Annotated in this window: 455 protein-coding genes, 3 tRNA genes, 1 rRNA gene and 6 pseudogenes (1 of these 465 only partly in view); 237 read left to right on the top strand and 228 right to left on the bottom strand. The window is 61.0% G+C overall.

Features of this window, described 5'->3' with window-relative positions; genetic code table 11:
* Window positions 1–608, bottom strand: partial view of a coiled-coil domain-containing protein gene (locus B2G88_RS02250; RefSeq protein WP_087713856.1) — the 5' end (the start) only. It extends 1,126 nt beyond the left edge of the window; only the first 608 of its 1,734 coding nucleotides appear in the window; the start codon lies at window positions 606–608; its stop codon lies beyond the left edge, outside the window.
* On the bottom strand, window positions 609–1,109 hold the full coding sequence (locus tag B2G88_RS02245) for a hypothetical protein (RefSeq protein WP_054862165.1): 501 nt from the start codon (window positions 1,107–1,109) through the stop codon (window positions 609–611).
* 564 nt (window positions 1,110–1,673) lie between these two features.
* Between B2G88_RS02245 and B2G88_RS19395 the strand changes: the two genes are divergently transcribed.
* The 6 genes and pseudogenes from B2G88_RS19395 to B2G88_RS02220 all read left to right on the top strand — a co-directional run bounded on the left by B2G88_RS19395 (window position 1,674) and on the right by B2G88_RS02220 (window position 4,880).
* Window positions 1,674–1,859 carry a hypothetical protein gene (locus B2G88_RS19395; RefSeq protein WP_176393162.1) on the top strand — a complete coding sequence of 62 codons (186 nt, stop codon included), beginning with the start codon at window positions 1,674–1,676 and terminating at the stop codon, window positions 1,857–1,859.
* A gap of 50 nt (window positions 1,860–1,909) precedes the next feature.
* Window positions 1,910–2,137 (top strand): annotated as a pseudogene (locus tag B2G88_RS19845) (IS5/IS1182 family transposase); the annotation flags it as partial.
* A 118-nt stretch (window positions 2,138–2,255) separates the two neighbouring features.
* Complete coding sequence (gene cofD, locus B2G88_RS02235; protein ID WP_087713855.1) at window positions 2,256–3,248, top strand: 2-phospho-L-lactate transferase; 993 nt, start codon at window positions 2,256–2,258, stop codon at window positions 3,246–3,248.
* Window positions 3,248–3,994, top strand: a complete 747-nt coding sequence (locus B2G88_RS02230) for a tRNA-dihydrouridine synthase (protein WP_087713854.1) — start codon at window positions 3,248–3,250, stop codon at window positions 3,992–3,994. Before cofD ends, B2G88_RS02230 begins: the two co-directional genes overlap by 1 nt.
* A 74-nt stretch (window positions 3,995–4,068) precedes the next feature.
* A complete protein-coding gene (locus tag B2G88_RS02225; RefSeq protein WP_054862213.1) occupies window positions 4,069–4,440 on the top strand; it encodes a cupin domain-containing protein in 372 nt (123 codons plus the stop codon).
* 116 nt (window positions 4,441–4,556) lie between these two features.
* On the top strand, window positions 4,557–4,880 hold the full coding sequence (locus tag B2G88_RS02220; protein WP_054862166.1) for a hypothetical protein: 324 nt from the start codon (window positions 4,557–4,559) through the stop codon (window positions 4,878–4,880).
* Between the two features lie 333 nt (window positions 4,881–5,213).
* Here B2G88_RS02220 and B2G88_RS02215 read toward each other — a convergent pair whose 3' ends face one another.
* Window positions 5,214–7,124: a DHH family phosphoesterase gene (locus B2G88_RS02215; protein WP_087713853.1), complete on the bottom strand. Its 1,911-nt coding sequence runs from the start codon at window positions 7,122–7,124 to the stop codon at window positions 5,214–5,216.
* 133 nt (window positions 7,125–7,257) lie between these two features.
* Here B2G88_RS02215 and B2G88_RS02210 point away from each other — a divergent pair, with 133 nt between their 5' ends.
* The 3 genes from B2G88_RS02210 to B2G88_RS02200 all read left to right on the top strand — a co-directional run bounded on the left by B2G88_RS02210 (window position 7,258) and on the right by B2G88_RS02200 (window position 9,976).
* Window positions 7,258–7,755 (top strand): Mov34/MPN/PAD-1 family protein, encoded by a 498-nt coding sequence (locus B2G88_RS02210; protein ID WP_054862167.1) that lies wholly within the window; start codon window positions 7,258–7,260, stop codon window positions 7,753–7,755.
* A 106-nt stretch (window positions 7,756–7,861) separates the two neighbouring features.
* Entirely contained in the window at window positions 7,862–8,293 is a 432-nt protein-coding gene (locus B2G88_RS02205) for an adenylyltransferase/cytidyltransferase family protein (protein ID WP_054862214.1), read from the top strand.
* Between the two features lie 300 nt (window positions 8,294–8,593).
* Window positions 8,594–9,976, top strand: a complete 1,383-nt coding sequence (locus tag B2G88_RS02200; RefSeq protein ID WP_087713852.1) for a YncE family protein — start codon at window positions 8,594–8,596, stop codon at window positions 9,974–9,976.
* 419 nt (window positions 9,977–10,395) lie between these two features.
* Here the strand turns inward: B2G88_RS02200 and ilvD are convergent, their stop codons facing one another.
* From ilvD to B2G88_RS02185, 3 genes are all read right to left on the bottom strand, one after another.
* A complete protein-coding gene (gene ilvD, locus B2G88_RS02195) occupies window positions 10,396–12,120 on the bottom strand; it encodes a dihydroxy-acid dehydratase (RefSeq protein WP_054862215.1) in 1,725 nt (574 codons plus the stop codon).
* A 125-nt stretch (window positions 12,121–12,245) separates the two neighbouring features.
* On the bottom strand, window positions 12,246–12,893 hold the full coding sequence (gene mobA, locus B2G88_RS02190; RefSeq protein WP_087713851.1) for a molybdenum cofactor guanylyltransferase: 648 nt from the start codon (window positions 12,891–12,893) through the stop codon (window positions 12,246–12,248).
* Between the two features lie 55 nt (window positions 12,894–12,948).
* Entirely contained in the window at window positions 12,949–13,614 is a 666-nt protein-coding gene (locus B2G88_RS02185) for a hypothetical protein (RefSeq protein WP_054862168.1), read from the bottom strand.
* A gap of 58 nt (window positions 13,615–13,672) precedes the next feature.
* Between B2G88_RS02185 and B2G88_RS02180 the strand changes: the two genes are divergently transcribed.
* Both B2G88_RS02180 and B2G88_RS02175 read left to right on the top strand, forming a co-directional pair.
* Window positions 13,673–14,422, top strand: coding sequence for a helix-turn-helix domain-containing protein (locus B2G88_RS02180; protein WP_054862169.1), 750 nt, complete (start codon window positions 13,673–13,675; stop codon window positions 14,420–14,422).
* A gap of 85 nt (window positions 14,423–14,507) precedes the next feature.
* Complete coding sequence (locus B2G88_RS02175) at window positions 14,508–17,084, top strand: heavy metal translocating P-type ATPase (RefSeq protein ID WP_087713850.1); 2,577 nt, start codon at window positions 14,508–14,510, stop codon at window positions 17,082–17,084.
* Window positions 17,085–17,136: 52 nt separating this feature from the next.
* On the opposite strand, the gene B2G88_RS19390 is transcribed toward B2G88_RS02175, so the two are convergent.
* Both B2G88_RS19390 and B2G88_RS02170 read right to left on the bottom strand, forming a co-directional pair.
* Window positions 17,137–17,292 (bottom strand): hypothetical protein, encoded by a 156-nt coding sequence (locus B2G88_RS19390; RefSeq protein ID WP_176393161.1) that lies wholly within the window; start codon window positions 17,290–17,292, stop codon window positions 17,137–17,139.
* 76 nt (window positions 17,293–17,368) lie between these two features.
* On the bottom strand, window positions 17,369–17,902 hold the full coding sequence (locus B2G88_RS02170) for a metal-dependent hydrolase (RefSeq protein ID WP_054862170.1): 534 nt from the start codon (window positions 17,900–17,902) through the stop codon (window positions 17,369–17,371).
* A gap of 148 nt (window positions 17,903–18,050) precedes the next feature.
* On the opposite strand from B2G88_RS02170, the gene B2G88_RS02165 reads away from it, so the two are divergent.
* From B2G88_RS02165 to B2G88_RS02155, 3 genes are all read left to right on the top strand, one after another.
* Window positions 18,051–19,925 carry an L-aspartate oxidase gene (locus tag B2G88_RS02165; RefSeq protein WP_087713849.1) on the top strand — a complete coding sequence of 625 codons (1,875 nt, stop codon included), beginning with the start codon at window positions 18,051–18,053 and terminating at the stop codon, window positions 19,923–19,925.
* 81 nt (window positions 19,926–20,006) lie between these two features.
* Window positions 20,007–20,597, top strand: a complete 591-nt coding sequence (locus B2G88_RS02160; protein ID WP_054862171.1) for a DNA-3-methyladenine glycosylase family protein — start codon at window positions 20,007–20,009, stop codon at window positions 20,595–20,597.
* A gap of 185 nt (window positions 20,598–20,782) precedes the next feature.
* Window positions 20,783–22,153, top strand: coding sequence for a hypothetical protein (locus B2G88_RS02155; RefSeq protein ID WP_087713848.1), 1,371 nt, complete (start codon window positions 20,783–20,785; stop codon window positions 22,151–22,153).
* Window positions 22,154–22,206: 53 nt separating this feature from the next.
* On the opposite strand, the gene katG is transcribed toward B2G88_RS02155, so the two are convergent.
* From katG to B2G88_RS02130, 5 genes are all read right to left on the bottom strand, one after another.
* Window positions 22,207–24,393, bottom strand: coding sequence for a catalase/peroxidase HPI (gene katG / locus B2G88_RS02150; RefSeq protein WP_281253819.1), 2,187 nt, complete (start codon window positions 24,391–24,393; stop codon window positions 22,207–22,209).
* A gap of 266 nt (window positions 24,394–24,659) precedes the next feature.
* The gene (locus B2G88_RS02145) at window positions 24,660–24,905 is read right to left on the bottom strand and encodes a PRC-barrel domain-containing protein (protein WP_054862172.1); all 246 of its coding nucleotides are present in this window, start codon (window positions 24,903–24,905) and stop codon (window positions 24,660–24,662) included.
* 89 nt (window positions 24,906–24,994) lie between these two features.
* Complete coding sequence (locus B2G88_RS02140) at window positions 24,995–26,341, bottom strand: RimK family alpha-L-glutamate ligase (RefSeq protein WP_087713847.1); 1,347 nt, start codon at window positions 26,339–26,341, stop codon at window positions 24,995–24,997.
* A 230-nt stretch (window positions 26,342–26,571) separates the two neighbouring features.
* Window positions 26,572–28,041 carry a flippase gene (locus tag B2G88_RS02135; protein WP_087713846.1) on the bottom strand — a complete coding sequence of 490 codons (1,470 nt, stop codon included), beginning with the start codon at window positions 28,039–28,041 and terminating at the stop codon, window positions 26,572–26,574.
* Window positions 28,042–28,327: 286 nt separating this feature from the next.
* Window positions 28,328–29,077, bottom strand: coding sequence for a GNAT family N-acetyltransferase (locus tag B2G88_RS02130; RefSeq protein WP_054862173.1), 750 nt, complete (start codon window positions 29,075–29,077; stop codon window positions 28,328–28,330).
* A gap of 302 nt (window positions 29,078–29,379) precedes the next feature.
* Here B2G88_RS02130 and B2G88_RS02125 point away from each other — a divergent pair, with 302 nt between their 5' ends.
* From B2G88_RS02125 to B2G88_RS02095, 7 genes are all read left to right on the top strand, one after another.
* Window positions 29,380–30,495 carry a succinylglutamate desuccinylase/aspartoacylase family protein gene (locus B2G88_RS02125; RefSeq protein WP_054862174.1) on the top strand — a complete coding sequence of 372 codons (1,116 nt, stop codon included), beginning with the start codon at window positions 29,380–29,382 and terminating at the stop codon, window positions 30,493–30,495.
* Window positions 30,496–30,833: 338 nt separating this feature from the next.
* The gene (gene sdhC / locus B2G88_RS02120; RefSeq protein WP_087713845.1) at window positions 30,834–31,262 is read left to right on the top strand and encodes a succinate dehydrogenase, cytochrome b556 subunit; all 429 of its coding nucleotides are present in this window, start codon (window positions 30,834–30,836) and stop codon (window positions 31,260–31,262) included.
* On the top strand, window positions 31,262–31,627 hold the full coding sequence (locus tag B2G88_RS02115) for a succinate dehydrogenase hydrophobic membrane anchor subunit (RefSeq protein WP_087713844.1): 366 nt from the start codon (window positions 31,262–31,264) through the stop codon (window positions 31,625–31,627). The genes sdhC and B2G88_RS02115 overlap by 1 nt, the downstream gene beginning before the upstream one ends.
* 1 nt (window position 31,628) lies before the next feature.
* Entirely contained in the window at window positions 31,629–32,513 is an 885-nt protein-coding gene (locus B2G88_RS02110; protein ID WP_054862175.1) for a succinate dehydrogenase/fumarate reductase iron-sulfur subunit, read from the top strand.
* 1 nt (window position 32,514) lies between these two features.
* Window positions 32,515–34,350, top strand: a complete 1,836-nt coding sequence (locus B2G88_RS02105; RefSeq protein ID WP_087713843.1) for an FAD-binding protein — start codon at window positions 32,515–32,517, stop codon at window positions 34,348–34,350.
* Between the two features lie 99 nt (window positions 34,351–34,449).
* Entirely contained in the window at window positions 34,450–34,644 is a 195-nt protein-coding gene (locus B2G88_RS02100; protein WP_054862176.1) for a hypothetical protein, read from the top strand.
* A 333-nt stretch (window positions 34,645–34,977) separates the two neighbouring features.
* Window positions 34,978–35,202 (top strand): helix-turn-helix domain-containing protein, encoded by a 225-nt coding sequence (locus B2G88_RS02095; protein ID WP_054862177.1) that lies wholly within the window; start codon window positions 34,978–34,980, stop codon window positions 35,200–35,202.
* 319 nt (window positions 35,203–35,521) lie between these two features.
* Here B2G88_RS02095 and B2G88_RS02090 read toward each other — a convergent pair whose 3' ends face one another.
* Window positions 35,522–36,355, bottom strand: coding sequence for an HD domain-containing protein (locus B2G88_RS02090; protein ID WP_054862178.1), 834 nt, complete (start codon window positions 36,353–36,355; stop codon window positions 35,522–35,524).
* An 83-nt stretch (window positions 36,356–36,438) separates the two neighbouring features.
* Window positions 36,439–36,918, bottom strand: coding sequence for a redoxin domain-containing protein (locus B2G88_RS02085; protein WP_087713842.1), 480 nt, complete (start codon window positions 36,916–36,918; stop codon window positions 36,439–36,441).
* Window positions 36,919–37,307: 389 nt separating this feature from the next.
* Between B2G88_RS02085 and tatA the strand changes: the two genes are divergently transcribed.
* The 9 genes from tatA to B2G88_RS02040 all read left to right on the top strand — a co-directional run bounded on the left by tatA (window position 37,308) and on the right by B2G88_RS02040 (window position 47,492).
* Window positions 37,308–37,631, top strand: a complete 324-nt coding sequence (gene tatA / locus B2G88_RS02080; RefSeq protein WP_054862179.1) for a twin-arginine translocase TatA/TatE family subunit — start codon at window positions 37,308–37,310, stop codon at window positions 37,629–37,631.
* Window positions 37,632–37,645: 14 nt separating this feature from the next.
* Window positions 37,646–37,718: transfer RNA gene (locus tag B2G88_RS02075), tRNA-Arg, on the top strand.
* A 620-nt stretch (window positions 37,719–38,338) separates the two neighbouring features.
* Window positions 38,339–42,502, top strand: a complete 4,164-nt coding sequence (locus tag B2G88_RS02070; RefSeq protein WP_087713841.1) for an ATPase, T2SS/T4P/T4SS family — start codon at window positions 38,339–38,341, stop codon at window positions 42,500–42,502.
* Entirely contained in the window at window positions 42,499–44,574 is a 2,076-nt protein-coding gene (locus B2G88_RS02065) for a type II secretion system F family protein (protein WP_087713840.1), read from the top strand. The genes B2G88_RS02070 and B2G88_RS02065 overlap by 4 nt, the downstream gene beginning before the upstream one ends.
* Before the next feature lies 1 nt (window position 44,575).
* Entirely contained in the window at window positions 44,576–45,133 is a 558-nt protein-coding gene (locus B2G88_RS02060) for a DUF7287 family protein (RefSeq protein ID WP_054862180.1), read from the top strand.
* Between the two features lie 4 nt (window positions 45,134–45,137).
* Window positions 45,138–45,749: a DUF7288 family protein gene (locus B2G88_RS02055; RefSeq protein WP_054862181.1), complete on the top strand. Its 612-nt coding sequence runs from the start codon at window positions 45,138–45,140 to the stop codon at window positions 45,747–45,749.
* A complete protein-coding gene (locus tag B2G88_RS02050; RefSeq protein ID WP_054862182.1) occupies window positions 45,743–46,219 on the top strand; it encodes a hypothetical protein in 477 nt (158 codons plus the stop codon). Before B2G88_RS02055 ends, B2G88_RS02050 begins: the two co-directional genes overlap by 7 nt.
* Entirely contained in the window at window positions 46,216–46,731 is a 516-nt protein-coding gene (locus B2G88_RS02045; RefSeq protein ID WP_054862183.1) for a DUF7266 family protein, read from the top strand. Before B2G88_RS02050 ends, B2G88_RS02045 begins: the two co-directional genes overlap by 4 nt.
* Entirely contained in the window at window positions 46,731–47,492 is a 762-nt protein-coding gene (locus tag B2G88_RS02040; protein ID WP_054862184.1) for a type IV pilus modification PilV family protein, read from the top strand. The genes B2G88_RS02045 and B2G88_RS02040 overlap by 1 nt, the downstream gene beginning before the upstream one ends.
* Before the next feature lie 9 nt (window positions 47,493–47,501).
* Here B2G88_RS02040 and B2G88_RS02035 read toward each other — a convergent pair whose 3' ends face one another.
* The 9 genes from B2G88_RS02035 to B2G88_RS01995 all read right to left on the bottom strand — a co-directional run bounded on the left by B2G88_RS02035 (window position 47,502) and on the right by B2G88_RS01995 (window position 58,764).
* Window positions 47,502–48,743: a hypothetical protein gene (locus B2G88_RS02035; protein WP_087713839.1), complete on the bottom strand. Its 1,242-nt coding sequence runs from the start codon at window positions 48,741–48,743 to the stop codon at window positions 47,502–47,504.
* A 79-nt stretch (window positions 48,744–48,822) separates the two neighbouring features.
* Window positions 48,823–49,638 (bottom strand): CheR family methyltransferase, encoded by an 816-nt coding sequence (locus B2G88_RS02030; protein ID WP_087713838.1) that lies wholly within the window; start codon window positions 49,636–49,638, stop codon window positions 48,823–48,825.
* Window positions 49,635–50,168 (bottom strand): chemotaxis protein CheD, encoded by a 534-nt coding sequence (locus tag B2G88_RS02025; RefSeq protein ID WP_054862187.1) that lies wholly within the window; start codon window positions 50,166–50,168, stop codon window positions 49,635–49,637. Before B2G88_RS02025 ends, B2G88_RS02030 begins: the two co-directional genes overlap by 4 nt.
* Window positions 50,165–51,412, bottom strand: a complete 1,248-nt coding sequence (locus tag B2G88_RS02020; RefSeq protein WP_054862188.1) for a chemotaxis protein CheC — start codon at window positions 51,410–51,412, stop codon at window positions 50,165–50,167. Before B2G88_RS02020 ends, B2G88_RS02025 begins: the two co-directional genes overlap by 4 nt.
* Complete coding sequence (locus B2G88_RS02015; protein WP_054862189.1) at window positions 51,409–52,014, bottom strand: chemotaxis protein CheC; 606 nt, start codon at window positions 52,012–52,014, stop codon at window positions 51,409–51,411. Before B2G88_RS02015 ends, B2G88_RS02020 begins: the two co-directional genes overlap by 4 nt.
* 46 nt (window positions 52,015–52,060) lie before the next feature.
* Complete coding sequence (locus tag B2G88_RS02010; protein ID WP_087713837.1) at window positions 52,061–56,323, bottom strand: Hpt domain-containing protein; 4,263 nt, start codon at window positions 56,321–56,323, stop codon at window positions 52,061–52,063.
* The gene (locus B2G88_RS02005; protein ID WP_054862192.1) at window positions 56,316–57,533 is read right to left on the bottom strand and encodes a chemotaxis protein CheB; all 1,218 of its coding nucleotides are present in this window, start codon (window positions 57,531–57,533) and stop codon (window positions 56,316–56,318) included. The genes B2G88_RS02010 and B2G88_RS02005 overlap by 8 nt, the downstream gene beginning before the upstream one ends.
* Window positions 57,530–57,892, bottom strand: coding sequence for a chemotaxis protein CheY (cheY, locus tag B2G88_RS02000; RefSeq protein ID WP_087713836.1), 363 nt, complete (start codon window positions 57,890–57,892; stop codon window positions 57,530–57,532). The genes B2G88_RS02005 and cheY overlap by 4 nt, the downstream gene beginning before the upstream one ends.
* A gap of 167 nt (window positions 57,893–58,059) precedes the next feature.
* Window positions 58,060–58,764 carry a chemotaxis protein CheW gene (locus B2G88_RS01995; protein ID WP_054862216.1) on the bottom strand — a complete coding sequence of 235 codons (705 nt, stop codon included), beginning with the start codon at window positions 58,762–58,764 and terminating at the stop codon, window positions 58,060–58,062.
* 131 nt (window positions 58,765–58,895) lie between these two features.
* Here B2G88_RS01995 and B2G88_RS01990 point away from each other — a divergent pair, with 131 nt between their 5' ends.
* Window positions 58,896–59,354 (top strand): chemotaxis protein CheW, encoded by a 459-nt coding sequence (locus B2G88_RS01990; protein WP_054862193.1) that lies wholly within the window; start codon window positions 58,896–58,898, stop codon window positions 59,352–59,354.
* A gap of 38 nt (window positions 59,355–59,392) precedes the next feature.
* On the opposite strand, the gene B2G88_RS01985 is transcribed toward B2G88_RS01990, so the two are convergent.
* The 5 genes from B2G88_RS01985 to B2G88_RS01965 all read right to left on the bottom strand — a co-directional run bounded on the left by B2G88_RS01985 (window position 59,393) and on the right by B2G88_RS01965 (window position 62,349).
* Window positions 59,393–60,166, bottom strand: coding sequence for a DUF5803 family protein (locus tag B2G88_RS01985; protein ID WP_054862194.1), 774 nt, complete (start codon window positions 60,164–60,166; stop codon window positions 59,393–59,395).
* A 1-nt stretch (window position 60,167) separates the two neighbouring features.
* Window positions 60,168–60,839 (bottom strand): DUF2110 family protein, encoded by a 672-nt coding sequence (locus B2G88_RS01980; protein ID WP_087713835.1) that lies wholly within the window; start codon window positions 60,837–60,839, stop codon window positions 60,168–60,170.
* Complete coding sequence (locus B2G88_RS01975; RefSeq protein ID WP_087713834.1) at window positions 60,839–61,369, bottom strand: transcription factor; 531 nt, start codon at window positions 61,367–61,369, stop codon at window positions 60,839–60,841. Before B2G88_RS01975 ends, B2G88_RS01980 begins: the two co-directional genes overlap by 1 nt.
* 79 nt (window positions 61,370–61,448) lie before the next feature.
* Window positions 61,449–61,703, bottom strand: coding sequence for an amphi-Trp domain-containing protein (locus tag B2G88_RS01970; protein WP_054862195.1), 255 nt, complete (start codon window positions 61,701–61,703; stop codon window positions 61,449–61,451).
* Between the two features lie 100 nt (window positions 61,704–61,803).
* On the bottom strand, window positions 61,804–62,349 hold the full coding sequence (locus B2G88_RS01965; RefSeq protein ID WP_054862196.1) for a tRNA (cytidine(56)-2'-O)-methyltransferase: 546 nt from the start codon (window positions 62,347–62,349) through the stop codon (window positions 61,804–61,806).
* Between the two features lie 146 nt (window positions 62,350–62,495).
* Here B2G88_RS01965 and B2G88_RS01960 point away from each other — a divergent pair, with 146 nt between their 5' ends.
* On the top strand, window positions 62,496–63,023 hold the full coding sequence (locus tag B2G88_RS01960; RefSeq protein WP_054862197.1) for a cupin domain-containing protein: 528 nt from the start codon (window positions 62,496–62,498) through the stop codon (window positions 63,021–63,023).
* A gap of 66 nt (window positions 63,024–63,089) precedes the next feature.
* A complete protein-coding gene (locus tag B2G88_RS01955) occupies window positions 63,090–63,314 on the top strand; it encodes a hypothetical protein (protein ID WP_054862217.1) in 225 nt (74 codons plus the stop codon).
* Between the two features lie 24 nt (window positions 63,315–63,338).
* On the opposite strand, the gene B2G88_RS01950 is transcribed toward B2G88_RS01955, so the two are convergent.
* The 11 genes from B2G88_RS01950 to B2G88_RS19385 form a co-directional block, all read right to left on the bottom strand.
* Window positions 63,339–63,554 (bottom strand): hypothetical protein, encoded by a 216-nt coding sequence (locus B2G88_RS01950; protein WP_054862198.1) that lies wholly within the window; start codon window positions 63,552–63,554, stop codon window positions 63,339–63,341.
* A gap of 91 nt (window positions 63,555–63,645) precedes the next feature.
* The gene (locus B2G88_RS01945; protein ID WP_054862199.1) at window positions 63,646–64,104 is read right to left on the bottom strand and encodes a universal stress protein; all 459 of its coding nucleotides are present in this window, start codon (window positions 64,102–64,104) and stop codon (window positions 63,646–63,648) included.
* 2 nt (window positions 64,105–64,106) lie between these two features.
* Window positions 64,107–65,840 carry a VC_2705 family sodium/solute symporter gene (locus B2G88_RS01940; protein ID WP_394335706.1) on the bottom strand — a complete coding sequence of 578 codons (1,734 nt, stop codon included), beginning with the start codon at window positions 65,838–65,840 and terminating at the stop codon, window positions 64,107–64,109.
* Window positions 65,840–66,313, bottom strand: coding sequence for a DUF4212 domain-containing protein (locus tag B2G88_RS01935; protein WP_054862200.1), 474 nt, complete (start codon window positions 66,311–66,313; stop codon window positions 65,840–65,842). The genes B2G88_RS01940 and B2G88_RS01935 overlap by 1 nt, the downstream gene beginning before the upstream one ends.
* A 56-nt stretch (window positions 66,314–66,369) precedes the next feature.
* Entirely contained in the window at window positions 66,370–68,346 is a 1,977-nt protein-coding gene (gene acs, locus B2G88_RS01930; protein WP_087713832.1) for an acetate--CoA ligase, read from the bottom strand.
* Between the two features lie 360 nt (window positions 68,347–68,706).
* The gene (locus tag B2G88_RS01925) at window positions 68,707–70,959 is read right to left on the bottom strand and encodes a bacterio-opsin activator domain-containing protein (RefSeq protein ID WP_087713831.1); all 2,253 of its coding nucleotides are present in this window, start codon (window positions 70,957–70,959) and stop codon (window positions 68,707–68,709) included.
* 123 nt (window positions 70,960–71,082) lie between these two features.
* Window positions 71,083–73,056: an acetate--CoA ligase gene (gene acs / locus B2G88_RS01920; protein WP_087713830.1), complete on the bottom strand. Its 1,974-nt coding sequence runs from the start codon at window positions 73,054–73,056 to the stop codon at window positions 71,083–71,085.
* Window positions 73,057–73,138: 82 nt separating this feature from the next.
* A complete protein-coding gene (locus B2G88_RS01915; protein WP_054862201.1) occupies window positions 73,139–75,181 on the bottom strand; it encodes a cation:proton antiporter in 2,043 nt (680 codons plus the stop codon).
* Window positions 75,182–75,343: 162 nt separating this feature from the next.
* Window positions 75,344–75,829, bottom strand: coding sequence for a universal stress protein (locus tag B2G88_RS01910; protein ID WP_054862202.1), 486 nt, complete (start codon window positions 75,827–75,829; stop codon window positions 75,344–75,346).
* Window positions 75,830–76,223: 394 nt separating this feature from the next.
* Window positions 76,224–76,308: transfer RNA gene (locus B2G88_RS01905), tRNA-Leu, on the bottom strand.
* A gap of 65 nt (window positions 76,309–76,373) precedes the next feature.
* Window positions 76,374–76,547, bottom strand: a complete 174-nt coding sequence (locus tag B2G88_RS19385) for a hypothetical protein (RefSeq protein WP_176393160.1) — start codon at window positions 76,545–76,547, stop codon at window positions 76,374–76,376.
* A gap of 533 nt (window positions 76,548–77,080) precedes the next feature.
* Between B2G88_RS19385 and B2G88_RS01900 the strand changes: the two genes are divergently transcribed.
* A complete protein-coding gene (locus tag B2G88_RS01900; protein WP_054862203.1) occupies window positions 77,081–77,389 on the top strand; it encodes a transcription initiation factor IIB family protein in 309 nt (102 codons plus the stop codon).
* Between the two features lie 379 nt (window positions 77,390–77,768).
* Here B2G88_RS01900 and B2G88_RS01895 read toward each other — a convergent pair whose 3' ends face one another.
* On the bottom strand, window positions 77,769–78,740 hold the full coding sequence (locus B2G88_RS01895; RefSeq protein ID WP_087713829.1) for a Gfo/Idh/MocA family protein: 972 nt from the start codon (window positions 78,738–78,740) through the stop codon (window positions 77,769–77,771).
* 72 nt (window positions 78,741–78,812) lie between these two features.
* Entirely contained in the window at window positions 78,813–79,493 is a 681-nt protein-coding gene (locus tag B2G88_RS01890) for a type 1 glutamine amidotransferase domain-containing protein (protein ID WP_087713828.1), read from the bottom strand.
* Between the two features lie 141 nt (window positions 79,494–79,634).
* Between B2G88_RS01890 and B2G88_RS01885 the strand changes: the two genes are divergently transcribed.
* The gene (locus B2G88_RS01885; RefSeq protein WP_087713827.1) at window positions 79,635–80,138 is read left to right on the top strand and encodes an Hsp20/alpha crystallin family protein; all 504 of its coding nucleotides are present in this window, start codon (window positions 79,635–79,637) and stop codon (window positions 80,136–80,138) included.
* 93 nt (window positions 80,139–80,231) lie between these two features.
* On the opposite strand, the gene B2G88_RS01880 is transcribed toward B2G88_RS01885, so the two are convergent.
* The 4 genes from B2G88_RS01880 to B2G88_RS01865 form a co-directional block, all read right to left on the bottom strand.
* Window positions 80,232–81,242, bottom strand: a complete 1,011-nt coding sequence (locus B2G88_RS01880; protein ID WP_087713826.1) for a DHH family phosphoesterase — start codon at window positions 81,240–81,242, stop codon at window positions 80,232–80,234.
* Window positions 81,243–81,365: 123 nt separating this feature from the next.
* Entirely contained in the window at window positions 81,366–82,364 is a 999-nt protein-coding gene (locus B2G88_RS01875) for an ornithine cyclodeaminase family protein (protein ID WP_087713825.1), read from the bottom strand.
* Between the two features lie 102 nt (window positions 82,365–82,466).
* Window positions 82,467–82,682: a hypothetical protein gene (locus B2G88_RS01870; RefSeq protein ID WP_087713824.1), complete on the bottom strand. Its 216-nt coding sequence runs from the start codon at window positions 82,680–82,682 to the stop codon at window positions 82,467–82,469.
* A 472-nt stretch (window positions 82,683–83,154) separates the two neighbouring features.
* Complete coding sequence (locus B2G88_RS01865; RefSeq protein WP_054862206.1) at window positions 83,155–83,586, bottom strand: DUF3054 domain-containing protein; 432 nt, start codon at window positions 83,584–83,586, stop codon at window positions 83,155–83,157.
* 130 nt (window positions 83,587–83,716) lie between these two features.
* Here B2G88_RS01865 and B2G88_RS01860 point away from each other — a divergent pair, with 130 nt between their 5' ends.
* Entirely contained in the window at window positions 83,717–84,427 is a 711-nt protein-coding gene (locus tag B2G88_RS01860) for a J domain-containing protein (RefSeq protein ID WP_087713823.1), read from the top strand.
* Window positions 84,428–84,442: 15 nt separating this feature from the next.
* Here B2G88_RS01860 and B2G88_RS01855 read toward each other — a convergent pair whose 3' ends face one another.
* The 7 genes from B2G88_RS01855 to hisC form a co-directional block, all read right to left on the bottom strand.
* The gene (locus tag B2G88_RS01855) at window positions 84,443–85,063 is read right to left on the bottom strand and encodes a toll/interleukin-1 receptor domain-containing protein (protein ID WP_054862207.1); all 621 of its coding nucleotides are present in this window, start codon (window positions 85,061–85,063) and stop codon (window positions 84,443–84,445) included.
* 32 nt (window positions 85,064–85,095) lie between these two features.
* On the bottom strand, window positions 85,096–85,521 hold the full coding sequence (locus tag B2G88_RS01850) for a hypothetical protein (RefSeq protein ID WP_054862208.1): 426 nt from the start codon (window positions 85,519–85,521) through the stop codon (window positions 85,096–85,098).
* 63 nt (window positions 85,522–85,584) lie between these two features.
* Window positions 85,585–86,229 carry a triose-phosphate isomerase gene (tpiA, locus tag B2G88_RS01845; protein WP_054862209.1) on the bottom strand — a complete coding sequence of 215 codons (645 nt, stop codon included), beginning with the start codon at window positions 86,227–86,229 and terminating at the stop codon, window positions 85,585–85,587.
* Between the two features lie 131 nt (window positions 86,230–86,360).
* A complete protein-coding gene (locus B2G88_RS01840; RefSeq protein WP_087713822.1) occupies window positions 86,361–86,915 on the bottom strand; it encodes a multiprotein bridging factor aMBF1 in 555 nt (184 codons plus the stop codon).
* Between the two features lie 79 nt (window positions 86,916–86,994).
* A complete protein-coding gene (locus B2G88_RS01835; RefSeq protein WP_087713821.1) occupies window positions 86,995–87,609 on the bottom strand; it encodes a CDP-alcohol phosphatidyltransferase family protein in 615 nt (204 codons plus the stop codon).
* Window positions 87,606–88,136: an adenylate kinase family protein gene (locus B2G88_RS01830; RefSeq protein ID WP_087713820.1), complete on the bottom strand. Its 531-nt coding sequence runs from the start codon at window positions 88,134–88,136 to the stop codon at window positions 87,606–87,608. Before B2G88_RS01830 ends, B2G88_RS01835 begins: the two co-directional genes overlap by 4 nt.
* On the bottom strand, window positions 88,133–89,305 hold the full coding sequence (gene hisC, locus B2G88_RS01825; protein ID WP_087713819.1) for a histidinol-phosphate transaminase: 1,173 nt from the start codon (window positions 89,303–89,305) through the stop codon (window positions 88,133–88,135). Before hisC ends, B2G88_RS01830 begins: the two co-directional genes overlap by 4 nt.
* Before the next feature lie 111 nt (window positions 89,306–89,416).
* On the opposite strand from hisC, the gene B2G88_RS01820 reads away from it, so the two are divergent.
* The 6 genes from B2G88_RS01820 to B2G88_RS01800 all read left to right on the top strand — a co-directional run bounded on the left by B2G88_RS01820 (window position 89,417) and on the right by B2G88_RS01800 (window position 94,870).
* On the top strand, window positions 89,417–90,448 hold the full coding sequence (locus B2G88_RS01820; RefSeq protein ID WP_087713818.1) for an amidohydrolase family protein: 1,032 nt from the start codon (window positions 89,417–89,419) through the stop codon (window positions 90,446–90,448).
* Between the two features lie 147 nt (window positions 90,449–90,595).
* Window positions 90,596–91,078 carry a universal stress protein gene (locus B2G88_RS01815; RefSeq protein WP_087713817.1) on the top strand — a complete coding sequence of 161 codons (483 nt, stop codon included), beginning with the start codon at window positions 90,596–90,598 and terminating at the stop codon, window positions 91,076–91,078.
* A 135-nt stretch (window positions 91,079–91,213) separates the two neighbouring features.
* Complete coding sequence (locus tag B2G88_RS01810; RefSeq protein ID WP_087713816.1) at window positions 91,214–92,833, top strand: uracil-xanthine permease family protein; 1,620 nt, start codon at window positions 91,214–91,216, stop codon at window positions 92,831–92,833.
* A gap of 93 nt (window positions 92,834–92,926) precedes the next feature.
* Entirely contained in the window at window positions 92,927–93,100 is a 174-nt protein-coding gene (locus tag B2G88_RS19380) for a hypothetical protein (RefSeq protein WP_176393142.1), read from the top strand.
* 191 nt (window positions 93,101–93,291) lie between these two features.
* Window positions 93,292–94,104 (top strand): diadenylate cyclase DacZ, encoded by an 813-nt coding sequence (gene dacZ / locus B2G88_RS01805; protein ID WP_054863689.1) that lies wholly within the window; start codon window positions 93,292–93,294, stop codon window positions 94,102–94,104.
* Between the two features lies 1 nt (window position 94,105).
* Complete coding sequence (locus B2G88_RS01800) at window positions 94,106–94,870, top strand: mechanosensitive ion channel family protein (RefSeq protein WP_087713815.1); 765 nt, start codon at window positions 94,106–94,108, stop codon at window positions 94,868–94,870.
* 53 nt (window positions 94,871–94,923) lie between these two features.
* On the opposite strand, the gene B2G88_RS01795 is transcribed toward B2G88_RS01800, so the two are convergent.
* Window positions 94,924–95,748 (bottom strand): nucleoside phosphorylase, encoded by an 825-nt coding sequence (locus B2G88_RS01795; protein WP_087713814.1) that lies wholly within the window; start codon window positions 95,746–95,748, stop codon window positions 94,924–94,926.
* Window positions 95,749–95,814: 66 nt separating this feature from the next.
* Between B2G88_RS01795 and B2G88_RS01790 the strand changes: the two genes are divergently transcribed.
* From B2G88_RS01790 to B2G88_RS01780, 3 genes are all read left to right on the top strand, one after another.
* A complete protein-coding gene (locus tag B2G88_RS01790; RefSeq protein ID WP_054863692.1) occupies window positions 95,815–96,270 on the top strand; it encodes a DUF488 domain-containing protein in 456 nt (151 codons plus the stop codon).
* 32 nt (window positions 96,271–96,302) lie between these two features.
* Entirely contained in the window at window positions 96,303–97,004 is a 702-nt protein-coding gene (locus tag B2G88_RS01785; RefSeq protein ID WP_087713812.1) for a phosphoglycerol geranylgeranyltransferase, read from the top strand.
* 128 nt (window positions 97,005–97,132) lie between these two features.
* Window positions 97,133–97,819 (top strand): helix-turn-helix domain-containing protein, encoded by a 687-nt coding sequence (locus tag B2G88_RS01780; protein WP_054863688.1) that lies wholly within the window; start codon window positions 97,133–97,135, stop codon window positions 97,817–97,819.
* A 42-nt stretch (window positions 97,820–97,861) separates the two neighbouring features.
* Here B2G88_RS01780 and B2G88_RS01775 read toward each other — a convergent pair whose 3' ends face one another.
* Window positions 97,862–98,254, bottom strand: a complete 393-nt coding sequence (locus B2G88_RS01775; RefSeq protein WP_245835275.1) for a DUF7344 domain-containing protein — start codon at window positions 98,252–98,254, stop codon at window positions 97,862–97,864.
* 58 nt (window positions 98,255–98,312) lie between these two features.
* On the bottom strand, window positions 98,313–98,978 hold the full coding sequence (locus B2G88_RS01770; protein WP_054863687.1) for a helix-turn-helix domain-containing protein: 666 nt from the start codon (window positions 98,976–98,978) through the stop codon (window positions 98,313–98,315).
* Between the two features lie 193 nt (window positions 98,979–99,171).
* Here B2G88_RS01770 and B2G88_RS01765 point away from each other — a divergent pair, with 193 nt between their 5' ends.
* From B2G88_RS01765 to B2G88_RS01755, 3 genes are all read left to right on the top strand, one after another.
* Window positions 99,172–99,816, top strand: coding sequence for a helix-turn-helix domain-containing protein (locus tag B2G88_RS01765; protein ID WP_054863686.1), 645 nt, complete (start codon window positions 99,172–99,174; stop codon window positions 99,814–99,816).
* A gap of 84 nt (window positions 99,817–99,900) precedes the next feature.
* Complete coding sequence (locus B2G88_RS01760; RefSeq protein WP_054863685.1) at window positions 99,901–100,251, top strand: HalOD1 output domain-containing protein; 351 nt, start codon at window positions 99,901–99,903, stop codon at window positions 100,249–100,251.
* Window positions 100,248–100,433, top strand: a complete 186-nt coding sequence (locus B2G88_RS01755; protein WP_054863684.1) for a hypothetical protein — start codon at window positions 100,248–100,250, stop codon at window positions 100,431–100,433. The genes B2G88_RS01760 and B2G88_RS01755 overlap by 4 nt, the downstream gene beginning before the upstream one ends.
* 200 nt (window positions 100,434–100,633) lie before the next feature.
* On the opposite strand, the gene B2G88_RS01750 is transcribed toward B2G88_RS01755, so the two are convergent.
* A complete protein-coding gene (locus B2G88_RS01750) occupies window positions 100,634–101,464 on the bottom strand; it encodes an SIR2 family NAD-dependent protein deacylase (RefSeq protein WP_087713811.1) in 831 nt (276 codons plus the stop codon).
* 100 nt (window positions 101,465–101,564) lie between these two features.
* Between B2G88_RS01750 and B2G88_RS01745 the strand changes: the two genes are divergently transcribed.
* The 6 genes from B2G88_RS01745 (at window position 101,565) to B2G88_RS01720 (ending at window position 107,777) form a co-directional block, all read left to right on the top strand.
* Window positions 101,565–102,911: a cytochrome P450 gene (locus B2G88_RS01745; protein ID WP_054863682.1), complete on the top strand. Its 1,347-nt coding sequence runs from the start codon at window positions 101,565–101,567 to the stop codon at window positions 102,909–102,911.
* Between the two features lie 87 nt (window positions 102,912–102,998).
* A complete protein-coding gene (locus B2G88_RS01740) occupies window positions 102,999–103,199 on the top strand; it encodes a hypothetical protein (protein WP_140408810.1) in 201 nt (66 codons plus the stop codon).
* Entirely contained in the window at window positions 103,186–103,557 is a 372-nt protein-coding gene (locus tag B2G88_RS01735) for a type II toxin-antitoxin system VapC family toxin (protein WP_087713810.1), read from the top strand. Before B2G88_RS01740 ends, B2G88_RS01735 begins: the two co-directional genes overlap by 14 nt.
* A gap of 90 nt (window positions 103,558–103,647) precedes the next feature.
* Window positions 103,648–104,952, top strand: a complete 1,305-nt coding sequence (gene aspS / locus B2G88_RS01730) for an aspartate--tRNA(Asn) ligase (protein WP_087713809.1) — start codon at window positions 103,648–103,650, stop codon at window positions 104,950–104,952.
* A gap of 300 nt (window positions 104,953–105,252) precedes the next feature.
* Complete coding sequence (locus B2G88_RS01725; protein WP_054863679.1) at window positions 105,253–105,678, top strand: universal stress protein; 426 nt, start codon at window positions 105,253–105,255, stop codon at window positions 105,676–105,678.
* A 92-nt stretch (window positions 105,679–105,770) separates the two neighbouring features.
* Complete coding sequence (locus B2G88_RS01720) at window positions 105,771–107,777, top strand: AAA family ATPase (RefSeq protein ID WP_087713808.1); 2,007 nt, start codon at window positions 105,771–105,773, stop codon at window positions 107,775–107,777.
* On the opposite strand, the gene B2G88_RS01715 is transcribed toward B2G88_RS01720, so the two are convergent.
* Complete coding sequence (locus B2G88_RS01715; protein WP_054863674.1) at window positions 107,778–108,176, bottom strand: DUF7576 family protein; 399 nt, start codon at window positions 108,174–108,176, stop codon at window positions 107,778–107,780.
* A gap of 153 nt (window positions 108,177–108,329) precedes the next feature.
* Between B2G88_RS01715 and B2G88_RS01710 the strand changes: the two genes are divergently transcribed.
* The 4 genes from B2G88_RS01710 to B2G88_RS01695 all read left to right on the top strand — a co-directional run bounded on the left by B2G88_RS01710 (window position 108,330) and on the right by B2G88_RS01695 (window position 114,077).
* Window positions 108,330–109,157, top strand: coding sequence for a pantoate kinase (locus B2G88_RS01710; protein ID WP_054863690.1), 828 nt, complete (start codon window positions 108,330–108,332; stop codon window positions 109,155–109,157).
* A 213-nt stretch (window positions 109,158–109,370) separates the two neighbouring features.
* Window positions 109,371–112,310, top strand: coding sequence for a DUF1508 domain-containing protein (locus tag B2G88_RS01705; RefSeq protein WP_087713807.1), 2,940 nt, complete (start codon window positions 109,371–109,373; stop codon window positions 112,308–112,310).
* Between the two features lie 155 nt (window positions 112,311–112,465).
* Window positions 112,466–113,725: an ABC transporter substrate-binding protein gene (locus tag B2G88_RS01700; RefSeq protein ID WP_054863673.1), complete on the top strand. Its 1,260-nt coding sequence runs from the start codon at window positions 112,466–112,468 to the stop codon at window positions 113,723–113,725.
* 7 nt (window positions 113,726–113,732) lie between these two features.
* The gene (locus B2G88_RS01695) at window positions 113,733–114,077 is read left to right on the top strand and encodes a hypothetical protein (protein WP_054863672.1); all 345 of its coding nucleotides are present in this window, start codon (window positions 113,733–113,735) and stop codon (window positions 114,075–114,077) included.
* A 456-nt stretch (window positions 114,078–114,533) separates the two neighbouring features.
* On the opposite strand, the gene B2G88_RS01690 is transcribed toward B2G88_RS01695, so the two are convergent.
* Genes B2G88_RS01690 through B2G88_RS01680 form a run of 3 tightly spaced genes read right to left on the bottom strand, consistent with a single transcriptional unit; the run spans window position 114,534 to window position 117,628 of the window.
* Window positions 114,534–115,505, bottom strand: a complete 972-nt coding sequence (locus B2G88_RS01690; protein ID WP_054863671.1) for a carbohydrate ABC transporter permease — start codon at window positions 115,503–115,505, stop codon at window positions 114,534–114,536.
* Between the two features lie 2 nt (window positions 115,506–115,507).
* Window positions 115,508–116,473 (bottom strand): carbohydrate ABC transporter permease, encoded by a 966-nt coding sequence (locus B2G88_RS01685; RefSeq protein WP_087713806.1) that lies wholly within the window; start codon window positions 116,471–116,473, stop codon window positions 115,508–115,510.
* A 6-nt stretch (window positions 116,474–116,479) separates the two neighbouring features.
* Complete coding sequence (locus B2G88_RS01680) at window positions 116,480–117,628, bottom strand: ABC transporter ATP-binding protein (protein ID WP_087713805.1); 1,149 nt, start codon at window positions 117,626–117,628, stop codon at window positions 116,480–116,482.
* A 224-nt stretch (window positions 117,629–117,852) separates the two neighbouring features.
* Between B2G88_RS01680 and B2G88_RS01675 the strand changes: the two genes are divergently transcribed.
* A complete protein-coding gene (locus B2G88_RS01675; protein ID WP_054863670.1) occupies window positions 117,853–118,629 on the top strand; it encodes a 4-phosphopantoate--beta-alanine ligase in 777 nt (258 codons plus the stop codon).
* A 14-nt stretch (window positions 118,630–118,643) separates the two neighbouring features.
* On the opposite strand, the gene B2G88_RS01670 is transcribed toward B2G88_RS01675, so the two are convergent.
* The 3 genes from B2G88_RS01670 to B2G88_RS01660 all read right to left on the bottom strand — a co-directional run bounded on the left by B2G88_RS01670 (window position 118,644) and on the right by B2G88_RS01660 (window position 120,940).
* Window positions 118,644–119,498, bottom strand: coding sequence for a DUF4870 domain-containing protein (locus tag B2G88_RS01670; RefSeq protein ID WP_087713804.1), 855 nt, complete (start codon window positions 119,496–119,498; stop codon window positions 118,644–118,646).
* A gap of 63 nt (window positions 119,499–119,561) precedes the next feature.
* Window positions 119,562–120,164, bottom strand: coding sequence for a helix-turn-helix domain-containing protein (locus B2G88_RS01665; RefSeq protein ID WP_087713803.1), 603 nt, complete (start codon window positions 120,162–120,164; stop codon window positions 119,562–119,564).
* Between the two features lie 125 nt (window positions 120,165–120,289).
* Complete coding sequence (locus tag B2G88_RS01660) at window positions 120,290–120,940, bottom strand: hypothetical protein (RefSeq protein WP_087713802.1); 651 nt, start codon at window positions 120,938–120,940, stop codon at window positions 120,290–120,292.
* A 122-nt stretch (window positions 120,941–121,062) separates the two neighbouring features.
* Here B2G88_RS01660 and B2G88_RS01655 point away from each other — a divergent pair, with 122 nt between their 5' ends.
* From B2G88_RS01655 to B2G88_RS01640, 4 genes are all read left to right on the top strand, one after another.
* Window positions 121,063–121,245 carry a hypothetical protein gene (locus tag B2G88_RS01655; RefSeq protein WP_087713801.1) on the top strand — a complete coding sequence of 61 codons (183 nt, stop codon included), beginning with the start codon at window positions 121,063–121,065 and terminating at the stop codon, window positions 121,243–121,245.
* Window positions 121,246–121,311: 66 nt separating this feature from the next.
* The gene (locus B2G88_RS01650) at window positions 121,312–122,292 is read left to right on the top strand and encodes a tyrosine--tRNA ligase (RefSeq protein WP_087713800.1); all 981 of its coding nucleotides are present in this window, start codon (window positions 121,312–121,314) and stop codon (window positions 122,290–122,292) included.
* A gap of 128 nt (window positions 122,293–122,420) precedes the next feature.
* Entirely contained in the window at window positions 122,421–123,359 is a 939-nt protein-coding gene (locus B2G88_RS01645) for a biotin--[acetyl-CoA-carboxylase] ligase (RefSeq protein WP_087713799.1), read from the top strand.
* An 82-nt stretch (window positions 123,360–123,441) separates the two neighbouring features.
* Complete coding sequence (locus B2G88_RS01640; RefSeq protein ID WP_087713798.1) at window positions 123,442–124,593, top strand: acyl-CoA dehydrogenase family protein; 1,152 nt, start codon at window positions 123,442–123,444, stop codon at window positions 124,591–124,593.
* 63 nt (window positions 124,594–124,656) lie between these two features.
* On the opposite strand, the gene B2G88_RS01635 is transcribed toward B2G88_RS01640, so the two are convergent.
* Window positions 124,657–125,085, bottom strand: coding sequence for an SPW repeat domain-containing protein (locus B2G88_RS01635; RefSeq protein ID WP_087713797.1), 429 nt, complete (start codon window positions 125,083–125,085; stop codon window positions 124,657–124,659).
* Window positions 125,086–125,344: 259 nt separating this feature from the next.
* Between B2G88_RS01635 and B2G88_RS01630 the strand changes: the two genes are divergently transcribed.
* Entirely contained in the window at window positions 125,345–127,450 is a 2,106-nt protein-coding gene (locus B2G88_RS01630) for a PAS domain S-box protein (protein ID WP_087713796.1), read from the top strand.
* A gap of 7 nt (window positions 127,451–127,457) precedes the next feature.
* Here B2G88_RS01630 and B2G88_RS01625 read toward each other — a convergent pair whose 3' ends face one another.
* Complete coding sequence (locus B2G88_RS01625) at window positions 127,458–128,030, bottom strand: HalX domain-containing protein (protein ID WP_054863980.1); 573 nt, start codon at window positions 128,028–128,030, stop codon at window positions 127,458–127,460.
* Between the two features lie 322 nt (window positions 128,031–128,352).
* Window positions 128,353–130,320, bottom strand: a complete 1,968-nt coding sequence (locus tag B2G88_RS01620; RefSeq protein ID WP_087713795.1) for a 3-hydroxyacyl-CoA dehydrogenase/enoyl-CoA hydratase family protein — start codon at window positions 130,318–130,320, stop codon at window positions 128,353–128,355.
* Between the two features lie 116 nt (window positions 130,321–130,436).
* Here B2G88_RS01620 and B2G88_RS01615 point away from each other — a divergent pair, with 116 nt between their 5' ends.
* The 5 genes from B2G88_RS01615 (at window position 130,437) to B2G88_RS01595 (ending at window position 134,615) form a co-directional block, all read left to right on the top strand.
* Window positions 130,437–131,588, top strand: coding sequence for an acyl-CoA dehydrogenase family protein (locus B2G88_RS01615; protein ID WP_087713794.1), 1,152 nt, complete (start codon window positions 130,437–130,439; stop codon window positions 131,586–131,588).
* 282 nt (window positions 131,589–131,870) lie between these two features.
* A complete protein-coding gene (locus B2G88_RS01610) occupies window positions 131,871–132,206 on the top strand; it encodes a hypothetical protein (RefSeq protein WP_054863981.1) in 336 nt (111 codons plus the stop codon).
* Between the two features lie 243 nt (window positions 132,207–132,449).
* Window positions 132,450–132,737, top strand: a complete 288-nt coding sequence (locus B2G88_RS01605) for a HalOD1 output domain-containing protein (RefSeq protein WP_054863982.1) — start codon at window positions 132,450–132,452, stop codon at window positions 132,735–132,737.
* A gap of 106 nt (window positions 132,738–132,843) precedes the next feature.
* Complete coding sequence (locus B2G88_RS01600) at window positions 132,844–133,842, top strand: ABC transporter ATP-binding protein (RefSeq protein WP_087713793.1); 999 nt, start codon at window positions 132,844–132,846, stop codon at window positions 133,840–133,842.
* On the top strand, window positions 133,839–134,615 hold the full coding sequence (locus B2G88_RS01595; RefSeq protein WP_054863983.1) for an ABC transporter permease: 777 nt from the start codon (window positions 133,839–133,841) through the stop codon (window positions 134,613–134,615). The genes B2G88_RS01600 and B2G88_RS01595 overlap by 4 nt, the downstream gene beginning before the upstream one ends.
* Window positions 134,616–134,686: 71 nt before the next feature.
* Here the strand turns inward: B2G88_RS01595 and B2G88_RS01590 are convergent, their stop codons facing one another.
* Complete coding sequence (locus B2G88_RS01590) at window positions 134,687–136,705, bottom strand: ATP-binding protein (protein ID WP_087713792.1); 2,019 nt, start codon at window positions 136,703–136,705, stop codon at window positions 134,687–134,689.
* 110 nt (window positions 136,706–136,815) lie between these two features.
* Window positions 136,816–137,415, bottom strand: a complete 600-nt coding sequence (locus B2G88_RS01585) for a DUF420 domain-containing protein (protein ID WP_054863987.1) — start codon at window positions 137,413–137,415, stop codon at window positions 136,816–136,818.
* Window positions 137,416–137,566: 151 nt separating this feature from the next.
* Here B2G88_RS01585 and B2G88_RS01580 point away from each other — a divergent pair, with 151 nt between their 5' ends.
* Both B2G88_RS01580 and B2G88_RS01575 read left to right on the top strand, forming a co-directional pair.
* Entirely contained in the window at window positions 137,567–138,523 is a 957-nt protein-coding gene (locus B2G88_RS01580) for a TIGR03557 family F420-dependent LLM class oxidoreductase (protein ID WP_087713791.1), read from the top strand.
* 159 nt (window positions 138,524–138,682) lie between these two features.
* Window positions 138,683–139,672, top strand: coding sequence for an aldo/keto reductase (locus B2G88_RS01575; RefSeq protein WP_054863988.1), 990 nt, complete (start codon window positions 138,683–138,685; stop codon window positions 139,670–139,672).
* A gap of 71 nt (window positions 139,673–139,743) precedes the next feature.
* Here the strand turns inward: B2G88_RS01575 and folP are convergent, their stop codons facing one another.
* The 3 genes from folP to B2G88_RS01560 all read right to left on the bottom strand — a co-directional run bounded on the left by folP (window position 139,744) and on the right by B2G88_RS01560 (window position 144,038).
* Complete coding sequence (folP, locus tag B2G88_RS01570; RefSeq protein ID WP_087713790.1) at window positions 139,744–142,242, bottom strand: dihydropteroate synthase; 2,499 nt, start codon at window positions 142,240–142,242, stop codon at window positions 139,744–139,746.
* 71 nt (window positions 142,243–142,313) lie between these two features.
* Window positions 142,314–143,138, bottom strand: coding sequence for a hypothetical protein (locus tag B2G88_RS01565; protein WP_087713789.1), 825 nt, complete (start codon window positions 143,136–143,138; stop codon window positions 142,314–142,316).
* A gap of 72 nt (window positions 143,139–143,210) precedes the next feature.
* Window positions 143,211–144,038: an ABC transporter ATP-binding protein gene (locus B2G88_RS01560; RefSeq protein WP_054864214.1), complete on the bottom strand. Its 828-nt coding sequence runs from the start codon at window positions 144,036–144,038 to the stop codon at window positions 143,211–143,213.
* Window positions 144,039–144,231: 193 nt separating this feature from the next.
* Between B2G88_RS01560 and B2G88_RS01555 the strand changes: the two genes are divergently transcribed.
* The gene (locus B2G88_RS01555; protein ID WP_087713788.1) at window positions 144,232–145,893 is read left to right on the top strand and encodes a hypothetical protein; all 1,662 of its coding nucleotides are present in this window, start codon (window positions 144,232–144,234) and stop codon (window positions 145,891–145,893) included.
* Window positions 145,894–145,971: 78 nt separating this feature from the next.
* Complete coding sequence (locus tag B2G88_RS01550; RefSeq protein ID WP_054864169.1) at window positions 145,972–146,970, top strand: aldo/keto reductase; 999 nt, start codon at window positions 145,972–145,974, stop codon at window positions 146,968–146,970.
* Window positions 146,971–147,059: 89 nt separating this feature from the next.
* Here the strand turns inward: B2G88_RS01550 and B2G88_RS01545 are convergent, their stop codons facing one another.
* Window positions 147,060–147,446, bottom strand: a complete 387-nt coding sequence (locus B2G88_RS01545) for a hypothetical protein (RefSeq protein ID WP_087713787.1) — start codon at window positions 147,444–147,446, stop codon at window positions 147,060–147,062.
* A gap of 181 nt (window positions 147,447–147,627) precedes the next feature.
* On the opposite strand from B2G88_RS01545, the gene B2G88_RS01540 reads away from it, so the two are divergent.
* On the top strand, window positions 147,628–148,062 hold the full coding sequence (locus B2G88_RS01540) for a DUF7539 family protein (RefSeq protein WP_054864170.1): 435 nt from the start codon (window positions 147,628–147,630) through the stop codon (window positions 148,060–148,062).
* 175 nt (window positions 148,063–148,237) lie between these two features.
* Window positions 148,238–149,554: an MFS transporter gene (locus B2G88_RS01535; RefSeq protein ID WP_087713786.1), complete on the top strand. Its 1,317-nt coding sequence runs from the start codon at window positions 148,238–148,240 to the stop codon at window positions 149,552–149,554.
* 22 nt (window positions 149,555–149,576) lie between these two features.
* Here the strand turns inward: B2G88_RS01535 and B2G88_RS01530 are convergent, their stop codons facing one another.
* Both B2G88_RS01530 and B2G88_RS01525 read right to left on the bottom strand, forming a co-directional pair.
* A complete protein-coding gene (locus B2G88_RS01530; RefSeq protein ID WP_087713785.1) occupies window positions 149,577–150,215 on the bottom strand; it encodes a thioredoxin domain-containing protein in 639 nt (212 codons plus the stop codon).
* A gap of 113 nt (window positions 150,216–150,328) precedes the next feature.
* On the bottom strand, window positions 150,329–151,525 hold the full coding sequence (locus B2G88_RS01525) for an iron-containing alcohol dehydrogenase (protein WP_087713784.1): 1,197 nt from the start codon (window positions 151,523–151,525) through the stop codon (window positions 150,329–150,331).
* A gap of 110 nt (window positions 151,526–151,635) precedes the next feature.
* Between B2G88_RS01525 and B2G88_RS01520 the strand changes: the two genes are divergently transcribed.
* Window positions 151,636–151,929: a hypothetical protein gene (locus tag B2G88_RS01520; protein ID WP_087713783.1), complete on the top strand. Its 294-nt coding sequence runs from the start codon at window positions 151,636–151,638 to the stop codon at window positions 151,927–151,929.
* Between the two features lies 1 nt (window position 151,930).
* On the opposite strand, the gene B2G88_RS01515 is transcribed toward B2G88_RS01520, so the two are convergent.
* Window positions 151,931–152,734: an AAC(3) family N-acetyltransferase gene (locus tag B2G88_RS01515; RefSeq protein WP_054864043.1), complete on the bottom strand. Its 804-nt coding sequence runs from the start codon at window positions 152,732–152,734 to the stop codon at window positions 151,931–151,933.
* A 281-nt stretch (window positions 152,735–153,015) separates the two neighbouring features.
* Between B2G88_RS01515 and twy1 the strand changes: the two genes are divergently transcribed.
* Entirely contained in the window at window positions 153,016–153,996 is a 981-nt protein-coding gene (gene twy1, locus B2G88_RS01510; protein WP_087713782.1) for a 4-demethylwyosine synthase TYW1, read from the top strand.
* Window positions 153,997–154,069: 73 nt separating this feature from the next.
* Here the strand turns inward: twy1 and B2G88_RS01505 are convergent, their stop codons facing one another.
* Complete coding sequence (locus tag B2G88_RS01505; RefSeq protein ID WP_054864041.1) at window positions 154,070–154,672, bottom strand: TetR/AcrR family transcriptional regulator; 603 nt, start codon at window positions 154,670–154,672, stop codon at window positions 154,070–154,072.
* Between the two features lie 431 nt (window positions 154,673–155,103).
* On the opposite strand from B2G88_RS01505, the gene B2G88_RS01500 reads away from it, so the two are divergent.
* The 5 genes from B2G88_RS01500 (at window position 155,104) to ribB (ending at window position 161,803) form a co-directional block, all read left to right on the top strand.
* Window positions 155,104–156,834 (top strand): COG1361 S-layer family protein, encoded by a 1,731-nt coding sequence (locus B2G88_RS01500; RefSeq protein ID WP_087713781.1) that lies wholly within the window; start codon window positions 155,104–155,106, stop codon window positions 156,832–156,834.
* Window positions 156,835–159,312: an efflux RND transporter permease subunit gene (locus B2G88_RS01495; protein WP_087713780.1), complete on the top strand. Its 2,478-nt coding sequence runs from the start codon at window positions 156,835–156,837 to the stop codon at window positions 159,310–159,312.
* 50 nt (window positions 159,313–159,362) lie between these two features.
* Window positions 159,363–160,196, top strand: a complete 834-nt coding sequence (locus tag B2G88_RS01490; RefSeq protein ID WP_087713779.1) for a DICT sensory domain-containing protein — start codon at window positions 159,363–159,365, stop codon at window positions 160,194–160,196.
* A gap of 174 nt (window positions 160,197–160,370) precedes the next feature.
* The gene (locus B2G88_RS01485; RefSeq protein WP_087713778.1) at window positions 160,371–161,078 is read left to right on the top strand and encodes a DUF120 domain-containing protein; all 708 of its coding nucleotides are present in this window, start codon (window positions 160,371–160,373) and stop codon (window positions 161,076–161,078) included.
* Window positions 161,075–161,803 carry a 3,4-dihydroxy-2-butanone-4-phosphate synthase gene (gene ribB / locus B2G88_RS01480; RefSeq protein WP_087713777.1) on the top strand — a complete coding sequence of 243 codons (729 nt, stop codon included), beginning with the start codon at window positions 161,075–161,077 and terminating at the stop codon, window positions 161,801–161,803. The genes B2G88_RS01485 and ribB overlap by 4 nt, the downstream gene beginning before the upstream one ends.
* A 3-nt stretch (window positions 161,804–161,806) precedes the next feature.
* Here ribB and B2G88_RS01475 read toward each other — a convergent pair whose 3' ends face one another.
* On the bottom strand, window positions 161,807–162,166 hold the full coding sequence (locus B2G88_RS01475) for a DUF7471 family protein (protein ID WP_054864040.1): 360 nt from the start codon (window positions 162,164–162,166) through the stop codon (window positions 161,807–161,809).
* A gap of 221 nt (window positions 162,167–162,387) precedes the next feature.
* On the opposite strand from B2G88_RS01475, the gene B2G88_RS01470 reads away from it, so the two are divergent.
* The 5 genes from B2G88_RS01470 to B2G88_RS01450 all read left to right on the top strand — a co-directional run bounded on the left by B2G88_RS01470 (window position 162,388) and on the right by B2G88_RS01450 (window position 167,640).
* A complete protein-coding gene (locus B2G88_RS01470) occupies window positions 162,388–162,915 on the top strand; it encodes a winged helix-turn-helix transcriptional regulator (RefSeq protein WP_054864039.1) in 528 nt (175 codons plus the stop codon).
* A gap of 71 nt (window positions 162,916–162,986) precedes the next feature.
* Window positions 162,987–164,261 carry a beta-propeller fold lactonase family protein gene (locus tag B2G88_RS01465; RefSeq protein ID WP_054864038.1) on the top strand — a complete coding sequence of 425 codons (1,275 nt, stop codon included), beginning with the start codon at window positions 162,987–162,989 and terminating at the stop codon, window positions 164,259–164,261.
* A 3-nt stretch (window positions 164,262–164,264) separates the two neighbouring features.
* Window positions 164,265–166,304, top strand: coding sequence for a copper resistance CopC/CopD family protein (locus tag B2G88_RS01460; protein ID WP_087713776.1), 2,040 nt, complete (start codon window positions 164,265–164,267; stop codon window positions 166,302–166,304).
* An 81-nt stretch (window positions 166,305–166,385) separates the two neighbouring features.
* Window positions 166,386–167,315: a branched-chain amino acid transaminase gene (locus tag B2G88_RS01455; protein WP_087713775.1), complete on the top strand. Its 930-nt coding sequence runs from the start codon at window positions 166,386–166,388 to the stop codon at window positions 167,313–167,315.
* Window positions 167,316–167,445: 130 nt separating this feature from the next.
* Window positions 167,446–167,640, top strand: coding sequence for a hypothetical protein (locus B2G88_RS01450; protein WP_054863254.1), 195 nt, complete (start codon window positions 167,446–167,448; stop codon window positions 167,638–167,640).
* Between the two features lie 106 nt (window positions 167,641–167,746).
* Here the strand turns inward: B2G88_RS01450 and B2G88_RS01445 are convergent, their stop codons facing one another.
* The 3 genes from B2G88_RS01445 to B2G88_RS01435 form a co-directional block, all read right to left on the bottom strand.
* Window positions 167,747–168,100, bottom strand: a complete 354-nt coding sequence (locus B2G88_RS01445) for a nuclear transport factor 2 family protein (protein ID WP_054863253.1) — start codon at window positions 168,098–168,100, stop codon at window positions 167,747–167,749.
* Between the two features lie 84 nt (window positions 168,101–168,184).
* Complete coding sequence (locus B2G88_RS01440) at window positions 168,185–168,883, bottom strand: DUF502 domain-containing protein (RefSeq protein ID WP_087713774.1); 699 nt, start codon at window positions 168,881–168,883, stop codon at window positions 168,185–168,187.
* A 39-nt stretch (window positions 168,884–168,922) separates the two neighbouring features.
* The gene (locus B2G88_RS01435; RefSeq protein ID WP_054863252.1) at window positions 168,923–169,765 is read right to left on the bottom strand and encodes a proline dehydrogenase family protein; all 843 of its coding nucleotides are present in this window, start codon (window positions 169,763–169,765) and stop codon (window positions 168,923–168,925) included.
* A 158-nt stretch (window positions 169,766–169,923) separates the two neighbouring features.
* Here B2G88_RS01435 and B2G88_RS01430 point away from each other — a divergent pair, with 158 nt between their 5' ends.
* Entirely contained in the window at window positions 169,924–170,469 is a 546-nt protein-coding gene (locus tag B2G88_RS01430) for a CDP-2,3-bis-(O-geranylgeranyl)-sn-glycerol synthase (protein ID WP_087713773.1), read from the top strand.
* Between the two features lie 15 nt (window positions 170,470–170,484).
* Here the strand turns inward: B2G88_RS01430 and B2G88_RS01425 are convergent, their stop codons facing one another.
* Window positions 170,485–171,270: a hypothetical protein gene (locus B2G88_RS01425; RefSeq protein WP_054863251.1), complete on the bottom strand. Its 786-nt coding sequence runs from the start codon at window positions 171,268–171,270 to the stop codon at window positions 170,485–170,487.
* A gap of 196 nt (window positions 171,271–171,466) precedes the next feature.
* Here B2G88_RS01425 and pyrE point away from each other — a divergent pair, with 196 nt between their 5' ends.
* Window positions 171,467–172,000: an orotate phosphoribosyltransferase gene (gene pyrE, locus B2G88_RS01420; protein ID WP_054863250.1), complete on the top strand. Its 534-nt coding sequence runs from the start codon at window positions 171,467–171,469 to the stop codon at window positions 171,998–172,000.
* 66 nt (window positions 172,001–172,066) lie between these two features.
* Entirely contained in the window at window positions 172,067–172,789 is a 723-nt protein-coding gene (yqeC, locus tag B2G88_RS01415; RefSeq protein WP_054863249.1) for a selenium cofactor biosynthesis protein YqeC, read from the top strand.
* Window positions 172,790–172,883: 94 nt separating this feature from the next.
* Here yqeC and B2G88_RS19375 read toward each other — a convergent pair whose 3' ends face one another.
* The gene (locus tag B2G88_RS19375) at window positions 172,884–173,057 is read right to left on the bottom strand and encodes a hypothetical protein (protein WP_176393159.1); all 174 of its coding nucleotides are present in this window, start codon (window positions 173,055–173,057) and stop codon (window positions 172,884–172,886) included.
* Here B2G88_RS19375 and thrS point away from each other — a divergent pair.
* The gene (thrS, locus tag B2G88_RS01410; RefSeq protein WP_087713772.1) at window positions 173,056–175,017 is read left to right on the top strand and encodes a threonine--tRNA ligase; all 1,962 of its coding nucleotides are present in this window, start codon (window positions 173,056–173,058) and stop codon (window positions 175,015–175,017) included. The two genes, B2G88_RS19375 and thrS, sit on opposite strands and share 2 nt — an antisense overlap.
* A gap of 6 nt (window positions 175,018–175,023) precedes the next feature.
* Here thrS and B2G88_RS01405 read toward each other — a convergent pair whose 3' ends face one another.
* Window positions 175,024–175,671, bottom strand: a complete 648-nt coding sequence (locus B2G88_RS01405; protein ID WP_087713771.1) for a methyltransferase family protein — start codon at window positions 175,669–175,671, stop codon at window positions 175,024–175,026.
* Between the two features lie 134 nt (window positions 175,672–175,805).
* Here B2G88_RS01405 and B2G88_RS01400 point away from each other — a divergent pair, with 134 nt between their 5' ends.
* Window positions 175,806–176,513: a helix-turn-helix domain-containing protein gene (locus B2G88_RS01400; protein ID WP_087713770.1), complete on the top strand. Its 708-nt coding sequence runs from the start codon at window positions 175,806–175,808 to the stop codon at window positions 176,511–176,513.
* 48 nt (window positions 176,514–176,561) lie between these two features.
* Window positions 176,562–177,272: a phosphoribosyltransferase family protein gene (locus tag B2G88_RS01395; protein WP_087713769.1), complete on the top strand. Its 711-nt coding sequence runs from the start codon at window positions 176,562–176,564 to the stop codon at window positions 177,270–177,272.
* Window positions 177,273–177,287: 15 nt separating this feature from the next.
* On the opposite strand, the gene B2G88_RS01390 is transcribed toward B2G88_RS01395, so the two are convergent.
* The 3 genes from B2G88_RS01390 to B2G88_RS01380 all read right to left on the bottom strand — a co-directional run bounded on the left by B2G88_RS01390 (window position 177,288) and on the right by B2G88_RS01380 (window position 178,914).
* A complete protein-coding gene (locus B2G88_RS01390) occupies window positions 177,288–177,710 on the bottom strand; it encodes an arsenate-mycothiol transferase ArsC (RefSeq protein WP_054863248.1) in 423 nt (140 codons plus the stop codon).
* Between the two features lie 86 nt (window positions 177,711–177,796).
* Complete coding sequence (locus B2G88_RS01385; RefSeq protein WP_054863247.1) at window positions 177,797–178,231, bottom strand: universal stress protein; 435 nt, start codon at window positions 178,229–178,231, stop codon at window positions 177,797–177,799.
* 92 nt (window positions 178,232–178,323) lie between these two features.
* Entirely contained in the window at window positions 178,324–178,914 is a 591-nt protein-coding gene (locus B2G88_RS01380; protein ID WP_087713768.1) for a 50S ribosomal protein L15e, read from the bottom strand.
* A gap of 227 nt (window positions 178,915–179,141) precedes the next feature.
* Between B2G88_RS01380 and B2G88_RS01375 the strand changes: the two genes are divergently transcribed.
* Entirely contained in the window at window positions 179,142–181,169 is a 2,028-nt protein-coding gene (locus tag B2G88_RS01375; RefSeq protein ID WP_087713767.1) for a beta-galactosidase, read from the top strand.
* A 44-nt stretch (window positions 181,170–181,213) separates the two neighbouring features.
* Here B2G88_RS01375 and B2G88_RS01370 read toward each other — a convergent pair whose 3' ends face one another.
* From B2G88_RS01370 to B2G88_RS01360, 3 genes are all read right to left on the bottom strand, one after another.
* A complete protein-coding gene (locus tag B2G88_RS01370; protein ID WP_176393158.1) occupies window positions 181,214–181,468 on the bottom strand; it encodes a Sec-independent protein translocase subunit TatA/TatB in 255 nt (84 codons plus the stop codon).
* A 291-nt stretch (window positions 181,469–181,759) separates the two neighbouring features.
* Window positions 181,760–182,671 (bottom strand): serine/threonine-protein kinase RIO2, encoded by a 912-nt coding sequence (locus B2G88_RS01365; RefSeq protein ID WP_054863245.1) that lies wholly within the window; start codon window positions 182,669–182,671, stop codon window positions 181,760–181,762.
* Between the two features lie 290 nt (window positions 182,672–182,961).
* Entirely contained in the window at window positions 182,962–183,741 is a 780-nt protein-coding gene (locus B2G88_RS01360) for a sugar phosphate isomerase/epimerase family protein (RefSeq protein ID WP_087713765.1), read from the bottom strand.
* A 96-nt stretch (window positions 183,742–183,837) separates the two neighbouring features.
* Here B2G88_RS01360 and B2G88_RS01355 point away from each other — a divergent pair, with 96 nt between their 5' ends.
* Window positions 183,838–184,896, top strand: a complete 1,059-nt coding sequence (locus tag B2G88_RS01355; RefSeq protein WP_087713764.1) for an NAD-dependent epimerase/dehydratase family protein — start codon at window positions 183,838–183,840, stop codon at window positions 184,894–184,896.
* A gap of 17 nt (window positions 184,897–184,913) precedes the next feature.
* On the opposite strand, the gene B2G88_RS01350 is transcribed toward B2G88_RS01355, so the two are convergent.
* Complete coding sequence (locus tag B2G88_RS01350) at window positions 184,914–185,726, bottom strand: alpha/beta fold hydrolase (RefSeq protein ID WP_054863244.1); 813 nt, start codon at window positions 185,724–185,726, stop codon at window positions 184,914–184,916.
* Window positions 185,727–185,928: 202 nt separating this feature from the next.
* Between B2G88_RS01350 and B2G88_RS01345 the strand changes: the two genes are divergently transcribed.
* The 6 genes from B2G88_RS01345 (at window position 185,929) to B2G88_RS01320 (ending at window position 190,994) form a co-directional block, all read left to right on the top strand.
* Complete coding sequence (locus B2G88_RS01345; protein ID WP_054863243.1) at window positions 185,929–186,615, top strand: helix-turn-helix domain-containing protein; 687 nt, start codon at window positions 185,929–185,931, stop codon at window positions 186,613–186,615.
* Window positions 186,616–186,727: 112 nt separating this feature from the next.
* Window positions 186,728–187,588, top strand: a complete 861-nt coding sequence (locus tag B2G88_RS01340; protein ID WP_087713763.1) for a lipoate--protein ligase family protein — start codon at window positions 186,728–186,730, stop codon at window positions 187,586–187,588.
* Window positions 187,589–187,662: 74 nt separating this feature from the next.
* Window positions 187,663–188,598 carry a M48 family metallopeptidase gene (locus B2G88_RS01335; RefSeq protein WP_054863242.1) on the top strand — a complete coding sequence of 312 codons (936 nt, stop codon included), beginning with the start codon at window positions 187,663–187,665 and terminating at the stop codon, window positions 188,596–188,598.
* A gap of 65 nt (window positions 188,599–188,663) precedes the next feature.
* The gene (locus B2G88_RS01330; RefSeq protein ID WP_087714272.1) at window positions 188,664–189,536 is read left to right on the top strand and encodes a deoxyribonuclease IV; all 873 of its coding nucleotides are present in this window, start codon (window positions 188,664–188,666) and stop codon (window positions 189,534–189,536) included.
* A 237-nt stretch (window positions 189,537–189,773) separates the two neighbouring features.
* Entirely contained in the window at window positions 189,774–190,145 is a 372-nt protein-coding gene (locus B2G88_RS01325) for a hypothetical protein (RefSeq protein WP_054863241.1), read from the top strand.
* Window positions 190,146–190,184: 39 nt separating this feature from the next.
* Entirely contained in the window at window positions 190,185–190,994 is an 810-nt protein-coding gene (locus B2G88_RS01320) for a class I SAM-dependent methyltransferase (protein ID WP_087713762.1), read from the top strand.
* 2 nt (window positions 190,995–190,996) lie between these two features.
* Here B2G88_RS01320 and B2G88_RS01315 read toward each other — a convergent pair whose 3' ends face one another.
* Complete coding sequence (locus tag B2G88_RS01315) at window positions 190,997–191,191, bottom strand: hypothetical protein (protein WP_054863240.1); 195 nt, start codon at window positions 191,189–191,191, stop codon at window positions 190,997–190,999.
* A gap of 129 nt (window positions 191,192–191,320) precedes the next feature.
* On the opposite strand from B2G88_RS01315, the gene B2G88_RS01310 reads away from it, so the two are divergent.
* The 3 genes from B2G88_RS01310 to B2G88_RS01300 all read left to right on the top strand — a co-directional run bounded on the left by B2G88_RS01310 (window position 191,321) and on the right by B2G88_RS01300 (window position 194,585).
* Window positions 191,321–192,316 (top strand): ABC transporter ATP-binding protein, encoded by a 996-nt coding sequence (locus tag B2G88_RS01310; RefSeq protein WP_087713761.1) that lies wholly within the window; start codon window positions 191,321–191,323, stop codon window positions 192,314–192,316.
* Complete coding sequence (locus B2G88_RS01305) at window positions 192,309–193,103, top strand: ABC transporter permease subunit (RefSeq protein WP_087713760.1); 795 nt, start codon at window positions 192,309–192,311, stop codon at window positions 193,101–193,103. Before B2G88_RS01310 ends, B2G88_RS01305 begins: the two co-directional genes overlap by 8 nt.
* A gap of 123 nt (window positions 193,104–193,226) precedes the next feature.
* Window positions 193,227–194,585 (top strand): PAS domain S-box protein, encoded by a 1,359-nt coding sequence (locus B2G88_RS01300; protein WP_087713759.1) that lies wholly within the window; start codon window positions 193,227–193,229, stop codon window positions 194,583–194,585.
* 13 nt (window positions 194,586–194,598) lie between these two features.
* Here the strand turns inward: B2G88_RS01300 and B2G88_RS01295 are convergent, their stop codons facing one another.
* On the bottom strand, window positions 194,599–195,294 hold the full coding sequence (locus B2G88_RS01295; protein WP_054863237.1) for a DUF7095 family protein: 696 nt from the start codon (window positions 195,292–195,294) through the stop codon (window positions 194,599–194,601).
* A 144-nt stretch (window positions 195,295–195,438) separates the two neighbouring features.
* Here B2G88_RS01295 and B2G88_RS01290 point away from each other — a divergent pair, with 144 nt between their 5' ends.
* A complete protein-coding gene (locus tag B2G88_RS01290; protein WP_054863236.1) occupies window positions 195,439–196,182 on the top strand; it encodes an alpha/beta fold hydrolase in 744 nt (247 codons plus the stop codon).
* Window positions 196,183–196,321: 139 nt separating this feature from the next.
* A complete protein-coding gene (gene ncsA, locus B2G88_RS01285; protein ID WP_054863256.1) occupies window positions 196,322–197,281 on the top strand; it encodes a tRNA 2-thiolation protein NcsA in 960 nt (319 codons plus the stop codon).
* 201 nt (window positions 197,282–197,482) lie between these two features.
* Here ncsA and ftsZ read toward each other — a convergent pair whose 3' ends face one another.
* The 3 genes from ftsZ to B2G88_RS01270 form a co-directional block, all read right to left on the bottom strand.
* On the bottom strand, window positions 197,483–198,670 hold the full coding sequence (gene ftsZ, locus B2G88_RS01280; RefSeq protein ID WP_087713758.1) for a cell division protein FtsZ: 1,188 nt from the start codon (window positions 198,668–198,670) through the stop codon (window positions 197,483–197,485).
* Window positions 198,671–198,672: 2 nt separating this feature from the next.
* A complete protein-coding gene (locus B2G88_RS01275) occupies window positions 198,673–198,852 on the bottom strand; it encodes a ribbon-helix-helix domain-containing protein (RefSeq protein WP_054863235.1) in 180 nt (59 codons plus the stop codon).
* 201 nt (window positions 198,853–199,053) lie between these two features.
* Window positions 199,054–199,797: a double zinc ribbon domain-containing protein gene (locus B2G88_RS01270; RefSeq protein ID WP_054863234.1), complete on the bottom strand. Its 744-nt coding sequence runs from the start codon at window positions 199,795–199,797 to the stop codon at window positions 199,054–199,056.
* A 129-nt stretch (window positions 199,798–199,926) separates the two neighbouring features.
* Between B2G88_RS01270 and B2G88_RS01265 the strand changes: the two genes are divergently transcribed.
* Window positions 199,927–200,000 (top strand) — tRNA-Tyr (locus tag B2G88_RS01265).
* Between the two features lie 520 nt (window positions 200,001–200,520).
* On the opposite strand, the gene B2G88_RS19010 is transcribed toward B2G88_RS01265, so the two are convergent.
* A complete protein-coding gene (locus B2G88_RS19010) occupies window positions 200,521–202,053 on the bottom strand; it encodes a hypothetical protein (RefSeq protein ID WP_140408809.1) in 1,533 nt (510 codons plus the stop codon).
* A gap of 365 nt (window positions 202,054–202,418) precedes the next feature.
* Here B2G88_RS19010 and B2G88_RS20220 point away from each other — a divergent pair.
* A pseudogene (locus B2G88_RS20220) lies at window positions 202,419–202,565 on the top strand (DUF7692 domain-containing protein); the annotation flags it as partial.
* A gap of 43 nt (window positions 202,566–202,608) precedes the next feature.
* Here the strand turns inward: B2G88_RS20220 and B2G88_RS01255 are convergent.
* Complete coding sequence (locus B2G88_RS01255) at window positions 202,609–202,815, bottom strand: hypothetical protein (RefSeq protein ID WP_054863233.1); 207 nt, start codon at window positions 202,813–202,815, stop codon at window positions 202,609–202,611.
* A 100-nt stretch (window positions 202,816–202,915) separates the two neighbouring features.
* The gene (locus B2G88_RS01250; RefSeq protein WP_087713757.1) at window positions 202,916–203,116 is read right to left on the bottom strand and encodes a hypothetical protein; all 201 of its coding nucleotides are present in this window, start codon (window positions 203,114–203,116) and stop codon (window positions 202,916–202,918) included.
* A gap of 201 nt (window positions 203,117–203,317) precedes the next feature.
* Here B2G88_RS01250 and B2G88_RS01245 point away from each other — a divergent pair, with 201 nt between their 5' ends.
* From B2G88_RS01245 to B2G88_RS01185, 13 genes are all read left to right on the top strand, one after another.
* Window positions 203,318–203,677: a DUF7344 domain-containing protein gene (locus tag B2G88_RS01245; RefSeq protein ID WP_054863231.1), complete on the top strand. Its 360-nt coding sequence runs from the start codon at window positions 203,318–203,320 to the stop codon at window positions 203,675–203,677.
* A gap of 93 nt (window positions 203,678–203,770) precedes the next feature.
* Complete coding sequence (locus B2G88_RS01240; protein ID WP_087713756.1) at window positions 203,771–204,799, top strand: LLM class flavin-dependent oxidoreductase; 1,029 nt, start codon at window positions 203,771–203,773, stop codon at window positions 204,797–204,799.
* Window positions 204,800–205,170: 371 nt separating this feature from the next.
* Window positions 205,171–205,557 carry a DUF5789 family protein gene (locus B2G88_RS01235; protein WP_087713755.1) on the top strand — a complete coding sequence of 129 codons (387 nt, stop codon included), beginning with the start codon at window positions 205,171–205,173 and terminating at the stop codon, window positions 205,555–205,557.
* A gap of 123 nt (window positions 205,558–205,680) precedes the next feature.
* Complete coding sequence (locus tag B2G88_RS01230; RefSeq protein WP_054863228.1) at window positions 205,681–206,292, top strand: translation initiation factor IF-2 subunit beta; 612 nt, start codon at window positions 205,681–205,683, stop codon at window positions 206,290–206,292.
* Between the two features lie 116 nt (window positions 206,293–206,408).
* Complete coding sequence (locus tag B2G88_RS01225) at window positions 206,409–207,059, top strand: HAD family hydrolase (RefSeq protein ID WP_054863227.1); 651 nt, start codon at window positions 206,409–206,411, stop codon at window positions 207,057–207,059.
* A complete protein-coding gene (cbiB, locus tag B2G88_RS01220; RefSeq protein WP_087713754.1) occupies window positions 207,056–208,030 on the top strand; it encodes an adenosylcobinamide-phosphate synthase CbiB in 975 nt (324 codons plus the stop codon). The genes B2G88_RS01225 and cbiB overlap by 4 nt, the downstream gene beginning before the upstream one ends.
* Complete coding sequence (gene cobS, locus B2G88_RS01215) at window positions 208,027–208,875, top strand: adenosylcobinamide-GDP ribazoletransferase (RefSeq protein WP_087713753.1); 849 nt, start codon at window positions 208,027–208,029, stop codon at window positions 208,873–208,875. The genes cbiB and cobS overlap by 4 nt, the downstream gene beginning before the upstream one ends.
* Window positions 208,875–209,462, top strand: coding sequence for an NTP transferase domain-containing protein (locus tag B2G88_RS01210; RefSeq protein ID WP_054863226.1), 588 nt, complete (start codon window positions 208,875–208,877; stop codon window positions 209,460–209,462). Before cobS ends, B2G88_RS01210 begins: the two co-directional genes overlap by 1 nt.
* Entirely contained in the window at window positions 209,463–210,500 is a 1,038-nt protein-coding gene (gene cobT, locus B2G88_RS01205) for a nicotinate mononucleotide-dependent phosphoribosyltransferase CobT (protein WP_087713752.1), read from the top strand. It begins immediately after the preceding gene.
* Window positions 210,490–211,566 carry a pyridoxal phosphate-dependent aminotransferase gene (locus B2G88_RS01200; RefSeq protein ID WP_176393157.1) on the top strand — a complete coding sequence of 359 codons (1,077 nt, stop codon included), beginning with the start codon at window positions 210,490–210,492 and terminating at the stop codon, window positions 211,564–211,566. The genes cobT and B2G88_RS01200 overlap by 11 nt, the downstream gene beginning before the upstream one ends.
* Before the next feature lie 23 nt (window positions 211,567–211,589).
* Window positions 211,590–212,360 (top strand): adenosylcobinamide amidohydrolase, encoded by a 771-nt coding sequence (locus B2G88_RS01195; protein ID WP_054863979.1) that lies wholly within the window; start codon window positions 211,590–211,592, stop codon window positions 212,358–212,360.
* A 56-nt stretch (window positions 212,361–212,416) separates the two neighbouring features.
* Window positions 212,417–212,893 carry a hypothetical protein gene (locus B2G88_RS01190; RefSeq protein ID WP_245835273.1) on the top strand — a complete coding sequence of 159 codons (477 nt, stop codon included), beginning with the start codon at window positions 212,417–212,419 and terminating at the stop codon, window positions 212,891–212,893.
* A 110-nt stretch (window positions 212,894–213,003) separates the two neighbouring features.
* Window positions 213,004–213,231 (top strand): hypothetical protein, encoded by a 228-nt coding sequence (locus B2G88_RS01185; protein WP_054863976.1) that lies wholly within the window; start codon window positions 213,004–213,006, stop codon window positions 213,229–213,231.
* A gap of 19 nt (window positions 213,232–213,250) precedes the next feature.
* On the opposite strand, the gene B2G88_RS01180 is transcribed toward B2G88_RS01185, so the two are convergent.
* Window positions 213,251–213,451, bottom strand: coding sequence for a hypothetical protein (locus B2G88_RS01180; RefSeq protein ID WP_087713750.1), 201 nt, complete (start codon window positions 213,449–213,451; stop codon window positions 213,251–213,253).
* Window positions 213,452–213,560: 109 nt separating this feature from the next.
* Here B2G88_RS01180 and B2G88_RS01175 point away from each other — a divergent pair, with 109 nt between their 5' ends.
* The 7 genes from B2G88_RS01175 (at window position 213,561) to B2G88_RS01145 (ending at window position 219,490) form a co-directional block, all read left to right on the top strand.
* Window positions 213,561–214,280, top strand: coding sequence for a fumarylacetoacetate hydrolase family protein (locus B2G88_RS01175; protein ID WP_087713749.1), 720 nt, complete (start codon window positions 213,561–213,563; stop codon window positions 214,278–214,280).
* A gap of 81 nt (window positions 214,281–214,361) precedes the next feature.
* Window positions 214,362–214,874: a hypothetical protein gene (locus B2G88_RS01170; protein WP_054863974.1), complete on the top strand. Its 513-nt coding sequence runs from the start codon at window positions 214,362–214,364 to the stop codon at window positions 214,872–214,874.
* 69 nt (window positions 214,875–214,943) lie between these two features.
* Window positions 214,944–215,228: a translation initiation factor eIF-1A gene (locus B2G88_RS01165; protein ID WP_087713748.1), complete on the top strand. Its 285-nt coding sequence runs from the start codon at window positions 214,944–214,946 to the stop codon at window positions 215,226–215,228.
* Between the two features lie 443 nt (window positions 215,229–215,671).
* Entirely contained in the window at window positions 215,672–217,186 is a 1,515-nt protein-coding gene (locus tag B2G88_RS01160) for a phytoene desaturase family protein (RefSeq protein WP_054863973.1), read from the top strand.
* Window positions 217,187–217,354: 168 nt separating this feature from the next.
* Window positions 217,355–218,206, top strand: a complete 852-nt coding sequence (locus B2G88_RS01155; RefSeq protein ID WP_054863977.1) for a prenyltransferase — start codon at window positions 217,355–217,357, stop codon at window positions 218,204–218,206.
* The gene (gene cruF / locus B2G88_RS01150; protein WP_054863972.1) at window positions 218,199–219,095 is read left to right on the top strand and encodes a bisanhydrobacterioruberin hydratase; all 897 of its coding nucleotides are present in this window, start codon (window positions 218,199–218,201) and stop codon (window positions 219,093–219,095) included. The genes B2G88_RS01155 and cruF overlap by 8 nt, the downstream gene beginning before the upstream one ends.
* Window positions 219,096–219,166: 71 nt before the next feature.
* On the top strand, window positions 219,167–219,490 hold the full coding sequence (locus B2G88_RS01145) for a hypothetical protein (RefSeq protein WP_054863971.1): 324 nt from the start codon (window positions 219,167–219,169) through the stop codon (window positions 219,488–219,490).
* 35 nt (window positions 219,491–219,525) lie between these two features.
* Here B2G88_RS01145 and B2G88_RS01140 read toward each other — a convergent pair whose 3' ends face one another.
* From B2G88_RS01140 to B2G88_RS01115, 6 genes and pseudogenes are all read right to left on the bottom strand, one after another.
* Window positions 219,526–219,765, bottom strand: a complete 240-nt coding sequence (locus B2G88_RS01140) for a hypothetical protein (protein ID WP_087713747.1) — start codon at window positions 219,763–219,765, stop codon at window positions 219,526–219,528.
* A 66-nt stretch (window positions 219,766–219,831) separates the two neighbouring features.
* Entirely contained in the window at window positions 219,832–220,788 is a 957-nt protein-coding gene (locus B2G88_RS01135) for a phytoene/squalene synthase family protein (protein ID WP_087713746.1), read from the bottom strand.
* A 61-nt stretch (window positions 220,789–220,849) separates the two neighbouring features.
* Window positions 220,850–222,484 carry a bacterio-opsin activator domain-containing protein gene (locus tag B2G88_RS01130; RefSeq protein WP_054863970.1) on the bottom strand — a complete coding sequence of 545 codons (1,635 nt, stop codon included), beginning with the start codon at window positions 222,482–222,484 and terminating at the stop codon, window positions 220,850–220,852.
* A gap of 84 nt (window positions 222,485–222,568) precedes the next feature.
* Window positions 222,569–223,048 (bottom strand): annotated as a pseudogene (locus tag B2G88_RS01125) (ornithine cyclodeaminase family domain); the annotation flags it as partial.
* Window positions 223,049–223,139: 91 nt separating this feature from the next.
* Window positions 223,140–224,405, bottom strand: coding sequence for an RNA-guided endonuclease TnpB family protein (locus B2G88_RS01120; protein ID WP_087713745.1), 1,266 nt, complete (start codon window positions 224,403–224,405; stop codon window positions 223,140–223,142).
* Between the two features lie 166 nt (window positions 224,406–224,571).
* A pseudogene (locus B2G88_RS01115) lies at window positions 224,572–224,865 on the bottom strand (TIGR00300 family protein); the annotation flags it as partial.
* 145 nt (window positions 224,866–225,010) lie between these two features.
* On the opposite strand from B2G88_RS01115, the gene B2G88_RS19370 reads away from it, so the two are divergent.
* The 9 genes from B2G88_RS19370 to B2G88_RS01080 all read left to right on the top strand — a co-directional run bounded on the left by B2G88_RS19370 (window position 225,011) and on the right by B2G88_RS01080 (window position 233,994).
* Window positions 225,011–225,172: a hypothetical protein gene (locus B2G88_RS19370; protein WP_176393156.1), complete on the top strand. Its 162-nt coding sequence runs from the start codon at window positions 225,011–225,013 to the stop codon at window positions 225,170–225,172.
* Window positions 225,173–225,220: 48 nt separating this feature from the next.
* The gene (msrB, locus tag B2G88_RS01110) at window positions 225,221–225,631 is read left to right on the top strand and encodes a peptide-methionine (R)-S-oxide reductase MsrB (protein ID WP_087713744.1); all 411 of its coding nucleotides are present in this window, start codon (window positions 225,221–225,223) and stop codon (window positions 225,629–225,631) included.
* Between the two features lie 72 nt (window positions 225,632–225,703).
* Window positions 225,704–225,910 (top strand): DUF2196 domain-containing protein, encoded by a 207-nt coding sequence (locus B2G88_RS01105; protein WP_054863966.1) that lies wholly within the window; start codon window positions 225,704–225,706, stop codon window positions 225,908–225,910.
* Between the two features lie 90 nt (window positions 225,911–226,000).
* Complete coding sequence (locus tag B2G88_RS01100) at window positions 226,001–226,882, top strand: YihY/virulence factor BrkB family protein (RefSeq protein WP_087713743.1); 882 nt, start codon at window positions 226,001–226,003, stop codon at window positions 226,880–226,882.
* A gap of 42 nt (window positions 226,883–226,924) precedes the next feature.
* Window positions 226,925–227,407 (top strand): hypothetical protein, encoded by a 483-nt coding sequence (locus B2G88_RS01095; protein WP_054863965.1) that lies wholly within the window; start codon window positions 226,925–226,927, stop codon window positions 227,405–227,407.
* Between the two features lie 58 nt (window positions 227,408–227,465).
* On the top strand, window positions 227,466–230,438 hold the full coding sequence (locus B2G88_RS01090) for a bacterio-opsin activator domain-containing protein (protein WP_087713742.1): 2,973 nt from the start codon (window positions 227,466–227,468) through the stop codon (window positions 230,436–230,438).
* 96 nt (window positions 230,439–230,534) lie between these two features.
* Window positions 230,535–230,675, top strand: a complete 141-nt coding sequence (locus B2G88_RS19005) for a rubrerythrin-like domain-containing protein (protein ID WP_140408808.1) — start codon at window positions 230,535–230,537, stop codon at window positions 230,673–230,675.
* Between the two features lie 7 nt (window positions 230,676–230,682).
* On the top strand, window positions 230,683–231,987 hold the full coding sequence (gdhB, locus tag B2G88_RS01085) for a glutamate dehydrogenase GdhB (RefSeq protein WP_054863472.1): 1,305 nt from the start codon (window positions 230,683–230,685) through the stop codon (window positions 231,985–231,987).
* A 144-nt stretch (window positions 231,988–232,131) separates the two neighbouring features.
* The gene (locus B2G88_RS01080; protein WP_054863471.1) at window positions 232,132–233,994 is read left to right on the top strand and encodes a hybrid sensor histidine kinase/response regulator; all 1,863 of its coding nucleotides are present in this window, start codon (window positions 232,132–232,134) and stop codon (window positions 233,992–233,994) included.
* A gap of 11 nt (window positions 233,995–234,005) precedes the next feature.
* On the opposite strand, the gene B2G88_RS01075 is transcribed toward B2G88_RS01080, so the two are convergent.
* Window positions 234,006–234,626: a phosphoribosyltransferase gene (locus B2G88_RS01075; RefSeq protein ID WP_087713741.1), complete on the bottom strand. Its 621-nt coding sequence runs from the start codon at window positions 234,624–234,626 to the stop codon at window positions 234,006–234,008.
* 128 nt (window positions 234,627–234,754) lie between these two features.
* Between B2G88_RS01075 and B2G88_RS01070 the strand changes: the two genes are divergently transcribed.
* The 6 genes from B2G88_RS01070 to B2G88_RS01045 all read left to right on the top strand — a co-directional run bounded on the left by B2G88_RS01070 (window position 234,755) and on the right by B2G88_RS01045 (window position 240,881).
* Window positions 234,755–235,531, top strand: coding sequence for an NAD(P)H-hydrate dehydratase (locus B2G88_RS01070; RefSeq protein WP_054863470.1), 777 nt, complete (start codon window positions 234,755–234,757; stop codon window positions 235,529–235,531).
* A 43-nt stretch (window positions 235,532–235,574) separates the two neighbouring features.
* Window positions 235,575–236,264 carry a class I SAM-dependent methyltransferase gene (locus tag B2G88_RS01065; RefSeq protein ID WP_054863469.1) on the top strand — a complete coding sequence of 230 codons (690 nt, stop codon included), beginning with the start codon at window positions 235,575–235,577 and terminating at the stop codon, window positions 236,262–236,264.
* Window positions 236,265–236,289: 25 nt separating this feature from the next.
* Window positions 236,290–237,426 carry a pyridoxal-phosphate-dependent aminotransferase family protein gene (locus tag B2G88_RS01060; protein WP_087713740.1) on the top strand — a complete coding sequence of 379 codons (1,137 nt, stop codon included), beginning with the start codon at window positions 236,290–236,292 and terminating at the stop codon, window positions 237,424–237,426.
* A gap of 69 nt (window positions 237,427–237,495) precedes the next feature.
* Window positions 237,496–237,783 carry a hypothetical protein gene (locus B2G88_RS01055; protein ID WP_054863468.1) on the top strand — a complete coding sequence of 96 codons (288 nt, stop codon included), beginning with the start codon at window positions 237,496–237,498 and terminating at the stop codon, window positions 237,781–237,783.
* A gap of 155 nt (window positions 237,784–237,938) precedes the next feature.
* Window positions 237,939–239,138, top strand: coding sequence for a redox-regulated ATPase YchF (locus B2G88_RS01050; protein ID WP_087713739.1), 1,200 nt, complete (start codon window positions 237,939–237,941; stop codon window positions 239,136–239,138).
* Between the two features lie 102 nt (window positions 239,139–239,240).
* The gene (locus tag B2G88_RS01045) at window positions 239,241–240,881 is read left to right on the top strand and encodes a spermidine synthase (protein ID WP_087713738.1); all 1,641 of its coding nucleotides are present in this window, start codon (window positions 239,241–239,243) and stop codon (window positions 240,879–240,881) included.
* An 8-nt stretch (window positions 240,882–240,889) separates the two neighbouring features.
* Here the strand turns inward: B2G88_RS01045 and B2G88_RS19840 are convergent, their stop codons facing one another.
* The 13 genes from B2G88_RS19840 to B2G88_RS00975 form a co-directional block, all read right to left on the bottom strand.
* Window positions 240,890–241,105, bottom strand: coding sequence for a hypothetical protein (locus B2G88_RS19840; protein ID WP_054863466.1), 216 nt, complete (start codon window positions 241,103–241,105; stop codon window positions 240,890–240,892).
* A 474-nt stretch (window positions 241,106–241,579) separates the two neighbouring features.
* Complete coding sequence (locus tag B2G88_RS01030; RefSeq protein ID WP_087713737.1) at window positions 241,580–243,784, bottom strand: glycoside hydrolase family 3 N-terminal domain-containing protein; 2,205 nt, start codon at window positions 243,782–243,784, stop codon at window positions 241,580–241,582.
* A gap of 122 nt (window positions 243,785–243,906) precedes the next feature.
* The gene (locus tag B2G88_RS20160; RefSeq protein ID WP_054863460.1) at window positions 243,907–245,019 is read right to left on the bottom strand and encodes an ABC transporter ATP-binding protein; all 1,113 of its coding nucleotides are present in this window, start codon (window positions 245,017–245,019) and stop codon (window positions 243,907–243,909) included.
* Window positions 245,016–246,170, bottom strand: coding sequence for an ABC transporter ATP-binding protein (locus B2G88_RS20155; protein ID WP_087713736.1), 1,155 nt, complete (start codon window positions 246,168–246,170; stop codon window positions 245,016–245,018). The genes B2G88_RS20160 and B2G88_RS20155 overlap by 4 nt, the downstream gene beginning before the upstream one ends.
* Window positions 246,167–247,243 (bottom strand): ABC transporter permease, encoded by a 1,077-nt coding sequence (locus B2G88_RS01015; protein ID WP_245835271.1) that lies wholly within the window; start codon window positions 247,241–247,243, stop codon window positions 246,167–246,169. The genes B2G88_RS20155 and B2G88_RS01015 overlap by 4 nt, the downstream gene beginning before the upstream one ends.
* Window positions 247,224–248,237, bottom strand: coding sequence for an ABC transporter permease (locus B2G88_RS01010; protein WP_054863458.1), 1,014 nt, complete (start codon window positions 248,235–248,237; stop codon window positions 247,224–247,226). The genes B2G88_RS01015 and B2G88_RS01010 overlap by 20 nt, the downstream gene beginning before the upstream one ends.
* Window positions 248,238–248,270: 33 nt before the next feature.
* A complete protein-coding gene (locus B2G88_RS01005) occupies window positions 248,271–250,049 on the bottom strand; it encodes an ABC transporter substrate-binding protein (RefSeq protein ID WP_176393155.1) in 1,779 nt (592 codons plus the stop codon).
* Between the two features lie 198 nt (window positions 250,050–250,247).
* Window positions 250,248–251,186, bottom strand: coding sequence for a HEAT repeat domain-containing protein (locus B2G88_RS01000; protein WP_054863453.1), 939 nt, complete (start codon window positions 251,184–251,186; stop codon window positions 250,248–250,250).
* Between the two features lie 86 nt (window positions 251,187–251,272).
* Window positions 251,273–251,524 (bottom strand): hypothetical protein, encoded by a 252-nt coding sequence (locus B2G88_RS00995; RefSeq protein WP_054863452.1) that lies wholly within the window; start codon window positions 251,522–251,524, stop codon window positions 251,273–251,275.
* A 265-nt stretch (window positions 251,525–251,789) separates the two neighbouring features.
* Window positions 251,790–252,527 carry a sugar phosphate isomerase/epimerase family protein gene (locus tag B2G88_RS00990; RefSeq protein ID WP_087713732.1) on the bottom strand — a complete coding sequence of 246 codons (738 nt, stop codon included), beginning with the start codon at window positions 252,525–252,527 and terminating at the stop codon, window positions 251,790–251,792.
* An 81-nt stretch (window positions 252,528–252,608) separates the two neighbouring features.
* Complete coding sequence (locus B2G88_RS00985) at window positions 252,609–255,185, bottom strand: beta-mannosidase (RefSeq protein ID WP_087713731.1); 2,577 nt, start codon at window positions 255,183–255,185, stop codon at window positions 252,609–252,611.
* A gap of 318 nt (window positions 255,186–255,503) precedes the next feature.
* On the bottom strand, window positions 255,504–256,301 hold the full coding sequence (locus B2G88_RS00980; RefSeq protein WP_054863474.1) for an IclR family transcriptional regulator: 798 nt from the start codon (window positions 256,299–256,301) through the stop codon (window positions 255,504–255,506).
* A gap of 50 nt (window positions 256,302–256,351) precedes the next feature.
* Entirely contained in the window at window positions 256,352–257,431 is a 1,080-nt protein-coding gene (locus B2G88_RS00975; RefSeq protein WP_054863451.1) for a Gfo/Idh/MocA family protein, read from the bottom strand.
* A 612-nt stretch (window positions 257,432–258,043) separates the two neighbouring features.
* On the opposite strand from B2G88_RS00975, the gene pdhA reads away from it, so the two are divergent.
* Window positions 258,044–259,171: a pyruvate dehydrogenase (acetyl-transferring) E1 component subunit alpha gene (pdhA, locus tag B2G88_RS00970; protein WP_054863450.1), complete on the top strand. Its 1,128-nt coding sequence runs from the start codon at window positions 258,044–258,046 to the stop codon at window positions 259,169–259,171.
* Between the two features lie 73 nt (window positions 259,172–259,244).
* Window positions 259,245–259,769: a hypothetical protein gene (locus B2G88_RS00965; protein ID WP_087713730.1), complete on the top strand. Its 525-nt coding sequence runs from the start codon at window positions 259,245–259,247 to the stop codon at window positions 259,767–259,769.
* A gap of 399 nt (window positions 259,770–260,168) precedes the next feature.
* Here the strand turns inward: B2G88_RS00965 and B2G88_RS00955 are convergent, their stop codons facing one another.
* The 9 genes from B2G88_RS00955 to proC all read right to left on the bottom strand — a co-directional run bounded on the left by B2G88_RS00955 (window position 260,169) and on the right by proC (window position 268,815).
* On the bottom strand, window positions 260,169–260,546 hold the full coding sequence (locus tag B2G88_RS00955) for a cupin domain-containing protein (RefSeq protein ID WP_087713728.1): 378 nt from the start codon (window positions 260,544–260,546) through the stop codon (window positions 260,169–260,171).
* 3 nt (window positions 260,547–260,549) lie between these two features.
* On the bottom strand, window positions 260,550–261,338 hold the full coding sequence (locus tag B2G88_RS00950) for an SDR family oxidoreductase (RefSeq protein WP_087713727.1): 789 nt from the start codon (window positions 261,336–261,338) through the stop codon (window positions 260,550–260,552).
* 71 nt (window positions 261,339–261,409) lie between these two features.
* Window positions 261,410–261,718: a hypothetical protein gene (locus tag B2G88_RS00945; RefSeq protein WP_054863449.1), complete on the bottom strand. Its 309-nt coding sequence runs from the start codon at window positions 261,716–261,718 to the stop codon at window positions 261,410–261,412.
* A 203-nt stretch (window positions 261,719–261,921) separates the two neighbouring features.
* Window positions 261,922–263,622, bottom strand: coding sequence for an acyl-CoA mutase large subunit family protein (locus tag B2G88_RS00940; RefSeq protein WP_087713726.1), 1,701 nt, complete (start codon window positions 263,620–263,622; stop codon window positions 261,922–261,924).
* Window positions 263,623–263,722: 100 nt separating this feature from the next.
* Window positions 263,723–264,853: an acyl-CoA dehydrogenase family protein gene (locus B2G88_RS00935; RefSeq protein ID WP_087713725.1), complete on the bottom strand. Its 1,131-nt coding sequence runs from the start codon at window positions 264,851–264,853 to the stop codon at window positions 263,723–263,725.
* Between the two features lie 87 nt (window positions 264,854–264,940).
* Window positions 264,941–265,813 carry an NAD(P)-dependent oxidoreductase gene (locus B2G88_RS00930; RefSeq protein WP_054864125.1) on the bottom strand — a complete coding sequence of 291 codons (873 nt, stop codon included), beginning with the start codon at window positions 265,811–265,813 and terminating at the stop codon, window positions 264,941–264,943.
* A 90-nt stretch (window positions 265,814–265,903) separates the two neighbouring features.
* On the bottom strand, window positions 265,904–267,220 hold the full coding sequence (locus tag B2G88_RS00925; protein WP_087713724.1) for a glutamate-5-semialdehyde dehydrogenase: 1,317 nt from the start codon (window positions 267,218–267,220) through the stop codon (window positions 265,904–265,906).
* Window positions 267,213–268,046: a glutamate 5-kinase gene (proB, locus tag B2G88_RS00920; protein ID WP_054864126.1), complete on the bottom strand. Its 834-nt coding sequence runs from the start codon at window positions 268,044–268,046 to the stop codon at window positions 267,213–267,215. Before proB ends, B2G88_RS00925 begins: the two co-directional genes overlap by 8 nt.
* The gene (gene proC / locus B2G88_RS00915) at window positions 268,039–268,815 is read right to left on the bottom strand and encodes a pyrroline-5-carboxylate reductase (RefSeq protein ID WP_087713723.1); all 777 of its coding nucleotides are present in this window, start codon (window positions 268,813–268,815) and stop codon (window positions 268,039–268,041) included. The genes proB and proC overlap by 8 nt, the downstream gene beginning before the upstream one ends.
* Before the next feature lie 1,207 nt (window positions 268,816–270,022).
* Here proC and B2G88_RS00910 point away from each other — a divergent pair.
* Window positions 270,023–272,281 carry an NADP-dependent malic enzyme gene (locus B2G88_RS00910; RefSeq protein ID WP_087713722.1) on the top strand — a complete coding sequence of 753 codons (2,259 nt, stop codon included), beginning with the start codon at window positions 270,023–270,025 and terminating at the stop codon, window positions 272,279–272,281.
* A 54-nt stretch (window positions 272,282–272,335) separates the two neighbouring features.
* Complete coding sequence (locus B2G88_RS00905; RefSeq protein ID WP_087713721.1) at window positions 272,336–273,703, top strand: glycerate kinase type-2 family protein; 1,368 nt, start codon at window positions 272,336–272,338, stop codon at window positions 273,701–273,703.
* 19 nt (window positions 273,704–273,722) lie between these two features.
* Here B2G88_RS00905 and pdxA read toward each other — a convergent pair whose 3' ends face one another.
* Together pdxA and B2G88_RS00895 are read right to left on the bottom strand one after the other, a co-directional pair.
* The gene (gene pdxA, locus B2G88_RS00900) at window positions 273,723–274,751 is read right to left on the bottom strand and encodes a 4-hydroxythreonine-4-phosphate dehydrogenase PdxA (RefSeq protein WP_087713720.1); all 1,029 of its coding nucleotides are present in this window, start codon (window positions 274,749–274,751) and stop codon (window positions 273,723–273,725) included.
* Window positions 274,744–276,006, bottom strand: a complete 1,263-nt coding sequence (locus tag B2G88_RS00895) for a four-carbon acid sugar kinase family protein (RefSeq protein ID WP_087713719.1) — start codon at window positions 276,004–276,006, stop codon at window positions 274,744–274,746. The genes pdxA and B2G88_RS00895 overlap by 8 nt, the downstream gene beginning before the upstream one ends.
* Before the next feature lie 309 nt (window positions 276,007–276,315).
* Between B2G88_RS00895 and rdfA the strand changes: the two genes are divergently transcribed.
* Window positions 276,316–276,948 carry a rod-determining factor RdfA gene (gene rdfA, locus B2G88_RS00890; protein WP_054863754.1) on the top strand — a complete coding sequence of 211 codons (633 nt, stop codon included), beginning with the start codon at window positions 276,316–276,318 and terminating at the stop codon, window positions 276,946–276,948.
* Window positions 276,949–277,297: 349 nt separating this feature from the next.
* On the opposite strand, the gene B2G88_RS00885 is transcribed toward rdfA, so the two are convergent.
* Window positions 277,298–278,311, bottom strand: a complete 1,014-nt coding sequence (locus B2G88_RS00885; RefSeq protein ID WP_245835266.1) for a DMT family transporter — start codon at window positions 278,309–278,311, stop codon at window positions 277,298–277,300.
* Between the two features lie 246 nt (window positions 278,312–278,557).
* On the opposite strand from B2G88_RS00885, the gene B2G88_RS00880 reads away from it, so the two are divergent.
* The 3 genes from B2G88_RS00880 to B2G88_RS00870 all read left to right on the top strand — a co-directional run bounded on the left by B2G88_RS00880 (window position 278,558) and on the right by B2G88_RS00870 (window position 281,982).
* Window positions 278,558–279,361 carry a helix-turn-helix transcriptional regulator gene (locus B2G88_RS00880; RefSeq protein ID WP_087713717.1) on the top strand — a complete coding sequence of 268 codons (804 nt, stop codon included), beginning with the start codon at window positions 278,558–278,560 and terminating at the stop codon, window positions 279,359–279,361.
* 267 nt (window positions 279,362–279,628) lie between these two features.
* Window positions 279,629–281,257 (top strand): methyl-accepting chemotaxis protein, encoded by a 1,629-nt coding sequence (locus B2G88_RS00875; RefSeq protein ID WP_087713716.1) that lies wholly within the window; start codon window positions 279,629–279,631, stop codon window positions 281,255–281,257.
* Window positions 281,254–281,982 (top strand): bacteriorhodopsin, encoded by a 729-nt coding sequence (locus tag B2G88_RS00870; protein WP_054863753.1) that lies wholly within the window; start codon window positions 281,254–281,256, stop codon window positions 281,980–281,982. The genes B2G88_RS00875 and B2G88_RS00870 overlap by 4 nt, the downstream gene beginning before the upstream one ends.
* Window positions 281,983–282,012: 30 nt before the next feature.
* Here the strand turns inward: B2G88_RS00870 and B2G88_RS00865 are convergent, their stop codons facing one another.
* A complete protein-coding gene (locus B2G88_RS00865; protein WP_054863752.1) occupies window positions 282,013–283,407 on the bottom strand; it encodes a uracil-xanthine permease family protein in 1,395 nt (464 codons plus the stop codon).
* Between the two features lie 120 nt (window positions 283,408–283,527).
* Window positions 283,528–284,082 carry a hypoxanthine/guanine phosphoribosyltransferase gene (gene hpt, locus B2G88_RS00860; RefSeq protein ID WP_054863751.1) on the bottom strand — a complete coding sequence of 185 codons (555 nt, stop codon included), beginning with the start codon at window positions 284,080–284,082 and terminating at the stop codon, window positions 283,528–283,530.
* 178 nt (window positions 284,083–284,260) lie between these two features.
* On the opposite strand from hpt, the gene lrp (B2G88_RS00855) reads away from it, so the two are divergent.
* Complete coding sequence (gene lrp, locus B2G88_RS00855; RefSeq protein WP_054863750.1) at window positions 284,261–284,719, top strand: HTH-type transcriptional regulator Lrp; 459 nt, start codon at window positions 284,261–284,263, stop codon at window positions 284,717–284,719.
* A gap of 1,140 nt (window positions 284,720–285,859) precedes the next feature.
* On the opposite strand, the gene B2G88_RS00850 is transcribed toward lrp (B2G88_RS00855), so the two are convergent.
* Complete coding sequence (locus B2G88_RS00850) at window positions 285,860–286,483, bottom strand: TetR/AcrR family transcriptional regulator (RefSeq protein ID WP_087713715.1); 624 nt, start codon at window positions 286,481–286,483, stop codon at window positions 285,860–285,862.
* A 186-nt stretch (window positions 286,484–286,669) separates the two neighbouring features.
* Window positions 286,670–287,344 (bottom strand): DUF502 domain-containing protein, encoded by a 675-nt coding sequence (locus B2G88_RS00845; protein ID WP_087713714.1) that lies wholly within the window; start codon window positions 287,342–287,344, stop codon window positions 286,670–286,672.
* Between the two features lie 152 nt (window positions 287,345–287,496).
* Between B2G88_RS00845 and B2G88_RS00840 the strand changes: the two genes are divergently transcribed.
* The 3 genes from B2G88_RS00840 (at window position 287,497) to B2G88_RS00830 (ending at window position 290,762) form a co-directional block, all read left to right on the top strand.
* Window positions 287,497–288,834: a metallophosphoesterase gene (locus B2G88_RS00840; RefSeq protein ID WP_054863749.1), complete on the top strand. Its 1,338-nt coding sequence runs from the start codon at window positions 287,497–287,499 to the stop codon at window positions 288,832–288,834.
* Between the two features lie 141 nt (window positions 288,835–288,975).
* A complete protein-coding gene (locus B2G88_RS00835) occupies window positions 288,976–289,995 on the top strand; it encodes an ABC transporter ATP-binding protein (protein ID WP_054863748.1) in 1,020 nt (339 codons plus the stop codon).
* Complete coding sequence (locus tag B2G88_RS00830; protein ID WP_087713713.1) at window positions 289,992–290,762, top strand: ABC transporter permease; 771 nt, start codon at window positions 289,992–289,994, stop codon at window positions 290,760–290,762. The genes B2G88_RS00835 and B2G88_RS00830 overlap by 4 nt, the downstream gene beginning before the upstream one ends.
* A 5-nt stretch (window positions 290,763–290,767) precedes the next feature.
* On the opposite strand, the gene B2G88_RS00825 is transcribed toward B2G88_RS00830, so the two are convergent.
* Both B2G88_RS00825 and B2G88_RS00820 read right to left on the bottom strand, forming a co-directional pair.
* A complete protein-coding gene (locus tag B2G88_RS00825) occupies window positions 290,768–291,046 on the bottom strand; it encodes a hypothetical protein (RefSeq protein ID WP_054863746.1) in 279 nt (92 codons plus the stop codon).
* A 67-nt stretch (window positions 291,047–291,113) separates the two neighbouring features.
* Window positions 291,114–292,139: an LLM class flavin-dependent oxidoreductase gene (locus tag B2G88_RS00820; protein ID WP_087714271.1), complete on the bottom strand. Its 1,026-nt coding sequence runs from the start codon at window positions 292,137–292,139 to the stop codon at window positions 291,114–291,116.
* 292 nt (window positions 292,140–292,431) lie between these two features.
* Here B2G88_RS00820 and B2G88_RS00815 point away from each other — a divergent pair, with 292 nt between their 5' ends.
* Window positions 292,432–292,872 (top strand): DUF4385 family protein, encoded by a 441-nt coding sequence (locus B2G88_RS00815; RefSeq protein WP_054863755.1) that lies wholly within the window; start codon window positions 292,432–292,434, stop codon window positions 292,870–292,872.
* A 31-nt stretch (window positions 292,873–292,903) separates the two neighbouring features.
* Here B2G88_RS00815 and B2G88_RS00810 read toward each other — a convergent pair whose 3' ends face one another.
* Complete coding sequence (locus tag B2G88_RS00810; RefSeq protein WP_054863745.1) at window positions 292,904–293,779, bottom strand: M48 family metalloprotease; 876 nt, start codon at window positions 293,777–293,779, stop codon at window positions 292,904–292,906.
* A 218-nt stretch (window positions 293,780–293,997) separates the two neighbouring features.
* Between B2G88_RS00810 and B2G88_RS00805 the strand changes: the two genes are divergently transcribed.
* Both B2G88_RS00805 and B2G88_RS00800 read left to right on the top strand, forming a co-directional pair.
* On the top strand, window positions 293,998–296,274 hold the full coding sequence (locus B2G88_RS00805; RefSeq protein WP_087713712.1) for a twin-arginine translocation signal domain-containing protein: 2,277 nt from the start codon (window positions 293,998–294,000) through the stop codon (window positions 296,272–296,274).
* Between the two features lie 311 nt (window positions 296,275–296,585).
* The gene (locus B2G88_RS00800) at window positions 296,586–297,362 is read left to right on the top strand and encodes a class I SAM-dependent methyltransferase (protein WP_054863741.1); all 777 of its coding nucleotides are present in this window, start codon (window positions 296,586–296,588) and stop codon (window positions 297,360–297,362) included.
* Between the two features lie 128 nt (window positions 297,363–297,490).
* Here B2G88_RS00800 and B2G88_RS00795 read toward each other — a convergent pair whose 3' ends face one another.
* Window positions 297,491–297,721, bottom strand: coding sequence for a hypothetical protein (locus B2G88_RS00795; protein ID WP_054863740.1), 231 nt, complete (start codon window positions 297,719–297,721; stop codon window positions 297,491–297,493).
* 281 nt (window positions 297,722–298,002) lie between these two features.
* Between B2G88_RS00795 and B2G88_RS00790 the strand changes: the two genes are divergently transcribed.
* Together B2G88_RS00790 and B2G88_RS00785 are read left to right on the top strand one after the other, a co-directional pair.
* Window positions 298,003–298,713: a glycosyltransferase gene (locus tag B2G88_RS00790; protein ID WP_054863739.1), complete on the top strand. Its 711-nt coding sequence runs from the start codon at window positions 298,003–298,005 to the stop codon at window positions 298,711–298,713.
* Between the two features lie 68 nt (window positions 298,714–298,781).
* A complete protein-coding gene (locus B2G88_RS00785; RefSeq protein WP_054863738.1) occupies window positions 298,782–299,165 on the top strand; it encodes a pyridoxamine 5'-phosphate oxidase family protein in 384 nt (127 codons plus the stop codon).
* A 17-nt stretch (window positions 299,166–299,182) separates the two neighbouring features.
* Here B2G88_RS00785 and B2G88_RS00780 read toward each other — a convergent pair whose 3' ends face one another.
* The 4 genes from B2G88_RS00780 to B2G88_RS00765 form a co-directional block, all read right to left on the bottom strand.
* Window positions 299,183–299,785 carry an HAD family hydrolase gene (locus B2G88_RS00780; protein ID WP_054863737.1) on the bottom strand — a complete coding sequence of 201 codons (603 nt, stop codon included), beginning with the start codon at window positions 299,783–299,785 and terminating at the stop codon, window positions 299,183–299,185.
* Between the two features lie 85 nt (window positions 299,786–299,870).
* Window positions 299,871–300,911, bottom strand: coding sequence for a deoxyhypusine synthase (locus B2G88_RS00775; RefSeq protein WP_087713711.1), 1,041 nt, complete (start codon window positions 300,909–300,911; stop codon window positions 299,871–299,873).
* A gap of 110 nt (window positions 300,912–301,021) precedes the next feature.
* Window positions 301,022–302,203 (bottom strand): hypothetical protein, encoded by a 1,182-nt coding sequence (locus B2G88_RS00770; protein WP_054863736.1) that lies wholly within the window; start codon window positions 302,201–302,203, stop codon window positions 301,022–301,024.
* Window positions 302,204–302,874: 671 nt separating this feature from the next.
* Window positions 302,875–303,645 carry a Nif3-like dinuclear metal center hexameric protein gene (locus B2G88_RS00765; RefSeq protein ID WP_087713710.1) on the bottom strand — a complete coding sequence of 257 codons (771 nt, stop codon included), beginning with the start codon at window positions 303,643–303,645 and terminating at the stop codon, window positions 302,875–302,877.
* A 139-nt stretch (window positions 303,646–303,784) separates the two neighbouring features.
* Here B2G88_RS00765 and B2G88_RS00760 point away from each other — a divergent pair, with 139 nt between their 5' ends.
* Entirely contained in the window at window positions 303,785–304,708 is a 924-nt protein-coding gene (locus tag B2G88_RS00760) for an acetamidase/formamidase family protein (RefSeq protein ID WP_087713709.1), read from the top strand.
* A 51-nt stretch (window positions 304,709–304,759) separates the two neighbouring features.
* Here the strand turns inward: B2G88_RS00760 and B2G88_RS00755 are convergent, their stop codons facing one another.
* The 3 genes from B2G88_RS00755 to B2G88_RS00745 form a co-directional block, all read right to left on the bottom strand.
* A complete protein-coding gene (locus B2G88_RS00755) occupies window positions 304,760–305,131 on the bottom strand; it encodes a DUF7344 domain-containing protein (RefSeq protein WP_054864084.1) in 372 nt (123 codons plus the stop codon).
* A gap of 151 nt (window positions 305,132–305,282) precedes the next feature.
* Window positions 305,283–306,158, bottom strand: a complete 876-nt coding sequence (gene speB / locus B2G88_RS00750; protein WP_087713708.1) for an agmatinase — start codon at window positions 306,156–306,158, stop codon at window positions 305,283–305,285.
* On the bottom strand, window positions 306,158–306,532 hold the full coding sequence (locus tag B2G88_RS00745) for a translation initiation factor IF-5A (protein ID WP_054864085.1): 375 nt from the start codon (window positions 306,530–306,532) through the stop codon (window positions 306,158–306,160). The genes speB and B2G88_RS00745 overlap by 1 nt, the downstream gene beginning before the upstream one ends.
* Window positions 306,533–306,657: 125 nt before the next feature.
* Here B2G88_RS00745 and B2G88_RS00740 point away from each other — a divergent pair, with 125 nt between their 5' ends.
* Window positions 306,658–307,230, top strand: coding sequence for a hypothetical protein (locus B2G88_RS00740; RefSeq protein ID WP_087714270.1), 573 nt, complete (start codon window positions 306,658–306,660; stop codon window positions 307,228–307,230).
* A gap of 358 nt (window positions 307,231–307,588) precedes the next feature.
* On the opposite strand, the gene B2G88_RS00730 is transcribed toward B2G88_RS00740, so the two are convergent.
* Window positions 307,589–308,668 carry an enolase-like domain-containing protein gene (locus B2G88_RS00730; RefSeq protein ID WP_087713707.1) on the bottom strand — a complete coding sequence of 360 codons (1,080 nt, stop codon included), beginning with the start codon at window positions 308,666–308,668 and terminating at the stop codon, window positions 307,589–307,591.
* A 178-nt stretch (window positions 308,669–308,846) separates the two neighbouring features.
* Between B2G88_RS00730 and B2G88_RS00725 the strand changes: the two genes are divergently transcribed.
* Window positions 308,847–309,212 carry a carboxypeptidase-like regulatory domain-containing protein gene (locus B2G88_RS00725; RefSeq protein WP_054864087.1) on the top strand — a complete coding sequence of 122 codons (366 nt, stop codon included), beginning with the start codon at window positions 308,847–308,849 and terminating at the stop codon, window positions 309,210–309,212.
* Between the two features lie 134 nt (window positions 309,213–309,346).
* Window positions 309,347–309,505 (top strand): hypothetical protein, encoded by a 159-nt coding sequence (locus tag B2G88_RS19365; protein WP_176393154.1) that lies wholly within the window; start codon window positions 309,347–309,349, stop codon window positions 309,503–309,505.
* A 71-nt stretch (window positions 309,506–309,576) separates the two neighbouring features.
* Here the strand turns inward: B2G88_RS19365 and B2G88_RS00720 are convergent, their stop codons facing one another.
* Together B2G88_RS00720 and B2G88_RS00715 are read right to left on the bottom strand one after the other, a co-directional pair.
* Window positions 309,577–311,235 carry an ABC1 kinase family protein gene (locus tag B2G88_RS00720; protein WP_087713706.1) on the bottom strand — a complete coding sequence of 553 codons (1,659 nt, stop codon included), beginning with the start codon at window positions 311,233–311,235 and terminating at the stop codon, window positions 309,577–309,579.
* A 66-nt stretch (window positions 311,236–311,301) separates the two neighbouring features.
* Window positions 311,302–311,775 (bottom strand): Hsp20/alpha crystallin family protein, encoded by a 474-nt coding sequence (locus tag B2G88_RS00715; protein ID WP_054864088.1) that lies wholly within the window; start codon window positions 311,773–311,775, stop codon window positions 311,302–311,304.
* Between the two features lie 104 nt (window positions 311,776–311,879).
* On the opposite strand from B2G88_RS00715, the gene B2G88_RS00710 reads away from it, so the two are divergent.
* Entirely contained in the window at window positions 311,880–313,199 is a 1,320-nt protein-coding gene (locus tag B2G88_RS00710; protein WP_087713705.1) for a molybdopterin molybdotransferase MoeA, read from the top strand.
* Window positions 313,200–313,235: 36 nt separating this feature from the next.
* Here B2G88_RS00710 and B2G88_RS00705 read toward each other — a convergent pair whose 3' ends face one another.
* Window positions 313,236–313,550 (bottom strand): hypothetical protein, encoded by a 315-nt coding sequence (locus B2G88_RS00705; protein ID WP_054864089.1) that lies wholly within the window; start codon window positions 313,548–313,550, stop codon window positions 313,236–313,238.
* A gap of 161 nt (window positions 313,551–313,711) precedes the next feature.
* On the opposite strand from B2G88_RS00705, the gene B2G88_RS00700 reads away from it, so the two are divergent.
* Both B2G88_RS00700 and B2G88_RS00695 read left to right on the top strand, forming a co-directional pair.
* Entirely contained in the window at window positions 313,712–315,589 is a 1,878-nt protein-coding gene (locus B2G88_RS00700) for a molybdopterin biosynthesis protein (protein ID WP_087713704.1), read from the top strand.
* Window positions 315,590–315,656: 67 nt separating this feature from the next.
* Window positions 315,657–316,322, top strand: coding sequence for a helix-turn-helix domain-containing protein (locus tag B2G88_RS00695; RefSeq protein WP_054864187.1), 666 nt, complete (start codon window positions 315,657–315,659; stop codon window positions 316,320–316,322).
* On the opposite strand, the gene B2G88_RS00690 is transcribed toward B2G88_RS00695, so the two are convergent.
* The 7 genes from B2G88_RS00690 to B2G88_RS00660 all read right to left on the bottom strand — a co-directional run bounded on the left by B2G88_RS00690 (window position 316,304) and on the right by B2G88_RS00660 (window position 322,137).
* Window positions 316,304–316,951, bottom strand: a complete 648-nt coding sequence (locus B2G88_RS00690; protein WP_087713703.1) for an HAD family hydrolase — start codon at window positions 316,949–316,951, stop codon at window positions 316,304–316,306. The two genes, B2G88_RS00695 and B2G88_RS00690, sit on opposite strands and share 19 nt — an antisense overlap.
* A gap of 65 nt (window positions 316,952–317,016) precedes the next feature.
* Window positions 317,017–317,400: an LWR-salt protein gene (lwrS, locus tag B2G88_RS00685; protein ID WP_054864188.1), complete on the bottom strand. Its 384-nt coding sequence runs from the start codon at window positions 317,398–317,400 to the stop codon at window positions 317,017–317,019.
* Between the two features lie 121 nt (window positions 317,401–317,521).
* Complete coding sequence (locus B2G88_RS00680) at window positions 317,522–317,803, bottom strand: 4a-hydroxytetrahydrobiopterin dehydratase (protein ID WP_054864189.1); 282 nt, start codon at window positions 317,801–317,803, stop codon at window positions 317,522–317,524.
* Between the two features lie 137 nt (window positions 317,804–317,940).
* Window positions 317,941–319,266, bottom strand: coding sequence for a glutamyl-tRNA reductase (hemA, locus tag B2G88_RS00675; protein WP_176393153.1), 1,326 nt, complete (start codon window positions 319,264–319,266; stop codon window positions 317,941–317,943).
* The gene (locus B2G88_RS00670; RefSeq protein WP_087713702.1) at window positions 319,266–319,919 is read right to left on the bottom strand and encodes a precorrin-2 dehydrogenase/sirohydrochlorin ferrochelatase family protein; all 654 of its coding nucleotides are present in this window, start codon (window positions 319,917–319,919) and stop codon (window positions 319,266–319,268) included. Before B2G88_RS00670 ends, hemA begins: the two co-directional genes overlap by 1 nt.
* 192 nt (window positions 319,920–320,111) lie before the next feature.
* The gene (locus tag B2G88_RS00665; protein ID WP_087713701.1) at window positions 320,112–321,602 is read right to left on the bottom strand and encodes an aldehyde dehydrogenase family protein; all 1,491 of its coding nucleotides are present in this window, start codon (window positions 321,600–321,602) and stop codon (window positions 320,112–320,114) included.
* Between the two features lie 133 nt (window positions 321,603–321,735).
* Window positions 321,736–322,137, bottom strand: a complete 402-nt coding sequence (locus B2G88_RS00660) for a DUF5778 family protein (protein WP_054864137.1) — start codon at window positions 322,135–322,137, stop codon at window positions 321,736–321,738.
* Window positions 322,138–322,314: 177 nt separating this feature from the next.
* Between B2G88_RS00660 and uppS the strand changes: the two genes are divergently transcribed.
* Window positions 322,315–323,292, top strand: coding sequence for a polyprenyl diphosphate synthase (gene uppS, locus B2G88_RS00655; RefSeq protein WP_087713700.1), 978 nt, complete (start codon window positions 322,315–322,317; stop codon window positions 323,290–323,292).
* A 22-nt stretch (window positions 323,293–323,314) separates the two neighbouring features.
* Here the strand turns inward: uppS and B2G88_RS00650 are convergent, their stop codons facing one another.
* On the bottom strand, window positions 323,315–323,926 hold the full coding sequence (locus B2G88_RS00650; protein WP_054864136.1) for an undecaprenyl diphosphate synthase family protein: 612 nt from the start codon (window positions 323,924–323,926) through the stop codon (window positions 323,315–323,317).
* Between the two features lie 164 nt (window positions 323,927–324,090).
* Between B2G88_RS00650 and B2G88_RS00645 the strand changes: the two genes are divergently transcribed.
* On the top strand, window positions 324,091–325,428 hold the full coding sequence (locus B2G88_RS00645) for a DUF92 domain-containing protein (protein WP_087713699.1): 1,338 nt from the start codon (window positions 324,091–324,093) through the stop codon (window positions 325,426–325,428).
* A gap of 21 nt (window positions 325,429–325,449) precedes the next feature.
* Here B2G88_RS00645 and dnaG read toward each other — a convergent pair whose 3' ends face one another.
* Together dnaG and B2G88_RS00635 are read right to left on the bottom strand one after the other, a co-directional pair.
* Entirely contained in the window at window positions 325,450–326,826 is a 1,377-nt protein-coding gene (gene dnaG, locus B2G88_RS00640; protein WP_087713698.1) for a DNA primase DnaG, read from the bottom strand.
* A 127-nt stretch (window positions 326,827–326,953) separates the two neighbouring features.
* Window positions 326,954–327,862, bottom strand: coding sequence for an ArsR/SmtB family transcription factor (locus tag B2G88_RS00635; protein ID WP_087713697.1), 909 nt, complete (start codon window positions 327,860–327,862; stop codon window positions 326,954–326,956).
* Between the two features lie 244 nt (window positions 327,863–328,106).
* On the opposite strand from B2G88_RS00635, the gene B2G88_RS00630 reads away from it, so the two are divergent.
* From B2G88_RS00630 to B2G88_RS00620, 3 genes are read left to right on the top strand one after another with little or no spacing between them, the layout of a single operon-like run.
* The gene (locus tag B2G88_RS00630) at window positions 328,107–328,385 is read left to right on the top strand and encodes a DUF3311 domain-containing protein (protein ID WP_054864220.1); all 279 of its coding nucleotides are present in this window, start codon (window positions 328,107–328,109) and stop codon (window positions 328,383–328,385) included.
* Window positions 328,382–329,935 (top strand): sodium:solute symporter family protein, encoded by a 1,554-nt coding sequence (locus tag B2G88_RS00625; RefSeq protein ID WP_087713696.1) that lies wholly within the window; start codon window positions 328,382–328,384, stop codon window positions 329,933–329,935. Before B2G88_RS00630 ends, B2G88_RS00625 begins: the two co-directional genes overlap by 4 nt.
* 48 nt (window positions 329,936–329,983) lie before the next feature.
* Window positions 329,984–330,628: a hypothetical protein gene (locus B2G88_RS00620; protein ID WP_087713695.1), complete on the top strand. Its 645-nt coding sequence runs from the start codon at window positions 329,984–329,986 to the stop codon at window positions 330,626–330,628.
* A gap of 11 nt (window positions 330,629–330,639) precedes the next feature.
* Here the strand turns inward: B2G88_RS00620 and B2G88_RS00615 are convergent, their stop codons facing one another.
* The 9 genes from B2G88_RS00615 to B2G88_RS00575 all read right to left on the bottom strand — a co-directional run bounded on the left by B2G88_RS00615 (window position 330,640) and on the right by B2G88_RS00575 (window position 341,438).
* Window positions 330,640–331,374 (bottom strand): class I SAM-dependent methyltransferase, encoded by a 735-nt coding sequence (locus tag B2G88_RS00615; RefSeq protein ID WP_054864108.1) that lies wholly within the window; start codon window positions 331,372–331,374, stop codon window positions 330,640–330,642.
* Between the two features lie 81 nt (window positions 331,375–331,455).
* Window positions 331,456–332,700 (bottom strand): GAF domain-containing sensor histidine kinase, encoded by a 1,245-nt coding sequence (locus tag B2G88_RS00610; protein ID WP_087713694.1) that lies wholly within the window; start codon window positions 332,698–332,700, stop codon window positions 331,456–331,458.
* A gap of 117 nt (window positions 332,701–332,817) precedes the next feature.
* Entirely contained in the window at window positions 332,818–334,224 is a 1,407-nt protein-coding gene (locus B2G88_RS00605; RefSeq protein ID WP_054864110.1) for a glycosyltransferase family 2 protein, read from the bottom strand.
* Entirely contained in the window at window positions 334,215–335,291 is a 1,077-nt protein-coding gene (locus B2G88_RS00600) for a HEAT repeat domain-containing protein (RefSeq protein WP_087713693.1), read from the bottom strand. The genes B2G88_RS00605 and B2G88_RS00600 overlap by 10 nt, the downstream gene beginning before the upstream one ends.
* Entirely contained in the window at window positions 335,291–335,662 is a 372-nt protein-coding gene (locus tag B2G88_RS00595; protein ID WP_054864112.1) for a response regulator transcription factor, read from the bottom strand. The genes B2G88_RS00600 and B2G88_RS00595 overlap by 1 nt, the downstream gene beginning before the upstream one ends.
* The gene (locus tag B2G88_RS00590; RefSeq protein ID WP_054864113.1) at window positions 335,659–336,816 is read right to left on the bottom strand and encodes a response regulator; all 1,158 of its coding nucleotides are present in this window, start codon (window positions 336,814–336,816) and stop codon (window positions 335,659–335,661) included. Before B2G88_RS00590 ends, B2G88_RS00595 begins: the two co-directional genes overlap by 4 nt.
* A 184-nt stretch (window positions 336,817–337,000) precedes the next feature.
* Window positions 337,001–339,268, bottom strand: a complete 2,268-nt coding sequence (mutL, locus tag B2G88_RS00585) for a DNA mismatch repair endonuclease MutL (RefSeq protein ID WP_087713692.1) — start codon at window positions 339,266–339,268, stop codon at window positions 337,001–337,003.
* Between the two features lie 105 nt (window positions 339,269–339,373).
* Window positions 339,374–340,261, bottom strand: a complete 888-nt coding sequence (locus tag B2G88_RS00580; protein ID WP_087713691.1) for a dihydrodipicolinate synthase family protein — start codon at window positions 340,259–340,261, stop codon at window positions 339,374–339,376.
* 79 nt (window positions 340,262–340,340) lie between these two features.
* Window positions 340,341–341,438 (bottom strand): putative sulfate/molybdate transporter, encoded by a 1,098-nt coding sequence (locus B2G88_RS00575; RefSeq protein WP_087713690.1) that lies wholly within the window; start codon window positions 341,436–341,438, stop codon window positions 340,341–340,343.
* A gap of 179 nt (window positions 341,439–341,617) precedes the next feature.
* Between B2G88_RS00575 and B2G88_RS19360 the strand changes: the two genes are divergently transcribed.
* The 7 genes from B2G88_RS19360 to B2G88_RS00545 all read left to right on the top strand — a co-directional run bounded on the left by B2G88_RS19360 (window position 341,618) and on the right by B2G88_RS00545 (window position 347,574).
* Window positions 341,618–341,785, top strand: coding sequence for a hypothetical protein (locus B2G88_RS19360; RefSeq protein ID WP_176393152.1), 168 nt, complete (start codon window positions 341,618–341,620; stop codon window positions 341,783–341,785).
* Window positions 341,786–341,860: 75 nt separating this feature from the next.
* Window positions 341,861–342,898 (top strand): HypE family hydrogenase expression/formation protein, encoded by a 1,038-nt coding sequence (locus tag B2G88_RS00570; protein ID WP_087713689.1) that lies wholly within the window; start codon window positions 341,861–341,863, stop codon window positions 342,896–342,898.
* Between the two features lie 64 nt (window positions 342,899–342,962).
* Window positions 342,963–343,568, top strand: coding sequence for a nitrous oxide reductase accessory protein NosL (locus B2G88_RS00565; protein ID WP_087713688.1), 606 nt, complete (start codon window positions 342,963–342,965; stop codon window positions 343,566–343,568).
* A gap of 83 nt (window positions 343,569–343,651) precedes the next feature.
* On the top strand, window positions 343,652–344,968 hold the full coding sequence (gene thiD, locus B2G88_RS00560) for a bifunctional hydroxymethylpyrimidine kinase/phosphomethylpyrimidine kinase (protein WP_087713687.1): 1,317 nt from the start codon (window positions 343,652–343,654) through the stop codon (window positions 344,966–344,968).
* A gap of 69 nt (window positions 344,969–345,037) precedes the next feature.
* Entirely contained in the window at window positions 345,038–345,367 is a 330-nt protein-coding gene (locus B2G88_RS00555; protein ID WP_054864093.1) for a tRNA-binding protein, read from the top strand.
* A 78-nt stretch (window positions 345,368–345,445) separates the two neighbouring features.
* Entirely contained in the window at window positions 345,446–346,867 is a 1,422-nt protein-coding gene (locus B2G88_RS00550) for an APC family permease (RefSeq protein ID WP_087713686.1), read from the top strand.
* Window positions 346,864–347,574 (top strand): universal stress protein, encoded by a 711-nt coding sequence (locus tag B2G88_RS00545; RefSeq protein WP_087713685.1) that lies wholly within the window; start codon window positions 346,864–346,866, stop codon window positions 347,572–347,574. Before B2G88_RS00550 ends, B2G88_RS00545 begins: the two co-directional genes overlap by 4 nt.
* A gap of 9 nt (window positions 347,575–347,583) precedes the next feature.
* Here B2G88_RS00545 and B2G88_RS00540 read toward each other — a convergent pair whose 3' ends face one another.
* Window positions 347,584–348,429 carry a universal stress protein gene (locus B2G88_RS00540; protein WP_054864094.1) on the bottom strand — a complete coding sequence of 282 codons (846 nt, stop codon included), beginning with the start codon at window positions 348,427–348,429 and terminating at the stop codon, window positions 347,584–347,586.
* Between the two features lie 198 nt (window positions 348,430–348,627).
* Here B2G88_RS00540 and mutS point away from each other — a divergent pair, with 198 nt between their 5' ends.
* Genes mutS through B2G88_RS00530 form a run of 3 tightly spaced genes read left to right on the top strand, consistent with a single transcriptional unit; the run spans window position 348,628 to window position 351,937 of the window.
* Complete coding sequence (mutS, locus tag B2G88_RS00535; RefSeq protein ID WP_087713684.1) at window positions 348,628–351,297, top strand: DNA mismatch repair protein MutS; 2,670 nt, start codon at window positions 348,628–348,630, stop codon at window positions 351,295–351,297.
* Window positions 351,298–351,336: 39 nt separating this feature from the next.
* Complete coding sequence (locus B2G88_RS20035) at window positions 351,337–351,459, top strand: hypothetical protein (protein WP_281253813.1); 123 nt, start codon at window positions 351,337–351,339, stop codon at window positions 351,457–351,459.
* Window positions 351,452–351,937, top strand: a complete 486-nt coding sequence (locus tag B2G88_RS00530; protein WP_054864095.1) for a DUF7384 family protein — start codon at window positions 351,452–351,454, stop codon at window positions 351,935–351,937. The genes B2G88_RS20035 and B2G88_RS00530 overlap by 8 nt, the downstream gene beginning before the upstream one ends.
* 15 nt (window positions 351,938–351,952) lie before the next feature.
* Here B2G88_RS00530 and arsM read toward each other — a convergent pair whose 3' ends face one another.
* The 4 genes from arsM to B2G88_RS00510 all read right to left on the bottom strand — a co-directional run bounded on the left by arsM (window position 351,953) and on the right by B2G88_RS00510 (window position 354,351).
* A complete protein-coding gene (arsM, locus tag B2G88_RS00525; protein WP_087713683.1) occupies window positions 351,953–352,780 on the bottom strand; it encodes an arsenite methyltransferase in 828 nt (275 codons plus the stop codon).
* Window positions 352,781–352,798: 18 nt separating this feature from the next.
* Complete coding sequence (locus B2G88_RS00520) at window positions 352,799–353,200, bottom strand: ArsR/SmtB family transcription factor (protein ID WP_054864096.1); 402 nt, start codon at window positions 353,198–353,200, stop codon at window positions 352,799–352,801.
* Between the two features lie 328 nt (window positions 353,201–353,528).
* Complete coding sequence (locus B2G88_RS00515) at window positions 353,529–354,077, bottom strand: XTP/dITP diphosphatase (RefSeq protein WP_087713682.1); 549 nt, start codon at window positions 354,075–354,077, stop codon at window positions 353,529–353,531.
* A gap of 58 nt (window positions 354,078–354,135) precedes the next feature.
* The gene (locus tag B2G88_RS00510) at window positions 354,136–354,351 is read right to left on the bottom strand and encodes a hypothetical protein (RefSeq protein WP_054864097.1); all 216 of its coding nucleotides are present in this window, start codon (window positions 354,349–354,351) and stop codon (window positions 354,136–354,138) included.
* Between the two features lie 155 nt (window positions 354,352–354,506).
* Between B2G88_RS00510 and B2G88_RS19355 the strand changes: the two genes are divergently transcribed.
* Both B2G88_RS19355 and B2G88_RS00505 read left to right on the top strand, forming a co-directional pair.
* Window positions 354,507–354,683 (top strand): hypothetical protein, encoded by a 177-nt coding sequence (locus tag B2G88_RS19355; protein WP_176393151.1) that lies wholly within the window; start codon window positions 354,507–354,509, stop codon window positions 354,681–354,683.
* Window positions 354,684–354,820: 137 nt separating this feature from the next.
* The gene (locus B2G88_RS00505; protein ID WP_087714269.1) at window positions 354,821–355,894 is read left to right on the top strand and encodes a Gfo/Idh/MocA family protein; all 1,074 of its coding nucleotides are present in this window, start codon (window positions 354,821–354,823) and stop codon (window positions 355,892–355,894) included.
* A 26-nt stretch (window positions 355,895–355,920) separates the two neighbouring features.
* Here the strand turns inward: B2G88_RS00505 and B2G88_RS00500 are convergent, their stop codons facing one another.
* The 3 genes from B2G88_RS00500 to B2G88_RS00490 all read right to left on the bottom strand — a co-directional run bounded on the left by B2G88_RS00500 (window position 355,921) and on the right by B2G88_RS00490 (window position 357,541).
* Window positions 355,921–356,937 (bottom strand): hypothetical protein, encoded by a 1,017-nt coding sequence (locus tag B2G88_RS00500; RefSeq protein ID WP_087713681.1) that lies wholly within the window; start codon window positions 356,935–356,937, stop codon window positions 355,921–355,923.
* Window positions 356,930–357,136 carry a DUF4177 domain-containing protein gene (locus B2G88_RS00495; protein WP_087713680.1) on the bottom strand — a complete coding sequence of 69 codons (207 nt, stop codon included), beginning with the start codon at window positions 357,134–357,136 and terminating at the stop codon, window positions 356,930–356,932. Before B2G88_RS00495 ends, B2G88_RS00500 begins: the two co-directional genes overlap by 8 nt.
* A gap of 123 nt (window positions 357,137–357,259) precedes the next feature.
* Window positions 357,260–357,541 carry a DUF5808 domain-containing protein gene (locus B2G88_RS00490; RefSeq protein WP_054862313.1) on the bottom strand — a complete coding sequence of 94 codons (282 nt, stop codon included), beginning with the start codon at window positions 357,539–357,541 and terminating at the stop codon, window positions 357,260–357,262.
* Window positions 357,542–357,737: 196 nt separating this feature from the next.
* Between B2G88_RS00490 and B2G88_RS00485 the strand changes: the two genes are divergently transcribed.
* Complete coding sequence (locus B2G88_RS00485) at window positions 357,738–358,433, top strand: YqjF family protein (protein WP_054862312.1); 696 nt, start codon at window positions 357,738–357,740, stop codon at window positions 358,431–358,433.
* 28 nt (window positions 358,434–358,461) lie between these two features.
* Here the strand turns inward: B2G88_RS00485 and B2G88_RS00480 are convergent, their stop codons facing one another.
* Window positions 358,462–359,118: a helix-turn-helix domain-containing protein gene (locus B2G88_RS00480; protein WP_054862311.1), complete on the bottom strand. Its 657-nt coding sequence runs from the start codon at window positions 359,116–359,118 to the stop codon at window positions 358,462–358,464.
* A gap of 109 nt (window positions 359,119–359,227) precedes the next feature.
* Between B2G88_RS00480 and B2G88_RS00475 the strand changes: the two genes are divergently transcribed.
* Entirely contained in the window at window positions 359,228–359,449 is a 222-nt protein-coding gene (locus B2G88_RS00475; RefSeq protein ID WP_054862310.1) for a YgaP-like transmembrane domain, read from the top strand.
* Between the two features lie 4 nt (window positions 359,450–359,453).
* Here the strand turns inward: B2G88_RS00475 and B2G88_RS00470 are convergent, their stop codons facing one another.
* From B2G88_RS00470 to B2G88_RS00460, 3 genes are all read right to left on the bottom strand, one after another.
* Entirely contained in the window at window positions 359,454–361,085 is a 1,632-nt protein-coding gene (locus B2G88_RS00470; protein WP_087713679.1) for a bifunctional N(6)-L-threonylcarbamoyladenine synthase/serine/threonine protein kinase, read from the bottom strand.
* Between the two features lie 117 nt (window positions 361,086–361,202).
* Window positions 361,203–361,337 (bottom strand): 30S ribosomal protein S27ae, encoded by a 135-nt coding sequence (locus B2G88_RS00465; protein WP_054862309.1) that lies wholly within the window; start codon window positions 361,335–361,337, stop codon window positions 361,203–361,205.
* A 1-nt stretch (window position 361,338) separates the two neighbouring features.
* A complete protein-coding gene (locus B2G88_RS00460) occupies window positions 361,339–361,659 on the bottom strand; it encodes a 30S ribosomal protein S24e (RefSeq protein WP_054862308.1) in 321 nt (106 codons plus the stop codon).
* 155 nt (window positions 361,660–361,814) lie between these two features.
* On the opposite strand from B2G88_RS00460, the gene B2G88_RS00455 reads away from it, so the two are divergent.
* On the top strand, window positions 361,815–363,089 hold the full coding sequence (locus B2G88_RS00455) for an outer membrane protein assembly factor BamB family protein (RefSeq protein ID WP_054862307.1): 1,275 nt from the start codon (window positions 361,815–361,817) through the stop codon (window positions 363,087–363,089).
* The gene (locus B2G88_RS00450; protein WP_245835263.1) at window positions 363,086–363,898 is read left to right on the top strand and encodes a hypothetical protein; all 813 of its coding nucleotides are present in this window, start codon (window positions 363,086–363,088) and stop codon (window positions 363,896–363,898) included. Before B2G88_RS00455 ends, B2G88_RS00450 begins: the two co-directional genes overlap by 4 nt.
* Before the next feature lie 52 nt (window positions 363,899–363,950).
* Here B2G88_RS00450 and B2G88_RS00445 read toward each other — a convergent pair whose 3' ends face one another.
* The 3 genes from B2G88_RS00445 to rtcA form a co-directional block, all read right to left on the bottom strand.
* Window positions 363,951–364,991 carry a WD40/YVTN/BNR-like repeat-containing protein gene (locus B2G88_RS00445; RefSeq protein ID WP_087713678.1) on the bottom strand — a complete coding sequence of 347 codons (1,041 nt, stop codon included), beginning with the start codon at window positions 364,989–364,991 and terminating at the stop codon, window positions 363,951–363,953.
* A gap of 111 nt (window positions 364,992–365,102) precedes the next feature.
* Window positions 365,103–366,056, bottom strand: a complete 954-nt coding sequence (gene kdgK1 / locus B2G88_RS00440) for a bifunctional 2-dehydro-3-deoxygluconokinase/2-dehydro-3-deoxygalactonokinase (protein WP_087713677.1) — start codon at window positions 366,054–366,056, stop codon at window positions 365,103–365,105.
* A 143-nt stretch (window positions 366,057–366,199) separates the two neighbouring features.
* Complete coding sequence (rtcA, locus tag B2G88_RS00435; RefSeq protein ID WP_087713676.1) at window positions 366,200–367,285, bottom strand: RNA 3'-terminal phosphate cyclase; 1,086 nt, start codon at window positions 367,283–367,285, stop codon at window positions 366,200–366,202.
* Between the two features lie 113 nt (window positions 367,286–367,398).
* Between rtcA and B2G88_RS00430 the strand changes: the two genes are divergently transcribed.
* Window positions 367,399–368,316 carry an HFX_2341 family transcriptional regulator gene (locus B2G88_RS00430; protein WP_054862305.1) on the top strand — a complete coding sequence of 306 codons (918 nt, stop codon included), beginning with the start codon at window positions 367,399–367,401 and terminating at the stop codon, window positions 368,314–368,316.
* Between the two features lie 33 nt (window positions 368,317–368,349).
* On the opposite strand, the gene B2G88_RS00425 is transcribed toward B2G88_RS00430, so the two are convergent.
* The 3 genes from B2G88_RS00425 to B2G88_RS00415 form a co-directional block, all read right to left on the bottom strand.
* A complete protein-coding gene (locus B2G88_RS00425) occupies window positions 368,350–369,279 on the bottom strand; it encodes a M50 family metallopeptidase (RefSeq protein WP_087713675.1) in 930 nt (309 codons plus the stop codon).
* 2 nt (window positions 369,280–369,281) lie between these two features.
* Entirely contained in the window at window positions 369,282–370,232 is a 951-nt protein-coding gene (locus B2G88_RS00420) for an ATP-grasp domain-containing protein (protein WP_176393150.1), read from the bottom strand.
* A gap of 423 nt (window positions 370,233–370,655) precedes the next feature.
* Entirely contained in the window at window positions 370,656–373,307 is a 2,652-nt protein-coding gene (locus B2G88_RS00415; protein ID WP_087713673.1) for an efflux RND transporter permease subunit, read from the bottom strand.
* A 169-nt stretch (window positions 373,308–373,476) separates the two neighbouring features.
* Here B2G88_RS00415 and B2G88_RS00410 point away from each other — a divergent pair, with 169 nt between their 5' ends.
* The 4 genes from B2G88_RS00410 (at window position 373,477) to B2G88_RS00400 (ending at window position 377,910) form a co-directional block, all read left to right on the top strand.
* Window positions 373,477–374,142 carry a hypothetical protein gene (locus tag B2G88_RS00410; protein ID WP_087713672.1) on the top strand — a complete coding sequence of 222 codons (666 nt, stop codon included), beginning with the start codon at window positions 373,477–373,479 and terminating at the stop codon, window positions 374,140–374,142.
* Window positions 374,126–374,266 (top strand): hypothetical protein, encoded by a 141-nt coding sequence (locus B2G88_RS19350; protein WP_176393141.1) that lies wholly within the window; start codon window positions 374,126–374,128, stop codon window positions 374,264–374,266. Before B2G88_RS00410 ends, B2G88_RS19350 begins: the two co-directional genes overlap by 17 nt.
* Before the next feature lie 33 nt (window positions 374,267–374,299).
* A complete protein-coding gene (locus B2G88_RS00405) occupies window positions 374,300–377,101 on the top strand; it encodes a valine--tRNA ligase (RefSeq protein WP_087713671.1) in 2,802 nt (933 codons plus the stop codon).
* 440 nt (window positions 377,102–377,541) lie between these two features.
* Complete coding sequence (locus B2G88_RS00400; protein WP_087713670.1) at window positions 377,542–377,910, top strand: DUF7344 domain-containing protein; 369 nt, start codon at window positions 377,542–377,544, stop codon at window positions 377,908–377,910.
* 20 nt (window positions 377,911–377,930) lie between these two features.
* Here the strand turns inward: B2G88_RS00400 and B2G88_RS00395 are convergent, their stop codons facing one another.
* Together B2G88_RS00395 and B2G88_RS00390 are read right to left on the bottom strand one after the other, a co-directional pair.
* On the bottom strand, window positions 377,931–378,632 hold the full coding sequence (locus B2G88_RS00395) for a DUF1405 domain-containing protein (protein ID WP_087713669.1): 702 nt from the start codon (window positions 378,630–378,632) through the stop codon (window positions 377,931–377,933).
* A 173-nt stretch (window positions 378,633–378,805) separates the two neighbouring features.
* Complete coding sequence (locus tag B2G88_RS00390; RefSeq protein WP_054862300.1) at window positions 378,806–380,479, bottom strand: outer membrane protein assembly factor BamB family protein; 1,674 nt, start codon at window positions 380,477–380,479, stop codon at window positions 378,806–378,808.
* Between the two features lie 216 nt (window positions 380,480–380,695).
* Between B2G88_RS00390 and pdxS the strand changes: the two genes are divergently transcribed.
* The gene (pdxS, locus tag B2G88_RS00385) at window positions 380,696–381,607 is read left to right on the top strand and encodes a pyridoxal 5'-phosphate synthase lyase subunit PdxS (protein ID WP_054862299.1); all 912 of its coding nucleotides are present in this window, start codon (window positions 380,696–380,698) and stop codon (window positions 381,605–381,607) included.
* Window positions 381,608–381,927: 320 nt separating this feature from the next.
* Window positions 381,928–382,737, top strand: coding sequence for a hypothetical protein (locus tag B2G88_RS00380; RefSeq protein ID WP_054862298.1), 810 nt, complete (start codon window positions 381,928–381,930; stop codon window positions 382,735–382,737).
* Here the strand turns inward: B2G88_RS00380 and B2G88_RS00375 are convergent.
* The 4 genes from B2G88_RS00375 to B2G88_RS00360 all read right to left on the bottom strand — a co-directional run bounded on the left by B2G88_RS00375 (window position 382,692) and on the right by B2G88_RS00360 (window position 385,591).
* Complete coding sequence (locus B2G88_RS00375) at window positions 382,692–382,949, bottom strand: hypothetical protein (protein ID WP_054862297.1); 258 nt, start codon at window positions 382,947–382,949, stop codon at window positions 382,692–382,694. The genes B2G88_RS00380 and B2G88_RS00375 overlap by 46 nt on opposite strands.
* A 47-nt stretch (window positions 382,950–382,996) precedes the next feature.
* Window positions 382,997–383,335, bottom strand: coding sequence for a hypothetical protein (locus B2G88_RS00370; RefSeq protein WP_054862296.1), 339 nt, complete (start codon window positions 383,333–383,335; stop codon window positions 382,997–382,999).
* A gap of 3 nt (window positions 383,336–383,338) precedes the next feature.
* Complete coding sequence (locus B2G88_RS00365) at window positions 383,339–384,226, bottom strand: homoserine kinase (RefSeq protein WP_087713668.1); 888 nt, start codon at window positions 384,224–384,226, stop codon at window positions 383,339–383,341.
* Window positions 384,227–384,325: 99 nt separating this feature from the next.
* Window positions 384,326–385,591: an MFS transporter gene (locus B2G88_RS00360; RefSeq protein ID WP_087713667.1), complete on the bottom strand. Its 1,266-nt coding sequence runs from the start codon at window positions 385,589–385,591 to the stop codon at window positions 384,326–384,328.
* Window positions 385,592–385,736: 145 nt separating this feature from the next.
* Between B2G88_RS00360 and B2G88_RS00355 the strand changes: the two genes are divergently transcribed.
* Window positions 385,737–386,360, top strand: a complete 624-nt coding sequence (locus B2G88_RS00355; protein ID WP_054862295.1) for a hypothetical protein — start codon at window positions 385,737–385,739, stop codon at window positions 386,358–386,360.
* A 16-nt stretch (window positions 386,361–386,376) separates the two neighbouring features.
* Here the strand turns inward: B2G88_RS00355 and B2G88_RS00350 are convergent, their stop codons facing one another.
* Window positions 386,377–386,976, bottom strand: coding sequence for a DUF6149 family protein (locus B2G88_RS00350; protein ID WP_054862294.1), 600 nt, complete (start codon window positions 386,974–386,976; stop codon window positions 386,377–386,379).
* A 261-nt stretch (window positions 386,977–387,237) separates the two neighbouring features.
* On the opposite strand from B2G88_RS00350, the gene B2G88_RS00345 reads away from it, so the two are divergent.
* Both B2G88_RS00345 and nrfD read left to right on the top strand, forming a co-directional pair.
* Window positions 387,238–388,476, top strand: a complete 1,239-nt coding sequence (locus B2G88_RS00345; RefSeq protein WP_054862293.1) for an NAD(P)/FAD-dependent oxidoreductase — start codon at window positions 387,238–387,240, stop codon at window positions 388,474–388,476.
* A gap of 231 nt (window positions 388,477–388,707) precedes the next feature.
* Window positions 388,708–390,072: an NrfD/PsrC family molybdoenzyme membrane anchor subunit gene (nrfD, locus tag B2G88_RS00340; protein WP_087713666.1), complete on the top strand. Its 1,365-nt coding sequence runs from the start codon at window positions 388,708–388,710 to the stop codon at window positions 390,070–390,072.
* A gap of 4 nt (window positions 390,073–390,076) precedes the next feature.
* On the opposite strand, the gene B2G88_RS19345 is transcribed toward nrfD, so the two are convergent.
* Window positions 390,077–390,226, bottom strand: a complete 150-nt coding sequence (locus B2G88_RS19345; protein WP_176393149.1) for a DUF7557 family protein — start codon at window positions 390,224–390,226, stop codon at window positions 390,077–390,079.
* 399 nt (window positions 390,227–390,625) lie between these two features.
* On the opposite strand from B2G88_RS19345, the gene B2G88_RS00335 reads away from it, so the two are divergent.
* Window positions 390,626–391,744 (top strand): aminotransferase class V-fold PLP-dependent enzyme, encoded by a 1,119-nt coding sequence (locus B2G88_RS00335; protein WP_054862292.1) that lies wholly within the window; start codon window positions 390,626–390,628, stop codon window positions 391,742–391,744.
* A gap of 39 nt (window positions 391,745–391,783) precedes the next feature.
* Here B2G88_RS00335 and B2G88_RS19340 read toward each other — a convergent pair whose 3' ends face one another.
* Window positions 391,784–391,948, bottom strand: a complete 165-nt coding sequence (locus tag B2G88_RS19340) for a hypothetical protein (protein WP_176393148.1) — start codon at window positions 391,946–391,948, stop codon at window positions 391,784–391,786.
* Window positions 391,949–392,012: 64 nt separating this feature from the next.
* Window positions 392,013–392,603 carry a hypothetical protein gene (locus tag B2G88_RS00330; RefSeq protein ID WP_087713665.1) on the bottom strand — a complete coding sequence of 197 codons (591 nt, stop codon included), beginning with the start codon at window positions 392,601–392,603 and terminating at the stop codon, window positions 392,013–392,015.
* Window positions 392,604–392,792: 189 nt separating this feature from the next.
* Between B2G88_RS00330 and uvrA the strand changes: the two genes are divergently transcribed.
* Window positions 392,793–395,756 (top strand): excinuclease ABC subunit UvrA, encoded by a 2,964-nt coding sequence (gene uvrA, locus B2G88_RS00325; protein WP_087713664.1) that lies wholly within the window; start codon window positions 392,793–392,795, stop codon window positions 395,754–395,756.
* Here uvrA and B2G88_RS00320 read toward each other — a convergent pair.
* Window positions 395,753–395,878, bottom strand: a pseudogene (locus tag B2G88_RS00320) (30S ribosomal protein S14); the annotation flags it as partial. The gene uvrA and the pseudogene B2G88_RS00320 overlap by 4 nt on opposite strands.
* A gap of 185 nt (window positions 395,879–396,063) precedes the next feature.
* On the opposite strand from B2G88_RS00320, the gene B2G88_RS00315 reads away from it, so the two are divergent.
* From B2G88_RS00315 to B2G88_RS00300, 4 genes are all read left to right on the top strand, one after another.
* Entirely contained in the window at window positions 396,064–396,471 is a 408-nt protein-coding gene (locus B2G88_RS00315; protein ID WP_054862319.1) for a hypothetical protein, read from the top strand.
* A 99-nt stretch (window positions 396,472–396,570) separates the two neighbouring features.
* Window positions 396,571–396,927, top strand: a complete 357-nt coding sequence (locus tag B2G88_RS00310; protein WP_087713662.1) for a DUF7344 domain-containing protein — start codon at window positions 396,571–396,573, stop codon at window positions 396,925–396,927.
* 51 nt (window positions 396,928–396,978) lie between these two features.
* Window positions 396,979–398,466: a dihydrolipoyl dehydrogenase family protein gene (locus B2G88_RS00305; RefSeq protein ID WP_087713661.1), complete on the top strand. Its 1,488-nt coding sequence runs from the start codon at window positions 396,979–396,981 to the stop codon at window positions 398,464–398,466.
* 190 nt (window positions 398,467–398,656) lie between these two features.
* On the top strand, window positions 398,657–399,217 hold the full coding sequence (locus B2G88_RS00300; protein ID WP_054862290.1) for a GNAT family N-acetyltransferase: 561 nt from the start codon (window positions 398,657–398,659) through the stop codon (window positions 399,215–399,217).
* A 13-nt stretch (window positions 399,218–399,230) separates the two neighbouring features.
* Here the strand turns inward: B2G88_RS00300 and B2G88_RS00295 are convergent, their stop codons facing one another.
* Entirely contained in the window at window positions 399,231–400,535 is a 1,305-nt protein-coding gene (locus B2G88_RS00295; protein WP_087713660.1) for an RNB domain-containing ribonuclease, read from the bottom strand.
* A gap of 105 nt (window positions 400,536–400,640) precedes the next feature.
* Between B2G88_RS00295 and B2G88_RS00290 the strand changes: the two genes are divergently transcribed.
* Both B2G88_RS00290 and B2G88_RS00285 read left to right on the top strand, forming a co-directional pair.
* On the top strand, window positions 400,641–401,549 hold the full coding sequence (locus B2G88_RS00290) for an ABC transporter ATP-binding protein (RefSeq protein ID WP_087713659.1): 909 nt from the start codon (window positions 400,641–400,643) through the stop codon (window positions 401,547–401,549).
* Window positions 401,546–402,343 (top strand): ABC transporter permease subunit, encoded by a 798-nt coding sequence (locus B2G88_RS00285; protein WP_087713658.1) that lies wholly within the window; start codon window positions 401,546–401,548, stop codon window positions 402,341–402,343. The genes B2G88_RS00290 and B2G88_RS00285 overlap by 4 nt, the downstream gene beginning before the upstream one ends.
* A gap of 6 nt (window positions 402,344–402,349) precedes the next feature.
* Here the strand turns inward: B2G88_RS00285 and B2G88_RS00280 are convergent, their stop codons facing one another.
* Together B2G88_RS00280 and B2G88_RS00275 are read right to left on the bottom strand one after the other, a co-directional pair.
* A complete protein-coding gene (locus B2G88_RS00280; RefSeq protein ID WP_054862289.1) occupies window positions 402,350–402,658 on the bottom strand; it encodes a DUF7562 family protein in 309 nt (102 codons plus the stop codon).
* Between the two features lie 112 nt (window positions 402,659–402,770).
* The gene (locus B2G88_RS00275; protein WP_054862288.1) at window positions 402,771–403,412 is read right to left on the bottom strand and encodes a TMEM175 family protein; all 642 of its coding nucleotides are present in this window, start codon (window positions 403,410–403,412) and stop codon (window positions 402,771–402,773) included.
* Window positions 403,413–403,497: 85 nt separating this feature from the next.
* On the opposite strand from B2G88_RS00275, the gene B2G88_RS00270 reads away from it, so the two are divergent.
* Window positions 403,498–403,977: an RNA-binding protein gene (locus tag B2G88_RS00270; RefSeq protein WP_054862287.1), complete on the top strand. Its 480-nt coding sequence runs from the start codon at window positions 403,498–403,500 to the stop codon at window positions 403,975–403,977.
* 24 nt (window positions 403,978–404,001) lie between these two features.
* Here B2G88_RS00270 and B2G88_RS00265 read toward each other — a convergent pair whose 3' ends face one another.
* Complete coding sequence (locus B2G88_RS00265) at window positions 404,002–405,342, bottom strand: MFS transporter (RefSeq protein WP_087713657.1); 1,341 nt, start codon at window positions 405,340–405,342, stop codon at window positions 404,002–404,004.
* A gap of 368 nt (window positions 405,343–405,710) precedes the next feature.
* Between B2G88_RS00265 and B2G88_RS00260 the strand changes: the two genes are divergently transcribed.
* The 4 genes from B2G88_RS00260 to B2G88_RS00250 all read left to right on the top strand — a co-directional run bounded on the left by B2G88_RS00260 (window position 405,711) and on the right by B2G88_RS00250 (window position 410,671).
* Window positions 405,711–406,445 (top strand): SOS response-associated peptidase, encoded by a 735-nt coding sequence (locus B2G88_RS00260; RefSeq protein WP_087713656.1) that lies wholly within the window; start codon window positions 405,711–405,713, stop codon window positions 406,443–406,445.
* A gap of 214 nt (window positions 406,446–406,659) precedes the next feature.
* A complete protein-coding gene (thsB, locus tag B2G88_RS00255; protein ID WP_087714267.1) occupies window positions 406,660–408,315 on the top strand; it encodes a thermosome subunit beta in 1,656 nt (551 codons plus the stop codon).
* A gap of 175 nt (window positions 408,316–408,490) precedes the next feature.
* Window positions 408,491–408,631 (top strand): hypothetical protein, encoded by a 141-nt coding sequence (locus B2G88_RS19335; RefSeq protein ID WP_176393147.1) that lies wholly within the window; start codon window positions 408,491–408,493, stop codon window positions 408,629–408,631.
* Window positions 408,632–408,742: 111 nt separating this feature from the next.
* Entirely contained in the window at window positions 408,743–410,671 is a 1,929-nt protein-coding gene (locus B2G88_RS00250) for an ABC transporter ATP-binding protein (RefSeq protein ID WP_087713655.1), read from the top strand.
* A 32-nt stretch (window positions 410,672–410,703) separates the two neighbouring features.
* On the opposite strand, the gene lrp (B2G88_RS00245) is transcribed toward B2G88_RS00250, so the two are convergent.
* Window positions 410,704–411,165, bottom strand: a complete 462-nt coding sequence (lrp, locus tag B2G88_RS00245) for an HTH-type transcriptional regulator Lrp (RefSeq protein WP_087714266.1) — start codon at window positions 411,163–411,165, stop codon at window positions 410,704–410,706.
* Window positions 411,166–411,291: 126 nt separating this feature from the next.
* On the opposite strand from lrp (B2G88_RS00245), the gene glnA reads away from it, so the two are divergent.
* Window positions 411,292–412,644 carry a type I glutamate--ammonia ligase gene (glnA, locus tag B2G88_RS00240; protein ID WP_087713654.1) on the top strand — a complete coding sequence of 451 codons (1,353 nt, stop codon included), beginning with the start codon at window positions 411,292–411,294 and terminating at the stop codon, window positions 412,642–412,644.
* A 195-nt stretch (window positions 412,645–412,839) separates the two neighbouring features.
* On the opposite strand, the gene B2G88_RS00235 is transcribed toward glnA, so the two are convergent.
* Complete coding sequence (locus B2G88_RS00235) at window positions 412,840–414,174, bottom strand: YihY/virulence factor BrkB family protein (RefSeq protein WP_087713653.1); 1,335 nt, start codon at window positions 414,172–414,174, stop codon at window positions 412,840–412,842.
* Window positions 414,175–414,276: 102 nt separating this feature from the next.
* Between B2G88_RS00235 and B2G88_RS00230 the strand changes: the two genes are divergently transcribed.
* A complete protein-coding gene (locus B2G88_RS00230) occupies window positions 414,277–414,480 on the top strand; it encodes a hypothetical protein (protein WP_087713652.1) in 204 nt (67 codons plus the stop codon).
* A gap of 18 nt (window positions 414,481–414,498) precedes the next feature.
* On the opposite strand, the gene B2G88_RS00225 is transcribed toward B2G88_RS00230, so the two are convergent.
* The gene (locus B2G88_RS00225) at window positions 414,499–415,620 is read right to left on the bottom strand and encodes a tRNA (guanine(26)-N(2))-dimethyltransferase (protein WP_054862318.1); all 1,122 of its coding nucleotides are present in this window, start codon (window positions 415,618–415,620) and stop codon (window positions 414,499–414,501) included.
* Between the two features lie 121 nt (window positions 415,621–415,741).
* Between B2G88_RS00225 and B2G88_RS00220 the strand changes: the two genes are divergently transcribed.
* On the top strand, window positions 415,742–416,098 hold the full coding sequence (locus tag B2G88_RS00220; RefSeq protein WP_087713651.1) for a hypothetical protein: 357 nt from the start codon (window positions 415,742–415,744) through the stop codon (window positions 416,096–416,098).
* Here B2G88_RS00220 and B2G88_RS00215 read toward each other — a convergent pair whose 3' ends face one another.
* The 7 genes from B2G88_RS00215 to B2G88_RS00185 all read right to left on the bottom strand — a co-directional run bounded on the left by B2G88_RS00215 (window position 416,099) and on the right by B2G88_RS00185 (window position 422,045).
* On the bottom strand, window positions 416,099–416,503 hold the full coding sequence (locus B2G88_RS00215; RefSeq protein ID WP_054862285.1) for a hypothetical protein: 405 nt from the start codon (window positions 416,501–416,503) through the stop codon (window positions 416,099–416,101). It lies immediately after the preceding gene.
* A 68-nt stretch (window positions 416,504–416,571) separates the two neighbouring features.
* Window positions 416,572–417,402, bottom strand: coding sequence for a hypothetical protein (locus B2G88_RS00210; protein ID WP_054862317.1), 831 nt, complete (start codon window positions 417,400–417,402; stop codon window positions 416,572–416,574).
* A gap of 57 nt (window positions 417,403–417,459) precedes the next feature.
* Window positions 417,460–418,659, bottom strand: coding sequence for a Cdc6/Cdc18 family protein (locus B2G88_RS00205; RefSeq protein ID WP_087713650.1), 1,200 nt, complete (start codon window positions 418,657–418,659; stop codon window positions 417,460–417,462).
* Window positions 418,660–419,826: 1,167 nt separating this feature from the next.
* Window positions 419,827–420,531, bottom strand: a complete 705-nt coding sequence (gene hisH / locus B2G88_RS00200) for an imidazole glycerol phosphate synthase subunit HisH (RefSeq protein ID WP_087713649.1) — start codon at window positions 420,529–420,531, stop codon at window positions 419,827–419,829.
* Between the two features lie 99 nt (window positions 420,532–420,630).
* A complete protein-coding gene (locus B2G88_RS00195; RefSeq protein WP_087713648.1) occupies window positions 420,631–421,233 on the bottom strand; it encodes a uracil-DNA glycosylase in 603 nt (200 codons plus the stop codon).
* 25 nt (window positions 421,234–421,258) lie between these two features.
* Window positions 421,259–421,864: an endonuclease dU gene (locus B2G88_RS00190; RefSeq protein WP_087713647.1), complete on the bottom strand. Its 606-nt coding sequence runs from the start codon at window positions 421,862–421,864 to the stop codon at window positions 421,259–421,261.
* Between the two features lie 4 nt (window positions 421,865–421,868).
* Entirely contained in the window at window positions 421,869–422,045 is a 177-nt protein-coding gene (locus B2G88_RS00185) for a DUF5786 family protein (RefSeq protein WP_087713646.1), read from the bottom strand.
* Window positions 422,046–422,194: 149 nt separating this feature from the next.
* On the opposite strand from B2G88_RS00185, the gene B2G88_RS00180 reads away from it, so the two are divergent.
* A complete protein-coding gene (locus tag B2G88_RS00180; protein WP_087713645.1) occupies window positions 422,195–422,806 on the top strand; it encodes an MBL fold metallo-hydrolase in 612 nt (203 codons plus the stop codon).
* Window positions 422,807–422,823: 17 nt separating this feature from the next.
* Here the strand turns inward: B2G88_RS00180 and B2G88_RS00175 are convergent, their stop codons facing one another.
* The 3 genes from B2G88_RS00175 to B2G88_RS00165 all read right to left on the bottom strand — a co-directional run bounded on the left by B2G88_RS00175 (window position 422,824) and on the right by B2G88_RS00165 (window position 424,558).
* Window positions 422,824–423,561, bottom strand: a complete 738-nt coding sequence (locus tag B2G88_RS00175) for a mechanosensitive ion channel family protein (protein WP_054862284.1) — start codon at window positions 423,559–423,561, stop codon at window positions 422,824–422,826.
* A gap of 266 nt (window positions 423,562–423,827) precedes the next feature.
* Entirely contained in the window at window positions 423,828–423,977 is a 150-nt protein-coding gene (locus B2G88_RS00170; RefSeq protein ID WP_087713643.1) for a 50S ribosomal protein L40e, read from the bottom strand.
* 59 nt (window positions 423,978–424,036) lie between these two features.
* Complete coding sequence (locus B2G88_RS00165; RefSeq protein WP_054862283.1) at window positions 424,037–424,558, bottom strand: DUF367 family protein; 522 nt, start codon at window positions 424,556–424,558, stop codon at window positions 424,037–424,039.
* Window positions 424,559–424,696: 138 nt separating this feature from the next.
* On the opposite strand from B2G88_RS00165, the gene B2G88_RS00160 reads away from it, so the two are divergent.
* From B2G88_RS00160 to argS, 11 genes are all read left to right on the top strand, one after another.
* Entirely contained in the window at window positions 424,697–425,026 is a 330-nt protein-coding gene (locus tag B2G88_RS00160) for a nuclear transport factor 2 family protein (RefSeq protein ID WP_054862316.1), read from the top strand.
* Window positions 425,027–425,118: 92 nt separating this feature from the next.
* A complete protein-coding gene (locus B2G88_RS19330) occupies window positions 425,119–425,289 on the top strand; it encodes a hypothetical protein (protein ID WP_176393145.1) in 171 nt (56 codons plus the stop codon).
* 184 nt (window positions 425,290–425,473) lie between these two features.
* Window positions 425,474–426,025: a DoxX family membrane protein gene (locus tag B2G88_RS00155; protein WP_054862282.1), complete on the top strand. Its 552-nt coding sequence runs from the start codon at window positions 425,474–425,476 to the stop codon at window positions 426,023–426,025.
* 112 nt (window positions 426,026–426,137) lie between these two features.
* Window positions 426,138–426,416 carry a hypothetical protein gene (locus tag B2G88_RS00150; RefSeq protein WP_054862281.1) on the top strand — a complete coding sequence of 93 codons (279 nt, stop codon included), beginning with the start codon at window positions 426,138–426,140 and terminating at the stop codon, window positions 426,414–426,416.
* A gap of 58 nt (window positions 426,417–426,474) precedes the next feature.
* Window positions 426,475–428,001 carry a stage II sporulation protein M gene (locus tag B2G88_RS00145; protein WP_054862280.1) on the top strand — a complete coding sequence of 509 codons (1,527 nt, stop codon included), beginning with the start codon at window positions 426,475–426,477 and terminating at the stop codon, window positions 427,999–428,001.
* A gap of 101 nt (window positions 428,002–428,102) precedes the next feature.
* Entirely contained in the window at window positions 428,103–429,062 is a 960-nt protein-coding gene (locus B2G88_RS00140; RefSeq protein ID WP_087713642.1) for a succinylglutamate desuccinylase/aspartoacylase family protein, read from the top strand.
* Between the two features lies 1 nt (window position 429,063).
* Window positions 429,064–430,209, top strand: coding sequence for a threonine synthase (locus tag B2G88_RS00135; protein WP_087713641.1), 1,146 nt, complete (start codon window positions 429,064–429,066; stop codon window positions 430,207–430,209).
* Window positions 430,210–430,241: 32 nt separating this feature from the next.
* On the top strand, window positions 430,242–430,787 hold the full coding sequence (locus tag B2G88_RS00130; protein WP_054862279.1) for an NUDIX hydrolase: 546 nt from the start codon (window positions 430,242–430,244) through the stop codon (window positions 430,785–430,787).
* Window positions 430,780–431,478, top strand: a complete 699-nt coding sequence (gene udk, locus B2G88_RS00125) for a uridine kinase (protein WP_054862278.1) — start codon at window positions 430,780–430,782, stop codon at window positions 431,476–431,478. Before B2G88_RS00130 ends, udk begins: the two co-directional genes overlap by 8 nt.
* Window positions 431,479–431,621: 143 nt before the next feature.
* A complete protein-coding gene (locus B2G88_RS00120; protein WP_140408806.1) occupies window positions 431,622–432,254 on the top strand; it encodes a hypothetical protein in 633 nt (210 codons plus the stop codon).
* Between the two features lie 66 nt (window positions 432,255–432,320).
* Window positions 432,321–434,111, top strand: a complete 1,791-nt coding sequence (gene argS, locus B2G88_RS00115) for an arginine--tRNA ligase (protein ID WP_087713639.1) — start codon at window positions 432,321–432,323, stop codon at window positions 434,109–434,111.
* A 78-nt stretch (window positions 434,112–434,189) separates the two neighbouring features.
* Here argS and B2G88_RS00110 read toward each other — a convergent pair whose 3' ends face one another.
* Both B2G88_RS00110 and minD read right to left on the bottom strand, forming a co-directional pair.
* Window positions 434,190–434,726, bottom strand: coding sequence for a hypothetical protein (locus B2G88_RS00110; protein ID WP_054862276.1), 537 nt, complete (start codon window positions 434,724–434,726; stop codon window positions 434,190–434,192).
* A 369-nt stretch (window positions 434,727–435,095) separates the two neighbouring features.
* A complete protein-coding gene (minD, locus tag B2G88_RS00105) occupies window positions 435,096–436,052 on the bottom strand; it encodes a MinD/ParA family ATP-binding protein (protein ID WP_087713638.1) in 957 nt (318 codons plus the stop codon).
* A gap of 192 nt (window positions 436,053–436,244) precedes the next feature.
* Here minD and prf1 point away from each other — a divergent pair, with 192 nt between their 5' ends.
* Entirely contained in the window at window positions 436,245–437,504 is a 1,260-nt protein-coding gene (prf1, locus tag B2G88_RS00100) for a peptide chain release factor aRF-1 (RefSeq protein WP_054862275.1), read from the top strand.
* Between the two features lie 263 nt (window positions 437,505–437,767).
* On the opposite strand, the gene B2G88_RS00095 is transcribed toward prf1, so the two are convergent.
* Window positions 437,768–438,013 carry a hypothetical protein gene (locus B2G88_RS00095; RefSeq protein WP_054862274.1) on the bottom strand — a complete coding sequence of 82 codons (246 nt, stop codon included), beginning with the start codon at window positions 438,011–438,013 and terminating at the stop codon, window positions 437,768–437,770.
* Window positions 438,014–438,257: 244 nt separating this feature from the next.
* Here B2G88_RS00095 and B2G88_RS00090 point away from each other — a divergent pair, with 244 nt between their 5' ends.
* The gene (locus B2G88_RS00090) at window positions 438,258–439,010 is read left to right on the top strand and encodes a TraB/GumN family protein (protein ID WP_054862273.1); all 753 of its coding nucleotides are present in this window, start codon (window positions 438,258–438,260) and stop codon (window positions 439,008–439,010) included.
* Between the two features lie 15 nt (window positions 439,011–439,025).
* Here the strand turns inward: B2G88_RS00090 and B2G88_RS00085 are convergent, their stop codons facing one another.
* From B2G88_RS00085 to B2G88_RS00075, 3 genes are all read right to left on the bottom strand, one after another.
* Window positions 439,026–439,373, bottom strand: coding sequence for a DUF7577 domain-containing protein (locus tag B2G88_RS00085; protein WP_054862272.1), 348 nt, complete (start codon window positions 439,371–439,373; stop codon window positions 439,026–439,028).
* Window positions 439,374–439,449: 76 nt separating this feature from the next.
* Window positions 439,450–440,349 (bottom strand): acyltransferase, encoded by a 900-nt coding sequence (locus B2G88_RS00080; protein ID WP_087713637.1) that lies wholly within the window; start codon window positions 440,347–440,349, stop codon window positions 439,450–439,452.
* 83 nt (window positions 440,350–440,432) lie between these two features.
* Window positions 440,433–440,663: a hypothetical protein gene (locus tag B2G88_RS00075; protein WP_054862271.1), complete on the bottom strand. Its 231-nt coding sequence runs from the start codon at window positions 440,661–440,663 to the stop codon at window positions 440,433–440,435.
* A gap of 282 nt (window positions 440,664–440,945) precedes the next feature.
* On the opposite strand from B2G88_RS00075, the gene B2G88_RS00070 reads away from it, so the two are divergent.
* The 4 genes from B2G88_RS00070 to B2G88_RS00060 all read left to right on the top strand — a co-directional run bounded on the left by B2G88_RS00070 (window position 440,946) and on the right by B2G88_RS00060 (window position 444,624).
* On the top strand, window positions 440,946–441,128 hold the full coding sequence (locus tag B2G88_RS00070) for an HVO_0416 family zinc finger protein (protein WP_087713636.1): 183 nt from the start codon (window positions 440,946–440,948) through the stop codon (window positions 441,126–441,128).
* A 217-nt stretch (window positions 441,129–441,345) separates the two neighbouring features.
* Window positions 441,346–441,510, top strand: coding sequence for a DUF7563 family protein (locus tag B2G88_RS20215; protein WP_449406686.1), 165 nt, complete (start codon window positions 441,346–441,348; stop codon window positions 441,508–441,510).
* Window positions 441,511–441,607: 97 nt separating this feature from the next.
* Entirely contained in the window at window positions 441,608–443,491 is a 1,884-nt protein-coding gene (locus B2G88_RS00065; RefSeq protein WP_087713635.1) for a UvrD-helicase domain-containing protein, read from the top strand.
* A complete protein-coding gene (locus B2G88_RS00060) occupies window positions 443,488–444,624 on the top strand; it encodes a M24 family metallopeptidase (protein ID WP_245835261.1) in 1,137 nt (378 codons plus the stop codon). The genes B2G88_RS00065 and B2G88_RS00060 overlap by 4 nt, the downstream gene beginning before the upstream one ends.
* Here the strand turns inward: B2G88_RS00060 and B2G88_RS00055 are convergent.
* Window positions 444,621–444,872 carry a DUF7533 family protein gene (locus B2G88_RS00055; RefSeq protein ID WP_054862270.1) on the bottom strand — a complete coding sequence of 84 codons (252 nt, stop codon included), beginning with the start codon at window positions 444,870–444,872 and terminating at the stop codon, window positions 444,621–444,623. The genes B2G88_RS00060 and B2G88_RS00055 overlap by 4 nt on opposite strands.
* Window positions 444,873–444,983: 111 nt before the next feature.
* On the opposite strand from B2G88_RS00055, the gene B2G88_RS00050 reads away from it, so the two are divergent.
* Window positions 444,984–445,589 (top strand): riboflavin synthase, encoded by a 606-nt coding sequence (locus B2G88_RS00050; protein ID WP_054862269.1) that lies wholly within the window; start codon window positions 444,984–444,986, stop codon window positions 445,587–445,589.
* A gap of 24 nt (window positions 445,590–445,613) precedes the next feature.
* Here the strand turns inward: B2G88_RS00050 and B2G88_RS00045 are convergent.
* Window positions 445,614–445,958: pseudogene (locus B2G88_RS00045) on the bottom strand (hypothetical protein).
* Between the two features lie 75 nt (window positions 445,959–446,033).
* Window positions 446,034–447,047: a PrsW family intramembrane metalloprotease gene (locus B2G88_RS00040; RefSeq protein ID WP_054862268.1), complete on the bottom strand. Its 1,014-nt coding sequence runs from the start codon at window positions 447,045–447,047 to the stop codon at window positions 446,034–446,036.
* Window positions 447,048–447,162: 115 nt separating this feature from the next.
* Here B2G88_RS00040 and B2G88_RS00035 point away from each other — a divergent pair, with 115 nt between their 5' ends.
* The gene (locus B2G88_RS00035; protein WP_087713634.1) at window positions 447,163–447,546 is read left to right on the top strand and encodes a DUF7532 family protein; all 384 of its coding nucleotides are present in this window, start codon (window positions 447,163–447,165) and stop codon (window positions 447,544–447,546) included.
* Entirely contained in the window at window positions 447,543–448,994 is a 1,452-nt protein-coding gene (locus tag B2G88_RS00030; RefSeq protein WP_087713633.1) for a DUF402 domain-containing protein, read from the top strand. The genes B2G88_RS00035 and B2G88_RS00030 overlap by 4 nt, the downstream gene beginning before the upstream one ends.
* A gap of 36 nt (window positions 448,995–449,030) precedes the next feature.
* On the opposite strand, the gene B2G88_RS00025 is transcribed toward B2G88_RS00030, so the two are convergent.
* Window positions 449,031–449,495, bottom strand: a complete 465-nt coding sequence (locus B2G88_RS00025; protein WP_054862267.1) for an NUDIX hydrolase — start codon at window positions 449,493–449,495, stop codon at window positions 449,031–449,033.
* A gap of 161 nt (window positions 449,496–449,656) precedes the next feature.
* Here B2G88_RS00025 and B2G88_RS00020 point away from each other — a divergent pair, with 161 nt between their 5' ends.
* Together B2G88_RS00020 and ubaA are read left to right on the top strand one after the other, a co-directional pair.
* Window positions 449,657–450,439, top strand: a complete 783-nt coding sequence (locus B2G88_RS00020) for an SDR family oxidoreductase (RefSeq protein WP_054862266.1) — start codon at window positions 449,657–449,659, stop codon at window positions 450,437–450,439.
* Between the two features lie 76 nt (window positions 450,440–450,515).
* Window positions 450,516–451,352, top strand: coding sequence for an SAMP-activating enzyme E1 (ubaA, locus tag B2G88_RS00015; RefSeq protein WP_087714265.1), 837 nt, complete (start codon window positions 450,516–450,518; stop codon window positions 451,350–451,352).
* A 50-nt stretch (window positions 451,353–451,402) separates the two neighbouring features.
* Here the strand turns inward: ubaA and B2G88_RS00010 are convergent, their stop codons facing one another.
* Together B2G88_RS00010 and rrf are read right to left on the bottom strand one after the other, a co-directional pair.
* Window positions 451,403–452,398: a hypothetical protein gene (locus B2G88_RS00010; protein WP_245835259.1), complete on the bottom strand. Its 996-nt coding sequence runs from the start codon at window positions 452,396–452,398 to the stop codon at window positions 451,403–451,405.
* A 147-nt stretch (window positions 452,399–452,545) separates the two neighbouring features.
* Window positions 452,546–452,658, bottom strand: a 5S ribosomal RNA gene (gene rrf, locus B2G88_RS00005); the annotation flags it as partial.

The raw sequence follows: 452,658 nt of genomic DNA, 5'->3' as shown, positions 1-452,658 counted from the left end.
TACTTCTCTAATTGGTTTTCGTCGCTACGAAGATTGTTCTCGCGCTCGTGCTTATCCTCCTTCTTCCGGCGTAGACTCGACTTGATCTCTGCGGTTCGTTCTTCCAGTTGAGAGATTTCTTCCTCAGTCTCCTCGATACTCTCTTGGGTATCTTGATCAACTGCCGAACGAATGTGATCCAGCCGATGGTCTTCCGAAAGCCCCGAAAGAGGCATTCGTTCGATGTGGGTATGGACGAAATGGTTTTTGATCAGATCCGTACTTGAGACCTCCGTGGACAGATCTTCCGCTAACCAGTTGGTGAGTTCTTCCTGTGCCTCATCTTCACTCTTTTCGAGATCATCTTTCCTGAATTGTGCACCTAGCTTACCTCTTCGGAACTCGACCCCATCGGTGAATCCGAGGCTTACGTTATTGTTCCGTCCAGTGGACAGGTCGATCGTTTCTTGTGGGCCAAGAAGATTGTACAGAATCGCGTTGAATGTGAGAGTCTTCCCAGTGCGATTGCCACCCTGAATGAGCAGATTCTCGCCCTCAATATTCGTATGTTCGAATCCTCCGTACTCCTCTTTCGCAAATTCCCGAGAATGAATTTCGCCTAATTTCATCTAGTCGAACATTATGGGAGACATTAATATAATATTTTGTATTTTTACAATCGATAAACCACATAGTATGATGGTCGATAGAGAAGTAATTAAGAGGAGTCCGAGAGTTGCCAGTGGGTCTGTTAGCAGGAAAGCATGGATTCCGGATATCGTGGCAACAAGTAAACCAGAATAGAATAAACAGGTATATTGGAAGACTTGGCCGTCAAACTTGTCGAAGTCCTCTTTCTTATCTTCATTGTCAAAATAAAAATGCCCTTGATTGTTCTTTCTGTCAATCTCTCTCTTCGCTCGGACAATGATCGGAAACGAAAGGAAGGATATTGCCTGCTTGCTGAGCAATTTCAAGAGCAGACCAAATATGAAGCCGAAAACTGCTGCTGCAAGTACTAACTCGTTTCTGGCGGTACTCGGAAACCAGTATTCTCCAGTAAAGTAGGCAAGAATAGTCACTACGGTTCCCCCGGGCCCTGCTTGTGTGATGATCCGGATCAGAGACACACTACTTAGTTGCTATGTCGGTCGGCTTATTCTTGACTGTAATACATGCGCTCTGTATACAACAAGACAGTAGAATTTATTACCGATTGAAGTGTTCCACAAAGCCTGCTGATCTCCCATCAGGTCGACCAGCTCAATCGTTCATCGGAATCGTCAAACTGGTTGTTCGAACCACATGCTCGAGCAGGCCACCGAAAATGACGGCAACGGTGTAGACTGCCAGTCTGAGTGCCACAGCCGTCACGACCGGACATCTATTCCACCCCCGTAACAGTAGATATAAGTTACATCACGTCAATAATGCAACCGGAAGCCAAACCGGGCATGAATGAAATGCCCCGGGTGTAGTAGCACCCGAGACGGCTTCCAAATCCCAACCCAGGGATTCCGAAGCATGATTCCGTTCATTCTACCGGGATATAAACATCCCGCACGACAGTCGAATCGCACACCTCGAGCGCCGCGCTCTCGAGTCGCACCAACACTACCACCTACCGCAGTTGCCGATCAGAGGCGAACACAGTGCCTCGAGCCTCGCAGCCATCCCACGACCGGGCACGGGCGATGACCGACGGGGACGACCCCGACGACGCATCGGCTCTCGGAACCTGCCCGGCCTGTGGCAACCCGATGGCGATGACCGTCGTCCTCGGCCCCGGCGACGCCTACGCCACCCCCTGTGGCTGTCGAATCATCCCCGACTCGAGTCCGGCGTCCGACCCACCAGGCGCTCGCTCCGACCTCGAGTAACAGGGGGTCACTTTTTTCGACGGGACCTGTGGTGCCTCCGTCCCGAACTGATTCACCCGCTGATCAACCATCGTGAGTTCTCGTCACTGCAGAACGCGTGGAACGCTCTGTTGGATACTGAACGCGACGGCCAACGGCGTCAGAGTGAAACGGGTAACTCTCGACTCACGCGAGGAGACGGTGCGTTCGTGTCACGACGCTGGTGGAAACAGTTTCGTGAACTCGCCAGTGCGTGTCTCGTCCACCATTTCAGCACAACTGCTGAAACGCACCATTAGTCAAAGCGTTCAACAGCGGCAAATAGCGTTGTTCTCAGTCGGACACAATCGTTTCTACAGTCGCATCGAGACGAGCCAGCCAAAAACCATTAATCACCGACAGCCGAGAGTCTAGCGTATGGTAACCTTCCTCTCCGGGGGTACGGGAACGCCGAAGCTATTAGACGGTGCGGGGGCGGTATTCTCACCGGAGGAGACGACAATCGTCGCCAACACCGGCGACGACATCGAACTTGGTGGGCTGTTCGTCTCGCCGGACGTCGATACGCTGCTCTTTCAGGGTGGGGGCGTCCTCGACCGCGAGACGTGGTGGGGGATCGCCGGCGATACACACCGGACGAACTCGGCGCTGATGGATCTCGCCGCAGCCGCGGACCTGCCCGAGGGACCGCAGTATCTGCCCGACGAGAAACAGACCGCTGGCCGGCGACTCGCACGCTGGCGGCGATTCTCCGGCGTCGCCGAGTTCATGACTATTGGTGACCGCGACCGGGCTGTCCACCTCACGCGCACGAGCCTGCTCGATCAAGGCCACACGCTGGCCGAGGCGACGCGGACGCTCGCCGACGCGTTCGATCTCTCCGTCTCGCTCCTGCCGATGAGCAACGACCCCGTCGCCAGCCTCGTCCACACCGACCAGGGCATGATGCACTTTCAGGAGTACTGGGTCGGCCACCGCGGCGAGCCAACCGTCGAAACCGTTGAATTCCGCGGCTCCTCGAACGCTACACCCGCACCCGGCGTCCTCGAGGCGCTCGAGGGACCAGTCGTGATCGGGCCGTCGAATCCGGTGACGAGTATCGGACCGATGCTCGCGTTGCCGGGCTTTGCGGACGCGCTCGCGAAGACGACCGTCGTCGCGGTCTCGCCGTTTTTGGGTGAGGAAGCATTTTCGGGGCCTGCCGAGGATCTGATGAAAGCGGTCAACGCCGAACCGAATACGCACGGGCTGGCGACCGCCTACCCCTTCGCAGACGTCTTTATCGTCGACGAGGGCGACGACGTTGAGTTCGACCGACCGACCATCCAGACGGATATCACGATTGACTCGCCCGAAGACGCTACCCGCGTCGCGCGGGCCGTCCAAGAAGCAATCGACCTCGCCAGCTAATGTTCCAGCCACCGCTCGCACTCGCCAGCCTCAGCGGGGAAGCAGACGCCGACTGGGCTCGAGCGGGCGCTGACTACGCCGGTGCAGCCGTCCTCGGGGGGATCGCACTCGAGGCCGAGTCGAGAGCCGCGGCCCGCGAACTCGTTGCCCGCGACCGAACTGAGTTTCTTCCAGACGACCCGCTCGCGTTTATCGACGAGCAACTCGCCGCGCTCGCAGACGCCCCGATTCAACCGGGGTTCAACGTCCGGAGTGCGACCGCCGAGCCGATTGGCGACGCCGCTCGAGTCTGTCGTGATCGAAACGCGTTCCTCGAGATCAACGCTCATTGCCGACAGGAGGAACTGTGTGCCGTCGGCTGCGGCGAGACGCTCTTGCGGGATGGAGATCGCCTCTGTGAGTACGTCGAAGCCGCTGCCAAAACTGGTGTGACGACCGGCGTGAAAGTACGCGCAGAAGTACCCGGTGTCGACCTGCCGGAACTCGCACGGCGATTCGAGAATGCGGGCGCAACCTTCGTCCACGTCGATGCGATGGACTCCGAATCGGTGATCGACGATATCAGCGAGGCGACCGACCTGTTCGTGATCGCCAACAACGGCGTTCGCGACGACAAGACGGTCCGCGAGTACGTCGAGTACGGAGCCGACGCGGTGAGTGTCGGCCGGCCGAGTGACAATCCGGTCGTGCTCGAGCGCGTCAGCGACGCAGTGGATCGTCGCCTCGGTGCAGAAGCGAGTCCGTGAGCGACGCCACAGATCGACGAGACGGGGGAACGACCCACAAAATTATTATTTCACAGTCGGACGAGGACTGCTGCATGGGCTATCACGTCATCGACCCTGCCGATCTCGAGCCGGAACCGGACCGTCCGTCAGAGATGCGCTATATCAGCGAGGCGGCGGGCATGGAACGGATGGGACTGCGTCTCTACCGGGTCGAACCCGGCGAGGAGATTCCGCTTTCCGGGCTACATTACCACGACGAACAGGAGGAAGTGTTCTACGTTCTCGAGGGCACGCTCAGCGTCGAGACGCCCACGAAAACGTACCATGTCGAGCGAGGACAGTTCTTCGTCGCCGAACCGGAACACCCACACCGCGCGCACAACGCGCCCGATGCCGACGGCGATGCGCGCGTGCTCGGAATGGGTGCCCCGCCGCAAAGTGATGGCCACAGCGTCGAGTCCTGAGTCGAGGATCGTTCGACGGTTCCGATATCCGAACCGGCGAAACCGAATCGCCGAATCAACCGACACGAAGGAGAAAAGAAGAAAGGCCTAACCAGTCGCCCCGCCTGCATCCAGACATGTCCCTCGAGGAGCTAACCGAGGAGATGCAGGAATCGTACACTGAGTTCGACGACGAACTGACGGTCTCGCTCGACCGGGAGACTCGAAACGAACTCGCCTTGCTCGAGGCGGCGCTCGAACCTGACGAGACGGACGAACTCGTCCGCCGGGCGATCCACATGTTGTTTCAGTCGACCGTCGAGACCGGCAAACTCGATTTCCAACTTCGGTCTGGCTACGACGTAACCTACGATGAGTATCTCTCGGGTATGACCTTCGAGGAGATGACCGGCGCAGATCAGTATCCAACGATGGACGACGAGCGCCGATACCAGTTTTAATTGGTAGCACGGAACATACCAATGCGTCTATGTACCACATAAGTGTCTAAACACTATAATAGGTACGTTTACAATCGTCCAATTCCGGAATTTGCTTATGGCAATCAGTCAGTCCCCAACCGACACCGACCTTCGCTGTGGTGAATGCACCGGTCTGCTCAGAGTCCGACACGGCGTCCTCGAATGTGCTGAATGCGGCCATACGCCACGTCACGGCTCGGATTAGACACTTGTTTCGGCTGGTTCGGAGGGTAGAAAGCGCGACGTCACTGGGTGACCCTCCGACCAGCGTAATTGAGACGAAAACCAAACTAACGGACAGCGACGACCCGATCAGTCGTCAATCGGTGCCGCACTCGAGAGCGCTTCGTCGAGTTCTGCGTCTTCCATCTTCTCGACCAGCGCGTCGATCACTTCCTCGCGTTTCCCTTTCACGAACTTGATCGACCCGACGACGAGGTGGCCGCCGCCGGAGACGCCGCCGCCGGAGATTTCGGCCTCGAGTTCGGTGACCATCGTGGGGATGTCGAGTCGGACGCCGTCGGATCGGAGCACGGCGAAGTCGGGACCGTAGCCGACCGTGATGACGGGATCGCCGGTCTCCTCGATTTTTCGGTCGTGAATCTCGCCGGTCGTTTTGCCGGGTGCGGGGTAGGTGAATCGGTGCGCGTGGTTCTCCACGTCGATGCGGTAGAGATGTGCGCCGTTCTCGAGGTCTTCGTGCTCCAAGTGGGGCATTGCATCCTCGAGTTGCTCGTCGACTTCCGCGCGGGCGCGGTCGGCAAAGAACGAGACGAGTTCGTCGTGGCGGTCCTCGTCGTCGCTGCCGACCTGCAGGAGGTCCTGAATCAGGCGGTCGCCGGAGTTGTAGCGCAGCCAGAAGGCGGCGTAGTCCAGCGCTTCGCTCAGGTCCTGCAGGCGGTCCTCGTCGTAGCCTTCCTCGGCAGCTAACTCGAGGTAGTCCGTCATTGCGTCGGCTTTCGAACGGTCCGAAAGGCCGGCAACGGCGGGGACATGGCGCAGTTCGTCGGTGAGATCCGGGTAGATCATCCGCGCGAGTTCCACACAGAGCATCCCGGTCGTGATCCGGTAGTCCTCGTCGTGGAGGTACGGGTTGACGTGGGCATCGAGCAGGTCGCCAACTGCGTCGGGATCTGGGTGGTGGTGGTCGATGGCGACGATTGGGATATCGTAGTGGGCCAGCGTCTCGTAGGCCGGCACGTCCTCGGCTGTCGAGCCGTTGTCCAGCATAAGGAGGAGCGGGAGTTGCTGACCGTGTTTCTCGCGGTCCTCGAGCGCGAAGTTCAGATCGCGCGTGGCGTCTTCCATCTCGTAGAACGGCGCTTTCGCGGGCAGGCGCTTGATGAGGTGGCGCGGGGCGTTGTCGTCCTCGTGGACGTCGGCGATGAATCGCTCGAGCGCAATCTGGACGGGCACGGCAGCGCACATACCGTCGCCGTCTGCGTGGTGGCGAACGCGAATCGGACGACCTTCAAGCACTGTTCGGCGGAGTCGTTTCGCGACTTCGCGCAGGTTTGGTCGGAGTTTCTCGAACGCTGGCCAGTCGATTAGCGGCTCGACATCGTGGGGTTCTGCGCGCTCGTCGAGTGCGGCGTCGATGCGCTCACGGGCGTCTGCAGCATCCTCGCCCTCGAGTTTCGAGAGGCCGTCGACTTCAATCTGGACCGATTCGTCGCGGTGTTCTGGGGTCCCGGTGATCCGGACGACGTCGCCGACTTCGACGGTCGGATAGGCGCGAACGCCGGCTTCTTCGAACGCGGCACAGGGGACGACGCCGTCTTCGTCGGCGATGTGGAAGATCGTCGGACCGCCGGTCTGTTTGACCTGGACGATTTCGCCTTCGAGGTGGATCTGTTCGCCGACGTTGGCCTCGAGGCGGCCGGTGCCGGTCAGGGAGTACTCGTGGGAGACGGCTTCGACGGTGGCATCCTCAAGGTCGACGTCGGCGGGTTCGAACGCCATGTCACCGTTGTCACGGACACTCTCGAGTTCGACGGCGAGTTCGTCACCGACGGCGAAGGTGCCCTCGAGAACGGATTCGTGGACGAGTCCAGAGATGGATTCGGAGAGATCAACGAAGACGCCGTAATCGACGATACCGTTGATTTCGGCGAGATAAGTACGGTTACGGTCAACATCATCTGCGGTACAATCAGCATCGAGATCGTAGACGACGGAATCCCCGTCATCTGCGCCGGGTTCCCCGGCGGACGCTCGTGTCATCTTGACTCGTTGTTTGGGGGTGGCCGCGTATAACCCTTGTCAAGAAGCGGTGGCGAGAAGCCCCGAAATACGAGTCGAGTCGGGAAGCACACGCATCGGAACGTTTAGCAACCGCAAGCCCGGACGGGGAGATATGGGGCTGCTCGACGCGCTGTTTCGGTCGAACGAGATTCTCGGCATCGCCGAGGAAACCCTCGAGTTCGCCATCGAGTCTTCGGAGGCGGCTCATCCCGACGAGTACATGGGCTTTCTGCGCGGGACCGAAGCGCATCGGCTCGGACTCGAGCGGGATGGACTGGTAATCACGGATATCCTCGTGGTGCCGGGGACCGAGTCGAACAGCGTGAGCGCCACCGTCAGGACGAGTCAGATTCCAAACGACGTCAAGGCACTTGGGAGCGTCCATTCGCACCCAAACGGCGTTATCAGACCGAGCAGCGCGGATTTAGAGACATTTGGTCGGGGAAGCGTCCATATCATTATTGGCGCACCGTATCGCCGCTCCGACTGGAAAGCGTTCGATTCGGGCGGGAAACCGACGAACTTGCACGTTGTCGACGTCGATCTTCCCGATTCAGAGGAGTTTTTCGACTTTACACAGGCGGATATCGACGAGGATTTGCGAGGCTAACGATGGGATGGGATTACTCGAGGGAGGCGACGATGGGCGAACTGCACGGACAACCGACGACCAACCGTCGAGCAAGCCGAACCGCTGGCAGTGTGGGGGCGACCCGATGACCAGAACGATCATCGCCCAGGGGACGTTCGACATTCTCCACCCCGGACACGTCCACTACCTCGAGGAGGCCGCTGCGATGGGTGACGAACTGATCGTGATCGTCGCGCGCAAGGCCAACGTCGATCACAAGGAAACGCCAATCTGCCCCGGCGAACAGCGCCGCGCCGTCGTCGACGCACTCGAGGCAGTCAACCGAGCAATTCTCGGCCACGAGGAGGACATTTTCGTTCCGATTGAAGAACTCGACCCCGACGTGATCGCACTCGGCCACGACCAGCATCACGACGAGGCGGCCATCGAAGACGAACTCGAGCGCCGAGGAATCGACTGTGTCGTCGAGCGCGCAAGCGCCCGCGAGCCTGCAGCCGACGCTGAACTCTTATCGACCCGCCACATCATCGACCGCATTCTCGAGCGCCGATCCTGAGGCTCGTTCTCGTGGACGTGGTGGGTCGTCTCGAGAGTCACTGATCGCAAATCGCCCATGATAGATCATGTGTTGTCCGAACACTCCTGTGAATCGAAACATAGGAAGCGGAGATTATTGCCATATTTCCGCCCAAAAATAACCGGCGTATGCTGGGTTCTGACGAAATCAGGACTCCTGTTTCTCTCCGATATAATTTCGCGGCCATATTTTCCCCTATCTACCCAAAACCCCGAAATTTGCCACGGAGACGCCCTCAAACCCGCAACCTTTTCATGGCGCAGTCCGGACTACGTTGATATGACGATAGATCCGACGCGGCGAAAGCTACTGGCGGGAAGTGCGACTGCTGGTATTATTGCGGTCGCTGGCTGTACTAGCGGCGACGACGATCCAGACGACTCCGAGACGGACACTGACGACGATCCGGACGAGTCAGACGACGAGGAACCGATGGATGACGATGAAGGCGAAGACGAGGAAACCGAAACCGAAGACGTCGGTCACTACGAAGTCTGGGCCCTCGATCAGGGACTGGACAACGTCCACCTCTACGAGCCCGGTGAGGGCGACGACGAGTTCGACCACGTCGAAGAAATCGACCTCAACGGACTCGAGGGCGTTCCGGACGAGGGCGTCACGCCACACATGATCGACTTCAGCTCGGACTACGAGTACGCAGCCATTGCCTGTACGGCTGGTGCGCGTACGCTCGTCTTCCGAACCGAAGACCGCGAACTCGTTGGCAACGTCGAAACCGGCGCGTCCTCGCACATGGCCGTTTTCGACCCGAACGACGAGTACATCCACGTCGACGTCATCGCCGAGGAAAAAATCGTTCGCGTCGAAGCCGACCTCGAGAACGAGGAGTTCGAGTACGACGACTACATCGAACTGCCAGAAGACGAGACCGTCCAAGAGGCAGGCATCGACTCGGCAAGCCCGATCTGCCACCAGTTCGACAGTCAGGGACGTTCGATTCACACGCTCGGCCCAAGCTACCACGACGCAGGACTGGTCATCGTCGACCACGACGAGTTCGAAGTCGAACTCGCCTACTCACAGGATGAAGTCCCAACGAACTGTGGGACCATGCCACACCCAGACGAGGACAAGTTCTACCTCACCGCCGGTCTCCCATCCAACCCTGACGAGGGCGAGGACGGCGTCGGCGCATACTACGTCTACGACACTGCCGAAGACGAGATCATCGAGGAGGACGTAAGCACCGAAGGCGTCGACGCACACGGCTTCTGGTACACGCCCGACGGCGAGGAATTGTGGGTCCTGAACCGTGAGACCAACGACGGCGTCATCGTCGATCCCGAGACCGACGAGGTCATCGAAGAGATCGACGCCTACGGTGAGAATCAGTCCGACGACACGGCTGAGCGCGACGCACCCGACATCATGTGGACCTCGCCGGACGGACAGTACATGTTCGTCACCCTGCGCGGCCCAGCCCCACAGTCCGGTGACCCCCACGCCGCAACCGGCGTCACGCCCGGCTTCTCCGTCCTCGACATCGAGAGCCGAGAAATCGTCGACACCGTCGAACCGGACCCAATCGACGACTTCGGTCAGGACGACATCGACGCCGAAGCCGTCCCCGACTTCCACGGCCTCGGCGTTCGAGTCGTCGGCGACTTCGACAGCGACATCCCGAACTCGCCACCGTTCTAATCGGCTCGAGCGACCACGTTCGGATCGCGGTCTAAAAGAGAATTGTCGCATTGACTGCAGACGAGACAGCGAGGGAGCGGTCAGTTTTGGAGCACTGCTTTCGGTGGCGGTCGCAGCGTATCGACTGTATGCCCTGTCTCGACGAAGTGTTCAATCGCCTTTTCTGACGTTTCTTTTTCGGTGTACCCCTGCACCGTACTGATCTGCCACTCACACTCGAGACAGAATTTGCACATTCATTTCTTTCTTTGTGATACCGCGTCGAAAGACTCATGCAGGAAATCGAAGGCTCGCGTTGGCGTGCCATCGAGACCGATAGCTCTGAGTTGAAAACAGTCGAGTCACGGCAAAAACGCGTCTCGAGTGCGTCGTATTGTGGTACAGCAGTACCGATGCGAACGCCCGCCCGTTTGCGGGCGTCAGTCGCGTTTGAGGGCGGGATTCGTCACCGCACCGTTTTCTGCAGAGTCGAAGTCGCGGCCGAATTTCGCCAGCACGCCCGTGTCGTAGGTGGGGTCTGGCTGCTCCCACTCGTCGTGGCGCTCGGCGAGTTCGTCGTCCGAGAGGTCGACGGCAAGCGTGCGCTCTGCGATGTCAATCTCGACAACGTCGCCGTCCTCGAGGAGGCCGATTGGGCCGCCAGCGAAAGCTTCGGGCGCGACGTGGCCGATAGAGAAGCCACGCGTGGCACCCGAGAATCGACCGTCAGTGATGAGCGCAACGTCTTCGGCGTGGCCCTGGCCAGCGACGGCGCTCGTGACACCGAGCATCTCCCGCATGCCGGGACCGCCCTGTGGCCCTTCGTTGCGGATGATGAGCACGTCGCCGGACTCGACGTTGCCTTCCTGGACGTACTTCATTGCGGCTTCTTCCTCCTCGAAGACGCGGGCCGGCCCCTCGTGGCGCAACTCGTCGTCGCCGGTTACCTTGAGGACGGAGCCACCGGGTGCAAGGTTGCCCGTCAGGATACGGATCGCGCCCTGTTCGTTTTTCGGCTCGTCGACAGTGTAGAGGAAGTCCGCCTCGAGGTCCTCGATAGTCGGCACGTCCAGGGCCTCGAGTTCCTCGCCGATTGTGTTCCCGGTCACGGTCAGTGCGTCACCGTGGAGCAGGTCGGCCTCGTAGAGGGCGTTCAGGATGACCGGCACGCCACCGATTTCGTGAAGGTCGTTCATCACGCGTGTGCCGCCGGGTTGGAGGTCGGCGATCTTCGGCGTACGCTGGCTGATCTCGTCGAACTCCTCGATCTCGAGGTCGACACCGGCTTCGGCGGCCATTGCGAGCAGGTGGAGGACGGCGTTGGTCGAGCCGCCGACGGCGACCTGTAGGGCGATGGCGTTCTCGAAGGATTGCTTGCTCAGGAAGTCAGAGGGTTTGCGCCCCGCTTCGACGGCCTCGACGGCGAGTTCGCCGGCTTCGCGGGCGACCTCATAGCGAGCCTCGTCTTCTGCGGGCGGGCTGGAACTGCCAAGCGGTGCGAAGCCGAGTGCCTCCGAAATCGACGCCATCGTGTTCGCGGTGAACATCCCGCCACAGGATCCCGCGCCGGGACAGGCGTGGCGCTCCATTTCGTCGAGTTCCTCGGCGGACATGTCGCCGTCAGAGACGGCACCAACGCCCTCGAAGAGGTTCTGGACGGTGACTTCGCGCCCGTCGTGCTCGCCGGGCATGATCGAACCGCCGTAGAGGAAGACGCTGGGCAGGTCCGTTCGGATTGCGGCCATCATCATCCCGGGCATGTTCTTGTCACAGCCACCGATGGTGACCAGCCCGTCCATGCGCTCGCCGAAACTGACCAGTTCGACGGAGTCGGCGATCAGTTCGCGGGAGATAAGCGAGGCTTTCATCCCCTCAGTGCCCATCGAGATCGCATCCGAGATGGTGATCGTCCCGAACTCGATGGGCATCCCACCGGAGTCGTCGACGCCGGCAAGCGCCGACTCGGCGACATCATCGAGGTGGACGTTACACGGTGTGATGTCTGCGGCCGGGTTCGGTACGCCGATCATCGGCGAGCCGAAGTCCTCATCATCGAATCCCATCGCGCGGAACATCGCACGGTGCGGGGCCTTTTCTGCGCCCTCGGTCACCTCGCGACTGCGCAACTGCTCGTCTTTGCCGTAGTCGAACTCATCGCTGCTCATGGTCGGACCTTGCGTCGAGGCATGATAAGTCACGCCTTCTCGGACGATGGTGCCCCACAGGCCAAAGTCGACGAACATGTTCGCCTCGATACCGGGGATTGTCGTTCAATGACGCAAACGAGCACTTACTCGAGTCGAACAGCGGCTGCCTCGAGTGCATCCTGTGTGTCGATACTCTCGAATGTCTGCACGTCGATTCCCGCCCGCTCGAGCGTCGGTTCGTCGATGGTGACGTACTCGAGGCGCTCGAGGGCGGCGAGAATCCGCCTGTCGTCGGCTGCCAGCGTTTCGCCACAGGCTTGTGCCATCGAATCAGTCCGGTACAGTGCTTGTGTTGTCTGATACCAGCCATCCTCGAGTTGGACGACAGCGGCATCGGCCCCATCACTGCCGTGTTCGCGTGCGCGCTCGAGAAGCACCTCGAACAGCGCCGGGTCGACGAACGGCATATCGCAGGCAACGACAGCCGCGTACTCTCGGTCGAGTGCCTCGAGACCGGTCTGGATCCCGGCGACTGGTCCCTGATCGTCGATGGGATCCGTTGCGAACCGAATTTCGAGGTCACACTCTCTGAGTGCATCTTGCAGTGCACTGCGTTGATCTTCGCGGCAGTTGATGACGACGGAATCAGTAACGGCTGCAAGGCGGTCGACAACGCGTCGGCTCATCGGTGTGCCGGCGAGGTCGGCAACTGCTTTATCCGCCTCGCCAAAGCGCGTGGAGTAGCCGCCGGCGATGACGAGTCCGGCAAGCGACGTCGAACGGGTAGTCACGAATCTGGCTCGAGATAGCAGCGGTGTCGCTATAATAGTGCTGACTCACACAGTATTAGTCAGAGTCGCTGTCGGTATCTCCGTTGTCGGTATCAGAGTCGCTGTCGGTATCTCCGTTGTCGGTATCAGAGTCGCTGTCTGTCCCCCTACTGTCAGTATCTGAGTCGCTGTCGGTATCTCCGTTGTCAGTATCTGAGTCGGTGTCTGTCCCCTTGCTGTCGGTATCGGAGTCCGTGTCAGTATCTCCGTTGTCTGTATCCGAATCCGTGTCTCCGCCTGAATCCGACGCTGCATCTCCATCACTGTCGATACGAGCCGTCTTTGACTCCGTCTCCGTGCCGTTCTGTCGGCTTCTGTCTAGTCCCGATTCGGCAACCGATGACTCGAGTGGCTGTGACTGCTCCTGCGACTGTGACTGTGGGTGTGCATTCGGTGACGATCCGTCAGTTTCACGCGACCGACTCAAGGATGTCTCATTCTGATTCGACGCAGTCACAGCAGTCTGTGTCGACCGGCGTGTGTAGAGAACGAGTGGTGGGAGGACGTAACTCGCAATCGCCAGCGCAGCAAACCACGGATCGACGAAGATCAGTAAGCCGAAGATGGCAAGTGCAGCCGTCGCGGCCGTATGACTTGCGGTTTTCGTATAGGCACGATAGAACGACCAGAACGCTCTCAGGTGACGACCGGCGGCCGAGCGCACTGTCCACAGCGCAATCATACGGCTGCTACGGTCGCCAGCGAGAAACCCTTTGGTCGCCCAGCCCCTCCCACTAGCTATGAGAGAATTCGTCTTCGCCCTCGAGTACGAACCGGGGACGAACCCGGTGGCCGACGTGCTCGCTGACCACCCCGACGCGTCGGTCCGGTCGCTGTCGTGTCACGTCAGCGCCGATAGCCTCTGGCGGGTCGACCACGCGAGCGGCCCCGAAGAAGCACTCGAGGCACTCGAGCAGGCCTACGAAACAGCTGACTACTTCGCCGACTGCCTGGTCAAAGACGACTGCGGCGCAGAGTGTGAGGTCCAGGTGTTAGACCGCTCGAGCGACACGCTCGTTGTCTACACGTACTGGGAGCGCACCGAGGTCTGTACGTCGGTTCCCCACGTCGCCCTCGAGCACTTAGGCGAGGGATTGCTGTTCGAGACGTATCGCGAGGGGCGGCGCTACCGCTGGCGGATCGTGCTGGGAAGCGACGCGCCCATTCACGACTTCTTCGACGCGCTCGGTGACGAGGTCGGCGAGTGTACCGGCATGGAGATGCTCCGGTTGACCGATGTTGACCCCGACCACAGCGGCGGGGAGGGCGAACCAGCCGATCTCCCGCGCGAACAGCGCGCGGCCCTGCAAGCCGCCGTCGAGTCCGGCTACTACGAGACACCGCGCCAGATCGAACTGTCGGACCTCGCGACCGAACTCGAGATTCCTCGGTCGACGCTGTCCTACCGACTCCGACGCGCTGAAGCGGCGCTCGCGACGTCGTTCGCCGACGAGATGGCCACGCTCGAGCAGTCCCCAGCGCGATTGTAACGCGCGTATGGGTCAGCCCGCGCCAACGCTCGAGTTGGCGCACGCCAAATAATCTGTATCCGGGGCCGTTCCCTACAGCAGTGTGATGAGCGAGTCCACACCTGAGACGCCGCCGGACTCGAGTCGCACGCTCGACCTGCGGGTGCCCGAGATGGATTGTCCGACCTGTGCGGGAAAAGTGACGAACAGCGTCGAACGCCTCGAGGGCATCGACGAGATCGACCCGCGAGTGACCAGCGGGCGACTTCTCGTGACGTACAACTCGAGTGTGACGAGCGAGCGCGCAATTCGCGAACGGGTCGAGGCGGCCGGATACGCGGTTGAATCGGCCGCTACGGAGCTGACACTGTCGGTCCCTGGCATGGACTGTGCCTCCTGTGCGAGCAAGGTCGAGAACGCACTCGCCGACACCGAGGGCGTCGGTGCGGTCGAGACCCAACCGGCATCGGGCCGAGTCACAGTATCGACGACGGATGCCGACCGCGACACCGTGACAGCGGCAGTCGAATCCGCCGGCTACGAGGCAACGCTGGTCGGTGACGACGAGAGCGCACTCGGCGAGCGCGCGGCCGTCTGGAAGAGCCGCCGCGCTCTCGGCACCGCACTCGGTGGCCTCCTCGTCGTCGTCGGGATGGCCCTCGAGTTCGTGTTCCCGGCCGTCGATCCAGCGTTTGGGACGCTCGCCGTGGGGCCCATCGACCGGGTCTACGACCTCTCGCATCTCCTGTTCATCGCGGCCGTCGTCGTCGCCGGGACGCCGATCCTGCGAAACGGCTACTACTCGCTGCGCAACCGGAGTCTCGACATCGACTTTCTGATGAGCCTCGGCATCGTCGCGAGCGTCGCCGCACACCACCCCTTCGAGGGGGCGATCCTCGCCGTCCTCTTCAGCGTTGCCGAACTCTTAGAGCAGTTCTCGATGGATCGTGCGCGGGACTCCCTGCGCGAACTCATGGACCTCTCACCCGATACCGCGACCGTCAAACGCGCGGACGGGAGCGAGGAGACGATTCCCGCGGACGACCTCGAGATCGGCGACACGGTCGTCGTCCGGCCGGGGGAGAAGATTCCCGCCGACGGGACCGTCCTCAAGGGAGAAAGCGCGGTCGACCAGTCGCCGATTACGGGCGAGAGCGTCCCCGAAGACAAGGCCGCAGGCGACGAGGTCTACGCCGGGACGATTCCGGAATCGGGCTACCTCGAGGTCGACGTCGAGAGCGAGGCTGCAGACTCGACCATCGCTCGAATCGTCCGCATGGTCGAGGATGCAGAACGTGAAAAGACCGACCGCGAGCAGTTTATCGACCGCTTTGCAAGCGTCTACACGCCGATTGTGGTCGTCCTCGCGGCCGCCGCCGCGTTCGTGCCACCGCTCGTCTTCGGCGCATCCTGGAGTTACTGGTTCGTCGTCGGCCTGACGCTGCTCGTGATCGCCTGTCCCTGCGCGCTGGTCATCTCGACGCCCGTCAGCGTCGTCTCCGGTATCACGAGCGCCGCGCGAAACGGCGTCCTGATCAAGGGCGGCAAACACCTCGAGGCCGTCGGCGACAGCGACGTCCTCGCGGTCGACAAGACGGGCACGCTGACGACCGGCGACCTCTCCGTGACCGATGTGATCCCGCTCGAGGGAGCCGACGAGACGGATGTCCTCCGACGCGCTGCGGCCGCCGAACGGCGCAGCGAACACCCGATTGGGCAGGCAATCGTCGGCTACGCGGACGAGCACGGATTCGATGCGGACGACGAACCCGACATCTCCGAGTTTGAGGCGCTGACCGGCAAAGGCGTCCGTGCCGATATCGACGGTGAGACACACTACGTCGGCAAGCCGGACCTCTTCGACGGCCTCGCGGATCTCGAGCACGTCCACGCGACGACCGACGGCGGTGTCACGCTCGCGGAGATGGGCTACGAGACGACACAGTCCCAGTGCGACCGAGACGGGTGTCTGGACGTACTTTCTGACATCGTCCCCGACCTCGAGAGCGAGGGCAAGACGGTCGTCATCGTCGGCACGGAAGACCGGCCGCTCGGCGTCGTCGCCGTCGCGGATCGCGTTCGGCCGGAAGCCGCGTGGGCCGTCTCCCGGTTGCAGGACCAGGGCGTTCGCGTCGTGATGCTCACCGGCGACAACGAGGGGACTGCTCGCGCGATTGCGAGCGAGGTCGGGATCGACGACTACCACGCCGAACTGCTGCCCGAGGCAAAACTCGAGTGGATTCGTCGACTCGAAAACGAGTACGGCAACGGGGACGATCCGGCCCACGTCGCCATGGTCGGCGACGGCATCAACGACGCGCCCGCACTCGCGACCGCGACGGTCGGCATCGCGATGGGCGCGGCAGGGACCGATACGGCCCTCGAGACGGCCGACGTGGCGCTGATGGGCGACGACCTTACTCGACTGCCCTATCTCTACGAACTCTCGGGGAACGCAAACGGCGTGATTCGGCAGAATATCTGGGCGAGTCTCGCCGTGAAGGCCGTTCTCGCCGCGGGTGCGCCCTTCGGCGTCGTCACGGTGATCCACGCGGTCGTCATCGGCGACATGGGCATGAGCCTCGGCGTGACCGGCAACGCGATGCGACTCGCGAACGTCGAACCCGAAACGCCGGCTGCGCTCGAGCGCGACGGACTCGAGGGTGGCGACGCCGACCAGTAATCGATTCGTTGTCGTCTCGAGAAAAATGATTGCCGCGGATCGAACGTGACACTCAGACCGCGTCGCCGAGTTCCTCTGCTTCCCATTCTGCGACGAGTCGTTTCGCCAGCTCACGGGGTTTATGTTCGTATACCAGATGGTGCTCGAGGTCTTCCTCGAGGCCCATCTCCTCATTACAGACCGGGCACAGGATTGGAGAGAAAGACATACGCTAGATAGGATGGCAGAAACGAAAAGCCTCTCGTCGGCTGGAGCCAGTTCGCGTCGTGTGTCGAACCGTCGTCTCAGCGTCCGAGTCGCCGCCGAATCGCCTCGAGTCCCGTCCGCCCGTCGTGCCACCAGAGCGCCACCCCGGCGACGAAAATCACGGCCTCGAGCCACAGCGTCGTGATCGTGACCTCGAGGGCAGGCAGGGTTCCGAGGCCCTTGACGCCACTGTATTCCGGCATCGGTGTAATCGGCCAGAGGAGAAAGCCGAGTTCGTGGTAGTCTCCCGCGAGGACGTGCCAGGGAATATCCGTCGCGATATGCGAGCCGATTCCAATCGCGAAGGCGACGCCAAGCACCTCGCGGTCTCGAGCGCGCGCGGAGAACCAGACCACAACGACGAGCGGGACGACGAACAGCAGCGAGTGGCCGACTGTCCGCCCGACACCGACGACGCCGGCGGCCGCGAGCGGTTTGTCGAGCAGGTCTGGGAGCGCCGCGCCGACGAGTGCCGCGAGTACAGGCGCATCCGCCGGTGGCCCGTCGAAACGCCAGCGCGCATAGGCTGCGTAGCAGATGTAGCCGACGACGAGGTGGACGACCGGTTGCATCCGTCGATTCGGTCTCGAGTACGACCTCGAGCGCCGTAAACGGTTTGCCGGCAAGTCCGTCAAATGAGGTCTACAGCGCCCCTCTCGAGTGAATTGCATCGTTCGGGGAGCGCCCTAAATACGCTCGCACCCGAGTACGAACTGTATCATGCCTGCTGACGAACACACGGACCCGGGCGAGAGGCACCGGTCGACGACCACGGCGAGCGAGCGCGGGGCCGGCATCGAAAACCGATGGCGTCCCGCCACCGGTTCGTCGTCAGCGAACGACCTCGAGTACGACATCGTGACGACGCCGGCGCTCGTCATCGGCGCTGGCGCGGCCGGGGCGCGAGTCGCCATTGAACTCGCGGAATCCGGCCTCGAGCCACTGGTAATCGGCAAGCGAAACCACGGTGATGCACACACGGTCTGGGCGGCCGGCGGCATCAACGCCGCGCTCGGCTCGCTCGACGAAGACGACGACTGGACGATTCACGCGGCGGATACGCTGAACGAAGGCCACCACCTGAACGATCCGGCAGCGGTCGAACTCACTGCACAGGAGATGCCCGACCGAATCCACGAACTCGAGGAGTGGGGGACGCCCTTTGACCGCACCGACGACGGCGCGATCAACCAGCGGTACTTCGGGGCCCAGTCGTACCGGCGGACCTGCTTTATCGGCGACCGCACGGGTGAGGCAATTCTCGAGACGCTGATCGACCGCGCGCAGGCCCTCGAGATCCCCTACCGCGAGAACGTGATGATCACGCGGTTGCTCTCGGATGGCGACCGCGTCTCGGGTGCGGTCGGCTTCGATATGGACACCGGAAACGGCCTGCTGTTCCGGTCGGACCACGTCGTCCTCGCAGCGGGCGGCTTCTCCGCCGTCTACGACCGCCACTCCTCGAGGGACGATGAGAACAACGGTGACGCCCAAGCGCTGGCGCTCGAGGCCGGGGCCCGGTTGCTCGACCTCGAGTTCGTCCAGTTCCATCCGACCGGCATGGTCGGCGACCGCTACGGCGAGGAGTGGGACGGCCGGCTCGTCACGGAGGCGGTTCGTGGCGAGGGCGGTCGCCTCTACAACGCCGTTGGCGAGCGGTTCATGGAACGCTACTCGCCCGACCAGATGGAACTCGATGCTCGCGACGTCGTCGCTCGCGCAATTGCACAGGAGGTTCGGGAAGGCAGGGGAACGGACAACGGCGGCGTCCTCCTCGATATCTCACACCGCGAGGACGAGTACGTCCGCGAGCGCCTGCCGACGATGGTCGAACGGTTCGACTCCCTCGGCGTCGACATCACCAGCGAGCCGATGGAGGTCGCCCCGACCGCCCACTACACGATGGGCGGGGTCGACATCGACTTCGAAACGGGCGAAACGGCCGTCGACGGGCTCTACGCCGTTGGCGAGGCCGTCGCAGGCGTCCACGGTGCGAATCGACTCGGCGGCAACTCGCTGGCCGAAACCGTCGCCATCGGCAAGTTGGTCGGCGAGCACGTCGCCGGTGCGATAACTAATGCGACTCTAGAGCCGAACGTCACCGCAGATCAACGAGCACTCGCCGAACGCGAACTGCGGGCACTCACCCAACTCGAGGCCGCAGACGGTCGCCACACACCAGAAACACTGCTCGCCGAACTCGGCGAGATCCTGTGGGACCACGCCGGCATCCTTCGGGACGAATCGGCGCTTCGGGAGGGCCTCGAGCGCCTCGCATTGCTTCGGGATCGAACAGGGTCACTGCGAGTCGATGGCGACCGCACCTCGCGGTCGTTCGAGTACGCTGTCGACCTCTCGTTCAGCCTCACGGTCGCCGATACCCTGTTTCGAACCGCACTCGAGCGCACCGAATCGAGAGGGGCACACTACCGAACAGACCATCCGAAGACGGAGGCGGGCTGGCGGGTCAACCTCCTCCTCTCGGCGGGCGAACGCGGCACGGAGATTCGGCGTCGCGGCGTCGGCGAGCCAAGCGAGCCGGTGCAAAACGCCCTCGATGAAGGGTACGAACTCGACTATCATCACCTCGAGTGATGCGATCAGTTCCACTCGCAACTCGCCGGAAGCGAGATGCATATCCGGGTTCAGTCCCGTAGTTCGGACACCCAATATCGCATGAGAGACGAGGCAGAATCCGTTCTCCGGGAAGACCCCGTGATGGCGCGGCTAATTGACGACCACGACCCTTACGAGGAACCCGACTGGAGCGAGTACGAGCGACTCTGTATTTCGATCATCAACCAGCAGGTCTCGACCGCGAGCGCGCTGGCGATCCGCGAACGCGTCTTCGACGTCCTCGAGGGCGAGGTCACACCCGAAACTGTGCTGGCGGCCGATCAAGACGCCCTGTACGAGGCCGGACTCGCCCGCAGCAAGATCGACTACGTTCGCAACGCCGCGCGGGCGTTTCAAGACCGCGACTACTCGCGGGCCGGGCTGGCCGACCACTCCAACGAGGAGGTTATCGATCTGCTCACCGAAATCAAAGGGATCGGCGACTGGACGGCCCGAATGTACCTCCTGTTCGTTCTCGAGCGCCCCGACATCCTGCCGCTGGGAGACCTCGCGGTTCGCCGCGGTATCGAGCAGTTATACGCCGATGGCGAATCCCTGACCCGTCCTGAGATGCGCGAAATCGCAGCGCCGTGGCGACCGTACCGGAGCGTCGCGACGCGCTATATCTGGGCAGCGTACGAGTCTGATTGAGCGGCGGTAAGCACTCACTGCCCGCGAGTTTCAGCGGCAGACAGCTATCGGTGCCACGGACAGGCGATCCAATCACTGATTACGATTCGACGCGATTCGGTCTGGTCGGACGGGCGGAGAAATCGGAGCCTGAATTGCAGAGACGGCCCTGCCGACTGAAGTGTGAGCCGACTGCAGTAGGGTCGATGGCAGACAATACACCCGATCCCACGGACTCCACCGAGAGCCAGACGACGCGACGCATGACCACCGACCCGGATCGGATTCGGGAGTGGGCCGAGGAACGCGACGCCGTCCCGATCTCCACACATGGCGGCGAGGGCCACGGCCACACCTTCGCTCGCCAGGGCGAAATCGGCCAGGACCACGAAGAACACACCTGGGACGAGTTCTCCGAAACGATCACGGAACAGGAACTGGTCTTCGTCTACGAGGACGACCCTGCAAGCGAACGCGAGGGACTCGGCGACTTCGACCTCTTGGCGCGCGAGATGGCGTTCGAACGAGCCGACCTCGGACGGGGCGAACTCGAGGATCAGCTTCGACAGGGTGAGACCGTCACGACGGAAATCGTCGAAACACAGGTGATCGAACGCGAGATCGTCGAGCGTGATACGATTGAGAGCGAGGTCGTCGACACCGAACTTGCCGACCGACACGTCGTCGACACCGAACTGCTGAGCAGAGATATCGTCGACACCGAGTTCGTAAGCGCCGACGTGATCGAGGTGACGACCGACGAAACTCGCCTCGAGACAATCGAAGAGATCGAACGCTACACCATCGAGAGCCGCGTGGTCGATGTCGACCTCGAGTCGGACGAGCACGTCGAACGCGACGAACTCGAGACGGACGTCGAACTCGAGACGATTCAGCGCTCGATTGTTGAGAGCGACGTCGTTGAGGCCGACGTCTCGCCCGATGAGGTAATCGAACGGGAAATTATCGAGAGCAAGCGCGGCGAGGGCGATACCGTCCGAACTGAACTCATCGAACGACGGACGCGGGACGAAAAAGTCTCCGAGCAAACACGTGCGACGTTCGTCCTCGAGGAAACCCAGACCGTCGACTCCGAGGTGATCGGCAGCGACATCCTCGAGAGCGAGATCATTGGCGTCGAGGAGTACGAGACGATGCTGTCGGACGAGCGAGCAGCGACCGCGACTGAGGTGCGCGGGGAGCGAACGAGCGGTGAGACGGCCACTGTGGACGGCGAGCAGGCAGGAGCCGAAACTCACGAGACTCCGAAATCGGCGATGGACGCCGATGCTGACGCTGGCGATGACCACCCGTCGGAACCACCGACCGATTCGTCAGTAACGGCCTCCCCATCGGCCGATGATCAGGGCAAGGTCATCGTCGATGAGACGGGCCAGGAGATTGGCATCGCCTCACACGTCGAGGGCGAGACGGTCTACGTCGATCCGGAGGCTGGCCTGGCAGATCGACTCAAAGCACGACTCGGCTGGGGTAACGAGGGAAGCGACGAGTATCCGGTCGAACCCGCTCACATCGCCGAGATAACGGACGACGAAATCGTTATTCGAGGCGAGTGAAACTCGCGGAATCGCCACCAGAAAACGAAACGAGACGAATGCTCGAGGGGTGCTTACTCGAGATCGAAGCGGTCGAGGTGCATCACGTCGCCCCACGCTTCGGCGAAGTCCTGTACGAATTTCTCCTCGCCGTCGTCGGACGCGTAGACGTCTGCGATGGCACGCAGTCGGGAGTTCGACCCGAAGATGAGGTCTGCGCGGGTTGCTGTCCATTCGACCTCGCCGGTCTTGCGGTCACGCAGTTCGAAGACCTCGTCGGTCTCGGAGTCGGCGGCCGCTTCCCATCCCATGATGTCTGCCGAGTCTCCGGAGGCTTCCCACTCGTAGTCCATGTCGAGCAGGTTCACGAAGAAGTCGTTGGTCAGTGTCTCGGGCTGGCCAGTGAGGACACCAAGGTTGGAGTCTTGATAGGTTGCGCCCAGTGCGCGCATGCCGCCAACCAGTACCGTCATCTCAGTTGGTGACAGGTCGAGCAGGTCCGCTTTGTCGACGAGCAACTCTTCTTGGGATTCGTCGGCATCGTCGCTGTAGTAGTTGCGGAATCCATCAGCGGCAGGCTTGAGCGCCTGGAACGACTCGACGTCAGTCTGTTCCTGCGAGGCGTCGGTACGGCCAGGTTCGAATGCCACCTCGATATCGTAGCCGGCGTCAGCAGCAGCCTGTTCGACGGCTGCGTTTCCGCCAAGAACGATCAGGTCTGCAAGCGAGACGCGTACGTCATCAGACCGGGAATCGTTGAACTCCGCTTGGATATCCTCGTAGGTCGCAAGCACCGACTCGAGTTCGTCGGGCTCGTTGACCTCCCAGTTCGACTGGGGCTCGAGGCGGATGCGAGCGCCGTTTGCGCCGCCGCGTTTGTCGCTGTCGCGGTAGGTCGAGGCGGCTGCCCAGGCGGTTTTTGCGAGCTGCGAGATAGAGAGATCGGTCGCAAGAATCTCGTCTTTGAGAGCAGCGATGTCTTCCTCGTCGATGAGGTCGTAGTCTGCATCAGGGATCGGATCCTGCCAGAGTTGTTCTTCTTCCGGAACCTCTGGACCGCGGAATCGGACTGGTGGGCCCATGTCGCGGTGGATCAGTTTGTACCACGCCTTCGCGAAGGTCATCCCGAACTCCATTGGGTTCTCCTGGAACTCCTCGAGGATCTCCCGGTAGTCGGGGTCTCGCTTGAGGGCGACGTCCGTGGTCAACATCATGACGTCTTCTTTCTCGTCGGAGCCGTCGGTGCTGGGGGCGGCCTCGTCGAGTTCGCCGTTCTGCGTGGTCCACTGCCAGGCACCGCCGGGACCCTTCTCGGGCCACCACTTGTGATTCAGCAGGTTGTCGATGTATCCCATGTCCCACTGGATTGGCGTGGTGTTCCATGGGCCTTCGATGCCGCTCGTGATCGTGTCGGCTCCTTTCCCGGAGCCGTGGTCGCTCTCCCAGCCGAATCCCTGCTGGTCGATTGGTGCCGCTTCGGGCTCCGGACCGACGTGTTCGTCCGGATCGTCCGCGCCGTGGACCTTCCCGAAGGTGTGTCCACCAGCGATGAGTGCGGCTGTTTCCTTGTCGTTCATTGCCATCCGACCGAAGGACTCTCGGATGCGCTCTGCAGACCACTCTGGATCCGGTTCGCCGTTTGGCCCCTCAGGGTTCACGTAGATGAGGCCCATGACGGTTGCGCCGAGTCCTTCCTTCAGTTCATCCTCGTTGTCGAAGCGTTCGGAGGCCTCCCACTCGTTTTCAGGTCCCCAGTCGACGGCTTCGTCAGGCTCGAACTCGTCTTCACGCCCGCCAGCAAAACCGTACGTCTCGAATCCCATCGACTCGAGGGCGACGTTGCCAGCCAGCACGATCAGGTCGGCCCACGAGAGGTTCTGGCCGTACTTCTGTTTGACAGGCCAAAGCACGCGGCGTGCCTTATCGAGGTTCGCGTTGTCCGGCCAGCTGTTAAGCGGGGCAAAACGCTGCTGACCGCCGGCTGCGCCGCCGCGACCGTCGCTGGTCCGGTAGGTCCCGGCACTGTGCCAGGCCATTCGGATAAACAGCGGCCCATAGTGACCGTAATCCGCTGGCCACCAGTCTTCCGACGTGGTCATCACGTCCTCGATGTCCGATTTTACCGCATCGAGGTCGAGTTCCTCAAAAGCCGCTCCATAGTCGAACTCCTCGCCTCGCGGATCGATTTGGCGAGTATTCTGGTCGAGAATATCCAAGTTCAACCGGTTCGGCCACCAGTCTTGGTTTGAGTTAGTCATCATGGGACAGTTGCTGCTTTTCCCTATTAAGATTGTCTACTTCTCGAAGGAACTCTTTGCTGTCGGAAAAGGTATTTTTTGAAATGGGGAATATCGATTCACAGAGAGTGCGTGTGGAACCGTGTACTCTCGCCGTCGAACTCGAGGAATGAACGGGAGTTGCCCTCAAAATCGACACTCTCGAGGGGAGGAGTCAGTGAGCAACCACGTACTGAAAACTGGAGACGAATCGTGATCGCCAGCAGACTCGATGCCGCTGTCCGCGCCGGTCAGCGATCCGGGCGTTCGACGAGCAGGTAGTCGTCGACGTCACAGAGACACGCGGCCGGGACGAGCAGGGAACCGTTCTCGGCTACGTCAAACCCACGAATTGTGTCAGTCGCCGGCGCGACACGCACTGCCTCGAGTGCGCCGGTGTCGACGTTCATCGTGATGTTTTCGACCGTCCCGAGTTCTTCGCCGTTTGTACTCAGCACTGGTTTGCCGGAGAGGGTGGATGCGAGGACCATCACCATCGTACAGTCACGTTCGACGGAATAGTCAATAAACTAATCGGTGGACAGTTCGTGTTGGCTCGAGAGAACGATTGTCGTCGTTCGCTGTCTTACTCTTCTTCCTCTTCGGGCATATCTTCCATATCGGCGTCAGCCCGTCGACTAACGTCGACCTGGTAGTTGCCAAGAATATCGCGACCGAGGATGACGGGGTAGTCCATGTGGCTACGGTCCTCGACGCTTGCGGTGACGGTGTGTTGGTTGCCACCGACGCCGACGACAACGTCGACGACTGGGCGACTCTTGGTCGTTTTACTGCTTCCCGAGCGAACGCGCGTGATCGATTTGATTGGTCCTGCACCGATGTCGGCAGCGAGTGATGTATCGATACTCGTCCGAGTCGCACCCGTGTCGGATTTCGAGAGCACCGATTTCGAGCCGCTGGTACCCGATAGGACGACTTCCTCGGTGTAGCCAATGATGCTTCGCTCACTGTTGTCCTGAATCGTCTGTGGTGGCCGTGCAGTCGGCTGTGAGTCATCCAGCACCGCCGAGAGTTCGTCGACGCGGTCCGTGTCGACCTCGCCGCCAGCCGCTTCAATAGCGAGTTCTGCGATCATGGGCGCGGGGCTGATGCCAGTCGCTTCGTACAGTCCCTTGAATCCGGCTGTCGGATTCACCTCGAGGACGAACCAGCCGTCGTCGCTTTCGACTAAGTCGACGCCGGCGTAGTCGAGGCCGGTGGAGTCAGCAGCACGGCGGGCCATCTCACGGGCTTCCTCGGGGAGGTCCTCGGTCGCGTTTTCGACGCTCCCACCGAGTGCAACGTTCGTGCGCCAGTCGTTATCGGGAGCGTAGCGATACATCGCGCTGATGACCTCGCCGCCGACGACGTAGACGCGAATGTCTCGGTGACGTTCGTCATCGCGGTCGATCAGTTCCTGCAAGAAGGCATAGCGGTTACCGACTTTGGCGTTAACCGGGTCGTCGGGACCGACTTTCCAGGTGCCGCCGCCGTGGGTTCCAATTGCGGTCTTGTAGACGGCCTCCTCACCGTAGCGGTCTCGAACTGCGTTGAGTTTGTCGCTGTGTAAGGCGAGGGTGACGTCGGGAACCTGAACGTCGTTCGCTGCGAGTGTCGTCGCTGTCGAGAGTTTGTGCATCGCCGTCAGCACCGACGCTGGCTCGTTAAGCATCGGCAGCAACTGCGCGAACGTATTCGCGAGGCCGAGTTCCTCCGCAGGCTGTTCGGTGTTCGAAAGTAGCATTCGGTTCGCGATTACGTCGACATCCGGCTCGAGGACGACGGTTCCGCCGTCGATGCTGATCGACGTATTTTCGGCGCGCAGCCACTCTGTCTCGTGTCCGAGTGCCTCGACGGCGTTGAGAATTGCCTTGGTTTCTTTGCTCGTATGTAGACTCAGTACCCCAACCGTGACGGGATCAGCAACAGCCATACGTCATACATATCGACCGCGGGGTTAATACTGCCGAACAACGCCAGCCACAGCGTTTCAGCAGAATAAGATATTAAAATGAAACCTGACTGAGACACATCCATCTCAGCACCGACATCATTGCTGTCAGCAGTTCTCTGTCTGAGAGTGCGTCGTGGGTGCCACCCTACTCTGGCGAGTCTAGTACGAACGTCGAGGAGAACACCCCACCGATTAAATCAGGGAGGATATCAACCGACAACTGATCGAACTTCGTTCGGGTCAACCAGTCCGCTGAGTACTGCAAGGAGCGCCCAGATTGCCGCACCGAGTGCAACCGCACCGAACAGCATCAGAATATTCGAGACCATCGGCATCACGAGCAACACGGCGACGGCCATCAGACCGGTAATCACACAGATCGCCGCCATCGAGCGGGCAAGCGAGCCAACTCGGAGCGACAGTTCGCTGTGCACGATGTAGACATTGACGGCGACGTACACGGAGTGCGTCGCAACTGTCGCAAGTGCCGCGCCGACAACACCCATCGTCGGAATGAGGATGATGTTGAGACCGAGGTTCGCCGCGGCGGTGACTCCTTTGGCAATCGCTCGAGCGCGGGCGCGCCCGAGGTAATCCAAACTGTCGCTGGTAAGGTTCGTAATTGCCTGCAGGACGACGAACGCGGAGAGTACCTGCAAGACGATGACGGCACCAGCGTAGTCGCCGCCGAAGATCATCGTAATGAACGGATCGGCGACGATTGCGAGACCGGCCGCAGCGGGAATATACAGCAACATCGTATTCAGCAGCGACGTCTCGTAGATTTGGCGCGCCTCCCCGAGATTGCCGTTCGCTTTGTACTCGCCGAAATTCGGCGAGATCGTAAAGCCGAGCGATTCGGCGGGTGCGAGTACGAAATCCGTAATCTGCTTTGCCAGCGTGTAGAACGCGACTGCCGTCGGCGTCAGGAACACCCCGACGAGGACGGTGTCGATCTGTTTGTCGACGACGTTCGCACTTCGAGTCGCCGTCAACGGCACACTGTACTCGAGCAAGCGCCTCGAGAGTCCCTCCTCGTACTCCTCGGCTGGGTCGTAGGTGCGATAGAATTTGAAGTAGAGGATTCCGAGTCCGAACGCGGCGGCGATGGCATAGCCGACGATGTAGCCAAACAGCGCGCCGAGTGCGCCAAAGCCGGCAACGACGAAGATGACGGCGAAGATGAGTCGCATCGCGCCGCCGATTGCTTGCGTTGCCGCGCTGTACTGGAGGTGATTGAATCCCTGAAACGCGACTTGCGTAAAGGAGTTAAACGAGTTGACGACGATGTAGAGGACGCCTGCGGCGAGGAAAGGCGCTGCGCTTGGCTCGCCGAGCATGACCGCGATCTCTTCGTGAAAGAGCAACAGCGCATAGGCCACGATGGCGATAATGACCAGTTTGTACGCGATGGTCGAGCGCAGCAGATGTGGGATCTGACCCGGGTCTTTCTCGCTGTATTCAGAAATGTATCTCGCGACGGACTTCCCGAGGCCGACGTCGGCGAACAACTGGACGATGGCCAGAATGCCGATTGCCCAGTACAGCGCGCCGTAGCCGTCCGGGTCAAGCAGGAAGCGCGCGAGAACGAACATCAAGAGTGCGCTCGAGAGCATATAGATTGCTCGAGCGACGAGCGCTGCCTTGAACCCGCGAACAATGTGGTCCTGTGAACTCATAGCACGTGATTGAGGGTGAACAGATCCGCATACTGATCCGACTGCAAGCGGCTGATCGATCCACGCTGTCGGTCACGGACAGGGGCAATTGTAATGCGGAGACAACAGGACACGTCCCGGCGGACAGGCACTGTGACGGATTGTTGTACCGATGTACTGGAGTTCCCGGAGAACAGCTCTCGGTTACTCCGGAACTGGCGGACAACAGCCCTGCTCAATCATCCACTAGGGACGTGTTACGGTCTCGAATGTGCGAACAACGACGCCGTAACGTCCCGAACCCTGCTTAGAGGTACGAGGCGTCCCACCGGGTTGCCTTCCGCCGATTGCCACAGACGTTACACTCGATCCGCCCCATCGTATCCATTGTATTATCGAGTGAGTCACACTGGCCACACAGCCAGGCGTACACCTCCTCGCGGTCGTCCGTCTCGTAGGCGCTGTAAAACGGCGAACTCGAGCCGCGAGCGGCCTCACCGTAGTTGACGTAGACCGTCTCGCCGTCGATCTCGAGTTCGTCGATTGCGCTCCAGCCCTCGTCCTCGAGGTCGCCCTCGACGTAGACGTTTTCGGTGAACGTTTCCTCGCCGATATCGACCTCGCGCTGACCCGCCTGCTTGAAGCCGTGATTCTCGTAGAACGTGTTCCCGCCCTCGTTGTCCGCGAGGACGAGACCCTGAATGTGGTCGGCACCCTCCTCGAGCAGCCGTTCACGGGTTCGAACGAGCAGGCGGACACCCGTCCCGCCGCCGCGATTGTCTGGGTCGATGTGGAGCCAGAGAATGCGGCCGGTGCTGTGTTGCTGGCCAATCAGATCGCTCTGTGAGAAGCCGACGACCTCGCCATCTCGTTCGACCACGAGGACGAGACTGTCCGCGGTATCGAGGTCGTCGCTGAACGAATCACCGTACCACTGCTCGATAGCCTGGTCGATTGTCTCTGCCTCGAGAAAGTCCGTGTACGTCGAACCCAGGGACTGCTGGGCAATCGAGCGGATGGTGTCGATATCTGAATCGGTCGCGGTACGAATCTCCATGTGACGTCGTATCACGCCCTCCTACAAAACGTATGCCCACGGGGAGCGATTCTCCCGCAGTTGCCGGGCGTTTGTACAGTAACTGCAATACTTCACACACTGATGACTGAACTGCTCACGGGCACGGACGCCCGTTCGCTTCGCCGCGGTTCTCACTCACTACGTTCGTTTCAAACCGCGTATTCCTCCCGAACCGCGTCCGCTCCGAGCCGCGCACCCGCTGGCGATCAGGTGTGCACTGACGTGCAGTGGCTACGATAGCTAACGACAAGATTCACATTGCTCCCCCTCCAGACGTGGGTATGAGCGACGACGGTTCGGACGTCGACGGTGCGATGCCCGTCACTGACGGGGGAACCACTGCCGACGCCGATGCCCTCGAGGAGGCCTTTACCTACGACGGTGGGCGGGTCGACCCCGGCGAATCCGCGAATATTCGGTATGGGATCAGCGAGACGTATCTGGGCGACCCTGTCAGAATTCCGGTGACAATTGTCAACGGGAAACACCCTGGGCCGACAGTATTCCTTTCGGCGGCGGCCCATGGCGACGAACTCAACGGGATCGAGGTCGTCCGCGAGGTCGCCCACGACTGGGATCACGCCGAGTTACACGGCACGCTGGTCTGTCTGCCCGTGATGAACGTCCCGGGCTTTCTCGCCCAAGAGCGGTATCTGCCGATCTACGACCGGGACCTGAATCGGTCGTTTCCCGGCCGCGAAGGCTCGACAAGCGCCCGCCGGATGGCTCACCGCATCTTTACGAACTTCATCGAACCATGCGATCTGGGGATCGACTTTCATACGTCAACGCGCGGGCGAACCAACATGCTCCACGTTCGAGCCAACATGGACAATGGCCAGGTCGCCCGCCTCGCCAACGCGTTCAGTTCGAACGTCATCATCGGCGGCGAAGGTCCCTCCGGAACCCTCCGGCGCGAAGCAACCGACGCCGGCGTCCCGACAATCACCGTCGAAATGGGTGAGGCCCACCGCTTCCAGCGCCGCCTCATCGACCGCGCGCTGACCGGCGTTGCGAGCATCCTTGCCGAGTTCGGCTGCCATCCCGATTCGTCGGTTCACTGGCCGGGCTGGCGCACCCTCATCGACGACTCGAGCAAGAAAACCTGGATTCGCGCCGACGCGGGCGGTATCGTCGACATGAAACACGGTCGCGGCGAACTCGTCAGGGAAGGCGACGTGATCTGTTCGATCACAAACCCGTTTAAGGAAGAAGAGGACATCGTCTCCGTCGAAGCACCCTTTACCGGCCTCGTCGTCGGCGTCCTCGAGAATCCCGTCGTCTACCCCGGGAACCCGCTCTGTCACCTTGTCGGGCTCTCGCCGGACACGCAGGTTGCCCTCGAGCGCGAACATACCGAAGAACGGTCACAGTCGAAGTTGAGACAACAGGAGTGATTCTGCGTTGTCATATAGTAACAACTGCAACTATTTACACACTGATCGCCGATCCTGCTCGCGGTTCACTGCGTTCGCCGCTCGCTTTTCCGCGGTTCTCGCTCACTTCGTTCACTCCGAACCGCGCATCCGTCTGGCGATCAGGTGTGCATTGACTTGCAGTAGCTACTATACTGGCCGTGTCGAATAGGCCAATGAGGGACGATCATTCGCGGCTGGTTGCACCCGCGCCACCGTGAATCCGTTTCTTTTCCATGAATTATTCATGGGGGAAACGCGTTCAGGGCGAGATAAAAGTAAGTTCTATACCCCCACGGTCAAACGGTCCACATGAGCGTATGAGTCAGTCTTACAATCGCGGCCTCATAGAGGACTTCGGGCGGTGGAAGGAGTTCTCGGCCGGGATGTGGGCGTGGATTTTTCACAAATTCACCGGGTGGATGCTGATCGGCTACCTGTTTACCCACATCGCCGTGCTGAGTACAGCTATCGGTGCAGCAGCCGGTGACCCAATGGCAATCCAACAGGAAACAGACATTTACACCACGACGATCCAGGGTCTCGAGTCCCTGTTCATTATCCGGGTGCTCGAGGTCGGCCTACTCGCAGTGGCCGTCTTCCACATCCTGAACGGGCTTCGCCTGCTGATGGTCGATCTCGGGATCGGACTTGATGCCCAGGATAAGAGTTTCTACGCCTCGCTGATCCTCACGGGACTTATCACCGTGGCGAGCGTCCCAACATTCATGGACGGGGTGGGCTTCTAATGGCAGAACGATACTCTTCGTTTACGCCCGGCGGAACCGGGTGGTTGCTCCAGCGCATCACGGCGGCGTTTCTCGTCGTCGTGCTTGCGTTCCACTTCTTCCAACTGCACTTCGTTAACCACGCCGCAGACGTGACGTTCGCAGGAACGCAAGCCCGCATGTCGAGCGTGGGCTACTTCATCACGATGGTTCTGTTCCTGGTCACCGCGGCGTTCCACGGCGTCAACGGCGTCTACAACGCGCTGGTCAATCAGGGACTTAAAGGCACCCAGAAAAAGGTCGTCCTCGCGGTCCTTGTTATCGCCGGGGTAGCACTCGTTGCCCAGGGCACCTACGTTGCACTTGTCATGGGGGATTTCATCTAATATGAGTACACAACAGCAACAACAAGAGCCGGAGAGTCAAGAGTCACCGAAAGACCCCGAGATGAAAGGGGCGGAGTCGCCACAGCAGCGCCGACTCAAAGACAAAGAAAGCGGCATGGTCGACGAACACGCCGAGAAGGAGGCCGAAGCCGCCGACGAGACGGTCCACCTCAAAGTGTTCCGTTACGACCCAGAAGTCGAAGCCAAACAGGAACCGCGCTTTGATGACTTCCACGTCCCCTTCGAGAAGGGGATGACCGTCCTCGATGCAGTCATGTACGCCCGCGACGAGTTCGATTCCTCGCTTACCTTCCGACACTCCTGTCGGCAGGCCGTCTGTGGGTCGGATGCCTTCTTCGTCAACGGCACGCAGAAACTCGGCTGCAAAACCCAAATCTCCGAACTCGAGCAGCCGGTTCGAATCGAACCGCTGCCACATCAGGAGGTCGTCAAGGACCTGGTCGTCGACATGGACCACTTCTACGACCAGATGCACGCCGTCGAGCCGTACTTCCAGGACGAGGACACGCCTGAATCGGACGAACTCGAAGAACAGCGCCAGACCCCCGAAAACCGCGAGAAGATCAAGATGTCCTCGCGCTGTATCTGGTGTGCTGCCTGTATGTCTAGTTGTAACATCGCCGCTGGCGACAACGAGTATCTCGGCCCAGCCGCGATCAACAAGGCCTACAAGTTCGCGATGGACGACCGCGAAAGCGAGGACATCAAAGCGCACCGACTCCGCATTCTCGAGCAGGAACACGGTGTCTGGCGGTGCCAGACCCAGTTCTCCTGTACCGAGGTGTGTCCGAAAGACATTCCGCTTACTGAGCACATTCAGGAGCTCAAGCGCGAAGCAGTCAAGAAGAACCTGAAATTCTGGTAATATGTACGAACACGACGTTATCGTGGTCGGCGCAGGCGGTGCCGGCCTCCGAGCCGCGGTCGCAGCGAGCGAGGCGGGAGCCGATACGGCAATCGTCACGAAACTCCACCCGGTTCGCAGCCACACCGGCGCAGCAGAAGGTGGCATTAACGCCGCCCTGCAGGAGGGTGACGACTGGGAACTCCACGCCTACGACACGATGAAAGGGTCCGACTACCTGGGCGACGCACCCGCTGTCGAGACTCTCGCACAGGACTCCCCGAAGGAGACGATGAATCTCGAGCACTGGGGGATGCCGTTCTCGCGCGAAGAGGACGGAACCGTTTCCCAGCGCCCATTCGGTGGCCTCTCCTATCCGCGAACCACCTACGCCGGTGCCGAAACGGGACACCACCTGCTGCATACGATGTACGAGCAGGCTGTCAAACACGGCATTCAGGTCTACGACGAGTGGTACGTGATGAACCTCGTCACCAGCGACGATACCGATCCGAACGACCGCGAATGTCACGGCGTCGTCGCCTACGACGTCCAGTCCGGTCAGATTGAAGGATTCAAAGCCAACAACGGCGTCGTCCTCGCGACCGGCGGCCCCGGACAGGCCTTCGATCACACCACCAACGCCGTCTCCTGTACCGGCGACGGCCACGCGATGGCCTACCGCGCAGGCGTCCCACTCGAGGACATGGAGTTCATCCAGTTCCACCCGACTTCGCTCCCCTCCACGGGTGTCCTCATCTCCGAGGGTGTCCGTGGAGAGGGTGGCATCCTCTACAATAACGACGGCGAGCGGTTCATGTTCGAACACGGCTATGCGAACAACTCCGGCGAACTCGCGAGCCGCGACGTCGTCGCCCGTGCCGAACTTGACGAAGTCGACGCAGGTCGCGGCGTCGAAGACGAGTACGTCCACCTCGACATGCGCCATCTCGGCGAAGAGCGCATTCTCGACCGCCTCGAGAACATTCTCCACCTCGCGGAGGACTTCGAGGGCGTCGACGGCCTCGTCGAGCCGATGCCCGTCAAGCCCGGCCAGCACTACGCGATGGGCGGCATCGAAACCGACGAGAACGGACAGACCAACATCAATGGTCTCTACGCTGCCGGTGAGTGTGCCTGTGTCTCCGTCCACGGCGGAAACCGACTCGGCGGCAACGCCCTGCCGGAACTGATCGTCTTCGGCAAGCGCGCCGGTCGCCACGCTGCCGGCGACGACCTGGGCGAGCCACAGATCCGCACCGGCTACGGCGACGACGTCGAAGACGACGACACCGACCTTCCCGTCCAGCCCGGTGCAGCCGGGATCGAGACAAGTGATGGTGTTGCCGCCGATGGCGGCGTGACTGCAGATGCTGATGGCCTCCTCGAGCGTGCTGTCGAGCGCGAGCGGACGCGTGTCGACGGTCTGATGGACAAAGACAGCGGCGTCCAGCACGCCGAGATTCGGTCGAAACTCCAGAAGGCGATGACTGACTACGTCAACGTCTTCCGGACCGAGGAGGGAATTAAGAAGGCGCTCAAGCTCATTCGTGAGTGCCGCGAGGAGTATCAGGATGTCTACGTCGACGATCCATCACGCACGTTCAACACGGACCTGCAGATGACCTACGAGACGCGCAACCTGATCGACGTCGCCGAGACGATTGCCCTCGGCGCACTCGTCCGCACGGAGTTCCGTGGCGCTCACTGGCGTCAGGAACACCAGGAACGCAAGGACGAGGAGTGGCTCAAACACACGCTCATCTCGTGGGACGACGGCGAACCCAACATCTTCTATCGCCCCGTTATCCTCGAGGGTCAGGACAAGACCTACGAGCCGAAAGTTCGCAGCTACTAACGTCCGTCTCCGATTTTCGTTTCTCGTTGCAGTGGCGTCGTCCATAGCACCACCTGTGACATCACCACGACTTTGTACGCGCAGGGCCGCTATTTGACTATGAGTCTCGAGCGGTTCATCAAGGCGAATCTAGTCGTCGTGCCACTGCTATTGGTGGCTGGCTATGTGTTCTACGAGTGGGTCCCAGTCATCGCCGTCCCGCTCGGTGTTGCCTACCTGACGTTCGTTGGACTTCTGTTGTTCGCCTGGGGCATGTCCACACTCTCACTTCGATTCGAGGACGCCAGAGAGTAACTGAGACGGACCGCTGCAACTGGTTCCGGGTGCGATCCAGAACGGTCGGAGGGACACCGAACGACGGACACGATCCGTCTGAAACAGCGTTCATACCGTTTTTGAGGTTCACAGCGCCAGTTCACCATTGTGTGTGAACCAGTCACATTACTCGACAATCACGACGATCAGTGAAACCCGAATTCTCGAGGAAGAGCACCCAATCACTGCTAACACAGCATTTCCACGATTCTTCCCGTGTCCAAAACAACGAAGACACCCCGCCACAGTGGCCCAATTTTCGACGATTGTTGAAACATAGGTTTATTATCGTCGAAACAGTGAACCACAAGTATGAGTGCGACAACGGTACAGGGAATCGATGTGTCGATGCCGGAGGATCTCGCCTCCCCACGTGCGAAGTTGGTCTATCTCTATCTCACAGCGAACGGCAGCGCAACGGCCGACGAGCTCCGGTCTGCGCTTGACGTCAACAAGAGTACCGTCCTCTCGATCACCGGGACGCTTCGCGAGCGCGGCCACCTCGAGCGCCGGAACGGACGCTACGAACTGGTTTGATTTTGCGGTCGGAGTCGGTAGTACAGTGCTTGTATGGACGATAGAATGGCCGAGAGCGGAGTCGCCGTCAATCGCGGCGATTCCGTGATTCGGGGGAGGGCAGGAAACCGCTGAGTCTTACCGCGAACGACGAAGTCGTGAGCGGGCCGACGACTGATGTGAGCGAACGACTGGAAGGAGTGAGAGACCGGAAGGAGGAGTGCTTTTCATCAAAGCTAAGCGGGATCTTCGATCCCGCGAGGTCCGAGAGAGCTTCGCTCTCTCGAGATTTTGCCGAGTGCGGTCGCGAAGCGACCGCACGCAGCGCAAAAGTTTGTCTCTAGAGCTCGATTCGTTCGACTAACTGCTCGTGGTTCTCGTTCGTGTTGACCGCGACGATTCGAATACACTCCTCGAGTCCAGAGTTGTGCAGTTTCGCCTTCAGGAGGTTATCGACCTGATAGACACCCGCAGCGTTGGTCATTGCGATCTCGACCATTACGGGCCGACTGTCGCCTTCATAGAGCGACACACGTTTGATCGCCTGACTCGAGAGCGTGTTAATGCCGCGTCCGCCGTGTTCGTAGGGAATACGTGAGCGGCCACTTTCCATATCTAGGGCGTCAGCGACGCGGATAACGCCCGCTTCGTTCGTCAACGGCGTTTCAGCCGTGTGGTGACACAGAATAGCGTGGAGGACCTCGCCTTTCACGCGAACCCTGTCGACGAGATCATAGAATTCGGGCAGGACACGATCCAGAATATCCGCTGCGAGTGGAATTGAGTAATAGACGTGATCGTTCCGATGGACGACGTGGCCAACGTCGTGTAACGTCGCGGCAAGTGCAATGATGACTGCCTCGTCTTCCTCGGCGAGTCCCTGCTGTTTGGCGTGGAACTCCACGTCGCCACCTTTCAGCAGATCGTACAGACAGAGTGCGCGGTTGCGGACGATTTCGATATGCTTTGCGCCGTGGTCGTTATACTGCATTCGGTCGACCGCGTTGACGTTCTGGGCCTCGAGATAGGTCTGGATCTCTTCGTCGGCTTTGATGAACTCGAGGACGCGGTTGAGTTTTTCGTCGGGGAAGTGGTGTGCAGCGTCGGGTTCGTAGATACGTCCGGAGTTGTCGTCATCTTCCTCGGGGAGGTCGTCGGCGGCAGAATCACTCATAGTGGATGGTCGACTGCAGTACAAAAAAGCGCTACGGCGCGGGCGACGGTGCGTGTAACCCGCGCTGGAACCGGTCAGCGTCGTTACGCTGCGTCCTCGACAGCGGCCTCGACCTCGTCGTAGTCGGGTTCGACGCCAGGGTCGTCACTGACCCACGCATAGGTGACCTCGCCGTCGGCGTTGACAACGAAGACGGAACGCTTGGCGACGCCGTAGACGCCGAGGTCGTCGAAGTCCATCGCAATCCCGTAGTCGTCGATGATCTCCTTGTTGAAGTCGCTAATGAGTCCAAACTCGAGGTCGTTCTGGTCGCGGAACTCGTTGAGCGAGAACGGCGAGTCACGGCTGACGCCGTAGACCGAGGCATCGACGTCCTCGAAGGCCGACAGGCGGTCCTGGAACGTACACATTTCGTCGGTACAGACGCCTGTGAACGCACCGGGGAAGAACGCGAGGACAATCGGCGCGTCGTCTGCGAGTCGGTCGGAGAGGGTGAACGAGTCAACGTCGCCGGTTGCGAGCGGTGCGGTAAAGTCGGGTGCAGTGTCGCCAGTGTCTACCATCGACTGTCTCTTATGTCCAACCGGGAAAGATTGTTTCGTTCGCGGACGGGTTCACCGTTGATTTCGGGGCGGGTGGTGACAGGGTTCAGCGGTCGCAATCGACTCCGCCTCGAGCAGCGGGCGGTTTACTTATCGTACCACTTTCGTCCCCGCTCGAGCGGTCTCTGTGGTGGTGCTATGGCACGCAGCAAGGCGAGAGCGCCACTCAAAGACCCGGTCCGTGAGTCGCCGGGACGTAAGAAAACAGTGTTTGCGTTACTCTCTGGTGGGTTTTGTCTACTCGAGTTCGATACAGCCTGCAGCTCCTCGAAAGCGGACTTTCGATGTCTTGTACGTTACTAAGTGGTCCAAAAAGGTTATAATTGCCAGCCGGTAACCCACGCATAGAGATGGTAGCCGAAATCGCACCGCTGTTCATCCCCGGCGCACCCGGGGGTCCGGAACTTTTGATCATCCTTTTCATTGCCATTTTGCTCTTCGGGGCGAACAAGATCCCGAAGCTGGCTCGCTCGACCGGTGAGGCCATGGGCGAATTCCAGAAAGGGCGTGAAAAGGTCGAAACAGAACTTGAGGAAATGCGCGACGGAGACTTCGAAGGGGACTTCGACGAGGACGAGGCAGACACTGACTTCGTCGACACGGAACCGGTCTCCGCCGAAGACTCTGAGAGCGACTTAGAGACTGAAACGGACACTGAAACGGAAGCCAACTAACGCGGTTTTTGCCGGGGCGTGTGGCCTAGCGGAGAGGGCAGGAGGTTCCTAACCTTCTGATCGCGGGTTCGAATCCCGCCACGCCCGTCCGCGACGAACGGACGTGAGGAGTGGACGGGAACGGGTTCGAACTACGGAACGAGCGAGCGATAGCGAGCGAAGTTCAGGTGGTTCGAATCCCGTCACGCCCGCTCGCCGGCGAACGACAGTGAGCCGTGCGAGTGCCACTGATAGGTTCGAATTAGAGAAGGCGCACGATTAGAGAAGGCGCACGTAACGATGCGAGCGCCTTCGCGTGGTTCGAACCCCACATTCCCATTACACACTCACTCGAGAGTGATACAAGCGCGACTCGAGCGCACTATACAGCTGACACTTCCGGGCAGAACTATTTGAAGATCGGTCGCGCTACTGCCGCCGTCCCCGAGGGAGACGAATCACTGTGGAGAACACGCACCAGCCATGCTGACCGGTAGCATGTACCCTACAGAAGTTGTCAGATAGCGAGCGAGCAGTCGGGAGCTGGCGTGTGAACTGGCAATGAACTGCCCCCACTTGGTCTCGAGAGTAACTCACTCAAATGCGAGTGAGCGTTTCGGTACTCGAGTGATATACTGTGTATTTTCATACAGTTTCAAGAGAGAAGATTATCAGATATGGTAATGTATGGATGAGGTTTTTGAAGGGTGACTGATAGCGTGAATGTAATGGCTATTGACGAGGGCAAACAATCGGGCGCTGGGGGGACGTCAGCGGGTGACGCGTCCGATACTGTGTCGGAGGGCAATCGGGCTGGCACATCGGACTCGAGCCGGGTCCGCGTCGGCGAGTATACGTGGGAAGATTTTATGACCGAATACGGCTACAGCGAGGAGATTTCCACGCTGTATCCGGACGATCCGGCTCCCGACGACGACGACCAACTCGGTCTCGAGACTGGTGAAACAAGCGTGGCGACGGTGCCACGTGGTGAGGACTGGGATCGCGTTTCGTTCGATCCATCTGTCTATCTGGGTGCTCATCCGGACGATATTCGCGATCACGTGCTGCCAACTGCAGGGACGAACAAGGATATTCTCGAGCAGTCGTTTCTCAAATACGTCGATCCGGAGACGACGCCGGTCGTCAAAGACGTCTGGACCTGGGAGCACTACAAATGGGAGTACTATTACGAGGAAGACGGCAGTCGACCACGTGATAGTGACGACGAGATCGTCCGCCACGACAAAGAAGAGGCGCTCGGGTTCGATCCCGAGACGCTCGAGGAGCGCCTGACCGTCGGTGCAGATCGGGCGATGGAACTGGACGATGTCGTCGAAGAACGCACGGTCAACATTCAAGACGATATCGACGAAGACGACTTCTTCTCGACGGCCGACGGGGCGACGACGCTCTCGAATCGCTACGATCTCGAGAAGTCGGTGCCGATGGAAAAAAAGACCCACTATCAGGAAGTCGAGCGCTACTGGGTCAACAAGCCCTACGCCTACGTCGTCATCTTCCACTCCGAGAAGGAAAACGAGAAGAAGTACTACATGATCGAGCCCTACATCAACGAGATTGAGGGCGATCTACAGGAGTTTCTCTCGGGCAAACTCCGGACGGCGATCAAGTACTCCGACGACGGCATTAAGGAGAAAGCAAACGAGGATGGCCGCCGGAACGTCATCGAAGACGAGACGCGTCGCCTGCTGAAACGCTACGATCTGTTCGAGAAGACTGCAGGGAGCAAAACCGCTGGGATCATCGAGACCATCCAGTCGCTTCTGGACGACGACGAGGAAGACGAGGAAGAGGGCCCCGATGAACTCGAGGGGATCGAGGTTCGCCCCGAACCCGCTATTCTGGCGGACGACCCGGACACGTTGAACGAGTACCAGGTCGAGAAACTGCTCTATCTCCTCAAGCGGAACTTCATCGGCTACGAGCGGATTGATGGCATCAAACACGACATCAATGTGGAGGATGTGTCCTGTGACGGGTACAACTCGCCCGTCTTCGTCTATCACTCCGACTACGAGCAGATTATCTCGAACATCTACCACGGCGAGGACGAACTCGACGACTTCGTCGTCAAACTTGCCCAGCGCTCGGGCAAAGGGATCAGTAAACGGCTCCCACAGGTCGATGCAACCCTTCCTGACGGCTCGCGTGCGCAGTTGACGCTGGGGAAGGAAGTCTCCGACCACGGGACAAACTACACCATCCGTCAGTTCAAGGACGTCCCGTTCACACCAATCGACCTGATCAACTGGAACACCTTCAGCCTCGACGAGATGGCGTTCCTCTGGCTCTGTATCGAGAACCACAAGAGCCTGATCTTCGCCGGGGGTACCGCATCCGGGAAGACGACCTCGCTGAACGCCGTCTCGCTGTTTATTCCGAGCAGCGCAAAGATCGTCTCCATCGAGGATACCCGCGAGGTCGAGTTGCCACAGCGAAACTGGATCGCAAGCATCACCCGACCATCGTTCTCCGACGACGAACAGGGCGACGTCGACGAGTTCGACCTGCTTGAGGCAGCACTGCGCCAGCGACCTGACTACATCGTCATGGGTGAGATCCGTGGTGAGGAAGGTCGGACGCTGTTCCAGGTCATGTCGACGGGTCACACCACATACACCACCTTCCACGCGGACTCCGTTGACGAGGTGCTGAAGCGATTCACGACGGACCCGATCAACGTCTCGAAGACGATGTTCACCGCGCTGGATCTGGTTTCGATCCAGACCCAGACACGCGTGCAGGGGAACAAGGTTCGCCGGAACAAGTCCCTGACGGAGATTAATCACTACGAGGCCGAAAACGACGAAATCAACGTCCAAGACGTCTATCAGTGGCAAGCAGAGACCGACGAGTACCTCAAGATGGGGGACTCGAACACCTTAGAGGAAATCCAGTTCGACCGCGGCTGGAACAACGAGAAACTCCAGCAGGAACTGTTCAAGCGACAGGTCATCCTGGCCTATCTCATCAAGAACGAACTGAACACCTACGCGGAAGTCGCCGCGACCGCACAGGCGTTTATCAACGATCCAGAGACGATTCTGACGCTCATCGCAAACGGGCAACTCGAGGACAGTCTCGAAGACCTCCGCGAAATGGAGAGTGTGCTGATCGATGTTGATCAGGACAAAGAAGAACTCGTCCCGCGGCCAGATCCGACGACGGAGACGTACAACACGTCGATGGACATCCTCGAGCGAGCAGAAGAGTCCTTGTTCGAGCAGTACCGCGGGAAGGTTCCAAGCGGCCTCGCGAGTGCGCTTGGCGACGTCGAAGACGCGGGCACAATCGATGTCGAGGGTGCTGCCGATGACGCTGACGATGGTGAGGAGTTCGGCTTCAGTGAGTCGGTTGCGACCGGAAACGACTCCTGGGACGATGCGAGCGGCTTCACTCTCGGATCGGATGGAAGCAGCGACCAGCCCTCCTGGATCACTGACGACACCGATTTCGATGTTGGATTCGGAGCGTCGGCATCCGATGCTGACACGGCAACAGCACAGGCTGGGTCCGATTCGAGCGTGAGTGGGACAACGACAAGCGCAACTGCGAGCGAGTCGGCTGGACAGACTGCCAACCCACCAGCCCAAAGCGGGTTCGGATCACCAAGTGGTGGCGACGATAGCGATCCGTTCTCGAGTACCGGAAGCGACTCGAGTAGCACCAGTTCGAACGCGTCGACTGGCCAATTCGATATGAACCCAATCGACTCTGCAGACGCTGCAGAACTCTCGACGGGAGATGCGGTCGCCGAGCAACTTGGTGCAGACACGTCGTCCGTCGCCCCCGACGACAGCGACGACCTCGGGGGGCTGTTCGATAACATGGGTGAGGCGCTTGCAGAACTCGAGGACCCCGAACAGCCCGCCGATGAGGCAAGCGCAGAGACGGCGGCCGACGACTCTCCCGTTTTCGCTCAGGAGTCTACAGGGTCGATTTTCGATCCGGACTCGAGTGAGGGTGCCAGTTCCGGCGATTTCACCGCACATCTCTCCGATGTCGAACGCGATTCAGCATCGCCAGCGGAGCAGTCTTCGGGGTCAGCGTCGGATGCGTGGGAGACCAACACAGACCACCAAACATCGGCCTCCTCGTCCGACTCTACATCGAAGCAAGCACCAGCCGACGACTCGAGTCCAGACGAACCGCAAGATTCGGAACCGGATGCAGAGCCAGCACCTGACCCCGCATCCACATCAGCGACAACGGACGATGATGAGGGCTCGACCGATGAGAGGGAACAGAACGTTCCAACAATCGAAATCGACGAGTCGATGACCACCGAGTCGGCCGCTGCCGATGAGGACACGGCAACGGACGACGGCGGCGATGACACGGATGGAGAGACAGTCACAGAGCGTGATCCACCGACAATCGAACTCGACGAGGGGGACCTCGAGTCAGCAGCTGACGAATCTGGCGACGAATCCAGTGTCGAGTCTGGAGAGATGGCCGACGTGGACGGTGATCGTGACGAAAAAGAAGCCCTAGACGACGGCAGCGGAGACGAGACAGACCCAACAACGGAGACAGAATCCCCGTCCGCTCAAGCCTCGATATTTGGCGAGGGATCCGACTCGGTGTTCAGCGACCCCGATGAGGACGAGGCCGACGACTCCGGCTCGATGTTCGATGACCCCGAGGACGCTGACGAGTCCATCTTTAGTGACTCTGCAGGCGACAATGACGAGGGAAATGACGACGAGCGTCCTGCGAACGCGGAGACAAACGAGTCAAACGAGACAGACGGAACAGATGAAACCGACGACACTGTCGAGTCGGATGAGACGAGCGAAACGGACGACACCGTTGAGTTGAACGAGACAAATGAAACGGACGACACTGCCGAGGAGCGTGACGAATGAGCCTTCAGACCGACGACAGTGGGCGTGGCGGAACTGGCGGTCTTGGGTCTGACTCTGACGCGCTCGGAAACGCATTTTACCCACTGTACAGCCGACTGTTCGGCGAGGGAAGCGAGTTTACAGCTGACGTCGAAATCAAACTCGCACAGGCCCGGATGACGGATCCGGTCGAACTCTATCTCTCACGCGCACTCGGCATCGGATTCATCGCTGGCCTCGCGCTGTGGCTTCTCGGGTTGACCCTTGGCTACGCGCTCTTTGCAACCGGGCTCATCACCGTCGGCGCGTTCGGTATGCCCCTGCAGAACGAGACACTCATTACGGCGTTCGAAACGCTTCGCGTGCCAGCGCTCGTGTTCATCACAGGACTCGTCTTCGGAACCATTGGATTTGCCGCCGGCTTCGGCTCACTCGTCGCGATTCCGTACTCGAGAGCGTCGGCTCGCAAGCGCGAGATCAACATGCTCCTGACCGACTCCGTCTCGTTCATGTACGCACTGTCGGTCGGTGGCCTCAACCAACTCGAGATCATCGACGCGATGGCACAGGCCGACGACACCTACGGCGAAGTCTCGAAGGAGTTCCAGAGCATCGTCAAAGAGACCGAGTACTTCGACGTCGACTACCGGAACGCGATCCGCAAGCAAGCACTCGAGACACCGAGTGACGAACTGTCCCAGTTCCTGACGGATATGCTCTCAATCGTCAACAGCGGCGGTGATATGGAGAGTTTCCTCGAGGATAAGAAAGAAAAGCACATGCGGACGGCCAAGCAGGAACAGGAAATCACCCTCGAGACGCTCGAGTTGTTCGGCGAGATGTACATGACGCTGTCGCTGTTCCCGTTGCTGTTGATCATCATCATGGTCGTCATGCAGATGATCCCGGACGCGGAGGTGTCCAACGAGATGCTGTATCTGACCGTTTACGGGCTGATTCCGCTCACCAGCATCGCCTTTCTCGTGTTGGTTTCGACGGTCAAACACGACGAACCGGGCGATGGCTACCTGACGATGGGTGGGAACGACAAGCGGATCAAAAGCGCCCAGGAGCGCGGCCTGCTCAACCTCGGACTCGTCGAACAGTTCACCGGCGAGCGAAGCGTGTTCGACCGCATCAAAAACCGCGAGGGGACCTACGAGACGATGAAAGTGCTCAAAGAGCCACACATCTTCTTCCGGGATAACCCACTGTACACGCTTGCGATCACAGTCCCAGTCTCCCTGGTTATCGTGACAACCGCGATGGTAACCGACTCGGCACCGCTGTCGTGGAACGAACTCCTCGAGAATCCGATCTGGGGGACGTTCATCTACCTCTATATTCCGCTGTACTGTATCGCGATTCCGCTCTCGATCTTCCGCGAGTGGAACGTTCGACACCGAAACGCGGTCGTCAACAACCTCTCGGAGAACCTCCGAAAGCTTGGCAGCGCCAACGACACCGGACTAACCTTGCTCGAGTCGCTGAAATCCGTCTCGGATACAACGAACGGCAAACTGGCTCGTGAGTTCGAACAGATGCACACGAAGGTCAACTACGGCATGAGCCTGAAAGAGGCACTCATCGAGTTCAACAACAAGTATCACATTCCACGACTCGCCCGCTCGACGCGCCTGATCACCGAAGCACAAGAAGCGTCGAACCAGATCACCGACGTCCTGCGGACAGCTGCTCGAGCCAGTGAGAATCACGACGACATCGAACGCGAGCGCAAGTCCCGCACCCGGATGCAGGTCGTCATCATCATCATGACGTTCATGACCGTCCTCGCCGTCATCGCGATCCTCAAAACCCAGTTCATCGATACGATGGCCGGCCTCGAGGCAGGCGGCGGTGACATCGATGCGGATGCCGCAGGCGGTGGTGCCGGTGGAATGGCCGACGCCGATCTGAGTGAGAACATCAACGTCGACATGCTGTCGGTGTTGTTCTTCCATGCCGTCGCAATGCAGGGCATCCTCTCCGGATTTATCTGTGGCTACATCCGTGATGCAGACGTCCTCAGCGGGCTCAAATACGCTGTTGCGCTCTCGACAATCGCTCTCGTCGGCTGGGTACTGGTGGCCTAAGATGCTCCGAGATCGATTCGACACTCGAGACGAGAACACCAACACTGACCGAGCACGAAGCGCGACGATCTCGATTTCGACGCCAGTCAGTGGCGACCGCGGGCAGACAACTCAAGATTTCGCCGTCGGAATCGGGATCTTCATCCTCGCAGTCGCGTTCGTCTTTTCGTTTTTGCCCTCGATAGTGACGCCCTACGATTCGGCTGTCGGCGGCGCGGAGACGGCACAGGCAGATCGGATTTCAGACAAGGTACTCGAGGAGTTGATAGTTGATGGAGGTCCAAACGAAATCGATCCGGGGCTGATTGGGACGGGCTCGCTCGAAGACAATAATCTCGCCGACACGTTCGGTCTGCGGACCGCTGATGACGGAGACATTCGTATTGATCGGCTGAACGTTCGGATACAGGAACTCGATAACGATGATAACGAGCCCGCAGAAGCAGGTTGGGAATTCGGTGATACGTACGACGACCAGCCAGCTGCAAGTTCGGCTCGAATCGTTACTGTTGATGGGGGCGAAGAGGATGCCTACCGACTCGTTGTGAGGGTGTGGTGAACACATGCGAACTAACACAGAGACAGATGACGAGCGAGGACAGGCCTACACCCTCGAGGGATTTATCGGCGCAATGATCGTCTTGATGGCGCTGCTGTTTGCGCTGCAGTCGGTCGTTATTACGCCGACGACCGGTGGGTTAGCTGATCGGACCGTTCAGGAACAGATCCAGCAGGAGGTGCAGGATGCATTGGTCGTCTCAACGCAGGATGGCGATCTGTCTGCGACGATTAGGGACTGGGACGAGGAGGGTGGATTTGTCGGGGCGAACGGTCCATCGGCACCTGGCGAAGATCACGACACGTACACGGTCGCCGAATTCAACGAGTCCGTCCTCGGTGGCGTGTTAGAAGAGCGCTTCGCTGATCGAGGCTGGAGTTACAACGTTGAACTCCATACTGCTGACGGTGAGAACCGGACGCTCGTCTACCAAGGTAGCCCACCGTCTGATGCTGTGACAGCGAGTTATACAGTGTCACTCTATGACAATCAGGAGATAACCTCGGGTTCGAACGAAGAACTGCAAAATATCGATTCAGATGATCGGACAATCCCACGCGAGAACGAAGACGAACAACTCTATGCTGTCGTCGAGGTTCGGGTGATCCTATGGTAACTGAAGACCGGTCCCGCGGGCAAGTCATCCTCATCGGAGCCATCGCGCTCGCGTTCATCATACTCGGTGTCGTCGTCGTCTTTAACGGCGTGCTCTACACGGAGACCGTGTCGTCGGGATCCTCGAGTCAGAGTGCCAGTACGGCCGATGTGACAAACGCGGAAGTGACTCAGAGTGTTGCATGCTTGCTCCATACGCTTAATGAAGAGAAAGAAGGTGAGGAATTTGATGATGATGATAAATCTGACATCGAGGAGGAAATTGAGATATTAGGTGATCACTATCAAGAGGCAAACACTCAATCAACACCTGCTATTTCATCAATCATTGTTGATGAGTCGGATATCTCTCTCAGTGACGGTGCAATCGAGGATGCCACCGTCACTATCGTCTACGACTCACATGACCTCAGTTATGAACAAGAACTCGAGGAAATCGAACCTGAAGATTGTCCGGGTGTGGACTCATGATCGGCCCGCAAACCAAATCGCACAATCGAATGCAGGACCGGGGCGTCTCCGTTGCAATCACCCACGTCCTGACTATCGGCATCACGACGATTCTCATCGCCATGCTGTTGATGAGCGGAAGTACGCTCCTCGAGTCAGAGACCGACCGCTCAGCGGATACCTCACTCGAGACGGTTGGCGAACGAATTGCAGGTGAGATCGGGAACGTCGATCAGATCGCGAGCACCGAGGGGACAAACGACGTGACCCTGACTGTCGATCATCCGCGTACAGTTTCGAATTCGGGATATTCAGTCACGTTACTCGAGGACTGTAACGAAGACGGAGACCACGACGCGCCACTGATCGGAGATGATCTTCCCTGTCTCGAGTTAGAAACGTACGATCACGATGCAGTCGTCCACGTGCCGGTTGCTGTCGAGACGGATGTCGACGATAGGAGCACAGCAACCGGCGGAAGCGTCGAGATTAGCTACGACGGCAGCAGTATCACACTCGAGGGGGCAAACTAATGCGAGACAAACGAATTCAACTCTCGAGTCCGTTGCAGCGGGATAATCGTGGTGTCTCCGAAGTTCTTGCGTTCGTCCTCGTCTTCGGAATTATCCTCACCTCGGTTGCGATTCTCTCGATGACTGGCTTCCAGGCGATGGACAGCTACCAGGAGAACGAGCAGCAGCGGAACGCCGACCGAGCGATGCAAACGCTCGCGGACAACTTTAACGACGTTCTTCGGTACGACGGTCTCGAGGAGCGCTACGGTGAATTGACGGTTCGTGGTGGGACGGTAACGGTTGATGGTGACGGCGGTCCAGATCTTGCTATCGACGTCGGTAATGGAGACGAGTTTGAACACCTTGAGAACAGTGATGATTCAATCACCCTCGGTTCACTGACGTACGAATCCGGCTCAGAGACGATCAGCTACGAAGGCGGTGCCGTGACCCGCAAGATGGATAGTGGTGGTGGACTTGTCGTTTCAGATCCGCAGTTCCGGTACAACGAACACGACAACCGTGAAAACGTCGCTGTTGTTTCGCTCGTTAAAATTGACGGAGATCGGCGATCAATTCAGACCGATGGGAGCCAAGGCTTGAGCATATCGGTTGTGAACCGAACGACCGAAATGTTCGAAGACGACGTGGAAATAACCGTTTCAGGTGGCGACGAGAATGATGTTTGGGAGACATACCTCGACGAAGAAGGTTGGGATTCCGGAAAGGATGCTGACCGAACACTCGTGACAGTCGTCGAAGCCGAAATCGACTACTAATCAATCCGACTACTCTGCTGACTCCCAATCACCCGTCAACATCACACGCAGCCCTGCTCGAGCAGCGAGTGCTTCTGCAATGCGGGCGTGAGCGTCGGCGTCGCCTGCCGTCTCGAGGGAGTAGCCATTCGAAAGTTCTCGAGGGGCGGCCATTGGCTCACCAGTGGCTCGCTGTGGGTTGTCGTTGAGAAGCGTTGGGACAGAGTCGTCGTCAGGGCTCCAGGGGACAGTAATACCAGAAAGACCGCGCTCGAAGAGGTATTCAGCGACACTGACGAGTGCCTGTTCGGATCGTGAGTGACCGACCGCACCGATTGAGCCGCGGTCGTTGAAGAATCGGGCGACGTATTCGGTATCGGGTTCGGTCTCGTTGGTGCTGGTGTCCTCGCCAGTGCTGTCTGTCTCAGGTTCGGTCTCTGGCTCACTGCTGCTGGTTTCGGCCGTGTTCTCACCCTCGATCACTTCCGAATTCGTGTCTGCTTCGATTGGTGTCTCATCGACGGAACCACCGCCCGACTCGTCTCCAGTGGACGCTCGAGACACAGCAGACGAGTCAGTGCTCGGGTGCTCGTGAGACGGCTCCGTAAACTCGAGTGCAACGTCGTCGGAGACGGACTCGAATCGCTCGGAGTCGTTGTCGGCGAAGGAGACGACGAGGCGGTCAAGCAGGCGGTCTGTTGCGGTCTCGAATTCATCACGATAGGAGTCACCCGCAGCAGCGACGAGTTGGTCAGTCATCGCCTCGGTGACGCTCGAGCGGTTGACTGCGAGGCGGCGGGCAACAGCGTCTTCTGTGTTCGTCTCGAGTCGCTTGGTCGCCGCTGCACGAGTGTAGTGCTCGATGGATGACTCGTGGTCGGGAAGCGAGGAGAGTGAACACAGCAAGCGGTCGGCGTCGGTCGTTCCAGCAACGAACGCGACTGAGTGGCCGTTCGTGTAGATCGCTCGGTCGACGCCCGTCCAGGCCATCGCCTCAAGCAGGTTGCGAGCGCGTTGGTCCGTGAGGTCGTGGCCGTACGGTTCGACGGCGACGAATAGCACCGGGACCGATTCAACGGCGAGGACGTACTCGAGGTGGACATCCTCGACGGTCGTATCGGTGATCGTCGATTCGGCGTGGCGATCCCAACCGAGTGTCTCGAGGAGTGGATCGACAATCCATGCACGCGTTTCGCGGCCGGTCGAGGGCGGCGTGGCAGAAATGAGGGCGGTTGTTCGTGAGACAAACGAGCGGAGATCGGGGCCGGTCATTACTCGAGTGTATTCGAGCAGGGAATATGTAATATCAGGGTGTTATTCAGTGGGCGATGGCCCGACGAACACACGGGAGTTACAACGAGACGTCTGAATCTCGTTGGTAGATCCGCAGTCGGGCGTCGTCGACTTCGAAGGCGGATTTAAGGTTCGGCGGGATCGTTTCGGCTTTGCCGATGACGAGGTAGCCCTTTGGCCGAAGCGATTTGGCGATGGCCCTGAGCATCGACTGTTTGTACTCGTTGTCGATGTAGATGAACAGATTTCTACAGACGACAAGGTCAAAGCCGGATTTCGGGTCGTCGTTGATCAGGTCGTGGCGTTCGAACTCTACGCGTTCTTGTATCTGATCCGCGATGGAATACTGTCGTTCGTCGGTGTTGATATACTGTTCGTAGGCATCGAGAAACGACAGTTGCTCGGCGAAATCAACGGTTCGAGATTCTTCGTAGACACCCTTTCGGGCCGTCTCGAGGGCGGGTTCGCTGATGTCGCTCCCGAGGATAGAGACTGAGGATTCGTCGATCTGGGGGTCATCGTGGGCGAGCATCGACAGCGAGTAGGGTTCGCGGCCGTCTGCGCAGGCCGCACTCCAGATTCGAACCTCGTCGTTTGCAGCTGAGAGGGTTCGCAGCACGTCTCGAATGCCCGCCCAGACATCGGGGTTGCGAAAGAAGCCAGTGACGTTGATGCTCATCGCCTGCAACAACGACTCCTGTTCGTCTGGGTCCTCCTGTAGCAACTCGAGGTAGTCAGTGTACGTTTCGTTTTGCGTGCGTCGCATCCGCGAGGAGACCCGTCGGTCGAGGTAGCTGTTGTTGTAGTGGCTCGTCGCGAAATTCAGTTCGTGCTCGACGTACTCGAGGAGTTCGTCGAACGACTCGTCGGTCACAGTTCAGTCACTCCGTTTGTCCCATCATCGCTCGAGGTCTTTACCAGAAGCGTTCCGGACTCGGGAGTGAATTCGACGGTTCGTCCGCGGTCGCCACCGACGTCTTCGGCGACGATTGGGACGCCAAGCCGGTCGAGTTCGTCTCTGGCGGCGACGATGTTTCGCTGGCCGACACCGTCACCGAAGCTATCGAAGTCGAACATATCGCTGCCGCCAGCGAGTTTCGCTTCGACGGCGGTATAGCTTGCGCCCTGTTCGACCATCCGCCGGAGCAGCGCACGGATTGCGGTATCGGCGTACTTACCGGGTTTGCGGTCGCTGTGGTCGGCCGTATCGCCATCGGGGAGCATCGCATGAGCAAGCCCGCCGATGCCGGTTTCGGGATCGTAGAGTGCAATCGCAAGACACGAGCCGAGCCCGTAGGATTTGAGCGTCTCGTCGCCGTCTTCGGTGCCGTCGCTGACGACCAGTTCGGAGATTCCGACCTGGACGGACGATGGCATGCCCGGTTCGCTTCCGTACGTTTTCATGTGTTGTTCACTTGCTGGAAGTCGGCCGTCGTCGGCGTCTCCTCGATTCGTTCGACATCGAGATCGTTCAACGCACGCTCGAGATCGTCTTCATCGGGGATCGCATACACTTCACAGTCGAACTCTCGGCCGTCGGCAGTGATGACCGTATCGAAGACGAACGCGAACTCCTGGCTCTCTCCGAGTCGGATGACGACTGGATCGACGGCTGCAGCACCGATATCATGGATGAACTCCGGTGTCGAGTGGTCAATTGTCGTATCGAGGACGTTCGCCCAGCCATCGAGAAAGCCACTGGCCATAATGTTCCCGAGTTCGGTGATTGCACTGCGGCCCATCTCGTCGTAGCCGTCCGTGTCGTCGTCTCCCACCGGGGTTCCCGCCGGGACCATTGCATCGATGATTTCGTCGGCCGACTGCTCGTCGAACAAGAAGAGCAAAAAGCCACTCGGCGTTCCTTCGAACTCGAAGGCGACACCGACCAGTTTTTCGTTTGGCACTTGCTGGGGAATCGACTCGAGCGAGACGAAGTTCAGCCGCCGGATATCGACGCTCGTTTCGATACCGGTTAGCGTGGTCGCCGTTTTGGCGATTTCTTCGGCTCCGCGTTCGGCCATGCGGTCAAAGCCGTCGAGTTTGTCGTACTCGATCCCGTTGCTGGCTCGCAGTTGGTCTAACAGGTCAGCCATCGAGTCCCGTTTCGGGAACAGATAGTGGCTGAAACCGACTTCGGTGCCGACGGCTTCGATCTGGCTCTGAAAGAGGAGCGCAAGTTCGTCGCCCGACGCCGTCTCGATGTCACCAATGAACGGTTCAGCGGACTCGCCCTTGATGAACTCAGGTGTCGAGACGTCGATAACGGTCTCGAGGACGTCGGCCCAGCCGTCGATGAAACCGTTGTTCATGATCTGGCCGACTTCGGTGACTGCGCTGCGATTCATCTCGTCGAACTCCTCGGCATCGGACTCTTCGACGAGGGTTTCGACGATCCGCAAGGCGTTCGCCCGGTCGAAGACGATTACGGAGTAGCCCTCGATTGCACCGGTTAGCTCGACCCGAACGCCGACCTTCTCGCCGGAATCCTCGAAATCGTGGCGGAGTTCGTGTCCGCGCATGAAGTTGAGTTTCGTGACGCCGACCCGTGTTTCGACATCGGTCATGTGGGTCAGTCGGCCAGCGGCTAAGCCAGCACCCTCTCGGGCCATCCGGTAGAACGTCCCGAGTGCGTTAACATCGAGTTTCATGCGGGTTTGACGTCAGTTTGGTTAACCATTTCGACGAACTCCTCGAGTTCGGGGAAGGCATAAATTTCGGCCTCGATCTGATAGCTCGGTACCGACAGATCCGAATCGAAGAACAGTGCGAGGTCGTCATCACCAAGACTTGCCGTTCGGGTGACGATTTCCTCGGTCGGTGCGTAGACGAGCTGTGGGGCAGCAACATCGATCACACGGCCGAGAACGTCTGCCCAGCCGTCGATGAAGCCACTGGCCATCATGTTCCCCATCTCCTCGACGGCGCTGCGTGCCATCTTGCCGGAGACATCGGACATGTCCTCGACGACATCGTCAAGCATGATCGCGGTGATCTTCTTTGCGCTTGCCTCCGGAAAGAGGATCAGGATGTGTCCATGTGGCGGATTGAGCAGTCTGACCCGGACACCAACACGCTTGCCACCCTCGAGTTGGGACTCGAGGTCAGCGACGTCGACGAAGTTCGTCTTCGTCACCTCCATCTGGGCGTTCTGGCCGGTCAGCTTGCTCATGTTGTCGGCAACGCCGTTCGTCCCGACTTTTGCCATTTCGTTTATAAAGCTCAACTTTCGAATATCGACCATCATCGTCATGGGTTGCTCCGTGAGTGTGAGTGTATCGCTGGCTGTCGTTTCACGTTCATAGTGTGGTCACATCTAGGATATTGACTACTGCACCGCGTCCGCGGACGGTTGCGCCACTGAGGCCTGGAATGCCGGTCATAAAGCCCTCGAAGGGTTTGACCACGACTTCCTGTTGGCCATGAACCTGGTCACACTGGAATGCGACCTCGCGAACGTCGTCTCGGATCCGTACGAGAACGCTGCCATCGGTACCTGCGGACTGCTCCGCCGTCGTCTCGAGGACGTCATCGAGCGAGACGACTGGAACAGTTGCCGAGTACTCGGTCGTCGGTTCGTGGTCTGTTGGTGCGCTCTCGGAACTGATCGACCCGGTGGTCGACTCGGTACCGAATCCGTCGGCATTGCCAACTGGCAACACCGCGTCGCCGTCGACCGTCTCGATTGAACTGGCAGACTCGATATCGTGGACGACATCAATCGGGATACCGAACTCCTGGCCGTTGCTCTCGAGGAACAACACCTCATCAATTGCAATCGAAACGGGCAACAGCATGTTGACGGTGGTTCCATCGCCAGGACTGCTGTCGATTGAGACTGAGCCGTCGAGTTCGGTCACAGTCCGTTTGACGACGTCCATCCCGACGCCACGACCACTGACATCCGTCACTTCATCAGCGGTCGACAGGCCGGGATGGAAGACGAGTTCGTAGACCTGTTCGTCCGAGAGTGCCGCAGCATCTTCCTCCCCGATGACGCCTGCCTCGAGTGCTTCCGAGCGGAGTCGGTCGGGATCGAGACCGCTGCCGTCGTCTTCGACGGTGATCTTGACGCGATCACGCGTCCGCGTTGCGGTTACCTCGACTGTCCCTTCCTCCGGTTTGTCCGTGTCCGCGCGCTCATCAGGTGCTTCGATACCGTGATCGACGGCGTTTCGAACCAGATGCATCAACGGATCGCTGATCCGGTCCAAGACCGTGCGGTCGAGTTCGACGTCTTCGCCGCTGATGTTGAACTCGACCGTCTTGTCCTGCTCGCGGGAGATATCTCGGACAACACGCGGAAGTCGGTTCGTAACGGTTCCGAGTGGGACGAGTCGAACGTCCATGACCGTCTCCTGTAAGTCGCCGGTAAGATCCTCGAGGGCATCGAGTTCCGTCTCGAGCGTCTGTCGATCCTCGTCGGCTTCGACGGCGTCTCGGAGCCGGACGCGGCTGGTGACCAGCCCCTCGACGAGCGTCAGAAGGTCGTCAATCTGTTCGACATCGACACGAACGGACTGACTGTCCGATGCATCGTCCTCGGTGTCGCGCGTACGCGACTCATCAGGAATCTCTATATCCGGAACCTCGAGCGATGGTTCGTCGATGACGATCTCGGGTTCGTCCGAGTCGGGAGCAGTCCGGGACTGCTCGTCGCTCGTCTCCGCCGCGGAGTCGCCGAACCCGTCTGTGTCGTCAGTCTCGAGGGCGCTATCGATACTATCGAACTCGTCGCTCTCGAGGTCGGTGAACGCGTCATCACCGAAGGTATCCTCGAAGGATTCCGTGCCGTCGGACTCGAGTGTCTGCTCGAGTGAATCGAGCGAGTCATCCAGCGTGTCGTCCGACGGGTCCTCGCTGCCGGCGTCGTCGGTGAACGATGTCTCCTCGCTGGCGGAGTCATCGAACGCCACAGACTCGTCACTGTCAAAGTCTGCCTCGACGTTTGTCGACGCCTCGAGTGCGTCGAACGAGGCGTCGTCGTCGATGTCGAAGTCGTTCGAGTCTGCCGTGTCTGTGACAGGGTCGAACGCTGGTGCCTCATCGTCCGTCGTCTCAAAGTCAGTGTCGCTGTCATCGGTATCGACACTGAAGTCTGCCTCGAGTGGGACACTGTCCTCATCCTCGAGTTGCTGGTCGAACGCAGCTGAGTCGTCAGTATCGACTGTGGGTTCGAACGACACGTCATCGACGTCTTCATCGTCGAACGCTGGTGCGTCGTCGCTCCCAACGGGGGCAAACGAGTCAGTTTCGGCTGTGTCGGGTGTCGTCCACTCGTTGTCTGCCGATGCGTTCGCAGCGTCGTCGGCGTCGCTGTCCTCGAGTCGAGCACTCTCGTCGACAGCCGCACCGATCTCGCTCCCGAACGTACTGAAGTCGACAATATCGCCTGTCGACTCGTCGTCCGCATCGGTTGCAGTGGTGTCATCAGTCGTCGACGAATCGGCTGGCTCGAGGCTGTCAGTCGCTGGCTCGAAGCCGCCGGCACTGAACTCGACGTCGGTCGTGTCCGCGTCGTCTTCGGTGACTTCGTCGTCTTCACTGTCTTCGACCGTAGCGTCGAGGTCACTATCTGCCTCGAGTGAGTCTGCATCCGTCTCGGAATCGACGGGCTCGAGGGAGTCGTCTGCGACCTCGACAACGTCGTCTTCAGCATCCGGCTCGCTTTCGTCAGCGTCGTCTTCAGTAACCGACTCGCTGTCCTCCCCACCGTTGTCTGCTGTCACCGATTCACTCTCCGCAGCACCAGCGAGTTCGTCATCCTCGTCGGACGAAGCACTGCTGGCTGTGTTATCGACAGCCGTCTCGTCGTCGAGATCCGCGCTGTCTGTTTCGGCTGTGAGAGAGTCGTCATCGGCCTCGAGCGCCGACTCATCGTCTGCTGTGTCCGTCTCCGTTTCGACGTCAGCAGGTTCGTCGATAGATTCCTCGAGCGAATCGGCTTCGGCGTCGTCGCCAGTCTCGCTCGCAACAGGAGCGTCCTCGACACGGTCGGTTTCGAGGTCGGCATCGACAGCCTCATCCTCGGATTCTGCCTCGGCCTCAGCCTCAGCATCCGCATCGGGAGCCGTCTCGAATCCAGGGACTGGCGTCACAGTCTCGTCAGTGTCGCCATCATCCTCATCGACTGTCTCATCATCATCATCATCTGACGACTCCTCGCCAGTCACGAGATCCTCGAGGTCGGCCTCGAGTGCGTCGTCTTCGGTATCGACCGATTCCGCAGCGCTCGCCATAGACTCTGCCTCGCCGAGGGACGCCTCGTCGCTGTCGTCTGCGAAGTCATCACCGAGTAACTCGTCCATCCCGACTTCCTCGTCGGTGTCGAACTCGTCGAACTCGAGTTCATCGAGTTCGTCCTGGAGTTCGTCGAAGCCGACCATCTCGACTTCGTCTTTGAGTTCCTGGAAGACGGCCTCCGCATCGTCAACGTCGTCAGCGTCACCAGTGTCGTCGACACTAGCGCTTGCGTCACTGTCATCGCTTGCTGCTGTCGACCCGGTGTCGTCAGTAGCGCCGTCGTTCGCCTCAGCCGGTGACGCTTCAGCCGTCTCGGCGTCGACATCGTCCGTTTCATCGAATTCGATCTCGACATCGTCGTCACCCAGTAGATCGTCGAACGACCCGGCTTTGCCCATCTCGTCGAACGCATCGAGGTCGTCGTCGTCCTCGACTTCTTCGACGAGATTGTCGAGATCGTCGTACTGATTAAATTCGCCGAGAAGTTCGTCGACCTCGAGATCCTGCGCTTCGTCTGCGCTAATATCCGGATCGGACAGACCACCGGCCGCGTCGCCTTCGTCAGTTGCCGCTGCAACGGCCTCGAACTGCTCGGTCACGTTGACCAGTTCGAAATCAGCGACTTCATCAACCGGCTCGAGGCCGGAGGCGATTGCAGCTTTCGTCACCGCGCTTGCGAAGACGGCATCGAATCGGCCGTTGTATGCGTGTGCCTCGATTGCGTGTCGTGGCGGGGCGGTCCCGATCAGATCAAACGCATCGATCAAGGCTTTGACGACCAAAATACCGGCATTTTCTTCCTCGGCTTCGCTCTCGGCGACCGAGATACGAACGAGGTAGACGTTTCGGTCGCCGGCTGGCTGCTCGAACCGCGAGAGGACGTCTTCGATCTCCTCGTCGGTCGGCACCTCGATTGGGGCCGGCCCCTCGAGATGCGCCCGAAGCGACTGAATCGACCCTGATGGGGCCGTCTGGAGTGCAGCGACATCGATATTGCCGCTCTCTTCGTGGTCAGCAACGCGTTCGACCATCGTCTCGAGGTCGTCAACGGCGTCGAAGATGTCGTCCATCAACTCCGGTGACACCTCGAGTCGGCTGGCGCGGACGGCGTCTAACAGGTCTTCAATCGCGTGGGCGAGTTCGCTTGCGCCCTCGAGACCCGCTGCACCGCAGTTGCCTTTGAGCGTGTGGGCGATTCGGAACACTTCCTCCATCGCCTCGGAGTCGTCCGGATTGCGCTCAAGTGTGAGCAATGCGTTGTTTAGTTCCGTGATACGATCACGGCTTTCGCGAACGAAATCGGACCAGTAGTCAGTCATCGCTGTCACCCGCGGTTGCGGTTACGAGTTCGTCGACGAGGTCACAAGCGGGTGCGACTGTCTCGACGCACCCGGTTTCGATTGCCTGACAGGGGATTCCAAACACGGGACTCGTCGACTCATCCTGTGCAATCGTATGGCCACCGGCACGAGCAATCGACTCGATACCGGCTGCGCCATCGCTTCCCATGCCGCTCAGGACGACACCACAAAGTGTGTCGTCGATAGCTGCTGCGGCACTGTTCATCGTCACGTCAATCGCTGGCTGAATCGTCCCGCCGCTGTCGATCAGTCGAACACGGAACGAACCATCTGCAACGGTCGTAATCTCGAGGTCTGCATCGCCCGGTGCGACGATGATCTCGCCGGCACTGACCCAGTCGCCGTCGTCGGCGTGTGTCACGTCGTACGCACTCCGTGAATCGAGCCGTTCGGCGAATCGAGCAGTGAAATCTGCCGGCATATGCTGGACGACAACCACCCGTGCCCCGAGTGATCGGGGGAGGTGTGAACAGATTTGCTCGACGATCTTCGGGCCGCCAGTCGAGGCACCGATAATAATCGTCGGCCCAGCCTCGTCGCTGGCGTCGGCTGTCGATGTCGCCGTCGTCGACTCCTCGAGTGGAACAGTCGGCTTCTCAACTGACGTGTCAATGCCGGCTGGACCGGCCGGGCTGATATCGGCCTGTGTGGTCCCGGTACCGGACCCGACTGACGACGTCTGTGTCGCGGTCGCCGATCTCTCGGTTGCTGGCTGTTCTGCTCGAGCGCGCGTCATCCGTGCTGTCGCAGTCGTTCGAGTGAGCGCCAGTTCCGAAATATCAGCATCCTCGAGCCGTTCGATTTTTTCCTCGAGTTCATCGACGAAGTGGGCAATATTGCGCGAGCCCGAGCCGTCGGGTTTTTTGAGGACGCCAACGGCTCCAGCCTCGAGTGCATCGAAGGTCGCATCCGCGTTCGCTTCGGTGTATGCACTCGCCATAATGACCGGGACTGGCGACGTCTGCATGATCTGCTCGAGGGCGTCGATGCCGTTGAGTTCGGGCATTTCGACGTCCATCGTGATCACGTCCGGGTCGAACGTCTCAGCCGTGCCAACGGCCTCGAGGCCGTCGTCGGCTGTTTCGACTGTGTAGCCGGCGTCAGTGAGCGCGTTGCCGACGACTGTTCGGAAGAACTGCGAGTCGTCGACAACGAGTACTCGCGTCATGCAGCAACGACGTCCGTGAGGGCTTTCCTGACGCTTGGCTCCTCAAAGGGTTTCGTCACGTAGCCGTCCGCCCCGGCTTTGACGGCGAGTTTCATTTTCTCGCGCTGTCCGACACTCGTGCACATAATGACACGTGCGCTCGGGTCGATTTTCTTGATGGCCGCCGTCGCCTTGATGCCGTTGCATTTTGGCATGACGATGTCCATCATCACGATATCGGGCTCGTGTTCTTTGTACAACTTGACTGCCTCAGCCCCGTTCGACGCCTCACCCAGAATGCGATGGTCCTGTTCGAGAATCTGACGCAGTAGATTCCGCATAAAATGTGAGTCGTCTACGATGAGCACCCCTGTCGACATTCACTAGTACACCAAATTCTCATTGCCATAGAACTACCATAAATGCTGTCTCTCAATTATCACCTGTGATAAGCGGCAGAATAGCCGTGACACCCCGTCGAAACACCGTATTTTAAACGGTTGTTACTACACGCGCTTCCGAATGAGCCCCGGATATTCGAGTCAACCTATCGAGTGGTCGCCGTTGGACCGGCCGCTGCGAGTAACCGGTCGGTATCGATCAGCGGCGTCACCTCGATGACCGTCTGTGGTCCCTGTCTGTTGGCGCGTGCCGTCTCGCCATCGCTATCACTGCGACTCGAGTCTGTCGCTGCTGTGTCTGAGTTGTCGGCTGCCGTTGGCGAGACCACTGTCGAACTGAATCGACGCGTTCGCCGATGCTCCTGGACGACGAGCGACTCAACGAGCGGGTGCTTGAGGGCGTCACTCGAGAGGTCACGGTCTGTTGCGCCGTCTTCGTCGAGGATGTCCCGTTCTGGGATTGGGACGACCTGCTGGATTTCGTCGACGCGAATCGCCGCTGGCTGGCCCTCACTCGAGCGGTCAAAGACGAGTAGTTGGTCCTGGTCGGCGTCTGTGGTCTCCGTCGGGAAGTGGACAGTCGGGTCGATAACAGCCGTAATCTCACCGCGGAGGTCGGTCAGTCCCTCGACTGCGTCGGGAGTTCGTGGAACAGCTGTGAGGTCGCCTGGAACGTCAGTCGTCGTTCGAACGTCATCGACCGGCACCGCGAGGCGGTGGTCGCCGACCTGGAAGCGAACGACGCGAACGTGTTCTTCATCGGCTGACTCATCGCTACTGTCCGTCTTGCGCGTCGATTGCTCGTCGTTGAGGTCGATGCCGAGCAGTTTATCGGGGAGATCCGGTGCCATGTTCTGTTCGAGTATCCAAGTCCAGCGATAAAACATTGATCCCCTCGAGTGGCCGCATGTGTGAGTTTCCCACCCAACATGCCAAAACGAGGTGTTTATTTTGGGGCGCCTCGTTCCCGTTTTCGGAAACGATGACCCCCGCTTCTGACGCTGATTTTCCTCCTGATGACGAGCAGGTACCAGTCCTCTCATTCGAACTCGCTGACGACCGCTACTGCGTTCGTACCGACGCTGTCGCAACCGTTCGCGGCCTTGCTGAAACGGCCCCACTCGAGGATGCTGTCGACCCGTGGAACGCTGGCTCGGTGCTGGTTGGTGACGCTCGCGTCCGCGTCGTCGACCTTCCGCGAATCGTCGCTGGTGTCACACAGACAACTGCTCGGACCGACGATCCGATGCTGCTCGTCCTGACCGAATCCGACGACTCAGGCGCGTACTTCGGCTGGCTCGTCGATGGTGTTGATGTCACCAGAACCGTACACACCTCGGCGCTCGAAGCGACACAGGCACCGACGCGATTTATCCTCGGCCGGTTCGAATTCGATGACGGCAGTGCGATGTTACTCGACGAAACAGCGATTCACGACTGAAAAGAGGTTCGACGGGACGGGGACAACGCTATTGGTCGCTATCGAAGCCCAGGCGGTGGCCCATCGTCGGAGTCGTCGTCGATATCGATATCGAGGCCCATCTCCTCTCGCTCTTCTTGGAGTTGCTGGACCTTTCGGTAGTAGTAGGCGATCCCGATTCCACCGAGGATGACCGCCGTGACGATCAACCCGATGAACAGCGGAATATCCCGTGTCTGGTAGAACCGCACTGAGATCGTGCTGTCGACGTGATCCCAGGACAGGTGCTCGCGATTATCGATAACCTCGCGGTCATAGCCACTCGGATTTACGTCGCCGAACAGGAAGTTCGACGTTCGATGATCCTCGGGCAGCGTGATCTCGTAGGAACCGTGCGTGTACGCCGGCAGTTGGAACGTCTGACTGCCGCCGCTGCCGGAGAACGCAAGCGTCCCGTTCTCATCCGGCACCTGTATGTCTGTACTCGAGCGCCCCTGATCGATTTCTAACTCCGAACCAGTGACTTCGGTGCCGTCAGGATACCAGTAGCGGACGCTGTGGATGTCGAGTGCTTCCTCCCGGTAGAAACTGGTTCGATACAGCGAGAGGTCTTCCGTTTCGTTGAGATCGTAAACGGCGCGGAACTCACTGCTGCTGAGGAGGCCGCCGCCCTGGATATCGATTGCGACGTCGGCATCGCTGTCGATCAGGTCATCGTACTCTTGTTCCTGATCGAGTTCCTCGTCGGAGATCCCGCCGAAGATCATCGAACAGCCGGCTAACCCGACCAACACAGCGACCGCAACCGCTGCGAGAACGAGTCGACGATTCATATTACGGGACGACACAGCGCAGTTCCGCAGGGAGATACTCGCCGACACTTGCGAGCAGCCCCGGCGGATCGGTGCCTTCGGTACAGATGACGCTCTGTTCTAAGAGACCGATCCGTTCGACGGTGACGTAGTCCTGTGCGTGGCCCGCACGATTCAGCGTCGCTCGAACCTCGGCTCGCGTTGCACTGTTGACGTTGAGTCGGCCATCGCCGCGTGTCCACTCGTACAAGCGGTCGATTTCCTCGTCTGCCAGCGTTGCCGGACCGTCTTCGTGATAGACGAATCGCAGCGGCATGTGCTGGACCAGTCCGTAGCGGTCGCGGATCTGGATGCCCGTCCCGGGTCCAAGGCCGAGGTCATCCGTCGAGATCTGGACCGCTTGTCCAGCATCGAGGACAAAGCCATCTTCGTCCCACGACGTGAGCGTCCCGATATAGGTCTCACCATCCTCGAGATCGGGGACGATTTCGCCGAACTCCTCGCGGAGGACGTTCCGCGCGACAACGGCGTCGTCCCCGTCGATAGTGACGGTGGGGAAGTCATCGTGGCGTAGTCCGACCTCATATTCGACATCGAGGTCCGTGATTTCGTTTCCGACGAGCGAGCGTAGCGAGTCGAGCGCTCGGTCCTGAGCATCTCCGTCGACGTAGAGTTTTGTTGCGAGTACGACCATTAGGCGTCCGCGTTCGTATCGAGATTGAGTTCGTCCTCGAGCGCCGCGAGGCGGTCTTCCATCGCGGTGACGAGGCGGTCGTTATCCATCGACTCGAGCGGTGATCCACACTCGGGACACTCGAAGCCGAAGTCCATTGCTTCACCGAACTCGAAGCGGATGGAACAGATTTCACAGAGGTAGAACTCGTGGGTGCGTTCGTACTCCTGTCGGTCATCGAGGGCGTCGTGGAGACGGTGCATCTCCTCCTCGAGATTCTCCGGGATGTTCTGGTACTGGAACGTCCAGAGGTAGGTCAGCCAGCCCGAATCCTCATCTCGCAGCCGTCGGTAGGTGGCGAGATCGTTCTCGTACAGGATAAACAGCGCCCGTCGCACGTCGTTTAACTCGAGGTCTAGGTCTTCTGCAAGCTCCTCGTCGGTCACTTCCCCGTCCGGCGGTGCCGCCGCAACGGGCATCCCCTTGGGACCGACAAGTTCGTGAAGATACTTTTGAACGACCGGATCCTCGAGCAGGTCCTCAAAAGCCATTACCCACTACTAACGCCATGCAGCCATTAAGTCTTGTCAACTTCTGCCCGCACGGAAACACCGTGCGGGGGTGTAGCTGTCACTCTGTCCCGTCGTCCTCGAGTTCCCAGCCGACGGTCACCGTCACTTCTTCGCGCTGGCCGCCGAGCATCGGCGAACGCTCTTGGGCTTCGATTTCGTATTCGACTGTCGAACTCGGTCGGAGCGTCAGCGTCTTGTTTCCGATTCGGATGTTTGCATCGCCAGTGCCACGGAGTTCCTGTGCAAGTCCCTGCAGGAAGTCCGCTGCTTCATCGCGCGAGAGGTCTTCCGTATTTGCCGTGGTTTCAGCCATAGGATACCTGCCACCGGATGGACACAAATAGATTGGCTACGAACTGGCAGGCCGGCAGGCGGTTGGAGTCGACGGTCGCTCGTGATCGGTACCCGACGTCCTATTCGTCGTCGACTGGCTCGACTCGCTTGCCCGTCTCCATCGGGAGTACCTGCTGCTCCGCGTTTTCCCACTCGCGCTCGAGTTCGTCGCCCTCGAACAGTCGGTCGAGAAAGACTGCCAAACCGGCCACTTCGGAGTGGGGCTGGTTAGTGACGCCGACGTTCCAGTCGGCCTCCTCGTAGACGTCAAACGAGACCTTTTCCGAGCCGACAACGACGAGAATGTCCTCGCCACCTGCGTGTGCGTCGCGAATGTCGCCTTCGACGTCCTGTACGCGCTCGCCGTACATCGTGAGATGAACAACCTGGCCGTCCCAGTTGCGGATGATTCCTTTCGGCGAGTCCGTCAACGCCGCCTCGAAGGGACCCCCAAATCGGTCCGTGATATCGCTGACTGTCTCGAGTGATTGGCCCGCGTTGTCCGGGATCCAGACCCGATCAGCGCCGAGTGCCCGCGCTGTGAGTCCAACGTGGGTCGTCATCCGCTCGTCCCGGCCGGGCCGGTGGCCGAGTCGAAGGACGGCGACCGTCGATTCGGTGTGCATACTCGAGTGCAGTCGGGGACGCGGTTAGGTGGTTTCGCTTTGGGCTGAGACGGACCGTCTGAGACAGCGTTTCGAATTCGAAAACCGAGAGTCCAGACCGCAACCAGCGACGATAGTTCAATGGTACCACACCGAATTGATCCTGCATGGACAAATGCAACGAACGCGACCTCGAGTGGCAGCGATACGATCCCGACGATGACGACGAAACGAACTTTCGCCGGAAAGAACTCTCGAACGGTGTCGACGCGGCCGACATCGGCTGCAGCCTCTACGAACTGCCAGCTGGAGCGCGGTCGTGGCCCTATCACTATCACACGGCGAACGAGGAAGCACTGTACGTCCTCTCTGGCAAGGGGCTGTTGATCGCAGCGGACGGAGAGCACCCGCTCGAGGCGGGAGACTACGTCACGTTTCCCGCGACTGAGCGCGGTGGCCATCGAATCGTCAACGACAGCGACGGGCCGCTGCAATACCTGCTGCTCTCGACGATGAACGAGCCCGATATCACTGTGTATCCCGACAAAGAGACGTTTGGCGTCTACGTCGGGTCGCCACCGGGTGGGCGTGATGAGCGCTCGCTCGAGGGCTACTATCGTCTCGAGGACGACGTCGACTACTGGGACTGCGCTGAATCGGGTTCCGACTCCGCCCGGGAGTCAGAGAGTGAGTGAGACTTCTGGGCTCTCGAGGCAGCGGACATGCATGGATATTTGTTCACACACGTCAATAGACGTGATATGAGTAACGAATCAACCGAGAAGGCAGCGGTCTTTTCGGAGGGAATCGGCGCGCCGATTGCAGGATTACTGGCGCTCGTGTTTGCGGTAATGGCAGGTATGAGCGTCTTTCCGGCGCTCTCAGGGACAGCGGGTGATATTGCGATGCCACTGATTTTGGGTGGGGCAAGCCTGCTGTTTTTCCGAGTGAGACAGCGATATCTCGGCGCGACTGAAAGCCAGTAAACGTTAGTTAGCCCTGACAATCGCTTACTCTCGCTGTTGTTGTTTGGCCACCTTGAGCGAGAAGAAAAAGCCAAAGTACGCGGGGATTCCCGCGAGCATGAACATGTAGAATGCCCACGAGGGTGCGTCGATGAAGACGAAATCAAAGAGGAAACTTACGAACGCGACCCAGACGACGGCAAACAGCAGATCGTACAGCATCCCTGTTTGGTTTTCTCGCAGTTGGTCGACGATGCTCATTCGGCGTTTCCTCCCGTTGTATGCAGTGGAGTTCGGTTCATATACAGAAAACAAAGTGGGTAGTCGTTAGTCTTGTGCGACTGGGCTGCCGTTAGTCGTCTTCGTAGTCGACGACCAGGACCGGGGTGGTCGTCGAGCGCAACACACGCTCGGTGACGCTTCCGAGCAGCGCACGGCGAACCCCGGATCGACCGTGACTGCCGATCACGATCAGATCGATACCGTTGTCCTCGGCGTAGTTCGCAATCATGCGATGGGGTTGGCCGCCAGCGTGGTGTTCGACGGCGGGAATGTCGGCTGCATCTGCTTGGTCCCGTACGTATCCGGTTGCGGCCTCTGCATCTTCTCGAAGTTCGGTCATCCCCTCGAAGTTCCCCTGGCGAATACGGTCGACCTGTTCGGTGCCCAATCCGTAGGCAACCGCGTCGGTATCGGCGACGTACAGCGCGTGTACCTCTGCACCGTATTTCTCGGCGAGATCGACCGCGTTGTCAACCGCGACCTGTGCTACCTTGCTACCGTCTGTTGGAACGAGTATGCGTTCGTACATGGTCAGTCATCCGCAGGTGCGTCTCCGCGTCCGTTCTTTTCGGCGACGACGTCCGCCGCGGTCTTGTCTCGCGACATCGGGTCCGGGCTATGACACTGTCGGACCATCTGTTTCGTTTGGAGCGGCGGATCATCGGTCACGAGCGAGACGATAATCGTGATTGCAAACACCAACGGCACGCCGACCAGTCCAGATCCAATCGCTGGTACCCAGGTTGAAATGAACCCGATGTCCCAGCCAGAACCGAAGTGACCCTCGTTAAACATCGGAATCAGCCAGATGAGCAGTCCACTGGTCATCCCGGCAAGTGCGCCCTGACGGTTGGTCCGTTCCCACCAGAGTCCGAGGAAGAACATGGGGAACAACACGATTGCGGCGAGCGAGAACGCAAACGAGACCAGCGCGGCAATCGGTGCCGTTGGGTCCATCGCAAAGATGATCGTCAGCACACCGATTGCAACGATGCTCAGGCGACCGACCAGCACCTGCTGGCGCTGGGTTGCGTCTTCGTTGATGATGTTCGCGTAGATGTCGTGAGAGATCGCCGAGGAGGCGGCGATGAACAGTCCAGCCGTCGTCGCGACGGCGGCTGCAATACCGCCCGCGGCGACGAAGCCGACGAACCAGGTCGGCAAGCCAGCAAGTTGTGAAGCAAGCACGACGATCACGTCACCTGCAGCCTCGGTCATACCGGGGTCGCCGTAGGCTGCGCCGATCTGGTCGCTGTAGAGTGCAGTGCCGAAGGCGGCGAATGCCGGTGCACTCAGGTACAGCAGGCAGATGAAGAACAGACCCCAGGTACACGACCAGCGAGCGACACGCTCGTTCTGGACCGTGTAGAACCTGACTAGCACGTGCGGGAGGCCACAGGTCCCGAAGATCAGGCTGAAACAGGTCGCGATCCACAGGTAGTAGCTCTCGTTTGCGAACGGCTGAGAGAACTCGTTGCCGAGTTCGCTGATCAGTTGTCCGTACTCGAGTTGTGGCAGTACTGTCGAGAAGCCACCAGCCCAACCGGTCGCGAGCAACCCGAGAAGGAAGGCAGCAATAAGAATGGTGTACTGCAGCGCCATGTTCTTGGTCGCACCGAGCATCCCCGACAGCGCCAGGTAGCCAATTGTGATGACCATGAACAGGATCATCATGCCCTGGTAGGCGCTAATACCAGGAATCGCGACGATTTCGTTGATGTCGCCCAGCACGTACATGCCGACCAGTCCCATTCCGCGAGCCTGGCCGAGCGCGTAGACGAATCCGATGAGGAACGTCGTGACCGCCGCGAGCGCACGTGCAGCGTCGGAGTTGAAGCGATCTCCGACGAAGTCCGGCGCGGTGTACTTTCCGAACCGGCGCATCTGAGCGGCCATGAAAATGAGGAGGATGAAGTACCCGGTCGTCCATCCAACGACAAAGGCAAGCCCGTATACGCCCGAAAGCGCAATCAGGGCCGCCATGCCGAGATACGACGCAGCTGACATCCAGTTTGCGCCAATCGCCATTCCGTTTTCGATGTTTCCGATAGACCGGCCAGCAACCCACATATCATCGGTGTCGGCCACTTTGAACATGAAGCCAACAACGAGGAACAATAGCATCATGCCGACGACGATAATCGCTGGCAGTGGCTTGAACGAAACGTCCAATCCTTCCGGAAGCAGCCCCTCATCAACTTGCAGCGGGAGCGTCTCGGCCGCACCGAGTGCGAGTTCTGTCGCGGCCAGCAGAGAGCCGTCCATCATTGCTCAACACCACCGTCAGTCGCTGCAGCATCCTCTGAATCCGTGACCGTTCCTGCCGGTTCCGGCTCGAGAACCTCCTGTTCGATTCCGTACTTTTCGTCGAGTTGGTCGCGCTTTCGTGCATACCAGACCGAAAGCAACAACGACGCCGAGGGTGCGACAATCGCAATCGCGAAGTAATGGAATGGGAACTCGAGCACCGGAATCGGCGTGGTCATCAGGTCCGGCGCGAGTCGCGTCGCCGTGATTGGGCCAAAGGTTGCGACCACCCAGATGGCAAAGCCCGTCAGGATGACACGCTGATGATCCCGCATGAACGGGGTCGCTGGCCGCAATAAGTTAATTTCGACATCGAGGTAATCGATCTGTTGTTCGCGCTCAACGTCGGAGAGGCCGCCGTCAGTCTTCACCTCGTGTTCGTGTGGCTGTTCTGTCGTCCCGCCTGATCCTTGCGCGTTATTGTCTGTCATAGGTTTGTCGGTCCGTCGGTCAGTTTCTGCGCAATACACCAAAATGAACCGCAGCGTCAGTCCGCCTCGACCTGTCCAGCGATCTCCTCGACGATCTCCGGATTCCGGAGCGTCGACGTACTCCCGAGGTCGTTGCCACTCGCGATATCCTCGAGGAGGCGGCGCATGATCTTGCCCGAGCGCGTTTTCGGCAGTTCAGGCGTGAAGATCACGCTTTCGGGTCGGGCAATCGGCCCAATCGAGTCGTTGATTGCGTCTTCGGCCTTGGCCTCGAGGTCGTCGCCGCCCTCGTAGCCGTCTTCGGGAATCGCGTAGACGTAGACGGCTTCGCCTTTGACCTCGTGGTCGCCGCCAACGACAGCTGCTTCGGCGATTCCCTCGACGCCGACGACAGCAGATTCGATTTCCATCGTCCCGAGGCGGTGCCCGGAGACATTGAGAACGTCGTCAACACGGCCGAGAATCGTGATGTAGCCGTCGTCGTCGATTTTCGCGCCGTCTTCGGGGAAGTAGACCCACTCGTCTGCATCGGGGTCGGAGTACTCCTGCCAGTACTCCTCGAGGAATCGGTCGTCGTTGTTGTACAGCGTTCGAAGCATGCCGGGCCACGGCTTGTCAACGGTGACGTAGCCTGCTTTCCCGGCCTCGACTTCCTCGCCTGCTGCATCGACGACCTGAGCGTCGATTCCTGGCAGCGGCGGGCCGGCAGAGCCGGGTTTCATCGTGTTGATCGCGGGGAGCGTCGTAATCATCATGCCGCCAGTTTCGGTCTGCCACCAGGTGTCGACAATCGGACACTCCTCGTTGCCGATGTGTTTGTAGTACCACTTCCACGCGCGCGGATTGATCGGTTCACCGACCGTCCCGAGGAGTCGCAGACTCGAGAGGTCGTGTTCGGCGGGGTACTGCTTGCCCCACTTCATGAACGCGCGAATTGCGGTTGGGGCGGTGTAGAACACGTCGACGCGGTTCTTCTCGATGATCTCCCAGAGTCGATCCTTGGTCGGGTAGTCCGGCGTCCCCTCGTACATCATCGTCGTCGTGCCAAGCGCGAGCGGGCCGTAGACGATGTAGGAGTGGCCGGTAATCCAGCCGATGTCTGCGGAACACCAGTAGGTGTCTTCGGGTTTGATGTCCAGTACCGAGTGGCTCGTCCAGGCGGCATACGACAGGTAGCCGCCGGTTGTGTGCTTGACGCCTTTCGGCTCGCCCGTCGTGCCAGAGGTGTACATCAGGAACAGCATGTCCTCGGCATCCCGGGAGACTGGCTCGACCGATGCGCCAGCATGTTCCGCGACCAGTTCGTCGTAATCGTGCTGGTTGTCCGCGAGCGAATGCGTAAGCGCATCGCCCAGTCGGTCGACGACCACGACGTCCGAAACCTCGTGTTCGACGCCCTCGAGGCCCTCGTTGGCCTTCGAGATGTGATCAAGTGCGTCACCGCGGCGATAGTAGCCGTCACAGGTGACGAGGTACTCGCTTTCTGCGGCGTTCATCCGCGTTGCGAGCGCATCCGCGGAGAAGCCAGCGAAGACGACGCTGTGTGGCGCACCGAGACGGGCACACGCGAGCATCGCAATCGGCAACTCGGGAATCATCGGCATGTACAGCGTGACCACGTCGTCTTCCTCGACGCCACGGTCACGCAGCGTTGCCGCGAAGGCTTCGACCTCGTTCAGCAACTCGCCATACGTGTACGTCCGCGTCTCGCCCAGTTCACCCTCCCATTTGATCGCCGCGCGATTCTTTGCCCCCTCCTCGACGTGGCGATCCAGACAGTTCGCGGAGGCGTTGAGTTCTCCACCCGTGAACCACTCATAGAAGGGTTCATCATCGTCATCGAGGACAGTATCGTACTCGCTGTCCCACGACAGCAGGTCGGCAGCCCGCTCCCAACACTCGGGCCACTCGTCTTCGAACTCAGCGTAAATCTCCGGATCCGACACGTTTGCCTGCTCAACGAACGACTCGGGCGGATCGAACGACTCCTGCTCCTCGAGTCGGGCCTCGAGACTGACTTCCTCCTGTGTCATGGTACACACAGTCAATGACGAACCATGATACTAAAAGGGCGCTCTAGGTGTACAAAATCGAGCAAGCAACGAAGCGGTGAAACTGCGCCTCAAACGGGCTGTTCGAGATAGTTCAACGCCAATCAGGCGGCCACGGGCTCGAGCGGCCGTTTCACTGGTTCCCAAAGATCGGTTGTTTCAGGCGCGTAAGTTCGGATTACGCGAGCCTCTAGAGAATTAGTATCAGACTACGACCGATCCAGCTGACTCGAGGCGGGACTGTCTGACTTACTGACACTCATACGGGTTACTGTCAGTCATTTCCGGCGTACCCGCGACCCGAGCAGCGGATGTGCCGGTACATTGGTACGGCACTCCGTATCACGCCTGCTCGTCCGCGCCGATTTCCGTTTCAGTTCGGCCGACGCCGTCTGGACCATCACCGGGTGGGCGGTCGAAGAAGGTCCGAAGCAACTCGTGTTGGGCCTTTCGAAGGTGATTGTGCAGCGTCGGCGAGGAAACGCCCATCGCGTCGGCGACTTCTTCGGCCGTGCTCTCGCGGGGCCAGTCGTAGTAGCCGCCGTAGTAGGCCGCCTGAAGCGTCGCCTCCTGGCGATCAGTCAGCCGATCCGCAAGTCCCGTCCGGAACTCTCGAGCGGTCTGGACAGTGCGTTCGGTTTCGCGCTTGCCGACGAGTTCGCTGGCAGGGAAGACGGCTCTGAGGCCGTCGATTATCGTCCGAAGTTCGGTATCAGCGGCGCATTCGCCGGTGATCGTCGCCGTTCCGTCCTCGACAACTGCCTCGAGGACGGTCACGCCGTACTCCGTCAGCGTCAGCGTCGGCGCAGCGCCCTCGACGACGAACTCGAGTCGCCAGCCGTCCGTATCGGTTTCGACTAATCGACAGTCGTCAATGCCCTCCGTCGCCTCCGCGCGTTCGAAGACCGCTGCGGGTGAACTCCCCTCGAGTCGGACGTAGTACAGCTGTGTCGACTCGGCGACGGGCACCAGCGTATCGAGTTCGAACCGGCAGTCGAGTTCTCGGGACGTCTCGACGAAGAACGATCCGGCGTCTTTGCAGACGATCTCGAGTTCGACGACTCGATCCGAGAGCAAGAGGTTACGCCGTCGGACAGCCGCGATTGCTGCGCCGACGTGGCGGCCGATGGTCTCGAGCCACGCACGCTCATCGACATCGAACGCCTCCTCACGGTCGGTTGCAACGGCGAGCGTGCCGTAGGTGGTATCACCGTACGTCAGCGGGACGGCCGCGAGCGTGCCGGTGAACGGGTCGCCGCCGATAGTCGCGTGTACGTCGTGTGTCACGACGACCTGTGGTTCGGCGTCCGAGTCGCTGTCAGTCCACTCAGTCGCGGCCCATGCCTCGGGAACGAGGTCATCGACCGCATCGGCTGCGATACCACTCGCAGTCCGTTTCCCCTGGCGCTGTGCAATCGTCGCCCGGTCAATCCAGGCGCAGGTGTACGGCTCGCCGTCTGCCAGCGCCTCGCAAGCCTGTCGTTCCACCGCCTCGTGATCGGACGCCTCGAGAAGTCCACGCGTGAGCGCGCGATAACGGTGTGTGAGTGTTACCTGTTGTGCGAGCGCATCGCGCTCGCGACGAACCTCCTCGAGTTCCTCCTGTGTGGGCGTTCGATCACGAATGAACACGACGAAGCCGCGGTGACGGCCTCTATCATCCCGAAGCGGCGAGACGACCTCCGTCGCGCGGAATCGAGTGCCGTCCTTGTGGAGCCGCCAGCCCTCGACTTCGGTCCCGGACTCCTCGAGTGCAGCCGAGAGGGTTCGGTCAGGATCGCCTGTTTCGACCGCGTTGTCCGGGTAAAACGTCGAAATATGCGTGCCGACGATTTCACTGGCTCGATACCCAAAGAGGGTCGCAGCGCTGCGATTCCAGCGTTCGACGTAGCCCTCCGCATCGAGACGAACGAGTGCGTATCGTTCGCTTGCAGCCAACAGCAGGCGGATCACACTATCGCCGACGACGTGTTCCGTTGGCGACTCGCCGGGGCCGCGTTCGCCGCCCGGCCCCGGACGTTCGACAGCCGCGAACGCATCAACGATTGTCGTGTCAGTCGGCGTCTCGAGATACGACTCGAGGGCTTCGAAGCTCTGCCACCCACCCGCCGCTTTGACAACGCGCGGGTTGATATCGTGCTCGACGAGCGCTCGAGCGGCGAAGTACTGGCGAAGGTCACTGCTCGAGATATCGGCCAGTGCTGGCTCGTCGAACAGGTCACTCGCCCGGTCACCGACCTCTGAGACGAGCATCTGGAGTCGCCGCGGCGTCACAGGAAAGATTCGGTCGCCAGCAGCGAGGTCGTTGCTCCGAGCATACCGGCGCAGTTCCCGTTCGACGTGTGTCGGCAGGTACGCCGTCCGGTCCTCGCGGTCGTCCACGCCGGGAACGCGAACGAGATACCGCGGCGGATCCATCCGAACCTGCTCAATATCACCGATTGTGAGCCGTGCCAACTCGGCCGGCCGAAGGCCAACAGCCCCACAAAGTCGAACAACGAGCGCTTCACGATAGGTTTCTGCAGCCTCGAGTACCGATTCGAACTGCCGACTCGAGAGCCCTGCCCCCCGCCCATCCATCTTCTCGAGCGCCATGTTTCGCGAATTCTATAGAGACGAACATAATAGTACCGACCAAAACACCCATAGCTGCGTTAGTACAGTCATATCAGCAAACAACACTCGAGTGTCTGTTTCGGAAGAATTGAAACAGCGAAACTAGTCGCCGCGTTCGGCTTGAATCTCGCCGACGATTTCGGGGTTTCGGAGCGCGCTCGTATCGCCTAACTCCGCCCCGTTTGCGATATCCTCGAGGAGGCGGCGCATGATCTTGCCCGAACGCGTCTTTGGCAGTTCCGGCGTGAAGACGACCTCGCTTGGTTTGGCGATGGGGCCAATCGTCGCATCGATGCTGTCGATGATCGCCTCACGGATCGACGTCCCCGGATCGTAGCCACCTTCGGTGCTAACGTAGGCGTAGATTTCGGTGTTTCCAGTCTCGCTCGAGCGGCCGACAACGGCGGCCTCGGCGACCCCAGTGACGTCAGTGACCGCGCTCTCGATTTCCATCGTACTCAGTCGCCGCCCGGAGACGTTAATCACGTCGTCGATCCGGCCGAGAACGGTGATGTAGCCGTCGTCGTCGACTGTCGCGGCGTCACCGCTGGCGTAGCGCCACACGTCTTCATCGGGATCCGAAAACCGCGTCCAGTACTCCTCACGATAGCGCTCATTGCCGTCGTACAGCGTCCGAGCCATCCCCGGCCACGGCTGCTCGAGGACGAGATAGCCTGTTTCGCCGGGTTCGACGGGAGTGCCAGTGTCATCGACAACAGTGGCTTCGATTCCTGGCAGGCCCGGCCCCGCTGCACCGGGTTTCATCTCGTCGACACCGGGGAGCGTCGAGATGACGACGGCCCCCGTTTCGGTCTGCCACCAGGTGTCGACAACCGGACACTCACCGCCGCCGATGTGCTCGTGATACCAGCGCCACGGCCGAGGACTGATCGGTTCGCCGACCGTCCCGAGCAGGCGCAGTGATGACAGATCATGGCGTTCGGGATATTCTGTTCCCCACTTCATGAACGCACGAATCGCGGTTGGTGCGGTGTAAAAGATGTCGACGGCGTTTCGGTCGACGATCTCCCAGAGTCGATCCCGGTCGGGATAGTCCGGCGTCCCCTCGTACATCACCGTCGTCGTCCCGAGTGCGAGCGGGCCGTAGACGATGTAGGAGTGGCCGGTAATCCAGCCGATGTCGGCCGCACACCAGTAGGTGTCCTCGGGCTCGATATCGAGAACGGCGTGGCTCGTCCAGGCAACGTGGGAGAGATAGCCACCGGTCGTGTGGACAACGCCTTTCGGCTCGCCCGTCGTTCCCGACGTGTACATCAGAAAGAGCATATCCTCCGCATCTCGAGCGACCGGATCGACGGTTTCGCCTGCGTGCTGGTCTCGGAGGTCGTGATAGTCGTGTTCGTTCTCACCCAGCACGTGGGGCAGGTCATCACCGAGTCGGTCAACGACGACCGTTTCGATGTCGGCCTCGAGTGCGAGGCGTGCGTTGTCGACCTTCGTTTTCTGGTTGAACGCATCGCCGCGGCGGTAGTAGCCGTCACAGGTGACGAGATACTCGCTGTCTGCGGCATCCATGCGCGTCGCGAGCGCGTCTGCGGAGAGTCCGGCGAAGACGACGCTGTGTGGCGCGCCGATACGAGCGCAGGCTAACATCGCAATCGGCAGCTCCGGGATCATCGGCAGGTAGATCGTGACGACATCGTCCTCCTCGACACCGAGTCCACGCAGTGCCGCAGCGAACTCGTTGACCTCGACGTACAGATCCCGATACGTGTACGTCTGGCGCTCGCCGTGTTTGCCCTCCCAGCGAATCGCGACGTGGTTCTTCCGCCCGGACTCGAGGTGTCTGTCGACGCAGTTGTAGGCAGCGTTCAGTTTCCCGCCGGTAAACCACTCGTAGAACGGCGGCTCGTCGTCGTTGAGGACGGTATCGTATGGCTGGTCCCACGAGAGCAAGTCCGCGGCACGCTCCCAACACGCCGGCCAGTCCGTCTCGAACGTCTCGTAAACGCTCGAGTCAGTGACGTTTGCCTGCTCGGTAAACCACGCTGGCGGGCTGTGTGGTGACCCCGTCGGGACGGCTCGATCTCGACCCCACCCGCTCCGATCAACCATGTCTCGTTCGAACCGACGGGAGTCAGCCGAATAAACGTTCCTCCGCCGGAACCGCCATGTCGGCGGGCGGTTTTGGCGCGAATTACCCGAACTGCAGGAACTGTCTGTCGTCGTCGCGGTCACTCCGGGCGGGATAGACGATAGCGACGGAGCCAGGGACCTGCTGTGTAAGTCGAACTGGCAGACCGCGCAACTCGGGATGCCAACCCACCGCTCCACGACGCGGGCTGATTGCACTCACGAACGTCGTCTCCTCGAGCGACCGTAGCTGTGTATCGAGTGCAGGCCACCCATCGACGCGCTCGACAGTCACCGACACGTCCGGTTCGACCAGATCGAACAGCCGCTCGTAGCGCTCCGTCTCGTGGCCAACGGCGATGGCACGGATCGACGCGCCAACGCTACTCGCGAGGTGCTCGACCGTCTGAATCGCCTCGTAGAACCCGTCAATCTGGCCGACCCCTGGCGGCAAGACAACGACGATCTCTCGAGTCGTATTGAGCGGCTGGCGGAGCGTCGTCACCACTACCTGCTGGGTCGTTCGAGCGAGCACGTCATCGATAGTAGACCCGATCTGGCGCCCACGGGTCGGTGGTGAGCCGTCCCAGGGGACGACGACCGTAGTCGCCCGATTCTCGTAGGTTGCACGGACGATTCCCGATGCACGGCTCTCGTCGATACGCGTCTCGCGCTCAATTGGAACCTCAGCACCCGCAGCGATGGCTTCGACGTCTTCGAACGTTGCCGCAATGGCAGCCAACTCACTCGAGGTCTCAGCCCCCGGCCGCGCAACGCTGACGAGTATCAGTGGTTGCTCTTCGCCGTGATCGCGGATGAACATTCCACACTCGAGGAGCCGGTCTCGGTCTGTGTCTGGAAGTGCACTCGAGAACGGAATCAGGACGCGCTGTGGGGCAGTCCGTCGGTCGTACGCGGTGCGTTTGGACGTGTGGGCGATGACGGTGCCGTAGCGGTCGACGACGGTTGGACTGAGCACGCTCACGACGAGGATCATGAGCACGACGGCGTTGAGCATCGCCTCACCGAGCAGACCTACGTCGAACCCGATGAGGACAATCGCCAGCGCTGCTGCGGCCTGCCCGACCGAAAGGCCGAACATCGTCATCGTCTCGGCGTGTGAGTAGCCGTACAGCCGAGCCGTCAGCCACGCTGCAGCGTACTTCGTCGTCACGACGAGAACGATGAGGGTGACGGTAAACACAATCGTCTCGAGGCCCGCTGCGAGCACGCGAACATCGACGAGCATGCCAACAGACAGCAGGAAAAACGGAATAAAGAGCGCGTTGCCAACGAACTCGATACGGTTCATCAGCGTCCCGTGCTCCGGAATCAAGCGATTGAGCGCAAGCCCGGCCAGAAACGCACCGATGATGGGCTCGACACGGGCAAGTTCCGCAAGATACGCACAGCCGAACAGAACCGCCATCACGAACAGAAACTCGACGTAGCTCTCGCGTTCGACCGTCCGGAAGAACCACCGGCCAAGTCGTGGCACCAGTAGCCAGATCCCCGCGAAAAAGAGCGCCAGGCCGCCAGCTAACTCGAGCCAGAACGTCGGCCCAAGTTCCCCCTGTTCGGCCGCAATCACGACCGCAAGTACGAGCAACGCGAGCGTATCAGTAATGATTGTCCCGCCAATCGTCGCCGTGACGCTCTCGCGGGTTGCGATTCCGAGTTGTGCGACGACCGGATACGCAAGCAGCGTATGCGAGGCGAAAATCGCAGCAAAGAGCGAAGCCGCACCCAATGAGAGTCCCAGCAGGCTGTAGCCGACAACCATTCCGACTGCTTGGGGAACCAGAAACGAGAGCAGACCGAAAACGACGCTCCGGTCCGTGTAGCGAATAAACTGCGAGAGATTGATCTCGAGGCCGGCAAGAAAGAGCAGATAGACGATCCCGACCTCGCCGAGCAAGATAATCGTCTCATCGCGCTCGAGTAAGCCAACACCGTTCGGGCCGATGGCTGCGCCGACGACGATGATGCCGATAATCCCCGGAAGTCGAAACCGCCGTATCACCAGCGGTGCCGTCAAAAAAACGAGGATCGCAAGTCCGAAAACGAGTATCGGATCCTCGACGGGACGTGTCAACGCCGACAGCATCAGTTATTGGACACGCTCCGTGCCAGTCGTCCCCGACGGTCGCTGTTCACGAGTGTTCCCGACCACGGTCACCGTCGCTTTCACACCGCCGTAGAAAAATGCAGCCGACGGTTGCAGCCGATACGCACCGCCTATCGCCGCTCGACCCCCTCGAGTCGGTACTCAGAACTCCGCGGTCGACTCGAGATCAGACGTCGCCTCATCGCGTTCGCCGCGGACGACGTACACATCGTATCGCTGGTCGTTCGCCACCGAATTGCCGACACTCGACTGTGGTGCAATGACCGAGCCAGCGTTTTCCGAGCCAATAAACAGCACCGTTGGATCAACCTCAGCCGCGACGCGGCGAATCTCTCGCACGACCTCCGTCGTCGCCGTTGCCGTTGGCTCGTCCGCACTGACTCGAACCGTCCGAATCGTCGCCGCCGGTGCGACAGTTTGCGCTCGCTCCGTGAGCCCCGACTCAATCGCATCCTCGTCGAACGGCTCTCCCTCCGTGATCCACCCGCGCTCACGCGCGTAGTCTGGATCATCCGGAATCACAGTCAGAACGATAATCTCTTCGTCGAGCACCGATCCGAAGGTCACAGCACGCTCGAGTGCAGTCGTCGCGAGTTTCGAGGCATCAAACGGAACGAGTACGGCCATACACCGTTCTCTGCCGACCGGCGAAGTAAAGGTTCGGCCCCGTTATCACGCCGTGGCGATTCTCGACAGCGACCCCTGGTGTGGCCGTGTAGACCGCTCGAGGAGCAAGTGATCGACCTCGAGTTGGTTACCCGATGCTCGAGTTTGGGGTGGCCTCGAGTGAGACAGAGGACTGGCTATGGTGCGGGACCGGATTCGAACAACGTGAAGACGTGCTCGCGGTGCTGCGCGCGCCTTCTCTCGTTCGAATCCGGTCCTGCTCTTTCACTGCAACTGCTCGCTTCGCTCGCAGTTTTGTTCAGTGCGCGGGACCGGATTCGAACCGCGAGGACTTCGCTTCGCTCGTCCTCTGGGCCGCGAATCCGGCCTGCTCTTCACTCACTTCGTTCGCTCATGCGCGGGACCGGATTCGAACCGGCGGACCCCTACGGGACAGCGTCCTAAGCGCTGCGCCGTTGGCCTGGCTTGGCTACCCGCGCTCACCTGTTCGTTTTCACGAATCGAGTAAGAACCTGTCGATCCGCACTACTGCCGCGACAACCCATTACTGATGCTTGACTGGCTCCTCGGGCGACCAATCTGGCGGGACGATAAACGTGATGTGCTCAGGATCTCGGAGTTGATGTAACTCCGCGGCCTGTTCGGCCAGCGAGCGATCTCGGTACGGCATCTCGAGGCCGCACCCAGTACAGACGAGTTTGCAGGTTGGTTCCTTCATGGCGAACAGGCCCGATCACTGCCGGGCAGTGGCGTCAATTGTCAGTTCGGAGTCAGGGGGCTTTAGTAGTCGTCTCCTAGTGAAATCGAGCGAGAACGGCCGGTTTACCGACGTATTACTAGCTGAACGTTGGCTCCGGTAGCACAGTGTTGGGCATTCCTCTGGGATGCGTACACACAGACAGTGTTCAGATACGGAGATATGTTCATCCCCGGTCGTGACTCCCTCGAGCGACCAGTCAGACAGTCGTCGACCGTCCTCACACAACCGCTAAATCAGTGTCCCTACTCGCACGAAATCGAATTGAACACGATATTGTCTGCTGAAAATGATATGAAATGACTGTTATCGAGAACAAACAGCTGCTGTGTTTGGCCGCTGTTGCCAACTGTAGCCGATGGTTTTCGAGACTGTGTTCGAACGCATATATGTGTAGTACCAGATTTGAAAACCATTACTAATAACCAATAGCATAAGCCCTCATCGAGCAGTGCTCACGTGGGTTTATGCACACCGGGAGACTACGGAGAGATATGCATAGCGCACGCGACCGCCTCGAGTACGAACTCTGGCTCGAGGAACTCGAGACAGTCGCCGACGAACTCAACCTCGAGGCTGACGCTCGTTCATGTGCCGTTGATCTCTTTCTGACGGACGTCCCCGACGCCGACCGATCCAAACGCGCCGTCCTCGCGGCGAGCGTCTACGCCGGCTCGCTCGTCGCTGGCGACGGACGCACCCAGCGTTCCGTCGCCGACGCGGCCGACGTCTCACGGCTCTCGATCCAACAGCGCTGGAAGGACATTCTCGAGCGAGCGGGCCTCGAGCCGCCGCGCTGGTAACTCACAACGCACCCCCCGTGTTCGGATGATTCACGACTGTGCCTCGAGGCCATCCCAATTCCATCTCGGCCGCCTGTGGTCGCGGTAGGCCAGAGATACCCAGGAAAAAGGCAGCCGTATAATACTGCTTGAAACGATGTACACACTGATCGAAACGCCATCCTACGATTGTTTGTCCTGACTTTCAAGATGCGACTAGAGTACCAACTGCAACGAGTGACACACTGATCGCACAGCCGACTCACGGGCACATCGTGCCCGTTCGCTTGTCCGCGGTTCTCGTTCGCTTCGCTTACTCCGAACCGCGCTCCTGTCGTGCGATCAGGTCTGCAGTGACCTGCAGTGGCTACGATATATGTGCGCGACCGCTGAGCCATGCTCACTCGAGAATGTCGTGTGAAACCTCGAGCGCGCGCAGTCCGTCCTCGAGTCCGACTGGCGGCACCGTTCCGGCGGCGACCGACTCGAGGAACGCGTCAGTTTCGCCCTGATATCCCATTGCTGTCGCAACGGCGTCGTCGTACTCGGTCATCGTTGATTCTGCTCCGCGCGCGTACTCGAGGCGGTCGAGTTGCCACCAGCCGTCGCCTGAGACAACGGCCGTTCCCTCGGTGCCGATGACGCCGTGGCGGAACGTCTCGACGTGGGCCGTCCAACTGTTGAGTATCGTTCCAATCGCGCCGTTCTCGAAGGTGACATGGGCAACCATGGTGTCGTCGAACGCCTCGAGTTCGGGGTGTGTGACGTTGGTCGTTGCGCCACCGGCGGTCTCGATGTCGCCGCCGAGCCAGCGCAGCAGGTCGATGTTGTGAGAGGTGGACTCGATAGTAATGCCACAGGCCTGCTCGGGGTTCGTCCGCCAGTTATCGCCGTCTGGGACGCCCCAGCCCCGCCGCGTGCTGAACAGACAGATCGGGTCGCCGACTGCACCGTCTGCGACGAGCGAGCGAAGGTCCTGCAACGGTGTCGCAAAGCGAAGGCAAAAGCCCATCATGAACGGTATTTCGGCTTCTGAGACGATATCGACAATCTCGCGGCCGTCCTCGAGCGTCGTCGCAAGCGGTTTTTCACAGAAGATCGCTGCACCCGCCGCTGCAACGTCCCGGATCACGTCGACGCGACTCTGTGGCGGAATCGTGATGTACACCGCGTCGAGCGCCACCTCCGAGAGTGCATCCCGGTAGTCCGTGTAGACAGCGGCCTCCGAACCGGTCGCCTCCACAACCGACTCGGCACGGTCACGCTCGAGGTCGCAGACGGCTCGCAACGTCGCGTCAGGATGTGCTTCGATGTTCGTCGCGTGCGTCTTGCCGATACCGCCAGCGCCGATGAGTCCAACCGAAAGCGTCATTCGTCCGTTGGAATGCGCGATTGAACGGATAGTTCTTTGCCCGAAATACGTTCGAGTCGCCCCGAAATAGCCCTATACGCCCAACTCCTCGAGCAGCGTCTCGGCCGCGGCGCTCGAGGATTCCGGCCCTCTGGCGGTGATTAGGTCGCCGTCGACGGTGACGCTCGTGTCGGCCTCGAGTTCGGCGTCCCAGTTACCGCCGGCGGTGATAACCTCGTCTTCGACCCAGTAGGGGAGCTTCCGACCGGTTGGCATCACGCCGTCCTCGTCGACGATGCCCTCTTCCCACTCGTTGGGGAAGCCGGTCACGTCGCGGCCGTTGACGATGAACGCGCCCTGGCTGTCGCGGGCGAACGCAAGGATGCCGACGGCGTGACAGACGACGAGCGCCTTGCCGTCGTCGCCCTCGACGGCGTCTCGGAGGAGTCGCCGCGCATCGTGGTCCTGATTCACGTCCCACTCGGTGCCGTGGCCGCCGGGGAAGACGACCGCGTCGTACTCCGTTGCGTCCGCTCGAGCGGTCGGAATCGGATCATTCAGTCGCTCGTCGTTCTCGTGGACCTCACGAACGTGTTCAGCGGTCTCCTCGCCAACTTCGTCCGGATCGGCCGACGTTTCGTCGAGTTTCGGTGGCCCACCCGATGGCGTCGCAACCGTAATCTCGAACCCGGAAGCAGAGAGCGTCTCGAGCGGTTCGATACACTCTTCTCCCCAATACCCTTCCTCGCTGACAACAAACAGTGCGTTCGTCATAGTTCCAGCTACGAACGGCAAGGTGAAAACTCCCGGCCCTGCCATCGATGTTGCCGGAAGGTTCGGCGAACGCGTCGGCCCTCATGAGAGTCAGGTCACTCCCACAGTGGCTTTTTCGCGCTTGCACGCCTACGATACGCTATGACTGACCGATCAGGCCCGCTCGACGACCTCGAGCGGTTCATTGACCGACTCACCGAGCACTTCGAACCCGTCACTCGCTCGCTCGAGCGCGGCGACGATGACCACGCTGATCGACGACTCGGTCTCCCAGCGTGGGAGATGCCATCGATGCCCTCACAGGGGTCGGGAATGACGAGTCTCGATCTGACCGATGAGGGAGACGAGTTCGTTGTGACCGTCGATGTCCCCGGCTACGACACGACCGACCTCGAGGTTCGACTCGATGGACCGTCGTTGCTCATCAGTGGCGACCATGAGCAAGAGACAACACAGACAGCGTCAGCGACAGAGTACGTCCGCCAGGAACGACACGTCCAATCGTTCACCCGGCAGGTCACACTTCCTGCAGCGGTCGAGTCGGATGAGGTACATGCAACCGTGAACAACGGGATTCTCACGGTTCAACTTCCAAAACGAGCACACGCGTCCGGAGACGACTCGACGACGATTGATATCGACTGAGACGGTTTACTGTACGTCATTGCCGGCGTAACCGCGACCCGGGCGGCGGTTACGCCGGTACATTGTTACAGTGATTCGTCTGAGAAAACGCTCTTATCGGTCGTGTTCATCGTCGAGATTTAGCGTCTCGAAAAAGCGGTTCGTGATCCGGTGACCGACGAACTCGAGCAGTGCGTCGTCGTCGTCAGCCGAATCTGCGAACAGGCCGAGTTCGATTCGGCCGCCTGCCATATCGTGGTGCCCGCCAACTGCACCGAGTTCGCCGAAGGCGTCGTCAAGCGTCTCGCCGATGTGGACGCGTGGATCAATCGACCGAGCACTCAGTCGGATCGCATCGCCGACGATGCCGTAGGCCAGCACGGTGTCGACGCCCTCAAGATTGAGCAAATAGTCCGCCGCCTGTGGCAGAGCGTCCGTTTCGCCGGTGACGCCGACGCTTGCAATCAACGAGGAGCCACGGCGTTCACGCGAGTCGATTGCCCGCCCAATCGCATCGAGGGTGCCCGGCGAGAAGGCGCTGCCGTACAGTTGCTCGAGCATCTCGAGGTCAGCATCGGGATAGACGGCGAGTGCGGCTTCGTACTCGCGGCGGGTTGGTTCGCGGACGAAATCGAGTCGTTCGCGATGGAGTGCAAACAGCAAGGCCGAGGCGAGTCGCGTCGTGAGGTCGATCTCGAGTGTCTGCAGGTACTCGATGAAGATGGTCGCGGTTGCGCCGTAGTTCGTTCGGACGTCTTCGAATCGTGCCCCACTGGACTCACCGGGATGATGGTCGACGACGATATCCGGGGTGACAGTGCCAGCAACCTCCGTGTTCGCGCCGGGTTGGGTGTGATCGACGAACGCAAGACAGTCGTATTCGTCGATTGCTGTGTCTGTGACGCCTTCAAGCGTGATATCGAGCATATTGACGAACGCCCGATTTTGCTGGTGAGAGATCTCGCCGCCGTAGACGATGGTGACGTCATCGACCGCTGCATCGAGTGCAATCGCCTCGAGTGCGAGCGCGCTCGCGAGACAGTCGGGATCGGGGTTGTCGTGACAGACAATCGCCAACGAGTCGGCCGTCTCGAGGACGGACACGAGGTCGGCCGCACGGGACATACTGTCAGCTACACTGTCGAGACGCTTGAATCACGGGACAGTACAGGAGCGTAAGGACGCCCAATTGTCCGCCTCACAGGGCTACGGACAGCATACAGCCAGTGTGACTGCAGATTGCAGTCGCTACTCGCCGGTTAGTGCCTCACTTGCTGGTGAAAACTCGATTTCGGTGCCGACACCTGCCTCGAGCGCTCGCTCGTACAGCAAATAGGCTGCAGCGACGGTTTCGATACCCGTCCCGCCGCTGTCGAACACCGTAATCTCGTCCGCACTGGTTCGACCCGGCGCGTTCCCGGCAACAACCTCGCCAAGTTCCGCGTGAATGTCGTCTTCAGTGACGACACCCGCCTCGAGTGCCGCGAGAAACGCACCCGCGTCGAACGTCGCGCGTTCGCGAAGGTCCGGGACATACGTTGCGCGCTCGAGTGTCGTCGTATCGAGTTCCCGTCTGTCCGTCGCGTACTGGCCCATCGCCGTGACGTGTGCCCCCGGCTCGAGGTCGTTGCCGTCGAACACCGGTTCGCTGGCCCGTGTCGCGGTGATAACGACATCGGCACCCCGCAGTGCCGCTGTACTCGAGTCGACAGCTCGAACGTCGGCCTCGAGGCGGTCGTCAAACTCGCTTGCAAACGCCTCGCGATGGTCGGTCGTCGGCGAGTAGACGCGAACGTCCGTGAACTCGCGCACGGTCGTTGTTGCCCGAAGTTGGCCGCGAGCCTGTGCGCCGCTACCGATGATTGCAAGGGTTTCGGCATCGTCTCGAGCGAGTGCGTCGACGCCAACAGCGCCAGCAGCGCCGGTTTTGAACGGGTTCATGCTCGCGCCATCGAGCAAGGCGAGTGGTTCGCCGCTCTCGGCATCGAACAGCGGCGTCATAAACCAGGCGTCGCCGGCACCGAAGCCTGCGCTGTACATGTACCCGCCCATAGCTCCGGTATCGGGAAGGATTGCGGCGTAGCTGGTGAGCATCCCGCCCGGATCGGACCGGAAGAATTTGGATCGCGGCTGTGCAGGTGCACCGTCGCCGCGCTGTTGGTACCCCTCGCGAACGGCGTCAACGTAGGCTCTTGGCGATGCAAGGTCTGTGACGTCGTCGCTGGTGAGAAACAAGGCTGTGGTCATACGAGACAATTGGTGACAGAACAGGAAAAGGTACTCCTGTGGAGTAACCCAACAGGCAAGAACCACAATCGTGTGTAGAGAGCGAGAAAGACTGGATACCGCTTAGTCTGCGTTGATCGGTGGCTTTGCAGAACGGGCGTCGTCGGCGGTGTCTGCTGGTGTATTGACGAACATTGCGTGGCCAATAATTGCCATTGCGACGAACGCGCCAACCGGAATTGCGGCTGTCAACGACAGGCCAACGAACGTCAGGGCTGCGCTGATTCCAAGCAGTGCGACCGGGATAAGGCCAAGAACAATGTCGTAATATCCAGTCATAATGTATCCTACAGTATGGCAAATAGCCATATAAGTGTTTCCCATAATTAGCCGATACTGAATTCATTTGTGACCTGTAATTGGGTAGCTGGTTACGCATAACTTATGAGGTGGATATGGTGCCCGAAATGGCACTCTCATTTATCACCCTTACAGCCATCCTCGAGAATGAGTAGACGAATATTGGCTATTTCACCGTGAATTGTAAAACGTTTGTCTCGCTACTTCGAATACTTTGACGGTATCAGAACTAGTAGTCAGGAGAGGCCGCTCGCTCACGGCGCGATTTCCGGTCACAAACCTCTTTGAATTGTGAGTGATCGCGAACATCTCTGTTTGATTCCATAGTCTAATGGTAACAATGGCCACGAAACATATTGACATAGCATCAATCCAGTAGGATGAAACCAAGAACGCAACGTACTCGAGACTCAAGACGGGATTCAGCAGCGCTGTGGATGGTGTGGTGCAACTACGTCGATTTTGCACCAACCAGCGCGGCGTAGCCCACACGCCAGGCGAGCAAGACAGCCAACCCAAGTCCCGTCATCACGGCGTTGAACTGCCAAGCGGCCCCACCGTCAAACAGCGGCGACGAACGCAGGAGCAGCCCGACGTTCATCGCTGCGAGCCAGGCCACTGCAACGACACGGGCGGCCTGCCACGGCGAGGTCGCGACAGCCCGCGTATAGACGCCGGCAAGCACGGCAGCGACTGCCCAGCCGAACAGGAACGGGAACATCGTCTCGAGCGCTGCCACCGGCTCGAGGATCGGATTGGTTCTGTGTTCGTAGAGACCAACGGCTAGCAGGCCGACGAGCACGAGAAAATCACCCGCAGCCAGCCGAAGTCTCGTCTGCGATGTGAGTGTCTCCGTCTGGTCGGTTCGAACGGCGCCAGTCATAGCTGTCTCTTCGGACGGGAGGCTCTAGTACCCGTTGAAACCGTACAATCGACCCACTCCCAGCCACAATCGTGACATCGAATACAAATGACGGTAGAAATAAAGGGGGTGGTTACAAATTACAGGCCCGATGGCCGCGGGTGAAATTGGCTGTGATGGCTGTGGGAAGTCGATGTCACGCGAGCAGTCGACGACCGTCGTCTTACCCACCGGCGAGCGAGTCTGTTGCTGCCCAGAGTGTGAGCCACACGCTCGCTCAGTTGGCGGTGAAACTGACTCGAGAACGGAGACTGAACCTACTAGCCAGTCCACACTCGACCAACGACGCCGCGCCTGTGACGGCTGTCGTCGCACCGTCCTCGAGTCCGCCCTCGAGGAGATCGTGCTGCAAGATGGCACTGTCCTCGCGTGTTGTTCGTCGTGTGCGAGCGAAGCGCCTCGAGTGGACGCAGACGAGACGACGGGATCGTCGACGGACTCCGCTGACGCTACGACAGACACCAGTGAGACCAGCCAGGACACGTCGGCACAAAACCGCTGTAGTCAGTGTGGCGAACAGGTCGCGGTCGAACTGTTTCGTGTGACGACTGTCGATGATCGCAGTGAGCGACTCTGTCCGCCCTGCAAGGAGCGCTTCGAGGAACGGGGAATCGTCAAACGCGTCGATATGCGTGCCACGCGAGCGCGTGATGTTCTCGGTGTCGGACAGGGGGCAACGGCCGACGAAATCCAGACTGCGTACCATCAACAGGTCAAACGCGCCCATCCCGACCGCCAGAGCGGGAGTCGATCCGCGTTCCAACTCGTGACCGACGCCTACGAACGACTCCAACAGGAGTAAGGGCTCGTCGCGTCGCTACCGAGGCTGCGTACAGCGGTCCTCACGACCAACGAATCCAATCGTTCCCGGATCGAAGTAGTATCGTGAGTCACATTCCTCACAGTCTGTCGAAAGGTGCCGACCGCGCCGGTGCAGTTTCCAGAGTTTCGTCTGATCGCGGTCGATCTCGAGTGTGACCGAGTGCGTACACCCCGGACTGGTACACGGGAACTCGACGTACCAGTTGGGCACTGAGAGCGCACCAAGCGGGGCGAGTTCACTACGAAGCCGACAGAGCAGGTTGAAGACCGTCACGGACAGGTTTTGCCGGTCAATTGTCACTCCCTCGATATCGCTGACAAACCCGCTCCGAAGTTGTTCGTGATCGTACAGCGGCAGGAGTGGAATCCCCTTCGCCTGAGCGTAGCCGATTTCCTGATTAACCCACTGATTCGACGCGGATCGCTCTGTCAACACGACAGCGACGACATCGCTATTCGAGATTCGGCCCGTCAGTCGCGTCCGCGACCGGCCGGATTCAATCTCCTCGAGTGCGATATGGACGCCGACGGGGAAATTCTTGACAGTGGAAAACAGCTCTTGGACGAGTTCGAGGTCGCCGGGTGCGTGTGAAACGTACAGCTGTTCCCCCGTCATCGTCTCCGATACGTAACCGATACACTATTAATTTACCTGGTTTCGGTTGAGGCGTTTATCGTTTCAAGCACTAATTGAGAGAATTCGAGTTCGGTCAAGCCCTCGTGGAGCCGGTCGAACCACGCTGCTTCGACGTGCCACGTCCCCCGGCGATCTCCATCAGTCGTCAGCGACGATGCCTCGAGTCGGCCGGGCGTCCACTCGCGTTCGGCGGCGACAGCACGGAGCGTCCGGATCACAGCGCCAACCTCAGTGCTCGTCACCCGATCAGTCTGGGCGACGGTCTCGTACTCGAGGCGAACGTCGATGCCGTCGTGTGCGTCAAGGCGGTCACTGCTGGTTTCCGATTGATCCGCCGCCCCGTCCGCAGGTGGGATCGGCTCGAGCGTCTGTAGGTAGATGCCGTGGCTCATCAACCGGTTCTCGAGGGCAACGGAAAGCGGGGGCTCGTCGGTCATACACACCGATTCAACGAGCGGGAGGAAAAATGGTCGGGCGTCGCGTTGAGACGCGCCGCGTCCTTATAGCGGTTCGACGAGGTCCTCGAGTGCGGCTTCGGGGTCGTCGGCTTTTGCAACGCCGCTTGCGAGCAAGACACCCTCGCTGCCGAGGTCGCCAGCTGCGACGACGTCGTCGCCGGTGCTGATCCCGGCACCACAGAGAACTGAGACATCGTCATCAACGCTGGCAGCAGCAGCGACGGCATCCTCGACAACATCGGGGTCCGCCTGACTGACCGGCGTACCGGTCCCGATGAGTTCCGGTGGCTCGACGGCGACGGCGTCCGGACCGAGCGCTGCGGCCGCGCCGATCTGTGCGGGATTGTTCGCACAGACGACCGTCTCGAGGTCGGCGCGTTCGGCTGCCCGAACCGAGCCATCGATGTCGGCGAGTTTCAGGCGCTGCTCGGAGTGATTAATGAGCGTCCCGACGGCACCCGACTCAGCGACTGTCTCTGCCAGCGTGTGGCCGGTGTTGCTGCCGTAGTCGATTGGATCGACGTGCTGGGCCCACGTTTCGACGCCCGTCTCGGCGACGCGCTCTAAGTGGGCGGCCTGTGGCGCAACTGCCAGTCGTGCGTCAGTGGTGTCATTGACATCGCGAACCGCCCGCGCGACCTCGAGTGGATCACACGGGTAGGTCTTCAGGTTGACGAGAACGAACATATATCCAACCCCAGTCCCAGCAAAGAAATAGCTTGCGAGTCGGTGTCGCTGTCCGTGTGTCGACGACGAGTCGACCGTCTAATTCTCGTCGGGTCTTGTTCGTCACTCGGCCGCTCAAACGGCTTTCGTCGTCAGTCCTTGCGCTTGACGACGTCGCCGAGCGTGTAGCTGCCAGAGGCGGAGCCACCCGACCACTCGGTATCGTCGCCGGAACTGCCCTCCGCACTCAGGGAAATCTCGAGTTTGCTCTCGAGTTTCGACTGGACTGCGTCAGTCGGAAGCGTCTCACCGCGTTCGATTTTGCGGATGAGGCTTGCTTTCTCGTTGAGTTTGTTCGCGAGGTCGGACTGGCTGAGCCCTGCATTTTCACGGGCCTGTCGTACCCGTTCGTCGTAGTCCGTCGCGAGTTCGTCCATATCGTCAAACATGTCCGTTCGGGGCCGGCTTGAGGAGGAACTCGAGCTTGCACTCGAGGAGCCCGAACTGCCGCCGCTTGAACCGCCACTCGAACTCGAGGAACCCGAGTCTGCGGTGGTCGAATACTTGCTCGAAGAACTCGAGCTCGAGGTCTGTTTGACTTCAGTGCCGAAGTCCGTACAGTTCGAACACACGTCGAGTTTTGCGCCCTCGACTTTGATTGTCTTCGGAGACGACGTCTCGGCGCCACACATCTCGCACTGAACCATGCACGTAGCTATATCGTGACGAGCTATAAAGCATGCGGCGTGCTCTCGAATCGACAGACGGATCAAACCTCGACCGACCCTACTCGAGTGCCGACCAGGAGTACGCAAAGCGCTGGAGTGCAGTCAGGTGCCCGACGACTGCGAGGAAGACGAGCAACCAGCCGATGACTGTGAGGCCGCCTGGGTCCATCGCCGCGAGTGGGTAGGCCAGAAAGCCAACGACGCCGATGATTGCCAGCCGATCTGCACGGCCGACGAGGCCGCCATAGACGCGGTCGAGACCGACAGCCTGGGCCTGCGTACCGAGATACGAGGTCATGATGACGCCAGTGACGGCGAGGAAGCCGAGGAAGTAGTTCTCGACACCTGCGGCGAGCCCGGCGATGATGACGATGTCCGCGTAGCGGTCGAGAACGTGATCGAGCAGGTCGCCACCGGCGGAGGCGACGTTCTGTTTGCGCGCAAGTGCGCCATCAATGATATCTAACCAGCCGTTCAGAAAGACCAGGACAGCGGCCGCCACGTACCAGATCTCGTGTGCCTGCCCGCCGAGGAAGAAGGCAACGGCAGCCAGCACGGCCATGCCGAACGCGATCACGCTCACGCCGTCCGGCGTCAACCCAATGCGGTCGAATCCGTTGACAAACGGGTCGAGAAACCGCGAGACGTACGGGCGCAGTTGATCGAGCGTCATCCGAGATACCCCACGAACTCAACCTCGCCAGCACTTGGCTCGCGTTCGCCCGCTACGACTGCCTCGAGTGCGTCTGCAACGGCTTCGGGGCTCCGATCAGTCGTGTCGATCTCGTAGACCGACTCGAGGCCGTGTTCCTCGACCGCTTCGGCGAGAATCACGTCGAGTGCTTCGCTCTCTGCGTTCTCCTGTGCTTTCGCCGCAGTCTCGCCGCGCTCGAGTAATCGCTCCTCGAGCGTCGCCGGTGCGCACCGAAGGACGGCCACGCGGTCAGCGTCGAAGTGATGCGCAAGGTGCGATTCAACGACCACGTCGTCGCGGCCCTCAAGCCACTCCGCGAGCGCCTCGAGGTCGGCGATCTTACTCTCGCGGTCGGCGTCGACCTCGGTGTAGAGGTCCTCGTCCTCGAGTACTCGATTGAGGTGGACGACGTCGAAGTCGCTCTCGCTTTCAGCGAATCTCTGCTCGAGAAGGTCGCTCGCGGTTGTCTTTCCAGTTCCCGGCGTACCGGTGACAGCGACCCTCACGCGTCGGGCACCTCCGAGTCGGTAGCCGCAGGTACACCGCCGCCGTCAGTTGCGAGTTCAGCGTCGACCTCAATCTCGAGGTCGGCAAGAACGGCGTTTACAGTTTCGACGGCGCGTTCTGTTTCCTCGTCGGTGCCACAGGTGATCCGGATACAGCCCGGCAGGCCGAAGCTGGTGCAGTCGCGGACGATGACGCCGCGGGCTTGCATCTCCTCGGCGACGGCGCTGGCGTCGCCGACGGCGACGAGTGCGAAGTTGCCCTCGCTCTCCCAGACGTGGCTGTCGATGTGGTCGCGCATGTACGCGCGAGAGTTTCGAGCCGTCTCGACGGTACGCTCGACGTGTTCGTCATCGTCGATGGCGGCGAGGCCGGCCCGGCAGGCGAGTTCGCTTGCAGCAAAGGGTGTATTCACACGCGCGTAGGCGTCCGCCAACGCGTCGGGAACGACGGCGTAGCCGAGTCGGACGCCCGCGAGTCCGTAGGCCTTCGAGAACGTTCGTAAAATCGCGATATCGTCGCGGGCCTCGAAGCCATCGCGGCCCTCGATCAGCGAGACGGCGCTGTCGACGTCGGCGAACTCGCCGTAGGCTTCGTCGACGACCACGAGCGTCTCGTCGTCGGTTTCTTCGGCGATTTGCTCGATTGCCTCGAGCGAAATCGTCGAGCCGGATGGGTTGTGCGGACTCGTGAGATAGACGATTCGGTCGCCATCGTAGGCCTCGAGGACGGCCTCGGGCGTCTGGGCGAAGTCTGCGGCGCGCTCGAGAGCGTACTCGCGGACATCGCCGTGGTGATATCGTGCGCTCATCCCGTAGTAGGCGAAGCCGGGCGAGGGGACGAGCACGGTGTCGTCGGGTTCGAGGACGGCTCTCGAGAGGTAATCGAGCGCGCCGTCGCCGCCGTTTGCGAGCCAGACCTGGGCCGGGTCAACGGTCCAGCGGTCTGCGATTGCGTCGGTGAGGTCCGTGTGGGTCGACTTTGGGTAGGAACTCACGCTCGAGGCGGCGTCGCGAAGGGCGACGGCGGCCGCCGGCGAGGGGCCGTGTGGGTTCTCGTTCGAGGCGAGTTTGATGAACTCATCAGGGTCGCGCCCGAGTTCGCGGGCGACTTCCTCGATACCCCGACCCGCCTCGTAAGCGACGTGATCGGACAGGTCGCGCGGTTGCATACGCCAACCCAGTTCGTCGCGGCTCTTAAGGTTGCTTACCTGTTCCGGGCTCGAGGCCGGCCAGGAACGCGAACCGATGGCGTTGAAAACACCGCTACCGAACACCGCAACATGGAACGCACGGGGACGATTCTACGCGGGCGGGAGTTCGAGCCGGTCGAGGGCCGGATCGTGATCGACGAGGCCGGGCGAATCGAGGCCATCGAGGAGGCGGCAGTCGAGAGTGACGACATCATCTGTCCGGCGTTCGTCAACGCCCACACCCACATCGGCGACTCGATTGCGAAAGAAGCCGGCCGCGGTCTCTCGCTCGAGGAGTTGGTCGCGCCGCCGGACGGGCTGAAACATCGCCTGCTTCGCAGCGCCGACCGCGAGGACCTCGTTCGCGAGATGCGCCGGTCGCTGCGATTCATGCAGGAGAGTGGAACGGCGGCCTGTCTGGACTTTCGCGAGGGCGACGTAGCAGGTGTCGAGATGCTCGCGGACGCACAACAGGGGCTCCCTGTCGACGCCCTGTCGTTCGCCCGCGGCTCGGTGGAGGCGATGCACGCGGGCGACGGCTTCGGTGCCAGCGGGGCGAACGACAACACGTTCGACGCCGAACGCGAGGCCACCCGTGAGGCGGGCAAACCGTTTGGCATCCACGCAGGCGAGGTCGACGCGAGCGACATCGATCCCGCGCTGGACCTCGAGCCGGAGTTTCTCGTCCACATGGTCCACCCCGAAGCCCACCACCTCGAGCGCGTCGCCGACCAGAACGTCCCCATCGTCGTCTGTCCGCGGTCGAATCTCGTCACGAACGTCGGGCTCTCCCCCTACGCCGAGTTGCACGAGCGGACGACGCTCGCGCTCGGGACGGACAACGTGATGCTCAACTCGCCGTCGATGTTCCGCGAAATGGAGTTCATGGCGAAATGCTCCGATCTGCCAACGAACGAAATCCTGCGCATGGCGACGGTCAACGGCGCTGAAATCGCCGGCCTCGAGTACGGTGTTCTCGAGCCGGGCCGCGAGGCGCGACTGCTGGTGCTCGATGGCGACTCGCACAATCTCGCGGGTGCGCGCGATCCGGTTCGGGCGGTCGTCCGCCGGGCGGGTGTCGACGACGTCCGGGAGACGATCCTCGAGCCGGCGACGGACTGAAAATCCGTCTTCTTTCAGACTAATCTCGGATTACGTTCTGACTGATCAGTCAGCATCGACTCGCTCGAGTCCTATCACGCCAGTTGACGATCACTCGGAGCTACGACAACATTATTATAGTTGGATGATAAACGTTATCATATACCTATGTACGATTGCATCGTCGTTCCAACCGATGGCTCACCGGAGGGGGAGCGCGCACTCGAGTACGCCTTCGACCTCGCGCTCGCACACGACGCGACGATTCGGGCCGTCTACGTTGTCAACGCAGCGGGGTATGGGGGGCTTCCGATGGAGACAGCCTGGGAAGGCATTAGCGAGGCGCTGCGCGAGGAAGGGCGGTCGGCAGTCGAGCGCGTTCGCGAACTCGCGCCGGAGGGTGTCGAAGTGGAAACCAAGATCCTCGATGGGTCGCCAAGTCGCGTCATCGTCGAGGAAGCCGGTCCCGACGCGTGTGATCTCATCGTCATGGGAACGCACGGCCGCGGCGGCATCGACCGCCTCCTGCTCGGGAGCGTCACCGAACGCGTCGTCCGCTGTGCCGACGTGCCCGTCCTCACCGTCCAGGTTGGCACGAACGCACCGGAGGAGCCAATCGAGGGCGAACAGCCACAGGTCGCCCTCGAGTAGGACCCGTTCTCGCTGCTGTGAGCAGAGGGGGAGGACCTTCGAGTGGCGAATTTGTCACGCCAGCGACTGTACTGGTCGGAACGGATCAATACGCCTTTTGGCTTCCCCACTCGTGACTCCGTGAGTGACTCGTAGATGACGGGGGACGATGCAACGACGGCGGGGAATCGCGACGGTTCGTCGGGGACCGTCGAGGAGAACGACGACATCGAATACGGGATCGACGACCGGCCGCCGATAGGCGAGTCGACGGTACTTGGCATCCAGCACTATCTGACGATGGTGGGGGCGAACATCGCGGTGCCGCTGATTCTGGCGGGTGCGATGGGGATGCCGGGAGACGTTGCGGCCCGATTTATCGGCACCTTCTTCGTCGTGAGCGGCATCGCGACGCTCGCACAGACGACGTTCGGGAATCGGTATCCAATCGTCCAGGGCGCGCCGTTCTCGATGCTTGCACCCGCGCTCGCGATCATCACGGTCGTGACTGCGGGCGGCGTCGGTGCTGGTGACTGGGAAACGGCCCTGTTACAGTTACAGGGAGCAATCATCGTCGCGGCAACGGTACAGGTCGCGATGGGGTATTTCGGACTGGTTGGGAAGCTTCGGCGCTTCCTCTCGCCAGTCGTCATCGCGCCGACGATTGCCCTGATCGGCCTGGCGCTGTTCAACGTCGATCAGGTGACACAGACGGACCAGAGTTGGCTCTTGCTCGGGTTCACGCTTGGACTCATCGTCCTCTTTTCGCAGTATCTCGACGTCAAACACCGCGCGTTCCGTCTCTATCCGGTCATCATTGCGGTTGGTCTCGCCTGGGGTGTCGCCGCGATGCTCTCGGCAACCGGCACGATTGGTGGCGGCCATCCCGGCCACATCTCGTTTGCAGAGGTAACGGATGCGTCGCTACTCATGCCCATCTACCCGTTCCAGTGGGGCATACCAGAGGTGACGACGGCGTTCGTCATCGGCATGTTCGCCGGCGTGCTTGCCTCCATCGTCGAGAGCATTGGTGACTACTACGCCGTCGCCAACATCACTGGCTCCGCCGCACCAAGCGAGAAGCGGATCAACCACGGTATCGGGATGGAAGGGCTGATGAACGTCTTCTCGGGGATCATGGGAACCGGTGGCTCGACCTCCTACTCCGAGAACATCGGCGCAATCGGACTCACCGGCGTCGCCTCGAGATACGTCGTCCAGATCGGGGCCGTCTTCATGCTCATCTTCGGCTTTATCGGCTACTTCGGCCAACTCATCGCGACGATACCGGACCCGATCATCGGCGGCCTCTTCATCGCTATGTTCGCCCAGATCGTCGCCGTCGGGATCGGCAACCTCAGACACGTCGACCTCGAGTCCTCGAGAAACGTCTTCATCATCGGGTTTGCGCTCTTCGTCGGACTCGCGATTCCGGCCTACATGGGCAACTTCGAGACGACACTCGAGTTCCGCGATGCCGTTGGTGTCGAAGCGATGATTGCGTCACTGACCGAGACGGCACTCGTGACTGCGGGACTTGCGGGCTGGCTCGAGGCCGCAGCGATTGCCGTTGCCGACACGATCTACATCATTGGTTCGACGGGAATGGCAGTTGGCGGACTGGCTGCACTCTTCTTGGACAATACGATTCCTGGGACGCGCGAAGAACGCGGTCTCGCAGAGTGGAACCGGATCGCCGAGGACGATGCGGAGTTCGAGCCGTTCTGGGAGCGCTGGGTCGGTGACGACGAGTCGTCGACGGATCGAACCGAGTAGTCGCCGACAGTCTTTTTTCGGAGACAGTCACCGACGGTCGTACCAAAACAGGTTGGAAGAATGGTGATACGACTCTGGCGTGTAGTGTCTTTCGTGAGCAAGTCATCACCGCAGTCGAAGACCGTCGGTATGTGTCGCTCCTGTAACTCGGTGTTCGTCTCCGAGATCAGAGCAGACGGATCGATTCGACCAATCGGTGTGTCCGAAGAGTGTACGTGTGGCAACGGCGAGTTCCGTCCGATCACGGAGACAAAGACACTCGAGTAGCGATCATTGTTTCACACAGTTTCAGTCTACGAATGCTCGAGGAGACCGTATACTGCCAGTTGTACGAATCTGTCTGTCCAGTATCAGCTCCATCTGAACTAATTGAACGTGAGTGAACTCGCGGTGAATCGGCAGACAGGTGTCAGACACCTCCACAACGCTTATTCACCCACACACAGGTTGTATGAGCAATGGCCGGGTTAGACGACGTGTTCGGGGAGCTCTTTTCGGGAGTCGATGCGGTCATGCTCTTTGCACCAAGTGGCTCATACTACGAACAGATCACCGCAATCGACGACCTCGAGGTTATCGTCGTCGGGACGGAGAACGACGTCGATGCGGAGACGTTCGTGGAACTCCCACTCGAGTTCGAAGACGTCTCTGAGCGTATCCGCTTTGCACTCGAGGGCGCACTCGAGAAAAACGTCATCGACGACGGCGACACGTTGCTTTGTGCGACGAGCATGTTCAACGACGATATTGATACGATGTGTCGCGTGCGCGCAAATTCCGACCAGCAAACCGGTATTTACGGCCTCTTTGCGAAATCCCGCGCCGACCCCGAGGTGATCAAGTCCGTTCTCGAACTGGTGATCGAACTCGGGCAAAAAGGACAGAAAGGCAAGCCAGTTGGCGCGCTATTCGTCGTCGGCGACGCGGGCAAGGTGATGAACAAGTCCCGCCCGCTGTCGTACAATCCATTCGAGAAATCCCACGTCCACGTGGGCGACCCGATTGTCAACGTCATGCTCAAGGAGTTCTCGCGACTTGACGGCGCGTTCATCATCTCCGATGCGGGCAAAATCGTCTCCGCCTACCGCTATCTCGAGCCCTCGGCGGAAGGCGTCGACATTCCGAAGGGGCTTGGGACGCGCCACATGGCCGGCGGGGCGATTACGCGAGATACGAACGCAATTACAATCGTGCTGTCGGAGAGTGATGGACTCGTCCGTGCGTTCAAAGGCGGCGAGTTGATTTTCGAGGTCGACCCGGAGGCCTATTGAGATGGATTGGCAGACGTTTTTGAACGAACCGGCAGTCATCGCAGCCGCGGTGTTAGCCCTCGGGTTCGTCGTCGGCTATCTCGTTGGCCGACTGAATCAGGAGTTGCTCTCGGCGTCGGGTGTGCCGGAAGCCGTCGAAGGAACGCCGTTCGAGCGGACTGCCCAGTCGCTTGGAACCTCCACGGTCGAAATCGTCGCCCGATTGAGTTCGTGGTTCATCTACGGCATCGCCGTGCTGACGGCGATTCACATCGCACAGTTGCTCGATACCGACCAGTTCTGGTTCCGCATTACCGAGTTCATTCCGCAGGTGTTTATCGGCGTTCTCGTCGTGATTCTCGGCTTCATCGTCGCTGACAAAGCCGAACTCATCGTCAGCGAATATCTTCGCAGCGTCAAACTCCCGGAAGTTGCGATCATCCCAAAACTCGTCAAATACACCGTTCTGTACGTCGCCTTTCTTATCGCACTCGGACAGATCGGCGTTTACATTCAGCCACTGCTGATCCTGCTGCTCGTCTATACCGCTGGCGTCATCATTGTCGGCGCAATCGCGTTCAAAGACTTCCTCGTCTCGAGTGCAGCGGGGATCTACCTGTTGTTGAACCAGCCCTACGGCATCGGCGATGAGATTCGAATCGGCGACCAGACGGGCATCGTCCAGGAGGTCGATCTATTCGTCACGAAAGTCGAAAACAACGGCGAGGAGTACATCATTCCTAATCGCCGGGTGTTCGATGACGAGATCGCTCGCGTTCGTGAGTAACACGGCCTCCGACGGCGAATAAGCCGTTCCCAATTTCCAGGCGTGGTCGGGTCTTACTCCTCGAGTGAGAGTCCAGCGTGCCATCGATCAGCACCGACCGCGCGCTTTTTCGCGTCCATCTTCGCGAGCAGGTGCGTCGCAAGTGTCGCAGTTTCGGCCGCTCGAGATTCGCCTTCGGTTCGGAACTCACCGGTTTCGCGGTTGGCGTAGACCGAACAGACCGCACCCGCGCGGAGACCGTAGACGTTCGCGAGAGTCAAGATAGCGCTCGCTTCCATCTCGATGTTTGCGACGTTCGCCTCCTTGAGGTCGTCAACGAGATCGGCCGCACCGGCGGCTTCGAACCCGTCGAATCCGGGTCGGCCTTGGCCCGGGTAGAACGAATCCGCGCTCATCGTGATACCGGTGTGGTAGTCGTAGCCCAGTCGCTCGGCGGCAGCGACGAGTGCGCTGACGACCTCGTAATCGGCTGCTGCCGGGTAATCTTCGCGGACGTACTCGTCGCTGGTCCCCTCCTGACGCACAGCGCCCGTCGTGATCACGAGGTCGCCGACATCCATCTCCGGCTGGATCGCCCCACACGATCCCACGCGGATGAACGTCTCGCAGTCGACGCGCGCGAGTTCCTCGAGCGCAATCGCTGCGGATGGGCCACCGATACCGGTCGACGTGACCGAAATCGGCGTTCCCTCGTAGGTTCCCGTCGCCGTCCGATACTCGCGGTGGTGAGCCCGCAACTCGTGATCGTCCCAGTGAGCGACGATCTTCTCGAGGCGCTCCGGGTTGCCGGGCAGCAACACGGTGTTGGCGACGTCGTCGGGGCCGACCTCGAGGTGGTACTGTACATCCGCGTTCGGGTCTTCGCTGTCCCCTGGCATCGATATCGAGGGGCGATGATTCGCACCGGCGGCGTATATAAATGCGGGGCGACCGTCACAACAGGTATGACTGTCGAGTCCTGTTCCGAACGCGGGACGGTCGCGGACACCTACGTTGCCGCCCTTCAGCACGATCTGGCCGACGTGCCCGCGGACGCAACGCTGGTCGGCGTCGTTCGCCGGCCGACCTCGTGGTTTCACGCCGCGGTCGACGAGAACTATCCCGAACTCGGGCCGCCGACAAACCTGCTCGAGGCGGTTCGTGAGGCCGAAGACGAGATGAAACTGCAGGGACTCTGCGAAGAAGGCGCACACAACGCCGCCTGGGAAACCGTCGAGTTCGGCGAGCAGTATCGCCAGTATCTCGAGGAGTCGGCCGACGCACGGGCGGCACTCGAGGACCTTGAGGATCGCCTTGAGCGTGGCGAGTCGCTGGCGCTGGTCTGTTATGAAAATACCGACAAAAAGCGGTGTCACCGGACGATCTGTCGGGACCGACTCGAGCGCACACCCGATTCGTAGCGTTTTTGCCGGTTGTCGGGCAACGGAGCGGTATGACTGCTCCCTGGTCCGACTGGGACCACATCCTCAAAATCGACCCGGACAAGGACCTTCCCGACGGCGTGACCTATGGCGATCTCTGTGCGACTGGGACTGACGCAATCGAAATCGGTGGCACGATGGGCATCACCGAAGAGAACACGGCCGACGTGCTCAGCGCCTGTGCCGAACACGACGTCGCGCTCTATCAGGAGCCCTCGAGTCCCGACGTGGTCATCGAAGACGATGCGCTGGATGGCTATCTCATCCCGACGGTGCTCAACGCGGGTTCGCCGTTCTGGATCACCGGCGCACACAAAGAGTGGGTCCGCCTCGATACCGGTCTCGACTGGGATCGCACGAGCACGGAAGCCTACATCGTGATGAACCCCGACGCCGACGTGGCGACCTACACCGAGGCCGACTGCGACCTCGACGCCGACGATGTCGCAGCCTACACCGAAGTCGCAGAGCGCATGTTCGGCCAGGACATCGTCTACCTCGAGTACTCCGGGATGCTTGGCGACGAAGATATTGTCGACGCCGCAAGCCACGCAACTGACGAGGCAACACTGTTCTACGGCGGCGGCATCCACGACTACGACTCGGCTGCCAAGATGGGCCAGTACGCAGACGTCATCGTCGTCGGCGACCTCGCCCACGACGAGGGTGTCGAGGCAGTTCGTGAAACCGTCAAGGGAGCATCGGACGCCTGACATTCGGTCACAGTATCCCACATTCTCGAGTGATGGTTTTGCCGGATTTTGCCGTCTACTAGTGCTTTGTGGCCCTTGTAGCCGAAATTGGCCTCAACAGTTATTTTATTGGACCCGGTGGATTTCCTATGAGCCTCCGTGCAGAGTTCGACGTGACATCGCCGGACCTCATCCTCGGTCCGACGCTGCAAGCGATGCCGTCGGTCGAACTCACAATCGAGCGCCAGTACGCCCTCGATCCCGCACGGCCGATTACGTTCTGCTGGGCGCGCTGTTCGGACCGCGACCGCCTCGAGGAGACGCTCGCTGGGGATCAGACGGTTGCCGAGTTCCAGTACATTGATCGAACACCCGAGCAGACGCTCGTTCGCGTTCGACACAGCGACACGGGAGTCATTTCGGCCTATCGTCAGTGGGTCACCGTCGGCGGTCAACTCCTCGAATGTCGCGGAACCGACGGCATCTGGTCGTTCACAATGCGGTTTCCAGACCAAGAGGCGTTTGCGCAGTATTACGAGTTTCTCGAGGACAACGGCGTCGAATTCGACTTGCATCGACTCGCAGCCGGAGCCGAAGTCGAGACCCCACAGCCCGCAAGCGAGACGTTGACGGAGTCACAGCGAGAGGCGCTGGTGCTTGCGTTCGAGTATGGCTTCTTTTCAGTGCCGCGCGAAACCGAACTATCGGCCGTCGCAGCGGCGTTCAACATTTCGGAACAGGCAGTCAGCGAACGGCTGCGACGCGGGCAGGCTCGAGTGATCGAAGAGTACGTCCTTCCCAATTCGACCACGCTCGAGTCGCTGAATCAGCGCTAACAGGGTCGGAAGTCCGCGTTCTTCATGCAGGAGTGGGTGTAACTATGGTCCAACCAGCGCCAACAGATCTCGTTCCAGTTTACCGCCAACAAACTGGACGTGTCCCGTTTCACCCTCATAGTCGATTATCTGAGCCGCTTCCAGTTTTGGAAGATGGGTATGGTGAAGTGCGATCTGGATGCGTTGTCGTTGTTCGTCGGACACCCGTTCAGTGTCTTTGTCCCGAACCCGGTCTGCGACGCGATCTACGAGCACATCATATGCCAGTGTCTTCTCGGATGCCTTGTCTAGCGTGTAGAGGATGGCACGTCGGTGTTCGTTCGCTACGACCGACAGAATCGTATTGGCTGAGATCGGCCTCTCACGCCCTGAAAAATCGGAACCCGTCTCAATTGACTGAATCTCACGTGTCCCCAACTCTCGTTTCTCATCCATACTCACAGGGTGTAGGTCCAACCGTCTGGTTCTGCCCCATGGTGAGTCATGGACCCAGTTAGTCTACGTGTGCCGCTGACTCGGGAGTGAGAAGTGCATACCTCCCGAACGTACCAATGGCACGACGCAGTCGCTCCGTTACTGCCTGATCGGAGATTCCGAGTTCCTCAGCTAACTCCGCGGTCGTACAGCCGCGTGGAATATCGTAGTATCCCATTCGAATGGCAAGCGTGAGCGCTTCTCGTTGGGGCTTACTTAAGCCGTACCACGGACCTGCCTCAGGGTCCCCCGGATTGTATATACGGGTTGGTTTTAGGGAGATGTGCGCGTTTTCACAACAGTCCTGGCACTGACTCAGTTCCTCGCGGCTTGCGAATCGTATCTCGAAATTCCATCCTTCAGGTGCTCCAGTCGCACTCAGTATTTGCCCGCCGTGTTCCAAGATGCATTCAAAAAGGTGGTCCTGGGTCGCATCCCAGTCCAGTTTGAACAGCGTCCGGTCTTTGAACACGTCCATCTCCGTGACGCTGTTAACCGTTGGATAGCGCTCAACGGTATCGAGAAAGTCGTTCCCGACCGGTTCGTAGACCCAGAAGAGCGGCACGGTGACGTCCCCGCTTGGGACGAGCGTTTCAAGCTCGACCGCAGACGCTTGCTCTATACTGAGGATTTGTCCGAGTTCAAAGTCATCGGACGGGACGCGAATCTCCGTTATCACACTCATGCTCGCTTGTGCGAATAGATTGGATGGTCCTACAAAAGGAGGAGACATGGTACACCATGGCTGCCCGACTATCAAACGGACACCCCACGTGGAGCACACAGTATGCTATAGCCAACAACTGTGTGTTGGCTCATCTCAAAACCATGGCACACCACCCATCCCGATTATTTGCGTGCTAGATGAAGGCTTCCGCATGGCGACTGTAATGGAGTTTACCAGCCCGACAGCGGAGTTTCCCCTAGGGAGTGTGTTCGAGAACTTGCCGGGAGTGAGAGTTGAATTGGAGCGACTGATTCCACACGAGACGCTGATTATCCCGTATTTCTGGGTACGCGGTGCGGAAACAGAGGACATCGAAGCTGCGTTCGAACAACACGCCGGTGTGAGCAACATCCGAGTGGTCGACAGCGTTGAAGACGAGTATCTCATGCGTGCTGAGTGGGACCAAGAGTACTTTGGCATCCTGAGTGCCCTTGCAGAGGCCAACGTCGTTGTGCTCTCCGGAATCGGGACGAAAAACGAGTGGCGATTCGAGGTCCGCGCCGAGAGTCAAGAGGCAATCGCGGAGTTTCGAGAGCGCTGCCAGAAAAACGACATTCCGATAGCGATTACCGCCGTCCACGCTATGCTTCCGATCCAGGGAGAAGGCTACGAGTTGACCGAGACTCAACGCGAGGCACTAATATTGGCCTACGAACGAGGCTATTTCGACACCCCACGCGAGGTGTCGCTCGAAGAAATCGCTGACGAACTCGGTATCACTCAGCAGTCGCTTTCCTCACGTCTTCGACGCGGGCATCGACGCCTCATTGGAGCGACGCTCAGCAGTTCGTTGTGATCGCTCGGATAGACCCCCTCATTTAAACCCTCTGTATAATCAGTACACCTGTTGAACCGACACAAACGGCTAGAATCGGACAAGATGGACACAACGGTATCTGGGGTTGGAGTCGAAGCGCTCGAGTACGTTCGGGAATCTGGGACTGTTCGCACCCAGTTCAATCATGAGAAGACACCCGCGAGCATGGCTGTTGCCCCAACGCTGGCGGACCTACTGGGAACCGATCCGGTCGAACTCGACCCGTGCTATTCCACTGTTGACCCCGAATCGTTAGATGCACTCGTCGAAGTTCCTACCGGGACAAACAGGGATATCCACGTTGTATTCACGCATGAAGCGCACGCGATACCCGTACACAGCGACGGTGTGGGTACCATCACACCAGAACACAAACCAACTGTGAAGAAATACGAAGAGGGCGCGGGAAGATGACTCTCGAGGATACCTCGCTTACGTCGAAAGAAGAATTGAATGCGGAGTTGAAAGCGCTCCTTCAGCGGGCCTACGAGAGTGGAGTTGACGTGGAGGGCGGATTCGAATGTCGGAATGGAGTCGAACATCCTGACTGGGACGTAATCATCACGGAAGTCACAAAGAACGAACAATTGGAGTGATCGACGAGGGGTACCGGTCGTCGCAGATCACAGATCCGTTGGAACAGAAACCGATAGTGACAATAATCCAGAATATTTGTTCATATTGTAAGTCATTGCACATCTAACTGCTAGATGTGTCGGCTACCAGTGTAGAACTCAGTTCAGTTGGGACTACAGCGGGTAATTCGCAGACGCAGGTACGGATCTTGACCTCGAGTTCAGCGAGACAAGTCTCTCGTCACAAGAGAGGACAAACGCGGGAGCACGTCAGTCACGTCTCGTCGGCAACACACGTCAGCCACGTCATCAAGGGGGGTCTCCTCGAGCGTTACGATCCCGACGGTTGCACCCGTTGCAGCGGCGGTGCGGGGCAGTGAAGCCGCGGGGGTGACGACGAGCGACGAGCCAATCGCGAGGAACACGTCGCTCTCGCGGGCGAGTGCCTGTGCCCGCTGTATCGCGGCGCCCGAGAGTTGCTCGCCAAAGAGGACGACATCGGGTTTGTAAATGCCGCCACAGTCACAGGTCGGAGGCAACTCGCCGTTCTCGGCGCGGTCGTAAATCGGGTCAGCATCGGTTCGCGCGCCACACTCTTGACACCGGACGCGCTGGGCGTTGCCGTGGAGTTCGAGCACTGTCGTCTCGCTGCCAGTCGCGTTCGCGTCGGTACTCGAGTGCGACTGACTCGAGTCGCCGTCCCCACCGACCCCAGTCGCTGCATCGAGGTGGAGTCCGTCCGTATTCTGCGTGCAGATCGCCTCGAGATGGCCGTCGCGGCCCAGTTCCGCGAGTGCCTCGTGGGCGACGTTTGGCTCGTACTCCTCACCAAATAGGTCTCGGTGGAGGGCGACGCGGTCGTCCCAGAAGCCCGCCGGATCGCGCTGAAACCGCCCATACGTGAACTGCCCCTCATCGAAGTGCTCCCAGACGCCGTCGTCGCCGCGAAACGTCGGGACGCCGGAGGGCGCAGAAATGCCAGCCCCGGTCAGTGCCACCACCGTCTCCGCACGACGGATTTCGTCGGCGAGTCGCTCGAGGGCTGCGTCCATACTCCCACCTCGAGAGGGATCGACAAAAGCGAACAGGTCACTCGAGAGATCCAAGCGAGCGAGAGTATAAACGCGCTCGCGTTGCACATGAACGAAACAGATGGCATCCGAGACACCGTCACTCCCTGATGATCGACCGCCGGGTCCCGATGGGTTGCCCCTGGTCGGGAACCAACTCACGTTTTTGCGCGAGCCCTACCAATCGATGACGCGGATCGCCCGCGAGTACGGCGATATCGCGGCCTGGAAAGATCCTGGCGGACCGGTGTATCAGCTCAATCACCCCGACTACATCGAGCAGGTGCTCGTCCAGCACAACGAACAGTACGTCAAAGGCGAGCAGTTCCAGCACATTCTCCGGCCGATCACCGGCAACGGCATTCTGAACAGCGAAGGCGCAATCTGGCGGCGCAATCGCCATCTCATCCAGCCGGCGTTTCACCCCGAGCGCATTCAGGAGTACGCGACGATGATGACCGACGCCACCGAGTCGGCACTCGAGGACTGGCAGGACGGCCAGATGTTCGACATCCACGAGGAGATGATGGAACTGACGCTGCGGATCGTCGCCCGCGCGCTGTTCGGAACGGACATCGACGACTACGTCGACCGAATCGGTGACGCCCTCGAGACGTTCATGGCGGCGACCGAGAACCTCGGCCATCTTGTGCTCCCGCCAAGCGTGCCGACGCCCGCTCGCCTGCAGATTCGGCGCGCTCGCGAGCAACTCGACGAGGTCGTCTATCACCTGATCGAGCAGCGCCGGGCGAATCCGACCGACCGTGACGTCATCTCGAAACTACTCGACGTGACCGACGAGGCAGGAGAGACGCTGTCGACCGAGCAGATCCGCGACGAAGTTGTCACGCTCTTGCTGGCCGGCCACGAAACGACCGCGCTGGCGCTGACGCTGACGTTCTACCTGCTCGCGACGAATCCGACCGCCGAAACTCGTCTCGTGGATGAACTCGAGGACGTGCTCGAGGGCGAGGTGCCGACGATGGCCGATCTTGAGGGTCTCACATACACTGAGAAGGTGGTCAAAGAATCAATGCGCCTCTACCCGCCAGTGCCGGGAATCGTCCGTGAACCGACCAAGCCGGACGTAATCGGTGGCTACACGATCCCACCGGGTGCGACCGTCCGCATGCATCAGTGGGTCGTCCACCGCGACCCGCGCTGGTACGACGACCCGCTGGCGTTTCAGCCAGAGCGCTGGACCGACGAGATGGAAGCCGACCTGCCGAAACTGGCGTACTTCCCGTTCGCTGCCGGGCCACGGCGCTGTATCGGCGACCGCTTTGCGATGCTTGAGGCACAATTACTGCTCGCGACGATCTATCAGCAGTATCACCTCGAGTTAGTGCCTGGAATCGACCTCGATTTGCGGGCGACGATCACTGCCCGACCAAAACACGAGATACCAATGACCGTTCGCGAGCGGTAGCGTTGTGTTCGCGTGAGCAGAATCTCCCATACTGTGAGTCGATCATACAACATTTATGATGATGGCATTCCTATGACGGAGCGTTCAATGGGAGACGAGACTCACGCTGACAGTGACGAAAACCCGCTCCGCGAACTGATCGGGTTCGTCGAGGGGGACGAACTCGAGGCAGTCAAACGCGAATCACACATATTCCGCTCGAAACTTCGGGGCGAGAACGACCAGCGCCCGCAAACCGTCGACCAACTTAAATCAGAACTACTCGGAGGCGACGATGGTTCTGCTTGATAGTACGTTCCTGATCGACCTGTTCGACGAGGACGACGACGCAATCGCCGCCCTCGAGACATTCGACTGGCGCGATGCCTCCGTCTCGCTGATCACGGTCACGGAGGTCAGACGCGGCCTTCCGGAAGAGAAAATCGAAGAGTTCGACTCGATTCTTCGCGAGGTCGGCGTCGTTCAGTACACCATCGACGAAGGCCACTGCGCACTGCAGGAGCACAAACGACTCACCGAGGACAAAAAATCCGTCGACAACCTCGATCTGATGGTCGCTGCGACAGCAATCGTCGCCGACGAGCCAATTCTGACTCGAGAGCCTGAGACGTACGAGCCAACGCAAGCCCAGACCCAGTCGTACTAACTCGACGCACTCGAGTGAGCACGAGACTGCGACACACGCTGGCGAGGCCGAACGATTGCGCTTAAGTTCCGCCTGCGTGAAACAGTGCGTATGCAGGATAGAACCTACACTGCGGACGCCGAGCCAGGCGACGACGCAACCGTCGCTGGGTGGGTCCACGAGATCCGCGACCTCGGCGGCATCGCCTTTCTGATTCTCCGCGATACGACCGGGAAAATCCAGGTCAAATTCGAGAAAGACGAGATGGACGATGAACTCGTCGAGACCGGTCTCGACGCCGCCCGCGAGAGCGTCGTCAAAGTCTCCGGCGCAGTCGAGGAAGAACCACGCGCGCCAACCGGCGTCGAAGTGACCCCCGAGTCGCTCGAGGTCATCGCGCCCGCTGACCCCGAACTGCCACTCGACCCCTCCGGCAAGGTCGACGCCGAACTCTCGACGCGACTGGACAACCGGACACTCGACCTCCGCAAGGACGAGGTCCAGACGGTCTTCGAAATCCGCTCGGACGTTCTGCGCGCCGTTCGCGACCAGTTCCGCGACTTCGAGTGTACGGAGATCAACACGCCGAAGATCGTCGCGACCGGAACCGAAGGCGGTACGGAACTGTTCCCGATCACGTACTTCGGTGAGGAGGCCTTCATGAACCAGTCGCCACAGCTGTTCAAACAGCTGATCGCGGGCTCGAGCGTCGAGCGCGTCTTCGAGATCGGCCCGATCTTCCGCGCGGAAGAACACAACACGCCGCGACACCTGAACGAGGCGACCTCGATTGACTTCGAGGGCGCATTCTGCGATCACACCGACGCGATGGATGTCGCCGAAGGCGTCGTCAAGTCGGCCTACGAAGCCGTCGAGGAACAGTACGGCGACACACTCGAGGACCTCGACCTCGCTGAGGACTTCGAGGTTCCAGAGGGCGACTTCCCACGCATTTCCTACGAGGAAGCACTCGAGCGCATCAACGCGACGGGCGAACTCGACGAGCAACTCGTCTGGGGCGACGACCTCTCGACGCCAGCCGAGGAGGCGCTCGGACAGGACGTCGGCGGCCACTACTTCATCACGGACTGGCCAAGCGAGATCAAGCCGTTCTACATCAAGGACCACGACGACGATCCGGACCTCTCGACTGGCTTCGACCTGATGCACCCGCGCATGGAACTGGTCTCCGGTGGCCAGCGTGAACACCGCCACGAGAAGCTCATCGAGGGCTTCGAACAGCAGGGTCTCGACCCGAGCGAGTTCGAGTACTACACGAAGATGTTCAAATACGGCATGCCGCCCCACGCCGGCTTCGGCCTCGGTGGCGAGCGCCTCATCATGACGATTCTCGGGCTGGACAACATCCGAGAGGCTGTTCTCTTCCCGCGAGATCGTCAACGTCTGAGTCCGTAGGACGAAGTCTCTGAGAGCTAGCAAGTCGTTGCGAGTGGGAACGAGCAACGTCTTGCGAGATCGCCAACGTTTGAGTCCCTGATGAAGATTTGAGAGTCTTGCAGTCTCTGAGGGGCAGCAAGGCTCGAGCGGTGCGTGGTTTGAGTGTAACGAGAACCACGACAGCGAACGGCAAAGCCGTGAGCGACACCCATATTTTGCAGAAACTCCCCCCGAAAGTAGCGACGCGACTGCTGTCTAGACGCACGATGTGAGCGGAACCGCGCCAAGGACTATCAGCGAGGCACCCCTATATCGACTATGACAACACGAGTACTCGTTCCGATGGACGGCTCGGAGCAGGCGGAAACCGCCCTCGAGCACGCCTTCGAGTTCCACCCTGATGCCGAGATTACGGTGTTACACGTCGTCGAACTCGAGGGATCAACGCTCGAGGTCAGTGACGGGATTGGGTTCGACAGCGACGTACAACAGGGCATGGAGAACCGGGCCGAGGCGGTGTTCGACCGGGCACAAGAACTGACTGCCAACGCGGGTCACGAGGGGGTGCTCGAGACGAAGATGGGGATTGGCGATCCGACGCGGTCGATCATCGACGCCGCAGACGACGTCGATCTGATCGTGATCGGCAGCGAGGGAAGACACGGCGCAGCACGATTACTGCTCGGGAGCGTCGCAGAAACGGTTGCTCGGCGCGCGCCGGTACCGGTGACAATCGTCCGGTAAGCGACTCTCGAGCTTGCTATCGTCGCCACCGCAGATCAATTATCGAACCTCTCACCAGAACTATTTTGGTGGATTCGTTTCACATAGCAGTAATGACCAGTTTGACACCGGCGCTGCTCACCGACGCGAGTGCGCTCGTTCCCGGTTCGACCGCATTTCTCGCGGTCGTGTTGATGGCCGGAACGGTCGCACTCGTGCTTCGGACGGTCTCGTGGGCGGTCGCCGCACAGGCGGATCGGCTGTTTTTGGGTGCCGCGTACGTCGTCGGCGTCGGCGGCTTCGTCGCGACCGGCGACGCTGCGCTCGTGTTCGCACCACCAGCGCTGACGCTGGCCTGGCAGTTCGTCGGCCGACACACGGACGGGGCGACACAGACGCGCCAGATTCAGGGAGCGCCGGGCGAGGGCGGCCACGGATCGAACCCTCGAGGCGACAGCGAGGACGAAACTGGAACCGCACTTGCGGGCGACGACCTCGAGACAGAGCCGCCGGGACACGACTTCTCGGACGTCGGCGGAATGATGGAGTTGAAGGAAACGCTCCACGACCGGGTGATCGACCCGCTAACGCGCGAGGACGTCTACGACTACTACGGAATCGGGACGGTCAACGGCGTCCTCTTTCACGGGCCGCCGGGCTGTGGCAAGACGTTCGTCGCGAGCGCGCTCGCGGCCGAGACAGACTACAACTACCTCGAGGTCACGCCCTCAGATATCACGAGCAAGTACATCGGCGAGGCTGCTGATAACGTCGCGACGCTGTTCGAGACGGCCCGCGAGAATGAGCCCTGTCTCGTCTTCATCGACGAAATCGATGCCATCGCGGGCGACCGCTCGGGTCGGATGGCAAACAGCGAACAGCAGATGGTCAATCAACTCCTTACGGAACTCGAGTCACAGACTGACGCCGATATCGTCGTCTTCGCGGCGACGAACTACGTCGAGGATGTCGACGACGCCATCCTGCGCTCGGGTCGATTCGATGAGCGCATCGAGATCCCGCCGCCGGACCGGCGGGCACGTCTCGAGATGCTTCGGCTCGAACTCGCCGATGCGCCGGTCGCCGACGAGGTGAGTCTCGAGGCCATCGCCGAGGCGACAGCGGGCTACGCCTCGAGTGACGTCACGCTCGTTGCGGACGTGGCGATCCGACACGCAATCGCTGATGAGTCGCCGGTCGAACAGGGTCACCTCCAGCAGGCACTCGAGGAAATCGACACCAGCATCGCGGGCTGGCTGGATCGCTACGAGGATCACTTCGACGAGGATCTGGGGCGCTCATCGGCCGACGATCCCGTTCCCTTCGATGCGTTAGCAGGGATGGACGAGTTGACGGCCCAACTCGAACGGCGGGTTCTCGAGCCGGTTCGAAATCCCGACGGCTACGAACGGTACGCGGTGCCTGCGGTCGACGGCGTCCTGTTGTACGGCCCGCCCGATGCAGGGAAAACATCGCTCGCACAGTCGCTCGCCGCGGAACTGAATCGGCCAATTGTCGAACTCAGTGTTGGTCGCTTCCATCAGGAGGGCGTCGATGAGCCAGCCGACCGCGCGGCCGATATTCTCGAGGATGCCCGGTCGCTCGCCCCGTGCGTACTCATACTGGATGATCTCGACGAACTCGCGCCCGCGTCCAGTGGCTCAAGAGACACTAGACGAGTGACAACGCGCCTCGAGACGCTGCTGCCGACGCTTGGTGACGATGTGCTCGTCGTGGCAACGGCGCGCAGCGTCGATGGCGTCAACATCGACGTCCTGCATGCGGGAACCTTCGACGAGCGAATCGAGGTGCCGCCACCGGATGGGACGACGCGCGCAGCGATTCTTGCCGACTCGCTCCCCGAGGGATTCTTGCACGCAGAGATGGATCTCGAGGCGGTCGCCGAGGCGACGGCTGGCTTTAGCATTCGGGACGTTCGCCATCTCGCCGGACGGGTCGCTCGCGAGGCGCTTCGACGGGAGGAACAAATTACGACAGACCGACTCGTCGCCGAGGCGGACGCCATCGAGGCGACGCTTGCGGGCTGGCACGAATCCGCTGGCCAACGCGGCGGGATGGGACTCTCCGAGATACCCGACGTGATCGAGCGCCAGCGCTGATCAGCGACAGTACGACCAGTCCTGTGGGCTGTGGCGGTCGGACTCACTCGAGGCGGTTGCTTCGTCCGCAGTTGTCGACCCACTAGGAGCATCGTCCGGGAGACAACTCTCGCTACAGTAGTGGGCCTCGAGCGTCGCCGCGCCATCGGTGATCAGCCAACTGAGTCGGTACTCGCGCGGACCAATCGCTGTGCCACAACTTCGACAGCGATCTGACTGGGGCTCGAGCCGATCAGAGTCCATCGATAGCGAGCCGTCAGCAACCGTCGTGTCGTCGGTGTCTGCGTGTGTCTCGACGCCGTCGCTCACCGCCTCCACCGTCGCTTCGTGCTTGAGGTGGCTTCCAGTCTCGAGGAGGCTGGCGGCGTCGGTCGTGGTCGAATCGGGGTCTGAGTTCATACGCATCCTCCAACGGAGTGACATAAATACAATACCATGACCTTCACTGCGTGATGAGAGTCCGTTGGCCCAACACGAACGGTGATCGGAGCCGACGCCGGAGCGAGGGGCGAAATCTTCACTGTTATACCGTTCGGTCCGAAACGGCAGGTAATGCGCGACGAGGCGACTGCGTTCGTTCCCGGCCACATCACGGGCTTTTTCAGCGCCCACCCGGACGACGACCCGACGAAAGCCGGCTCTCGAGGAGCGGGCCTCACGCTCACTGATGGGGTGACGGTGACGGTTGAACCGGCAGCGGAGACGACAATCGCGCTCGACGGCGAGTCACTCGAGATCGAACCCGTGACGACCGTCCTCGAGACGCTCGAAGCGACGGCTCGCGTCGAGGCCGAATCGGAGCTGCCGCTTGGGTCTGGCTTTGGCGTGTCAGGCGCGATGGCGCTTGGAACCGCGCTCGCGGCAAATCGCGTTTTCGAACGCACGCTCTCGATGAACGAACTCGTGACGATTGCCCACGGCGCGGAGGTGCAAGCTGGCACCGGCCTCGGCGACGTGGTTGCACAGGCCCACGGCGGTATTCCGATTCGACTCGAGCCTGGTGGCCCACACGAGAATACACTCGATGCAATCCCAGCGCGCGCTCGCGTCGAGTACGTCACGTTCGGCGAACTCTCGACGGCCGACGTGCTCTCGGGGGAGACCGACCAACTGACGGACGCCGGGAAAGAAGCACTCTCTCGAGTCGTCAAAGAACCGACTCTTCTATCCTTTATGTATGCATCCCGACTGTTCGCGCGGGAGGCTGGATTGGTGACCGAGCAAGTCGCCAGAACGATTGGCGATGTCACGGACGTCGAGGGACAGGCCTCAATGGCGATGCTCGGCGAAACAGTGTTCGCACTCGGGACGGGCCTTTCCGATGCCGGCTACGATCCGAACGTCTGTGCGACGCATCCGGCAGGGGCGATGTTGCAGTAAGAACGGACCCTGATCGCCACAATCAGTCGTTTTCAACGGATAGTGCAGCGATAGAGTGGAACCGCCACAACTCAGTCAGTACAGTTTCGTCTGGTGATTGCTGTAGTTCACAGGAGGCCGAGACGCGAATACATCTCTCAGAACACATAATTTAGCAAACTCGAGGCCGAACCTTTATCATATTACGTTCGAGTTATGCACTCGAATTTACGAATGTCATTCACGAGCGAAATCAATCGCCGGCTCTACCGACTGTACGAACACTATGTCGGAGAACCGGATTCGGGGAAGGATGTGTACGGGTACTGGTTGTTTATTTTGGGGTATGCAATCGCGGCGGCGGCGCTGATCACGTTCGTCATCGGATACGCAGGCGGCGTCACTGAGGAGGCGATTATCAGGATTTCGGGCACCGCAGCAGCGACAAGCCTGGCGATTTGCCTGTTCGGCATCGGACTGATGCTGCCGGTTCGAAAACGCGGGATTCAGGCGAGTTTCGTCGGTCTCCTCGTTGCCCTCGGCGGCGTTGGCTGGTTCGCTTCTGTGTACCCACACGATTGGCGACACCTCGGTCAGGGACTTGACGTCGAAGTAATCGTCGTCTACACGGCAGGGATTGCGATTATTGCGGGTGTAATGGCGCTCGTGCCCGTCCTGACGGGACGGAAAGGACTGTTCGTCGAAGAGGAAGGGGCAACGGACGATCCGCCGATTTTGACGGGGAACGCGCTCGAGGACGCCCAGTTTGCCGTGTTCCGAGACGAGAACGGCGATTGGAAGTGGAACGTGCTTCACCGGGAGGCGCTGGCGACGAGTGATGGCAGTGCCGTGACGCGACCGGAAGCACGTGAGGGAATCGAGCGCGTCAAGTCCCAGATTAGTTCCGCGGGACTGATGGAACTGACGACCTCGGCGTTCCGGCTATACGAGGGTCGAGATGGCACCTGGCAGTGGACGCTTGCTCGCGATGACGGCAGCGTCGTCGGTGCCTGTAGCGGCGAGTTCGCCGAGCGAGATGGGGCAGAAGAGTCGGTGAGTTTCCTGAAAGACCGCGGCCCAGAGGCAGACGTCATCGAAATCGAAGGCGCTGCGTTCACCTACACCGAAGAACGCGACCACTGGTACTGGCAACTGGTCGACGACGACCACACCGTTTTGGCGACTAGCGACGAGAGTCACGCGGATCAGGCCGGTGCCGAGGAGGCTGCTCGAACGTTCGCTGAACAGGTCGAACAGGCTCGAGTGCTCGATATCGAACATCTCGGTGTCGAACTGTACGAGCGAGATGAAGGCTGGACGTGGCGATTTGTCGACGACACCGACACCGTCATGGCGACTGCGACAGCGACCTACGATGCTCGCCGTGATGCAGAGGAAGCCGCCGAGACGCTGTTGCCAGATCTCGGTTCGGCACCCGTGACAGTTGCTGGCGAACCGACGTATGAACGCTATCAATCCGGCGAACAGTGGCAGTGGCGACTCGTCGACAGTGCCGAACGCATCGTTGCTCGCTCACCGGACGGTCATGCGAATCACGCGATTGCGAGCGAGGAAACCGACACGTTCGCCGAACACGCAACCGACGCGGACGTCGTCGAAATCGATGGCGCAGAGTACGAACTCTACCCCGCTGGTGAGATGTCACTCGGCGACGGGATGACGCCAGACGATGACCTTCCAGCGGCGGCCGATTCGCCGACAGCGACGACCGACGGCGGCGTCACGCTCGAGCATAACGACGAGGACATAGAGCCACAGTCGCCGTGGCAGTGGCGACTCGTCACCGAAGAGCGAGACGTTATTGCAGCGAGCAATGAGCGCCACATGGGCACGGAAACGGCGAAAGACGCCATTCAGCGCATGCGCGAGCAGGCCAGCGAAGCGGATCTGATCGAGTTCGAAAACGCAGCGTTCCAGGTCTACGAAGCCGATGACAGCGAGTGGCGCTGGCGGCTCATCGACGAGGACGGCAACGTCTTGGCTGACAGCGGCGAAGAGCACACAAGCCGCGGCGAGGCCGCCGAGGCCATGATGACGCTCAAAGAGCAGGCACCCGACGCCGAACTGCTCGAGATCGAAACGGCCGCGTTCGAACTGTTCGTCAACGATGACGACGAGTGGGGCTGGCGGCTCATCGACGAGGGCGGCAAACTCGTCGCCGAAGATCCGACGACCCATCCGACCCGCAGCGCCGCTCGAGAGGCAATGAACCGACTGCTCGAGCACCTCGAGTCCGACGTGCGAACGATGGACGACGCCATCTTCCAACTCTCGGCCGCCGAGGACTGGCACTGGCGATTCGTCTTGCCGTCGGGCGAGACCGTGGCCGTCGACGACGAACCACATCCAACTCGGGACGAACTCACCGAGCGAGTTCCAGAGATCAAACAGGCCGCCGCAAGGGCACGTGGCTGTACGATTGGCGACGCGACTGCCCAACTCTACGAAAGCAGCGGCTGGCACTGGCGCGTCCTCGACCGCGACCGCGAGGAAATCGCCGACTCGAACGTCTCCTACGACACGCGTGAAGACGCTCGCGAGCGCGTCGCAGCGCTCACTGACCACGCCGAATCGGCACCGATCTTCACAATTGAAGACACTGTCGTCCGACTCGAGCAAGACGGCGATACTGCGGCGAGCGACGACGATAGCGAAGGTGGCTGGCGGTGGAGCCTCATCAGTGCTGACCGTGAGGTTGTCGCTGGCTCGGCCGACACTGAGGCGACGAAAGACGACCTCTATACGGTCGTCGAGGACGTCCGCCAGCTCGCGCCGATGGCCGGCCGTGTCGACTTCGACGTCGCGTCGTTCGAACTCGTTGCCGACGAGGACGACCGCTGGCAGTGGCGCTTGCTCGATGCTGATGGCCGTGGGGTCGCAACCGGCACGGAAACGTACGAGTCGAACGACCGCGCCCGCGAGGCACTCGAGAACGTCCGTGAGCTGATCGACTCGGCGAGCATCCTCGAGATCGATAGCGTCTCCTTCGAGTTGCACACAGCCGAGGATGGCTGGGTCTGGCAGCTAATCGACGAGTACGGCTCGACGATGGCTGAGAGCACCCAGACCTACGAGAGCCGCACGGACGCCCGCGAGGCGATGAACGACGTCAAGAGCCACGCACCGAACGGCTGGATCACGTTCACCGAGTAACGCGAGACGTCAGCAATCGTTTTTTCGAGTTGTTTGGGTCGACGGAACGTGACCCGACTTGTTGCAGACGTGTGAGGTGGGACTGACAGTACACGTAACTGTACATACAGTATCATGTGTGAAACCATTAAGGATATGATCGGCATACGGCTGGTATGGGCGAGAATAACGCACCTATCGGCCGACGAACGGTCCTTCGAGGAGCAGGCGGCGGACTCGTTGTACTGACTGGTCTGGGAAGCGCTGGCGGGGTAAGCGCACAGGAAGCGATCACGGTCACTGCGGTCTGGACCGATGACGAAGAGGAGGACTTCCTCGCCGTCGTCGACTACGCCGAAGACGAGACCGGCCTCGAGATTTCGTATGCGCCTCGAGACACCGAGACCCTCCTGACGGAGACGCTCATGGACTACGAGGTCGGCGTCGCAACCGCTGATATCGTCGTCCTCCCGACTGAAGGGCGTGTCCAACGGGACGGCGCCGCCGGCCACCTCGAGCCACTCGGGGATCTCTGGGACGAAGACGACTACGCGACCGACTACAGCGCGGTCGAAGTCGACGGCGAAGTGTACGCCGCACCCTTCGGCGGGGACATCAAACCCGGCTTCTGGTACCGACCGTCGTTTTTCGACGAACACGACCTCGAGGAGCCCGAGGACTACGACGAGTTCGTCGACCTGCTCGACGAAATCGACGATATCGACGGCGTCGAAGCGCCATTGGCGTCGGGCAACGGCGACGGCTGGCCGTTGAGCGACGTCGCGGAGGCGTTCATCCTCCGGCAGGACGATGGGGCCGAACTGCAACTCGATCTCATCGAGGGCGACGCCTCGTTTACTGACGACCGCGTCGTCACCGCCTTCGAGGAGTTACAGGAACTGCTCGAGGAGGGCTACTTCAGCGAAGTGCGGGACTTCGGCGTCCAGTACGAGTTCTTCTGGGAAAACGAGATTCCGCTGTACTTCATGGGCTCGTGGACGCCCGCCTTCGGCGCAATCGAAGACCCCGAGGATCTGGACTACTTCATGCTCCCTGGGTCGGAGGCCATGGTGACGAGCATCAACTGGTTTACCGTGCCCGCGTACGCACCCGACGTCGACGCCGCAACTGATGCCGTCGAGGCGATCATCTCACCCGACGGGCAGGAGGTCTGGACCGAACGCGGCGGGTTCGTCCCCACCGCACTCGACGTGCCCGACGACGCCTTCGACCTCGAGGTGATGCAAGATATCTCCGAGCAGGCAGACGAGGTCGAACTCGTCCCCGACTTAGATGACGCACTCGGCGATCCGTTCCAGGCGGAGTTCTGGTCGCAACTGCTCGGCCTCTGGGCGGAACCCGAACAGGACGTCGAACCGATGCTCGAGTCGCTCGACGACGTGTTACAGGAAACCGTCGGCGAGGACGAGACCTAATCAACCCGTGGCGACACCCACCGACGGCAGCGACGGCGATGGAAGCGAGCAGTCGGGATCGGAGTCGGCCACTGGCGACCGCCGTGGCCCCCTCGAGTCGCTCGTCATCGTCGGACAAGAAATTCGTCGCAGTAGTGCCAACGCCGTCGCCGTCGACTTCCTGTACGTGTTCACGATGGCGTTTTTCGCGACGCTCGCGATTCGGGGCACCTGGCCGGCGCTCATCGCGTTGCTCCCAATCGCCGTCTTGCTCTCGTTCGCGTGGATGTCCTCACGCCTGTTTTTCATCACGAACGTGCTCGTGATCGGTGTGACAGTGGCCGTGACTCGAGCCGGGTACATGCCGCTGTAGCGGACGCTAGCCATATCGGAACCGTCGCAAAAGTGGGTGTCGACGGATCAGCTTTGGCTCGTATGCCATTATTTATACAGGATTTCTGTCTCGAATAGAACGTGGTCATTGACCACCCACGCACGCTGCGTGGTAACAAAACGACAGCAGTGGAGGTGAGAACGGATACCTCCTGAACTTCGCGCGGCCCTTGCGACTGGCGGCGTGACCCTGCTGACACAGGGGAACGCATTCGGTTGGCTGCTCGTCGCCATCGCAATCGCCGCACCGTCCGATGAGTCGCCTGACGAGTAACGCTGGTCGCTGACACGGCCAGCCCTATTTTATGTGTTTCTGCCAGGCGACTGATTCTGTAATCGACCGACGTGTATATCTATCAGTGTAGAGGGCAAAAGTGTTACTGTGGTGCTGTGATCTATCCCTCGTTTCGAGCACAACAACGTCTCGAGTCGACACTCAATCCGCCACGGCAGCCACCATTCCGCGCGTGTAGTAACGCTGGAGCACCAGAAACAGAATAACTGGCACTGCCATCGTCATAATCGAGCCAGCAGCGATCATCCCCCACTCGACCTGGACGCGTCCGCTCATCAGCGGGAGCACCTGTGGCGCGAGATAGAGTTCCGGCGAGCGCATGAACACCAGCGGGAAGAAAAAGGCGTTCCAGACCCAAGTGAACTGAATCACCGCAACCGAGACGAGCGCCGGGGTCGACAGCGGCAGGATGATCGTCCGGAAGATCTGGTAGCGAGATGCCCCGTCGATCTTCGCAGCCTCCTCGAGTTCTTTCGGAATGCCAAGTAGGAAGTTGCGCAAGAACAGCACGACCCAGCCAAGGCCCCAGCCGATGTGGATCAGAATCAGCCCCATGTAGGTGTCGAACAGGCCGATATCGCGCAGGGCGTTGTAGTTGCCCATCGCGACGAGTTCCGGCGGCGCGGCCATCACGAGCAAGATCAGGAAAAACAGCGTCGTCTTCAGCGGGAACTCGAAGCGAGCGAACGGATACGCCGCCATCACGCCGAGTAGCATGACGACTAACACTGCCGGAATCGTCACGATGAACGTGTTGAGCAGCGCCTGGCTCATCGGTGCCGTGCTGTAGTTCCACGCGCCGTAGTAGTTCTCGAGCGTGAGGGTCATTCCCTCGACGTGCCACCAGCCGCCGATGATCTCCGAGAGCGGCCGGAACGAGGCCATGAGCAAGCCGATGAAGGGAACGATCCAGAGGAGTGCAATGGAAATCGCGAGGATGTACTTGAGCGTGCGTCGTTTCGTTGGGATGGCGTCGGCGAGTCGCTCCTGCCACGTGAGATCCGCTGCTGGAGCCGTCTCGGGGATGTCTTCGACGCGCAGATAGCGGTCTGTGCCCGCCGTGTCTGAATCTGGACCGGTGCCAGTCGGCTCGAGTGGGTCGTCGTTACTCATGATTATCTCATCCGTGCGATGTACAGCGCGAGCGGGGCGACGATGAACAGTTGCAACAGGGCAACGACCATCGCCATCCCGTAGTCGATTTCCGGCCGGAAGGCCGCGCGATACACCTCGATGCCGAGGACCGAGTAGGCGTGATTCGGCCCGCCTGCTGCGCCGCCGGCGGCGTAGACGATGTCGAACATGCGCATCACCCAAATGATGCCCATAATGACGACGACGGCAGTCACCGGCCTGACCAGCGGCCAGATGATGTCGCGGAATCGCCGCCAGGGGCCAGCGCCGTCGACTTTGGCTGATTCGATCAGCGAGGGGTCAATCGCCGACAGCGACGAGCTATACAGCAGCATGCTGAAGCCGGTGTGGACCCAGATGCCGCCCGCGATGAGCGCGTAGATGGCGACCTGTGGTGACTGCGTCCAGTTGCGAACCCACTGCTCCTGACCGATCACTCGAAGTAACTCGTTGAAGATCCCTGCCTGCGGGTCGTAGATGAACAACAGCACCAGTCCGATGACGATTGGTGGGACGGTAAAGCCCGCAAACACCATCGCACGGAGGATTCGCCGCCCGCGCAGGTCTGCAAAGAGGAGTGCCAATCCTAGCCCAAGGAAGGTACTCGCCGGGACATGAATCACCACCCAGAGGAGGTTGTGCGTCAGCGCCCCCATCGGATACCGTAACTCGCGCATGTTCGACCAGTGGACGATGAGCGGATTAGTGAGCGAGTCAATCCAGTTGTCCAGCCCGACGAACTCACCCATCGTGAACGTCTCCCACGAGTAGAAACTGCCGACCGCCGAGTAGGCAATCGGCCCGACGGAAAAAATGCCAAACAGTGTCAGCCCAGGAATCAGAAATACCGCTATCGCGAGCGCTTTCTCCCGGTCGAACGACAGAATCGACCCCTCATCGCGGTCGGTATCGAACTCGAGGTCCTCGAGTCGGTCTCGGAAGCTCATCTCATCTCACCCGACCAGTTCGCCGGTTTCGTCGTACAGGTATGCATCGTCGTCCTCGAACGTCAGATAGACCGTGTCGCCGCGGCTGACTGTCGCCGTTGCCATTTTCGCGTTGACCAGTTGGTCGTTGACGGTGACGTTGATCAGGTCGTACTCGCCGAAGGGTTCGATGGTGTCGACGGTGCCCTCGAGTGCGTGACCAGTCGCCGGCGGCGACGTCGTCACCGTCAAATCCTCCGGGCGAACGCCGAGCGAGAGGTCGCCCGTCGCCTGAGAGGCGTCCGTGACCATGCCAGCCGAGCCCGCATCCGACTGGCCCGCTTCGACGACAGCTTCCTCACCCGATTGTGGGCTGGACTCCGCTGTCGATGCAATGCTCGTCAGGTCGACCGCTCCCGCCGAGCCGACCTCGAGCGAGCCGTTTCGGCGCTGGCCCTGAAAGAGATTCATCGGCGGCGAGCCGATAAACCGAGCCACCCAGGCCGTCCGCGGGCGCTCGTACAACTCGCCCGGCGGCGCAATCTGCTGGATCGTTCCCTTGTTCATCACGACGACCCTGTCGGCCATGCTCATCGCCTCCTCCTGATTGTGCGTGACGTAGACCGTCGTGACCTCGAGTTCGTTCTGGAGGCGTTTGAGTTCGATTCGCATCTCTTGACGGAGTTTGGCGTCGAGGTTCGACAGGGGCTCATCGAGCAAGAAGACGCTCGGCTCGCGAACGATTGCGCGAGCGAGCGCGACCCGCTGTCGTTGGCCGCCAGACAGGGCCCCCGGTTTCTTGTCGACCTGGCCTTCGATGTGAAGCAACTCGGTTACCTCCTCGACTTTCAGGTCGCGGTCGTTGGGGGACATCCCACGGACTTTCAGCGGATAGCCGATGTTTTCCGCGACCGTCATATGCGGATACAACGCGTAGTTCTGGAACACCATCGCGACGTTACGATCACTCGAGGAGCGCCCATCGACGCGTTCGTCGCCGAAGTAGATCGCTCCCTCCGAGGGCTGCTCGAGGCCCGCGATCAGCCTGAGTGCCGTGGTTTTCCCACACCCGGAGGGCCCGAGAAAGACGAGAAACTCACCGTCTTCGACCTCGAGATTGAGCTGATAGTTCGCGACGGTGTTTCCCGCATCGAAGTATTTGCTAACATTCTCCATGCGGACAGATGTCATGAGACACTCCTACGCCAGAATCATGCATTAAACCCGACCGTACCGCCCGTATTCTTGATATAACTATCTACCAGAGAACCAGTTTGGACCGACTGTTCAGCGAGAGCGAATGTCCGTGCAGGTGTCTCGAGAGCGCGGCGTCTATGGCGGAGACGCGCCTCGAGTGACGGATCGGTCGTCTTTTTATCGCCCCACGCCACCTCGCGAACGTGAGCGAGGACGAGACCGTTCCGGCCGACGTGACGCACGAGGAGGAGATTCCCGAGGACCACCCCCGCTATCAGGACCTGCTCACGCGCCACCGCATCGAGACGGGCGTCGAGAAAGGGATTACCCACCTCCAGGGGATGCACGCCGAAGGCCGGGGCAGCGCCTTCGATTACCTGCTTGGCGAGGAGACGATTCCGAGCGCCGACGCCGCAGAGCGCGCCGCAGCGGCGCATCTCCTTCTGGCTGACCACCCCGTGCTCTCGATCAACGGCAACGTCGCCGCACTCGTCCCCGGCGAGATGGTCGACCTAGCAGACGCGACCGATGCCGACCTCGAGATCAACCTCTTCAACCGGACTGACGAGCGCATCGCGGCCATCGCCGACCATCTTCGAGAGCACGGCGCGACGGAAGTAAAGGGCCTCGAGGCCGACGCCCGCATCCCAAATCTCGACCACCAGCGCGCGAAAGTCGACGCCGACGGCATCTACGAGGCTGACGTGGTGCTCGTCCCACTCGAGGACGGCGACCGCGCCGAAGCGCTCGAGGCAATGGGCAAAACGGAACTCGTGATCGACCTGAATCCGCTCTCGCGGTCGCCACAGGTTGCCGAAGTGCCAATCGTCGACAACATCATTCGCGCCGTGCCGAACATGGCGGCACATGCACAGGAGTTGGCCGACGCTGGAGAGGGCGAACTCGAGGGGATTATCGAAGCGTTCGACCGGGAAGAAGCGCTCGAGGAGGCAGAGGAACGGATTCGAAGCGGTCTCTAACAGGGAAGCAGATTCTACGACGCGCCAACCTGCCGATAGCGTCTGAGCAGGTAGATGAGTACGGTAACCCAGAGCGCGCCCGCGAACGCGTAAATCGCATCCCCGCCTGGATTTTCGGAGGTGAACTGGACGGCCGCGACGAGATAGGTGAACACGGCGACAATAGCTGGACCCCCAATGTACCACAGCCACTGTGGCTGCCACGACGTCCTCGCGGCAACGGATTGCATATCACGTACGAGTACACCCGGTGTGAGGACGGACGTAAGGAGTACCGCCAGTACGAGTCCGAAACCGACGACAAACAGTGGGTCGTTTTCCGTCCCCGACTCGAGGGCGAAAAACGCTCCCAGTAGCGGCGTGATAAGCAGGTGTGGGACGAGGACTCGCCACCAGCGACTATCGTCGCTAGTTCTCGCTGCGAGCCAGCCGACGAAATCTGGTGCAAGCGGGTAGGCCCATGCCGTCCCGAAGATTGCCTTCCCCATCGCAATCAGCCCGAAGGCGAAATTGACGAAAAAGAAAAGCGTCGATCCGAACATGATGATCGCCCCGCTGACGAGCAACGCCAGTCCGAGATACTGAACGGCCGACTCCTCTGGAAACACGGAATCAATCGTGATTGCGCCGCCGAGGAGTCCGAACATGACCGTGAAGACGCCGGTCACGATCACCTGCCAGTTGAACGCGTTCCGAGCGTTCTCGCGCGTGAACTCGTTCTCGGCGACCAGATAGACGAGTGCGGGGAGCATGACGCCAGTCCCGAGTCCGAGAACGTGGACGAAGATTCCCGAAAGCGTCCGCTCCTCGAGAATGCTCGGTCCTGGTTGTGTCGTCGATGCCGTCGGATGGTCGTGTTCGTTGGACATATGTTGGGTAGTGTGGGTGGCGATGTTCGCTGGCGTCGTGATTGATTGCAGTGGAATTCGAAGCTACTTCGATTCCGCTTTACTCGAGCGAACGCTGCTGACACGGATCCCATCCGTTCGGAGCTTCCTGACACCACGCTCGAGGATCAGCAGACCGGCACAGAGGACGAACAGGTTCCCTGAAACCTCCCAGTAGGCGTTCGAACTCTGGACGAGCAGGCCGCTTGCGATAAGCGGAGCCACGATTCCGATAGCGAAGAAGACGAGGCTCAACTGAAAGCCCGCGAGCACCAGCGTTCTGATCCCGGCCGGATTCCGCAGGCGGAGAAAGTCACCGACCGAAAGTGTTTCGAGCGGTGTCTCGTCTGCCAGGGCGTCTTTTCCTTCGGGGCTTAGTGGCCAATGTGAGTTGGGATGGTTGATGTAGTACAGCGTGATCGACTCCGGGTACGTATCGGCTGCGATGACGTCGATTTCGAGCAGTTCGTTCAGCCGAAGTCGAACGGTCTCTTTGCTCACGTCCGGGCGGACCCGTGCGCGGATCTGCTCGGCCGAAAAGTAGGGCCGGTCTGCCTCGAGCATCGTCTCGACGACGTGTCGCTGTGTTAACTTCTTGTTCAGGCCGTCGTCGATGCGGGTGTCGATCCAGGGAGGGAGCGAAGCCATCGCGCTAGTGGACTCATTTCGGCAAGGGGTGTTAAACCCACATTCGAATTTGGCGGCCGCCAAACGGCAATAAACAGTTTACTGAGGCCAATTTCAGGAGAGTTCCGCTGCCGGTGGAACCTCAGTCAGCGGTCGGCGATCCGCGGCGACACGCCATCGCGTTCGCCGTCGCGGTCGATATCGAGATCATCCTCGTCGTCCAGTTGCGGCACCCGCGAGCGGATCGCCGCGAACATGTCCTCGAACTGGTAGTATGACAGCGACAGGTACTCGCTCAGGCGGCGGCTCGCAGAGCTGTCGATTTCGTACTCGACTGCCGTTCCCTCGAGTTCGTCGCCGCCGTAGTCGGTGAGCCAGCGCCGAGCCAGTTCGACACCCAGATCGGCGTCGTAGCCCCGCGCGACGTAGTGTTTGTAGGGATGGCGAATCCACGAACACTCCCAGTGGGCGTAGACGTCGACGCCGGATTCGTCCTCGAGTTCGTGGAGGACGATGTGCAGTTGGTTGTCCGCGAGCGGCGACGCTCGCCAGACCCACGACCCCTCCGAGGTGTTGCCGTCCATCCGAACCTTCAGCGAGGCGATTGGGTTCCGGGAAAAGCCCAGTTTCTCGAGGATGTCCTCAAGGTCGGCTTCGGAACAGCGAGCCGTTAGGGCGTACTCTTTCGCTGTGGTGTGGCTGACGGCGTAGCCGCCGAACGTGCCCCGAAGCAGGTAGTGGATTTGCGGAATGAAGCTTCGCCGGACTGCGTTGATGAAATCCTCCGTGTACCCCATAGACGCCCCGAAGATACGGGCGCGAACCGGATGAGTGTACGGCAGGCAGGTCCCAATCTGTCACCGGCCAGGTACTCGAGGAGAGCCGAACGATTATTTCGATGCCGGACGAAGCGAGGGATATGCCATCACTCGAGCCACCGTGTTTGCGATCAAAACACGCCTCCGAAGGCGCAGCGAAGGGGGCGAAAGTCGGCGGTAAAGTCGGCGGCGTCGCCGGTCCGGCTGGCGGTGCCGTCGGGGCGGGCGTCGGCGCGGCGACGGGCTACCTCGCGGGATCGGCCCGAGACAAACTGCCGTTTTGAGCCGACCGACATGGTCGCACAGTTCAAGAACACATAAACCCGTCCGCTGATTTCACTCCGATACCAATGGATACCTACGACCTGATCATGCGAAACGCCGAGGAGGTCGTGACCGACGACGAAGTACGCGACCTTGCCACGGATGCCGACGGCAAACGCGCCTACGTCGGCTACGAGCCCTCCGGCGTGCTCCATCTCGGCCATCTCCTGACCGCGAACAAACTCATCGACCTCCAAGACGCCGGCATGGAGGTCGTCGTCCTCCTCGCGGACGTCCACGCCTACCTCAACGGGAAAGGCACCTTCGAGGAAATCCGCGAGACGGCCGAGCAGATGAAAGCCCAATTCATCGCCTACGGCCTCGAGGAGGACAACACCGAGTTCGTCTACGGGTCGGAGTTCCAACTCGAGGAGGACTACACCCTCGATCTGCACGAACTCGAGCTCGCGACGACACTCAACCGCGCCCAGCGTGCGATGGCCGAGATTCAGGGCGGCGAGACCGCAAAGGTGAGCCACGTCGTCTACCCGCTGATGCAGACGCTCGATATCGAGTACCTCGACCTCGATCTGGCCGTCGGCGGGCTCGACCAGCGCAAGGTCCACATGCTCGCTCGCGAGGAACTGCCCGAACTGGGCTACGACGTGCGTCCCGCACTCCACACGCCCATCGTCGCCGACCTCACCAGCGGCGAAGGCAAGATGTCCTCGAGCGAGGGCGTCACCATCTCGATGGAAGACTCGACCGCAGAACTCGAGGAGAAGGTCAACTCCGCGTTCTGTCCACCGACGCGCGAGCCGGAGGGCGACCTCGAGAATCCCGTCCTCGAACTGTTCGAGTACCACGTCTTCCCGCGCTTCGAGGAAATCGTCGTCGAGCGCCCCGAGGAGTACGGCGGCGACCTGACCTACGACGACTACGAGACGCTAGCGACGGACCTCGAGTCTGGTGAACTTCACCCCGCCGACGCGAAGGGAACGCTCGCGAGCTACCTCGATGAACTGATCGCACCGGGTCGCGAGAAGTTACTCGAGATTCGGGACTGATCGACCAATCAGTACGCTCTTTTCAATATCGGTCCTCTCCTTTCCGATACCATCGATCGCTCGAGGAATCGGCATTGGATAATCATCGATCCTTCCGATTGAAGTGCGCGCGCTTCCCTCGTATTGCTATGAACGAGACGCGACGAGCCATCCTCGAGGCGCTCGACGACGGCCCGGTCTCGGGTCCCGACCTGGCCGAGTCACTCGAGGTCTCCCGCGCCGCGGTTTGGAAGCACGTCGAGGAACTCCGAGACGCGGGCTTCGACATCGAGAGCGGACCGGCAGGGTACGACCTGCTCGAGGTCGCCCCCTACGGCAGCGACGCCGTCGAGTTCGGCCTCGAGGCACCGTTTTCGGTCGAATACCACGAGACGATTGGGAGTACCAACACGCGAGCGCGCGAGTTGGCAGTCGACGGCGCGACGGATGTCGTGGTCCTTGCGGACGAACAGACGGGCGGCCGGGGCCGCCTCGAGCGCGAGTGGACGGCTCCGTCGGGTGGCGTCTGGCTCAGTATCGTCGTACGGCCAGCAATTGCACCCTCGAGAGCACCGCTGTACACGCTCGCGGCGGCGGTGGCGACGGCGAAAGCGGCACGCGAAGCGGGCGTCGATGCACGGATCAAGTGGCCAAATGACGTGGTCATTCCCGTCGGCGACGAGGGCGACTATCGAAAGCTAACGGGAATTTTGACGGAGATGGAAGGCGAGACGGACCGCATCGAGTGGCTCATCGTTGGCCCTGGAACCAATGCGAACATCGACGCGGAGGCGTTACCCGAGGGTGCAACGAGCATCCGCGAGGAGGCAGGCGACGTCGACCGACGCCGATTCGTCCAGCGATTCCTCGAGGAGTTCGACGCGTATCGATCCGACCTCGAGTCGGTCGTCCCCGACTGGCGCGAGCTGGCGTTGACGCTCGGTCAGCGCGTGCGCGTGGATCGACCGGCCGGCGAGGTCGTCGGCGAGGCGGTCGACATCACCGAAACGGGTGCGCTCGTCCTCGAGGCCGACGACGGGCGGGTGACCGTGGCGGCAGGCGACTGCGAACACTTGCGGCCAGTATGACTATGAGACCGGCGGGAGACTGACAGCCGGTCACTGAGTCGAAACCCGCGGCTATATTCGGGTCGCTCCCGTCTAGCGATGTATGGACGTACTCGATGACTCCATCGTGCCCGAGCACGCACACGACGTCAAGCAGGAAGCCCGCGAGTTCGCCGACGAGTACATCGCGCCCAACGCCCAGGAGTACTTCGATGCTGGCGAGTACCCCCACGACATTCTCGAGGCGGGCCAGGACGCGGGACTGGTCGCACAGGATATTCCCGAAGAATGGGGTGGCCGTGGCTTTGACCTGCCGCAGTTGCTCGCGCTGACCGAGGAGTTCTATCGTGCGGACGCAGGCATTGCCCTCACGCTTCAACTTGCGAGTTTCGGCTGTGAGATTACCTACGAGTACGGAACCGACGAGCAGTGCGAGGAGTACATCCGGCCCGTCGCAGAGGGCGAGCAACTGTCCGGACTGGCCGTCTCCGAACCCGAGACCGGCAGCGACCTCGCGGGCGTCCAGACCCGCGCAGAGAAGGACGGCGACGAGTGGGTCATCAACGGCGAAAAGTACTGGATCGGCAACGGTGTCGAGGCCGACTGGATCACCCTCTACGCCCGAACGGGCGACGACGAGGACAACCGCTATGGCAATCACTCGATGTTCATCGTCCCGACCGATACTGAGGGCTACGATGCCGAACACATCCCGGAGAAGATGGCCATGCGCGCCTCGAAACAGGCCCACATCGAGTTCGACGACTGCCGGATTCCCGAGGAGAACCTGATCGGTGCCGAAGGCGCAGGCTTCTGGATGCTCGCGGACTTCTTCAACCACGGCCGTATCGCCGTCGCCGGACACGGTCTCGGCATGGCTGCGGCCGCCATCGAAGAAGCCTGGTCGTTCACCCACGACCGCGAGCAGTTCGGCCGCACAATAAACGAGTTCCAAGCCGTCCAGCACGGGCTTGCGGATATGCTGATGGACTTCGAGAGCGCACGCGCACTCACCTGGCGTGCCTGCAACAAGGTCGAAACCGACGACAACGCCGGCTACTGGGCCGCACTCGCGAAGACGAGCGCAACGGAAGCCGCGGTCGACATCGCCGAACAAGGCATGCAGTTCCACGGCGGGCGCTCCGTTCTCAACGAACGCCGGATCGCTCGCGTCTACCGCGATGCCCGCATTCCGGTGATCTACGAGGGCGCAAACGAGATTCAGCGTAACCTCATCTACCGGCAGGCTCCGTAACCGCGTAGCCGTCGTTCGTTCCCACGCGCGGCAAAAATAGCTGACTGACGGCCGGATTATACGTTATCCTCGAGCGCCAGCACCAGCGTGATCCGGCGTATCGGCCTTGCTGTTCGCGTAGGCATTGTACGCTGAGAGGATGGCGACGAGGAGCCCGGAGATCGCGGTCCCGGTCGCAAGTTCGTTGCTGCCCATCTCGATGACCGCTGGTGAGACGAGCGCCCAGAGGCCGAGCAGGGCCGCAAGCGACGCGATGCTGACGTTTGCCAGTCGGTCCTTCGAGAGCAAATAGAAGTTGTAACCCGCGAGCAAGAAGATCGCCGTCCCCACCAGGGTATCGTTCCAGTACGCCGCATCTGTCGCCTCGAAGAGGAACGGCGAGGCAACGAGATAGAGGCCGATCAGCGCGACAAGAGCGCTCAGCCACTGCATCGCGTCCGTATTCATCGTCTCACGGTTCCGACCGGTATTGGTGTTTGTCGTATCACTCATGTTCTCGAGCGCGGTAGTCGACGGGCGAGTAAAACGACGGTGCCTGCAATTGTCGCCACAGTAACAAAATCACCACGTTGCCGAATAGTCCGACTCGATGAAGGGTTTCTCAGCGAATTAGCCCGAGACGCAACTGGCGACAGATACGCGACCCCATATCAACAGCACGCGGTCGAAAGAATCAACCGTATTGACCCGAACACTACGTGCAAAGACGTGTCCGTCCGCCGAAGTGTCGGACGAAATCCGAAACCGAACTATGAGTCGTCCACGCGTTCTCTGTGTCAGTGGTAATCGAGCGACGCGAGCATCGCTTACCCTGGCGCTGACGGACGAACCCGTCAACGTCGTCTTCGCACAGCAAGCCGACGAAGCCGGCTCGAGACTCGAGCACGAATCAATCGATGCAATCGTTATCGACGCAGGGTCGATTGCGGATGTACCGCGGGTGATCGGCGCAGCCGAGGCCAAGACACCGAAACTGCCGACGTTCATCTATTGGGAGACTGCAGACGACACCGACGAGGAGTCGATGGCTGTCTTAAGCCAGGTCGTCGCTCGAAGCACCGACCAGCAGCGCTCGAATCGCCTCGCCGATACGATCACGGAGCAGTTGAACGACGGCATTGGAAACGAAGCGGTCGCCGGCCGCATCATCGCGAACGCTCGAGTCGATGCTGAAACGGACACAGACGCGGATGCAGCCGACACACAACCCGACCTCCCGCCGGATCTCGCCTGGATCGACGACGCGGTTCGGCGGGGACTGACCGATGCGACCTCGCCTGCAACCGTCGAGCGTGTGCTTCGTGAAGAGTTCGTCGCGAGTGACCGATTCATCTTCGCCTGGGTCGGCGAGTACGACCGCGGCGAACGCGAGATCGTGCCATGGCTCACAGATCCATCGGCGACAGACTGGCCGATACAGCGGACGTTTCCCATCGGCTCCGACGACGGCTCACGGACGCTCCTCGAGCGGGCATTGCAATCACGCAAGTTGCAGATAGTCGATCTATCGACGATCACAGAACCCGACACAGCGCTCGTGCCCTTCGCCGAATACGCACTCGAGCAAGACGTCGGAACGGTCGCTGCGATTCCACTCGGCAGCGAGGATGAACTCTACGGCGTCTTCGTCGTCTACGCACGCCGTGGGTTGTCGTCGGCTGACCAGCAGGTTATCCACTCGAGCGCGGACGTCGCCTCGCACGTCCTCGAGACGATTGCGACAAGCGGTCAACTCGCCCAACAGGAACGGGCCGTCCAGCGATACGAGCGACTCGTCGAAACAGCAGGCGACGGCATGTACGTCTTCGACGAGGACGGCAACTTCATGACGGTCAACGACGCCCTCGTCGAGATGACCGGCTACAGTCGTGAGGGACTGCTCGGCGAGCACGCAACCTTCCTGCTCGACGAAGCCGACGCCGAAGCCGGGACGGACGTCATCAAATCACTCCTCGAGGACGACCGTGGCACCGACACGCTCGAGGTCGTCCTCGAGACGAAATCGGGCGAGACGATCCCCTGTGAGATTCAGATCGCTGTACTGACACACAATGGGACGTTCCATGGCTCGGTCGGTGTCGTCCGCGACATCACCGAGCGAAAGCAACGCGAGCGCAAACTTCGCGAGCGAAACGAGCGCCTCGATGCCTTCGCACAGATCGTCAGCCACGACTTGCGAAACCCCCTCGGCGTGGCCCAGGGCTATCTCGACTTGATGGACCAGACCGATTCGGCCGACCACATTCCACAGATTCGCGACGGACTCGACCGAATGGAGTCGATCATCGATGACGTGCTCGCAATCGCCCGCGGCGGCGAGTGGGCAGCCGACACCGACCCTGTCGACCTCGAGGCCGTTGCAACCGATGCTTGGGAACACGTCGAGACACCGGCTGCGACACTGTCAGTAACAGCGTCGACAACCGTCGCGGCTGATCGCTCCCGGCTCTTGCGACTCCTCGAGAACTGTTTCCGAAACAGTGTCGAACACGGCAGTCCGGAGCGTGAGCAACAGGAACGTGCGAGCGCGAGTACGAGTGCTGAGGCAGTCCAAACAAACGGCGGCACGAGCACCAACGGTGGAGCCGACATCGACAGCGCCATCACGATTCAGGTTGGCACGCTCGAGAACGGTCGTGGCTTCTACGTTGCTGATGATGGCTGTGGGTTACCCGAGGAAATTCGCGACGAAATATTCGACCCGTCGGTGTCGACATCCTCATCAGGGTTAGGAATCGGACTGTGGGTCGTCAGAGAAGTCGCTACCGGACACGGCTGGTCGGTCACTGCGGGGGAAAGCGAGGCGGGTGGGGCCAGATTCGAGTTCGACACGACCGGTGACGAGCGACGACTGTGAAGCGTCGTCAGTTCTCTGTCTGTAGGTCCTGAAAAGCACCGACGAACTCATCGTGTGAGGACATCCCGGCGACCGTTTCGTCGACCTCTGACTCAAGTTTGGCAACGCGGGTACAGAGGTCTTGATAGTCGCTATGATCTTTGAGTTCGCGGGTGGCTTTTTCACTCTCGAGGAGTGCTTTTTTCGACACCAGCGCGTAGTAGTCCTGAATGGTGGATGCGTACGCAGAGCGCGTTGAAACATCCTCAACCATCTGGATCAGTTCATCTCTGGAGACCGGCTTGACGAGGTAGTCATCAAAGCCCATCTCAATAATATCGAAGTCGGGATCGACTGCCGTGACCATCACGACACGACAGTCGTATCCCTCTTTGCGGAGTTGTGCGAGCACCTCATCGCCCGAGAGTCCCGGCATCCGTCGGTCGAGGAGGACGACATCAACGTCGTCTGACATCGTTTCGAGGGCCGAATCGCCGTCATAGGCGGTATCGACGGTCCAGTCGCTCTGGAGCCATGCAGCGAACAGATCGGCGAGTCGGGATTCATCATCAACGACGAGAACGTGTCCCTCGTCACTCACTGGCTGACCCCTCCATACCCTTCGTCGATTACAGCCACGGGTCACCAATTGTCCCTCTGGTTCATAAACTTCGCGACCATATATAGGACAGGTTACATTATATTGGAGTTTTTCATGCAGCCTGTCACCGAGAAACAAGACGGTACGTCGGTCAATGCTTGTGATATACCCACACGACAGGAACTCTGAGTTTCGTTCGCTCGGTCGGTCGGACCGCTGTGAGACGGTCTTCTGTCAGTCATTCCCGGTACACCCGCGACCCGGTACGGGTGCGTCGGCAAATCGGGACAGCAATCCGTCTGAGTCGTGTTGTCCGGCAGTATTACTTGCCTTCGAACTCCGGTTCGCCGTCACCCATGAACGCCGTCATTCCCTCCATGAGGTCCTCTGTCCCCATGAGGTGTCCGAAGGCTGACGCCTCGTACTCGAGGCCGGCATCCGTGTCGTCGCGGCCGGCGAGCATCGCGCGCTTGGTGAACTTCTGGGCGATTGGTGGTCCTCCGGCGAGGTCGCTCGCGAGTTCGAGGGCCTCCTCGAGGAGGTTGTCGTTGTCGACGACGTCGTTGACGAAGCCGTAATCGGCCATCGTTGCGGCCTCGAAGCGGTCTGCAGTGAGGATGATCTCTTTTGCGCGGCCCTCGCCGACGATGTGCTTCAGGCGCTGGGTGCCGCCCCAACCGGGCAGCAAGCCGAGATCGAGTTCTGGCTGGCCGAACTCCGAGCGCTCGCTGGCAACGCGCAGGTCCGCACAGGTCGCAAGTTCCATCCCGCCGCCGAGACAGTAGCCGTCGATCCCAGCGACAACGGGCAAATCGCAGGCCTCGAGTTTGCCGAAGGTCTGTTGGCCCTCGCGTGAGAGTTCCTGGCCCTGTAATGGGTCTGCGCCGCTTGCCATGCTCTGGACGTCAGCGCCAGCCGAGAACGCGCGGTCGCCCTCGCCCGTAATCAGGATCGAGCGGACCTCGTCGTCGTCCTCGAGGAGGTCAATCGCCTCGGATAACTCGGCGAGTAGTTCGTTGCTGATCGTGTTCATCCGGTGTGGGCGGTCGATCACGATGTGACCGACCATGTCGCCGGGGTACTCGACGCGGATTGCTTCGAACTCGAGGCCGTCGTCGCTCTCGTCAGAGACGTAAAAGCCGCCTTCGTCGGCACGTTCGGCGAGGTACTCATCGGGGTTGTAGCGCTCGTGACCCGTCTCTTCGTAGGCCTCCTCGAGTGTCTCCTGGAGGTTCTCGAGACCGTACTCGTCGACGAGTTTCACGGGGCCATCTGGGAAGCCGGCACCAAGTTGGACGGCTTCGTCGATGGATTTCGGTGGCGCAACGTCGCCGCCGACGAGTTTGGCAACCTCGTTGGCCATCGCCGCGAGCAGACGCTTTTCGACGAGTTCAGACTGCTCGTCGGTCGGAATGTCGACGCCGCCGTTGTCGTAGTCATAGAAGCCTTTGCCGGTCTTTTTGCCAAGTTCCTCGCTCTCGACTTTCGACTCGAACAGCGGGCTCGGCTCGTAGGCCTCGCCGAGGACCTCGTGCATGTACTCGAGGACGTGGTAGCCCACGTCGATGCCGGTGAGGTCTGCGAGTTCGAAACTGCCCATCGGCAGGCCCATGCCGTACTTCGTCGTGGAGTCGACCTCGGCGATGGTGGCGTCGTCCTCGCTGACGAGCCAGCAGGCCTCGTTCATCAGCGGCACCAGAATCCGGTTGACGATGAATCCCGGCTCGTCTTTGTGGACGCGCACGGGCGACTTGTCGAACGCCTCGGCCAGTTGCTCGATTGCCTCGAGTGTGTCCTCGGCCGTCTCCGCGCCCGAAATCACTTCGACGAGATCCATCCGAACTGGCGGGTTGAAAAAGTGCATCCCACAGAACTGCTCTGGACGTTCCGTGACGCCAGCGAGTTCCGTAATCGACAGACTCGAGGTGTTCGTCGCGAACAGTGCACGGTCGGGCGCATACTCCTCGACCTCCCCGTAGACGTCTTTCTTGATGTCCATCTGCTCGGGGACGGCCTCGATGATGACGTCGGCGTCGCCGACGGCTTCTTCCATCTCGACCACCGGCGTCACGCGCGCTAAGGCAGCGTCGGCTTCGTCTTCCGAGAGGCGGTCTTTCTCGGCGAGTTTGCCGAGTGACCACTCGATTTGTTCGTAGCCATTCTGGACGAACTCCTCTTTGATGTCACGCATCGCCACATCGTAGCCAGCAATCGCGGCAACTTCCGCGATTCCGTGGCCCATATTTCCGGCACCGAGAACTGCGACGGTGTTGATATCTTCGACGTCCATACGTTGTAATGCGATGGGGAGCCGTTTGAACGTTTCCCCATTCCCTTGGAAAAACTATGTTTAGGTTTATGTCTGGTTACAAAGGTCTTTATCAATAGCCATAGTTAGGGACCCACATGGACTTTGGCCTGTCTGACGAACAAGAGCAGATCCGCGACGAAATTCAGCGATTCGCGGAGAACGAGATCGTTCCCGTCGCCGCCGAGTACGACGAGGAAGAGAAGTACCCACACGAGATCATCGACAAGGCAGCCGAGATGGGCCTGACCGGCGCGTACATCCCACTCGAGTACGGCGGTGCTGGCTACTCCATCCTCGATACAGCGATCATCACCGAGGAACTGTTCGCGTACGACCCCGGCATTGCGCTCTCGATTGTCTCGACCTCCTTCGGCTGTGAGGCGATCATGAACTTCGGGACTGAAGACCAGAAAGAGCGCTTCTTAGAACCCGTTGCAATGGGCGAGAAGATTTCGGGCGCAGCGATCTCTGAGCCGGACACCGGCTCGGACGTCTCCTCCGTTTCCACGCGGGCGGAGAAAGACGGTGACGAGTGGGTAATCAACGGCAACAAAATGTGGATCACGAACGGCACCGTCGGGGACTTCTTCGTCGTCCTCTGTGAGACCAACCCCGACGCCGAGGGCCGGTACAACGGTTTCAGCCAGATCGTCGTCGAATCCGACCGCGATGGCTTCAGCGCCGAGAAGATCACCGGCAAACTGGGCATCCGCGCTTCCGACACCGCCGAACTCGTCTTCGACGACGTTCGCGTCCCCGAGGAGAACCTCATCGGCACCAAAGACGCCGCATTCATGCAACAGATGCAGTTCTTCGACGAAACCCGAACCGCCGTCGCCGCACAGGGCGTCGGCATCGCGAAAGGCGCGCTTCGGGCCGCCCTCGAGTATGCACAGGACCGCGAACAGTTTGGCAAGTCGATCTCGGAGTTTCAGGCGATCCAGCACAAACTCGCCGAGATGGCAACCGACACCGAGGCCGCCCGCAATCTCACCTACAAAGCAGCCTGGAACGTCGATCAGGGCGGCGACGTGACGAAACTCGCCTCGATGGCCAAAGAGCAAGCCTCTCGCGTCGCCGTCGAAGTCGCCGACGAAGCGGTCCAGATCCACGGCGGCGCTGGCTACGTCAACGACTTCCCTGTCGAGCGCTTCTACCGCGACGCCAAGATCACCCAGATCTACGAGGGCACGACCGAAATCCAGAAGAACATTATCGCTCGAGAGATGCTCGGAAAGGGCTTCTAAGGAGAAATCGAGGCCTCACTTGGAGGTCTACGCCGAACCATCACGGCGCTTGCCGAATGAGGCGAGGGGGCAAACAGGTATCGAGTGGGAGAGAGCGTAGTCACTGACACGCAGTGTATACGTGACCGCCAGTCGAGTCGGCGAGCAGTGTGTAACGTTGCAGTTGGTACTATACGTACTTCCAACTACTCACGGTATTTTATACGCTCAGTGGGTAATTCGACCAATCTAACCGTTTGCTGAGCAAGAAAGCTTATACCGGCCGGTTCTACTTTTGCAATTATGGCACGCGACAATCCGGTCCAACGTCGGAGCCAAACAGCATCAACAGACGACTCACACCTGCCGAATCTCGTGACCATCGTTGGTCGCGGCGTTCCCTCGAACTTCGAGATCGCCGTCGACGGTGAAATCGAGATGCTCACAGACGACCCCGTGGCGGAAGCGACGGTCGTCTCCGAGAACGTTGCCGAAGGGGCAATCGACGTCGGTGTGCAGCGATTCAGATTCTCAGGTGACATGGCGAACGTCCACCTCGTCGACTGGAACGGTGTTCCAGCGCCAGAATCTGCGAGCACGCCGAACGTCCACGTCGATTACAACGTCTCCGGCCGATAACGACGACGCCGGGTAGGGGTTTTGCAGTCTCACATGTACTTGAGTGCAAACAGTGTCGATATTTTTGTCCAGTAACTAGTACATTCGTGGAAAGGCATAAGCGGCGGCATCACTATTGTCCTGAAATCAAGAGGCAGCTCACCGCTCCGAACACCTTCGATATCGAAGGTCATCGAAATCTATTTGTCAATATGGAGATTTGGTATGGATAGTTTTATTCGAGACGGTTTGGAAGTGTGGAGTATGGAGAGTGGTGGCGATAGTGTCGGTGGGGCAGTCAGAAAACCACCGAGTCGGGCAGTAATCGAAGCGGTCGCGGCTGCAGAAGACATCCCCACAACTGACTTGCGGCCGCCGGAGTATGAACCCTTGCACACGGCAATTGATCCGGAGTCACTCGATACTTTGTTCAGTCAACAGGCAGATGGAACGCCACGAATCGGCGGTTCTGTCTCCTTTCAATACTGTGGCTATCACGTCGTCGTCATGGCCGATGGACGTGTTGTTCTCGATCCGGACGACCACGAGTGATACTGCTGGACAACACGAGTGACAGCTATTCGACTATCGAAACTCGTCACTGACTGTTGTCCGGTAAATCGAACGCCTTACCCGCGATGCGTTGCAATCGGCCAGTATGACCGCCGTAGTCGAAGCGACGGACGTAGCGAAGACCTACGGCGAGACAGTGGCGCTATCGTCGGCGTCACTGTCCGTCGAAGCCGGCGAGGTCTACGCGCTCATCGGGCCAAACGGAGCCGGAAAAACGACGCTCGTTCGTGCATTGACAGGAACGACCGTTCCTGACTCGGGGTCCGTGCGAGTCCTCGAGGGAGAGCCAACTGCAATCGACCGGGACCGACTCGGAGTGTTACCACAGGACTTCTCACCGCCGGATCGGCTCACAGCTCGAGAACTGCTGACCTACTACGCCGGCCTCTATGACGACCCGCGTGATCCGGACGACGTGCTGGCCGACGTTGGACTCGTCGATGCCAGTAATACGTGGTACGAGAACCTCTCCGGTGGCCAGCAACGACGCGCCTGCGTGGGTGCGACGCTGGTCAACGACCCGGATGTGCTCGTTCTCGACGAACCGACGACGGGGATCGACCCCGCTGGCCGGCGAACGATTTGGCGACTCATCGAAGCCCTCACCGAACGCGGAACGACCGTCCTGCTGACGACCCACGACATGGCCGAAGCCGAGCGACTGGCAGACCGTGTTGGCCTCCTCGCGGATGGCGCGCTCATCGCACAGGGAACTCCTGCCGCGCTCGTCGCTGACCACGCCGGCTCGAGTCGGCTTGCCATCGAAACCGATGCTGACCCACAGGCCTTCGAGGACCTCGCGTATCCGGTTGTCGCCTCAGGCGAGTCCGACTCGAAGCCACATCGACGTCGCCAGCCAGACACCATCGTCGTCCAAGACATCGAGCCTGCCGATATCGGCGTTGTCGTCGACTATCTCGAGGGGAACGACCTCGAGTACTCCGGCCTGACGTGGGCCGAACCCGACCTCGAGGACGTCTATCTCGCACTCGCAGATTCGACCGAGCGCGAGCGGACGACGAAAATGGGGACGGAAACGGATGCCGACGCTGAGGACGCCCCACAAACGGGTGAGACGGCATGAGCCGACTCTCACGCATCCGATCCGAAACGGGTGCCGGCTGGCGGTCGTTCATCCGCCGCCGAACGGCAGTCTTCTTTACGTTCTTTTTCCCGGTGATCCTGATCGTCATCTTCGGTGCGCTCGTCCGAACGGACCCGGGCGACGGTGGCCTGTTCGCAGAACCCGCCGCATACTACGTGCCGGGCTATCTCGCCGTCGTCGTCCTCTTTACGCCCTTCTCGAGGATGGGGAGCGAGGTCGCACGCCACCGTGAAGGGAGTCGCTTCGAGAAACTCGCGACGACACCGCTGTCGCGACCGGAGTGGCTGTTCGCCCAGACCGTCGTCAACGCCGTTATCATCGCTATCGCGAGTCTGTTGATCCTCGCGCTCGTGGTTCTGCTGACGGGCGCAAACATCACCTATTCGCCGCTTTTGATCCCCTACGTCCTCGTCGGCGTCGTCGCCTTCTGTGGTATCGGTGCCATGCTCGGCAGTTACACCGACTCTCAAGATGGCGCGATCACCGCCAGTAACGCAATCGGTCTCCCGCTGCTCTTTCTCTCCGAGACGTTCATCTCGCTCGAGCAACTGCCCGGCTGGTTCGAGCCATTTGTGAATCTCTCGCCGCTGACGTACTTTTCGCGCGGCGTCCGTGCGGCGACAGCCCCAGAGACCACCGAGACGGCCGCGGTTGCTGGACTCGACCCGGCGATTGCGAACCTGGGGGTTTTATTCGCAATCGCCGTCGTCACGTTCGCACTCGGTGCGCGCTCGATCCCGCAGACGGATTGAGACGGACTGCTGTCACTGTCGCCGCACTCGGAAGTGCAGCGGTACTGACTGCACGAGACCATATGAGGAGGTTACGCGTTGTTCGTGGTTTTCGGCATGACCGCAGTGTCAGTTGCTGGCACCGTAAACGAGAACATCGAGCCCTCACCGGGTTCGGAGTCGACCCAGATGTCGCCGCCGTGGCGCTCGACGATCCGTTCACACAGCGCCAGTCCGATGCCGCTTCCAGACCCCTCGTCGTCAGTATGCAGGCGCTGGAAAACACCGAAGACCCGCTCTGCCTCCGCTGGGTCGATGCCAATGCCCTCGTCGCTGACATCGATCTGCCACCAGTTCCGGCTGGCCCGCTCGCTCGAGATGTCGATCTCCGGTGGCTCGTCGCCAGCGTATGTAATCGCGTTCGAGAGCAGATTCTGGAGCACCTGACGTAACTGGTTCCCGTCGCCATACACCGTCGGCAACGAGTCGGCTGTGATCGTCGCGTCGTGTTCATCGATCTGAACGCGCAGGTCATGGGTGACGTCCGCGAGCACATCGTCCAGATCGACCGGTTCGAACGGCTCTCCCTGCGTTTCGACCCGTGAGAACGCAAGCAAGCCATCGATCATTTCGCGCATTCGCTCGGCACCGTCGACAGCGAAGTCGATGAACTCCTGTCCGTCCTCGTCTAACTCGTCACCGTAGCGACTCTCGATTAACTGCAAATAGCTCGTGACCATCCGCAAGGGTTCCTGTAAATCGTGACTGGCGGCATACGCGAACTGCTCGAGTCGTTCGTTCGATTCCTCGAGTTGGTGCTGGGACTCCTTCCGTTCGGTGATGTCGCGAAAGTACACCGACACGCCGGTTTCGGAGGGATACACCGTCACTTCGAACCAGGCGTCGACGGGATCGTAGTAGTGTTCGTAACTGCGCTGTTCGCCGGTCTCGAGTGCCTCCTCGAAGCTCTCTTGAACGATCTCGTCTTCGGTTGCTTCGGGAAACCGATCCCAGAGTGTCTCACCGAGCAGTTCGGATTCGGGCCGCTGGAGGAGTTCCTCGGCACGTTCGTTGACGTGTGTATACCGCAGGTCCGTATCGAACGCACAGATCGCATCATCGACTCGGCCTAGAATCTCCTCGAGTTTGCTCTCGAGGCGTCGTCGTTCGGTGATTTCCCGTAACGCGTAGACTGCTCCATCGAACTCGCCGTCGTGGATGACTGGACCGCAGTGAGCCGAGAGCCAGACCCGGTCTCTGTCTGGATGGTCGATGCCAACGATTTCGTCGTACACCGGCTCACCGGTGTCTCTCACCGTTGCGAACGGAAGCTCGTCTGCTGCAAGTGGAACGCCGTGTTCGTCGATCAGATCCCACCGCTCGTCATCGTGAGCGTACGTCTGCAGTTCCGGATTCGACCGACCAAGTAACTCCTCGGCGCGTTGGTTTGCAAACACGTTCATCCCGTCAGCGTCGATCAGTGTGATGCCAATAGGGCACGTCTCGAGAATCGTTTGTCTGACCGCCGCCTCCTCGTCACGTTGCCGTGTCGTCTGTTCGCGTTTGATCGTCGATGCAAGGGTGTTCGCGACGGTCTGGAGAAATGTCCCTGCCGTCCGTCCAACCGAGTCACTCGTCGATGAATGGGCACTGAGAACACCCCACGGATCGGGTTCCGGTCCGATCCTGACGGTGATACCGGTGTCCATCTCGTCCGCGAAAAACGGATCGAGTGCCTGAAACTGGGAATCGCTCCGAAGATCTTCAACCAAGACAGGCTCCGCAGCCTCGAGTGCGTAGCCAGCCTGTGTCTCCTCGTCGACTGGGGAAGTCGTCTTGCCGACTGCGTCTTCCGCACCATCGCTGGCAGTTGCTCGAAGAACAATCCTGCCATCGTCGGCGTTCTCACCACAGTCTGGCTGGTACTCGAGGACGCTACACCGATCTACTGGCAATGTCTCGAGGACCGTCTCCGCTGCATCCTCTAAAAGCGTCTCGAGATCGCTCGTCTCGAGTGCCTGGGACCCCAGATCGGCGAGAACCTGTTGCTGGTGAGCGTGGTACTCGAGTTCGTCGTTTGATCGGTTGTCCGACGGCCCCATCTCGGCCATATTACTCGTTTGCGGACTGTAAATGCCATCCCTCGAGTGTTGACAGATCACCGCGCGCGTCTCGTCTCAAGATGGATGTCTCGAGTAAAAACGGCCTCGAGACGCTGAGCCTACGGAAGCCCGACGACCATCGCAAACTCGTAGTCGTAGATGTGATTGAGCATGAGATACGTGACGATGCCAAGGACGAGGCTCAGAATCCACGAGCCAGCCGCAATTCGACCGACTCGAGCGTGGGCAGTCTCGCGGAGTTCTGCGGGTGTATGAGTCAGTCCAAGGATCAGCGCATAGAGGACGACCGGAACAGCGACGATTGAGAGGATAATGTGGATCGCCAACATGAGCAGGTAGGCGTTGCGGACGAGTGCGCCACCGACGAACTCTTTCGTGCCGCCGCCACCGACACGGATCAGGTAGACGACCAGAAAGAGCAAAATGGTCGCGAAGCCGCTAAGCATCGCAGCGCGATGTTTGCCTGTTTCGCCGTTGCGGATCCAGTACCAGCCAGCGAGTAGCAGTACAGTGGTCACCGCATTGATCACCGCAATCGCGTGTGTGAGGATGTTCACCTGCTCGTTCGTTAGCTCTGGATAGAGCGGAATATCGAGGACGAACGTGCCGATGACGAGCGTATAGCCGACAACTGTCAGCAGTAGTGTGAAACCAATTGGTCGCTCCCGAAGCCGCCGTCTCGCGTTCACAGTTGCCATTATCGAGGATTTGTAGCGATGGCGTATTTGTCTTCTTGTTCCGTGACTGAACGCAGCCGAACAGATTCGCTCCCGGCCTGTGCCTGCTCACTATGGCCCGCGCTCTCGCAGGCTCAACCATTACTGACGTCTTCAGTGTAGCCACGCTCGAATGACACAACTCGGATACACCCTCTCGAGTGAGGAGCACACGCCGATGGAACTGGTCGAGATTGCTACGCGCGCCGAAGCAGCTGGCTTCGACTTTCTCTCGATTTCGGATCACTTCCATCCGTGGGTTTCAGCACAGGGCGAATCGCCGTTCGTCTGGTCGACGCTCGGTGCTATCGCCGAAGCAACCGACGAAATTGACGTCGGCGTCGGCGTCACCTGCCCCACAATTCGAATCCACCCGGTCAACGTCGCCCACGCGGTTGCGACGGTTGACGAAATGCTCGGCGACCGATTCACCTTCGGCATCGGCACCGGCGAAAATCTCAACGAGCACGTCACCGGCGAACGCTGGCCCGAACACGACGTCCGCCTCGAGATGTTAGACGAATCGCTCGAGGTCATGCGAAAACTGTGGACTGGCAAAACTGTCAGCCATCACGGCGAGCACTACACCCTCGAGAACGCGCGACTCTACACCTGTCCCGACGAGCAGCCGACGGTAATCGGGAGCGCGTTCGGCCCCAAAACGGCCGAGTGGGTTGCCGAGGAAACTGATGGCCTCTGGTGTTCCGGCCCGAAAGAATCACCCGTCGAGGCCTACGAAGACGCCGGCGGCGACGGGCCGGCGTATACGCAACTACATGGGTGCTACGCCGAAACCGAAGCGGAAGCCGTCGACACCGTGTACGAATACTGGCCCAACGGCTCGATTCCGGGCGAACTCACCCAGGAACTGCCGACGCCAGTACACTTCGATCAGGCCGCCCAGATGGTCGACAAAGACGATATCGACGAATCCGCGACGATTACCAGCCCCGACCCCCAAGCCCACATCGACAGCTTCGAGCAGGCCATCGACGCGGGCTACGACCACGTCTACTTCCACCAGATCGGGCCGGAACAGGGACCCGCACTCGAGTTCTACGAGGAGGACGTGTTGCCGTCGCTCCGGTAACGGTCAGTCATGGGGCTAGAGCGGCACTTCGGTCGTCGATAACGACGCGGCCTCGATCTCGACAGTTGTCTCGGAGACTGTCGTCACCGTGCCCGTAACTCCACCGAAGCGATTGCCACGAGGCAAACCCATACCCGCCACCAGCCCCAGTAGCTACGCATGAACCATCGACGACTCGGTTCGACCGATCACGACGTCTCGGAAGTCGGCCTCGGCACCTGGAACATCGGCGGCAGCTGGGGCGATGTCGACGATGAAACCGGCCGCGAGGTCGTCCGCGCCGCCCTCGAGGCGGACATCGACTTCATCGACACGGCGGACGTCTACGGCGACGGCCGCAGTGAGAAACACATCGGTCACGTCCTCGAGGACGAAGACGCCTACGACGACGTGTTCGTCGCGACCAAAGCGGGGCGACGACTCGACCCGCACGAGGCGGACCGCTACACGCACGAGAATCTCGAGTGGTTCGTCGACCGGAGCCGCGACTACCTCGGAATGGAGACGCTCGATCTCCTGCAACTGCACTGTCCGCCGACCGAGGCGTACTACCAGCCAGAGACGTTTGAGGCGCTCGAGCAACTCAAAGCCGATGGGAAACTCGCCCACGCGGGCGTCAGCGTCGAGAAGGTCGAGGAGGCGCTGAAAGCCATCGAGTACGACGTCGTCGAGACGATCCAGATCATCTTCAACCCGTTCCGACAGCGTCCGAACGAACTGTTCTTCGAACAGGCGAAGAAAAACGATGTCGGCGTTATCGTCCGCGTTCCATACGCCTCAGGGCTTCTGACGGGCGCACTCGAGCGCGACCAGGAGTTCGCCGAGGACGACCACCGCAACTTCAACCGCGAGGGCGAGGCCTTCGACGTGGGCGAGACGTTCGCGGGCGTCCCCTACGAAACCGGCCACGACGCCGTCGATGCACTCGAGGACCACGTCCCCGAGGACCTGACCACGGCCGAGTTCACACTGCGCTGGATTTTGGACCACGAGGCGGTCTCGACCGTCATTCCGGGGACGACCTCGCCGGAGCACGTCCGCTCGAACGCCGCGGTGTCGGACCTCGAGTCGCTCTCGAATCAGGCCCATGGCGCGACGCAGGACGTCTACGAAGCGTCCGTCGCAGAGCACGTCCACCACCGCTGGTAGCTCTCTGTCAGGCGACTCGAGCTTTTTTGGCGATCAGATGTTTCGATGGCTGTGGCCGCCTGCAGGCGATCCTACCCCTCCCACTCGAATTGTTCCGGGTCACGCGTCGCAAGCGCTGTCCGAACGGCGGCGACGTTTTCGGGCACGTCGTGGACACGGACGATATCGACGCCGCGATCCGCCGCCAGCGCACTCGCCGCGACAGTTGCCTCGAGACAGTCGCCGGCCTCGCCGCCGACGTGTGCGAACATCGATTTGTGGGAGTGACCAAAGAGGATGGGACAGCCGAGCGCGCGAAACTCGGCGAGGCGGTCGAGCATCTCGAAGCTCTCGCGGGCCGTTTTCCCGAAGCCGATTCCGGGGTCGATAACGATGTTTGCACGGTCGACGCCCGCTTTCTCGGCGAGCAACACGCGCTCTGAGAGCTGATCGATGACGTCCTCGACGACGTCGTCGTAGGTCACGTCCTGGTCCGGCACGACGGGCGCGTTGATGCTGTGCATGACGATCAGGCCCGCGTCGTACTCGGCCGCGACGAAGCGCATCTCGGGGTCCTCGAGCCCCGAAACGTCGTTGATGATGTCCGCGCCGGCCTTGAGTGCGGCCTCGGCGACAACGGCCTTGCGCGTGTCAATCGAGATGTGGGCCTCGAGGTCGCGAATGCGTTCGATAACGGGGACGACGCGGTCGATTTCTGCTTGCGTCGAGACGGGTTCTGCACCGGGGCGCGTGGATTCGCCACCGACGTCGATCACGTCGACGCCGGCCTCGACCATCGCCTCGGCCTGAGAGACGGCATCCTCGAGCGCGTCGTACTCGCCGCCGTCGTGGAAACTGTCCGGCGTGACGTTCAGAATACCCATGACGGCAGTACGGTCGTGCCACGGGTACTGTGGATTGCTCTCCGGGGCCCCGACGGTGGGGTCGCGTTCCTCGAGTCCGATGGTCTCGCGAAGGTGGCGGGTGACCGCCGCGAGGCCGTCGCCCGTCGACTCGCTCTCGAGGGTGTCGATCAGTCCTTCGAACTGCGCGAGCGTGCCCATCAGCACGGCCTCGACGCGCTCGCCGGCGTCCCGGTGGCCGGAAATCGCACACTCGCCGCCGAGACGCAGCAGTTCCTCTTGCAGGCGGTCGGCCTGGCCGGGCTGGACCGTCGTCTTCACGACGCGGTGGACCGCCTCGTCCTCGAGTCGCCGGACGGTTTCTGGCGTCACGTCTGCGTTCTCGAGCGTTTTTCGGGCGTCTGTGCGGTCACGAACCCGCTTTGGCACGTCCGCGCGAGTCCAGCGCGAACGGGCTTCGGCGACCGCAAACAGTGAGCCGGTGACGAGCACGCAGTCGTTCGGGTCAGCATCTACAAGTGCCGTCTCGAGGGCGTCGGTGACGGCGGATTCGGTTCGAACGTCCGGGACGCCAGCGTCTTCGAATACGTCGGCGAGAACGGCCGGGTCCTCCGCCCGCTCGAGCGACGGTTCGGCTGCGACGACGCTGTCGGGCGTCGGCAGGGCATCGGCCATTTCCCGGTGGTCCTTGTCGTGCATCGCGCCGAAAACGAGCGTCAGATCGTCGTATGCGTACTGCTCGAGCGTCGCCGCGAGTTGCTCGCACGCACCAGGGTTGTGCGCGCCGTCGAGGACGACCAGCGGGTCGGTCCCCATCACTTCGAACCGCCCGGGCCAGTGGGCGTTTCGCACGCCGCGAGCGATGTCCGCGCTCGAGACGGCCGTGACCTGCCGAGCGAGCGTCGCGGCGATGCCGGCGTTTTCGGCCTGGTGCTCGCCGGGGAGTGGGACCCGCGTCTGGAGGTCCCAGTCGTCGGCCGTAATCGAGACGCCCGCTTCGGTGTGGTTCGTCAGGCCGTCGTAGGCGACCCGAACGTCAGGCCGTGCGCGTCTTGTGCCCGATTCTGAGCCATCGACGCCACCGACCGTCACCACCTCGCCGGCCACGTCGCGAATCGCCTCGAGCGCAGCGCCCGTGACGCCGGTGACCAGCGGCGCGTCGGCGGGGGCGACGTGGGCCTTGTCGCGGGCGATTTCTTCGACCGTGTCGCCCAGGATACCGGTGTGTTCTAAGGTAACGCTCGTCACTGCACTCGCAATCGGGTCGACGACGCTCGTCGCGTCGAGTTTTCCGCCGATACCGACCTCGAGGACGGCCACGTCGACGTCTTCGTTCCCGAAGTGCCACAGCGCCATGGCCGTCATCGCCTCGAAGAAGGTCGGCGACTCGCCGTCGGCGGCCCGTTTCGTTACATACTCCTGAATGTCTGCGACGTACGCACAGACCGCTGACCTCGGGATCTTGCGTCCATCAACCCGAACCCGCTCGCGCAGGTCCTCAAGATGCGGCGAGGTGTACAGTCCCACCGAGAGCCCCGCCTCGCGAAGCGTTCGTTCGAGCATCCGTGCCGTGCTTCCCTTCCCGTTCGAGCCGGCAATCTGCACGAAATCAACGCCGTCGTGGGGGTCCTCGAGGTGGGACAGGAGTCGTTCGGTCGACTCCGTTCCCGGTTTCGGGCCGAATCGCCGCAGCCCGAAAAGCGTGTCCGCCGCCTCGTGATACTCCATATCCGAACCACAGAGTCAGCCCGCTTTAGGGTGTCGGACTCGGGGCTGCCCCCGTCTCCGGCGGCGTCGCCTCACGCAGCGTTGTGGTTCGTAAACCGGCCGCCGTCCCAGCCTCGCAGCCGCGACCGGAGCACAGCCTCGAGCGCCCACGCGAGTGCGAGGACGAGCGCGTAGGGGCCGAACAGCAAAATGTGGACGTGGCTGTCGGTCGTGACGAACACCTCGTAGACCAGCAGATACGGGACGGGCGCGAACAGCACAGTTGGGAGGAGCAGTCCTCGAGCGAGCAACGCCGCGAGGGGGACTGCGGCGACGGCGGTCGCGAGAACGGCGATGGCCAGCGCCGTCGCGAGGCGTGGCAGACCGGACCGAATCGCCAGCAACATCGTCGCGACGCCGACCAGCGCACCGAAGCCGACGACGGCGCGACCGAGGTCCGCCCGCGACAGCGGCAGCTCGGGAAGGTTTCGGAGAGATCGCTCGCCGAGGCCGTATCCGCGTCGAATGCCGAACTCGAGGACGCCGGCGAACAACGCGAGCGCGAGCCAGACGTACCACGTGTTGGCGTAGCTGGCGACGTGGGTCGGGCCGTCGACGATGACGTACCCCTCGAATTCACTCCACTCGGGCATCGGCGTCGTCAGTTCGTAGTACGCGGTGCCGGCGAGTGCCGCGAGCCAGCCGAGTGCGGGTGTGAGCAACCGTGTGTACGCCGAAGCGAAGGCCGCAATCGCGCCGACTGCGAACAGCGCCACCGCGAGGACGGCGACGTCGCCGGTCGACTCGAGGATGGGATACGCTGCGCGGATGTAGAGGCCGAACACGATGGCGAGGTTTACGAGACCGCCAACGGCGGCGAGCGCGAGCGTCGTCGCGGTGGGCCGGGACCAGTGCATAGCAGAGATGACAGCACACAACTATTTATGCATATCTCCGAAGAATGGAAACAGAATTGGGTGTAAGCGATCCTACTCAGGCGATGCTTCCGCCGACCGCCTCGAGGCGTCCTCGCCGTGTTCCTGCGTGACCTCGAGGAAGGCATCCTCGAGACTGCGGGCTTCGCCGGTCTCGGCGCGGGATTTGAGGGTTTCGGGGTCGCCCTGTGCGACGAGTTCGCCGCCGTGGAGGACGCCGATTTCGTCGGCCAGTTCGTCGACCACGGGGAGGATGTGCGTCGAGAGGAAGATGGTCATCTCCCGGTCGGCCAGATCGGCGATTGTCTCGCGCATCGTCCGCGCCGCACGCGGGTCCAGCCCGCTCGTGGGCTCGTCAAGGAAGGCAACGGCCGGTTCGTGCAACACCGCCTGAATCACGCCGACTTTCTGACGCATCCCCTTCGAATAGTCGCCAATACGCTTGTCCGCATCCTCGAGCAGGCCGAATCGCTCGAGCAACGATTCGATGCGCTCGCTTGCATCCTCGGCCGGCAGATCGCGCAGTCCGGCGACGTACTCGAGTTGCTCGCGCCCGGAGAGTTCGTCGTAGATCGGCGGTTCTTCGGGCAGGTAGCCGATGTGGGGCGTGACGGCCTCGCGGTCGGTGATCGGGTGGCCGGCGACGCGGGCCGTCCCTGACGTCGGCTGGGTGAGCGTCGTCAGCATCCGCATCGTCGTCGTCTTTCCCGCGCCGTTCGGGCCGAGAAAGCCGTAGACGGTTCCCCGGTCGACCTCGAGCGTGAGTCCGGAGACGGCAGTCGTCTCGCCGTAGCGTTTCGTGAGGTCGGCAGTTTCGATAACGGCTGTCCCAGTGCCAGACGACCCTGGCGAAGATGGAGGCGAAGACGGAGACGGAACCATACCCTCCGTTGCGCTCGCATCCAGTTAAATCCATGACACCGGTGTCAGGCTCGGATGCAACCCTCGAGCACACGCCAGCAGACGACTCGCAGGTTCTGTGCGTGACAACGGTCCAAACGGTTTACGTAGCAGGCGGCCTGATATCAGGTATGAAAACGCCGGGAGAGAACGCTGTGTGTGGCGGTGAGATGCAGTGACGAACGCCGCTCTCAGCATCGCCGGGATGGAGTGTCGGCGGACGATTCGCGCGGTTACCGGCGACCGGACGAAGATTCTCGTCATGGCGGCCATCGGGGTTTTCGCGTTCGGCCCGTTGACGGCCGTGGCGCTGCTCTTGCTGCCTGAACTCGGTGAGCAGGTCGCAGCGGGAGCTGTCGATCCGGAGATGGCGTCGATGATCCTCGAGATCGTCCCCGGTATCGTCGCCGTCGCGTGGCTCTTCGTGGTGCTGATGGGGGCGATTCGGACCGTGACGACGGCCGCCAAGATAGACAAGCCCGCCTGCCTGCTCGTCTCGACGCGACTGCGCAACGTCGTCGTCGGCGTCGTCGGCGCGGAAATCCTCCTCTTTTCGCTGTGGGTCGTCCCGCCCGCGCTGGTCCTCGCGGGTGCGTTTGCCTCCGGAGCCGGGACGATTCTGCCCGTTCTCATCGCTCCACTGGTCGTCGCCCTCGTGCTGGTGACCGCGATCCCGGTTGGGTTCGTCATCGGCGTCTGCTTCCGTCACCTGATCACCGTCTACGAACCGATTGCGCGCTATCGCACCCCGCTGCTTGCCCTGCTCGCGCTCGCGTACTTCGGCTCGATTGCAACCGGCTGGTTCAACGAGATCACCGCCGTCCTCTTCGACCTCCTCGGTGATGGCCCACTCGGCTGGCCCGGCCATCTATTGTTGTTCGCGGTTCCGGGCGTTGCTCCCTCGAGCACGGCCGCAATTGGTGCGGTCGTCGCGGCGGTGGTCGTCGCGCCACTGGCCCTCGTGGTCGGCGAAGCCGTCGCTCGCATCCACTGGTACGCGGATCCGGCTCGAACGGGTGACGAGACCGTCTCGGACGCCGACTCGTCGAATCGACTCTCGAGCCTCCTCGCACACGGTCTCTCCCAGCCGACGCGGACCGTCGCGGTGACGGCGATTCGCCGGACGAAACGCGCGCCGATTCGCCTGGCCTACGCCGCCTACCCGCTCTTTGGGACGTTATTTTTCGCCCAGGAGATCATCCAGACCGGCACCGTCCCGACGTATCTCGCCGTCGCGCTCTGTCTGTACGTCGTCTGGGGTGCGGGCGTCCTGTTCACGCTCAACCCGCTCGGGGACCTCGGACAGGCGCTCCCCGCCGTCCTCACGTCGACGCTCTCCGGCACGGACGCGATCAGAGGCCGAATGATCGCCGGTTCGCTCGTCGGCGTCCCGCTCGCCGTCGTCGTCGCACTCGTGATGGGACTGAGTAGCCCGCTCTCGCTCGAGGCGACGGGCGCGCTCGTCGTCGGGACGGCCGTCGGGGCGGTCGTCACGCCGGGGCTCGCGGCCGGCATCGGCTCCGTATTCCCTCGATTCGGGAGCGTCAAGGTGACGAACAACAGCGAGGCGGTCATGCCGAGCAAGATGGCGTTTCTCGTCTACACGGTCGCGATCATGCTGCCCGCGGGCGCGGCGGTCGTCCTTTACACCGACTCGGCGGCGTTTATCGCTGAGATCGCCACGATGACGGCAACCGTCGTCCCGCAGGTCGAGGCGACGTTCGAGGCGAGCACCGTCACGACGCTCTCGTGGACGATTCTCGTCATCGGAGTGATCGCGCCGCCGGTCGCCTACCGCTACGCCGTCGAGCGCTTCGACTGGTACCGACTCGAGTGAGATTCACGGTTTCGTACCCCCTGCGACTCGCCGCTTCCCGATTCGTTTTACCCGTTGCTCGCCAACGTCCGGGCGACTATGGAGTATACCACGCTCGGCAACACGGGGACGACGGTCTCGAAACTCTGTTTCGGCACCTGGCGATTCGCGATGGAAAGTGGCGGCGTCGTCGAAACTGACCAGACCGCAGCAAACGACCTGCTCGATACCGCCTGGGAGAACGGCGTCAACTTCATCGACACCGCGAACGTCTACGGCGATCCAAACGGCACCAGCGAGGAGTGGATCGGCGAGTGGCTCGAGGATCACGACCGCGAGGACTTCGTCATCGCCTCGAAGGTGTACTTCCCATTTGACGGCTGGGGCGAGCCCGGCCCGAACGACTCCGGCCTCGGGCGCAAGCACATCCGCGCCCAGATCGAGGGCACCTTAGAGCGCCTCGGCACCGACTATCTCGACGTCTACTACATCCACCGCTGGGACGAGAACACGCCGATCCGCGAGACGCTCTCGGAACTCACGCAACTCGTCCGCGAGGACAAAGTCCGCTACCTCGGGGCCTCGACGATGGCTGCCTGGCAGCTGACGAAAGCGCTCTGGGAGAGCGACGTGAACGGTCTCGAGCGCTTCGACGTGACCCAGCCGATGGTCAACGCGGTCCAGTACGACGAGGTCAGCGACTATCTCGAGGTCTGTGCCGATCAGGACCTCGCTGTGTGTCCGTACTCGCCGCTCGCGGGCGGCTTCCTCACCGGCAAGTACGAGCGCACCGACGACGGCGGCGTCAAAGCGCCCAACGGCTCCCGGGGCAGTCTCGACGAGATGTTCGACGAGTGGTACGTCACGGAGCAAGCCTGGGACGTGCTCGAGGCAGTCGAGAGCGTCGCCGACGAACTCGATGCCTCCCCGGCACAGGTCTCGCTGCGCTGGCTGATGGACCAGCCGGACTATACGTGCGTCCCAATCGTCGGCGCGCGAAAGCCAACCCAACTCGAGGAGAACGTCGGCGCGGTCGAACTCGACCTGAGCGACGACCAGTTCGAGCGCATCGCGGCGGCTCGGAATCCGAGCGAGTAACGCAGATGTCGAGAATTCGGTAGACACACAGCGGCGTACAACAGCCGCTCTGTAGCGGGTACTGACGGCGGTCGGTCGTCCAGTGGCTGCTATTCCGTGTCGTCGGACGTTTCCGGAAGCGGTTCGACGCGAAACAGATACTCCGCATACACGCCGTCGAGATTCGCGGGACTCTCCGCGGCGGTGTGGTCCCGACAGAGGGACGCCGTCGCTTCGACGGCACCGTGGCCGGTTTCCTCCTGATACCGTTCGACGACGGTAAACGACGCCGACTCGGTGCAGCCTCGCCGCTGACACTCGGCGGGAGGATCAGCGGATTCGTCCTCCGTGCGGCGGACCGCTGTGTCGTCGTCCTGGTCGTCACGCGCTGGTTCGGCTTCGTCGTCACGGTCGAGCGCTTCCTCGAGTTCTCGCTCTCGCTGGCGATCCTCCGCGTCGCGCGCTTGGTCCTCTCGCCCCTTTTTTGTGTCTGCCATAGTATGGCACACGTCCGTGAACGGGATAACGCTGCGGGCGGCACTCGCGAGTCGCTCCGAGAGTGGGACTACCCCACCTCAGCAGTCATGTCAGTGGCGAGGTGACGAGAGCCTCGTCGCAACGGTCACTGTGTGCTACCAATGTACAAACGTTGATTGCCGTGGGCCTCCTCAGAACCGTATGGTCGAGGGTCCAGACGAGCGAGAGCGACAACTGGTCGTCCGAGCACGGTCCCAGCTGGAGCAGTGGACGAACGGTGCCCGTACAGCGGCCTACCGTGAACTGTTCGAGGGCAACGATCCGATCCTCTCCCCTGACGAACTGCACCGCCTCGATGCGTTCGACTCGGCGCTGGAACGACACGGTGGTGACGGCGTCTGGGGGACCGATCAGTACGGTATCCACACGGGCGGCCCCACAGGTTCCGACACCGCACTCGGGGTCGTCTGCGTGTATCACCCACAGATCACCGACGACTCCGTCCTTCGTGGCGGCGACGGGATCGACGACGACCTCGAGGAGCGCCTCAATGCGGCGCTCTGGCAGTACGGCGAACGCGTCGCAACGCTCATCGACGACGAACTCGAGGCGTTCGTGCGCGAAACCCAACGTTAGCGCCGCTGGAACCGACCGCGACGACGACGGGGATCGGCACACTCGGGGACGATCCGTGCCGTTTTCGTAGCGGTTCCGGAGCGTGCTCGAGGGCCGCGTCTCGAGGCCGAATCGGATACCGGCCTCACTTCTAGGTTCCGAACTATTTTACCCGTCGTTCGTTGAATCACCGATAATGACACAACAACAGGCCGAAGTCTCGGGGCCACTCGATGCGTTCCGGCAGTTCATGTCTCTGCGGCGGGATGTGCTCGTCCTCTCGCTGGCGATGTTCGCGTTCAGTCTTGGCTTCCAGATGACCAATCGATTTCTGCCGGAATACCTTGCGTTTCTCGGCGCAAGCGGACTGATCATCGGAGCCTGGGGGACGTTCGGAAACGTCATCGGCGCGGTGTATCCCTACTACGGCGGCGTTGTCTCCGACCGCGTTGGGTCGCGGTACGCACTGACCGTCTTCGGCTTTCTCTCAACACTCGGCTTCGGTATCTGGCTCGGCTCTGCGTTCGTCCCGGCTATCGACCTCGGTGTGATCGTCCTCGAGCCGTGGGTCTGGGTGTTCGTCGGCCTGCTGCTCGCACAGTGTTGGAAATCGTTTGGCATCGGCGGCCACTACGCAATCGTCAAGCAAGCGACCGAACCCGAGCGCCTGGCACACGGCTTTGCGAGCACGGAGACGTTTCGCCGAACAGCGTTTCTGATCGCACCGCTGATCGTCGCCGCCCTCGTCGCCGACCAGCTCATGCCCGGCTTCCTCTGGGTACTCGTGATCGGACTCGTCTTCGCATTGCTCGGAACAATCCTCCAGCATTTCATGTACGAGGCCGCCGAGGACACCGTCGGCAAGGAGTTCGAAGGCTTCGGCCAGATCGCCAACGATCTTCGAGCGCTGCCAGATCCGTTACGCCCGCTGCTGGTCGCAGATACCTTCGTCCGCTTTGCCAACGGGATGGTGTACGTCTTCTTCGTCCTGGTGATCACACAGTTCATGGATATCGGCTTGAACGTGTCGCTCCCCCTCGTCGGTGCGATTGACCTCGCGCCCGCCGCGTTCTTCGGCGTCCTGCTTGGCATCGAAATGCTCGTCGCGTTGCTGACGATGGCTCCCGCCGCCACATTGGCCGAACGAACGGGTCTCAAACCGATTGTCGGACTCGGCTTTCTGGTCTATGCCATTTTCCCAGTAATGCTCATCTTCGCGCCCGAAAATGTCTGGGTCCTGCTCGTTCTCTTTGCGTTCTCCGGCCTGCGCTTTGCCGGCCTACCGGCACACAAGGCCCTCATCGTTGGTCCCGCAGAGCAGGGTTCCGGCGGCCGTGTCACCGGCTCGTACTACTTTGTTCGCGGTCTCATCGTGATTCCAAGCGGCCTGATCGGCGGCGTCCTCTGGGAGTACGCCACGCCCGAACTCTCCTTTACTATCGCCTCGAGTATCGGCCTCATCGGCGTGGTCTACTTCGCCATCTTCGGCCAGGAGTTCGAAGCCTACCGCTAATCTCGAGGTGGGCGTCTCGAGATTACCGCGCCTCGTCAATCGCAGTGGTGACTGCATCCGGATCCGTTGGCTCGTCGACGGTCTCCCCGTCGACGATAACAGTTGGCGTCCCCTCGACCCCGTTTTCCTCGCCATGGTCCCAATTCGCGGCGAGCGTCGGATAGTACGTGTCGCCCTCGAGTGCATCTGTCACGACCGCTGGGTCGACATCGACCTCCGCTGCAAGCGCGGCGATCTCGTCGGCGCTCTCGGGGTCCGCCGCCATCACCGCGGCTTTGTAGTCGAAAAATCTGCCGTTCGGATCGTCGTCAGTTCGGGTTTCGTTTTGCACTGCACGCGCGGCGTTTGCCATGGCGAGCGACGCGTCCGAGGCCATGACGACGAAGTCGTGGTGGCGATACTCGATTTCGTCCGTTGCGATGTACTCGTCCTCGAGCACCGGAAACACATCCGCCTGAAACTCCTGACAGTACGGACAGCCCATGTCTTCGTAGCCCTCGACCGTCACCGTGCCATCGCCGAGCGTCGGCGTTGGCAGTTGCTGATCTGGGTCGACGTTCTCGAGGTCATCCGGCGTTGAGGCCTCGAACAGCGAGGTACAACCCGCTGTAGCGATGGCGACGGTGCCGGCGGCCGTGGCGAGAAACGAACGACGATTCATGTACGGGAGAGAGGAGCCAGACCCCATTAGAGGTGTCGTTCCAGTGGAACTGACGACCGTCTGCGGTCGCCTGGTAATCTGGACAAGAGACCGTCTGAACGCCTTTGAGAACCTTAGTACGCTGTTTCGAACACGTCGATGATATCCCGTTTGTCCATCCGACGTGGATTCCGGTCGATGTTATGTTGGGAGTGCTCGAGGGCAATCTCCGCAAACTCGTCGAACTGCGACTCGTCGACATCGGCCTCGAGGTCCCGGATCTGGTTCGGAATGCCGATATCGTCGTTGAGCGATTTGACGGCGTCGACGCTTCGATGGGCGCGCTCGAGGGTAGTTTCGTCGTCGCGTTCGGGGACGCCAAGTAGGGTTGCGATGTCGGCGAAGCGGTCGGGTTCGGCGGGGACGTTGTACTCGATGACGTGGGGCAGGAGGACGGCGTTTGCCAGCCCGTGGCCGAGTCCGCACTCGGTGCCGAGCGGGTAGGTGAGCGCGTGGACGGCTCCGAGTCCGGAGTTGACGAACGCCTGGCCGCCGAGCATCGCCGCGAGACTCATCCCGTAGCGGGCCTCGTCGTTGTGCTCACCCTGATGGACTGCTTCGCGGAGGTGCTCGCCGGTCAGGTCGATGGCGTGGCGCGCGAGCCCGTCGGTGTAGGGCGTTCGCAGCGTCGACGTGTAGGCCTCGATCGCGTGGGTGAGCGCGTCCATGCCGGTCGCGGCCGCGACGCCCGGCGGCAGCGAGCGCGTCAGTTCGGGGTCGACAATCGACAGATCGGCGTAGAGGTGCTCGGAGTAGACGACCTTCTTGTTGCCGTCGTCCTCTCCGTCCGCGAAGACGCCGATGTGGGTCACTTCGCTGCCCGTCCCCGCCGTCGTCGGGAGCAAGATCGTAGGCCGGCCGGGACCCGGCACGTTGCCCATTCCCAGCATATCCCGTACCGGCTCGTCGTGTGCGGCCAGCGCCGAGGCGAGTTTCGCCGTATCGAGACTGCTCCCGCCGCCGATTCCGACCACCGCGTCCGCGTTCGTTCGCTCGAGTTGCGCGGCGGCCGCCTCCGCGAGCGCGAGTTTCGGCTCCGGCTGGACGCCGTCGTAAATCGACACCTCGACGCCCGCCGCCTCGAGCGCGTCGATCACCGGGTCGGCCGCACCCGCCTCGAGAACGCCCGCGTCTGTGACGACCAGTACTGACTCGAGACCTTCTTCGGCCGCGTAGGACTCGAGTTCGGCCGTTGCGCCCATGCCGTAGCGAATGTCGTTCGGACTGCCGACGCCGTTGACGTCGTCGATTGATCCGATGCCGTCGAACATGCCGGAACAGACAGCGAACACCCTCAAAAACGTTGACGTTCACGGTGAGGTTTTGTTCGGCACTACGTCGCTGACAGAACGCTTTTGCGCTGGCAGCCGTATCGTCACGTATGGACCTCACAGATGCCCTTGTTGCTGTTCTCGGTATTGTGGTTTCAGCCGGACTCGTTGGCTGGACCTACCGGGATGCAATACGAAATGAGGTCTCTCGCCCTCGGTTCTGGGCAGTGTGTTCCGGCGGTGCGTTCGCGCTTGGCGTCGGTCTCTATCTCTTCGCAACAGTTCCGACGACCGGCGTCATCATGACCGCAAACACCGGGATCGTGCTCTATACGTTCGAACGCGAGGTCTCGAGCGAGGACGACGAGGCTGCAGAACCGGGCGAACTGCCACACGGCAAGTGACTCACTGGACCAGATAGTACGGATCCGCCTCGAGTTTTGGCTCGAGGAACTGTGAGAGGTCGTTGGCTCGAAATGCCATCACGTCGAGGCCGTTGAGCGAGGAGTAATCGAGGACGCCTGCGGCTTTGGCATCCTCGCGGATCTTTTCGCGGTTCCAGTAGTAGACGTACTCGTTCTTGTCGAAACTCGTCTGTGTGATTTGTCTGGACTCGCCGTCAGGATAGTGAATCGTCCCGTCAGTGTCGGCGAGTTCAGCATAGGGCGGATCGGACGTCATCTCGATGTAGTGTAACTGCGTGCTGATGAGCCAGGGCGTGCCGACATTCACCACGAGGACGTTATCGTCGTCGAGTTTCGCAAAACAGCCGTCCTCGCCGAACGTATCGTGGTGGTCGCAGTCGTCGAAGCGGTACGAGCCGTGGACCAGAATCGAGTGAATCGCATCGTCCGTCCGGTACTGTGCATCCTCGAGAAAACACCGCGAGAACGCGCCGATCTGGGGGACAGAGTCGCGTTTATCGTACTCGCGCGTGTCACGAAACGACGGGGTAAATCCGGGTGCAAGCACCGATTCGAACTGGTCGGTGAGCCGGTCGAACAGAAATTCGTAGGGATCTGTCTCGAAGGCGTCCGAAACGTCGCTCAGCCCCGCATGGACGAAGACGACGTCCTCGTCGTACTGGGAGAGTAGTTGCTCGAACAGCGCCGGATCGACCCGCCCAACCGTCTCGCTCCCGGTTTTCTTCTTGACGAAGTACTTTCCGGTACACCACAGCGTCCGTGGAAGATGGCCGAGTTCCGTCATTGCGTACGCGGGTGCGGTCCACTCGCCCGCATTACGGCGTGCCCCGGAGTCTGTGCCCTGCCCGACTGCCTTGCGTTCTCGTGTCGCCTCTGGTACACGGACTGATCACGCGTTGATAGTGTGGTTGTGACCCATTGTTAGTCGGCGTTTGTCACAGTCTGTACGCGCCTCGAGGGCTGGTACGCGCCGGCTACACCGTCAAAATCACCACCTGTGGCTGCTCGTCGGGTGGGGGCGCTCGAACGTGGAGGTTTTTGCCGTTGGGGTCTAGTCCTCGCCTAATGAGCGATTCCGAGGCAGGGCCGAATCAGGTCGATTCGCCCGACTACCACAGCGAGAACCACACGGCCGCCCAGACCTGCGGCTGGACGGCCAACGCCCTCCGCGGTGAGGGTCGCTGTTACAAAAACATCTGGTACGGCATCGAATCCCACCGCTGCATCCAGATGACGCCGGTCGTCAAGTGCAACGAACGCTGCGTCTTCTGCTGGCGCGACCACCGCGGCCACGCCTACGAACTGGACGACGTCGAGTGGGACGACCCCGACGCCGTCGCCGACGCCTCCCTCGAGTTACAGAAGAAACTCCTCTCGGGCTTCGGCGGCAACGACGAGGTCCCACGCGAGCGCTTCGAGGAAGCCATGGAACCGCGCCACGTCGCGATCTCACTCGACGGCGAACCCACGCTCTACCCCTATCTCCCCGAACTGCTCGAGGCCTTCCACGAGCGCGATATCACGACCTTCCTCGTCTCGAACGGCACGAATCCCGACGTGCTCCGAGAGTGTGACCCGACGCAACTCTACGTCAGCGTCGACGCCCCCGAACGCCACACGTTCGATCAGGTCGTCAAAGCCGTCGACGACGACGCCTGGGACCGCCTCCTCGAGACGATGGCCGTCCTACGAGCAAAAGACGAGACCCGAACCGTCCTGCGGACGACGCTCGTCGACGGCGAGAACATGCACCATCCCGACTGGTACGCCGGATTCTACGACCTGGCCGATCCCGATTTCATCGAACTCAAAGCGTACATGCACGTCGGCCACTCCCGCGGTCGGCTGGACCGCTCGTCGATGCCCGACCACGAAGAGGTCATGGCGTTTGCGGAGGCGGTCGGGGAGTACATGCCCGAGTTCAGCGAAGTAAAGGGTGTGCCACCGTCTCGAGTCGCTCTCCTGTCGAAGACTGAGGATACGTGGGTACCAAAGTTAAAGAAAGACAGCGAGTTCTGGGAACGCGATCCAGTGACGGGTGACTGATCGCTCTCCGAGAGCACCGAGACCGTACGTTCGGCGGTAATTGCAGAGAAACTGAGATGGACGAACAGTTCGGTCAGTCCTCGAACAGGCCATCGACAATCGTGTCGATCAACTCGTCTCTAATCTCGGAGTATCCAGGTACCGCGTCTCGAGAATGAAGGTCTTTGTATCGCGTGCTAAAAACGAGGGTTCGAAAGAACTCGTTGACGACTGCTGGGTCGTCGTATTTGAACGTCTCGAGATCGGTCCACTCGTCTGTCGCCACGAAGACATCGTCGAGTTGGTTCGACAGTTCTGCTCGCTTCGTGTCCGACAGCTGTGTTTGTAGCGTTCGAACCTCGTCCTCGATAATGAGGTTCTTGACGATTGGGTTCGATTCGACTGCCTCGAACGTTTGCTCGAGCGCAACTCGCACCTGCTCGCGTGGCTCGGGTTCGGTCTCGATTTTCTCCTCGAGATCGACCGTGAACCGTTCGACTTCCGTGTACAGCACTTCCGTATAGAGGTGTTCCTTCGAGTCGAAAAATCGATAGAAGGTACTCGTTCCGATATCGACCTCGTCGGTAATATCCTTGATGCGCGTTCGCTCTAAGCCGAACTGAATGAATAACGCTCGCCCTGACTCGATCAGGTCGGCTCTAATTCGTTCCCGTTCCTCGTCGCTGAATCCCTTCATTTACGTGTTGCTCCTGTCGGTGCGTGCTGGTCGTAAATCAATGCGTCCCTTCGCTATGGGGTGACAGGACGGCAGGTCGCTGTCTCGCCGTTCGGTCTGGCGCTGTAACTGCGTGGCGCTGGTCGTCTTCGAAACGCCGAGTCTGGACGCAAATCGCTGCGCGTCTGCACTCGAGTGTGCCACCACAGTACGTCGCGTTCCTGGTGTCCGCGCCCACATGCCCCGTTGTGGCCGGTCGATTGTCATCAGTTCTCGTGCCCTACCAGAAACTCATGAATAGAAACCTTTTTTATTTTTCTATTCTCAGGTTCCTATATGACGAGCGTAGTCGCCAAACCGAATTTTGCGAGAGAGACGGCTGATACTACGAGTGACGGCTCGCTGCCCGAGCAGCGACGGATCCTTCGAGTACAGCCCGTGGAGGGAGTCGTATGACGTTCAGGTCGTCGCTTACGGTTGTGATGGCTCTGCTGTTGGTCACTTCAGGCGTGTTCGCCGCCGGCGTTGGAACAGTAGTCGCTGACGATGATGACGACGAGATGAGTCCTGAAGAGGAAGCAGCGTACGAAAAAGGCCTCGAAGAGGGTGAACTGAGAGGTCAGCAAATAGCCATGTCCCAGATGCAAGGCTCGGAATCATACGATGTACACGGTGAGCCGGATCTGGATGTCATCGTACCGAACCCAATCGTCCAGCCCGGTGAGACCAACGAAGTCCCCCTCGTCGTCACGAATGACGGCGAGTTCGAGCGCGGAACTGGAGACATGCGAGAGGCCGTCACGACGGCGCGAAACGTCGAACTCGAGGCCGACGCGGACGACACGCCATTGACGGTCAGAAGCGGGACAATGGCAATCGGCCCCGTCGCGGATAGCCAACCGAACGACGCCACTACACTCGCAGTCGATGTGCCGAACAATATCGACGCTGGCACGTACTCCATCGACGTCGACGTTTCTTATGACTACACGTGGCGCACAACCTCGAGTAGAGGTGTCTACGAACGCTCTGCGTCGGATTCGATGACCATCGATGTCGTCGTCGACGACGATGCACGGTTCGAAATCGTCGATGTCTCGACCGATGCACAGATCGGCAACTCGGGAACGATGACAGTGGAGGTCACAAACGTCGGCAACGAAACCGCCTCGAACGTCAACGTCGCCCTCGAGTCGATGAGTAGTGGCTTCCTGTTCGGCGATCTGACACACGAGACGACGACGGCACAGGATACCGCAATGATCGACGAACTCGAGCCGAACGAGACGGCACCGGTGAAATACGACGTCTCGGTGCTGCCGGGAACGTCGGAACGGTACTACATGCTCGATGGGACCGTGACGTTCGAGACGCCCGATGGCCTCCAACGAGCCGATGACAGCCCGACCGCGGGCGTCACTCCACTTGCAGAACAGCGCTTTAGCATCGACAACGTCGACTCATCCCTGTACGTCGGCGAAGACGGTTACCTCCACGGCGTCGTCACGAACGACGGCCCAACGAAAGCCGAGAACGTCGTCGTGCAGTACACCGACGAGTCCCAGACGGTGATCCCAATCGAACCGAGCATCGCCGTCGGCTCGCTCGAGCCGGGCGAATCCGAGGCGTTCAGCATGCCACTCGACATCAGTAGCGAAGCCGAGGCAATCGACCGGACAATCGACCTCGGCGTGGTGTATCGCACCGCCGACTTCGAACAGCGGATGTACGAGGATCTCGAGGTCGTCACAGCGGTGAACGAACAGCGCGATGAGTTCATCGTCGATGTGCCGGACCGCGAGATTGCGGCCGGTGACGAGAAACACATCGACGTCGAGGTGACGAACAACCTCGATGAGACCGTCACGGACGTCGAAGCGAGCCTGTTCGCCAGCGACCCACTCGACAGCGACGACGACGAGGCGTTCATCCAGGAACTCGAGCCGGGCGAAACCGTGACAATGACGTTCCAGTTGGACGCAGACGGCGACGCAGCCGAAAAAACGTATCCGATTTCGTTCGACTTCCGCTACGATGACGCCTCCGGCACCAGCCACCTCTCTGATACGACGCGCGTCGCTATCGACGTCACTGCCAGCAGCGGTGGGCTTCCGGTCGGCGCAATTGCAACGATCACGGTTCTCAGTCTCGGTGCGGGCGCATACATCTTCCAGAGGAGATAAATGACGGACCTCAGTGAGCGAATCGAGGGCGCGACCGAGCGTCTCAACGAGACAATTGTCTCTCGTCCGAAAACGGTCGTACTGGTTTTCCTGGTGCTGACAGTCGTCTTTGCAGCCGGGATTCCGCTGATCGAGACGGAGACCGATATGACCGACGCGTTCACAGAGGACTTAGCGGAACAGCAAGCCTACGACACAATCGAATCGGAGTTTGCTGGCCCGTTCACCACCGACGAAGAGAGCACACAACTCATTCACACGAGTTCGAACGTACTCACCCGCGAGGAGTTACTTGCCAGCCTCTCCGTCCTCGAGCAGGTCGACGACCAGTCCGACCTGCGTATGGACGGTGCGAACGGTCCCGCACCAATCGTCGCGCAGGCAATCGACGAGACCGCACAGACACCAACCGAACAGCGCCAGGTTCTCGAGGGAGCCACGGACAGACAAGTCCGAGAGACAGTCCGGGCGCTTGGCGAGGAGCCAGGCTTTGCGGGATTGCTTGCGGATGACTTCAACGAGGGTTCCCCTGCCGCATCGGCGTCGATCACTGTCGTCACACACGACGTTCCGTCGGGGTTCAGCGAGGAGGATCTGTCCGATATCCAACTGGGCGTCGAGTCGATTGCCGACGACGAATCGGCCAACATTATCATCTTCGGCGAGGGGATCATGTTCGACGAGTTCGAGAACGTCATCATCGACTCGTTGGCGATTGTGATGCCCATCGTCGTCCTGTTGATGCTCGCGTTCCTCATCGCGGCCTACAGGGATCCAATCGATCTCAGCCTCGGCTTGCTCTCGCTCCTGTTGACGGTCGTCTGGACGTTCGGCTTCCTCGGCTATGCGGGGATTCCGTTCGATCAGCAACTGGTCGCCGTCCCCGTGTTATTGTTAGCAGTCGGGGTCGACTTCGGGATTCACATCATCAACCGCTACCGCGAGGAGACGATTCAGGGCTATGAACCCCTGGAAGCGATGCGAACCGCGAACAACCAGTTGATGATCGCGTTCATCATCGTGACGGTAACGTCTGTCTTCGGCTTCGGCGCGAACGTCGTCTCCGATCTCGATCCGATCCGGAACATGGGGATCGCCTCGGGGATCGGCATGCTGTTTACGTTCCTCATCTTCGGGATTCTCCTCCCGTCGATGAAGTTGCTTGTCGACGACTTCCGGGAGAAACATGGCGTCCCAGAATTCAACTCGACGCCAATTGCCTCGGAAGACTCCTCGCTCGGGCGCATCCTGACGCTTCCAGTGAAAGCCAGCCAGTACGCACCAACGGCGTTCGTCCTCGTGATTCTGGTCAGCGGCGCTGCAATGGGTGCCTACGGCACTGGCGTCGACACCTCCTTCGACGAAGAGGACTTCCTCCCGCCCGAAGACGAAGAGTGGTACATCGAGTACATCCCCGAGCCGTTCGCACCGGGTGAGTACACCTTCACGCAGACCATCAACATCCTCGAGGATCGCTTCGACGCCAATCAGGATGAGACGGTCACGATATTCGTCGAAGGACCGTTCGAGGAGGAACACGCCCTCGAGGCCCTTGATCGGGCGAACGACGATCCACCGAGTAGCCTGGCCGTCGCACCGGGTGGCGAAGCGGACGAACAGAGTATCATCACGGTGATCCAGTCGTATGCCGAACAGGACGAGGAGTTCGCTGCACTCGTTGACCGCAATGACCGAAGCGGGAACGGGATTCCGGACAGAAACCTCGACCGGATTTACGACGAACTGTTCGCATCACCAGCCAGTTCGCAGGCTGAACAGTACCTCACGGACGACCGCCGCGGCGCACAGATCGAGTACGTGATCGATACTGAGGCGAGCCAGGAAGATGCTGCCGAAGACGGTGCCGCCTTCGCTGAGGACTTCCACTACTCGGCGACGGCAACCGGCCAACTCGTCATCTTCGATGCGATTACAGGGATGATCTTCGACTCGGCAGTTGATGGATTGATCCTCGCGCTCGTGCTCTCCGCTGTCTTCCTCGTCGTCATCTATGCGATCCTCGAGCGTCGACCGTTGCTCGGAATCGTGAACCTGTTCCCGATTGCGATTGCAGTGGCGTTTCTCATCGGGACGATGCGGCTGCTTGGCATGCCGCTGAACGCGCTGACGGCGACGATCCTCGCAATTTCGATTGGCCTTGGAATCGCCTACACCGTCCACACCACCGCGCGGTTCATCGACGAGTACAACGCCACCGGCGACCCGGTGACGGCGCTCACGACGACGCTGTCGGGGACCGGCGGTGCACTCACCGGCAGCATGCTCACGACATCGCTCGGGACGGGTGCGCTTGCACTCGCGATCACGCCAGTCCTCGGGGACTTCGGGATGTTGATGGCGCTGAGTGTGTTCTACTCGTTCGTTGCGTCCATCGTGGCGCTCCCGCCCGCACTCTTGCTGTGGGCAAAGTTCGACAGCGCAGACGGTGGATTCGAGCGAATCCCAACACCCTGGTAACGGACCCACCGGCGACAATCTTTAAGCCCGTCTCAGTCGATTGTTTGCAAGTGAGTCTGCGAACGTTTCTCGATTCAGCAGGGACGCCGAATCACGCAATTGCAGTGCTCGGCGATGACGCCGAAGACCCCCTTGGGGAACTCCTCGAGACCTCGTTCACCGACAGCGAAATCGACGTGCAACTCGAGGCGGGACAGCGTGAGACGGGCAGTGTTGAAATAGACGACACAGTCGTTGCAGTCGAAGGCGAGTCCCCCATCGCCACGGACGATCCCCTCGCCGTCTTACTCGAGGATGGCACACCGGTCGCCTCGTCACCGCTCTCAGAACTGTACGAGACGGTGCTTGCGATCAACTCGGATCTCTTTATAACTGGTGCGCGAGGGTTAGGAGAGATTGAACTGCCGGACCTTCTTACAACCCTCACAGACACGCGCCTCCGACTCCGGGGTTATCCGCTTTCACACAAGGAAAAGTTGCTGTTGATCCTCCTGTCGCGCTACATCGAACAGACCGCCTGGGAGGCAGACAGTGGCACGATCCGCTCGTCGTTCCAGCACCTCGAGCGACTCGAGGACGAACTCGGAACCCGCCGCGTCTACGAACGACTCGCCGACACCGGCGTCGACGTGCATCTCTACGGGATGGCAGAAGACGAGGTTACCCCCGCAGCGGCGCTCGACGCAACAGTACACACGGGCTCGAGCGCTGAGTACCGAGACGGCTGGTTCGTCGTTCATCGACCGCCCGATCCGACCGCGTCGGATGCGACACCGGCAGCACTGGTCTGTCTCGAGGTCGAACCGCGGATCTGGGACAGCTTCTGGACGTTCGATCCCGAAACGGTCGTTGCGGTCGATAACTACATCGCATCGACTCTTTGACCGACTGCGGACTCACCGTTACGCCCGCCGTAAACGGATGCAAGACCAGAGGGTTTTCTACGGGCCGGTACCGACTTCTGAACAAGCGGCGTACACGCGGATGAACTGCGTAACAGTTGTGTTACGCATGCCATATCCGATACGCTTTTGAGGTGTCCGGCCAAACGTCGGAGTATGTCACTCACAACGGAGTCCGCCGTTGGCCCCGACGAGCTTGCAGTGTTGAAACTGCTGGCACTCGAGGGCGGACTCGAGGGCGATCTCAAGATTTCTTGTTCGCGGCTTGCAGACCGTCTCGACGCGTCGAATCAGACTGCCTCGAGACGCCTTCAGCGACTCGAGAGCGCCGCATTGCTCGAGCGCGATACCGTCAACGACGGCCAGTGGGTTGCGATCACCGATGCCGGCGAGCGCGCCCTTCACGGCGAGTACGAAGAGTACCGTCGCATTTTCGAGACGGACGCCGAAGTCGCCCTCGAGGGCACCGTCACGAGCGGCATGGGCGAGGGTCGCCACTACATCTCGCTGCCGGGCTATCAGCGCCAGTTCGAAGACCGCCTCGGGTACGAACCGTTCCCCGGCACGCTGAACGTCGACCTGCGCGAGGACAGTGTCCGCCGACGCAGCGCCGTCTCCTCGCTCGAGCCAGTTTCCATCGATGGCTGGGAGGACGACGACCGAACCTATGGTCCCGCTGTCTGCTATCCAGCGACGATTGAAACCAGCGACGGCGAGACCTACGAGGGCGCACACACAATCGCCCCCGAGCGAACCCACCACGACGAGGACCAACTCGAGGTCATCGCCCCGATCAAACTCCGCGACGAACTCGCACTCGAGGACGACGACTTCGTGACCGTTGCCGTGGGTGATCGCCAATGACCGGCCACCACGCCGGCCCGCGCTCGAGTTCGAGCGGTGACGCCGAGACGGCCGCAACCGATGTGAGCACCGACGCCACCGACGACGCACTCGAGCACGCTCTCGAGTCGCTGCGAGCGGGCGAGCCAATTTTGGTCCACGACGCGGCCGACCGCGAGGGCGAGACGGACCTGATCTATCACGCCGACGCCGTCACGCCCGATGCCGTGGCTCGCTTGCGAAACGATGCTGGCGGCCTCGTCTGTGTCGCCCTCGGCCACGAGATCGCCGAGACGTTCGACTTGCCCTTCTACGCCGACGAGATCGACCACCCCGCGGCCGCCGACCACGAACTCGGCTACGACGACCGCTCGTCGTTCTCGCTGACGGTCAACCACCGCGATACCTACACCGGCATTACGGACGCTGATCGCTCGAAAACCATCCAGGCACTCGGCGAGGCAGCCACCGAGCCGGCCGCCGTCGACTTTGCCGAGGCGTTTCGCGTCCCCGGCCACGTCCACCTGCTGAAAGCCGCCCCCGACTTACTCGCCCAGCGCGAGGGCCACACCGAACTCGGCGTTGCACTCGCCGACGCCGCCGACCGTTCGCCCGCCGTCGTCGTCTGTGAGATGTTAGACGACGAAACCGGCGGCGCACTCGACCCGGCTGACGCCCGCGCCTACGCCGACCGCTACGACCTCGCATATCTCGAGGCCAGTAGCGTCCTCGAGCGACTCGGCTAAGATTCAGTCACCGTTTCTTCCACCGGACTCGAGCACCGACTCGCTCGAACTGGCACCGCTTCGATACACTGCATACAGAATGAGCACGGCAATCGCGAAGTCGACGCTGTGTTCCATCAGGTGATGGAACGCCATCGGAACGAGTCCGAACACGGTCCCGAGTCCGATCACCGAGCGTGCAACCAACAGGCCAAGAACGATTGTAATCAGCAGATAGCGTTGTGATCGGCGCCTCGAGTAGGCGACGAGGCCACAGCCAAAGAGAATCGTCGTGCCGATCACCGCCAAAATGATGATCGCGAGCAGTACCGGTGCGAGTTCCGGGCTGACCCACTCGACGTCGAACGGAGTCGTATGATGCATCGCCGCTATCGTACATCGGTGGGACGGTCACGTATGTGCTTCGGTGGTCGCCCCCTCGAGCAGACGGTGAGTTATAACAGCCACTCGTAGAAAACGAGTCGTTCGGAACGCCAAACCGACATATGACCCGTTCTCATCTATCGGGAACGATGAGAATCCGTTATGGTAACTGCGCCACTAGCGCCGAGTAAGCAACCACCTCGAGTGTCTATCGATCATCCATGACTACAACCAGAGGCCAGATCAGAACGCACGTCCAGTCGAACGCCGGCATCCACTTCAACGAACTCGTCAGGGAGTCAGAGTTCGCCCCGGGACAGATTCAGTATCACGTCCGGCGCTTGATCGACAGCGGCGACCTCGTCCGCGGCGAGTTTTACGGTCGCACTCACTACTATCCGCCAACCTACGACGAGTGGGAACGCGCCGCCCTCGCGCTCTTTCGACGCGAAACGACCCGCGAACTCGTCGTCTATCTCATCGAGCACGAACCCGCCGAACCCGCCGCAGTCGCCGCTGCCCTCGATATCGCTCGCAGCACCCTCGAGTACCACCTCGAGCGACTCGTCGAGCGCAACATCGTCGACAAATCCTACGACCACCGCAATCAGGTCACGCTTACGCTGGCAAATCCTGAACGGACCGGCGAGTTACTCTCGGCCGTCGAACCCACGGTCCCCGACCGGCTCGTAGACCGGTTCACTCGACTCGTCGATGACTTGCTCGAGGCCGGTGCTGAATCGCGCTAGTTCGACGATTGAACCATAATTTCGACAGTCGTACCAGAACAATAAATAGTCGATATGAAAGATGCGGCCGTATGGAGCGCCCCGTCAAACGACGGCGATTGATACAGGCGATGAGTGGCGGACTGGTAGTCGGTGTTGCCGGCTGTCTCGGCGGCGACGACGACACCGGCAACGGTGACGATGAAACCGGAGACGATCACGACGACCACGACGATGATCTCGAGCACGATCATGACGATGATGAAGGTGAGGAGGGCGACGCACCCGGCAGCGACGGACACGCCTACGCGTTCAGCCCGGACACCATCGCGATTATCGACCCCGAAGCGGGCGAGGTCGTCGACGAGATCACCGACGGCATCGACGACAACGGCTGGGGCGATACCCGAATCACGGCTGATTTCGGCGAACTCTACGCCATCGAGGAATCGCTCGATCAGGTGCTCGTGATCGACACCGAGACGCGCGAAATCGTCGCCGAAGTCGACATTGGCCCCGACGCGACACACATGTACCACCCCAACGACGACGAAATGTGGGTCCACGCCGACGCAGAGGGGACGTTCTACGTCATCGACACCGACGACCACTCGGTCATCGAAACCGTCGAATCCGGCCTCGAGGCCGAAGGCCACGGCAAACTGCTGTACCACGAGGACTTCGGCTCGATGGGCTACGCGACGAACGTCAACGACCCCGGCGCGCCCGTGATCGACCTCGAAAACTACGAGCGAAGCGACTTCATCGAGTTCGACGACGAAGAGCAGGGCACCCACTACAAGGCCTATGCTCCAGAAACCGGCCTCGCGTACTTCGAGTACGGCGACGTGACGGTCGTCGTCGACACCGAGGATGACGAAATCGTCGACGAACTCGAGTTTGCAGGTGGGATGTACCTCACACCGGACGAGCAAATTCTCGGTGTTCTCGATGGCGATCAGGTTCGATTCCTCGATGCCACGAGCGATGACAGCGACGAACTCGGCGCGGTCGACGTCGGCGACGGTCCCGACGCGCTGCGCTACTACGACGGTGACGACGGACTGTACGCCTTCACCGCACACACCATGACCGACCAGGCGTCCGTGATCGACGTCGACGCCCTCGAGGTCGTCGAGACGCTCGCAGTCGGCGATATCGAGCGCCCCGAAGACGCCCACCACCTCCATCGCTCGGCGGTCGCCGGTGACGAGTACTTCTTTACTCCGGCCGAGGCAGACGGCTTCGTCGCCGTCGTCAACATGGCCGAACAGGAACTGATCGAGCACGTCGAAGTCGCAGATGGCGTCGACACCGTCCAGTACGTCGGCGACTCCGGCACCGGCTACACCGGTAAGCTTCGATAATCGATGCCCCGAACCCCAGCATCGTCCGACCGCCGCCCTGAAACTCGCGCCCGCATGGTGGCTGCCCTCGCGGTCGTCGGCCTCGTGGCCGCGCTCGCGCTCTCGAGTCTCGCGATGCCGGTCGCGGCTCATGCCTACCTGAGCGAGACGGATCCCGCAAACGGCGAGCAGGTCGAAACGCTGCCAGAGGAGGTGACGCTGACGTTCTCCGGTGACGGCGTCCAGAATGCGGATATCGCCGTCACCAATCCAGATGGCGAGGACATCAGTAGCGACCCCGAAATCAACGCCGACGACACGCAGATCGTTACGGTTCCGCTCGAGGCCTCAGACGGCGACGCCCCCGAGGGCATGTACACCGTCGACTGGGAGGTCCTGGCCGACGACGGCCACACGACCGCCGGTTCCTTCTTCTTCAGCCTCGGTGACGAACCGCTCGACCGCGACGCCGTCCTCGAGGCCTACGAAGACGACGACGAAGTCGACGACGAGGTGCCACCGCTCGAGACCGCCGCGAAAGGACTCCTGCTGGTTGCACTCGTCGGCCTCGTCGGTGGGCCTACCGCCGGGGCACTGGCTGTCTATCCCGTTGCCGACCGGCTCAATTCCTCGACGCACGTCGTCGACCAGCGTCTCAAACGACTGCTAGCCGGCGCAGCCGTCGTGTTGCTCGCGGCGGTGCTCGCACTCGGCTACGTACAGGCTAGTGCGGTCGGCTCGCCGTCGCTCGAGGTGTTCCTCGAGTTCCTCGAGATGCCACTTGGACAGGCGTGGACCGTGCAGTTTGTAGCCGCACTCGCCGTCTGCGGCGTGCTGGCACTCGGCCTCGCAGGCATCGGTTCTCGCCCCGTCTGGCTCGGCGGCACCGCGCTCGGCGCGGTCGTCGTCGGCGCGGCAGTCAGCTGGACGAGTCACTCCGCGACGGCAATCGACCGCCTCCAGGGGATGACCGTCGACTTCGTCCACATCGGCGGCGCAGCGCTCTGGGTTGGCGGACTCGTCGTTCTCGCACTCGTCGTTCCCGCAGTCCTTCGAGAGACACCGCCAGCGGATCGGGCAGCGCTTGCCGCGGGCACGATCCGACGCTACTCGCTGCTCGCACTCGCTGGCGTGACGCTCGCCGGCGCGACCGGCCTCGCGCTTGCCGCTTGGCACGTCCCCTCGCTGTCGGCCCTCACGGAGAGCGTCTACGGCACAGCGCTCTCCGCGAAAACCCTGCTGGTCCTGCTGGCGCTCGGCCTCGGCGGCCTCACGCGGTTCGTCCTGCTTCGCCACCTCGAGGCCTCAGCAAGCGACGAGTCGGGGACGACCACTTCGTTCGTTCGCGTCGTCCGCCTCGAGGTCGCCGTCCTCGTCGTCGTTCTCTTGCTCTCCGGGCTGCTGACCTCCGTTCCGACGGCCGCAGTCGTCGGCGGTAGCGACGACGGTCCGGAACTCGCGACCATCGAACGCGAGGGCGACGACATCGATATCGCAGTGACGGCACTTCCCGCCGAGACGTCGCCCGCTGCTGCGGGCGAACAGTTCCACCTCGAGGCGGACGAGCCAATCGTCTTCGAGGTCGCGTTCACCGAGGCAGGCGCAGCCGGTGACAACGCGACTCCCCTCGAGTCGGACCAGACCGTTCGGCTCACGGCCGACGCCGTCGACGGCGACACGACGTTCGATGTCGACCTCGAGCGGACCGATGACGGTACGTACGCGGTCGTCCAGCCGTTCGCCGATGCCGGGCACTGGGATATCCGTGTGACTGGCAGTCCGGATGAGCAGTTCGTCAGCGAGTGGCTCGAGGTGTACGTGGCGGCGGAGGGAGGCCATGATCACGATGATCACGGAGACCACGATGACCATGCCGAAGTCGAGGACCACGACCACGACGACCATGCCGGAGTCGATGACCACGACCACGATCCAGACACAGACACTGACTCCGCGTTCGCCACGCTGCTTCAGTTCGGTGCCATCACCGTCGGCATCGTTGGCAGCCTCGCCGTCGTCGTCGAATCCGTCCGGTTTCGTGATCGGGATCGGGGTCGCGACTGACCGGCCCGTGGACTTCACTCGAGTCGATTTCTGCTCGTAAATCGCGAACACTTAGTACGGTGGCTTTCAACACACACGATCATGGGATTCGACGAGATGGATGTCGACACGATCTGGATGGACGGCGAGTTCGTCGACTGGGACGACGCCCAGATCCACGTGCTCACGCACGGACTCCACTACGGCAGCGGCGTCTTCGAAGGCGCGCGCTGTTATGACACCGAAGAAGGGCCAGCGATCTTCCGCTGGGAGGAACACCTGGATCGACTCTACCAGTCCGCAAAGCCCTACGAGATGGAGATCGACTTCTCGAAGGAGGAACTCACCGAGGCCACGCTCGAGCTCATCGAGCGCCAGGAACTGCCCTCCTGTTACATCCGGCCAATCGCGTACTACGGCTACAACTCACTCGGCGTCAGCCCCGCCGACTGCCCGACCAAGACCGCTATCGCCGTCTGGCCGTGGGGCGCCTACCTCGGCGAGGAAGCCCTAGAGCAGGGCATCGAAGTGATGATCTCCTCGTGGCGAAAACATGCCTCGAGTCAGATTCCGACGAACGCGAAGACCACAGGCCTGTACGTCAACAGCATGCTCGCGGGCGAGGAAGCCCGCCGGAACGGCTTCGCAGAAGCCATCGTGCTGAACAAGGAAGGCAACGTCGCGGAAGGCCCCGGCGAGAACATTTTCCTCGTGCGTGACGACGAAATCTACACGCCCGGCCTCTCGGAGTCGATTCTCGACGGCATCACCCGCGACACCGTCATCACGCTCGCGGAGGATCTGGGCTACACCGTCCACGACAACGTCTCGATCTCTCGAGGTGAACTCAACACGGCCGACGAGCTGTTCTTCACCGGCTCTGCAGCCGAAGTGACGCCCATCCGGAAAGTCGACAACGTCGTCATCGGCGACGGCTCGCGCGGCCCGGTTACCGAAGACATCCAGTCGGAGTTCTTCGACGTCGTCGAACGCAAGACCGACGCCTACGACGAGTGGTTCACCTACGTCTGAGACGCGCTGAGGACATCCTGTCTGGCGTGCTCTGACCCGCTGCCAGCGAGTGGAGCGGCCAGTATAGTCTCCGAATCGTTCGGTTGCAGTATCCAGAAGCGATTACTGTTTGCCAACCGACCTGTGCTCAATGACGCACGATGGCAGCAGCGAGGTCGCCGCTATCGATTCTTGGGAGGCGTTCTACGACCGTGAGCGATACGGACTGCGCCTCTGGCTCCTCGCGTTTGTCTCGTTCGTGCTGTTTGCACCACTTGGCGTGGTCATACTCGGCTACATGTTGTATGAATACTACCGCGAACGGGCCGACCGAAGGCGTCACTGAGCACCGTCGGTACTTGCCATAGCACAACACCTCGAGTCCTCCTGTTGATGCTCGAGAGGCCGTTTCATACCGACAAAAGAACCAGTTTGACACTGCGTACGGGTACTTAGGCGTCGTTCAGATAGACGCTGATTCGCGTGATCGACTCCTCGTGCTCGTCGAACTCCACGACATCGCAGAATTTCGCCTCGAGCGTGCCGTCGTCCTTCTCGCCGGTGACTGTCCCCTCAGCGACGGAGGCGTCCTCGTCGTGGACGAGCAGCGACACCTCGTGTGTTGAGTTCGAGAGGCCGCGCAGTTCGTTGACGTAGCGTGCGAAGCCGTCGAATCCCTCGAGCGTGCCCGAGAGCGATTCGTAGACGAACTCATCGGCGAGTGCGTCACGGGCAATCGCGGGGTCTTCCTCGTCCATCGCGTCGAAATACGCCTGAATCAGGTCCGCTCGGTCGTCAGTAGCCATCACACAGTCCTTTCACATGCTGTCCAATAAACCCGTTCGTCCAGCGTCGGGTGACGACTCGAGAGTAAAGACCGACAGACCGTCTCAGTCGTCGTCTGCGGCGTCTGTGTTCTTGTTCCCGCCGGCTCTCGCCTCGTCGATCACGTCAATCGACACGCCGGCATCCATTCCCCTGTTGCGGTCCGAGTCGCCGAATCCGGCGCTCAGGACTCGCGTGAGGGCGTCTTCGACGTCCTCGTCAATTTCCTGAATGCGGTCGGATTTGACCTCGATGACGAACCCGGTGGTAATGTTCGGCGACGTTGGCAGGAACAAGACCTCTCGGCCGTCCTCAGTCACTTTCCCGGTCTTAAACGCCGTCATCCGAAGTCCCTCCCAAACCTCGAGTTTGACGGGTTTTTGGAGGGATTCCTGCTCGCCGAAGGCGGTTTCGGCAGCCATCTTCGAGGCGTTGTAGACGACGCGCATTACGGGGACACGATTCGCAATGTTGTCGACAAGCCGTTCGACGAGTCCGCCGACGGTCGTTCGCATGAGATAGCCGACAGAGAGGGTCAGTATCGTCAGGACGGTCAGTGCGACGATGACACGGAGGAACTGTGCGAGTTCTTCGGCCTGCTCTTGGCCGCCCGGAACGAACGGCTCGACGGCTTGCCACTCGAGAATCAGTCCCGGCGTGATCCCGGCGATAATCCCGTAGATCCAGTAGATGACGTAGAGGGTAATGAGGATCGGGCCGAGGACGATCAGCCCACTCGCGAAATCCCGCTTCCACGAAGCCATGTACGCAGACTCACACTACGGGATAATGAGCCCTTCCCTTTAGCGTCCGAGCACTGCCCGAAGGGCAAATCTGAGATTCTCCTTGCGCTCCATCACGCGCCGAGAGAAGTACGAGAGCCAGCGGCCGCCGTAGGGAACGTACTGATAGACATCGTACTCGGCGGCGAGGTCGTACTGGCGCTGCTCGCGAACGCCCATCAACAGCTGGAACTCGACGTCGGTCCCATACTCGTCGTGGAGGGCAATTGCGCGCTCGAGCATCCGGTCGTCGTGACTTCCGACGGCAATCGTCGGCCCGTCGTGAAAGTGCTCGAAGGCGTACTCGAGCAAGGCCTCGTACTCGCGGTTGACTCGCTCGGAGTCAGTATATGCAATCGCTGCTGGCTCGTCGTAGGCTCCCTTGACGAACCGAATCTTTCCGGGGACGTCGGCCAGTCGCTCGAGATCCGTCCGCGTTCGCTTGAGATTCGCCTGTACACAGACGCCGACACCGCCGTCGTACTCGTGAGCGAGTGCTTCGAATGCATCCAGCGTCGCATCGGTCGTCGTGTGATCTTCCATATCGATCCAGACGAAGACGTCGTGCTCGGCTGCGGCATCGACGACGCCCTCGAGTTCCTCGCGAAAGACGTCTTCGCCAAGGTCGAGACCTAGTTGCGAGGGTTTCACGGAGAGACAGGCATCGAGATTCGAGCGGGAAATGTCGCCAGCCAACGCCCGATACTCCGCTGCATCGGAGCGCACTGGTGGTCGCTCGCCGTAGTGTTCACCAAGGAGGTTGATGATTGCGCCGACGTTTCGTCCGTTGAGCCGGCTGACGTGCTCGAGGACTTCGGCGGCCGACTCCCCCGCGACGAACCGGTCAGCGATTGGCGGGATCATACTGGTACTAGTATCTACCCCCTGTAAGGTGTTTGGTGTGAGTGACTGTGCGTGCGAACAACCAGTCTCGAGGAAACCAACGACACGGTGAGGCGAGCGCACTCACGCGCCGCGAGAAACCACCGCCGGTTAAGACACGCCAGTTCGTCCGCCAGTATATGACACTACTCGAGACCATCGTGATCGCGTTCTGGGCGATGTTGCCGGCGTACGTGCCGAACAACGCCGCCGTGCTGGCCGGCGGTGGCCGGCCAATCGATGGCGGGCGAACCTGGGATGGAAAACGGGTCCTCGGCGACGGGAAAACGTGGCGCGGGACGGCTGCGGGTATCACTGCGGGGCTCGCACTCGCGGGCATTTTGACGCTGTTCGCTGGCGACGTGAGCAGCGCACTCGGCTTCGAGGTGCCGGAGTTTGCCCCGCTTGCGGCGCTCGGACTCGCTGCCGGTGCAATGCTTGGGGACATTCTCGCGTCGTTTCTCAAACGCCGCAGCGGCCGTGAACGCGGCGCGATGTTCCCCGGACTCGACCAGCTCGACTTCGTCGTCGTCTCCTTGCCCCTGACCGCGCTGCTTGCAACCGACTGGTTCCGCACGGTCTTCACGTGGGAGGTCATCCTCGTCGTCGTCGTGGTCACGCCAATCCTGCACGTCACGACGAACATGATCGCGTACAAACTCGGCCTGAAGAACGAGCCCTGGTAAGCTGTCCGAAGCGATTTAGTCTTCTGAAACGTCTTCGAGCCACTCCGGCTGAACGTTCTCAGCAGTTTCTATCACGTCGTACTCGAGCGTCGTCGTCCACGATTCGCCGCGCTCGAGGACGTACTCACCCCACGTCGAGGCATCGACGCGCTCGAGTGTGATGTTCGAGTACTGCAGTTGTCCGGCCTCGTCGACGTGCACCTCGCCGTCGGTGTCAGTGACGTACTGCGTCTCGTAGGTGGACTCGCCAGTTTCGATTTCGGTCCACCCCGTCTCTGGCTCGTAGACAGCGAGCGCTGTCCCGCTATCGGTCGTTTCGGCCGTTTGCTCGAATGCAGTCATCTCGAGTTGGGAGTAAATGAGGCGGTCGGGGTAGACGGCGGTCGCTGGTCCATCAGAAACAGCACCGTCCGCCGTGGTGATCGCGCTGTGTTCGTCCTCAGACGTTCGAAGCACCTCGTCGTCGGTCTCCGCGAGCCACTCCTCGAGTCGGTCGGCCGACTCGGCGGTCGCCTTCGTGTATCGCTCACCATCTCCGCTCCAGTAGTGGTCGTACGTGATATCCTCGAACGCGAGCGTCTCACGCTGTTCGCCAGTGTCGCTATCCACGGTCGATTCGAGCGAGACAAACAGGTCGTCGTCGACGAGGACCGTCTCCGAAACAGTGTATGATCCCTCGAGTTCAGTCGGATCAGCAGGTTCGGCCGCTCGAGCGTCGGTTGGCGAGTACACGGCGAGGACGCCGGTCGTCACAATCCCGGCGCAGATGACGACAGCAAGGAGGGCGGACCGTCGGTTCATACACAATCAAGAATCATTGCTATAAAAAACATACCGATCAGCTGCCACGTGTGCCGAGGGTCGCGTTCAGATCCGGCCTAAGCCGGTCGACGGCATCAAAGCCCGCCTCGAGTGCGACTGGTTCCGCGAGCATGCACCGCGTCTGTCCGACCCGTTTCCACACCGCTTATTTTGTCGGGGCACGCGCGTTCGAGCAATGACGAACCAGGCACTCATCGACGCGCTCCGCGAGGCTGATGCCGTCCGATTCGGCGAGTTCGAACTCTCCCACGGCGGCACCAGCGAGTACTACGTCGACAAGTACCTCTTCGAAACCGATCCCACCTGTCTCGAGGCCATCGCTGAGGCCTTCGCCGAGCGACTCGATTCGGACGACAAGCTCGGCGGCGTCGCACTGGGCGGCGTCCCACTCGCCGCTGCAACCAGCGTCGCGGCTGGCGTTCCCTACGTCATCGCCCGCAAGCAGCGCAAGGAGTACGGAACGGCCAACCTGATCGAGGGCCGACTCGAGGAGGGCGAAGAGGTCGTCGTCGTCGAAGATATCGTCACCACGGGAACCAGTCTGGTCGAGGCCGTCGAGGCGCTTCGCGACGCGGGTGCGACCGTCAACCGCGCACTGGTCGTTGTCGACCGCGAGGAAGGCGGCCGCGAGAACGTCGAAGACGCCGACCTCGAGATGGAGTCGCTCGTGACCGCGAGCGAACTGTTGGCCGACGCGGACCGCGCGTAACCGAACTCGAGTCGCTGTCTCTCACACCGGCGACGCACTCAAGCCACTCGCGCTGGTGGCTCGCGTATGGACCTCCCCAGCGCACTCGAGGCCGAGGGAAACACCGTCTGCGTCGTCGGCGCTGGCGGCAAGAAATCGACGCTGTATGCGCTCGCTGGGCACCTCGAGCGGGCAGTCGTCACCGCCACGGTTCGGATTCCGCCCTTTGACGACCAGGTCGCCGAGGTTCGGGTGACTGCGAATCCAAGCCAAATACTCGAGAATGCGACTGACTGGCCGCTCGGACTCGTTGCTGACCGCGACGGCGAGCGGTGTCACGGCTACGAGCCAGAACAGATCGATGCACTCGCGAGCGTCGCATCCGACACCACCATTCTCGTCAAGGCCGACGGCGCACGCACGCGCTGGTTCAAGGCACCGGGCGAACACGAGCCACAACTGCCCACCACTACGGACGTGGTCGTTCCAATCGCCAGCGCGAAAATCGTCGGCGAGACCCTGACCGACGAACACGTTCACCGTCCGGAGCGCGTCGCCGCGATCACGGGCCTCGAGCGCGGGGATCGAATTGCTGTCACCGATGTCGCGACCGTCCTCACGAGCGACCGTGGTGGGTGCAAGGACGTGCCCGACGGCGCAACGGTAATCCCACTGCTGAACATGGTTGACACGCCGGCACTCGAGTCGACCGCACGCGATCTTGCTGCCGAGATTCATGCGCTTCGTAACGTTCCACACGTCGCTCTCACCAGGCTACTCGAGGATGAGCCAGTTATCGGCGTCGTCTGAGTGTGTGTCTACAGGTGAAAAGAAGGTGAAAACGGGCCGTTGTCCCCACCATGCGCCGTCGCACACCATCACAATGTTTTTATCCCGCTCGAGACTACGCGTAGCTACGATGGTAGGTGTCCGTTTTACAGGGGCGTTTGCCCGCTTCTAACTCACATTCACGCCCGTCGCTCGCGCCGGTTCGAACTGCGCGGGCAACGTTGACGGACGCCACGCCGAACGTCGTCTTGACGTTCTTCCAGTAATCGTACCACACAGCTACAGCCATGTCAGACTCAGACTCAGACGCGAACGCAGGGGAACAACTCACGGTCGTCCTCCCAGACGGCTCGGAACTCGCCGTCGACGACGGCGCGACGGTCGAAGACTGCGCCTACGAAATCGGCCCGGGACTCGGCAGCGACACCGTCGCCGGGAAACTCGACGGCGACCTCGTCGCCAAAGAAGCACCCGCCTACGACGGTGCCGAACTCGAGATCATCACCGAAGGCAGCGACGAATCGCTGCGCGTCATGCGCCACTCGGCCTCGCACTGTCTCGCACAGGCCGTCGAGCGCCTCTACGACGAGGAAACGGTCAAACTCGCCATCGGCCCGCCAACCGACGAGGGCTTTTACTACGACTTCGACAACCTCGACATCGACGAGTCCGATCTCCGCGACCTCGAGGCCGAAATCGAGGAAATCATCGCCGCAGACTACGAGATCGAACGGGAAGACGTCTCCATCGAGGAGGCCGAAGAACGCCTCGCAGACGAACCGTACAAACTCGAACTCCTCGAGGAACTCGCCGACGACGGCCAGCAGGTCACCTTCTACAAACAGGGCGAGTGGGAAGACCTCTGTGCCGGCCCGCACGTCGAGTCGACGGGCGAAATCGGCGTCGTCAAACTGCTCGAGATCGCTGGCGCGTACTGGCGCGGCGACGAGGAAAACGAAATGCAGACGCGCATCTACGGCACCGCGTTCGAAGACGAGAGCGACCTCGAGGACTTCATAGAGCGCAAGGAAGAAGCCGAGAAACGAGATCACCGAAAGATCGGGTCCGAGATGAACCTGTTCTCGATTCAGGACGTGACCGGCCCCGGACTGCCGCTGTATCACCCGCCCGGAAAGACGGTCCTGAAAGAACTCGAGGACTTCGTCGAGGACCTCAATCAGGACGCCGGCTACGACTACGTCGAGACGCCCCACGTCTTCAAGACGGATCTGTGGCACCGCTCGGGCCACTACGAGAACTACGCCGACGACATGTTCATCTTTGACGTCGGCGACGACGAATTTGGCCTGAAGCCGATGAACTGTCCGGGACACGCAGCCATCTTCCAGGACCAATCCTGGTCGTACCGTGACCTCCCCATCCGCTACGCGGAGAACGGCAAAGTGTATCGGAAAGAACAGCGCGGCGAGTTGTCGGGACTCTCGAGAGTCTGGGCCTTTACCATCGACGACGGCCACCTGTTTATCCGCCCCGACCAGATCGAACAGGAAGTCGAAGAGATCATGGACATGATCACGGACGTCCTCGAGACGTTCGACTTAGAGTACGAGATGGCACTCGCTACGCGCCCCGAGAAGTCCGTCGGGAGCGACGACATCTGGGAGCACGCAGAGGAGCAACTCGAGAACGTCCTCGAAAAGCGCAACCTCGAGTACGAGGTCGAGGAGGGCGACGGCGCGTTCTACGGGCCGAAAATCGACTTCGCGTTCGAGGACGCTATCGGTCGCGCCTGGGACGGTCCGACGGTCCAACTGGACTTCAACATGCCCGACCGCTTTGACCTCTCCTACGTCGGCGAGGACAACGAGGAACACGAACCCGTCATGATCCACCGCGCGCTCTATGGCAGCTACGAACGGTTCTTCATGATGCTCATCGAGCACTACGAGGGCCGATTCCCGCTCTGGCTCGCACCAGAACAGGTCCGCGTCCTCCCAATTTCGGACGCGAACCTCGGCTACGCCCACCGCGTCGCAAACGAGTTCGACGACTTCCGTGCCGAGGTCGACGGTCGCGACTCCACGCTCGAGCGAAAGATCCGCGCGGCCCACGACGACCGCGTCCCCTACCAGATCATCGTCGGCGACAACGAAGAAGAGGCTGGCAACATCTCGGTTCGAGACCGCTTCGAGGACCAGGAGTACGACGTCGAGATTGCGGCGTTCCGCAGCCATCTCGAGGGCGAGGTCGACGAGCAGCGGACGGAGCCGGACTTCCTGCAGGACTGAACGCGATCAGCTACCGTCGCTGACCGCCGTCTCTTCTGATCGGTTCCCGACGAGTGCACGAATCGTCTGTACCCCGACGAACCGCGGCACACGCTCCGCATAGCGTTCGTACGCGTTGCCGTACTGCTCTCGCAGCCACGGTTCCTCGGCAAAGGGAAGCGCGAGCCACCACACGAAGTAGATCGCACAGATGATCGTCACCAACAGCGAGTTCGTGAGAAGTGCAAACCCAACCGTTGCAGCGATGTAGCCGACGTACTGAGGATTTCTCGAGTAGCGATACCAGCCGCCGGTTCGTAACTCGCCAGAGAGGCCTTTCGTCTCCTCGACGCCGAGGTCGTACCCGGCAGCGATAGCGACGGCAAACCCACCGACGAATAAACTCACTCCTGCGAGAAGAGATGGTATCCGCGGGAGACCGAGCGTGTTCCAGGTGAGATATGCAAGGACAGGCAAGAGTACGTTGAGCGCCTGTGAGATCGTCCAATGTGTGTAAAACTGCCACCCTCGTTCGCCGGGCGGCCAGTAGTTGGCCAAGCCGAGAGCACTCGCAACAATACCCGCGAGGTTCAACGTGACCAGTCCGACGCCGAGGACGAATACGAACGTCGTCAGCGAGTCCGCCCTGACAGTCGTGAAGACGGCATCGATCATCCGTCTCGTACTCCCTCCGCGGTCGCACCCAGTGTTTGGACCATACACGACGCTCGAGTCGCAATCCGCTGGAATCTTCTCACGGACACGCTAGGTGATTTATATACCCTCGAGACCTCACTTGAGTCAACGGGATGAAATACTGCACCGTTCGACTCTCTCAGCCCGACTGGATGCTCCACCCGATGCAGCGGTTCATCCGCGAGGAAAGCGTCGTTCGGTACGAGGAACTGCAGGCGTGGGCCATTGCCACTGGCGACGCTCTCGAGTACGAACTATTCTACGTCGAAGCCGCCCGCGAGCCGTACGAGGACGCGCTCGCTGCTGTCGATTCGGTTCGTTGGTACGATCTGACCCCAATCGACGACGATTCGTTCTACGTCTACATCTGCCAAGAGACCCGCGGCGAGGACGTTCGCTGGCGTGAGGCCTTCGCGGCGCTAAATCTCGTCGTTATCCCGCCCATCGTCTACGACCCCACCGCGGCGTTCTACATGACGGTCGTCGGCAGCGGCGACAATCTGCAAGCGATGCTCGAGGGCCTGCCGGACGAAATCGACGTCACGGTCCGTGCTATCGGTGACTACGACCGCCGCCACGCGCCGCTCGTCGGCGATCTCACTGATCGCCAACTCGAGGCCGTCGAGGTGGCAGTTGACGTTGGCTACTTCGACGTGCCTCGCGAGGCTGGCGTCCGCGATGTTGCCGACGAACTGGGCTGTGCGCCGAGTACGGCCGCGACGCTGCTTCAGAAGGCCCAGGCGCGGGTAATGAGACGCCTCACTGAACGGTACGGCCGGACAGCAGGGGACGTAAGCCCACATGTTCGTGCGCTTTTGTAAGCGTACACGGATCGAAATCCACATAGTTGCAGAATCGTGCATACCTGTATGAACAGAGCCGAGAAAGCAGCCCTGCAGTTGCGAGCGGTCGACGTGTTGCGGATGCTCAAAGAGACGCGAACGTACGACGAACTCGCCGAGACGACTGGGCTTCCTGCCGGCGATTTGAACCGGTACGTCAACGGCCACGTCCTCCCCGGCACCGAACGCGCACGCGAGGTTGTCGAAGAACTCGGTCGGGACGCGCTCGCGGCGGAACTCGACGAACGCATCCGCGTCGACCACGAGGGCTACGTCGATAACAGCGCGGCCGTCTTCGATCAGCCCTTCCTCGACCTCGTCGCGCCGGTCGTCGCGAACGGATTCGAGTTCGACCGCCCCGATGTCGTCCTCACCGCTGCGACCGACGGCATCACCCTCGCAGCCTCGCTTGCGAGTTACTACGGCACTCGCTGTGCCTACGCGAAAAAACAAAAAGAAACCGCCGTCGAGGAGTTCATCGAAGCCCGCCAGCGCCTCCAGTCCGGAATCGAACTTACCTACTATCTGCCTGCCTCCGCAATCGAACCCGGCGAAACCGTCCTCGTCGTCGACGATCTCATCCGCTCGGGCGAAACACAGGAACTCCTCCTCGATATTATCGACACCGCCGACGCAGAGGTCGCTGGCGTCTTCGCCCTCATTGCTGCCGGCGATGACGGCACTGACCGCGCTCGCGAGCGAACCGACGCACCAATTGGTGCGCTCACAACGGTCTAGGCGCTCACGGTTGGATTATGCACTCTCGGCTTCGAGTTCGTCGAATAAGTCCGCGACGCGAGCGCGGACATCCTCCCGAATCGAGTGGGCCGTCTCGAGGTCTTCCCCGTGTGGATCGGGGAGGTCCCAGTCTCGAACGTCAGTATCTGCCTCGAGATCAAGCGTCGAACAGCCCATCGTCGCGACGTAGTCACAGCTCTCGAGTTCTGCCTCGGAGACCGCCTGTGGCGTTCGATTCGAGAGGTCGATGTCATCCTCGCCCATGGCCTCGATCACGACATCGTGAACAGCCTCGGCTGGGTGTGTGCCACCGGAGATGATCTCGATGTGGTCCTCGAGGTCGCGCTCGGTGCGTTCTCGCTCGGCGTAGGCGGTCGCCATCTGGCTGCGACCGGCATTTTGTACGCAGATGAGCGCGATTCGGGTGTCGGGAGCCATACGCGGAGAGAGGGACGACCGCTACCTAATCGTTCGTATGTGAGCTACTGTGAGAACAATAGGCATGGAACGGAGGGGTCGAGTGCTTAGCGAACAATCGTCACCGGCACCGGCGAGCGTCGAGCAACCGTTTCGGCAACGCTGCCGAGCAAGATGCGGCTGGCACCCGTTCGCCCGTGGCTGCCGATGATAATGTGATCCACATCTGTCTCGTCGGCGTAATCGACAATCGACCGGGAGACACTGCCGACGACGTGATCGGTCTGGATCTCGTGGCCAAACTCGGCTGCCTGGTCTTTCGCCTGCTCGAGGAGATTCTCGGACTGGTTTTCCTGCTGTTTCTGGATCTGATCGTAGTTTGCCATCGAGCCGCCTTCGATGCCCGTGGCAGCGTAGAAATCGCCCGGGTCAAGGATATTGAGTGCCGTGATATCGGCATCTGGGTACTCGGTGCAGGCGAACTCGAGGGCCTGGGTTGCGTGCTCTGAGTCGTCGACTGGAACGAGGATGTGAGATGTCATAGCTGTCCCTACGAGCGTCTCGGGCTTAAAGTCCAGCCACAGTTAGCACTGGTCGGGAATCAGTTAGTCGATAAAAATCGATTCGGGCGACGTTACTTCGCGCGGCCCTGCCCGCCGTTGTTGGACGGGCGGACCTTCTCTGCGCCTTTGCCACGGTTGTTGAGACCGCGGTTGGCCTTGCCAGCGTTGGTCAGGCCACGGAACGCACGGTTCGTGTGTGCGCTGTCGCAGATCCAGTTGAGGTCGTCGTCGTTCTCGATTGCTGGGTGTTCGGGATCAACGAGGATCACTTCGAACCACTTCTGCGAGCCGTCTTCACCGACCCAGTAGCTGTTGAGTACGCGCAGGTTTGGATACTTGCGCGAGACGCGCTCTTCGCCGATGCGCTGGATGTTCTTACGCCGCCCGATGCGGTTGACACCCTGGCGCTTGGAGCGCCGACCTGCTTTATGTCGCTGCTTTCGGGCGGTCCCTTTACGGACCGAGACGCGGGTCACGATGATGCCCTGTTTGGCCTTGTAGCCGAGTTCACGGGCCTTATCGAGTCGCGTTGGGCGCTCGATGCGTTCGATTGCACCTTCTTTGCGCCAGTCCTGTTTTCGCTGCCACTGCAGTTCCCCAAGCTTACCGTCGCCGGGGTCCTTCCATGCCTCCTTGATGTGGGAGTAGAAGCTTCGTGCCATATGTATCACCGCGGGCTTTCCTGGTTCAATCCCGATACGCGAGATCACATCCCGACCTGTGGGCGTCGCACCGAACAGGTGCCCGCTGGCGCCCGCAACCCAGCGAGTTGGTCAATGGTAGCCAGCGTTCCCGTATAAGCGCTTCGAACCGCGAGACGAGGATACAGGCGTGTTGACGGGTGGCACGAAAAAACAACACTTAGGTGAGTACCAATTCACAACCGCGTATGAACCTCGGCGTCTGTTACTTTCCGGAACACTGGCCGCGCGAGCGCTGGGAAACCGATATCGAAGCGATGGCCGAAGCTGGCCTCGAGTACGTCCGCATGGCGGAGTTCTCGTGGGCCGCCATCGAACCCGAACGCGGCGAGTTCGACTTCGAGTGGCTCGACGAGGTCGTCGACCTAATCGGCGAGTACGACATGCAGGCAGTCCTCTGTACGCCGACTGCGACCCCGCCGAAATGGCTCGTCGACGAACACCCAGAAATTCGACAGGAAACGTTCGACGGCACCACCCTCGAGTTCGGCAGTCGCCGTCACTACTGTTTCAACTCAGATGCGTTCCGCGAGGAGACCGACCGAATCATCAGCGAGATGGCCGGCCGCTACGCCGACAATCCCGCCGTCGCGGGCTGGCAAACCGACAACGAGTTCGGCTGTCACGAGACCGTTCGGTGTTACTGTGACGACTGCGAAGCGGCCTTTCGGGAGTGGGTCGCCGAGAAGTACAACTCCATCGAAGACCTCAACGAATCGTGGGGCAATCGCTTCTGGAGCCAGCAGTACAACGCCTTCGACGAGATTGACGCACCGGGTCCGACACCGGACGGCCACCATCCCGCACGCCTCCTCGAGTACGCCCGCTTTTCGAGCGATTCGGTCGTCGACTACAACGCATTCCAGGCCGACCTACTCCGCGAGATCGACGCCGACTGGTTCGTCACCCACAACTTCATGGGTCACTTCTCGGACCTGAACGCATTCGACGTCAGCGACGACCTCGAGATGGTCGCGTGGGACTCCTATCCGACCGGCTTCGTCCAGGAGATGTCCCCCGAGGAGCCAACGGTCGACGAACTGCGCGCCGGCAACCCCGACCAACTCGGGCTGAATCACGACCTCTATCGCAGCGCGCGTGATCGCCCGTTCTGGGTCATGGAACAACAGCCCGGCGACATCAACTGGCCCGCACAGGGCACCCAGCCAGCCGACGGCGCGATGCGACTCTGGGCCCACCACGCGAGCGCCCACGGCGCAGACGGCATCGTCTACTTCCGCTGGCAACGCTGTCTCGAGGGCCAAGAGCAGTACCACGCGGGCCTGCGCAAACAGGACGGCTCGCCGGATCGCGGCTATCACGACGCCACGCAGGCTGCAGACGAACTCGCTGCAATCGGCGGCGAGGACGGCGTCGACCACGTCGACGCACCCGTTGCCCTCCTGTTCGACTACGACAGTTGCTGGGCGCTCGAGGAGCAACCCCACGCACCCGATTTCGACTACTGGCAACTGCTCGAGTCGTTCCACGGCGCGCTTCGGGCACGCGGCGTGCAGGTCGATGTCGTTCCACCGACTAACGACCTCGAGGGATACGACGCCGTCGTCGCACCCGCGCTCCATCTCGTCACCGATGAAATCACAACCCGCCTCGAGGAGTACGTCGAAGCCGGCGGCGAACTCCTTCTCGGCCCGCGAACCGGCGTGAAAGACGCATACAACAAACTTCGACCCGCGCTCCAGCCCGGCCCGCTGACCGATCTCGTCGGCGCGACCGTCGAGCAACACGACACGCTCCCCGAACGGATCGAGACCGTTGTCAGTCCCGTCGACGGCGACGACAGCTACGGCTTCCGCACCTGGGCCGAATGGCTCGAGGCCGACGACGCCGACCCCCTCTTCACCTACGAGATGGATGGCATCGAGGACGGCCATACGGCGGCCGTTCGAAACAGCGTCGGCGACGGAACCGTCGTCTACTGCGGCGTCTGGCCCGACGCTGATCTGGCTGACGAACTCGTTCGCCCGCTGCTCGCCCGTGCGGACGTCGACTACACCGAGCGACTCCCCGACGGCCTTCGTATCAACCACCGCGACGGGCGAACGTGGGTCACGAACTTCACGAGCGATGCCTACCGACTCGAGACTGGCGACGATACCGACTGGCTCGTCGGTGATTCGACCATCGATGCGTTCGACGTCGCCGTTGCAGACGACGACCTCAGCGATGAGTTCGGAGTCGAACCTCTCGAGTAACTGCTCGTCGATAGAATCGTTCGCAGAACCACGCGACAACGTCGTTACGAATTCGTTTCAGTGTCGACCGCAGCGCCGGCGTCTGGGTTCACGTCGGCGCTCAGATCAGTGTCCGGTCGAATCTCCTCGAGTTCCTGTTCGACCTTCGCCTGCCCTTTCTTGAATTCGCCAGTCGACTCGCCGATAGATCGAGCGAGTTTCGGAATCTTCTGTGCACCAAATATCAAAATGGCGATCCCAACGATCAGCAAGATCTCAGGCCCGCCAGGAGCCACGAACAGCGGTGTAGTCGATAGCACATCTCGAACACCCAGGCCCACACTTGTAATCTTTTAGGTGGTGGTACGATCCGCGGAATCAGAACCGGGCAACAATGCGTTCTCGTCCGGTTTGGCTCGAACATGGCTCCTTACGCGCCCTTTTGTCCCCTGCCGACTCGAGACTCAGTATCCAAATTCTGTATATCATAATACCGTGTATGTGATCGGAAGCGGTCGAACTGTGCGACTCACCATACCAGCCGAAATACACCGAGAAAAGACGTATACTCGGAGTGAGACACACGGAGCGACTACGAGACGTGCAGTCGCTTACTCGAGGATTGCCATCACCGACTCGAACGATCCTCGCTCAATCGCAGCCGCAACCGGCTCGGCCTCGAGATCGTCCGGGATGTGCTGGGGGTACTTGCGTCGGAAGTAGCCGATAGCATTGGTCAGATCACGCCGGAGGAACTCCGTTGCGTTCTCGTGATCCGTCGGAATCGCCTGAGGCCAGTCGAAAATCGTCACTCCGCCCTCATCGACGAAGACGTTGTACTCGCTCATGTCCGCGTGGACGTAGCCATGATCGTACGCGCGCGCGATCTCCGAGAGTAGGAGATCGAGGACGCCAATTACTTGCTCGTCCTCGAGTTTTGTCTGCGAGAGTTCGACCCCCTCCATCTTCTCCATGACGATGGCGTGGCGGTTCTGGCCGATGGGCTGGGGAACCGACACATCGGGATACAGCGACTCGAGGATGTCGTACTCGCGCTCGGCGGCCTTGCGCGCGGTGTACATCCAGGAGACGTGGTCGCGGTCGGACGTGTAATCGCGTTCCTTGTGGACTTCCCGGAAGTTGGTATAGCCCTCACGGTGGTACTTCAGCGCGTGGGGTTTGTACGAGCGCACTTCGTAGACGTCGCTTTCCTTGCCGACGCCGAGTGGCGAGCCAAATTCCGAAATCGTATCCTGCTCGACGAGCGCCCGCAAGGCGAGTGTATCGTAGCCCTCGAACTGCAGGGTGTAGCCCTCGTACTGAATCGTTTTCTTCTCGATCAACCCGCGTTTCAAACATCGCTCGAGGCGGTAGTCGACCTCCTCGTCGGTGAGGCTGGCGAACTCCGAGAGTTTCTCCCGCTGGACCCACTCGGAGAAGCGCATCCCCTGTTCGACACCGGAGAGGAGATAGAAGTCCTCGTCCTCGAGCTCCGGGAGTACCCCGGCGACATTCCGCACCATAGAGTGCGATAGCCGGCGAGTACGTAAAAACGTCGTGACGAACGCCCGCCAGCGCACGATGGCTCGTTCCTCGAGACCAAACGCTGAGTCTGAGATCAGTGGTGTGCCAACCGCACCACTAGCTCCTCTGTGCCCCGTTATCGTTCGATAGCGTGATCGAGCGATGGGGGTTGGTAAACCCCATAGAGCAATACGAAATCTTCCCGTGAGTGAAACCGCGGCGCTACTCGAGCGAGCGCACGACGCGATCCGCGATGGAGATAGAAATGTAGCGGTCGCCGATTCCGAGTTTAGCGGCTGTCCGAACCGGCATCGGCAGTTTCGAGTGCCTCACGAACGTTTCGCTCACCCGCCTGGAGCGCCTCGAGTCGTCGGTCCTCGGGGAGTTCGTACTCGATAATCAGCGGCGTATCCGGGTCGGCGTGGTCGCCAAGGAGAGAGACGATCCGCTCGAGGTCGAGCACTCCCGATCCGGGTACGTCCTCGAGTTCCGCCTCGGAGGTGTCCTTGAGGTGGGTGGCGACGATTCGGTCGCCGACAGCGGGGATCACATCCGCCGGATCGACCGACTCGACAAGGAAGTGCCCAGTGTCGATGCAGACGCCGAGTCGCGGATGGTCGTACGCCTCGAGCACCTCGCGGACGTCGTCAATGGACGAAAACACCCTCGAGAGGTCGTCGTGGTGCACCGACGAGTAGTTATGAATCGCAACGTCGATCTCGAACGTCTCGGCAAGGGCGAGCAGTTCCTCGGTAATCTCGTCCCGATCCGGCGGATAGTTGACCGTGATGTAGTCGGCGTCGAGCCAGTCTGCGAACGCGATATACTCGCGGGCGTCCTCGGGAGTTTCGAGGTCGACGACGCCGTAGCCACAGACGTCGATGGCCGCTTCCTCGAGCAGCTGTTGGATCTCGAGTCGCTCGTCCGGATCGTCGGTCGGCGGCAGATGCCGGTCCCAGAGTTCGAGCGTCTCGAGGTCGGTATCGGCTGTCTCGAGTGAGTCGAGAACGTCCTCAAGTGTTCCCTCACCGAAGACGATGCTCTGGAGCCCACAGTTGAACGATGTCATAGGTGCACTCGCGCGGACCGGTCCAAAAGCGTTCGGGAGGCGGAACAAACGGGGTGGGGTACCCGGGTTTATGCCCGGTCAGTGTAACCGATAGCTATGCGCGTTTTACTTATCGGCGGCACCGGTGTCATCAGCACCGGCATCACCCGCCAACTGGTCGACGACGGCTACGAGGTCGTCTGTCTCACTCGCGGCGAAACCGACGCCGACGTTCCCGACAGCGTCGAGTTCGTCACCGGCGACCGCAACGACCGTGATGCGCTCGAGCGAGTCGCCAGCAAGGTCGACCCCGACTGCGTCATCGATATGGTCTGTTTCACGCCCGAGCAGGCGCGCGAGGCGGTCGATGTCTTCGGCGGCGAGATACAGCAGTACATCTTCTGCTCGACGGTCGACGTGTATCACCGCCCGCTCGAGTCCAATCCGGCGACCGAAGACGCCCCACGAGAATCAGACGTCGACGCCGAGCCGGTCAGCGACTACAGCGCGAACAAAGCCGCCGCGGAAGACGTCTTTCTCGAGGCTCACGACGGAGCCGAATCAGTCCACGGGACAGACTCCGAAGGCGCGTTCGCGGTGACGATTATCCGCCCGTGGAGCACCTACGGCGAGGGCGGCGCGGTCTTTCACACGTTCGGCAGCGACACCTACTACCTCGACCGAATTCGAGAGGGGGAGCCGATCATCGTCCACGGCGACGGCTCCTCGCTGTGGGGGCCGTGTCACCGTGACGACGTTGCGACGGCGTTCGTCGGTGCCGTCGGCAACGAAACCGCCTACGGCGAAGCCTATCACGCCACGAGCGAGCAGACTATCACCTGGAATCAGTACTATCGCCGCGTCGCGGCCGCGATGGACGCGCCCGAACCCGAGTTCGTCCACATTCCGACCGAGCAACTCCGCGAAGCCGCGCCCGAGCGCACCGACATGCTCGAGGCACACTTCCAGTACAGTACGGTCTTCGACAACACGAAGGCGAAACGCGACCTCGGCTTCGAGTACACCATCGAGTTCGAGGATGGGATTCGACGAACGATTGACGCGCTCGAGGACCGCGAGGGCCTCGAGTCGTGGGACAGCGCGAACGATGACGCGATTATCGAGGCGTGGGACAAGGCGAGCGGGACGTTTCTCGAGCGTATCAGTTCAGAATGAACCCGTCTTTGGAGTGATCAGTCGCGAGAACGTGGCGAATGTGCGCGGAGGAACGTCTCGATTTCGCTCGAGAGTACGTCTGGTGCTTCGGCGGGGCCGGCGTGACTAACACTGTCGAATTCGACGAGGCGACTCTGTGAGAGTGCAACGTGGGTATCACGGGCGCTCTTTCGAAGAAAATCGGGTCCGTTAGTCCCGGTCAGTGTGAGCACAGGTGCGGTGACGTCGAGACTGGGTGGGAGCTGGTACCGTTCGACAGCGCGATTCATTCGGAGAACTTCGTCAGCAAGGTCGATGCAGTCCGGCCACACCGGCCAATCTGACAGCCACGCATCGAGGTCGTCAATACCACCGGGGTGAAGAACCAATTCAATGTATTGTTTTATCGCCTCACCCGGTTTCCCTGCCTCAATACGTGTCTGCATCTGATCCGCAAGGTTGGCTGTTTCTCGATACTCCGCAGGCAGGATCGCCGGTTCGTACGCAACGACTGCCGTAACCGGTACTTTTGTTGCAGCCTCAATCGCGGTGAGTGCCCCATAGGAATGCCCGAACAAGATTGGATCACGGTCGATATCCTCGACGAGCGTTTGCACATACTTTACTTCGCGATTCAACACGTCATCAGCGGTCAGCTCGGCTAGACTCTCGGGACAGGTTCCAAATCCGGGTCGCTGCGGAATGATCGTCGTATACCCATCTAGGTATGGGACGATTGGCGTCCAGTATTCCTTTGGAGCCATCCCACCGTGTAGGAGAATCAACGGCGGGCCATCGCCGTCACAGTCGTATGTTACTTCAATGCCTGTTTCGGACTGTATCGTTTGCATACAACCACTGTTCGAGAGAAATCAGCGTAAGCAGTTCTCTCAGTCAGACGGGCATTTAAATAGAGAATGAAATACAAATCGTGCAGTCTATCGCGGATTGGTGCTAAAACAAACTCGCAACAAGTCACTATATTCGACGGGATTTCAGTCAGTCATCAGATAGTTTCGATGCGTACATTGTCGCTGAGAAAGACGTGACTACATGGGACTTCTCGCGCAATTCGATATCTACTGCGATGCACTTCCGCTCGTTGGGGTTGCAAGAGAGCTACCAGATGCAACTGTTCTGTTCGAGTTCCAATTCAATCACGGCAATCCACCACTGTTCATAATCACCGTCACAGACGGTACACGGACAGCAATTGAAGCAGCGCTAACGGCGGCCGTTGATATCGACGAATGGATGCTGATTGGCGAGGCTGGCTCTACACGACGATATCAAGCGACCCCAGCCCTCACCTTCGAGGAACAGCTCGGGGACCACATCGACAATCCTGCTGGACTCAAATCGCTTGCCGCTGTCGAGGCCGTTATTGAGCGAATCGAAGTGACCAAGGAGGGATGGCGACAGTCGGGCTGGTTTGCGAATCGGGACGCGTTCACCGAGTTTTCATTGTTTTGGCAACAAAACGGTGGCTTCCGGTTGCACCGTCTTACTCAAAACGGTGCGTCTGAACCACCTGGCGATGGCCTCTCAGATCGACAACGCGAGGCGCTGAGAATTGCGTACGAGAACGGGTTTTTCCAGATTCCACGTCGGACCTCTTTAAAAGAGGTTGCAGCAGAGTTAGACATCTCTGCATCCTCCGTATCGGAGCGACTTCGTCGTGCCCAAACACAGTTGATCGAGGAAACGGTCGCAACAACATGGCCGTCGCTTCCTGAGTAACAGACGACACTTTGCGACACATCGTCCGCTACTGCGATCATGTATCGCAATCATCTAACCGCGTCTCGAGTAAACCCTCAACGCTAATCCGCTCGAGTGTGAGTACGTACATATGACCGACGCAGCCAGCGGCTCCCTCGCGGACCGCGACTGGCGACTCATCCGCGACGATGCCCGCGACGGCGCGACCCAGATGGCCCTCGAGGAGGTCGCCGCCGAGACGGCCATCACAGACGGAATCAGAACGGTCCGAACGTTTTCGTGGGAGCCAAGCACCCTCTCGCTTGGCTACCGCCAAGACGCCGAGACGGTCGACTGGGGCTTTTGCGAGCGCGAGGGCATCGGCGTCACCCGCAGACAGACCGGCGGTGGCGGGATCTATCACGACCGCTTTGCGGACATTTCCTACACGATTGTCGCGCCCGCAGACGAGGTCCCGGGGGACCTGATGGACTGTTACGACCTGTTCTGCGAGCCGATTCTCGAGGCGTTCGACCGACTCGGCGTCGACGCCGACTTCGCGGCGAGCGAGCAGGACGCGATTTACCAGCCCGCCTGCTATCTGCGGGACATTCATCCGGCACACGATATCGTCGCACCGGCAGGGGCTGCAGACACAGCCCGTCCGAAGAAGATCAGCGGCAACGCCCAGTACCGCCAGCGCGATGTCGTCATTCAGCACGGTTCTCTGAGTTTCGATCTCGAGCCCACACGCCACGTCGGAACCTTCGCGACAGACATCGCGGACGCGACGTTTACTGATCGTGTGACGAGTATCCGCGAGCAAGTCGGCGAAATCGACCGCGAGACGGCACTCGAGACGCTCGGCGATGCGCTCGGTGACTGGTGCGACGCCGACGACGGTACGTGGCGAGCCGAGGAACTCGAGGCTGCCCGCGACCTCGCCGACCGAAAGTACGGCTCGGATGCGTGGATCAAGAATCGGGAGGCCCTCGAGGCGAGCGAGCAGTAGCCGTCTGGAAGCCACGCCGTGCCCACGGGTGCAGAAAACGGACCGCTTTTCTTTCGACGGCAAGACCACACGATATGCGACTGACCGGCTCGATTGGGATCGGCGTCCGAGCCCTCCTCGCAGCCGGCATCACCGGTGTCACGCTGCTCGCGAGCGCGTACGTCACCATCGTCTTCGCCGCGGCGACCATCATGTTCGTCGCGATGCAACTCGGCCCGTTCGAGTTCACCGAGACCGGCTTCCTGTGGACGCTCGTCATCGCCGCGATTCCGGTCCTGCCCTGTTTTGCCGTCGTCATCTCCCACGCCATCCGACTGGAGCGCCTCGAACTGCTCGAGGGGACTGTCCCCGCGTCGGAAATCGACGCCGATGCGATACGAGCGCTCGAGGCTGCGACGACACGACTGGCGACGCAGTTTGACATCACCGAACCGGAGATTCGGGTCCGGTCGGATGCGACACCGATGGCATACACGACCACCCAGCCGACCGACCCGGTGATTGCGGTCCGCCGCCGTGGCTCGCCCGTCATCGTCGTCTCGAGGGGGCTCGTACAGACGCTCTCGAGCGACGAACTCGAGGCCGTGCTGGCCCACGAGTGTGCGCATCTGGCGAACGACGACCTCCAGTTTACGTCGTGGCTGCTCGTGCCGCTGTTCGCCGCGGAGTTTCTGTCCGACGAGGACGATCCGTGGCGACTCGATCCGCTCGGCTGGGCGCTCACATCTGTTGCGCTCGTCGGCCTCGGTGTCTTCTCCCGTGAGCGGGAACTCGCCGCGGACCGTGGGGCCGCCGAAGCGACTGGCAACCCTGGCGCGCTCGCGTCGGCCCTCGAGCGTCTCGCAGATCGGCGATATCGCCCCTCGACGGATTTTCGTCACGCCCGGTCGACGAACGCGATCACCGTCATGCCGACGCTCGGCGAGGAGGGCGATCTGGGTGGGCTTCGGTCGACACACCCGCCGCTCGAGGGGCGACTCGAGGCGCTGCGGTCGTTGGCCGCTGAGTAGTCCAGCGGTGCTTCGGCGGGTCCGACATACCTATCACGAACCGGTACTGACGAGGATTCATGACCATGCAGGTCGGCGCACACGTTTCGATCTCCGGCTCGCGCGTCTCCTCCGACGACGAAACACCGCCGTACGACGACGTTCGCAACGCGGTCCACCGCCAGCTCGCGTTCGGTGGCAACTGCGGACAGATTTTCACCACCTCGCCGCAGGTCTGGGCCCAACCCGAAATCAGCGACGAGGCAGCCGACGGCTTTCAGGACGAAACCGACGAACTGCTCGAGGGGCCGTGGGTGATCCATTCTTCGTACCTCGTGAACCTCTGTACGCCCAAAGAAGACCTCCGGCGCAAATCAACGGAGAGCATGCAGGCGGAACTCGACGCGGCCGAGCAGTTGGGCGTTCCGTACGTCAACGTCCACCTCGGGGCCCACACCGGCGCGGGCGTCGAGGGCGGCCTCGACAACGCCGCGGGCGTCATCGACGACCTCGAGGTCCCAGAGGATGTCCAGATTCTCATCGAATCCGACGCCGGCAGCGGGACGAAACTTGGCGGCGAGTTCGAACACCTCGCGGGCATCATCGACCGCACCGAGACAGATATCGGCATCTGCATCGACACCGCCCACACGCTGGTCGCCGGCAACGACCTCACGACCCCTGAAGCCGTCGACGAAACCGTGTCCCGGTTCGACGACGAGGTCGGCCTCGAGCACCTCGAGTACATCCACCTGAACGATTCGAAACACGACGTGGGCACGCACAAGGACGAACACGCCCTCATCGGCGAGGGCTACATCGGCGAAGACGGCATGAAGGCGATTGTGAACCATCCCGAACTGCGGGACCTGCCGTTCGCACTCGAGACGCCGACGGAAGACGGCAAAGGGTTCGCGTGGAATATTGAGAAGGTGAGAGAGTTACGTGACTCGGAGTGAGCGAAGCGAATGAGAGTCACGAGATTGCGAACGGGGAGGAACGACCCGTGAGCTGCGAGATTCGAACGAGTGAGAATCTCGAGATAACGAGCGGCGTAAGCCGCGAGTTGCGCGACTCGAGCGAATGAGCCGGGGCGACGGAGCCTCGAGAGCGGCGCAGCCACAGTAAACGAAGCAAGCCTCGAGATTCGGCACCCGTACCAATGCACTAACTAGCAGGCAGTGAGAAGGTCAGGTATGTCATCGTTCGAGCGGACACCCGGACTCGGAATCGTCCTCGGAGCCGTTCTCGTCGTTATCGGAATCGCCGCCTACGTGCTCTCGGATTTCGCGAGCGTCACGGCGCTCATCCCGACGATTTTCGGCGTCGTCATCGCCGCGTTGGGACTCGTCGGTCGCGAAACTGATCGCCAGCAGATCGCAGGCTACGGCATTGGAATCCTCGCACTGCTCGGCGTACTCGGCTCCGCACGCGGTGTGTCGGACGTGATCGCACTGGTGACCGGCGGCAGCGTCGACTCGAGCGTCGCCGCCGTTGCACAGGGTTCGATGATCGTCATCGGAGTGGTGTTGCTCGGCGCTGTGGCTCGCGATATCCTCGCGGACTGAGATCGACCCGTTTTTACTCGAGTCGGACAACTCCCGCCTGTGCGCGAGTTCTCAGAAGCCTACCTCGAGCGGACCCGCCAGGGGATGTGGGACGATTCCCGCGAGGCCCTTTCCCCCCTGGAACTTGCCTCCCGCGAGCGTGTCCTCGACGTCGGCTGTGGCACGGGCGAGTTGAGTCGTGTGCTCGCCGACGAGTCGCCCGGCGAGGTGGTCGGCTGTGACGTCGATCCCGCACTGCTCGCGTTCGCCCGTGAACACGTCCCCGTCGTCGCGGGAAACGCCCTCGAGTTGCCGTTTCCCAATGACGCGTTCGATCTGGTCGTCTGTCAGGCACTGTTAATCAACCTGCCCGATCCAGCGGCCGCAGTGACCGAGTTTGCCCGCGTCTCATCGGACCTCGTCGCCGCCGTCGAACCCGACAACGGCGCCGTCGAAATCGACTCGAGCGTCGCCGCCGAAAACGACCTCGAGCAGCGTGCACGGCGCGCCTATTTAGACGGCGTCGACACTGACGTTTCCCTCGGTGCAGATGCCCGTGAGACGTTCGAAGCGGCCGGACTCGAGGTGCTCGAGACGCGCCGATACGACCACGTTCGGACGGTCGAACCGCCCTACGGCGAGGCGGCGCTGACCGCAGCGCGCCGGAAGGCAACGGGTGCGGGGTTAGCCGACGACCGAGAGACAATGCTCGAGGGGGCACTTACTGCGGGCGAGTTCGACGACCTGCGCGGCGAGTGGCGCGAGATGGGCCGAGACGTCATCGAACAGATGGGCACGGAGTCGTATCGCCGAACCGAGCGCGTTCCGTTTTTCGTCACAGTCGGACACGCCACATCCGCCGACCGGTAGTCTTACTCGTCGGATTGGCGCCCAATCAGTGAGATACCCATGCCGAGCAGCCCAGCCGTCACGACGATGAGACCGGTCACGACGTCGAAGTAGCCGACAAGGGCGAGTACCGAACCGGACATCACGAGCGCAACGTTGAGGAGCAAGGCGGTCCGTGGTGACCGAAGCCCATCGATAATCGAAGACAGCGAAACCATACAGAAGGTCCTAACGGGACTGACAAAACGCTTTCCAGTCGCCACGAAGCGGCCGAACCGGTCATCGACGACAGCACACAGCGGGAATTGTGACGTACTTACATGTGGATTGGATGAGTACTGGTGGCTATGGCCGTGATCAGACTCGAGGGGCTAACAAAGGACTACGGGGAGGTACTGGCCAACGACGACGTCTCGTTCGAGGTCGAACGCGGCGAGATTTTCGGCTATCTGGGGCCAAACGGGGCTGGGAAGACGACCACGATTCGAACGCTGCTCGGCTTTATCTCGCCGACGTCGGGGACAGGCCAGTTACTCGGCCACGACATCACCGACGAATCAGCCTTACTCGAGGCGAAACGACGGCTTGGCTACTTGCCCGACAATCCAGCGTTCGACGAGACGGCAACCGGACAGGAAGTACTCGACCTCCATGCGTCGATCAAAGGCGACGAACGCAGCGGGGAGTTACTCGAACTATTCGATCCGCCACTCGAGCGCGAGGTCCGAGAGTATTCACACGGGAACGTCCGCAAACTCGGGCTCGTGACGACGTTCATGCACGACCCCGACCTCGTTATTCTGGACGAGCCGACGAGCGGACTCGATCCGCTGATGCAACAGCGTTTCGCCGAGTTTCTACGGGCCGAACGCGACCGCGGCATGACGGTCTTTTTTTCCTCGCACGTCTTGAGCGAGGTCCGGCGGCTCTGTGACCGGGTCGGCATCATCCGTAACGGGCGACTCGTCACCGTCGAACCCGTCGCCTCGTTGCTCGACCGCAGCGGCAAGGTCGTCAGAATCCGCGCAACAGAGTCGCTGTCGCCGTCGGCGTTCGACCTCGAGGGCGTCCACGAGCTCGAGATGAGTGAAACGACGGTCACCGACGACTCATCGGCGGACGACACTGCAGTCACGGAGTGTACGTTCACCTTCACCGGCGACGTCAACGCGCTGCTCGAGCGCCTTGGGCCGTCTCACTTGCTCGACCTCTCGATTGAAGAAGCGCCGCTCGAGGACGTGTTCATGCGGTTTTACGGCGGCGACTCGGAATCGACGGATGCGACGGACGCGACAGACAGGCCACAGGCCGCGACAGATTCCGAGGTGAGCAACGATGCTTGAACTCGCCCGCTACGACGGCAGCAACCGGCTGAAAGGGAGTATCTACCTTGCGATTGCGATGTCCGTACTGGCCGCCGTCGTCATCTGGATCTACCCCTCCTTTAGCGAGTCGTTCGACGATATCGACGAGCAGTTCATGGACGCCTATCCGGAGCAGGTGATCCAGCTGTTTGACGTCCAGACGATGGCCACGCTCGAGGGCTTTCTCGCGTTCGAACTCTACATCTTCGGCTGGGTAATCTTGCTCGGGCTCTATCTCGCCTACCTCGCCGCCGGCACGATAGCCAGCGATATCGAACACGAACGCATGGATATCCTGCTCTCGATGCCGCTCTCTCGAGCCCGCGTCGTCGCCGAGAAATTTGGGTCGCTGGCCGTGCCAATCGTCGTCGTCAACGTCCTGACGCCGGTTGTCATCTACGTCTCGGCCGTGCTGGTCGGCGAATCGCTCGATATCGTCGATCTGATTGCGATTCATGCGCTCTCGGTTCCCTACCTGTTTGCGTGTGCTGGAATTGGACTGGTCGCATCGGTGGCCGTTAGCCGAACCAGTATCGCCCAGCGGATCGCTCTCGGGGTCGTCTTCGGCCTGTTCATGCTCGAGTCGTTAGTCGATGGCACGGACTACGAAGCAGTCGGTGCAATCGCGCCGATGCGGTACTTCGATCCGAACGAGGTTCTCCTCGAGAGCACGTACGATCTCACCAGTGCAGGCGTCCTCATTGGGATGACGATCCTCTTGGTAGTCGTGAGCCAACTGTGGTTCAGGCGGCGTGACATCAGTTGAATCAAAACACTATTTTCGACCGAAACACCCAACTAACCGGGACAGCGATAATCTCACACTCCCTGTTGGTCGCCGCACGCGTCCGCACGCAGCCTCACCTCGGCGAACAGAGACTCGATACCGATGCCTGATTTCGAATTACTGCTCGACCGGAGTTCGGAACTGTTCACCATCTTCGAGACCGGTGGCACGATTCGCTATCAGAATGCGGCGATCAACCGCCACTGTGGCTACGCACAGGACGATCTCATCGACACGTCGCTCCTCGAGTCGATTCACCCGGCTGACCGGTCGAAACTCGAGGGCCTTCTCGAGTGTCCCGAACAGGCGACACTCGACAAGCCCATCGAGTACCGCGTTCGTCACGCCGATGGCTCATGGGTCTGGTTCGAAACGCGGGCTCCCCCTCGCCCAGAGCCGGACACTGGCGGCTACGTCCTCGTCTCGACGCCAATCGATGACCGACGGAACCTCGAACAACGACTCGAGCAATATACAGTGATTCTCGATTCGCTGGATGACGCCGTCTACGCAATCGATTCAGACGACACCATCGTCTACGTCAACGACGCCTACGGGTCGCTGAAACGGATCGACCGCGACGAACTCATCGGGACTGACATTTACGAGTGGGGGAAACCTACTGCCCTCGAGACGATTGATTCGGCCCGAGACGCACTCGAATCAGGTAGGCAAGATGTCGGCGTCGCCGAATTCCAGTTCTCGACGACGGACGGCGAGACCGTTCCAGTCGAACTGCGATTTAGCATCGTCACAGCGTCCCAAACTGAACTCGAGCAGGTTGGCGTCGTTCGGGATATCACAGAGCGGAAGGCCCGCGAACAGGCCCTCGAGCGGAAAAACGACCGACTCGAGGCGTTCGCCAGCATCGTCTCTCACGACCTTCGAAATCCGCTAAACATCGCAGCCGGCCACCTCGAGTTAGCTCGGGACGACACTGATGGCGGTCGCGACCACTTCGACGAGGTGGCGGCCGCACACGACCGAATGGAGTCGCTCATCGAGACGCTCCTGGCGCTTGCACGGGAAGGTGAATCGGTCACCGACCCACGTCCGGTCGAGTTGGCAGCCGTCGTCGACCGCAGTTGGCGGGGTGTCGAGACCACCGGTGCGACACTGGAACGCGACACTGATCGCGTCGTGCTGGCCGATGGCTCCCGTCTACAGCAACTCCTCGAGAATCTCATTCGGAATGCAATCGAACACGCAGGACCCGACGTTACTGTCACCGTCGAGGACTGCCCGGACGGATTCGCCATCGCGGACGACGGGCCGGGGATTCCAGAGGCAGAACGCGAACAAGTCTTCGACTTTGGCTACTCGAGCGAGCCTGATGGAACCGGCTTCGGTCTCAACATTGTTCGAGAAATCGCTATGGCACACGACTGGTCGATCTCAGTGACAGAGAGCAACGATGGCGGTGCACGCTTCGAGGTGACCGACGTGACGTTCGAGGCGTAATCACTGACGCTGCTCAGACCACGTCGCCGCGCACCGTCACACCTTCCTGTTGCTCGCGCCAGGCGTGTAGTTCCTGTGCCGCCGCCGTCGCGTCTTCCTCGTCCAATCCCAGCATCTCGAGGGCACTCGAGAGTGTTGGCAAGGCGAGTTCGCTCTCCCGGAGTTTTCGGACGGCGTCGTCGCTTCGGACACCATCCGCCCAGAGACAGACGCCGCGTGGGTCGAGCAGTTGCGTGTAGTCTTCCCGCAGTTTCGCGCCGCGCAGGCGCTGGGTGACGTTGTCCTCGAAACTGGCGTTACAGACCTCGAGATGGATCGGCTCATCGTCGTCACCGAGCAGGTGGGCCGCGAGACACTTCTCGGGCGCTGCGTGGCCGTTCGCGTTGGCTCGCAGGAACTCGGGGTGGGCGTCTGCCCAGTCGGCGCGGACTGATTTTCCGACGCCGGCGATGCCGTGTGAGTCGCGAAATCGCGCTTCGGGATCCGGCTCGTCGCTGTTGGAGGCCCCAGTATCAGTTGGCGACGGGCTATCATCGCGCAGTAACACGTCCTTGGTCAGATAGATATCGAGTCGGTCGACAGGATCGAGCCCCAGCGCGACGTCGCCGAAGGCCCATACTTCGCGGACAGGCACCGGCATCCGGTCGTTTGCAACCGTGTCGACAACGTCCTCGAGTCGATCAACTGCCTCGAGTCGATCAAACCCCATCGCTACTCACGCTCATTGGGGACTCTGCGGACTCGAGGTGCAAAACGGTTTCTCGTTTCAGCCTGATCGATTCCAGTCCGACGGGATACTGATCCGTCCTGTCAAGAGAGCAGGTTTTTGGTGATTCACATCGAATGGACCTGTATGAGACACCGCATCTTCAACGAGGACGGTGACGAGGAACTCGTCTTCGTCATGGGCTGGGGTAACCGCTGGACCCACGACAACGTCAGCTGGCTCATCGACCAGTTGACCGACGCGGGCTATCGCGTCCACGCGTTCGAACTCCCCACCAACATCGAGGACTTCAAAACGGACTGGCTCGAGCCCATCGCGGAGTACGTCCTCGAGTTCGACGAGGAGTACCAGCTGCTTGCCCACAGCGCGGGCGCGTTAGTCGCCCAAGCCTTAGACGGTGCGGACAACCACGTCTACCTGAGTCCCTGGTGGGGCTTTGCCGAGACGTATCCAGACCTCCTGCTCGAGGGCGTCTCGAGGGTTCCAACGACGTTCCCGTGTATCCCCGTTCGCGGGATGGACCGCGACGCGCTCGGCCAGCAGGCGACGGATCACCAACTCGCGACGATGCCACGATGGATTTCGCCCGCGTTCGTCCGTGAGATTCGCCATGCCCAGGAGGAACTGCTCGCAATCGACCACGACGCCGTCGTCTTCTGTTCGCTTCGCGACCCCGTCGTCAGCCTTCGACCCATCGGCGAGCGCGTCCCCGCCGAACACATCGTCGTCTACTCCGGCGGCCACGAACTGTTCTCTTCGACCGCGCGCGACCACTACCTCGAGACCGTGCTTGCAACGCTCGAGGAGGGTGCTGAGGCGGTCGAAAAAGACGCAGAATCCGACGAGCCAGAAGAGACGGTGCCGGCCTGAGTGGCCCGGCTGTCGGAACGAGATGCACGAACCGGTCAGCCGATGACGCCTCGAATCGCTCATCCAACGACGCCTCGAGCCCACGCCTCGAGACGAAAAGACGAAACGGACATACGCGTTCGCTGGTTACGTGAGCGCGATGGATTGCAATCGGTGTGACGAGGACGCGGTGATGCACGCCGCCTACTCCGGAGCACACCTCTGTGAGGATCATTTCCGCGAGTCGGTCGAAAAGCGCGTCCGACGCCGTGTCAGACGAGACGACCTCGTCCCACAGGACGCGACGCCAGAGGACCCACAGACCTGGGTAATCGGCCTCTCCGGTGGGAAAGACAGCGTCGTCCTCACCCAGATTTTGTATGATACGTTCGCCGAGGACCCCCGCATCGAACTCGTCGGCCTCACGATCCACGAAGGGATCGAGGGCTACCGCGACAAATCAGTCGACGCCTGCGTCGAACTCACTGACGACCTCGAGATACACCACGAACTCGTCAGCTACGAGGACGAATTCGGCGTCCAGATGGACGACGTCGTCGAGGACGACCCCGAAAATATGGCCGCCTGCGCCTACTGCGGCGTCTTCCGCCGGGACGTCTTAGAGCGCTATGCCGACGAACTCGAGGCAGACCTCCTCCTGACGGGCCACAACTTAGACGACGAAGCCCAGACGGCGCTGATGAACTTCCTCGAGGGCGATGTCGACCAAATCGCCAAGCACTTCGACGCCAGTTTGGGGCCGCTTTCTGAGCGCGAAGACCAAGACGAGTTCGTCCCGCGAGCAAAGCCACTCCGAGATGTGCCCGAAAAGGAAGTCGCACTCTATGCCCACCTGAACAACCTCCCCGCACACATCACGGAGTGTCCCCACGCCAGCGAAGCCTATCGCGGCGAGATTCAGCAACTCCTGTACGGCCTCGAGGAAAATCACCCCGGCACCCGTCACTCGATCCTGTCTGGGTACGAAGAACTGGCCGGGATGGTTGCCACCGAATTCAGCGAGGACGGCGGCGCTGACTTACAGGCGTGTGTCGAATGTGGGTCGACGACGACGCGGGAACGCTGTCGGAAGTGCTCGCTGCTCGAGGCACTCGTCTGAAGCAGTCCCGTCTCTGGACAATAGCTTCGTATACGCCCGTAAACACCACTCTCGAGAACTAGCTGACTGAAGAGATCTGGAAAACGAACCGGTACTGAGCGTCGGTTCATACTGCCGGACAAAACGAGTGACAGATTTTCGACCCCCTGTCGGTCGAAAACCTCCACTGACTGTTGTCCGGTAGTATCAGCCGGCTTTTGCTTACCGGATTACGTCGACGCCGTTCTGTTTGTCGACTTCGTTGCGGCCGCCATCACTTTTCGCACCGTAGCCGGTGTTGCTGGTTTCGATGTTGTTGCTTGCGTCGAAGTCTGTATCCTTGACACCTTCGATGCTCGCGCGGGATTTGTCGGCCTGTTTTTGCGTCGTTGGGCCGAGTACCTGTGCGCTCTGGACGCCGGTCATGATCGCCATGACGCGGACTTTGCCCTTGTAGTTCTCCTGGATTCGGGCGCCCCAGATGACGTTCGCGGAGGCCTCGAGGCGCTCCGTGATGTTGTCTGCGATGCCTTCTGCCTCTTTGAGGGTGAGGTCAGGACCGCCCGTAATGTGGACGAGACCACCGGATGCACCACGGTAGTCGACATCCAACAGCGGGTGGTTCATCGCGTCTTTGACCACTTCGTCGGTCTTGTTCTTATCCTGCGTCTCGCCGACGAGCATCACCGCGACGCCGCCCTGATTCATAATCGTGGACATGTCCGCGTAGTCCAGGTTGATCAGGCTTGGCTGGGTGATCGTCTCCGAGATTCCCTTGACGGTTTCGGCGATGATCTGGTCCATCACCGAGAACGCCTTGCCAATCGGGAGGTTCGGGACGTAATCGAGCAGTCGGTTATTGTCGAGGACGATGATCGAGTCGGCCTGCTCACGCAACTTCTCGAGGCCTTCCTCGGCCTTGACGGTCCGTGCGCGCTCAACGTTAAACGGCGTCGAGACCATGCCGACGACGATTGCGCCCTGTTCTTTGGCGATTTCGGAGACAACGGGGGCGGCACCCGTGCCGGTTCCGCCACCCATGCCTGCCGTCACGAACACGAGGTCCGCATCGCCAAGGACTTCCTTGATCGTTCCCTGTGCCATCTCGGTTGCGCGTTCGCCCATCGATGGGTCGCCACCGGCACCGAGTCCGCTGGTCAGGGATTTGCCGACGAGAATCTTCGTGTCGGCTTCGATCATCTTCAGATGCTGTTTGTCCGTGTTGATTGCAATGGTGTCAGCGCCCTCGACACCAATGTTATACAATCGATTGACGGTATTGTTGCCCGCGCCGCCACAGCCGACGATGACGATCCGTGGATCGCCGAACTCATCGTCGTCCATGTCGACATCCATATCTCGGGCTTCCTGTTCAGCGTTTTCGAGGGCGTCTTGTACGATATCCTGCATCGTTACACCTTTGCCCAGTTTCGCTGACGGGAGTGGTCGGTCTGTCCGTCGTACTCCTCGTTAATCATTTCACGGACGGCCGACCGGATTGCCTCGCTCCGGTTCGGGAACTCGCCCGAATCGACCAGTTGCTCTACCTCCTCGATCTGCTGTTTCGGAATTCGCAGTGTCACACGCTCCATGGTTGTATTCCCCGTTGGGTAAGACGGTGGCGCGCCCCTGTCAGACGCGACGTGTCTTACACCGGAACCGCCCGACATCGGGCGGTTTCAGGCCATTCGTGGCAGGTGTAAGACGACCGTCTTACGCGAGTAAACGGAATACGGCCCTGAATAATAAAGCTTTCGTCGGACACGACTTTCAGTGTCTTACAACACTCACGATTACCGACTATTCGACTCGAGGACGTCCGCTGAGGCTGTCCGACGCCCACAGCTCGGACAGAACGCCCAGTCTGAACGATATTCATCCCCACACTCACAGAACAGCCGATGTGCGGCTTTTTCGCCGCAGTTCGGACAGTACACGTGGTCTTCGTCGACGGTTTCGCCACACTGTGCACACGACGTCGAGTGTGTGGTATCGCCGGTGTGGTCGTGTTCGTGGTCTCGAGGTGGCGGGGTCTGCTGTCGGTCACCGTCCACACGATGTCCGACAGCTGGGTGCTCGTCGGATGGACCGTGCGTGTCAGACACATCGCCTCGAGTCCGTGCGTGTGAGTCGCGTTGCTGGTGCGTGTTCAGCTCACGGTCCGCAAGCGAGATTGTCACGTTGATATCTTGGGACTCATTCTCGTGTGGGTGTGCACGCGAGTCCGTGTTCATCGGGTCCGTCGGATCGAGCCCAAGTGCTGTCAGTCGCTCCGAAACTAGCTCGTCGACGCGCTCGCGAACGATGTCGTCGATTGCGGTGTCCTCGGTGACTGCCTTGTGATCACGTGTGCGCGCTTGCTCACCCTTGGCCCCGGCGGCGTCACTCTGCGCGGCGCTGGACCTGGTGGCCTCGCTCGAGTGTGGCCCGTCGAGATACGCTCGAAGCGCCTCTCGCATCGCCTCGCTTTTCGAGAGGTCGAGCGCCTCGAGGTCCTCGACGAGGGCATCGTCGGCGCGAAACGTGATCTTACTCATGCGGTGATATACGCTCACATTGTATGGCCTCCCATATCAATCATTCTGCTAGTCAGGTGCCTCGAGGGGTTTCGTTTCGGCTTGAATAATAACCCTTATATTGGCAACGGCGTCTACATCAAAGTGCGACCGCCCTTAGCTCAGACTGGTAGAGCAGTCGACTGTAGATCGACTTGCCCCCCGTTCAAATCGGGGAGGGCGGACTTTTGTGTCGACCAACATCGCGAGCGAAGCGAGCAACTGGTCGGCGCAAAAGGCTATCTCGAGCCGATTTGAACATGGAAGTCGCAGCCGCCGCGCGAAGCAAGGCGGACCGTCTTCCAACTGTTCAAATCGGGGTAGACGGACTTTCTCGGACAATCCAATCGAGTCGATTTGAGCTTAGAATCGCTCGTCGACTGGTTGCACCGTCTCTCTGCGTGGCTGCACTGTTCTAATACCCGTCTTTACCAAGATTGCTTGCGTAAGAGCACTGTGTAGTCAATTCTGGTTGTGGTTCTGCGCTCGAGGGCGGGGTCGTCGCGCCGATCTCGCCGCACCGCATGCAGGGTTTCGTGCTTTGCGCGAAACCCCCTATGGGTGTCCCCAAGGGGACAAAGCCGAAAAAATACACCGCCCCCGCCCCACCTCCGCACAGAATTCTCGAGTTGAAGCACATGAAACAGGGGTATTAATGTCGCGACTACTGAGACATCACCAAATCATGGGAAGTGACGAGTCAAACTAGCTCCACATAACTCGTATATTATTATCAATAACTTCACTCGGGTCAGACATTTCCCTTGGGGAGTAGCTGGGGTCAAGATCCGGGGCAAACCATTCTGCCTTTCCTATATAATGATCCATATGGTCAATACAGATCATTTCTGGAGGTTTTCGAGCTTCACTAAAAAGATGGATCCAAACAACATCTGCTTTTTTTCCTTTCCAGTGATCTTCAGTACTTTCATTTCGGTATACGTCTTTCTTGCTAATATTCTCAATAATATCGGGAATTAGCTCTTTCATCTGATCTTTTGATAGCCCTTCCTGAATGACGACCTTCGAAGAATAACGTTTTGCCATTGCATGGCTCTTGTCTGATACTGTATAGAGTGAGTATTGTTCGTCTTCTTCAGGTTCCTTTTCAGTAAGATCAAAATTATGGTCTTTAAGACCCAGGGGATAGAGCGTGGGATCAAGTAAATAATTTGAAGCGGATTTGAGTATCTCTTTTGAGTCTGATTGTACTGTGTCTAAATCACTCAAGTTTGTTCCTGTCCACCGAATTTTTAATAACATTTGGTTAGTGGAATAGTCCTTCCAAGGATCCATACGACGGCGAAAAACTCTAACTTGAATTCCAGTTAGATCTCGATACGCACTTCGGACAAGAATCCCAGTAATTTGAGCCAGATAACTTGATTGGTCTAACAAATCTCTATCTGACTCCCAATCATCTGGTAGGTAGACAAAGACACTGGCTTCGCCATTTTTATCGACGCTTGGTGGGGCGTAAAGATATGGTTCAGAAAGATCACCTGATAGTTCTTCATTTTCCGCGTGTGATTCTATGATATCGAGATCTGGACTAATTGACAACCCACTCTCATCAAGTTCGCTTTTGAGTCTGTTCTCTGCAAGGTTAATTCGATCTTGGTCCCATGTTTCATTCGCTGATGATTTTCCCTGTCTACTTCTTTTCTTGTTCTCTTTTGCGGATTTGTCTCTCTCTATTTTATGCATTTGAAACGGCGTGAGCAAAAATATGATTAAATTCCAATATCCAAATGTGAGAGAGCCAAATATTATCCAACCGAATACCTCTTCGTCAACAGTAAGTCCATTTATAGTCGGAATTCCAACAGACCAGTTTTGTAGAGCCAATAGTGGAACGATGAATACTATGGAAAACCATGCCCAATTCAGCCATTTATTCCATATGTTCGAAATATCTTGTGAAAGATTAGAGAAACGGTCTAATTGACTATTGAGTGACTTGGTCGTTAAGAATACTCCGCTCACGATGATGACTAGACCAACTGTACTCAGCCAGTTATAAAAGAACGGAAGTTGCATAAGTGCAAGCAACAGAGATGATGAGAAATACGCGATAATTATCTTTGAATAATTCAGTGTTAAACTCTCCATTTCTGATTGGAAATAATCAAACGTTCGCCACCCTGCTTCTAAGTAATAGAAAGTACCCAAGAAAACAAGACCAATCATCGTTGCAGAAATTGTTGCGAACAAACGCCAAAACTCTGGATCAACCACGGTTACGTAGAACTAGTAGACAACCAACTAATCTCTATTGGTGCTTCACTGCTGATTTAGAGTCAAGACTCGCACCTTGATTTGTGGACATATAAGTATATTTTCATGTGGCTAACAACGTCTCCTCTCTCATTAGTTTACTGCTGCTACTTTCCCTCCCCTTGAACTTGGACGTTAGTAAACCACGTTTCCCGAATATGCACACGAGACGACGAACCCTGTGTGAATAGTGGTCGGTGATTGGGCTGGCGATCCACCGAACCGTTCTGGCAGTCTGATAGAAACACCCCCGTTTTGGGCTGAATGGGCTGGTTCAGTGAGTCGAAAAAACTAGGATTTGGGGGGTCGTGTGTACGAGCATTTGAATCCGAACCGACGGCGACTACGCCTACCGAGATAGCGCACTCGAGCGAGCAGCGGATTTCGACGACTGTAACAAGACGAAAGCCGCGTCCGCCTGCGAGGACGTCCTCCTGACCGTCGCCGCCTGTCAGGTCCTCGAGCGCGAGGACAATGGTCCTCCCGAGCGATCAACCTGACCTGTGTTCGACCCAGTCACGAGTCGTATGCAAGTTCCTCGACGGCGAGTGTCAGGTAGAACAGAATATACGCGATAGCGAGTATGGCTCCGAGAAAACCCAGTGCGATGAGAGGGAACACACCGCCCATAAGAACACTCGAGAGACAGCCGAGCAGAAGAAAGAACGCAACGATAATACCAGCAGCCTGTGGCTGCATTCGCGTCGGCTGTGTGACAGACATACGGTTGGTGACAAACCCCACTCAATTGAACGTTCCGAAAAGATAACACAGATGGGTGACTGCCTCGCGGTCACCGAGGAAAGTCTCATCTGGAAGAGCGCTACTTATCGTCCTCAAGGCCCTCATCGAACTCGAGGAGGGTCGAATCGGTCAGTTCGTCGAAAGACGTACTGCCACATGAACAGCCGTTCCGAGAGCCGATTGGGACGAAGGACCCATCGTCGAGTTGTCGTGCAGCGTAGGCAGAGCCACAAGCGGTACACTGTACCATGGTTCGACCGTTTGTGTCTCCCCGTGCCATTGATTAATCGATTGTCGGTCGAAACTATAACCGTATTGTTGTTATAGCAAGAACAACAGGCCAGTGCAGCACGCAGCGACCGCGTGCAACTGCACGAGAACTGAAACGAACGGGTCGTTGGGTCGACTCGAGGTGGGAACAACCAACGTGAGTAGCCGGTGTAGTTTTTGGGTGGGCTCGCGATAGGCTAGCTGGTGGCGTATGAATCGGACGGAGACAGTGCACATCCTCGCCAGTGCGGACCGCCAGATTATCCTCGATGAGTTGCTTGTCCGTGAGGATCCGATTCCAATCGAGGCGCTCTCGAGAATTGTCGCAAGCCGTCGGCACAAACTGCCGCCAGCAAACGTAACGGAGACGAGGGTCGAGCAGGCACAGAGCCGACTGGTTCACAAACACCTGCCGGAACTCGCCGATTCCGCTACTATCGATATCGACTGGTCGTCAGAGACAGTGACACTTTGTGAGGGTGACAGTCTCCAGCAACTGCTCGAGACGGCGGCGGAGTTAGATACCTGGCCGCCGACTGACTTACAGGGACCTACGCACCGCCAGCGGTAGGCCACCTGAGTAGATTTTTCGAGCGCCGTCACGGATGGCGGTTAGATTCGCCGAGACGAATGGACTTAGTGGGGCCTCAACGTAGCTACGAGCATGGTTCGATTCGGCTGGTTTGCCTCTCTTGAAGAGTTCACGCCAGATGAATGCTTGCAACAGGTCGAACTCGCAGACGAATACGGGTTCGACACGGCATGGGTTAATGATCACTTCCACCCCTGGTTCGACCACAAACAGGATGGCTCGTCGGCCAACGGTGGCAACTGTTGGGCGTGGCTACCGGCCGCGCTCGACCGCACCGACAACCTCGCTATCGGGACGGGAGTCACGGGGATTATCCACCGGTACCACCCTGGCAACGTCGCCCACCAACTGGCGACGCTCGAGGAGATGTACCCTGATCGGGTCTTCCTTGGCGTTGGCTCAGGAGAAGCGCTAAACGAAAGTCCGCTGGGGCTGCCGATGCCTGGCTTTGGTGAGTCCGCAAAGCGAACCGCCGAAGCGATTCGGATGATTCGTGCGCTGTTCGAGAACGACTTCGTCAGCTACGACGGCAACTTCTGGTCGCTCGACGAGGCCAACCTCTATACGGGTCCTGACGAGGCACCGCCGATCTACATCGCCAGTAACGGCTCGACGCTTGCGCGGATGGCCGGCGACCTCGGCGACGGCTACGTGACGGTCTTCGAGCACCCAGACCGCGTCCAGAACGAGTTGTTCCCGGCCGTCGAAGCCGGCGTCGAGAAATCCGACCGTAATGAGTCGATCAACGACCTCGACCGCTCGATTCACCTGCACGTCTCCTACGACCCCGACAGCGAGGAGGCAGCCCTCGAGCCGTGTCTCCCGTGGCGAGGGACGATGCTTGACATTTTCTTCGAGGCAGACATCGCCGATCCACGGACGGTCCAGCGCCACGGCGACAAGGTCGACCCGAACGTCCTTCGCGAGGAGATGACGATCACGACCGACCCACAGGATATCGTCGACGTGACCCAGAAATACGTCGATGCCGGCTTCAATCACATCGTCTATCAGAGCCACAGCCCCGACCAGGAAGCGTTCTGTCAGGTGCTCGAGGAGGAGGTCTTCCCGCGCTTTGAGGACGGCGACGCCGAACTGTAGCCGACTCGTCCAACCCTGTTTTGTGCACGGAAATCGAAGCGTGTTACTGGATTTAAATCGGTTCTGATAGGATTCTTCGCACCGCTCTCGAGTCGAAAACGTCCCTGGAAAGAAGGTAGCCGTTGGGCAACGCGCCACCGTTCTCCAGGGGCAGTTACCAGTTGGAACTGAGCGCACATAAATCATCGTTGACGAGTGTGCAAGCCCCCCATATGCCCACTGCCATATCCTGTCTGGACACTGTCATCCCGTCCGAAATGCCGGTATAGGATTCGTCTGAGTAAGTGATTGGAGTCCGATATTTACGCTGAGAGGCCCACCACGCAAACGCCAGCCAACGCCTTTGTGATTGGCTCCTGAAAGCACCAGCCATGAGCGACGATGGCCCCTCTCGAGACCGCGCACAGGACCGTGCGACGGAGCGCAAATCCCAGCGGGCAGACACTACCGAATCGATCCTCGAGGATGTCGAACGACATCTGGGCGACCTCGAGTATCCGACCACGAGCGAGGAAATTGCGGCGGAGTACGGCAGCGAGCCACTCGATATGCCAAACGAGACGGAGTCGCTGGGGAGCGTCTTCGACCGGTTAGCGGGGGAACAGTACGATAGCCCTGAGGAGGTCCGCGAGGCAGTGTACGGAGAGATTACAGGACAGGCCGGCACCTCGAACGAGGCGAATCCGGAACGCGACCTCTCGGCGGGAGACGAGGAGAAACAGGGATCACCGAGCGAACGCGGTGGCGACTCGCTGTGAGCCGTGACGGAGTGTAGTGCAAGCACACACAAAACCGCCGCAATAGCGGCGCTCTCGAGTGTGGACCGGTCGCGGGACCACGATAGCAGAACCGATTTACGTCAGCGTCGTTTGGTCTCGCGTATGGATTACGAATCGAGTCTCGACCGTGCGATGGAGGACGTTCCCGACATTGGGGGCGACGAACAGCGATTGCAGATCCCGGATGCCAAAGCCCAGAAAGACGGGGCGTTCACTCGGTTCCGGAACCTTGGCGAGATCGCCGACGTGCTTTCGCGTGAGGACGAGCACCTGCACCGCTTTATCCAGCGCGAGATGGGGACCAGCGGCAAACTCGAGGATGGGCGTGCCCGCTACAACGGAACGTTCTCGGATCAGGACTTCAGCATGGCCGTCGATGCCTACGTCGATGAATACGTACTCTGTTCGGAGTGTGGCCTGCCGGATACGCGTCTCGTGCGCGAGGACCGCACGCCGATGCTTCGCTGTGACGCCTGTGGTGCGTTCCGCCCGGTCACGAAACGCTCGGCAGCAAGCCAGCAGCAACAACAGGCCGACGCCGTCGAAGAGGGCAAGACGTACACGGTCGAAATTACGGGCACGGGCCGCAAAGGCGACGGTGTCGCCGAGAAAGGCGAGTACACGATCTTCGTCCCCGGCGCATCCGAAGGCGATGTCGTCGAGATTTACATCAAGAACATCTCAGGCAACCTCGCGTTCGCTCGGCAGGCCTGATCAGGCCGACCACGCAGCATCGACGGCGAACTGATTTTCATTTCGGCGCTCGAGTCGACATCATCGTCCACGAGTGAACCGCGACAGTAAAGTCCACTTGTGCTAGTCACACTGCTGTGGCAGTCTCGTTTGATCTCTTTGGAACACTGGTTCGTGTCGAGACGCCGGACGATCCGGCCACAGTCGTTGCGTCGGAACTGACAGCGCGGGATGTCGACGTCCCCGACGACTGGGCCGACGCCTACACCGAACTCCACGTCGACGCCCCCGAGCACGCCGAGGTCCCGCTACCCGCACACGTCGGACACGCACTCGCGAGTCGCGGCGTCGGCTTCGAGCACAACGCCGTGAGACGCGCCGTCGTCGCCGCGTTCGATCCTGACGTCGAGACCAGAGCCGGCGCGCTCGAGGCGGTCGCCGCCGCCCGCGAGCAGGGGCCAATCGCCATCTGCTCGAACTGCAGCGTCCCCGAACTCGTCGCTCGTACGCTCATCAGGACAGATATAGACCGCGATGCGTTCGATGCCGTCGTCACGAGCGTCGGCTGTGGCTGGCGCAAGCCCGCGCCCGAAATCTTCGAGTTGACGGCCGAGGAACTCGGCGTCTCCGTCGACGAACTGGTCCACGTCGGAGACGACCCCCAAACTGATGGCGGGATCGAAGCCGTTGGCGGAACGGCGCTGTTGCTCGAGGACCAACCACTGACAGCCGTCGTCGAACAGTTGCGAGCGGCCGACAAAGACCCGGGGGCGACAGGAGACCCGTGATACTGACGACGCTCGGGGTGATCGCACTCGCTTGCAGCCTCGACCTGCTGATCAGCGAGCCACCGAACAGCGCCCATCCGGTGGCGTGGTTTGGGCGACTGGTCGATCACCTCGAGCGTGAGTGGGGCGACACAGAGGCCGGCCAACGACTGGCAGGCGTCGCAATCGCACTGTTCGCGCCGCTCGTGCCCGCAAGCGTCGCCGCGGGCGTCGTCCTCGCGGGAACCGCCGTCCATCCGTTCGTCGGCGCAGTCGCCGCCGGCTTCGTCCTCTTTCTGACGACCAGTGTGCGCGCCCTCCTCGAGTTGACCGAAACCGTGGTCGCGGCTACCGAGGGCGACCTCGAGACGGCTCGCGAGGACGTTCGGGGACTGGTCGGGCGCGACGCGACAGCGCTGTCGCCAGCGGAAATCCGCAGTGCGGCAGTCGAAAGTGCGAGCGAAAACCTCGCGGACGGGTTCGTCGCGACGCTGCTGCCGTTTGCGCTGTTCGCACCGCTCTCGTTGCCCCTCGCCGCCGCCGCTGCAGCGTGGGTCAAAGGCGTCAACACGCTCGATTCGATGCTCGGCTACCACTCGAAACCCATCGGCACCGCGAGCGCAAGACTCGACGATTACGTCATGTGGGTTCCCGCCCGAGTGACAGCCGTGACGCTCGCGATTGGTGGAAGGGACCTATTTGCACTTCGGCGCGCTCGAGCATGGGCGCGCGAGCCACCCTCTCCGAACTCAGGGTGGCCGATGGCGACACTCGCCTGCGTGCTCTCGGTGCGTCTGCACAAGCCCGGCGTCTACGATCTGAACCCCGACGCCGACCTGCCGACGCTCGCAGACGGCGAGCGCGCGATCACCGTCGTTGGCCTCGCAGCCGTCGTCGCGGTGATCGTGGCCCTCGGGGCCGCATTCGGGACCACACTGCTCAGTTCGATGCTCGTAGAGTCAACGGCCGGAACGGTGGTGAGAGGGCGATGACAGAGCGAACGGAAACGGAGCCGAACGAAGGCGTCGAGAGGGACACAACCGGGAACGGTGAGACGGACGAGACAGCCTCGAGCGAGCCGGAAACCGGCTGGACCGGCGCGATCCGCAGCGGCGTTGGCTTTCTGACGCGACTCCCGGTTCACAATCGCGAGGGCGATTGGGCAGCGTTCCGGTCGCGGCCTGCGGTGTTTCCGCTCGCCGGACTGATCGTCGGCGCTCTCGCAGCGATTCCGTTGCTTGCGAGCGAGGTCCTTCCTGGGCCGACCGTCGCCTTCGGCTACGTGCTCGCGGTGTACGCCGTCACGGGCATTCACCACCTCGACGGCGTTGCGGATCTGGGCGACGCGCTGGTGGTCCACGGCGACCAGGAGCGACGCCGCGAGGTGCTCAAAGATACGACGACGGGCGTCGGCGCGATACTGGCGGTTGCCATCGTCGTCGTCGGACTCGCCCTCGCAGGGCTCGGCCTGGCTGGCCTCCCCGCCATCGTCGCGGTGACCATTGCAATCGGTGCCGAAGTCGGCGCAAAACTCGGGATGGCCGCGATGGCCTGCTTCGGCGAGGCGAGCCACGACGGCATGGCCAAGCAGGTCACCGACGCGGCGTCTCCCGGGCAGTTCATTCTCCCGGCGGGACTGATCCTCGGCGCTTGCGCGATCATCTGGCCACATCCGGCCGCGGTCGCCGTCTGCGGAGCGCTCGCCGGACTATGGCCCCCCTGGTACTGGGCGAACCGCACCCTCGAGGGGATCAACGGCGATGTCTTCGGCGCGGCCAACGAACTCGGCCGCGTCGTCGGCGCGCACGCGGGGGTGATCGCATGGATGCTCTTGTGATGTGTGGCGGCGACGGCACCCGCCTCGAGAGTGCCCACGAAAAGCCGCTACACCCCATTGACGGGACACCCATGATCGAACGCGTACTCGCGGCGCTCGAGGCGAGCCACATCGAGACGAGCTACGCTGCCGTCTCGCCGAACGCACCGGAAACCCGGACCCACCTCGAGTCCATCGCGGACGGCAGCGATGTGAGCATCCACTCACTCGAGACGCCCGGTGACGGCTACGTATCCGACCTTCTGGCGCTGCTCGAGCGCGACGAGATCGAACCGCCAGTACTGACCGTCGCCGCGGACCTGCCCTTGCTCGAGGGGGCGAGTATCGACCGCGTTCTCGAGTCGCATGCGTGCAAGTCGCGCGAGCGCTCGCTGACCGTCTGCGTGCCCGTTGCGCTCAAGCACCGACTCGGCGTGAGTGTTGAGACGCGACTCGAAGAGGCACCCCACCTCGCGCCGACGGGACTCAACGTCGTGGGCGCTGGCGAGCGGACCGACATTCTGCGCAGTTACGACCCGCGAGTAGCCATAAACGTGAACCGACGCGAAGACAGCCACCGTGCGACCGACCTCCTGAAAGACACCTAAATGACGCGCGTACTCCTCGCCGCTGGAACGACCGAAACGGCACTGATCGACGGCATTAGCGCTGCTGGCGCGACGCCGGAGCTGATGAACCACACGCCCGCCGCAGATGCGGAGATCCTCGCCTACGGCGAGCCAACGGGCGCACCCGTGACGCCGGTGAGTCCGACCGGCTGTCCGACGCCCGCAGCGATCAGCCGCGCGGTGCGGGAGGTCGTTGGCTTCGATCTGACGGTCGTCGACGCCGGCCTCGCCCGGCCAACGATGGCACCGACAGTCGCGTTCGGGACGGAGCCCGGAGCAGACGTTCGCGCCGAAGAGGCCGTTCCTGATGCAGCAACGATTTTCGACCGCGCGTACGAGTACGGCGCGAGCCTCCCTGACGACGAACTCCTAATCGGCGAGACGATTCCCGGCGGGACGACGACCGCACTCGGCGTTCTCACCGCACTCGGGTCGCCCGGTGGCGTCTCCTCGTCGCTCCCCGACAATCCCCTCGAGCAAAAGCACCGAGTCGTCGAAACCGGCCTCGAGCGAAGCGGCCTCGAGTCCGGCGACTGTGCGGACGAGCCACTCGCGGCAATCCGCGCCGTTGGCGACCCAGTACAGGCAACCGTTGCGGGTATCTCGGCCGGCGCGCTCGAGTCGGGAATCGACGTCACGCTCGCTGGCGGGACACAGATGATCGCTGTTGTGGCCCTGCTGCGCCGGTTAGGGGTCGACGCGCCCGTCTCGGTCGCCACGACGTCGTTCGTCGCCACCGAGCAGGGGGACACACTCGAGGACGTGTGCACCCGCCTCGAGTGTGACCTGACGGTGACTGACCCCGGCTTCGACGCCCGCGATCACGTCTCGATGGAGCGCTACTGCGCCGGCGAAGCGAAAGAGGGCGTCGCGATGGGTGGGGCGCTCTCGCTCGTTCCAGACGGACGACTCGAGGCGGTTCTCGACCGGATCGAACTCGTCTGTGACCGACTCGGTGTCGACGGTCCCGACGGGAGCGAAGAGGCAGTCACGCCGGAGGATGACCATGGACCCTGAGTCGATTCGAACGGGCGAGCGCGTCCCCCACGGCGGCGACCCCGATCAATCACTGCTCGATTTCTCTGCGAACACGAACCCGCGAACGCCCGACGGGGTCGAGTCGGTGTACGCCGAGGCGCTCGAGGCTTCGCGGCGCTACCCTGACGACAGCTACGCGGACTTTCGAGACGCAGCGGCCGCGTTCGTCGGCTGTGAGCCTGCCCAGATTATCCCGACGCCGGGCGGGCTGGCTGCGATCAGGCTGGCGATGGAACTCGCACTCGAACCCGGCGACGACGCGCTGGTTCCAGCGCCCAGTTTCGGCGAGTATGCTCGCGAGGTCCACCTGCAGGGCGCGACGCCGCAGTATATCGACGCGGATAGCCTGCTCGAGGTAGAGACGAGTCTCCTCGAGTCCTGTGCACTCGCGGTCGTCTGCACGCCGAACAATCCCACGGGAGCGGCCGCCGAGCCGGACGCGCTGGCTGCGTTCGCTGCTCGTTGTGGCGACGCCGAGACGACGCTGCTGGTCGACGAGGCGTTTCTCGGCTATACTGACCTGCCGTCGGCGGCCCAACTCGAGCACGACCACGTCATCGTCGCCCGCTCGCTGACCAAACTGTTCGGTCTGCCGGGACTGCGAGCCGGCTTCGCCGTCGCACGGGGGGACCGACGCGACGACCTCGAGATTGCGCGTCGAGCCTGGTCGCTGGGAACGCCGGCCGCACGGCTCGGCGCGTACTGCTTGCGCCAGAACGCGTTCGTTCGTGAGACGCGCGAGCGCGTCACCAGCGAGCGCGCTCGAGTACGCGAGGCTCTCGAGACCGAGTGCGGGTTCGACGTACACCCGTCTGAGGCTCCGTATCTCCTCTGTGACGTCGGCGAGCGCTCGGTGACAGAGATCCTCGCGTCTGCGCGCGATACAGGCGTCGTCGTCCGAGATGCAACGACCTTCCGCGGCCTCGAGTCGCACATCCGGGTTGCGATCAAAGACCGCGAGGCGAACGACCAACTACTCGCTGCTCTCGAGACTGCGATGGACGTCTCGGGTGGGACAAGTAACTCGAGCGGAGGGGCGGACTGATGGACGACTGCGACACCGATTCGATGGAAGCGCCCGCGTATCCCGCAGTCCACCGGGACGGCGTGCTCTGTGTCCGGCGACCCGACACCGAGTGGCTCTCGACCGGCTGGAACGGTGGCCGCCGCCAGGCTGAGTGCGCGTACAACATTTCCGTCCCGGAACACTGGTCCCGGACCGACCTCGAGACCTACACGACCGAGCGCCTCGAGCAGGCTGGGTTTAACGACGCTGATCGTGAGCGTCCGGTTCTGCTAACCGGTGTCGACATCGCGGACGCTCGAGGCGCACAGTATGGCTCCGTCACGGTCTACGCAACCGCCGGAATTTCGAACCCGGCAGCGCTGCCGATGGATCCTGACGAGGGACAGTCTGGCTCGGACTCGAGCGACGACGCGCTGACTCGGCCCGGAACCGGCACTGTCAACCTCATCGTTGGGACGACGCGTGCGCTTGCGCCGGGTGCGCTAGCGAACCTGATTGCCGTGGCAGCGGAGGCGAAAGCGGCGACATTACTCGCCGAGACGGGCTTTCCGGGGACCACGACGGATGCTATCGTCGTCGGCCACGATCCCAGCGGCGAGTCGGTGCCCTTCTCGGGGACCGGCACCGAGGTTGGTGCCACAACGCGTGCCTGTGTCCGCGAGGCCGTTCGAGCCTCACTGCAGGCACACTACGCCGACCGGACGGAACAGGTACCCGCCTCAGTCGGTGAGGCAACACACGGCGTCTCGACGAGCGAGCAGGCGACTGTGTTTCGGCCGAGAGACGCCACCACGAACGCCGGCGACGTGTGATAACAGCGAACGACGAGAACAGACCATCTAAACGTCCTCGAGCGTAACAGAGACCAATGGGGGATCACGAGACAGCGCCCGAGGACGAGTTCGATAGCAAGTCCAGGTCTGAACCCGAGACACAGCCAGATCCGTCGGCGATCCGCTCGCTTGCCGTCTCACCCGATGACGTCGTCAACGCCTACATCTATACGCAAGAAAACCCCGGTGAGGCCGTCCTTCGGGTCACACCCCCGTTTCACGGCCGAATGCGAGCGCGCCTCCACGTCTACCGCGTCGACGACACCCACATGACCGGCGCACTCCACATCCGGCCCGCCGAACTCATCGCAGACGACGTCGTCGACGCATACCCACGACTCGAGGACACTGTCGAGACCTCGGTGGATGAGACAGACACCGAACGCCTCAGAGAGCGCCACGCCGACTCACACGAGCAGTGGCGCGAAAGCGCAATGACAGCGATTGTCGAGACCATCACGCTCGAGACACCGGCCGGTCCACAGCAGGTCTCAATCAAACGCCTCGGCTAAGGCTTGTTGTCCTCGCATCGGAAATTCTCCGGCAGCACGCGATTTACCGTCTACTTTCACTTTCACTGCGGACGGATCGGTTTGACATGCAAACAGTCTAATGACCCAGTATGACACTGATCGTCGACGCAACGACCGACCCCACGATGACGGCCGCCTCGAGCGAGGACGACACCGGTTCGGACGCACCAGACGCGAGCGCCCAGGAGCGACGCCGAATCGACGTGACTGACATGCCGGCCGACGACATCGCGGGATTCGTCGAGGAAAACGTCGACACGCGACGCGTCTCACTCGAGAGCTGTGGTGCACAGACGTATCTCGTCCTCGAGGAGTAAACACGGGTCAACGCGCAACTCACCGAAGCCGTCGGTACGCACGCAACGCGAGCGAGACTGCCGTCCCGAAGCCAGGGACTCTCGAGGAAACGACGGCTGCACCGAGCAAGAGCGCGCCGCTCTTTCGTCGTCCCTTCAGCAGTTCCATTCCGGCGTCGATGAGTGTCGTGACGACGCCCGCATTCTTGAGCAGGGTTGCTCGATCAGTCGTAGTTGCCATGGTCGGTGTACAGTCGGCAGGAAAAAACACGACACGGTTGCATATGCACCGGTCGTCGGTCTCTCGCCGGGACCGACACCACTAATCCCCCGGCCGCCCCACCGCAGGTATGCGAGTCGCGAGAATCGCGACGGCCGACGGACCGGTGACTGGACGATACGAAGACGGCGTCGTCCACAGCAACGACGAGACGTACGTCGTCGGCGAAGACGGCGACCTTCTAGCTCCCTGTGAGCCATCAGCGCTGTACTGCGTCGGGCGCAACTTCGCCGAGACCCTCGAGCAAATGGAATATGAGCGGCCCAAGGAACCCGACTTCTTCATCAAGCCACCTGTTTCAGTGCTGGCCCACGAAGAGTCGATTCCGTATCCGGAATTTACGACCGAACTCACATACGCAGGTGAACTCGCCGCGGTCATCGACGAAGAGTGCCACGACGTAGCCGAGGAGGAGGTTCCCGACGTCGTTCGCGGCTACACGATTTTGAACGATGTCGACGCACTCGACCAGCAGGGCCGCACCGCACGGAAGGCCTTCGACGGCTCGGGGCCACTGGGGCCGTGGCTCGAGACGGACCTTGATCCGCGGGGCATCGATATGCACACGGATGTCGCGGGCGAGCGCCGCCAAGAGGCAAATACGGAGTTGATGCTGTTCGATCCGTACGAGATCGTCTCGTATCTCTCCCGGCGGTTTACGTTCCAACCGGGTGACGTGGTCGCCTTCGGCAGCCCCGCGAATCCCGGGCTGGTCGAACCGGACGATACCGTCGAGATTACGTACGACGGCGTCGGGACGCTGCGAAATACAGTCGCCTCGAGTGAGTGAGCAACGAGTCCTGTCTGCTCGCTGGTTCGACCAACAGGCCAGGAAGAAAGGCACTTCCGCACGCGCTCCCTCCCCTCGCTCGTGAGCACCGAGACCCCGCGTCGCGTCGAAGTCTACCCCGACCGCGAGGTTATCGTCGAGTTCGATCCCGATCTGACGTTCGAGTGCGTCGAAGACTGTACGTGGTGTTGTCACCACGGCGTCTTGCTCTACGACCGGGATCTCCTCGAGTTAGCCCAGCGGGCGAACCTCGCGGAGACGACGACCGAGTTTCGCGGCGAGAAGTTCGTCACGCGCGAGGAGAAAGGGCGCGAAGAGCACGTCGCCGAGGACGGCTGTGCCTGTGCCTTTCTCCGAGAGGACGGCCTCTGTACGCTCCACCTCGAGGAAGACTGGAAACCCACACGCTGTTCGGTGTTTCCCCTCGGTGTCTGGCTCGAGGATGGCGACCTCCACGTCGATATTCGCGACTCAGCCCACGAGCACTGTGAGGGGTTAAACGTCAGCGAACGCAGCGTGATCGACAATCTCGAGGCATTCTTACCGGAGATTCTCTGGGACCTCGAGAATCCGGATTCGGATCGGGAGCTGTGAGTGATAATCCAAGAGTCATGTTACCACGGCTCTCCAATCTTTTAAACGTCTTCCGTTCGTAGGGCAAGTGTGACAGAAGAATCCGGGCGTCGGAATCTCCGTATGCCCAACAACGATGAAGTGTTCGCCGTCGTCACCGAGCATCTCGGTGGAAACCACGTCCAACTTCGCTGTGCAGACGGCGAAGAGCGTCTCGGACGCATTCCGGGACGAATGAAATATCGGACCTGGATCGAGCAAGACGACATCGTCGTCGCCGAGCCCTGGGACTGGCAGGACGAGAAAGCGACGATTGAATGGCGATACACCAGTCAGGACGCAGACCAGCTCCGTCGCGAAGGCCATATCGACTGATTTCTACTCGCGGATACCGCTGTGCGCTTAGTCCCCAGTTGGGGCCGAGCGATAGTGCTCGAGAGATATCTCACCAGCGACCTACAGCGAAACGACATCGCATCAGGACGACCTATTCTCGCTACTGATAGCCACGCTGGGTCTGGTACATCAGTTCCCACAGCGTCTCCTCAATGGACTCATCGGTCTGTTCCTCGAGTTTTGCGTACAGGTTGTCGGAGACGGTAACGTCCGGCATCATGTGGGTGTATACCAGGATCAGGTATAAAAGTACGCAGATACGGAACCGAGTTAATTATACTGATGACAGTCACCGAATCGGAGCGGTGACGGCCAGATGCAGGCAGAACGGCTACCCAATTCTCGAGTACTGGCGCTGTCTCAACGGAAATCCAACATAGTATGGTATAGGCTTTTCACTGCGGCGACAGTCACGAATACCTATGCAAGCGCTGACCGATGAGTCCGTTGTCGTTATTGGAGGTGGTGTCGGGGGCCTCTCGAGTGCGTGTTATCTCGCTGATACCGGCGCTGACGTCCACGTCATCGAGAAAAACGAGCAACTCGGTGGCCGGGCGAGTCGACTCGAGCGCGATGGCTTTCGGTTCGATATGGGGCCATCGTGGTACCTGATGCCTGATGTCTTCGAGCGATTTTTCGGTGCCTTTGACCGGACACCGTCGGAGTACTACGAACTGACGCATCTCGATCCGCACTATCGTATTTTCTTCAAAGATGACGATCAAGTCGACATCACGCCCGACCTCGAGCGGACGAAGGAACTGTTCGAGGAGTACGAAGAGGGCGCAGGCGAGCAATTAGAGCGCTACCTCGAGAAGTCACGCGAGAACTATGAGGTGGGGATGGAGCATTTCGTTTACGAGGATCGCACACGGCTGCGGGATTTCGTCGACCTCGATGTGGCACGACAGGCACGCGGGCTCTCGTTGCTCGGATCGATGCAGGGCCACGTCGAGAACTACTTCGACCATCCAAAGCTCCAGCAGATCATGCAGTACACGCTGGTCTTTCTCGGCGGGTCGCCGTCGAACACGCCCGCGCTGTACAATCTGATGAGCCACGTCGATTTCAACCTCGGTGTCTGGTATCCCGAGGGTGGGATCGGCGCTGTCATCGACGCCATCGTCGAACTGGGCACCGAACTCGGCGTCACCTACGATACAGACCGACCGGCAACCGCGATCAAAGGCCGCGAAGGAGCGTTCCTCGTCGAAACTCCGGATGGCCCGCTCCGACCTGATCTCGTGGTCAGCAACACCGACTACGCCCACACCGAACAGGACCTGCTCCCCGCGGAGCAACGAGGCTACGACGCCGACTACTGGGACGCACGAACCTACGCCCCCTCCGCGTTCTTGCTCTATCTCGGCGTCGAAGGCGACCTCGAGGAGTTGGCCCACCACACCCTCGTGTTGCCAACGGAGTGGGACGAGCACTTCGAGCAGATTTTCGACGACCCGGCCTGGCCTGATGATCCCGCGTACTACTGCTGCGTGCCCTCGGAAACCGACGACACCGTCGCACCCGAGGGCCACAGTGCCCTGTTCGTTCTCGTGCCGGTTGCACCCGGACTCGACGATACACCCGAGATTCGCCAGAACTACCGCGACGAAGTCCTCGACGATATCGCGGCCAACACTGGAACGGATATTCGCGACCGGATCGTCCTCGAGGAGCAATTCTCGGTCGACGATTTCGCCTCACGGTACAACAGCTACGACGGGACGGCACTCGGACTTGCTCACACCCTCCGACAGACGGCGCTGTTTCGGCCGCCCCATCGCTCGAAAGAGGTCGACGGACTCTACTTCGTCGGCGGGGATACGACGCCCGGCATCGGCGTCCCGATGTGTCTCATCAGCGGCGAACTGACCGCTGAATCGGTCTGTGAAGACTATGGCCACCAGACAGCACAGCCACAGTCAGAACGGAAGTGAGCCGCCAGTGGTTCATCGATACCGGACGGGGACGAGCGTCATCGCGGGCAGGGACAGACTCGAGTCTCGAGCATCGCAACAGTACTGGACTCGAGAGGGGAAGAGATGACGCGGGAGACGGACACAAAGTCATCGAACGGATCGAATGACTCGAAAACGGGACCAGCGATGACAGAGGACGGGATCGGTGCGCAACTGTCGTATCTCGTGGCGCTCTCGAGGCCGCGCTTTTGGCTCTACCTCGCGGGGCCGGTGCTGGTCGGGGTCGCCTACGGGGCGGAGTCACAGGCCGAACTGATCGCGCCCGCAGCGGTCGTGCTGTTCGCGTACTTCCTGCTGCCGGCGAACGTGTTTCTGTACGGGATCAACGACATCTACGACCGCGAGATCGACGCCGCAAATCCGAAGAAAGACGAAAAAGAGAGTCGCTATCGCGGGCAACGAGTTGTCCCGATTCTCGTCGGAATCTGCGGGGCGCTCCCGTTGCTGTTCGCACCACTGGTGCCGACAGCCGCCTGGCCCTGGCTCGCCGCATTTGTCGTCCTCGGGGCCGCCTACAGCGCGCCGCCGGTACGGTTCAAGACGACGCCTGTGCTCGATTCGGTCTCGAACGGCCTGTACATCGTCCCCGGTGCGGCGGCGTACGCTGCCGTCGCCGGCGTCCAGCCGCCCGTCCTCGCCGTTGTCGGCGGCTGGCTCTGGGCGATGGGAATGCACACGTTTTCGGCGATTCCCGACATCGAACCTGACCGTGAAACGGGTATTCGGACCACGGCGACCGTGTTGGGAGCGCAACGGACCTACGCCTACTGCGGGGCCTGCTGGCTCGCGAGCGCACTCGCCTTTGGTGCACTCGACGTGCGACTGGGCGCAGTCATGCTCGTCTACCCCGTCCTCGTGGGGGCAATTGCCACCGCGAGCGTCAACGTCGACCACGCGTACTGGTGGTTCCCGGCGATCAACACCGTCGTCGGCGCAGTGCTAACGATGGGCGGACTCTGGAGGCTGCTCTATGGATAACACGAACACTCGAGGAAGCGAACGCGACGAGTACGACCACGACGACCAAGCCGGTACGCGAGAAAGCGTTCAACACCGCCTCGAGCAGATCATCCAAGAGAATCGGTTCACGATTGCGGTTGTCTTTCCGTTTATCGGCGCGGTGACGCTCGTCGCGAGCGCGGAGGGCTGGCTCACGGGGCCACTGGCGTACAATCCGTTGTTCATCCTCTTTGGAACAGCAGTCATGCGCTCGCCACTGCTGGTCGGCCTCCTCCCGCGAATCGGCTGGTGGGCGCTTGGCTGTCTCGGTGTGTTGACGATCTATACGTACGCAATCGAGATGATCGGCGTTCGGACGGACTGGCCCTACGGCGCGTTCGAGTACACGATCCAGTTGGGGCCGATGCTCTTCGGTGAGGTGCCGATAGCGCTCCCGCTGTTTTTCATCCCGCTCGTGTTGAACGCCTACCTGCTGACGCTGCTGGTACTTGGCGACTGGCGTGAGCGGTTGTTTGTCCGGGTGCCGGTCGCCATCGCCGCCGTCGTCGCCGTCGATGTCGTCCTCGACCCTGCTGCCGTCGCCATCGGCTTTTGGGCGTTCGAGTCGGGCGGGTTCTACGGCGTGCCGCTCTCGAACTATTTCGGCTGGATCATCTCCGGCACCGTCGCCATCCTCCTCGTCGACCTGGCTTTCGACCGCGAGGCGTTGCTCGAGCGCGTCGACGACTGCGTGTTCATCCTCGACGATTTGGTGAGTTTTGTGTTACTGTGGGGAGCGATCAACCTCCTCTATGGCAACTGGATCGCAGCGGGCGTCGCCGGGCTGTTCTGTCTCGGCCTGTTTAGTACGGATCGGTACGACTGGGAGATGGTTCGAACCGCGATTCCATCAACAAATATGCGTTAGAATTTCCTCTGAAGATGCATTTTGGCTAAATTCGAACAAGATTTTTATGCAAGGACAGTATTATCTCGATTATGTCCGAAATTGGAACCACGATCTTGGCGCTTGGATTGATCGGCGCGATCATCGTCCTGCCGCCGACGACAGCGGTGTACTACAACGCCCGCCGCAAGCGCCTCTCCACGGCGCTCCACTGGGCCGTGGCGATGGGGCTCAGTACCTGCCTCGCGGTCGTGGCGTTCGGACTCGAGTTCTACCTTGGTCTGGCTGGACCGCTGATCGTCGGTAGCCTGTACCTCTATCGAACGCGGTCAGTCGAACGTCCCCGGTCCCGCGAAGAGCGAGCGAACGAGAAACACGACGGGGACTACGAACACAAACACAGCTGGTATCGCTAATATAGTAACAACTGCGAAACAAAATTGCCGGTCGCTTAGACGACCACCGCTGAAATCGCATCGCCGGTCAGCATGAGTATCCCCACGGCAGCAAGCGTCAACATCAGCCAGATGCCGAGGGTGATCGCTGCTGTTCGCGCTAATTCCTGATCGCTCGCTTCAACCTCGAGCAGGTCGCTCGCCGAATCCGCTGGTGACGACTGTGTCTCCGAGACGGTAGTCGAACGATGCTGGGTACGTGCCTGTGAAGAACGTGTCTGTGTCTGACTGCTCATACCACTGTGTTCGAACGAATCGGATACGAACGGATGGCCACGATATCTGGGGCCTTCATAAGCGAGTTACTGCGTCGGGATGCTGTCACCGTGGCCGGGGCTGCGGCCGTGAGGGTCGGGGTCGACGGTTGGAATCGCAGACACACGGTGAAACACCGCTTCAGGGTCACGATTCCAGTGCCAGTGCCAGCGCGTCTTCGCCAGACACCACAGTTTTCGCGTCGTCGACAACGATGGGCCAGCGGAGAGTACGTCGTACTCCTGATTACGGATCAGTGCGTGATGTTCAGCGTAGAGCACGGCCGACAGCAACACTGGCAACTGGCAGTCCTCGGGCAGATAGCGGATACCGGCAACGCCCTCTCGGTACAGGTCCTCAGCGCGCTGGAGTTCGTGTGCCATCGCCGCTCCAAACTCCTCAGAGTACTCGAGGCGTTCAATTTCTTCCTCGCTGACGTCGTATCTCTCGAGCGTCTCTTCGGGGAGATAGATCCGGTCGCGGTCGAGGATGTCCTCGCGAACGTCTCGCAGGAAGTTCGTTAACTGGAACGCTTCGCCGAGTTTGATTGCGTGTGGAAGCGCTGCATCTTCCATCTCAGGTTCCATGATCGCCGTCATCATCACACCGACGGCGGCCGCTGAGCCACGCATATAGGCCTCGAGGTCGGCGTAGGTTTCGTACCGACTCGTTTCGATATCGGTCGCCATGGCGTCGATGAACTCGTTGACTTCCTCGTCGGCGATGCCGTACTGCTCGCGCAGTTCGACGAACGCCTCGAGAACTGGATCGTCAGGCTCGGTTTCGCCGAGTGCCTGCGCTCGCAGCGCCTCGAGTTCAGCACGTTGCTGTTCGGGCGAAATGTCGCCGGGGTCGTCGACAACCTCGTCCGCGATTCGGAAAAACGCATACAGCACGTGTGTTGCGTGTCGGACACGCTCTGGAAGGAATTTGGTGGCGAGATAAAACGTCTTTCCGGTGCGGCGCTGGATCGCCTTTCCGGCATCAATCTGATCCTGTTGCATTGGTGAAGTAATCCGGTCGCGCCGGCTGGTGTCTCTCGTACAACAGGTGTCTATAAAATAGCTAGCCCTCACTAGTGGGGTCAGCGGCAAACAGTTCCTCAAGCAGTTTTCGCTGTGCAGCGCGGAGGTGCTGGTGGAACGTCGATCTGGAGACGCCCATCGACGCCGCAAGTTCCTCGCCCGACACGTCGCGGGGCCACTCGAAGTAATCGGCGTAATAGGCCTTCTGAAGGGCCATTTGCTGGCGGTCAGTCAGTCGCTCATCGAGTTGTGCACTCACGTCTCGTGGCGTCTTGGCCGGCCGATTGCTCTCCTGATAGCTGAGTAGTTCCACTCGGTCGTAGCGCTCCGTGATCATGTTATACGTTGCCCGGGCGGACTGTCCGTTTGGCAACTCGAGTGTGAGGTCCGCGACGCGGCCATCGACGTCGAATCGCTGGATAACCGCGCCGTGGGTGGCAAGTGCTGGGACCAGCCCATCTACCAGTGCTAACTCGAGTAACAACCCATCGTCGTACTCGGTGACGACGGTTACCTGTTCGACGCCCTCGATATTGGTCGCAACATCGACAGCGCCGTCGATTTCGTCGACGTGGAAGAAGGCCAGCGGTGTCCCGCTCTCGTCGTAGGTTAGCCCCCGATAGGTGATCATCGCCTCGAGCGTGTCTGCGAGAGACGTCACGAACAACGATGGGTCCTCGATTGCCACCTCGAGTTCGACGACGGTTTCGGTTGTCAGCATCTGTTGTGTCTCGATAGCGTTGAGTGCAGTCGACACCGTGCCGGCAAGCGATTCGAGGACTGGCAGTTCCCGACCGTCGAAGACGCCCGATTCAGCAGCAAAGAGCACGAGGACGCCATAGGTGACGTCACCGTACTCGAGTGGAATCGCCGCGACCGACTGGACGTGCTCGCCAGCGCAGGTGGGCCACCAGCGATCAGCAGCCTCGAACGACTCGAGGTCCTGAATCACGTGAGAGTCGCCCGCCTCGAGCGCCTGGACGGCTGGATGCGAGCGATCATCCTCGGACTCGAGGACGAGTTCGTCATCCTCGAGTGGGATGTCGTCGTGGCCGGCCCACGTCTGCGGTGTAATTCGCTGTGTCGCGACGTCGACGCGGCCGATCCAGGCGAGAACGTACGGCTCGGTGTCGACGAGTCGCTGACAGACCTGCCGTTCGATCTCATCACGAGTGCCCGCACCGACGGCAGCGTCCGTGACGTCGCGAACGAGGCCGTCGACACGGTGTAAGACGTGCTCGAGTGCGCGGTGTTCTTCGCGGACCTGTTCGGCTGAGGCTTCGGCAGCGATTTCGGCGAGTTTTCGGTCGGTGATATCAAGGTGGATGACCGAGACGCGCATCTCCCCATCAGCGCTGAACCGACTCGCACGCATCAAGAACCATCGCTTTTGCTGGGGCGAATGACAGGGGTATTCCATCGAGAACGTCTCGCGGTCGCCGGCAAGGATGGCTTCGATTCCCTCGACTGCTCGAGCGGCGTGATCGTCGTCGTCACGGTCCATCGCTGCGGTTGCGACGTAGTTGACGCCGACGTGATCAGTCGACAGTTCGTCCCCCTCGAACGCCCGCCAGGACTCGTTGGTAAGGAGAATCTCCCCGTCATCATCGAGAACGGCGACGGTGATCGGGAGTGTCTCGAGTGCGGCCGCAGCGAGTGCATCCCGGGGTGGCATTGTCGGGCCTTGGCGTTCAACCGTAATAACAAACCGGCTCTCGCCGAATTCCTCTCACTCGAGATATTCTCTCGAGATAACCAATCACTCGAGTAACTCGTCTCGGAGCATCGGCAGGAACGTTCCGATGTCGGTGACCAGTCCGATGGCCTGTGCGCTGCCGCGGTCGAGTAGCTGGGTAACGGTCGCGGGGTTGATGTCGACGCAAACGGTTTTCGTGGTCGAGGGAAGGCAGTTTCCGACGGCCACGGAGTGCAACAGCGTCGAAAGCATCAGAACGAGGTCGGCTTCCTGGGCCTGCTCGCGGATGGCGTCTTGCGCCTCGAGTGCGTCGGTGATCGTATCGGGCAACGGCCCGTCGTCGCGGATCGAACCAGCCAGGACGAACGGCACGTCATTTGTGACACACTCGTACATCACGCCTTCGTCGACAACGTCCTCGGCGACGGCTTCTGCGATTCCGCCGAGACGAACGATCTCGCTGATCGTGTAGATGTGGTGTTTGTGGCCCGTACGTGGGTGCTCTAAGCTCTCGGTGTCGACGCCCAGCGACGTGCCGTGAACCGCCTCAGGGTCAAGTGGTTCGAGACGCCGAGGCGTCTCGTCATCACGGAAGATCGAAGATCTTCCGAACGACCCCGAGGCTTCCCGTGGTTTAATCGGACACTCCCACGCGACCATCGGCTTGGTGGCCTCGAACGGTTGCGTGGGTCACGGTCGGCTGGTTCACACAGCCCGATGCCTGCCGTCGCAGTTTCCGAACAGTTGGCAACGTGTTGAGAGCAGGCACATTTCGATTCAACTTCTCCAATCCTTTCTTCGCAATATTCACTGCCGCGTTCCGGTCAGCGTGGTCTTGCCGACCACACGCTTTGCACTTAAACCGCTTCTTCCGGCGATTCGACCGAGCCATATGCTCACACTTTGAGAAGGAACACGTCTGGCTGGTGTAAGCCGGGTCGATGTTATCGTTCGGAATCCCTTCGAACGCCGCTTTGTACGCGACGAACGAACGGAGTTTGTGAAACGGCAACGAGTGCAATCGACGATTCATCCGAGTGCCGTAATCAATCGAATCTCGCATGTGCTTGAGGTCTTCAAACACAACGAGCGGCGACTCGAATTGCTGAACCCACTCCACAATTCGCCGGGAGACTTGGTGGAGTTGATCGTGAACGTACCGTTCTTCCTTGTCCTCGAACACGCGGTCGAACGCTGTCTGACCAGCGTTTTGCATTCGCTTTCGCATCGTGAAGTACCGATGACGCTCTTGCTTGATTTCAGGGTAGTCGATGACCACCGAATCATCAATGTCGTCTTCGCGGAGTGCAGCGAGTGCTACACAGTCCTCGTTGATGTCCACACCAACGACGGTCTGAGCGTCCGTTTTGTCCTGAACAGTGGCTTCGAGGTGAGTAACGTTGACGTGGAGTTCGTAGTTGCCGTTGCGCTTCATCGCTTCGGCGGTTCCTACTTTCCATTCGTCACTTTTGAGGGCTTGTTCGAGAAGTTCGAGGTTGTCTGGTGCGCCACGAAGTGTGCCTTTCACCGGATTGTACGGCTTGGCACTAACCCGGTAGTGTATCTCGCCGTCTTCGAGGGAGAGGTTGTAGCCTTCGGTGAAGTTCATTCGCAACGGGTACGCCCCCGCTTTCTCGTGACTGGGGGTGTTGTACTCGTCGCGGTCGTAGGACTGCTGAAGTGCATCAAGTGCCTTGGCGACGATGCGTTGCGTAGTGTTCTTCACGAGGTCGGCGTCGTCTTCGAGACGCGGTGAGATGTCGTCCCAGTCCATCCCGTCTTTCGCTAATCGGATGGTCCGGTTGTACACCCATCGGGCTTCGTGGTACGCCTCGGAAAGAAGTCGCTCGTTATCGGATTGCAGTTGGAAGACGAGTGTCTTCGTGAGCGACTTTTCCATATCCTAATCGACGGACTTGGGTGTTGTAAAGGTATGGATTAGCGTTGATAGGTTAGGCGTTGTCGGCTTCACCCTCGGGGTCAAGTGGTTCGAGACGCAAAGCGTCTCGTCATCACGGAAATCTCCGATTTCCGTACGACCCCGAGGCACTCGCCTTAAACCACCTGTAGAACTCGACCGGCACGACCCCGTTTTCGGGCGCAGCCTCGAGCGTGGCATCCCGGGGATCAGCCACGGTCGCGCCCTGCTGGTTGAGTTCGTGCAAAATTGCCCGCAGGTCCGACTCAGTCTCGGCCAGCACCCGCATCCGACAGTAGGTCTCTTCGTGCGTGTGGCGGCCAACCTCGAACGCCTCGACCTCGAATTCTCCGCCCATGTCCATCACGGCGCCGAAGCAGTGGCCCATCGTCCCCGAGTCGATGATGTGACCCTCGAGTTCGACGGTACGCGCAACTGTCATTGGTGGTCGTTAGCGTCCGAGAGCCGTGAATGTGTGCGTTGGGTACCAGCACGCAAAGTATCGAGTTTGTTGATACGTACATAGAGAGAACAGTCAACGTTGCACTGAACGAACCTATATGCGACTCAATAGCATACAGTCACGCATGGCCAGCAACACAGCCACCACGAATTATTCACGGTGTCGCAACTGCGGGTTCGAAGCACCCGGCGGAGACGACCAGTGGATTCGCCTCGAGGTGCCAAAGCTCGGCCGGATGACCCAGTGTCCGAAGTGTGAGAGTACGGACGTAATGACACACAGATAAGCCAGTCGGCGCGGACAGATTCTTTGCCGTCACGGCCATACTGGTAGTATGGAACACCGAGGCGACGCCGACGACCGTCCAACGGACGACGCGGAGTGGCGCGAACAACTCAGCGACGAGGAGTATCGCATCCTTCGCGAAGCCGGCACGGAGGCCCCGTTCAGCGGCGAGTACGTCGACCACAAAGACGACGGTAGCTACGCCTGTGCCGGCTGCGGGGCCGAACTGTTCGACTCCGAAACCAAGTTCGACTCCGGGTGTGGCTGGCCGAGTTTCTACGACACCGACGACGAACGCGTCGAAACGCGGACCGACACCAGCCACGGCATGCGCCGCACCGAAGTGCTGTGTGCCGAGTGTGGCGGCCACCTCGGGCACGTCTTCGAGGACGGCCCCGAGCCGACCGGCAAACGCTACTGTATCAATAGCGTCGCCCTCGAGTTCGAAGACGACGAGTAACGGCGTCACAAGACCGGTCAACGCGAGTGCAGGCACGAGCTTTTTTGACGCCACTGGCTCACACGCACCTGTATGTCGAACGAACGCCCCACCGCTGACGAACTCCGCCACGGTATCACCGTCGAACTCGTCCAGGGCGATCAGGACGTCCAGTCCGAAGACCGTGAGCCGATTATCGGTGAGATTGGAACGGTCTACGAGGACGACCCGGCAGGCCCCAAAGTCGAACTGAAAAACGGCGCAGTCGGCCACGTCCAGTCGGTCGTCCACGACAAATAGGACCGAACTCGAGTGCTCGAGCGCCCGCACTCACTGCCACCACTGCGGCGCCGGCCAAACGGACTTGTATCCCCCCGTTGAGACCACCGTATGGCCGATTCGGACTCGAGATCGAGTCTCCTGACCCTCGCTCGAGACGTTGCCGCCGTCGCCCGCGAGCGCCAGATCAGCGTCAAATCCGCTGGCCTCGCCTATCACGGGTTCAACACGCTCGTCCCGCTGGTTATCCTCTTGCTCGTCGGCGTCACGCTCGTCGACGCACTCGAGCCCTTGCTCACCGCGCTCGAGGAAGCCACCGGACTCGAGGGCATGGTCTCGGAGGAAGGACTCGAGGCGGCGACTGCTGAGGGGAACGAGGCGCGGACGTACGCGGCGATTCTGGCGCTCGTGATTTTGCTCTGGAGCGCCGTCCGGTTGTTTCAGGCGGTCAACAGCGCCTTTACCGATGTCTACGGCTCGCGCAAGAAGGAGTCGTACATGACGACGGCGGCGACGGTGACGCTCGTCACGGGGTTCAACGTCGCCCTGATGACGCTCACGCTGGTCGCCGGTGTCGCGCTCGTCAGTATCGTCGGCATGAGCCTCTCGATTCGCGGGGGCGGGCTCGCCGCGACGGCGGCCGGCTCTGTCGTCTTGACCGGTCTGCTGGTGGTCGTCTTCATCCCGATGTACTACCTCTTTCCGCAGGTCGATGTCTCGGTCCGGGAGGTGTTTCCAGGGACGATCTTCGCGGCGCTGTCGTGGGCCGTCCTCGCCGCGAGCTTTCGCTTCTACGTCGCAACCTCCGATAGCGTCGCTCTGTTCGGGATCGCTGGCGCAATCTTGCTCATCCTGACGTGGGTCTACTTCGGAAGCCTCTGTCTGTTGCTCGGAGCCGTCCTCAACGCCGTGCTCGCAGATCGTGTCTCGCCCGACGACGGGTGGGTCCCCCTGTGGGGCGTGTGGTCGAAGTACGCCGGCCTGTTCAGGTGACCCACCGAAATCACTATTATTCAAAAGAGCAACAGTTCGCCTATGTCGAGTCCACTGCGGTCGGCGTGTGCAACTGCGCTGGCGCAGGCGAAAATCGCCGTCTCCATCGGTCTTCCGACAGCGATGGCGGTCTTTCTCGTACTCGTCCTGAGCCTCGAGATCACGGGACGAACAGCACTCCTCCCCTCGACGCTCGGCCTCGTCGGACTGGCTGCGTGTGCGCTCTTGGTCGGACTGCAGGTCGCCGTCGAAGTCGCTGCCATTTCCGAGGACGGCACCGACGCCCTGCGCCGAGGCTCATCGGCGGCGACGGCCGCGCGATACGTCGCCGTTGGGCTGGTCGCCGGCGCAACCGCACTGTTTTTGCTCGGGGTCACCGGTATTGGACTCTCGGCTGCGCTCGGGGCCGTTCGTGGCGACTCGCTCGAGCCCGGCCTGTTGATCGGCCTCGCTGGGGCGTACGTGCTCTATCGCGGCATGAAGGCGTTCATTGCGGGTATCCGTAGTGAGCGACCGCACTCGTAGGACTCCCACAGTCGCGCGACCGATGGATTCTATCCACAGGACCTCGTATAGCCATCGAATGGGTTTTGCATACGCCGACGACGAACCTCGAGTCGTCGTCGTCGAACCGGCCGAGAACGTCGAACCGGTTACAGTCGACCGCGAGTCTGTGGCCAGCGTCTCGACAGTGCCAACGGCGGCTGAGGCCCTCGAGACGCTCGCGGCTGCTGCAGTGGACTGTCTCGTCACGCCACAACACCTCGCCGATAGCTCCGGCCTCGAGTTGCTTGAGCGCGTTCGCGAGCGCAGTGAGGTGCCGGTCGTCCTCGCGCCGTGGGACGGCGACGAGAGACTTGCGAGCGATGCGGTCGCGGCGGGGGTGACGGAGTACGTCCCGCGAGGCGACGGCACTGCCGGTGGCGCGCTCGCTGGGGCGCTCGAGCGTGCCCTCGAGACGGGCCGCGACTGTGCCGAAACGCGGGCTCGGGCCCGCCAGTTCGATGCGATTTTCGACGACCCCGAGACAGCGGCGTGGGTGCTCGAGCCTGATGGTCACATTCGACGGGTGAACGAGGCTGCACTCGCGGTGATGGAGAGCGGCGATGTCCACGGAGAGGCGTTCCCGGAACTGGCCTGGTTCGATGCCGTCGACGACGGGGAGACGACGGTGTCGCGGGTACTCGAGCGTTCACTCGAGAAGGGACGGGCCGTCAGTCGGGAACTGAGCCAAACGGACACACACGAGACCACGGCGGACCCACAGACTCTCGAACTCACTATTCGGCCGGTGTTCGACGGCGAGACGGTCACCGCTGTCCTCGCACGAGCGAGCAACGTCACCGAACGCGCACGTCTCGAGGCCGAACTTCGAGAGTCCGAGGAACTCCACCGAGTGACGCTGAACAACATGACCGATACGATTCTCATTACGGACGAGACGGGCGCGTTTACGTACGTCTGCCCGAACGTCCACTTCATCTTCGGCTACTCGGACGACGAAATCCACGAGATGGGGACGATTGACGACTTGCTTGAACCGGAGCTGTTCGACCGGGAGGAACTCGCCGCCGAGGGCGTGCTCACGAATATCGAGTGTACGGCGACGGACAAGGCCGGACGCGAACACACACTGTTGGTCAACGTCCGCGAAGTGTCGATTCAGGATGGAACACTGTTGTATAGCTGTCGCGACATCACGAAACGAAAACACCGTGAGGAGGCCTTGACGGCGCTGCATCGGACTTCACAGGACCTGCTCTACGCCGAGACGGACCACGAAATCGCAACCGCCATCGTCGAGGCCTCAGCAGACGTCCTCGACCTCGAGGCCAGCGCCGCGTACCTGTTCGAGACGGACGAAAACGTGTTGCGACCGGTTGCACACTCGCGAGGGATGACCGCGCTGCACGGGCCGCTGTCGCCTCGAACGGCGACTCGAGACAGTATTACGGGCGAGGTTTTCGTCGAGGGCGACGGCCAGTTTTATCCAGATATTCGAGAGTCGCCGCTATTTTCGAATCCGACGACGGAGATCAAGAGCGCGGGCATCGTGCCACTGGGCGACCACGGTGTGTTTCTCGTCGGCACCGACGAACCGGACGTTTTCGACGACGTGCTGTGTGAGTTGACCGACTTGCTGGCGACGACGGCGGAGGCGGCACTTGATCGCGTCGAACGCGAGCACGGACTTCGCGAACGGGATCGGACGCTCAAGCAGCAAAATCGACAACTTGCTCGCCTCAATCGCGTAAACGAGATTATCCGCGAGATAGACGCTGCACTCGTTCGCGCCGAGACCCGCGAGGAAATCGAACGCGCAGTCTGTGACCGACTGACGACGGCCGACCGATTCTCCTTTGCCTGGATCGGTGCCGTCGCCGCCGGAAACGACGAACTCAGACCCCGGACGCGCGCCGAAACGGGACGCGGCGGCGAGTACCTTGACGGCGTGTCGTTGACGCTCGAGGACGGCCTCGACGCTGATTCGGAGGCCGCTACCGGCGAACCGGCGGTCAGAACCGCTTGGACTCGAGACGTGACGATTGTCGATAACGTCGCAACCGATCTGCGCGATGCGCCGTGGCGTTCTGAAGCGCTCGCTCGCGAGTATCACTCGGTCATCAGCGTCCCTATCGCCTACGACGAATTCACCTACGGCGTGTTGACCGTCTACGCCGACCGGCCGGGCGCCGTCGACGATATGACGCGGGCCGTCCTCGCGGAACTCGGCGAGACCGTCGCCTCGGCTATCGCGGGTGTCGAACGCAAGAGTGCGCTGCTTTCTGACTCGAGTACGCGCCTCGAGTTCGACGCGTACGATGAGGGGTTCGTGCTCTCGCGGCTTGCTCGTCGCAGCGAGTGTACGCTCTCGTTTGACGGGGGTGTTCGCCAGCGCGAAGACGGTGTGACGATTTTTGCAACGGTTGAGGGGGCATCGGCTGGGGCTGTTGTGCGTGCCGCGGAGGACCTCGTCGCCGTCGACCATGCTCGAGTGCTGGGCGCGGATGCGACGACTGGCGAGGGACGTGACGGGAGTAGCACTGGTGACGATGAAAGTGAAACCAGCGGAGACGGGGCAGCAACTGGGGAGGGCGGCACCGTCGTTCTCAAGCTTGCGGGTCCGTTCCTTGCCTCACAGCTCGCCGACCACGGCGCGGTGTTGCGCCACGTCGAGGCCACGCCGGACCGAACGCGTCTGCTCGTCGAGGTTCCATACGGCGTCGACGAGCGAAAGAGCGCCGACGTCGTCACAAGTGCGCTGACTGACGTCGAACTCCGCTCGAAACAGACCGCCGAACGGGTACACGGCCACGACGTGCGATCAGCGCTCCTCGAGCGATTGACCGACCGGCAACTCGAGGTCGTCCAGTTTGCGTACTACGGTGGTTACTTCGAAGCGCCACGGGAACGCTCCGGCGAAGAAATCGCAGAGACACTCGGCATCTCGCCGGCCGCGTTTTATCAGCACAACCGGACCGTACAGCGGAAACTGTTCACACTGGTGTTCGACGAGTTGGGACTTCCAGCAAGTATTGCAGAAGGGGTTGAATAGTGAACCCGATACGAAAACAGGCCCTAGATACTCAACAATCACGCATATCCTAATATCCCTATTATTCCTAAATCGAAAGCGCACCCCACTCCAGCCATGAAAGACGTCTATTTCGACCCACGTGAAGAATCGTCCTACGAATGTTTCGACTGTGGCACCGTCGTGACCACCGCGGCCCCAAAAGACTGCCCGAACTGCGGTGCAGCGATGCGGAATCGACAAACACCAATCGAGTAATACAGCAATGGCTTCAGACGAGCAGTCGGCGTCGACGACGAGCGATGTATCGACAACGGAGACAGAGACGGAACCCGAAAGCGCCCTCGAGACGGCGCGCCGACAGTTGGCTCGCGCTGGCTCGCAACTCGAGATCGACGACGCGATTCGAGAACGGCTGGCACACCCCGCAAAAGTCCACGAGGTGACGATTCCGCTCGAGCGCGACGACGGAAGCGTCGAGGTGTTTACCGGCTATCGCGCCCAGCACGATAGCGTGCGCGGCCCCTACAAGGGCGGGCTGCGCTTTCACCCCGAGGTCAGCCGCGACGAGTGTGTCGGGCTTTCGATGTGGATGACCTGGAAGTGTGCCGTCATGGACCTCCCGTTTGGCGGCGCAAAGGGTGGCATCGTCGTCAACCCGAAATCACTCTCGAGTGCCGAAAAGGAACGACTCACCCGCCGGTTCACACAGGAGATTCGCGACGCGATTGGGCCGAACAGGGACATTCCAGCACCCGATATGGGGACCGATCCCGCGACGATGGCCTGGATTATGGACGCCTACAGTATGCAAGAAGGCGAAACCATCCCGGGCGTCGTCACCGGAAAACCACCCGCAGTCGGCGGCTCCTACGGGCGCGAGGAAGCACCCGGCCGCAGCGTTGCAATCGTCACTCGAGAGACCTGCGAGTACCTAGAGCGGCCACTCTCAGAGACCACCGTCGCCGTCCAGGGATTCGGAAGCGTCGGTGCGAGCGCTGCACGCCTGCTCGAGGAGTGGGGTGCAACGATTGTCGCCGTCTCGGATGTCAATGGCGCAGTGTACGATCCGGACGGCCTCAACGTCGCCTCGATCCCGTCACACGACGAAGAACCCGAGGCAGTCACGCGCAACGCAGACGACGTTCTCGACAACGACGCGCTGCTCGAACTCGACGTCGACGTATTGATCCCCGCCGCAGTCGGCAACGCGATCACGGCTGACAACGCCGATAAGATTCAGGCTGATCTCGTCGTCGAAGGGGCGAACGGCCCGACGACGTTCGCCGCCGATTCGATCCTCGCTGAACAGGGCGTTACTGTCATCCCTGATATCCTCGCAAACGCAGGCGGTGTGACAGTGAGTTACTTCGAGTGGCTCCAGGATATCAACCGCCGCTCGTGGAGCCTCGAGCGCGTCAACGACGAACTCGAGACGGAGATGGTTCGGGCCTGGAACGCCGTGCGTTCGGAGGTCGACGACCGCGGTGTACGGTGGCGAGACGCAGCGTACGTCGTTGCACTCTCTCGAATCGCGGCTGCTCACGACGCACGTGGACTGTGGCCCTGAGCGCGCCACAAGCCGTTTCCGCCGCGAACGCGAGCGCAAGAGACAACCGAATGGCTGTTTCTCACCCCGATAATTTGTTCTGGATAGATAATTAATATAGAATTTATCCATACTTATTTAGTGTTATACAGCGCCACGTGAAGTGTGCCAACAAGTGACCGACTCTTGATCGTCGGTGAGCCACTGCCACAGCGATCACAGCACCAGCGGCACCTTGCCACTGAGTTCACACTCGAGGCGGTACCCGACGCCGCAGCGGCAATCGCCCGGTTCGAAGACGGGCGATTCGATGGCGTCGTCACGGCATACGATCTGCCGGATGAAACCGGACTCGAGGTCTGTGCGGCTGTTCGGGCGCGTGAGCACGCGTGTCCCGTGATCGTCGTTGGCGAGCAGCCACAGGACGCGGTCGGTGCGGCGCTGTTCGAGGTGGACGCGACGGCCTATGTTCGCCGAACTGAATCGCCCGAGACGGTCGTCGACGAGTGTCGCACAGCCGTCGATCAGTATCACCGCACTCGAGGCGCACAGCGCGTGGCGTCGGCTGGTGGGGCCGGGCACTGTCTCGTCCGTGATGGCGTCATCACCTACGCGACGCCATCGCTCGCGCGACTGTTCGGAACTGACGCCAGCGCACTCGAGGGGCGGTCGTTCACCGAGTTGGTCACGCCATCCCATCGTGAGCAGGTCGCAGACGAATTGGCAACGCTCGATCAGCCACGGGAGATGCGGTTTTCGATTGCAGGTCGGGATGGCGAGCGCCGAACGTTTCACATCCAGTGGCGACCCGCGGGCGACGAACTCGTCGGAACCGTCATCGAGGATACCGAACGGGCACGGCAGATCGAGTCTCTGGAACGCGAGGCGGCGATGCTCGAGTCGTTGCTCGAGAACCTGCCGCTGTCGATTTACTTCAAGGATCGGGCGAGTCGACACGTCCGAGTCAGTGACTACATGACGCGAAACAACCCCGAGGCGTTCATCAAGAACAGCGAGGGGAAGGTTCATCCACACGCCGAGGACATCGTTGGCAAGACGGATTTCGACCTCTACGCGACGGCGTTTGCCGAGGAGGCACTCGCAGACGACCGCCGAGTGATCGACGGCGAAGCGACGATTACGGACCGACTCGAGGCTGCCAGAACGGGCACCGGCGAGGAACTGTATACGGCGACGACGAAAGCACCGTGGTACGATACGGACGGCCGCGTTGCCGGCGTCGTCGGCGTCACGCTCGATATCACTGACCGGGTGACCTCTCGCAAGGAACTCGAGCGCCACAACGAGCGCCTCACGGAGTTCGCCGAGGTGTTGACACACGACCTTCGCAACCCCGTCAACGTCGCACAGGGCTATCTTGACGTCTTGCAGACGGAGTACGACCGCGAGGCCATCGAAGCCTGTGAGCGCTCGCTCGAGCGAATTAGCCGGCTAATCGACGAAATTCGAGAGTTCGTCTTACAGGGCCGGTCCGTCGAGTCACCGGAGCCAGTCGACTTGCGCGCCGTCGCCAGACAGGCCTGGGACACCGTCGAGACGGCCGACGCCGCTCTCGAGGTCGGGACAACACGGCGAGTCTATGCCGATCCCGAGCGTCTCCAGCGCCTGCTCGAGAATCTGTTCCGAAACGCTGTCGATCACGGGATTCCGGAGTCGCAGTCGACCGCGCGTGCTGGTACCGACGGCGAGCGTTCCGACGACGCCGGTGAGACAGCGCCAGCCACAGACCCACCGCTGACCGTCCGCCTCGAGTGGACTGGAAACGGCTTTGCAGTCGTCGATGACGGTGTTGGCTTTCCCGAGACTGCCGAGACGGAGATGCTGTTCGAACGCGGCTATACGACAGCGAGCACCGGGACGGGCTTCGGGCTGGCAATCGTTCATGATATCGCCGAGGCCCACGGCTGGACCGTTAGCGCAACAGCCAGCGCGGCAGGAGGCGCACGGTTCGAGTTCGACGAGGTCGTGGTCGTCGATTCAGATATTGGCCAGACCTACGGCGTCTGAACTCGAGGCGGTCACGATAGGTACTCCATCGCAGTCTCATCAGAGACCTGGCCGAACTCCCGGTACCACTGTCCGACAGCCCGAAAGTCGGCTGGCTCCCGAAGCGCGTACACCGCATCAGCCAGCGCCTCGAGGTCCGCTATCGCTTGCGGTGGCCCGACAGGCACGGCCAGGGAAACGGCCGCAGCATCTGCATTTCGAGCCTGTTCCAGACACGCTCTTGCAGTGGCTCCCGTTGCAACCCCGTCATCGACGACGAGCACGCGCTGTCCCTCGAGTGTGGGACCACCGGACTCGTCACGATAAGTCTCGAGTTTGTCTGCAGCAGCCGCTGCTTCTCGCGTTCGGATCGCCTCGAGTGTCTCGTCGTCGACACCGAGTCGGTCGATGAGGTCGTCGTTGTACCAGACACTGCCGTCGCTTGCGACCGCGCCCAGTGCCAGTTCGGGATTGCCCGGTGCGCCGAGTTTCCGTGCGACGACGACGTCGAGGTCTGCCTCGAGTGCGTCCGCAACCGGTCGTGCCACGGGGAGCGCCCCGCGAGGGATCGCGAGGACGAGATCGGCTTCGACACCGCGGCGCTTGAGATCCGCACCGAGTTGGGTTCCGGCATCAGTTCTATCGTCGAACATAGCTGCCTAGACGAACTCCAGCTGTAACATGGTGACGTAGCACATGACGGCTGAACCAGCGAACCAGTGGACAACCGGCACGACCACGCCTGCCAAATAACTACCAGGCTCGCGCCGCCACCGGGAGTATGGGACGACTCCAGCGGACACTCTCGAACGTCTCCGAGGCGACCGGGACGGACAACGGCCGGGTCGCCGTCGTCGGCGGCAGTGTCGACTACCCGAATCAGCCAGCCATCGTCGGCCTGGCAGCGCTTCGAACCGGCTCGGACCACGTCCGGACGCTGGTGACAGAGCACATCTACGAGATCGTCGCGAGTCACTCACCGAACCTGCTCGTGAGTTCTTATGCGGGCACGACGTTTACCGCGGAGACAACCGAGCGCATCACTGACCTCGACAAGTGGGCCGACGCGCTCGTCATCGGCCCCGGACTGGTCGACGCCGACACTGACGCCATCTGCGAGGCGATTGACACGCTCGAGGGTCCCGTCGTTGTCGATGCACTCGCAATCGAACCCGCACTCGAGGCCGACCTCTCGAATGCCGTTCTGACGCCCAGTGGCTCCGAAGACGGCCCGATCTACGACGCCTACGGCTCGCTCGAGACGTTCACCGAGGAGACAGGGGCGGTCATCACACTGACCGGCGCGGTCGACGAAATCGTCGCCGACGGCGAGCGCCTCGAGAACGAGACGGGAACGTCGGCGCTGTCCGTCGCCGGAACGGGCGATACGCTCGCCGGGATCACGGCGTCGCTGCTCGGGCAGGGACTGGACCGTCAAGAGGCCGCGGAGCTGGCCGCCTGGATTCTCGGTAAGAGCGGCGAACTGGCGACGGCCGACTACGGTCCCGGTGTCGTCGCGACGGACGTCCTCGAGCGGATTCCGAAGACGATTCGCTGAGTCCGAGCAAACGATTACCTGCCTCTCTCCCGTTACTTGCACTATGACGGCACCCACCAGATCGAGCCGGTCCGATCACGACGGCGATTCCGACCACGACATCGCCCATCCCCGATTCGCCACACTCTACGACTGGCTTCCCCAGCGACTGTTGCTCGGCCCTCACCGCGAGTATCTCGCCAACGGGCTAGCCGGTCGCGTCCTCGAGATCGGGGCCGGAAACGGCGCGATGTTTCCCTTCGTCGCCGAGGGAGCAGCGACTGACACACTCGAGTATCACGCAATCGAGCCGGACCCACATATGCGCAAGCGGGCAGTGACAGCGGCTCGAGACGCCGAACTCGCGGTGGACCTGCGAGATGCCCGCGCCGAGTCGCTTCCCTACCCTGACGATTCCTTCGACGTGGTGATCTCCGGGATGGTCTTCTGTACCGTTCAAGACCCCGAAGCCGCGCTCTCGGAAGTCACCCGCGTGCTTCGCCCCGGCGGTGAGTTTCGATTCCTCGAGCACGTCCGGGCTGATGGCTGGCGTGGGACTGGTCAGAACGTGTTGAACCCGGTCTGGAAGCGCGCTGCTGGGGGCTGTCAGCTGAATCGCGACACCGTCTCGCTGTTCGCCGGCCACGAGGCATTCGCAGTCGACGAGATCGAACGCCTCGCGTTCGGCGTGTTTCCCGCGACGCCGTTCGTTCGTGGAACCCTCCGCACAAAACGCGAGAAGGTCGGGATTTAACGCCACGGCTCCCCGAGTAGCGCCCATGACCGACGACCGACTCCGAATGACTCCCGGTCCGACTGCCGTCCCGGCCGCCGTCCGAGAGCGAATGGCCGAGCCGACGCCGAACCCTGACGTCGAACCCGAGTTCTTCGACATCTATCGCTCGCTGACCGACAACCTCGAGCAAATCTACGCCGCGGGAGCGAGCACCGACCAGCCGCAGGGCTCGAGTTCCGACCCCGACACCGACCGGGATATCGTCGTCCTCGGCGGTGAGGGCATTCTCGGTCTCGAGGCTGCAATCGCGTCGGTGCTCTCGCCGGGCGACCGCGTTCTGTGTCTCTCGAACGGACTCTACGGCGATGGGTTCGGCGAATTCGTCGAGGACTACGGCGGCGAGGCACTCATGTGTGAGTCGTCGTGGCGAGAGACGCTCGACCCCGACGCCGTCGCAGCCGAACTCGAGCGTGCGGCGGATACCGGCGACCCCATCGACGTGGCGACGATGGTCCACTGCGAGACGCCGACCGGGACGTTAAACGACCTCGAGCCGATTCTGGACGTGCTCGAGGACCACGATGTGCTCTCGATTGTGGATGCTGTCTCCTCGCTCGGTGGCACACCGGTCCCGACGGATCGGATCGACATCTGTCTCGGTGCGAGCCAGAAGTGTGTCAGCGCGCCGCCGGGGCTGACGACCTGTGCGATCAGCGAGCGCGCGTGGGACCGTATCGAGGCCACCGAGACCAACTCGCTCTATACGAATCTCGAGCCCTGGCGGACCGCGGCCGACGACGAGTGGTTCCCCTACACGCATCTCTCGGCGAACGTCACCGGCCTCGAGACCGCGACCGACCTGCTGCTCGAGGAGGGCCTCGAGACCATCTTCGAGCGCCACGAAGCGGCTGCAACGCGGTGTCGCGACCGCGCCGCGGAAATCGGCCTCGAGACGTATGCGACCGAGTCAGCCGCCTCGCCGACCGTCACCGCACTCGAGGTCGACGGTCGCGCTGTGGAGCTACAGGAAGTGATGCGCGACGAGCACGATATCGTCCTCGCGACCGGCCTCGGCGACCAAGCCGAGGACATCCTTCGAGTTGGTCACATGGGACACAACGCTCGCCTCGAGCGGGTCGACGAGACGATGGACGCGCTGGGGGCCGTCCTCGAGGAGTGAGACGGACGAATACCGTGGCCGGAAGTTGCAGGTGCAATCGTTTCCCGGATGTCTGTTGTAGGACATAGCATGTCCAGTCCCGACCAAGAGCCGACGGAGACGCCGACTACTGATACGCAGGAGGCCGAGCGCGAGGGACAGTGGATGGCCAGAAACTGGCTCGGGATCGCCGCCGTCTCGATTTTTGGGCTCCTGCTCGTCGCAATCGCGTTGATGCAAGCGACTGGGCTGGTGAGTATTTTCGCCCCCGTTGCGGAGACTCAGACCCAGCAGTGGGGCATGTTCGGCGTGCTCGTGCTCGTCTGGCTCGGGCTTGCCGGCTGGAGCTGGCGAGCGATCTCCAGTAGCACCGAGTAGCGTCGCGGTCGGCGACGCCTCTGCTGTCGCGTCCTTTTCGGCCCGGTTCTTCGATTCAGTACTCGAGTGCCCTCCTGACTCCCCTGTTGTGTGAATTCATACCATTGTGGAAGCGGAGAGAAACCCGTTTAGGTGCCGCTCGCGCAGACGGGATAATGAGTCAGAGTTACCGGATCGGACTCGTCGGCAAACCCTCTGTCGGCAAGTCATCCTTTTTCAACGCCGCGACGATGAACGACGTCCCCGAAGGGGCCTACCCGTTCACGACCATTGACCCAAGCGTCGGCGAGGCGTACGTCCGCGTCGACTGTGCCGCCCCCGAGTTCGACGAGGAGTGCACCCCGAACGTCGGCTACTGCGACCACGGCACCAGATTCGTCCCGACGAAACTCGTCGACGTCGCCGGACTCATCCCCGGCGCACACGAGGGCGCTGGCCTTGGCAACCAGTTCCTCTCCGACCTGAACGAAACCGACGTCCTCGTCCACGTCGTCGACTTCTCCGGGAAAACCGACCTCGAGGGCGAAGCCACGGAGGGCCACGACCCACGCGACGATATCGCCTTCTTAGAGGAAGAACTCGATCAGTGGTATCTCGATGTCCTCAAAAAGGGGATCAACCGCTACGAGTCGGGCTACACCACCGAGGACGACGCCATTGAGGAGGAACTCGCCGAGCAGATGAGCGCGTTCAAAACGAACGAAGACGAGATCAAACTCCTGATCCGCCGCGTTGACATCGGCTTCGATCCCGAAGAATGGGACGACGACGACCGACTCGAGTTGGCCCGCGAGATCCGCAAGGAGACCAAGCCGATGGTCATCGCGGCGAACAAGATGGACACGCCCGAAGCGCAGGAAAACTACGAGGAGATCACGACCGATCCGGCGTACGAGCACCTGACGATTGTCCCCTGTAGCGCCCACGCCGAGAAAGCCCTGAAGTCGGCCGACAAAGCCGGCGTCCTCGACTACCGACCCGGCGATTCGGACTTCGATATCTCGGGTGACGTTTCAGGCGAGCAAGAACAAGGCCTCGAGCAGATTCGGGACTTCCTCTCGGAATACGGCGCAACGGGCGTTCAGGCAGCCCTCGAGACCGCGCTGTTCGACGTCCTCGGCGTGACGCCGGTGTTCCCCGGCGGCGCAAACGGACTGGGGAACGAACGCGGTGAAGTCCTGCCGGATTGTTATCTGATCCCGCCGAACTCGACCGCAGAGGACTTCGCGTACAGCCTCCACTCCGATATCGGCGACGGCTTCCTCCACGCCATTGACTGTCGGTCGAACCGCCAACTCGGCAAGGACTACGAAGTCGAATCCCGTGACGTCATCGAAATTATTACAACGAACTAACGACCCCAGGTGAGGCGGTCGCGGCGTCCAGCGGACAGAGAGGACCGGTCAGTGCGTCTCGAGGCGACAAGTACTCAGCGCCGGACCGGTTTCACACAGGTGATGGATATACGGAGTGCCGTTGCGTACCGGCCGACGAAGCCGGAACTCGCGGTATTCGTCTCGGGAATCACCAGTATGGGCCTCGAGATCCTTGCGGTCCGGATCGTCGCGCCGCAGTTCGGCAGCCATATTTACACCGTCGGCGGCATTTTGACGGTCTGTCTTGCGGCGTTGAGTCTTGGCTACTGGCAAGGTGGGAAACGAGCGGCGTTCGCCACGAACCGAGAAATGTCCTGGCTGATGCTCGGAACCGCGGTCTACATCGGCGTCGTCATCTACGCGAGCGATCTGTTGCTGACACATACGTCAGTGCTGGCGCTGCCGCCGCGATACGCCTCGCTCCCGGCGGTCATCGTCCTGTTTGGCCCACCGACGTACCTGCTTGGCTTTATCAGCCCCTACGCGGCCGAACTCTCGACAAAAGAGGGAACCGGCGAGGCCTCCGGCCACGTCTACGCACTCGGAACGATTGGCAGCATCATCGGCTCGGGTGCGACGACGTTCTTCCTGATTCCCGTCCTTACCGTCAGCCAGATCGGACTGCTGTTCGGCCTCATCCTCGTCGGAACGGCACTCGCACTCACCGGCCCGACACCGCCACGAAAGCCAACCGTTGCGAGCGTGATTGTCGTCCTGTTGCTCGTCGGCGCGGCCGGCGGCGCACCCGTCGATTTCGACCACCGCGGCGACATCGTCTACGAAACCGGCACTGCCCACCAGCAACTCGAGATCGTCGACAGCGGAAGCGAACGAACAATGTACTTAGACGGCGCTCGCCACAGCGCGATTGACCTCGAGGACCCTGATCGCCACGTCTTCACCTACACGAAGTACTTCCACCTGCCGATGCTCATGGCCGACGGCGTGGATGACGTCGACCGCGTGTTGTTCATCGGCGGCGGTGGCTACACCGGCCCGCAGGACTTCGCAGAACAGTACGACGCTGACATCGACGTCGTCGAACTCGATCCCGACGTCACCGATGCTGCTGAGGAGTACTTCGGCCTCGAGCGCGACGACGTGACCGTCTACACCGAAGACGGCCGCCAGTTCCTCGAGCGAACTGATGAGACTTACGACCTGATCGTCCTCGACGCCTACAAACAGGATCAGGTTCCGTTCCACCTCACGACCGAGGAGTTCATGGACCTCGCGTCGGATCGGCTGGCCGACAACGGCATGCTCCATGCGAACGTCATCGCCGCACCGAGTGGCGCTGCCGCCGAGTTCTATCACGCCCAGTATCGAACGATGGAGGCGTCGTTCGACGACCTCGAGAGCTTCCGGACCTCGGACTCGAGTGCCATCCAGAATATTCAAATCGTCGCCTCGAACGAGCCACGAGACCTCTCGGTTGCAGACCTCGTCGAGCGAAACGACGAGCGCGACCTCAGCGTGGACCTCTCGGCTGCAATCGACAATCGGATGGCGGCTCCTGACACCGACGACGCGCCTGTCTTGCGAGACGACCGCGGCGAAGTCGATAGCCTCCTCGATCCGATGTTCGGCCAGCGATACGTGATCGAGGAGACCGACACAGGGTCGAACGAGACAACCACCGAGTCGAGCGAATCCGCACCGGCTGCGATGACAGCGCCGACAGACACGTCAGCGGCTACAGCACCGCTCTACGGGGGATAAATCGACATTCATCGATATATTTCTTGATACCGCTCGTGATATTCACGGAGTGCAATCCGGGCCTTTCGCCGCGATGAAAAGCCAAATCCGACCGACAAACACGACTCGGTTGGACACTCCCACCGGAACGTCTCCGTCGACGGATCTCTCGAGACCGGCACATCGGTTTCACAGCGCGGACACTGCCACCCCCACCGCAGGTCGCGGACGTACTTTCGTCCCATTCGTCGTACGCTCGACTAGCCGACTCCCCCGCTATAGTCGCCCGGCTTCACACGTTCAGTAGTTATCAGTGGCCGTGACTGCTCGAGAGTGAAATAAACATACCAAAATACATATTGGAGATAGAAATAGACAGGAAACATATATAATATGCGCTCATCGAGTGAGAGCGTGGAAATCTGAATAAGAGACAATAAAAAGCCAAATATCGCGTCCTGAAAGAGAATCCGTTGGTATCTACGCTGAAACAGTATATGCACCCATCTGGCCGTCTAAATCGGATTTCCCGCGTTATTGTCTCTCAAAGGCAGACTCGAGTGGGGAATATATAACAAAATTCATAGTATTATACTATACACATGTGTAATCGAATCGAGCGCAGTCACTCTGTACTGGCTGCCGGTCATCAACAAACGAGAAACCCAGATTTCGAACCTTAAATACGGCGCGACAGTCTCTGGAACCAGCGCCTGACCCTACCGAACCTCGAACGTCGTCGAACAGTCCTCGCAGGTCAGTTCGAACGCCCCGGATTCGACAGTTCGGCGGCCTCGAGAGTCGGTCACGGCGAGTGCAGCGTTCGGAATCGTCACCGACACGGTCGTCGACTCGCCTGGCTCGAGCGAGACACGCGTAAAGGCGACGTGTTCACGAACTGGGCGGACGATGGAACTCACCTCGTCGCGCAGGAAGAAATCGAGCGCGCGAGCGCCGGCGCGGTCGCCAGTGTTCTCGACGGTGATCGTCGCCCGAACGGACTCGGCAGGCCCGATTTCGTCGGCGTCGACCTCGAGGGTCGAGCACTCGAAGGTGGTGTAGCTCTCACCGTGACCGAACTCGTACAGTGGATCGTACGTGTCGGGATGCTCGTCGTCGCCGATTGGGGTCGGGTGTGCGTAGTAATTAAATCTCGAGGGCAACTGCTCGGCCGACCGTGGAACGCTGATCGGAAGCCGGCCTGCGGGGTTGTGCTTGCCGAACAGGACGTCCGCGACAGCGCGGCCACCCTCGCTGCCTGGGTAGTACGACTGGAGAATCGCTGGAATGTGCTCGTCGGCCCACGAAATCGCGAGCGGACGGCCCGTGATGGTCACTAGAACAGTCGGCGTCCCCGTCGCGTGAACTGTCTCGAGCAATTCCCGCTGTGCGGGTGGCAACTCGAGTTGCGAGCGCGTCGGGAACTCGCCAGTCTCGCCGACCAGTTGGTTCGGGCCGAACTCATGGAAGTACCAGTTCTCGCCACAGACGACGACAGCGACGTCCGAGTCAGCCGCCGCGGATTTGACCGCATCGGGATCGACTGATTCGGTCATCGTCGCGCCCTGTTCGTACCGAACCGTCGTCGACTCGCTGACGCGGTCTCGAACGCCCTCGAGAACGGTCGTTCCAGAGTCCGCCTCTGGATGCTTGACACTCCAGCCGCCGTACTGGTGGCGCAGCGAGTCGGCGTTCGGTCCGGCAACGAGGATTGACTCGAGCGATGGCGACAGCGGGAGCAGGTCGTCCTCGTTTTTCAAGAGCGTCTGGGAGTCTTTGGCCGTCTCGTAGGCTGCCTCGCGGTGATCGTCCCGGCCAATGATCTCGCTCGTTCGCTCGTGGTCGACGAACGGATCGTCGAACAATCCGAGATCGACTTTCAGCGCGAGGATGCGGTCGACGGCTTCGTCAATGCGTTCTTCGGAGAGTTCGCCCGCCTCAACGAGCGACTCGAGGTGAGCAGCGTACTCGCCATGGCCAACCGAGACCTGATCGAGACCGGCCTGGACGGCCCGTTTCGCCGACCCGCGCTGGGAGGCTGTCACCCGGTGGTCTTCGTGGAGATGATCGACGCCGCCCCAGTCGGAGACGACGACCCCGTCGAAGCCGAGTCGTTCACGAAGCAGTTCGGTGAGATACCGCCGCGAGCCGTGGGCTGGTTCGCCATCAATCGAGTTGTAACACGGCATCACGATGGAGGGATCTTCCTCGAGTGCGTCCTCGAACGGCGCGAGCAGTTGACTGTACATGGTGGTACTCGAGCGGTCCACGACGGCGGCGTCTTCGCCACCAGCCGAGTCACCGTAGGCCGGGAAGTGTTTTGCCGTCGCCGCGACTCGCGGGCTGTCAGTCGTCGATTCCAGCCCGGAAATCGCCGCCGCGCTGAAGCGCCCGCACAGAAGCGGACTCTCGCCGTACGTTTCGAACGTTCGTCCCCAACGCTGGTCTCGAGCCACGTCGGACGTTGGCCCATAGTTCACGTTCGCACCCGTCGCTCGCATCTCAGTCGCCGTAATCTCGCCAGCCGTCCGCGCATACGCAGGATGTCGCGTTGCGGCGACGCCGAGGCCGTGAGGGAACACCGTTGCGTCGTGAATGTACGCGTGCCCGTGAACTGCATCAACGGGCAACAGGAGCGGGATTCCGTGACTGGTCTCCTCGAGTGCTGTTCGCTGGAGTTCGTTCGCGATTTCGGCGACGCGTTCTGCGTCGTGATATCGAGAAACACCGATGCCAAACGCCGCGACGGTGCCAACGTTGTCTTCGACGACCTCCGATTTTGCATCAGCAACAGAGATGTCTCGATCACCCATCGACCCGACAAACGTGCCAACGAGTTGCCCGACTTTCTCCGAAAGCGTCAGCTCGGATCGCAACGCTGCGACAGTCTCCGCGTTCGAATCACACTCGATTCGCTCGGTCATACCGCCCTCTTACAGCAGCCAGTACATAAAACATTAGTTTTTACTCTAAAAATAGTAAATTATATGCACCAACATGCCAGTCTTCGTACCGGCACTGCCAAACGAGTTAGCCGCGTTGGTGCTCAGTCCAAAACGGATGACGCAGCATCTGACTCGGTCGAGTCGGGGTCGTCGTCCGTTCCCGGAAGTGGACTGCTCGACCAGTACTCGTGGCCGTCATCCTCTCTGAAGCACGCAACCTTGTGATCTGAGCTGAGCTGATACGCCGGTGGCTGTGTATCGCCACGACACGCCTCACGCGCTTTCGGGCAGCGCGTGTGGAATCGACAGCCTGCTGGCGGATTCTTCGGGTCCGGAATGTCGATTTTTCGAACCGGCGGCTCGCCACCGTCGGCACCCGCCCGCAAGTCCGGCGTGGCCCAGCGAAGCACCTTCGTGTAGGGGTGTTTCGGGTTGTTGATGATCTGCTCTGGCGGCCCGACTTCGACGAGTCGACCGAGATACATCACACCGATCCGGCCATCGCCGTGTGAGGCGAAGTACCGTGCGTTCGAGAGGTCGTGTGACACGGCGACGAACGACGTATCGAACTGCTCCTGTAACTCGAGCATGAGATCCATCATTTCAACGCGCAACGAGACGTCGAGTGCCGAAATCGCCTCATCAGCCAGGATGAGGTCCGGATCCATCAACAGCGCGCGGATGAGTGCAACCCGCTGTTGCTCGCCGCCTGAGAGCTGGTGTGGGTATCGGCCGGCGTAATCGTTCGGCGGGGTCATCCCCACGCGCTCTAACATCTCGAGGACCTCGCGGCGACGGTCGCCGGCGCTCATCTCCTCTTGCCAGCGCTTCAGTGGCGCCTCGAGGATCTTCATCACGCGGCGGTTCGGATTGAGCGAACTGCCGGGGTCCTGATGGATGATCTGCAGCGAGCGACGAATCTCATCGTAGGGGGTGTCGACATCGCCGCGGCCGTCTTTGGCATCCCAGATGTCCTGGCCGCGATAGCGGACGCTGCCGCCAGTCGGGCGCTGCAGCCCAATCGAGGTCTTGCCGAGCGTGGTCTTGCCACAGCCAGATTCGCCGACCAATGCGACCACATCGTTTTCTTCGATATCGAGCGAGACGCCATCAACGGCGCGAACAACGTCTGGATCGCCGAAATCGAACAGTCCTTTCTCTTCTTCGAAGTGCACTTCGACGTTCTCGAGTGAGACGAGTGTCTCGTTTGTCATCGCTCATCACCTGCTGGTTCAGCGGTATCGGGGTGTGGTTGGTCATCACGGCCGCTCTCGGTCGTATCGCTGTGCATCGTCGTGTTCGTCCCGCTATCGCCCTCGATATTGAACGGGATTTCCGCGGCTGCCTGGTCCCAGTGATAGCAGGCGACGTTGTGCTGGTCGGAAACCGCCTGATAGTCCGGGTCGGACGACTCACACTCCTCATCCGCAAGCGGACAGCGCGGATGGTACGAACAGCCCTCGGGCACGTTGACAGGGTCCGGTGCCGAGCCCTCGATGGCCTGCATCTCCGAGAGTGGTGCGTCGAGATTCGGCGTCGAGTTCAACAGTGCCCGCGTGTAGGGATGTGCTGCGTTCCCAAGAATCTCGTCGGTCGCACCGATTTCGACCATCTCGAAGGCGTACATGACTGCCATCCGGTCGGCGAGTTCCGCAACCAGCGGCAGATCGTGCGTGATGAACAACAGCGTCAGATCGTACTTCTCTTTTAACCCCTCGAGCAGGGAGAGAATCGACCGTTGCATCAACAGGTCGAGCGCCGCCGTCGGCTCGTCCATCACGAGGACGTCCGGCTCGAGAATCACCGAGAGTGCGATCAACGCCCGCTGTTTCATCCCGCCTGAGAGTTCGTGGGGATACGACTCGAGGACGCGCTCTGGCTCGAGGTACAGATCTGAGAGGAGTTGGTGTGCACGGGCCATCCCCTCGTCGATGTCGTAGTGGTGTGCACTCAGCGTTTCCTCGAAGTGGGCACCAACGGACATCGTCGGGTTGAACGAACTCATCGCGCCCTGGAACACCATCGAGATGTCCTCCCAGCGCAGTTGTTTCAGCTCTTGATCGTCGAGTTCGAGGACGTTGATCGGCTCGCGGCCCTCGGGATGATACGTAATCTCGCCCGAGAGAATCCCCGGATCGACGACGGCATCGAGCAACGCAGAGGCGAGCATCGATTTCCCGCTGCCGCTCTCGCCGACGACACCGAGAATCTCGTTTCGCTCGAGATCAAGATTGGCGTTATCGAGGACTCGCGAGACGCCACGCTCCATATCGAAGACGACTTCGGCGTCTCTGATTTCGACGATTGGATCGGCCGTCTGGTACAGTTCGCGATCAGTTGTGGAGTCCTGTTCGTGCATGCTCATTGTGCCACCGTCGTCATTGGGTCTGGTTCCTCGCTGTCATCTGGATCAGTTTTCCCTTCGTGTCGCGTGCGGACGCGTGGATTGAACAGTCGGTCGGTCCCCTGTGCGAACAGCATCAGGCCGAACGAGAGGATCACGATTGGCAACATCGGGACGACCAGCATGTACGTCGCGTTGGGGTTGAGCAACGCACTCGCGTTTTCGTACGCGAGGTTCATCATCACACCCCAGTTTTCCACCCCTCTAAAGGAGAGGAACCCAAGGAAGTACAGTGCAACACTGTCGTAGATCACCCGCCTCGAGGCGAACACGAAGTTGACCAGGATGTACGGCATCAGATTCGGGAGGATATCCTTCTGGATGATCGTTCCCGTCCCGATGCCCATCGTCCGCGACGCCTCGACGTAGGAGTTCTCTCGCAACGAGAGGACCTGGGAGTGGATCGTCCGTGCAATCCCGGCCCAGACGTTGATCGTGATGATGATGCCGATTATCGCCGGCGACTGGGGTTCGATCAGGACGACGAGGACGATCACCAGCGGGAGGCCGGGGATCGTCATCGCGATGTCGCTTGCGGTCATGAGGATGGTCTCCGTCCGACCGCCTTTGTAGCCGGCGACGGTGCCGACGATAGTCGCGACGATAATCGTAAAGACGGCACCGGCGAGGATCATCTGAATCATCGTCGGTGTCGCGTGGACGACGCCAGAGATCATGTCACGGCCGCTCATATCGGTCCCAAGCGGATGGCTCATATCCTCGAACGGCTGTGTTCGGGGCGCACCCTGACCGGCAATCGGTTGCTCAATCAGCGTGAGTCGATCCAGCAGCCACCACGTTGATGACGAGATCCAGGCAACGAGTCCCATGCCGAGGAAGCCGATGATGATCAACAGGCCGATCTTCGTTCGCCAGTCCGACCAGGCGATATGGAACGGCTTGGTAATCGATTCGGTAATCCACTCCTCAGCACGTTGTTTGCGTGTAACCTGTGTAATCTCAGACTGGGAGAACATTCCCCCATCCGGCCGTACGTCGTCATCGCGTGTGTCGTCAGTACGCTTCACCTTCATCACCCGATTTGATCCGCGGATCTAGTTTGCCATACGTTGCATCGCCGATCCAGATTGCGATCACCACGCCGAACGTGATGACGAGGAACGTCCCCATCATCAGCGGCATATCACGGTAGATGATCCCCTGTTCCATGATGAAGCCGATCCCCCGGTAGTTAAAGAGGATCTCGAGGATGATCGAGCCACCGAACATGAATCCGATGGAGATCAGTAGGCTGGTATACAGCGGCAACACGGCGTTGCGACCGACGTACCGGAGTGCGATTCGACGGTCAGAGAGGCCCCGCAACTGTGCGACTCTGACGTAATCTTCACCGAGCGTCTGGATACTGTTGCCGCGCATCGTCAGCGCGAGCAGTCCGTAGCCGGTGATGATAAACGAGAGTGCGGGCAACGTGGCGTGGTGGAGCGCACCGAAGATGAACTCGAGTGAGAGTCCGGGATCGACACCCGATGGGTAGCGCTCGCCGGTCGGAAACAGCGGTGTCCGATAGCCAAGCACCGCGATGAAGACAACGGCTGCCACGTAGTACGGAACCGAGCTGAGGAAGATGCCAACCCCAGTGTTCGCGAGGTCGAAGTACGATCCTTCTTTGTAGGCCATGATTGCACCAAGCGACAGTGCTAACGCGAACATTCCCAGCGTTGCAAGTGCCATCAGAAACAGCGTCCATGGCAGAACGTCGGCGATCAGGGTGTTGACTTGCTCGTCGTAGCGAATCGAGTAGCCAAAGTCTCCCTGAGCCAGACTCGACATGTACTGGTAGTAGGCCTCGTGAATCGGTGCATCTGGGTCGATCTGTAGCTGCGATGCGATCTGTTCTCGCAGTTGTTCTCGTGGGATGTTCGTCCCGGGAGAGTTTTGCTGAATCTGGGTCGCCATCATATCTGCCGCACCGCCTGGCATAAGCCGGATAAGCCCGAACGAAAGCGTCGCGACCGCCCAGAGCGTAAAGAGTGCTTGTCCCGTCCGCTTGATAAACCACTTCATAGAGCGTTCGTATACTGATATCGTGCGCGTTCGTTAGTTCTCTGCTGCGGCCGTCGCCTTGAGTTCGTCCTGCTTTGCGAGCCAGTACAGCGGCCAGAACGCCATGAAGTGATCCGAATCATCCTGCTGTGGGAACTCCCAGCCGTCTCGAGAGAGGAACGACTGTTCGTACTTCTCATCGATGAGGTACATCGGCAGATCCTCATTGAACAGCCGAGAGAGGTTCTCGACGCGGTCTTGAATCTCGTCGTCGTCGTTCGAGTTTGCAATCGTCGAAATTTCCTCGCGTGGATTGACAGTGAGGTCGCCGCCATCGCCGTCGTCGACGGTGATCTCCTCGTCTTCGGGATAGTTGAAGAAGTTCGGTCGGCCGTGGTCTGGGTTCTCGAACTTCCATCGGAAGGTGAAGTACGGATGGTTCATCGAGGCGTTACCACCCTCAGTATGGCCGTAGGCAGCAACGGAGAAGTTACCGTTCGCCAGATTATCGCTCCAGACACCCTGATCTTCCGTCTGGAGTTGCGCATCGAAGCCAGCGATATTGAGCTGGTCGACAATCGTACTCGTCGGCGTCACCCAGTCACCCCATCCCGCCGGGGCGATAATCTCAAAGGAGAGCGTCTCGCCGTCTCGTTCCCAGGTGTCGTCTTCGTCCTCTCGCTCGTAGCCTGCCTCCTCAAGCAGTTCGGCGACCATGTCCAGATCCTGCTCGTAGCTCTCGTACTCGTCCGTCTCGAGCCAGTCGTCGATTGCGGGGACCGTCAGCCCGGTCTGAACCGGGAACTCCATTTTCGTGTCCGCACCGGCGGATGCGATTGCTTCCTCCGTGTTGATCGCGTAGGCAAACGCCTGTCGAACCTCGCGGTGACCAAAGTGTTCATCGTCGAAATTGAACACCATTCCCAGTCCGAACCCACCGGGAATCTGGATCTGCTCGAGCGTGTCCGGAAACTGCTCGAGCGCGCCAGGGCCGGCGAACAGACTGTGGACGCCGTCGATTTCCTGTGCCGCAAACGCTTGATGGAAGCCTTCGTTCCCACCGGACTGGTGGCCCATCTCGTAGCCCTCCCAGTTGAAGTTGTCCGCGAGGTGGTGATCATCGCGAACGCCGAACAGTGCTCGGCCTTCCTGAACCTCCTCGAGGTCGATGGGGCCGGACGGGGTTGGCTCATCGACGTCGTGGCCGAAGACATCGATGTCTTCGTCGCCAGCAGGGTCGTCGGAATCGACGACTTGCTCGTGGACCTCGGCCCAGTCAGCCGGCGGGTGATCGAGGTCGCGGTCGAGGACGACGTGGCGCATGACGTCGTGGTTTGTCCCCTCATCGAAGCCAATTTCGACCGTGTAGTCGTCGACGGCTTCGATATCGTCGGCGTCGGTAAAGTCGTAAACGTCGTCCTCGAGCGCTTCCAGAAGCTCGAGTTGCATCACGAAGTCCTCGGCGGTGACCTCCTCGCCATCGGCCCAGGTGAACTCGTCGCTGATGTGCAACGTCATCACACCATCGTCGATGTCCCAGTCCTCAACGGCGTGTGGATAGTAATCGTCCTGTCCGACGAGGTATTTCGTCCACTCGGCGAACAGTGCAAACGAAATGTGTGAGTAGCCCGCCCACGGATGCGGGTTGTACTGAAAGTCCGTAATCTGATGTTCACCGTCAGCCGTCCGGAAGTATGCGTCCGCGTGGTCGACAACTTCCTGATCTGGGTTGACAGCGCTTCCATCGTCGGTCCCATTCCCGTTCCCGTTATCATCGCCGCCGAAACAGCCTGCGAGTGCGGCTGCACCCGCTGTCCCTGTGACAGCAAGCATATCTCGACGTGACACTATATTACCATAGTCTGCCATGCAATTTCCAATGCAGAGTCAACCTACATAAATGATTGGATTTGTTATTCGTGAACAACACACATGGACCAGTGTATAGATTTCACTACACCGCCAGAAAACCCTGACACACCGCCTGAGACAGCCGTTTACTGCTTTTCCGAACTGTCCACTCGAGGCTGATTACCCCTCGAGTTCGCTCTCGAGCCAGTCGGCCGTCTCTGTTGCAAGTGTCGCGACGTCATCACTCTCTTCGCTGTCAGCGAGTTCCCGGAGTGGATCGATTGCCACCGTCACCTCCGCGTAGCCGAGTGCGCGAATCGCTCGAGCACGAACGAACGTGACCTCGTCCTCGAGGCAAGCCAGCAGCGGGTCGATTGCAGGTGCGACTGTGTCGGGTTCGTCTTCAGCAACGTGTCGAACGAATTCGATGGCCCCACCGCGAACTGCGGCTTCCTCGTCTGAAAGGGCTGGCACAATCACCGGGAGACGATCCGCACACATCGCCGGCTCCATGCGCGCGAGTTCAACGAGGATGTTCGCGATTACTTCCCGCGTTCCAACCGACCGCGTCCGGCTTCGCGAGAGTTCGCTTCCGCGGCCGGTCAGCATCGAAACTCGAGCCGTCTTTTCGGCTGGGGAGAGCGCTGGATCGTTAGCGATTTCCTGTGGATCATCGACCGTCGGCCCGTCGACGAGCAACTCGAGGAGTCGGTCAGTGTGCGGAACGAACGCCGATGCGTGCGATTCCGTCAGCGGTGCGAGCGCGCCAGCAGCCCGAAATCGCAGCAACGGTGGATCCCGCTCGAGCAACTCGACAAGCGATGGGATCGCCTCAACCATCGATTCCGGTCGCTCGCGTGCGAGACAGAGCGCTGCCATCGCTGCTGCGCTCTGGACGGCAAGCACGTCGTCGGTCAGTCGAGTGTAAACGCGGTCAGTGTACTCGAGAGCCTGCTCGAGGTCGTGTGTGGCAAGCACCGACACGGCCTGTAACGCCGTTGTCCGGTCACTCGCTCGTTCGGCATCGAAACACGATTCGACGACCTCGTGGTCAATTGCCTCAGGGTCGGACTGCACCGCGGTTCGCAGTGCTGTCGCGTGCCGTTGCTGTGTCGCCATCGTATGCTACCAGATGATAGATTGTTATATAATTACCGATTGCTTGTACTCGATCCTCTATGAAAATATCCGCGTTGTTAGGCGCATTACTTCGGTTTCTCGAACTCGTTCGTGACCTGTCCGCAGCGCCAGACGCAGTATGCTGCCGGAACAATCGTGATTCCGAGAAGTCCAATCGTTACCAGTGAGATGACATAGGCGTCGGTTTGTTGGTCGCCGATTCCCATCGCCAGCAGCGTGAGAACGAGCAACGTCGTCGTAAAGACCAACAGCAGGCGCAGGTACGGCCGGTAGTCACAGACAGAATCCCAGAACTTCTCACGGCCACTCATACTCATCTGACCCACACACCTCGCTGTCGGTTCGATCCCCGCAGATGCATACCGCTGTAGTTGCACCCTCCTCCCTAAAGTGTTGTGTCGATATCGTATTCTGTCGCCAGGAGACTCGAGGCCGCTCCCCTCCACGGTCGGAACCTGCAGAGACTGTCACAGTGGCAGCCAAAACCGCGTGACAGTCACCGAGGCGTTCGATATCGACACCGAGTCCCTCTCGCCAGATCCAACAACGACCGAAAACGAAGCCAAATATCCGTCCAACGTCTTACCGGAGTGACTCGAGTGTCTCGGCACCGTTCCGGAGCGATTCGCGCGGATTTTCTGGATTGTCGTGTTCGTAGATGTACCACTCGACATCGGCGCGCTCGACGGCCTCGGTGACGGCCTCGAGGTCAAGATCACCCGCACCGAGTTCGACACACTCCATGGTCTCGCCGTCGGCGTCGGCGAAGTGAGCGAGCGAAATGCGGTCGGCGTATTTCTCGACGTACTCGGCGGGGTCGACGCCGCCCGCCTGTGCCCAGCCGAGGTCGATCTCGAAGCCGATATCGGCCCGCGCGAGTAGTTCGTCCATTGCTGCAGCCTCGCCGAGGTCGACAAACTCCTGATCGTGGTTGTGATAGTGCAGGTCGAAGCCGTCGTCCGCGAGGTCCGATTTGACAGCCTCGAGTCGTTCAGCCGCGTCCGCGACGGCGTCTTCGGACTCGAAGTGTTCGGGGTCGAGCCACGGAACGACGAGCGTCTTACAGCCGAGGCGGCCGTACAGCTCGATCATCTCGTCGTAGTTCTCCTCGAGATCCTCGAGACCGACGTGGGCGGCGGCAACGTCGAGATCGTTGCGCTCGAGTGCGTCGAGAACGGCCTCGACATCGGTGTCGTCCTCGCGAATTCGAAGGGCGAATTCGACGCCCTCGAGTGGCGTCTCGCCGACAAGATCGAGAATGTCAGGCAGTGATGCGTCGATATCCCGGAGCGAGTACAGCTGGACTGCGGTTCGTGCCATGCTGTGACAACGACCTGCCCGAACGATAAAGGTGATGACGGCGGCCGGGACCGCCGGTTCGCCAGTGGTCCTGACAGCCGGTCAGTACGTCGACCACAGGCTGTGCACCGACAGCGCCGCCTCGAGTGTGGCATCCGTCACCTCATCTCCATCGTAGGGGACGCGAACCTGCTCGCCGGGTACGAGGTGGAAATAGTTGTCCGCGAAGCGACCGGGCAGCGACCGGGCCTCGAGTTCGACGAACAGCGCTGTTGCATTCGACTCGAGAGTGATAATTCCGTCCTTGACTTCGACGCTGAGTCCCGGCTCCGAGAGGTCGAGATGCTTGAACGGCTCGAAGAAGGTGAAATCCGGGGCTGGCTCGACCGGCGCGTCCGTCTCGAGTCTCGAGCGGATGAATACGTACGTCGGATCGGCGTCGCCGAACGCTGAATCGGGCACCGTTGCAACGGCACGACTCTCTTGAGCCTCAAGCGAGACCCCTTCCTCTCGGGCGAACAGCCGCTCACCGTCGAACGTGTAGCCCTCGACAGTGAGTGTCCCCTCGAGTGGCTCGGGGCGGTCGCTCGTGATCCAGACCTCGACGGAACAGTCGCGCTCGCCGTTCTCGCCGTCGGTGTTCAGGTTCAGTTCTTTCTCACCGTCGTCGACACCCGGCTCGAGGCCGGGTCGGACCGACGAGACGAGCACGGGTTCGTAGAACCGCTTCGCCATGTAGTGAAGCGCCTTCCACTCGCCGCCGTATTCAATCGACGACCACGACGCGCAGGGCCAGAGATCGTTGAGTTGCCAGTACAGCGTCCCCATGCAGTACGGTTTCAGCCGTCGCCAGTGCTCGATTGCGGTTTGCATCGCCAGCCCGTGTTGTACCTGACTCAGATAGACGAGGTCGTCGAAGTCGAAGGGCACGCGAAAGTGATCCGCCAGCCGCTGCAGGATGCGCTTGTTCCCACCCGGATTGCGCTGGTGGTGTTCCATAATCGGCGCGGTCGGATTCAACTGGTCGTCAGGTACCACTGTCGAAAGGAGGTCCGTCGAGGCAAAGGACTGATAGCCGAACTCGGAGACGAACCGCGGTTTCACAGTCAGGTAGTCCTCGAACGGTTCGCCGTCGTGCCAGACGTCCCAGTAGTGAATGTCGCCACGAGACTGATCGTGTGGGTCGAGTTCACCCTCGTCTGCGAAGAGCCCGCCGCTCGAGGGCGACCCCGGCCAGAACGTTCTCGAGGGGTCTTCTTCGGCGACGACGGGTGCAATCGTCTGATCGTTGAGGCGCTCGTAATCGGTGTAGAACGCCTCGATGTGTGGGTTGTCGTCGAACCAGTTGACCAGCGACATCTCGTTTTCGTTGTTCCCACACCAGAGCGCGAGCGAGGGGTGGTTCGCAAGTCGACGCACCTGATAGCGAACCTCCGCTTCGACGGACTCGAGAAACTCGTCAGTGGCGGGGTACAACGCACACGAGAACATGAAATCCTGCCAGACGAGCAGCCCAAGTTCGTCACACAGGTCGTAGAATCGCTCGAGTTCGTAGTAGCCGCCGCCCCAGACCCGAATCATGTTCATATTCGCCGCGACAGCACTCGAGAGCAGCGATTCGTAGTCTCCGTCGTCGATCCGCCCGCGCAGGTTCTCGGTTGGAATCCAGTTGGCCCCTTTCGCGTAGATCCGTTCACCGTTGACCTGGAATTCGAACATCTCTCCACCGTCCTCGGTCAACTCTCTGACGAGTTCGAGGTCGCGAAAGCCGATTCGGTCGGTCACGGTGTGAGCCGCTTTCCCATCCGAAATCGTCACCTCGAGCGTCGACAGCGGCTGCTCGCCATAGCCGTTCGGCCACCACAGGTCGGGGTCGGAGACGGTGAGTGCTATCGTCGCCTCGTCCTCGCCCGTTGCAAGCGTTACCTCTCGCGTCGCCCGTTCGCCGTCGAGTTCGGCCTCGAGGCGGTAGGTTCCACCCGTCGGCGCGTCCGTGCCAACCCGTACTGAGAGCGTGACATCGCCGTCCTCGTGATGAGTCTGTTCGGTCGTCGTATAGGAAATCTGCGGGCTCGAGTAGCCGACGATTCGAATGTCGCGCCAGATGCCGACGCCGGGGAGACACGGGCCCCAGTCCCAGCCGAAGTGACACTGCGCTTTCCGAATGAAGTTTCGCCCCGGTTGGTCGACGGGGTAGCGAATCAGTGACACGTCATAGGGATACTCCGCTGCCTGGGTGGCTGCATACTCGACTGGCGAACGAAACCGGACCGCAATTCGGTTTTCGCCGGGCTCGAGGGCCTCGGAGAGGTTGAATGCGTATCGGCGATGCATGTTGTCCGTCTCGCCGACGGTTGTCCCGTTGACCGCAATTTCGGCGACCGTATCGATCCCGAGACACTCGAGCTCGAGTCGGTCGTGTGCGAGCAGCGACTCGGGAACGTCGACCGTCCGCTGGTAGATCCAGTCAGTTTTGCCGACCCACTGTTGGGTGAGTTCATTGTCGCCGTCGTAGGGGTCCGAAATGACGCCAGCGTCGTAGAGGTCAGTGTAGACGTCGCCTGGAACGGTCCCGCGTCGCCACTCGTCGTGTTCGGTCCCCATCGCCCGAAATCGCCAGGTTCCGGTAAGCGATAGCTGCTGGCGCTGTTCTGTCTGGGTGGAATTTGTGTGTGCCATACTCGGTCGAATTGCCGCTCAGTACTCTCCGTGTACTATCTCACTCATGGTGCCCTGATCGTCCTGTACTCCGCTTGTATCGTCTTTGTACAGGGACAGGCCAGATACAAATATGTTATGAGATGACCGGTTGACACAACCAGAAGTGTTTGAGATAGTCAAATACAGAGGCAGTATTGAGAAACTCGCCTCGAGAACAGTGACGTCCCGGTCACACAATCGTTGAGAGCAGTGCTGGTGGCTGACTCGGTGGACGAGAACGAGGCACGAACCAGCAACAGAGAGTTTGACAATGGGAAACGAAAGAATCCGAGTCGGTCACTGTGGCTCTGCCCACTCGGAGTACGTCGTGTTCACTTCGACAACGCCGACGATGTTCTGTAACTGGTTGGGGATGGTCGTCGTAAATCGCTCTCCACTGATACGCGCTGTCGGTCCCGAGACGCTGATCGCACCTAGCAACTCCCCAGATCGGTTCGTAATCGACACCGCAACACAGCGAACACCCTCGTGGCGTTCCTCATCGTCAAACGCGACATCACGGGATCGAATCTGCTCGAGTTCCGCTTCTAACTCCGTGCGATCCGTGATCGTCTGTGGTGTAAACGCTTTCAGGTCGAGATCCTCGAGAAGCGTATCGACGCGATTCTCTGGTAACGCAGCCAGAAATGCCTTGCCAGCGGCGGTACAGTGAAGTTCCTCGACGCGGCCGACGTAGGACCGCGCAGTGTCGATGTGCTCGCCGGTCGATTGATACAACGTGATTCCATACCCCTGTTGCTCGACAGCGAGTCGGACTTCCTCTCCCGTTTCGGCCGCCAGCCTGTCGACATCGTCTTTTGCCAGCTGATACAGTCGGTGGCCAGTCCGAGCCTGTCCCCCGTACGTCAGAAACTGCAGTCCAAATCGGTACCGGCCGTTGGTTTTCTCGAGGCAATTGTACAACTCGAGGGTCTTGACGTAGTGATGGACCGTACTCTTCGACATCCCGATATCCGACGCGATTTCCGTGACACCGGCCTCCTCACGGCGACGAATCGACTCGAGGATCTCGAGCATCGTCTCGATTGACTTGATCGTTTTCCCCGATTCCGACCCCGTGCGTTGGTCGTGCATGCTTCTTTCAATCATGCTGTAGTACAAATAAGTATGGGTGGAGTCACCGACTATGCATCGGTCTCCTGGTAGACTCGGTCGACCGCGCGTTGGGCCTGAAGCGCCTGACGAACGTTACATTGTGCCGGCCGTGTGTCGGTGACAACCGTCTCGAGGAACGTCGCGAGTTCGTCACGGAACGGATCGTTCTGTTCGCATACGATCTCGGAATTGACAAAGTGATCGGCGGCACCGCCACGGACTTCATACAATGTGAGATCGTTTCGGTGGTCGATCCACGGATCGATTTCATCTAAGGTATTCGTGATGTCCAGCGAGGCACCCGCTTCCGTCCCGCGAACGTCGTAGGAGTGGACCGACTCGGCGTTCGTCGCCCACGCAACCTCGATACTTGCCGTACAGCCGTTTTCGAACTCGAGAAACGCGTGGACTGAATCTTCGACGTCGTACATCCGTGCTTCGCCATCTTCGCCCCACATATCGAGATACGAGTAGTCCTCTCGTGGGCCGAACTCAGAGGTTGCCTGTCCAAGCACGTCCTCGATGGCTGGCCAGTCACAGAAGTACAACACCATATCCAGTGCGTGACTCCCGAGATCCATGAGCGCGCCGCCCCCAGCGATTTCTCGAGAGGTGTACCACGTTCCACGACCCGGCACGCCGCGTCGCCGGATGTACTTCGCCTGAATGTGGGTAATATCGCCGAGATAGCCCTGGTCGATGTAGTCTTTCAACACAGTGCAGGGATTGCGAAATCGATGGTGATAGCCGACCATACACACCTGATCGGTTCGCTCTGCAACCTGTGCGATGCGTTCGGCACTCTCGACCGTATGGGCAAGTGGCTTCTCGAGTAAGACATCCAGACCGGCCTCGAGTGCTTTCGTTGCCACGGGTTCGTGGAACTTCGTCGGCGAAGAGATGATCACAGCATCGATTGGTTCGTCAAACAGATTCGATGGGTGTTCGAATGTTGTCGTATCGAACTCCGCGGCGAAGTCAGCCCGAATCGTCGGATCTGCATCAGCCCCCATCACATCGTGACCTAACTCCTGAAGCGCTCGTGAATGCCGGGTTCCGTGGCTTCCCAGCCCCACGATCCCAATCGTCAGTTGCTGCCGGGTGTTCATAGCACTCTCGAGTAGCGCAGACAAAATAAATGTTCAGCATCAACACACAAAACCCGGCCATCTGTCGATCATCCGCTTCTCTTTCATTCCTCGAACATCCAATTACACATGTACAAGCGTAAATTCCAGTGTGAAGTGTTTGATCATCTCAAACAGATATCGATGCGACAATATGGCGTTCGAGTTCTCGCTCTCGAGGTGGGTTACAGATGCATGACTGTAATATAGTAGAGTCAGTAAGACAGACGAACTGGACTCAGAAGTATCGTAACCATGGGAGATCCAAGGAAATATCGGGTAACTATCTGTTTTGTGCCCATGCAGTTGATAAATTATAAACAGCGCTTATAGGCACTATTCGAGCGGTAGTAACACGTATTGTTGATATAGGGAGATAAACATTCCAAAGTGTTGTGCTATCAACTATTTGCACCTATATAGGCTTTTCAGCTCTTTGAGCGGCATCTCTCTGATTCATACTCGATCTAACGCATACATAGAAATAGAGAATAATAATTTATCTTAGATATATATGTATATGAACTGTATGATCCAGCATCGAGGAACGCCCATCGGACGAGTGTTTATTAAAACCGGCAGAAACTATGTACTATGCCGCAGGATTCGCTCGAGTCGGCGCTCTTTGATCGAGCCCCATCCGACCGGGTGCAGGTGCTCAACGCAGACGGTAATGTCGTCGATCCAGCCCTCGAGCCAGCGCTCGAGGACGAGACGCTGCGTTCGATGTACCGTGATATGCGGTTCGCACGGCGATTCGACGAGCGAGCGATCAGCCTGCAACGACAGGGACGACTCGGAACGTACGCCTCGCTTGCGGGACAGGAGGGGTCTCAGATTGGGTCGACGTATGCGCTTACAGACACGGATTTGCTCTCATACCAGTACCGCGAACACGGCGCAGTGATCGCGCGGGGACTACCGTGGGAGTATCTCCTGTACTGGCTCGGCCACGAAGACGGCAACGCCGCGCTTGCCGAGCTCGAGGTGTTTCCACTCAACATCTCGATTGGGGCGCACCTCCCCCACGCCGTGGGCTGGTCGTGGGCGGCAACACTGAACGACGACGAGCGCGTCAGCGTCGTCCACTTCGGGGATGGAGCGACCTCCGAAGGCGACTTTCACGAGGCGCTGAACATCGCCGGCGTGGCCGACGCCCCGACGATCTTTTTCTGTAACAACAATCAGTGGGCGATTTCGGTGCCACGAGAGGCACAGACGGCAAGTCAGACTATCGCCCAGAAAGCACACGCCTACGGATTCGAGGGGATACAGGTCGATGGCATGGACCCGCTCGCCTGCTACGTCGTCACGAAGGCCGCTCGAAGGAAGGCTCTCGAGTCGGCCGATAAACACGCTCGGCCGACACTTATCGAAGCCGTCCAGTACCGCTATGGTGCGCATACGACGGCTGATGACCCATCCGCATATCGCGACGAAGACGAGGTCGAACAGTGGCGAGAGCGTGACCCAATCGACCGATTTGAATCGTACCTACGTGAGCGCAACACGCTCGACGACGACCGAATCGAGACGATTGACGCCGAAATCGAGTCAACTCTCTCTGAACTGATCAACCGCGCCGAAGACGTAGCTGCTGATCCACAGGCTATCTTCGACCACGTGTACGACGAGCCATCGCAACGACTCGAGCGCCAGCAGGCCGTTCTCGAGGGGCTCAGATCCGACCACGGAGACGAACGATTACTCGAGGATGAGTAAGGGACAATAATCGCTTATAAAGCGTACACGTGGACAGGAGAGGAACTATCCGAGTCTCGTTCAGAGTGGCGATATGCAACTCGAGGAGCCGACACGGACGAAAGGGGAGGAGCAAGCGGCGACACAGACCGCGTGGCACGGGACGGTCCCGAGTGCGCTCGATGTGCGCGTGCTTGGGTTGGTCGGTGTCATCGCGGCGCTGGCCGCGTCGTTGAACATTCCGTTTGGTGGTCTTGCGATGGCGGCCGGCGCGTTCGTCGTGATCGCGGGCGGCGGCGTCGCCGTTCACGTCCTCGGCGAGCGAAAACTCCGCCGGATTACGGACGGACTGGTCGAACGCTGGGTCGATGCTGGCGGGCAGATCACGGACGTAACGCGTTCGTCCGACGGATTACAGACGAAATGGACCGTCGAGACGCCAGACGGGGATATCGTGATCGGCGGCCTCGCACTGGTGCCGATTTCCCGCCTCTCGGTCGAGTGGCAGGGTGTTGGCGATACGATGGATGCAAGTGACGCCGAAGAGAACCTGGATAAACTCGCTGCCGGACTGTACAAGGAAATCTTCGCGATTGGATCCGCGCCACAGCGAACCTGAACCCAGCCGTCCGCAGTATCTTTCGGCAATTGAACTCGATTCTCAAACGTGACGGAACGCAGTCATATATCTGTAAACTCGGCATCAGTTGGTAACAGACACCACCGTATTGATGAAATTCTGCAAGAAGTTATCGAATCCCCTCCTATCGATGCAATACATTCGTTTGGGGAAAACATTTATATCTACCCATACCATCACCGATAGCTGTGATGAGAGAATGAAACGATACGAAAGCAGCTACGAATGCCAGGAATGCGAAGCAGCAGTTCACCCCGTTTCGTATCGTGCCGCCTGCCCCGACTGTGGTGGGTCGCTCCAGACGAGTGTAACGCGGCTGTCGGGCGCGAAAGCCAACAGATAACGCCGTTACGTACGGTTCTCTGTCGGTATAGCCGATTACAGACCGTCCGTTTGCTCGCTATCGTCGTCGCCCTCACGGTCTGTCCAGAACTCGAACGACCGCCCCGGTGCGAACACGTCGAGTCCAACCGCTCGCTCGTCGCCGGTGTTTTCGACCGCATGGGATTCCCAAGCCTCGAGCCAGACGGAATCGTACTGCTCGAGCGTCACTGACTCGTCTTCAGTTCGGACAGTGAGTTCACCCTCGAGGCAGAGACAGACCTGTTCATTCTCGTGGTCGTGCATCGGCGAACTGTGACCCGGCGGTTTCTCGAACCACTCGAAGCTAAAGCGGTCACTACCCGCCAGCGCCGCGCGTTGCCACCCTGCGTCGGGTTCGTACGTCTCGGCGTCGTCGAATGGGACGGGTTCCATCGGTTAGAGGTTCGACCCGGTCGTGCCGCCGTCGATGACGATGCTTTGGCCGTTGATGAAGCCGGACTGTGGCGAGGAGAGGAACGCGACGGTGTTGCCGAGTTCCATCGGATCGCCGACGCGCTCGAGCGGGTTAGTCGCAAAGCTCGCAAGTCCCTCCTCGTAGGAGTCGTACTCGCCGCGCTCGACGGCCTGATCGACGAGTTCCTCGATGCGGGCCGTCTCGTGTGGGCCGGGCAGGACTGCGTTCGCCCGAACGTCGGGTGCGAACTCCTGGGAAAGCGTCTTCTCGAGGCCGATAACGCTCATCCGGACCGAGTTCGAGAGGACGAGGCTGTCGATGGCTTCCTTGACGCTGCGGGAGGTGATGTTGACCATCGTCCCGCCGTCACCTGCTTTGAGGTGGGGTTCGGCTTCGCGAGCGAGGCGCACGACGCTCATCACGAGCAGGTCGTAGGCCTGATACCAGTCATCGTCGTCGGTCTCGAGGAACGGGCCGGATGGCGGGCCACCGGCGCTGGTGATGAGGTGGTCGAGGCCGCCGAACTCGTCGACGGTTGTCTCGACGAGTGTTTCGATATCGTCCTCGTCGGTGAGATCGCCCGGCTGGGCGACGACCTCGCCCGTTGCAACGTCTTCGATTTCGGCTTTCGCCTCGGCGAGTTGGTCCTCGTCGCGGCCGTTGATCACGACGTTGACCCCGTCGCGGGCCAGCGCCGTTGCTGAGGCCTTGCCGAGTCCACTCGAGGACGCCGTTACCAGTGCTGCGTTGCCGTCAATTTGGAGATCCATATCGTTCGTACACCGCCGCGAGAGAACGAAAAAGATTGTCGTTGCGGTAAGCAGATGGACTGTCTTTGGATCTACCAGCCGGCGATGATCCCGCCGTGGCTGTGCTCGCCGCGGATTCGATATAGTAGAAAGTAGATCCCGACGGTCCCGAGCGTCAAGAGGAGAAAGCCGCCGGCGAACGCGGTAAACACGAACGTAATCTCGCGAACCGCAGCTGATGCTGGGCCACCTGCGACGTAGATAACCCCGACAACGAGCGCCAGCACGGACGTGACGCTGGTGGCGATAATTGCACCCGAAGCGAGTACGTCGACGACTCTATGTGAGCATTTGAGGCCGACAGCGACGTATGCTCGAGGCTGTGGACGGCGCTCGCTCATTGGCTTACGGACTCGAGTAGCGAGGGGCGTTTGGCGGTTCGGGAGGGGCCGGACGGCATAGGATTACCTGTTTGTTCTCGTGACAACCATATAAAATTATAGTTCGAGATTCAGCATCCGTAACTGCTGACTGACAGTGAAAACACCCCCTATCGAAGCATGCACGGATACCCGCAAAATCGTGTCCAACACTGCGAAAGAGTCTATACAGGGCTGACTTGCTCCTGATACGCCCCGTGGTGGTCCTCGAAGACCTGCATAATCTCGCCCATCGTCGCGTACGCTTTCACCGCGTCGATGATCGGCGGCATGACGTTCTCACCGCTGGCGATTGCCTCGGACAACGCCTCGAGACGGGCCGAAACGGCATCATCATCGCGCTCGGCTTTGACGGACTCGAGGCGCTCGAGTTGGCGGTCGCGCGTCGTCTCGTCGACCTGGAGAATGTCCGGTGCGGTGTCCTCCGCTATCGTGTACGCGTTGACGCCGACGACGGTTTCCTCGCCGCGTTCGACGCGTTGCTGGTACTCGTAGCTCGCGTCGCCGATCTCACGCTGGAAGTAGCCGTCGGTGATGCCGGTGAGGACGCCATCGCGAATCGACCCGTCGCCTAACTCGTCGATCTCCTCGAGATAGGCCGTGATCTCGTCGTCCATCTCGTTCGTCAGGGCTTCGATGGCGAAGCTCCCGCCCATCGGATCGACGATGTCTGCCGCGCCGGATTCCTCCGCGATGATCTGCTGTGTTCGAAGCGCGACGCGGACGGCCTTCTCGCTTGGCAACGCGAGCGCCTCGTCGAAACTGTTGGTGTGCAGCGACTGCGTGCCGCCCAGTACGCCCGCAAGCGCCTGAATCGTGACGCGAACAATATTATTGAGCGGCTGTTGGGCGGTCAGGGACTGACCCGCCGTCTGCGTGTGGAACTTCAGGCGCGTCGATTCAGGTTTGGTTGCGTCGTACCGATCTTCCATCACGCGGGCGTACACGCGGCGAGCGGCGCGGAACTTCGCGACCTCCTCGAAGATCGAGTTGTGTGAGTTGAAGAAAAACGACAGCAGCGGCCCAACGTCGTCCACATCGAGGCCACGCTCGAGGCAGTCCTCGACGTACGCAAAGCCGTTCGCGAGCGTAAACGCGGCTTCTTGTGCGGCCGTCGAGCCGGCTTCGCGGATGTGATAGCCCGAAATTGAGATCGGATGGAACTGTGGAGTTTCGTCGGCCGCGAACTCGATTGTATCCGTGACGACCGCGAGTGAGGGTTCGGGCGGGATGACCCACTCCTTTTGCGCGATGAACTCTTTGAGCATGTCGTTCTGAAGGGTGCCACGGAGTTCGCCTCGAGGGACGCCCTGTTGGTCTGCCAGCGCGACGTACATCGCGTAGATCACCGGCGCGGAGGGGTTGATCGTAAAGGATGTCGAGACGTCGCCGATGTCGATTCCGTCGAACAGAATCTCCATATCGCGGAGGGTATCGACTGCGACGCCCTCTTTCCCGACTTCGCCCTCGCTCATCGGATGGTCCGAATCGAGCCCCATCAGCGAGGGCATGTCGAACGCTGTCGATAAGCCTGTCTGGCCCTCCTCGATCAGGTACTGAAAGCGCTCGTTCGTCTCCTCTGCTGTCCCGAAGCCGGCGAACTGGCGCATCGTCCACGTTCGCCCGCGATACATCGTCGGATACGGGCCGCGCGTGTACGGTGGCTCGCCGGGGAATCCGAGATCCTCGTCGTACTCGAGGTCGGCGATATCGTCGGGCGTGTAGAGGCGCTCGACCTCGTGGTTCGACACCGTCGCGAACCGCTCCTGGCGCTCGCCGTGGCGCTCGAGGGTTGGCTCGAGTGTCTCACGCGCCCAGCGCTCGCGCCCGCTGCGGACCGCCTCGAGGTCGTCGTCGTCGAACATGCACGCTCTATCGGCGTCCGGAAGCTAAAGTGTTGGTACCACATCACACGGAAAGAGTGGACGGAAGTGGACACGACTGGTCAGTAGCCGACAGCACCGCTCACTCGAGGACGTGACGGGCGATGACTTCCTTCTGAATCTCGCTGGTGCCTTCGTAGATCGTGGTGATCTTGGCGTCGCGGTAGTAGCGCTCGACGTCGAAATCGGTCGTGTAACCGTAGCCGCCGTGGATCTGGACGGCCTCGTTGGCGACGTCGACGGCGGTTTCGCTCGCGAAGTACTTCGCCATGCTCGCAGCCATCGGATCGACGCCCTCTGTGTTCTTCCGTGCGGCGTCACGAGTCAGCAGGCGAGCGGCCTGGACGTTCGTCTGCATGTCCGCGAGTTTGTGCGAAATCACCTGATGGTCGCTGATCGGCCGGCCGAACTGCTCGCGCTCTTTGCTGTAGGCGACGGCATCCTCGAGGGCAGCCTGCGCCAGCCCGACGGCCTGACTCGCGATGGCGATTCGCCCGCCAGTCAGGATCGAAAACGCGGCTTTCAGTCCCTCACCGACCTCGGTGAGTCGATTTTCTGTGGGAATTCGAACGTCGTCGAAGACGAGCGTCGTCGTGTCGCTCGCCCGCAGACCGAGTTTGTCCTCTTTTTTGCCGACCTCGAGGCCGTCGGTGTCTTTCGGGACGAGAAACTGGGTGACGGTGTCGGGATCCTCGCGGTCGGTTTTCGCGAACAGGATGACGACGCCCGCGCGCTCGCCGTTGGTGATCCACTGTTTCGTGCCGTTGATCACGTACTCGTCGGCGTCCTCGTCGAACCGCGCCTCCGTGCTCATTTCGGCCGGATTCGACCCCGCCTCGGCTTCCGAGAGCGCAAACGCCCCGACCGGCCGGCCCTCGGCCATCTCCGGGAGCCACGTCTCGAGGTGATGCTCGGTGCCGAACTCGCGAATACACGAGGTTGCGAGCGAGTGCACTGACAGCGCCGTCGCAAGCGAGAGGTGGCCGGCAGCCAGTTCCTCGTAGACGAGACTCGCCGTCAGCGGATCGGCGTCGAATCCGCCGTACTCCTCGGGCACGGTCAGCCCAGTCAGATCGAGTTCGGCGAGGCCATCCCAGACGGCTTCGGGAAACTCCTGGTTCGCATCCGCCTCGTCGACTGCTGGTTCGACCTCGCGCTCGACGAACGACCGCACCGTGTCCCTGATGAGTTCCTGCTCGGCTGAAAGCGCCATAGGAGAACATCGGCCGGTGTCGTGGTAAACGTGCTGGCGTGTCACACAGTCTGGAGGTGTGGTCCTCGAGTCGTTGGCATATGCGTCTCAGTCGCCGTTCTCGCCATCCGTTCCATTGAGTACCTGCCAGTACGTCCGCAGCGCGGCGGCGTGGCCCGCCTCGTCGTCGGTTCGTCGAACGGTCGCTTTGTACGCCTCCGCCAACACCCCAGCAAGCGGCAGCGCAGTCTCGGTTTCTCGAGCCACCTGTCGGGCGTAGCCGATGTCTTTGTGCCAGATTGCGAGGCCGCCCAGTCCCTCGATAGCCTGGCTGAAGTCGCCGCTGAAGTATCGCTCCTCGATATCGAACTCGAGGAAGTCCACGAGCGGGTCAGGGTCGACATCGTTCGCGCGCATGAACTCGATGATCTCAGCGTCGATGGCGTGGTGGCCCGCATAGCGCACCTGCAATCCGAGTTTGAAAATCGTCGCATCGCCGACCGGACCGATTCGGGTGTGCTCTGTACAGAGCGTCTCGAGGAGGTCGCTCGCGGCGTCGTAGTCGGCTTCGGAGCCGCCGACGAGCATGTGCATGCCCTCGCGTGGAGAGCCGCCAGTGATCGGGGCCTCGAGAAAGCGGATGCCGGCGTCAGCACACAGCGTCTGGCACTCGCGGCTGGTCTCGGGGAGCGTCGTCGTCACGTCGATGACGAGCGAGAGATCAGATGCGCCGGCGAGAACGCCGTCGTCGCCGCCCATCACGGCCTCGACTTCTGGCGTGCCCGGAACCGCCATCACGACGGCGTCGACCGCCGTTGCCAGCGCCGCCGGCGAGGTGGCGCGACTGGCACCCTGCTCGCTGGCCTGCTCGAGTGTCGTCTCGTCGATATCGTACACCGTGACGTCGTAGCCGTCAGCGAGCAAGTTCTCGAGGAATCCGTTGCCGATGTGCCCGACGCCGATGATGCCGATGTCGTCCATGTGCCTAGACCTCGAAGGAGGTGAATAAACGTTGGCGCAGCGGCGGTCGATGAGCGCGAATTCGGATGTAGATCGTGAAAAACGAGTCAGTTAGTTGTCGAGCCAGTCGCCGTCGAACTCCTCGTGGAGGTACGGTTTCGCATCCTCGCCGGCGTAGGTCGCGACGATGTGGCCGTCTCCCTCGAGGTGATACTTGTAGGTAGTTAGGCCCTCGAGGCCGACGGGACCGCGAGCGTGGATCTTGCCGGTGCTGATGCCGACCTCGGCACCGAGGCCAAAGCGGTAGCCGTCGCTGAAGCGCGTCGAGGCGTTGTGGAAGACGCTCGCCGAGTCGAGACTGCGCATGAACCGGACGGCGCGGTCGTCGTCTTCGGTGACGATGGATTCCGTGTGCTTCGATCCGTACTCGGCGATGTGATCGATTGCGCCGTCGAGCGAGTCGACGAGTGTGATCGAGAGCACGAGATCGCCGTACTCGCTCGCCCAGTCATCTTCGGTTGCTGGCCCTGCGTCGATGATCTCACGGACCGCCTCGCTGCCGCGGAGTTCGACGCCGGCGTCCTCGTAGCGCTCGGCGATTGCTGGCAGGAACTCGTCCGCGACGGACTCGTGGACCAACAGCGTCTCGACGGCGTTACAGACCGCGGGATACTGCACCTTCGCGTCGAACGCGATATCGGCCGCCATCTCGAGGTCGGCGTCGTCGTCGACGTAAACGTGACAGATGCCCTCAGTGTGGCCGAGCACCGGGATGCTCGTGTTGTCCTGAATGTACTCGACGAACGCCGAACTGCCCCGTGGCATCAGGAGGTCGATTGCATCGTCCATCTCGAGCAAGGCGTCGACGTCTTCGCGCGCCTCGATCAGCTGTGCCCAGCCGGCTGGGAACTCGTCGGTCGCCTCCTGGATGATCTCGTAGAGCACTCGGTTGGAGTGACTCGCCTCGCTGCCGCCTTTCAGAATCACGGCGTTGCCGGATTTGAGGCTGAGCGCGGCGATCTGGACGAGCGCGTCCGGTCGGGATTCGAACACCGTCCCGACGACGCCGATTGGGACGGCGGTTTTGTACAACTCGAGGTCCTCGTCGAGCCGTCGCGAGACGAGGGTCTTCTCGAGCGGATCCGTCTGCTCGGCGACGCTTCGGACCATCTCCGCGATATCCTCGAGTTTCGACTCGGAGAGTTTCAGCCGGTCGACGAGCGCCTGGCTGTACTCGCCCGCTTCGAGCAGTTTCTCGCCCGCGGCGACGTCTTTCTCGTTCGCCTCGAGGATTTCGTCCGTTCGCTCCTCGAGTGCGTCTGCAATCGAACGCAGCCCCGCGTTGCGCTCGTCTTCCGAGCACATCGCGAGCGTGCGCGCTGCAGTCTGTGCCTCATCAACTTTGGCTCGAGCTGTCTGTTCAGTCATTGATGACTCCGTTTATTGGGATGAATAGTGTTCCGACCGCCTTTTCAGCTGCGATTTTCTCGAGGACGTCTGGTTCGGTGGATTTGGCGATTATCGCGGGAATACCGTACTCGCTGACGTCGCGTGCGCCCTGGACTTTCGTCTGGATGCCGCCGAACTCGCTGCTGGTGCTTGCTTCGACAATCCCCTGTACGTCGTCGTAATTGCGCCCCACCGCTTCGATGAGCGTTGCCGTCTCGTCTTCTTTCGGGTTGCCGGTGTAGACGCCGCCAACGTCCGTCAGCGTCACGAGCAAGTCGGCGTCAACGCCGACTGCAACCGACGACGAGAGCATGTCGTTGTCGCCGATGCGAATCTCTTTCGTGGCGACAGCGTCGTTTTCGTTGATCACCGGGACGATATCCCACTCGAGGAGCGTCTCAATCGTGTTCTGGACGTTCGTGAACCGTTCCGAATTCTCGAGGTCGTGCTGGGTCAACAGGAGCTGTGCGATTTTCTGGTCGTAGCGCTCGAAGCTCTCGGTGTACTGGTGCATCAGGAGGCTCTGACCGACTGTCGATAATGCCTGTGACTCCTCGACGGTCTCGCCGTTGTAGGCGATTCGTCCCTTGCCCGCACCGATGGAACCCGAGGAGACGAGGATCACGTCCTTACCCCGTTCACGGAGCGCAGCGATATCATCGACGAGTTTATCGAGCTTGTCGATGTCCAGTTTTGACGCTTCGTTCGTCAGCGAGTTCGTCCCTGCTTTGACGACCACGCGGTCTGCGTTCGCCGCCAACGCTCTGGCCTGCTCGATCTCCGAGCGAGAGACTCCATCACTCATTGCCATAGTCCTCAGCTAACTCCGTCGAGCGGCGTTCGGCTGCCAGAACAGCGTCAGTGACCGCTTCATCTGCGGTACTGTCCCACAGCAACTCCATCCCTTCAATCGTCGTGCCGTTCGGCGAGCAGACTGCATCGATGAGGTCATCGATTGGCTCGTCGGATCGCAGAACCGTCTCAGCAGCGCCTTTAAAAGTCTGTGCGGCGAGCGTTCTGGCCTCGTCGTCCGACAGTCCCGATTCGACGCCAGCCGCCTGCATTGCCCCGAGGAGATAGAACACGAACGCCGGTCCGCTACCGTTGACTGCCGTTGCAATGTCCATCTGGGACTCATCGATCTCGACGAACTCACCGACAGCATCGAGAATTTCTCGCACCTCGTTGGTCACGGTTTCCGCCGTAACCGCTGCTGCCATATTCTGTGTCCGTGCTGCGAGATTCGGCATCACGCGAACGACTGTCGCAGGAGTCTCGTCTGTGATCATATCCGTCGAGACGCCGGCTGCAATCGAGACAAGCGTCTGGTCTGCCGACAACTCGAGTTCGTCCAGAATAATCGGTACGACCGACGGTTTGACGGCGATAATGACGACCTCGCTCTCTGTGGCCGCGCTAAGGTCCGTCGTCGTTGTCTCACAGAACGGTGAGACTGCCTCGAGCGCGTCCGGGTCGATATCACACGCTGTCAGGGTGTACTCATCGGTTTTGGAGAGTCCCTCGAGTAAGGACGCCCCCATGTTCCCGCAACCGATTACGCAAACTTCAGTCATCCTAGTTCACAGGAGGTGCACACGAGAACATACAAGTTGGCTTTTCGCCCGGGTGGGTACCTGTCACACAGTGCGGCCGCAGACAGCCGTCTCGAGACTTGTCACCGGGGTGGCCGGATCGGTGCGCTCGAGACGAATTAATATCGCAATATCTGATTTATATTGTCGTCTGCTCGAGTTACTGGCTCACGTCGTATGCGACTACCGGGTTCGGTATACAGTAGCCACGAGGTCAGTACACGCCAGATCGCCAGATGGGTGCGCGGTTCGGAGCGAGTACGCGGTTCGGAGCGAGTGAAACGAGCGAGAACCGCGGCAAAGCGAGCGGGGAACAGAGTGACCCGTGAGCGACGAAATGAGTGAGAACCGCGGTAAGCGCACGGCGACCAACAGAGTCGGGAACAAACGCAGTGAGCGAGACTGCGCCAATTCGAATCACGCAGGCTCAGAGATTCCACAAACCCTGCAAACAGCATGCCCGTGAGTGGACGGAGAACCTGGTGACCCGTGAGCCGCGAAGTGAGTGAGAACCGCGGATAGTGCGATTGGTGTGTAAACAGTTTCAGTTGTTACGATACATCGTTGCAGTTGGAACTCCATCTTGCCACGCGCCGAACGTGCGGCAAGACACCGCGGATCTGGCGCGAATTTCCGGATACCACACGTAGACTCGTATTCGGCGGTGAACGACCTCCCCACCAGTGTCTCTTCGGCCTCCAGTTGGACTGTCCATCGGTCTCGCGCGCGCGTATGCGAGATCCGACCCTAATCGTTCGCACCCCATTCCGTGGACAGACAGTACTGTTCTGTCGGAGGAATGTTACTCACCAGTTGGCATAGACGCAGCTGGCCAACGACAGGAATACCGGACACGCTCGTCCGACTCCACAGCGGGCAGGTGAGGGTGATATCGATCACTCGAGGAATCACCTGGCCGATTTCGACCGTAAGAGGGAGTAAAGAGACACCAACGAGATCCCAGGGAGAACAGGATAAACTGAATACAGCGATACAAAATACCAGTACTGGCGTTACTATGGAATGAGACGCAAATAGAGACGCATCCTCGCGGACTGAGTCATGAACACACAGCGTTGAATGACACGAATTCACCACGAACACCACCGAAGCGTATAGTTTCCCGGACGGTTGACGCGAATTGCGTCGGTTTCCATAGGCTTTTGACCGGATACGCGCACTACTGCATATGACTCTCGAAGATGACTCCCTCGAGTACCACGCGGAACGCCCGCCGGGCAAACTCGAGATTACGACGACAAAGCCGACGAACACCCAGCGCGAGTTGAGCCTCGCGTACTCGCCGGGTGTGGCTGGCCCGTGTCGGGAAATTGCGTCGGATCCGGACGCGGCCTACCAGTACACCGTCAAAGGGAATCTGGTTGGTGTCGTCTCGAATGGCTCTGCGGTGCTCGGACTCGGCGATATCGGTGCGCAGGCATCGAAACCCGTCATGGAAGGCAAAGGCGTCCTGTTCAAGCGCTTTGCAGATATCGACGTCTTCGACATCGAACTCGACCACGAGGATCCGGATGCGTTCGTCGAGTCGGTCGCCGGAATGGAACCGACCTTCGGCGGGATCAACCTCGAGGATATCAAAGCGCCCGAGTGTTTCACCATCGAGAGCCAGCTGCGCGAGCGCATGGACGTGCCGGTCTTTCACGACGACCAGCATGGAACCGCGATCATCAGCGGCGCGGCGCTGTTGAACGCCACCGAAGTCCTCGAGAAGGATCTCGCCGACCTCGAGGTGACGTTCGCCGGCGCGGGCGCTGCCGCGGTCGCGTCGGCGCGGTTCTACGTCTCACTCGGTGTCAAGCGAGAGAACATCACGATGGTCGACATCGACGGGATTCTCACGACTGAGCGGGCCGAGGAAGGCGACCTGAACGCCTACAACCGCGAATTCGCTCGCGATGTTCCCGAAGGTGAACTCGAGGACGCGATGGTCGGGGCAGACGTGTTCGTCGGGCTTGCAGCGGGCGATATCGTCTCTCAGGAGATGGTCCGCTCGATGGCGGACAACCCGATCCTCTTCGCGATGGCGAATCCGACGCCCGAAATCAGCTACGACGCGGCCAAAGCGGCCCGAGATGATACCATTATTATGGCTACGGGCCGCTCAGACTACCCGAATCAGGTCAACAACGTCCTCGGGTTTCCCTTTATTTTCCGTGGGGCACTCGACGTGCGTGCAACCGAAATTAACGAAGCCATGAAAGTCGCCGCTGCCGAGGCGCTCGCAGACCTCGCAAAAGAGGACGTCCCAGACGCCGTCCGCAAGGCCTACGGCGACCAGCCGCTGCAGTTCGGCCCCGAATACATCATCCCGAAGCCGATGGATCCCCGCGTCCTCTTTGAGGTCGCCCCAGCGGTCGCAAACGCCGCCATCGACAGCGGCGTCGCCCGAGTCGACCTCGAGGTCGACACCTACGTCGAGGATCTCGAGGCCCGACTCGGCAAATCCCGCGAGATGATGCGCGTCGTGCTCAACAAGGCCCAGAGCGACCCACAGCGGGTGGCACTCGCAGAGGGCCACAACGAGAAGATCGTCCGCGCAGCCTACCAACTTGAGGAGCAAGGCATCGCCGAGCCGGTGCTGATCGGCAACGAAGAGCGAATTAAACGTATCGCCACGGAACTCGGCCTCGAGTTCGAGCCAGATGTGGTCGACCCGAAAGGCGATTCGTACGACGAGTACGTCGATGCACTCTATGAACGACGTCGACGCAAGGGAATCACCCGGCGCGAGGCCGCGGAGTTGATTGAGGACAGCAACTACTTCGCCTCGGTGATGGTCGAACAGGGCGATGTCGATGCAATGTTGACGGGACTGACTCACCACTATCCCTCTGCGCTGCGCCCGCTCTTGCAGGTCATCGGAACCGCCGAGGACGTCGACTACGCTGCGGGCGTCTACATGCTGACGTTCAAGAACCGCGTGGTCTTCCTCGCGGACGCGACGGTCAATCAGGATCCCGACGCCGAGACGCTCGCGGAAGTCACCCGCCACACGGCCGATATCGCCCGGCGGTTCGACGTCGAGCCGCGGGCCGCGTTGCTGTCGTACTCCGATTTCGGCAGCGTCGACAACGAGGGAACGCGCAAGCCACGGCGCGCAGCCGAGTTGCTGCGGAATGACTCGGAAGCTGACTTCCCAGTCGACGGTGAAATGCAAGCAGACACCGCCGTCGTCGAGGAGACGCTACAGGGAACCTACGAGTTCGCCGACCTCGAGAAGCCGGCGAACGTGTTGGTCATGCCGAATCTCGAGGCGGGCAACATCACCTACAAACTGCTGCAGCGCCTCGGCGGCGCGGAGGCGGTCGGCCCGATGCTGACGGGGATGGCAGAACCGGTCCACGTCCTCCAGCGCGACGACGAGGTCAAAGACATCGTGAATCTGGCAGCCGTCGCGACGGTCGAAGCCCAGCAGTCATCACAGTAAAAGCCAAGCAGTCCTCGCAGTAGATACATATCCTGCGGGACGCGAAACTGACGCATGACCGATCTCCGCTGTCATCGCCGCGACGTCGTCTGCCGGAGCGAGGCCCACGAGGTCGCACTCGAGTGTCTTCTCGCTGGTATCGAGGCTGCACATCCCTCAGAACTCGTCTCAGAGATGGTCGCCGTTGATGATGGAACGCTCACCATCGCGAGCGGCGAGGCTGACGATGGCGAGGCAAGCGAGTACGACCTCGAGGCGTACGACGATATCCGGCTGTTTGGCGGCGGAAACGCCGCGGCACAGTTCGCCTCGGCACTCGAGGACAACCTCGTCGAGTGGCTCACCGGCGGCGCGGTCGTCACCGACGACCCGACTGAGACTGCCGTCGTCGACGTACACGCGGGCGATCATCCGATTCCGAGCGAAGACGGCGTGGCGGGCACAGAGCGCATCCTCGAGGCTGCACACGCGTGCGGCGAGGACGACCTCGTGCTGGTGACGATCACGGGCGGCGGAAGCGCACTGCTTGCGGCCCCTGCGCCGGGACTGTCGTTGTCGGACCTGCAAGCCGTCACCGACGAACTGCTGGCCTGTGGCGCAGCCATCGACGAGATCAACGCCGTCCGAAAGCACTGCTCGGCGATCAAGGGCGGCCACCTCGCTCGCGCCGTGGCACCGGCGACCCTCGTGACGCTCGTCTTAAGCGACGTCGTCGGCGACGACCTAAGCGTCATCGCCAGCGGCCCGACCGTTCCCGACGACTCGACGTACCGCGACGCGCTCGCCGTCCTCGAGCGATACGATCTCGATGCCCCAGCGGCGGTCAGCGCACATCTCGAGGCGGGCGCGAACGGCGAAAAAAGCGAGACGCCGACGGCGACCGACCCGGCGTTCGACCGCACCCACACGCACGTTCTCGGCAACGGGCGAACGGCACTCGAGGCGGCGCGTGGAACCGCGCTCGAGGCCGGCTACGAGCCATTGATACTCGCGTCGGGTGTGCGTGGCGAGGCTCGAGAGGCGGCACTGACTCACGTCGCGATTGCGGAGGAATGTCGTGAAACGGGCTCGCCGATCTCCCCGCCAGCGGTCTTGCTTTCGGGCGGTGAAACGACGGTCACGCTCGGCGACGACCCCGGTGCGGGCGGCCCGAATCAGGAGTTCGTACTGAGCGGCGCGCTCGCGCTCGAGGGCGAGGAGATCGTCGTTGCGAGCGTCGATACGGACGGCATCGACGGCGCGACCGACGTCGCCGGCGCGATTGCAGATGGGACAACGATACCCGACCGGGCAGGGCGTCGCGCACTCGAGCAACACGACGCGCTATCGGTGCTCGAGGACGCAGACGCCGTGATTCGGACTGGTCCGAGCGGGACGAACGTCAACGATCTGCGGATTATCGTCGTCGAGCCATCGACGTAGGGGTGGACGAGCGTGGCGGTCAGTTCGCTGTTTGCTCGCGCTCGTTTCGCCGCCGAGCCATCTCCGCAGCAACCTCGACGGCGTCGATCAGGCTCGCTTCGGAGGCGACGCCTTCGCCGGCGATATCGAAGGCGGTGCCGTGGTCGACGCTCGTGCGAACGATTGGGAGTCCAATCGTGACGTTGACCCCGGAGACGGCCTCGCCGCTCGAGAACCCGAGCGTTTTGATCGGGATGTGGCCCTGATCGTGGTACATCGAGACGACGCAGTCGTAGTTGCCGCGGGCGGCCTGCACGTAGACGGTATCCGGCGATTCCGGTCCCTGTGCGTCGATGCCCTCCCCGCGGGCGGCCTCGACTGCGGGTCGGATTTCGGCGTCGTCTTCGTCGCCGAGTAAGCCGCCGTCGCTCGCGTGTGGATTGAGCCCAGCCACGGCGATGTCGGGGTCGTCGATCCCCAGATCTCGCAGACCGGCGTCGGTGACGCGGATCGTCTCGAGAACGGTTTCGGTCGTCACGAGGTCACAGGCCTCCCGCAGCGGGACGTGCGTGCTGACGTGGGTGACGATCAGGTCGTCTTCAACCAGCATCATCGAGTAGTGCTCGGTGTCCGTGTAGTCCGCGAGCATCCCCGTGTGGCCGGCGTACTCGCTGCCCGCGAGGCGGGTCGCCTGTTTGTTGATCGGCGCTGTCGCCATCGCGTCGACCTCGCCCGCGAGCGCGAGTTCGATTGCGCGCTCGATGTACGACAAACTCGCCTCGCCATACGCTTCGCGGACGACGCCATACTCGAGGGAATCGACGATTGCGAGGTCGAGCACGGGAATCGCGTTCGGATCGAACGCGGCGTCCGCGACGGTATCGACGGGTGCAATCTCGAGGTCGCTGTCGCGTACGTCCAGTGCCCATTCTAAGACGGTCGCGTCGCCGATGACGATAGGATTTGCAACGTCACACAGCCGTTCGTAGGCGGCGACGATGATCTCGCTGCCGACGCCGGCGGGGTCGCCCATCGTCACCGCGACGGTCGGCCGGTCGCTCTCAGTCATTGGCCTCATCTAGTGCGGAGAGACAGTTAACGATACTCCCAGGCGAGCCGAAGCCACCGGCTTTCGTGATGACCGTTGCACCCGCGAGGTCACCATCGACGAGGTGGCCAACTGGAATTCCATCATCGACGGCCCCGCCGGAGAGGTCGATTGCCGTCGCGTTCAGGCGCTCGAGTGTCGCTCGAGCGACCGAGCCACCGGTGAGAAAGAGCCCAGAGAGGAAAGTCGATTTCGCCGTTTCCGCGGCTGCACTCGCGAGTGCGCTCTCGATTCGACTCCCAGGGCCGATGTCGCGATCAAGGGCCGCTGCACCCTCGCGGGCCTGCTCAACGTCACCTGGCTCGAGCGCGCCAGTCACAACCGCCTCGCCGTGGGCCTCGAGTCGTTCTTGGAGGGGGCGAGCCGCGTTCTGGCCCGCTCGCAGTGGATCCGACACAGCATCCGTGGGGGCCAATCGAACAACGCGGTTGTCAGGGACGGCTGCGAGTTGCTCGAGCGTCCGGTCGTTGATACTGCCGACGACGCCGAGGACATCGCCAGCTGGTCGGTCGACGGCGGGCGCGGCCATGGTATCCATTCCCGGGACTGAAAGCGCACTCGCCAATCCGCCGCTGCCGACGAACAATACAGTCGCTTCGAGCGACTGGGCTGCAGCGCCAATCGACTCGAGATGGCGCTCGTGGATCGCGTCGCAGGTGACGAGCGTCGGCTCCCCGCCCAGTGTCGACTCGAGTGCGGATCGAATTGCATCCCGCCCTGACACAACGGTGTCGATGGGCAGTGACTCGCAGTCATACTGTGACGTGGCGAATCGCGACTCGAGCGTCGACGACTGGACGCCATACCCCGCATCCGCAAGCGAGACGCCATCGACGAGCAGACGGTCGTTGACCGTCACCCGACCCGTTGCTGGAAACGCGGGAGCGACGACGGCCAGATCCGCACCGAGTGCAGCGAGTGCGGCATCGACTTCGCTCACCACGTTCCCGCGCAGTGTCGAATCGACTTTCTTGTAGACGAGCGACGGCGCATCCGAGAGGAGGCGAGAGACGGTGTCGCCTGCCGTTTCCGAATCGGCTGCGCGCGTATTTGCGTCGACGACGAGCACGTCTGGATCGCTCGAGTCGCGTCGCTCGAGACCACTCGAGTCGGGACCCGAGAGAACGACTCGCACTGACCGGCCGTTAGCGGCGAATCGCTGCCCCGTGTCCATCGCACCGGTGTAATCGTCTGCAACGACGAGCGCCCGTTCCATGGCTACTACGTGCCGGTAGCGGTACAAAACCGTTGTCTCACACGGTGACCACAGTTCTCGAGCGGTACTGCGTTCAGCCTCGAGAAATACACCAGAATATATAGAGTTCGTCGAACAAGGAAATAATCAGAACGGTCAACGTCTCCCAGCGCGGGACGAGGAGGCTGTGACTCATTGCGGACGAGCGGACACTGCGTCAGACAGGCGTCTGACCGCTTCCGGTCGGGTGACGGCATTGATTACGCCAGTATTCTTGTAAACCGTTGGCCTGCGGAAAGATTTTTGCACTCCGCGCGGATAGTAGCGGTAGTGACTCAGACGACGCCCACCGAAACGAGCGAGGCGTGTGGCTGCAAAGTCGGCCGAATCGCCACAGAATACGGCCTTACCGACCTCAACGACGAACTCGTTCGCTACTGGACCGACCGCACAGACGACCGCTACAGCACCCGTGACCTCGCTGAACACGTCAACCAGCGCGTACTCGAGGCTGCACTCGATGACGCCGGCTTGCAGTACAAAGACGGCGAAGTCGAGAACACCTACCGACTCCTGACGAGTGACGATGTCAGCAGCGGGACCCGCGTACAGACGCGCAAGGAACTCGAGCGCGACGCAGTGCCAGTCGAAAACGTCGAACGAAACTTCATCTCGCACCAAACGGTCTACAACCACCTCACAAAGTGTCTCGAGGCCGAACTCGAGGAGCCAACCGATGAGGAGAAACTCGAGCGAAGCCGCGATAAACTCGGTGCGCTTCGCAACCGAACGGCAGCGGTCACCGAAGATACGGTTGCCCAACTCGAGCGCGGAGACGTCATCGATATTGGCGAGTTCAACGTGCTCGTCAACGTGACCGTGACCTGTGAAGACTGCAAAACCCAGTATACGATCCGAGACCTGCTCGACCAGGGTGGCTGTGACTGCCAATCCGACAACTAACTGAAAACTGCCACGGCATCTCGAGGTCAAAAATCGACCAACGTACCACTTTCAGCTAGTACTCGAGTTCTAGTAATATGGTGCTCGTAGCTCACTCAATCGGGAGGCGGTCGACATCAGTGAGTGACACCGACTAACCGATTGGCATCGACAGACACGGGTGACGCGGTTGAGACTCCGGCCGGTGGCCTCATACGGATTGCTGTAACGATGTACCGGCGGTGAGTCGAACCGTGTGAGACGAGTCTCGGTGGAGGAGTGCAGCGAGTCCACCGTTGCAACCGCCGGCCGGGTCGCGGTTGCACCGGAAATGACTTACAGTAAACCGTATCAAGCACACTGTAATGGGTTAGTCCGTTTGGGAACTATGAGACTCTTGCTCGAGTGCTCCGTGCTCGTCGGGTCCCGACTGCATCGTCGCCGGCAGATGCGCGGACAGGTCACACTCGAGAACGCGTGCGGGCAGTCGCGACCGAAGATCGACCGACTCGCTGCCAAGGATGGCAAAGCCAGCGAAGATAGTCAGGAATCCAAACACGGCACTCGGGGCAAGTTGTTCGTCGAGGAGCGCCCAGCCACCGAGTGTTGAGATGACGGGCACGACGTAGAAGATCAGATTGGCGTGGATCGCCCCAGTCGAGTCGAGCAGCGCGAAGTACGCGAGATACGCGAGGATACCAGCGAAGATGCTGACATAGCCGAGTGCGAGGAGTGCTTCTGTCGTCCAGCGAATAGCGCCGGGTGACTCGCCTGCAAACGCAGAGAGGCCGTGAGCGAGCGCCGCGGCAAGTGGCAGTCCCCAAGCGATACGAACCGTACTCGAGAGCGTCGCGTTGGCCCGGCGGATGAGAACCGCACCGAGCGCAGCGCTGATTGCACCGGCAAAAAGAATCGCGCGGCCGACAGCGTCGCCGCCAAGGAGACTCGCAGAATCGGGGCTGACGACGAGGATAACGCCGAGGAGTCCCAGTCCCATCCCAACTGCACCGTGGACGGACAGGCGCTCGTTCGAGAGGAGGACAGCCGCGAAGACGGGCGTCAGAATCGGGTTGAGACTGAAGACGATGGCCCCGACTGCGCTCGTGGCGTACTGCTGGCCAACGAACAACAGCGCGTTCGAGAGACCAATCACGAGGCCGCCAGTCGCGAGAATACCGAGGAGGTCGCCGCGAGTCGTCGGCAGCAACTCCTCACGTGAGGACGTCAGCAGGACGTAGCCGCCGAGCAACACGGCTGCAACGTCGAATCGCAGCGCAACGAACAACAAGGGCGGAAAGTACTCGAGGCCAGCCTTTGCGGCGACGAACGTGCCGCCAAAGAAGAGACTCGAGAGGACGAAAAAGCTGGCTGCTCGCCGATCCATTAGCGGCTCACCCCGCTGTGGACACCACGCAGGGACCGACTGGAATGACAAAGTGACCATCTGTTACGGAGGAATGGGTATATGAGGGAAGATGGGATCATATTCATCAAAACGGCACCAACAGCCATAGGTTGTTTCAGAAAATCTTTCACCAATCGAAAGGTGGTTCACGTGTGTTGGACGTTCATGCCGTGAAATTATTTCATGGGGCGAAAGCACTTTGTCGATACAGGAGAGACTCAGCGTATGGAACCGTCGGACGCGTCACTCGAGGAGATCGAGTTTCTGTCCCTGTCGTCGAATCGGGTTGCAGTCCTCGGGTTGCTCGCTACGGGGAGCTATACGCGAACCGAACTGGCTGCTGAGACCGGCGCGTCACAGGCGACGCTGGGGCGTGTTCTGAGTGACTTCGCGGAGCGCTCATGGATCACGCGAGCGGGCAGCGAGTATACGGCAACAGCAACCGGCCAACTGGTCGCGGCGGGATTCGAGGATTTACAGCGTATCCTCGAGACCGAGCGCAAACTGCGGGGAATCGTCGAGTATCTGCCGGCCGCAGCGTTCGACTTCGATATTCGGCGACTGTCGGATGCGACGATTACGCTGCCGACCCAGACGCGTCCGAACGCACCGCTCCAGCGTCTGCTCTCGCTGCTTCAGGACGGAGACAGCGTCCGAGCCGTCTCGCATGCGTTCAACGAGCAAAGTTTGACTGTCGTCCGTGAACGGACCGCCGCTGGTGAACAAACGTTCGAGGGCGTTTTTTCGCAGGATGCGATTGACGCACTCGCAGCCGATACAGCGCTGAATAAGCAGTTTCAAACACTTCTCGAGAACGACCGGGCGACGGTTCGTGTTCGATCCGACGGTGTGCCGATTGCTGCAATGATCATCGACGACATCGTGTACTTTCTGCTGCGAGACGACCACGGCGTGTTGCGAGCGTCGGTCGATACCGACGACGAAGCGGTTCACTCGTGGGCACACAACAGAATCGACGAGTACTGGGAGAGTGCAACAGCACTCGAGGCAGACGACCAGTTGTCGTAGATCCCAGCGACACGACGGAATCAGTGATCCAGTTGACGAACCCATTTGTTTTCATAAATGTCATCTAAGTGATTGCGTCGTTCGTACTCGGGTTACGACTTCTTCGTCTTCGAAAATAGATCTAAACGGAGGTTCTGTTTCTTCAGTGTCCCAGATGTCAATAGATGATGACGACATATCAGACGGCAATAACAATTATCCCAGTGCGTCCGAGATGAGTCGGTGAGAAACGATGATGGGCACACAGACAGAACACGGGGGGCGCCAGTGACGACCACAGCCGTCGTCCCACGGCACATCCGTCGGCAGTACAGCACGAAAATTACCGCCTCGCTTGGGGTGATTATCGCCGTGACACTCGCGTTCGGCGTTATTTTTGGTTACTACGTCGCTTCGGGTCCAGCCGAGGAAGCAACGAACCGCGCGATTGGCGCGCTGACTGGTCTCTTGGTGGTTTTCTTCATGAATCTCGGCCTGTTCGGTATCGTTACCGGCGGCAACACTGCACTCTCGCTCCAGCAACTCAGTTCGAAAACCGAACAGATCGGTGACGGCGAGTTCGACGTCGACCTCGAGACGGATCGAATCGACGAAATCGGGCAGTTGTACGCCACGATTGGGGAAATGCGCGACTCGCTCGAGGAGTCAGTTGCGAACCTCGAGGCCGAGCAAGAGCGTGCACAGGCGGCCAAACAGGACGCCGAACAGCGCGCCGAGGAAGTTGAACAGGAACGACAGCGCGTTGAGGAGACCCGCCGGAAAGTCGAACAGCAAAACGAGGCGTTGATCGCCGAAGCCGAACGATTCTCGGAAACGATGGACGCCTGCGCTGACGGCGACCTCAGCCAGCGCCTCGAGCCGACCACGGATAACGAGGCAATCGTCGCCATCGCCAACTCGTTCAACGAGATGGTCGACACGATGACCGAGACGATTACTGAAATCCAGACGTCCGCAGAGACGGTTGGAGACGCAGCGACCGAACTCCAGCACTCGAGCGGGCAGATCCGAGATGCGAGCGAGGAGGTCGCAACCTCTGTTCAGGAAATCGCAGAGGGGGCAGCATCACAGACCGAAGAACTCGATGTCGCAGCGAGTGAGGTCAGCGACCTTTCGGCGGCGACCGAGGAAGTCGCCTCAACGACGGCCGCCATCGCAGACCAGTCCCAGGAAGTCGCAGCGCTCGCCGCTGAGGGCCAGTCCGTGGCGGCGACCGCCGCGACGACGACGGACTCGCTCGTCGAAAACACCAATACCGTCGTTGACCGAGTCGACGAACTTGAGCGTGAAACCGACCAAATCGGCGAGATTATCGCGTTGATCGACGACATCGCTGATCAGACGAACCTGCTCGCGCTGAACGCCTCGATTGAGGCGGCAACGGCCGGCGAGGACGGCGACGGCTTCGCGGTCGTCGCAAGCGAGATCAAATCGCTTGCCGAGGAGACGATGGACGCGGTCGACGAAATCGAGACGACACTCGAGTCGATCCGCAATCGGACCGAAGCGACGGCAGCCGACATTACGACGGTCGATGCCGAACTCGAGGAGACGGCGTCGCTCGTCGCTGACCTCGAGTCGCGACAGGAGACGATCACTAGCCAAGTCGAACACGTCGACGAAAGCATTCAGGAGATCGCGCACACGGCTGACGATCAGGCTGACTCGGCCCAGGAGTTAGCGACGATTGTCGACGATGTGGCGGCCGTCTCGAACGAGACGACGAGTACGGCACAGCAGGCTGCTGCCGCAGCCGAGGAGACGACGGCGACAATCGAGACTGTCTCCGGGACGGCAACCGGACTCGAGGACGATGCAATCGACCTTCGCGAACTGCTCGATGCGTTTACCGTCACTAATCGACGGATCGCGGCGAGCGGAGGTGCGATTCGATGATCGAAACGCATCTGATCACGTTGGCCGCTGCAGGCGTTCTCGGGCTGACGACGCTGGTGCTCCTGTGGAGTGCCCGTAGCTTGCCTGCGATGGGGCGCCACTACGGATACGCCGCTGTCGTTGCATCCGGAACGATGACCGTCTCGTACGTACTGATGGGCGCTGCCGACATGGCGGCACTTGAAACAGATTTCATCCGGTTCGCTGGCTACACTGGCCTCTGGAGCATGATCTGTCTCGTGGTCGCTGGCGTTGCCGGTGCTGGACGCCGCCTCACCGCTGCGTTGCTCGCCATCGTGCTTGCGCGCCTGTGGGTGACCTACGCAAGCTGGCAACTCGAGGGAACGATTGGGACGATCCTGACGCTTGCGCCGTTCGTGTTGCTCGCTGCCGGGATTTACCTGCTGTTCGGCCCGTTCATGCAGGCAGTTGCAGGGGTCAGCGGGGAGCGACGGCTCCTCTATACGAAACTGCGGAATCTCATCGTTCTCGGCTGGATTGCACTCGTCGTTACCGGCATGCTCGGCGAGGCAGCAGCGCTGACTGATGACTTTATCAGCCAACTCCTCGCGATCTACGTGGAAGCGATCATTGTCATCGGCTTTGGTGGCATCGTGCTTCGGAGTCGAGACGCGCTCGCCGAGACCGCACAGAACCGACGGCTGCTCTCGCTTAGATCCGACCCGGACCACCTCGAGTCCGAGTCACAGCCCGACGCAGCCTGAGCGGCGGCGTTTTTGCGAGTACTATTCGTGTCAGTCGTCGCTCGAGACGGCTGCTTCTGATTCGGCTTGCTCGGGCTGTGAGCGGTCAAACAGCGGACTCTGCGGGCCAGGAACGAACGTGTTGAGCAGGAGTGCAGAGAGTGCCGTGACGATGACTGGCTGGCCGAAGAACAGTTCGGCGTCGCTTGGCAGTCCGGAAAGCGCTTCGGGCGTGGTCGCGATTCCGAGGCCGAGTCCGAGCGACACGGCGACGATAACCATATTTCGGCGGTCGAGGCTCGCGTTCGTGATAATGAGCCGAACGCCACTTGCGGCAACCATGCCGGCCATGAGCAAGACCGCACCGCCGAAGACGGACGACGGAATCGTCGTGACAGCAGCGCCGACGATTGGACTCAGGCCGAGCAGTGCGAGGATACCGCCGCCGATACCCACGACGTGACGACTCATCACGCCCGTGAAGTTCACGATGCCGACGTTCTGGGAGAACGAGGTGATCGGGAACGCAGCGAAAACTGAGCCAATCGAACTCAAGAATCCATCGTTAAACAGGCCACCGCGGAACTCCTTTGTCGTCGGGTTCCGGCCTTCAGCAGCGGTCACGCCCGACATGTCGCCGACCGTTTCCATCGCCGAGACGAGAAAGAGCACGGCGAACGTTGCAATCGCAATCGGCTCGAACTCGAGGCCAAAGCGCGTTGGCTCGGGGAACGCGATCAGCGCAGCATCCCCAACCGGCGAGAAGTCCACGATCTCGAGGCCGGTACCGAACGTGAGCGCGATGGCGGCAACGTAGCCAACGACGATGCTGATGAGCACGCTGAGTAAGCGAGTCACACCGCGTGTGAGCATGTTGAGGACGACGGCAACGAGCAGTACGAGACCGGCCAATCCGAGGTTGTGGAGTGCGCCGAAGTCTGCGGCATCGGCACCACCCGCTGCATAGTCCATCGCGACGGGGATCAAGTAGAGACCAATGATCACGACGACGAGTCCCGTGACGAGCGGCGGGAAGAAGGGTTTGATCCGCTTGAACTGCCAGCCGATGAGTCCTTCGACGACGAAACCGGTGACCAAAATTGCGCCGAATACGGCCGCTAAGCCGTAGTCAAGCCCAATCGAGACCGACGCCCCGACGAACGTAAAACTCGAGCCCATGACAATCGGCAGTCGAGCCCCGACTGGGCCGATAGTATAGGCCTGAATCATCGTTGCAATCCCCGAGAACAGCATCACCATCTGGACGATGTAGGCCGTATCCGCGACGCTGAGACCCACGTCACCGGCGACGATGTACGCGACCGCCGTCGCTGGCACGATCATCACGGCGATATGCTGTACCCCGAGCAAGAGTGATTTCGACAACGGCGGCTTCTCGTCAACGCCGTATTCGATCTGAACGCCCCCATCCGTGTTAGACGACATTGTGTGGCCGCCACGTTGCAGATAGGTGTACAAAAAGCTTCGTAAATACGTCTATTTCGTCCCTAGTGGTGCAAATATGTGCACGGAAGTGCATACCTCAGGGGCGAGAGCTAGTCGGAACTACTGGTCGTCGTGTACCGTCACATCGCCATCCTCGACCGTAATATCGATCAGACTCGTTGCGTCGTATTCGGTGTCATCGAGTGCGGAGTCGCCGACTTTTCGCATCACGACGACGATATCGGCGATGTCGGCACCGATGTCATCGAGCGCCTGGCAGATCGCCGCGAGCGTGCCACCCGTCGAGAGCATATCGTCGACGATCACGACCCGGTCGCCCTCTTCGATATCGTTGATGTACATCTCCGACTCCGAGTAGCCCGTTTCCTGGTGCAGCGAGACCTCGCCCTCGAGGCCGTACGGACGCTTGCGGATCACAACGAGTGGGATGTCAGTCTGCAGCGAGAGCGCCGTCGCGAGGTGAATGCCCATCGCTTCGGGTGCGACGATTTTGTCGACATCCAGGTCAGCCGTCTGCATGACCTCGACGACGACTTCCCGCAACAGGTCTGGCTCGAGTCGTGGCACGCCGTTACTGATCGGGTGGACGAGGTACTCGTAGCCGTCCTTGTCGATAATCGGGGCATCATCCAGTGACGCGAGGAGTCGGTCCATACTGCTGGTTCGGAAAATCCATGGAAAAGTCGTTCGCTCTCGACTCCCTGTCGATTCACTCGGTTCCGAATACCTATGGCACAATAATGTATGCTCAGTCCCTTAACAGACGTATCGTTTCATGCAATTAATCGTATTTTCGTAAACATCTAGTAGTGGAAGCGAGTCAACCTTCAGTATGACGTACGAACATCTCGACTCGGACCTCGTCAACGAACTGCTTGGGAACGGCCGTGCAAGCCTGCGAAGCCTCGCCGAAGAACTGGACGTTTCGGTTACAACCGTCTCGAATCACCTCTCTGACCTCGAGGACGAAGGCGTCATCGAGGGCTATACGCCGGTCCTCAACTACGATGAGGTCGGCTACGACGTCACGGCGATTATGCAACTCAAAGCCGAGGGGAACGCCCTGCCCGAGATTACGGAGACACTGCAAGATCACGAGCAGATGATTTCCGTCTACGAAGTCACCGGCAACTACGACGTCATCGCGATTGGCAAGTTCACCGATACAGACGACATGAACGACCAGATTAAGGCGCTGCTGACCGATCCAGACATCAATCAGTCGAACACCAGTGTCGTTCTCAACAGCGTCAGCGAGAACGAACAGTTCGAACTGAACACCGACGAGTAGTACTGTTGTAACGGGTCTTGGTGAGACCCACGACAGTCGTGTCGCACCGGAACAACGGCCACTGTCCGTCTACCAACCTCTCACAGTCGTTTGCGCTGGGGCCTCGAGCGCAGACGGGTGTACAGACCGACGTTCTGTCTGTCTCCAACCGAGAGCGGATGGTGTGTCACGGTGATCGAGGCCGCTCGAATTCAGAATGCGAAAGAATAACAGGTAAGGGAGTAGTATAGTAAATCGGTAGTTTTTGCTCGAGTCAAAACTGAGTGTGGCGAGGAACACGTTCGTATAGATATCTCGAGTAACAGTTGACTGGTCATCGGAGTATGACTTGCAGCATCCATTAGAGACAGTGATTCATACTGCCGGACAGCGCCAAATCGTCGTCTACCAGGAATTAAACGGGTTTGTAGATAACTCTCGATAGTATACAGTCACCGTGTCCCACTGCCGATCAGCGAATCCAACACACTTCTCGAGTGTCAAGAGTCTCTCCACACGAGGGGAACTGGTGAGTGGAAAAGACGATGAGACAGAGTAGTACAGAAGTTCAAAATACCATATATTTCAGGAGAGTCATAATAGTACCAGTATACTGGAGAAGCCGACGTATGGCAAAAAAGAGAAATCACCATACTCGAGGAGAGCAGCGGATACTGAACATATGTCCAGAAGCACAGAACAGTGTGAAGTTAGTGGAGAGGCAAAGAGAGAGAAAGATGGACCAACACGCCTGGGACTGGTGAAATCCCTGGTAGCGTTCGGTCCACTCCCTTCACGACGACGGTGATGGGGCAACCACTGTCGTGGCGAAGCGAGCTGGTGGAACCCAGCATCAATGACTAACCGTTCAGTCAATATAGGTCTGTTGCCTCGTTTCTCGATGTGGAACCAGGCGGGCACGGCAGAGGCGCCGCTGGAGTGGAGACGAAACAGCGTCGGATCGTTGACTGAATAGTCAGTAAGTTTTAAGTCGCACGCTGACCAATCGGTCAGTAAGAGCGAGCGTTTTTCATTACATTCGTATGAATGTAAGATATAGTGTACGTGGCGTCGACACCCCGCGACAGCCAAAATAGCCTCCTACGGAGCACGAATAGGAGGCATCCATATCGGCACAATGGAACTCCGAGAACGGAGACTCTACTCGAGTAACGTTCGTTCGATATGTGCTTCGATGAGCTGTCGATTGCGGTCGATGAGGTCCTGATCCTCGAGTGCGGTGCCACGCTCTAAGCAGCCATAGAGCAACGAAAAGAGCAGTTCTGCATGATCCTCAGGGGAGACGTCAGTGAACTGGCCAGTGTCGACACCCCACGCAATCGTTTCCTCGAGTGTCTCGATAATGATATGGTCAGACCGCCGGATTTGTTCGTGATAGGAGCGATTGTGTGGTGCCTGTGACCGAGCCTCAAAAAACGCCTGCCGAAACTCGAGTTGTTCGTCGTCCATCGCTGCTGGTAGGATGCGCTCGATGACTGCCCAGAGTTGTTCGGCCGGATCATCGTACTCGTCGTCGACCAGTGAGGTCTCGAGTCGCTCACACAGGTGCGTAAAGAAATCGTTCAGGATCGCTTCTTTACTGTCATAATGATAGTACAGTAATCCTTTACTCTTTTCGAACTCGGCTGCGATCTGTGACATCGTTAGCTCCGGATAGCCGTTTTTCGACAGTGCTCGGTACACTGCCCACATAATTTCCGCGTTCGTATCAACAGGTTCCTCCCCCTCGGACCCCGACCAGTTCGTGCCCGATGTGTCGGCCATACGCTCCCAAATGAGAATACAACATAAATAATCCCGGATCCAGATCGGATACACCAGACACCATCAGTCCCTCGATACAATCGAGAACCTATCACGGCTGGGATAATACCTCGAGACGCTGGTCCACTGTGTGAGTTCCCAGAGTAGCTGTCTGAGTACGACCGCATGGAGAGCCTGCGCGACAACTTAGCGCTCAGAACGCGGCTCACGGGACTCAGCAATAACATCAATGGGAACACCACCCCGCATCCCGCGGTCGGTATCCGCATCGCCGAATCCGGCGCTCAGGACGCGTGTCAGTGCCTCTTCTGAGGTTTCCTCGAGTGAGGTCACCTCGTCAGGATGGGCTTCGACGAGAAAGCCGGTCGTGATGTTCGGAGCGGTCGGAATAAAGTACAGTTCGCGCTCGTCGGGGGCTGGTTGGCCGGTTTTGAACGCCGTCATTCGAATCTCGTCCCAAACCTCGAGTCTGACGGGTTCCTGGAGCTGGTCCTGGTCGCCAACGGCAGTTTCGGCGGCTGTCTTGGAGGCGTTGTAGACCATCCGAACGCCGGGGATGTAGTTTGCGCTGGCGTCGAACACCCGTTCAGCAGCCGGGCCGATGGCAGTTCGCATCAACGATCCACACGCGTAGAGAACGACTAAAAGGAGACTAAGCGAGACGCCAACCCGAAGAAATTCGGTTGCCTGTTCACGCACCGTTTCATCCGCAATGAGGCCCTCGAGAAGCCAGTTGGGTACGAGAAACCCAGGCGTGAGACCTTCGATAAAGCCATAGAGAAGATAGAGGACGAATCCGGTAACGAGTACTGGCGCGACGACAACCAAGCCACGGGCGAGATCTCGTTTCCAAATACCCATTTTTCTACCCGTCTCGTCTGTACACGAAATCTGCCAGCGAGACTAATCAATCTATCGTCACACCGAGAGACAACCAGCGCAGACGAATCGCCGTTGCCCTCTCGTCGCCCAAAAACTCAATCTTTTTCACGGAACGGCCTAATCCGTGGGTAATGGCCGACACCGACGATGATCGTGTCTATTACGTACTCAGCGATCTACACATCGGTGGTGACGAACAACTCGAGGAAGCGCCGTTTCTCGATGAGTTACTCGCGTTTCTCGAGCGCCTCGAGACGACGGATGAAAACGCCGAGTTAGTGATCAACGGCGATGCGTTCGGACTGTGGGAGATTACCCAGGTCGATGGCATCGAGAAGTTCGACTTACTCGAGGAGACGTATCCGAGGCTCTTCGAGCAGTTGCGTGCGACGGGCGAACAGATCCCGATTACACTCCTTCCGGGGAACCACGATCACGAACTCGCAGCATACGATGCGTACGTCGAGCGATTTGCGGCGTACAATGTCGATCTCGTCCAGGAGCAATCGACCAGCCGCCAACTCGGTGATCGGACGATCTATTTCGAACACGGCAATCAACAGGACCCCAACAATCGGATCGAAGACTGGGGGAGTCCCCATGCGTCACCGCTTGGCTACTACTACAACACGCTCGTAACGAGCCGGGCTGGGCAAGTGTCCGACCGTGGCCGATACAACTGGCTCAAGGACGTTCAGGCGGTGACACCGACTGAATGGATGCCGATCTGGCTGGCTTCGAAGTACTTCTATCGTGAGATGAACCCGCTGTTGCGGTACGCGCTGGTGCCGTTTTTGCTGCTGTTCAACATCAGTGCGCTTCTCGCGATCCTTGCAGGGCTGGACCTGGCGGGCATCTGGTCACAGCCGGTCGACGACGCCACGGCATTTCTTGGCCAGTTCGGCATCGCTGGCACCGCCGTCTGGTACCTGCTGGCTGCCAACATCGCCGTTGCCGGCCTGCTGTTGCTCGTTGGTGTCCCAGTGTACTTCCTTCGCCGGGACATCACGCGCACGATTGACCGCTTTGGCATCCTCGAGACCGATCTGACGGTCGATCCGGCGAAACCGTACGATACGGCGGCACGAGACGTCTTCGAGGAGTGCCCCGAGACGGCGATTTTCTGCTACGGACACACGCACCGCCCAGAAAATCGGCGAGTCGACGGCCGACTGCTCGTCAATTCGGGAACATGGCTCAAGCGACTGCACCGACGAGACGGTGTAACCGGCCTGCTTCCGCCAGTGTTCTATCCGTCCTACCAGCTCTGTGCCGTCCGGATCGCCACAACAGACACCGATATCGTCGTCGAGCATCAGGCAATCGAAAAACCAAGTCCGAGCGGCGAGGAACTCACGCTCACTGAACGGCTGTTGACGCTCGGACGCACACCCAACCCCGAGCTTCCGGAACAGACCATCCTCGAGGATGCAGTCGCCAAGAAGAAAGAGAAGCCAACAGATCACTGACGCACGCGGTTTGATTCACTGTGGATGACGGACTGTAGCTGTCCGTCCACTCATCCGTAATGAGAGAGGCTCCCGCCAGCGTCCATGACTGTCTTGTCACGATGGAAACATTGATTGGTCTGCTGAAACTAGCGGTGTGCAATGACTGCGATAACCGTCGACGGACTGACCAAGAAGTTCGGCGACGTGACTGCCGTCGATGACCTCACGTTTACCGTTGACTCCGGTGAACTGTTTGGCCTACTCGGCCCGAACGGCGCAGGCAAATCGACGCTTATCAAAATGCTCGTCACCTTGCTCCAACCGACAGCCGGGACCGCGACGGTCGACGGTCATGACATCCTCACCGAACGTGGGGCCGTCCGCGACAGCATCGGCATCGTCTTTCAGGAACCCGCACTCGACGAAGAACTGACCGGCGCGGAGAACCTGGCCCTGCACGCTCGCATGTACGGCCAGCCGAAAGCCGAACGCGAACAGCGCATCGAGGAAATCCTCGAGTTGGTCGATCTCAGCGACGAACGAGACGACCTCGTCGAGCACTACTCCGGCGGCATGAAACGCCGCCTCGAGATCGGGCGCGGACTGATGCACGAACCTGCCGTGTTGTTTTTGGACGAGCCAACTGTCGGTCTCGACGCGCGGTCACGACGCGACACCTGGGAGTACATCCAGCAAATGAACGAGGAGGCCGGCATTTCGATTGTCCTTACAACGCACTACATCGAGGAAGCCGAACAGCTCTGTGACCGTGTCGCTATCGTCGACGACGGCACCATTGCCGCACTCGACACGCCAGACGCACTCAAAGGCTCACTCGGTGGCGACGTCGTCACACTCGAGGTCGAAACCGACGCAGCGCCGTTGTGCGAGCGCCTCGAGCGCGAATCCTGGGTTGCAGAATACACCGAAACCGATGGGGCGATCCACGTCACGCTCGATACTGCCGAATCGAGGGTTGCCGATCTCGTGCGCCTCGCAGACGCGGCCGACGTCCAACTGTCCTCGATTGATCTTCGAAAGCCCAACCTCGAGAGCGTGTTCCTCTCGGTGACGGGCAGTACACTCGACGAACGCAACGCCGCGGGGGCGGGGACGGGGACAGGCGAGGCGACAGCCGTCGGTGAGCAACCAGCGGAGTCAGCGGAGGGAATCCAATGAACCGAATCGACCCGCTCGGCATCTACGGGCTGTGGCTGCGAGACGTCAAGCGATTCCTGCGGACGCCGTCACGCATCGCAGGGGCGCTATCGATGCCGCTGCTCTTTCTCGTCTTTCTGGGCTACGGGTTCGAAGATGCGGCACTGCCGGGACTCTCCGAGGACATCGACTACATCCAGTATCTGGTGCCCGGAATCGTCGGTTTCACAATGATGTTTGGAGCGTCGTTCGCCGGTCTCTCGATTCTCTCTGATCGGGACGTCGGCTTTCTCAAAGAGATTCTGGTCGCACCGATCAGTCGCACCTCAATCGTCCTCGGGCGTATCGCCGGCGGGTCGACCACCGCGTTCTTGCAGGGGATTCTCATCCTCGTGTTCTCGGTGCCGCTTGGCTTTCGCTTCGCGAGTGTCTTCTCGCTGCCGCTGGCGTTTGGCTTTCTCGTTCTGATCGCAGTGACGTTCGTCGGCTTCGGCATCGCACTCGCCTCGCAGTTCCGCGACAGCGAGGGGTTCATGCTGATCGTCCAGTTTATCATCTTCCCGCTGTTTTTCCTCTCGGGAGCGCTGTTCCCAATCGAAGGACTGCCCGGCCCCGTGCAGTATCTCGCCTACGTGAACCCGCTGACGTATGGCGTCGACGGGCTTCGCGCCGTACTGATTCAGGAGTCGATGTTCCCTGTCGCGCTCAACGCCGGGCTCCTGTCACTCTCGTCGATTGCGATGGTCGCCCTCGGCGCGTACCTCTTTGAGCGCGTCGAAGCCGTCTGAACGCCTTATATCGCATCGTCCGGCTCGTGTTCCGCGGCCATTCGCCGTGCCTCAGTGGCGTACTGCTCTCGCAGTGCCGACTCGTCGACAGTGCCGAGATTTGTTGGGTCAGCATCGACAGCCGCGGTCGTCTCCCGAACGTCAGCAGACGACGTGAGTGCTCGCTCTTTGCGAAAGTACTGTGAGCCATCGGGCGTCGCGTAGGTCAGAATAATCAGGTTCTGCTCGTCATCCGAATACGTCCGTTCGACGAGCCAGACTTGAACCGTCTCTTCGGTTTCCATACGGAACCACTCAACGACTGGCCCGAAATAGCTCGGTGGTGACCCAGACAGTACGCACTGTCGTCGATCAGCCTTCGAGTCCGATGCCGTCCGCGAGCAACTCGTGTGAACGCAGGACGTCGTCGTGGTCGGCGATGAGATTTTGAACGATTACCTCGTCGACGCCAACTCGGTCGGTCAGTTGCTCGAGGAGGTCGGAAACCGTTTCCGGACTGCCCGAAATCGAGCGCGGCCAGCGATCCTCGGGCAGCGGGTTCGGCGTTGGGTCGGGAACGGCACCGAGTTCGTCGATTGCCTCCTCGACGGGAGGAAGTGAACCGGCGACCCCCTGGCGCATTCGCTGGTAGGAGGCTTCGGCAGTGGCACGGAGACGTGCGGCCTCGTCATCGGTTTCCGCACAGGCGACGTTCATCGCCAGCATTCCCGTTGGCTCGTCGGGACCAGCGCCGAATTCGGATGGCTCAAAGTGCTCGCGATAGACCTCGAAGGCGCGTTCGGCGAGCGTCGGTCTGATAAACGCCGCAAAGCAGTAGCGCAGGCCGAGGTCGGCCGCAATCTTCGCACTCGAGGGACTCGAGCCGAGGACCCAGATTTCGGGAACGCCGTCGTCGCTTCGGGCGAGTTGGAGTTCGGCGGCAGGGTCGGTATTGGAGAAGCCGTCGTAGAGGTAGCGAGCGGTTTCCTCGATTTTGTCGGCGTGGTCGCCATCCGGGTCCTCTTTACGGCGGTCGGTGCCGAGTGCACGGTCGGCCGCTGGGACGCCCGTTGCCCGCCCGAGACCAAGGTCGACGCGGTCGGGAGCCAGCCCGTCGAGCGAACTGAACGTTTCGGCGACCTTGAACGGGCTGTAGTGATTGAGCAAGATTGTTCCAGACCCGATTCGAATGGATGACGTTTCTGCCGCGAGGTGGCCGATGAGAACCTCCGGGGTCGTACTGGCGATTGAGTCACCCAACGCATGGTGTTCGGCGAGCCAGTATCTCGCGTAGCCGAGGCGGTCGGCTAGTTGCGCGAGTTCGACCGTGTTGTCGTAGGCGTCGGTCGCTGACCCACCCTCCGGAACAGGCGCGAGATCGACGATAGAAACGTCCATGGCGGCGATTGGGAACGTGGCCGTATAGTCGTTATTCTCCGAACTCCAGTTCGACACACTCGTGAATTGATCATATTACACATATGATTTGAAAAGCGACTGGTTCATGTGTGGGCTGTGTCTGGGAACGATGCAGACAGGTGGCACCTGACGGAATCAACGCAAAGTCAATCCAGTGTGTAACCGTGCTATGACAGACGGTGAACAGCACTCGAGCAATCCCAAAAACGAGATGACTGCTGACATGGATACAGCGACTGAGACAAACGATGGGACCACTCCGCCACCACATCTGACAGACGAGGTTTCACACGACATAAACTACCGCAAAGAACCGGAGGCGTGCGAAATTGGCCGCGGTGAGGAGGGCGTGTTCAAAGTTCAGCCGTACAAGTCTGAACTCCTCCCGCTGTGGGGATACGCTGATCGGGAGACGGCAGACGATGGCGGGGAGGCCATCTACGAGCAGTTCCAGCGGTACAAAAATCGCGACGATTTCGTCGGAATGGACATGGCACGGAAGTACCTCCAAATGGGCTACACGCGGGCAATGCGATACGCGAAATACCCTGGTGGTCAAAAGTATGAAAATGGACAGGAGCGAGAACCTCTCTACTGGGCAGACAGTGAGAAGCGCAACGCCGCACTTGTCTACGACGTGTGGCTCACGCTCGTTCGAGACGACGAGCGGTATCAGGAACTCGAGTCAGTCCATCGGGGTCGTAGTGAGTGAGGCGATTGCGTGGACGTGGTCGGGAGGTCCGTTACTCCGCCGCGTCGGTCTGGAGCTGGCGCAGCCTGCGGATGCGTTTGTGCGTCGGCGGATGCGTCGCCCCCGTCGGAAGCAGCGACCGCGAGGGGACGATACAGAATGCGTTGAACCCGGCAACGCGGCGGAGGTCAGTATCCGGTGGCGTGGGCGTCGAGTGCAACGTCGCGAGGGCGCTCGCGAGCGCAAACGGCTTGCCCGTAATGGCTACGGCGCCACGGTCAGCAGCGTACTCGCGATATCGCGAGAGCACGAGCGTTCCCGGCAACGTGGCGAGATAGACCGGGACGCCGATAAAGAGAACGTACATCGCAATCCAGAACGGAAGCCCGAGAAACATCGTCGTCGGCGTCAGGGCTCGAGTCGACAGCGTGATCGCGGTAATCGCAATCGTCGTTGGGAATCCAGCAATCGTCATCACCGCCGAGTCGCTGTTCTTCAAATGGGCGAGTTCGTGTGCAAGCACCGCCTCGAGTTCGTCCTCCTCGAGCGTTTTCAAGAGTCCGGTCGTCACACAGAGGACGGTCCTCGAGCCCGTTCCCGCCGAGAGCGCGTTCGGTTCGTCGGCAGGGATAACGGCGACTGGCGGGCGCAGGATGTCTGCTTGCCGTGCGAGACGGTCGGTGGTGTCGTACAGCGGCGGATACTGTTCGCGGTCGATGGCGACGGCGTTCGTCGCCCAGTAGGCGACGTAGTCGGCCTGCGTGACACAGCCGATGAGGACGAGTGCCAACACGGCACAAATCACAACTGCGAGTCCCGTGGGTGCGAGCGTAAAGACGACCCAAAGTAACACGCCGTAGCCGACGAGCGTGAGGACGAGCGCACACAACATCCGTCCGAGGAGACGGGTGTCAGTCGGCTGGTTCATACGAACACAACGGCCGGAGAAGACATATAGATAACTAGTTGTGGCTGCCATCAATTTCTCGCCGCTTTGATCAGAGAGGGGATTCCCCTCCCGAGGGTCAGGAATGAGATGTCCCGCGAGTACGAAGGAAACGGTTTGATTCCGTTGGTTGCACACAAAGACAAACGGATTGGTGGGGGACAAGAGTATGCCTCTGCAACCCCTAATATACACTATAGTTGATTGATAGACGTCACTTTCTCAAAGCAACGGGGACGGTAGCAGTCGGTACTGGGATTTCCAGTTGTCTCTCGATTCAGACGCCACCACCACAGCCACAAAACATCGAACCCAACGTCACCGACGACCGGTTCCAAACGAGACGAGACGGCGGCGAGTGGACGGACCTCCGCGCTCGAGGCGTGAATCTCGGCATGGCGAAACCGGGTCACTTTCCGGGCGAAGCAGCGATCACGAAAGCCGAATACAGTCGCTGGCTGAGACAGATTTCGGAGATGAACGCGAACGTGATCCGAACGTACACGCTTCATCCACCGGCGTTCTACGACGCACTCGCCGAGCACAACGTCGACCGAGATGAGCCGTTGTTACTCTTACAGGGAAACTGGATCGACGAACAGGTGATGGACGAAGCGGGAGATATGTTCGATTCCGAGGTACTCGCGATCCAACGAGAGCGGACAGAGAACGTTATCGATGCAGTACACGGAAACTGCTCGATTGCAGAGAGGCCAGGGCACGCAGACGGACAGTTTCGGGCGGACGTCTCACCGTACGTCCTCGGATACATACTTGGCATCGAGTGGAATCCGGAAGTCGTCCACGCGACCGACGAAAAACACGACGGACTCGAGGAGTACGAGGGAACCTATTTTACAACGGAAGACGCGACACCGTTCGAGCACTGGATGGGCGCGCGACTGGACGACGTGGCTACGTACGAAGACGAACAGTACGACACGCTTCGGCCGTTGAGCGTGACCAACTGGCCGACGACTGACCATATCGAACAGCCCGCAGAGCCCGTCGAAGAGGAGCGACTCGCGAGCGCCACACTCAACCACGTGCTGCCGACCGACCAATTCACTCGCGGACTCTTTGCGACCTACCACGTCTATCCCTACTATCCAGATTTCCTGAACTACGAACCCGACTACGTCGACTACGTTACCGAAGACGGCGAGCGAAGTAGTTACCGCGGCTATCTCGAGGACCTCCTCGAGGCGAACGACTATCCGGTTTTCATCGGCGAGTTCGGTGTCCCGGACTCGCGAGGAATGACCCACAGACACGTCCACGGGTTCGATCAGGGCCATCACACTGAACACGAACAGGGAGCAATAAACGCCGAACTGTACGAACAGATACTGGCGTCGGATTCGCTTGGCGGTGCCGTCTTCGCCTGGCAGGACGAGTGGTTCAAACGCGTCTGGAATACGATGGACTACATGGACCCGAACCGCCGCCCGTACTGGTCGGACTTCCAGACGTGCGAGCAGTCCTTTGGCCTCCTGAGTTTCGATCCGAAGGGTGAGACCGACATTACCCTCTCTGGGGACCCGACGGAGTGGGAGGGCGCAACCGAGTTACACGCCGACGCGAGCGCGGAGCCCCTGTTGAGTCTCGACGACGGCCATAACGGGGAGCGAACGCTCACCGGACTCGAGGCGGCGGTCGATCCCCGCTATCTCCAGCTCAAACTCACCTACGACGACCTCGGTTCGAGCGTCGACTGGGAGCGCACGAATACGTACGTCCTTCTCGATACCAAGCCGGATCAAGGCAACACCTCGATCCCGTTCAACACGGCCCTCGAGACGAACGACGGCGTCGATTTCCTTGTCCATCTCGCAGGGCCCGACGACTCTCGTGTCCTCGTCGACAGCTACTACGACGTCTTCTACTACATCTACGGGGAAACTCTCGAGATGATCCCCGAGGTCGAGTACGCAGGCGACCGAGATAGTGGGGAGTTCCACGAGATCGAGCTGGTGTTGAGCCGAGAGATGGAGATTCCGGACCCGGAACAGACCGTCCCGTTCGAAAGCTACGAAACCGGGAAACTACGGTTCGGAATTGGCGATCCAGACCACGAGGAGTACGATTCGTTGGCTGACGTTTGTGTGACCCCAGAAGAGAACATGATCGAAATTCGACTCCCATGGCTACTCTTGAATTTCGGCGACCCGAGTCAACGTGAGGTCATCGCGGATCTCTGGGATGACGAGTACTCCCTGGAGGAGTATGCAGGGGATGTTATCGACGACATTTCAATCTCCGCAGTGACCGTCAGGCCGGATTCGGAGCAGGAGGCAGCTGACCTCGAGTCGGAGCCGAACATTACCGATTCACTCTCCGAGATACGTGATGGGGAGTTGCAGTTCGATTCGGCCGCCCAGTTCACGTGGGAGACGTGGAACGAACCCGCCTACAGCGAGCGGCTCAAAGAGTCGTATGACGTGATGCAGCAGGCGTTTGGTGCTGTCGGCAAGTAGCCACGCCAGTCAGTGCAGACTGACCCGCACGACGGGAACGCGGTTCGAAAGAGGCGTGGATTCGGAATGAGTACGCGGTTCGGAACGAATGGAGTGAGTGAGAATTTCGGACAGTGAACGTGGTGTATACACAGATTTTGTTGTTACTATCGGTGGGAAGGAGGAACTCACGGATCGTCGTTTCCCGCAACGATCTAGAGTGATGACCGCGCCACGAGATCGTCTGCGAGCATCACATCGTGTGTTCTATCGGTACTCTTCCGACGAGCCAGTAATATAAATACGATAACACGAGAAGTAACACGTCACTGATGAAGAGTTCCGAAGCCGAAACTAACGACTGGGACGGGACCGACTATCGAAACGATCACTCGTTCGTTTACGAATACGGAGCAGACGTGTTGGCACTTCTGGATCCCCACAACGACGAACGCATCCTCGATCTCGGGTGCGGGACAGGAGAACTTACACGTGCTATCTCGAGCGAGGCGGCCGACGTCGTCGGGGTAGACACCTCCCCAGAGATGCTCGAGACCGCACGAGAGAGTGACCCCGAGTGTTCGTTCGTTTGTATGGATGCTCGAGAACTGAGTTTTGAAACCCACTTCGATGCGGTCTTTTCGAACGCGATGTTGCACTGGATTCTGGACGCCGACCAGAACCAGGTGCTCCAAAACGTACACGACGTGCTCGCTTCCGGCGGACGGTTCGTCGGAGAGATGGGCGGGAACGGAAACGTAGCCGCAATCACGAACGCCGTCGAGCGGGAACTGACCCAGCGCGGCTACGAATTCGACCATCCGTGGTATTTCCCGAGTATCGGTGAGTACGCAACCCGCCTCGAGTCCACCGGATTCGAGGTAAGAGACGCACAACTGTTCGACCGACCGACGGAACTCGAAAACGGAGAAGACGGGCTTGAAGCGTGGCTCGAGCTGTTCGGCGATGGACTCTTCGCGCCGTTATCGTCGGATGAGCAAGACGCCGTAATAGCGGCTGTCGAGGACGACCTTCGTGACCAGTATTTCCGTGATGGGACGTGGATTGCCGACTACCGTCGGCTCCGGTTCGTCGCTGTTGCACAGTAAATCGGTGGCCTCGGCACTCATAGGGCTCATCACCACCGGGTGCCGAGTCCGGCTCAGAGCGGAGCAATCGTCATCGGCCGCTCGAGGCTACGAGCGACGACCCCAAGATGGTTTTGATGAGGGTTTTGTCAGTCGTCTCGAGTGCCGGGTGAGACGAGAGCGGCGTTGTGCTCGTCGATGAGACTCTGAATACGGTCTGTCTGGGTTGGAGAGAACATCGCTTGGACACACCGCGATGGAGTGTCGGTGGCTGCACGCGCTGGCGGTGACGTCGGAGTGGTGTGGTCGGCTGTGTCGCTGTCTGGTGCCGCGTCGAAGTCGGTGTCAGTTCGGGATTGGGTGTGTGGGCTGGAACTCATGGAAGTTGCGTGTATAGGCGTCGTCGAACAGTCGTCTCACAGTGCAGGGGGACTCGAGGAGTGATCGAAGACGCGCAGGTACAGCGATAGCGAGCGTGGCAACCGAGTGGTGTGTCATCGGTACAACCTGCTACAGCGCCATCCATCATAAAAGTTCATGTTATAAAATACGCAATGTGTTGTGTAATACCATGGCATGAATGGTACCTCGAGCGCCACTGTTTCGAGTGGCACCTGAAGCCCGTACGGCTAAGTTCGCCAGTGATGACCGCTCGAGTAGCATGGGATCGAACTCTGGGGAGAGTCAGACACCAGCCGCAGGTGACGCTGACACACCGGTCGATGTGAGTTTCGTCGTCCCGGCTCGAAACGAAGCCGGGTACCTCTCTGAAACCCTCGCGAGTCTCGGCGCACTCGAGACGGCCTACGAGTACGAGGTGATCGTCGTCGACGGCGACTCGAGTGACCGGACGCCCGCGATTGCACGCGAGTACGACACTCGAGTGCTCGAGGGCGATGGCTCGAGTATCGCCCATGGGCGAAACTACGGTGCTCGACACGCGAGTGGCGATTGGCTGGCGTTTATCGACGCCGATACACGGGTACGTCCGACCTACGTGACCGACCTCGTCGGGTATGCGGAGGCTACCGGATTGGCCGCTGCGAGTTCCTACTGTCGGATCACCGGCCCGATGCGAGCCAAACTGATGGAAGCGACGCTCAATCACATCCTTTCGCGCCTCGAGAAGCCGATTCTCCCGGGATTTAATTTCCTGATTAAACGGCGTGTATTCGACGAGATCGGCGGATTCCCAACGGTCGCCAACGAGGATACCGCGTTCAGCCGCACGGTCGCAAGCGCGTATCCGACCGGCTACTATCCCGACGTATTGGTCGAGTCCTCGGGGCGGCGCATCGCCACGCAGGGACTCACCGGAACGTTGTATCACTACGCCCGATTGGATCGAAAGCGCCTGCAAGCAGGCGCGTAGCAGTCCCTCGTTCGGCACAGCAACCAGCAAGGGTGGACTTTTTGCGCGTCGACAGTGCCACATCGACCATGACAGTCGACGCCGAAGCCGCACAGCTCCTCGAGAGCGAGCCGCTGATGGCCCATCTGGGAACCTGTGTCGACGGTCGGCCACACGTCGCCCCGGTCTGGTATCGCTACACGGACGGGGTCGTCGAAATCGTGACGACCGGGCGAAAACTCGAGAATGTCCGCGAAAATCCGCGCGTGTCGCTGTCCGTGCAGACCGACGACGCTGGCCAGACAAAGTGGATGGTCACACTGCTCGGGACGGCCACCATCGTCGAAGACGACGAGGCGACGGACGCCGCTCGAGAGCGAATTAACGACAAGTACGGCGCGGAGTCAGACGCCTACGCGGAGAACACGCTCGTCCGAATCGATATCGGCTCGAGTAGCTACCAGACGTACTGATTTCGACACGTGTGCGGTCAGGCAGAGTCAATTGCAGCCAGTACGTCCTCAAAGCTCCCGCCATCGTATCGGATCGCATCCCAGCCTGCAGCCTGTGCGCCCTCGATATCGCTGTCGCTGTCCCCGACCATCACGTACCGATCCGCCGGGAGGCGCGTCTCGAGTTCGCGATACGGTGCTTCGGCGGGTTTGTGCGCTCCAACGTCGTAGGAGGCGACAACTGCATCAAAACGCTGCTCAAGGTCGTTCCCGCGGAGCTTCGCCAACTGCCAGTCGCGGACGCCGTTCGTGAGCACGCCGAGGTCGTGCGTATCTGCTGCTGAGAGTTCCTCGAGAACGCGACGAGCATCCGGCGGTGGCGAAAACGACTCAATCTCGGCCTCGAGCAGGGCGGTCGCATAGCGTTCGGGATCGTCACAGTCGTCGATTCTGGCGAACGTTCGCCTGATCGGCTCTGGCTCGCACTCGGCGAAACACTCGAGAAACGACGCAGTGTAGGTCTCGAGCCACGCATCAGGTGCGTCACCGCGAACGGACGTAATCGCGTCTGCGAGTACGTCTCGGTAGGCTTTCACCGTACGAAGCACGGTGCCGTCGAGGTCGAACACGATAGCCGTCATACGCTGACATTCACGTCAGCGAACATAACAGTTCATGCAGTCGTCGGGCGCTCGCATCGACTCAGTGACGGCTGGCCGTGGCTGGTCACTCCTCGAGTCGCTCGAGCGCCGCAGCCACGACGAGCGGGAACGTGATCGTCGCATCGCCGTAGACGGAGACGTTTTCGGCGTCTTTCTCGAGTTTGCCCCACGAGCGCGCTTCGTCGAGCGTCGCGCCGGAGAGGCCGCCGGTCTGTTTGGGGTCCATCGTCAACTGGACGGCGTAGTCGTAGGCATCGGGCGAGACGAGCATCGTCTGGAGGGTGAAGTTCTTGGGAACCCCGCCGCCGACGACGAACGCGCCCGCCTCGTCGGCGTAGTAGGCGATATCGGTCAGCGCGGTCATGTCGCCGAGCGCGTCGAGCGTGAACGGGCCGGTCTGGGAGTACATCCACGCCTGCAGGCCGAGGACGGAGTCCTGGACGGCCGGACAGTAGATCGGCACGTCCGACTCGTAGGCCGCGGCGGCGATCCCGGCGTCTTCGTCGATCTCGTCGCGCTCGTTGACCTCGGCGTTCGCCCGCCCAAGTTCCTCGGTAAGTCGCTGGATCGAGACAGCTCCTGACTCCTCGCACTCGGCCTCGAGCACCGGAAACACCTCGTCTCGGAGGTGTGACTCGAAGGTGGCGAAGAACTCCTGTGGGAGGTAGACGTTGTAGATGCGGTCGACGCCCTCATCGCGGAGGGTTTCGTCATGTTCGCGTTCGGTTTTCCCCTCGGCGTGGACCGCGCCGTGGTGGTGTTTGCCGCCGATTGCCTCGATGGCGTCGTGCGTGAGATTTGCCCCAGTGGTCACGAGGACGTCAATGTGACCCTCACGAATCAGATCAGAGACGATGCGGCGCATGCCGGTCGGCACCATCGCACCCGCGAGTCCAAAGAAGACGGTCACGTCGTCGTCGAACATCGACTCGGTAATATCGACTGCCTCGTGGAGGTCTGCCGCGCCGACGCCGGCCGCACCGTACTCGTCCGCGAGGTCGCCGACGGTCATCCCGGCACGGACTTCCGCGTGGCCGATTGGGTCGTGGGAAAACGTCTCCCGTTCCTGCTCGTCTGACTCGTGTGAATCGTGCGGGTCGCTCATATCGACCTGTCCGCGAGCCAGTGGTTTGAACGCGCCGATTCAGTCGTGAATAGGACGCCGACTGAAGAGAAAAGTACAGAACCAGCCTGGCGAGTCTGGTTTCGGATTACCTAACAGTGATCGTCTGGATCGACGGTAGCCGTTCCGATGGCATGACCCTCGTAGAACAGCGTCACCGTTGCCTCCCCGTCCGGGGCAGCGACCCAGAAAATCTCGGCACTACTGAGATCGTCCGGTATCGTGACCGTGCCAATCTCGCCGGTCTCAGCGACACGGTAGACAAAGGTTCGATCGGTGTGAGTTCCGCTTCGCACGTAGAACCGTGCTTCTTTCGCCTCGGGGTCAATACACCGGCCATCGAATCCGATCCGACTTCGAGGGACACACACGGTTTCCGTCGCACTCTCCGCGGCATCAATCTGGTGTTCGTCGTAGAACAGTCCGACGAGTGCGTCGCCCTCTGGGGCAGGAATTTCGAAGTAAGTTGCACTTTTTGCTTCGACAAAAATAGAACCAGTCTGCTCGGTATCATCAACTCCGTACGCGACTGTGATTGACTTCTCGTTTTGGTTCTCGACCCGGTACCGAGCGAGTCCAAGCGGAGTATCGACGCACTTGGCCACGAGCCTGACGTTGTTCAGATCGATAGTACCGCTGTCGTCCTTGTCTTTGTCCTTGTCGTCGTACTTGCCCTTCTCGTGTTTCTTTTCTTTCTTAGCCTTCTCGTCGTGTTTTTCTTTCGTGTCCTTCGTGTCTTTCTTGCCTATCTCGCGTTTCTTTTCTGCGTACTTGTCCTCGTCGTGCTTCTTGTGATCTTCGTGTCTCTTCCCGTTCTTCCGGTCATTCGCGTCCATTCCGTCTTCCGGAAGGGCCTTGCAGTTGTTCGGGTTCACCAGCGTTTCTCCGCCGATCGTCACGGAGAGGATCTCGTCACCGGCATCGAACGTGTGGTCGTAGAACTGGAAGACATTGAATTCGGCAACGTAGTAGTCGCCGTATACCGCGGGAAACTGGTACACATGCGCGGCCGTGATCGGTTTCACGACGTTCTCGAAGCGTTCACGTTCCGCGTTGTACGTGCGAATCCAGACGTTGATCGGCAGCGAGTCCGTGTCCTCGAGGAGGACGTACAGTGAGTGACACTGCTGGAAGGTCACCTGAGAGACGCCGTGGTCGTCCGTTTCCTGTGCGCTTGCTGTACCGAGCCCGATGCCAGCGCCGCCGATAAGTGCGCCAGTCGTTGCGATTCCTTTGAGGCTATCCCGTCTTGAGAGAGTACGTTCGTCGGTCATAGGTTCGCTCCCGGCCGCCGGCGGTCACGCCGACCCGGTGAGTATCGAGTACTCCGAGAGACGGACGGTTTGTAATCAGTGAACTAACCAAACTCACGAGACTACTACTTCTTGAACGCTCACTGCGTCGTGAGAGTCATGGCTGTGAACGTCTCGAGAGCGATTCGAATCCGTAGAGAAACCGCCGACTAGTAGCGCCTACGTCCACCATTCGATGTACAGACACACTGGAAGTCTATGGATATGGATTGAAAGGCCACCATACAGGGCACGCCACAGGCCATTGTCTACTCGAGACGACTGACACAGGAGTTGGCTACTCGAGTCGACCATCGAGAAACAAGGTGATGTGCACACGCAGGGACGAGACAGCAGTGACCTACCGACGACAGTGTGCGCTTACACGGTCAAAGGAGAGTACATAGACAGCGTTGCTCGTCGCGGCTGTCAATCCCAGCGCCGAATCTTGTGATTGGCCAGCGCACTTCATGCAGTCACAACACGAACGGTCGGAGGCTCGCAATGGTGTCTCTCACCGGTGCGACAACGCACAGGAAAGGACGGTGATCGCCATCGTCGGAGTCCACATCGTCGCCTCTCGAGCACAGTGGCTCCTTCGGGGCAGTATGGGACTGTTACGGGGCAGATATCGGGCGTTCGGAGACTGAACGCTACAATCCAGTCGGGGCGTCGATAAAGGTCGTCTCGAGACCCCACTCAGTTTCGGCCAGATCTTGCAGTGCGCGCACACCCAAGGTCTCCGTCGCGTAGTGACCTGCCAGCATGACGGTGATTCCGGCCTCTTTTGCGGCGTGGTAGACTTTCTGTTTACCCTCGCCAGTCACGAGTGCGTCGACGCCGGCCGTCGCAGCCTCGTCGAGCCAGTCCGTGCCGCTGCCGGTGACGATGGCGATCTCGTCGATCTCGCCCGGCCCAAACTCGAGCACGCGGACGCCCTCGCCGCCGGTGTCGAGATTGGCCTCGAGGCGGTCGCGCAGTGTCGCGGCCGTGTAGCGCTCGGCGGCGCGTCCGCGCTGGCCGATGTACTCGCTGCCGTGCTCGCCGAAGGGCGTGCAGTCCTCGAGGTCGAGGACGTTCGCGACCCCTGCTGCGTTGCCCAGTTGCTGGTGTCCGTCGAGCGGGAGGTGGGAGGCGTACAGCGCGAGGTCGTTCTCGAGCAGCGTGTCGACGTGGTTGTAGGTGCGGCCGGTGACGCGGTCGAAGCCGCCCCACGAGATGCCGTGGTGGACGACCAGCACGTCAGCGTCGGCGTCGGCCGCGCGCTCGAACGTCTCCTGTGCACCGTCGACGGCGAACGCGACGTGCTCGACCGACCCGGTCTCGGGACCGACCTGCAAGCCGTTCACGCTCGCGTCGATGTCGGCGTAGTCTGCGTGGCGTAACTCCGCGTTGAGCTGGGCGGTGAACTCCGCGAGATCCATATCTCCAGTTTGGCCTCGAGCGATTTGTATGCTTGCGATACGTACTGGGCGCAGTCGGAATGTCAGTACTCCTCAAGAATACCCACCCACAGTCGCCGCGAGGGAGGACTTTACCAGCATCCCGGTAAAAGAGAACGCTATGATACGTCCCACAGTGAGCCACGAAACTGGTGCGATCTACGAGTTCACACCCGATCTCGAGGCAATCGAAACCGTCGAGTCGGGAACCGAGCTGACGATTGACACCCGCGATAGCCTCGATGGCGCAGTCCAGTCCGACTCGGACGTCCTCGAGTCGGTTCCCGAGGAGGTAAACGCGGCCACAGGGCCAATCGCCGTTTCGGACGCCGAGCCGGGAGACGTACTGCGAGTCGAGATCGAGGCCATCCGACTCGCCGAGGACCACGGCCGCGTGGTCACCATCGACGGCTTCGGCCTGCTCGACGGCGACGAGGCGATTGACGCGCCGAGGACGCGTATGACGCCCGTCGATGGCGACAGCGACGAGCACACGATTTCATTCGACGACCTCGAGGTGCCAGTCGCGCCCGTAATCGGAACAATCGGCGTCGCTCCCGACGCGGAGTCGTACACGACGCTCGTCCCGCACGATCACGGCGGGAACCTGGATACGACGGATATCACGGTGGGCAACACGGTTTACTTACCCGTCTTTCAGTCAGGCGCGATGCTCGCGATGGGTGACTGCAAGGCCGCGATGGCCGACGGCGAGATGTGTGGCACAGGCGCGGAAATCGCCTGCGAGATCGACGTGACACTCGAGGTCATCGACGGTGACGACGCTGCAGTCGACCTCGAGCGGCCGCTGGTCGAAACCGACGACGCCTGGAAGCCCCTCGCGAGCGCGGAGACGCTCGAGGAGGCCTGCAAACTCGCGAACCGGGATGCGATTTCGTTACTGGCGGCTGAACACGGGTTCGACGACACCGAGGCGTACATGGTCTCGAGTCTGGTTGGTGGACTCGAGATCAGCCAGGTCGTCGATCCGCTGGTGACCGTTCGAAACGCGATTCCGAAGACGTACCTGTCCTCGCCGTTCTGAGCGGGCGCTTTCACCGCCTACTCTGTGGACTCGAGGGCTGGTTGCCTAGAGTCACCACGAATTGGCGTTTGGAGCTTCGAGCGCTGGCTCGAGAAGCGTCTCGAAGACTGCCTCCGAATGTTCGTACTCGAGTGGTGCCGTGAGAGTGATCTCGTTTGTGTTTGGATCGTACTCGAGGACGTCGTGGTCGTCCAGTCGCGGGAGGTGATTATGTACAAGTGCGAGTCTGAGTTGCTGGCGGGTCGGCTCGGCTGCGTCGTCTTCGGCTGACTGCTGGTCGCGAGTGCCGAGTCGCCGTACTGCTTCGGCAACGGAAACGGTTTCGCCGTGCTCGAGGTGACAGACCAGCCTTCGTCGGTGGTGGTTCGAGACGATTGCGCGAGCCGCCGGTCGGTCGATCTGGGGGAGTTGCGGCTGTGTCACGAGCCTACGTTAGGGCATCGACAGTGCAATTGTTGTCCCTAACTGGTAGGGTACTGATCGTTCGAGACGATGAGTGGGCGCGTTGGCAAGATGGATTGATGCCAGTCGACGATGGGTACTGAAAACAAAACGCAGTCGACCGCACGGAAAGCTACTGTGTCTGGGCTGTCGCGCCAGCCGAAAAGACGAACTCCCGCAGCAGTTTACCGGCCAGCGAGGCTGCCTGTCCGTCGTCGCGGTCGTTGACCTCGACCACATCGAACCCACTCGCATGGGGGGCAACCGCGCGGACGATATCGCGCATTTCGCGGGCCTCGAGGCCGAACGGCTCCGTCGTCCCTGTCCCGGGTGCGTACGCGGGGTCTGCGGCGTCGATGTCGACGCTCAGATAGGTGGATCGAGCCTCGAGGTCGACGACATCGTCGAGGGCGAACGACGGCGCTGCGACCGTCTCCGGTGAGACAACGGTTACGTCGTCGGCGTCTGCGCGCTCCCACTCGAGTTCGCTGCCCGTCCGGGCACCAAGGATAACGGCCTCCTCGACGGAGTCGACATCCTCGAGAATGCGGCGAGTAACGGCCGCGTGCGAGAGCGGATTGCCGTCGTAGGCGTCGTACAGGTCGAGGTGGGCGTCCAGACAGACGAACACCTCCGGTTCGACAGCGCGGACGCCCGCGAGTGAAACGGTGTGTTCGCCACCCAAAACGAGCGGGATGGCGTCGTCCCAGACGGCGTCGCGAAGTGTTCCCTCGAGCCACTCGAGGTACTCGGAAACGTCGTCCCACGTGTGGACGTCGCCGCGGTCGACGACGCCGAGATCCGAGAAGTGCTGGTCCGTCCGGTAGTCGTAATCGTCAAACGGCGCGGCAAAAGATCGAATGCGCCGAGGGCCGAATCGGGTCCCCGGCTGAAAGGTCGTCGAGACGTCCAGGGGCGCACCGACGACCACGAAGTTCGCGTCCGCCGAATCGGCCGTCTGGCCGGCAGCGTCGCCTGCTCCGCGTTTGTCAGTCGCCCCGGGAAACATTAGACGATCTTTCGCTGGTCTTCCATCTCGAGGTATTCGATGTTATCGTCGGGGGAGACATCTTTGTCCTCGGGGATACGCATCGTGATCGTCTCGTAGGTTTCTAAGTCCATGACCTGCATGTCGTTCCCGTCGACGGAAACGATCTGTCCCTGTTTTCGCTCGATGATTGGGACCCAGATCTTCGCGTCGACAGGCTGGGAGAGCGAGCGTTTCTTGCCGTCAAAGACGCCCTTGGCCTCGACGCGGGCCTTCGCGCTGCCGTGTTTGCCGGGCTTTGCGGTCGAGTAGCCGTTAATCTGACACGCTGCATCGTCGATCATGACGTAGCTTCCTTCCTGGAGTTCGCGAACTTCGGTTTGCTGTTTCGCCATGTCCCGGGGTAATCAACCGACGGGCATAAACCGTTTGGAATGCGCTCCGGACGCCTGTACTGCGATACCGAGGACCGACCAACGTCGAAATCCCTACTACGTAGCCCGCCAAGGATGTGCCAATGATGGCAGTCTTCGGAGACGTTCCACCGGTACTCGGCGGCATTGCCGTCGCAGTCGCGGTCGTCGTCGGCGTCAAACTCGTCCAACGCTTGCGGACGCGCGGCCAACGTGGTCGCGTTCAGGTCCTCGAGGAGCGCCTCGCCGACTCGATGCCGGCCGGTCAGGGAACCCACCTCGAGTCGTCACCACAGGTCCGGGCAATCGATAGCACCGACGACGAGCCACCGGCGATCATCCCGGTCATCCGGATCGACCTCGAGACCGCCGACAGGCCGGGGATGGAACTCGTCTTCGGCTACGTCGTCGACGTCCTCGAGGCGATCCATCCGGTGCTCGAGGAGCGCGATGACCGTGTCGAACGGTACGACCTCGAGTTTACGTTCGGTCCTGGCGGCCTGCTCGTCGACGGCGAGTGTCGGCGCGTCTCAGTGCCGCCGGCGTTTGCACAGCGAGTGGCCACCGATGACGAGTATCGGGCGTTCGAATTGCACCGAGACGTCAAAGCGGCCTCCGAGGGCAAGAGTGACGAGCCGAACGCAGACCGTGCGACGCTCTGGGGGCCCTGTCGCGAGTAGGACGTACTGGAAGCGGTTTCCGGTCGATACCGCAGATTAGAGTGTAATTCAATCGAAAATCGCGAGCACAACACAGCACAGTAGTACAGCACCGGCAGCGAAGAGACCGCCGAGGACGCCGGTGAGTACGTGGCTATTCGTCATATGCGGAGCGAACAGGGAGCCCGCTGTTCCACCGAGTACAGCAGCAATCGGTATCGCTAGCACTACTCTTCGCTTGTGGGCCCACGCATCGAAATCCGTCGTGAGCACCTTCTCTCGGACCGACATACGACGACTATCTACCCAGCACGATATGTAGTCCTATGTTTTATCGGAGAACGCAACCCCTTAGGACGCAACTGCTGGACGTGAGAAGTTACCACCGAAAGCCACTCTGCTCCGCCGGCACCTCGAGCGGACTCTCCGGCAGCCCATCGCCCACGTCAGCGTCGTTGTACGCCCCCGGCGCAACGTCGTTGGGCGAGTCCGGATAGTACAGCGAGGCGAGCAGTTGCAACTGACCGCGGCCGACGCCGAGTTCGAACTGGCCGCCGCCGTACATCGTAATGTCACGCTCGGCGCAATAGGCAAGCGTCTCGAGCAGTGACTCGAGCGAGCCAAAGCGCGAGGGTTTGATGTTCAGCCACTCGGGTTCCCAGGGTAGCGCCTCGACGTCGTCCACACCGTGGATCGGCGCGTCCCAAGAGAGTCGACTCCGAACTGCAGAGTCCTCGAGCAGTGGCCGCGTCTCGTCAGTAACGCCGGGATCCTCGATGACGGCCTCGGGGAACGCCTCGAGGACGCGCTCGTAGAGGTCGGGATCAGCGGGGACGTCCACGTCGGTGCCCTCGTACTGCCCTTTGAGATCGAGGATTTGTATCGCGTCAGTGCCGACGGCGTCCTGAATCGAGTCGACGACGGCGTCGTCCCACTCCGGCGTGGGGTCGAGTTTAAACTCGAGGTCGGGCACCTGTTCGTGCAGTTGCTCGAGGCGGTCGACGGTGGGCGGGTCGCCAAGTCTGGTGCTGGTGACGAACCGCACCGGTTCAAGTGAACGCTCGAGTGCGTCCTCGAGGCCCACATCGGTCTGTCGAAGCGCGAGGTCAAACGCCGCGCTCTCGAGTGCCCAGCGCCGGTAGTTCCGAAAGACCTCGCGGTCGGGCGCGCCCGCGGGAAAGAGATCCATGTCCTCGAGCGCGTCGGAAAACGACTCGAGGGTGTACTCGCCGGTCAGGTCCGGCAGGCCGGTCTCTGCCAGTCGGTCGTGTTCTTCGGTTTCGTAGGTGACGTCCTCACCGATCCCCTCGAGTCGGTCGTCGCCGGCCGATTCAGCCGCTAGACCGGCGAGCGTCACTTCCGTCGTTGCACGGGTGAACTCACTCGAGGTCTCGCGCTCGAGGCGGGTCGTCGAAACGGATGCGATCTCGAGGGACAAATCGGCAATCTGCTCGTTCATCGTACTGATCCATCACGGGCGAGTCAGAAGTACGTTTCACCGACCGTGAACGCTCAGTTCCAACGAATTCAAACACTCGAGTGGCGATTGGCACCCCGAATATATAAACCATCAACGCGAAACCGCGACGGAGACACTCACCTTCGAACTCGACGGCACTGTCCTTGAGACGAAAAACGTGACGCTCGAGCCGAAAGCCGAGGCGGGCCTCACGACACTGCAAATGCCCGAAAACGCGACTGGCGAGTCGTTGCTCACCATCAGTACTGAAACGAGCGAACACGAGGCAGGAACGATTGTCATCGACGCCGGCACACTCGAGGGAACGGTTACGGATGCTGACGGAACGCCACTCGAGACGGCGGTTGAAATCAGAGACACGGAAACTGGAGTCGTCGCCGACACAGTGATGACTGACGACGAGGGGAGCTACAAAACGACTGTCAGCTCTGGGACCTATGAGATTGCTGCTGAGGCAGTCGAATCGACTGAAGCAGCCACAGTGGAAATGGACGAAACGACGACCGTCACTATCAGTAGATAGAATCGCGACCTCGCTATTCAGAATTACACCTGTAACCGAATCTGGAAGTTCGGTCACTGCACATGCGAGCAAAACGATTGATTATTGTTCAATAACCCACCAACTTTTTATCCATTCCAAATTACAGTTCTATCATGGGACTCCATGACTTGCTGTCACAATGTAATAAGCTCCTCGAAGGGGAGGATATGACTGGAAAACAGGCAGCCCTAATAGTTGCTGTCTGGATGGGAGCCACCGCTCTCTTCGGGATTATTTCCTATATTGTGGTGTTTGTGATTATGGGTTTTTAATTATCGTTGCCAACTCCTGATATCGAACGACCGGCCACAGAGTGACAGGCTCACTCGAAGAGTGTATCATGCTACTCTTCGCCGCGTCGCTGGCGCATGCTCTGACGAGTGAACTGCGGCTTCACGCGCGTTGAGCGGCGGCCCTGGAACGAGCGGTACAGCAAGACGACAACGACCACGGAAAAAACGGCAGCGACGATTGCGGCTTCAGCGGCGTCAAGGGCGTACAGAACACCCATCGAGAACACCGACATCGTCAACAGCATGCCGTAGATCAGCCGCTTTGCAAGCAGTGCGAAGACGTTCTTCGAGTCCTCGACGCCGATTCGGACGTACAAGTCATCGCGCTCGAGTCGGTCGAGCGTTTGCTCAGTTTTTGGCGCAATCCGGGTCAACGATTCGGCCGAGCGCCTGACCTGGTTGCCCGACTCGGAGAGATACTGGCGAATCGACTCCTCGCGGTAGCCCTCGTCGACCAGATAGTCGGTTGCCGTCGCAATGAAATCGAAGTCGGAATCGAGCGTGACACAGACGCCTTCGACGACAGTCGCCACTCTAAGGACGAGCGCGAGGTTCTTCGGCAAACGCAACGGAAACTCGTAGATCGAATCCTCGACCTGTCCGATGATCTGCTGGACGCGATACTGCTCGATATCCTCGCCGCGAGCGTCCTGAATCGCGAGTTCCATCACATCGGCCATCACCGCCCGGTCGGCTTCCGGTGAGAGCGTCCCGATCTCGATGAGCGCATCGAGGATGGCGTCGATATCCTGGTTTGCAACAGCGATATAGAAGTCGACGATTTTCGACTGGACGAACTCGTCGACCCGCCCGGACATACCGAAATCATAGAAGACGATCCGTCCGTCGTCGCTGACCGCCAGATTGCCCGGATGGGGATCAGCGTGGAAGACGCCGTCATCGATGATCATCTGCATGTACGCCAACTGGAGGTTCTCGGCGATCTGACTGCGATCAACATCCCGGCGCTCGAGTTCGTCGACGTCGTTAATTTTGGTTCCGCCGACGTACTCCATCGTGAGCACGCGCGGACTCGAGTGACTCTCGATGACGTCCGGAATGACGTAGCGGTCGTCGCCATCGAAATTCGCCTGGATCTCCTGGAGCATCTCGGCTTCGCGCTCGTAGTCCATCTCCTCGCGAAGCGTCTTCGAGAACTCGTCGGCAAGATTCTCGAGCGAGAAGGATCGTGCGTCGTCAACGAAGTACAGCAGGATCGGGAGCGACCAGTGAATAACCTGCAAGTCGGCTGAAACCAGTTCGTCGACACCCGGGCGACGGATTTTGACGGCGACGTCCCGAACGTGCTCTGGCGAGTCGCCTCGAGCGCCCCCATCAGCTTCACTCTCACTGCCGACAGCGACGCGAGCGCGATACACCTGCCCCAGACTCGCGCCGCTGATCGGGTCGGTCTCGAACTCGAGGAAGCGCTCCTCGATGGGACCAAGTTCATCCTCGAGGACGACTCTGGCGTCGTCCCACTCGGCCGGTGGCACGTCGTCTTGGAGCGCAGAGAGGACGTCGATGTACGCCGGGGGCAAGACGTCGGGGCGAGTCGAGAGCAACTGGCCGAGTTTGATGAACGTCGGCCCAAGCGTTAACAGCGACTCGAGGAGGATTTCAGCGCGCTCGCGGTGGGTTTCGGGGCCAACCTGCCGGCGGCCGCCAAAGAGGAGAAACCGACGGCGGTCGCGGGCATACGCGAGCAAGAGGGGCAGAAACTGCCAGGCAACGATGACGAATCGTTTGTACGCACGAAGCGAGAGCAGACTAGGTCACCCGGATTCCGTCTCGGTATTGGCCTCGGTGTCAGTTTCTGGGTCACTCTCGGTCTCAGTTGTGAGGGACGATCCAGCCGCAGGTTCGATTTCGGTCTCACTCCGCGTTGACTGGTCGGTGTCAACGACGTCGATGGTCGTCTCCGTCGTCGACGTGCGCTTTGGAATCGTCAGTTCGAGGACCCCACGGTCGACCATGGCCTGGGCCTCCTGAGCGAGTGCATCGTCGGGCACGGGGAGCTCAACATCGAAAAACAGCGAGCGATTTTCCTCGAGATACTGGAACTCATCGGGGAGGGATTTCGCTCGACGCGCGGTAATCTCGAGATGGCTGTCGTCGGCCGTCAACTCGAGTGAATCGGCGGAGATACCGGGGACGTCGAGGACCAGCAGATACGCCTCGTCGCTCTCTAAGAGATCGAAGAAGACGTCGTCGGAGAGGGTCCCCAAGGCGTCACGAAGCGCTGACATGGATACACGTTCGAACGCCGATACGAAAAAGCCCGCGGTCGCGGTCGATGAGAACGAACAACGTGTCCCGTACGCTTTTGCCCTCGGCCGACCCGATGCAGCGTATGAACGGACCAGACAGCGACCGCACGGAATCGGGGTTCAAAGTGCGGACCCCGGTCGATGAGGCACGACAGATCTTCCGCGAGGCGGTTGACGCCCAGCCGGAACAGGGTGCAGACAGCACTGCCGGTGCTGCAGGACTACCCGCGACTGGAACCGAAACAATCGACCTCGAGCGCGCAGACGGGCGCGTCCTCGCCGCGCCGATTACGGCCGCCCAGAACGTCCCACACTACGAGCGTGCGGCAATGGATGGCTACGCCGTCCGCGCCGAAGAGACGTTCGGCGCAAGTGCCCGGTCACCAGAACTACTTCGAGTGACGGATGGCGTCGGTGCAGCCGCCACTGTCAACCCGAACACCGCCGCGCGTGTCCATACCGGGAGCGCGCTCCCCGAGGGCGCAGACGCCGTCGTCATGATCGAGCACGTCACCGAACTCGAGGCAACGGGCGAACTCGAGGTCGAAGATGCCGTCGCCGAGGGTGAAAACGTCGCCCCAATCGGCGAGGATATCGAGGCGGACCAGCACCTCTACGATGCCGGGCATCACCTTCGACCGTCGGATCTCGGTCTGATTCGCTCGGCGGGCTACGACCGGGTTGCCGCCGCCTCGCAGCCAACCGTCGGCGTGATCCCCACCGGCGAGGAACTCGTTGCGGGCGATCCCGAACCGGGCGAAGTGATCGAGACGAACGGGTTGACCGTCTCGCGGCTAGCCGAACGCTGGGGCGCGCGTGCAACCTACCGCGACGTTGTTACCGACGACCCCGAGTCACTACGCGTCGCGATTCAGCGCGATCTGACGAAAGACGTCGTCGTCACGACCGGCGGCTCGTCCGTCGGCGAGCGCGACCTGCTCCCGGAGGTGATCGACGACGTAGGTGAGGTGCTCGTCCACGGCGTCGGGCTCAAACCCGGCCATCCCGTCTGTCTCGGCATCGTCGAGGACACGCCCGTTCTCGCCCTGCCCGGCTACCCAGTCGCCTGCATCGTCAACGCCGTCCAGTTCCTCCGACCCGTCCTCCAATGGCTCGAGGGCACCGAGCCAGCACCCCACCCGACGACACAGGCCGTCCTCGAGCGCAAGATTCCGAGCGAACCCGGGACCAGGACGTTCGCCCGCGTGCAACTCGAGGCCCGCGATGCCGACGACATCGACGACGGTGAACCGCAGTACGCAGCGACGCCAACGCGGGCCAGCGGCTCGGGCGTCCTCTCGAGCGTCGCACTCGCGGATGGCTGGGTCGTCGTTGACGATGCACTCGAGGGGATTCCGGCTGGCGAGACGGTTGCTGTGCAGGACTGGGAGCCAACTAGCTAACGACAGTTCCGAGCTATCGTGTGGAACAGGCAGAGATTAGACGCGCTGCCAGTGCGCTGCAGCCTCGAGTTCAGGAATAACTGCCTCGAGGTCGAGTTCGGCGATGGTGTAGAAGCGTTCGCGGCCGACGGGCGTTTGGACCCGAACAACGGCCGTATTCGTTTCGACGCGGAAAATCGAGAGTCGCCATGTGCTGCCGGTCCGTTCCCACTTGCTGTGACACGTTGCATCGTCGTCGAGTAGCCGTGCGCCGAGTTCCCAACTCAATCGCGAGAACTGTGGCAGATCCAACGCGAGAAGAGTGGGACGAGAACCCCCTGTTGCCCCGTTCCGAGAGCCATGGGTAGCCATACCACAAGATTCGCTGTCTATCATAAAAATCCACCTATATCCCGCAAATCGTGACTCGGACCTGAACAAAAATCCAGTAGATTCGTGCGGTATGACGTCCTCGTGTGCACTGTGTGTCGACTTGCAGTGGCTACTATAGCCTCGAGTCCCAACAACCCGCTATGGACCGCAAGGAGTTTCGCGATCTCGCCTCACCCACTGCGGCACGCGAGGCACTCGACTCGCTCTCGCTCGAGGGTGGCGTCGACCGGGTATCGCTCGCAGAGGCCCGCGGCCGGGTACTGCTCGCACGACTCGATGCCGAACTCGACGTGCCGGGGTTCGACCGGGCAAGTCTCGACGGCTACGCGCTGGCCGCGCGTGACACGTTCGGCGCTGACGAGGCCGACCCCGCGCGCCTGGAACTCGTTGGCGAAGTACATGCCGGCGAGGAACCGGACGTGGCGCTCGAGTCCGGACAGGCCGTCGAGATTTCGACGGGAGCGGTGATGCCCGAGGGCGCGGATGCGATGGTGGCGGTTGAGCGCACCGATGTCGACGAGAACGGCGACGTATTGGTTCGAACGTCGGTTGCACCCGGAGATAACGTCATGTTCGCAGGCGCAGACGTGGCTGCGGGCGAGCGGGCACTGGGCCCCGGAACGCGGATTACGCCGCGAGATATCGGCCTCCTTTCTGCGCTCGGGATCGACGAGGTTCCCGTCCGTGCGCCACCAAAAGTGGGTATCGTCTCAACGGGCGACGAACTCGTTCGGCCGGGAAACGATGTCGACAGCGCTCGCGGCGAAATATACGACGTCAACAGCTACACCATCGCCGCGGGCGTCGAGGATGCAGGCGGAGAGGCCGTTCTCTACCCCCACGCGGGCGACGACCAAGACGAGATGGAGCGCGTTCTGCGGGAGGCTGCCAACGAGTGTGATCTCGTGCTTTCGTCGGGTTCAACAAGCGCGAGCGCAGTCGACGTGATCTACCGCGTCATCGAAGAGCAGGGCGAACTCCTGTTGCATGGCGTCAGCGTCAAACCCGGCAAACCGATGCTCGTCGGCCGACTCGAGTCGTCGGCGTACGTCGGCCTCCCTGGCTATCCCGTCTCAGCGATGATGGTCTTTCGAACGTTCGTCGCGCCAGCGATCCGCGAAGCGGCCGGACTCCCTGAACCCGCAGCCGCGACCGTCTCGGGTCGACTGGCTCGAGAGGCGCGCTCCGAGGAGGGTCGACACCTGCTATTACCCGTTGGCCTGACCAACGATGGTGACGGCGAGACGCTCGTCTACCCCGTCGACAAAGGTTCCGGCGCGACGACCAGCCTTGCCGAAGCCGACGGCGTTGTCGAAGTCGACGCGGAGACGGACTATCTCGAGGCCGGCGAGTCCGTCACCGTCCAGTTGTTCTCGCCGGACGTTCGGCCGCCGACGATGCTCGGCGTCGGCGAGGACGATCCAACACTCAATCGCGTGCTCGACCGCCTCGAGAATCCCCGCTATCTCTCGGTTGGCTCGCGCCCTGGCCTGCGCCGACTGCGCGAGGGCGTCCCCGACGTGGCCGTCGTCGCCGGGCCGCTCGAGCGGGAGCTCGAGGCGACGACGCTCGGCGAGTGGGAGCGCGAGTGGGGACTGATCGCCCAGGCAGGGAACCCGAACGAAATCGACGAACTGGCGGCTCTCGTTGATCGCGACCTCCGGTTCGTCAACCGGACCACTGACTCCGGCCTGCGCTCGAGTCTCGGGGCGGCCATCGCCGACCTTGCCGAGGAACGCGGCGTGGAGCGACACGACCTCGTCGAGGCAATCGACGGCTTCGATCTCGGCTTGCGAGCCCACGAAAGTCCCGCACGGAAGGTTATCGCAGGAGAGGCAGATGCGGGTCTCGGCCTGCGCGAAACGGCCGACCGACTCGACCTCGGATTCGTCCCCGTTGGCAGTCAATCCATCCGCGTGCTGACGAATCCTGACCGGATCGACAAACCCGGCGTTCGAGAACTCGAGTCAGCACTCGAGACCATCGACGAGTTGCGTCGGCGCTCGAGCGACGATTGATAACTCGAGTGGACAGTCAGGACTGTCTGGACAGCGGTTTTTAGGGTATGCTGATGTATGACGCTTGATGTCGACAATAGCCGAGATCCGGCTCCCAGCCACGGACACGATACTCGAGACGACGTTCGAGCACGCCCCCGACGCGACGTTCGAAATCGAGTCGTCAGTCTCGGGGACACAGCCCTGTCTCTGGGTTTCCGGCATCGACCGAGCGAGCGCACAGCAGGCGTTCGAACGCGACCCAACCATCGACACGTTCGACTTACTCGTCGAAACCGACTCGCGATACTTATTCGACATGCGATTTTTCGATGGGCGAGGCATCGAGCGCCTGTGTGATGACCTCCTCGCGGAAGGCGGGTCGCTGCTCGAGGCCTGGGGCAGCGACGGCTGGTGGCAGGTTCGCGCCCGATTTCCCGACCGAAACGCGCTCTGTGACGCGTACGACCAGTTTGTCGACCGTGGCGTCAACGCCGACCTTCGGCGCGTGACCGACGTGTCGGCGTATGCAGAACCAGAGACACGGCTGACCCCACAACAGCGAGAAGCGCTCGAGGCAGCCCTCGAGTATGGCTACTTCGAGATTCCGCGTAACATTTCGATGGAGGAGTTGGCGGACGAACTCGGCATCTCTCATCAGGCGCTCTCTGAGCGATTCCGCCGAGCCTACGAGACGCTGGTCGACGAGGAGTTACAGCCAACGAAAGAACGGTCTCAATCAGTCCTCGAGTAGGCCGACAGTTCGTCGAACGACTGAACGCGGTAGTCACCAAGGACGCAGCGACCGCGCCGGTCGTGCCCGAGGCGTTCAACGTGGATCGCATCGAGGCCGGCGTTCCAGGCGGCCCCAACGTCACACGCGCCATCGCCAGCGAGCACGCCCTGTGCCCCGTTGCCTGCAACCCCGAGGTCTGCCATGACCTGCTCGACGGGTTCGGGATTCGGCTTCCAACCCGTCTCTTCGGTACAGCATAGGCGCGCGTCGAACCAGTCGCGAATGCCGACATGCTCTAAGACCGGCTCTGCGAGAAACTCCTGGCAGTGGGTGACGAGGCCAACGGGTTCCTCGAGGTCGGCGACGAACTCGGCGTCGGGGTGGAGGTAGGTCTGTTCGGCCCGCACCATCGGGTCCTCGTTAGCGTGAAACGACTCCCAGAAGGAAGCAGGGTCGATCCCCCACTCGCGAAGTTGGTGGTCACGAGAGCCGGTCAGACCGTTCCAGAGGATCTCGGCCTCACGGTCCGTGAACTCACGGCCGAGGCTATCGCCGACCCGGTCGAACACCTCGCGGGTGTAGGACCAGTCGACGTCGACCAGCGTGCCGTCGAGATCGAGCAGCCAAAAGTCATACTCGGAGACCATTCGGACACAACTGTACGGCCGTCGTGAGTAAATGCGTATCGGTTACGGACAACTGCTCCCTGTCGCTATATCTCCTCAGTCACCCGAATACTCGAGCCGAGATACTTCGAGCGAACTTCGCTGACGTTGTCGGCGTTGAACGCCTCGAGATCCTCCGCGATTGCTGCGTTCATCGCCTCGAAGTACGCCTCGTCGACCTGGAGTTCGCGAAAGTCGACCGAGACGACCGGCAGGTCCAGCCACTCCTCGGCGAGTCGGCGGGCGTGATCCTGATCCGACACCTCGCCGTGCCAGAGCGTGTTCCGGAAGAACAGCCACCCCTCGCTGCCCGGCTCCGGTGCCTCACGAAAGACGGTCACCCTCGGCTCGGCGCTGCCCGGCTCGAGGCTGATCCCCTCCTGTGCGGGCTCGAGACGGACGCGAACGGCGAAGACGTACTGCCCGTTCATACCGGAGTCTGATATCAGCCACACCTGTCGGCGTTACGGTTGCAACTGCAGCGGCGCTTGCGCTCGCTCCGTGCGAATCCAGACACGAGCAGAAAGCCGCAAAAATGACGCTTTGGACCGTTCAGGCGTCTCGTTCGGATTCGATCAGGTCTGCCATCTCGAGGTCGGCGTCGGTGATGCCGCCTTCCTCGTGGGAGGTGAGTCGAATCTCGACCGTTTTGTAGCCGATGATGATCTCAGGATGATGGACCTGCGATTCGGCGATTTCGCCGACCATCTGGGCGAAGTTGACGCCGTGGAGATAATCGTCGAACTCGTAGGTACGAACGACTTCGTCGTCCTCGCGCGACCAGCTCTCGGGCAGTTCTGTCTCGATCTCCTCGTCAGATAGTAACTCTCCCATGTGCTGGCGAACGGAACCCACTCAAATAATCATTGTGCCACGGCCGGTCCGTCAGCGATAGTCGGTTCAACAGTGTGAGCGGCCTCGAGACAACAATTTCGGGCAAGGCGAACGAAATCGAAGTGAGTAACAGACAGTTAGTCGTCGTCCGCCGTGCCGACGCCGACGGAGCCACCTGTCGTAAACAGCGATGACTGCATGGTATCTTCCTGAAAGTCGGGATCAAACAGTTGCAACGCTGTGTTGATCGTACTCCAGTCGTCCTCGGCCGCTGCATCACGCAGGCTCTTGGTCGGCGGCGCGAGCAACTGACTGACGAGCGCATCAGCCATCGACTCGATGATCTCGCGTTGGCCCGGCGACAGGTCGTCGCCGTTGGCCTCGAGTTTCGAGAACGCAGTCTCGAGTTCGCGCTGTTTCATCCGTTCGGCGGACTCGTACATCGCGGCGATAACCTCGTCCGCGCGGGCGCGCTTGTACTGCTCGCAGAGCACGTCGAACTCGTGGTCGATCATAGCTTCGACCTCACGCGCCGCGTCGGCGCGTTGCTCGCGCGTTTCATCCGTGATCGACTCGAGGTCATCGAGGTCGTGGACGGTCACGGACGAGAGCGAGTCGACAGCTGGGGCCACGTCTCGTGGCTGGCCGAGGTCGACGACGATCTGTGTCGAGCCGTCGTCGTCGAACGCTGGTTCGGTGAGCACTGGCTCAGTGCTGCCGGTCGCTGTGACGACGATATCTGCAGTTGGCGTCACCGTCGACAGCGCCTCGAGCGGAATCGCGTCAGTCGTTGTCCCGTCAGCCGCGAGTTCACGCGCGAGATGGTCGGCGCGGTCGACGGTCCGGTTTGCGACCAGTAGCGTCTCGACACCGTTGTCGACGAGGCTGCGACCAGCAAGTTGGCCCATTTCGCCAGCGCCGACGACGAGTGCGGTTGCCCCCTCGAGGTTGACATCGCGGGCGGCGAGACTCGTCGCAGCGGAGCCAAGCGAGACGATGCCTTCGTTGATTTCGGTTTCCGTCCGCGCGCGTTCGCCGACGTGAATCGCCTTCGTGACGGCCGCCTCGAGCATCGAGCCGATACCGTCTGCCTCGCGGGCGTCCTCGTAGGCGTCGCGGACCTGCCCAATAATCTGGTCCTCACCGAGGACGACCGACTCGAGGCCGGTTGCGACCCGCAGCAGGTGTTGCAGGCTTTCGTCGTGGTCCGTATAGACGACCGACTCGTCGTCAGCGGGGCCGAAAAACTCCTCGAGTGCGGCCCGGCCGACGCCGGCAGTGGGACTGACGACGTACACCTCGACCCGATTGCACGTCGAGAGGACGTATGCCTCCTCAATGTCGGGTACGGTGTGAAGCTGTGCAACGGCACTCCGTTGGTTGTCGGGACTAACGGCAGCGAGTTCATCGACGGAACCACTTGCGTGTGTGACGCGTGCGGCAGCGATAACGCCAGTTGGCATCACGTGCTGTCACCCCCAGAGTCCTCTTCACCGAGCACGTCCTCGATCACTTGGCAAGCTTTGGGGGTGCCCTTACGTAAAGCTGTCCAAAGTTCCGGAGACCCAGTAACCGCAGCGAGGAGTTTCCGTCGCCGCGCAGGGGACACGTTTTGTGATTTGAGGTCTGCACGCAATTCCGCCAGACACATCGCCATTTCCCCGGCTCCCGAGACCGTCTCCTCAATCTCATCGCGGAGATACGCACTGAGCGTCGGCGCCGTCCCGCCAGTCGCAACTGCGACCACAACCGGATCGTCTCGAACCGTCGCCGGCACGACGACGCTCCCGGGATCGCGACCGCCCGACCGATCTGCGCGGTTGACGAGACAGCCACGAGCTTGCGCCGCCGACTCGAGGGCCTCGTTGATCGCCTCATCGTCCGTCGCCGCGACGACCAGCGCGGGCGCAGTGCGCTCGAGCCAGCCGTCGATCTCGTCGGGGTCGGGTGCAGCCCGGATGCGTGTCGCGCCGCCAAAGTCGCGGTCTGCAAACTCGGGGCTGACGACGATTACGTCGGCTTCGCGGGCGAACCGGCGAGCCTTGCGCGCACCGACCGCTCCGCCGCCGACAACGAGTACCGTCTGCCCCGTGAAATCATGCAAGAGTGGAATCATTCCGAGAGATCGTACAGATTCGTTCGCTGATGTGGAGCTAACTGCTACGGTGACAAATCATCGCCGGTCTCGGCCAATATTTGCACCAATATGAGACACGGGAACGACTGCGGAACCCACCCGGCGTCGAAAAACAGAAACCGAAACATCGCGTCCGAAGCGGCAACTGGCAGTTTAGAACGGTCAAATCGTTCAGATCGGATACTCTCGAGGCTCGTGCTGGAGCGAGATCCACTTCGTCTCGGTGACCTCCCGGAGAATCTCCATGGCGTTGTAGCCGCCCATGCCCGACGCACCGGTCCCACTAAAGGGAACGTGGGCCTCGTCGTTGATCGGTTGATCGTTGACGTGGACCATCCCCGTCTCGAGGCGGTCGGCGATCTGCTTGCCGGTGCCGACATCGCCCGCGTGGACTGACCCCGAGAGGCCGTAGTCGACGGCATTGTGGAGTGCAACCGCCTCGTCGATATCCGAGAACGGAATCACGGGCGCAATGGGGCCGAAGTGCTCGTTGCACGCGGCCGCCATGTCGTTCGTCGTGTCCGAAATGACCGTCGGCGCGACAACCAGCGAGTCCTCGACTCCCTCGACGGGGACCGTCTCGCCGCCGGTCTCGAGCGTCGCCCCCTGCTCGAGGGTCTCGTCGACGTACTCGAGCATCTCGTCGCGCTGAGACTCGTCGATGATCGGGCCGACGACGGTGTCAGGGTCGTGGGCGCTGCCGACGGGAAGTGATTCGGCACGTTCGGTCAGTGCCTCGACGTACTCGTCGTAAACATCTTCGTGGACGAGATGTCGGTTAATCGAGATACAGACCTGTCCCTGATGGACGAAACTGCCGAAAACGGCGGCGTCGACGGCCTGCTCTACATCGGCATCGGCGGTGACGATGTGGGCGTTGTTACCGCCGAGTTCCATGGCGGCGATGGCGAGATTTTCGCCAGCAGTGGCGGCGACCTGTCGGCCGACCGGTGTCGAGCCGGTGAAGGCGACGACATCGCTTTCGGGGTGGCCGGCGACGCGGTCGCCGATCTCGGAGCCGCGGCCGGTGACGACGTTGAGCACGCCGTCTGGCAGGCCGGCCGCCTCGAACAGTTTCGCGAGGAGGAGGCCACCCGAAATCGGCGTGTTCGACGCCGGTTTGAGCACGACCGCGTTACCGGCGGCGATTGCAGGAGCGACCGCGCGCATCGAGAGATTCAGCGGGAAGTTCCACGGCGAGATGACCGTGACGACGCCCTTGGGTACTCGCTCGACGATATTTTCCTTACCGGGGATGTTCGAGGCCGACTGTTCGCCTTTCAGCCGCCGGGGCAACGTTGCGGCCTCACTCGCCTGATCCGTCGCGAGGTGAACCGACGTCTCGCCCATGAGTTGGGAGCCGCCAGCCTCGTGGGCCAGCAGGTCCACGATTTCCTCGCGGTGGTCTTGCAGTCCTTCGACGACGCCCTGAATGACCTGCGCGCGCTCCGTCGGTGGCGTCTCGGCCCACTCGCTCTGAGCTGCTGCAGCAGTCTCGTAGGCGGCGTCGACGTCGTCCTCGTTGGCTGCTGGAACCGTCGTCAGTGACTCGCGCGTCGACGGATCCTCGACGGAGAGTTGCTCGCCGCTATCGGGGTCAACCCACTCGCCGTCGCGGTACAGATCGCTCCAATCCGTCGTGGGAGAAAGCTCGAGTGACATCACAGACACTACGGTATCGAGTCGGAAAATACCCGTGCCAAACAGCGCAGTACAGCCGCTGTATCGACAGTTATTGTGACAATAACGGACTTCAGAACATCACTGAAGAAACGGTACTGACTCTCCGACCGGCCTACCCTTCGACGCCCGTCACGTCGAATCCGAGGTCCCGAATGTCCTCGAGAATCGCGTCGTGATCCGCGGTTGCGCGATAGTAGATGACGATATCGAAACTGCCATCGCGCAGGAGTTGCTGGCACTCCCAGACGAACTCCTCGTCCTCGAGAGTGAGTCCCTGGTGCTGGTTCGAGGAGAAATCGGGGTCGTCGTTGCCGGAGTGGACGTAACAGTCGGCCGGATCGTACGTCGACTGTTCGGCGATGATATCGCCGATATCAATCGTCGCCTGCATCATCTGGACGTCTTCTTGGCCGCTGTAGTCCGTATGGATGATCGCGCCGTTGAGTTCGATCTCGCCCGGCTCGAGCAGTGCCTTGGTCCGCTGGTAGAGGTCCTGATCGATCACGTCGGTCATTGCCTGGAGCGAGGACCGCCTGACGGATAGCACTCACGGTTCCGTCGGACCGGTCTGACGCCATATGACGGGTCTATGTGAGCGCCTTACCCGCGAAAGTAATTGGCGTGCTGACGTGTATCACTGTCGGAGAGTCACACACAAGACACATAGTCGTTGGTATCGTCAACTCAGTCGATGAAGCGGTGGCTCCGTCAGCGTGTTGATACGGTCTACGAGCGGCTGCTCTCGCATGAACTCGCCGGTGCACCGACGCATATTGCGGTGATTCAAGACGGCAACCGACGCTATGCACGTCAAAACGGCGACGAGGCCCACGAAGGCCACCGTGCAGGGGCGGAAACCACCGAGCGCGTCCTCGAGTGGTGTCAGGAAATTGGCGTCGAGGAACTGACGCTGTACACCTTCTCCACGGAGAATTTCGACCGGCCGGACGACCAAAAAGAGGCCCTGTTCGACCTGCTCTGTGACAAACTCCACGAGTTCGCCGATGCCGACCGCGTCCACGACAACGGCGTCTGTATCCGCGCTATCGGCGAAATCGAGATGCTTCCCGAGCGCGTTCAGGACGCCGTCGACTACGCCGAAGAACAGACCGGCGAGTACGACGATTTCGTCCTCAACATCGCGCTTGCGTATGGTGGACGGTCGCGACTGCTCGAGGCCGCCCGCGGCGTCGCTCGAGAAGTCGATTCAAACGACCTCGAGTCGGACGACATCGACGTGGAAACGATTGAACAGCGCCTGTACGACCAGCCTGTTCGAGACGTGGATTTGATTATCCGGCCGGCAGGCGAGGAACGCACCTCGAACTTCCTGCCGTGGCACGCAAACGGCAACGAGGCCGCGGTCTTCTTCTGTACGCCCTACTGGCCAGAGTTCTCGAAAAGCGACTTTCTCCGGGGAATCCGGACCTACGAACACCGCGAGGAGTCCTGGCGACGCACCCGTGCTCGGCGCGCACTTGCCTTGCTCGGCGCTGTCAGCGAAACCGAACTCACCGAAGCCCAGTCCGTTGTCGACCGCTTTCGTGACTCGCTGCCAACGGCTGAACGGAGCGAACTCGATGGTCTCGAGACGCTCGAGAACGGCGACCAAGAACGTGATGCCGACAACGTTGACGGCATCGACTCGGGGAGTCAGGCCGCAGATTAAGTCGAAAACGCACTGCTGTTGATTACCGCCCGAATCGCCGTGAGCGGTTGCAGTACTCTCTGACCGCCCGCAGAAAGTCTCGTTTGCGGAAATCCCGCCAGTTAACGTCCGTAAAGTACAGTTCCGAGTAGACGGACTGCCAGATCATGAAATCGGAGAGTCGCTCCGCACCGGCTTTGATCACCAGATCCGGCTCCGAGGGGAAGATCAGATGCTGTTCGACGTGCTCGTCGTCGATCTCTGCGGGATCGAGGTCGCCAGCCTCGACGCTTTCGGCGAGCGTCTGGACGGCGCTCGTGAACTCGTGTTTCCCGCCGAGTCCGATCCCGATCTGAATCGGCGCATCCGCCGGCGTCTGATCGTCCGGCCCGCGGACCGCGATTTCTCGGCCCGCAGGCCCATCGAGTTCCTCGAGGTCGCGTCGAAGCGCTGGCACCGCATCCCGGTCGAGGACGCTCACATAGACAGTCAGTCGAGAACCGTAGGTAAACGCCCACTCGAAGAAGTCGGCGAGCGTCTCGTAGGCACCGTCCTCGAGCAGATCGCGTTCGGAGATGACGAGCGCGACGTGGTCGGGGGGAGAGCCGGTATGGCGTTGAATCCGCAGCGAGAGATACTGTTCGTACAGACCCACGGCATCTGCTTTCCGATCCGGTACTATACAGATTACGGTCACGGCCGGCTGGTGAGAGTCGCTTGCAGGGACAGGAGCGCCAGACAGACGCTCACACGCACAAACTGACGCTCGAGGGACGTTCGGGAACCTTCAAGTAAACCCGACAGAAAGACACCCGTATCGTGACAGCACCTGTTCGACGAGCAGGCGTCTTTGCGGCGCTGTGTACGCTTGCGCTCGTCGTTCCGCTCTTTGGTACGACGGTCGCGGTGGCGGTCGCCGCGGTTGCCTTACTCGGGGCTGGCGTCGTCTCCGACGGCCCCGTGTTCGATCTCCTCGCCTATCCGGGCGATTACGAGGACGGTCGCCTCTATGGGTTGCTGACGTTCATCCTCGCTGCTGTCTTACTCGGCGTGATCGCCGAAACCTCGTCGATGTCGACCGCCGTCTTCGTCGGCACCGTCTTCCTCGTCGGCTACGGCGACCTCGGTGAGCAACTCGCCCGCCAGCGGACTGACCACGACGTCGCCCGCGTGACCGTCTTCTGTCTCAGCGCGCTCGTCGCTGCTGTCGCCGGACAAGTTGCAACCGTCGCGATTACCGACGGGGCCGGCGCGCTCGAGTCGGTGCTGCCGACACTCGTCTTCCTCGCAGCCAGCGGCGCGTTACTCGCCGCCTTGCTCCGAGACATTCTCATGCTGTACGACGATCCAGTCGTCATGCTCTTTGTCGGCCTCTTGTTGTGGCTGCTCGCCGAACTCGAGCCAGCACTCGGGGCTGTCGAAATCACGATTGCACTCGCGATTACGGCCGCCTTCGGCTACGTCGCCTACGCGCTCGAGACGGCCTCGATTGCGGGGATGCTGACGGGCGTCTTGTTGTGCTTGCTGACGATTATCCTCGGGGGCTACGGCTGGTTCGCCGTCCTCGTCTCGTTCTTCGCAATCGGTGGCCTCTCGACGAAATTCCGCTACGACCGCAAGGAGGATTTGGGCGTTGCCGAGGAGAACAACGGCGCTCGCGGAATCGGCAATGTCCTCGGAAACGCGTCCGTCGCCATCGCAGCCGTCCTCGGATACGCTGCCAGTTCTGCCGCGGTGTTCCCAATCGACCTCGAGCCAACCCTCTTTCTGTTCGCCTTCGCTGGCTCCGTTGCGACCGCGATGAGTGATACGCTCTCGAGCGAAATCGGGAGCATCTTCGAGTCGCCGCGGCTGATCACCACGCTCGAGCCGGTCGACCCCGGCACCGACGGTGGCGTCACTTGGCAGGGCGAGGTGGCCGGCCTCGGCGGCGCAGCAATCGTTGCGCTACTCTCGTACGGACTGTTCCCGGAAGTCGAACTCATTGGTGCGACAATCATCGCTGCCGCCGGATTCGTCGGAATGACCGTCGATAGCCTGCTGGGTGCGACACTCGAAGGGACGTTGCTTGGCAATCAGGGCGTGAACTTCCTCGCGACGCTGTCGGGCGCACTCGCCTGTGCGCTGCTTGTGCTTTCGTTTGCTGTGCTTGGCTAACAGAGCCGAGGAAACCGGGTACTACTCTGTCTCTGGCGGCGTTTCAGCAACGTCATCAATCGCGTGGATGTTAACGCTGGTCGGTTGCTTGGTGAACTGCCCGAGCGAGCGGGCGATAATTCTGTCAACGCCGCTGTCAGCCGCCACATCCAGCAGTTGCTGGGTCAACACGTCGTCAAGAACGAGAGTCGTCGCAACGGGCTCACACTCCTCAAGGACGGTGTATGCCTTACCGGCATCAGCCTCGGTGATCGGTTCGTTTTCGGCATCGAGAAGGCGAACATGGTGCGTCCCGCGGCGGATAATATCGGTTGCGTGGCCGTAGACAGTGGCCGGTGTGGGAGACTGCGCTGCGGTATCGTCGGCCGCCGTCGCATCGTCGGGGTCGTCGGACCCAGCGGTTGCATCTGCTCCTGCCCCGGCCTGCTGTGGTGTGGATTCCTGGGACTCACTCGAGGCAGATTGGCGCTCGACTCGAGTCGCAGAATCGTCAGTGGAGGCTGGCGCATCAGGGTCGATAGGGTCGCCCGAAGGGGCCGGTGCCGGCGAGGCGCTTCCATCCGTTGCGGCGATAGCAGCCCGCGGTTCGCTCAAACTCGAGACCGTCTCATAGGGGACCTTGTTCCGGAGGGCGGTAAAGAGCTGATGGTGGTCGAGTTCCTCGACGGAGTCACCAGCGGGTGCAAAGGCGACGTAATCGATCTCGCCGACCTGCTCGAGTTCCTCGAGAATCAGGTCACCGCCACGGTCCCCATCGAGAAATGCCGTGACGGTGCGGTGGCGTGTGAGTTCGGCGACCGCGTCGGGGACGTTCGTTCCCTCGACTGCGATTGCGTTTTTGATGCCGTATTTCAGCAGCGTGAGCACGTCGGCGCGTCCTTCGACGACGATAATCGCATCGCTGTCGGTGACCCGCGGCCCCGCCGGCAGACCCTCGTACTCGGTGATGTCTTCGACGCGAACGTGCTGGCGAACCTCCGCGAGAATTTCCTCGGAACTCATCACAGTGTCGTCGAAGCCCGTCTCGAGCAGTTCCTTTGCGCGGTCGACGACGTCCTTGCGCTTGGCTGCCCGAACGTCTTCGATCTCGCTGACCTCGAGACTGGCGCGACAGGGACCAACACGGTCGATTGTCTCGAGGGCGGCAGCGAGGGTCGCGGTTTCGACTTTGTCGAGGCTGGTGGCGATGGTGAGGTGGCCGTGTGACTGGCCGGCGGTGCTTCTGATTTCGACGTCGATGCGTCCGACCTTCTGAGATTGGCGCAGATCGCGGAGGTCGAGTTCGTCGCCAAGGAGCCCTTCGGTCTGGCCGAAGATGGCACCGACGACGTCGCTGCGCTCGACGACACCGTCAGCGGTGACATTGGCGTGAATGAGGTATTTCGAGGTGTCTTCCATGGGAGATCTGTCCCCGGGGAGGGGACGGCGAGAGGCGTCCGAAGCCGTATACCGTAAATATCGGTCGTGACAGGCAAATAGCTGTTGACCTCACTCGCAGAGACTGGCGAAATGAACACTCCCGATGTCAGTATGCTGGACGATACCAGTACCAATAGAGCCAGACGGCGAGCAAAACAACCAGTCCACCGAGGAAAAAGAGTAATCCTGGCGGAATCACCGACAGAAGTTCCGGATCAGCGCCCTCGGCGGCATCGAGCGCGAACTCCTCGGAACCCGCATCATCCGCGGCCGCCTCGTCACCGCCGCGGCCAGAGTCGTATGACTCGTCGCCGGCGGTCGCAGTGTCATCTTCGGCATCAGTCGCACCATCATCTTCGGCATCGGCCGCGTCGTCCTCACTCGAGTCCGCGTCATCGTCAACAGTTTGGGTACCGAAGGAATCCTCGCTCTCCGTTGTGTCTGTGCTATCATCCGTCTCATCCACGGGTGCACCAGAGTCAACTGACTCGTCTTGCACCTCGAGTGTCTCCGACTGATCGTCAGCAGTGTCGTCCGTCGCGGCCGACCCGTAGACGGCGTCCTCGCTGTGGGACCCGGCCCACTGGGTCACGCCGTACTGGACGAGTAAGCTGCCGCCAGCGAGCGCGCCAATGCCGCCGATGAGCCGCGAAATGGCGGCTTTCAACTGGCTCGCCGTCGACTCGTCGCTCGTGACGATTAGGGGGCCGTCTGTCGTCGCGTAGACGCTCATCTCGTTGCCCCGTGAGGAGTACCAGGTGTCGACGACCTCGACGAGGCCCGCCTCCTCGAGATTCTCGAGGTGGTAGCGGACGTTCTGAATCGAGGAATCGATGGCGTCGGCGATGTCGCTCGGCGTTCCTGGCTCGTCATCGAGTCGCGCGTAAATCTGGCGGGCCGTCGTCGACGAGAGGGCGCTAAACACCGCATCGGCGTCCTCACCCTCGAGATCGACGACGCGCGGTTGCCCCTCCTGTGATGGCGTTTCCGACCGGAAGGGGAACAGACGGGCCATGTGGCTACTGCTTTCATTCGCCTGCCGACACGTATACGCTTTTTCCTCGCTGAAAGAGCGATTTCAGTTTGGTACGCAGGGACTAGATGCGCAGACGGCGGGTGGATCGGCGGGCCGGGAAACTGTGTGGCTCGAGGAGCGACCACTGTCCAAAACTGGCCACAGATCGTCACCGATCAGAGAATCTCTTCAATCGTGAGTTCTGAAGGGAAACAGTTACCAACGTCGACCCGAACCACCGCACATGCGTCGGCTCGAAATCGGTGGCTGGATCGTCGTCGGAGTCGTCCTCTGTGCGCTCGCGATTCCGTGGTTTCTCTGGGGCAACGCCACGACCGTCGCGGGGATTCCGCTGTGGCTCTGGTGGCACGTTGGCTGGATGCTCCTCGCATCGCTCGTCTTCTGGTACTTCGCCCAGACGGCGTGGGGAATCGGCATCGAACCCGAGAGTGAAGATGACGGGAACTCGAGCGAGCGCCCTGACCGCCCCCAAAATGAGTACGCCGGAGGTGACACCCGGTGACGCTGGCACTGCAGTTGGGGATCATCGTCGGCTACCTCGTCCTTGCACTGGTCGTCGGCCTGTTCGCCTACCGACTCACCGACCGGACCGCTGAGGACTTCTATCTCGCCAGCCGAACCTTTGGGACGGTCGTCCTCCTCTTTACGACCTTCGCGACGCTGCTGTCGGCGTTTACCTTCTTTGCCGGGCCGAACATCGCCTACCAGCAAGGCCCCGAATGGGTGCTCGTGATGGGCCTGATGGACGGCATCATCTTCGCTATCCTCTGGTACGTCATCGGCTACAAACAGTGGCTGCTCGGCCAGCAACGCGGCTACGTCACCCTTGGGGAGATGCTCGGCGACCGCTTCGGCTCGAGACGCCTGCGCGGACTCGTCGCCGGAATCAGCCTGCTCTGGCTCTTTCCGTACGTCATGCTCCAGCAGGTCGGCGCGGGCACGGCACTCGAGGCGCTGACCGAGGGCGCGCTGCCGTACTGGCTCGGTGCGGGCCTGATTACAGCGTTTATGATCCTCTACGTCGTCCTCGCGGGGATGCGCGGCATCGCCTGGACCGACACGCTGCAGGGGCTGTTCATGCTCGTCGTGACGTGGCTCGCGCTGGTCTGGCTGCTCGCCGTCGTCGGCGGACCGAGTGCGGCCACGGCGGCGCTCGAGGCCGAGGTCGCCCAGCACGTCGCCCTCGGCAGCGACTTTTACACCGTCCAGTGGATGCTCTCGACGGCGATCACGATTGGCTTCGGCGTGGCGATGTTCCCGCAGGTGAACCAGCGCTTTTTCGCCGCGGGCTCGAAGACCGTCCTCAAACGGTCGTTCGCGCTCTGGCCGATTCTGTGCGTGCTTCTCTTTGTCCCCTCGTTCCTGCTCGGCGCATGGGCGCGCGGCCTCGAGGTGACGATTCCAGAAGGTGGGAACGTCCTCCCCGCCGTGCTCGCGGAGTACACGCCGGTCTGGTTCGCCGCACTTGTCATCGCGGGGGCGATGGCCGCGATGATGTCCTCCTCGGACTCGATGTTGCTCTCCGGTTCGTCGTACTTCACGCGGGACCTCTACCGACCCTACATCGACTACAACGTCTCCGAGCGCCGAGAGGACCTGCTCGCCCGTATTGGCGTCGTGGTCTTCGCGACCGCCGCCTTCGTCGCCAGCCTTTGGAATCCGGCGACGCTGTTCGAACTCGGCGACGCGGCCTTCAGCGGCTTCGCCCAACTCGCCCTGCCCGTCATAGTCGCGCTCTACTGGCGACGAACGACCAGAGCAGGCATCACCGCTGGAATCCTCGTGAGTCAGGCGTTCTACCTGACGACAGTGTTCCTCGGGACGATTGTGGCCGGCCTCGAGGCGCTCGCACTCGTCCCGATCCTCGGCGCGCTCACGCCCACACTCATCGCCATCGTCACGACCGTCTTCCAGCCGACGTATCTGGGCTGGACGGCCGGACTCGTCGGGATGGGGCTGGGTCTCATCGTCACCGTGGGCGTTTCGCTGGTGACGACACCCGCAGCGGACGAACGGCGGGCGATCTACTTCGACGGGCTGCGGGCAGACTGACGACCCAGAGCGACACGCCAAAAGGGACCGACCGCGTACTCGGAGTCAATGCCAACCTCTCTGCCGGAGTCGCTCGCCGATTCGTGGCAACTCGCCGGAACGAAAACCGGCGAGTCGACCGTGCTGATCGCCTCGATCAACGCCGAGACGACGCTGTACGAGCCGACGGAGCCGACGGCACTCGCCGCACGCAGTGCGAGTGCAATTCCACTCCGCTCGCTGTTCGTCGTCGACCTCTCGATCTCACCGCCGCTCTCGGCGGTCGGCATCCCGCCCGAATCCGCCTTCTCAAAGGCCGCACCCAAAGCTCGAGATCAGTTCATCGACACTGTCGAAAGCGAGGGGCTGACCGTCGATGGCACGCGAGAGACGCTTGCGTTCGAAGCGCCGAACGGCACAGAGGGGAGATGGTACGTCCTCGAGACGACCCACCCGCTCTCGGACGACGTGCAGGCGGAGGCTGACATCGAGGCTGAGGCGAACGGCCACGTGCCGGCCGAAGCCCACGTCGCCGTCTGGCCGACCGACTCGAGTTTCGCCGTTGCGGGCGGGACGCTCCCGCGGCCGGACGGCCTCGAGTCGATGCCGGAGGAACTCACAGCCGAGACGACCGTTGACCCAGACGGGGCTCGAGACACGATTTCGACGCTGATTCAGGCGCTTGATCTCGAGGGCGGCGAGAGCGACGGCTGACAGCGGCCCACTTATTCCGCCGTCGCGGCGACGATCAGCACGCGGGGGAGTTTCGCGCGCAGTTCGGGCGGGGACTCGCCCCACGGCCCCGCCTCGTGGTCGGCCGGATCAGCGGAGCCGGGTTCTCTCAGTTCGTCGACGACGAATCCCGCCTCCCGCAGTGCGGTGTGCACGTCGCTGACTCGACGGCGGTAGGTGACCATATTCGGATAGTCTTCGCGGTGGTCGACAACGACGTGTCGGCCGGTATCGAAGTAGCTCTCCTCGAGTTCGTGCGAATCTGGATCGACGAGCGAAAAGAACGGATGTGGCATCGAGAAGACGAGGCGGCCGCCCGAGCGAAGCACGCGGTGGGCCTCCGCGAAGCAGGCGCGCAGGTCGGGCACCCACTGGAACACCCACGTGTTGAACGCGAGGTCGAACTGGTCGGCGGCGAACGGCAGCGACGTGACCGAGCCCTCGGCAACGTCGATCTCGAGGTCGTGTGCCTCGAACAGCGCCGTCGCGTGGCCGAGTTGTTCGCGCGAGAGGTCAATGCCCGTCACACTGGCACCGCGCTCGACGAGGGCGACCGTATCCTGCCCGCCGCCACAGCCGAGTTCGAGGACGTGTTTGCCCTCGAGATCGCCGAGGAAAGCATCGCTATCGACGTCGTCCCAGCCCCAGTTGAGGCCAACGTCGACGTCAGCGGTCTCCTGGAACTCGTCGCTCGTGCGTTCCCACCGTGCCTTCACTGTTCTGTCCATTGACTCAGCACATCGAGATAATCGCACATAATTCCACGGTTCATGTCACTCGAGCGAAACGACGGGTGTCTCAGCGACTCGTCACGATAGGTCCGATGGCTGGAAGTCGACGCCTCGGATTTCGAATCGAGCGCCACTCTCATCACCGGCGCTGTCGGCGTCACCGTCGACATCACGGACGCTCTCGCCCTCGTGCTCGGCGAGCGCAATCGACCACTCGTGTGCGTCGACGATGGCCTCGACGATTGCCAACCCGAACCCAGTGCCCTCACTCGAGGTCGTATAGCCGTAGTCGAAAATCGAGTCGCGTCTGTCCGCGGGAATGCCGACGCCGGTATCGGCGACGGCAAAGCCATCCGGACGACCGTACTCGTCCTCGAGATCGGTGACTGAGATCGTTAGTGACTGCTGATCGGCGGGCGCTGGTAATTCAGACTGCGTGTCGGGAGCGCCATGTTCGACCGCATTCCGAAACAGGTTCTCGAGCAGCGCCTGCAGTCGCTCCGGTCCCGCTCGGACGACAGCGTCAGTCTCGACGACGAGGTCATGTGGTCCCGTCTCGATAGTGTCCCAGGCGGCCCAGGCGAGACCCGAGAGTGGCATCGGGCGCACTTCCTGGACGATCTGGCCGTTTCTGGCTGCCTGGAGGACATCTTCGAGCAGGTGTTGCATTCGGTCGACCGCCGGATGAACGTGTGCTAAGAGTTCGACGTCGCCGGACTCCTCGGCCATCTCGGTCCAGCCCTGGATTACCGTCAGCGGACTTCGGAGATCGTGACTGACGACGCTGGCGAAGGTATCGAGGTGCTCAAGTCGGATCTCGGTTCGCTTGCGCTCGAGTTCGTGCTCGAGGAGTCGGGCGATCAGTTCCGCGAACATGGTTTCGTCGCTCGAAAACGGCTCCGAGCGTGCGTCCGTCGAGACGAAACAGACGGTGCCGTAGACACCATCGTCGAGCGTGATCGTCGTGCCGTGATAGCACTTGAGGCCGTGGGCCTCGTAGGCAGGGTCGTCCGCCCAGCCCTGTTCGGGGACGTTATTGAGCGCGATTGGCTCGTCGGCGCGGATCGTTCGACGGCAGTACGTTGTTTGCAAGTCGAGGGCGAGCCCGGGCGGGAACCGCCCGGAGACGGGATCGGTGCTCGCGATTGACTTCCAGTAGTCGCTTTGCTCGTCGATTTTTGTCACGTGGCCGTTGTCGACCCCAAGATATCGTCTCCCGAGTTCGAGTGCGCGGTCGGCTTTCGTCTCGAACGAGCACTCATCGTTCATAATTTCGTACAGTTCGGCTCGCGCCTCGTCCGGACCGAGCGGCGACTCAGCCATGCGTTGGTGCCTGCTGCCGTGCATTTATCGCCCCGATCATACCACTCATAGACCGCTGTGGTGGATAGTCCTTCTGTCAGTATCGCCGAACGTTCATCCGAAACGATACGGCGACACTTAGCGGTCGAATCCGGTGCGGACCATCTCGCCCCACGCGGACTCTCCACGGAGGTACCGGATCAGCGCGAGCCACGTGATCAGGGATTTCCACTGCCGGTAGGGGGCGTGCTCGAGCAGTGAGTAGCCAAGCAGGATCGCGATGTCTTTGGGGTTGCGATAGCGCCGAAAACTGAGGACTTCGTTGAGGACGCTCAGCCACGACAGCAGGGTGCCAATGCCGACGGCAACGCCCAGAAACAGCAAGAAGAAGGGAACGTTCAACGCGCCGAGGATGAACGCAAACGGAACGATGACATAGCCAAGCCCCTCGATGAGCGGGCCAATCGCCTCGACGAACAAGAAAAAGGGCATCGCGAACAGGCCGATAGACCCGTATTTCGGGTTCCCAATCATTCCACGATGCATCGAGAGCGTCTCGAGCAAGCCCTGATACCACCGCATTCGCTGGCGGCCGAGGGTTTTCCGGGAGGCAGGCACTTCGGTCCAGACGACGGGGTAGGGGACGAACGTGATCGAATAGTCCGTGTCCGCGTAGTGGTGATGAAGCCGAACGATGAGTTCCATGTCCTCGGTGATCGTCTCTGTCGAGTAGCCGCCGACCTCGCGGACGGCGCTCGTGCGAAAGACGCCGAACGCGCCGGAGATAATGAGGAGGCCACCGAGCGCACTGAGACCAATTCGACCGGACAGAAACGCCCGGAGATACTCGACGGTCTGCAGCGACGCGAGTCGGTTACTCGAGAGGCCGACTTTTGTGACGGTGCTGCGGGAGACCGAACACCCGTTTGCAACCCGGACTGCGCCGCCGGTCGCGATGGTTCGTTCCGGGTCCTTTAAGAACGGTTCGACCACCTCAAGAAGCGCGTTTCGCTCGACGATGCTGTCGGCGTCAATAGCACAGAACAGTGGCTGATCGGTAAAGAAGACACCCGCGTTGAGCGCATCTGCTTTCCCGCCGTTTGCCTTGTCAATCACGACGAGGTCGACCTCCGTCGACTGATAGACCTCATCGACGGGTTCACACGGCAGGTCGAACGGCACACCCTCCTCGACCGGTTCAAGGTCGAACTCCTCGAGCAACTGCTCGAGTGTCGCATCGGTCGAGCCGTCATTGATGACAACCACGTCGAAGACGCCATACTCGAGGTTGAGCAGGGAGCGCACGGAGTCGACGATAACGGCTTCCTCGTTGTAGGCGGGAACGAGGACCGCGATGCCGGGCAGGAACGGCGACCGATAGGGATTGTACGTCGGTTCGAGCAGCCAGTCACGAAAGTTACGCTGGAGCGAGACGATTGAGGCCAGATGAACGAACAGGTAGCTGCCGTTGACGAGCGCGAAGTACAGCAAGAAGAACCAGCTAATCGCCCAGAGGACCGGCGCGGGGTCGGCGGCTACGACCATCCGGTTGCAATCCTCCGTCTAGATCGGCGTTCACGTTTGGCCCACGCAATCGTTCGACCGGCATCGGTCTCGGCAGGTGGCATACTCGCAAGCGTGTATCCATGTCCGAGTAGCGTCCGGGCGGCAGCGAGTCGCGAGCGGTCGTCCGGATCATTGTAGGCACCATAGCGCAGCCACTCGAGTGCATTGCTGTCTCCCCACTGGCCGAGCAGTTCGTAGCCAGCCGTTCGAACCAGTGGCTCGGGATCAGAAAGGACCTGTTCGACGACGACGTGGTCGCGGAACGCACCGCGCCAGCCCTGCCGTGCGAACGCCAGCAACGCGCCGGCCCGTATCTGTGGCGACTCATCCTCGAGCAGGGGTGGAAGCCACGCGAACTGCTCGGTTCGCTCAGCAGACTGGCAGTGTGAGAGAACGGTCAGACACTGCAACAGCAACCGGTCGTTCCACCAACTCGCGTCGGCTGCCGCCTTCGACAGCAACGGCGTCGAATCTGAGCGGTTGAGTTGATAGAGCGTATCGAGTCCGTACACCGACAGCGATTGCTCTCCGTCTTGAAGGAGTAACGCAGTGCCGTCCATGCCAGTCGTTTCCTCGTCGACAGCACAGAGCAATCGTGCGGCAGCCGCGCGCGTCTCCGAGGTTGCCATGCAGTGTCGGCGCAAAAATTCCGTGGGCATCGACTGCTTGAGCAGCGTCAACCAAATCAGTCCGCGAAGCGTATTAAACTCCGAGCGGCGCGTACATAACGACACAGCGCGGTCATCGAGTCCAAGCGCGGCCGACAGCGCGACGAACTTGCGATGATCGCTCCCCTCGAGTCGCCGCAGATACTCGAGGATTTGGCGGCGAACGACGTACTGCTCGCTGATCGAGAGCGAGTCGTACCATGCCGCTGCGTCCGGACCTGGCTCCTCGAGGTAAGCGAACAGTTTCGGACGAAGTTCGGGACGAGTGGCGTCCTCGCGGCGGTCAAACCAGTATCGTGCAATCGACAGGGCGAGCGTGAACAGCCCGACGAACAGACAGATAGCGACGATCACAACAAAAATCGTCAGCAGGACCATTATCGGAGCGAGCGCTTGAGGCGAACAGCTATTTCGGACGGGCTAAACGGTTTCATGACGTAGTCATCTGCACCGAGTTCGAATCCACGAACGACGTCTTCCTCGAGGCCGCGTCCGGTGACGAGAATCACGACGAGGTCGTCATAACGCGAATCATCGCGGATCCGTTTGAGAACCGTAAAGCCGTCGAGCCCTGGCATCATCACATCGAGCAAGAGCGCGTCGGGCAATTCCTCGGCTGCCTCTAAGGTCTCCCAGCAGTCGTCGCCGTCGGTAACGGCTTCGACGTCGAATGTATCGGACTCGAGTCGGTAGCGAAGAATTTCGATGATTGGTTCATCGTCTTCGGCGATCAGGATCTGGTGGGTCATTCGGTGTCTGGAGTCGGCTCAATCACTGTCAGTACTACTGCTGCGAGTTCGGTTGCTGTCAACGGCGTCGCTCGCGGCGTTCGATAGCCGCGAATCGGCAGCCACTCGTTGTCCGCGTCGTCCGGTCGCTCCGCCGTCTCGACCGGCAACTCATCGACAACGACGACTGGAGTCGCTTCGTCATCAGTCGGTCTGCGAAACGCAGCCAGCGTCGCGTCGTCGGTTCGGTCGACGGCCTCGCTAGTGAGAAAGACACAGTCGACAGCTGCCGGATCGACCATCGAGAGTGCACGGGAAGAGACGTAGGCATCCCGTTCGTTCGAGTGTCCGCAATCCGTCACTGCCTCAAGCGTCTCGAGAAACCGCTCGTCGACATCGCCGACAACGGCAACTGTCGTGTCAGCCTCAAGTAGCGCAGCGGTCAGCCCGAACCGCGCTTCGAACAGCGCCTCGAGAGTTCTCACCGAAACAGTTGGTGAGAGGATGCCAGCGAGTCCCTGCAGCGGCCCTGCTCCGGCTGGTGCGACAGAGACCTGATCTGTGTCCACATTTGTATCCGCGTCTCCGTCCGCATTCGTACCTGCGTCCGTGTCTGCATCGCCGCCTCTGTCCGCGTTCATCAGTGGTGCAACGACGGTCGAAACGAGCGTCACTGCCGTCTCACCGTCCGTTGCGTTGATTGTTCGCTCGAGTGACTCGAGGAATGGCCCAGACGGGAACCGACAGTCAAGGACGAGATGCTGTGGCTCCGGCCGCTCGAGCAGTGCTGGTAGTTCAGCAGCCTCTGTGACACTCTGTGTCGTGTATCCAGCCCGTTCGAACTGTCTCGCCAGCAAGTCGACGAACTCATCGTCGCGGTCCAGCGCAAGCACGATCTCTGTCGGAGTCACTGGTGACGCTAGCTCGGACGGGGACTCCTCGAGAATCTGTGCGTCGTGGTCGGTAACGTATCCCTCGACAGCAGGCTCAACCGTGGTCGCGGTCTCGCCGGTCAGTGCCAGCGACGCTGCGATGATCTCCTCGAGGGCATCGCGTTGGTCAGCGGTGATCGGCCCAAATGCTTCGTCCTCGAGCAGCGTCGCCTGCGAGTGGATAACCCCCAGATGACGGCGAAGTTCGAATGCGTGCTGGGCGCTCTCGTCCGAGTTGGTCATTGCAAGAGTAGGGATACGAACAACGAAAGCAGTAATAAAACGCCCCGTGTTAAAGCGTTCTGACAATTCACGGGAAAAGAGTGTGTTCTCGAATGTCGCCTCCAGCGGAGGCCCTGTGTCAAATGAAGCGACAACACCTGCGTACCTATCGTATTGCTAATTGCTATAGACGATGGAATCCAATTCAGCGATAGTGGGAGGCATCGTGGCCGGGATAGTCCCGTTCGAACCGATCCTCGAGTTCGTCGCCGTCAATCCGGACGATCACCGGCCGACCGTGCGGGCAGGCGTACGGATTCTCACAGTCGTCCAGTGCTGACAGCAGGTCGACGACCGAGCCCTCCGTGAGCGAGGTGTTGCCAGTCACCGACGGATAGCAGGCCAGGTCGCCAAGGAACTCATCAGCCAGTGCGTCGACCGTTTCCGCGCCCGCCTCGTGGTCGCCATCGATAACCGACGTCAGAACGTCCCGCAGGGTTGCCGGCTCGAGCGTTTCTGCAAACACTGCCGGGACGGTCGTCACCGCAACGGTTCGGTCGTCGACGCGATTCGCGTAAAAACCGAGTCGCTCGAGGGCGTCAACGGCATCTTCGAACGCCGCGGCCTCGAGCGCCGTCAACTCGAGTTCGACCGGCGAGGCCAGCGCCTGAGCAGCCGGCTCGTCTTCGAACGCCGCTCGCAGTTGTTCGTAGTTCACCCGCTCGTCGGCGGCGTGTTGGTCGATCAGTGCGAGTCCGTCGGGCAGTTCACAGACGAGGTAGGTGTCGTGTAGTTGCCCGAGTACGCGCATCGACGGCAGCGAGTCGAACTCGCCCGCCTCGCTCGCCGGTTCGTCCCCAGCGAGCGTTTGCTGTTCGGTTGGCCCGTCGAACTTTCGGCTCGAGTCAAGTTCCGGTTCGGATTCCGAGGCTGAGTCCGACTCGAGCCCGGATGTCGCCGCCTTTGTTGGCTTTGTGGCTGTCGAGTCCGCAACTTCCGGATCTGCAACTGTCGAGTCCGTAGCTGTCGAATCTGTGACTGGTGGCTCTGTGGCTGCCGTCGATGTCGTCTCCGGCGTCCGATCAGCGCGTGACGCCGTCGCAGTTGCCGAGTTGTCAGCGTCCGCTGACTCCGGCTCATCGGCAGTCTCGCTCAAGGCTGCCGTCGTGTCTCCACTCACCGCTGAGTCGGTTGGCGAGGTCGAGTCGGAGTCAGACTCCGCGTCCGAACCAGTGCTCGAGTCTGCGTCCGCGCCGCCTTGCTCCGTCGGCGGCGCTGACTCCGTTGGGAGCGACTCCTGGCTGGTCGTCTCAGCAGTCGCAGTTTGGTGAGGGGTGATCTGTGCTTCATCCGGTGCAGACCGGCCACGGGGTGCCCCAGAGCGAAGCAGTCCGTGCTCGAGCAGCGCGCTCTCGACCGCCGAGTCGACTTGCCGGCGGACCGCATCGTCGTCGTCGAAGCGCACCTCACGCTTGCGCGGGTGGACGTTCACGTCGACGGCCTCGCCGAGCACCTCGAGAAAGCAGACGACGAACGGATAGCGATCCCCACCGAGTTGCGTGCCGTAGGCACCCATGATCCCCTCGCGAATCGCATCCGCGGTGACGGCGCGGTCGTTGACGTACGTCGCGAGGTACTCGCGACTCGAGCGGTTGGTTTCGGGGTGGGAAACGAGCCCGGAGACGGACTCGAGGGGGCCGGGCGGGAGTTCGTCACCGGTTGCCTCAACCGGAATCATCGAGGAGGCGACCTCGCGGCCGTAGACGGCGAGGACGGCGGCCTGCAGGTCGCCCTGGCCCGTCGTGGCGAACACCTCGCGGTCGTCGTGAGTCAGCGAGATCGCCACGTCGGGATTCGCCAGCGCGTAGCGGGTGACGATACGGTTGACGTGGGCGAACTCCGTCGCCGTCGTTTTCAGGAACTTCCGGCGGGCAGGCGTGTTCGCGAAGAGTTCTGTCACCTCGACGCTGGTCCCCTCGGGACAGCCCGTGGGTTCGACGCGCTCGACCTCGCCGGCGTCGTAGACGAGTTCCGTTCCCGCGCCTGCTGTGGCGTCCTCGCCGTCGGCCCGCGGTCGCGACCGGATCGTCAATCGCGAGACGGAGCCAATCGTATGTAACGCCTCGCCCCGAAAGCCAAGCGTGGACACGCCCGACTCGAGGTCTTCAAGGCCGTCTATCTTACTCGTCGTATGTTCGCGAACAGCCGCGCGGAGGTCGGCTTCACTCATTCCGTGGCCATCGTCGGCGACGCGGATCAGGTCGGTCCCGCCCGCTTCGACGGTCACATCAACTCGAGAGGCGTCGGCGTCGAGACTGTTCTCGAGCAGTTCCTTGACCGCGCTTGCGGGCCGTTCGACGACCTCACCGGCGGCGATCCGAGCGACGGTGTTCTCGTCGAGTTGGCGAATCGCCGTCTCCTCGAGAGAGTCGGACGCATCGGCGCGTGAGCGTGAATCCGGCGCGTCAGTCATCGACCGCACCACCCCGTTCGCAGTCGGTCGCCGAGAGTCAGCATACACGAACGTTCCCGAGGGGCTGCAAAAGCGTATCGGGAGACTCCACGGTCACCCGAGGACTTACTGCTCGAGAACGCCGTCGACGCCAGCCTGAATCGTCTCGCGGCCCTCGTCGGGAACCGTCATCAGCGGCGGGCGGACGGTATCGGTCGGAATGACGCCACGATACTCGAGCGCGGCTTTCGAGGCGGGGGCGAAGCCGTACGCGCCACAGCCCTCGAAGAGGTCGGCAATCGCCGCCTGCAGCGTCGCGCCGCGGTCAGTCTCAGCAGTGTCGAACAGTTCGGCGAACGCGCCCGGCACCGCATTCGACAGCGCGTTCACGCCGCCGTCGGCTCCCATCCGCAGCGCCGGCACGAGCAGTGAGTCGTAGCCCTGGAGATGGAGAAACTCGCCGGGTGTCGCTCCCATCGCTCCCAGGAAGTACTCGAGGTCGCCACTCGAGTCCTTCAGCCCGATGATGTTCTCGTGGTCGGCGACGGCGCTGACGGTGTCGATGGCGATTTCTTGGCCGGTACAAGCCGGAATATTGTACAGTAGGAGCGGCAGCGCAGATTCGTCGGCGATGGCCTCAAAATAGCGCTCATTGCCCGCTGGCGAGTTCGCCGTGTGGAAGTACGGCGGGACGATAACGGCAGCGTCGGCCCCGATTTCGGCGGCCTCGTCGATGTACTCGAGAGTCTCCGGAACGCTGGTTGCGCCCGCGCCAGCGACGACAGGGAGTTCGCCGTCGACCTGGTCGACGACGATCTCGAGGACGCGCCGGCGTTCGTCGGGTGAGAGACTGGCGAACTCGCCGGTCGTTCCGTTCGGGAAGACAGCGTCAATACCGGCCGACTGCAGTGAGTTGACGAGCGTTCGGAGTGCATCTTCGTCGATTTGCTCGGCTTCGTCAAACGGTGTCACGACCGGGCATGTGATTCCCGCGAGTTCCTGCGTGAGTGCCATGTGAAAGCATGTCTCGGTACTCGCAAAAACGTATGCACTTCGGACTCATTGCAGAGAGAGTATTCGCAGACCTGTCGGCTCACCTCGAGAGCAGCCAGAACACGACAGCTCCGAGCACGAACGCCAGTCCGACGTTGACGACGAGTCCGATGATGCCGACACTGATGACGAGGACGAGCGCTCGGCTCCCCTCGAGCGGGGCGAACGCAGCCCGGCCAAGCTCGAGTGCGACGACGGCGAGCAAGACGCCGAGCAGCGCAGTTGGGAACGCCGCAAGCAGTGCGCCGGTCGCGACCAGCGCGAGCGCGAGGTAGCCGACCCCAAGCAGGACGTTCGCCCCGGCAGTTCGCGCGCCGAAGGCGTACTTGCCGGCGAGGCCGCCGCTACCGTGACACATCGGCACGCCGCCGACCGGAATCGCCGCGAGACAGGTCGCGCCCATGCTCTTCGAGAGCGCGTCGGGCGAGACGTCTCGGTCGTAGAGATCACCACACAGCAGCGCGGTCGCAATCGCTGCGTTCCCAATCGTCATGCCGAGTTGGGCGACAGTGCCCTCGAGTGCGGCCCCAGAAACCGTTGGCGTGCCTGCCGGAAAGAGCGTGGCTTCAGGAAGGCGAGGCGTCGGGATGCCAGCAACAGCGACGGCCGCAACGGCACCGAGTGCCAGCACGACCAGCACGCTCGACTGGCGATAGCCGCGGAGCGCAAACAGGCCGACGACGGCGAGTCCAGCCACAGCGACGGCGGGACTGCCGACTGAGAGCCCGACTGCAGACTCGAGGAGGAGGAGCGCGACGGCGAACTGAACGCCGCGGATGACCGGCTCGCCGACGACGCGCTCGAGGTGGGAGACGAGGCCGAGTTTTCCGACCACGAGCAAGACACCGCCCGCGAGGAGACCGGCGGCGGCGAATTCTGGGTACGACAGCGAGCCGACGATGGCCAGCCCCACGAGCGCCTTCATCGGCTCGACTGAGAGCGGCATTCCGTAGTAGAGTCCCCAGATAATCTGAAAGACGCCGAAGCCGACCAGCACATGGGGGAGGGAGACACTCGTCGTCGCAGCCAGCGCGATGATCAGCGGCAAGACTGTAACCGAATCTCCTAGCGCACCCGTCAGTTCCGACGTCGAGAACTCGAGGTCAGAATCCGTCTCTCGAGGGAACGAGTACGCCATCTACCCACTCTTTGCGAACACACGGTTTTACTGTTGTGAGTAACCATCCACGGTTATGCTCGAGCAGTGTGTGAACACGTTCGGTTACGTCAGGCGGGAGCCAGCAAACACGAGGGTACCGAATTGGCTCCGTTCGGCGGCGCAATACAGTTATTCTGCCAGAGCGCCCACCGCTCTGCATGCCAGTCGCAACCGACGGCGGCGACGAGGAGGATGGTCTCGGGATCGGTATCGGCGTTGGATTGGCGATTGGAGCGTCCATTGGCCTGCTCACGGACAATCTCGCACTGTGGCTTCCGATGGGGTTCGTCATCGGCCTGACGATCGGTGGGATGCTCAACTGGTAGCCGAAAGCGACCCTCGCACTCAAGGCGAGAGCACGGATCACCACCGCTAAGAGCGCCCCCTGCGAGCACTCGAGCGTGAGCGACCTCGGGAAAATCGACCGGCAATTCTTCGAACAGCATATCGCGCCGAATCTCGGCGCTGAACGCGAGGATGTAGCGATTGGTCCCCAGCACGGCGTCGACTTCGGCGTCATCGACGTGAGCGGGCAGGCGCTCGTGACCGCGACCGATCCGATCTCGATTCTTCCGGCGCTCGGCCTCGAGCGCGCGGCACGGTTTGCGCTCGATTTGATCCTTGCCGATGTGGCCGTCAGCGGCGTTGCGCCGTCACATCTCTCGATCTGTTTCACGTTACCGGAGTCGATGACGAACGACGACTTTGCGACCGTCTGGGAGACGATCCACGCGGAGTGTGCCGACCTCGGCGTTGCCGTTGTCACCGGCCACACGGCCCGCTACTCCGATCCCACCCATCCATGGATCGGCGCGGCAACCGCGATGGGCGTCGGCAACCACGAGGATATCATCCGCCCCGACGGCGCACGGCCCGGCGACCGACTCCTGCTGACGACCGGCCCCGCCGCGGAATCCGTGGGACTGCTGAGTACGCTCTTTGGCGAGCAGATTGACCTCCCAGACGAGACGATTGCGGACGCACAAGCGCGACTCGAGGACGTTCACTGCGTCCGAGATGCGCTCACGGCGGCCGCGTCGGGTCCGGTAACGGCGATGCATGACGTGACCGAAGGCGGTCTTGCAGGCGCGTTGAACGAGATGGCCGACGGCGCGGGCGTGCGATTCGACATCGACCGCGCAGCCGTCCCGATGCAACCCGGCGTGCAGGCGGTCTGTGACGCCCTCGAGATCGATCCCTGGACGGCGACCAGCTGTGGCTCGCTGCTGATCGCCGTCGACGCAGAGGGTGTCGAGGACGTGCGTCGGGCACTCGAGGACCGCGGCACAGTCGTTGCAGAAATCGGCCGTGTCGATGACTCCGCCGGAGAAACTGGGCGGGTTGTCGTCGACGGCGAGACGCTCGAGCATCCGCGCGTCGATCCGTCGTGGGCGGCGTACGCGGCGCTCGGGTCGGCTGCGGACGACGAGACGAACTGAGTGCAGTGGGACAACACCGTCGCGGACCGTGGTGATTATACAACGAGGCGCCCTTGATCCGACAATGACAGATCCAGTCCTCGGCTCGCGGTCGCGTCGGCGACTGCTCACTGCGGTCGGTGCGGGAACGGCTGTCGGCCTCGCTGGCTGTCTCGGCGGCGATGACGACGACAGCGACGCGGCGGACGACGAGCAGGACGACAGTGCGGATATCGAGTACATCGATCACCCCGGCGACGGGCCAATCGAGTTCGAAAGCAGTCACGGCTGTGGCGTCTGTGGCATGGGCGTCGTCGACTACAGCGAGCGAAACGCACAGGTCGCCCACGAAAGCGGCGACGGGATGACGTTTTGCAGTTCGGGCTGTCTGGTTGCCTACCTCGTCGCACCCGACCACTTCGACGGTCCCGACAGCGAGATTGCCGGCGTCTGGACGACCGACTTCGACACCGGCGACCTCATCGACGCCGAGGAGGCATACTTCGCCCTCGAGCACGACGAACGGCGAGCTGACGACCCGATGGGCGTCGATCCGCGCGTCTACGCCGAGGAGGAACTCGCCCTCGAGTACGTCGACCAGTACGACGATCTGAACGAGGACGACGTCATCACGTACGACGAAATTGACGAAGACGTGGCGGATATCTACCGCGGGAGTCGGCTGCCATAGCTGGCGCAGCGCTTCTCGAGTCTCTCGTTACCGCCTCGAGTGCGACCATCATCGATTTGTATAACAGGCGAATACAGCCGTGTATGCGAACCCCAGCACCCGAGACGCGTCCGGTCGCGCTGACGATTGCCGGCAGCGACTCCGGCGGCGGCGCTGGCATCCAGGCCGACCTCGCGACGATGGTCGCCCACGGCGTCTTCGGCACGTCGGCGATCACCGCCGTCACCGCCCAGAACACCCGCGGCGTCGAGTCGTCGTTCGCACTGCCCACCGCGGAGCTCGACGCCCAGATCGACGCCGTCACCGGCGACTTTTCGGTCGGCGCGGCCAAAACGGGGATGCTCGCGACGACCGAGATCGTCGAAACCGTCGCCGAGCGCGCCCGCGAGTTCGACTTCCCGCTGGTCGTCGACCCCGTCATGGTCGCGACGACAGGGGATCGACTGCTCGAGCCGGCAGCCGAACGCGCCTACGAGGATTTACTTGCTGAAGCGACGCTCGCGACGCCGAACGCCGACGAAGCCGAGGTGCTGACCGGCACCGTCGTTGAGGACGCAGACAGCGCCCCCGAGGCCGGGACGGCACTGCTCGAGACCGGGGTCGACGCCGTGCTCGTCAAAGGCGGCCACGTTCCCGGCGAGCAGGTACAGGACATCCTCGTCACCGCGGACGGAAGCCAGACGTTCGAACACCCGCGAATCGACACCGAGGCGACCCACGGCTCGGGCTGTTCGCTCGCGGCGGCAATCGCCGCCCGATTGGCGAACGGCGACGAACTCGCGGACGCCGTTGCGGGTGCGACCGACTTTCTCGCGCGTGCAGTTCGGTACTACTACGACGTTGGCGAGGGTCCCGGCGCAGTCAACCACGCTGTCGACCTGCGAAACGCCGCCGCTCGAGAAGCGACCGCCGAGGAGGTCGAAGTCATCCTCGAGCGCCTCGTCGCGACCGACGTAAGCGCGCTGGTCCCCGAAGTCGGGATGAATGTCGTCGGTGCGACGCCGTACGCCGAATCCGCCAACGAGATGGCCGCCGTCGAGGGACGCGTGCATCGAACGCTGTCGGGCGTCCAGCCAACCCGCGGCGTCCGATTCGGGGCCTCGAGTCACGTCGCGAGCGTGCTGCTCGAGATGCGCGAGTCGGTCCCCCACCTGCGGTTCGCGCTCAACTGCCGGTACGACGACGCTGTTGGGGAAGCACTCGAGTCCCTCGAGTGGGACATCGTCGAGAACGGGCAGATCGACGGCCGAGACGCGCCACCGGCAGTCGTCCTCGAGACTGGGAGTGAAGGCACAGAGCCGATGGCGTACGTCGTCGCGCCCGATCTGCAGACGCTCCTCGAGCGCGTGTTGACACTTGATGAGGCGGTCGACAACGCCGAGCGCTCACTACGACCATGAGTGGGTGACTACTCGCATAGTCCGCCGCGACCCGACGGTTTATCGGCGAGTGGTCAGATACCACGAGTCATGGTCGAGAACCCCTTCGACGTGGAGATCCGCGTCGGCGAAGTGCTGGAAGCCGAGCGATTCGAGGAGGCGAACAAACCGAAGATGACCAAACTGTGGATCGATCTCGGCAAGGACCACGGCGAGATCCAGTCCGCTGCGCAACTGGATCACCACTATGATCCGGCGGAACTCGAGGAACGGCAGGTCCTCTGTGCGACAAACCTCGGATCGGTTCGCATCGCAGGATTCAAATCCGAGGCATTGACGGTTTGCGTCCCCGGTGAAGAAGAGTATCCGGTGCTCGTGGAACCGGACGAGAACGTCCCGCTTGACGGCTTACTGTTCTGATCGGTGACCGTCTCGGCTCGCTGGAATTCATAAAGTCTGACAGTGAGACTATCTGTCCGGCGGCCGTCACGGCCCCCTATGGGTGGCGAACCGCCGCCGGCCGAGGGGACCAATATCGAGGGCGAGTCCCCGGAGGTCGAACCGACAGTCGAGACGGACGACGCGACGATCACCGACGACGCCGAACTCGAGCGCACGCTCGGGCTCTCCGGGGGACTCGCAATCGGAATCGGGACGATGATCGGTGCCGGCATCTTCGTTTTTCCGGGACTGGCCGCGGGCCAGGCCGGCCCCGCTGCGGCCGCGTCGTTCGCCATCGGTGCCGTCGTCGCCCTGCTGGTCGCGTTGCCCACCTCCGAACTGGCGACCGCGATGCCGAAAAGCGGTGGCGGCTACTACTTTATCTCGCGGGCGCTCGGCACGCTGGCCGGCGCCGTCGTTGGCCTCTCGCTGTGGTTCGGGTTGGTGTTCGCGACGGCCTTCTACCTCGTCGGCTTCGGCTACTACGCCGTCGACACGCTCGCCGAACTCGGCGTCACGGTCGGCGACAGACTGGTTATCCCCATCGCCTTGCTGTTCGGCGCGGGCTTTACCGTCCTGAACGTCACGGGGACCGAGAACGCCGCGAAGCTCCAGAACGGGATCGTCGCCCTGCTGCTGTCGATCCTCATCGTCTTTCTCGGCTACGGCAGCCTTGACGCCGTCGGACTCATCGGCGAATCGGCGGCGCCCGAGCAGTTCGCTCCCTTCGGCGCAATGCCGATCCTGACAACGGCCGCGCTCGTCTTCACCTCCTACTTGGGCTTTGCACAGGTGGCGACCGTCGCCGGCGAGATGAAAGACCCCGGCCGGAACCTGCCGCTGGCGATGGTCGGCTCGGTCCTCGCCGTCGGCGTGCTCTACGTCGTGACGATTTTCGTCGCGACGAGCGCGTTCGGCAGCGAGGCGCTCGCGGGCTTCGGCGAGACGGCGATGGTCGAGGTCGGCCGCCACTACCTCGGCGCCGCCGGTGCGTTCGCCATCGTCTTCGGCGGGCTGCTCGCGACGATGTCCAGCGCCAACGCCTCAATTCTCAGCACGTCTCGGGCGATTTACGCCGTCTCGAGGGACGCCCTGTTGCCCAAGCGGGCGAGCCGGATCAACCTCCGGTACGGCACGCCACACGTCGCGCTCGGGTTGGCCGGCGGCCCGATTCTCGTGTTGACCGCGACGGGCCGTGTCGAACTGCTGGCCGAGGTCGCCTCGTTTCTACATCTCATCATGTACGGGCTGATCTGCGTCGCGCTGATCGCACTGCGCCGGGACGAGCCGGAGTGGTACGACCCCGAGTTCCGGGTCCCCGGCTACCCCATCGTGCCGGCTCTCGGTGCGATTGCCAGCTTCGCCATGATCGGGTTCATGCAACCCACCTCACAGCTCGTCGGCGTCGGAATCATGCTCACTACCGCCGGGTGGTACGTCTATTACGCTCGGGACGTGAACCTCCGAGGTGCACTATGACCCGCGTCCTCGTTCCGCTGGCGATTCTCGAGGGTGAATCGGTATCCCCCGGGCTGACGACGCTGCTCGAGCCAGTCGACGTGACCGTGCTCGGCTACCACGAACTCCCCGAACAGACGCCACCCGACCAGGCCCGGATACAGTACGAAGAGCGGGCGACCGAGGCCCTCGAGGACCTCGTCGAGACGTTCCGGGTCGGCGGCAACGAGGCCGACCACCGGCTGGTGTTCACCCACGACCGGGAACAGACGATCGATCGCGTGGCCGCGGAGACGGCGGCCGACGCCTACACGATTCCCGGCGCGAGCGGACAGATCGAGCGGGTCCTCGTCACGCTGACGGGTAACGTCGCCGTCGACCGGATCTGCTCGTTCGTCGGCGAACTGATTGGACCGCGAGAGATCGGCGTCACGCTGTTTCTGGCGACCGACGACGAGACGGGGGGACGAGAGTTGCTCGAGACGGCCGCCGACACCCTTTCCGCCCGCGAGATCGATGTCAGGACCGAGTTCGCGGTCGATACGTCGCCGTTCGAGGCGCTGCTCGAGGTCGGTATCGACCACGACGCTATCGTGGTTGGCGAACGGGCTCCGTCGCTTCGCTCGCTGCTGTTCGGAGAGGAGGCCGAACGCATCGCCGTCGAATCCGTCGCACCGGTGCTCGTCGTGCGGAACCTCGACGAAACGGTGACGGCTGCGGACACGTGAGAACGACGGTTAGGAACCCTCGTCTCCGCCGCTCTCGTCGCCCCTCTCGACCGTCTCGACCACGTCAGTCACTGGTACTTCGCCCGGGTTTTCGTCCGCCGTCTTCCCGTTCTCCGCCGCTTCAGTTGCTGACTCGAGGTACTCGCCACGAATCACGAGCACCGGATCGACGGTCCGTTTCGCCAGCCGTTCGGCCCGATCCCGAAACACGTAGCGACGGACCGACGGCCGACTCTCGCCGACGACCAGCAGGTCGTGATCGTTGGCCGCCTCGAGAATGGCATCCGTCGGCGAGCCGCCGACGACGACCCTGCTGTCGATCCGATTGGCGGCGACCCCCTCGTCGACCAGCGCGGTCCGTGCCGTCTCGAGCAGTTCCGTGCCCGCGTTTCGGCCGTCCTCGTCAGCGGCGACGTGAAAGAGCGTCACCTCGAGATCCGTGCCGTCGAGTACGGTCCGAAGCAGTCGTGCCATGTGGGCGACGGTGACGTCGCTTCGAAGTGCGACGAGGACCGACTCGAGGACGGGTGCCGGATTGAGCAACAGGATGGCGTCACACGATTCCTCCACGGTGACGCGTTCGAACGTCTTCAGGCGGTCGTGAGTGAAGGCGAGTCGCGTCGCCACGTCACAGTTCGCGTCTTCGAACACCGTTCGGAGCTCCTCGAGTTCGGCTCGCACGCGGTCGCCGTACTGGTCGCGTGCCTGCTCCGGGGCGGTCTGGTCAGGAATCTCGCGGTAGCCGAGCAAGACGACCGGAATCGACGCGAACGCGTCGACGACCGTCGATGGGACGGATTCTCCCTCGAGGACGTCGACCGGAACCAGAACACGATGATTGCGGGATGATGACATGACTGGAGACGCCATCCTACTACCACGGTGAGCGTAATATAGCCCCGCCAGTCGATTGGCGCTCCCGTCAGCGGATTGCCGTTCCCGTCAGTCGAACGCCGTTCCTGTTATCGAGTTGCCAACGACACTCGAATGGGCCCCGATGACGTCCACTGCGGATCCCGCAGGGTTTTTGCGATGGAGGGATAGTCACCGGGTATGACAGAGGCGACGGGTATCGTCGGGGAGTTTCTCTCGCTCAAAGCAGACACCGACGCCGATATTCTAGCGATGCAGTGTGGCGATTTCTACGAATTCTTCGCCGAAGATGCCGAGCTCGTCGCTGACGAACTCGATCTCAAACTCTCGAAGAAGTCCTCACACGGCTCGTCGTATCCGATGGCCGGCGTCCCGCTTGCGGATCTGACGCCCTACCTCAAGGCCCTGGTCGAACGCGGCTACCGCGTCGCCGTCGCCGACCAGTACGAAACCGACTCCGGCCACGCCCGCGAAATCGTCCGCGTCGTCACGCCCGGCACCTTACTCGAGACGACGGATGCTGACGCCCAGTACCTCGCGGCGGTGGTCGACGGCGACGCGGTTGGTGCCGGCGACACAGCCTACGGCCTCGCGTTCGCAGACGTGACCACGGGGCGCTTTCTGGTCGCCGACGCCGAAGACGAAGACGACGCGCTGACCGAACTCTACCGATTCGATCCCGTCGAGGTGCTGCCGGGACCCGACGCCCGCGCGAACGACGAACTGTTGAGCACGATCCGCGAACGCCTCGACGCGACGCTGACGCTACACGATACCGAGGCCTTCGCACCCAAACGCGCGGACCACGCCGTCGGCGACCACTTTGGCCGCGAAACAGTCGACCGACTCGCAGTCGGCACGCCGACGATTGCCGCCGCTGGCGCGATCCTCGAGTACGTCGCAGAGACCGGCGCGGGCGTCCTCGCCTCGATGACCCGCATTCAGGCCCATCACGGCGACGATCACGTCACGCTGGATGCGACCACCCAGCGCAATCTCGAGTTGACGGAGACGATGCAAGGCGACCGCGACGGCTCGTTGTTCGAGACTATCGACCACACCGAAACCAGCGCGGGCGGTCGCCTCCTCAAAGAGTGGCTCCAGCGCCCGCGACGCTCGCTCGAGGTCCTCGAGCGCCGGCAGGAGTCAGTCGACGCCCTCGCCTCGGCCGCACTCGCACGCGACGAAATACAGGACCAACTCGGAGAGGCGTACGATCTGGCGCGACTGGCATCGAAGGCGAGCCACGGCAGCGCTGATGCGCGGGATCTGCGCTCAGCAGCGGAGACGCTCGGCGTCCTCCCCGCACTCGCGGAGACGATTGCCTCGAGTCCCGACCTCACGGAGTCACCGCTTTCGGAAATCGTCGACCGCCCGGATCGCGAGGCCGCCCGCGAGTTACGCGAGACGCTCGCAGAGGCCATTGCCGACGATCCGCCGTCGACGGTCACGCAGGGCGAACTCTTCCAGCGAGGCTACGACCCCGACCTTGACGAGGTGATCGACCAACACGAGGAAGTCAAAGAGTGGCTCGACACTCTCGCTGAGCGCGAGAAAGGAAAGTACAGCCTCAGCCACGTCACCGTCGACCGGAACAAGACAGACGGCTACTACATCCAGGTCGGCAAATCCGCCGCTGACGGCGTCCCTGACCACTACGAGCAGATCAAGACGCTGAAGAACTCGAAGCGATTCACGACCGACGAACTCGAGGACAAAGAGCGCGAAATCCTCCGACTCGAGGAACAACGCGGCGAACTCGAGTACGAGTTGTTCGAAGAACTCCGCGAGGAGGTCGCCGCCCGCGCCGAGTTGCTGCAAGACGTTGGCCGAGCGCTCGCAACGGTCGATGCGCTCTCGAGTCTTGCCTCACACGCCGCAGAAAATCGGTGGGTCAAGCCCGACCTGCACCAGGGCGATGACCTTCGACTCGAGCAGGGTCGCCACCCCGTCGTCGAGCAGACGACGGAGTTCGTGCCGAACGACGTGCGGATGGACAAGGATCGCGGCTTTCTCGTCGTGACCGGGCCCAACATGTCCGGCAAATCGACGTACATGCGCCAGGTGGCTGGGATCACCCTGCTGGCCCAAATCGGCAGTTTCGTCCCCGCAAAAGAGGCCGAGATCGGCCTCGTGGACGGCATCTTCACCCGCGTCGGCGCACTGGACGAACTCGCACAGGGGCGCTCGACGTTTATGGTCGAGATGAGCGAACTCTCGAACATCCTGCACGCCGCGACCGAGGAGTCGCTCGTCATTCTGGACGAAGTCGGCCGCGGCACCGCAACGTACGACGGCATCTCGATTGCCTGGGCGGCCACGGAGTACCTGCACAACGAAGTGCAGGCCAAAACCCTATTTGCGACCCACTACCACGAACTGACCGGCCTCGCAGACAGCCTCCCGCGTGTCGCCAACGTCCACATTGCAGCCGACGAACGCGACGGCGACGTGACCTTTCTGCGAACCGTCCGGGACGGCCCGACGGATCGCTCCTACGGGATTCACGTCGCCGATCTCGCCGGCGTCCCCGACCCCGTCGTCGAGCGCTCGAGAGACGTCCTCGAGCGCCTGCGCGAAGAGAAAGCCATCGAAGCGAAAGGCGGTGGCTCGAGCGATCCCGTCCAGGCAGTGTTCGACCTCGGCAGCGGACAGTTCAGCGGTGCAGCGAGCCCGGACGGTGGCCAGTCGGCGGGCGAGTCCGAAACCGACGAGGGAGAGACTATCGATCCCGAAGCGAAGGCTGTACTTGAAGATCTCGAGACCCTCGACGTGAACACGACACCGCCAATCGAGTTGGTCTCGAAAGTGCAGACACTCCAACAACGCCTTACAGACAGAGACGACTGAGACGCGCGTATTTTTTGTCTCGCTCTCGAACGTCTGGTTATGACTGACTGGGCGACACTGTTCGAGCGAGCCGCGGCGTACGACATCGACCGCGAGGAGATTCGTGCGACGGCCGACGACCTCGAGAGCGAGAACGACGAACAGGAGGGCAATGATGGCTGAGCGAGACATAGAGCAGCCGAATCCCGCCCGTGTGGTCGCCGACGCAGCGGTGCTCGCCGAAGACCTGTTCGTCGACGGTGACGCCCGCGCGGCACTCGATCACGTCCGCCGGCACGACTGGGTTGAACTCGTCGCGAGCGATCACCTCCTCGAGCGCACGGAACAACTCGTGGCAACGCTCGCGGACGAAGACCTCGCGGCCGCACATCGGGAGCGACTCGAGGCCGAGCGCGTCGCGGTCGAGCACCCGCCGGAAGATCACCCGGCGCTGGCGTCGGCCTACCGCGGCGAGGCGGCGCACCTGCTCAGTGACGACGAACACCTGAATTCGGCGAAAGCGGGACTGTCGATGCAGCCTCGGCTTTCGGTGAGCGTCCGCCCGCCGGATGCGTTCACGCTGCTGTTCGATCCGGAGAGTCTGTACGAGGCGGTCGAAGGCGGCGCGTATCCGGGGCCGGACCGCGATCCACGAGCGTAAGGGTAGCTGAGTCGTTCAGGCTGGTTTTCTGGCGTTGATACGCGCAGAGACAATCGGCAAGTCCTCGGTCCACTCGCCGTCGACAGTAATCGAACCGTCGACGAATCCGGCGGCTGCGAGCCAGCGTTCGAGTTCATCAATTGTTGCTGCGCCGCCAACGCAGGCGTCGATTTTCTCGGGGTCGTCTCGAACCGCTGGGGGCAACGGCTCGGTTGCAACGAGGTCAGAAATCGCCAGCTTCCCGCCAGGACGGAGGACTCTGAAGGCCTCTCTGAATACCTGCGGCTTCGCCGATGAGAGGTTGACAACGCAGTTCGAGAGGATGACGTCGATAGTCTCGTTGGCCACCGGCAGGTGTTCAATCTCACCGAGGCGAAACTCAACGTGGTCAAACTCGCTCTCTCGAGCGTTCTCGCGGGCTCGATCAATCATTTCGGGCGTCATGTCGACGCCGATTACCTGCCCCTCGGGACCGACTTCCTGTGCCGCGAGGAAGCAGTCGAACCCGCCACCAGAACCGAGGTCGAGGACGGACTCACCCGCCTCGAGCGCAGCCACTGCGACCGGGTTACCACAGCCGAGTCCAAGGTTCGACCCGTCGGGTACCTCCTCAAGATCGTCGCCGTCGTAACCGAGTGCCAGAGATCGAGATGCGTCGGCAACGGGGTTCGCGTTTGCACGTTCGTCTCCGGCCATCTCGTTTTCGGATGCCGTCGAACACGAGTGATCGTCTGGTGAGTCAGTCTCACAGCAACTCTCGCCAACTTCCGCGAGGGTGCCGTATGTTTCGCGGACACTTGCACGTCGATCCGTCGAGTCGTCGTTCGTGGATGAGTCTGTCATGGGAATGAGGGGTATCGGTTAGGCATCGGTCGGGACATCAACGGCGGCCGCAATATCGAGGAGTTCGAAGACCGCCGTATCGGCGACTCGGTAGTACGTCCACTTGCCTTTCTTGCGAGTCTTGACGAGTCCGACTTCCCGAAGCGTTCGAAGGTGCGTTGCGACCGTCGACTGGGGTGCCTCGAGGACGACCTGCAATTCACAGGCACAGAGTTCGCCGTCCCGAAGCGCCTCGAGCAGTCGAACGCGATGCTCGTTCGCAAGCGCGCCGAAAACGGTCGCTTGCGTCCCAACCGCGTCATCAGCCGGTCGTCGTTCCTCGAGGCCCGCGATTGGGTCCGAATCAGTACCGTCGTACAGTTGCTCGAGGGTTTGGCACGCATCCTCGAGCGTGTCGGGCATGTTAGTGTCATTCGTCATAGTTGGATTTTTAGATTTGGTTGGTGGCCAGCAGTGTCTTCGTTGGGCCATATATCGACGCTTTATCGATAGCCAGTCTCGAATCAGCCCATACGTCGACACACCGACGTGATCGTAGCAAATCTAGTATTGGGATTTTACGATATAAGTATTTCGCAGAGACAGACAAAGGGAGCTCAAAGCGTAATGCGAGGTGGTCTAGAGAAGCAAAAACAAGGATTATAGTGCCACTGAACGGCAGTGCACACCTAATTGCACGACAGCGATGCGATTGGTATGTAACCAGTTTCAGTTGTTACTACAGATCGACAAAGTTCGATTCGAGTACTTACTCCTGCGCCGCGAGCCACTCCGAAAACTCAGCGAGTGCACGGCCACGGTGTGAAATCGCGTTTTTCTCCTCGGTGCTCATTTCCGCGAACGTCTGGCCGTTGTACTCGAAGATCGGATCGTAGCCGAACCCGCCTTCGCCGCGCGGGGCAACAATCGTCCCGCTAACGCGGCCCTCGAAGGTCTCCGTTCGCTCGCCGTCAGCGAACGCGAGCACTGTCTTGAAGTGGGCGCGATTGTTCTCCTCCTCGCTGACCAGTCGCCAGAGGCGCTCGAGGCCGACTGTATCCTCAACATAGGCCGAGTAGGGACCGGGGAATCCCTCGAGTGCGTCGACGAACAGGCCGGCGTCGCCGACGAGGACGGGGTCTGTCGCGCCCAGTTCCTCGTAGGCCTCGCGCGCGCCGTGGGCGGCAATTTCCTCGAGCGAGTCACTCTGGATTTCGGTGTAATCGTACTCGATTTGTTCGACGCTCGTGATGCCCTCGAGATAGGTCTGGGCCTCGCGTGCTTTCCCCTCGTTCCCGGTGACAAAGCGGACAGACATGTCTGCGTTGGGGTGCGCTATGGGAAAATAGGCGTCGGTTGCTGGCGATGCGGTCGAGTCAGCGACGTAGTCGCCGCTGGAGCACTCGACAAATGGTAGTAAACACCAGCGTGTTCGTCGCGAGACTCGAGACGAGCAAGAAAAGGTTCCGTCGTTCGGTCCACTCAATTCGCTCGGATTCAGTGGTCGTCACGCGTGTAATGAGGTGGGAAGCGAGGGTCACACACCAGGCGAAGACTGCGAGTGCTGCCAGTGCAAGTCTGGATCTGTCCATACGCGTTCGGTTCTCGCTGAACGATTATAGTAGTGGACTCGAGTTCGAAAGCAACGAGACTCCCGCCAGTCACCACTTACGTCGGCAGTCCAGAGTTATCACCTCGAGCTAAAAATAATTCATTATTGTTCGTGTTGTACATGCACTGATTCACAATGGAACAGGTGACAGAAACCCAAGCGGTGGCGTGCCCACACTGCGGAGACACCAGTACAATCCCGGTTCCAACGGCGGACGTGGATCTACAGGTCAGACCGTACGTCGCTGCATTCGGGGAGTACCGGACAATCGACTGCGCGAACGATCACACCTTCTGGGTGTACTTCTGCTAACATCGATTTTTATACATACTCGAGGAATCCGCCTGCAGTCTATCGGGCACATTGATCAGTTCCAGCGACCCAGACAGCGGGTATGCCGGAAATGATAGACAGTAAATCGTATGAGCACTGCTATGATTGGTCAGTGTATGCGTTCTAAGACAGTCAGACTCGGTGTCGTCGGCCTCGGATTTATGGGCCAGACCCACGCAACGAACGCCACGGAACTCGGCCACGAGGTCGTCGCCGGTGCAGATATCGTCCCCGAAACGCGCGAGAAGTTCGCCCAGTCCTACGGCGCGACGACCTACGAGGACTTTGCGTCGATGTACGACGGCGAGGACCTCGACGCAGTCGCTGTCTCGACGCCGAACGCGTTCCACGAGGACGCTGTCGTCGCCGCCCTCGAGCGAGGCTACGACGTGCTCTGTGAGAAGCCACTCGCGAACGACCTCGCAAGCGCCGAGCGGATCGCCGCGGCGGCTTCGGCTTCGGACGGGTTCTGCATGGTAAACTTCCACAACCGCGTCTCGACCGCCACGGAAGTGTTCAAAGAGTACCAGCGAGCGGGCCACTTCGGCGACATTACCCACGTCGACGCGAACTACGTCCGCCGCCGAGGAATCCCGGGTGTCGGCTCGTGGTTCACCGAAAAAGAACTGTCCGGTGGCGGCGCAGTCGTCGACATCGGCGTCCACGCCATCGACTTCGCGCTGTATCTCATGGACTACCCCGCCGTCGAGGACGTCTTCGCCGTCACGCGAACCGAGTTCGGCCACCGCGACGACTACGTCGACCCCGGCGACTGGTACGACGAAACCGACGACGCCGTTTTCGACGTCGAAGACTCCGCAACCGCAATGATCCGCTGTGCAGACGACCGAACGATTTCGCTCGAGGTCACCTGGGCTGCAAACCAACCCGACACACAGGCGTTCGTCGCCCGCGGCACTGAGGCTGGCGCGGCGCTCGATCTCGGCGGCGAGGAGTTGACGATGTTCCAGAGCGGAACGCAGGGCACAGACCACACGCTCGACGTGACGCTCGCCGACGGCGCACTCGAGCGCACCGGCTGGGCCGGCAGCGACGAGCGCTTCCTCGAGGCCGTCGCCGCGGGCGAGGCCCCCGAACTGAACACCGTCGAACAGGGGCTGACCGTCCAGCGCGTCATCGATGCGATCTATCGCTCCGCCGAAGCGGGCGAGTCGGTTGCACTCGAGTGAGGCACCAAAACGGGAGAAACAGCGACTCAGCGCTGTGAATCCCGGAGGATCAGCGGGCCGATTGCGAGCGTTCGCTTTGCGGTCGTTGCGACTCGCAGGATGTAGGACGTCAACAGGAAGAAGGGGATCAGCGTGAACGTAAACGTCACGGCGACGAGCCAGAGCAACACCTCGACGCCGAGAATTGTCCCGGTGATCGTCGTCGTATCGACGAACGTCATCATCATCCCTGAGACGAGCAGCGACGGAATCGCCGCATAGAGGATGTATCGGGAGAGATTGATGAGTTCCCACTGGAAATACAGCGTCTTGATGTGTTCGCGTGCGGGACCGAACATGGCGAACGACGACCGGAGGTTGTCAAGTGCTTCGTGCTGATCGTCGTCAAGTTCGTCGCCGTACTCGGCTTTGAGCCGCTCGATCTGGAAAATCTTCCACGAGTAGTTGTAGTCCATCGACGCGTAAACGACCTCGAACGTGCCGAACGACGCGCCCTCGAGTTTCTCACGGACGGTCTCTGCGTTGCCCGTGATGCTGTCGACGAACTCCTCGACCTCGCCCGTGAGTTCCTCGTTGTCGGATCGTTCGACTTCGTCCTCGAGGGCATTGGCCCGTTCCTGGGTTGCGTCGACGATTTCCTGCAGAAACGCTGACGGGTCGGCCGGTGCCGGTTTGTCGGTCAGTTCGTGAATGTACGAGCGAAAATCGAGCGTTTCACTCATTCGAGACCGTTGCTCGCCGAGTGGGCCGTTTTCCTGTGAGATAATGAGCTGACTGATGGTGACGACCAGTGTGACGCCAGTGATGAGCGCACCGACCATCTGGGCGTACAGCGATTCGATGACGGTTCGATCCTGCAACAGACTCGAGAGCGTCGGATCGAGCAGCGCCCCAAGCATGAACAGCCCGAAAAACGACAGTGTGAGCACGGCCGTCACCAACTGGCGGTTCGCTCCAACGAGCAGCCAGAGTTTGAGTCGGCTTTCGTCTGACCGCTCGCGCATCGTGTCTGCGGTGGAAACCTGATCGTCACTCTCACTCATCGGTCTCACCGCTCGCTGGCCGTTTGAACACGAGATACTTGGTTCCACCACCGGTGTACTCCACCGTCGTGACCAGTTCCCACCCATCCGCGCCGAGTTCGTTCAGTTTTTTCGTCGGATCACTCGCCTCCCGCATCGTCGCCTCACGAGGTGGGCGAACCGTCTCGTACTCCCAGACGGTGCCACGATCAGCTCCCATACCGGTCGTATCACGAATCGATAAAAAAGCGTTCGCGTTGCCTATGGGAGTCTGCCCGACTCGAGTCCGCCTCGAATAGTCCATACGGCTCTCGAGAATGTGAGTCGGCTATGACTCGAGTCGTTACTCGTCGTCGACGATGACTTCGACCGGTTCGTCTTCGGTCTCAGTATTCTCAGCGCTGGCCGAACTTTGTTCTTGCTGCCAGAGGAGGATACCGGCGACGGCGAGGACGAGCCACGAGCGCCAGTTCGCCAGATTCAGCGTGTAGCCGATGCCGAACGGTTTCTCGACGAGCATCCCTTCACCGGGCTCCCAGTGGGCCGACAGCATGCGGCTGATGCTTGGGCGTTCGAAATTATACGGCACACCGAGGATCTCTCCGGCGGTCGGTTTGTCTGCCATGTGCGGTGATACAACCTCCCCTCCCAAGAGTATTGTGTGCTCGTCTCGCCAACCGAAAGCAGGGCCGGACGCGACGTGACGCTGCGATCGATTATCTCGAAACAGCCGCGAACGGTGGGTTCGGACACCGAGACCGGCACTGCGGGCGGAGAACCGGACGACAACACGTTTCACGTCTTCTTGCGAATCGTTCTGTATGGTCTTCCCTCTCGAGATGGGCTGGCGTCACCTCCTATTTCAGAATTGGCCGGTCGACGAAACTGTGCTCGAGGCACACCTTCCCGACATGCTCGCTGTCGATACGTACGACGGGTCGGGCTGGCTGTCGATTATTCCGTTTACTAACGTCGACGTGCGGCCCCGCCGTGTCCCGAGACGACTGGGGATCCCCCTGCCGGAGATCAACGTTCGGACGTACGTCACTCGCGATGGCGAACCGGCGGTCTACTTCTTCAGCCTCGACGCACAGGGCATCGCGAGCGTACTCGGCGCTCGAGCATTCCACCACCTTCCGTACTACTACGCGCGTATCTCGCTCGAGTCGACGGGCAATCAGATCCGGTTCGAAAGCCGACGGCGACATCCCGGCGATCGACCTGGCGTTTACGAGGCCACCTATCGGCCGACAGGTGAATCTTTCTCTGCAGTCGAGGACCCGCTCGCCCAGTTTCTCGTCGAACGCTACCGGTTCTACACGGAGGCACCGGACGGCTCGCTCCGCTACACCGACGTTGCCCACGAGCCGTGGACGCTGTATCCGGCGACCGCGACCGTCGAGCGGAACACGCTGTTAGCAGCGAACGGGTTCGCGCGGCCGGAGTCAGAGCCTACCTACTACTACAGTCCGGGGCTCGAGGTCGTCGCCGAGACGAGCCAGCGGTGTAGGCCGTAGCCTCGTCAGAGTCCACCGTTGGACAACCTTAGCCGTCGAACAGCGCAGCGATCACAACAGATTCGCCTTTCTGGAGGTGCTCTGCTGCGGTCGCGGTTGCACACTCCAGTTCCTCGGCGATTTCGTCGATCGTGGCTCGGCGGGGCGCGTCGTAGTACCCGCGCTCGAGTGCAATTTTGATCGCCTCTCGTTGGCGCGGCGCGAGACGGTCGAGCACGCGTTCGGGCGCGACTCCTGCGCCGCCGACGGCGTCGACCGTCACGCTGACGCCGTCGGGCACCCCATCAACTGCGGCCTGGATGTCCGTGTCCGAGCCGATGAGTGTGAACGTGTTGCTCCCGTCGTCGTTGCACTCAATCGGTGGCACCGTCATGAGACTCCCCTGCGTAAAGTTCTTGAACAGAGCTCGCGCAGCCGTGGCAACTTCCCCTTGGAAGAAGCAGTGACACTCCCGCGCCGAGAGTGGGAGAATCTCGTAGTCGTGAACGGTCTCGTGGGTCTCGAGGACGTCGCCGAACCGCCGATAGTCGCCACGAAGCCACAGCAAAAACGTCGTCGGCGGGGTCGCTACGTTCCAGTTGACGATGTGGGTCTGTTCGAGGTAGTCGGCATCGCCCGCGAGGAGTTCGTAGATCGGCGGTGCGTACGCGCCAGTCGGTCGAAGTGTGATACGAACGCGTTTCATACTAATTGAACGACATCTTGGTGATCCGTACCGTCCGCCGTCATATAAAGGAGGCAGAAATATTCGGCACTACTGCTACCCGGTTGGTTCTCTCAACTGAATGTGTACAATGAACCGAAACGTTGGCAGACTCGATCGCATCGCACGCGGTGTCTTCGGAATCTGGCTGCTCGTCGTCGCGACATCGGCGTATCAAGACAACAAGTACGAGCGCGCAGCGATTGCTGGAATCGCCGGCGCTGGATTGCTCCCGAACGTCCTGTTTGGCTACTGTGGTGGCAACGACCTGTTTGGCATCGATACGACGGCGGGCTCTCGTGACTCGGAGTGACAGGTCAGCTGTCTTCGACGTACCGACCCCGTCCCTCAACGTCCGCAAGGCGCTCGAGAACGCGTTCCTCGCCGACCTCGAGATAGCCCTCGCGAACCGCCTCGCGCAAGGGGGCAGGGTCGTCCGCGGTGCCGACGAGACTTTGGTCGAAGACGTGCAGGTCCATTGCGTAATCCTCGACGTGATCGGTGTGATAGCCGAGGCCGAAGTCGATGAGGTACGTTCGCTCTGACCCGACTCGAACATTTCGCGTCGTCGGATCGCCATGAACGAAGCCGGCGGTGTGGATGCGAGCGAGATGCCGCCCAGCATCGCGAACTGTCGCGGGCGTCAACCGCTCGCGAAGGTCACACTCGCCGACGTACTCGAGTTCGAGTCGGGCCTCCGTCGCATCTACGTCCGAGAGCACCGGCGTTGGTACACCTTCCTGGCGCGCAAGCGACGTGAGTCGGGCCTCGAGTCGCGTGCGTTCGGTTCGCAGGCGCTCGTCGAGTTGGGGATGGCGGTAGCTCTTTACCTGGCGACGTTTCGTGACGCGGCCGGCGTCGGGGTCGAGGGTGACGAGGGCTTCAGCACCCTGGACCGTTCCCGGACGTTCCTCGCGGCCGAGGGTGAGATCCGGTTCGTCGGTTCTCCAGGTTACCGGCACCTGATCCGGTCGGAAGTTCGGATCGACACGCGAGTCCTCGAGTGCGAGCGTATCGCCCGCGTCATACATTTTGGCACCCAAGACGGCGATCATGCCCGCGTTGTCGCGCAGGAATCGCGGTTCGGGCGCGTGGAAGTCGGCTCCGCGCTGAGCGCACATCTCTGCGAGCATCTCCCTGAGCCGGGCGTTCTGGCCGACGCCGCCGCCGAGAACGAGTTCGTCGCTGCCGGTTAGCGAGAGCGCGCGTTCGGAGACCTCCGTGAGCATGCTGAAGATTGTCTCCTGCAAGGAGTAGCAGATGTCCTCGACGGGAACGCCATCGTCGTATGCTTGTTTCGCCGCGCTCATAATCCCCGAAAACGAGAAGTCCATTCCTTTGACGACGTAGGGCAGATCGACGTACTCGCCGTCTTTCGCCGCGTCCTCGACTTTCGGCCCGCCGGGATGAGACCAGCCGACGTGGCGCGTGAACTTATCAATCGAGTTGCCGACGCCGGTGTCCATCGTCTCGCCGAGGACCTGATACCGGCCGTTGCGGTAGGCCAGCAGGTGGGCGTTCGCCCCGCTCGCGTTCAAGCATACGGGTGAGTCGAATCCCGACGCGTGACGGCCGATCTCGAGGTGGGCGACCATGTGATTGACGCCGACGAGAGGGACCTCGAGCGTCTGTGCGAGTGCTCGAGCAGCCGTGCCGACGATGCGCAGGCAGGGGCCAAGACCGGGGCCACGAGCAAAGGCGACGGCATCGACGGGCGACTCATTGGCGGGCCGCTCAGTGGTCTCGCGAGCGTACTCGAGGGCGGATTCGACGACCTGCGGAATTGCCTCGTGCATGTGCTCGGCGGCCTCGCGCGGGTGAATGCCGCCGCTTTCGGGTTGGTAGGCGTCGCTCTCGATAAATACGTCGTCGCTTTCGACGTCGTAGACGGCTGCGCTGGCTGCCCAAGCCGTGCCTTCGATGCCGAGAACGCGGGTGTCAGAACTCACGACTTATGAATTTGTATTGAAACTGTGGTAGAACGAGCGGTCAAGGCGCGTTACAACGGGAGCAGACAGGTTGTTCACGTCGTCCCGTCGGGGCCTCTCGCTACGCTCGCGTCGGCGTTACTCCCACTCGGTGTAGCTGCACTTCCCGCAGTGTTTGCGGTCGCCGTGGTCGGCAAGGTACGAGTCACCGCAGCGTGGGCACTGTTCGCGGTCCGTGCTCCCGTCGTCGTTGTAGAGTTCGTGACGTGCCATCTTAGGCCTCCTCCGCTTCGGCGTCTGCATCTGCGTCGTCGGCAGCACCGATCTTGTTTCGCTCGAGCATGTGGTCTTGCTCGACGTCGCGGGCGTGGTCTGCGGTGTCGTAGACCTTGGCCTGCCCGACGGTTTTGCGCATGCCGAATTTGGTCTTGAGGCTGCGGATGACGACTTCGTCAGCGTTCTTGTTGAGTTTTGCTGCGAGGCTGTCTCGGACCTGCAGACGCTCTGGCGTGGCGTCTTCGTGGGTTAGTTCGAAGGTAACGTCCGTTCGATGCAACATGGGGTTCTCTGATTCGGAAACGATGTCGACGTCCATGATATCACTCAGTTACTCTACTATCCCCCTGTAGCGCCTAAAAGGATTTCGAACCGGTCACCGTCGTCTCGAGTCCGTGCTGACTCGCGGAGTCGCCAGCGAGCGCAGTGTTGACAATAGGAAAACATATACCACCGATTGCACAACTGGTGGTAATGCCCTCCAGACGGCAGGTTATCGCCAGCGGTGGCCTCACGGCGGCGGCTCTCGCCGGCGCGTATCGCTCGTTCGATGGCCCCGTCGAGCCCTCGAGTGTGGCGACTGCGTCGGTCGAGTGGCCGATGGCTCGCGCCGACGGCGCTGGGTCCGGGTACAACCCTGATGCGTCGGGGCCGACGGACGAGGCAGCTATCCGCTGGGTGGAAGAAATCGACGGACTCCGATACCCATCGTCGCCGATTCTGGTCGGCGACACGCTGTTCGTGGTCGGACGCGACAGGGTTGCTGCACTCGAGCGCGAAAGCGGTGACGTTCGATTTACGCGCCGGGGATCGTACCAGTCGTCGCCAGCCCCCGCGAGGGCGAGCGCCTACAGATCGGATACGTTCGCTGTCGCAGGCGAGGGCGGGATCTACGGCCTGAACGCAGCAGGTGGCTACGAGCTGTTCGGACGGTCCATCGGTGTCGAGCGCTGGCACGCACCCGACCGGAAGCCGAACAGACGAATATCGGCCCCACCCTACAGGCCACCGCCGGTTGCAATCGGCGACACGATCTACGCCATCGTCCCGGAGACGAATCGCGTCGTCGCCCTCGAGGCGAACAGCGGCCGCGTCGACTGGAGTCACGAGATCGGCGACGAACGCTCGAGTCAGCCGACGCGGCCGGTTGTCTCCGACGAGACGGTCTACGTCGCGAGCGGGCCCACGACCGTCGTTGCACTCGAGCGAGCGAGTGGTGCCCGTCGCTGGAGCGTCGAACTCGAGTACAGAGACGACGAGTTGCTCTACGGAAGCGTCCTCAGCGCGACGGCGACGAGCGAGGGAGTACTCGTCCCGCGCCGACAGGCAATTTCGCTCCTCGATCCGGCAGATGGCAGCGTCAGGTGGGAGTACGTCCACGAGGGATCCGTACTCGCTGATCCGATCACAGGTGCGGCCGCCGTCGCCGACGGCCGGGTGTTCGTTACGGACGGCGAAACGGCGCTGCACGCGCTCGATCTCGAGACTGGCGAACGCGAGTGGCGATACGAGTACGGCCTGCAGGTGAATCCAGTGGTCGCCGACGGCGTCGTCTATCTCAGCTATGATTGGCTCGACGAACTGCTCGCAATCGATGCCGAGACCGGTGACCAGCGATGGCGCTACGAATTCGGCTTCGACCGGACAGTGGGCTACTCGAGTCCAATCGTCGGTGACGGCGTGGTGTACGTCGCCGGCCCGAATCGCGTCATTGCACTCGAGGAGGCAACGGAGGGCGAAGACGAATGACAGACGAGTCACCGACGGCGGCGACAGCAGGCCAGCGTGGCACTCAGCACAGAGACAACGCTGACCTACCGGCCGGTATTGCCCCGCGGGCGCTCGCTCTCCTGCGTCGCCATCCCCGCATATTCGTGCCGTTTGTCGTCGTTGGCCTCTTCCTCGCCGGCCTCGATCAGATTCGGCAGTGGGACCCGATTCCGACGCTCGAGGCAGGGGCCGGACGCAGCGCGCTCTCAATCGAGTACGTCGGCTACCCGCGCGGGATAGGGCACACGGCCGTTTCGCTCGAGTCACTGATCGGCCTCGAGCCGTTGTCTCTCGGCTGGGGACTCCTCTCGTATGGACTGCCGGTGCTCGCTATTGCGGTTGCCAGTGGGCTGGCAATGGCATGGGCACTCGAGGTGACGCCACGACTCGAGACGCTCGGGTCAGTCATCGGATTCGTCGTGATCGTCGATCTCAGCCAGCGAGTACTCGGCCAGATTCCGGCGCTCCAAGAAATGGGGCTCGTAGTCGGTGTTCCAGTGCTTGTCACGTACACGTATGTGCTGGTGCGCCTGTTCGCAGTACCCGGCTGTCTCGTCGCCGGCGCGAGGCCGGCCGCTGCCGTCCGTGAGGGCTGGCGTCGAACGCGAGGTCACGGCTGGACGATAGTCAGCCTTATTCTCGTCGTTGGCCTCCTCTCGTGGCTGCTCGCGAGCATCCCACACGTCGGCCCATTCATCGGGACGGCACTCGTCGCACCGCTTCACGCAGCCCTCATCGTTGCCGTACTCGAGACGACCAGCGATCCGGCCAAGCCACGGCCACAGTAAGGTCCTGCATCCGTGACGAGCTACGCCAATGCCACCCAGTGCAGTACTCGCCTCAGGCGTCGATCACTGCCAGTCCGCGGGGCGTCTGGCTCTCGAGGGCGTCCGCCCAGTCAATTGTGACCGGTGACCAGCGGTCGCCGAAATCGTCGGTGACGAACAGGCCCTGATTGTTCACGCCGTAGACGACGCTTCCGAGTTCGGATTCGGTCTCAGAACCGGTCGCTGTCGCCGGCGCGTCGAACACTGTCCGGACCACGCCGTCGCCCATCGGAATCCCGCGGTCATCGAGTCGATGCCACTCGTCGCCCTCGCGCCGATAGACGTACGACTCCGCGGTTTCGGCCGTGTGGGCGCTCGAGGCCCCACTCGCACTCGAGACGAGCACCCGCTCCGGGTCGACAGGATCGGGGACGACGCTCCAGCAGTAGGTGTGTTCGAGGCCCTGCTGTGGCTGTCGCCAGCGCTCGCCGCCGTCGTCACTCACGGCGTAGCCGTCGCCTGCCGCCGAGTAGACGCGCCCCTCGCGGTCGGGGTGGGTCGCCAGACTGTGATTGTCGCGACGCGAGCCCTCGGGGCGTTCGTTCCATGTCTCGCCGCCATCTGTGCTGTAGACGAACGCGCCCGCTTCGACGCCCACGTACAGGCGGTCGGGATCGAACGGGTCCACCTCGAGCCAGCGGACGTGATGAGTGTGCGGCCGCGGTGGGAAGTACCACTCCGATTCGGAGGGCAGGTCGGTCAGCCCCTCGAGGAGAGTCCAGGAGTCGCCGCCGTCCGTGCTGCGGTAGACGCGACTCGGCTCGGTCCCCGCGTAGATCACGTCGGAGTCGTGCGGGCTGATCGCGAGCGACATCACGGCCTCACTGACAAAGTCAGTCTCGAGGCGCTCGAACGTCTGGCCGCCGTCGGTACTGCGGAACAGACCATCTTCGAATGTGCCGACGAAGACAGTCTCGGGCGCATCGGGCGAGGCGGCGACACACTCGAGGTCGTGGCCCTCGAGTCGCGTCTCGGTCGCCCAGTTGTCGGGGACGGTCCCTGATCCGTGACAGACGAGCAAGCGGTCTCGGAGTGCGGCGTAGACACGTACCATACCGGACGTACGGGCTACTCGTACAAACGACAACCGATCATCACGTATCCTGACACCGCCGGCAGTTTCACAGTGCTCAAAACGAGCGCAAAACAGAACGGGGCGCAGACGCTACCGCGAAATCGCTTTCGAGCCGTGTTTGACGACCGATTCGACCTCCTCTGCAGTGAGCAGCGCAACGTCACCCGGAATCGTCCGCTTCAGTGCGGCCGCAGCGGAGGCGTAGTCGAGTGCGGTCGGCACGTCGTCGCCCTCGAGTCGGCGGGCGATGAACGTGCCCGTAAACGCGTCGCCGGTGCCAATCGGCGAGACGGTATCCGTTTCGTAGACGTCCTGTTCGTGGACGACGTTGTCGTGCCAGCCGATTGCACCCTCCGAGCCGCGGGTGACGATGACGGTCTCGAAGTCGTACTGCGAGCCAAGGTTGTGCGCGATCTGGCGCGGGTCACCCTCGAGACCGAGGACGTCCTGAGCGTCGCGAGCGGCGATGACGAGCACGTCGATGCCGGGGAAAAACTGGGTGAGCGTCTCCGTCGCCTCCTGGGGCGACCAGAGTTTGGCGCGGTAGTTGAAATCGAAGGCCGTCGTCGTCCCGCCCTCTTTGGCTGCTTTCAGGAGGTTCATCGTTGTCTCGGCCAGCGTCGGCGAGAGCGCGGGCGTGATTCCCGACGTGAAAAAGACCGTCGCGTCGCGAATCAGATCGAGGTTCAGTTCGCGCGCCTCTGCCGTCGTAATAGCGGCATCTTGCCGGTCGTAGATGACGTTCGTCCCGCGGGGTTCGCCGGCCTGTTCCATGTAATAGGTCCCCTGTCGGCCGCGATGACACCAGGAGACGTCGGTCTCGATGCCGTACTGGCGGAGTTTACCCACGACCTGTCGCCCGAGTGGGTTCTCCGGCACTTTCGACATCCAGGTCGCTGGCGTCCCGAGTCGCTGGGCCGCAATTGCGACGTTGCTTTCGGCACCGCCGACGTGGACTTCGAACTCCTCTGCATCCTCGAGGCGCTCGTCTTTCCCCGGCGAAAATCGCAACATGGTCTCGCCGAACGAGACGAGTTCACTCACGGGACAGTCCCCCACTGTTGAATCGGTCGATCATATCTCGATACACGAACGGGTGTGGTATAAGTCGTACCGGTCTCGTTGGAATTAGCCGTTTTCACCCCGGGAATTAGTCTCGCTCGAGATCGCAGTTGAACAGTACCTCGTTACAACAAACTGTCTGATGGCCCACTACTTACGAGCACGTCATCTCCGCGTTCGTCCAACTCGAGGGCAATGTCGAACGCCTCGAGCAACTCGCGGCTGGCGCGTACGTGATCGGTCATGGCCGGAATCCGAACTCGCCCGCCCGCGAGCGCGAGGAAGACGAGTAACTGGTCCGCCAGATGGCGGTCGACTGCCGCCTCGCGCTCGAGAAAACGATTCGCCCCGTCGGCTGCATCTTCGCCGACTCGTTCGGCCGGTTTCCCGCGCTCGCCGAGGGCAGCAAATCCCGCAACGCCAGTGCCGTAGTCGAGTCGAATCACGAGCGCTGAGCCGGGCGATGGACTCGGGGCAGTCGTCTCGTGGCGCTCGATAGCGGGCGCGTCGCCCTCGCCGACCTCGAGGCGCGCGAGTGCGCCCTCGAGTTGTCGATGCGCCACGTCTCGGTCAGCCAGCGATTCGGATTCGGTCGAATACAATCGCACGGCCTCGAGCGGCCCGCGTCGCTCGAGGTCGAGTGACTCGAGTTGCGAGGGGCCAAGATGCAGGGTCGCCCGCCCGCCGCCGTTCGGATAGAAGCCACGTCGGTCGACCTCACAGGCCGCAACGAGGCCGAATCGCCGAAGGAGTGGGAGTTTGACCTCGTGGAAATAGTCAAGCGGCGGCGACCACTCGACGTCCGTCCCGCCGGTGGCCGTCACGCGAAGCGGTGACTCGAGAATCGGCGCGAGTGGAAGGAGGGCATCAAACAGCAGGGTGATACTCCCCGCCGTGTTGATATCGACCTCGTACTGGCCGCCCTCCAGACTGGGCGAGCCGTCGGGTTCGGCGCTCGCAGGAGTCGGATCGAACGCAACTGTCTCCGCGCCGAGTTCCGCACCCGAAACCTCGGCGTCACAGACCGCAGCCATGGTCTCGAGAACGGCCAGATGCTGGTGGCGAAGGCCCGGTTTCGGCCGATCTCCGCGGACGTTTTCGATCCGAATCGACTCGTTTCGGAGGACTGCAAGGCCGAGTGCGGTTCGGAGAAACTGGCCGCCGGCGCTCGAGCCGTCGAGTTCGCGGTCCGGCTCACGTGAGAGTGTCATAGCTGGCCACACGGACTCGAGGCTCCTACCGGTATCGAACGCACTCGAGCGCAGGTAGCGAGTGCGAGCCTAAGTCTGGTGATTTTTATACCGATCAGCCCACTGTACTGACTATGCAGACCCACATCGTTCCGGTCGGCTTCGATTACGACCGGCTGATCGCGCCGCTCGTCCGCGATCAGATCGACGTCGAGCGCGTCATTTTGCTCGAGGGAGCCGTCGGGAGCGAGGCCAACGTCGAGTACTCCCGGCACCTCTCGGAGAAACTCGAGACGGACTTTCGGAACCTGTTGGGGGCGAGTACCGAGCGATTCATTCTCGAGGACGTCTACAACTACGACGAAGCCTTCGAGCAGGCCTACGACCTCATTACCGCCGAACTTGATCGCGGCAACGAAGTCTGGGTCAACGTCGCCGCGATGCCCCGCACCGTGAGTTTCGCGTTCGCGACCGCCGCGAACTCCCTGATGGTCGAACGCGAAGACGACCGCGAGCAGATCCACACCTACTACACCGCTCCCGAAAAGTACCTCGAGACCGAACTCGCCGAAGAACTGCGCGAACAGATCACCGTCCTCGAGGATCTCGAGGACGAACGCGATGCAGACGCCGACGTCATCGACGACAACCGAATCGATACCCGCCTCGAGAGCGCTCGAGATCTGCTCTCGGAGTTCGACGAGCGCGGGACGACGATTGGCGCGAAAGAGATCGACGGTCGCCACATCGTCGAGTTGCCCGTCGCCTCGTTTTCGAACGTCAAACCCTTCGAGGAGTTGATTCTCTACAAGTTAGGCGAGGACGGGGAGTTCGACTCCGTCTCCGAACTTGCAGAATCGCTCTCGAGTGAACTCAACGAGGAGTACACCGATAGTTTCCGCTCGAAAGTCATCTACAACGTCGACCGGCTTGGGCCGGGGGGCAAGGGCTACATCGAGCGCGAAGAACACGGCAAATCGTATCGGACGCGCCTCTCTCGAATCGGTGAGTTGTGGGTGCGAGCGCACTCGGACGAGCCAGGGTCGCCGTAAGAACTCGAAATCAACTCGACCGCACCGGAAGGCTCATCGGAGGCCAATCGCGCTCGTCAACACGGCCAGCATGACGGCGACGAATCCGACGGTAAAGACGACACTCGAGACTGCGTACACCGCCGGTCCCGAGAGGACGCGGCGCTCGAGGTCGCGAAAGCCACGCGTGCGCAGGTTGTGCCAACCGAAGGCATCGACGAGCGCCCAGTAGCCGTCGCCTTCGATGAGCGGGTTCAGGACGAACAGGGCGCGTGCGGCGATCAGGAGCGCCAGAAAGCCGACGATGGGCTGGTCGGGGAAGACGACGAACGCGACGGCGAAGCCGGTCGCGACGAGCAGATCGACGACCGGCCCCGCGAGACTGATCCAGAGACGGACGTTTCGCGGGCAGCGCCAGGCGTCAGTCGTCCGCGTGATGATCGCGGGGATAACCCTGTTGAGAAGCCCGATTCGGAGCTGTGGGTCGAAGTAGCGCCGACTCGGAACGTAGTGGCCGAGTTCGTGGAGCGCAATCGAGCCGAGTAAGACGGGCAGGACGATCAGCGCGAGTCCGAGGCCGAACTCGAGGTCGGCGGGCAGTTGTCGGAGTTCGGGCCAGCGGACTGCGAGACAGCCAACGAACAGCACAACGACGCCGGCGACCGCGCCGAGTCGGGGCCACAGTCGGATATCCGGCGGTGGTTCCTCGCGGACGATTTCACTTCCGGACTCGAGGTAGCCCTCCGCAGCCAGTAACGCGACCGTCTCGCGGACGCGCTCGTCGTGGTCGGCGGGGTCGCTCGAGCCAGTCGCAATCTCACGCAGTTGCTCGAAGAAGACCGGATGGACGCGCTTGTACGACCCCTCGTCACTCCGCAGCCAGATCGTGCCGTCCGTGTCGCCCCACGTAAAGCCGAACGGCTCGCGAAAGAGCGACTCGAGGGCGGGCGATCCGTCGCCGTCGCCGTCGTGCGCAGCGGACATGGTCACGCAGCGGCCGGTTCCGTTTCGGCGGGCGTCGCGAGGTGGTCTGCGAGCGCGCCGGCAACGTCCGTCCCCGCCTTCTCGTCGAACGCCGCGAACATCGGCGACGGATTCGCCTCGAGGACGGTACAGCCGCCGTCGGTGTCGATAACGTCGATGCCCGAAAACGCCAGTCCGAGGCAGTCTGTCGCGGTAACGGCGGCCTCAGAAATCTCGGGCTCGAGCGCGGAGAGTGGAATCCGTTCGACGTCGTGGTCGGCTGTTCGATAGTCGAGTTCGTCGGAGACGATCCGGGCGGCGGCGACGACCTCGCCGTCGACGACGAAGACGCGAATATCCTCGCCGTCGACGTACTCCTGGAACTGTACGGGTGAGTTTGCCAGCAACGAGAGCCGGTCAGCGTCGAGATCGTCGGGGGTAAGCACCGCCGCGTGGCCGCCCCCACTGACCGGTTTGTAGACGATTGCACCCAGTCGATCTGCGAACGAACGCACTGCCTCGGGGTCGGTCGTTGTCAGCGTCTCCGGAACTGGCACGCCGGCAGCGTCGAGTCGCTCGAGTTGCCAGGGCTTGCGGGTGTGCAGGTCCTGCGTCTCGAGTGGATTCACCATCCGCACGCCACGGGCCGCAAGCGAGTAGAGCATCGACTCGAGGGTGGCCTGATACTCCCGCAGTTGATTTAGCAAGGCGAACGGGTGATCCTCGAGGTCGTCCCGGTACTCGGACAGTCGCGGGTTGAGCGCGAAGTTCCGGAGATAGGTTGTGTGAACGCCGTCAGCGGGCATCCCGTCGACCGTCAGGCGCGTCTGGTCGCCCTGGTGGTACGTCAGCGCGCCCGCACCCGGCCAGTCGTCGGCATCCCACACGCACGTGTCGACGCCTCGAGTCTCGAGTGCACGCTCGACGGCAGCGAGTTGCGGATCTGATCGAGGGCCAAGGAGTAACACACTCATAGCGAACCATTCGTTCGCAGCGACCATAAGTTTGTTTCAAGCCATTCAACAAGCAAGTATGTCCTATAGACCCAGTACCATCGAATTAGAGCACATCTACCGCAGAAATTGACGTTTGTGTTTCTCTCCCCAGACCATAATCTAAACAATTATGTATTGTATTTATCCCACGAGCAGGTGTATCGACGACCGGCTATGAGCCAATCAAACGACCCGATACACTTCGTCGAAGACCTCGAGGAACGGTCGAACGCAACGACACTCGGAGACGTGACGACGCTTGCGACGGGCGAATGTCCGGAGAAGTGCTGGTAACCCGAGTAGATTACCCACGTACACCACTCGATCCGCTTTTTTAGCGACGCGCGACGCTACTGTTGCAGCGTGTTCGACCTCGAGCAAGCCATCGCCATGTTCGTCACATTAGGCGAACCGAGCGTGCACCCGCTCGCGCAACACGAGCAGACACGGCAACACCGTCATGCAGGCGACGAACGCAAAGATGATGCTCAGGCCAGTCACGAGACCGAAGCGCTGCAGCGGCGGGGCCAGCGCGAGCGCAAGCACCCCAAAGCCCGCCGCCGTCGTCAACGCACTCCCCAACAGCGCGCCACCGGTGCCGGTGATCGTCGCACGGAGAGTATTCTCGAGTGCGCCAGCGTCCAGATTGCCGTTGGCGTCGCTCTGGCGCTCGCGTTCGTCGAGGAAGCGCTCGCTGACGTGGATGCTGTAGTCGACGCCGAGCCCGATTGCGAGGCTCGTGATGACGGCCGTTTCGCTGTTGAACGGCACGTCGAGGACGGCCATCGTGCCGAGCAGCCACGCCAGCGCGGCGACGACCGGCGCGAGCGTGAGCACGCCAAAGGCGGGCTTGCGGTGGCGAACCCAGTACAGGATCGTGAGGAAGACCAGAATCACCACCAGCGTCACCGCGAACGCCTGCACGAGCGTCTCGAGGAGTGCATCCTGTACCACGGCGGTCGTGACGGGGCCACCAGCGGCGACGGCCGTCACCGCGCCGTCGCTTTCGGTTTCGATCATCGAGGCGACGTCGCGCGTATCGTCTGCAATCGACTGAGACGCGGCGTCGCCACGGACGGTCAAGAGTAGCCGCATCGTGTCGTACTCACCGTCGTCGGTCCGGTAGATAACCGACGATGCGGCGTCCTCGTCGGCAGCGTACAGTTCGTCGTACAGTCCCTCGAGGTCCTCGTCGGGCAGGTCGTTGTCGGTTGTATCCCGTTCCTCGAGTGCGGTTGCGACGGAGTCGTTCTCCGCGGCGGTCGTCCGAATCGCCGTCACCGGGCTCTCGACGGCGGGGTCGCCGTCCGCGCGAATCGAAATCGTCGTGTTCTCGTCGCTGGCGGCGATGTCGTCGGTCGCTGACTCGATGGCCGACAACGCGGCCGGATCTGTGATCGCCCCGCGTATCAGTATCTGGCTCTGTGAGCCTTCGCCGCGCTCCTGAAAGTTGTCGCCGAGATACGCTGCGTCGTCGCTGATCGTGTACGTATCGGGTGCAATCGGTCCGGGGAGGGACTTCGCCCACTCAGGGGCATCTTCGGGGAGGAAATCCGCCTGATTGAACTCCGTGTCGATGCCAGCCGCGCCGTAGACGCCACCCGAGGCGAGCAACAGGGCGATCAGAACCACGACGACCGGTCCGCGCTGGACGAGCGAGACGACGCCCGTGAGCGCGCGGTTGACCGGCCCCGTTCCAAGCCCGAACGGCTGTTTCGTCCGATCCCGACCGAATCGAGACTCGAGCAGGTCGTCGAGTTCGACTTTCAGCGCGGGGACGAGGATGGCGAAGGCGACGAACGTCGCGAAGATGCCCCCGGCGCTCAAGAGTGCGAAGTCACGAATCGCCGGCAGCGGGCTGACGACGTTCGAGAGGAAGCCGATGCCGGTCGAAAAGGTCGCCGCGGCGAGTGCGAGGACGACTCCCGCGAGGCCGAGGCGCATTCCGTTTCGAACGCCGCGTTGCTGTGGCGATGCGTCCGTATCGTCCTCGAGTTGGCCCGTCCGAGCCTCGCGCGAGCGCATGATGACGTGCAACGAGTAGTCGATGCTCAGCCCGATCAGCAGGAAGGGAACGGCGATGAGCAGTTGACTCGAGGGCACCTCGAGCCAGCCCTGGATGCCGCCGAGCCAGGCCATTACGACCGCGATACCGAAGATGGAGACGAGCACGTCGACGACGTCGCGGTAGGCGGTGCCGAGCGCGACGAGTACGAGGATTAGCGCAACGGGTGTAATGAGACCGAAACTGTCGCCGACGGCGTTCGAAGACGCCTCGTCGGTGATTCCTTGCCCGAAGACGAACGCGTCGTCGAAGCGTTCATCGACGAGGGCGTCGATCTCGAGTTGGGCCGCGTAGGCCGCCTCCGGGTCCTCGTCGGGGCCGCCGTCGTCGATCTGGAAGACGAACGCGACGCGCGAGTCGGCGGTCGTCGATCCGGGTTCGTAGTCGGTGGGGAGGAACTCGTATGGGTCACCCTCCTCGCCGCTGCCAGCGTCCGCGCCGGCCGCGTCACCGTCGGGATCGAGCACCGTCTCGAGCAATTCCTCGAACTCCTCGTCAGAGCGGTCCTCGAGCGCCTCGATCTGTTCCTCGAGTGTCGGTTCGCTGGTGTCGGGCGGGCCGTTCGCCTCGGCGGCGCGGTCTTCGAACACCGCCCCGGTCGCGACGACGTTCTCGAGGGCGAGAACGCCCTGGTCAGCGAGCGTCGCGTTTAGCGACTCGGTGTCGCGGATGTCCTGCTGGAGTTCGAGCCCCTCGAGGAAGGACTCGCGGGTGAGTACGTCGCCGGTGCTGGAATCTGCGCTATCGCCAGTTCCACGAATGACGATCTGGGTGACGATATCGTCGTCCGTGCCGTAGGTCGCCTCGATTTCCTCGAGTGCCTCGGTCTCCTCGGAATCGGCGTCGAACTGGCCGATGTCGCCGTCTTCGGGGTCGCCGATAACGACGCCCGCAGCGACAATCGCGGTGACCAGAAGTGTGAGCACGATAACGACGCGGCTGTGCTCGACGAGCGCATCCGCATATCGTGTCGCGAGTGACCGACTCATTCGCAGCGGATATCTATCGGTCGCGTACTCGTATTCGTCGCGTCAACTGGCCCGACTCGAGTCGTCCCAACACATCGGCGACTGCACCTGCGAATCATGGTCCGGCACTCAGGCACCGACAACTATAGCTGTTTGGCCAAACACGGTGTTGTATAATCCATTTCCGATTATGAATACCGACATCGACCGCGAACGCGGCATCCTCAGTCCCGCCGACCGGGCCTACCTGCTCGGCGAACGCGAGATGAGCCACGAGCAATCGAAGCGAAACGCCGAGGCGCGAATTCGGCGTCGTATTTATAATGGTGTTCTCGACTTCGACCTGTTCGTCCACACCCTTGCCGAGAAGGACCGCAAGCAGGTGTTCGAGCAGGAAGGTGCCGACGACGACCTGCTCGAGGCCGTCCGGTCGATGGTCGCGTTCGCCTACCTCGGCCTCGAGGAATCGGGTACCGACTTCGAAACGGTCCTCGAGCCCGCCGTCAGGAGCTGTGAGGAGTATCTCGCGGCCGAAGACGACGAGACCGTCTCGGTCGACGTAACGTTCGAGGTCGAGACGACAGTCGAATCCTCGCTTTCGGGCGTCGTCTCCCGACTCGAGGCCGGTGAGCCGGTCACGCCGCGCGAGTTGTTCACCGTCGTCATGCAAGGCGAGCACGATCCGGCGGGCCACGAGCAGATTACGCTCGTCACCACCGACCACGACGAGAGCGACGCGGCATTTCTCGAGCGGATGACGACGTATCTCGACGGCACGCTTCGGCGCGTGAGCAACTCGAGAGTGATTATCGACCTCGAGGAGAGCGACGGGCCCGCGTATGAGCAGCGGGAGTGACGAGGACGACGAAACACCTAACACGATTGCCGGGACAACAGTAGGTATGAGCGACGCTGTCGCGGTCGCCGTACTCGGCGCGTTCGAGGGGCCGCGTACCACCGTTTTCGTAGGGCCCCTCTAGGCCCACCTCCTTCACCCCGTTTCGACGGATGTATTGTCCGCGACCAGTATTCACCGAGCAACGACCGGTATCTTCGATGACCGACCACAACAACACCACGACGACGTACCGACGACGCCCCGCGCGGGCGGTGAGAGCATGAGTATGGACACACCCGAACAGGACGACGAGACGGGCGAGGAAGCCAGCCTCGAGGGTGGCTACGAGCCCGAGGCAGTCGAATCGCGCTGGCAGGATCGCTGGGTCGACGAGGAGGTTTACGCCTACGAGAGCGATCCCGAGCGGGATCCGAACACGACCTACGCAATCGATACGCCGCCGCCGACGGTCTCGGGCAGTCTGCACATGGGCCACCTCTACGGCTCGACGCTGCAGGATTTCGCCGCCCGATTCCAGCGCATGGCAGACGGCGAGGTGCTGTTTCCCTTTGGCTACGACGACAACGGCATCGCGAGCGAGCGCCTGACCGAAGAAGAACTGGACATCCGCCATCAGGACTACGAGCGCCGCGAGTTCCAGGAACTCTGTCGCGAGGTCTGTACGGAGTACGAGGACGACTTCACCCGCAAGATGCAGAACCTCGGCACCTCTATCGACTGGAACTCGACGTACAAGACAATCGAGCCGCGCGTCCAGCGCATCTCACAACTGTCCTTCCTCGATCTCTACGAGAAGGGCCGCGAGTACCGCAAGAAAGCGCCCGCAATCTGGTGTCCAGAGTGTGAAACGGCGATTTCGCAGGTCGAAACTGAAGACGACGAGCGCCACTCGCACTTCAACGATATCGCGTTCGAACTCGTGGGAGATGACGCGCCTCGAGACGAGTTCGTTATCTCCACCACGCGACCGGAACTCATCCCGGCCTGTGTCTCCGTCTTCGTCCACCCCGACGACGAGGAGAATCAGGATCTTGTCGGCGAGACGGCCACGATCCCGATCTTCGGCCACGAGGTGCCGATCATCGCCGACGAGCGCGTCGACATGGAAAAAGGCAGCGGCGTTGTCATGTGCTGTACCTTCGGCGACCAGAACGACATCGAGTGGTATCAGGCCCACGACCTGCCGCTGCGCGTCGCCATCGACGAATCCGCGACGATGACCGACCTCGCCGGCGACTACGAGGGCATGTCCACTGAGGAGGCCCGCGAGGCCATCGTCGAGGATCTGGACGAGGCGGGCCACCTGCGCGACCGCTGGGAGATTACCCACGCCGTCGGCGTCCACGAGCGCTGTGACACCCCCGTCGAGTACCGCGTCTCCAAGCAGTGGTACGTCGAAATTCTCGATCACAAAGACGAGTACCTCGAGGCCGGCCAGGAGATGGACTGGTACCCCGAGAAGATGTTCACGCGCTACCAGCACTGGATCGAAGGCCTCGAGTGGGACTGGCTGATCTCGCGCCAGCGCGACTCGGGAATTCCGTTCCCGGTCTGGTACTGCGAAGAGTGTGACCACCCGATTATGGCTGAGAAGGCGGACCTTCCGGTCGATCCGCTTTCCGACGAGCCGCCAGTTGACGCCTGTCCCGAGTGCGGTCACGACGAGTTCGAGCCCGAAGAGGACGTCTTCGACACCTGGGCGACCTCCTCGCTGACGCCCCTGATCAATGCCGGTTGGGACTGGGACGACGAGAGCGAGTCGTTCCAGATGGACAGCCCGGAACTGTATCCGTTCGATCTGCGTCCGCAGGGCCACGACATCATCTCCTTTTGGCTGTTCCACACCATCGTCAAGTGCTACGAACACACCGGTGAGGTGCCCTTCGACGCGACGCTGATCAACGGCCACGTCTTAGACGAGAACCGCGAGAAGATGTCCAAATCGCGGGGCAACGTGGTCGCTCCCGACGAGGTGCTCGCCGACTATCCCGTCGACGCCGTCCGATTCTGGGCCGCAAGCGCCGCTGTCGGCGACGACTTCCCGTACCAGGAGAAAGATCTCCGCGCCGGCGAGAAACTCCTGCGGAAGCTCTGGAACGCCTCGAAACTCGTCGATAACCTCGCGCCGGCCCACCCCGAGGAACCGGACGACCTCGAGCCAATCGACCGCTGGCTGCTCGCGGAACTCGACGACGCCGTCGCCGAACTCACTGCCCAGTTCGAGGAGTACGAGTTCGCGAAGGCCCGCGACCGCCTGCGAACGTTCTTCTGGAACACCTTCTGTGACGACTACTTAGAGATCGCCAAAGGCCGGGAGGACAATCCCTCGACGCAGTACGCGCTGCGGACGGCCCACCGAACCTTCCTCGAGTTGTGGGCACCGTTCCTGCCCCACATCACGGAGGAGATCTGGCAGGCAGTGTACGCAGACAGCGGAACGCACAACGGCAACCTCGAGACCGTCAGCATCCATACGCGCGAGTGGCCCGAGCCACAGGGCTACGACGCCGACCTCGAGGCTGGCGAGACGGCAATCGAAGTGATCTCCGCGGTCCGGCGGTACAAGAGCGAGAACCAACTGGCGCTGAACGCCGACCTCGAGTCGGTCGCCGTCTACGGCCCTATCGAGGGCTTCGAGGACGCCATTCAGGACGTGATGCACGTCCAGCACCTCGAGATTCTCGCCGAGGAACCCGAGGTCACCACCGAAATCGCGTCCATCGATCTCGACTACTCGACGCTCGGGCCGAAGTTCGGCTCGAAAGTCGGCGACATCGATGCCGGCATCGACAGCGGCGAGTACGAGATTGAGACGGACGACGACGGCACCGCGACCGCGCTTCACGTCGGTGACGAAGAACTCGAGGCCGATCTGTTCGAACTCGAGCGCGAGCGAACCTACTCGGGCGATGGCGAGATGATCGAGACCGACTCGGCGGTCATCATCCTCGAGTAGTTCACCCGACAACGGAGACCGAGAATGGTCTCTCAGTTTGGTGATCTGGTCATGCAGAGACGTTCATCGAGTGTGAGCGGTGGCTTTCTCGAGGACGGCTACCCGCGCGCCGGCAATCAGTGCTTGGCGTTCGGCAATCCCGCTCGTGAAGTGGGTAAGAACTGCTTACCCGCCGACAGCGGAGAGGAACGGCGACTCGTCGGCGAGAATGGCCACGAGACCGCACCAGCGACGATGCATCACCGTGGGAGACGTTCAGGAAGTGTGGTTATACTACTGCAATAGAGTTAGAATACAGTATATTGCCCGAGAAATAGGAAGAGACACCATCATTTAAGAGAAGGTTTATAGAGAATGTGGACAATGTACTGTTGTGCTCTGCTGAAGTTGGTGTCTGCCGAGTTGTTGCCTATCGTCGTGTAAGCTGAGTACAGAGCACTATGACAACGAAAACCACCCCAATCAAGTCTACCAGCACTGACGCTATCCTTCCAACGGAGACGGTCTTTACGCTGCTCAGCGACAACCGTCGTCGGTACGCACTGTACTACCTGTCCCAGACGGTCGGTGCAGTCTCAGTCGATACCGTGATCGACGAACTCGCCCACTACGAACGGCCGGGCGAGACGCCGACACAGACCCTCCTCGAGGAACTGACTCTCGAGTTCCACCACAACCACCGTCGGCTGCTGGTTGACACCGGCGTCGTCTCGTACGATGCCGATGCAGGGACGCTCGAGCGGACGAGAACCGCTCGCGCGCTCGATCCCTACCTGACGCTCGCGTTCGATGACGAGCGCGAGTACTGATCGCCCAGAAACGGGCCCCCTCAGGACTGTTCGCGTGCGACCTGACACTTTTTGACGGCCGTTGCGAGTGCGAGAAAGAGCGCGAGGAGGGTAAACGTCACCTCGCCGGCAGCGACGACGCCGAGTGCGTCCGCGCCGAGGAACATAGATGCATCCTGGGCGACGGGAATCGTCGTGTGATGGACGCCGTGGGGTCCCTCGAGAACGGGGATAAAGTAGTCGACGATCAGATTGCTGGCGTACCAGACGGTCGCGACGGCGACCCCCCAGACGGGAAAGTCGGTGATGCGGTGAAGGACAAAGGCCTGGACGACCATCGCGAGGTGGCTCCAGAACAGAAACTGGAACATGAGCGGATGCGTCTGAGCGGCATACGTCTCGTAGAAGACGAGCAGCGTGTAGGGCGTCCACAGCCCGAGGATGATGTTCCCGAAAAAGGCGAGCGCGGTCAGCCACGGGAGTTCGTGGCCGAGTTTCCACGCAGCAATCGCGAGTGCGATCAACAGCGTCGCCATCGGGCTATCGGGCACCCAGGGCCACATCGCAGCTGGCGTCGCCGCGAACTGCCCGGAGTAGTACCAGAAACCAAAGACCGTCCCCGCAAGGTTGATCGCGACGACGAGCCACGCAAACCGGAGCCCGAGGTCCTCGATGGTCTTCGGGACGGGCGCGAGGTAGTTCGGCAACGGCTCACGGTCAGCCAGCCCGGTCGTCGCAGACATCGTTCGTCCGGCGTGACGACCGACACCCGCAAAACAGTAGCGATTAGCGCTACCGAGTGCCGGCCTGTGCGAGCCAGCGTGTCTCGAGCGGAGAGTATCGCCATACGCGACAGTGTGACCGATAAACTGAGGGGCGTCAAACGTCGCTGTCGCGTCTAGTACCGCCGATATGGTTACTCTACGTCGTCTTCGTTTTGCCGCCGGCGCAGCCACTCGAGGCCGAGGGAACCACCAAGGAGTCCCGATCCGGCGGTGAATCCCGGAACAGAGTCAGTGACGGTTTCGGACTCAGCAGCGGGCGTTTCGGGATCCGTTTCGTTCGCGTTGTCGATGTCGTCTGTGGCGCTGTCGTCGCCAGTGCGTTCGGCGTCGGTATCGGTTGTCGTGTTCGAGTCGTCACTGCTTTCGTCTGCGGTCGTGTCAGGAGAGTCGGTGCTCGAGTTGTCGCCGTCGTACGTGGCGTCGTCTCCATCGTTCGGACAGCCACAACCGGATTCAGCATCGTCGTCCTCGCCGTCTTCTACACCTTCACCACCGTCTTCTACATCCTCACCGCCGTCATCATCGTCTTCATCCTCTTCCGCAGGTGCACCCTCATCATCTTCCTCGCTCGTGTCCTCGTCACCCGTTCGTTCACGGAGCGCGACGAGGTCGCCGTCGTGATCGACGTAGATGGTTTCGCCACTGATCGCGCGAACGTCGCCAACAGGTGCGTCTGCTCTCGAGAGTGACCACTGCTCGCTCCCATCGCGTCTGTCGAGGGCGACGAGCGTTTGATCGTACTCGAGGTCGCCGTAGTTGTGCCCGTCAGTGGCAAAGTAGACGTAGACGGTTTCGCTGCTGATCACCGCCTGTCCGTAGGTGTACGTCACGGAGAGGTCCCAGTCGTAGTCGTCGCCGCTGATCGACCGACTGTGATACGACTGATTGGTGCCGGTGATCGCTGCATCGTCGCTCAGCGCCGGTTCGTACGGCGTCTCCGAGGTGATTGTCCCCACGTTCTCACCAGTGTGTGCGTCGTAGAGTCCGCATTCGACGGTCGATTGGCTGCCGACGAGAACGGTGGTCGATGTCGCGTAGATCTCGGTGCCCGCCGCACCCGCATATCCGTCCGTGCGCTGCCAGACCGAATCGCCGGTTTCGGGGTTGATTGCACAGAGCCCGTGCCGCGTACCGGCGTAGACGACGCCGTTGGCTGCGGCGGTGCCCGTCGTCCACTCCGACTCGAGTTCATCTCCGCCGTTCGTCTCGATGACGGCTGAATCCGTTTGCCACCGAACTGATCCATCGGCTGCCTCGAGCGCGGACAGGGTCCCATCAGCGACGACGAAAACCGCATCGTACGCTACTGTGTGACTACCCAACTCCTCGTCAGACTCGAGGTCGTGGCTCCACTGAACGCTCCCGTCGTACCGATCAAGTGCAACGAGTTCGTCGCCCCCGAGATAGACCATGTCACCGGCAATTGCGGGGTCACGGGCGTCGACTTCGGTCTCCCAGACGAGCGACCCGTCCGTCGCATCGACAGCGACGACACCGTCTACAGTCGTCGTGTACACCATATTATCGGCGATTGCGACGGTGCCGTCGTAGGCGAGAGACCAGGCTGCCCCGAGCGAGTCGCCCTCGAACTGCGGGCCATCGCGGACGTATCTGGCGTGTCCGGCGTCGCCGCGATACGATGACCAGTCTTCGTCCGGTTCCGGTGTTGCTCTCGAGTCGGAGTGAGGAAGGTCATCATCGCCGTCTTCGTCAGCGTCGGAGGCACCCGCAGTGGCCGACGCAATCCCACCGGTCGAAAGCGCTGCACCAGTCGCCAGTACCGAACGGCGATGCCATTCGTTCATGTCGATATTAATTCCGGAGACAGTCGTTACTATCCGTATTCTAAGCCCGAATTACAGCATGTGCAACTGTTTCACCGATGCCCGTCTCAGTCGCGCTTCGAATACGGCCATCGGGCGGCAGGCGGAGGAATTGGCCCAAATAGACTCGGCGAGGATGACCGCGTGGTACCATCCAGAACAAACACGCGTAAGTGGGGTGGGTCCTAAGCCGCGACCATGACTGCAACCGAAACCGATCTCGAGGACCTCCGACGTGGAACGGACCTCGTCAAGCGCGGCTTCGCCCAGATGCAAAAAGGCGGCGTCATCATGGACGTCGTCAACCCCGAACAGGCCCGCATCGCCGAGGATGCCGGCGCGGTCGCCGTCATGGCTCTCGAGGCCGTCCCCGCGGACATCCGCAAACGCGGCGGCGTCGCCCGAATGGCAGACCCCGCAGATGTCGAGGAGATCGTCAACGAAGTCTCGATCCCCGTCATGGGCAAATCCCGAATCGGCCACACGAAAGAGGCCCAAATTCTCGAGGCCGTCGGCGTCGATATGATCGACGAGTCCGAAGTCCTGACGCCCGCGGACGACGCCTACCACATCGACAAGCGCGACTTCACCGCGCCGTTCGTCTGTGGCGCGCGCAACCTCGGCGAAGCGCTCCGCCGAATCGAAGAAGGCGCAGCGATGATCCGCACCAAAGGCGAGGCCGGCACCGGCGACGTGAACCAGGCCGTCCACCACCAGCGCACGATCAAAGGCGAGATCCGCAAGTTGGAGGGAATGACCCACGAAGAGCGCGAGGCCTACGCTCGAGAGATCGAAGCGCCCGCGGAACTGGTCCACGAGACCGCCGACATGGGCCGCCTCCCAGTCGTGAACTTCGCCGCCGGCGGCATCGCGACGCCCGCCGACGCGGCGCTCATGATGCACCACGAGTGCGACGGTATCTTCGTGGGCAGCGGCATTTTCGGCGCAGAGAATCCTGTCGAAATGGGCGAGGCCATCGTCGAAGCCGTCAACAACTGGGACGAGCCTGAGACGCTCGCCGACATTGCGAAGAACCTCGGCAAGAGCATGAAAGGCGACGCGAACGTCGATCTGCCCGAGGAAGAGAAGATGCAGGGGCGGGGCGTCTAAGCGGGGACCACGCTCTGTTTGCTCGAGAACGACGCGATTGCGAACGTCCTCGAGCGGGCCTCTCCCGTGAGAGTCGGTCGAGGCGACCACCGTCTGGTTCAACAACGGCGTCCTCGAAGTTCGTATTCGCTCGAGCGAAGCCTGACTCCCGCACTTGCTGACTTCGTTTTCGAACCGGGACGTGCAAACGCGGACCTATAGTCGATGTTCCACCGTGGATGGGTGTAACGACGCCCGCTCCGTCGTCCGAACGCTACCTATCGGAAACGGCCCCAATTGGCAAGGCGACTCGTTTTCCCCGCATCCGTCCTATCCACCACATGAGTCACGCGCCGTCACCAACGCCGTTCGAGAAACTGTCCGGTCAGATCGAAGCAGGAACCGAGCGACTGCTCCGCGAGGCCGGCGACGGATCGGACGGAACGTTGTCGGCGTCGAACGAGACGGTATCGGAAACGGCAGCCGAACTCTGGGATGTCGTAGACGAATTCGAGGACCTCCTCGAGACGGTCGACCTCGAGAAGCTTCCCGACGCCGTCGATGTCTCGGCGCTGCCGGACCTCATCGACCTGGCGGAACTGCCGGCCGCGATCCGCGAGTCGGATCCCGACCTGATGTTGGACCTCAGTCAGATCCGACGCGCCATCCATCTGCGGGAGCTCTGGAACGCGGTCGACCTCGTCGACTTCGGATCGGAACTGCGACAGTTGAAGGACGAACTCGAGGACGTGATCGGGCCCGATGCGCTCGCATCGTCGGGGGCTGGCGAGTCCGACGCCGTAGCCGAGGTCAAGCAGTTCGTCGACGACGTGAAACCGGAGGCGACGAACGCGGCGATCCAGCAAGAAGTAGCGGAGGGCACGACGGCGGCTCGTAAAGCCGTCGTCGAAGGGCACTCGAGAGTCGAGGACCTGTACGAGTCGAACCAACGCGGCTCGGGCTACGCCGGCCGGAGACCAGTCTCGAAGAATCCGACGGCGGTCTCGTTGGTCCCCCACGGGCCGCTCCCGGCCAGTATCTCGACCCGGGTGTCGACCGTCCCAACGAACGTTCGCGGGGCGGCGGTCGACGCACCGCGGCGCATTTACGCTCGGCGCTGGCGGACCGTCGGCGCGGACAAACCGAAATGAGTCGCAGTCGAAACCGAGTCTACGCGACAGTAAAACCGTATGGGAACGATCTGTGAGTCCGACTCCGATCCCGTTTCACTCACGTCCCCGTCGAGTTCCGCGCCACTCCTGATTTCTATGGACCGCCCGATCACCTCGCCGGCGACCTCCGCATCCTGTTCACGCAGGACGTGTTCGCCGCCCTCGAGGTCGCCGTCGACTTCGGCGTTCACTTCGGGACGACCGAACCGCCCGCCTCGAGACGCCCGTCGAGCGTGTCTCAGGCACGCGACCGGCGGGTCGCAGTTACGATAGCCAGAAAACCGAGGTACGTCACCAGCGCGCCCGCCATCGCTGAAAGCACGCTCGAGGGGGCGACGGATGCGCCAACGACCACTCCGACGAGCGCGAGGGCGACGGCAACAGCCTGCACTGGCCGTCGCTCCCAGTAGGCGCGAACGGCGTCGGCGTTGCGAGTGGCGACGGCCTCGAATGCGAGCGTCGCGAGGCCGCCGAGTGCGAACGCGAGAGTTGAAAACGTGGCGTTCGTCAAAACGAATCCGAGAGCGACGGCGACGAGAACGAAGACGGAAAGCGCGGCGTCAGTTCGAGCACCCATCCGCTACGCGTCGTCGGGGTACAGCCGCGCGCCCTCGCCGACGCGAGTCTGGTAGGCGCGGCTGTCGATTCCCACGTCGTTAAAGGCCTCGAGCATGGCCGAGGCGACGGCGCGCTGATCGGCCTCGTAACAGACAGCGAGGACGCCCGGCCCCGCGCCACTGACGGTGACGCCAGTTGCGCCGGCCTTGAGGGCTGCCTCGCGGACGCGTTCGTAGCCGTCGATCAGCGCGGTTCGTTTGGGAGTGACGATCTCGTCGGCCATGCCGCGGCCGACGAGTTCGGGGTCGTTGCGCGTCATCCCGACCGAAAGCGTGGCGGCGTTGCCGACGGTGGCGACGACATCGCCGAGTGGTGCGCTGTCGGGGACGACACCGCGGGCGTCCCGCGTCGAGACGGTCGTTTCGGGGAGACAGGCGACAACGGGAATCTGCGTATCGACCTGTGTGACGCCGTCGGCCGTGGCGACGGTAAAGCCGCCGAGCAACGAGGGTGCGACGTTGTCTGAGTGGGCTTCGCCGGAGACGAGTGCCTCGCCTTCGGCGGCAATCGGGACGAGTTCCTCGCGCGTGAGCCCGCGGTCGTACAGTTCGTTCAGGGCGACGGCCGCGGCCGCGGCGCTCGCAGCCGACGAGCCGAGTCCCGAGGAGGGGCGAACGCCCTTGTCGATCTCGATCCGGGCTGGCGCGTCGAGCGCCTCCGCGACGGCCCCAACGGTGTTTTTCTTGGGGTCTTCCGGGATGTACTCGCTGCCGGCCCCGCTAACTGAAATCGTCGTCTTCGGGGCGCGTTCGACCCGAACGACGTCGGCGGGCGTCCCGAGCGCGATTCCGAAGACGTCGAAGCCACTCCCGAGATTCGCACTCGTCGCTGGCGCCCGCACGGTGAGCATGCCGATTTCTTGCCAGAGTGCAGGCAAAAAGGTAGCGAACGACGACGGCTATCCCAGCCCGCTCGAGTCACGAGCGAGCGACGGCTCGCAGGCAGCGACTCAGTCGTCCGCGCTCGTCTCGTACTGGGGTTCTGGCCCGCTGAATCGGCCGAATCCGGAGAGCAGGCCGACCGAGAGGACGGCACCGGCGAGTGCGAACGCGGCGATCACGAGGAAGAACACGGTGATCGAAAACTCCCCGAGGACGACGCCGCCGACGGCGATACTCGCCGAGCCGAGGCCGAACTCGCCGAGGTAGGTGTAGCCATACGAGAGCCCGCGCGTATCCGGGGGCGTGTAGACGGCGACAGCGTCCTGATAGAACGGCTGGATGGCAAAGAGGAAGAAACCGAAGACGCCACAGAGGACGATGACTGCGCCCAATCCCATCTGCGTGACGGGGATGAACGCGAGCGCGAGGAGGACGAAGACGGCGAACAGCGCGACCAATCCGCGTGCAGGTTCGACCCGGTCCGTCAGCTTCCCGCCGACGTACTGGCCGCCCATCCCGACAACGAGCAGCCCGACGTAGATGTAGTGACTCGGCTCGATTCCCTCGAGGCCTGCGGGGATAGCCAGCCCGTCCATCGCGGGCAGGTCGTGCAGAATCTCGGGGAGGTAGGTCAGCATTCCGCGGTAGTACAGCCCCTCGAATGTGACGATGACGAACACGAGCGCGAAGGCGCTGGCGAATAGCACGCGGGAGTTTTCAGTGAGATCCGACAGCGACAGTGCCTCGTTCGCACCGGCCGCAACGTCGTCGGCGACGGCTGCGGTCGGATCGAAGTCAGCGGTCAGTCCGTAGAGCACGGCGAGAATACCGGGGACGGCAAGGATGGCAGTCACGAGTTGCCACTCGAGGAAGATCAACAGCGTCGCGGCGACGAATGGGCCGAGCGCGATGCCGACGTTGCCGGCGATGCCGTGCCACGCAAAGACGGTGCCGCGCTCTTCGACGCCGGTACTGATGAGCGAGAGTCCGGCGGGGTGGTAGACCGACGCGGCGATTCCCCAGAGGACGAGTCCGACGCCGACGGCGTAGATCGAGGTGCCGAACGAGATAATGAGAAAGGCGAGGCTCATGCCCGCGAGACAGCAGAGAATCAAGCGCTTCGTTCCGTAGCGGTCCGCGAGGATGCCGCCGGGCAGCGCGCCGAGGCCGAAGGGCGCATAGCCGAGTGCAACGACGAGTCCCAGCAATGCGACGCTGACGTCGAATTCCGCGAGCCAGACGACGAGCAAGATGGGAATCGACGTTTCGAACCAGTGGACCAGCGCGTGGCCGGTCATGGTAAAGCCAGCTATCGACCGATCATTTGCGTCCATGCTCGAGTGTTCGTCGAAACGAGCGGTCGCTGCGCACTTAGCGGCTTGGAACTCGTTCCAGCAGACCCCCTCGAGGGGAGGAGTGAGGTGAAACACTGGTTTGACCCTGCGTCACTGTTTAGATCAGCGCCGAGAGAGGCGAGTAATGAAGCGCAGAGCGATTCTGGCCGCGCTCGGGACAGCGATGGGCGTGACTGCCGGCTGTGTGGACGATCTGAACGGCGACACCGGTAACAAAGACGACGCGGCCGACACAGTCGCTGGGCACTTCGATACCGGCCCGGAACGGCCGGAGTGTGAGGTGAACTCGGAGACGATCGAGGTCCAACGCGGCGACGAAACGCGCGAGGCCGACACAGCCGCGACGATTCCCTACCCCGATCCGCCGACAGCAGGTTCAGAAGACGATGTTCTCGAGTACGTCGAGGAGTTCGACCACGCCTACGTCACGCAGTCGATCCTCTGTGACCGATCACAGTCTGGGGACGTTCTCCGGATCGGCTATAGCGTCGATACCCGCGAACAGTTCGGTCGAGAGGGAATCGATCACGTCTTCGTTTCTCGAGCGGCCGGCGCAACGCACGGTATCGACGACGGCGGAGGCGAGTGGGTGGCGGATCTGGGATTCACCGGCGTCGTCTACGCAATCGACGACACAGGACTCGCAAGAACCGAGTCCGACACGGTGGACTCGCCGGATGTGGAGGATATCGCGGCAGACGCTCCCGACCCGCTCGAGGATGGGGAACTCGTCGCGGCCTTCGAGTAAGAGAACGCAGGGCGAGTTAGTCGTTCGACTCAGTGTCGTCCACGCCGACCGCCTGTGAGACATCGACTTCGTCGTCGTCGGGTTCGTCCTGCCCGCCGACGACCAGTTCGCCGTCGTCGGTTTCGACGTATACGTCGTCCGCGAACCCGCCCTCGGCGTGGGGGTGGTCGGGATCCTCGAGCAGTTCGGGCGTCGACGGCGCGTCCGGCAGTCCTTCCGACGGTGCGAACTGGCCGAGTGGGTCGTCGATGGTGATCTCCCACGTCTCGAAGAAATCCTGATAGCGCTCGTAGTGGGCCTCGAGTTCCCCAGTCGGAAACTCCATCATTTCGGTCCAGCCGTGGTTGTAGAAGTCGAAATTGGCCTGGATGTGGGTGATTTCGCGGGCTTCGGCTTCGGAGAAGCCGTCCTGGAGCGCGCGGAGGTAGGTGTCGACCGTCGCGTCGAAGAGGCCGTCGAGGTGGGCCTCGCGCTCGTCGGCGCGGTCCGGGTCGGCCTTCCCGAGAAAGATGCGCGTGTGGAGTCGGACGAGGCCGGATTTGGCGACCGAACGGACGACCGGCGTCTCGAGGGCTTTTCTCGAGGCGAAGTGGCGTGCGTTCTGGTGGAGTTTCATATCCGGGTCGTTAGGCGGGGAGGGTAATGAGCGATGTGGGAAACAGTGAAACCTGTTCTGTGGATCTGCAGTGTCACGAGTGAGACACCAACGTGCTAAATGAGCCGTCGGAACCGAACAGTTTCGGTCAATCGTCGAAATGGGTGGTATTTCTGGAAGCATATCCAGTCGAACCGACCAATCGTGTGACTACCATGGTACAGTGAGGCAAAATAGACGAGATAGCAATCCACTTTAACCCGCATTACGAACGGTCCGAATATGACAGAGTACGTCATCATCGGTGACGGGATCTCGGGTAGTTCGGCCGCCGAGACCCTCCGGGAAGAAGACCCGGACGCGAAGATTACCGTCATCACCGATGAGGGGGAGGCACTGTACAATCGCATTCTCATCAAAGAGCACGCGAAAGGAAAGCTTCCCGAAGCACCGATTTCGATTCACGAAGAGGACTGGTACGCCGAGCGAGACATCGAGCTCTCGTTGAACACCCACGTGACGACGGTCGATACCGACGACAAGATCGTCCGCACGCACGAGGGAGACGATATCAGCTACGACAAACTGCTGATCGCAACCGGCGGAACGCCGACGCAGTTGCCGGTCGAGAACAGCGACGCTGATGGCGTCCACCACTTCTGGACCTTCCAGGACGCCCGCCGGATCCGCGAAAGCGCGGAGAACGCCGAGGACGCAGTCATCGTCGGTGCCGGACTGCTCGGCATCGACTTTGCGGCCATCTGTGGCGCACAGGACGTCGAGGGCAAATACCTGATGCGCGGCGACCGCTGGTGGCGCTATGCGCTGTCCGGCGACGGTGCAGAGATCATGCACCAGGCCATGCGCGATGTCGGCGTCGAACCCGTCTTCGACAGCGGCGTCGATCACTTCGAAACCGACGACGAGGGCACGGTCACCGCCGCTGTCGATCCGAACGGCGACCGCTTCGAGTGTGACTTTGCCGGCGTCGCCATCGGGCTGACGTTCAACACGGAGTTCCTCCACGACGTCGACCTCGAGATGGACAACGGCATCCTCGTCGACGAGTACATGCAAACCAACCTCGAGGACGTCTACGCGGCCGGTGACATCACCCGGTTCTACGACGTCCTCCTCGGCCAGCAGGCCCAGAACGGCTCCTGGGGCTCGGCGAAAGAACAGGGTCGCGTCGCTGCGGTCAATATGGCCGCCGACACCAAAGAAGAGGAGTTCGAGTGGGTTTCCTCCTACTCGATCACCCACTTCGACTTCCCGTTCCTCTCGTTCGGTCACCCAACGCTCGGCGACGAGCACGCCGAACGCCGCTACAGCGACACCGAGTGGCGACGTGTCGCGTTCAAGGACGGCAAAATCGTTGGCGGCGTCCTCATCGGCGATCTCTCCCCACAGAGCAAGTTCAAACAGCTCATGCGCGAACAGCGTGATGTCGTCGATCAGGCTGACGTGCTCCTCGAGAAGCAAGTCGATCTGGACAATCTCGCGCCGTCCCAGGAACAGTAACCGACGCTCGACTCGGATCGCCGGCGAGTTCCGACTGGGAATTGCGTGCGCCGTCGCATCCACACACCGATGATGCTGTTTTTGTTCCCTGCGAGAGACTCTCGAGCATACGTTGAGCGAGGCGAGTGAGACGGAGTTTCGCTCGCAGACTCGAGGCAGGTGTCGACACCTTGCAAGAGTAACCACGGATTCAAAATGAGTGGTTGGGGTACAACTGTGAGAGTCTCTCACATGAGTACGAAAACGCCGAGTAAGGCGGATATACTGCGGCCAATTCAGGAGACCTCGACAACGTACTACATCCTCGTGGCGATTGCGGGGCTGGCGTTTGCGCTCTTCCTCGTCGGTTGGATGTACCAGTTGTACGAGGGGATGGTCGTCACCGGACTCTCCGATTGGGGCTCCGGCGGTGGGGTTACCTGGGGCGTCTACATCGGGGCGTTCATCTGGTGGGTTGGGATCGCACACGGCGGGATCATTCTCTCGGCAGCGGTTCGACTGCTGGGGATGGATCGGTACATGCCAGTCGCTCGATTGGCGGAGATGCTAACGCTCGCTGGGCTTTCGGCCGCGGGCTTTTACATTATCGTCCACATGGGACGGCCGGATCGGATGGTGACGAGCGTCATTGGCCACTATCACATCACGGTGAACAACTCGCCGCTGGTGTGGGACGTGACGGTCATTACGGCGTATTTCGTGTTGACGGCAACCTATCTGGCACTGACACTGCGATATGACATTACACGCCTTCGTGGCGATCTGCCGGATCACTTTGGCCCGATCTACAACATGTTGACGATTGGCTACTCCGAGGACGAAGACGAGGTCGTCCAGCGCATGGTCTGGTGGCTCGCACTGGCGATCATTATCATGGCACCACTCCTGCTTCACGGCGGCGTGATTCCGTGGCTCTTTGCCGTCCTACCGACATATCCGCGCTGGTTCGGCGGGGTGCAAGGACCGCAGTTCCTGACGATTGCGCTGACCTCGGCAATCAGCGGCGTCATTATCCTCTCCGCACTGTTCCGGCGTGCCTACGACTGGGATCACATCATCACTGACGACGTCTTCCGCGGGCTCTTGCTCTGGCTTGGCTTTTTCTGTCTGCTCTTTCTCTGGCTCCAACTCCAGCAGATCACGACCGGCTCGTTCTTCCCACCCGTCGACCTCGATGTCGCCTGGGTCGCCACCCTCGAGCATCCGATCTATCTCCTCTCGATGGGGCTGGTCGCAGCCGTTCTCGCCTTTATCTTCGCGACGACGGTTCGGCCGGCGCTGTTTACGAAGGCTCGAGCGATCATCTGTGGACTGGCCGTCCTTACCGCAACGCTGCTCGAGAAGGTGTTGTTCGTGGTCGAGGGCTTTCTCCACCCCTCCTTCGAGATTTACTACGCGACGCCGGGGATATACGTGCCAAGCCTGATCGAGATTTCCTCGATCATCGGCACGATTGGGATGGTGACGCTGTTCTTCCTGACGGCTGCAAAAATCGTTCCGGTCGTCGAACTCCACGCAATTGAGCACTTGCGGGCTGACCACGGACACGAAAACCGATCACACACACCCGAAACGGATAGCGGTCGGGCGGAGTGAAACGCTATTCCGAGTAGCCTTCCTGCAGGAATGTCCCATCCGTTTCGTACATCGCGACCAGTTCCGCGACGAATTCGACGCGGGATTGATCCGGCTCGCAGTGGCTGTCGAGTCGATCCGCCAGTTCATCGTCGATCTCGAGTGTCTGTGTCATAGTCAAAACGGGGGTCACACAACCGTATTAATCGAGGACGCCCGCGCGATTCCAGTCTGTGGAACCGCATCAATGGCGTCCGTTTCAATGCAAGGCGGCCGAGTTCAGTGCAAGGCAGCCGGGACTCGAGTATCGAGGAGGCGACGGACGAGAACGGCCAGTCTGTGCGATGGTGGTGGGCAATACAGTTTTACCGCTCGATGTGGACTACCTGCCCGGAGCCAGGCACCCTGTCACACGCTCTATGGCTCCATTCCCACTTTCAGGACCCGACAAACACCCAATTCGATCACACAGAACAGCAGACAGCGCCCCGGTTGTCGCCTCAAGCCAGCGGGTCTGGCGCGACGGCCACCGGCAGGCGTCAGAACGAACACGACAGAACCCGAACGAAACCCAATGGACGCGACCACGCTTCGTGAGACGATTCCCGCTCTCGAGTCGACCATCTACTGCAACTGGGGTGCAAGCGGCCCGAGTCCCCGGTCCGTTGTCGAGGCAGCTGAGCGAACGCTCACCGCCCACGAGTACGACGCCCCCAGTGGAAGCGGGCAGTATTCCGCCGCGTTCGACGTCTACGATGAGACACGAGCCGCCGTCGCCGATCTGCTCAACGCAACACCCAACGAAATCGCACTCACCGAGAGCACGACCGACGGCATCAACCGCATCGCTGGCGCACTCGAGTGGGCCGAAGACGATGTCGTTGTCCGAACGGACCTCGAGCACTCCGCGGGTGTCCTTCCATGGAAACGCCTCGAGCGGACGCGAGGAATCGACATTCGGGTGCTCGAGACCACGGACGGACGAGTCGACCTTGAGGACGTCACCGAACTCGCGAGCGAGGCGACGTTGTTTTGCGTGAGTTCACTCACCTGGACACACGGCACGCGACTCCCAGTTGCAGAGATCGTCGAGATCGCCCACGACAACGACGCGCTGGTGCTCGTCGACGCCGTCCAGTCAGTCGGCCAGGGACCAGTCGACGTCCAGCGATGGGACGCCGATTTCGTCGTCGGCGCGGGTCACAAGTGGCTGCTTGCACCCTTTGGCTCCGGCTTTCTCTATGTGCGAGACGACGTTGCCTCGAGGCTCGAGCCGCCCGCGATTGGCTACCGAAGCGTCGAGAACCCCGACGAGCACGGGGCGGACTACCGCTACCACCCGGGCGCACGCCGCTTCGAAGTCAGTACCTCGAGTCCCGTTCCCTACGCTGGGCTGAGCGCTGGGATCGGTCAGCTCACTGAGGTCGACCTCGAAACAGTGCAGGACCGTATCGACCGGCTGACGGACCGGCTCGCAGCAGGGATACCCGACGAGCGACTGGTGGGTCCAGTAGAACCCGAATCCGGACTCGTACCGATTGCCGTTTCAGAGCCGGAAGCGACGGTCGAGCGACTCGCCGAACAGGATATCGTCGTCCGCTCGCTTCCCGACCCCGACGCGATTCGAGCATCGATTCATGCCGTCAACACCCGCACGGACGTCGACCAACTGCTCGAGGCGCTGTCGCTGTAACAGCGGCTACACTGCCAAGCGAGTCAACAGCAACGTGTCTCAGGATGGGTGTTGATGGCGAAGTTGTTCACCGATCCGGCCGGGAACCGGCGTCAGGCAGTCTTTGCACTTCCAGGTCGGATACGTACCGGTCCGCTCCTCGAGGAGGTCCTGGCGAAACTGGAGGGTTGCGCCACAGGTGCACCTGTGGGTTGTCTGGGACATACAGCCACTAGCTGGGGCATGGACAAAAATCTCACTCGAGCCGTCTCGCAGCGGCGGCGTGTCGTTATTCGTCGCGGTCTGTGCCAGAAGCGTCGTCGCTGGACGCTATGTCGGCTGCGTCTGCAACTGTTTCGTCCTCGAGTGCAGTATCAACGGCTGTCTCGTCGTCCTCGCTCGCTGCAGCGGCGGCTTCGGCGAGCGTCTCGCGCTCGTCGAAGTACACCGGCGCGTCGGCATCGACTTCGAACTCGACGATGCGGTGGACGGCCTCCTGTGGGTCATCAACTGTGGACTGGAGGTCCGCCGCGAGTTCGGTGTAGTTCGCCGCGAGTTTCTGAAACGCCTGCATGCGAGCCTGTTTGGCCTCGACAATCGCCTGTTTCTGCTCGAGTGTCGTCGCCAGTTCCTCGGCTTCGCTGATGTCGACGTCCTCGCCGCCCGGTTCGGTCGTCGACGATGGGCCTGTCGTCCCCTGGGTGTTTGGGTGCCCCTCGAGTTTCGAGCGGATGTCGGCGACCATCGTGTCGATCTCGTCTAGCAGTTCGTCGGCTTCCTCGGCCATTGTCTCGACGTGTCCCGAGAGAAGCCCCGCCTGTGTCTGACAGTATTCGACGAACTCGCCGACCGACAGGGTAGGCCCGGTGTCGTCGCGCATGACCCCCTGTTTGTGGTCCCGTGCGAAGTCACTTTGGTCACAGCAGTCACAGTTGGGAGGATTGGTAACATATATCACAGAGTTCGGGTTTCAGACTCGTTAAGTTGCTCGGGCCACTGATACAGCTACAATGTATCGCGTATCGCATTTCGTAATCGAGCTGTCACCACGACACACTGGATCCAAGACATGAGCATGGACAACATCGAGGTACGCGGGGCCGAAGAGCACAATCTCGAGGACATCGACGTGACGATTCCCCGCGAGGCGTTTACCGTCGTTACCGGTCTCTCGGGGTCGGGCAAATCGTCGCTCGCCTTCGAGACAATCTACGCGGAAGGCCAGCGCCGGTACATCGAGAGTCTCTCAGCGTACGCCCGGAACTTCCTCGGCCAGATGGACAAACCGCAGGTCGAAACCGTCGAGGGGCTCTCACCCGCGATTTCGATTGACCAGAAAAACGCCGCGAACAACCCGCGCTCGACGGTCGGGACCGTCACGGAATTGCACGACTATCTCCGTCTTCTCTACGCCCGTGTCGGCACCCCCCACTGTCCAGAGTGTGGCCGCGAAGTCGGCGAGCAAAGCGCCCAGAACATGGTCGAGCGCATCCTCGAGTTGCCCGACGGAACGCGGGTCAAACTCGCCGCGCCGGTCGTCCGCGACCAGAAAGGAGCCTTCGAGGACCTGTTCGAAGAACTAGTATCAGAGGGATACTCCCGCGTCGAAATCGACGGCGAGGAGTACGACCTCACACTTGACGACCCGGATCTTGACGAGAACTTCGATCACACCGTCGACGTGATCGTCGACCGCGTAAAAGTCTCCGCCGAGGATCGGCCACGAATTATCGACAGCGTCGAAACCGCACTCGAGGAGGCCGAAGGCGTGCTAAAGGTCATCCTCCCGGACGCACCCGAGGAAGTCGCGAGCGATCTGGGCGATGCGGCCCGCCGGACGGGCGCACTCGGTGACGAAGTCGACGAGGACGACCGGTTTGTCGTCGAGTTCTCGAAGGATCTGGCCTGTACGCACTGCGGGATCGACGTGCCCGAAATCGAGACGCGCTCGTTTTCGTTTAACTCGCCCCACGGAGCCTGTCCCGAGTGTGAAGGACTCGGCGAAACGAAAGAGATCGACGAGTCACTCGTCGTCCAAGACGAATCCAAGTCGCTGAAGAACGTCTTCGAACCCTGGAGCTACAACCGATCCTACTACCGCACCCGACTCGACGCCGTCGCCGCCCACTTCGACATCTCGCTGTCGACGCCGTTCGAGGAACTCGAGGACGACATCCAGCAGGCGTTTCTCTACGGAACCGACGGCGAAGTCCTGTTCAAGCGCAGCACGAAAAACGGCACCCGGCGCAAGCAAAAGCGCTTCGAGGGCGTCATCCCGAATCTCGAGCGCCGGTATATCGAGACGGATTCAGATTCGACCCGCGAGCACATCGAGGACTACATGTCGGCGACGGAGTGCCCGTCTTGTGACGGAACTCGCCTGAAAGCAGCCAGTCGAGCCGTCCTCGTCGACGAGACCGCGATCACCGAAATCAACGCACTGAGCATCGGCGACGCCCTCGCACACTTCGAGTCGCTCGAGGCAGACCTCACCGAGCGCGAGAAGGTCATCGCCGAAGAGATTCTCAAAGAGATCCGCGCGCGGCTTGGGTTCATGGACGAAGTCGGCCTCGAGTATCTAACCCTCGACCGCGAGGCCGCCACGCTCTCCGGTGGGGAGAGTCAGCGCATTCGGCTCGCGACCCAGATCGGTGCCGGACTCGTGGGCGTGCTCTACGTGCTCGATGAGCCCTCGATTGGCCTGCACCAGCGGGACAACGACCGCCTGCTCGATACGCTCGAGGAACTTCGAGATCTCGGAAATACCCTGATCGTCGTCGAGCACGACGAGGAGACGATGCGCCGTGCGGACAACGTCATCGACATGGGCCCCGGCCCCGGAAAGCGCGGCGGCGAGGTCGTCGTCAACGGCTCCGTCGACGAGGTCAAAGCTTGTGAGGAGTCGGTGACCGGCGACTACCTCTCCGGTCGCAGACAGATTCCCGTGCCAGACGAGCGACGCGACGCTGATGGGGCGCTGACGATCCGTGGTGCCCGTCAGCACAATCTCGCAGACCTCGACGTGGACATTCCACTCGGCTGTTTCACCGCGATTACGGGCGTCTCCGGCTCCGGGAAATCCACGCTCATGCACGACGTGCTCTACAAGGGCCTCGCGCGCCAGATGAACGACAACACGAGCGTCATTCCGGGCGATCACGACGGCCTCGAGGGCCTCGAGGAGGTAGAGACCGTGCGCCTGATCGACCAGTCACCGATTGGCCGCACGCCGCGGTCGAATCCGGCGACCTACACCGGCGTCTTCGACCACATCCGCGACCTGTTCGCCCAGACAAAACTGGCGAAACAGCGCGGCTACGAGAAAGGTCGATTTTCGTTCAACGTCAAAGAAGGGCGCTGTGAGGAGTGTGGTGGGCAGGGCACAGTGAAAATTGAGATGAACTTCCTCTCGGACGTCTACGTACCCTGTGAGGCCTGTGACGGCGACCGGTACAACGACGCCACACTCGACGTGACCTACAAGGACAAGACCATCTCGGACGTCCTCGACATGGAAGTCGGCGAGGCCTACGACTTCTTCGAGGCGAACTCCCAGATCCGCCGTCGCCTGAAACTGCTGAAAGACGTCGGTCTCGACTACATGACCCTCGGGCAGCCCTCGACGACGCTCTCCGGCGGGGAGGCCCAGCGGGTCAAACTCGCCGAAGAGTTGGGGAAGAAAGACTCCGGTGAGACGCTGTATCTGCTCGACGAACCGACAACGGGGCTGCACCACGAGGACGAGCGCAAACTCATCGAAGTGCTCCACCGACTGACTGACAACGGCAACACCGTCGTCGTCATCGAACACGAACTCGATCTCGTGAAAAACGCCGACCACATTATCGACCTCGGCCCTGAAGGTGGCGAACACGGCGGCGAAGTGGTCGCGACTGGAACTCCCGAAGACGTCGCCCGACTCGAGGACTCCCACACTGGCCGCTACCTGCGTGATCTCTTGCCGAAGATCGATCTCGAGGGGCCACGCGGTGAACGCGTCGAACCGGTGTCGGCACCGATGGACGACGACTAGTCGTCCGTTCGAAAGCCAATATCGCGGGCCATCTCTCGGAACGATTGCCGACACAGCCAGATCTCGTACTTGCCGACCAACCCCTGTTCTCGTCCGGTTGCACGACAGACGCGGGTGGTGCCGGGTGAGTCGGATGACTCGTCTGTTGGCTGGGCACGTCGCCATCAACTGTGTCTCGGTAGTGGCTCACAGACACCGCGTGTCAATGCTGAATACCGAGGAACGCTGTCTGATACGACGATGTGCGGACACACGATCACTACGTCGAATCCCAACGATTACCGGAACTGACGCGAAAGGCCACGTCATGACCGACAAAGCTGCCTTTCGCCGCCGGTTGCTCGGTGGTGGTCTCCTCTCGTTAGTAATGGCTGTCGGGCTTGCCGTCGCCCTCGAGCCGACGACCCCAACAGCGTGGCTTCCGGTTGCGTGGATCGGAATCGGCGGACTGGCCCTGCTTACTGCCGCCGGTCTCGAGCGTCTCCCGCTTGGCGTCGTCACGATTGGCTGGCCTCGAGTGGCTGCCGTCGGCCTCGGAATCCTCGCCCTCGGCTCGAGTACGTTCGGCTTCGTGCAACTGCTGACCGAGGCGTCCAGTCTCAGCCTGATCTACGCTGGCTTCGCACTCGTCGCCGCGCTGGCGCTCGCTATCGTCACGCTCGAGTGTCTCCTCGGCGGTGTCGGACTGGACGAAGAGACGTTCGCCGTCGAGTAGACCGGGCGTCGGAACCGGACAACACGATGCATATTTTCTATCGCACCTGCAGAAAGTCAACAAATACCATTATATATTATCGGCAATAACATTCAAGCGATGACAGCTCATGCGTGCCAGACCGAACTGGGTACGGAGGTTGACCAGCTATTGGACGTGTTGAGTAATCGACTCCGGCGGGCGGTAATCTACTACTTCGAGGTGCAAATCGACCGAACTGTCGAATCGCTGTCTGCGTTAGCAACCTACCTCTCGAAGACGATTCCGGAGTTAGCGACGAACACCGCCGAAGTCGAACTCGTCCACACCCATCTGCCGATGCTGAACGCACGTGGCTGGCTCGAGTTCGATAGCCGGACGGAGACGGTCGTCTACATCGGCACCGACCGTGCCGGCACGCTGTTGGCCGACCTCCGTGAGATGTTTACGAGCGAAGTTGACGACGAACACACATAACGAATCCGGCTGATCCGCACACTAACGGCTGTCGCGACCATCCATGGCAGTATGAGTGTCCACGTGGCGATTATCGGGGCTTACGGAAGCGCTGGCGTCGCCGCCGCAGATGAACTTCTCGAGCGCGATCCAAGCGTTGAACTGACGCTAATCGACGACGGCGACCCCGGTGGTGGACTGTGTATTCTCCGTGGCTGCATGCCGAGTAAGGACGTCCTCTCGGCTGGCCAACACCGGTATCAGGCGCGCCACGACGACCGCCTCGAGGGCGTTCCCGAAATAGATCCCGAGGCCGTCGTCGCCCGGAAAAACGAGCATATCACTGGCTTTGCCGAGCACCGACGCAAACACGTCCACGAACTGGCCGAGCGCGAGACCGTCGAGTTCGTCCACGACACGGCCCGATTCGTCGACGACCGCGTGATCGAACTCGAGGAAAGCGGCCGAAGCCTCGAACCAGATTACGTCGTCATCGCGACGGGATCGGTACTCGACATCCCCGACCTCCCCGGCATCGATGAGGTCGACGTCTCCTCGAGTGCGGACGTACTGGATGCGACCACATTCCCCGAGTCGGGGATCGTCATGGGCTTTGGCTATATCGGCCTCGAACTCGCGCCCTACCTCAGCGAAGTCGGCGGCGTCGATCTGACCGTCATCGAACACGACAACCACCCGCTCGACGAGATGGAAGCCGGCTACGGCGAGACGATTCTTGAACTCTACCGCGAGCAGTTTGGCATCAACGTGCTGACGAACGCCGACGAAACGCACATCGAGTCGACCGACGATGGCGGCGTTCGCCTGACCCTCGAGCAGGCCGGTGGCGACAACGCTGAGGGCGACGGCGACGCCACCGAACGGACGCTCGAGGCCGACCACCTCTACTGTTTCACCGGTCGGCGTCCCGCATTCGATGGGCTCGGACTCGAGGAGACAGGCCTCGAGCCCGGTGAGGGGTGGGTCAGTTCGACGATGCAGGCCGCAGGTGACGACCGCGTCTTCGTTGCCGGTGATGCAAACGGCCGGGAACCAATCTTACACGTCGCCAAAGAGGAGGGGATTTCGGCGGCACAGAACATCCTCGCCCACCACCGTGGCGAGGACTGTGAGCCCTACACGAACATCCCCCATCACGTCATCTTCTCGGGGCTAGGTGTCTATCCGTTCGCGCGGATCGGCCACACGCCTGCGACAATCGCTGAAGCCGAGATGGACGCCATCGTCCTCACCCGCGAGGCATCCTCTGACGGCGTCTTCAAAACGAAGAATCACCCGGAGGGGCGGGCAACGCTGGTCGTCAACGCCGAAAGCGGAGCCGTGCTTGGCTATCAGGGACTCCACTTGCACGCGGACGTCATGGCCAAGACGATGCAGGTCGCCGTCGAGATGGGTCTCGACGTCCGCGACCTCCCGAAGCGCGCGTACCATCCGACGACACCCGAGATTCTGGACGGCCTGTTCCGCGACGCCTGTGCAGAACTCGAGGATCGGTCTGCCTGCGTTGAAGACGGCGATTCGCGGGACCTGGCGTTGTAGCAAAGCGACTGCGAGGTCCGGCCGACGTGCCGTTCGGAACCGACCGCAGACACGAGTCGAATCATCGATAGGTCGGTCCGAGAGACGACCACACATCAGTGGAAATAACGCCACGAATACGTATCAGAGGCGATGTACGCCCTCAATAGCCAGCCGCGAGCTTTTTGTCGATGGAGTGGTAGACACACATGTGACTGACGCGGTTCGACGCGCAACCACCGACGACGTCCTGGCAATCCACGAGACGGCCCGCGAGAGTTGGCACGCGACCTACGACGACGTGCTGGGCTCCGACACCGTCGATAGCGTCGTCGACGACTGGTACGCACTCGGCGACCTCGAGTCCGCGATTGCCGACGCAAGCAGCCGAGACGACGTCGAGTTCGTCGTCGTCGAACCGGACAAAAGCACTGACGACATCATCACGGACTCCGAGGGCGACGTCCTCACGGGACTCCAGCGTTGTCGCGCCTTCGCACACGTCGTCCCCTGGCCCGAAGACCCGGTAGTGGCCTACCTCGCGCGATTCTACGTCCGGCCGGACAGCTGGGGCGAAGGCGTCGGGACGGCCCTTCTCGAGCACCTCGAGACGACGCTCGAGGACTCCTTCGACCGTATCCGGCTGGCTGTCCTCGCGGATAACGAGGTCGGTATCTCGTTCGCCGAGTCAGTGGGATTCGAGCGAGTCACAATCCGAGAGACGGATCTCGGGGATGGCCTCGAGGAGTACGTCTGCGAAAAGTCGATTTGAGGAGTGGCCGTCTCTATAGCGTTTTCTCGGCCTCATCCTCATCTACCACTTCGATCCCACGATTGTTGACCGCCATCGGATCGAGGCCGACCTCCTGGAGGAAGTTCTTGTACTCGCGTTCGCACTGCTCAGCGTCTTTTTGCTTGTCGCTCGCGCGATCACAGAGCTTGATGAGGGTCTCCGGCACATCGTTCTGGTAGACGATCCAGTGGTTGATCAGGTCCGACAGGCGGCGGATCGGACTCGTGAAGTGGCCGTAAATCTCGAAGTTCAGCGCGTGGTGGCCGCCGAATGGGTCGTTCATGTACTTCGCTCGCGGCATCACCTTCATCACCGCCCATTGAATCTTATCGAGCTGGCGACCGGGTGCCTCCTCGAGCGTGGCGTTCACGGCTTTTCGGGGGTCGTCCCAGGTGCTGCCGGGGATCGAGACGCCATCGAGGTCCTGAATCTCCTGCAGGGCTTTCGACCACTCGTCAGGGCTTGGCTGTGGGTGAACGCGGTACATCGCCTCGACGCCACGATCCCACATCAGCGTGTGCGTGACGGCCTTGTTGGCCTTGAGCATGCATTCCTCGATGATCGTGTGCGCGCGGTCTCGAGCGGGATTCAAGACGAGCGAGCCGTCCTCCTTGCGCTGTTCGTGCATCTGGTCGGCGAGTTCGTGGACCAACACGTTCTCCTCGTGCAGCGGCGCGTCGGGATCGTCGAGTCGCTTTTCGGCCTGCGAGTAGGTCAGTCGCTCGTCGGACTGGATAACCGACTTGTAGATCTCGATGGTCTCGTAGGAGAGATTCTCCTTGTCGAGGTGCATCTCGACGGTGTGAGCGAGGCGGTCCTCGTTGGGAACGAGTGAACAGACCGTCTCGGCCAGCACGGGCGGGAGCATGTGGATCGTATAGCCCGGCAGATAGACCGTGTTCGCGCGCTCAACGGCCGAATCCCACATTGCCGTCTCGGGGTTGACGTAGTGGGTCACGTCCGCGATATGGACCCAGAGAACGTACTCGTCGTCGCGTTCTTCAACCGAAATCGCATCATCGAAGTCCTGGGCGTCGATTGGGTCCGTCGTCCACGTCGTCAGGTCCCGTAGATCCTCGCGTTCGTCGGCCTCGTCAGCGATCTCCTGTTGGACTCCCTCGGTGCGTTCTTCGGCCTCATCGAGTACCGTCTGTGGGAAGCCATCGGGAATTTCGAACTTCTCAAAGAGTTCCTCGCGTTTGTTCTCGAGATGTCGCGCAAGATCCTCGCTGATTTCGACAGGGCCCTGGCCCTCCGCCGTCCCGGCTTCGGCCTGGGCGTCTGCATCGTCACTCATACCACCGCCTACGGACGTGGTGGTGAAAGTCGTGTCGGGACGCCGGACTCGGAGAAACCATCCAGATAGCAAAACATAGTATCCCTCAAACATGAACAGTCTGTAATGAGCGCGATTGCCCTCCGCAATGTACAGAAGCGCTTCGGGAACGTCGATGCCCTTCGCGGAATCGATCTCGAGGTGGACTCCGGCGAGGTGTTCGGCTTTTTGGGGCCGAACGGCGCCGGCAAGTCGACGACAATCGACATCCTGTTGCACTACACACACCCGAGTAGCGGGTCTGTTGAGGTCCTCGACCACGACGTGACCGCCAACCCAGTCGCCGTCAGAAACCGCACCGGCATCCTCCCCGAAGGCTTCGCCGCCTTCGAGACGATGACCGGCCGCCAGCACGTCGAATACGCCATCGAATCGAACGCGGCCGACGACGATCCAGACGTCCTTCTCGAGCGCGTCGGCCTCGAGGGCGTTGGCGACCGACTCGCCAGGGACTACTCGAAGGGAATGACACAGCGACTCGCACTCGCGATGGCGCTCGTGGGCGAACCCGACCTGCTGATCCTCGACGAACCCTCGACGGGGCTCGACCCCCACGGTGTCCGGCGAATGCGCGAGATCGTCCGCGCGGAACGCGACCGCGGCGCGACGGTCTTCTTCTCGAGTCACATCCTGGAACAGGTCGAAGCCGTCGCCGACCGCGTGGGCATTCTCCGCGGCGGCGAACTCGTCGCCGTCGACACCATCGACGGCCTGCGCGGCGCAGTCGACGCCGACGCCGAACTGACGGTCGATATCGCCGAAGACCCGACCGCACTCGCACCCGAAATCGACTCGCTCGAGGGCGTTTCGTCGGTGATCAAACGCGACGGCGAACTGGTCGTCGCCTGTACGAACGAGGCGAAACTCTCCGTGTTAGACGAAATTCGTGCTGCTGGCGGAACGGTTCGTAACTTTACGACCGGCGAGGCCTCGCTCGAGGACCTGTTCGTTTCCTATACGGAGGGAGCACGATGACTCGCGGCTGGCGGCTGATCGCTCGCAAGGAGATCGGGGATGCGATTCGCAACCGGCAGCTGTACTCGAACGCTGCGATGTTCATCATCCTGTTCGGACTCGTCACGTACTTCCACGTCGGGCAGGCACGCGAGGGCTTTGCCGACCCCGTTGACCTCGTGGAGTTTCTCAACCTCTTTGCGATCATGCTCGTCCCGGCAGTCGGGTTGATGCTGTCCTATGCGGCAATCGTTAAGCGCCGCGAAGATGGGCAACTGACCCTGCTGCTCGGACTGCCCCACAACCGACGCGATGTCGTCATCGGCACCTATCTCGGCCGGTTCGTCATCCTCACGCTCGCGCTCGCGGCAGGCACTATCACCGCAGCGATACTCGCACTCGTCTTTGGCGTCGAACTGGCAACCACTGAATTGCTCGGCTTCACCGTGCTTGCAAGCGCGCTCGGCCTCGCCTACATCGCTATTGCGATCTGTCTGTCCATGCTGACGCGCGACCAGACGTGGGCCTCAATCGCTGCGTTCTGTACGTTCTTGCTGTTCGTCCTCGCTTGGCGATTCGTCCCCGAGGTGACGACCTACATCGTCTACGGCTTCGAGATGCCCGCCCAGCAGCCGTGGTGGCACGACTACGTCGGCACACTCTCACCGTCGGTCGCCTACGAGCGCGCTCTCGAGTTCGTCATCGGCGAGGAGTTCGATCAGAGGCTGTCTGCGTTTGGCATCTTCGTACTCGCTGGATGGGCCGTCCTCGCACCCGCAGCCGGCTACCTGCAGTTTAAAACGAGCGATCTCTGAGACGGTTCACTCCCACTCGCGGCGTTCTTCGACGCGATCCTGGCGTTTCTGGACGGTGAGCAGATACGCCCGTAAGAACGCCTCCTGGTCACGTTCGCCGGCCTCGAGTTCTACCAAGAGGTCCTCGAGACCATGGCGTGGGTGAGGACAGAGCTCACGATGACAGTCTTTACAGAGATACTCGAAGGCCTTGTCTTCGCGGTCCCAGCGATTGCCGTACTTATCGTACTCACGGGCCTTCGACCGGCCAATCTCCTCGCCACAGGCAAGACAGGTGACCGTCGTCGTCCGGTTTTGTGAGGACCAAGGCCACATACGAGCTAGATGGTCGCGTTACTACTTAGCGATTGTTACACGTTCGCACTGAACAGAGTCTCCGCTCGAGCGACCGGTCTGGATTCCGACGCCTGCTGTGGGGTGGGCGATATCACTGTGATTGGTCAACGGACTGAGTGGCACTCGAGTCGTTGGTCACGCGATTATAGTGTCGAACCCACAGAAATTGGAGCGGCGCGATCAACAACGGGACGAAAAAGGCGACGGAGACGGACACCGTCGCAACGCCAATCGAGAGCACAAAGACGAACGGACCGAGCAGCCCACGGATCGTGATGAGGGTCGCTATGTCGTCGGTAATATCATCGCTGGTAAATCCGGATCGCGCAGCGTAGGCCCAGGTGAGTGTGAGCAAGATGCCAACCAGCGCGAGGTTGCCGGCGTAGAGCATCCAGGCGAAGGCAGTCCCATAGCTGCCAAGCACCTCAGTCGGATAGGGCAAGAACGAAATCGAGAGCAAGAACAGCAGGTTCAGCCACAGCAATACTCGGTTGTGGGCGACGAGGTTTTGAAACAGGTTGTGATGGATGATCCAGTAGAGACCAACGACGACAAAGCTCAGCAGGTAGCTAATCAGCAGCGTCTCCTGATCGGCAAGTGCCCCAGGTAACGCCGCCGCGTCGACGTCTGGAACCTCGAACTGTAACACCAGCAGCGTCAGCACGATGGCAAAGACACCATCGCTCAGCCCTTCCATACGGTCCGTTCCGTCTCCCTCGAGTGTCCAGCCCATACCAGCAGTATCGCCCTCGAGCGTAATATGTGCGGTTACGAAGTGAAATCTAATCCATTAAATGCATACAGCAAGTAGCGCGGGTATGCAGGTCAAATCGCGGCATCATCTCCGGAGCGACGCCGTCTCGGACCTCGAGGATGCACTGGCTGACCACCTTGGTGTCGAGTCCGACGGCGATACCTACGAGCGCGTCGAATTCGAAGAAACAGACTGGGAAGTGATCCTGATCGACGGCGAGCCCCAGGTCGCGTACTTCGACGACGAGCCGTTTCTAACCGTGCGCGGAGCCAACGCCTACGAACCCGAAAAGCGACTGGTGACCGTCGATTCGGGTGCAATTTCGTTCGTCAGCGACGGTGCAGACGTGATGCGCCCCGGTATTACGGAGGCGACCGACGACATTTCGCCAGATGACCTGGTCATCATCGCCGAGGAGTCCCACGGCAAAGTGCTCGCAGTCGGTCGCGCTCGCGTCAACGGGGACGAAATGGTCGGGACTGAAGGGAAAGTCGTCGACTCGCTCCATCACGTTGGCGACGAACTGTACGACTTCGCTGGATAGAGACGGCCTCGAGCAGGTCAGCGGTTAGTCGGCCGGTGAGTTCCCGTCAGTGTCGATGACGGCTGTCGTCGGAAACAGATGACCGGTTTCGTATTTCATTCCGAGGAGTAAGATACCGCCTGCGATCAGTGGCAAGAGCGCACAAGCGGCGTAAATCGGCCAGAAGCCGACGGTTTCGACGAGTGGGAGCGAGACGAGCGGTCCAACCCCGCCGCCGATATCGCCGAGGACGTTGTTCGTACCAGTTGCTCTACCCATCCGGTCGTTCGGGGTTAGATCGGCGAGCAAGGCGATGAGCGGCCCACTCGTCCCGCCCTGTCCGGCACCGATGAAGATGCACGCAAGCGTCAGCGTCCAGACGGAGGAAGCGACCGCGAGCAACAGAAAGCCAACGGACGAGATAAGCACGAACACCAGCAGTGTCGGCACTCGAGAGCCGCGATTATCGCTGACGTAGCCGCCATAGAACATGAATACGGCGGCCGCGATCACCGTCACAGCCATGAAGATGCCTGAACTGCCCTGTGAATCGAAGCCGAAGACGCTGACCTCAAGTTCGCCCAGAAAGAGCACGAGTGTCGCGAACAACGCGCCGATGTAGGCAAAGAGGATCGTGAAGTTAACCAGGCCGACAGTGAGCGTCGAGACGGTGTAGTCGATCTCCCAGGGCTTGATCGAGCGGTTGACCTCGCCGTCGACGTGGGTCTCTGGGACAGTGGCGTAGGCAAGCGCCGCCGCGAACAGCGAGAAGACGGTCGCGAGGATAAACGCGATCACGTCGCCGGGCAGCGCAAAGAGGACGCCGTCAGCGACGTCGCTGACGATGCCACCGAGGACGAGCCCGGTCGGGAAGCCGAAGATACTCCCGCCGCGGATGAGCCCCATACTCTGGCCGCGCGAGCCGCTCTTGCTGACGTCCGCAGCAATCGTATACGCCGTCGCAAAGACGAGCGCACTCCCAAGTCCCCAGATGATCCGCGCGAGTAAGAACCACGCTTCGGGTGCCGGCGCGACGTACGCGATGACGTAGCCGAAAGTCGCGAGCGCCTGGATCAACATGCCGACGACGAACGGTTTTCGCGTCCCGATCCGGTCAACCAGACTACCCGCCGGCGCGTTCGCAAACAGCCTCGAGAAGCGATTCGCGCTCAGGATGATGCCGACGAGAAACGGCGAGATGCCAAGCACCTGGCCCAGGTTCGGCAAGATTGGGAAGATGACGCCGCCGCCGAAGCCGACGAAGAACGTACTCGCGATCACCGACGCGATAACGAGGTACTCGCTGCGCGAGAGTCCACTCGAGTTGGTCGACCCGCTGTTGGGGTTGCCGTCAGGATCAGTGACTGGATCGTCCGCACCGCTCATCGGCTGATCACGGGATACTGAAGCAAACTAGCAAAACAGCTCTCGAGCAGGGCGACCGAAACGAGCCGGTTCGGGCACTCGCTCGAGGTGTACTGATGAAACGTATCCACAGTACTTGACTGATCGGTCAGTTAGCGTTTAGGCATTTCGCTTCCCGCGAGTCAGAGACACGCATCAGCGGCATATCTGAATCTGTGGCGACGAGGCCCGACGAAAAACCGATGTCCTCGCGTTCGTGTTGTCAGGGGACGCCGTGAGGCAGGGAACCAGAATACTGCTCTCCTCGAGTTCGAATCGATCACGGCGAAACCAGTCACTTGAGCGGAAAAAACGGCAAACGTTTGCCGACCGAGCGCCTCCACTACCATATGTGCGGTCGCTACACACTCACCCTCGAGCGCGACGACCTCGAAGATCGCTTCGGTGTGACCGTCGATGACTCCTACACGCCGCGGTACAACGCCGCGCCGGGCCAGAAACTGCCAGTTATCACGAGCGATGCACCAGAGGCGGTTCAGCATCTCGAGTGGGGGCTGGTGCCCTCGTGGGCCGACGACGACACCGGCGGGCTGATCAACGCGCGTGCGGAGACGGTCGACGAGAAGCCGAGCTTTCAGGCAGCCTACGAGCAGCGTCGGTGTTTGGTCCCAGCGGATGGGTTTTACGAGTGGGTCGAGACGGGGACCGACGGCGACGAGAGCGAGAACGGCAGTGGCGGAAAACAACCCTACAGAGTCACCTTCGAGGACGACCGCCCGTTCGCGATGGCCGGCTTGTGGGAGCGCTGGGAACCCGACGACGAGACCACTCAGTCCGGCCTCGACGCGTTTGGTGGCGGCGTCGAGGGCGACGATGCAGCCGACGGCCCGCTCGAGACGTTTACGATCATCACGACCGAGCCAAACGACCGCATCGCGGACTTGCACCACCGAATGGCCGTCATCCTCGAGCCCGGCAGTGAACGAGAGTGGTTGACAGCCGATGATCCAAAGGCGCTCCTCGAGCCGTATCCGGACGACGAAATGTGCGCCTATCCAGTCTCACAGGCTGTCAACAATCCAGCGAACGACGACCCCGTATTGCTCGAGCCACTCGAGTCCTGAACCGCCGTCCGGAATTACTTAAATGTGTCGTGAAACGCCGTCAACGGGGGACGGTCGGGACTCGATACCACAACACAACATAGCACGGGGTATCGACTGCAGTACGGTGGTTTACTGGCCGCTCAGACAGTAGTCAGGGTACAACTCGAGAACACAATACCAAAGAATTTATATAGAATCACAATCAATGAATCAGCTGACTATGAGCCAGCGAATGCAGCAGGGACAGCCGATGATCGTGATGAGCGAGGATTCCCAGCGCGTCAAGGACAAGGACGCCCAGGACTACAATATCAGCGCCGCGCGTGCGGTCGCCGAGGCCGTCCGCTCGACGCTCGGACCGAAGGGAATGGACAAGATGCTCGTCGACTCGATGGGATCGGTCACCATCACGAACGACGGCGTCACCATCCTGCAGGAGATGGACATCGACAACCCGACGGCCGAGATGATCATCGAGGTCGCCGAAACCCAGGAAGACGAGGCTGGTGACGGCACCACGACCGCCGTTGCAATCGCCGGCGAACTCCTCAAAAACGCTGAGGACCTCCTCGAGCAGGACATTCACCCAACGGCGATCATCAAGGGCTTCCACCTCGCAAGCGAGCAGGCTCGCGAAGAAATCGACGACATCGCACAGGACGTCGACACCGACGACGAGCAACTCCTTCGCTCGGTCGCCGAAACCTCGATGACCGGCAAGGGCACCGAAGTCAACAAAGAACACCTCTCGCAGCTCATCATCGACGCCGTCAAGCAGGTCACCGTCGAGAGCGACGAGGGCGACAACGTCGTCGACCTCGAGTACCTCAACATTGAGACCCAGACCGGCCGCAGCGCCGGCGAATCCGATCTGCTCGTTGGCGGCATCGTGGACAAAGATCCCGTCCACGACAACATGCCAACCTCGGCCGAAGACGCCGACGTGCTCCTGCTCAACCAGGCAATCGAAGTCGAGGAAGCCGACGTCGACACCGAAGTCTCCGTCACGGACCCCGACCAGCTCCAGAAGTTCCTCGACCGCGAGGAAGAACAGCTCAAAGAGAAGGTCGAACAGATCGCCGACCTCGGCGCTGACGTCGTCTTCTGCCAGAAAGGCATCGACGACCTCGCACAGCACTATCTCGCCAAGGAGGGCATCCTCGCCGTCCGCCGCGCCAAGAAGTCTGATCTCGAGTTCCTCTCGGAAGTCGTCAACGGCGCCGTTATCTCCGACCTCGCAAGCGCAACCGAAGCCGACCTCGGCCACGGTGACGTCACCCGCGACGAGGAAGACGAACTGTTCTACGTCGAAGGCGACGACGCCCACGGCGTCACCCTCCTGCTTCGCGGCTCGACCGAACACGTTGTCGACGAACTCGAGCGCGGTGTCAACGACGCACTCGATGTCGTCGCACAGACCGTCTCGGACGGCCGTGTCCTCGCAGGCGGCGGTGCCATCGAGGTCGAACTCGCCTCGCGCCTTCGTGACTACGCCGACTCCGTCTCCGGCCGCGAACAGCTGGCCGTCGAAGCCTTCGCCGACTCGCTCGAGCTCGTCCCACGCGTGCTCGCCGGAAACGCCGGTCTCGACTCCATCGATACGCTCGTCGACCTTCGTGCAGCCCACGAGGACGGCGATATCGAAGCCGGTCTGAACGTCTTCTCGGGCGACGTCGAGGACACCTACGAGGCTGGCGTTGTCGAGCCAGCCCACGCAAAGGAACAGGCTGTGACCTCCGCTGCTGAGGCCGCAAACCTTGTCCTCAAAATTGACGACATCATCTCCGCTGGCGACCTGTCGACCGACAAGGGCGACGACGAAGCCGGCGGCCCCGGCGGTGCTGGCGGCATGGGCGGCATGGGCGGCGGCATGGGCGGCATGATGTAAGTTCGGCTCCACACCACCTTCCACCACCCACACGACCGTCTCGTACCCGAACACGACCGTTCGCAACCCGTTTTGAGTCTATTGAAGTGTTTCTCGAACAGCCGTTCTCGCGCTCGAGACAGACAGCGAATCTGATACCCGCGTAACTAATGTGGCTCGCTGTCGTAGAACGCACATGACCTATCAGACCACAATCGGCTGGTCGATATTCACGTCCGGAATCGTCACCCTGTTGTTGGTCGCCCTGCCTGGCGACTCGATCTGGTGGGGTGTGCTCCTATTGGCACTGGGGATTGCGATTCTCTACGTTCGCTGAGGACCAGTCGAGTGCGTCAGGGCCATCAATTTCAAGTCGAAACCGGCGTCAACCGGCGTAACTCGCCGCCATCGCAGGCAGTTTACGGGTTCGACGGATAGCGAGTTGGCAGTGAGTACCACAGAGGACGAAACACCGTTTGACGCCTATCGTGAGGATGTCGACCGACCGCTGACGAGACTCTTTCGCGAGTACGCACCCGGCTATCTCGGCTACTTTTCGGTTGGGATGGTCGCGAACTTCATCGCCCGCATGGCGAGTCTCATCCCACCGTTGATCCTGGGGACCGCTATCGACGCGATTTTTGTCGCGCCAAACGCGGAAGCGTTCGACCTCCCGCTGGTTCCGAGTGCGTGGTTGCCAACCGCAGAAATCGCACAGTTCCAGTTCTCTGTCGCCGCGATCATCATCTCGTTTCTCCTCGTCGCCGTCTTTACCTGGATTTACGGCGTCACCGCGAATCTGTTCGCCCACAGCGTGATGCACACCGTCCGGGTCGACTCCTTCGAGAAGATGCAACAACTCGATATGGCCTTCTTCGACGAGAAACAGACCGGCGAGGTCATGGCCGTGCTCAACAACGACACCCAGAACCTCGAGATGTTCCTCGATAACGCGATCATGAACGCCGCCCGGTTGATCGTCATGGTCGGCGGAATCGCGGCCGTGCTCTTCTATCTCAACTGGCAACTCGCCTTCGTCACCCTGTTTGCCGTGCCCGCGATGGTCGTCTTTACGCTCTGGTTCATGCGCGTCGTCGAACCCCGCTACGTTCGCCAGCGTTCGTCCGTCGGCCGACTGAATACGCGCCTCGAGAACGCCATCGCCGGCATGAGCCTGACAAAAACGACCTCGAGCGAGGCCTACGAAGTTGAGCGGGTCAGTGACTCCTCGATGAACATGTTCGAGCGGACAATGGACGTGCTCAGACTGAGTTACATCTACCGGCCGGGCATGGAACTGCTCGCCGGCGTCGCCTTCGCCGCGACCTTCCTCGTCGGAGGCTACTGGCTCACGACAAACACCGCGCCGGGACCGATGACGGGCACGCTCTCGGTTGGCGATTTCGTTATCTTCCTCATGCTCACCCAGCGCATCGTCGACCCGCTCGCCGAAGTGTCGAACATCGTCGACCAGTACGAAAATGCCAAAGCCTCGAGCGAGCGCATTTTCGGCCTGATGGACATTCCGGTCCACGTCGACGATCCGGACGAGCCAGCGGCTCTCGAGCCGGTCCAGGGCCAAGTGGCCTACGAAGACGTCTCCTTCAGCTACGAGGACAGCGAGGTTCGGGCGGGATCGGGCGACGAGACGGCCTTCGAGGAGACTGTCATCGAAGATATCTCCTTCGACGCCGAACCGGGCGAGACGGTCGCGTTCGTCGGCGCGACTGGGGCGGGAAAATCGACAGTGCTCAAACTTCTGCTCCGACTGTACGACGTCCAGGACGGGACCATCCGACTCGATGGCCACGATGTTCGCGAGATTGCACTCTCGGATCTTCGGTCGGCAGTCGGCTACGTCAGCCAGGATACGTTCCTCTTCGATGGCACAATCGCGGACAACATCCGCTACGGACACTTCGACGCCACCGACGAGGACGTCAAAACGGCCGCAAAAGCCGCCCAGGCCCACGAGTTCATCACCGACCTCGCTGAGGGCTACGACACTCGAGTCGGCGAGCGTGGGGTCAAACTCTCCGGCGGACAGCGACAGCGAATCGCACTCGCACGCACTGTCCTCGCCGATCCGGCAGTGTTGATCCTCGATGAAGCGACGAGTGCGGTCGATACGAAGACGGAGTTGCTGATTCAACAGTCAATCGACGAACTCACTGAGGATCGGACGACGCTTGCGATTGCACACCGCCTCTCGACGGTCAAAGACGCGGATACGATCCTCGTAATGGATGACGGAGAGATCGTCGAACGCGGGAGTCACGACGAACTGCTCGCGGCCGATGGCCAGTACGCGACGCTGTGGAGTGCACAGGCAGGTGATCGAGAACGGGCAGCGAAAGCGCTGATGGAAGACGACTGACGACGGGGACGATACCGGGCGAGTGGCGTGCTCTAGCGCTCGTCGACCTCGAGTTCGAACTGCTTGTTCTCACTGACTGCGTTGAGAACGACACTCGTGTTCGAGGCTTTGATATCCGGATCGGTGAGCAGGGACTTGATCTGTTCGTTCATCCCATCAGTGTCCATGAACTTGCCGATGGCGATTACGTCGTAGTCACCGGTGACCTCGTAGACGCTGATCATCTGTTCGTGGTCACTCAGTGTGTCAGTGACGTCAGGCAGGGCGTTCCCCTCGACCTGCAACTGGATCACGGCAGTGACGTCGTAGCCGACAGCGTCGTAATTGAGACGTGGTGTGTAGCCTTCGATCACGCCCTCATCCTCGAGATCTGAGAGGTGGTTCGAAATGGTTGTCACGGAGACATCAAGGTCCTCGGCGAGACTCCGAAGACTCGCACGGCCATCGCCCAAAAGCGCGTTTACTAGTTTTGCATCGAGATTTTCGTACGTCATCACATCCATCCACTCGTTCAACCCTTTAGAAATTTACGAATATACAATTCCAGCCGAGTGACGGAAGATTTGCAGAGAGCAGTAGGGTTTTAGTAGCGGAGATTCTTGAAGAGGACGACTAGAAAGATGACAAGCGGAAACATCAGCGAGGCGGAACAGGCGGTACTCGATGAGATTGAAGCGAAAGACGTTGACTTCCTCCGACTGCAGTTTACCGACATCCTGGGGACGGTCAAGAACGTTGCCGTCCCAGCCCGCCAGGCTGAGAAGGCATTTGCTGAGGGCATCTACTTTGATGGGTCGTCTATCGAAGGGTTCGTTCGCATTCAAGAATCGGACATGCGACTGGTTCCTGACCCAGAAACCTTCGCCGTCCTCCCATGGCGCAACAACGAGGACAGCGCCGCGGGACGAATGATCTGTGACGTCTATGACACCTCGAGTGGCGAACCGTTCGAGGGCGACCCGCGTCGCGTTCTCAAGAACGCACTCGACCGCGCCGAGGAGATGGGCTATACGGTCAACGCCGCGCCGGAGCCCGAGTTCTTCCTGTTCGAAGAAGACGAAGACGGCCGCGCGACGACGAAAACCAACGACGCTGGCGGCTACTTCGACGTTGCACCGAAAGACCTCGCCAGCGACGTTCGCCGCGACATCATCTACGGACTCGAGGAGATGGGCTTCGAAATCGAGGCCAGCCACCACGAAGTTGCTGAAGGCCAACACGAGATCAACTTCGAGTACGACGACGCGCTGACGACGGCTGACAACGTCGCGACCTTCCGCACTGTCGTCCGCGCCATCGCCTCCCAGCACGACTACCACGCGACCTTCATGCCGAAGCCAATCCCGAAGATCAACGGCTCGGGCATGCACACGCACATCTCGCTGTTCGAAGACGGCGAGAACGCGTTCCACGACGACGACGACGAGTTCAACCTGAGCGAAGAGGCACACGCCTTTACCGCCGGTATCTTAGAGCACGCACCGGCAATCACCGCTGTTGCAAACCCGACGGTCAACAGCTACAAGCGCCTCGTCCCCGGCTACGAAGCCCCTGTCTACGTCGCCTGGTCCGACCGCAACCGCTCCGCGCTGATCCGGAAACCGGCCGCCCGCGTCCCGGCCGCCTCGCGTATCGAAGCGCGCTTCCCCGACCCGTCCTGTAATCCGTACCTCGCACTCGCCGCACTCATCCACGCCGGTCTCGAGGGCATCGAGAACGATCTCGACTGTCCCGACCCGGTTCGTGAGAACATCTACGAGTTCGACGAAGCAAAACGCGACGAGTACGGCATCGACACGCTGCCATCGAACCTCGGCGAAGCCGTCGACGCACTCGAAGATGACGAGGTCATCTACGATGCCCTCGGCGAGCACGTCGCACCGAAGTTCGTCGAAGCCAAGAGCCAAGAGTTCGAGGAGTACCTCATCGACGTCTCCGACTGGGAACTCGACCGGTACCTCGAGAAGTACTAACGACGTCAGTGTGAGCGCTCACGTTTGATCGGCCTCGCGGCCGGTATTCGGCCGCACAGCTCGTTTTCTTCGGATTCGCTCGAGTACTCGAGCGATGCAACTTGGCTGAAGATGGGACACGCAGTCCGAGAGATCGTCGAACGGCAGTCAGCGAGGAGAGACTGGTGGGAAATGTGACACAGCGCCGTCGCTGACTTAGGAGCGCCACTCACCGATACGGTTCCGGAGTCGACCCGGAATGCCGAGAATCGAGAGGCCGGCACCGAACAGCACCATCAGGAAGTAGACACCGAGCGTCGACGTCCAGACGGTAAACATCGCGAGGATCGCCCAGATCCCCTCGAGGAAATAAAACGCCGCGATGCTCATGGCCGTTCCATACAGCAAGACGAGATACGGTCCCCAGCCATGGGCGTGGCCGCTGCGAACGCGTCGACGGACGTACCGTTTGAGTTCGCCCTCGAGCGAGTCTTTCTCGACTGTTCGACGTTCGACGTTGCCCTCGAACTCCTCGACGCGGTCGCGCAGGCGTTCGATCTCCTCGCGGAGTGCTGCCGGATCGTCCGCACGGTCACGGGTCCGGGCACTCGGACTCGAGCGCGAGTGGGTGCGTGTCTGCGAGTCGGTTGGTTGATCGCTGGTGCTCGAGCGATCTGCTGGATCCGTACCCCCCTCGTCGCCACCCGTAGCGTCGTCAGTCATCGCTTCTACCTCATCCTGTCGAGCGCGGGGACTTTGTAGCTGCCGATCCAATTCACGGTCGGCGAGGACGGCATTGCAGACGGCACCGAAGACGAGGATGATCGCGCCGAGATACAGCCAGATGAGCACGAGAAAGACAGCCCCGAGCGCGCCGTAGATGACCTGCTCGGATGCGAGCGAGGCGTACACGGTAAACGCCCGACTCAACACGAACCAACCGACGGCGGCGAGAACCGTTCCCGGAAGCGCCTCGCGAATACCGACATTTGCGTTCGGAAACACAACGTATAGCGGCAGGAACGTAACGACGAGTCCCAAGAGGACCAGAACCGGGCCAACCGGACCGAGATCGATAATCGGAACGAATCGGAGCACGATCTCGAGAATGCCGACCAACGCGAGACCGCCTGAGATCACCAGAAAGACGATCATGGCGTCCCAGACGGTATCGAGCAGGGATTTCGTCGCTGCGGTGCCGTACACCTTCGAAAAGGCGCGGTCGAGCCCGCGGAAGACGCGACTCGAGCCCCAGATCAGACCGAAAGCACCGACAATCGTGGCGCTTTGACGGCCACCCTCATCGAGGACCGTCTCGGCGAGCAGTTGCTGTGCCGTTGGTGTCAGAACGTCGCCAGCGGCGGCTGTGAGTCGGGCTGCGAGCGTTTCACCGCCAATCGATGCAGCGATCCCGAGAGCGAGCAACATGAGCGGAACGAGCGAAAGGAAGCCATAGAAGGCAACACCGGCAGACAGGAGCGTCAGCTGTTCGGTGCGGGCGATATCGAGGGCGCGACGACTGTACTCGAGTGCAGAACTACGATCAATCACGTACCCCACAGTTAGGCGGCCAGAAAGATATGTTATTGTGTGGCACGAACTCGAGTCTGTCACGGACCGTGGCATTATCTGTCGGCACGGTAACTCTATCGTATGGAACAGCGACGGTGCCCAGACTGTGGCGTGACGATGGAGCCGACTCCCGTCCGCGACGGAGAGGGGATGAAACTGACGATCAGAACGGGAAAACGAGATGGACTGCTCGGAAAATTGGGTGTCTCGGACAGCGCACGCTTGCAGGCGGTCTGTTGCCCGGAGTGTCGACTCGTCAGGCTCTATGCTGAGGACGACGACTGACGGCGAGTACCGTACGCGTTAGACAAGTCCATCTTCGGTCGCCGTTCGAATCTCGCCGACGCTCGCGTCCGTCTTGAACGTCGTTCCGCCATAGTGGGCGCTCGAGGCTTCATAGCCCGCTGCTCGCAAATCTGCGAGAAAGTCGTCCATCGCGTTCGCCGGTAGCCCCCAGGTGCGACACAGTTTATGCTGATCGTAGTGCGTCGGCTCGTCGAGTTCGTCCTCGAGCGTTCGACAGAGCTCTCGGCCCTTCTCAGCAGTGCCAAACGAATCCGGAAGCGTCTCGCGGACCTCGGCGACGAACTCGGAGTCGCAGTAGGCATCCAGCCAGACCGGGCCAGCCACGAGGATGCGCTCGCCGCCGCAGTGGGGACAGGACTCGAGTGGGTCCGCGATCATGCCGTACTCGGCCTCGCGATACAGGCAATCCTCGCAGTGAGAGATGTAGCCGAGGTGCTTGAGGGTGGCGTCGGCCGCGCTGGCTTTCCGGTCGAGCTCGAGATAGGTGCGGACGTAGTGGCTGCTGGCGTGGGTGAGAATTGGTTCGACCCCGACATCGAAGCGCGCTGCGCTGCGCGCGAGTGCCGACAGTAGGGTTCGAACACCCATTTCGGCGTGGTAGTCCGTATTCTGTGGGACGGCGCTGTAGGATCGAATGCCGCTGTTGAAGTGTGCGCCACACAGCGGCGCGGTGTCGGTCGCGGTTACACAGACCAGATCCCGACAGCGTGCAAAAGCCGCGTCGGCAAAGGGCATCGGCGAGCCGTAGGGGTCGAGGTCGATCACGTCGAACGCCTCGTCGTGCATGAGCGCGTTGACGTTCCGGTGTTCGACTCGCGTCTCCTCGGCAAGGCCGACGCGCTCGAGGTTTTCTTGAGCCAGATCGACTGCCTCGGAGTCTAAGTCACAGCAGGTCACGTCCCAGTCGTCAGCGGCTGCTCGAGCGCCGCGGATGCCGCTTGCGGTCATCGCATCGAGATAGCTCTCGGCGCGCTCTTCGCGCTCGCGGAAGGCTCGCAGCGTCGCAATCGTCAGATCCCGATTCAACTCCTGGCGCGGATTATAAAAGACCGACTCCTCGATGCCCTCGGTCTGTTCGCCGGGGACCTCGAGTTCAAGTCCACCCTCGGTGACGCGCATACTGCGTCTCATCGCGGGAACGCGAAAAGCGCCGTGATTGTCGACTGGCGCTGAGGCATGACCCACAGAATAAGCGCGGGACAACCGAACCGATTTTACAGTCCGGGACACAGTCACGAACGTGTCGAACGCGAACCCCGTCGAGCAGTGGCAAGCCGACCTCGAGGAGGCAGGCGAGTTGACGCCGGATCTCGTCGATCAGATCTCGCGTCTGCACGGCGACCGTGGGGTTCGCGCCATCGAGGCCGTCGGCGAGGGTCGCGTCAAAGCCTACCAAGATTTTACGATTGTCGTCGGCTACGATGACGAGTACATCGTCGAAGACGGTGGCTGTACCTGCAAGGACAGCGAGTACAATCTGGACGATGAGGATCCGACAGAGCTGTGCTGGCATGCCCTCGCGGTCGCCATCGCCCGCCGTGTCGGCCACGTCGACTACCACGACATGTGGTACTCGGAAGTCCGCGAGTTGCTGTAACTACACCGCAGTCGCGTCATCCGTCGGCGGCCCCGCACGTGCGCGAACGAGTCCGAAGACGATGATGGCTGCCCCACCGAGCAGGAGCATGCCTCCGAGAAGTGACAGCGGTGCCTGGACGATGCCGGAAATGGCCATATACAACCCAATCGCGACGTAGCCAACGCTCTGGATCTGCCACCACTCGAGCGTCTGCGTTCCGACCGACAGCTGATCGACGACACCTGCAACGACGAACGTTATCCCCGCCAACAGCATCAGTCCACCGCCAGCGAGCGTCAGGAGTGCCGTTGTCGAATCCAATCCATCGAGCAGCACCTCGAGACTGGACCACAGCGACCACCCGAAGGTTGCAAGAAAGAGGACACCGATGGCGAGACTCACGCGTCGTTCGAACTGCGGCATGACCAGAGACTGTGAGCGCGTGGAATAAAGTAGTGTGGGAACGGCTCAGGTGGGAAAGTGCACGTCGATTAGGCGGGGGTGTGCACGTTGGCTCCGGACAGACGCCGAATCACATCCCGGACGGTCGCTGCATCGTCAGGGTGGGTCCCGTAGACGAACCGGTCAGCATAGGGCTCGAGTTGTTGGGTCAGCTCTGCAAGCCGGTCGGCCTCGGTGTCGGCCGCTGAGAGTTGAATCGTGAGCGGGACGTCCAGGCCCTCGAGTTCGCTTGCAAACCCCTGTGCCAGTGACTCGACCCAGTAGGTCGTCCCGTAGCCGACGCCACAGAGGGGGACGACGAAGCCGTCGACGTGTGGCTCGAGTGCAGCCGGCTCGAGACCGGTCCGCTCGCGCAGGTGGCCGGGATACGGATCCGGATACAAGGTCACGAGCAGGTCGCCGGTGACGCGCTCGGCAGCGTCAGCGACGAACGCCGTGATGAGCGCTGCCCGCCAGACTCCGCGGTCGGTGTGGTCGCTCTCATCGAACGCGTGATCACAGCGCTCGCAGTGACAGAACGATGCGCCGGGAACGCCGACCGTCGTGAGTCGAACGTCGCCGACGCTGCCGACGCGTTCGATTCGCTCGAGCAGCGCCTCGCGGTACTCGGAATCACTCGGACAGACAGTCCCCCAGTGATGCCCGCGAGCATCGGGTGTTGCACGAACTCCGTCGGCGGTCACGGCAGCCCGTGTCGGGTCGTCTCGAACCGTCGCCGTATCGCCCCAGCAGGCAACGGCGTTGATTGCCGCCTCGAGCGGTTCGCGACGCGTCCCATCGACGGCCTCTGCGAAAAAGTGTGGCCGGTCACCGACGCCTGCTTGCGCCAGTTCACGGTCGTCGGTCAGCACGCCATACATACCAACGGGTTCGCAGAACACAGACGTAAAGCCACCCCACTCGAGCGCGGACGGGTGTCAGTCCGACTCGTTACACGCGGCGATAATCACTTCGGGATCGTCAATCAGCCGATTCTCCATGTAGTTACCCTTTCCCTTCCCCGCCCACTTGCGCTCCTGTTCGATGATCGAGAGAAACTCGAGTTCCGAGAGGATATCCCGAACCCGACGGAGCTTCAGGTGGTCAGACTGATCGCGATCACAGAGGCGCTTGTAGAGTTCGTAGGCCTCGTTCGTCCGCACCGGCACGTCAGTCCCCTCTTTCTGCTGGGTGAGCAACGCCATGGCCTCGAGGACGAGTTTCGCGTGACTCGGACTCTTGGAGATGAGTTCGGCCAGCCGGCTCGTCTCCTCGCGTTCGTGGGCCTGATCGACGCACGACTCGGTCACGCGCTCGCGGTCGTTCTCCTCGGCGATCTCGCCCGCAAAGCGGAGAATGTCGATTGCCTTGCGCGCGTCGCCGTGTTCGCGGGCCGCGAGGGCGGCGACGCGGGGAACGACGCCGTCCTCGAGGACGCCCTCGTGGAATGCGTCGGAGCGCGAGCGGAGAATCTCGCGGATCTGGGTCGCATCGTAGGGCGAGAAGACGTACTCGCGTTCACACAGACTCGACTTGATGCGTTCGTCGAGTGAATCCTTGTACCGGACCTTGTTCGAAATGCCGATGACGCCAACCGTACTCGAGGTGAGTTTCCCGGATTCGACGGCTCTCGAGAGTTGCATCAGGATATCGTCGTCTTCGATCTTGTCGACTTCGTCGAGGATGATCAAGGCGACGTCGTAGCGCGTGTCGATGATCTGCCAGAGCCGACGGTAGTACTCGGCTGTGCTCAGCCCCGAGTGAGGGATCGAAATGTCCGTCTCGGCTTTGTCGTTGAGCCGATGGCCAGCCGACTGGACGGCCTGCGTTTCGGTTGATTCCTGCAGACAGTCGACGTAGGCGACGCCAATCGAGATATCATTTTGCTTGGCGCGGTCGATTGCCTGATTCGTGATAAACTTCGAGCACAGCGATTTGCCAGTGCCCGTCTTTCCGTAGACGAGGACGTTGTTTGGCGTATTCCCACGCGTCGCGGGCTTGATCGCGTTCGCGAGATTCGTTAGTTCGTCCTCACGACCGATGATTCGATCACCGTCGGGGAGGTGTGAGACCTGCAGCAGCTCCTTGTTCCGGAAGATTTCGTTCTCCGTTCCGAAATAGTCCATCGAATCCGACATTCACTGCTCGAGGATACGATTCGGCCCTATCTTAAACCTTCGGAACCGCGTTTCCGCTGTATAGGATGGGTCTCCCCGCGTGATGTCTCGAGAATCCGATTGTACACCCCTCGGTTCCGCTGTATAAGGGCCAAGACACCCCGTGGTTCCGCTGTATAGACCGGGACGATTTCGGTGGGTATCTCGAGTGCATTACTCGAGGTCCACGCGATGTGAGTCCCTAGTCGCCGACACAGAGACGTGACCGGGTACCCCTGATTGCCGCTGTATACATACGCCGGACCCCCGAGTGCCGCTGTATCGATTCCCGGAAGTGCAGCCAGTCCGAGACACTCTTTGAGTCGACCTGCTGACGTCAGCCAGCCACGGTTCCGCTGTATTCGAACGCGAACTCGTGTCAAGAGACCCATTGGTGGGGATTCTCACCCCGGAGTGCCGCTGTATGGGGAGACAGACACCCCGCGGTGCCGCTGTAACGATATCCGTGAGTGGTCGAGTCGAAATGGTGGGTGGACTGGTGAATTGCTCGAGTCACTGCACTGCCGAGATACCAATCAGTCACAATTCTCAGCGCCAGAGGAGAGCCGGTATTGATACCAAAGTCACGGGAATGAGGCCTCGAGAAGGGTGAATTTACCTCGAACTCGGGTGGTGTTCGATCCGAATCGAACAGATATCGTTCGATTGACTTACTGGACTATTACAAAGATATTGTATTTATCTATTCTGGTATTGGGACAAGGATGGTCAAACAGTGAACTTGGAAAGTTGAGACGAGTTCGGAGAACCACACCGCTATCGAACAATGCTGTTTCCAGAGAGTACCGGCCCGCTCGTAGACAAACGACTCACAGTTGGCGATACTCGAGTCCGAGTCACTTCGAAAACTGCACGCCCACCGCACCACTATACAGCGGCACTCCGGGGTGTGTCTCCACGGCAGCACACAGAAATACGACCGCAGGGTCACTCCTGACTGCAAATTACAACGAAGTTCTGAAGGATCTGTAACCCAGTCTCTCACGCCCACCTTTTTCCACTCGGGTTCGTTCCACTCACCCTCGCGCAAAAATCTGTCTGGCGAGAGCGTGCTCTCGCTGACCGTTGCCTCACTTCGTTCGGCAAGAGGCCAAAAAACCGCTCGCTCACGTTGTTCGCTCGCGGCCGTCACTCCTGACTGCAAATCTCAACGAAGTTCCGTAGGATCTGCAACCCAGTTTCTCCGCTCTTTTCGGGGTGAAACTGCGTGCCGAAGACGGTGCCATCCTCGTTGGCGATGATCGACGGGAACTCGAGGCCGTACTCCGTGGTCGCGACGGCTGCGTTCTCGTCGTCCGGGACAGCGTAGTAGGAGTGGACGAAGTAGGCGTACTCGCCGTCGACGGATCCGTCTGCTGGTTGCGTCTCCGACGCAACGTTGTCGACGCCCTCGACCAACGGGTGCTCGCGCTCGACCTCGAGTTCGTTCCAGCCCATGTGTGGGACCTTCTGACCCTCGTCGAATCGAACGTTGGTTCCCGGAATCAGGTCCAGGCCCTGGACAGCGGCGTCGCCATCAGTTTCGCCTTCCTCACTGGTCGTCAACAGCATCTGCATCCCGAGACAGATCCCGAACAGCGGCGTGTCGCTTGCTGCAATCTCGAGGAGTTCCTCGCGGAGCGGATCAGCGTTCTCGACACCTTCGCGAAACGCGCCGACACCGGGGAGGACAATCCCATCGGCAGCGGCGAACGCGTCGGGGTCGTCGGTGATCTCGACATCGGCACCAGCGCGCTCTAAGCCGCGAGTCACGCTGCGGAGGTTCCCCAGGCCGTAGTCGACGACGACGACGGATGCAAGCGATTGCTCGGTTGCAGACGAAACAGTGCTCATACTGGTACTCGGTGGGAAGCGCTAAAGTGCATTACCCTTCCCGCTAACCTTACACGGTCAGACCAATCGGTACTGCGATCAGACGTCTCCCCACCACAATCAGAAGTTGTCGAGGTGCGTCTGGCCGCTTCCGCCCTCGCTGCCCTCAACGCCAGCGAGTTCCGCTGCATGTGCAATCGTCTCGTTGAACGTGTCTTCCTGACTGCGGTCATACAGCATCGCCGCGGGGTGGACACAAATCAGGAGTCGCCGTGGCGTCCCCTGAATCCGCACCTCCTCGACGGTGCCTGCTTCCTTGGTCACCGCAACCGAGCGCTCGAGGAGGTGTTCACTCGGCACCTTCCCGAGCGTGATAATCACGTCCGGATCGACGCGGTCGATTTCGGTCTCGAGGTAGCCACGGCAGTTGCTGAGTTCCTCGGTAGTTGGATCGCGGTTCTCCGGCGGTCGACAGCGTACGCAGTTGGTGATCCGAACTGACTCGCGGTCGAGTCCGACAGTCCGAAGTTGATCGTCTAACACGGAGCCGCTGCGGCCGACGAACGGCTCGCCCTCCGTATCTTCCTGTGCACCCGGCCCTTCGCCGACGAACAGTACGTCGGCGTCTTCGGGTCCGGTGCCGTTGACGATCTGACTGCGAGAGTCGACCAGTTCGGGACAGCGCGTACACTCGGTCACGGAACACTCTTCCATCTCGCCCATAGGTGCTGGCTTTGCCGGACACCTACTACGTCTTTCGCCTTTCCGATTCCGAATCCGCTGTCTGCGACCGCGCGTAGGTATCGCCCGCTCGAGCCGCGAGCCGTGCGACCCGAATCGGTTCCGGTCGGCCGCCTTCGGGCGTAAATCCGCGAACGACCTCGGCTGCCACATTGCGCTCGAGGCCAACACACCTGACGTAGACCGTCTCGTCGTTGACAGACACCGCCTGGCGCTCTGGGAGCGAGCGATACGTCTCGAGGCGCTGGTCGCGTTCGCCATCCGAAAACGCACCGCGAATGCCGGCCTCGAGGCCGTCGCTGTCTTCGAACGTAACGGCGATCACCGGCCGGTCAGCTGTGCGTGCAATCTCTGAGAGATTGAGAACGTTGTACCACGCGGGGGCGACAGCGCCGAGCAAGACGTACCGAACGTCCGGGCGACCGAGATCAGCAACGAGTTCACAGACGGCGGCCGTCGCGTCCGTGCCGCCGACAGTACACGACGTGTATGCGAGTCCGTCGACCACCTGATCGGCACGCACGACAGCAGCCGCGAGTGTGCTCTCCGAACCGGTCTCGTCGTCGCCGTGGTACGATTCGGCGATGCCCAGCGCCCGCACCCCGGCTTTCATCGGCTTACTCGTCGCCGTCTTTTATGTCTTTGAGTCGGTCGAGCAGTTCATCGCTCGAGGCCCCATTTTCGAATTCTATCGTTCCGTCGTGATCGGTTTCCGAGGACTGGACTGCATCATCGTCATCAAAGTCAGCATCGACGTCTTGTTGCTCGGATTCGTCGTAGCTCCCGAATCCCATACAGGTAACCATACGAGCGTGAGAGTCAAAAAATCCATGGTCAATTATTGCGACAAATACACTGCGAAAATCAACTGTCGCTTCTGATTTCGAGGCAACGTCGGGTGGGCGACACCAGGATTTTACTGTCTGATACTGAGAGAGCAACTATGGAAGTCCATCACGTCACAGAGGATGCAGAGACGTTCACCTGCAACGCGTTTCTGGTGGTCGGCGAGGAGACAACGCTGGTCGATGCCGGCTCGTGGGACGGCGTCGTCGACGCCATTGCCACCCACACCGACGACCTCGATACCGTCGTCCTGACCCACCAACACGGCGACCACGTCGAGCAACTCGAGGCCGTCGTCGATGCCTTCGATCCCGAGGTGTACGCCCATAGCCATCACGAACTGCGTGATTACGCACTCGATGATGGCGATACCGTCCACATTAGCGGCAAGGAGTTCGAGGTGGTCTACACGCCTGGCCACGCTGATGACCACGTTTCGTTCGTCTCCGAGTCAACGCTGTTCTCCGGCGATGTCGTCGTCCACGACGACGGCGCGTTCGAGTACGGCAGTTTCGGCCGCACCGACATGCCGGGCCAGTCACGCGAGCGACTCATCGAGAGCATCGAGGATTTACTCGAGCGCATGCCTGCGGACGTCAAGCACATGTACGCCGGTCACGGCGGCATCTTCCACGGCGACGTGCGCGATGTCGTCGAGACGGCACTCGAGCGTGCAGAAAAACGAGAGCCGAAGTATCCTGAGGAGTGAGACTCCGTTCGGCAGTCTCAGTCGTCGCTCACGGTTGCTGTCGCATCGTCGGCCGCGTTTTCGGACGGCTGGAACCAGCTATCGATATTCTCTGCGACGTAGTCTTTTCCGCCCCAGCCGAACGCGATGCCGACAGCCAGCGCGAGCGCGAGGCCGGCGGCGTACGCGAACGCCTGCGCGAACGTGTGGAGGATGGTCACGTCGACGCCCATCGTGTCGAGACCGATGACGAGAACGACGAAGTACAGAAACGCCTTGGTCGTCCCGGCCGCGAGCGGCGAGATATCGAACCGGTCGGCGAGTACGGAGTCGCGAACTTCGTCGGTTGCCCAGTTGGCCACGTAAAAGCCCACGAACAGAACTGCGCCGCCGATAACGAACGGCGGGACGTAGCCCAGCAGTTCCTGGAGGTAGTCGGTCAGATACCAGTTCGTCGTCGCAATCTGAATGAGGAGCCACTCGATCGCAACAACCAGTGCGATCGCTGCCACGTAGAACTTGATGAGGACTCCAAACACCCTCGAGACGCCGTCGTCGCCGTCCGGAAACAGCGCGTCGAAGGGAGTCTCACGGACTTTTTCGTCGAGTTCGACACGACGGCCGGCGTCGGTGACCATCGGCTCGAGTTTCCTTCCGAGATAGAGTCCGATGTAGACGAGTACCGCAGCGCCGATCAGTGTCGGCAGGAATTCGACGAATCCGACGATGTTATCCGTAACTGCCATTCGAATGCCGTCGATAAGCAGTGGTTGCATCATCGGTCACCTCCAGTATTCGCGCTCATCTCAATTTTCTGTTCAGTCGTGGATATGGACACGATCATGGCCGAGAGTTGGAATCAACCTAATTAGTGTCTTTGATTTACGTCTAACGCACAGACATTTTGAGAAGTTAGGTCCGAATAATTATGGATAGTTATACGTATCAGTTATCGAGGGGACTGGCCAGCACACGCTACCCACTGGTTCGTGGACGGTCGATACTGAACGAATAACGGAACGAAAAACGCAGGAACGCAGCGTTATGCGGCGCGGGGTTCTTTGGCTTTCGGACGCAGGTTCTTGTAGCCGCACTTGCGGCAACTGTCTGCATCCTGTGGATTGCGTGCGTTACAGCGCATGCAGATCATCTTCTCGAGTGTCCGGTCTTCGGCAGCGTCGAAACTTGGCATGTCGCTCCGTTAGCCCGTGGTACATATAACCGCTGTGGTCCCGACTCACTCGCGTGTGATCAGTCCTCGTCAGTGACAGCGTCGTCGTCCGCCAAATAGTCGTCCTGAACGGCGACAACCTCGCTCGAGTCGGCACACTCGCTGTAACGCCGAAGCGGTTCCTCGTTCAGCGTCAGGAAGGTCTTGCCCCACCGAAACGGCTCGAGGAGGGCGTCGGCGCGGTCGTACTCGTCGAAGATACAGCAGGCGGCCGCGAGCGCCTCGACGGTTGTCAGTTGAAACGGGCGGCCGTAGTTGATTGGGTTTGCGGCGACGAGAAACGGCAGGGCGCGATGAACGCCGTTCATGCGAAACGAGGCTGCTTCGGCGGACTCCCACGAGCAATCCAGCGCGACCAGCGTGCCGAGTCCGTCTTCGGCATCAGCCGGCGAGAGGGCTTGCTCGGCATGGGGGTTGAGAACGACGCCGTAGGGGACCTGACGCATCGAGCGATGGAGAATCGCCTCATCGAAGCGCTCGAGTCGACGGGCGGTACACTTGTCGGGGTCGTCATCCCCCTCGTAGTAGACGTGACACTCCACGATAGGTCGACTTCGGGCGCACGCGAGAAAAGCGGGTCGATACTCGACCTCGAGCACATCGGCTGGTTGCGGGTGTCTGTTCTGACCGAACAGCCGAGCCAGCCCACACTTTTGACACTCGCGTCGAAAGAGCGACGTATGGACCCAGCCGGTCTCGTTCGACAGTACTACGACGCACTGGATGGCCACGAGTACGAGCGACTCGAGTCGATCCTCGCGCCCTCGTTCGTCCAGCGCCGGCCGGACCGAACCTTCGATGATCGAACAGCGTTTATCCAGTTCATGCGCGGGGAGCGGCCGAATCCGAACACTCGCCACGAGATCAACGCTCTCGTCGCAGACGACGAACTGGTCGCCGCTCGAGGCACTGTCGTCGATACTGACTCAGATGAGACGCTGTTCGAGTTCGCTGATTTCTTCTCGCTTGCAGACGGGAAAATCCGGCGTCTCGAGACCTACGCTCGATGATGAATTGAACTGCGCACTCGAGACGGTCAGCGGTGGACTGATTTTCGTCAGAGCAACAGAAAATATTCATAGGAGCTAACTCGTTTGTGTGTATGGTTCACTGCCCTGACTGCGGAGCCGACTTCACGAGTGACTCGGACGTTGACTTCGTCGAAATGGATGCCTCGACTGGATTCTTCGCGGCGTCGAAACGGTTCTACCTCGTCGCTTGTACCGAGTGTGGCGCGGCAATCGGGAGCGGCGTCGCCGGCGCAAAATCATAACGAACTCACGTTCTACCCAATCGGCCGAGTGATGGACCGCGCAGCGGCGAAGATGCACCTGTACCACATACCGACCATGTTCGGTTTCGATTTTCACACAGCTGGAATCATTCCTTCGTATCGGGAACGACAAGTCCGGTTCAAGTAAACAGTCGTTCAACGTGTACCCGTAAGGTGACCACCAATGGCAGCAGCTTCGGAAAATCGGCTGAAAAGCCGGTACGGCGGTGTGACGCTCGAGGGTGAACCCCACGCGTTGAGTGCGTGGTTCGTCGTCGGATTGCGGGTAACGATGGGGCTTGTCTTCCTGGGTGCTGGACTCGGGAAGGTAACGGGAGAAGCGTTCGACGCAAGCGGCTACCTGATGGGGGCAAGCGGCCCCTTCGCCGGTGTCTTCGAATCGATGGCGGCAAACCCGGCACTCATGGACATGGTCAACGTGATCGTCCCGGCAACCCAGCTCCTGATCGGTGTGGGCCTGCTCGTGGGCGGACTCGTCAGGCTCGCAGCCTTAGGCGGGGCCATGCAGATGTCGATGTTCTACCTCGCCAGTTGGGACGTCGCTGGCCCGCTCGGGTTCGCAAACAGCGACTTCGTCTACCTGATGGTCTTCCTGACCATCGCCGCACTCGGCGCTGGACGCATCCTCGGTGCCGACCGCTACATCGAACAGTTCGAGGTCGGCGGCGAGAAACTGATCGAGCGCTACCCGAAACTCCGGTACATCCTCGGCTAAGGACGGACAGCTAACCGATCCGACTCTTTCGAGCGCTGTTTTCCCTCGGTTTGAGACAGTCAGAGCAATTGCGCAATGACTACAGTCTCGTGTTGTGAACAGAGGAACGACAATGCCATCGATACGTCGGCTTCTCGGCGGACTGCTCGTCAGTGTGCTCGGTATCGTCGTTATCGGGCTCGTCGCAATCGTCGTTTTCGCGGTCGCAATCTTCGTCATTTCGACGGGTGCGGGACTGGCGGGCTACGAACCGAGCGCGAACTACGTCGTGCTGTCGGCGTCACTGGTTGTCGTCGCCGTAATACTCACCGGCGGCTTCACGCCACGGCTCTCGCGAGATCAGACGGACGATACGGAGGGCGACGGCTTCGATGATCGGACGTTCAACTAGCTGTTTCAGTTACCCTTTCGATAGGTTCGTTTAACTGAGAGACGGTGCAATACCGGGTATGGCGATTGCAACTGCTGTCAGAGCTGTCGGCGCTGTCTTCCGGCGGCGACCGGCCGACATCTTACCGCTGTACGTACTCGGTGCTGCCGTTCCTGCCATTATCCGCGTGATTCCATTTATCGCGGCGTTCATCGGCTACTACTACCTCGAGACGACCGGCCGACTCGAGGCGGCACTGGCCGAGTTCGAGACAGTTGACCCGATGCCGGACCCCCAAGCGAACCCCGATGCGTTCGAGGCCTGGTTCGAACAGTTACTTCCGATACTGGAACTGCTGTTTCCGTTCCCGATACTGGTGCTTGCAGTCGGGACAGTCATTGTGGGCGTTCTCGGTGCCATCATCCTGTACGGCATCGTCACCGCCAGCCAGCTGTCGGCGTGTTACGGGCGGCTGCGTGACGAACGCGGACTCGTTGCCGGAATCGCCGGTGCGCGCCGGTACTGGCTTCGGATCGCCGGTCTCTACGTCCTCGAGTTCTTCCTCTGGGCGGTCGTCCTCGTCGGTGGCGGCATCGGCGCGACGCTGTTCGTCGGACTGCTCGCCGTTGCGGACCCGCTCGTTGGCGTTCTCATGGGTCTGCTCGTCGCGCTCGTGTTCGTCGGCGTTCTCGCAGTCATCCGCGCGCTGTTTGCGTTCGCGCCGGTCGCCGTCGTCGTCGACGATGCAGGGATTTTCGACTCGGTCTCGAGCGCCGGACGGTTCATCCGAGCACAACCCGTCGGAGCTATCGTCTACTACGTGGTGTCGATTGGGGCGATGTTCGCAATCTCGACACTCACTGGCCTGCTCGCGCTCGTCGAGGTCACTGCGATTATTCCGTTGCTGAGTGCACTGGTGTTGTTGCCGGCGCTTGACCTGCTGAAGAGTTCGCTCTACGTACAGTATCGTGGCCGACTGACGCCGCCAGCGCCTGCCGAGCGGCCACTCCGCCGACGAACCACAGGAGGACTGCGACACGGCTGGACCGAAATGGTCACGTTCGTCCGCGGAACGCTTGGCACCCACGCCATCGTCGTCGCCCTCGCGCTCGTGTCGTTCTGGGTCGGCTGGCGACTCGCCGATCCCTACACCGATGTCGGCGTGCTCGAGGCCTCGATTGCGGCCCGACTCGAGGGCCACATGCCGCCGGCTGCAGCCCTCGAGTTCTTCGGCAATAACTGGCTGGTCGCGCTGATGACTGCTTTTGGCGGCCTTGCACTCGCGATTCCAGCGATCTTCTCACTGGTGTTCAACGGCGTCTTCCTGGGCGTCATGGCTCGACTCGAGGTCGAACCGCTCGAGTTGCTGGCGTTCGTGATCCCCCACGGCATCTTCGAGATTCCGGCGATTTTCATCGCAACGGTCGTCGGGATCTCGCTCGGGATTGCGTGGTTCCGAGCCGTTCAGGGACGACTCAGCCGCGTCGCGTTCGCCGACCGCCTCGAGCGTGCGTTTTGGGTGCTGATCGGCGTCGGAATCCTGCTGGCGATTGCCGCAGTGGTCGAAGGCTTCATCAGTCCGTACTACTACGACCTGTTCCTGTAGTGAAACAACGGGCAACACCAGCGACCCGACGCGCGATTTCGACCCGCCGCCGGCCGGGAAACACCGAACCAATAAAGGCCGGCCGGTCCGTCGTGGATGACATGACGACGACGCTCGGAACGGCGAGTGCCGCACCCGGGGAGGTCGATACGGGTCGTCTCGAGGTCGGTGAGACTCGAGACGGGGACCCGTTCGGCCTGCCGGTTGCCGTAATCAACGGCTCCTCATCGGGGAAAACCCTCTATCTGCAGGCTGTCAGTGACGGTGACGAACTCAACGGACTCGGCGTTATCCAGCGCGTCGTGCCCCAACTCGACCCCGCCACTATCACCGGCACGATTCTCATCGTCGGCATCGTCAACTACCACGCCTATCAGGTCGCCGAACACCGGAATCCCATCGACGACACGAAGATGAATCGCGCATATCCGGGCAACGAGTCGGGCACCTCGAGCGAGCGAATCGCTGCAGCAACGTTCGACGTGGCGACACGCGCCGACCTCGTTCTCGACCTCCATCAGGGCTCGACAAGTCGGATGCTCAACGAGGTTCGCGTCCGCTGTGGCAAGCGCCATCGTCTCTACGAGGAGTGCCTCGAACTCGCGAAAGCCTTCGGCTGTGGCTACGTGTTAGATCAGAAAGGCCCCGACGGCCAACTCGCCCGTGCCGCCCCCGACGAGGGCATCCCGACCGTCGACCCCGAACTCGGCGGCTGCGTCGGCTGGGATGATGAAAGCATTCAGAAGGGCGTTTCCGGCGTGTTCAACGTCTTGCGCTACTACGACTTCCTCGAGGAAGCCAACGACTTAGAGCGCCAGACGCGCGCGAACAGTTTCGAGCAGTATGGGTCGCCAAATGGCGGCCTCGTCGAGATGCACAAAGAACTCGGCGAGCGCGTCGCTCATGGTGAGCCCATCTTCGAAATCACGACGGCCTTCGGCGAGACGAAAACGACGGTCACCGCCGACAGCGACGGTATTCTCTGGCGAACCCGCCGACTCCCACAGGTCGCAACCGGCGAGTACGTCTGCTCCGTCGGCACCGATATCGACTCCTACTGACATGCCGAGCGATCTCCACTGTCCCGTCTGCGACCGGACGTACGCGGCCGGCCCCGACGAACCCTGGCGCTGTGTCTGTGGCTGTGCCCTCGAGTTCGTCGAGCAGCCCCTACCCGAAGGAAATCCGCTTCCACTGCCCCGACTCGACACCAGCGACGGCCTCTGGACGTTCTTCGAGTTCCTGCCAATCGAGCCCCACGTCACCTTCTACGAGGGCTTTACACCGCTGGTCGACGCCCCCGAGTGGGACGCCCAATTCAAACTCGAGTACGTCTTTCCGACAGGGTCGTTCAAAGACCGCGGTGCGACGACGACGCTCTCGCGAGCGGTCGAACTCGGCGTCGACACCATCCTCGAGGATTCGTCGGGCAACGCGGGTGCGGCGATTGCGACCTACGCCGCACGCGCAGGCCTCGAGGCGGATATCTACGTTCCTGCAGATGTCAAACAGTCAAAACTGATGACGATCCAGCGCGCTGACGCGCGCCCGGTTCGGATCGAGGGAACCCGCCAGGACGTCACGGACGCCTGTATCGACGCAGTCGAATCGGGAGAGGGCTGGTACGCGAGCCACGCCTGGAACCCCGCGTTCTACGCGGGAACGATGACTATCGCGTTCGAAATCGCCGCCCAGCGCGGGTGGACCGTCCCCGATGCCGTCGTGCTCCCGATTGGTCACGGCACCTTGTTTCTCGGTGCCTACCGCGGCTTCTCGCTGCTCAACGAGGCCGGAATCGTCGACGGAATGCCCCGACTGCTTGGCGCACAGACGACCGGCCACGCCCCCATCGTCGAGGCCCTCGAGGACGAACACGACGACGAGTCCGACGCCGGCAGCGATGACAGTGGCGGCGACAACAGTGACGACCCCGCACCCAGCGAGATCGCCGACGGCATCCAGATCGCCACGCCCGCGCGACGCGACGAGATTCTCGAGGCAATCGAGACAACCGACGGCGACGCAATCTCCCTCGGCGACGACCCCATCGAGGCGACGCTCGACCGACTCCACCGGAAGGGATTCTACGTCGAACCGACGAGTGCGGTCGCACCCGCCGCGCTCGAGGCGTATCGCGCAGACGGCGTCATCGACGAGACCGACGACGTGGTCGTCCCGCTGACCGGCAGCGGATTGAAAACGCTTTGATACCCCCGGCCCAGAGAAGGGCGTAGAGATCGATGGTCAGCCGCCCACCCGACTACTGTCCGCAGTGTGGCGACGCACTCGAGGCGATTACGCTCGAAGATCGCGAGCGACAGCGCTGTCCGACCTGCGAGCGCGTGATCTGGCACAATCCAGTTCCCTGTACCGGCGTCGCTGTCGTCGACCGTTCAGGGCCGGAGCCAGCCGTCCTCTGTGTCGAACGTGGCGTCCCGCCAGGCGTCGGCGAGTGGACCCTCCCCGGCGGGCACATGGAGGTCGGCGAAGAACCACACGTCGCCGCGGCGCGCGAACTCGAGGAGGAATCCGGTATCTCCGTCGACCCGGCGGACCTCGAGGTGCTGGATGCAACCGCACTGGAACCGCACAACGGGAAACACGTCGTCACAATGTACTACGTCGCCGACCGAGCCGACGCGACCGGCGAACCGAACGCCGGCAGCGATGCGAACGCAGCCCAATTCTGGACACTGAGCGAGTTTGCGGCCTCGAGCGAACGCTTCCGGCCGGTGCATGAGGACCGATTCCAGACAGCAGCCACGTTTTTCACGACCGATGCGTAGTCCGTCGTTCGTCATCGGAATCGCCGGGGGAACGGGTGCTGGGAAGACAACAGTCGCCCGCACTGTCGCCGACCACGTCGGGGAAGCCATTACCCGTATTCCAGTGGATAACTACTACGAGGATCTCTCGCATCTCGAACTCACCGAGCGAGAACAGGTCAACTACGACCATCCCGACGCGTTCGAGTGGGACCTCCTGCGCGAGCACCTCGAGACACTGCTCGAGGGGCAACCAATCGAGATGCCACAGTACGACTTCGAGATCCACAACCGCACGGACGACCGCGTCACCGTCGAGTCGAGCGACGTAATCGTCCTCGAGGGTATCTTCGCGCTGTACGATGATGCCATCCTCGAGATGCTTGATCTGTGTCTCTACGTGATGACCGACGCAGACGTGCGCATCCTCCGCCGAATCGAACGCGACGTGGTCGAGCGCGGACGCGACTTAGAGGGCGTCATGGAGCAGTACCTCGAGACGGTGAAACCGATGCACGAGCGCTTTGTCGAGCCGACGACAAAAAATGCAGATGTGATTATCCCCGAAGGCGCGAATCAGGTTGCGGTGGAGTTGCTGATCGAGAAGATTGAGGCGGAACGCTCGAGTGATAGCGGTGCTGGAGCCACCGCTGAGACTGCTGTCGAGCGCGAGCGCCAAGACGAACTGACGTTTTCGGACTCGACGAACTGATTGTCTCGAGTGATTCCCTGCGACCCTCGAGTTCGCTTGCGCGGTTTTCCGATCTGAACGAACTCGAGGAAGACACACCCCGACAGTCGCACTTCTGTCGGTGAAGAAGACTTATTATTGAAACACATAACTTGTCAGTAGTTATGGTGGTTGGGTCTCAGCGGCGGGTGGGGATCGGGTTGGTCGGCGTCGCCATTGCGTGTCTGGCACTCTCGAGTGTGTTCGACGCTGTCGAGCCGTTTTTCCAGCGAGTGAGCCGGTCGATACCGTTTCTGTTCATGTATCCGCGGGTGTCCGTTCAGCTCTTCGATCCGATGGCAATCGGTGTCGTCGCACTGCTTGCCGGAGTGGTCGTCGGAGGCTGGTCGGTGAGACGGCCGTCGGAACCACTGTCGTTTGGCGCGGCCGTCGGAACGGGTGCAGTGGCTGTCGTCGCGGTCGCAGTCCTCGTTGTCGTGCTTCCTCGATACTGGAGTCCGTTCAGATCATCGTCGATACTGACACCACTCACGAGTCCACAGGTGTTCATCGCCTACGGAACTAGTTGGTTGTTCGTGATCGGCATGAGTTCAACCCGACGCCAGCGGTATCTCAGTGTCGCCGGGTTCGCGGCGCTCCCGCTGTTCGGACTGACAGTGCTCGTGGGCTTGATCGCAATAAACGCCGGTTGGGGAGTTCTGCTCGGCCTCTACCTGCTCCCGATTACGCTCGCAGCAACCCTCCTGTCGGTCGTCTACGCACTTCCACTTCTGGCCGCCACACGGCTGCTCGAGTAGTCCGCCATCGACCACACTGCAGCGGAACCCGACATTCCTTTAGTCGCCCCCTGAATACCAGCGGGTATGTTCCTCTCCCTACGCGACGAGGTCGCAGACGCCCTCGAGGGGGCGCTCTCGAGCCTCGAGTACCCCACGGATGATCTCGGTCTCGAAGAACCGCCCGAGGACGTTCCGAGCGTCCTCGCCTCGAGCGTGGCGTTCCGACTCGCGAGCGAAGCGGGCGCAGCGCCGCCACAGGTTGCAGCCGAAATCGCCGACGAAATCGACGTCGATGCTCTTCGATACGTTGGCGAACTCCAGACGCAGGGGCCGTACCTGAATTTCCTGCCGAGCGACGCCTACCTCTCCGATACGCTTGCGGAGGCCACTGCTTCGGATTACGGCGCACTCACGGATCGCGACACCAGCGTCGTCGTCGAACACACCAGCGCGAACCCGACGGGGCCGGTCCACGTCGGGCGCGCACGAAATCCGATCATCGGCGACGCCGTCGCGACCCTGCTCGACTACGCCGGTTACGACGTTGATCGCCACTATTACGTCAACGATGCCGGTCGGCAGATGGCTGTTTTCACCTGGGCCTACGAAACCTTCGACGAGTCCGACCTCGAGGACGATCCCGAGCGCGACCGCATCGAGTACGACCTCGTGCGCTACTACCGCAAAGGGAACGCCTTCCTCGAGAACGGTCCCGAAGCCGAGGTCGCTGAGGCCGAAGCCGAAATCGAGTCGATCATGCAGGGCCTCGAGGCAGGCAACGAGGAGACCTACGAGCGCGTCAGCGAGGTCGTCGATCAGGTGCTCTCTGGGATGCAGGAGTGTCTCGAGCGCTTGCCAGCCGAGTTCGACGAGTTCGTCAAGGAGACGCGCTTTATGCGCAACGGCGACACCGACGACCTCGTGGGACGGCTCAAAGAACTCGACGAAGCGGTCTACGAGGAAGACGCCTGGCAACTCGATCTCGAGGAACACGGTATCGACAAGAAAATGGTGTTCTTGCGTTCGGACGACACCACGCTGTACACGACGCGTGACCTCGCCCACCACGAGTGGAAGTTCGACAACTACGACCGCGCTGTGACCGTCCTCGGCGAGGACCACAAGCTACAGGCGACCCAGCTCCGACAGACGCTCGACCTGCTCGGCAACGATGTCGACCAACTCGAGAACGTCATCTTCTCGTGGGTCAACCTCCCCGGCGGACTCGGGATGTCCACCCGGGAGGGAACCGGCGTCGATCTGGACGACCTCCTCGACGAGGCCATCGACCGCGCGCGCCAGGAAGTCGAGGACCGACTGGACGACCGCATCCGCGACGACGACCTGGATGAGGAGGACATCGAGCGCATCGCCCACCAGGTCGGCATCGGCGCGGTCCGCTACGATATCGTCTCGAAACAGCCGACGAAAGCGATCACCTTCGAGTGGGATCAGGCGCTCGATTTCGAAGCCCAATCCGCGCCCTACGTCCAGTACGTTCACGCGCGCTGTTGTGGTATCTTAGAGGAGGCCGGACTGGATGCCGACACCGACCTCGTCGACCAGGACATCGAACTCGAGGCGCTCGAGGCCGACCTGCTCGAGACGGAAGCCGAACAGGATCTCCTCGAGACGATTGCGACGTTCCCGGCGGTCGTCGACGAGGCGGCGGACGACCTGGAACCACACCAGATCGCGACCTACACGCGGACCTTCGCGGATCGGTTCAACGCCTTTTATCGGGAGTGTCCGGTGCTCGCCGATGACGTCGACCCCGACGTGCGAGATGCACGGCTTGCGCTCGTTGCGGCCTCGAAACACACGGTCGCGAACGCACTCACGATTCTGGGTGTCGACGCGCCGCGGTCTATGTAGAGCGCCAGCGATCACTGTTGGATCAACGTCAAGAAAAACGGAAACTGTGTCGGGCCGAACGCACTCGAGCGCTGGACGTTAGTCTTTGGTCTCGTAGACCTTGTCGCCGAGTTCTTCCTCTGTCAGATCGCCGTGCATGTAGTCGATGACCCACTGCACATCGACGTACACCGAGAGGACGCGACTGCCGTCGTACTCGATAATCAACTCGAGTGTGTTGATCTCGGCGATGAACGCCTCGGGGTCGTCAATCGATTTCTCGAGTTCGTCGCCGAGTTTTTCGAACTCTTTGCGGAGTTCATAGGAGTCGGTCGTGTCCGTGTAGACGACGATATCGAGTGTGTCGTCTTTGCGCTCGACGCTCTCGACGGAGAGTTTGTCGCTGTCGAACGAGACGTCGCCACTGTAGCCGGGGATGTCGTCGTGATCGTCATCACGGTCGTCATCATCGTCCGCGTCGTGATCGTCGTCGTAGTCGTCATCGTCGTCGTGGTCAGTTAGTGAATCTTCACTGTCGTTGCTCGGGTCGTCGTCACCAGTCTCGGAACTGGAACAGCCCGCAACGATTGTTGCGAGCGCGGCTCCGCTTCCAAGGAGGATTTTTCGTCGCTCCATGCTCAACCGCTCGAGAGACTCGAGGATTAGTAATTAGCTCGTACCAGTCTCTGCGTGAAATGATCGCGGCTGCCATCAATCGTGAGTCGGAGTTTGACTGTTTGAGGCCCAGAGAACAGCAATTTCCGGCATATAGCCACTGTTCACAGGATCAAATCAGTCAGGAAAGGTGACGTTTTCGACGTGATGAGTGTCTTGGGTTCAAAGTAGTCACCACCTTCGATGAATTTTGGGGCCTCGAGGAGTGAAAACGCGGTTCCAGGCAGTGCCTACCGTGTCGATACCGGTGTTTCATCGGGTACTGAACCGACCTCGGTCGTCGCTCCAGTGTGATGGAGTGCCCTGCGGGCGTTGGTCCGACTTCGCTGGTCAGTGATCGGACTCGGCTTCGGTGATCGCACTCGAGACATCGTCGGGTGCGGCTTCCTGGCTCGAGTCGTCATCGTCGCTCGCGTCGTCGACGTCAGCAGCGTCATCGTCGGCAGTCGCAGATTCGGTGGCGCTCGAGTCCGCGTCGTCAGTGGAGTCAGCATCGGCAGCCGGTTGGGCCGACTCAGTTTCCGCCTCCGGCTCATCGGCCGTATCACCGCTCGAGCGCGGTGTTGGCGCGGCAAGTTCGATCCCGGCGAGATCGGCCGCGAGCGTCCGGTAGGCGATTGCAGCCGACCCTTCTGCGTTGTAGACAACGAGTGGCGTGCCGGCGTAGACGCTCTCACGGGCCGCGCTGTCTTCGGGGATCGTCCCGAGCAGCGGGATCTCGAGTCTGGCTGCGATTTCTTCGTAGGAGATGTCGCTTCCGGGGTGGGTCCGGGTGACGACGAGGCCGGCAACGGAGCCATTGGCGCGGGCAGTCAGTTCGATAGTCTTTTTTGAGTCCTGTACAGCTGCGGGTTCGGGCGTCGAGACGACGAGGACGGCATCGGCGAGACCGAGTGGCAACACGGTCTCGTGGCTAATGCCGGCACCAACGTCGAGGAAGACGTAATCGTACGCCGTTCGAAGTTCGTCGACGACATCGCCAAGCCCCTCCGGAGAGGCCTCGGCGTACTCGTCGAGTCCCGTTCCGCTTGGAACCGCGACGATGTTATCCGCCAGTCGATAGGTGGCGTCCTCAATCGATGCGTCACCGGCCAGCACGTCGTGTAGCGTCGTCGAGTCAGGGGTGAGGCTGACGAATCCAGCGAGATTCGCCATGCCGAGATCGACGTCGACGACGGCCACGCGCTTGCCCGCCTGTGCAAGCGCCGTTCCGATATTGACCGTCGTCGTCGTCTTCCCGACGCCACCCTTCCCGCTCGCGATAGCATAGACCGTCTCTTGAGACATACTCGAGTACTGTCCGGACTGTAGAACGGGAACACCTTAAATCGTCACCTCGAGACGAGCAGTGAGGTGTCGATAATTTAGTTCGGCCCGGTATGGAACAATAGATGAGCCACGTGTTCCATAGGCATGACTGTCAATACGACGCGTAGCGTGTCAAAGAATACTTAGCCACAGCACCGTTTTGTACGGCTAATGAGCCAGGAGGGTGAGCAGGAGCAATCCGACCGGAAAAAGTACGAGTTCCGGAAGGTAATCGAGGATCTCAAGGACTTCGACGGCTCCGGAACACAACTCGTAACGATCTACGTTCCCGACGACCGACAGGTCAGTGACGTCGTTGCACACGTAACTCAGGAACACAGCGAAGCGGCCAACATCAAGTCAAAACAGACGCGAACGGCCGTCCAGGATGCCCTCACGAGCATCAAAGACCGGCTTCGCTACTTCGACACCTACCCGCCCGACAACGGGCTGGTTCTGTTCTCGGGTGCTGTCGACTCCGGCGGCGGCCGCACCGAGATGGTCACGAAAGTCCTCGAGAGCCCGCCCCAACCCGTCGAATCCTTCCGCTATCACTGTGACTCGGACTTTCTGACGGAGCCACTCGAGGAGATGCTCGCGGACAAGGGCCTCTACGGGCTCGTCGTCCTCGACCGACGCGAAGCGAACGTTGGCTGGCTGAAGGGCAAGCGCGTCGAGCCGGTCAAGTCCGCCTCCTCGCTTGTCCCCGGCAAGCAGCGCAAAGGTGGTCAGTCCGCCCAGCGTTTCGCCCGACTGCGCCTCGAGGCAATCGACAACTTCTATCAGGAGGTCGCGGGGATGGCAAACGATCTGTTCGTTCCCAAGCGCCACGAACTCGATGGGATTCTTGTCGGTGGCCCCTCGCCGACGAAAGACGAGTTCCTCGACGGGGACTATCTCCACCACGAGATTCAGGATAACGTCATCGGCAAGTTCGACGTCGCCTACACGGACGAGTCGGGACTGCACGACCTCGTCGATAACGCAGAAGACGCACTCGCGGATGCGGAGGTTATCAAGGACAAACAGCAGATGGAGGAGTTCTTCGAGGAACTCAACGCTGGCAACCAGGCGACCTACGGATTTGACCAGACTCGCCAGAACCTCATTATGGGTGCAGTCGACCGACTGCTCATCAGCGAAGACCTCCGGAAGGACGTTATCACCTACGACTGTGAGGAGTGTGGGAATACGGACCGCGAGGTTGTCGACCGCCGAAAGTCCACGCCCGAACACTCCTGTAGCGACTGTGGGAGTGAGGTCGATGCAACTGACGACGACCGCGAGGACGCTATCGACCACCTGATCGAAATCGCCGAACAGCGCGGCACCGAAACGAAGTTCATCTCGACTGACTTCGAGAAAGGCGAGCAGCTCTACAACGCCTTTGGCGGCTTTGCCGGCATTCTCCGCTACTCGACAGGCGTCTAAGGCGACCGCTCACCCTCTTTTCACGGACGGTACTCGAGAGTTGGTGCTGTGACAACAGACGCAGTTACAACCGCACACCGAGGCAGGTGTGGGAGGCGGTGATCGGGCAACAAGATCGGAGTGGATGCTGCGGCGAGGAGGGCACGAGTAGGCCAAACGGGGGACGTCGATGGCAACGACAGTGATTCCCACATCCTCGCCAACTGACCGTTGGGTCAGGACTGTGATGCGTTTTCTGCTGCGTTACACGTTCGCGAACGCGATCAGAGCGTTCCACGGAGATGGACCGCATCGTCCGTGATCTTCTCGATGCTCCCGCCGTCGAGTGGGTGGGCGTCGTCTGGGGCCGTTCCCCAGCCAAGTTTGGCTTTGATCGTCTCCGTCAGCGTCGGATCGGGATTGACGTACGCCCGTCCATCGCGGACCTCGACGATGCGGCCGACCGGTGTCCCATCGGTGTTCAGGACGCGTTTTCCTTCTTCCTCGCTCGTAATCATCTCGCGTGTCATTGGCTCTGGTTGGACTCACGGCCACCGTCGGCGACGGCGACCAGTGACTACGCTATCGACAACCGAGACGGGGACCCCAATAAACTGTTCAAACCGTTAAACACACCTACGGCGAGGTTACGCACCGGTAGGCTGAGACTGTTCGGTGATCACCGGCACATGCGTAATTACCGCTCCGGTAGGCACCCCATACGCCCAGACAACAGAAGGGTTATGCCGGTAGTCTCGTATTACTATCCGACCGATGGCAGAGTCCCCGCCCCTCCTCGAATCGCTTGCTGACCCCCGTATTACCCCAGAGTACTGCCGACATATCGGCGGTGCTGCTGGGAATTGCTACCTCCTCGGTGTCGTCCATGACCACCCCGCGAGCGTTGGCCGTGTCGAACGTGTCCTCGAGGCCGTCGACCCCGACACACTCGCTCTCGAGTTACCCCCGGCCGCGGTGGCATTGTATCGGACGTACGCCGACGATACTGACGCGGATGAGGGTCCACCGCGCTTTGGTGGCGAGATGAGTGCCGCGATCCGTGCCACTGACGCCGACGTCGTCGGCATTGACGCGCCGAACTGGTCGTTCCTCCGCCGTGTCGTTGCGCGCCTGGTCGCCGACCGTGCCTCGGCAGCAACCGCCAGACGCGTCATCTCGAGTCTCAGTGGTGCGACTCGAGAGGCACTGACCTGTCGCGTTGCTGCGACGCTGAACCATGCGACGTCGATGACGGTGGCCTACGACGACCCAATCGAGTACGAGTGTTCGCACGACGATTCGCCGGCCGAACAGGCCGACCACGAACGCGGCCACGTCGCAACCGTCCAGGCACTACTCGGCAGTGTCGATACCGACGGCAGTGCACTCGCCTATCGAGACGAAACACGCGAACGCTGTATGAGTGACCGACTCGCGGAACTCCGCGCAGACACCGACGGCGACGTCGTCGCAGTCGTTGGTGTCGACCACCTCGAGACGCTGGCTGAGACGCTAGAACAGGAGTAACTCGAGCGCCGACGATTACTGCCGAAGCATTGAGATACAGCGCCAGCAGTACGTATATGTTGGATCGGCCGCGTTGGTCGCGCCACAGTGTGGACACCGGATCGTCTCGCCCTCGAGTGAGCGGTCAGGCGCGGATTCGTCGGGTTCATCCCGGTCGCCGTACTCCTCTGGCCGGGGTGGATACCGGTCAGCCCGGGGCGCAGTCTGTGATTGCATCCGGTTGGGATCCGTGAGGGATGGCGTCTGTGACTGATCCGTCGCGTCGCCGTGGTCACTTTCGCGACGGACGTACACGTAGTACAGCCCCAGGTGGAGACAGGCGAACAACAGGACGTAACCGATGAGCCATCCCCAGAGCTCCATCGGTGTGACATACGTTCTCAGTCCACTTGGATATTGCCCGTTTCAGCGGTTGAACAGACAGTCTGGCGACTGTGACTTACTGTGAGGACTGGAGGTCGCGCTGGAACTCATCGAAGACCTCGAGATTCTCGGGCAAGTCATACTCGAGTCGACGCTCGGCCTGTCGATTGACGCCGGCATCCTCGAGTGAGGTTGCATCGTCTTCCCAGCCGGGTTTGATTTTGACGCTCTGTGCCGGCATGCCAACGGCGATGTGGTGTGCAGGGACATCGTGCTGGACGATTGCACGTGCGCCGACGATGGCGTTTTCGCCGACTTTGTTGCCCGCTCGAACCATCGAGTCGTAGGTCAGGCGCACGTCGTCTTCGATCTGGGTGTGGTAGTTGCGGACGTCGGTCTGGTCGACGACGTCATGGTCGTGGCTGTAGATGTGGACGCCGTCAGAGATTGAGACGCGGTCGCCGATGGTGAGCGTGCCGCGGTCGTCCAGATGCACCTCGTCGTGGACAATCGTGTTGTCACCAATCGTAATGTTGTGGCCGTAGGTGAACGTAATCCCCTTGAAAAATCGGCAGTTCTCGCCACACTCCTCGAATAGATGGTCCGCGAGCATCCGTCGGAATCGCAGGGCAAATTCGACGTTGTCCGCGATTGGCAGGCTATCGAACTGCCGCCAGAGCCACTGGAGGTGTTTCGAGCGCCGGAACACGTCTTCGTCCTTTTCAGCGTAGTACTCGCTCTCGAGGGTCGTGTTACAGGGATCGTAACTCTGTAAGCGGACGCGCTCGGCGGCTGAGACGTCCTCGCCTGCCTGCCAGCGCTCGTAAGCCTCACGGTCGCCCGAAAGGTCGATCAGGACGTCCTCGACGACCGAGCAGGTGTCCTCGTCGCCCGAGAGTCGGCGGTCGACCTCATCGATAAACTCACGCATCCCCGCTTCAGCCGCATCGGGGAGCGAGACGTACCGCTTTGTCATATGCGGGCTATTGCCCGCAGAGTTGATAGGGGTTCGGTTGTGCGTTTGGCGTGCCGGTTCTGAGTAATGAACCGCCAACGCTGTCATCGCCGACGCTGCTCGAGTGACGGCTCTGCGGCCTGCCAGCGAGAAAACAACAGCGCAGGGGCCGCAACTGCACCAATCAGAAGCAACGCGCTCACGACGGCCGTCCCCGGGGTAAAGCGATGGGGACTCACCTCGAGTTGCGTAATCGCAAGTGGGAGTCCAACGATGACAGCGCCGAGGACGGCGAGTAACACCCGCTCGGGCTCGCGGTCACGAGCGTCGTCCATACGATATCTCCGAGGCGGCCTGTAAAGAAAGGTTCGCTCGAGGTGAGATGGACACATCTCCCGTCGACCAGTCCGACCGACAGGAGTTCGACGGAACGGGGCCGAACAGTGTCACAGGCAGGTGCCCGGAACGTCAAATGGCGCTGTAGGGGTGGAAGTCACTGTTTCAAACGCTTCTCTGTATCGAATAGTCACGACACAGTGTGTTACTAGTACCCAATCATGTGGCAGTCTCTCGTACCAACCCAATGGTTTAATACTGTGTAAGACATTGTCACGCCCATGGCATCCTCACCCACTGATGCCGACGACGCGTTTGACCAGTTCCTCACTGACCGCGGTCACTCTGTCGAAGAGGTCGGCTGGGAACAAGAGTATAATAAGAAACAGTGTCCAGACTGTGGCGGACTTCACGATTCGTCTGCCAGTTCCTGTACCGTCTGTGGGTGGGATCCGAGACTATAGTAGCCACTGAAAGTCAATACACACCCAATCGAACGACAGCGATGCGATTGGTGTGAAACAGTTTCAGTTGTTACTAGACAACCACCTCGAGGTATCGATTCGCGGTCGGGATCTCGAGTCCTCATTCGGTTTATTGTGCGAGTGTTTTAGCCTGTTCTAATAACCATCAACGATACAATTATAATGGAGTATGGGAGAATAGGTCAACTGAGTAACTATGCCAGAATGTCAGAACTGTGGCTCGTTTGTCACCGATGCGTACGCTCGCGTGTTTACGCCACGCGGGGTCGATAACCCGCGTGTGTGCCCAGATTGCCAGGATAAAATTCGTGATGGGGCAGAGATTCGACGCGCGCGTTCCCCGCGAAATCCGTCGTCGTAGGAAGGCTCGCGAGGTGTTTTGTTCATATCATACCGGATGGAATTACGTCAGAAAGAACCCACGTCACTTAAGAGTGTTGCGCCCTTGAATGGGTACAATGGCTACCACGGAGACGAAGGTTACCCGGTTGTTCGGTGGTCCGGGAAGCGGGAAGACGACCGCCCTTTTGGATCACGTCGAAGAAATTCTCGAGCAGGATGGCGTGACGTTCCGGGATATCCTCGTCGTCTCGTACACGCGAGCGGCCGCACAGGAGGTTCGTGAACGACTGGCTGAACGACTTGACGAGAGCCCACGTGCACTACAGGGCAACGTCTGTACGATGCACGCGAAGGCGTACGATCTACTGGATCTCTCTCGCAGCGACGTCATCGGCGAATCCGAGAAAGAGGAGTTCTGTGAGGAGTTCGGCCTCGAGTTCGAAGACGAGTACTCGGGTGCTGGTCGCCGAACAGCACGGTCGACAACGATTGGAAACAAGATTATCGCAACCAGTCAGTGGCTCCAGCGAACGAGTCGTGACGTCTCGGACTGGTACGACGTCCCCTTCCAGTGGGACGAAGAGGAGGTTCGCCTCCCACCGGAAATCGACTCGAACGCCCAGGAAGGCAACAAGTACACGCCGACGTGGCCAAGCGACGACGACCGGATCGACGTCCCCGAAGCGATTCGTGGCTGGCGCACCTACAAGGGCGAACAGGGAAAAATCGGCTTCGCAGACATGCTCGAGCGCGTCAAACAGCGCTCGCTGATTCCAAGCGTCGACTATCTGGTGATCGACGAGTTTCAGGACATTACAACGTTGCAGTACGACGTCTACGAGGAATGGAAACCACACGTCGAGCAGGTCCTGATCGCCGGCGACGACGACCAGGTCGTTTACTCCTGGCAGGGTGCCGACCCCGCGCTCTTGCTCGAGGAAGAAGTCGACGACGACATTATTCTCCCGAACTCCTATCGACTGCCCTCGAACGTGCTCAACGCCGTCAATCAGGAGATTCGACACATCGATCAGCGCCAGGATAAAGACTTGAAACCGCGTAAGGAAGGCGGTGCAGTCGAGGCTCGAGCGAACGCCTCGATGCTCGATGTGGTTCGCAACGTTCGCCGGACGCTCGTCGAAAGCGAGGGATCGGTGATGGTCCTGTTCCGGGCGCGCTATCAGATGTTCCAGTTTATCGATGAGTTCATCACCGAGGGCGTCCCGTTCAGTTCGCTGACCGACCAGCGGATGTGGACGGATCGACTGACCCAATACGTCCGTGCGGTTGAAGCAATCGACGACGGCGACGACGTGACCGGCCTGCAGGCTCGTCGACTCGCGGATATGTTGCAGGACTCGGCGTTCGGCACGAACGAACGCGACGATCTGTTCGATACGATTGACGAACGCCAGGAGGAAGCCGGTATCGAGGACCTGCAGGAACTGATGATTCCCTCCCGCGTCATCAAAGACCACGCGCCATTCATGCCCGATACGGCCTCTGCGGCCGATATGGTCCGCAAGGTAACGAACTTCCAGAAAAAGAGCATTCGCTCGTACTTCGCAATCGGTGAGTACCACGGGATGGAAACCGACCGCGTCCGTGTCGGCACCATCCACTCCGCGAAGGGTCGTGAAGCCGACCACGTCATCGTCGGCACCGACCTCACCGAGAAGGTCGTCGAGCAGATGGTCGCGACCGTGGACGACCCTGAAGGCGTTCCCGGCATCGAGGAGTTCACCAAAACGACCTCGCCCGTTCCCGTCCTCACCGACAACGAACGACGTGTCTTCTACGTCGGCATGTCTCGCGCCCGCGAACGACTCGTCCTCCTCGAGAATCTCGTCGATGGCGCGCCAACGCTGCCAATCGACGTCCTCTTGAAGAACGAACTCTCCGATGAGCCACTCGAGGACCTGGTCGAGGAGGCCCAACAGCCTGTCGACGCGGACGAAAGCGAGAGTGACAGCGACGAAATCGAAGCCGAAGCGCCGTGACTGACGGGGCGATGGACGACGCTGACCGCGGTTCCCGCGAGGGAACTGAACGAAACCGGAAGCGCCGAGGCCACCTCGAGTCCGTCATCGACGAAACGCTCGCAGACCGTGAGGCGTGTGCCGCCGTCGCCGTCGAAGCGGCGCAGACGCCGGTCGGACAGTACTGTCTGTCGGCGCTCGTGGGTCAACACGACGGAACCGAGAATCGGGTCGTTGCACTCGGCTACGATGGCACGGAGTGGGCTGTTTTCGATGCCACCGAGACAAACACACATCCAGCGACGGCACTCGGCGAGACACTTGTCGACCGACACGGTGAGGGGACGGTCCTGACACCGGCGACGATCCCCTACGACGCGGCGCTGTATCTCGAGGCGGCGGGACTGACACTCGCCTCGAGCGATGTGTTCGAGCGCGCTCGCACGACAAAGACCGCCGCCGAGCGTGCAAACACCGAGACGACACAGGCGGCTGCGAGTGCCGGGATTCGCCGTGGAGCTGCGATTCTCGCGGATGCAACCGTTTCTGATGGCCAACTCGAGCGAGATGGAGAACCAATCACCGCTGAGCACCTTCGGGTGGCACTCGATCAGGCAATCATCTCATCGGGAGCGTTTCCCGCCGACAACTCGGTAGTGCGTCAGGGGCCAGCCCGCGAGTCAACCGACCCGCTTCGTCCTGGCGAGCCGATCACTGTCTCGGTGTCGCCACAGGGGCCTGACGGCTATCACGGCCGACTCGTCCGGACGTTCGTCGTCGACAGCGACGGTGGCCGCGAGCGACGCGCCCACGTTGCACTCACGCAGGCGTTTCGCTCGAGTCAGTCCATGCTCACTGCCGATTCCGAATCGATTCGAGCCGTCGAAGCCGACCTCGAGGCCGAGATCCGAGCCTTTGGTGAAGACGACGGGATCGAGACACGAGTGTCGGGAATCGGCCTTGAGCCGACTGAACGACCATCTGACGGCGGCGAGTTGGTCGAACCGGGAACTGTAATCTGTCTCGAGGCGGCAGTCGAACTCGCGGACGGGTCGTGGCTTCGACTCGCAGACGTGCTCGCAAAGCACGACGGGAGCGTCTCGTGGCTCGAGTCACCCTCGCGGTCGCTCGAACCAGCGGCACTTACTGATTAAGGACGGTCGTCGTCGGGTGTCTCGTCGTCAGTCATCGAACCAACAGCGCGTTTCGCGGCAATTCCCGGCAAATCGCCGGGTGTCGTCAGATACCGCTGGAGCACAAGGAGTCCAACCGCGAGGCCGAGTAATCCGACGCCGACGAGTGTCTGTCCGCGAACGAGCAGGAACTCGAGGCCGGCAAGTGCGGCTGGAATGGCGAAGATGAGGACACCGGCGAACTTGATCGTCTCGATGAGACCGGCCATTGCTGCGTGGTAGTGTGGCAACTCTCAAAAGGCCGCCGACTACGGTTATCACGGAACTGTGATGCGTCTCGGATTCAGAACGTCTTTAGCTGTGGGCTGGTATCTCCGCGTATGTTCACGGGAATCGTCGAGGAGACCGGCGAGATTGCAGCACGCGAACGGACGGACGACGGCCTTCGGCTTCGCATTGGCGCGGAGTCGGTCGCGACGGGGCTGACACACGGCCAGAGCATCAGTGTCAGCGGTGCGTGTCTCACGGTCGAACAGTTCGAGGACGGCTCCTGGTTCGAAGTCTTTCTCGCAACCGAAACCGTCGAGCGGACGTATCTGGGCGACCTCGAGGTCGGCGACCAGGTCAACCTCGAGCGAGCGATGCCGGCTGATGGGCGATTCGACGGCCACGTCGTCCAGGGTCACGTCGATGCGGTCGCGACGGTGACGGCTATCGAATCCGTCGACGAAGACTGGTTCTTCGAGTTTGACCTTCCCGAGGGGTACGCCCGCTATGTCGTCGAAAAGGGATCGATCACGTTGGATGGGATCAGTCTGACTGTCGCCGATCTGGACACCACAGCGGGGACTGTTACAGTCGCTATTATCCCCACAACGTACGAGTTGACGACGCTATCGGACAAAGAGCCGGGCGATCCGGTTCACCTCGAGGTCGACGTACTCTCGAAGTACGTCGAGCGACTGTTAGAAGCGCGATTCGAGTAAGCGATTTTTGTGAGCCGATTCGGTTTAGGCACCGGGGACGCCGAACGCGCCAACGCCGAGGTTGAGAATGGCATTGAGCACGAACAGGATTACGAGGGCGGAAACCCAGGCAGCAATTCCGATAGCTGCTGCAGCGCCCCACCCGCCGGGGTAACGCCAGTTGATGACCCAGATCCAGGCGAACAGGGCGATAAAGAGGCCAATTAGTGGGATCCAGGATGTAAGCCCCTAGGCAATCGCACCGAAGAGGGCAGTTACGACCGCGTGGCCGTAGTCGTCGGCGTCGACGATGACTGCCGCACCGATATAGATCGCCAGTCCACCGGCGAGCAGTGCAACAACAAATGCGACGAGCGAGGCGAGAACCATATGCGACAATTCCGTTTCCAGTGAAATATATGTTCTCCTGAGTGTCCCTGTCAGTAGGACGGATGTGGAATGCAGTCAGGGTTGTCGATTTGGTGGGTCAAACTCCGTGAGTTCGGCCGCTGGTGGGTCGCCGGTATCGTCTCTGACCTCGCGGTAGGTTCGCCGGTATCGAGCAATCTTCCGGTAGAGGTAGTAGCCGACGGCGAGGTCATAGAGGATCACGTAGGCGATAAACGCCATCCCGAAACTGATCGGGTACAGCGTGGCGATGGCGTCGGGGATGATTCCGACGGTGACGTTGTACATTGCGTGGACGACCGCTGCGACGAGGAGTCCTTTGACGACGATTGGACCGGCCTTGTCGGGATTAAACTTCGCGAGGCCGAGATAGAAGCCAGCGATTGCCGAAAAGATGACGTGGCCGGGGCCGACCAGCGCCCGCACGGTCGTAATTCCAGTTGCCGCCGCGAACGGGCTGGCATCTGCCGTCGCAACTTCAGCAGAGATGTAGAGCATGTTTTCGAACGCCGCAAAGCCGAGGCCGGCGACCGCGCCGTAGACTGCACCGTCGATGACCGCATCAAAGGAGTCGCTTCGATAGGCAAAGATTCGGACCGCAAGCAGCTTCACCACCTCTTCGACGGGGCCAACGATTAGGAAGAAATAGAGGACGAGTCCGACCAACGGAATCGCCTGAAAGTACGGCTGCGTATACGTGTTGACGACACCGGCAAACGTCGCAAAGAGGATCGACAGCACAAACGTCGCCACGAGGAGGCTCAACGGCTCGTTCGACGTGATATCCGTATACCAGATGAAGCCCGCCAGCAATGCTGCGGGGACGACCGACAGCCCGAAGAAGAGGCCAAGCGCCGGATCCTCGAGAATCAGAACCCCTGGCTGGACGAGCAACACGAGGGTGATGATGAGCGCGACGCCGACGACGATGCCATGAAAGCCGTAGTTGAGTAGCGCGTACACGACCGCCGAGAGGCGATCCAGCGTCGACCGCGGCTCCCACGTCGAGACTTCATAGAGGTCCCGCGACTCGTCGCTTGCTTGCTCAACCGGGTCGCGCTTGCGCGCCATACTGGCCCTACACTCGCCGTTCCGGTAAGCGTTCGGTCCGAACGGCCGTCCCACGACGTTGTGACCACTGTACGAGAATCCACACAGCAAAGTTTCCTCGCGCCAATCGTCGCCTATGCACTTCGACCAGCGAACGCAACAGGCGCTGCGCGCCGTCGGCCTCGAGACCGAAGATCTCGAGGCGGCCTCGACGGCAATCGCGGAGGCAGTAGACGCCGACGCAAACGCGCTTGCGGACTTTTTCGACCGGCACGATACGGTCTACTCGGATATGGATATGGCTCACTCGAGTGCGGAGTTTCCCGAGCACTCGGTTGACTCTCTCGACGTGACGACACACGCAGCCGAGATGCGGGGCTGGCTGCGCTTCGAGACGTGGGGCGCGTTCGTCGAGGATGGCCGGATCCTCGATGCAGACGAGGAGTACGTCGAACTGACGCTTGGCCCGACGATTCACGACCGGGTCCGGTTCGCGGCCAACCGCGAGACACTCCAATGACGACGGTTCGCGTCCGCGGGATCTACACCACCGCGATCACCCACCGCCTCGAGCGAAACGGTCTCGAGGTCGTCCAGGCCTCGGACCCGATTCAGGAACGCTTCGATGACGGGTTCGAGACCGCACCAGCCGACGTTCGTATCGAAACGACGCGCGACCGGCAGGGACTCGAGGTCTCCGGTGACCGCGAGGCGGTCGAAACCGTCCTCGCCGACCTCGAGGACCTCGAAATCGACACGTTCCGCTGGGACGACGACGCCCCGCGCGGTGCGGTGTTCGACGCCGAGGTGATCGACGCCGGGGGCGGTGGCGGTGCGACGGTGGACCTCGGCGACGGCCGGCGTGGCTACCTGCCCTACGACGACGTCGATGGCTACGTCGACGAGGCCAACCAGTACCGCGTCCAGATCGATGAGCCGACGCCGCCGTGGACCGACGACGATCCCCGGGTCCAGCCAACACTCGAGATTCAGGGGGGACTCTGCTCGCTCTCGCAGGATCGAACCGGCATCTCGGCGGCCGGGCGAGGCGAACGCGCAACCGAACTCGTCGGCATGACCGACCTGCTCTCGCCGTCGGTTCCGGACGGGTGGGGGCTGTACTGGGAACACAGCGCATTCGACGCCGACCTTGAGGCAATGAGAACCGCGCTCGAGCAGGCGGTTGAGCGAGCGACCGCACTCGAGGGCGCGCTCGCCGACGCGCCCGAGAGTCCCTCGGATGGCGAGCCGAAAGAGCTAGCGACGCCGCAAACGACGGCGTGGTGCTGGTTTGGCCGCGAGTCACGATTCGAACTTGATAGTGAGCGCCGACAGGTCGAGACAACGATGCCCGGCCACCATCGGACGAAAGCCGCGGATCGAGCAGCGAGTGCAGCCGTTGATTTCGCGGAGGGGATTCTTGGCTCGACCGTCGACGACAGCACCGCAGGAACGGACGACGAGGCGTTCCCGTTTGACGCCGTCTCACAGCAGTTCGGGCCAACCGCGGGGGACCGCCTCGCAATTGGCCATGGCAAGCCCGACGGGCGACACATCTCGCTCGGACGCGGCGAGGTCACCAACTGGGACGCGGACGGCTCGCTCACACTCGAGCGGTCGATGCGCGGCGGTGGCTCCTACGATGCACTCGAGGTGCCCAAAGAAGATGGTGACGTCGCGGTGACGAAGTTCCGCGAGGGCCGGTGGTGGTATCCGACGACGTACAAGGCGGCGGACGACTCGACGAAGGGAACCTACGTCAACATCTGTACGCCGGTCGAACTCTTCCCGGACGAAGCGCGATACGTCGATCTCTATATCGACGTGATTCGGACGCCCGATGGCACCGTCGAAATCGTCGATGCTGACGAACTCGAGGCCGCCGTTTCGGATGGACTCGTCTCCGAGACGTTGGCAGAGAAGGCAACGAGCGTGGCTGAAGCAGTCGAGCGCGCGCTGTCGCCATAGGTCGATACCAAGCGCTCAGAGAGAGCATCCGGACAGTTAGTCCGAGGCCGAGACAACGCGGTCGGCTGGCGTATACGACGGTAGGAAGTGGATGTAGTCATCGAGGTCCAGCGCAAACTCCCGTGTCTGGGCCGTCGAAGGCTGAATCCAGTAAAGATCGAACTCGGCACCGTGTTCCTCGCCGCCGTCAGTCACGGTGTGTGTCCACCTGTCGCGCGATTCGTGTACGGTTGCGTGATAGAAGTGGCGCACGTAGCGTCGCGGCGGCGACTCGCGGCGCGTCCAGACGTCGGTCGTGAGATGCGTCGGTGCGGTCAACGTACAGAGGCCAGTCTCTTCCATGACTTCACGAAAGAGTCCATCTCGAGGCGATTCGCCGTCCTCGAGCGTTCCTTTCGGAATCTGGATTCCATCGTGGCCTGGGCCGTCGAAGACCAGCAGTTCACCCGTGTGGCGGGTAATGTACGCACACGCTTTGGGGACGTACGTTACATCAGACATACAACTATTTCCCACGCCCTCATACTTAAAACAGCGCCCCAATGTAATTGGATGAGACTAAGGGACCTTAGTGACTGCCACAGTCTCACTATCTCGTTGTATATTCGACGCCAACACCCTTATACACCAATACTTTATACCCTATTGACAGTATATCCCGTATGGCTGAACCGCACGTACTCCTCACTGGGGCGACTGGGACGCTCGGTCAAACACTTCGACCAGAACTCGCCGCAGACGGACTGACAGTGCGAGCCGCAAGCCGATCACCACCTCCAGAAACTGCTGACGAGTGGGTCACACTCGACCTCACCGACGGCACTGGCCTCGAGCGGGCACTCGAGGGCGTCGATATTGTCGTCCATGCCGCAACAGCACCGCGGGGTGATAGCGAGGCAGTCGACGTTCGCGGCACCGAACGACTTCTCGAGGCGGCTGCTGACAGCGGCGTCTCGAATTTCGTCTACGTCTCTATCGTTGGTGTTGATCAAATTCCGTACTCGTACTACGAGCACAAACTGGCGGCTGAACGGGCTATCGAGTCGAGTCCTGTTCCATCGACAATCGTTCGCATCACGCAGTTTCACTCGTTCGTCTTCGACCTGCTGTCGACAATAGCTCGTCTGCCCGTGTGGCCGTTGCCAACGGCGTTCCAACTTCAGCCCATCGCTGTCGATGAGGCTGGCACTGCACTCACAGACTACGTAACACTCGAGCCTCACGGCCGATGTGCCCCACTCGGTGGCCCGCACGTTCACTCACTCGGCGACCTCGCTCGAGCCTACCGTGCGGAACACGGGCACTGGCGACCGATTATCCGACTCCCGCTTCCAGGGGCAGTCGCGTCCGGCTTTCGTGCCGGAGCGGCAACCTGTCCTAACCGGACTGTTGGGACGACATCCTGGAACGCGTGGATGGCAACCCACAGCGACAAGACCAGCTGAGACAGTCAGTGACTCCTATCCACACTCGATGGAATCGACCCGCGACTTTTTGACACTCTCAGCCCAAGACCCGCCCATGAGCGACCTTCGCCTCGACGCAACCCAACTCGAGCGCTACTCGAGACACGTCATCATGGACGAAATCGGCCCCGACGGACAACAACGCCTCCTCGAGGGCAGCGTCCTCGTCGTCGGCGCAGGCGGCCTCGGCTCGCCGGCAATCCAATACCTGGCCGCAGCCGGAGTCGGCCGCCTCGGTATCGTCGACGACGACGCCGTCGAACGCTCGAATCTCCAACGCCAGATTATCCACGCAGATGCCGACGTCGGCCGCCCGAAAGTCGACAGTGCAGCCGACTACGTCACCGCACTCAACCCAGACATCGACGTTGAGACACACGAAACACGCCTCTCCCCATCGAACGTCGACGATCTCGTCGCCGACTACGATATCGTCCTCGACGCAAGCGATAACTTCCCCACCCGGTACCTGCTCAACGACCACTGCGTCCTCACCGAAACCCCTCTCTCCCATGGCGCTATCTATCGCTTTGAAGGGCAGGTCACCACCTTCTCGAACGCTCGTACCGGCGACTCGAGGCCCCCCTGCTATCGCTGTCTCTTCCCCGAAGCCCCCAAACCCGGCACCGTCGCAGACTGTGCGACAACCGGCGTCCTCGGCGTCCTCCCCGGTACCATCGGTTGCATCCAGGCCACCGAAGTCGTCAAATACCTCCTCGACACGGGTGACCTGCTCGAGGGGCGCCTTCTTATGTACGATGCAATGGATATGAGTTTCGAACCGGTCGAAATCAAGCAGAATCCAGCCTGTCCAGTCTGTGGTGATGACCCCGAAATCACATCTGTTGAGGATGCAACCTACGAGGGAACCTGCTCGTTATCAGCCGACTGATCCCGACCAGTGTCCGTCAGTTCTGGTGTCCCCATGACGGTTCCGTGAGGTCAGTCTCGAGCGAGACGAGTTCGGATGTGCGTTTCCAGTTCGGTCGCCCCAATCATCGCCAAACAGGCGATAAACGCAACCGTGCCTAGCTTTCCACCGGCACCGTCGAACGCCGGCATCGTTACGAGATACACGAGGCCACACAGTCCACCCGCAAGTGCAACGTGGCGCATCTCGAGGCGTGTCACGCTCGACATTCCGACAAACGACGCACAGAATGCAACGGCAGCGAGCATCGTCCCAACTGCTGGTTCCGAACTCGCCAGTGGGAAGACCACACTAGCACCAACACCAACGACTCCAGAGCCGACAACGGCCCCAAACCCGAGATGCACACTCACCAGGAGAGTCACCACTGCACCAGCAACCGCAACCGGCACAACAAGTGCCGCGAACTCCCATGCTGGTGCCCCACCAGCACCATACTCAAGGCCAGTCAGCGCCACTATCGAAGCACACCCACACAGCGCAATCGTCCCGAGTTTTCCCCCAACGCCACCGAACACCTCGTCCGTCGCCACGAACACCCCGCCAGCGATCAGTCCCGCGACGACGAGATACTCGAGTGATGGTATAACTGCTGGCGACACCATCCCGACAAACGAACCACAGTAGACCTGAGAGTCCATTCTCGGAACGGCAATACCAACCCCAACTCCGACGACCGCAGACGCAAGAACCGGCCCGAATCCACCCGCGACGCTCAACAGATATGTACACACCGCCCCGAGCACGACGGCAAAAACCGTGCCAACATCCTGTTGTGTCCCCGTTCGTGCGCTTCGTTCCGTCTCAAACAACCGCCCTCGCTCACTCACGACTGAAACCGATCCCACGAGGACGACTGCCACTCCGAACCCAATTGTTGCACTCGAGTGAGCCGACGACGCGCCTATCGCAGTGGCGAGCAACGCAGCAGGCGTCACAAGGAGTGTGAGATATCCTGCCAGTTGAACTGCCCCGGCCGTCTCGGTACTTTCTATCCGTGAACGCACGTTTCCATCTGCACTCACCAGAACGGACAGGAGTACGTTTCGATTCAGCCGAACAGTGGGACTGTGTTTTTACAAAAATTTGCGAAATACATACAAAAAGCTCCACAGAGCACTGCTGTTGCTCAATGAAGCAATATGAAAGTATGAATGGGGCGGCGAATCCGCGTTCCCAGAGGGTCGCCCACTCCAGTACTAACCGATACGCAGGCGAGCTTATCTTCCGTGTTCGGGATGGGTACGGGAGGCACCTCGCCGCTCTG

The sequence above is a fragment of the Natronolimnobius baerhuensis genome, from assembly GCF_002177135.1.
In the GTDB taxonomy this organism is placed as follows: Archaea; Halobacteriota; Halobacteria; order Halobacteriales; family Natrialbaceae; genus Natronolimnobius; species Natronolimnobius baerhuensis.
Note: the sequence above shows the minus strand (reverse complement) of the source record. Positions and strands in the feature narration are given on the sequence as shown.

Bases quoted from the DNA above. Each gene is read 5' to 3' on its own strand.
- B2G88_RS01690 (WP_054863671.1), bottom strand. From the start codon at position 115,505: ATGAGTAACGACGACCCACTCGAGCCGACTGGCACCGGTCCAGATTCA.
- prf1 (WP_054862275.1), top strand. From the start codon at position 436,245: ATGAGCCAGGAGGGTGAGCAGGAGCAATCCGACCGGAAAAAGTACGAG.
- B2G88_RS02180 (WP_054862169.1), top strand. From the start codon at position 13,673: ATGAGAGAATTCGTCTTCGCCCTCGAGTACGAACCGGGGACGAACCCG.
- B2G88_RS00840 (WP_054863749.1), top strand. From the start codon at position 287,497: ATGGCCGACACCGACGATGATCGTGTCTATTACGTACTCAGCGATCTA.
- B2G88_RS19375 (WP_176393159.1), bottom strand. From the start codon at position 173,057: ATGGCTGTAGCTGTGTGGTACGATTACTGGAAGAACGTCAAGACGACG.
- B2G88_RS00430 (WP_054862305.1), top strand. From the start codon at position 367,399: ATGCAGACCCACATCGTTCCGGTCGGCTTCGATTACGACCGGCTGATC.
- B2G88_RS01010 (WP_054863458.1), bottom strand. From the start codon at position 248,237: ATGAAGTGGTTTATCAAGCGGACGGGACAAGCACTCTTTACGCTCTGG.
- B2G88_RS00845 (WP_087713714.1), bottom strand. From the start codon at position 287,344: ATGGGTATTTGGAAACGAGATCTCGCCCGTGGCTTGGTTGTCGTCGCG.
- arsM (WP_087713683.1), bottom strand. From the start codon at position 352,780: ATGACAGACTCATCCACGAACGACGACTCGACGGATCGACGTGCAAGT.
- B2G88_RS00155 (WP_054862282.1), top strand. From the start codon at position 425,474: ATGGCAGCAGCTTCGGAAAATCGGCTGAAAAGCCGGTACGGCGGTGTG.
- tatA (WP_054862179.1), top strand. From the start codon at position 37,308: ATGGTAGCCGAAATCGCACCGCTGTTCATCCCCGGCGCACCCGGGGGT.
- B2G88_RS00940 (WP_087713726.1), bottom strand. From the start codon at position 263,622: ATGTTCGACGACGACGACCTCGAGGCGGTCCGCAGCGGGCGCGAGCGC.
- cofD (WP_087713855.1), top strand. From the start codon at position 2,256: ATGGTAACCTTCCTCTCCGGGGGTACGGGAACGCCGAAGCTATTAGAC.
- B2G88_RS00030 (WP_087713633.1), top strand. From the start codon at position 447,543: ATGACGACGGTTCGCGTCCGCGGGATCTACACCACCGCGATCACCCAC.
- B2G88_RS00885 (WP_245835266.1), bottom strand. From the start codon at position 278,311: ATGGATCGGCGAGCAGCCAGCTTTTTCGTCCTCTCGAGTCTCTTCTTT.
- B2G88_RS00070 (WP_087713636.1), top strand. From the start codon at position 440,946: ATGGCATCCTCACCCACTGATGCCGACGACGCGTTTGACCAGTTCCTC.
- udk (WP_054862278.1), top strand. From the start codon at position 430,780: ATGCGTAGTCCGTCGTTCGTCATCGGAATCGCCGGGGGAACGGGTGCT.
- B2G88_RS00370 (WP_054862296.1), bottom strand. From the start codon at position 383,335: ATGGGTGCTCGAACTGACGCCGCGCTTTCCGTCTTCGTTCTCGTCGCC.
- B2G88_RS02215 (WP_087713853.1), bottom strand. From the start codon at position 7,124: ATGACACGAGCGTCCGCCGGGGAACCCGGCGCAGATGACGGGGATTCC.
- B2G88_RS00695 (WP_054864187.1), top strand. From the start codon at position 315,657: ATGTCGACAATAGCCGAGATCCGGCTCCCAGCCACGGACACGATACTC.
- B2G88_RS01965 (WP_054862196.1), bottom strand. From the start codon at position 62,349: ATGCACACCGAATCGACGGTCGCCGTCCTTCGACTCGGCCACCGGCCC.
- B2G88_RS00290 (WP_087713659.1), top strand. From the start codon at position 400,641: ATGAGCGCGATTGCCCTCCGCAATGTACAGAAGCGCTTCGGGAACGTC.
- B2G88_RS00780 (WP_054863737.1), bottom strand. From the start codon at position 299,785: ATGACGGCTATCGTGTTCGACCTCGACGGCACCGTGCTTCGTACGGTG.
- B2G88_RS01325 (WP_054863241.1), top strand. From the start codon at position 189,774: ATGTCATCGTTCGAGCGGACACCCGGACTCGGAATCGTCCTCGGAGCC.
- B2G88_RS01175 (WP_087713749.1), top strand. From the start codon at position 213,561: ATGCGAGTCGCGAGAATCGCGACGGCCGACGGACCGGTGACTGGACGA.
- cobS (WP_087713753.1), top strand. From the start codon at position 208,027: ATGACAGAGCGAACGGAAACGGAGCCGAACGAAGGCGTCGAGAGGGAC.
- B2G88_RS01250 (WP_087713757.1), bottom strand. From the start codon at position 203,116: ATGGCACGGGGAGACACAAACGGTCGAACCATGGTACAGTGTACCGCT.
- B2G88_RS00085 (WP_054862272.1), bottom strand. From the start codon at position 439,373: ATGGAGCTCTGGGGATGGCTCATCGGTTACGTCCTGTTGTTCGCCTGT.
- B2G88_RS01925 (WP_087713831.1), bottom strand. From the start codon at position 70,959: ATGGCGCTCGAGAAGATGGATGGGCGGGGGGCAGGGCTCTCGAGTCGG.
- B2G88_RS00230 (WP_087713652.1), top strand. From the start codon at position 414,277: ATGGAACAGCGACGGTGCCCAGACTGTGGCGTGACGATGGAGCCGACT.
- B2G88_RS01470 (WP_054864039.1), top strand. From the start codon at position 162,388: ATGACTACAACCAGAGGCCAGATCAGAACGCACGTCCAGTCGAACGCC.
- B2G88_RS00420 (WP_176393150.1), bottom strand. From the start codon at position 370,232: ATGAGTGTGTTACTCCTTGGCCCTCGATCAGATCCGCAACTCGCTGCC.
- B2G88_RS01620 (WP_087713795.1), bottom strand. From the start codon at position 130,320: ATGGACGTCGAAGATATCAACACCGTCGCAGTTCTCGGTGCCGGAAAT.
- B2G88_RS01145 (WP_054863971.1), top strand. From the start codon at position 219,167: ATGTCCGAAATTGGAACCACGATCTTGGCGCTTGGATTGATCGGCGCG.
- B2G88_RS01045 (WP_087713738.1), top strand. From the start codon at position 239,241: ATGGATATACGGAGTGCCGTTGCGTACCGGCCGACGAAGCCGGAACTC.
- tpiA (WP_054862209.1), bottom strand. From the start codon at position 86,229: ATGTTCGTTCTCGTCAACCTGAAGACCTACCCGTGTGATCCACTCGAG.
- B2G88_RS01005 (WP_176393155.1), bottom strand. From the start codon at position 250,049: ATGCTTGCTGTCACAGGGACAGCGGGTGCAGCCGCACTCGCAGGCTGT.
- B2G88_RS01535 (WP_087713786.1), top strand. From the start codon at position 148,238: ATGACACAACAACAGGCCGAAGTCTCGGGGCCACTCGATGCGTTCCGG.
- B2G88_RS01120 (WP_087713745.1), bottom strand. From the start codon at position 224,405: ATGGAAAAGTCGCTCACGAAGACACTCGTCTTCCAACTGCAATCCGAT.
- B2G88_RS00040 (WP_054862268.1), bottom strand. From the start codon at position 447,047: ATGGCGCGCAAGCGCGACCCGGTTGAGCAAGCAAGCGACGAGTCGCGG.
- B2G88_RS01240 (WP_087713756.1), top strand. From the start codon at position 203,771: ATGGTTCGATTCGGCTGGTTTGCCTCTCTTGAAGAGTTCACGCCAGAT.
- B2G88_RS19365 (WP_176393154.1), top strand. From the start codon at position 309,347: ATGGGACTCCATGACTTGCTGTCACAATGTAATAAGCTCCTCGAAGGG.
- B2G88_RS00410 (WP_087713672.1), top strand. From the start codon at position 373,477: ATGAATACCGACATCGACCGCGAACGCGGCATCCTCAGTCCCGCCGAC.
- B2G88_RS00555 (WP_054864093.1), top strand. From the start codon at position 345,038: ATGGTCGAGAACCCCTTCGACGTGGAGATCCGCGTCGGCGAAGTGCTG.
- B2G88_RS01355 (WP_087713764.1), top strand. From the start codon at position 183,838: ATGCGCGTTTTACTTATCGGCGGCACCGGTGTCATCAGCACCGGCATC.
- B2G88_RS01520 (WP_087713783.1), top strand. From the start codon at position 151,636: ATGGACCTCACAGATGCCCTTGTTGCTGTTCTCGGTATTGTGGTTTCA.
- minD (WP_087713638.1), bottom strand. From the start codon at position 436,052: ATGTCTCAAGAGACGGTCTATGCTATCGCGAGCGGGAAGGGTGGCGTC.
- B2G88_RS00690 (WP_087713703.1), bottom strand. From the start codon at position 316,951: ATGGTCTCCGAGTATGACTTTTGGCTGCTCGATCTCGACGGCACGCTG.
- B2G88_RS00360 (WP_087713667.1), bottom strand. From the start codon at position 385,591: ATGGACGCAAATGATCGGTCGATAGCTGGCTTTACCATGACCGGCCAC.
- B2G88_RS00145 (WP_054862280.1), top strand. From the start codon at position 426,475: ATGGCGATTGCAACTGCTGTCAGAGCTGTCGGCGCTGTCTTCCGGCGG.
- B2G88_RS01465 (WP_054864038.1), top strand. From the start codon at position 162,987: ATGGAGCGCCCCGTCAAACGACGGCGATTGATACAGGCGATGAGTGGC.
- B2G88_RS00465 (WP_054862309.1), bottom strand. From the start codon at position 361,337: ATGGCACGTCACGAACTCTACAACGACGACGGGAGCACGGACCGCGAA.
- B2G88_RS01995 (WP_054862216.1), bottom strand. From the start codon at position 58,764: ATGGCACCGGATCTCCCCGATAAACTGCTCGGCATCGACCTCAACGAC.
- B2G88_RS00870 (WP_054863753.1), top strand. From the start codon at position 281,254: ATGATCGAAACGCATCTGATCACGTTGGCCGCTGCAGGCGTTCTCGGG.
- B2G88_RS01835 (WP_087713821.1), bottom strand. From the start codon at position 87,609: ATGACGCTCGATCAACTGCGCCCGTACGTCTCGCGGTTTCTCGACCCG.
- B2G88_RS01820 (WP_087713818.1), top strand. From the start codon at position 89,417: ATGGAACGCACGGGGACGATTCTACGCGGGCGGGAGTTCGAGCCGGTC.
- twy1 (WP_087713782.1), top strand. From the start codon at position 153,016: ATGAGCGATTCCGAGGCAGGGCCGAATCAGGTCGATTCGCCCGACTAC.
- B2G88_RS00835 (WP_054863748.1), top strand. From the start codon at position 288,976: ATGACTGCGATAACCGTCGACGGACTGACCAAGAAGTTCGGCGACGTG.
- B2G88_RS00925 (WP_087713724.1), bottom strand. From the start codon at position 267,220: ATGACTGAACAGACAGCTCGAGCCAAAGTTGATGAGGCACAGACTGCA.
- pdhA (WP_054863450.1), top strand. From the start codon at position 258,044: ATGCCGCAGGATTCGCTCGAGTCGGCGCTCTTTGATCGAGCCCCATCC.
- gdhB (WP_054863472.1), top strand. From the start codon at position 230,683: ATGGCTTCAGACGAGCAGTCGGCGTCGACGACGAGCGATGTATCGACA.
- B2G88_RS01395 (WP_087713769.1), top strand. From the start codon at position 176,562: ATGAACAGAGCCGAGAAAGCAGCCCTGCAGTTGCGAGCGGTCGACGTG.
- B2G88_RS01575 (WP_054863988.1), top strand. From the start codon at position 138,683: ATGAACCATCGACGACTCGGTTCGACCGATCACGACGTCTCGGAAGTC.
- B2G88_RS02020 (WP_054862188.1), bottom strand. From the start codon at position 51,412: ATGAAACTCGATGTTAACGCACTCGGGACGTTCTACCGGATGGCCCGA.
- B2G88_RS01815 (WP_087713817.1), top strand. From the start codon at position 90,596: ATGTACGATTGCATCGTCGTTCCAACCGATGGCTCACCGGAGGGGGAG.
- B2G88_RS01290 (WP_054863236.1), top strand. From the start codon at position 195,439: ATGAGACACCGCATCTTCAACGAGGACGGTGACGAGGAACTCGTCTTC.
- B2G88_RS01865 (WP_054862206.1), bottom strand. From the start codon at position 83,586: ATGACTGGCGCCGTTCGAACCGACCAGACGGAGACACTCACATCGCAG.
- B2G88_RS01230 (WP_054863228.1), top strand. From the start codon at position 205,681: ATGGATTACGAATCGAGTCTCGACCGTGCGATGGAGGACGTTCCCGAC.
- B2G88_RS00865 (WP_054863752.1), bottom strand. From the start codon at position 283,407: ATGTCGTCTAACACGGATGGGGGCGTTCAGATCGAATACGGCGTTGAC.
- B2G88_RS01750 (WP_087713811.1), bottom strand. From the start codon at position 101,464: ATGGACGCAGCCCTCGAGCGACTCGCCGACGAAATCCGTCGTGCGGAG.
- B2G88_RS01940 (WP_394335706.1), bottom strand. From the start codon at position 65,840: ATGGACGGCTCTCTGCTGGCCGCGACAGAACTCGCACTCGGTGCGGCC.
- B2G88_RS01495 (WP_087713780.1), top strand. From the start codon at position 156,835: ATGACGGACCTCAGTGAGCGAATCGAGGGCGCGACCGAGCGTCTCAAC.
- B2G88_RS00355 (WP_054862295.1), top strand. From the start codon at position 385,737: ATGAAGCGCAGAGCGATTCTGGCCGCGCTCGGGACAGCGATGGGCGTG.
- B2G88_RS01405 (WP_087713771.1), bottom strand. From the start codon at position 175,671: ATGATCGATGCCGTCTTCACGACTGTCAGGGCGGACTCGCTGACGACG.
- thiD (WP_087713687.1), top strand. From the start codon at position 343,652: ATGCGAACCCCAGCACCCGAGACGCGTCCGGTCGCGCTGACGATTGCC.
- B2G88_RS02110 (WP_054862175.1), top strand. From the start codon at position 31,629: ATGAGTACACAACAGCAACAACAAGAGCCGGAGAGTCAAGAGTCACCG.
- B2G88_RS01435 (WP_054863252.1), bottom strand. From the start codon at position 169,765: ATGATCCCGCCAATCGCTGACCGGTTCGTCGCGGGGGAGTCGGCCGCC.
- B2G88_RS01540 (WP_054864170.1), top strand. From the start codon at position 147,628: ATGGTCGAGGGTCCAGACGAGCGAGAGCGACAACTGGTCGTCCGAGCA.
- B2G88_RS20155 (WP_087713736.1), bottom strand. From the start codon at position 246,170: ATGAGCATGCACGAACAGGACTCCACAACTGATCGCGAACTGTACCAG.
- B2G88_RS00090 (WP_054862273.1), top strand. From the start codon at position 438,258: ATGGCAGAGTCCCCGCCCCTCCTCGAATCGCTTGCTGACCCCCGTATT.
- B2G88_RS20160 (WP_054863460.1), bottom strand. From the start codon at position 245,019: ATGACAAACGAGACACTCGTCTCACTCGAGAACGTCGAAGTGCACTTC.
- B2G88_RS00295 (WP_087713660.1), bottom strand. From the start codon at position 400,535: ATGAGTGACGATGCAGACGCCCAGGCCGAAGCCGGGACGGCGGAGGGC.
- B2G88_RS01200 (WP_176393157.1), top strand. From the start codon at position 210,490: ATGGACCCTGAGTCGATTCGAACGGGCGAGCGCGTCCCCCACGGCGGC.
- B2G88_RS00605 (WP_054864110.1), bottom strand. From the start codon at position 334,224: ATGGTCGTAGCCGCCGACCCCGCGCCGGTCCTCTGGGCGATTAGCTGG.
- B2G88_RS01075 (WP_087713741.1), bottom strand. From the start codon at position 234,626: ATGTTCGACGATAGAACTGATGCCGGAACCCAACTCGGTGCGGATCTC.
- B2G88_RS00185 (WP_087713646.1), bottom strand. From the start codon at position 422,045: ATGGGATTCGGGAGCTACGACGAATCCGAGCAACAAGACGTCGATGCT.
- B2G88_RS01780 (WP_054863688.1), top strand. From the start codon at position 97,133: ATGAGCCTCCGTGCAGAGTTCGACGTGACATCGCCGGACCTCATCCTC.
- B2G88_RS19385 (WP_176393160.1), bottom strand. From the start codon at position 76,547: ATGAAGGAACCAACCTGCAAACTCGTCTGTACTGGGTGCGGCCTCGAG.
- B2G88_RS00020 (WP_054862266.1), top strand. From the start codon at position 449,657: ATGGCTGAACCGCACGTACTCCTCACTGGGGCGACTGGGACGCTCGGT.
- B2G88_RS01850 (WP_054862208.1), bottom strand. From the start codon at position 85,521: ATGACCGACGAGCCCCCGCTTTCCGTTGCCCTCGAGAACCGGTTGATG.
- B2G88_RS01935 (WP_054862200.1), bottom strand. From the start codon at position 66,313: ATGACAGACAATAACGCGCAAGGATCAGGCGGGACGACAGAACAGCCA.
- B2G88_RS00965 (WP_087713730.1), top strand. From the start codon at position 259,245: ATGCAACTCGAGGAGCCGACACGGACGAAAGGGGAGGAGCAAGCGGCG.
- sdhC (WP_087713845.1), top strand. From the start codon at position 30,834: ATGAGTCAGTCTTACAATCGCGGCCTCATAGAGGACTTCGGGCGGTGG.
- B2G88_RS01015 (WP_245835271.1), bottom strand. From the start codon at position 247,243: ATGAAGGTGAAGCGTACTGACGACACACGCGATGACGACGTACGGCCG.
- B2G88_RS01550 (WP_054864169.1), top strand. From the start codon at position 145,972: ATGGAGTATACCACGCTCGGCAACACGGGGACGACGGTCTCGAAACTC.
- B2G88_RS00545 (WP_087713685.1), top strand. From the start codon at position 346,864: ATGACCCGCGTCCTCGTTCCGCTGGCGATTCTCGAGGGTGAATCGGTA.
- B2G88_RS02130 (WP_054862173.1), bottom strand. From the start codon at position 29,077: ATGGAGATTCGTACCGCGACCGATTCAGATATCGACACCATCCGCTCG.
- B2G88_RS01745 (WP_054863682.1), top strand. From the start codon at position 101,565: ATGGCATCCGAGACACCGTCACTCCCTGATGATCGACCGCCGGGTCCC.
- B2G88_RS00315 (WP_054862319.1), top strand. From the start codon at position 396,064: ATGACCGACAAAGCTGCCTTTCGCCGCCGGTTGCTCGGTGGTGGTCTC.
- B2G88_RS19355 (WP_176393151.1), top strand. From the start codon at position 354,507: ATGGAACAGGTGACAGAAACCCAAGCGGTGGCGTGCCCACACTGCGGA.
- B2G88_RS01515 (WP_054864043.1), bottom strand. From the start codon at position 152,734: ATGACGGAACTCGGCCATCTTCCACGGACGCTGTGGTGTACCGGAAAG.
- dacZ (WP_054863689.1), top strand. From the start codon at position 93,292: ATGGCCGGGTTAGACGACGTGTTCGGGGAGCTCTTTTCGGGAGTCGAT.
- nrfD (WP_087713666.1), top strand. From the start codon at position 388,708: ATGAGTACGAAAACGCCGAGTAAGGCGGATATACTGCGGCCAATTCAG.
- B2G88_RS01900 (WP_054862203.1), top strand. From the start codon at position 77,081: ATGCATAGCGCACGCGACCGCCTCGAGTACGAACTCTGGCTCGAGGAA.
- B2G88_RS02160 (WP_054862171.1), top strand. From the start codon at position 20,007: ATGAGAGACGAGGCAGAATCCGTTCTCCGGGAAGACCCCGTGATGGCG.
- B2G88_RS01210 (WP_054863226.1), top strand. From the start codon at position 208,875: ATGTGTGGCGGCGACGGCACCCGCCTCGAGAGTGCCCACGAAAAGCCG.
- B2G88_RS01275 (WP_054863235.1), bottom strand. From the start codon at position 198,852: ATGGAGCGTGTGACACTGCGAATTCCGAAACAGCAGATCGAGGAGGTA.
- B2G88_RS00485 (WP_054862312.1), top strand. From the start codon at position 357,738: ATGGTCTTCCCTCTCGAGATGGGCTGGCGTCACCTCCTATTTCAGAAT.
- B2G88_RS01725 (WP_054863679.1), top strand. From the start codon at position 105,253: ATGACAACACGAGTACTCGTTCCGATGGACGGCTCGGAGCAGGCGGAA.
- B2G88_RS19340 (WP_176393148.1), bottom strand. From the start codon at position 391,948: ATGTCCCAGACAACCCACAGGTGCACCTGTGGCGCAACCCTCCAGTTT.
- B2G88_RS01100 (WP_087713743.1), top strand. From the start codon at position 226,001: ATGGCCGATTCGGACTCGAGATCGAGTCTCCTGACCCTCGCTCGAGAC.
- B2G88_RS00390 (WP_054862300.1), bottom strand. From the start codon at position 380,479: ATGAACGAATGGCATCGCCGTTCGGTACTGGCGACTGGTGCAGCGCTT.
- B2G88_RS00745 (WP_054864085.1), bottom strand. From the start codon at position 306,532: ATGGCGAAACAGCAAACCGAAGTTCGCGAACTCCAGGAAGGAAGCTAC.
- B2G88_RS00630 (WP_054864220.1), top strand. From the start codon at position 328,107: ATGCGTCGGCTCGAAATCGGTGGCTGGATCGTCGTCGGAGTCGTCCTC.
- B2G88_RS01720 (WP_087713808.1), top strand. From the start codon at position 105,771: ATGACCAGTTTGACACCGGCGCTGCTCACCGACGCGAGTGCGCTCGTT.
- thrS (WP_087713772.1), top strand. From the start codon at position 173,056: ATGTCAGACTCAGACTCAGACGCGAACGCAGGGGAACAACTCACGGTC.
- glnA (WP_087713654.1), top strand. From the start codon at position 411,292: ATGACAAGCGGAAACATCAGCGAGGCGGAACAGGCGGTACTCGATGAG.
- B2G88_RS01155 (WP_054863977.1), top strand. From the start codon at position 217,355: ATGACAGAGGACGGGATCGGTGCGCAACTGTCGTATCTCGTGGCGCTC.
- lwrS (WP_054864188.1), bottom strand. From the start codon at position 317,400: ATGAACGGGCAGTACGTCTTCGCCGTTCGCGTCCGTCTCGAGCCCGCA.
- ncsA (WP_054863256.1), top strand. From the start codon at position 196,322: ATGGATTGCAATCGGTGTGACGAGGACGCGGTGATGCACGCCGCCTAC.
- B2G88_RS01565 (WP_087713789.1), bottom strand. From the start codon at position 143,138: ATGCACTGGTCCCGGCCCACCGCGACGACGCTCGCGCTCGCCGCCGTT.
- B2G88_RS01870 (WP_087713824.1), bottom strand. From the start codon at position 82,682: ATGACTGGATATTACGACATTGTTCTTGGCCTTATCCCGGTCGCACTG.
- B2G88_RS01455 (WP_087713775.1), top strand. From the start codon at position 166,386: ATGGGATTCGACGAGATGGATGTCGACACGATCTGGATGGACGGCGAG.
- B2G88_RS01180 (WP_087713750.1), bottom strand. From the start codon at position 213,451: ATGGCAACTACGACTGATCGAGCAACCCTGCTCAAGAATGCGGGCGTC.
- B2G88_RS01980 (WP_087713835.1), bottom strand. From the start codon at position 60,839: ATGGTCGTACTCGCAACAAAACTCTACGTCGACGGAGATGCTCAGGAC.
- B2G88_RS01055 (WP_054863468.1), top strand. From the start codon at position 237,496: ATGTCCAGTCCCGACCAAGAGCCGACGGAGACGCCGACTACTGATACG.
- B2G88_RS01810 (WP_087713816.1), top strand. From the start codon at position 91,214: ATGACGGGGGACGATGCAACGACGGCGGGGAATCGCGACGGTTCGTCG.
- B2G88_RS01360 (WP_087713765.1), bottom strand. From the start codon at position 183,741: ATGACATCGTTCAACTGTGGGCTCCAGAGCATCGTCTTCGGTGAGGGA.
- B2G88_RS01650 (WP_087713800.1), top strand. From the start codon at position 121,312: ATGGATACCTACGACCTGATCATGCGAAACGCCGAGGAGGTCGTGACC.
- lrp (WP_087714266.1), bottom strand. From the start codon at position 411,165: ATGACGTACGAAAATCTCGATGCAAAACTAGTAAACGCGCTTTTGGGC.
- B2G88_RS01595 (WP_054863983.1), top strand. From the start codon at position 133,839: ATGAGCCGACTCTCACGCATCCGATCCGAAACGGGTGCCGGCTGGCGG.
- B2G88_RS00620 (WP_087713695.1), top strand. From the start codon at position 329,984: ATGCCAACCTCTCTGCCGGAGTCGCTCGCCGATTCGTGGCAACTCGCC.
- B2G88_RS00195 (WP_087713648.1), bottom strand. From the start codon at position 421,233: ATGGGCGAGATGGAAGAGTGTTCCGTGACCGAGTGTACGCGCTGTCCC.
- B2G88_RS01315 (WP_054863240.1), bottom strand. From the start codon at position 191,191: ATGGTTTCGCTGTCTTCGATTATCGATGGGCTTCGGTCACCACGGACC.
- B2G88_RS00270 (WP_054862287.1), top strand. From the start codon at position 403,498: ATGCAGGTCAAATCGCGGCATCATCTCCGGAGCGACGCCGTCTCGGAC.
- B2G88_RS00790 (WP_054863739.1), top strand. From the start codon at position 298,003: ATGGGATCGAACTCTGGGGAGAGTCAGACACCAGCCGCAGGTGACGCT.
- B2G88_RS01330 (WP_087714272.1), top strand. From the start codon at position 188,664: ATGCAGGTCGGCGCACACGTTTCGATCTCCGGCTCGCGCGTCTCCTCC.
- B2G88_RS01135 (WP_087713746.1), bottom strand. From the start codon at position 220,788: ATGCAACAGGATCAGATTGATGCCGGAAAGGCGATCCAGCGCCGCACC.
- B2G88_RS00520 (WP_054864096.1), bottom strand. From the start codon at position 353,200: ATGACGAATGACACTAACATGCCCGACACGCTCGAGGATGCGTGCCAA.
- B2G88_RS00770 (WP_054863736.1), bottom strand. From the start codon at position 302,203: ATGACCGACGAACGTACTCTCTCAAGACGGGATAGCCTCAAAGGAATC.
- B2G88_RS00950 (WP_087713727.1), bottom strand. From the start codon at position 261,338: ATGGATCTCCAAATTGACGGCAACGCAGCACTGGTAACGGCGTCCTCG.
- B2G88_RS02070 (WP_087713841.1), top strand. From the start codon at position 38,339: ATGGCTATTGACGAGGGCAAACAATCGGGCGCTGGGGGGACGTCAGCG.
- B2G88_RS01105 (WP_054863966.1), top strand. From the start codon at position 225,704: ATGTCGAACGAACGCCCCACCGCTGACGAACTCCGCCACGGTATCACC.
- B2G88_RS00505 (WP_087714269.1), top strand. From the start codon at position 354,821: ATGCGTTCTAAGACAGTCAGACTCGGTGTCGTCGGCCTCGGATTTATG.
- B2G88_RS01030 (WP_087713737.1), bottom strand. From the start codon at position 243,784: ATGACCGAGCGAATCGAGTGTGATTCGAACGCGGAGACTGTCGCAGCG.
- B2G88_RS01890 (WP_087713828.1), bottom strand. From the start codon at position 79,493: ATGACGAACGCACTGTTTGTTGTCAGCGAGGAAGGGTATTGGGGAGAA.
- B2G88_RS02105 (WP_087713843.1), top strand. From the start codon at position 32,515: ATGTACGAACACGACGTTATCGTGGTCGGCGCAGGCGGTGCCGGCCTC.
- pyrE (WP_054863250.1), top strand. From the start codon at position 171,467: ATGACGAACCAGGCACTCATCGACGCGCTCCGCGAGGCTGATGCCGTC.
- B2G88_RS01860 (WP_087713823.1), top strand. From the start codon at position 83,717: ATGGCCGCGGGTGAAATTGGCTGTGATGGCTGTGGGAAGTCGATGTCA.
- B2G88_RS01840 (WP_087713822.1), bottom strand. From the start codon at position 86,915: ATGGTTCAGTGCGAGATGTGTGGCGCCGAGACGTCGTCTCCGAAGACA.
- B2G88_RS00610 (WP_087713694.1), bottom strand. From the start codon at position 332,700: ATGGCTGAGTCGCCGCTCGGTCCGGACGAGGCGCGAGCCGAACTGTAC.
- B2G88_RS00455 (WP_054862307.1), top strand. From the start codon at position 361,815: ATGCCCTCCAGACGGCAGGTTATCGCCAGCGGTGGCCTCACGGCGGCG.
- pdxS (WP_054862299.1), top strand. From the start codon at position 380,696: ATGACTGCAACCGAAACCGATCTCGAGGACCTCCGACGTGGAACGGAC.
- B2G88_RS01580 (WP_087713791.1), top strand. From the start codon at position 137,567: ATGACACAACTCGGATACACCCTCTCGAGTGAGGAGCACACGCCGATG.
- B2G88_RS00550 (WP_087713686.1), top strand. From the start codon at position 345,446: ATGGGTGGCGAACCGCCGCCGGCCGAGGGGACCAATATCGAGGGCGAG.
- B2G88_RS00480 (WP_054862311.1), bottom strand. From the start codon at position 359,118: ATGAAACGCGTTCGTATCACACTTCGACCGACTGGCGCGTACGCACCG.
- B2G88_RS02065 (WP_087713840.1), top strand. From the start codon at position 42,499: ATGAGCCTTCAGACCGACGACAGTGGGCGTGGCGGAACTGGCGGTCTT.
- B2G88_RS02125 (WP_054862174.1), top strand. From the start codon at position 29,380: ATGAGCGACGACGGTTCGGACGTCGACGGTGCGATGCCCGTCACTGAC.
- B2G88_RS01380 (WP_087713768.1), bottom strand. From the start codon at position 178,914: ATGGCACGAAGCTTCTACTCCCACATCAAGGAGGCATGGAAGGACCCC.
- B2G88_RS01655 (WP_087713801.1), top strand. From the start codon at position 121,063: ATGCCATCACTCGAGCCACCGTGTTTGCGATCAAAACACGCCTCCGAA.
- B2G88_RS01590 (WP_087713792.1), bottom strand. From the start codon at position 136,705: ATGGCCGAGATGGGGCCGTCGGACAACCGATCAAACGACGAACTCGAG.
- B2G88_RS19390 (WP_176393161.1), bottom strand. From the start codon at position 17,292: ATGTCTTTCTCTCCAATCCTGTGCCCGGTCTGTAATGAGGAGATGGGC.
- B2G88_RS00600 (WP_087713693.1), bottom strand. From the start codon at position 335,291: ATGGTCCTGCTGACGATTTTTGTTGTGATCGTCGCTATCTGTCTGTTC.
- B2G88_RS01645 (WP_087713799.1), top strand. From the start codon at position 122,421: ATGAACGAGACGCGACGAGCCATCCTCGAGGCGCTCGACGACGGCCCG.
- B2G88_RS01095 (WP_054863965.1), top strand. From the start codon at position 226,925: ATGTCGAGTCCACTGCGGTCGGCGTGTGCAACTGCGCTGGCGCAGGCG.
- B2G88_RS01300 (WP_087713759.1), top strand. From the start codon at position 193,227: ATGCCTGATTTCGAATTACTGCTCGACCGGAGTTCGGAACTGTTCACC.
- B2G88_RS01070 (WP_054863470.1), top strand. From the start codon at position 234,755: ATGGGACGACTCCAGCGGACACTCTCGAACGTCTCCGAGGCGACCGGG.
- B2G88_RS00160 (WP_054862316.1), top strand. From the start codon at position 424,697: ATGGACCCAGCCGGTCTCGTTCGACAGTACTACGACGCACTGGATGGC.
- B2G88_RS00830 (WP_087713713.1), top strand. From the start codon at position 289,992: ATGAACCGAATCGACCCGCTCGGCATCTACGGGCTGTGGCTGCGAGAC.
- B2G88_RS01505 (WP_054864041.1), bottom strand. From the start codon at position 154,672: ATGAAGGGATTCAGCGACGAGGAACGGGAACGAATTAGAGCCGACCTG.
- B2G88_RS19360 (WP_176393152.1), top strand. From the start codon at position 341,618: ATGCCAGTCGCAACCGACGGCGGCGACGAGGAGGATGGTCTCGGGATC.
- B2G88_RS01335 (WP_054863242.1), top strand. From the start codon at position 187,663: ATGCGACTGACCGGCTCGATTGGGATCGGCGTCCGAGCCCTCCTCGCA.
- ubaA (WP_087714265.1), top strand. From the start codon at position 450,516: ATGAGCGACCTTCGCCTCGACGCAACCCAACTCGAGCGCTACTCGAGA.
- B2G88_RS00760 (WP_087713709.1), top strand. From the start codon at position 303,785: ATGATACGTCCCACAGTGAGCCACGAAACTGGTGCGATCTACGAGTTC.
- B2G88_RS02140 (WP_087713847.1), bottom strand. From the start codon at position 26,341: ATGGCTGTTGCTGATCCCGTCACGGTTGGGGTACTGAGTCTACATACG.
- B2G88_RS02035 (WP_087713839.1), bottom strand. From the start codon at position 48,743: ATGACCGGCCCCGATCTCCGCTCGTTTGTCTCACGAACAACCGCCCTC.
- ftsZ (WP_087713758.1), bottom strand. From the start codon at position 198,670: ATGCAGGATATCGTACAAGACGCCCTCGAAAACGCTGAACAGGAAGCC.
- B2G88_RS01500 (WP_087713781.1), top strand. From the start codon at position 155,104: ATGACGTTCAGGTCGTCGCTTACGGTTGTGATGGCTCTGCTGTTGGTC.
- B2G88_RS01600 (WP_087713793.1), top strand. From the start codon at position 132,844: ATGACCGCCGTAGTCGAAGCGACGGACGTAGCGAAGACCTACGGCGAG.
- B2G88_RS00670 (WP_087713702.1), bottom strand. From the start codon at position 319,919: ATGATTCCACTCTTGCATGATTTCACGGGGCAGACGGTACTCGTTGTC.
- pdxA (WP_087713720.1), bottom strand. From the start codon at position 274,751: ATGACTGAGAGCGACCGGCCGACCGTCGCGGTGACGATGGGCGACCCC.
- B2G88_RS00580 (WP_087713691.1), bottom strand. From the start codon at position 340,261: ATGGCACTCACGCAGGAACTCGCGGGAATCACATGCCCGGTCGTGACA.
- B2G88_RS01390 (WP_054863248.1), bottom strand. From the start codon at position 177,710: ATGGCTCCCGACACCCGAATCGCGCTCATCTGCGTACAAAATGCCGGT.
- uppS (WP_087713700.1), top strand. From the start codon at position 322,315: ATGAAGCGGTGGCTCCGTCAGCGTGTTGATACGGTCTACGAGCGGCTG.
- B2G88_RS00130 (WP_054862279.1), top strand. From the start codon at position 430,242: ATGGTCAGCCGCCCACCCGACTACTGTCCGCAGTGTGGCGACGCACTC.
- B2G88_RS00050 (WP_054862269.1), top strand. From the start codon at position 444,984: ATGTTCACGGGAATCGTCGAGGAGACCGGCGAGATTGCAGCACGCGAA.
- B2G88_RS00810 (WP_054863745.1), bottom strand. From the start codon at position 293,779: ATGAACCAGCCGACTGACACCCGTCTCCTCGGACGGATGTTGTGTGCG.
- B2G88_RS20035 (WP_281253813.1), top strand. From the start codon at position 351,337: ATGACTGACTGGGCGACACTGTTCGAGCGAGCCGCGGCGTACGACATC.
- lrp (WP_054863750.1), top strand. From the start codon at position 284,261: ATGACGTACGAACATCTCGACTCGGACCTCGTCAACGAACTGCTTGGG.
- B2G88_RS00850 (WP_087713715.1), bottom strand. From the start codon at position 286,483: ATGGCCGACACATCGGGCACGAACTGGTCGGGGTCCGAGGGGGAGGAA.
- B2G88_RS00775 (WP_087713711.1), bottom strand. From the start codon at position 300,911: ATGAGCGACCCGCACGATTCACACGAGTCAGACGAGCAGGAACGGGAG.
- speB (WP_087713708.1), bottom strand. From the start codon at position 306,158: ATGTTTCCCGGGGCGACTGACAAACGCGGAGCAGGCGACGCTGCCGGC.
- B2G88_RS00990 (WP_087713732.1), bottom strand. From the start codon at position 252,527: ATGGCACGAACCGCAGTCCAGCTGTACTCGCTCCGGGATATCGACGCA.
- B2G88_RS01685 (WP_087713806.1), bottom strand. From the start codon at position 116,473: ATGAGCTTCCGAGACCGACTCGAGGACCTCGAGTTCGATACCGACCGC.
- B2G88_RS01305 (WP_087713760.1), top strand. From the start codon at position 192,309: ATGCTTGAACTCGCCCGCTACGACGGCAGCAACCGGCTGAAAGGGAGT.
- B2G88_RS00035 (WP_087713634.1), top strand. From the start codon at position 447,163: ATGCACTTCGACCAGCGAACGCAACAGGCGCTGCGCGCCGTCGGCCTC.
- B2G88_RS00415 (WP_087713673.1), bottom strand. From the start codon at position 373,307: ATGAGTCGGTCACTCGCGACACGATATGCGGATGCGCTCGTCGAGCAC.
- B2G88_RS00785 (WP_054863738.1), top strand. From the start codon at position 298,782: ATGACAGTCGACGCCGAAGCCGCACAGCTCCTCGAGAGCGAGCCGCTG.
- B2G88_RS19350 (WP_176393141.1), top strand. From the start codon at position 374,126: ATGAGCAGCGGGAGTGACGAGGACGACGAAACACCTAACACGATTGCC.
- B2G88_RS02050 (WP_054862182.1), top strand. From the start codon at position 45,743: ATGGTAACTGAAGACCGGTCCCGCGGGCAAGTCATCCTCATCGGAGCC.
- msrB (WP_087713744.1), top strand. From the start codon at position 225,221: ATGGAACACCGAGGCGACGCCGACGACCGTCCAACGGACGACGCGGAG.
- B2G88_RS01715 (WP_054863674.1), bottom strand. From the start codon at position 108,176: ATGAACTCAGACCCCGATTCGACCACGACCGACGCCGCCAGCCTCCTC.
- hpt (WP_054863751.1), bottom strand. From the start codon at position 284,082: ATGGACCGACTCCTCGCGTCACTGGATGATGCCCCGATTATCGACAAG.
- B2G88_RS01345 (WP_054863243.1), top strand. From the start codon at position 185,929: ATGGGACTTCTCGCGCAATTCGATATCTACTGCGATGCACTTCCGCTC.
- B2G88_RS00365 (WP_087713668.1), bottom strand. From the start codon at position 384,226: ATGCTCACCGTGCGGGCGCCAGCGACGAGTGCGAATCTCGGGAGTGGC.
- B2G88_RS02205 (WP_054862214.1), top strand. From the start codon at position 7,862: ATGACCAGAACGATCATCGCCCAGGGGACGTTCGACATTCTCCACCCC.
- B2G88_RS01885 (WP_087713827.1), top strand. From the start codon at position 79,635: ATGACTGACCGATCAGGCCCGCTCGACGACCTCGAGCGGTTCATTGAC.
- B2G88_RS19395 (WP_176393162.1), top strand. From the start codon at position 1,674: ATGACCGACGGGGACGACCCCGACGACGCATCGGCTCTCGGAACCTGC.
- B2G88_RS00730 (WP_087713707.1), bottom strand. From the start codon at position 308,668: ATGAACGAGCAGATTGCCGATTTGTCCCTCGAGATCGCATCCGTTTCG.
- B2G88_RS01765 (WP_054863686.1), top strand. From the start codon at position 99,172: ATGGCGACTGTAATGGAGTTTACCAGCCCGACAGCGGAGTTTCCCCTA.
- thsB (WP_087714267.1), top strand. From the start codon at position 406,660: ATGCAGCAGGGACAGCCGATGATCGTGATGAGCGAGGATTCCCAGCGC.
- B2G88_RS00335 (WP_054862292.1), top strand. From the start codon at position 390,626: ATGGACGCGACCACGCTTCGTGAGACGATTCCCGCTCTCGAGTCGACC.
- B2G88_RS00590 (WP_054864113.1), bottom strand. From the start codon at position 336,816: ATGACCAACTCGGACGAGAGCGCCCAGCACGCATTCGAACTTCGCCGT.
- B2G88_RS01295 (WP_054863237.1), bottom strand. From the start codon at position 195,294: ATGGGGTTTGATCGACTCGAGGCAGTTGATCGACTCGAGGACGTTGTC.
- B2G88_RS01875 (WP_087713825.1), bottom strand. From the start codon at position 82,364: ATGACCACAGCCTTGTTTCTCACCAGCGACGACGTCACAGACCTTGCA.
- B2G88_RS00260 (WP_087713656.1), top strand. From the start codon at position 405,711: ATGTGCGGTCGCTACACACTCACCCTCGAGCGCGACGACCTCGAAGAT.
- B2G88_RS00140 (WP_087713642.1), top strand. From the start codon at position 428,103: ATGACGACGACGCTCGGAACGGCGAGTGCCGCACCCGGGGAGGTCGAT.
- B2G88_RS00795 (WP_054863740.1), bottom strand. From the start codon at position 297,721: ATGAGTTCCAGCCCACACACCCAATCCCGAACTGACACCGACTTCGAC.
- B2G88_RS02060 (WP_054862180.1), top strand. From the start codon at position 44,576: ATGCTCCGAGATCGATTCGACACTCGAGACGAGAACACCAACACTGAC.
- B2G88_RS00665 (WP_087713701.1), bottom strand. From the start codon at position 321,602: ATGTCACTCGAGCTTTCTCCCACGACGGATTGGAGCGATCTGTACCGC.
- B2G88_RS00985 (WP_087713731.1), bottom strand. From the start codon at position 255,185: ATGGCACACACAAATTCCACCCAGACAGAACAGCGCCAGCAGCTATCG.
- B2G88_RS02175 (WP_087713850.1), top strand. From the start codon at position 14,508: ATGAGCGAGTCCACACCTGAGACGCCGCCGGACTCGAGTCGCACGCTC.
- B2G88_RS01990 (WP_054862193.1), top strand. From the start codon at position 58,896: ATGACCCCCGCTTCTGACGCTGATTTTCCTCCTGATGACGAGCAGGTA.
- B2G88_RS00285 (WP_087713658.1), top strand. From the start codon at position 401,546: ATGACTCGCGGCTGGCGGCTGATCGCTCGCAAGGAGATCGGGGATGCG.
- B2G88_RS00025 (WP_054862267.1), bottom strand. From the start codon at position 449,495: ATGTCTGATGTAACGTACGTCCCCAAAGCGTGTGCGTACATTACCCGC.
- B2G88_RS01790 (WP_054863692.1), top strand. From the start codon at position 95,815: ATGACTGTCGAGTCCTGTTCCGAACGCGGGACGGTCGCGGACACCTAC.
- B2G88_RS00275 (WP_054862288.1), bottom strand. From the start codon at position 403,412: ATGGGCTGGACACTCGAGGGAGACGGAACGGACCGTATGGAAGGGCTG.
- B2G88_RS00065 (WP_087713635.1), top strand. From the start codon at position 441,608: ATGGCTACCACGGAGACGAAGGTTACCCGGTTGTTCGGTGGTCCGGGA.
- proC (WP_087713723.1), bottom strand. From the start codon at position 268,815: ATGACTGAAGTTTGCGTAATCGGTTGCGGGAACATGGGGGCGTCCTTA.
- B2G88_RS01610 (WP_054863981.1), top strand. From the start codon at position 131,871: ATGGCACGCGACAATCCGGTCCAACGTCGGAGCCAAACAGCATCAACA.
- B2G88_RS01680 (WP_087713805.1), bottom strand. From the start codon at position 117,628: ATGGAGAATGTTAGCAAATACTTCGATGCGGGAAACACCGTCGCGAAC.
- rtcA (WP_087713676.1), bottom strand. From the start codon at position 367,285: ATGACACTCTCACGTGAGCCGGACCGCGAACTCGACGGCTCGAGCGCC.
- B2G88_RS01130 (WP_054863970.1), bottom strand. From the start codon at position 222,484: ATGCCACCCCGGGATGCACTCGCTGCGGCCGCACTCGAGACACTCCCG.
- folP (WP_087713790.1), bottom strand. From the start codon at position 142,242: ATGGAGTATCACGAGGCGGCGGACACGCTTTTCGGGCTGCGGCGATTC.
- B2G88_RS01235 (WP_087713755.1), top strand. From the start codon at position 205,171: ATGAGCGACGATGGCCCCTCTCGAGACCGCGCACAGGACCGTGCGACG.
- cobT (WP_087713752.1), top strand. From the start codon at position 209,463: ATGACGCGCGTACTCCTCGCCGCTGGAACGACCGAAACGGCACTGATC.
- B2G88_RS02025 (WP_054862187.1), bottom strand. From the start codon at position 50,168: ATGAAAACGTACGGAAGCGAACCGGGCATGCCATCGTCCGTCCAGGTC.
- B2G88_RS01530 (WP_087713785.1), bottom strand. From the start codon at position 150,215: ATGAATCGTCGTTCGTTTCTCGCCACGGCCGCCGGCACCGTCGCCATC.
- B2G88_RS01970 (WP_054862195.1), bottom strand. From the start codon at position 61,703: ATGGCTGAAACCACGGCAAATACGGAAGACCTCTCGCGCGATGAAGCA.
- B2G88_RS01950 (WP_054862198.1), bottom strand. From the start codon at position 63,554: ATGAGCATCGTCGACCAACTGCGAGAAAACCAAACAGGGATGCTGTAC.
- acs (WP_087713830.1), bottom strand. From the start codon at position 73,056: ATGGTTGATCGGAGCGGGTGGGGTCGAGATCGAGCCGTCCCGACGGGG.
- B2G88_RS02230 (WP_087713854.1), top strand. From the start codon at position 3,248: ATGTTCCAGCCACCGCTCGCACTCGCCAGCCTCAGCGGGGAAGCAGAC.
- B2G88_RS02040 (WP_054862184.1), top strand. From the start codon at position 46,731: ATGCGAGACAAACGAATTCAACTCTCGAGTCCGTTGCAGCGGGATAAT.
- B2G88_RS00660 (WP_054864137.1), bottom strand. From the start codon at position 322,137: ATGACCGACGTGATCGATCAGGACCTCTACCAGCGGACCAAGGCACTG.
- B2G88_RS00530 (WP_054864095.1), top strand. From the start codon at position 351,452: ATGGCTGAGCGAGACATAGAGCAGCCGAATCCCGCCCGTGTGGTCGCC.
- B2G88_RS01710 (WP_054863690.1), top strand. From the start codon at position 108,330: ATGCGCGACGAGGCGACTGCGTTCGTTCCCGGCCACATCACGGGCTTT.
- B2G88_RS00705 (WP_054864089.1), bottom strand. From the start codon at position 313,550: ATGGCTACCCATGGCTCTCGGAACGGGGCAACAGGGGGTTCTCGTCCC.
- B2G88_RS01760 (WP_054863685.1), top strand. From the start codon at position 99,901: ATGGACACAACGGTATCTGGGGTTGGAGTCGAAGCGCTCGAGTACGTT.
- B2G88_RS01430 (WP_087713773.1), top strand. From the start codon at position 169,924: ATGACACTACTCGAGACCATCGTGATCGCGTTCTGGGCGATGTTGCCG.
- B2G88_RS00495 (WP_087713680.1), bottom strand. From the start codon at position 357,136: ATGGGAGCTGATCGTGGCACCGTCTGGGAGTACGAGACGGTTCGCCCA.
- B2G88_RS00715 (WP_054864088.1), bottom strand. From the start codon at position 311,775: ATGTCAGCGCTTCGTGACGCCTTGGGGACCCTCTCCGACGACGTCTTC.
- B2G88_RS00510 (WP_054864097.1), bottom strand. From the start codon at position 354,351: ATGGACAGATCCAGACTTGCACTGGCAGCACTCGCAGTCTTCGCCTGG.
- B2G88_RS01630 (WP_087713796.1), top strand. From the start codon at position 125,345: ATGAGTCGTCCACGCGTTCTCTGTGTCAGTGGTAATCGAGCGACGCGA.
- B2G88_RS19370 (WP_176393156.1), top strand. From the start codon at position 225,011: ATGGCCAGCAACACAGCCACCACGAATTATTCACGGTGTCGCAACTGC.
- B2G88_RS02135 (WP_087713846.1), bottom strand. From the start codon at position 28,041: ATGAGTTCACAGGACCACATTGTTCGCGGGTTCAAGGCAGCGCTCGTC.
- B2G88_RS02015 (WP_054862189.1), bottom strand. From the start codon at position 52,014: ATGACGATGATGGTCGATATTCGAAAGTTGAGCTTTATAAACGAAATG.
- B2G88_RS01615 (WP_087713794.1), top strand. From the start codon at position 130,437: ATGGACTTTGGCCTGTCTGACGAACAAGAGCAGATCCGCGACGAAATT.
- B2G88_RS00350 (WP_054862294.1), bottom strand. From the start codon at position 386,976: ATGAAACTCCACCAGAACGCACGCCACTTCGCCTCGAGAAAAGCCCTC.
- B2G88_RS01270 (WP_054863234.1), bottom strand. From the start codon at position 199,797: ATGAGTAAGATCACGTTTCGCGCCGACGATGCCCTCGTCGAGGACCTC.
- B2G88_RS00095 (WP_054862274.1), bottom strand. From the start codon at position 438,013: ATGACACGCGAGATGATTACGAGCGAGGAAGAAGGAAAACGCGTCCTG.
- B2G88_RS01670 (WP_087713804.1), bottom strand. From the start codon at position 119,498: ATGTCCAACGAACACGACCATCCGACGGCATCGACGACACAACCAGGA.
- mutL (WP_087713692.1), bottom strand. From the start codon at position 339,268: ATGACTGACGCGCCGGATTCACGCTCACGCGCCGATGCGTCCGACTCT.
- B2G88_RS01440 (WP_087713774.1), bottom strand. From the start codon at position 168,883: ATGGCTTCGTGGAAGCGGGATTTCGCGAGTGGGCTGATCGTCCTCGGC.
- B2G88_RS00980 (WP_054863474.1), bottom strand. From the start codon at position 256,301: ATGCACGACCAACGCACGGGGTCGGAATCGGGGAAAACGATCAAGTCA.
- B2G88_RS01915 (WP_054862201.1), bottom strand. From the start codon at position 75,181: ATGCTGTCGGCGTTGACACGTCCCGTCGAGGATCCGATACTCGTTTTC.
- B2G88_RS00210 (WP_054862317.1), bottom strand. From the start codon at position 417,402: ATGTATGGCGTGCTGACCGACGACCGTGAACTGGCGCAAGCAGGCGTC.
- B2G88_RS00475 (WP_054862310.1), top strand. From the start codon at position 359,228: ATGAACCGAAACGTTGGCAGACTCGATCGCATCGCACGCGGTGTCTTC.
- mutS (WP_087713684.1), top strand. From the start codon at position 348,628: ATGACAGAGGCGACGGGTATCGTCGGGGAGTTTCTCTCGCTCAAAGCA.
- cheY (WP_087713836.1), bottom strand. From the start codon at position 57,892: ATGTCGACAGGGGTGCTCATCGTAGACGACTCACATTTTATGCGGAAT.
- B2G88_RS00615 (WP_054864108.1), bottom strand. From the start codon at position 331,374: ATGGACAGAACAGTGAAGGCACGGTGGGAACGCACGAGCGACGAGTTC.
- uvrA (WP_087713664.1), top strand. From the start codon at position 392,793: ATGAGCATGGACAACATCGAGGTACGCGGGGCCGAAGAGCACAATCTC.
- B2G88_RS01700 (WP_054863673.1), top strand. From the start codon at position 112,466: ATGGGCGAGAATAACGCACCTATCGGCCGACGAACGGTCCTTCGAGGA.
- B2G88_RS01245 (WP_054863231.1), top strand. From the start codon at position 203,318: ATGAATCGGACGGAGACAGTGCACATCCTCGCCAGTGCGGACCGCCAG.
- B2G88_RS00905 (WP_087713721.1), top strand. From the start codon at position 272,336: ATGACCGATCTCCGCTGTCATCGCCGCGACGTCGTCTGCCGGAGCGAG.
- hemA (WP_176393153.1), bottom strand. From the start codon at position 319,266: ATGCCAACTGGCGTTATCGCTGCCGCACGCGTCACACACGCAAGTGGT.
- B2G88_RS20215 (WP_449406686.1), top strand. From the start codon at position 441,346: ATGCCAGAATGTCAGAACTGTGGCTCGTTTGTCACCGATGCGTACGCT.
- B2G88_RS01895 (WP_087713829.1), bottom strand. From the start codon at position 78,740: ATGACGCTTTCGGTTGGACTCATCGGCGCTGGCGGTATCGGCAAGACG.
- B2G88_RS02085 (WP_087713842.1), bottom strand. From the start codon at position 36,918: ATGGTAGACACTGGCGACACTGCACCCGACTTTACCGCACCGCTCGCA.
- B2G88_RS01350 (WP_054863244.1), bottom strand. From the start codon at position 185,726: ATGCAAACGATACAGTCCGAAACAGGCATTGAAGTAACATACGACTGT.
- B2G88_RS00910 (WP_087713722.1), top strand. From the start codon at position 270,023: ATGACTCTCGAAGATGACTCCCTCGAGTACCACGCGGAACGCCCGCCG.
- B2G88_RS00380 (WP_054862298.1), top strand. From the start codon at position 381,928: ATGAGTCACGCGCCGTCACCAACGCCGTTCGAGAAACTGTCCGGTCAG.
- B2G88_RS00565 (WP_087713688.1), top strand. From the start codon at position 342,963: ATGACAGATCCAGTCCTCGGCTCGCGGTCGCGTCGGCGACTGCTCACT.
- katG (WP_281253819.1), bottom strand. From the start codon at position 24,393: ATGATGACTAACTCAAACCAAGACTGGTGGCCGAACCGGTTGAACTTG.
- B2G88_RS00450 (WP_245835263.1), top strand. From the start codon at position 363,086: ATGACAGACGAGTCACCGACGGCGGCGACAGCAGGCCAGCGTGGCACT.
- B2G88_RS19330 (WP_176393145.1), top strand. From the start codon at position 425,119: ATGGTTCACTGCCCTGACTGCGGAGCCGACTTCACGAGTGACTCGGAC.
- B2G88_RS01560 (WP_054864214.1), bottom strand. From the start codon at position 144,038: ATGGTTCCGTCTCCGTCTTCGCCTCCATCTTCGCCAGGGTCGTCTGGC.
- B2G88_RS02005 (WP_054862192.1), bottom strand. From the start codon at position 57,533: ATGACGCGAGTACTCGTTGTCGACGACTCGCAGTTCTTCCGAACAGTC.
- B2G88_RS01910 (WP_054862202.1), bottom strand. From the start codon at position 75,829: ATGGCCGTACTCGTTCCGTTTGATGCCTCGAAACTCGCGACGACTGCA.
- B2G88_RS01740 (WP_140408810.1), top strand. From the start codon at position 102,999: ATGGGAGACGAGACTCACGCTGACAGTGACGAAAACCCGCTCCGCGAA.
- B2G88_RS00190 (WP_087713647.1), bottom strand. From the start codon at position 421,864: ATGAAAGCCGGGGTGCGGGCGCTGGGCATCGCCGAATCGTACCACGGC.
- B2G88_RS19005 (WP_140408808.1), top strand. From the start codon at position 230,535: ATGAAAGACGTCTATTTCGACCCACGTGAAGAATCGTCCTACGAATGT.
- B2G88_RS00265 (WP_087713657.1), bottom strand. From the start codon at position 405,342: ATGAGCGGTGCGGACGATCCAGTCACTGATCCTGACGGCAACCCCAAC.
- B2G88_RS00945 (WP_054863449.1), bottom strand. From the start codon at position 261,718: ATGAGCGAGCGCCGTCCACAGCCTCGAGCATACGTCGCTGTCGGCCTC.
- ilvD (WP_054862215.1), bottom strand. From the start codon at position 12,120: ATGAGCAGCGATGAGTTCGACTACGGCAAAGACGAGCAGTTGCGCAGT.
- B2G88_RS00280 (WP_054862289.1), bottom strand. From the start codon at position 402,658: ATGTGGCCTTGGTCCTCACAAAACCGGACGACGACGGTCACCTGTCTT.
- B2G88_RS01190 (WP_245835273.1), top strand. From the start codon at position 212,417: ATGGGGGATCACGAGACAGCGCCCGAGGACGAGTTCGATAGCAAGTCC.
- B2G88_RS00170 (WP_087713643.1), bottom strand. From the start codon at position 423,977: ATGCCAAGTTTCGACGCTGCCGAAGACCGGACACTCGAGAAGATGATC.
- B2G88_RS01485 (WP_087713778.1), top strand. From the start codon at position 160,371: ATGTCACTCACAACGGAGTCCGCCGTTGGCCCCGACGAGCTTGCAGTG.
- B2G88_RS00075 (WP_054862271.1), bottom strand. From the start codon at position 440,663: ATGGACGACGCTCGTGACCGCGAGCCCGAGCGGGTGTTACTCGCCGTC.
- B2G88_RS01770 (WP_054863687.1), bottom strand. From the start codon at position 98,978: ATGAGTGTGATAACGGAGATTCGCGTCCCGTCCGATGACTTTGAACTC.
- B2G88_RS01525 (WP_087713784.1), bottom strand. From the start codon at position 151,525: ATGTTCGACGGCATCGGATCAATCGACGACGTCAACGGCGTCGGCAGT.
- B2G88_RS00310 (WP_087713662.1), top strand. From the start codon at position 396,571: ATGACAGCTCATGCGTGCCAGACCGAACTGGGTACGGAGGTTGACCAG.
- proB (WP_054864126.1), bottom strand. From the start codon at position 268,046: ATGAGTGATGGAGTCTCTCGCTCGGAGATCGAGCAGGCCAGAGCGTTG.
- B2G88_RS00330 (WP_087713665.1), bottom strand. From the start codon at position 392,603: ATGCGCGACGACACCGGGCCTACCCTGTCGGTCGGCGAGTTCGTCGAA.
- B2G88_RS01605 (WP_054863982.1), top strand. From the start codon at position 132,450: ATGGAGAGTGGTGGCGATAGTGTCGGTGGGGCAGTCAGAAAACCACCG.
- B2G88_RS00205 (WP_087713650.1), bottom strand. From the start codon at position 418,659: ATGTCGGATTCGATGGACTATTTCGGAACGGAGAACGAAATCTTCCGG.
- B2G88_RS00935 (WP_087713725.1), bottom strand. From the start codon at position 264,853: ATGGCGCTTTCAGCCGAGCAGGAACTCATCAGGGACACGGTGCGGTCG.
- B2G88_RS01195 (WP_054863979.1), top strand. From the start codon at position 211,590: ATGGAAGCGCCCGCGTATCCCGCAGTCCACCGGGACGGCGTGCTCTGT.
- B2G88_RS00225 (WP_054862318.1), bottom strand. From the start codon at position 415,620: ATGCGCGTCACCGAGGGTGGACTTGAACTCGAGGTCCCCGGCGAACAG.
- B2G88_RS19840 (WP_054863466.1), bottom strand. From the start codon at position 241,105: ATGGGACGAAAGTACGTCCGCGACCTGCGGTGGGGGTGGCAGTGTCCG.
- B2G88_RS01310 (WP_087713761.1), top strand. From the start codon at position 191,321: ATGGCCGTGATCAGACTCGAGGGGCTAACAAAGGACTACGGGGAGGTA.
- B2G88_RS00895 (WP_087713719.1), bottom strand. From the start codon at position 276,006: ATGGAACGGGCGCTCGTCGTTGCAGACGATTACACCGGTGCGATGGAC.
- B2G88_RS00635 (WP_087713697.1), bottom strand. From the start codon at position 327,862: ATGGCCCGTCTGTTCCCCTTCCGGTCGGAAACGCCATCACAGGAGGGG.
- B2G88_RS00955 (WP_087713728.1), bottom strand. From the start codon at position 260,546: ATGGAACCCGTCCCATTCGACGACGCCGAGACGTACGAACCCGACGCA.
- B2G88_RS00180 (WP_087713645.1), top strand. From the start codon at position 422,195: ATGGAAGTCCATCACGTCACAGAGGATGCAGAGACGTTCACCTGCAAC.
- acs (WP_087713832.1), bottom strand. From the start codon at position 68,346: ATGACACAGGAGGAAGTCAGTCTCGAGGCCCGACTCGAGGAGCAGGAG.
- B2G88_RS01775 (WP_245835275.1), bottom strand. From the start codon at position 98,254: ATGGATGAGAAACGAGAGTTGGGGACACGTGAGATTCAGTCAATTGAG.
- B2G88_RS01160 (WP_054863973.1), top strand. From the start codon at position 215,672: ATGCAAGCGCTGACCGATGAGTCCGTTGTCGTTATTGGAGGTGGTGTC.
- B2G88_RS02170 (WP_054862170.1), bottom strand. From the start codon at position 17,902: ATGCAACCGGTCGTCCACCTCGTCGTCGGCTACATCTGCTACGCAGCC.
- aspS (WP_087713809.1), top strand. From the start codon at position 103,648: ATGCAGGATAGAACCTACACTGCGGACGCCGAGCCAGGCGACGACGCA.
- B2G88_RS00710 (WP_087713705.1), top strand. From the start codon at position 311,880: ATGAACGGACCAGACAGCGACCGCACGGAATCGGGGTTCAAAGTGCGG.
- B2G88_RS00110 (WP_054862276.1), bottom strand. From the start codon at position 434,726: ATGGAGCGACGAAAAATCCTCCTTGGAAGCGGAGCCGCGCTCGCAACA.
- B2G88_RS01755 (WP_054863684.1), top strand. From the start codon at position 100,248: ATGACTCTCGAGGATACCTCGCTTACGTCGAAAGAAGAATTGAATGCG.
- B2G88_RS01065 (WP_054863469.1), top strand. From the start codon at position 235,575: ATGACGGCACCCACCAGATCGAGCCGGTCCGATCACGACGGCGATTCC.
- B2G88_RS01945 (WP_054862199.1), bottom strand. From the start codon at position 64,104: ATGTACGAACGCATACTCGTTCCAACAGACGGTAGCAAGGTAGCACAG.
- B2G88_RS02185 (WP_054862168.1), bottom strand. From the start codon at position 13,614: ATGATTGCGCTGTGGACAGTGCGCTCGGCCGCCGGTCGTCACCTGAGA.
- B2G88_RS19335 (WP_176393147.1), top strand. From the start codon at position 408,491: ATGACCTATCAGACCACAATCGGCTGGTCGATATTCACGTCCGGAATC.
- B2G88_RS01475 (WP_054864040.1), bottom strand. From the start codon at position 162,166: ATGCATCATACGACTCCGTTCGACGTCGAGTGGGTCAGCCCGGAACTC.
- B2G88_RS00995 (WP_054863452.1), bottom strand. From the start codon at position 251,524: ATGAGTATGAGTGGCCGTGAGAAGTTCTGGGATTCTGTCTGTGACTAC.
- B2G88_RS02095 (WP_054862177.1), top strand. From the start codon at position 34,978: ATGAGTGCGACAACGGTACAGGGAATCGATGTGTCGATGCCGGAGGAT.
- B2G88_RS02165 (WP_087713849.1), top strand. From the start codon at position 18,051: ATGCCTGCTGACGAACACACGGACCCGGGCGAGAGGCACCGGTCGACG.
- B2G88_RS02045 (WP_054862183.1), top strand. From the start codon at position 46,216: ATGATCGGCCCGCAAACCAAATCGCACAATCGAATGCAGGACCGGGGC.
- B2G88_RS19345 (WP_176393149.1), bottom strand. From the start codon at position 390,226: ATGACACAGACACTCGAGATCGACGATGAACTGGCGGATCGACTCGAC.
- hisC (WP_087713819.1), bottom strand. From the start codon at position 89,305: ATGCAACCGCGCGACCTGTCCGATCACGTCGCTTACGAGGCGGGTCGG.
- B2G88_RS02010 (WP_087713837.1), bottom strand. From the start codon at position 56,323: ATGACTGACTACTGGTCCGATTTCGTTCGCGAAAGCCGTGATCGTATC.
- B2G88_RS00425 (WP_087713675.1), bottom strand. From the start codon at position 369,279: ATGTCCGCTGCGCACGACGGCGACGGCGACGGATCGCCCGCCCTCGAG.
- B2G88_RS01735 (WP_087713810.1), top strand. From the start codon at position 103,186: ATGGTTCTGCTTGATAGTACGTTCCTGATCGACCTGTTCGACGAGGAC.
- B2G88_RS00460 (WP_054862308.1), bottom strand. From the start codon at position 361,659: ATGGACGTCGACATCGTTTCCGAATCAGAGAACCCCATGTTGCATCGA.
- B2G88_RS00765 (WP_087713710.1), bottom strand. From the start codon at position 303,645: ATGGATCTCGCGGAGTTCACCGCCCAGCTCAACGCGGAGTTACGCCAC.
- B2G88_RS01385 (WP_054863247.1), bottom strand. From the start codon at position 178,231: ATGACATCTCACATCCTCGTTCCAGTCGACGACTCAGAGCACGCAACC.
- B2G88_RS00880 (WP_087713717.1), top strand. From the start codon at position 278,558: ATGGAACCGTCGGACGCGTCACTCGAGGAGATCGAGTTTCTGTCCCTG.
- B2G88_RS01450 (WP_054863254.1), top strand. From the start codon at position 167,446: ATGACGCACGATGGCAGCAGCGAGGTCGCCGCTATCGATTCTTGGGAG.
- B2G88_RS01975 (WP_087713834.1), bottom strand. From the start codon at position 61,369: ATGGCTTTTGAGGACCTGCTCGAGGATCCGGTCGTTCAAAAGTATCTT.
- B2G88_RS01855 (WP_054862207.1), bottom strand. From the start codon at position 85,063: ATGACGGGGGAACAGCTGTACGTTTCACACGCACCCGGCGACCTCGAA.
- B2G88_RS02155 (WP_087713848.1), top strand. From the start codon at position 20,783: ATGGCAGACAATACACCCGATCCCACGGACTCCACCGAGAGCCAGACG.
- B2G88_RS01060 (WP_087713740.1), top strand. From the start codon at position 236,290: ATGACCGACGACCGACTCCGAATGACTCCCGGTCCGACTGCCGTCCCG.
- B2G88_RS01185 (WP_054863976.1), top strand. From the start codon at position 213,004: ATGACACTGATCGTCGACGCAACGACCGACCCCACGATGACGGCCGCC.
- B2G88_RS01255 (WP_054863233.1), bottom strand. From the start codon at position 202,815: ATGTCTGTCACACAGCCGACGCGAATGCAGCCACAGGCTGCTGGTATT.
- B2G88_RS00700 (WP_087713704.1), top strand. From the start codon at position 313,712: ATGGACCGCAAGGAGTTTCGCGATCTCGCCTCACCCACTGCGGCACGC.
- B2G88_RS01090 (WP_087713742.1), top strand. From the start codon at position 227,466: ATGGGTTTTGCATACGCCGACGACGAACCTCGAGTCGTCGTCGTCGAA.
- B2G88_RS00120 (WP_140408806.1), top strand. From the start codon at position 431,622: ATGGTGGTTGGGTCTCAGCGGCGGGTGGGGATCGGGTTGGTCGGCGTC.
- B2G88_RS00540 (WP_054864094.1), bottom strand. From the start codon at position 348,429: ATGTCATCATCCCGCAATCATCGTGTTCTGGTTCCGGTCGACGTCCTC.
- B2G88_RS00800 (WP_054863741.1), top strand. From the start codon at position 296,586: ATGAAGAGTTCCGAAGCCGAAACTAACGACTGGGACGGGACCGACTAT.
- B2G88_RS02115 (WP_087713844.1), top strand. From the start codon at position 31,262: ATGGCAGAACGATACTCTTCGTTTACGCCCGGCGGAACCGGGTGGTTG.
- B2G88_RS01960 (WP_054862197.1), top strand. From the start codon at position 62,496: ATGGACAAATGCAACGAACGCGACCTCGAGTGGCAGCGATACGATCCC.
- B2G88_RS00975 (WP_054863451.1), bottom strand. From the start codon at position 257,431: ATGAACACCCGGCAGCAACTGACGATTGGGATCGTGGGGCTGGGAAGC.
- B2G88_RS01365 (WP_054863245.1), bottom strand. From the start codon at position 182,671: ATGGTGCGGAATGTCGCCGGGGTACTCCCGGAGCTCGAGGACGAGGAC.
- yqeC (WP_054863249.1), top strand. From the start codon at position 172,067: ATGGACCTCCCCAGCGCACTCGAGGCCGAGGGAAACACCGTCTGCGTC.
- B2G88_RS00820 (WP_087714271.1), bottom strand. From the start codon at position 292,139: ATGGACGTTTCTATCGTCGATCTCGCGCCTGTTCCGGAGGGTGGGTCA.
- B2G88_RS01050 (WP_087713739.1), top strand. From the start codon at position 237,939: ATGAGTCAGAGTTACCGGATCGGACTCGTCGGCAAACCCTCTGTCGGC.
- B2G88_RS02200 (WP_087713852.1), top strand. From the start codon at position 8,594: ATGACGATAGATCCGACGCGGCGAAAGCTACTGGCGGGAAGTGCGACT.
- B2G88_RS01955 (WP_054862217.1), top strand. From the start codon at position 63,090: ATGAGTAACGAATCAACCGAGAAGGCAGCGGTCTTTTCGGAGGGAATC.
- B2G88_RS01000 (WP_054863453.1), bottom strand. From the start codon at position 251,186: ATGGCGACACAGCAACGGCACGCGACAGCACTGCGAACCGCGGTGCAG.
- cruF (WP_054863972.1), top strand. From the start codon at position 218,199: ATGGATAACACGAACACTCGAGGAAGCGAACGCGACGAGTACGACCAC.
- hisH (WP_087713649.1), bottom strand. From the start codon at position 420,531: ATGAGCACTGTTTCGTCTGCAACCGAGCAATCGCTTGCATCCGTCGTC.
- B2G88_RS01545 (WP_087713787.1), bottom strand. From the start codon at position 147,446: ATGGCAGACACAAAAAAGGGGCGAGAGGACCAAGCGCGCGACGCGGAG.
- B2G88_RS00575 (WP_087713690.1), bottom strand. From the start codon at position 341,438: ATGGCGTACTCGTTCCCTCGAGAGACGGATTCTGACCTCGAGTTCTCG.
- B2G88_RS00740 (WP_087714270.1), top strand. From the start codon at position 306,658: ATGGCAGTCTTCGGAGACGTTCCACCGGTACTCGGCGGCATTGCCGTC.
- B2G88_RS01660 (WP_087713802.1), bottom strand. From the start codon at position 120,940: ATGGGGTACACGGAGGATTTCATCAACGCAGTCCGGCGAAGCTTCATT.
- B2G88_RS01985 (WP_054862194.1), bottom strand. From the start codon at position 60,166: ATGAATCGTCGACTCGTTCTCGCAGCGGTTGCGGTCGCTGTGTTGGTC.
- B2G88_RS01635 (WP_087713797.1), bottom strand. From the start codon at position 125,085: ATGAGTGATACGACAAACACCAATACCGGTCGGAACCGTGAGACGATG.
- B2G88_RS00490 (WP_054862313.1), bottom strand. From the start codon at position 357,541: ATGGCAGACAAACCGACCGCCGGAGAGATCCTCGGTGTGCCGTATAAT.
- B2G88_RS01375 (WP_087713767.1), top strand. From the start codon at position 179,142: ATGAACCTCGGCGTCTGTTACTTTCCGGAACACTGGCCGCGCGAGCGC.
- B2G88_RS02210 (WP_054862167.1), top strand. From the start codon at position 7,258: ATGGGGCTGCTCGACGCGCTGTTTCGGTCGAACGAGATTCTCGGCATC.
- B2G88_RS01140 (WP_087713747.1), bottom strand. From the start codon at position 219,765: ATGAGCAGTCAGACACAGACACGTTCTTCACAGGCACGTACCCAGCAT.
- argS (WP_087713639.1), top strand. From the start codon at position 432,321: ATGTTCCTCTCCCTACGCGACGAGGTCGCAGACGCCCTCGAGGGGGCG.
- B2G88_RS00400 (WP_087713670.1), top strand. From the start codon at position 377,542: ATGACAACGAAAACCACCCCAATCAAGTCTACCAGCACTGACGCTATC.
- B2G88_RS01705 (WP_087713807.1), top strand. From the start codon at position 109,371: ATGTCATTCACGAGCGAAATCAATCGCCGGCTCTACCGACTGTACGAA.
- B2G88_RS00930 (WP_054864125.1), bottom strand. From the start codon at position 265,813: ATGGACGACATCGGCATCATCGGCGTCGGGCACATCGGCAACGGATTC.
- B2G88_RS00825 (WP_054863746.1), bottom strand. From the start codon at position 291,046: ATGGAAACCGAAGAGACGGTTCAAGTCTGGCTCGTCGAACGGACGTAT.
- dnaG (WP_087713698.1), bottom strand. From the start codon at position 326,826: ATGGAAGACACCTCGAAATACCTCATTCACGCCAATGTCACCGCTGAC.
- B2G88_RS00680 (WP_054864189.1), bottom strand. From the start codon at position 317,803: ATGGGAGAGTTACTATCTGACGAGGAGATCGAGACAGAACTGCCCGAG.
- B2G88_RS00445 (WP_087713678.1), bottom strand. From the start codon at position 364,991: ATGGTACGTGTCTACGCCGCACTCCGAGACCGCTTGCTCGTCTGTCAC.
- ribB (WP_087713777.1), top strand. From the start codon at position 161,075: ATGACCGGCCACCACGCCGGCCCGCGCTCGAGTTCGAGCGGTGACGCC.
- B2G88_RS01800 (WP_087713815.1), top strand. From the start codon at position 94,106: ATGGATTGGCAGACGTTTTTGAACGAACCGGCAGTCATCGCAGCCGCG.
- B2G88_RS01585 (WP_054863987.1), bottom strand. From the start codon at position 137,415: ATGGCAACTGTGAACGCGAGACGGCGGCTTCGGGAGCGACCAATTGGT.
- B2G88_RS00215 (WP_054862285.1), bottom strand. From the start codon at position 416,503: ATGCCGCAGTTCGAACGACGCGTGAGTCTCGCCATCGGTGTCCTCTTT.
- B2G88_RS01400 (WP_087713770.1), top strand. From the start codon at position 175,806: ATGAAATACTGCACCGTTCGACTCTCTCAGCCCGACTGGATGCTCCAC.
- B2G88_RS02055 (WP_054862181.1), top strand. From the start codon at position 45,138: ATGCGAACTAACACAGAGACAGATGACGAGCGAGGACAGGCCTACACC.
- B2G88_RS01795 (WP_087713814.1), bottom strand. From the start codon at position 95,748: ATGCCAGGGGACAGCGAAGACCCGAACGCGGATGTACAGTACCACCTC.
- B2G88_RS02145 (WP_054862172.1), bottom strand. From the start codon at position 24,905: ATGGTGATGGTCCTCGCATCCACCCTCTCCGGCAAACCAGTGCTGAGT.
- B2G88_RS00345 (WP_054862293.1), top strand. From the start codon at position 387,238: ATGACAGAGTACGTCATCATCGGTGACGGGATCTCGGGTAGTTCGGCC.
- B2G88_RS01785 (WP_087713812.1), top strand. From the start codon at position 96,303: ATGACTGCTCCCTGGTCCGACTGGGACCACATCCTCAAAATCGACCCG.
- B2G88_RS01665 (WP_087713803.1), bottom strand. From the start codon at position 120,164: ATGGCTTCGCTCCCTCCCTGGATCGACACCCGCATCGACGACGGCCTG.
- B2G88_RS02225 (WP_054862213.1), top strand. From the start codon at position 4,069: ATGGGCTATCACGTCATCGACCCTGCCGATCTCGAGCCGGAACCGGAC.
- B2G88_RS01880 (WP_087713826.1), bottom strand. From the start codon at position 81,242: ATGTCCCGTGCGGCCGACCTCGTGTCCGTCCTCGAGACGGCCGACTCG.
- B2G88_RS00595 (WP_054864112.1), bottom strand. From the start codon at position 335,662: ATGACCCACCAGATCCTGATCGCCGAAGACGATGAACCAATCATCGAA.
- B2G88_RS01445 (WP_054863253.1), bottom strand. From the start codon at position 168,100: ATGGCTACTGACGACCGAGCGGACCTGATTCAGGCGTATTTCGACGCG.
- B2G88_RS02090 (WP_054862178.1), bottom strand. From the start codon at position 36,355: ATGAGTGATTCTGCCGCCGACGACCTCCCCGAGGAAGATGACGACAAC.
- B2G88_RS01425 (WP_054863251.1), bottom strand. From the start codon at position 171,270: ATGAACCGACGGTCCGCCCTCCTTGCTGTCGTCATCTGCGCCGGGATT.
- B2G88_RS00055 (WP_054862270.1), bottom strand. From the start codon at position 444,872: ATGGCCGGTCTCATCGAGACGATCAAGTTCGCCGGTGTCCTCATCTTC.
- B2G88_RS00080 (WP_087713637.1), bottom strand. From the start codon at position 440,349: ATGACAAAGCGGTACGTCTCGCTCCCCGATGCGGCTGAAGCGGGGATG.
- B2G88_RS00515 (WP_087713682.1), bottom strand. From the start codon at position 354,077: ATGTCTGTCCGCTTTGTCACCGGGAACGAGGGGAAAGCACGCGAGGCC.
- B2G88_RS00135 (WP_087713641.1), top strand. From the start codon at position 429,064: ATGCCGAGCGATCTCCACTGTCCCGTCTGCGACCGGACGTACGCGGCC.
- B2G88_RS02100 (WP_054862176.1), top strand. From the start codon at position 34,450: ATGAGTCTCGAGCGGTTCATCAAGGCGAATCTAGTCGTCGTGCCACTG.
- B2G88_RS01460 (WP_087713776.1), top strand. From the start codon at position 164,265: ATGCCCCGAACCCCAGCATCGTCCGACCGCCGCCCTGAAACTCGCGCC.
- B2G88_RS00305 (WP_087713661.1), top strand. From the start codon at position 396,979: ATGAGTGTCCACGTGGCGATTATCGGGGCTTACGGAAGCGCTGGCGTC.
- B2G88_RS00395 (WP_087713669.1), bottom strand. From the start codon at position 378,632: ATGTCTGCGACGACCGGGCTGGCTGACCGTGAGCCGTTGCCGAACTAC.
- B2G88_RS02220 (WP_054862166.1), top strand. From the start codon at position 4,557: ATGTCCCTCGAGGAGCTAACCGAGGAGATGCAGGAATCGTACACTGAG.
- B2G88_RS00150 (WP_054862281.1), top strand. From the start codon at position 426,138: ATGCCATCGATACGTCGGCTTCTCGGCGGACTGCTCGTCAGTGTGCTC.
- B2G88_RS01640 (WP_087713798.1), top strand. From the start codon at position 123,442: ATGGACGTACTCGATGACTCCATCGTGCCCGAGCACGCACACGACGTC.
- B2G88_RS00175 (WP_054862284.1), bottom strand. From the start codon at position 423,561: ATGCAACCACTGCTTATCGACGGCATTCGAATGGCAGTTACGGATAAC.
- B2G88_RS00500 (WP_087713681.1), bottom strand. From the start codon at position 356,937: ATGAGTGAGAGTGACGATCAGGTTTCCACCGCAGACACGATGCGCGAG.
- B2G88_RS01340 (WP_087713763.1), top strand. From the start codon at position 186,728: ATGACCGACGCAGCCAGCGGCTCCCTCGCGGACCGCGACTGGCGACTC.